General features: G+C 71.7%; 271 protein-coding genes, 2 tRNA genes, 18 pseudogenes and 1 riboswitch (1 of these 292 cut by a window edge). Of the genes and pseudogenes, 171 read left to right on the top strand and 120 right to left on the bottom strand.

The features are described from left to right. From eboE to ACZ4Z3_RS13475, 4 genes are all read left to right on the top strand, one after another. Positions 1-25, top strand: the end of a protein-coding gene (gene eboE, locus ACZ4Z3_RS13460; protein WP_468501093.1) for a metabolite traffic protein EboE. It extends 1,145 nt beyond the left edge of the window; 25 of the gene's 1,170 nt are visible here — the last part of the coding sequence; the start codon falls outside the window, past its left edge; it ends in the stop codon at positions 23-25. Then, on the top strand, positions 22-1,401 hold the full coding sequence (locus tag ACZ4Z3_RS13465; protein WP_468501094.1) for a nucleotide pyrophosphatase/phosphodiesterase family protein: 1,380 nt from the start codon (positions 22-24) through the stop codon (positions 1,399-1,401). The genes eboE and ACZ4Z3_RS13465 overlap by 4 nt, the downstream gene beginning before the upstream one ends. A gap of 75 nt (positions 1,402-1,476) precedes the next feature. Further along, a complete protein-coding gene (locus tag ACZ4Z3_RS13470) occupies positions 1,477-2,520 on the top strand; it encodes a sugar phosphate isomerase/epimerase family protein (protein ID WP_468501095.1) in 1,044 nt (347 codons plus the stop codon). 296 nt (positions 2,521-2,816) lie between these two features. Continuing rightward, positions 2,817-2,901: transfer RNA gene (locus ACZ4Z3_RS13475), tRNA-Leu, on the top strand. Between the two features lie 525 nt (positions 2,902-3,426). Here ACZ4Z3_RS13475 and ACZ4Z3_RS13480 read toward each other — a convergent pair. Next, positions 3,427-3,687 (bottom strand): annotated as a pseudogene (locus ACZ4Z3_RS13480) (UvrD-helicase domain-containing protein); the annotation flags it as partial. Positions 3,688-3,728: 41 nt separating this feature from the next. On the opposite strand from ACZ4Z3_RS13480, the gene ACZ4Z3_RS13485 reads away from it, so the two are divergent. From ACZ4Z3_RS13485 to fusA, 4 genes are all read left to right on the top strand, one after another. Next, positions 3,729-4,301, top strand: a complete 573-nt coding sequence (locus tag ACZ4Z3_RS13485) for a hypothetical protein (RefSeq protein ID WP_468501096.1) — start codon at positions 3,729-3,731, stop codon at positions 4,299-4,301. Between the two features lie 263 nt (positions 4,302-4,564). Then, a complete protein-coding gene (locus ACZ4Z3_RS13490; RefSeq protein WP_468501097.1) occupies positions 4,565-4,900 on the top strand; it encodes a hypothetical protein in 336 nt (111 codons plus the stop codon). Positions 4,901-5,105: 205 nt separating this feature from the next. After that, complete coding sequence (locus ACZ4Z3_RS13495) at positions 5,106-7,127, top strand: glycosyl hydrolase (protein ID WP_468501098.1); 2,022 nt, start codon at positions 5,106-5,108, stop codon at positions 7,125-7,127. A 346-nt stretch (positions 7,128-7,473) separates the two neighbouring features. Then, positions 7,474-9,555 carry an elongation factor G gene (fusA, locus tag ACZ4Z3_RS13500; RefSeq protein WP_468501099.1) on the top strand — a complete coding sequence of 694 codons (2,082 nt, stop codon included), beginning with the start codon at positions 7,474-7,476 and terminating at the stop codon, positions 9,553-9,555. 73 nt (positions 9,556-9,628) lie between these two features. Here the strand turns inward: fusA and ACZ4Z3_RS13505 are convergent, their stop codons facing one another. Further along, positions 9,629-10,981, bottom strand: coding sequence for a glycoside hydrolase family 43 protein (locus ACZ4Z3_RS13505; RefSeq protein WP_468501100.1), 1,353 nt, complete (start codon positions 10,979-10,981; stop codon positions 9,629-9,631). A gap of 387 nt (positions 10,982-11,368) precedes the next feature. Between ACZ4Z3_RS13505 and ACZ4Z3_RS13510 the strand changes: the two genes are divergently transcribed. The 5 genes from ACZ4Z3_RS13510 (at position 11,369) to ACZ4Z3_RS13530 (ending at position 17,994) form a co-directional block, all read left to right on the top strand. Further along, positions 11,369-11,752: a hypothetical protein gene (locus tag ACZ4Z3_RS13510; RefSeq protein WP_468501101.1), complete on the top strand. Its 384-nt coding sequence runs from the start codon at positions 11,369-11,371 to the stop codon at positions 11,750-11,752. Positions 11,753-11,913: 161 nt separating this feature from the next. Next, complete coding sequence (locus ACZ4Z3_RS13515) at positions 11,914-15,813, top strand: nSTAND1 domain-containing NTPase (protein ID WP_468501102.1); 3,900 nt, start codon at positions 11,914-11,916, stop codon at positions 15,811-15,813. Positions 15,814-16,061: 248 nt separating this feature from the next. Then, positions 16,062-16,955 (top strand): NlpC/P60 family protein, encoded by an 894-nt coding sequence (locus ACZ4Z3_RS13520; RefSeq protein WP_468501103.1) that lies wholly within the window; start codon positions 16,062-16,064, stop codon positions 16,953-16,955. A gap of 198 nt (positions 16,956-17,153) precedes the next feature. Further along, positions 17,154-17,618, top strand: coding sequence for a MarR family transcriptional regulator (locus ACZ4Z3_RS13525; RefSeq protein ID WP_468501104.1), 465 nt, complete (start codon positions 17,154-17,156; stop codon positions 17,616-17,618). Then, a complete protein-coding gene (locus ACZ4Z3_RS13530; protein ID WP_468501105.1) occupies positions 17,524-17,994 on the top strand; it encodes a Scr1 family TA system antitoxin-like transcriptional regulator in 471 nt (156 codons plus the stop codon). The genes ACZ4Z3_RS13525 and ACZ4Z3_RS13530 overlap by 95 nt, the downstream gene beginning before the upstream one ends. Here ACZ4Z3_RS13530 and ACZ4Z3_RS13535 read toward each other — a convergent pair. Further along, positions 17,981-18,466, bottom strand: coding sequence for a hypothetical protein (locus ACZ4Z3_RS13535; protein WP_468501106.1), 486 nt, complete (start codon positions 18,464-18,466; stop codon positions 17,981-17,983). The two genes, ACZ4Z3_RS13530 and ACZ4Z3_RS13535, sit on opposite strands and share 14 nt — an antisense overlap. Positions 18,467-18,634: 168 nt before the next feature. Here ACZ4Z3_RS13535 and ACZ4Z3_RS13540 point away from each other — a divergent pair, with 168 nt between their 5' ends. Both ACZ4Z3_RS13540 and ACZ4Z3_RS13545 read left to right on the top strand, forming a co-directional pair. Continuing rightward, positions 18,635-19,453, top strand: a complete 819-nt coding sequence (locus tag ACZ4Z3_RS13540; RefSeq protein WP_468501107.1) for a phytanoyl-CoA dioxygenase family protein — start codon at positions 18,635-18,637, stop codon at positions 19,451-19,453. Beyond that, positions 19,450-19,722 (top strand): hypothetical protein, encoded by a 273-nt coding sequence (locus ACZ4Z3_RS13545; RefSeq protein ID WP_404154159.1) that lies wholly within the window; start codon positions 19,450-19,452, stop codon positions 19,720-19,722. The genes ACZ4Z3_RS13540 and ACZ4Z3_RS13545 overlap by 4 nt, the downstream gene beginning before the upstream one ends. A 61-nt stretch (positions 19,723-19,783) precedes the next feature. On the opposite strand, the gene ACZ4Z3_RS13550 is transcribed toward ACZ4Z3_RS13545, so the two are convergent. Further along, a complete protein-coding gene (locus ACZ4Z3_RS13550) occupies positions 19,784-20,749 on the bottom strand; it encodes a glycoside hydrolase family 6 protein (protein ID WP_468501108.1) in 966 nt (321 codons plus the stop codon). A gap of 305 nt (positions 20,750-21,054) precedes the next feature. On the opposite strand from ACZ4Z3_RS13550, the gene ACZ4Z3_RS13555 reads away from it, so the two are divergent. Next, positions 21,055-22,068, top strand: coding sequence for a LacI family DNA-binding transcriptional regulator (locus tag ACZ4Z3_RS13555; RefSeq protein WP_468501433.1), 1,014 nt, complete (start codon positions 21,055-21,057; stop codon positions 22,066-22,068). A gap of 475 nt (positions 22,069-22,543) precedes the next feature. Here ACZ4Z3_RS13555 and ACZ4Z3_RS13560 read toward each other — a convergent pair whose 3' ends face one another. The 3 genes from ACZ4Z3_RS13560 to ACZ4Z3_RS13570 form a co-directional block, all read right to left on the bottom strand. After that, the gene (locus ACZ4Z3_RS13560) at positions 22,544-23,554 is read right to left on the bottom strand and encodes a Gfo/Idh/MocA family protein (RefSeq protein WP_107461655.1); all 1,011 of its coding nucleotides are present in this window, start codon (positions 23,552-23,554) and stop codon (positions 22,544-22,546) included. A gap of 79 nt (positions 23,555-23,633) precedes the next feature. Further along, the gene (locus ACZ4Z3_RS13565; protein ID WP_468501109.1) at positions 23,634-24,395 is read right to left on the bottom strand and encodes an SDR family oxidoreductase; all 762 of its coding nucleotides are present in this window, start codon (positions 24,393-24,395) and stop codon (positions 23,634-23,636) included. Between the two features lie 138 nt (positions 24,396-24,533). Then, positions 24,534-25,700 (bottom strand): phytanoyl-CoA dioxygenase family protein, encoded by a 1,167-nt coding sequence (locus tag ACZ4Z3_RS13570; RefSeq protein WP_468501110.1) that lies wholly within the window; start codon positions 25,698-25,700, stop codon positions 24,534-24,536. Between the two features lie 135 nt (positions 25,701-25,835). On the opposite strand from ACZ4Z3_RS13570, the gene ACZ4Z3_RS13575 reads away from it, so the two are divergent. After that, on the top strand, positions 25,836-26,864 hold the full coding sequence (locus ACZ4Z3_RS13575; RefSeq protein WP_099966282.1) for a LacI family DNA-binding transcriptional regulator: 1,029 nt from the start codon (positions 25,836-25,838) through the stop codon (positions 26,862-26,864). A gap of 19 nt (positions 26,865-26,883) precedes the next feature. On the opposite strand, the gene ACZ4Z3_RS13580 is transcribed toward ACZ4Z3_RS13575, so the two are convergent. Continuing rightward, complete coding sequence (locus tag ACZ4Z3_RS13580; protein ID WP_468501111.1) at positions 26,884-27,846, bottom strand: GlxA family transcriptional regulator; 963 nt, start codon at positions 27,844-27,846, stop codon at positions 26,884-26,886. A gap of 125 nt (positions 27,847-27,971) precedes the next feature. Here ACZ4Z3_RS13580 and ACZ4Z3_RS13585 point away from each other — a divergent pair, with 125 nt between their 5' ends. Further along, positions 27,972-28,904, top strand: coding sequence for an NADP-dependent oxidoreductase (locus tag ACZ4Z3_RS13585; RefSeq protein WP_468501434.1), 933 nt, complete (start codon positions 27,972-27,974; stop codon positions 28,902-28,904). Between the two features lie 25 nt (positions 28,905-28,929). On the opposite strand, the gene ACZ4Z3_RS13590 is transcribed toward ACZ4Z3_RS13585, so the two are convergent. Further along, positions 28,930-29,748: a CDP-alcohol phosphatidyltransferase family protein gene (locus tag ACZ4Z3_RS13590; RefSeq protein WP_468501112.1), complete on the bottom strand. Its 819-nt coding sequence runs from the start codon at positions 29,746-29,748 to the stop codon at positions 28,930-28,932. Between the two features lie 108 nt (positions 29,749-29,856). On the opposite strand from ACZ4Z3_RS13590, the gene ACZ4Z3_RS13595 reads away from it, so the two are divergent. The 5 genes and pseudogenes from ACZ4Z3_RS13595 to ACZ4Z3_RS13615 form a co-directional block, all read left to right on the top strand. Next, on the top strand, positions 29,857-30,837 hold the full coding sequence (locus ACZ4Z3_RS13595; protein WP_468501113.1) for a zinc-dependent alcohol dehydrogenase: 981 nt from the start codon (positions 29,857-29,859) through the stop codon (positions 30,835-30,837). 166 nt (positions 30,838-31,003) lie between these two features. After that, a complete protein-coding gene (locus tag ACZ4Z3_RS13600) occupies positions 31,004-31,402 on the top strand; it encodes a 6-pyruvoyl trahydropterin synthase family protein (RefSeq protein WP_055519615.1) in 399 nt (132 codons plus the stop codon). Continuing rightward, the gene (locus tag ACZ4Z3_RS13605) at positions 31,399-32,640 is read left to right on the top strand and encodes a glycosyltransferase family 4 protein (protein ID WP_468501114.1); all 1,242 of its coding nucleotides are present in this window, start codon (positions 31,399-31,401) and stop codon (positions 32,638-32,640) included. The genes ACZ4Z3_RS13600 and ACZ4Z3_RS13605 overlap by 4 nt, the downstream gene beginning before the upstream one ends. Beyond that, on the top strand, positions 32,637-33,695 hold the full coding sequence (locus ACZ4Z3_RS13610) for a class I SAM-dependent methyltransferase (RefSeq protein WP_468501115.1): 1,059 nt from the start codon (positions 32,637-32,639) through the stop codon (positions 33,693-33,695). The genes ACZ4Z3_RS13605 and ACZ4Z3_RS13610 overlap by 4 nt, the downstream gene beginning before the upstream one ends. A 107-nt stretch (positions 33,696-33,802) precedes the next feature. Further along, positions 33,803-35,059, top strand: a pseudogene (locus ACZ4Z3_RS13615) (lysylphosphatidylglycerol synthase transmembrane domain-containing protein); the annotation flags it as partial. 71 nt (positions 35,060-35,130) lie between these two features. On the opposite strand, the gene ACZ4Z3_RS13620 reads toward ACZ4Z3_RS13615, so the two are convergent. Continuing rightward, complete coding sequence (locus ACZ4Z3_RS13620; RefSeq protein WP_404154133.1) at positions 35,131-35,931, bottom strand: creatininase family protein; 801 nt, start codon at positions 35,929-35,931, stop codon at positions 35,131-35,133. A 78-nt stretch (positions 35,932-36,009) separates the two neighbouring features. On the opposite strand from ACZ4Z3_RS13620, the gene ribA reads away from it, so the two are divergent. The 4 genes from ribA to ACZ4Z3_RS13640 all read left to right on the top strand — a co-directional run bounded on the left by ribA (position 36,010) and on the right by ACZ4Z3_RS13640 (position 40,253). Next, positions 36,010-36,669, top strand: a complete 660-nt coding sequence (gene ribA, locus ACZ4Z3_RS13625; RefSeq protein WP_359694846.1) for a GTP cyclohydrolase II — start codon at positions 36,010-36,012, stop codon at positions 36,667-36,669. A gap of 224 nt (positions 36,670-36,893) precedes the next feature. Further along, entirely contained in the window at positions 36,894-38,039 is a 1,146-nt protein-coding gene (locus ACZ4Z3_RS13630) for an NAD(P)/FAD-dependent oxidoreductase (protein WP_123540590.1), read from the top strand. After that, complete coding sequence (locus ACZ4Z3_RS13635; protein WP_468501116.1) at positions 38,036-39,091, top strand: saccharopine dehydrogenase; 1,056 nt, start codon at positions 38,036-38,038, stop codon at positions 39,089-39,091. Before ACZ4Z3_RS13630 ends, ACZ4Z3_RS13635 begins: the two co-directional genes overlap by 4 nt. Continuing rightward, positions 39,084-40,253, top strand: a complete 1,170-nt coding sequence (locus ACZ4Z3_RS13640; RefSeq protein WP_468501117.1) for a saccharopine dehydrogenase family protein — start codon at positions 39,084-39,086, stop codon at positions 40,251-40,253. The genes ACZ4Z3_RS13635 and ACZ4Z3_RS13640 overlap by 8 nt, the downstream gene beginning before the upstream one ends. Before the next feature lie 112 nt (positions 40,254-40,365). On the opposite strand, the gene ACZ4Z3_RS13645 is transcribed toward ACZ4Z3_RS13640, so the two are convergent. The 3 genes from ACZ4Z3_RS13645 to ACZ4Z3_RS13655 are packed head-to-tail and all read right to left on the bottom strand — an operon-like array spanning position 40,366 to position 43,629. After that, positions 40,366-41,592 (bottom strand): serine hydrolase domain-containing protein, encoded by a 1,227-nt coding sequence (locus tag ACZ4Z3_RS13645; protein WP_468501118.1) that lies wholly within the window; start codon positions 41,590-41,592, stop codon positions 40,366-40,368. Positions 41,593-41,617: 25 nt separating this feature from the next. Continuing rightward, positions 41,618-43,054 carry an MFS transporter gene (locus ACZ4Z3_RS13650; RefSeq protein ID WP_468501119.1) on the bottom strand — a complete coding sequence of 479 codons (1,437 nt, stop codon included), beginning with the start codon at positions 43,052-43,054 and terminating at the stop codon, positions 41,618-41,620. Beyond that, positions 43,051-43,629, bottom strand: a complete 579-nt coding sequence (locus ACZ4Z3_RS13655; RefSeq protein ID WP_468501120.1) for a TetR/AcrR family transcriptional regulator — start codon at positions 43,627-43,629, stop codon at positions 43,051-43,053. The genes ACZ4Z3_RS13650 and ACZ4Z3_RS13655 overlap by 4 nt, the downstream gene beginning before the upstream one ends. Positions 43,630-43,735: 106 nt before the next feature. On the opposite strand from ACZ4Z3_RS13655, the gene ACZ4Z3_RS13660 reads away from it, so the two are divergent. Continuing rightward, positions 43,736-44,188 carry a TIGR03618 family F420-dependent PPOX class oxidoreductase gene (locus ACZ4Z3_RS13660; RefSeq protein ID WP_468501121.1) on the top strand — a complete coding sequence of 151 codons (453 nt, stop codon included), beginning with the start codon at positions 43,736-43,738 and terminating at the stop codon, positions 44,186-44,188. A gap of 4 nt (positions 44,189-44,192) precedes the next feature. Here the strand turns inward: ACZ4Z3_RS13660 and ACZ4Z3_RS13665 are convergent, their stop codons facing one another. From ACZ4Z3_RS13665 to ACZ4Z3_RS13675, 3 genes are all read right to left on the bottom strand, one after another. Then, a complete protein-coding gene (locus ACZ4Z3_RS13665) occupies positions 44,193-44,522 on the bottom strand; it encodes a hypothetical protein (RefSeq protein ID WP_468501122.1) in 330 nt (109 codons plus the stop codon). A 195-nt stretch (positions 44,523-44,717) separates the two neighbouring features. After that, positions 44,718-46,061, bottom strand: coding sequence for an MFS transporter (locus ACZ4Z3_RS13670; protein WP_468501123.1), 1,344 nt, complete (start codon positions 46,059-46,061; stop codon positions 44,718-44,720). 333 nt (positions 46,062-46,394) lie between these two features. Then, on the bottom strand, positions 46,395-47,060 hold the full coding sequence (locus ACZ4Z3_RS13675; RefSeq protein ID WP_468501124.1) for a TetR/AcrR family transcriptional regulator: 666 nt from the start codon (positions 47,058-47,060) through the stop codon (positions 46,395-46,397). 124 nt (positions 47,061-47,184) lie between these two features. On the opposite strand from ACZ4Z3_RS13675, the gene ACZ4Z3_RS13680 reads away from it, so the two are divergent. The 3 genes from ACZ4Z3_RS13680 (at position 47,185) to ACZ4Z3_RS13690 (ending at position 50,441) form a co-directional block, all read left to right on the top strand. Continuing rightward, positions 47,185-48,084, top strand: coding sequence for a shikimate dehydrogenase (locus tag ACZ4Z3_RS13680; RefSeq protein WP_468501125.1), 900 nt, complete (start codon positions 47,185-47,187; stop codon positions 48,082-48,084). A 193-nt stretch (positions 48,085-48,277) separates the two neighbouring features. Then, positions 48,278-50,068 (top strand): bifunctional sugar phosphate isomerase/epimerase/4-hydroxyphenylpyruvate dioxygenase family protein, encoded by a 1,791-nt coding sequence (locus ACZ4Z3_RS13685; protein ID WP_468501126.1) that lies wholly within the window; start codon positions 48,278-48,280, stop codon positions 50,066-50,068. 175 nt (positions 50,069-50,243) lie between these two features. Then, entirely contained in the window at positions 50,244-50,441 is a 198-nt protein-coding gene (locus ACZ4Z3_RS13690) for a DUF5708 family protein (protein ID WP_468501127.1), read from the top strand. An 18-nt stretch (positions 50,442-50,459) separates the two neighbouring features. Here the strand turns inward: ACZ4Z3_RS13690 and ACZ4Z3_RS13695 are convergent, their stop codons facing one another. From ACZ4Z3_RS13695 to ACZ4Z3_RS13705, 3 genes are all read right to left on the bottom strand, one after another. After that, on the bottom strand, positions 50,460-51,959 hold the full coding sequence (locus ACZ4Z3_RS13695) for a membrane-associated oxidoreductase (protein WP_468501128.1): 1,500 nt from the start codon (positions 51,957-51,959) through the stop codon (positions 50,460-50,462). A gap of 55 nt (positions 51,960-52,014) precedes the next feature. Next, positions 52,015-53,442, bottom strand: coding sequence for a hypothetical protein (locus tag ACZ4Z3_RS13700; protein ID WP_468501129.1), 1,428 nt, complete (start codon positions 53,440-53,442; stop codon positions 52,015-52,017). 66 nt (positions 53,443-53,508) lie between these two features. Further along, positions 53,509-56,406, bottom strand: coding sequence for a peroxidase family protein (locus ACZ4Z3_RS13705; RefSeq protein ID WP_468501130.1), 2,898 nt, complete (start codon positions 56,404-56,406; stop codon positions 53,509-53,511). 284 nt (positions 56,407-56,690) lie between these two features. On the opposite strand from ACZ4Z3_RS13705, the gene ACZ4Z3_RS13710 reads away from it, so the two are divergent. Then, complete coding sequence (locus tag ACZ4Z3_RS13710; RefSeq protein WP_468501131.1) at positions 56,691-57,665, top strand: hypothetical protein; 975 nt, start codon at positions 56,691-56,693, stop codon at positions 57,663-57,665. Between the two features lie 142 nt (positions 57,666-57,807). On the opposite strand, the gene gnd is transcribed toward ACZ4Z3_RS13710, so the two are convergent. The 6 genes from gnd to tkt are packed head-to-tail and all read right to left on the bottom strand — an operon-like array spanning position 57,808 to position 66,151. Continuing rightward, entirely contained in the window at positions 57,808-58,689 is an 882-nt protein-coding gene (gene gnd, locus ACZ4Z3_RS13715) for a phosphogluconate dehydrogenase (NAD(+)-dependent, decarboxylating) (RefSeq protein WP_468501132.1), read from the bottom strand. Between the two features lies 1 nt (position 58,690). Continuing rightward, positions 58,691-60,445, bottom strand: coding sequence for a glucose-6-phosphate isomerase (gene pgi / locus ACZ4Z3_RS13720; protein ID WP_468501133.1), 1,755 nt, complete (start codon positions 60,443-60,445; stop codon positions 58,691-58,693). Beyond that, on the bottom strand, positions 60,438-61,376 hold the full coding sequence (gene opcA, locus ACZ4Z3_RS13725) for a glucose-6-phosphate dehydrogenase assembly protein OpcA (RefSeq protein WP_468501134.1): 939 nt from the start codon (positions 61,374-61,376) through the stop codon (positions 60,438-60,440). Before opcA ends, pgi begins: the two co-directional genes overlap by 8 nt. Next, a complete protein-coding gene (zwf, locus tag ACZ4Z3_RS13730; RefSeq protein WP_468501135.1) occupies positions 61,373-62,926 on the bottom strand; it encodes a glucose-6-phosphate dehydrogenase in 1,554 nt (517 codons plus the stop codon). Before zwf ends, opcA begins: the two co-directional genes overlap by 4 nt. Further along, on the bottom strand, positions 62,923-64,080 hold the full coding sequence (tal, locus tag ACZ4Z3_RS13735) for a transaldolase (protein ID WP_468501136.1): 1,158 nt from the start codon (positions 64,078-64,080) through the stop codon (positions 62,923-62,925). The genes zwf and tal overlap by 4 nt, the downstream gene beginning before the upstream one ends. A 19-nt stretch (positions 64,081-64,099) precedes the next feature. Then, positions 64,100-66,151 carry a transketolase gene (tkt, locus tag ACZ4Z3_RS13740; RefSeq protein ID WP_468501137.1) on the bottom strand — a complete coding sequence of 684 codons (2,052 nt, stop codon included), beginning with the start codon at positions 66,149-66,151 and terminating at the stop codon, positions 64,100-64,102. A 138-nt stretch (positions 66,152-66,289) separates the two neighbouring features. Between tkt and ACZ4Z3_RS13745 the strand changes: the two genes are divergently transcribed. After that, positions 66,290-67,195 (top strand): helix-turn-helix domain-containing protein, encoded by a 906-nt coding sequence (locus tag ACZ4Z3_RS13745; protein ID WP_468501138.1) that lies wholly within the window; start codon positions 66,290-66,292, stop codon positions 67,193-67,195. Positions 67,196-67,325: 130 nt separating this feature from the next. On the opposite strand, the gene ACZ4Z3_RS13750 is transcribed toward ACZ4Z3_RS13745, so the two are convergent. Next, positions 67,326-68,717: a glycoside hydrolase family 16 protein gene (locus ACZ4Z3_RS13750; protein WP_468501139.1), complete on the bottom strand. Its 1,392-nt coding sequence runs from the start codon at positions 68,715-68,717 to the stop codon at positions 67,326-67,328. Positions 68,718-69,194: 477 nt separating this feature from the next. On the opposite strand from ACZ4Z3_RS13750, the gene ACZ4Z3_RS13755 reads away from it, so the two are divergent. Genes ACZ4Z3_RS13755 through ACZ4Z3_RS13770 form a run of 4 tightly spaced genes read left to right on the top strand, consistent with a single transcriptional unit; the run spans position 69,195 to position 74,463 of the window. Next, a complete protein-coding gene (locus ACZ4Z3_RS13755) occupies positions 69,195-69,758 on the top strand; it encodes an RNA polymerase sigma factor (RefSeq protein WP_468501140.1) in 564 nt (187 codons plus the stop codon). 41 nt (positions 69,759-69,799) lie between these two features. Then, a complete protein-coding gene (locus ACZ4Z3_RS13760) occupies positions 69,800-72,670 on the top strand; it encodes a CHAT domain-containing protein (protein ID WP_468501141.1) in 2,871 nt (956 codons plus the stop codon). A gap of 15 nt (positions 72,671-72,685) precedes the next feature. Beyond that, a complete protein-coding gene (locus ACZ4Z3_RS13765; RefSeq protein WP_468501142.1) occupies positions 72,686-73,306 on the top strand; it encodes a hypothetical protein in 621 nt (206 codons plus the stop codon). Positions 73,307-73,362: 56 nt separating this feature from the next. Further along, a complete protein-coding gene (locus ACZ4Z3_RS13770) occupies positions 73,363-74,463 on the top strand; it encodes a serine hydrolase domain-containing protein (protein ID WP_468501143.1) in 1,101 nt (366 codons plus the stop codon). A gap of 309 nt (positions 74,464-74,772) precedes the next feature. Here the strand turns inward: ACZ4Z3_RS13770 and ACZ4Z3_RS13775 are convergent. Together ACZ4Z3_RS13775 and ACZ4Z3_RS13780 are read right to left on the bottom strand one after the other, a co-directional pair. After that, a pseudogene (locus ACZ4Z3_RS13775) lies at positions 74,773-75,549 on the bottom strand (IclR family transcriptional regulator); the annotation flags it as partial. A 10-nt stretch (positions 75,550-75,559) separates the two neighbouring features. Continuing rightward, entirely contained in the window at positions 75,560-75,985 is a 426-nt protein-coding gene (locus ACZ4Z3_RS13780) for a MarR family winged helix-turn-helix transcriptional regulator (protein WP_468501435.1), read from the bottom strand. Positions 75,986-76,207: 222 nt separating this feature from the next. Between ACZ4Z3_RS13780 and ACZ4Z3_RS13785 the strand changes: the two genes are divergently transcribed. The 5 genes from ACZ4Z3_RS13785 (at position 76,208) to ACZ4Z3_RS13805 (ending at position 81,767) form a co-directional block, all read left to right on the top strand. Further along, a complete protein-coding gene (locus ACZ4Z3_RS13785; RefSeq protein ID WP_468501144.1) occupies positions 76,208-77,125 on the top strand; it encodes an SDR family NAD(P)-dependent oxidoreductase in 918 nt (305 codons plus the stop codon). A gap of 20 nt (positions 77,126-77,145) precedes the next feature. Continuing rightward, positions 77,146-78,024 (top strand): amidohydrolase family protein, encoded by an 879-nt coding sequence (locus ACZ4Z3_RS13790; RefSeq protein ID WP_468501436.1) that lies wholly within the window; start codon positions 77,146-77,148, stop codon positions 78,022-78,024. 50 nt (positions 78,025-78,074) lie between these two features. Then, the gene (gene menE / locus ACZ4Z3_RS13795; protein ID WP_468501145.1) at positions 78,075-79,577 is read left to right on the top strand and encodes an o-succinylbenzoate--CoA ligase; all 1,503 of its coding nucleotides are present in this window, start codon (positions 78,075-78,077) and stop codon (positions 79,575-79,577) included. Between the two features lie 32 nt (positions 79,578-79,609). After that, entirely contained in the window at positions 79,610-80,065 is a 456-nt protein-coding gene (locus ACZ4Z3_RS13800) for a MaoC family dehydratase (protein WP_468501146.1), read from the top strand. Positions 80,066-80,522: 457 nt separating this feature from the next. Further along, positions 80,523-81,767, top strand: coding sequence for a helix-turn-helix domain-containing protein (locus tag ACZ4Z3_RS13805; protein WP_468501147.1), 1,245 nt, complete (start codon positions 80,523-80,525; stop codon positions 81,765-81,767). 18 nt (positions 81,768-81,785) lie between these two features. Here ACZ4Z3_RS13805 and ACZ4Z3_RS13810 read toward each other — a convergent pair whose 3' ends face one another. The 8 genes from ACZ4Z3_RS13810 to ACZ4Z3_RS13845 all read right to left on the bottom strand — a co-directional run bounded on the left by ACZ4Z3_RS13810 (position 81,786) and on the right by ACZ4Z3_RS13845 (position 93,670). Further along, on the bottom strand, positions 81,786-83,447 hold the full coding sequence (locus ACZ4Z3_RS13810) for a PHP domain-containing protein (RefSeq protein ID WP_468501148.1): 1,662 nt from the start codon (positions 83,445-83,447) through the stop codon (positions 81,786-81,788). A gap of 27 nt (positions 83,448-83,474) precedes the next feature. After that, complete coding sequence (locus ACZ4Z3_RS13815; protein WP_468501149.1) at positions 83,475-85,331, bottom strand: LamG-like jellyroll fold domain-containing protein; 1,857 nt, start codon at positions 85,329-85,331, stop codon at positions 83,475-83,477. Positions 85,332-85,400: 69 nt separating this feature from the next. Then, positions 85,401-88,382 (bottom strand): glycoside hydrolase family 2 TIM barrel-domain containing protein, encoded by a 2,982-nt coding sequence (locus tag ACZ4Z3_RS13820; RefSeq protein ID WP_468501150.1) that lies wholly within the window; start codon positions 88,380-88,382, stop codon positions 85,401-85,403. Positions 88,383-88,458: 76 nt separating this feature from the next. Then, on the bottom strand, positions 88,459-89,412 hold the full coding sequence (locus tag ACZ4Z3_RS13825) for an alkaline phosphatase family protein (RefSeq protein WP_468501151.1): 954 nt from the start codon (positions 89,410-89,412) through the stop codon (positions 88,459-88,461). A gap of 27 nt (positions 89,413-89,439) precedes the next feature. Beyond that, positions 89,440-90,309, bottom strand: coding sequence for a carbohydrate ABC transporter permease (locus ACZ4Z3_RS13830; RefSeq protein WP_107461707.1), 870 nt, complete (start codon positions 90,307-90,309; stop codon positions 89,440-89,442). After that, the gene (locus ACZ4Z3_RS13835) at positions 90,306-91,190 is read right to left on the bottom strand and encodes a carbohydrate ABC transporter permease (RefSeq protein ID WP_468501437.1); all 885 of its coding nucleotides are present in this window, start codon (positions 91,188-91,190) and stop codon (positions 90,306-90,308) included. The genes ACZ4Z3_RS13830 and ACZ4Z3_RS13835 overlap by 4 nt, the downstream gene beginning before the upstream one ends. A gap of 124 nt (positions 91,191-91,314) precedes the next feature. Then, positions 91,315-92,595 (bottom strand): ABC transporter substrate-binding protein, encoded by a 1,281-nt coding sequence (locus tag ACZ4Z3_RS13840; protein ID WP_468501152.1) that lies wholly within the window; start codon positions 92,593-92,595, stop codon positions 91,315-91,317. 55 nt (positions 92,596-92,650) lie between these two features. Continuing rightward, complete coding sequence (locus ACZ4Z3_RS13845; RefSeq protein ID WP_468501153.1) at positions 92,651-93,670, bottom strand: carbohydrate kinase family protein; 1,020 nt, start codon at positions 93,668-93,670, stop codon at positions 92,651-92,653. Positions 93,671-93,797: 127 nt separating this feature from the next. On the opposite strand from ACZ4Z3_RS13845, the gene ACZ4Z3_RS13850 reads away from it, so the two are divergent. From ACZ4Z3_RS13850 to ACZ4Z3_RS13865, 4 genes are all read left to right on the top strand, one after another. After that, the gene (locus ACZ4Z3_RS13850; RefSeq protein ID WP_055522116.1) at positions 93,798-94,547 is read left to right on the top strand and encodes a DeoR/GlpR family DNA-binding transcription regulator; all 750 of its coding nucleotides are present in this window, start codon (positions 93,798-93,800) and stop codon (positions 94,545-94,547) included. Between the two features lie 282 nt (positions 94,548-94,829). Further along, positions 94,830-96,167: a 6-phospho-beta-glucosidase gene (locus tag ACZ4Z3_RS13855; protein WP_468501154.1), complete on the top strand. Its 1,338-nt coding sequence runs from the start codon at positions 94,830-94,832 to the stop codon at positions 96,165-96,167. A gap of 173 nt (positions 96,168-96,340) precedes the next feature. After that, a complete protein-coding gene (locus tag ACZ4Z3_RS13860; RefSeq protein ID WP_468501155.1) occupies positions 96,341-99,388 on the top strand; it encodes an alpha-mannosidase in 3,048 nt (1,015 codons plus the stop codon). Between the two features lie 343 nt (positions 99,389-99,731). Further along, positions 99,732-100,952: a chymotrypsin family serine protease gene (locus ACZ4Z3_RS13865; protein WP_468501156.1), complete on the top strand. Its 1,221-nt coding sequence runs from the start codon at positions 99,732-99,734 to the stop codon at positions 100,950-100,952. Positions 100,953-101,086: 134 nt separating this feature from the next. Here the strand turns inward: ACZ4Z3_RS13865 and ACZ4Z3_RS13870 are convergent, their stop codons facing one another. After that, a complete protein-coding gene (locus ACZ4Z3_RS13870; protein WP_468501157.1) occupies positions 101,087-102,403 on the bottom strand; it encodes an ATP-grasp domain-containing protein in 1,317 nt (438 codons plus the stop codon). 276 nt (positions 102,404-102,679) lie between these two features. Between ACZ4Z3_RS13870 and ACZ4Z3_RS13875 the strand changes: the two genes are divergently transcribed. Genes ACZ4Z3_RS13875 through ACZ4Z3_RS13885 form a run of 3 tightly spaced genes read left to right on the top strand, consistent with a single transcriptional unit; the run spans position 102,680 to position 105,211 of the window. Then, entirely contained in the window at positions 102,680-103,591 is a 912-nt protein-coding gene (locus ACZ4Z3_RS13875) for a metallophosphoesterase family protein (RefSeq protein WP_468501158.1), read from the top strand. After that, positions 103,536-104,243, top strand: a complete 708-nt coding sequence (locus ACZ4Z3_RS13880) for a 4'-phosphopantetheinyl transferase family protein (protein WP_468501159.1) — start codon at positions 103,536-103,538, stop codon at positions 104,241-104,243. The genes ACZ4Z3_RS13875 and ACZ4Z3_RS13880 overlap by 56 nt, the downstream gene beginning before the upstream one ends. After that, positions 104,240-105,211: a polyprenyl synthetase family protein gene (locus ACZ4Z3_RS13885; protein WP_468501160.1), complete on the top strand. Its 972-nt coding sequence runs from the start codon at positions 104,240-104,242 to the stop codon at positions 105,209-105,211. The genes ACZ4Z3_RS13880 and ACZ4Z3_RS13885 overlap by 4 nt, the downstream gene beginning before the upstream one ends. Before the next feature lie 91 nt (positions 105,212-105,302). On the opposite strand, the gene ACZ4Z3_RS13890 is transcribed toward ACZ4Z3_RS13885, so the two are convergent. The 5 genes from ACZ4Z3_RS13890 to ACZ4Z3_RS13910 form a co-directional block, all read right to left on the bottom strand. After that, positions 105,303-105,527: a hypothetical protein gene (locus tag ACZ4Z3_RS13890; protein ID WP_468501161.1), complete on the bottom strand. Its 225-nt coding sequence runs from the start codon at positions 105,525-105,527 to the stop codon at positions 105,303-105,305. Positions 105,528-105,638: 111 nt separating this feature from the next. Then, positions 105,639-107,063 (bottom strand): FAD-dependent oxidoreductase, encoded by a 1,425-nt coding sequence (locus ACZ4Z3_RS13895; protein WP_468501162.1) that lies wholly within the window; start codon positions 107,061-107,063, stop codon positions 105,639-105,641. Then, positions 107,047-108,255 carry an MAB_1171c family putative transporter gene (locus tag ACZ4Z3_RS13900; RefSeq protein WP_468501163.1) on the bottom strand — a complete coding sequence of 403 codons (1,209 nt, stop codon included), beginning with the start codon at positions 108,253-108,255 and terminating at the stop codon, positions 107,047-107,049. Before ACZ4Z3_RS13900 ends, ACZ4Z3_RS13895 begins: the two co-directional genes overlap by 17 nt. A gap of 16 nt (positions 108,256-108,271) precedes the next feature. Further along, a complete protein-coding gene (locus ACZ4Z3_RS13905; RefSeq protein WP_468501164.1) occupies positions 108,272-108,811 on the bottom strand; it encodes a toxin-antitoxin system, toxin component in 540 nt (179 codons plus the stop codon). Positions 108,812-108,843: 32 nt separating this feature from the next. Further along, positions 108,844-109,500 carry a helix-turn-helix domain-containing protein gene (locus ACZ4Z3_RS13910; protein ID WP_055712078.1) on the bottom strand — a complete coding sequence of 219 codons (657 nt, stop codon included), beginning with the start codon at positions 109,498-109,500 and terminating at the stop codon, positions 108,844-108,846. A 274-nt stretch (positions 109,501-109,774) separates the two neighbouring features. On the opposite strand from ACZ4Z3_RS13910, the gene ACZ4Z3_RS13915 reads away from it, so the two are divergent. Beyond that, on the top strand, positions 109,775-110,458 hold the full coding sequence (locus tag ACZ4Z3_RS13915; protein WP_468501165.1) for an MmyB family transcriptional regulator: 684 nt from the start codon (positions 109,775-109,777) through the stop codon (positions 110,456-110,458). 81 nt (positions 110,459-110,539) lie between these two features. Here the strand turns inward: ACZ4Z3_RS13915 and ACZ4Z3_RS13920 are convergent, their stop codons facing one another. From ACZ4Z3_RS13920 to ACZ4Z3_RS13930, 3 genes are read right to left on the bottom strand one after another with little or no spacing between them, the layout of a single operon-like run. After that, positions 110,540-111,493 carry a PDR/VanB family oxidoreductase gene (locus ACZ4Z3_RS13920; protein ID WP_468501166.1) on the bottom strand — a complete coding sequence of 318 codons (954 nt, stop codon included), beginning with the start codon at positions 111,491-111,493 and terminating at the stop codon, positions 110,540-110,542. Next, positions 111,490-111,678, bottom strand: a complete 189-nt coding sequence (locus tag ACZ4Z3_RS13925; protein ID WP_468501167.1) for a hypothetical protein — start codon at positions 111,676-111,678, stop codon at positions 111,490-111,492. The genes ACZ4Z3_RS13920 and ACZ4Z3_RS13925 overlap by 4 nt, the downstream gene beginning before the upstream one ends. Next, the gene (locus ACZ4Z3_RS13930; RefSeq protein ID WP_468501168.1) at positions 111,675-112,745 is read right to left on the bottom strand and encodes a Rieske 2Fe-2S domain-containing protein; all 1,071 of its coding nucleotides are present in this window, start codon (positions 112,743-112,745) and stop codon (positions 111,675-111,677) included. The genes ACZ4Z3_RS13925 and ACZ4Z3_RS13930 overlap by 4 nt, the downstream gene beginning before the upstream one ends. A gap of 643 nt (positions 112,746-113,388) precedes the next feature. Between ACZ4Z3_RS13930 and ACZ4Z3_RS13935 the strand changes: the two are divergent. Both ACZ4Z3_RS13935 and ACZ4Z3_RS13940 read left to right on the top strand, forming a co-directional pair. After that, positions 113,389-113,861 (top strand): annotated as a pseudogene (locus tag ACZ4Z3_RS13935) (GNAT family N-acetyltransferase). A 359-nt stretch (positions 113,862-114,220) separates the two neighbouring features. Then, complete coding sequence (locus ACZ4Z3_RS13940) at positions 114,221-114,808, top strand: Rv1733c family protein (RefSeq protein WP_468501169.1); 588 nt, start codon at positions 114,221-114,223, stop codon at positions 114,806-114,808. A 154-nt stretch (positions 114,809-114,962) separates the two neighbouring features. Here the strand turns inward: ACZ4Z3_RS13940 and ACZ4Z3_RS13945 are convergent, their stop codons facing one another. Further along, the gene (locus ACZ4Z3_RS13945; protein WP_468501170.1) at positions 114,963-115,799 is read right to left on the bottom strand and encodes a universal stress protein; all 837 of its coding nucleotides are present in this window, start codon (positions 115,797-115,799) and stop codon (positions 114,963-114,965) included. 155 nt (positions 115,800-115,954) lie between these two features. On the opposite strand from ACZ4Z3_RS13945, the pseudogene ACZ4Z3_RS13950 reads away from it, so the two are divergent. Further along, a pseudogene (locus tag ACZ4Z3_RS13950) lies at positions 115,955-116,980 on the top strand (alcohol dehydrogenase catalytic domain-containing protein). Positions 116,981-117,256: 276 nt separating this feature from the next. Then, a complete protein-coding gene (locus tag ACZ4Z3_RS13955) occupies positions 117,257-117,958 on the top strand; it encodes an SRPBCC family protein (RefSeq protein ID WP_468501171.1) in 702 nt (233 codons plus the stop codon). Between the two features lie 154 nt (positions 117,959-118,112). Here ACZ4Z3_RS13955 and ACZ4Z3_RS13960 read toward each other — a convergent pair. From ACZ4Z3_RS13960 to ACZ4Z3_RS13975, 4 genes and pseudogenes are all read right to left on the bottom strand, one after another. Continuing rightward, positions 118,113-118,720 (bottom strand): annotated as a pseudogene (locus ACZ4Z3_RS13960) (GAF domain-containing protein); the annotation flags it as partial. Between the two features lie 344 nt (positions 118,721-119,064). Next, positions 119,065-120,069, bottom strand: coding sequence for an Acg family FMN-binding oxidoreductase (locus ACZ4Z3_RS13965; protein ID WP_468501172.1), 1,005 nt, complete (start codon positions 120,067-120,069; stop codon positions 119,065-119,067). A gap of 539 nt (positions 120,070-120,608) precedes the next feature. Continuing rightward, positions 120,609-120,788: pseudogene (locus tag ACZ4Z3_RS13970) on the bottom strand (helix-turn-helix domain-containing protein); the annotation flags it as partial. A 33-nt stretch (positions 120,789-120,821) separates the two neighbouring features. Continuing rightward, entirely contained in the window at positions 120,822-121,097 is a 276-nt protein-coding gene (locus ACZ4Z3_RS13975) for a hypothetical protein (protein ID WP_468501173.1), read from the bottom strand. Between the two features lie 328 nt (positions 121,098-121,425). On the opposite strand from ACZ4Z3_RS13975, the pseudogene ACZ4Z3_RS13980 reads away from it, so the two are divergent. The 8 genes and pseudogenes from ACZ4Z3_RS13980 to ACZ4Z3_RS14015 all read left to right on the top strand — a co-directional run. Continuing rightward, positions 121,426-121,877: pseudogene (locus ACZ4Z3_RS13980) on the top strand (pyridoxamine 5'-phosphate oxidase family protein). A gap of 167 nt (positions 121,878-122,044) precedes the next feature. Continuing rightward, complete coding sequence (pflB, locus tag ACZ4Z3_RS13985; protein ID WP_468501174.1) at positions 122,045-124,321, top strand: formate C-acetyltransferase; 2,277 nt, start codon at positions 122,045-122,047, stop codon at positions 124,319-124,321. Next, on the top strand, positions 124,318-125,076 hold the full coding sequence (pflA, locus tag ACZ4Z3_RS13990; protein WP_468501175.1) for a pyruvate formate-lyase-activating protein: 759 nt from the start codon (positions 124,318-124,320) through the stop codon (positions 125,074-125,076). The genes pflB and pflA overlap by 4 nt, the downstream gene beginning before the upstream one ends. 12 nt (positions 125,077-125,088) lie before the next feature. Further along, positions 125,089-125,277, top strand: a pseudogene (locus tag ACZ4Z3_RS13995) (ATP-binding protein); the annotation flags it as partial. A gap of 167 nt (positions 125,278-125,444) precedes the next feature. After that, entirely contained in the window at positions 125,445-125,855 is a 411-nt protein-coding gene (locus tag ACZ4Z3_RS14000) for an ArsR/SmtB family transcription factor (RefSeq protein ID WP_468501176.1), read from the top strand. Positions 125,856-126,094: 239 nt separating this feature from the next. After that, positions 126,095-126,718 (top strand): hypothetical protein, encoded by a 624-nt coding sequence (locus ACZ4Z3_RS14005; protein WP_468501177.1) that lies wholly within the window; start codon positions 126,095-126,097, stop codon positions 126,716-126,718. Between the two features lie 165 nt (positions 126,719-126,883). Then, the gene (locus ACZ4Z3_RS14010; RefSeq protein WP_468501178.1) at positions 126,884-127,783 is read left to right on the top strand and encodes a universal stress protein; all 900 of its coding nucleotides are present in this window, start codon (positions 126,884-126,886) and stop codon (positions 127,781-127,783) included. Continuing rightward, positions 127,780-128,215 (top strand): annotated as a pseudogene (locus tag ACZ4Z3_RS14015) (polyphosphate kinase 2 family protein); the annotation flags it as partial. The gene ACZ4Z3_RS14010 and the pseudogene ACZ4Z3_RS14015, both read left to right, overlap by 4 nt. A gap of 394 nt (positions 128,216-128,609) precedes the next feature. Here the strand turns inward: ACZ4Z3_RS14015 and ACZ4Z3_RS14020 are convergent. The 4 genes from ACZ4Z3_RS14020 to ACZ4Z3_RS14035 all read right to left on the bottom strand — a co-directional run bounded on the left by ACZ4Z3_RS14020 (position 128,610) and on the right by ACZ4Z3_RS14035 (position 133,410). Then, positions 128,610-129,074, bottom strand: a complete 465-nt coding sequence (locus ACZ4Z3_RS14020) for a pyridoxamine 5'-phosphate oxidase family protein (protein WP_468501179.1) — start codon at positions 129,072-129,074, stop codon at positions 128,610-128,612. Positions 129,075-129,345: 271 nt separating this feature from the next. Beyond that, the gene (gene adhE / locus ACZ4Z3_RS14025; RefSeq protein WP_468501180.1) at positions 129,346-132,024 is read right to left on the bottom strand and encodes a bifunctional acetaldehyde-CoA/alcohol dehydrogenase; all 2,679 of its coding nucleotides are present in this window, start codon (positions 132,022-132,024) and stop codon (positions 129,346-129,348) included. Positions 132,025-132,240: 216 nt separating this feature from the next. Further along, positions 132,241-132,933: a CBS domain-containing protein gene (locus ACZ4Z3_RS14030; protein WP_468501181.1), complete on the bottom strand. Its 693-nt coding sequence runs from the start codon at positions 132,931-132,933 to the stop codon at positions 132,241-132,243. A gap of 81 nt (positions 132,934-133,014) precedes the next feature. Next, on the bottom strand, positions 133,015-133,410 hold the full coding sequence (locus tag ACZ4Z3_RS14035) for a hypothetical protein (protein ID WP_468501182.1): 396 nt from the start codon (positions 133,408-133,410) through the stop codon (positions 133,015-133,017). Positions 133,411-133,700: 290 nt separating this feature from the next. On the opposite strand from ACZ4Z3_RS14035, the gene ACZ4Z3_RS14040 reads away from it, so the two are divergent. The 7 genes and pseudogenes from ACZ4Z3_RS14040 to ACZ4Z3_RS14070 all read left to right on the top strand — a co-directional run bounded on the left by ACZ4Z3_RS14040 (position 133,701) and on the right by ACZ4Z3_RS14070 (position 140,273). Beyond that, the gene (locus ACZ4Z3_RS14040; RefSeq protein WP_468501183.1) at positions 133,701-134,393 is read left to right on the top strand and encodes a response regulator; all 693 of its coding nucleotides are present in this window, start codon (positions 133,701-133,703) and stop codon (positions 134,391-134,393) included. 167 nt (positions 134,394-134,560) lie between these two features. After that, positions 134,561-135,589: a type I glyceraldehyde-3-phosphate dehydrogenase gene (gene gap / locus ACZ4Z3_RS14045; protein WP_468501184.1), complete on the top strand. Its 1,029-nt coding sequence runs from the start codon at positions 134,561-134,563 to the stop codon at positions 135,587-135,589. Between the two features lie 87 nt (positions 135,590-135,676). Continuing rightward, positions 135,677-136,688, top strand: a pseudogene (locus ACZ4Z3_RS14050) (2-hydroxyacid dehydrogenase). Between the two features lie 98 nt (positions 136,689-136,786). Next, positions 136,787-137,776, top strand: coding sequence for an Acg family FMN-binding oxidoreductase (locus tag ACZ4Z3_RS14055; RefSeq protein WP_468501185.1), 990 nt, complete (start codon positions 136,787-136,789; stop codon positions 137,774-137,776). A 295-nt stretch (positions 137,777-138,071) separates the two neighbouring features. Continuing rightward, positions 138,072-139,277: a globin domain-containing protein gene (locus ACZ4Z3_RS14060; protein ID WP_468501186.1), complete on the top strand. Its 1,206-nt coding sequence runs from the start codon at positions 138,072-138,074 to the stop codon at positions 139,275-139,277. A gap of 324 nt (positions 139,278-139,601) precedes the next feature. Then, a complete protein-coding gene (locus tag ACZ4Z3_RS14065) occupies positions 139,602-139,838 on the top strand; it encodes a hypothetical protein (protein WP_468501187.1) in 237 nt (78 codons plus the stop codon). An 18-nt stretch (positions 139,839-139,856) separates the two neighbouring features. Then, on the top strand, positions 139,857-140,273 hold the full coding sequence (locus tag ACZ4Z3_RS14070; RefSeq protein ID WP_468501188.1) for a hemerythrin domain-containing protein: 417 nt from the start codon (positions 139,857-139,859) through the stop codon (positions 140,271-140,273). A 997-nt stretch (positions 140,274-141,270) separates the two neighbouring features. Here the strand turns inward: ACZ4Z3_RS14070 and ACZ4Z3_RS14075 are convergent. Next, positions 141,271-141,975, bottom strand: coding sequence for a CBS domain-containing protein (locus tag ACZ4Z3_RS14075; RefSeq protein ID WP_468501438.1), 705 nt, complete (start codon positions 141,973-141,975; stop codon positions 141,271-141,273). Positions 141,976-142,012: 37 nt separating this feature from the next. Then, complete coding sequence (locus ACZ4Z3_RS14080) at positions 142,013-142,477, bottom strand: cyclic nucleotide-binding domain-containing protein (RefSeq protein ID WP_468501189.1); 465 nt, start codon at positions 142,475-142,477, stop codon at positions 142,013-142,015. A gap of 201 nt (positions 142,478-142,678) precedes the next feature. On the opposite strand from ACZ4Z3_RS14080, the gene ACZ4Z3_RS14085 reads away from it, so the two are divergent. The 6 genes and pseudogenes from ACZ4Z3_RS14085 to ACZ4Z3_RS14110 all read left to right on the top strand — a co-directional run bounded on the left by ACZ4Z3_RS14085 (position 142,679) and on the right by ACZ4Z3_RS14110 (position 148,902). Next, positions 142,679-143,590: a universal stress protein gene (locus tag ACZ4Z3_RS14085; protein WP_468501190.1), complete on the top strand. Its 912-nt coding sequence runs from the start codon at positions 142,679-142,681 to the stop codon at positions 143,588-143,590. Between the two features lie 252 nt (positions 143,591-143,842). Beyond that, entirely contained in the window at positions 143,843-145,252 is a 1,410-nt protein-coding gene (locus ACZ4Z3_RS14090; RefSeq protein ID WP_468501439.1) for an APC family permease, read from the top strand. Between the two features lie 30 nt (positions 145,253-145,282). Next, positions 145,283-146,497, top strand: a complete 1,215-nt coding sequence (locus tag ACZ4Z3_RS14095) for an arginine deiminase (protein WP_468501191.1) — start codon at positions 145,283-145,285, stop codon at positions 146,495-146,497. A gap of 17 nt (positions 146,498-146,514) precedes the next feature. Then, entirely contained in the window at positions 146,515-147,516 is a 1,002-nt protein-coding gene (gene argF, locus ACZ4Z3_RS14100; protein ID WP_468501192.1) for an ornithine carbamoyltransferase, read from the top strand. Between the two features lie 3 nt (positions 147,517-147,519). Continuing rightward, complete coding sequence (locus ACZ4Z3_RS14105) at positions 147,520-148,443, top strand: carbamate kinase (RefSeq protein ID WP_468501193.1); 924 nt, start codon at positions 147,520-147,522, stop codon at positions 148,441-148,443. A gap of 93 nt (positions 148,444-148,536) precedes the next feature. Further along, positions 148,537-148,902: pseudogene (locus ACZ4Z3_RS14110) on the top strand (pyridoxamine 5'-phosphate oxidase family protein). Between the two features lie 425 nt (positions 148,903-149,327). Here the strand turns inward: ACZ4Z3_RS14110 and ppdK are convergent. Continuing rightward, positions 149,328-152,015 (bottom strand): pyruvate, phosphate dikinase, encoded by a 2,688-nt coding sequence (gene ppdK, locus ACZ4Z3_RS14115; protein WP_468501194.1) that lies wholly within the window; start codon positions 152,013-152,015, stop codon positions 149,328-149,330. A 289-nt stretch (positions 152,016-152,304) separates the two neighbouring features. Between ppdK and ACZ4Z3_RS14120 the strand changes: the two genes are divergently transcribed. Then, positions 152,305-152,997 carry a response regulator gene (locus tag ACZ4Z3_RS14120; protein WP_468501440.1) on the top strand — a complete coding sequence of 231 codons (693 nt, stop codon included), beginning with the start codon at positions 152,305-152,307 and terminating at the stop codon, positions 152,995-152,997. An 18-nt stretch (positions 152,998-153,015) separates the two neighbouring features. Here the strand turns inward: ACZ4Z3_RS14120 and ACZ4Z3_RS14125 are convergent, their stop codons facing one another. The 3 genes from ACZ4Z3_RS14125 to ACZ4Z3_RS14135 all read right to left on the bottom strand — a co-directional run bounded on the left by ACZ4Z3_RS14125 (position 153,016) and on the right by ACZ4Z3_RS14135 (position 154,280). Beyond that, positions 153,016-153,171 (bottom strand): hypothetical protein, encoded by a 156-nt coding sequence (locus ACZ4Z3_RS14125; protein WP_468501195.1) that lies wholly within the window; start codon positions 153,169-153,171, stop codon positions 153,016-153,018. Next, positions 153,168-153,365 (bottom strand): hypothetical protein, encoded by a 198-nt coding sequence (locus ACZ4Z3_RS14130; protein WP_468501196.1) that lies wholly within the window; start codon positions 153,363-153,365, stop codon positions 153,168-153,170. Before ACZ4Z3_RS14130 ends, ACZ4Z3_RS14125 begins: the two co-directional genes overlap by 4 nt. Before the next feature lie 330 nt (positions 153,366-153,695). Then, positions 153,696-154,280: an Rv1733c family protein gene (locus ACZ4Z3_RS14135; RefSeq protein ID WP_468501197.1), complete on the bottom strand. Its 585-nt coding sequence runs from the start codon at positions 154,278-154,280 to the stop codon at positions 153,696-153,698. A gap of 442 nt (positions 154,281-154,722) precedes the next feature. On the opposite strand from ACZ4Z3_RS14135, the gene ACZ4Z3_RS14140 reads away from it, so the two are divergent. From ACZ4Z3_RS14140 to ACZ4Z3_RS14185, 10 genes and pseudogenes are all read left to right on the top strand, one after another. Then, a complete protein-coding gene (locus ACZ4Z3_RS14140; RefSeq protein ID WP_468501198.1) occupies positions 154,723-156,105 on the top strand; it encodes a GAF domain-containing protein in 1,383 nt (460 codons plus the stop codon). Positions 156,106-156,143: 38 nt separating this feature from the next. Then, a complete protein-coding gene (locus ACZ4Z3_RS14145) occupies positions 156,144-157,667 on the top strand; it encodes an aldehyde dehydrogenase family protein (RefSeq protein WP_468501441.1) in 1,524 nt (507 codons plus the stop codon). Positions 157,668-157,758: 91 nt separating this feature from the next. Continuing rightward, positions 157,759-158,085 (top strand): annotated as a pseudogene (locus ACZ4Z3_RS14150) (DUF779 domain-containing protein); the annotation flags it as partial. 69 nt (positions 158,086-158,154) lie between these two features. Next, the gene (locus ACZ4Z3_RS14155; protein ID WP_468501442.1) at positions 158,155-159,168 is read left to right on the top strand and encodes a zinc-dependent alcohol dehydrogenase; all 1,014 of its coding nucleotides are present in this window, start codon (positions 158,155-158,157) and stop codon (positions 159,166-159,168) included. Positions 159,169-159,226: 58 nt separating this feature from the next. Further along, complete coding sequence (locus ACZ4Z3_RS14160; protein WP_468501199.1) at positions 159,227-160,342, top strand: NAD(P) transhydrogenase subunit alpha; 1,116 nt, start codon at positions 159,227-159,229, stop codon at positions 160,340-160,342. After that, positions 160,339-160,674 carry an NAD(P) transhydrogenase subunit alpha part 2 gene (locus ACZ4Z3_RS14165; protein WP_468501200.1) on the top strand — a complete coding sequence of 112 codons (336 nt, stop codon included), beginning with the start codon at positions 160,339-160,341 and terminating at the stop codon, positions 160,672-160,674. The genes ACZ4Z3_RS14160 and ACZ4Z3_RS14165 overlap by 4 nt, the downstream gene beginning before the upstream one ends. Positions 160,675-160,679: 5 nt before the next feature. Then, on the top strand, positions 160,680-162,095 hold the full coding sequence (locus ACZ4Z3_RS14170) for an NAD(P)(+) transhydrogenase (Re/Si-specific) subunit beta (RefSeq protein ID WP_468501443.1): 1,416 nt from the start codon (positions 160,680-160,682) through the stop codon (positions 162,093-162,095). A gap of 949 nt (positions 162,096-163,044) precedes the next feature. Then, the gene (locus ACZ4Z3_RS14175; protein WP_468501201.1) at positions 163,045-165,738 is read left to right on the top strand and encodes a bifunctional acetate--CoA ligase family protein/GNAT family N-acetyltransferase; all 2,694 of its coding nucleotides are present in this window, start codon (positions 163,045-163,047) and stop codon (positions 165,736-165,738) included. Positions 165,739-165,753: 15 nt separating this feature from the next. Beyond that, positions 165,754-166,488, top strand: coding sequence for a CBS domain-containing protein (locus tag ACZ4Z3_RS14180; RefSeq protein ID WP_468501202.1), 735 nt, complete (start codon positions 165,754-165,756; stop codon positions 166,486-166,488). A gap of 27 nt (positions 166,489-166,515) precedes the next feature. Then, entirely contained in the window at positions 166,516-167,025 is a 510-nt protein-coding gene (locus ACZ4Z3_RS14185; RefSeq protein WP_468501203.1) for a flavodoxin domain-containing protein, read from the top strand. A gap of 103 nt (positions 167,026-167,128) precedes the next feature. On the opposite strand, the pseudogene ACZ4Z3_RS14190 reads toward ACZ4Z3_RS14185, so the two are convergent. After that, positions 167,129-167,404 (bottom strand): annotated as a pseudogene (locus tag ACZ4Z3_RS14190) (STAS domain-containing protein); the annotation flags it as partial. A 169-nt stretch (positions 167,405-167,573) separates the two neighbouring features. Between ACZ4Z3_RS14190 and ACZ4Z3_RS14195 the strand changes: the two are divergent. The 5 genes from ACZ4Z3_RS14195 (at position 167,574) to ACZ4Z3_RS14215 (ending at position 173,098) form a co-directional block, all read left to right on the top strand. Next, a complete protein-coding gene (locus ACZ4Z3_RS14195) occupies positions 167,574-168,479 on the top strand; it encodes a universal stress protein (RefSeq protein ID WP_468501204.1) in 906 nt (301 codons plus the stop codon). A gap of 45 nt (positions 168,480-168,524) precedes the next feature. Beyond that, positions 168,525-169,547, top strand: a complete 1,023-nt coding sequence (locus ACZ4Z3_RS14200) for a zinc-dependent alcohol dehydrogenase (protein WP_468501205.1) — start codon at positions 168,525-168,527, stop codon at positions 169,545-169,547. 5 nt (positions 169,548-169,552) lie between these two features. Next, entirely contained in the window at positions 169,553-170,443 is an 891-nt protein-coding gene (locus ACZ4Z3_RS14205; protein ID WP_468501206.1) for a universal stress protein, read from the top strand. A 172-nt stretch (positions 170,444-170,615) separates the two neighbouring features. Next, complete coding sequence (locus ACZ4Z3_RS14210; protein WP_468501207.1) at positions 170,616-172,340, top strand: sensor histidine kinase; 1,725 nt, start codon at positions 170,616-170,618, stop codon at positions 172,338-172,340. 338 nt (positions 172,341-172,678) lie between these two features. Beyond that, on the top strand, positions 172,679-173,098 hold the full coding sequence (locus ACZ4Z3_RS14215) for an Hsp20/alpha crystallin family protein (RefSeq protein WP_468501208.1): 420 nt from the start codon (positions 172,679-172,681) through the stop codon (positions 173,096-173,098). An 85-nt stretch (positions 173,099-173,183) separates the two neighbouring features. Here the strand turns inward: ACZ4Z3_RS14215 and cydD are convergent, their stop codons facing one another. The 3 genes from cydD to ACZ4Z3_RS14230 are packed head-to-tail and all read right to left on the bottom strand — an operon-like array spanning position 173,184 to position 179,308. Then, positions 173,184-176,690: a thiol reductant ABC exporter subunit CydD gene (cydD, locus tag ACZ4Z3_RS14220; RefSeq protein WP_468501209.1), complete on the bottom strand. Its 3,507-nt coding sequence runs from the start codon at positions 176,688-176,690 to the stop codon at positions 173,184-173,186. 42 nt (positions 176,691-176,732) lie between these two features. Beyond that, positions 176,733-177,728, bottom strand: coding sequence for a cytochrome d ubiquinol oxidase subunit II (gene cydB / locus ACZ4Z3_RS14225; RefSeq protein ID WP_468501210.1), 996 nt, complete (start codon positions 177,726-177,728; stop codon positions 176,733-176,735). 35 nt (positions 177,729-177,763) lie between these two features. Beyond that, on the bottom strand, positions 177,764-179,308 hold the full coding sequence (locus tag ACZ4Z3_RS14230) for a cytochrome ubiquinol oxidase subunit I (protein ID WP_468501211.1): 1,545 nt from the start codon (positions 179,306-179,308) through the stop codon (positions 177,764-177,766). Positions 179,309-179,681: 373 nt separating this feature from the next. On the opposite strand from ACZ4Z3_RS14230, the gene ACZ4Z3_RS14235 reads away from it, so the two are divergent. From ACZ4Z3_RS14235 to ACZ4Z3_RS14245, 3 genes and pseudogenes are all read left to right on the top strand, one after another. Then, positions 179,682-181,253 carry an oleate hydratase gene (locus ACZ4Z3_RS14235; protein ID WP_468501212.1) on the top strand — a complete coding sequence of 524 codons (1,572 nt, stop codon included), beginning with the start codon at positions 179,682-179,684 and terminating at the stop codon, positions 181,251-181,253. A gap of 353 nt (positions 181,254-181,606) precedes the next feature. Beyond that, positions 181,607-181,948 (top strand): hypothetical protein, encoded by a 342-nt coding sequence (locus ACZ4Z3_RS14240; RefSeq protein ID WP_468501213.1) that lies wholly within the window; start codon positions 181,607-181,609, stop codon positions 181,946-181,948. Next, positions 181,933-182,043: pseudogene (locus ACZ4Z3_RS14245) on the top strand (Gmad2 immunoglobulin-like domain-containing protein); the annotation flags it as partial. The gene ACZ4Z3_RS14240 and the pseudogene ACZ4Z3_RS14245, both read left to right, overlap by 16 nt. Positions 182,044-182,776: 733 nt before the next feature. Here the strand turns inward: ACZ4Z3_RS14245 and ACZ4Z3_RS14250 are convergent. Further along, positions 182,777-183,877, bottom strand: a complete 1,101-nt coding sequence (locus ACZ4Z3_RS14250) for an ABC transporter ATP-binding protein (protein WP_468501214.1) — start codon at positions 183,875-183,877, stop codon at positions 182,777-182,779. 874 nt (positions 183,878-184,751) lie between these two features. On the opposite strand from ACZ4Z3_RS14250, the pseudogene ACZ4Z3_RS14255 reads away from it, so the two are divergent. The 3 genes and pseudogenes from ACZ4Z3_RS14255 to ACZ4Z3_RS14265 all read left to right on the top strand — a co-directional run. Then, positions 184,752-184,814 (top strand): annotated as a pseudogene (locus ACZ4Z3_RS14255) (hypothetical protein); the annotation flags it as partial. 62 nt (positions 184,815-184,876) lie between these two features. Beyond that, a complete protein-coding gene (locus ACZ4Z3_RS14260; RefSeq protein WP_468501215.1) occupies positions 184,877-184,984 on the top strand; it encodes an MBL fold metallo-hydrolase RNA specificity domain-containing protein in 108 nt (35 codons plus the stop codon). A 204-nt stretch (positions 184,985-185,188) separates the two neighbouring features. After that, positions 185,189-185,776 carry an alcohol dehydrogenase catalytic domain-containing protein gene (locus tag ACZ4Z3_RS14265; RefSeq protein WP_468501216.1) on the top strand — a complete coding sequence of 196 codons (588 nt, stop codon included), beginning with the start codon at positions 185,189-185,191 and terminating at the stop codon, positions 185,774-185,776. Between the two features lie 343 nt (positions 185,777-186,119). Here the strand turns inward: ACZ4Z3_RS14265 and ACZ4Z3_RS14270 are convergent, their stop codons facing one another. Continuing rightward, on the bottom strand, positions 186,120-187,256 hold the full coding sequence (locus ACZ4Z3_RS14270; RefSeq protein ID WP_468501217.1) for a hypothetical protein: 1,137 nt from the start codon (positions 187,254-187,256) through the stop codon (positions 186,120-186,122). A gap of 195 nt (positions 187,257-187,451) precedes the next feature. On the opposite strand from ACZ4Z3_RS14270, the gene ACZ4Z3_RS14275 reads away from it, so the two are divergent. The 3 genes and pseudogenes from ACZ4Z3_RS14275 to ACZ4Z3_RS14285 all read left to right on the top strand — a co-directional run bounded on the left by ACZ4Z3_RS14275 (position 187,452) and on the right by ACZ4Z3_RS14285 (position 190,263). Continuing rightward, positions 187,452-187,604: a hypothetical protein gene (locus tag ACZ4Z3_RS14275; RefSeq protein WP_468501218.1), complete on the top strand. Its 153-nt coding sequence runs from the start codon at positions 187,452-187,454 to the stop codon at positions 187,602-187,604. Positions 187,605-187,730: 126 nt separating this feature from the next. Beyond that, positions 187,731-187,994 (top strand): annotated as a pseudogene (locus ACZ4Z3_RS14280) (SDR family NAD(P)-dependent oxidoreductase); the annotation flags it as partial. Positions 187,995-188,193: 199 nt separating this feature from the next. Then, positions 188,194-190,263, top strand: coding sequence for a phosphocholine-specific phospholipase C (locus tag ACZ4Z3_RS14285; RefSeq protein ID WP_468501219.1), 2,070 nt, complete (start codon positions 188,194-188,196; stop codon positions 190,261-190,263). Positions 190,264-190,353: 90 nt separating this feature from the next. On the opposite strand, the gene ACZ4Z3_RS14290 is transcribed toward ACZ4Z3_RS14285, so the two are convergent. Together ACZ4Z3_RS14290 and ACZ4Z3_RS14295 are read right to left on the bottom strand one after the other, a co-directional pair. Then, positions 190,354-191,280, bottom strand: coding sequence for a DMT family protein (locus ACZ4Z3_RS14290; protein WP_468501220.1), 927 nt, complete (start codon positions 191,278-191,280; stop codon positions 190,354-190,356). Beyond that, complete coding sequence (locus ACZ4Z3_RS14295; RefSeq protein WP_468501221.1) at positions 191,277-192,071, bottom strand: phosphatase PAP2 family protein; 795 nt, start codon at positions 192,069-192,071, stop codon at positions 191,277-191,279. The genes ACZ4Z3_RS14290 and ACZ4Z3_RS14295 overlap by 4 nt, the downstream gene beginning before the upstream one ends. 261 nt (positions 192,072-192,332) lie before the next feature. On the opposite strand from ACZ4Z3_RS14295, the gene ACZ4Z3_RS14300 reads away from it, so the two are divergent. Next, positions 192,333-192,947 (top strand): TetR/AcrR family transcriptional regulator, encoded by a 615-nt coding sequence (locus ACZ4Z3_RS14300; RefSeq protein WP_468501222.1) that lies wholly within the window; start codon positions 192,333-192,335, stop codon positions 192,945-192,947. A 130-nt stretch (positions 192,948-193,077) separates the two neighbouring features. Here the strand turns inward: ACZ4Z3_RS14300 and ACZ4Z3_RS14305 are convergent, their stop codons facing one another. Continuing rightward, positions 193,078-194,118, bottom strand: a complete 1,041-nt coding sequence (locus tag ACZ4Z3_RS14305; RefSeq protein WP_468501223.1) for a DUF2510 domain-containing protein — start codon at positions 194,116-194,118, stop codon at positions 193,078-193,080. Between the two features lie 392 nt (positions 194,119-194,510). Further along, positions 194,511-194,816, bottom strand: coding sequence for an anhydro-N-acetylmuramic acid kinase (locus ACZ4Z3_RS14310; RefSeq protein ID WP_468501224.1), 306 nt, complete (start codon positions 194,814-194,816; stop codon positions 194,511-194,513). 332 nt (positions 194,817-195,148) lie between these two features. Here ACZ4Z3_RS14310 and ACZ4Z3_RS14315 point away from each other — a divergent pair, with 332 nt between their 5' ends. Together ACZ4Z3_RS14315 and ACZ4Z3_RS14320 are read left to right on the top strand one after the other, a co-directional pair. Then, a complete protein-coding gene (locus ACZ4Z3_RS14315) occupies positions 195,149-197,821 on the top strand; it encodes an ATP-binding protein (RefSeq protein WP_468501225.1) in 2,673 nt (890 codons plus the stop codon). Positions 197,822-197,886: 65 nt separating this feature from the next. Then, positions 197,887-198,759 (top strand): annotated as a pseudogene (locus ACZ4Z3_RS14320) (IS5 family transposase). Here ACZ4Z3_RS14320 and ACZ4Z3_RS14325 read toward each other — a convergent pair. From ACZ4Z3_RS14325 to pcaH, 5 genes are all read right to left on the bottom strand, one after another. After that, positions 198,663-199,337 (bottom strand): helix-turn-helix domain-containing protein, encoded by a 675-nt coding sequence (locus ACZ4Z3_RS14325; protein ID WP_468501226.1) that lies wholly within the window; start codon positions 199,335-199,337, stop codon positions 198,663-198,665. The pseudogene ACZ4Z3_RS14320 and the gene ACZ4Z3_RS14325 sit on opposite strands and share 97 nt — an antisense overlap. Positions 199,338-199,423: 86 nt before the next feature. Further along, positions 199,424-200,551 (bottom strand): bifunctional 3-oxoadipate enol-lactonase/4-carboxymuconolactone decarboxylase PcaDC, encoded by a 1,128-nt coding sequence (pcaDC, locus tag ACZ4Z3_RS14330; protein ID WP_468501227.1) that lies wholly within the window; start codon positions 200,549-200,551, stop codon positions 199,424-199,426. Beyond that, on the bottom strand, positions 200,548-201,945 hold the full coding sequence (gene pcaB / locus ACZ4Z3_RS14335; RefSeq protein WP_468501228.1) for a 3-carboxy-cis,cis-muconate cycloisomerase: 1,398 nt from the start codon (positions 201,943-201,945) through the stop codon (positions 200,548-200,550). The genes pcaDC and pcaB overlap by 4 nt, the downstream gene beginning before the upstream one ends. Further along, entirely contained in the window at positions 201,942-202,547 is a 606-nt protein-coding gene (gene pcaG / locus ACZ4Z3_RS14340) for a protocatechuate 3,4-dioxygenase subunit alpha (protein WP_468501229.1), read from the bottom strand. The genes pcaB and pcaG overlap by 4 nt, the downstream gene beginning before the upstream one ends. A 6-nt stretch (positions 202,548-202,553) precedes the next feature. Beyond that, positions 202,554-203,327: a protocatechuate 3,4-dioxygenase subunit beta gene (gene pcaH / locus ACZ4Z3_RS14345; protein ID WP_468501230.1), complete on the bottom strand. Its 774-nt coding sequence runs from the start codon at positions 203,325-203,327 to the stop codon at positions 202,554-202,556. A 252-nt stretch (positions 203,328-203,579) separates the two neighbouring features. Between pcaH and ACZ4Z3_RS14350 the strand changes: the two genes are divergently transcribed. Next, positions 203,580-204,107 carry a MarR family winged helix-turn-helix transcriptional regulator gene (locus ACZ4Z3_RS14350; protein ID WP_257234239.1) on the top strand — a complete coding sequence of 176 codons (528 nt, stop codon included), beginning with the start codon at positions 203,580-203,582 and terminating at the stop codon, positions 204,105-204,107. Here ACZ4Z3_RS14350 and ACZ4Z3_RS14355 read toward each other — a convergent pair. After that, complete coding sequence (locus ACZ4Z3_RS14355; RefSeq protein ID WP_468501231.1) at positions 204,097-205,086, bottom strand: DUF3048 domain-containing protein; 990 nt, start codon at positions 205,084-205,086, stop codon at positions 204,097-204,099. The two genes, ACZ4Z3_RS14350 and ACZ4Z3_RS14355, sit on opposite strands and share 11 nt — an antisense overlap. Before the next feature lie 176 nt (positions 205,087-205,262). On the opposite strand from ACZ4Z3_RS14355, the gene ACZ4Z3_RS14360 reads away from it, so the two are divergent. Then, the gene (locus ACZ4Z3_RS14360) at positions 205,263-206,453 is read left to right on the top strand and encodes a zinc-dependent alcohol dehydrogenase (protein ID WP_468501232.1); all 1,191 of its coding nucleotides are present in this window, start codon (positions 205,263-205,265) and stop codon (positions 206,451-206,453) included. A gap of 84 nt (positions 206,454-206,537) precedes the next feature. Here the strand turns inward: ACZ4Z3_RS14360 and ACZ4Z3_RS14365 are convergent, their stop codons facing one another. Continuing rightward, the gene (locus ACZ4Z3_RS14365; protein WP_468501233.1) at positions 206,538-207,602 is read right to left on the bottom strand and encodes an ATP-dependent DNA ligase; all 1,065 of its coding nucleotides are present in this window, start codon (positions 207,600-207,602) and stop codon (positions 206,538-206,540) included. A 73-nt stretch (positions 207,603-207,675) separates the two neighbouring features. Between ACZ4Z3_RS14365 and ligD the strand changes: the two genes are divergently transcribed. Next, positions 207,676-208,686, top strand: coding sequence for a non-homologous end-joining DNA ligase (gene ligD / locus ACZ4Z3_RS14370; RefSeq protein WP_468501234.1), 1,011 nt, complete (start codon positions 207,676-207,678; stop codon positions 208,684-208,686). Between the two features lie 109 nt (positions 208,687-208,795). On the opposite strand, the gene ACZ4Z3_RS14375 is transcribed toward ligD, so the two are convergent. Further along, the gene (locus tag ACZ4Z3_RS14375; protein WP_468501235.1) at positions 208,796-209,443 is read right to left on the bottom strand and encodes a TetR/AcrR family transcriptional regulator; all 648 of its coding nucleotides are present in this window, start codon (positions 209,441-209,443) and stop codon (positions 208,796-208,798) included. A gap of 134 nt (positions 209,444-209,577) precedes the next feature. On the opposite strand from ACZ4Z3_RS14375, the gene ACZ4Z3_RS14380 reads away from it, so the two are divergent. Further along, the gene (locus tag ACZ4Z3_RS14380; protein WP_468501236.1) at positions 209,578-209,967 is read left to right on the top strand and encodes a VOC family protein; all 390 of its coding nucleotides are present in this window, start codon (positions 209,578-209,580) and stop codon (positions 209,965-209,967) included. 87 nt (positions 209,968-210,054) lie between these two features. Then, the gene (locus ACZ4Z3_RS14385) at positions 210,055-210,645 is read left to right on the top strand and encodes a dihydrofolate reductase family protein (protein WP_468501237.1); all 591 of its coding nucleotides are present in this window, start codon (positions 210,055-210,057) and stop codon (positions 210,643-210,645) included. Between the two features lie 41 nt (positions 210,646-210,686). Here ACZ4Z3_RS14385 and ACZ4Z3_RS14390 read toward each other — a convergent pair whose 3' ends face one another. From ACZ4Z3_RS14390 to ACZ4Z3_RS14400, 3 genes are all read right to left on the bottom strand, one after another. Further along, positions 210,687-212,807 carry a HEAT repeat domain-containing protein gene (locus ACZ4Z3_RS14390; RefSeq protein WP_468501238.1) on the bottom strand — a complete coding sequence of 707 codons (2,121 nt, stop codon included), beginning with the start codon at positions 212,805-212,807 and terminating at the stop codon, positions 210,687-210,689. Positions 212,808-212,898: 91 nt separating this feature from the next. Then, positions 212,899-215,100, bottom strand: coding sequence for an OmpL47-type beta-barrel domain-containing protein (locus tag ACZ4Z3_RS14395; protein ID WP_468501239.1), 2,202 nt, complete (start codon positions 215,098-215,100; stop codon positions 212,899-212,901). After that, on the bottom strand, positions 215,100-217,589 hold the full coding sequence (locus ACZ4Z3_RS14400) for a ThuA domain-containing protein (RefSeq protein ID WP_468501240.1): 2,490 nt from the start codon (positions 217,587-217,589) through the stop codon (positions 215,100-215,102). The genes ACZ4Z3_RS14395 and ACZ4Z3_RS14400 overlap by 1 nt, the downstream gene beginning before the upstream one ends. 195 nt (positions 217,590-217,784) lie before the next feature. On the opposite strand from ACZ4Z3_RS14400, the gene ACZ4Z3_RS14405 reads away from it, so the two are divergent. Beyond that, positions 217,785-218,780 (top strand): multicopper oxidase domain-containing protein, encoded by a 996-nt coding sequence (locus ACZ4Z3_RS14405; RefSeq protein WP_468501241.1) that lies wholly within the window; start codon positions 217,785-217,787, stop codon positions 218,778-218,780. 14 nt (positions 218,781-218,794) lie between these two features. Here ACZ4Z3_RS14405 and ACZ4Z3_RS14410 read toward each other — a convergent pair whose 3' ends face one another. After that, positions 218,795-219,664 carry a hypothetical protein gene (locus ACZ4Z3_RS14410; protein ID WP_468501242.1) on the bottom strand — a complete coding sequence of 290 codons (870 nt, stop codon included), beginning with the start codon at positions 219,662-219,664 and terminating at the stop codon, positions 218,795-218,797. A 153-nt stretch (positions 219,665-219,817) separates the two neighbouring features. On the opposite strand from ACZ4Z3_RS14410, the gene ACZ4Z3_RS14415 reads away from it, so the two are divergent. After that, the gene (locus ACZ4Z3_RS14415) at positions 219,818-220,888 is read left to right on the top strand and encodes a LacI family DNA-binding transcriptional regulator (protein WP_468501243.1); all 1,071 of its coding nucleotides are present in this window, start codon (positions 219,818-219,820) and stop codon (positions 220,886-220,888) included. Positions 220,889-220,898: 10 nt separating this feature from the next. On the opposite strand, the gene ACZ4Z3_RS14420 is transcribed toward ACZ4Z3_RS14415, so the two are convergent. Together ACZ4Z3_RS14420 and ACZ4Z3_RS14425 are read right to left on the bottom strand one after the other, a co-directional pair. Next, a complete protein-coding gene (locus ACZ4Z3_RS14420; RefSeq protein WP_468501244.1) occupies positions 220,899-222,119 on the bottom strand; it encodes a glycoside hydrolase family 64 protein in 1,221 nt (406 codons plus the stop codon). A 227-nt stretch (positions 222,120-222,346) separates the two neighbouring features. Beyond that, positions 222,347-223,138: a VOC family protein gene (locus ACZ4Z3_RS14425; RefSeq protein WP_468501245.1), complete on the bottom strand. Its 792-nt coding sequence runs from the start codon at positions 223,136-223,138 to the stop codon at positions 222,347-222,349. A gap of 259 nt (positions 223,139-223,397) precedes the next feature. Here ACZ4Z3_RS14425 and ACZ4Z3_RS14430 point away from each other — a divergent pair, with 259 nt between their 5' ends. After that, positions 223,398-223,646 (top strand): WhiB family transcriptional regulator, encoded by a 249-nt coding sequence (locus ACZ4Z3_RS14430; protein WP_180303658.1) that lies wholly within the window; start codon positions 223,398-223,400, stop codon positions 223,644-223,646. A 53-nt stretch (positions 223,647-223,699) separates the two neighbouring features. Here the strand turns inward: ACZ4Z3_RS14430 and ACZ4Z3_RS14435 are convergent, their stop codons facing one another. The 4 genes from ACZ4Z3_RS14435 to ssgD form a co-directional block, all read right to left on the bottom strand. Next, a complete protein-coding gene (locus tag ACZ4Z3_RS14435; protein WP_468501246.1) occupies positions 223,700-224,677 on the bottom strand; it encodes an acyl-ACP desaturase in 978 nt (325 codons plus the stop codon). Positions 224,678-224,898: 221 nt separating this feature from the next. Next, the gene (gene ddaH / locus ACZ4Z3_RS14440) at positions 224,899-225,675 is read right to left on the bottom strand and encodes a dimethylargininase (protein ID WP_055542795.1); all 777 of its coding nucleotides are present in this window, start codon (positions 225,673-225,675) and stop codon (positions 224,899-224,901) included. Between the two features lie 173 nt (positions 225,676-225,848). Next, positions 225,849-227,480 (bottom strand): ABC-F family ATP-binding cassette domain-containing protein, encoded by a 1,632-nt coding sequence (locus ACZ4Z3_RS14445; protein ID WP_468501247.1) that lies wholly within the window; start codon positions 227,478-227,480, stop codon positions 225,849-225,851. A gap of 345 nt (positions 227,481-227,825) precedes the next feature. Then, positions 227,826-228,242: a spore wall synthesis regulator SsgD gene (ssgD, locus tag ACZ4Z3_RS14450; protein WP_468501248.1), complete on the bottom strand. Its 417-nt coding sequence runs from the start codon at positions 228,240-228,242 to the stop codon at positions 227,826-227,828. A 295-nt stretch (positions 228,243-228,537) separates the two neighbouring features. On the opposite strand from ssgD, the gene ACZ4Z3_RS14455 reads away from it, so the two are divergent. The 4 genes from ACZ4Z3_RS14455 (at position 228,538) to mmpA (ending at position 230,994) form a co-directional block, all read left to right on the top strand. Next, a complete protein-coding gene (locus ACZ4Z3_RS14455; RefSeq protein ID WP_468501249.1) occupies positions 228,538-229,584 on the top strand; it encodes a WD40/YVTN/BNR-like repeat-containing protein in 1,047 nt (348 codons plus the stop codon). A gap of 91 nt (positions 229,585-229,675) precedes the next feature. Then, positions 229,676-229,999, top strand: a complete 324-nt coding sequence (locus tag ACZ4Z3_RS14460) for a plasmid stabilization protein (protein ID WP_468501250.1) — start codon at positions 229,676-229,678, stop codon at positions 229,997-229,999. A 54-nt stretch (positions 230,000-230,053) separates the two neighbouring features. Further along, positions 230,054-230,755, top strand: a complete 702-nt coding sequence (locus ACZ4Z3_RS14465) for an endonuclease V (RefSeq protein WP_468501251.1) — start codon at positions 230,054-230,056, stop codon at positions 230,753-230,755. 92 nt (positions 230,756-230,847) lie between these two features. Continuing rightward, positions 230,848-230,994 (top strand): morphogenic membrane protein MmpA, encoded by a 147-nt coding sequence (mmpA, locus tag ACZ4Z3_RS14470; RefSeq protein ID WP_468501252.1) that lies wholly within the window; start codon positions 230,848-230,850, stop codon positions 230,992-230,994. Positions 230,995-231,054: 60 nt separating this feature from the next. Here the strand turns inward: mmpA and ACZ4Z3_RS14475 are convergent, their stop codons facing one another. Further along, the gene (locus ACZ4Z3_RS14475) at positions 231,055-232,233 is read right to left on the bottom strand and encodes a saccharopine dehydrogenase family protein (RefSeq protein ID WP_468501253.1); all 1,179 of its coding nucleotides are present in this window, start codon (positions 232,231-232,233) and stop codon (positions 231,055-231,057) included. A gap of 92 nt (positions 232,234-232,325) precedes the next feature. On the opposite strand from ACZ4Z3_RS14475, the gene ACZ4Z3_RS14480 reads away from it, so the two are divergent. From ACZ4Z3_RS14480 to ACZ4Z3_RS14495, 4 genes are all read left to right on the top strand, one after another. After that, positions 232,326-232,706 (top strand): MmcQ/YjbR family DNA-binding protein, encoded by a 381-nt coding sequence (locus ACZ4Z3_RS14480; protein ID WP_468501444.1) that lies wholly within the window; start codon positions 232,326-232,328, stop codon positions 232,704-232,706. Positions 232,707-232,851: 145 nt separating this feature from the next. After that, entirely contained in the window at positions 232,852-234,048 is a 1,197-nt protein-coding gene (locus ACZ4Z3_RS14485; protein WP_468501254.1) for a CaiB/BaiF CoA transferase family protein, read from the top strand. A gap of 58 nt (positions 234,049-234,106) precedes the next feature. After that, positions 234,107-235,321 carry an acetyl-CoA C-acetyltransferase gene (locus tag ACZ4Z3_RS14490; protein ID WP_055713426.1) on the top strand — a complete coding sequence of 405 codons (1,215 nt, stop codon included), beginning with the start codon at positions 234,107-234,109 and terminating at the stop codon, positions 235,319-235,321. A 40-nt stretch (positions 235,322-235,361) separates the two neighbouring features. Next, positions 235,362-237,536: a 3-hydroxyacyl-CoA dehydrogenase NAD-binding domain-containing protein gene (locus ACZ4Z3_RS14495; protein WP_468501255.1), complete on the top strand. Its 2,175-nt coding sequence runs from the start codon at positions 235,362-235,364 to the stop codon at positions 237,534-237,536. Between the two features lie 108 nt (positions 237,537-237,644). Here the strand turns inward: ACZ4Z3_RS14495 and ACZ4Z3_RS14500 are convergent, their stop codons facing one another. Then, the gene (locus ACZ4Z3_RS14500; protein ID WP_468501256.1) at positions 237,645-238,370 is read right to left on the bottom strand and encodes a MerR family transcriptional regulator; all 726 of its coding nucleotides are present in this window, start codon (positions 238,368-238,370) and stop codon (positions 237,645-237,647) included. Between the two features lie 89 nt (positions 238,371-238,459). Between ACZ4Z3_RS14500 and ACZ4Z3_RS14505 the strand changes: the two genes are divergently transcribed. Both ACZ4Z3_RS14505 and ACZ4Z3_RS14510 read left to right on the top strand, forming a co-directional pair. Continuing rightward, the gene (locus tag ACZ4Z3_RS14505; protein WP_468501257.1) at positions 238,460-238,939 is read left to right on the top strand and encodes a macro domain-containing protein; all 480 of its coding nucleotides are present in this window, start codon (positions 238,460-238,462) and stop codon (positions 238,937-238,939) included. A gap of 117 nt (positions 238,940-239,056) precedes the next feature. Then, positions 239,057-239,533, top strand: coding sequence for a F0F1 ATP synthase subunit B family protein (locus tag ACZ4Z3_RS14510; RefSeq protein WP_468501258.1), 477 nt, complete (start codon positions 239,057-239,059; stop codon positions 239,531-239,533). Positions 239,534-239,649: 116 nt separating this feature from the next. Here the strand turns inward: ACZ4Z3_RS14510 and ACZ4Z3_RS14515 are convergent, their stop codons facing one another. Then, a complete protein-coding gene (locus ACZ4Z3_RS14515; RefSeq protein WP_468501259.1) occupies positions 239,650-241,194 on the bottom strand; it encodes a M1 family metallopeptidase in 1,545 nt (514 codons plus the stop codon). Between the two features lie 225 nt (positions 241,195-241,419). Here ACZ4Z3_RS14515 and ACZ4Z3_RS14520 point away from each other — a divergent pair, with 225 nt between their 5' ends. The 3 genes from ACZ4Z3_RS14520 to ACZ4Z3_RS14530 all read left to right on the top strand — a co-directional run bounded on the left by ACZ4Z3_RS14520 (position 241,420) and on the right by ACZ4Z3_RS14530 (position 246,480). Then, entirely contained in the window at positions 241,420-243,405 is a 1,986-nt protein-coding gene (locus ACZ4Z3_RS14520; protein WP_468501260.1) for a Xaa-Pro dipeptidyl-peptidase, read from the top strand. Next, positions 243,402-244,670, top strand: a complete 1,269-nt coding sequence (locus tag ACZ4Z3_RS14525; protein ID WP_468501261.1) for a M14 family metallopeptidase — start codon at positions 243,402-243,404, stop codon at positions 244,668-244,670. The genes ACZ4Z3_RS14520 and ACZ4Z3_RS14525 overlap by 4 nt, the downstream gene beginning before the upstream one ends. 85 nt (positions 244,671-244,755) lie before the next feature. Beyond that, the gene (locus ACZ4Z3_RS14530) at positions 244,756-246,480 is read left to right on the top strand and encodes a BCCT family transporter (RefSeq protein ID WP_468501262.1); all 1,725 of its coding nucleotides are present in this window, start codon (positions 244,756-244,758) and stop codon (positions 246,478-246,480) included. 84 nt (positions 246,481-246,564) lie between these two features. On the opposite strand, the gene ACZ4Z3_RS14535 is transcribed toward ACZ4Z3_RS14530, so the two are convergent. Next, positions 246,565-247,515, bottom strand: a complete 951-nt coding sequence (locus ACZ4Z3_RS14535) for an FAD-dependent oxidoreductase (RefSeq protein ID WP_468501263.1) — start codon at positions 247,513-247,515, stop codon at positions 246,565-246,567. 66 nt (positions 247,516-247,581) lie between these two features. Between ACZ4Z3_RS14535 and ACZ4Z3_RS14540 the strand changes: the two genes are divergently transcribed. Together ACZ4Z3_RS14540 and ACZ4Z3_RS14545 are read left to right on the top strand one after the other, a co-directional pair. Further along, a complete protein-coding gene (locus tag ACZ4Z3_RS14540; protein ID WP_468501264.1) occupies positions 247,582-248,610 on the top strand; it encodes an oxidoreductase in 1,029 nt (342 codons plus the stop codon). Positions 248,611-248,745: 135 nt separating this feature from the next. After that, on the top strand, positions 248,746-250,386 hold the full coding sequence (locus tag ACZ4Z3_RS14545; protein ID WP_468501265.1) for an ABC-F family ATP-binding cassette domain-containing protein: 1,641 nt from the start codon (positions 248,746-248,748) through the stop codon (positions 250,384-250,386). 70 nt (positions 250,387-250,456) lie between these two features. Here the strand turns inward: ACZ4Z3_RS14545 and ACZ4Z3_RS14550 are convergent, their stop codons facing one another. The 3 genes from ACZ4Z3_RS14550 to ACZ4Z3_RS14560 form a co-directional block, all read right to left on the bottom strand. Then, complete coding sequence (locus tag ACZ4Z3_RS14550) at positions 250,457-252,826, bottom strand: Tex family protein (protein WP_468501266.1); 2,370 nt, start codon at positions 252,824-252,826, stop codon at positions 250,457-250,459. A gap of 181 nt (positions 252,827-253,007) precedes the next feature. Beyond that, the gene (locus ACZ4Z3_RS14555; protein WP_169800313.1) at positions 253,008-253,151 is read right to left on the bottom strand and encodes an LPFR motif small protein; all 144 of its coding nucleotides are present in this window, start codon (positions 253,149-253,151) and stop codon (positions 253,008-253,010) included. Between the two features lie 161 nt (positions 253,152-253,312). Further along, complete coding sequence (locus tag ACZ4Z3_RS14560) at positions 253,313-254,182, bottom strand: SCO6745 family protein (protein ID WP_468501267.1); 870 nt, start codon at positions 254,180-254,182, stop codon at positions 253,313-253,315. Positions 254,183-254,349: 167 nt separating this feature from the next. Between ACZ4Z3_RS14560 and ACZ4Z3_RS14565 the strand changes: the two genes are divergently transcribed. Both ACZ4Z3_RS14565 and ACZ4Z3_RS14570 read left to right on the top strand, forming a co-directional pair. Further along, positions 254,350-255,309 carry a GlxA family transcriptional regulator gene (locus ACZ4Z3_RS14565; protein WP_468501268.1) on the top strand — a complete coding sequence of 320 codons (960 nt, stop codon included), beginning with the start codon at positions 254,350-254,352 and terminating at the stop codon, positions 255,307-255,309. A 10-nt stretch (positions 255,310-255,319) separates the two neighbouring features. Then, on the top strand, positions 255,320-255,955 hold the full coding sequence (locus ACZ4Z3_RS14570) for a DJ-1/PfpI family protein (RefSeq protein WP_468501269.1): 636 nt from the start codon (positions 255,320-255,322) through the stop codon (positions 255,953-255,955). Positions 255,956-255,976: 21 nt separating this feature from the next. Here ACZ4Z3_RS14570 and ACZ4Z3_RS14575 read toward each other — a convergent pair whose 3' ends face one another. After that, entirely contained in the window at positions 255,977-256,720 is a 744-nt protein-coding gene (locus ACZ4Z3_RS14575) for an enoyl-CoA hydratase/isomerase family protein (RefSeq protein WP_468501270.1), read from the bottom strand. Positions 256,721-257,146: 426 nt separating this feature from the next. On the opposite strand from ACZ4Z3_RS14575, the gene ACZ4Z3_RS14580 reads away from it, so the two are divergent. Beyond that, positions 257,147-257,656 carry an ATP-binding protein gene (locus ACZ4Z3_RS14580; protein ID WP_468501445.1) on the top strand — a complete coding sequence of 170 codons (510 nt, stop codon included), beginning with the start codon at positions 257,147-257,149 and terminating at the stop codon, positions 257,654-257,656. A 10-nt stretch (positions 257,657-257,666) separates the two neighbouring features. On the opposite strand, the gene idi is transcribed toward ACZ4Z3_RS14580, so the two are convergent. The 3 genes from idi to galE form a co-directional block, all read right to left on the bottom strand. After that, the gene (gene idi, locus ACZ4Z3_RS14585) at positions 257,667-258,260 is read right to left on the bottom strand and encodes an isopentenyl-diphosphate Delta-isomerase (protein WP_468501271.1); all 594 of its coding nucleotides are present in this window, start codon (positions 258,258-258,260) and stop codon (positions 257,667-257,669) included. Between the two features lie 252 nt (positions 258,261-258,512). Next, positions 258,513-259,451, bottom strand: coding sequence for a cation diffusion facilitator family transporter (locus ACZ4Z3_RS14590; protein ID WP_468501272.1), 939 nt, complete (start codon positions 259,449-259,451; stop codon positions 258,513-258,515). A 139-nt stretch (positions 259,452-259,590) separates the two neighbouring features. Then, positions 259,591-260,580 (bottom strand): UDP-glucose 4-epimerase GalE, encoded by a 990-nt coding sequence (gene galE, locus ACZ4Z3_RS14595; RefSeq protein ID WP_468501273.1) that lies wholly within the window; start codon positions 260,578-260,580, stop codon positions 259,591-259,593. A 340-nt stretch (positions 260,581-260,920) separates the two neighbouring features. Here galE and ACZ4Z3_RS14600 point away from each other — a divergent pair, with 340 nt between their 5' ends. From ACZ4Z3_RS14600 to ACZ4Z3_RS14695, 20 genes are all read left to right on the top strand, one after another. Then, positions 260,921-262,732, top strand: a complete 1,812-nt coding sequence (locus ACZ4Z3_RS14600) for a DUF5941 domain-containing protein (protein ID WP_468501446.1) — start codon at positions 260,921-260,923, stop codon at positions 262,730-262,732. Beyond that, a complete protein-coding gene (locus tag ACZ4Z3_RS14605; protein WP_468501274.1) occupies positions 262,729-263,481 on the top strand; it encodes a phosphocholine cytidylyltransferase family protein in 753 nt (250 codons plus the stop codon). Before ACZ4Z3_RS14600 ends, ACZ4Z3_RS14605 begins: the two co-directional genes overlap by 4 nt. Further along, positions 263,469-264,533: an iron-containing alcohol dehydrogenase family protein gene (locus ACZ4Z3_RS14610; RefSeq protein ID WP_468501275.1), complete on the top strand. Its 1,065-nt coding sequence runs from the start codon at positions 263,469-263,471 to the stop codon at positions 264,531-264,533. Before ACZ4Z3_RS14605 ends, ACZ4Z3_RS14610 begins: the two co-directional genes overlap by 13 nt. 28 nt (positions 264,534-264,561) lie before the next feature. Further along, a complete protein-coding gene (locus ACZ4Z3_RS14615) occupies positions 264,562-265,290 on the top strand; it encodes a CDP-alcohol phosphatidyltransferase family protein (protein WP_468501276.1) in 729 nt (242 codons plus the stop codon). An 8-nt stretch (positions 265,291-265,298) separates the two neighbouring features. After that, the gene (locus ACZ4Z3_RS14620; protein ID WP_468501277.1) at positions 265,299-266,171 is read left to right on the top strand and encodes a glycosyltransferase family 2 protein; all 873 of its coding nucleotides are present in this window, start codon (positions 265,299-265,301) and stop codon (positions 266,169-266,171) included. A 96-nt stretch (positions 266,172-266,267) separates the two neighbouring features. Beyond that, the gene (locus ACZ4Z3_RS14625) at positions 266,268-267,197 is read left to right on the top strand and encodes an ABC transporter permease (protein ID WP_468501278.1); all 930 of its coding nucleotides are present in this window, start codon (positions 266,268-266,270) and stop codon (positions 267,195-267,197) included. After that, positions 267,190-267,957: an ABC transporter ATP-binding protein gene (locus ACZ4Z3_RS14630; protein WP_468501279.1), complete on the top strand. Its 768-nt coding sequence runs from the start codon at positions 267,190-267,192 to the stop codon at positions 267,955-267,957. The genes ACZ4Z3_RS14625 and ACZ4Z3_RS14630 overlap by 8 nt, the downstream gene beginning before the upstream one ends. 405 nt (positions 267,958-268,362) lie before the next feature. Next, positions 268,363-269,265: a squalene synthase HpnC gene (hpnC, locus tag ACZ4Z3_RS14635; protein WP_468501280.1), complete on the top strand. Its 903-nt coding sequence runs from the start codon at positions 268,363-268,365 to the stop codon at positions 269,263-269,265. Next, complete coding sequence (gene hpnD, locus ACZ4Z3_RS14640; RefSeq protein ID WP_468501281.1) at positions 269,262-270,212, top strand: presqualene diphosphate synthase HpnD; 951 nt, start codon at positions 269,262-269,264, stop codon at positions 270,210-270,212. The genes hpnC and hpnD overlap by 4 nt, the downstream gene beginning before the upstream one ends. After that, the gene (locus ACZ4Z3_RS14645) at positions 270,212-270,352 is read left to right on the top strand and encodes a DUF6380 family protein (protein ID WP_372504012.1); all 141 of its coding nucleotides are present in this window, start codon (positions 270,212-270,214) and stop codon (positions 270,350-270,352) included. The genes hpnD and ACZ4Z3_RS14645 overlap by 1 nt, the downstream gene beginning before the upstream one ends. Then, on the top strand, positions 270,349-271,776 hold the full coding sequence (gene hpnE / locus ACZ4Z3_RS14650; RefSeq protein ID WP_468501282.1) for a hydroxysqualene dehydroxylase HpnE: 1,428 nt from the start codon (positions 270,349-270,351) through the stop codon (positions 271,774-271,776). The genes ACZ4Z3_RS14645 and hpnE overlap by 4 nt, the downstream gene beginning before the upstream one ends. Before the next feature lie 59 nt (positions 271,777-271,835). Further along, a complete protein-coding gene (locus tag ACZ4Z3_RS14655; RefSeq protein WP_468501283.1) occupies positions 271,836-272,903 on the top strand; it encodes a polyprenyl synthetase family protein in 1,068 nt (355 codons plus the stop codon). 136 nt (positions 272,904-273,039) lie between these two features. Then, positions 273,040-275,034, top strand: a complete 1,995-nt coding sequence (shc, locus tag ACZ4Z3_RS14660) for a squalene--hopene cyclase (protein WP_468501284.1) — start codon at positions 273,040-273,042, stop codon at positions 275,032-275,034. Beyond that, positions 275,034-275,678, top strand: a complete 645-nt coding sequence (locus tag ACZ4Z3_RS14665) for a phosphorylase family protein (protein WP_468501285.1) — start codon at positions 275,034-275,036, stop codon at positions 275,676-275,678. The genes shc and ACZ4Z3_RS14665 overlap by 1 nt, the downstream gene beginning before the upstream one ends. A gap of 5 nt (positions 275,679-275,683) precedes the next feature. Next, a complete protein-coding gene (gene hpnH, locus ACZ4Z3_RS14670; RefSeq protein ID WP_468501286.1) occupies positions 275,684-276,706 on the top strand; it encodes an adenosyl-hopene transferase HpnH in 1,023 nt (340 codons plus the stop codon). A 4-nt stretch (positions 276,707-276,710) separates the two neighbouring features. After that, on the top strand, positions 276,711-277,868 hold the full coding sequence (gene ispG / locus ACZ4Z3_RS14675) for a flavodoxin-dependent (E)-4-hydroxy-3-methylbut-2-enyl-diphosphate synthase (RefSeq protein ID WP_468501287.1): 1,158 nt from the start codon (positions 276,711-276,713) through the stop codon (positions 277,866-277,868). Between the two features lie 39 nt (positions 277,869-277,907). Continuing rightward, positions 277,908-279,863, top strand: coding sequence for a 1-deoxy-D-xylulose-5-phosphate synthase (dxs, locus tag ACZ4Z3_RS14680; RefSeq protein ID WP_468501288.1), 1,956 nt, complete (start codon positions 277,908-277,910; stop codon positions 279,861-279,863). After that, positions 279,860-281,269 (top strand): aspartate aminotransferase family protein, encoded by a 1,410-nt coding sequence (locus ACZ4Z3_RS14685; RefSeq protein WP_468501289.1) that lies wholly within the window; start codon positions 279,860-279,862, stop codon positions 281,267-281,269. Before dxs ends, ACZ4Z3_RS14685 begins: the two co-directional genes overlap by 4 nt. A gap of 98 nt (positions 281,270-281,367) precedes the next feature. Next, positions 281,368-282,003 carry a helix-turn-helix domain-containing protein gene (locus ACZ4Z3_RS14690; protein ID WP_468501290.1) on the top strand — a complete coding sequence of 212 codons (636 nt, stop codon included), beginning with the start codon at positions 281,368-281,370 and terminating at the stop codon, positions 282,001-282,003. Continuing rightward, positions 281,996-282,118, top strand: a complete 123-nt coding sequence (locus ACZ4Z3_RS14695) for a DUF6126 family protein (RefSeq protein WP_055537625.1) — start codon at positions 281,996-281,998, stop codon at positions 282,116-282,118. Before ACZ4Z3_RS14690 ends, ACZ4Z3_RS14695 begins: the two co-directional genes overlap by 8 nt. A 74-nt stretch (positions 282,119-282,192) precedes the next feature. Here ACZ4Z3_RS14695 and ACZ4Z3_RS14700 read toward each other — a convergent pair whose 3' ends face one another. Continuing rightward, positions 282,193-282,990 (bottom strand): tyrosine-protein phosphatase, encoded by a 798-nt coding sequence (locus ACZ4Z3_RS14700; protein ID WP_468501291.1) that lies wholly within the window; start codon positions 282,988-282,990, stop codon positions 282,193-282,195. Between the two features lie 216 nt (positions 282,991-283,206). On the opposite strand from ACZ4Z3_RS14700, the gene ACZ4Z3_RS14705 reads away from it, so the two are divergent. From ACZ4Z3_RS14705 to ACZ4Z3_RS14715, 3 genes are all read left to right on the top strand, one after another. Further along, positions 283,207-285,279 (top strand): alpha-galactosidase, encoded by a 2,073-nt coding sequence (locus ACZ4Z3_RS14705; protein WP_468501447.1) that lies wholly within the window; start codon positions 283,207-283,209, stop codon positions 285,277-285,279. A gap of 302 nt (positions 285,280-285,581) precedes the next feature. Then, positions 285,582-285,740: riboswitch (cyclic di-AMP (ydaO/yuaA leader) on the top strand. 4 nt (positions 285,741-285,744) lie between these two features. Beyond that, the gene (locus ACZ4Z3_RS14710; protein ID WP_468501292.1) at positions 285,745-286,680 is read left to right on the top strand and encodes a M23 family metallopeptidase; all 936 of its coding nucleotides are present in this window, start codon (positions 285,745-285,747) and stop codon (positions 286,678-286,680) included. A gap of 243 nt (positions 286,681-286,923) precedes the next feature. Then, positions 286,924-287,709, top strand: a complete 786-nt coding sequence (locus ACZ4Z3_RS14715; protein ID WP_468501448.1) for an SGNH/GDSL hydrolase family protein — start codon at positions 286,924-286,926, stop codon at positions 287,707-287,709. Positions 287,710-287,913: 204 nt separating this feature from the next. Here the strand turns inward: ACZ4Z3_RS14715 and ACZ4Z3_RS14720 are convergent, their stop codons facing one another. Together ACZ4Z3_RS14720 and ACZ4Z3_RS14725 are read right to left on the bottom strand one after the other, a co-directional pair. Further along, positions 287,914-288,522: a TetR/AcrR family transcriptional regulator gene (locus tag ACZ4Z3_RS14720; RefSeq protein WP_468501293.1), complete on the bottom strand. Its 609-nt coding sequence runs from the start codon at positions 288,520-288,522 to the stop codon at positions 287,914-287,916. A 20-nt stretch (positions 288,523-288,542) separates the two neighbouring features. Further along, the gene (locus ACZ4Z3_RS14725) at positions 288,543-289,727 is read right to left on the bottom strand and encodes a Glu/Leu/Phe/Val dehydrogenase dimerization domain-containing protein (RefSeq protein ID WP_468501294.1); all 1,185 of its coding nucleotides are present in this window, start codon (positions 289,725-289,727) and stop codon (positions 288,543-288,545) included. A 225-nt stretch (positions 289,728-289,952) separates the two neighbouring features. On the opposite strand from ACZ4Z3_RS14725, the gene ACZ4Z3_RS14730 reads away from it, so the two are divergent. From ACZ4Z3_RS14730 to ACZ4Z3_RS14790, 13 genes are all read left to right on the top strand, one after another. Next, positions 289,953-291,122 carry an MBL fold metallo-hydrolase gene (locus ACZ4Z3_RS14730; RefSeq protein WP_468501295.1) on the top strand — a complete coding sequence of 390 codons (1,170 nt, stop codon included), beginning with the start codon at positions 289,953-289,955 and terminating at the stop codon, positions 291,120-291,122. Positions 291,123-291,565: 443 nt separating this feature from the next. Continuing rightward, positions 291,566-293,797 (top strand): sensor histidine kinase, encoded by a 2,232-nt coding sequence (locus ACZ4Z3_RS14735; RefSeq protein ID WP_468501296.1) that lies wholly within the window; start codon positions 291,566-291,568, stop codon positions 293,795-293,797. Between the two features lie 104 nt (positions 293,798-293,901). After that, positions 293,902-294,333, top strand: a complete 432-nt coding sequence (locus ACZ4Z3_RS14740) for a roadblock/LC7 domain-containing protein (protein WP_468501297.1) — start codon at positions 293,902-293,904, stop codon at positions 294,331-294,333. Positions 294,334-294,335: 2 nt separating this feature from the next. Continuing rightward, complete coding sequence (locus tag ACZ4Z3_RS14745; protein WP_107461818.1) at positions 294,336-294,707, top strand: DUF742 domain-containing protein; 372 nt, start codon at positions 294,336-294,338, stop codon at positions 294,705-294,707. Further along, complete coding sequence (locus ACZ4Z3_RS14750; RefSeq protein ID WP_468501298.1) at positions 294,685-295,284, top strand: GTP-binding protein; 600 nt, start codon at positions 294,685-294,687, stop codon at positions 295,282-295,284. Before ACZ4Z3_RS14745 ends, ACZ4Z3_RS14750 begins: the two co-directional genes overlap by 23 nt. Continuing rightward, positions 295,281-295,838, top strand: coding sequence for a GAF domain-containing protein (locus tag ACZ4Z3_RS14755; protein ID WP_468501299.1), 558 nt, complete (start codon positions 295,281-295,283; stop codon positions 295,836-295,838). Before ACZ4Z3_RS14750 ends, ACZ4Z3_RS14755 begins: the two co-directional genes overlap by 4 nt. Positions 295,839-296,108: 270 nt before the next feature. Further along, positions 296,109-297,137, top strand: coding sequence for an L-threonine 3-dehydrogenase (gene tdh, locus ACZ4Z3_RS14760; RefSeq protein ID WP_468501449.1), 1,029 nt, complete (start codon positions 296,109-296,111; stop codon positions 297,135-297,137). A 145-nt stretch (positions 297,138-297,282) separates the two neighbouring features. Further along, positions 297,283-298,482: a glycine C-acetyltransferase gene (locus tag ACZ4Z3_RS14765; RefSeq protein ID WP_468501300.1), complete on the top strand. Its 1,200-nt coding sequence runs from the start codon at positions 297,283-297,285 to the stop codon at positions 298,480-298,482. A gap of 82 nt (positions 298,483-298,564) precedes the next feature. Further along, entirely contained in the window at positions 298,565-299,464 is a 900-nt protein-coding gene (locus tag ACZ4Z3_RS14770; protein ID WP_468501301.1) for a LysR substrate-binding domain-containing protein, read from the top strand. A gap of 61 nt (positions 299,465-299,525) precedes the next feature. Then, positions 299,526-300,104: a helix-turn-helix domain-containing protein gene (locus tag ACZ4Z3_RS14775; protein WP_468501302.1), complete on the top strand. Its 579-nt coding sequence runs from the start codon at positions 299,526-299,528 to the stop codon at positions 300,102-300,104. After that, entirely contained in the window at positions 300,104-300,667 is a 564-nt protein-coding gene (locus tag ACZ4Z3_RS14780; RefSeq protein WP_468501450.1) for a GNAT family N-acetyltransferase, read from the top strand. Before ACZ4Z3_RS14775 ends, ACZ4Z3_RS14780 begins: the two co-directional genes overlap by 1 nt. 30 nt (positions 300,668-300,697) lie before the next feature. Then, positions 300,698-301,057: an MmcQ/YjbR family DNA-binding protein gene (locus ACZ4Z3_RS14785; RefSeq protein ID WP_468501303.1), complete on the top strand. Its 360-nt coding sequence runs from the start codon at positions 300,698-300,700 to the stop codon at positions 301,055-301,057. A 115-nt stretch (positions 301,058-301,172) separates the two neighbouring features. After that, entirely contained in the window at positions 301,173-302,267 is a 1,095-nt protein-coding gene (locus ACZ4Z3_RS14790) for a barstar family protein (protein WP_468501304.1), read from the top strand. Here ACZ4Z3_RS14790 and ACZ4Z3_RS14795 read toward each other — a convergent pair. Further along, positions 302,254-303,204 (bottom strand): transketolase family protein, encoded by a 951-nt coding sequence (locus ACZ4Z3_RS14795; RefSeq protein WP_468501305.1) that lies wholly within the window; start codon positions 303,202-303,204, stop codon positions 302,254-302,256. The genes ACZ4Z3_RS14790 and ACZ4Z3_RS14795 overlap by 14 nt on opposite strands. Positions 303,205-303,308: 104 nt before the next feature. Further along, entirely contained in the window at positions 303,309-304,028 is a 720-nt protein-coding gene (locus tag ACZ4Z3_RS14800) for a transketolase (protein ID WP_468501306.1), read from the bottom strand. A 184-nt stretch (positions 304,029-304,212) separates the two neighbouring features. Between ACZ4Z3_RS14800 and ACZ4Z3_RS14805 the strand changes: the two genes are divergently transcribed. Further along, positions 304,213-304,286: transfer RNA gene (locus ACZ4Z3_RS14805), tRNA-Pro, on the top strand. Between the two features lie 493 nt (positions 304,287-304,779). On the opposite strand, the gene ACZ4Z3_RS14810 is transcribed toward ACZ4Z3_RS14805, so the two are convergent. Together ACZ4Z3_RS14810 and ACZ4Z3_RS14815 are read right to left on the bottom strand one after the other, a co-directional pair. Continuing rightward, the gene (locus ACZ4Z3_RS14810; RefSeq protein ID WP_468501307.1) at positions 304,780-305,007 is read right to left on the bottom strand and encodes a hypothetical protein; all 228 of its coding nucleotides are present in this window, start codon (positions 305,005-305,007) and stop codon (positions 304,780-304,782) included. A 37-nt stretch (positions 305,008-305,044) separates the two neighbouring features. Continuing rightward, positions 305,045-306,073, bottom strand: coding sequence for a trypsin-like serine peptidase (locus ACZ4Z3_RS14815; protein WP_468501308.1), 1,029 nt, complete (start codon positions 306,071-306,073; stop codon positions 305,045-305,047). Between the two features lie 913 nt (positions 306,074-306,986). Between ACZ4Z3_RS14815 and denD the strand changes: the two genes are divergently transcribed. Both denD and ACZ4Z3_RS14825 read left to right on the top strand, forming a co-directional pair. After that, positions 306,987-307,988 (top strand): D-erythronate dehydrogenase, encoded by a 1,002-nt coding sequence (gene denD, locus ACZ4Z3_RS14820; RefSeq protein WP_468501309.1) that lies wholly within the window; start codon positions 306,987-306,989, stop codon positions 307,986-307,988. 44 nt (positions 307,989-308,032) lie between these two features. Continuing rightward, entirely contained in the window at positions 308,033-308,413 is a 381-nt protein-coding gene (locus ACZ4Z3_RS14825) for a hypothetical protein (RefSeq protein ID WP_468501310.1), read from the top strand. Positions 308,414-308,565: 152 nt separating this feature from the next. Here the strand turns inward: ACZ4Z3_RS14825 and ACZ4Z3_RS14830 are convergent, their stop codons facing one another. From ACZ4Z3_RS14830 to ACZ4Z3_RS14845, 4 genes are all read right to left on the bottom strand, one after another. Beyond that, complete coding sequence (locus tag ACZ4Z3_RS14830; RefSeq protein ID WP_468501311.1) at positions 308,566-309,336, bottom strand: class I SAM-dependent methyltransferase; 771 nt, start codon at positions 309,334-309,336, stop codon at positions 308,566-308,568. Between the two features lie 129 nt (positions 309,337-309,465). Further along, complete coding sequence (locus tag ACZ4Z3_RS14835) at positions 309,466-310,665, bottom strand: aminotransferase class V-fold PLP-dependent enzyme (RefSeq protein ID WP_468501312.1); 1,200 nt, start codon at positions 310,663-310,665, stop codon at positions 309,466-309,468. Positions 310,666-310,669: 4 nt separating this feature from the next. Then, positions 310,670-312,004: a pyridoxal-phosphate dependent enzyme gene (locus ACZ4Z3_RS14840; protein ID WP_468501313.1), complete on the bottom strand. Its 1,335-nt coding sequence runs from the start codon at positions 312,002-312,004 to the stop codon at positions 310,670-310,672. Further along, the gene (locus tag ACZ4Z3_RS14845; RefSeq protein WP_468501451.1) at positions 312,001-313,467 is read right to left on the bottom strand and encodes a Y4yA family PLP-dependent enzyme; all 1,467 of its coding nucleotides are present in this window, start codon (positions 313,465-313,467) and stop codon (positions 312,001-312,003) included. Before ACZ4Z3_RS14845 ends, ACZ4Z3_RS14840 begins: the two co-directional genes overlap by 4 nt. 539 nt (positions 313,468-314,006) lie before the next feature. Here ACZ4Z3_RS14845 and ACZ4Z3_RS14850 point away from each other — a divergent pair. Beyond that, positions 314,007-315,461, top strand: coding sequence for a tetratricopeptide repeat protein (locus ACZ4Z3_RS14850; RefSeq protein ID WP_468501314.1), 1,455 nt, complete (start codon positions 314,007-314,009; stop codon positions 315,459-315,461). A 59-nt stretch (positions 315,462-315,520) separates the two neighbouring features. On the opposite strand, the gene ACZ4Z3_RS14855 is transcribed toward ACZ4Z3_RS14850, so the two are convergent. From ACZ4Z3_RS14855 to ACZ4Z3_RS14900, 10 genes are all read right to left on the bottom strand, one after another. Next, positions 315,521-317,023, bottom strand: a complete 1,503-nt coding sequence (locus ACZ4Z3_RS14855) for a tryptophan 7-halogenase (RefSeq protein WP_468501315.1) — start codon at positions 317,021-317,023, stop codon at positions 315,521-315,523. Next, positions 317,020-325,782 carry a type I polyketide synthase gene (locus ACZ4Z3_RS14860; protein WP_468501316.1) on the bottom strand — a complete coding sequence of 2,921 codons (8,763 nt, stop codon included), beginning with the start codon at positions 325,780-325,782 and terminating at the stop codon, positions 317,020-317,022. The genes ACZ4Z3_RS14855 and ACZ4Z3_RS14860 overlap by 4 nt, the downstream gene beginning before the upstream one ends. A gap of 270 nt (positions 325,783-326,052) precedes the next feature. Next, complete coding sequence (locus ACZ4Z3_RS14865; protein WP_055541164.1) at positions 326,053-326,580, bottom strand: NUDIX hydrolase family protein; 528 nt, start codon at positions 326,578-326,580, stop codon at positions 326,053-326,055. 86 nt (positions 326,581-326,666) lie between these two features. Beyond that, on the bottom strand, positions 326,667-327,380 hold the full coding sequence (locus ACZ4Z3_RS14870) for a GntR family transcriptional regulator (RefSeq protein WP_468501452.1): 714 nt from the start codon (positions 327,378-327,380) through the stop codon (positions 326,667-326,669). Positions 327,381-327,422: 42 nt separating this feature from the next. Further along, positions 327,423-328,424: a proline racemase family protein gene (locus ACZ4Z3_RS14875; protein ID WP_468501317.1), complete on the bottom strand. Its 1,002-nt coding sequence runs from the start codon at positions 328,422-328,424 to the stop codon at positions 327,423-327,425. Between the two features lie 42 nt (positions 328,425-328,466). After that, the gene (locus ACZ4Z3_RS14880) at positions 328,467-329,399 is read right to left on the bottom strand and encodes a dihydrodipicolinate synthase family protein (RefSeq protein WP_468501318.1); all 933 of its coding nucleotides are present in this window, start codon (positions 329,397-329,399) and stop codon (positions 328,467-328,469) included. A 117-nt stretch (positions 329,400-329,516) separates the two neighbouring features. Then, a complete protein-coding gene (locus ACZ4Z3_RS14885; protein WP_468501319.1) occupies positions 329,517-331,001 on the bottom strand; it encodes an FAD-dependent oxidoreductase in 1,485 nt (494 codons plus the stop codon). Further along, positions 330,991-331,290 carry a (2Fe-2S)-binding protein gene (locus tag ACZ4Z3_RS14890; RefSeq protein WP_468501320.1) on the bottom strand — a complete coding sequence of 100 codons (300 nt, stop codon included), beginning with the start codon at positions 331,288-331,290 and terminating at the stop codon, positions 330,991-330,993. The genes ACZ4Z3_RS14885 and ACZ4Z3_RS14890 overlap by 11 nt, the downstream gene beginning before the upstream one ends. Beyond that, positions 331,287-332,453 (bottom strand): NAD(P)/FAD-dependent oxidoreductase, encoded by a 1,167-nt coding sequence (locus ACZ4Z3_RS14895; RefSeq protein ID WP_468501321.1) that lies wholly within the window; start codon positions 332,451-332,453, stop codon positions 331,287-331,289. Before ACZ4Z3_RS14895 ends, ACZ4Z3_RS14890 begins: the two co-directional genes overlap by 4 nt. A 76-nt stretch (positions 332,454-332,529) precedes the next feature. Continuing rightward, on the bottom strand, positions 332,530-333,510 hold the full coding sequence (locus ACZ4Z3_RS14900) for a GNAT family N-acetyltransferase (RefSeq protein WP_468501322.1): 981 nt from the start codon (positions 333,508-333,510) through the stop codon (positions 332,530-332,532). Positions 333,511-333,834: 324 nt separating this feature from the next. Between ACZ4Z3_RS14900 and ACZ4Z3_RS14905 the strand changes: the two genes are divergently transcribed. Then, the gene (locus ACZ4Z3_RS14905) at positions 333,835-335,691 is read left to right on the top strand and encodes a glycoside hydrolase family 15 protein (protein ID WP_468501323.1); all 1,857 of its coding nucleotides are present in this window, start codon (positions 333,835-333,837) and stop codon (positions 335,689-335,691) included. A 140-nt stretch (positions 335,692-335,831) separates the two neighbouring features. Next, positions 335,832-335,924 (top strand): putative leader peptide, encoded by a 93-nt coding sequence (locus ACZ4Z3_RS14910; RefSeq protein WP_338056521.1) that lies wholly within the window; start codon positions 335,832-335,834, stop codon positions 335,922-335,924. Positions 335,925-336,109: the final 185 nt, after the last annotated feature.

Below are 336,109 nucleotides of genomic sequence, written 5' to 3' on the forward strand. Positions count from 1 at the left end.
CCTCGGACTGAAGGAGCTGCCGTGACCACCCCCACCCCGCTTCTCGTCCTCGACGTCGTCGGCCTCACCCCCCGCCTCCTCGACCACATGCCCCACCTGAAGTCCCTCGCCCGATCCGGGTCCCGCGCCCACCTCGGCACGGTCCTGCCCGCCGTGACCTGCGCCGCCCAGTCGACCTTCCTCACCGGCTCGCTCCCCGCCGAGCACGGCATCGTCGGCAACGGCTGGTACTTCCGGGAACTCGGCGACGTCCTGCTGTGGCGCCAGCACAACGCCCTCGTCGCCGGGGACAAGCTGTGGGACGCCGCCCGCCGCGCCCACCCCGGCTACACGGTCGCCAACATCTGCTGGTGGTACGCCATGGGCGCCGACACCGACATCACCGTCACCCCCCGCCCGATCTACTACTCCGACGGCCGCAAGGAACCCGACTGCTACACCCGGCCCCCGGCCCTGCGCGACGAACTCACCGAGAAATTCGGGACCTTCCCCCTGTTCCACTTCTGGGGCCCCGGCGCCGACCTGGTCTCCAGCCGCTGGATCATCGACGCGACCCGCCACATCAACCGCACCCGCCAACCCGACCTGACCCTCTGCTACCTCCCGCACCTCGACTACGACCTCCAGCGCCACGGCCCCGACGACCCCCGCTCCCTGAAGGCGGCCGCCGACCTGGACCGGGCCCTGGCACCCCTGCTCGACGACGCCCGCGCCGAGGGCCGCACCGTGGTCGCGCTCTCCGAGTACGGCATCACCCGAGTGGACCGGCCCGTCGACATCAACCGCGCCCTGCGCCGCGCCGGCCTGCTGGAGGTCCACACCCAGGACGGCATGGAGTACCTCGACCCGATGGCCTCACGGGCCTTCGCGGTCGCCGACCACCAGATCGCCCATGTCTACGTACGCCGGCCCGAGGACCTGGAGGCGACCAGGGAGGCCCTCGCCGGGCTCCCCGGCATCGACCAGCTCCTCGACGACGAGGGCAAGAAGGCCCACCACCTCGACCATCCGCGCTCCGGCGAACTCGTCGCCGTGGCCGAGCCGGACGCCTGGTTCACGTACTACTACTGGCTCGACGACGACCGCGCGCCCGACTTCGCGCGCACCGTCGAGATCCACCGCAAACCCGGCTACGACCCGGTCGAGCTGTTCCTGGACCCGCGCGACCCGTATGTGAAGCTCAAGGCGGCCACCGCACTGGCCCGCAAGAAGCTGGGGCTGCGCTACCGCATGGCGGTCGTGCCTCTGGACCCCTCACCGCTGCGCGGCAGCCACGGCCGCCTGCCCCTGAGCGACGACGACGGTCCGCTCCTCATCTGCTCCACCCCCCGCGCTGTCGGCGACCGCCTCGCGGCCACCGATGTGAAGGCGCTGCTGCTCCGACTGGCCGGTCTGTCGTGACCGTCCGGCATCAGCACCGATCACAGTGAAGCACCCGCCACTGACAACGCCCTCCCACACCAAGGAGTCCCCGGCATGAGCCGCACCCATCAGCCCGACCCCGAACTCAGCCACCGCCTCAGCAGACGAGGCATGCTCGGCGTGGCCGCGGGCGCCACCGTCGCCGCCCTCCTGGGCGCAGCGGCCCCCGCCCAGGCAGCCGGTGCCACCGAGGCGGCCACCGGGGGCAAGGGCCTGGGCCGCCCCGTCCTGCCGCCCGGCCGCCTCGGCATCCAGCTCTACAGCCTCCGCGACAAGGTCTCCACCCTCGGCTTCGCCCCGGTCTTCGCCGAGCTGGAGAAGTACGGCTACGACGAGGTCGAGTTCGCGGGCTACACCCAGGGCTCCGCGGGCCCGATCACCCTGGCGCAGCTGAAGCGGCTGGCCCGCAACCACGGCCTCACCCCGATCGGCAGCCACGTCGGCTACTACTCCGACGACCCGAACGCGTACACCTTCGCCCAGAACCTCGACAAGGTCCTCGACGACGCCCAGGCCCTCGGCCTGAAGCACATCGGCACCGCGTCGGGCCCGTTCCGCTACGGCACCACCGTCGACGCGATGAAGCGGGCCGCCGAGGAGTTCAACACCTACGGGGCGGCCGCCAGGGCGCGCGGCATGAAGTTCTACCAGCACAACCACTCCGAGGAGTTCGCCTTCGCCTCCGACAAGCCGCACGTCCGCCTCTACGACGTGCTGCTCCGCGAGACCGACCCCAGTCTCGTCTACCTGGAGATGGACATCTTCTGGGCGTACGTCGCGCAGTTCCGCTTCTCGAAGCGGCCCGACGGAACCCCCGCCCCGTTCGAGCCCCTCGACTACGTGCTCAGGCGCCCGAACCGCTATCCCCTCTTCCATGTGAAGGACGGCGAGAGCGACCCGTCGAACCCCTTCGGCTACCGCATGGTGGACGTCGGCGACGGCGACATCGACTACCAGAAGTTCATCTCGGCCGTCACCCGCCTGAAGGGCCACCGCCTCGCCCACCACTGGCAGGCCGAGCACGACAACCCCACCGAGTCGTTCACCTTCGCCCGCCGCTCCAGCGAGCACCTGCACGCCCTGCGGGAGAAGTGCTGACCCGAGCGGCCCCGACAAGGCCAGCAGGCGGTCGCCCCGTGGTGCGGGACCACGGGGCGGCCGCCTGCCGCCGTACACGGCACCACTACGGGTACTTCCCCGAGTGTCACCTCAGGTCCTGGCCATCCGACCGTGACCACCCGATCACCCCTGGTGAGAGCCGTGCGGGCCCGCTCGGTGCGGCCCGCGCGACCCCGCCCCGGGGCCCGGATACGCAGGTGAAAGCCACTCCGAAACCTTGGTATTGTTGTCCATGTCGCCGCGGGGAACACCCCCGGTCAGGCGGCAGACACCTAGTCCGGGTGGCGGAATGGCAGACGCGCTAGCTTGAGGTGCTAGTGCCCTTTATCGGGCGTGGGGGTTCAAGTCCCCCCTCGGACACGAGGTAACCACATGCCTGCGCCACGGGTATCAACCGTCGCGCAGGCATACCTTGTTTCCGCAGGTGAGAGGCGCAGTATCTGGACCGCCACCGCCTCACCAGGCCGATCACGAGGCATAAGGCCCCAGAAACGACGAAATACCGGCGAGTCACATGACTCGACCGGTAATTCGTGAGCGCTTCGCGACGATCTCGTGTTTTCACCGGGGCGGAGCGCGGAGGAGGTGCGTCACTCGCCAGGCGGATCGAGGACCTCGTGCCTCAGGGGCCGGTCATGCCGCGCTGACCGAAGCGAACCCCGGCACGACCCCAGTGGCCGGTCACGCCGCGACCGGCGGCCGAACCCGAATCAGTTCCTCCAGGAACTGGCTCGGCTCCCCGTGCCAGAAGACGTCGAGGCTGTCGCGGGCACGCGCGGCCGCCACGAAGAGCAGGGAGCGGTCACGATGCATCTCGGCCCTGTACCGCGCCGGGTCGGTGGTCCGCCGCTGCCGGACGCTCGCGCGCGGCACCGGGAGCGGCGTGTCGTGCAGGAACTCCGTGTCCCAGCCGTCCTCGCCGAGCTCGTCCAAAAGCGAGCGCCGTTCGCGGACCGCCCGCGCCTCGTCGACGATCCGCTTGCGGTTGCCGGGCTCCGCCTCACGAACGGTACGCAGAGCGAGCTGATCGACGTGGCTGATCTCGACACGCGACAGCAGCGCCTCACTGCCCAGGGCGAGCAGCCCTGAACGCAGGTGCGCAGCGAGGTTCTTGTCGTACGTGGTCAGCAGGACCGGCTTGCTCCGGCTGGCCGCGATCCGCTCCCTCACAGAAAGGTCAGCGCCACATGTCCATCGACCGGATGGCCTGGGAAGCCGCAGTACGCCACCTCTTCGAGGACGCGTTCCCGTACGACGCCACGGGTCCGCGACGCCACGAGGACTGGATCCTGGACGTTCTCGCGCTGATGGCCCGGGCCGTACCGGATCCCCGGGGCTGGACCGGTCTCGACGACATGGCGCAGGCCCCGGAGCGCGAGACGTACCCCACGTATCCGTTCGCCGTCCACCCTCCGGAGTACATCGCGTCGCGTCTCCATGAGATCGACCGGGCCAGCGCCGAGAACCTGCTGCTGGCCCTCACGGACGACTGCTGCACCCTGTCCAACCTGAAGCGCTTCACGGAGACCGAGGAGGAATTGCGGGCGATGGCACGCACGATCCTCGCCCGGTACGGAGACGAGGCCACCTATCACACCAACGTCGAGAAGCCCGGACATGTCCGTGGCACGCTCGACTTCACGTCGTCGAGTTGGGCTTACAGCCCGCTGGCCCTTACCGACGACTACTCGGAGGACTGCGGTCTCATCGTCGTCTCCGACACCGAGGTGAGCATGTTCTGGAACTTCTCCGACTACTGATCCGTACAAGCGCAGCTCCTGGCCAGATGCTTTGAGAGGGTGCCTCCGTGCTGACCCTTCCGCCTCCTACCCCGACCGGGAGACCGCCCACTGGGCCACCCAGCAGGTGGTGACCGCCAACGAGCAGGTCATCCATCGCCTCGTGCACGTCGATCGCCCGGTAGAGGACGGAGACGTCGTACGCCAGGCGGAGTTGGAGCTGGGAGAGCGCGCCGGCCGCGCAGACTGATCACCGGCGACGACGCCCGAGTGGAGGTGGCCGGGTGAAGGTCTTCGTCACCGGAGGCGCGGGCTTCGTCGGTTCGCACTATGTGCGGACCATGCTGGCGGGCGACTACGAGGGATTCGAGGACGCCGAGATCACCGTCCACGACGCCCTGACCTACGCCGGCACCGGCGGCAGCCTGCCCGGGTCGGGACAACCCCGACTGGTGGAAGCCGCTCACGACCTCGCGGGCGGCCGCTGGTCGGCACCGAACCTCGTCGCGTCGCGTCTGACGGCGACCACCGGCCGGTCCCGGTGGGGGCGTGCGGCTGCGGGCGCGCGGGGGGCGAGACAGCGACGCCAAGGACCCTGCCCGGCCGTGCGCCCCCGGTGATCCACAGGAAGTGGGGCGAGTGGGGCAGCGGCTCAAGGCAAGGGTCTCGATCATGCGGTCGGGCCCCGCCCGTATCCGGCCGAGCTCTTCCTTTTCTGTTCAACTTCTAGTCGAATGGCGGCACTTGAGTCACACGCGTCTCATGCGTTGCGGATGTCCCTGACCAGGACGACCCCTGTCCGCAGCCTGCCGTGAGGAGACATACATGCCCCGTTCGCCCCTGAGCCGTCGCGCGTTCGTGCTCCTCGGCGCCGCGGTCGCCGCGGCCGCCGGCACCAGGACGTCGATCGCCGTCGCGGCGCCCGCCCGCACCCCGGTGCCCGTCCGCATCGTCGACGACAGGGCGACCCCCGCCACCCGCGCGCTCTACGCCTATCTGAAGCGGCAGCAGGGCAGGGGCATCCTCTTCGGGCACCAGCACGACCTCACCTACGGCTTCACCTTCACCACGCCCGACGGCAGGGCGTCCGACACCCGGGCGGCGGTCGGCGACTATCCCGCGATCTTCGGCTGGGACACCCTCGTCCTCGACGGCGACGAACGCCCCGGCGTCGAGGGCGGCACCCACGCCGAGAACATCGCCGCGCTCAGCCGCTGCATCCGGCAGGGCGACGCGCGCGGCGGGATCAACACCCTCAGCGCCCATCTGCCGAACTTCGTCACCGGCGGGAACTTCTACGACACCACGGGCCGCGTGGTCCGGCAGATCCTGCCCGGCGGCGCGAAGCACGCGGCCTTCAACGCCTTCCTCGACCGCGTCGCGAAGGCGGTCAAGGGCGCGCGGCGGCCGGACGGCACCGCGATCCCCGTGATCTTCCGCCCCTTCCACGAGAACAACGGCGGCTGGTTCTGGTGGGGCGCCGGCCACACCACCTCGGGCGAGTTCATCGAACTGTTCCGCTACACCGTCGAGTACCTGCGCGACACCAAGGGCGTCCACAACCTGCTCTACGCCTACTCGCCCAACGCCAGTCTCGGCGGCGACCCGGCCGGCTATCTGAGGACCTACCCGGGCGACGCCTTCGTCGACATCCTCGGCTACGACTCCTACGACGAAGCCGCCGGGCCGACCCCCTGGCTGGACGGCCTGGTGCGGGACCTCGCGATGGTGGTCCGGCTGGCCACCGAGCGCGACAAGGTGCCCGCCTTCACCGAGTTCGGGGAGAGCGGCACCGAGGTCCGCGATCCGCAGTGGTTCACCCACCTGCTGGGGGCCCTCAAGGCGGACCCGCTGGCCCGCCAGATGACGTACATGGCCACCTGGGCCAACTTCGGCGGCACCAGGCGCGCCTACGTGCCGTACCCCGGCCACCCGCTGCTGCCGGACTTCACCGCCTTCCACAAGGACCCCCACACCCTCTTCGCCGCCGACCTCCGTGGCGTGTTCACGGCGCGCACCACCGCCGTCAGGAACGGCCCGGTCATGCATCTGGTGACCCCCACGGACCGGCAGCGGGTGACGGCCGCCCGGACCACCGTCCGGGTGCGGGTCACGCCCGCGCGGGCGAGTCGCGTCACCTACTCCGTGAACGGCGGACGGGCCCGAGCGCTGCGCCTCGACGTCGACGGCTACCACTCGGCCGTCTGGTCGATCGGCCCGGCCCTGCGGAAGAAGGGGTCGGCGACCCTCACCGTGCGCGCCCGGGTGGACGGCGAGACGCTCACCGACTCCGCCGTCGTCCTCCTCGGCGAGGCCCCACCGCTGCCCGCCGGCTGGATCGACGACTTCGAGGGGTACGCCGGCGACGACATCGCCCTGAGCGAGGCGTACACCCACCTCAACTCCCACACCCTGACCCTGTCGCCCGACCACAAGTCCTCCGGCTCCTACGGACTGGCCTACTCCTACGACTTCTCCGGCGCCGAGTTCACCGGCATAGGCAGAGCGCTCGTCGCCGACTGGTCCGCGTTCACGTCGCTGGCGATGTGGCTGCGCGGCGACGGCTCGGAGAACGCCGGGGCGGTGGAGATCGTCGCCGACGGCATCCCGTTCCAGTACCGGTTCCCGCTGGCCGACACCACCGGCCAGGAGATCACCATGCCCTTCGGCGAGTTCCAGCCCGCGCCCTGGGACACCGCACACCCCGGAGCGGTGCTCGACGCGGCCCGACTGGCCAAGGTGACGGCGTTCACCCTGTACCTCGGCCGGGCGGACGCCACGGTGACCAAGGGCATCGTGTACGTGGACGCCATCAGGGCCGTCGCCCAGCCGCCGAAAATACGGTGACCCGGCCCCGTCGCCGTCCCTAGACTCGGCACACATCGCGCGCCGCACGAGATCGCGGCGCGCGCTCCATTGACGTGTGCCGAGAGAGGGGGGACCGGCCGTGTGCGACCGCACCGCTGTCGTCGTCCCCTCGTCCCTGTACGAGGTGATCCTCGTGTCCTCGTCCGTCCGGTGCCCGCTGCGCGGCCGGTACCGGATGCCCGTGACGCCGGCCTGACGTCGAACCCACGCGCCGAGACGCGGTGACAGCCCTGTCCCGCGCCCTTCCTCGGCGTGCGCTCGTCGTTCCCCCCCCGCACGGGAATCGCGCTGCCCTGAATACAGCTCAGCTGAAAGGCCACGGGCCATGCGCACCTTCGACGCCACCACCCTGACCGCCGTCCGCAACCTGGGCATCCTCGCCCACGTCGACGCCGGGAAGACCACCGTCACCGAGCGGATCCTCTATGCCACCGGGACCACGCACAAGCGCGGCGAGGTCCACGACGGCACCACCGTCACCGACTTCGACCCGCAGGAACGCGACCGCGGCATCACGATCTTCTCGGCCGCCGTGAGCTGCGCCTGGGACGGCCACCGCGTCAACCTCATCGACACCCCCGGCCACGTCGACTTCGCCGACGAGGTGGAGCGCTCGCTGCGGGTGCTCGACGGCGCGATCGCCGTGTTCGACGCGGTCGCCGGCGTGGAGCCGCAGAGCGAGTCGGTGTGGCGGCAGGCCGACCGGCACGGCGTACCGAGGATCGCCTTCGTCAACAAGCTCGACCGTGCCGGAGCCGACCTCGACACCGCGGTCGACTCCATCCGGCGGCGGCTGCACCCCGCGCCGCTGGTCGTGCAGCTGCCCATCGGCACCGAGGACGGCTTCATCGGCGTCGTGGACCTGCTCCGCATGCGGGCGCTGACCTGGGCCGACGGCAGTGACGAGGTCCAGGAGGGGCCCGTGCCCGACGCCGTGCGCGACGAGGCAGAGCGCCGACGACGACGGCTGGAGGAGGCCGTGGCGGAACTGCACCCCGTCGCCCTCGACGAGTTCTGCGCCGAGGGCACGCTGTCCGCGCCGACGCTCGCCGCGGCGCTGCGCGACCTGACCGCGACCGGTGACGGCGTGGTCGTCCTGTGCGGCTCCGCCTACCGCAACCGCGGCATCGAACCACTGCTCGACGCGGCCGTGGCGTACCTGCCCTCACCGCTGGACGTGCCGCCGGTACGCGGCACCCACGACGGTACGGAGCAGGAACGCGCCGCCGACCCCGAGGCGCCTCTCGCCGCGCTGGCGTTCAAGGTCAGCGCGACGGCCACCGGGCGGCTGACCTATCTGCGGCTGTACTCGGGAACGATCAGGAAGGGGGACACCGTGCTCGACGCGGCCACCCGGCGCACCGAGCGGATCGGCCGGATCCTGCGGGTACGGGCCGACCGGCACGCCGAACTGGACCGGGCGTCGGCAGGCGACATCGTCGCGGTGATCGGTCTCAAGGCGGCCCGGCCGGGCACGACCCTGTGCGCACCGGCCGCTCCGCTGCTCCTCGAACCGCCGTCCGTCGCCGACCCGGTCGTGTCGGTGGCCGTGGAGGCCCGCAGGAGCACCGACACCGACCGGCTGGCGTCGGCGCTGGCCCGGCTGGCGGAGGAGGACCCCTCGTTGGTGGTGCGGACCGACCCCGAGACCGGGCAGACCGTGCTGTCCGGGATGGGGGAACTGCATCTGGAGGTGGCGGTGGAGAAGATCCGGCAGACGTCCGGCGTGGAGGTCACGGTCGGCCGGCCGCGGGTGGCCTACCGCGAGACGGTCGTCCGGGGAGTGTCCGGGCTGGTCTTCCGGCACGTCAAACAGGACGGCGGCGCCGGGCAGTTCGCCCATGTCGTCCTCGACGTGGCACCGCTGGGGGCGAGGGACGGCGACGCCGACGGCGACCCGACCGGCTTCGCCTTCCGTTCGACGGTCGTCGGCGGGCGGGTGCCGCAGGAGTTCGTGCGCGCGGTCGAGGCCGGGTGCCGGGACGCCCTCGCGGAGGGCCCCCTCGGCGGTCACCCGGTCACCGGGCTGAGCGTCACCCTCACCGACGGGGCGACCCACTCCAAGGACTCCTCGGAGATGGCGTTCCGCACGGCCGGGCGGCTCGCGCTGCGCGAGGCGCTGCGGGGCAGTGCGATGGCGCTTCTGGAACCGGTCGCCGAGGTCACGGTGACCGTGCCCGCGGACGCGGTCGGCGGGGTCCTCGGGGATCTCGCGGCGCGGCGCGGGCGGGTGTCGGACTCCGTGGCGCGGGCGGGGTCGGTGGTGGTCACCGCCACCGTGCCGCTGGCCGAGCTGTTCGGGTACGCGACGCGGTTGCGCAGCCGTACGCAGGGGAGGGGGACGTTCACGACACGCCCCGCGGGTCACGCGGTGGCGCCCGCCGCCGTGGTGGTGAGTGAACGGTAGGGGTTCGCACCTGCTGCCCCCGCAACAGCACGGTTCCCCGCGCCCCTTCCGGGGCGCGGGGAACCGTCCTGCGTCACGCCCAGGGGGTCACCGGGGTGAAGGAGCTGTCGGCCTTGAAGGTGGCCGTGTCCTGGTAGGGGTCGATGCGGAGTGCGTAGTTGTAGTGGCGGAGGAAGCGGCCGGGGTAGTTGTACGACTCCAGGCTGACCGAGCCGGCCGCGCTGCCCTGGCGGGCGCAGAAGGTGGCGTCCTTGTTGAAGACGTCGGTGCCGTTGCCGGCGTCGAAGCGGATCCGGTAGTCCCAGTGGCGCATGTAGCGGCCGGCGGAGTCGCGGAAGGAGTAGCAGGTGGCGTCGGCGAGGCCGGGCACGATCGTGAGGGTCGCGCTCTGCTTGACGGCGGCGGTGCTGGAGCCGCTCACCGGGTCGACGTAGCCGAGGCTGTCGGAGCGGACCACGGCGTAGCGGTCCGGGAAGTTGACGGACTGCAGCGACCGGGTGGTGTCCGTCGGCAGGGTCGCGCTGGGCACCTTCTCCTTCAGGACGGTCATGTGGCGGACGAAGCCGCTGAGGCCCGGCAGTTCCTTCCGAGGCGTCCAGGTGGCGAAGTTGTCGTAGCTGTCGCTGTACCAGTACTTCCCGTCGCGGTAGGCGTCGAAGTAGATGCGCCAGCCTCCGTCGTCGAGCTGCACCAGGGCCGGGCCCTCGTTCCAGGATCCCCAGCCGGCCCAGTCACCGGTCTTCTTGATGGTGTACGGGCCGGTGAGGCTGGAGGCGGTGGCGTACTCGAGGTACTTCGTCGTCTCGTTCTTGATGATCGCGTGATAGGTGGAGCCGATCTTGACGACGAAGGTGTCGATGTAGTTCGGGCCGATGCCGGCGAGTTGGGTGGGCGCGGTCCAGCTGGTCAGCGAGGAGTCGGTCGCCGTGATCTTCCAGGGGGTGAAGTGGACGGCGGTGCTCGCCGACGTCAGGGTCATGATGATGTTGACGCTGCCGTCGGTGTCGACGAACCACTCCGGCGCCCAGGTGCGGGTGATCCCGCTGATCGGGACCGTGTAGTTGTACAGGAAGGTCCAGTTCAGGCGGTCGGCGCTGCGGGCGATGCCGATCGTGTTCCCGGTCCAGTTGGTGGTGTACGTGAGGTAGTAGAAGCCGTCGGTGTGCCTGAAGATGCTGGGGTCACGGATCAGACCGGACGGCGGGGTGTACGCCGGGCCCTTGCGCAGCGTGTAGGTGGTGGCGTCCGGCGAGTCGTAGACGTACATGTTCGACTCGCTGGTGTTGGTGAAGGCGGTCATCGTGTACCGCGTCACCTGCGCCGGCGGGGCGGCGGCTCCCGCCGGACCGGCGAAGGCCGTGGTGAGGCCCAGGAGGGCGGCCACCGAGGTGAGCAGGGCGAGGACTGCCCTGAGGGATCTGTTCAACGCTCGTCCCATTTCTGCGCGAACTGCCCTGAGGCGTGGGATGTTGTTCGAAATGCCGCACGTCGTGCGGAAGTTCGATCAGAAGATAAGAGGGACATATGTGTGCGTCAATGCATTGTGCAGAGTTTCCGCGAGAAGTGATTCCGCTTGTGTCCGTTGTGGCCGACCCGTGGCCCCGCCGTGGCCACCTCGCCCCACGGACGCCCCCAACGTTGCCTTCGCTCCCACGTCCTTCCAGGTCACCCCTTGTTTCCCGACCGACCTCGCGGCGGGCAACAGGAAACCCGTGGACCCCGGTCGCTGGGAGGACGAATCTCGGATCGTCAGCACCGGGCCCGGCCCGCATGACCGAGCGGGAAGCCCGGTGAGAACCAGCAAGGGGGAACCATGCGCAAGATGACCCGTGTCGCCGCCACGCTCCTGACCTCGACGGCCGCGGTGGTGGCGCTCAGCGGCACCGCCCAGGCGAAGGCGGTCGAGGCCAGGCTCGCCCAGGAGACGATCTACGGCTGCGACTACGGCGCGGTCTGCATCTACCCGGAGGGCAAGCACTACTCCGAAGCCAACCCCACCCACAAGTTCTGGAGCTACAAGGCCCACAACCTGAGCGGGCAGGTCAATTACCACTGGGTGTTCAACAACCAGTACGGCGGCGCGACCGCTGACCTGTGCAAGCAGTACAACGGCGGGGACTGCATCGAGACGATCCCCGAGGGGTGGGCCTTCTACCGCGACCTGACCCCCATCAACTCGATCACGCTCCGTCCGTAGCGCGACGGCGAGTGACTGCGTGACGACGCCCGGAACCGGCTGCCCGCGGTTCCGGGCGTCCCTGTTTTCGCCACTCCGGGTGAAAGACTTGGCCGCCCCCGAGGACCCGGCAGTAACCTGGGCATCCGCCGTCTCACGGCCGCTCTGCCTTGGGGGACACCTTGGGGGACCCGCAGCACGGACAGCAATCAGACCCTCATCACGGACGGGACCGGGACGCGCTGACCACGCTGTCCTTCCCGGCGCAACTGAGACGGCTCAGACAAGAGCGCGGACTGTCCCTCACCGATCTGGCCCGGCGCACCCACTACAGCAAGGGCTACCTCAGCAAGATCGAGACCGGCACGAAGCGCGCGACCGTCGACGTCGCCCGACTGTGCGACCAAGTGCTGGGCGCCAAGGGGGAGTTGCTGCGGCTGGTGCAGCAGGCGCCGCCCCGAGACGGCGGCCCCCGCACCGACACCGACCCCGTGGAGCGGCAGTCCGACGAGAGCTGTCCCTACCGCGGCCTGGCGGCGTTCACCCCCCAGGACGCGGAGATGTTCTTCGGCCGGGACCGCGCGACGGCCGCACTGGTCGAGCGGATCTTCGAACGGATCGGCGGCGGCCCCCTGATGCTCGTCGCACCGTCCGGCGCGGGCAAGTCCTCGCTGCTCAACGCCGGCCTCGTCCCGGCCCTGCGCCGCGGAGACCTCCCCATGCCGGGCGCCGACCGCTGGCCGGTGGTGCTGCTCACCCCCACCTCGCGCCCCCTGGACGAACTGCTGGAACGCGTCGCGAAGACGCTGGGCAGCGACCTCGGCATCACCGCCGACGAGGTACGGGACAACCCGGGCGCCCTGCTCGGCGCCGTACGGGCCCGCACGGACACCCCGTCGAGGACCGAGGGGCCGCGGCGGCCCCCGCCACCCCGACCGGTGCTGATCGTCGACCAGTTCGAGGAACTCTTCACGCTCTGCCCGGACGAGGACGAACGCCGCGCGTACGTCCACGTGCTGTGCGCGCTCGCGACCTCCCGCCCCGCGGATCACCCGCACCCGGCCGCCGTCGTGGTGCTCGGTGTGCGCGCCGACTTCACCGGCCGCTGTCTGGACCTCCCCGAGCTGGCCCGCGTCTTCACCGACGGGCTGTTCGTCCTGTCCCCGATGACCGTCGCGGAACTGCGCGAGTCCATCACCCGCCCCGCCGAGCTCGCCGGGATCACCCTCGAACCCGGCCTGGTCTCGCTGCTGTTGCGGGACGCCGGACTCCGCGACGACCCCGGCACCGGCCCCCGGCCCTCCACGACCGGCTCCGACGAGACACCCTCCGGCGCGCTCCCCCTGGTCTCCCACGCGCTGCTCGCCACCTGGCAGCGGCGCCGCGACTCGGCGCTGACCGTCGACGGGTACGAACGGGCCGGTGGCATCCAGGGGGCGGTCGCCCGCACCGCCGAGAACGTGTTCGCCGGGCTGTATCCCGCCGAGCAGAAGACGATCCGCCGCATCCTGTCCCGGCTGGTCCTCGTCATGGACGGGGCCGGGGCGACCCGCCGCCGGATGAGCCGGGACGCCCTGATGGCGCAGCTCGGCGACGCGGACGGGGCCGCCGCCGCGCTCGACGCGTTCGTCCGGGCCCGGCTCATCACGCTGGACAGCGACACCGTCGAGATCACCCACGAGGCCCTGCTGCACGCCTGGCCCCGCCTCCGGGACTGGATCCACGCCGACCGGGCGGGTCTCCTCCTCCATCAGCAACTCGCCCACGCCGCCGCCGAATGGGAGCGCGAGAACCGCGACCCGTCCGCCCTCTACCGGGGCACCCGCCTCGACACCGTACGGACGTGGGCCGACGAGTCGGACGGCCGGGCCCGGCTGGGGCCCGAGGAGGAGGCGTTCCTGACGGCCAGCCAGGCCGAGGAGGACGGCCGGCGCAGACAGGCCCGACGACAGGTGCGGCTGCGGCAGTCCATGCTCGCCACCCTCGCCGTGCTGCTGGGTCTCGCCGTCACCGCCGGAGCGCTCGCCTACCAGCAGCGTGAGGGCGCCCTCGACCAGGAGCGCGTCGCCCGCTCCCAGGCCCTCGCCGCGCGGTCCGCGTCCCTCGCCGGGGGCCGGCCCGAGGCGTCGATGCTCCTCGCGGAGGAGGCCTACCGGGCCGCGCCCACCGCCGAGGCGCGCGGCGCCCTGCTCAGCACCCAGTCGCAGCCCTTCTCCGCCCGCCTCGACGGCCACCGCGGACCGGTCAACGCGGTGGCGTTCGCCCCCGGCGACCGGATGCTCGCCACCGCGAGCTCCGACGGCACGGTGACCCTGCGCGACACCGCCGAGGGCCATCGGATCCTCGCCCGGTTCACCGTGCCCGGACGGGTGCGCTCGGTCGCCTTCAGCCCCGACGGACGTACGGTCGCGGTGACGTCGACCGACCGACCGGTGACCCTGTGGAGCACCACCGCCCACCGCAGGACGGGCGTGCTCTCCGACGCCACGAAGGGCGCGCGGGCCGTGGCCTTCGACCCGCGCGGCGGCCGACTCGCCGTCGCGGCCGCCGACGGCACCGTCCGGGTGTGGGACACCGCGTCCCGGCCGCCCCGGCCCGTCAAGACCCTCCGCGGCCACAAGGGCACCGTCAACGCGCTCGCGTACGCCCCTGACGGGCGGACGCTCGTCTCCGCCGGCGCCGACCGCGTCGTACGGATCTGGGACACCCGACGGAACGAGTTCGTCGACGACCTCAAGGGCCACACGGACGAGGTGCTGGGTGTCGCCTTCTCCCCGGACGGCACCACGGTGGCCTCCGCCGGCGTCGACCGGACGGTGCGCCTGTGGGACGTGCGCGACCCACGGCTGACGGCCACGTTCACCGGGAGCAGCGACGACATCAACGCCGTCGTCTTCACCCCGGACGGGACGACGGTCGTCGGCGCGGTCGGTGACGGCACGACCCGGCTGTGGGACGTGCGCGGCGGCCGCCAGACCGCGGTGCTCGCCGGGCACACCGACTACGTCCTCGGGGTGGCCGTGACCTCCGACGGCGCCCTGCTGGCCACGGCCGGGTTCGACCAGTCCGTCGCCCTGTGGGACCTCGCCGGGCCGGTCCTGACGTCCCGTCCGTTCACCGAGGTCTGGCAGACCGCGTACAGCCCCGACGGGAAGCTGCTGGCCACCGCCGACGCCGACCACGCCGTACGGCTGTGGGACGCGCTGACGCACACCCTCGTGGCGGCGCTGAAGGGGCACACCGAGACCGTGTTCTCGGTGGCGTTCTCGCCCGACGGCCGGACCCTCGCGTCGGCGGGCTCCGACGGCACGGTCCGGCTGTGGGACGTCGCGCGGCGCGCGGCGCTGAAGAAGCTGACCGGGCACGCCGGGCAGGTCTTCGCCGTCGCCTTCGCCCCCGACGGGCGGACCCTGGCGTCGGCGGGCGCCGACCACACGGTGCGCCTGTGGGACGTGGTGAAGCGCCGCCAGACCACCGTGCTCGGCGGCCACAAGGACTTCGTCAACGACGTCGCCTTCAGCCCCGACGGCCGCACCCTGGCCGGTGCCGGCGACGATCTGACGGTACGGCTGTGGGACGTCGCCTCGCACCGCGAACTGGGCGCGCTGCGGGGGCACTCCGGTGCCGTGCGGGGCGTCGCGTTCAGCCCGGACGGCCGCACCCTCGCCAGCAGCGGCAACGACGGCACGGTACGTCTGTGGGACGTCCGGCACCGGCGCTTCGAGGTCGCCCTCGTCGGCCACTCGGGCGCGGTGCGCGGTGTGGCGTTCAGCCCGGACGGGCGCACCCTCGCCAGCAGCGGCAACGACCGTACGGTCCGCCTGTGGGACGTCGCCGGGCGGCGGCCGTGGGCGACGCTCACCGGCCACACCAACGCGGTGTGGGGCGTCGACTTCGCGCCCGGCGGGCGGACGGTGGCCAGCAGCAGCACCGACGGCACCGTACGGCTGTGGGACCTCGACCCGGGCGCGCGGCTGGCGGACATCTGCCGACTGCGCGCCGGGATCGGCCCCGAGGAGCGCGCCACACTGCTGCCGGGGGTGCCCGTCGCGGCGGACGCGGGGGACTGCGGGAGCCGCTGAGCGACAACACCGGGCCGACCGCCGGCCATCCACCGGGCCGTCCACCGGCGCCGGGCGACACGCCGGGCCTTCCGTCGCCGCTCGGCGGCACTCGGTGATCTCCCTGGTCAAGGGGGGTTTCCCAGGTGTTTCCCGTTGCCCGGTGGGATGGGGCGACGCCTGGATCTCGACGCGCGGGGTGGTGGTCGAGCAGGCTGCTGTCCGACCACCACCAGTTCATCGGACCGACAGGAAACGGGGGTTCCGGCATGGTGAGCCGGACCAGTCTCATCCGCACACTGATCGCACTCATGGCCCTGCTGCTGTGCGCGCCGCTGACCACGGCCGCGGCGGCACCGTCCGCGCCGGCCGCTCCCGCCGCCGGCTGCGGCGTCCTCGCGCCGGGCGCCTCGGCCGCCGCCGAACGGGCGATCGCCGCCGCCTGCGCCGAGGTCGCCGCGGGCACCTGGTACACGTGGGGCGGCGGCCACGGCCCTCAGCCCGGCGCCACCTACGGGCAGGTCGACCCCACCGACCCGGCCAGCGAACACGACCCCGAGCGGCGCGGCTTCGACTGCTCCGGCCTCGTCCGGTACGCGTACGCGCAGGCCGCCGGAGGTACGGACATCCTCAACGGCGTCGCCAGCCAGCAGTACTACACGCACCGCGCCGCGGCCCGCTTCACCGCCGCCCAGGGCCTCGCCCCCCTGCTGCCGGGCGACCTCCTGGCCTACGGCACCAAGAAGAACCTGCACCACATCGCCATCTACCTCGGCGCGGGCAAGATGGTCGAGGCGAAGCAGTCCGGCACCAAGCTGATGGTCAGTGACGTCCGCCTCGGCGGCGACTACTTCGGTGCCGTCAGGGTCAACACCGGCCAGGTCACCGGTCACATCCACCAGACGTGGGGCACCGACGTGTGGACCAAGGCCGAGCCCCGCCTCGCGGCCGAGCGCGTCTACGCCTTCCCGTACTCGACCACCATCCGCGTCTACTGCCAGAAGCGCGGGGACAAGGTCAACGCGGAGGGCTACGAGAACGACGCCTGGTCCTACCTGCCGGACTACAAGGCATGGGTCACCAACATCTACATCAAGGGCCCGGACTGGCTCGCGGGCGTACCGGACTGCAACGACGTGCCCTTCCCGCCCCCGGGCCAGTGACGGACCGCTCGGGCAACGCATCGGGCCAGTGACATTCGCGCCGGTGACCGTCGGGGGGCGGCCACCGGCGCGAGCCGTTCCCGACTCTCCCGGACCGGCTCCGACAGGCTTCCGATGAAGCTGCAACGCCCCCGTCTCCACCGGGACTCGAGCGGCTTACGGTGATCTCGCCGTGGTGATCGCGAGTAGAAGGGGGACATGAGTGTGGCTCTGAAAGAGTACGCACAGGACGAGTTGGCCGCTCAGCCCATCGGTTCATGGACCGGTGAGGCGTACCGTCACGTGGTCGGCGCCCTCCGTGCGCAGTTGGCGGTGGAGGGGCTCACGCAGCCGCACTGGTGGACGCTCAACCACGTTGCCGGGGACCCGGGGAGGTGGACCCGCGCGACACTGGTCGAGCGGTTGGCGAGGTACGAGGACCTCGGGATCGACTTCGACGGTGTCTTCGACGATCTCGTCGCCCGCGGTTGGCTGACGGAGGACGCTGGGCGCATGACCTTGACCGAGGCCGGTGAGGACGGGCGCCTTCGGGCCCGGGAACGCAACGCCCGTGTGCATCGGCAGATGCATGAGGGCGTCGACACGGCCGACTTCGTCACCACCATCAACGTCCTGCGCCGCATCGTCGACAACCTGGGCGGCGACGGCAACCTGCCGGACTGACGGGCGCCGCCGACCGCCGCGGCCGGGACGAGGCGGACCTCGGGCCCGTGCCAGAGGGGACGTGGGCTTGGCGGCCTGGTTCCGCCAGTGGGTCCGGCTGGAGCGGGTCGCGGTGAGTCTGTGCACCTATGAGTGCAGGGTGGTGTCGGGTCTGTTGCAGTCCGGGGACCACGCGTGGGCGGTCTTCGAGAGGACCGTCCCGGTGACGCCGGACGACCAGCTGGACAGCCTGACCGGCGGATGGAGCGGCAGCGGATGCTGTCCGAGCGGCCGACGAGGCAGGGCACGTCAGTTGGCGAGGGGCAGCCGTTCGACATGGGCGACCCGGAGGGAGTCGATGTCGGCCAGGGTGTGCTTGTCCGTCAGCTCCGCGTAGTGTCGAAGTCGCCCTCGGCGGAGTCGGTCTCGCCCGGTGCGAGGTGGGTGGAGCTGACGTACGCCTGGCCCACGAAGTCGCCGTCGTCGTCGAACCCGTTGACGATCACGGTGTAGTTGGCGGGCTCACCACCCTTGTTGATGATCTCGTAGTCGAAGCGGTACGTCGTGCTCGCGTCGCAGTCGTTGTAGTCGAACTCGTCGCGGTCGTCGCACGGTTCGCCCTCGTCGAGGAGGTCGTTCCGCTCCTTCGCGAGCTTCCCGCCCGAGATCGCGACATAGCTCCTGGCGTCGTCCCCGCCGACCACGGCCCACCAGGTGACGCCCGCGCCGACGAGCAGGCCCGCCACGACACCGAGGGCGGCGAGCGCGCCCCGTCCGCCCAGCCGCCTCGGCGTCACACCGGGACCGTGCGGCGTCACGTCGGTTCTCATCGGCGTCACGTCGGGTACCTGCGGCATCTGGTCGGTCATGGCGCTGCTCCTCGTAGGGATGGATGGTCGTTTCACCGACATCCACACCGTCGGCGCCGAAAAGGTTGCACCGATCGCCGTCCCGCCGCCGCACCGATCACGGAAAACGACCACCACAGGACGATTTCAGCCCACTACAGGGCGGCGCGGGGCCCGTACGTTCGTCGTATGCCAACCAGCAAGCACCTCCTGACCTCGGTCCAGGTGGCCCGCTTCGTCGCGCAGGGGTTCCTGCGCCTGGACGGGGTGGTGCCGCCGGAGATCAACGAACGGGCCATCGCCGCGCTCGCCGAGGGCCTGCCCGGCGTGCCCTACGGCACCCCGCTGAGCGAGGCGTTCCCACCCGGCACCTTCGTCCGCGAACTGCTCGAACTGCCCGTCGTCGCCGGTGCCGTGGAGAGCCTGGTCGGACCCGGACCGACCGTCGACCACCACGCCGTGCACGTCCGTGAACCCCACGAGGGCCACGCCCAGGACCTCCACGCGGACGCGATCATCGACGTACGGCCGGACGCCTTCGACATCCAGCTCATGTACTACCCGCACGAGGTGACCGCCGAGATGGGCGGCACGCTCAGCGTGCCCGGCAGCCATCTGCGCAGGATCAACGAGACGGACATCGGCCGCGTCCAGAACCTGCGCGGCCAGACCCGGCTCACCTGCCCGGCGGGCACGGTCGTCCTCGTGCACCACGGCATCTGGCACGGCGGCCGCCGCAACGACACCGCCCGCCGCCGGTACATGTACAAGCTGCGCCTCAACCCGACCGTGCCGCAGGTGCGCCTGTGGGACACCACCGACCTGCACGACCCGGCCGTCACCGCGGAGCTGGACACCCACTTCCCGTGGTACGAACAGGCCACCGGCCGACTGGAGATCCACAACCGGGCCCTGCTGTGGCGGGCGCTGACCGGCGATCCGTCGTTCGACGTCGAGTACTGGGTCACCCGCGTCAGCAACCGGCCCGCCCTGAGGAGCCACGCATGAGGCAACAGGTCCTGGTCCTCTACCTGTCGACCTCGGCGCTCGACTCCCCGGTCGTCGGCTGGTCCCGCTACGACGGGACCGGCCGGACCCGCCCCACGGCCGGTGACAGCGACGAACCGCCCTACGGCACGGGGCTCGACGCGCTGCTCGACGGATGGCGGCTGTTCCAGGCGTCGCAACTGCTGCCGCCCCAAGCCGGCCACGAGTACGACGTCTCCTTCCTGAAGCACGAGTTCTTCTTCGAGAAACTGGAGGAGACCTCGTCCTGATCCCCGGGGTGCCCGTGGCCCGGTCGCGGGGCGTGGCGTACCGGGCCACGGGAGTCAGGGATCAGTAGCCGTAGATCATCTTGTAGGCGACCTCGGGCAGGAACTGACCGGCCGAGGAACCGGGGCCGACACCGCAGTTGCCGTCCGACTCGCCCGGCACCTTGATCCACAGCAGCATCTCGGCGCCACCGCCCATCTGGGTGGCCGGGCCGATCCGGCGGCCCGACGGGTTGCACCACTGGCCGTTGGAGCCGTTGCCGTTGCGGCTGGTGTCCACGACGAACGGCTTGGTGTAGCCGTAGCGGGCGCTGAGCTGGCTGTTCACCGCGTTGCCGTAGGCCGTGTTCTCGCCGGTGGTCAGGTAGTTGGAGATGTTCAGCGAGAAGCCGTGGGCCTGCCGCAGCCCCGCCTCGTGCAGCCGCTTGGCCATGGTCGCGGCGTCCGTCCAGGCGGGGTTGCCGGCGTCCATGTAGACCCAGGTGTTGGGGGCCTGGCGGCTGAACTGGGAGACGGCGCCGCTGAGCATGCTCTGGCGCTCGGCTATCTGCGCCTGGTTCATGCAGCCGTAGTCCCCGAGGGAGTCCGGCTCCAGGATCACCAGCGCCGGACGGTTGCCGATACCGCCGGCGAACTGGGAGATCCAGCTCGCGTAGGCGGACGGCGACGAGGCGCCGCCCGCGGAGTGCCCGCCGCAGTAGTCGCGGTTGTAGACGTTGTAGGCGACGAGGATGGGCAGCTTGTCCCGGCTGTCCGCGGCGCCCGTGAACGAGCTCGTGGCGGAGCCGATCGAGCCGCTCCACGAGCCGAACCAGCGGGCCATCGGGGTGTTGGCGATCGAGTTGTTGATCGCCGACGCCCGGCCGTCACCGGGGTTGGCCGCGACCCACCGCTTCGCGCTGTTGTCCGGGTCCACATAGAACCCGCTGGTCATCCTGGTCGGGTCGGCGGCATGGGCGGAGGGGGCGGCGGTGAGCGCGAGCGGCAGAGCGCAGAGCGCTGCCATCAGGACGCGGAGCCTGCGGCGCATGACTTCACCTCGGAATGCTGGGGAGGATGCGGCGCGCGCTCTCGTCCCGAGCGTGCGCCGCGCTGAGGAAGTGCGGTGGTTCGATGTGCCCGGAAGGGAGTGGGAGCGCTCCCATTGGAAGCGCTCCCAGCGGTGCGGAAGGTGCTGAGAACCTTTGGGGTGTGCTCGGTATCGTGTGGCTGGCTGGTAGAACTGTCAAGAGTCGAGGCGTGAAACTCCCTCTGTACAGGGTGAGTTCGAGGCTCTACGGTCGCTGTGACCGGAAGCGCTCCCAGTTTTCGGTCAGGGGGGAGAGGCACATGGTCATGGCGGACGACCCGCCGCGTCGGCAGCCCACACTGGAGGCCGTGGCCGAACTCGCGGGCGTCTCCCGCTCGGTGGCCTCCCGCGTCCTCAACAACGCGCCGCACGTCAGCCGGGGGAAACGCGACGCCGTCGAGCGGGCCGTCCGGGAACTCGGATACGTCCCCAACCCCACCGCCCGCGCACTGGCCACCCGGCAGACGGGTGCGGCCGCCCTGGTCGTCTCCGGCGAGGACCCGTCGATCTTCGCGGACCCGTTCTTCGCCCAGGTGATCGTGGGGGCGTCGGCGGCGCTGGAGGAGGCCGACCTGCATCTGATGCTGTGCCTGGCCGCGACCGACCGGGGCCGCAAACGCGTGGAGGAACTCCTCCGGGGCAAGGGCGCCGACGGGGTCATGCTGATGGCGCTGCGCGAGAACGATCCGCTGGCGCGCACGGCCGAGGAGGCGGAGATGCCCGTGGTGTTCGGCGGCCGCCCCGTCGGCTCGTCTCCCCGCTGGTACGTGGACGTCGACAACACCGGCGGGGCGCGCGAGGCGACGGAGTACCTGCTCTCCCGGGGCCGGACCCGGGTGGCCGTGATCTGCGGGCGGCTGGACACCGAGGTGGGCCGCGCGCGGTACCGCGGCTACCAGGACGCCATGCTGGCCGCCGGCCTCGAACCGTTCCCGCCGAACGAGGGCGACTTCACGGAGCCCAGCGGGGCCGCCGTCATGGCCGCGCTGCTGCTCCGGCACCCCGACCTGGACGCGGTGTTCGCCGCCAACGACAACATGGCGGCGGGGGCGCTGCGCACCCTGCGGGAGGCCGGGCGGCGCGTCCCCGCGGACGTCGCCGTGGTCGGCTTCGACGACCTGGCCGCGGCCCGCATGGCCGATCCACCGCTCACGACGGTCCACCAGCCGATAGCCGCCCTGGGCCGCGAGACGGCCCGCATGCTCGCCGCGCTCATCCAGGGCGAGACGCCCACCCCGCTGATCCTCCCCACCCACCTGGTCCGGCGCGCCAGCGCGTGACCTGGCGGGGGCCGGGGCGCGGAGAGGGGGCGCGTTGGGGTGGTGTGGTGGCGAGTGGGTGGGGGCAAGCAGGGGTGGTGTCTGGTGAGGGGGCGGGGCGGGAATCGCGTTTGGGCGGCTCGGTCGCGAGGGGGCGGGCCGGGACTGCGCGGCGGGCTGGGTGTTCGCCGGGATCGGCGGGACCGCGCTGGGTGCTTGCCGGGGTCGGCAGGCCGTGTGGGCGGCGCGGCCGGGCGGGGTGGCGCTGTTGGTTGGCCGTGTGGTGTGCTCGCCCCGATGGCGGGGCCTTGCGGTCGGGTGGTGTGCTTGTCCCGATCTGCCGCACCGCTCGGGCGGGGGTGGGGACGCTTCGCCGCGCAAGCGCCCGGCTCGGTCAGGCGCCGGGCCGTACAGTCCCACCCTGCCCCGCCCGGCAGCGGGCGCTCGGTCGGCGGGGGCCCCGCCCGGCGAGGCCCCCGACCGGCGCTGAAGGCGCTCAGCTCGCGTTCTTGCGGACCTCCTCCAGCCGGACCGGGCGGCCTTCGGCGACCGACAGGGTGCATGCCTCGGCGATCCAGCTGGCCTCGATCGCGTCGGCGACCGTGCAGGGGGAGGGGCGGGTGCCCGCGACGACCTCGGTGAACGCGGTGAGTTCGGCGCGGTAGGCGGGGGCGAAGCGGTCCATGAAGAAGTTGTGCGGCGGACCCGCCGGGAAGGTCACGCCCGGCTCCGCCGAGCGGAGGGGGAGTTGGCCGTCGAGGCCCGCCGCGATGCTGTCCTTCATCCCGTGCACCTCAAGGCGCACGTCGTACCCGCGGGCGTTGTGGCGGGTGTTGGAGATGACGCCGATCGTGCCGTCGTCGAAGGTGAGCAGCGACGACGCCGTGTCGACGTCACCGGCCTCCTTGATGTACTCCGCGCCCTTGTTGCCGCCCGTCGCGTACACCTCCACGACCTCGCGGCCCGTCACCCAGCGCACGATGTCGAAGTCGTGCACCGCGCAGTCCCGGAAGATGCCGCCCGACACCGCCACGTACGCCGCCGGGGGCGGAGCCGGGTCCAGCGTCGTCGACCGCACGGTGTGCAGCGCGCCCAGCTCACCGCTGAGTACCGCCTCACGCGCGGTCATGCAGCCGGCGTCGAAGCGGCGGTTGTAGCCGATCTGCACCTCGATGCCGCTGTCCCGGACGGCGCGCAGCACGGTGAGGCTGTCCTCCACCGTCTTCGCCACCGGCTTCTCGCAGAACACGGGGATGCCCGCCTCGACGGCGGCGAGGATCAGTCCGGGGTGCGCGTCCGTCGCCGCCGTGATCACCACTCCGTCGATCCCGGAGGCGAACACCGCCTCCGGGGAGTCGGCGACCGTGGCGCCGAACTTCTCCGCCGCCGAGGCCGCCGCCGCGGCCACCGGGTCGGAGACCACCAGCTCCTCCACGACGTCCAGCCCGGACAGTGTCCCGGCGTGGAAGGCGCCGATACGGCCCAGCCCCAGGATGCCAATGCGCATGATCGAGTGTCCCTTTCAGATGTACGGCGGAGAAGGAGGGGAAGGAAGAGGAAGAGAAGGGTACGTGCAGGTCAAAGGGTCAGTCGGTCGCGCCGACCACGTTCTGGTCCCAGTCGATCAGTGAACCGGTGACCACACCGCTGCGGTCGGACAGCAGGAACACGACGAAGTCGGCGATCTCGTCGACCTGGCCGAGCTTCCCCATCGGCAGCCGCTCGGCCGCCCGTTCCCGCCAGTCGTCGCCCGCGCCGTGGAACTCCCGCTGGATCGCGTCCTCGCCCTCGGTCTCCGTCCAGCCGATGTTGAGGTCGTTGATCCGGATCCGGTCCCAGCGGTGGGCGTGGGCGGCGTTGCGGGTGAGGCCGGCCAGGCCGGCCTTCGCGGCGGAGTACGGCGCGAGGTACGGGGGGCCGCCGTGCGCGCAGTTCGAGCCGATGTTGACGATCGTGCCGGGCGCCCCGCGGGCCACCAGATGCGCCACCACCGCCTGCATCGCGAAGAAGGGGGCGCGCAGGTTGATCGCGATGTGCGCGTCGAACAGCTCCGGCGAGGTGTCGAGCAGCGAGCCGCGCGAGGTCAGCCCGGCCGCGTTCACGAGACTGTCGACCCGGCCGTGGGCCGCGATCACCTCGTCCACGCTGCGGCGCACCCGCTCAGGGTCGGCGAGGTCCGCCCGTACGAACGTGGCGCCGGTCTCCGCCGCCAGCTTCTCGCCGACCTCGGCGCGGCGGCCCGTGAACGCGACGGTCGCGCCCTCGCGCAGGGCCGCGCGGACGATGCCCGCGCCGACGCCCTGGCTGCCGCCGTTGACGAGGACGACCTTGTCCTCCAGGAGTGCCATCCGGGGTGCTTCCTTTCGTTCGAGCGCGGCGCTTCGGCCGACGGGCGGTGCGGGCGGCGAAACCGGCGCCGACGGTTCAGGTACCGCGCCGGCCGGTTCAGGTGACGCGCCGGCCGGTTCACGTACGGCCTCCGCGGTTCAGGTACCGCGTCGTTCCGCGCCGGCCCGTAGTTCCTCGCGCAGCCGCGCCGGGCTCCACTCCTCCGCCACCGCACGCCACAGCGTGTCCGCCTGGGAGGGCGGGGCGAGTCCGTCGACCGGCGGGTCCCGGTCCAGGTTCGTGGGGAACGCGTAACCCTCGGCGGTGGCCGCGACCACGCGGCGCAGCGCGTCCTCGGGGGTGCCCTCGGCCTTGCGTGCCAGCAGGACCGGGAACACGGCGTTCGCCATGGCCTCGCGGTCCACCGTCTCCATCGCCCGGCCGAACGCGGAGGAGACCTGGAGCAGGTTCGCCATCCGCCGGATGTCCGTCGACCGGTTGTGCCCGGCGGCGTGGAACAGCGCCGGGTTGAAGAAGACCGCGTCGCCCTTCTCCAGCGGGAGCTGCACGTGGTGGGCGTCGAAGTACGCGGTGAACTCGGGCAGCCGCCACGCCAGGTAGCCCGGCTCGTACGTCTGTGAGTACGGCAGGTACAGGGTCGGGCCGGACTCGACGGGCATGTCGCAGTGGGCGACCGCGCCCTGGAGGGTCAGCACGGGGGAGAGGCGGTGGACGTGCGCCGGGTACCCGGCCGCCTGCTCCCGGCCGAGGAAGCCGAGGTGGTAGTCGCGGTGCGGGCTCTGCGCCGCGCCGCCCGGGTTGACCACGTTGATCTGCGACGTCACCTGGTAGCCGGGGCCGAGCCACGCCTCGGAGACCAGTGCCAGCATGTCGTTGGCGTAGTAGTCGGCGAACGCCTCCGGGGCGCGCAGGGCCGTCTTCTCCAGCGCGTTCCACACCCGGTCGTTGGCGCCGGGCTTCGCGAAGTGGTCGCCGCGGGCCGACCCGGAGGCCCGTTCCTCCTCGATCAGTGCCGTGAAGGCCGCCGTGGCCGCGTCCACGACCCGCGGGTCCGGGAAGGCCCGCTTGAGGACGACGACACCGGGACCGTCGAGCATCGCCCGGACCAGCTCGACCTGCACGGCGCGGCGGTCCGCCGCCGCGCGGAGCCGCTCACTGTCGTAGACGGGGACGTTCCGCTCGACGCCCTCCGCGTACGGGTGGTCGCGGGGATCGGTGGTGCGCTCGACCAGGGCGCGGAACGCGACGAGGTCGCAGTCCTCCTCGGACAGCCAGATCGCCGAGCCCGCAGCGGTGAGGGCCATGCCGGGTCCTTTCCCTGGTCTGGTCGGCCGGTCTTTCGTCGCGCCGCCGTCTCTGTCAGTCTTGGGCCCGGACCACCCTCATTCAACCCTCAGCAGCCCCTCAAAAACCCCTCATCCACAGCCGGGAACGCAGCCATGGGACACCCCTACACGATCCGTGAGATCGCCCGTCAGGCCGGGCTGAGCCTGGCCACGGTCGACCGGGTCCTCAACGGCCGCGGCGGGGTACGGGAGAGCACTGCCCGCGAGGTCGAGCAGGCGATCAAGGACCTGGACCGGCAGCGGACCCAGGTGCGCATCGGCGGCCGTACGTTCATGGTCGACATCGTGATGCAGTCGCCGGACCGGTTCTCGACGGCCGTGCGGGAGGCCCTGGAGGCCGAACTGCCGTCCCTGCACCCGGCAGTCGTCCGCTCCCGCTTCCACTTCCGGGAGACCGGGCCCGCCTCGGAGATGGTCCGGATGCTCGACCGGATCGGGCGGCGCGGCTCGCAGGGCGTGATCCTCAAGGCCCCCGACGTCCCCGAGGTCACCGCCGCCATCGAACGGCTGGTCGCGGCCGGCATCCCCGTCGTCACCCTCGCGACGGACCTGCCGAGCAGCCCGCGCAGCGCGTACGTCGGCATCGACAACCGGGCCGCGGGGGCGACCGCCGCCTATCTGGTCCGGCAGTGGCTCGGCGACCGGCCCGGCGCCGTCCTGGTGACGATCAGCCGGGGCTTCTACCGCAACGAGGAGGAGCGCGAGATGGGGTTCCGGGCGGCGATGCGGGCCGCCGAACCGGCCCGGCGACTCGTCGAGGTCACCGACAGCGACGGCCTCGACGCCACGCAGCGGGACCTGGTCCGTGACGCGCTGGAGCGGGAGCCGGACCTCGCCGCCGTCTACTCGATCGGCGGCGGCAACACCGCGACGCTCGACGCGTTCGCCGCCGCGGGGCGGGAGCCGCACGTCTTCGTCGCGCACGACCTGGACCACGACAACACCCGGCTGCTGCGGGCCGGCCGGCTGTCCGCGGTGCTCCACCACGACCTCCGCCAGGACCTGCGCCGCGCCTGTCAGACCATCATGCGCGCCCACCAGGCCCTCCCGGACGAGGGTCCGTCCCTGCCGTCGGCGATCCAGGTGGTCACCCCGTACAACATGCCGCCGGGCAACGGATAGCCGACGGGCCCGAGCGCTCTCAGACGCCGGTCCGGAACGTGCGCCGGTAGGCCAGGGGGGACACCCCGATCGCCGCGTGCAGGTGCTGGCGCAGGGAGGTGCCGGTGGCGAAGCCGACATGGCCGGCGATCTCGTCGACCGACAGGTCCGTGGACTCCAGGAGGTGCCGGGCGCGGGTGATCCGCTGCTGGACGAGCCAGCGGCCGGGGCTCATACCGACCTCGTCGTTGAAGCGGCGGGCGAAGGTGCGCAGGCTCATCCGGGCGTGCTGGGCCAGGTCCGTCAGGGTGAGCGGGGAATCGAGGCGTTCCAGGGCCCACGCGCGGGTGGCGGCCGTACCGCTCGCCGCGTCCTGGGGGACGGGCTGCTCGATGTACTGGGCCTGGCCGCCCTCCCGCCACGGCGGCACCACGCACCGCCGGGCCACCCGGTTGGCGACCTCGCTGCCGTGGTCCTTGCGCACCAGGTGCAGACAGATGTCGATGCCGGACGCGGCGCCCGCCGAGGTGAGGATGTCGCCGTCGTCCACGAACAGGACGTCCGGGTCCAGATGGACCTTCGGGAAGTGCTCGCGGAACGTGTCGGCGAGCGACCAGTGCGTGGTGGCGGGCCGGCCGTCCAGCAGACCGGCCGCCGCGAGCACGAAGGCGCCGGTGCAGATGGACACGAGCCGGGTGCCGGGCCGGATCCGCCCGAGGGCCGCAGCCAGAGGGTCGGGAAGCTCGGACGACAGCAGCCCCAGGGCCGCGGGGAACGGACCGAACGAGGCGATGATCACGGTGTCGGCGGTGTCCAGCACCTCCGGGCCGTGCTCCACGGAGATCGTGAAGTCGGCGGCCGAACGCACCGGCCGGCCGTCCGCGGTGCAGGTCAGGACCTCGTACAGGCCGTCGGTCGAGCCGAAGATACGGCTCGGCATGCCGAGTTCGAAGGGGTAGACCCGGTCGGGGGCGAGGACCACCACACGGTGCGGGGACGTCATGAAGGACAGTCTGTCACGACACGTGGCACGATCCCATCGAATGATGACCATCGTGCCATTGTCGCGGGAGCGGCCCCGCACGCAGGCTGGACGCCATGACGGAAACGAACGTGAACCACGGCACCATGCGTGCCGTCAGCCAGGACGACTTCGGCGGACCGGAGGTACTGAAGGAGGTCGACCGGCCGCGTCCCACGCCCGGCCTCAGCGAGATCCTCGTCCGCGTCCACGCGGCCGGTGTGAACCCGACCGACTGGAAGAACCGCGCCCATGGACTGTGGGTACCGGACCCGCTGCCCGTACTGGGCTGGGACGTCTCCGGCGTCGTCGAGGCGGTGGGCTTCGGGGTCACCCTCTTCCAGCCGGGCGACGAGGTGTTCGGCATGCTGCCCTACCCGCACGGGGCGGGCGCCTACGCCGAGTACGTCACGGGACCGGCCCGTGCCTTCGCCCACAAGCCGGCGAACATCGGCCATGTCGAGGGCGGCGCGCTGCCGCTGGCCGCGCTCACCGCGTACCAGGCGCTCGTGGACACCGCCGACGTACGGCCCGGTCAGCGGGTGCTGATCCACGCGGCCGCCGGGGGAGTGGGGCACCTCGCCGTGCAGATCGCCAGGGCCAGGGGCGCGTACGTCATCGGGACGGCCAGCGCCGGCAAGCACGACCTGCTGCGTGAACTGGGCGCCGACGAGCTGATCGACTACCGGACCGAGGACTTCGCCGAGCGGGTGAAGGACGTCGACGTGGTCCTGGACACCCTGGGTGGGGACGTCCGCACCCGTTCCCTGGACGTCCTGCGTCCGGGTGGCACCCTCGTCACGATCGTGCCGGTGGCCTTCGAGGACGACGCGAGGAAGGCCGCCGAGCTGGGGGCGCGGCTCGCGGTGCTGCTGGTCGAGGCGGACCGGGCGGGGATGCGGGCCGTCGCCGACCTCGTCGCCGGGGGCAAGCTGCGCGCCCGCGTCGACGCCACCTTCCCGCTCGCCGAGGCGGGCAAGGCACACGCCCACGGGGAGACCGGCCGGACCACCGGGAAGATCGTCCTCACGGTGGACTGAGTCCCGCCGCCGGGCGCACCCGGCGTCAGCTCGACACCAGCTGGGCCTCGCGGCGCTCCGCCGGGGCCTCCACGGTCACGGCCACGGTCACCTGCTCCGGCACGGTCACCGTGGCCGTCGCCGTCTCCTGGCCCTCACGGTTGCGGTACAGCCAGGCGATGTCCCGCCCGAACGACCAGACCAGCGAGCCCAGCGCCACCGCGACGACCGCGAAGTTCGCCGCGTACGGCAGCAGTCCGGAGGCGGCGACCAGCAGGAAGACACCCTGGATCGCGGCGACCGTCTTGCGGGCCATGCTGTGCGGGAGGGAACCGTTCAGCCACGGCATGGCCTTGGCGGCGGCGACGAAGCCGTACCGCATCAGGCCGATCAGCAGCACCCAGGGACCGAGCGCCATCGACACGTACACGCTCAGCACCAGGATCAGGAACGCGTCGACCTCCATGTCGAAGCGGGCACCCAGCGCGGTCGACGTGCCCGTGCGCCGGGCCACCTTGCCGTCGACGCCGTCGAGTATCAGGGCCACGGCGGTCAGGCCGACGAACAGCGAGACGGGCGGTGAGCTCTGGAAGGAGTCGGCGACCAGCGCGGTGACCGCGCCGACCAGGACCGCCCGGCCGAGCGTGACCCGGTTCGCGGGGCCGAAGGAGCGGGGCCGGGTGCGCAGCAGCGCGCGGTTGAGGACCGCCCAGGTGGCGAACGCGAACGCCAGCCCGGTCAGCCAGCCCGCGGGACCCAGTCCGATCGCCGTACCCAGGAAGGCGAGCAGCAGCACCTGGGCGCCCGCGCCCACCGCCGTCTCAGAGAGCACCAGCCGGCCGTCGTAAGTGTTGTTCAGGGCCACCGCAAACCTTCCGAACGTGTGTGGAAGAGTCGATCTCCGCCGCGTACCGTTCCGCGACTTCCACCGCTGCGTACGTGGAGAACCGCCCGACCGTTCACGGAGACCCCTATGAAACACACAGCCCGCGCCTTCTGGCTCAGCGCCCCGGGACAGGGCGAGATCCGCGAGGAGCGGCTCGCCGCCCCGGCCGACGGCGAGGTGCTCGTCCGCACGCTGTACACGGGTGTCAGCCGTGGCACGGAGACCCTCGTGTTCAGCGGTCGCGTACCCGAGAACCAGCACGCGACCATGCGCGCGCCCTTCCAGGAAGGGGAGTTCCCGGCCCCGGTGAAGTACGGCTATCTCAGCGTCGGCCGGGTCGAAGAGGGGCCGGACGCACTGGTCGGCCGGAACGTGTTCTGCCTGTATCCGCACCAGAGCCGCTACGTCGTCCCGACGAGCGCCGTCACCGTCGTGCCGGAGTCCGTCCCCGCGGCCCGCGCCGTCCTCGCCGGCACCGTCGAGACCGCCGTCAACGCCCTGTGGGACGCCGCGCCCCTCGTCGGCGACCGGATCGCCGTCGTCGGCGGCGGCATGGTCGGCTGCTCGGTGGCCGCCCTCCTCGCCCGGTACCCCGGTGTCCGGGTCCAACTCGTCGACGCCGACCCCGCGCGCGCCGACATCGCCCGCGCCCTCGGTGTGGACTTCGCGCTGCCCGGCGACGCGCTCGGGGAGTGCGACCTCGTCGTGCACGCCAGCGCCAGCGAACAGGGCCTCGTCACCTCGCTCGGCCTGCTCGCCGCCGAGGGCACCGTCATCGAACTGAGCTGGTACGGCGACCGGCGGATCTCCCTGCCCCTCGGCGAGGCCTTCCACTCGCGCCGGCTCACGATCCGCAGCAGCCAGGTCGGCACCGTCTCCCCGGCCGCACGCCCCGGCCGCACCTACGCCGACCGGTTGGCGCTCGCCCTCGAACTCCTCGCCGACGCACGCTTCGACGCGCTCGTCACGGGGGAGTGTGCCTTCGACGAACTCCCGGACGTGCTGCCGAGGCTCGCGAGCGGAGAGCTGCCGGGGCTCTGCCATCGGGTACGGTACGCCGCCGAGTGACCCACTGACCGGTCAGCGCTCCCGCCCCACCCGTCCCTGAACTGCCCCGACGGAACGCTGACCTCCAAGAAACCGCAAAACTCGGCTGAACAACGGGTAGGGAGCAGCCGTACTACACGGCATGCCCCGGCCCGGGGGCAGACGTACCGCACTGGAGGGTCGTCCGTTGTTCAGCATCACCGTCCGCGATCACATCATGATCGCCCACAGCTTCCGCGGGGAGGTCTTCGGACCCGCGCAGCGCCTGCACGGCGCCACCTTCCTCGTGGACGCCACCTTCCGGCGCGCCGAGCTGGACGACGACAACATCGTCGTAGACATCGGGCTGGCCACGCAGGAGCTGGGTGCCGTGGTGAGCGAGTTGAACTACCGCAACCTCGACAACGAGCCCGACTTCGCGAACACCAACACCTCGACGGAGTTCCTCGCGAAGGTGATCGCGGACCGGCTCGCCGAGCGGATCCACAAGGGCGCCATGGGCGAGAACGCCAAGGGCATCGCGGGCATCACGGTCACCCTGCACGAATCACACATCGCCTGGGCGAGTTACGAGCGTGCCCTGTGACCGACACGACCATCGAACGGGCGGACCTCGGCACCGCCGCCCAGGCAAGCGGCGCCGCCCAGGCCGACGGGGGAGAGCAAGTGAGGCTCGGCTACGTGCCCGTGCAGAACGCGGCGCTGAAGAACGCCGCGATCGTGCCCATGTCGCTGCGCTCCGTGCACTTCGTGATGCCGGGCGGCGTCAACGACGTGGCCCGCCCCAGCGGAGGCAACGCCTACGACCGCCGGATCTGCCTCGATCTGCCCGGCTTCGGCTGGCAGGTTCACCAGCACGCCCTTCCCGGCAGCTGGCCGCGCCCCGACGCGGACGCCCGCGCCGAACTCGCCCGTACGCTCCGGGAATTCCCCGACGGCACGGTCGTCCTCCTGGACGGACTCGTCGCCTGCGGGGTCCCCGAGATCATCCTCCCCGAGGCCGAACGCCTCTGCCTGGCCGTCCTGGTGCATCTGCCGCTCGGCGACGAGACCGGCCTGGAGCCGGACGTGGCCGCCGACCTCGACGCCAAGGAGCGCACGACCCTGCGGGGCGTGTCCGCCGTGATCGCGACCAGCGACTGGGCGGTCCGCCGACTGGTGTCCCACCACGGCCTCGCCCCCGAGCGGGTCCATGTCGCCGCCCCCGGCGCCGACATCGCCCCCCTCGCCTCCGGCACCGACGGCGTCTCCCGGCTGCTGTGCGTCGCCGCGGTCACCCCGCGCAAGGGGCAGCACCGGCTGGTCGAGGCCCTCGCGACGGTCACCGACCTGCCATGGAGCTGCGTCCTCGTCGGCGGCATCGACCAGGACCCCGAGTACGTCGACCACATCCGGGGCCTCGTCGCCAAGTTCGGCCTGGAGGACCGGCTGCACCTCGCCGGACCGCAGGCGGGCGCCGAACTCGACGCCAGCTACGCCTCCGCCGACCTGATGGTCCTCACCTCGTACGCGGAGACCTACGGCATGGCCGTCACCGAGGCCCTCGCCCGAGGCATCCCCGTACTCGCCACGGACGTCGGCGGCCTCCCGGAGGCCGTCGGCCGCGCCCCCGACGGCGGCGTGCCCGGCATCCTCGTCCCGCCGGAGAACCCCGCGGCCATCGCGTCGGAACTGCGCGGCTGGTTCGGGGAGGCCGACGTGCGGCGCCGGCTGAAGGCCGCGGCGCGCGGCCGCCGTGCCGCGCTCGACGGCTGGGCGACCACGGCCCGCAGCCTGGCCCACGTCCTCGGACGACTGCGCCACGAACCCCGGAGGGCGGCATGACCACTTCAGCCTCGACGGCGACCACGACGACCGCGACGGCCGCGTCCTCGGGCGCGGCGGGTTCCCCGGGCATACCCGCGGGCACCCCGCGCCCCGCGGGTGGGACTGCGTCCACCGCGGGTGGGGCGGCTCCCGTCGCGGGCGTGTCCGTGCTCGCCGCGGCCTCCGCCTCGGGTGCCGCGCTCAGCATGGCGGGGCGGGGTGGTGACACCCCGGCGGCCGAGGGACATCAGTACGCCCCGCAGTGGCTGGAGTTGCGGGAGAGCGCCGACGCCGCCGCGCGCGCGACGGACCTGCTCGACCCGCTGCGCATACGTCTCGCGAACCTGCCCCGCCGCGCCACCGGCCTGGTCGTCCACGACCTCGGCTGCGGCACCGGCTCGATGGGCCGCTGGCTCGCGCCGCGGCTCGACGGCGCCCAGCAGTGGGTCCTGCACGACCAGGACCCCGCCCTGCTGCGGCTGGCCATCGAGCGGGCGCCCCGCGCGGGCGCCGACGGCAGCCCCGTCACGGTCACCACCCGGCGCGGCGACATCGGGCGGCTCACGGCGGACGACCTGGCCGGCGCCTCCCTCGTCACCGCGTCCGCGCTGCTCGACGTCCTCACCCGCGAGGAGATCGAGGCGCTCGCCGGGGCTTGCGCGGACGCCGGAGTGCCCGCGCTGCTGACGCTCTCCGTCGTCGGCCGGGCCGACCTCGTACCGGCCCACCCCATGGACCAGGAGATCGCCGAGGCGTTCAACGCCCACCAGCGCGCGAGTGAGCTGCTCGGCCCCGACGCGATCACCGTGGCCTGCGAGGCGTTCGCCCAGCGGGGCGCCACGGTCCGGGTCCACCCGAGCCCCTGGCAGCTCGACGAGCGGCACATCGCCCTCACCGAGGAGTGGCTGCGCGGCTGGGTAGGCGCGGCCTGCGAACAGCGCCCCGAACTCACCGAGCGCGCCGAGGCCTACCTCCGCGACCGTCTGGCGGCCTGCGCGGCGGGCGAGTTGCGCGTCACCCTCCACCACAGCGACCTCCTGGCCCTGCCCCGGCCGACGGGCGGCACCTCATGACGGCGCCGGTGGACACCCGCGCGCCGGCGGGCGAACGACGGGTCCGGGTACGGCCGAAGGGGGTCCGGGCCCGTGTGCGGGCGAGCACCCCGTCGGCGCGGGCGCGCATGCGCACCACCGCGCCCGTCACCCTCCCGCGCCAACGGACGCCGACCGAGGCGCCGGCCACCGCGACACCGGCCGACACCCGCACGCAAGCCCACGGCGCCGCCGCCGCGCACCCCGCCCCGGCGAAGCCCCCGACCGTGGTCAGCCCGGCCGCCCGCCGCCCCTCGGCGGGTCCGGTCCGGGCACCCCGGGCGTCCTCGGCCCCGCTGTCCGGCCACACGCCCGTGACGGCGGCGCCCGCCGAGCCGTTCGACGGCCACCGGGCCCCGGACGCGGCATCCGGCCGTCCGGCACCGCACGCGCTGCCGGGCGAGGGCGCGCCCGGCGCTCCGGCAGCCGTCCTCCCGGCAGAGGCCGACGCCCCGGCCGAGACGCGCCCCCGTGCCGCCCACAAGGTGCTCCGCACCCTGCGCGCCCACTTCGGGAGCATCGCCGGAACGATCATTCTCGTGGTCGTCGTGTGGCGGCTCGGGACCGGTGTGTTCGTGGACGGGCTGCGGCGGATCGACGGCGGGACGCTGGTCGCCGCCGTCGGCATCGGCGTGCTGACGACCGTGGTCAGCGCCTGGCGCTGGTGCGCGGTGACCGGGGCGCTGGGCCTGCGGCTGCCGCTCGGCCCGGCCGTCGCGGACTACTACCGGGCGCTGTTCCTCAACGCGGCGCTCCCCGGCGGTGTCCTCGGCGATGTGCACCGGGCCGTCCGGCACGGGCAGAGCTCCGGGGACATGGGGCGCGGCGTGCGCGCGGTGGTCATCGAGCGGACGGCGGGTCAGCTGGTGCTGGCCGTCGTGGGCGTGGCGGTCCTGCTGACCATGCCCTCACCGGTGCTGGAGCAGACCCGTCACACGGCGGGCGCCCTGGCGCTGGTCACCCTGGGCGCGACCGCGATCTGGGCGGCGCTGCGGATGGGCCGGAAGCCGCGTCCCGAGCGTGGCCGGGGCGGCCGGGTCCGCGCCGCCCTCACCGAGGCGCGCGGCGCCCTGCTGAACCGCGACAGCGGCCCGGCGGTGCTGATCTCCTCCGTGGTGGTGCTGGCCGGGTACGTGGCGATGTTCCTGCTCGCCGCTCGTGTCGCCGGCACCTCCGCGGGCCCGGCGGCCCTCGTGCCGCTCGCGCTGCTGGCCCTGATCGCCATGAGCCTGCCGCTGAACGTCGGCGGCTGGGGCCCCCGCGAGGGCGTCACCGCCTGGTCGTTCGGCGCGGCCGGCCTGGGTGCCTCCCAGGGCCTGACCGTGGCCGTCGTCTACGGCGTGCTCAGCTTCGCGGCGGCGCTGCCGGGGGCCCTGGTCCTCGTCGGGCGCTGGTACGGCTCGCTGCGGGCCCGCCGTCAGTCGGCGGCCGGAGCGTCCGAGGTGACCACGGAGAAGTACGCCCCGAAGGACTCCACGAACCCCTCCAGCAATTCCTTCCCCTTCGTGGCGGACGCCAACGAAGGACGGCCGATCACACCGGAATCGGTGTAGGCCGACATACCGAGGGAGAGGAGATGACGGCGGTCGTCGGCAAGGAAATCGGTGGTCTCGTGACCGGGCCGGACCAATTCCGGATGGCAATGCAGAAGTATGGAGGTCTCAATTTCTCCCGCATGCATATCACTGAGCAACGAGGTCTCGACACCCGCCCGTTCACGGGCGGCCTCCCAGTCCTCCATCGCCGGGAAAAGCGCCATTCGATGTCCCGCCGCGGTGGATTCCTGGACGACATTGCCCAGGACGTAATTCCCACCGTGTCCGTTCACCACGACCAGCGCCTCGACGCCCGACCGGCGCAGCGAGTCGGCGATGTCGCGGACCATCGCGTGCAGGGTCGTCGCGGAAATGCTCACCGTGCCCGGCCAGCCGGCGTGCTCGTGGGAGCAGGCGATGGTCACGGGCGGCAGGAGGTGCACCGGGTAGGCGGCGGCTATCTCCCGCGCTATGGCGCACGCCACCAGCGTGTCCGTGGCCAGCGGCAGATACGGGCCGTGCTGCTCGAAGCTGCCGACCGGAAGCACCGCGACCTGTCGGCCGACCCCCGCGCCGCGCTCCCGTACATCCGCGGTGGTGTCGGCGGGCAGCAGACCGTATACCGTCGGCTGCTGTCCCCGTCCCTCCTGCCGCGCACCGGACTCCGCTCCCGAACTGCTCATCTTTTCCCGGCCTTTCGTCTCTGCTGATGCTCCGTCATTTTCGCATGACGTCAGGACTCACCAGATAGGAACCAGATCATGACAGAAAATGTTGGCGTACTCGGCGCTCACGCCCAGTCCTCCGGTGCCGTCCGCGTGGTCAATGCACCGCTGCCCACGACGTACGGCGACTTCGAGGCCGTAGGTTATCTCGACCAGGATCGCGGCGAGGAACAAGTGGCGCTGGTGTACGGCGACATCAGCGGCGGCGAGAACATACTCGTCCGGCTGCACTCGGAGTGCCTGACCGGTGACGCGTTCGGCTCCCAGCACTGCGAATGCGGGGAGCAGCTCGACAGCGCGCTGCGCGCCATCGTCACGGAGGGCCGGGGCGTCCTCGTCTACCTGCGCGGCCACGAGGGGCGCGGCATCGGGCTGCTCGCCAAGCTCCAGGCGATGAAGCTCCAGGCCGAGGGCCTGGACACCGTCGAGGCGAACATCGCCCTCGGCCTGCCGGTGGACGCCCGCGACTACCGGGTGGCGGCCGAGATGCTGCACGACCTCGGTGTACGGTCCGTGCGGCTGATGTCGAACAACCCGCGCAAGCGGGAGGCGCTGCTGCGCCACGGCATCCAGGTCTCCGAGCAGGTGCCGCTGCTGATCACGCCCTGCGAGGACAACATCACCTACCTGCGCACCAAGCGCGAGCGGCTGGACCACTACCTGCCCCACCTGGACGCCGTGGTCCACTCCTCCTGAGCGCCGCATCACGTACGTTCCCGCACGTCGCACGGGGTCGCGCGGCGGCCGTCATCGGATCGTCCGACACCGGCCGCCGCGCCCGCCGTAACGTTTTGGCGGGCCGGTGCGCACGGCGCGCCCCCGGCCGACTCCGCTGCCGTACCGCATGAACGTTCGCCTGTGGTGGAAGACCTGACTCCGTCGGGTGAACCGACCACGACCGGACGAAGGGAGCCGCGTACGTGATCCGCAGCGCACGGGTCGTCGTCATAGGCGGCGGTGTCATCGGCACGAGCATCGCCTACCATCTCGCCGCCGCAGGAGTGGACGACGTCGTCCTCGTCGAACGGGACGAACTCGCCTCCGGCTCCACCGCTCGGGCCGCCGGCGGCGTACGCGCACAGTTCTCCGACGAACTGAACATCCAGCTCGGCGCCCGCAGCCTGGAGGCGTTCGGCCGGTTCGGACAGGACCTGGGCCACGACATCGGCCTCCACCGGGTCGGCTACCTCTTCCTGCTGTCGACGCCCGACGAGGTCGCCCAGTTCGAGGCCGGCGTACAGCTGCAGAACGACCTGGGTGTGCCCAGCCGCATGATCGACCCCGCCGAGGCGCAGCGGCTCTCCCCGCTGATCAGCACCGACGGGCTGCTCGCCGCCGCGTTCTCACCCGACGACGGGCACTGCACCCCCGAGTCCGTGGTCCACGGCTACGCCGCGGGCGCCCGCCGCCACGGCGCGACGGTCCTGCGCAACTGCGAGGTCCTCGGCATCGAGACCTGGCGGGACACCATCACCGCGGTGGTCACCGGCAAGGGCCGCATCGTCACCGACACCGTGGTGTGCGCGGCCGGCGCCTGGTCCCGGTCCGTCGGCGCCATGGTCGGCGTGGACCTCCCGGTGGAGCCGCTGCGCCGGCAGATCGCGGTCACCGAACCGGTGCCGGGCCTGCCGCCGGACCTGCCCATGACGATCGACTTCACCAGCAGCCTGTACTTCCACACCGAGGGCCCCGGCCTCCTCGTCGGCATGTCCGACCCCGACGAACGGCCCGGCTTCGCCACCGACACCCACGACCGCTGGATCCCCCGCCTCTACGCGGCCATGGAACACCGGGCGCCCGCCCTGCTCGACCTGCGCCGCACGGGCGGCTGGGCGGGCCTGTACGAAATCACACCGGACCACAACGCCCTGATCGGCGAGGCCGGTTCATGCTCCCGCTTCCTCTACGCCACCGGTTTCTCCGGCCACGGGTTCCTTCAGGGCCCGGCGGTCGGCGAGGTGGTCCGCGACCTGTACCTCGGCCGCGTACCCTTCGTCGACATCAGCCCCTTGAGCGTCGACCGCTTCACGGCCGACGCGTTGCGCCCGGAGGCCAACCTCGTATGACCGATCGCCACTTGTGGCTCCGCCACGAGACCCGTACCACCGAACGCCGCACCCCGATCGTCCCGTCCGACGCCCGGCGGCTCGTCGAGAGCGGCGTACGGATCACCGTCGAGGACTCCCCGCAGCGGATCTTCCCGACGGAGGCGTACGAGGAGGCGGGCTGCGAGGTCACCGAGCCCGGCCGCTGGCCGTCGGCGCCGTCGAACGCCGTCATCGTAGGGCTGAAGGAACTCCCCGACGAGCCCGCCGAACTCACCCACCGGCACATCTTCTTCGGGCACGCCTACAAGGGGCAGCCCGGCGCCGAGTCGCTGCTGCGCAGGTTCGCCGCCGGGGGCGGGGCGCTGCTGGACCTGGAGTACCTGGTGGACGACCAGGGCCGCCGGCTCGCCGCGTTCGGCTTCTGGGCCGGCTACCTGGGCGCGGCCCTCGCGGTGCTGCACCACCGGGGCGGTCTTCAGACCCCGCTGGTGCCCCTGGCCAAGGAGGAGATGGAGGCACGGCTGCGCGCCTCCGAGGGCGATCTGACCGCGCTGGTGATCGGCGCCCTGGGCCGCAGCGGGAGCGGTGCGCGGGCCGCGCTCGACGAGGCCGGGGTCGAGCCCACCTGCTGGGACGTGGCCGAGACCCGCGACCTCGACAAGGGCGCCCTGCTCGCCCACGACCTGATGGTCAACACCGTGCTGACGACGAGCCCGGTGCCGCCGTTCCTCACGGACAAGGACCTCGACGCCCCGGACCGCCGGCTGCGCACCCTCGCCGACGTCACCGTCGACGTGGGCTCACCCATGAACGTCCTGCCGGTCTACGACACCACCACGGACTGGGACCACCCGGTCCGCCGCCTGCGCGAGCACCCGCCCCTCGACCTGATCGCGATCGACAACCTGCCCTCCCTGCTGCCCCGCGAGGCGAGTACCGACTTCTCCGCCGCGCTGCTGCCGCAGCTGCTGGACTTGCCGACCGGTGGCGCGTGGGGACGCTGCCTGGACCGGTTCCGCCGCGCGTCCCATGACCTCGGGCTGACGACAAGGGAGTTGCCGGATGACTGATGACGCGGTCCCCGCGAGCGGCACCGTCCACTGGGTCGGTGCCGGCCTCTCCACGGGCAGCGGCCTGGCGAAGCTGTGCGGCACCGCCGCCCGGGTACGGCTGTGGCACCGCACCGAGGAGCGCGCCGAGGGGGCCCTGGCCGCCCTCGGCCTCGCGGGCCGCGCCGAGCCCCGCGCGTACACACGCGCGGCGCTCGCCGCCGAGCTGGCTCCCGGAGACGTGGTCGTCTCGATGCTCCCGGCCCCGGAGCACGCGCCGCTGCTCGGGGCGTGCGTCGAGGCGCGGGCGCACTTCGCCTGCTCCAGCTATGTGTCGGACGAGGTCCGGGAACTGGCGCCGGCGGCCGGGGCGGCGGGCGTCACCGTCCTCACCGAGGCGGGCCTCGACCCCGGCGTCGACCACCTCTTCGCCCACAGCCTGGTCGCCCGGGCGAGCGCGGCGATCGGGCCCGACACGGCCGCCTCGTACACCCTGACCTCGTACTGCGGCGGCGTCCCGGCCGTACCGAACGACTTCAGGTACCGCTTCAGCTGGGCGCCCGCCGGGGTCCTGAACGCCCTGCGCGCACCGGCCCGCTACATCGAGGACGGCACGGAGACGACGGCCGAGCGCCCCTGGAGGGCGACCCGTCCGTACGTCGTCGACGGCGATGCCGACGGCGAGTCCTTCGAGGCCTACCCCAACCGCGACAGCGTGCCCTTCCTCGCCCAGTACGGCCTGCCGCCGGCCTGGAAACCGCGCACCTTCGTCCGCGGCACCCTCCGCCTCGACGGCTGGCTCACCGCCTGGGCCCCGGTCTTCGCGGAACTGGAACGCGACGACGACCGGCGCATCGCCGCGCTGGCCGGTGAACTCGCCGCGCGGCACCCGATGACGGAGACCGACCGGGACCGTGTCGTCCTGGCCGTCACCCTGGACGTCGACGCCGGCTCCGGTGACCGCTGGTCGGGCCGCTACCTCCTCGACCTGACCGGCACGGCGGAGGAGAGCGCCATGGCCCGCTGCGTCTCCCGCCCCCTGGCCCTCGGCGTCACCCACATCCTCGACGGCTCCCTGCCCCCGGGCCTCCTCCGCGCGGCGGAGACGGCGGAACGCTCGGAGAGGTGGCTCATGGAACTGGCGCGAGACGGGGTCGAGTTCGCGTTGCGGGTGGAGGGCTGAAGGGGGTAGGGGTGGTGTGACCGCCCCCTACCCCGACCACGCACCCGCCCGCCGCCCGTGTGCCTGCGGTCCCTGTGCGCGCGGCGTGCGCCGCGAGGCAGGGGGCGCCGGTTCAGTCCACCACGGCCTCGTGGACCAGTCGCTTCAGGTCCGGGTAGACCGAGAACGAGGAGCGGCGTCGTACCTGGGTCATGAACTGGACGGTCAGGTCCCGGTGCGGGTCCACCCAGAAGATCGTGGTGGCGGCGCCGGTCCAGCCGAAGGTGCCGAGGGAGGAGGGGCTCTCGGTGACCTCGGGGTCGATGACGACGGAGACGCCGAGGCCGAAGCCGACGCCCACGTTCCCCGGCTGCCGGTGGAAGCCGCTGCCGTAGGTGTGGATGTCGACGCCGCCCGGCAACTGGTTGGAGGCCATCATGTCGACGGACTCGGGGGTCAGCAGACGGACCCCGTCGAGTTCGCCGCGGCGGCGCAGGAACTCCGCGAAGCGATGGTAGTCACGGGCGGTGGCGACCATGCCGCCGCTGCCGGACAGGAAGCGGGGCCGGCCGTGCAGGGGCAGCCCCGGCACCGGGGCGATCGAGCCGTCCTCCTGCTCGCCGTACAGCTGGGCCAGCCGCCCCGCCTGCTCGGGGGAGACCTGGAAACCCGCGTCGGTCATCCCCAGCGGGCCGAGGATCCGCTCGGCGAAGAACACGTCGAGGGACTGCCCCGACACCACCTCGACGATCCGGCCGAGGACGTTGCTGGCGACGGAGTAGTTCCACTGCGTGCCCGGCTCGAACTGCAGGGGCAGACGCGCGTACTCCGCGCAGGTCTGGGCGAGGTCGGCGCCCGGCCGGACCGAGTGCTCCAGACCGGCTTCGCGGTAGAGCGCGTCCACCGGGTGGTCGTAGTAGAAGCCGAACGTCAGGCCGGACGTGTGGGTCATCAGATGCCGGACGAGGATCGGCTGCCGCGCCGGGCGGGTCCGGATCCCGGCGCCCTCACCGGACTCGTACACCCGGGGCTCGGCGAACTCCGGCAGATGGCGGGAGACCGGGTCCGTGAGGGACAGCCGCCCCTCCTCGACCAGTATCAGCGCGGCCACCGACGTGACCGGCTTCGTCATCGAGTAGACCCGCCACAACGTGTCGGTCCCGACGGGCAGCCCCGCGTCCAGGTCGCGCCGGCCGTACGTCGTGAGGTGGGCGACGCGGCCGTGCCGGGCGACGGAGAGCAGATAGCCGGGCAGCCGGCCGTCGTCGACCTGGCGGCCGAGGTACTCGTCGAGGCGGGCCAGGGTCTTCGGGTCGAGGCCGGCCTCGCGCGGCTCGCTCTGTCGGCTCAGTCGTTCCATGGTGGTTCTCCTCCGGTGGCCCGGGTCACGGCTCACAGACGTCCTTGTCTTCATCGTTCCGTACCGATCGCGATCCATCCCCCGGAGGACGGGCGGGTCGGGGCATTCGTCCGGCGAGCGGCGCACCCAGCGCCGACAGGCCGGCCAGCAGCCAGAACGCGGGCTCCGCGGCCAGCGGCAGCAGCGTCGCGGCGGCCGCCACGCCGAGCGTCGGCCCGATGTTCATCGCCGTCTGCTGGAGGCCGCCCACCACCCCCGCCGCCTCCGGCGGAGCGTCCCGTACGGCCACCGCGGTGGCCGTCACCATCACAGCGCCGAACCCGGCGCCCAGGAGCAGGAAGCCACCGCCGATCACCGCCGTCGAGGAGCCCGGCCCCACCGCCGACAGCACCAGCACGCCGGCGGTGAGCAGCAGGGTCCCGGTCAGGGCCGTCGGGCGGGCGCCCCACTGGCGCAGCAGCACCGCCGAGAGCGGTGCGCCGAGGATCATCATCACGCCGCCGGGCAGCGCGACGAGGCTGGTACGCAGCGGGTCCATGCCGAGCACGTCCTGCAACAGGTGGCTGCCGACGAACAGCGCGCCCATCATCGCCGCCGACGCGGTCACCAGCACCCCGAGTGCCGCGCCCGCCGTCGCCGAGCCGAGCACGGCGGGCGGCAACAGCGGGTCGGTAGCCCGCCGTTCATGCCGTACGAGGGCAGCGCCGGCGGCGCCGGCCACGAGCAGACCGAGCACACCGGGCACCGTCCAGCCGTGCCCCGGGATCCCGACCAGGGTGTGCACGAGCGCCGCGAGCGCCACGGCGAGCAGGGCCGCGCCACGGGTGTCGAGGCCGCCGACGGGCACACCGCGGGCTGGCCGCGGAGCGCGGACCGCGAGGGCCAGCAGGCCCATGACCAGCGCCGGAATCACATTCAGGAAGAACACCGCGCGCCAGCCCAGCTCCGTCACCAGCACCCCGCCAACCAGCGGGCCGGCCGCTGCGGCCACCCCGATGGCACTGGTCCGCAGCGCCACGGGCATGCCCAGCCGGTCGGGCGGGAACGCGGCCCGCAGCATCCCGAGCGTGGCCGGCTGCAGCAGCGCCCCGAACACCCCCTGGACGACCCGCAGCGCGATCACCCAGCCCACGCCGGGCGCGAGGCCGATGCCCGCCGAGGCGGCGCCGAACCCCAACACGCCCCAGGCGAAGACCCGTTGGTGCCCGAACCGGTCACCGAGCCGCCCCGCGAAGACCAGCAGGCTCGCCACCGCGATCAGATAGGCGGTGCTGGTCCACTGCACCTCGGCGAAGGAGGCCTCCAGGTCCCGGCGCAGGGTGGGCTGGGCGATCGTCAGCACGGTCCCGTCGAGGGCGACGATCACCGCGCCGAGCACGCTGTTCGCGAGCGTCAGCCGGCGGTACGGCACGGGCACGGCCGGCCGTTCGTCCGCACCGGCCTCCCGGATGACCGCGCTCATCGATCCTCACGCCCGAGATGCGCGTCGAGGGCCGTGTCGAGCAGGGGCGTGAAGTCGTCGGCACCCGTGGTGAGTTGGAGGCTGCCCCAGGTCCACAGCTGGGCGATGCCGTACAGGTTCGCCAGGAGCGCCCCGGCGACGAGCCGGGCGTCGACATCCGGCCGGGCCCGGCCGACGAGGTCCACGAGCAGGCCGAACACCGGGAGGCTGGCGTCGCGCAGCCCCAACGTGTTGCTCTCCAGCAGGTCGTGACGGAACATCAGCTCGTGCATGCCCCGGTGGGTGAGCGCGAAGTCGAGGTAGACCCGGCCCAGCGTCGCCACCTGCCGCCGGGGGCTGTCGGTGCCGTCGCCGAGGGCCGCGGCACCCCTGGCCGCGAGGTCCTCGAAGCCCCGGCGCGCGATGGCCGACAGCAGTTCCAGATGCGTCGGGAAGTACCGGCGCGGCGCCCCGTGCGACACCCCCGCCCGCCGTGCGATCTCCCGCAACGACAGTGCCTGCACGCCCTCGGTCGTCACCAACTCGACCCCGACATCCACCAGCCGGGACCTGAGCCCGGCGTTCCGTTCACCCATAGACACTGTCTACCGCACGGAAGTAGACAGTGTCTACCGAGGGTCGTGCGGCGACGCTCGCGGCGTATCGGGGAATCGCGGGCCACCGTCGGTACGTTGACCGGTCATGACCCCGGACACATCTGACACGGACGCCGTGCAGAACGCCCTGCTCGGCCTGGTCTCCGAACTCGACGGCGGGGTGCTGGTCACCCTCAAGGCGGACGGCCGTCCCCAGCTCTCGAACGTCAACCACGCCTACGACCCCGACGAGCGCACGATCCGGGTCTCGGTCACCGACGACCGCGCCAAGACCCGCAACATGCGCCGCGACCCCCGCGTCTCGTACCACGTGACCAGCGCCGACCGCTGGGCCTACACGGTCGTCGAGGGCCTCGCCGACCTCACGCCGGTGGCCGAGGACCCCTACGACGAGACCGTCGAGGAACTGGTCCGGCTGTACCGGGACGTGCGGGGCGAGCACCCCGACTGGGACGACTACCGCGCGGCGATGGTCCGCGACCGCCGGCTCGTACTGCGGCTGCGTGTGGAGCGGGCGTACGGCATCCCCAAGCGCTGAGGTGTCACCCGGCGGCCCCGCCACCTTGTCGAGCACGCACAGGTCCCCGTCGTCGGGGTCGCCGACGGACATCCACAGGACGGCCTTCTCGGCCGTCCCCCGTGCCTCGTACTCGGTCCACCCGCCCGCCGGAGTCGTCCCGCCACGTGCCCGCGATCTGCTCGTCGCGCAGGACGAGCGCCTCGCCGTCGGGGATCGGGGGCGGATTCGGCGCCCGGCCCAGGAGCATCAGCGTGATGGCCCCGACGATCAGCAGGACGGGGGCCACCAGCAGGCATCCGACCCCGGCCGCCACGCCGATCAGCACGCCCTTGCGGGACTTCTCTCTCCGCATCCCCCACCCCCGGCCGGCCTCACGTGATCGAGGCGTCGGCGTCCGTCATCATCCCTCCGACCTGCGCGGACCTCCGCGGCGGGGTGGCCGCGGGACGGTGACGTGACCGGCCCCGTGCCCGAGAAGGAGCGGCGGACGCATCACGGGGCCCCGAACGCCATGGGTGCTCGGGGCCCGCGATCGGGGACGGGAAGGTCAGGCCGCGACCCGCTCCCGGTCGTTCGCCGCGCCGGCCGCGCGGACGCCGAGGAGTTCGGTCGGGACCTTGTGGGTCTCGCGGGCGGTGAGGGCCGCGAGCACCGGCGGCACGCACAGCGCCGCGGTGAACAGCGCCACCGCGAACCAGTCGTCCCCGTCGGGGCCGGCGATCTGCGCGGCGAAGGTGACGGCGAAACCGGCGACCGCGAAGCCGATCTGCGTGCCGATGGCCATGCCGGACAGCCGGACCTTCGTGGAGAACATCTCGCCGTAGAAGGAGGGCCAGGTGCCGTTCGCGGCGCTGTAGACGACACCGAAGGTGACGATGCCGAGGACGAGGACCAGCGGATAGGCGCCGGTGGAGACCGCCCACAGGTAGACGAACATCATCACCGCGCTGCCGGCCGCGCCGATCAGGAACACCGGGCGTCGGCCGACGCGGTCGGAGAGCGTGGCCCACAGCGGGATCGCGGCGAGCGCGACCAGGTTGGCGAGCGCGCTCACCCACAGCATCGAGGAACGCGACAGACCGACCGACTCGCTCGTGCCGTACGCCAGCGCCCACACGGTGAAGATCGTCGAGACCGAGGCGACCATGGCGCCCGCGATCACCCGCAGCACATCCGCCCAGTGCTCACGCGTCAGCACGGCGAGCGGCAGCTTCGCGACACCCTCGGAGGCGGTCTGCTGCCGGGTGAACGCGGGGGTCTCGTTCAGCGTGCGGCGGATGACGTAGCCCGCGACGGCGACCGCGACGCTCATCCAGAACGGGACGCGCCAGCCCCAGGACAGCAACTGGTCCTCGGGGAGCGCCGCGATCGGGATGAAGACCAGGGTCGCGAGCAGCTGGCCGCCCTGGGTGCCGCTCAGGGTGAAGCTGGTGAAGAAGCCGCGCCGGTCCTCCGGCGCGTGTTCCAGCGTCATGGAGTTGGCACTGGCCTGCTCGCCCGCCGCCGAGACGCCCTGGAGGACACGGCAGATCACCAGCAGGACCGGGGCGAGGGTGCCGACCTGGTCACGGGTGGGCAGGCAGCCGATGAGGAACGTGGACAGACCCATCAGGATCAGCGTGAAGACCATGATCTTCTTGCGGCCCAGCCGGTCGCCGAAGTGGCCGAGGAAGAGCGCGCCGATCGGCCGCGCCGCGTACGCGACACCGAAGGTGGCCAGGGACAGCAGGGTCGCGGTCGCCGGGTCGGACTCGTCGAAGAAGACCGTCGGGAAGATCAGGGCGGCGGCGCTGCCGTAGATGAAGAAGTCGTAGTACTCCAGGGCGCTGCCGATCCAGGCGGCCGTGGCGGCCTTCCTGGGCTGGCCGGGAGGTGCGGCGGGGACGGACAACGGTGTGCTCCTTCGAGGGATCTCCCCCAGGAGAGGGAGTGAAGCGGAGGAAGGCAAGGCAGGGCAAGACGGGGCTGGCCAGGGCAGGGCGGTGCGAGATGTGGGGGAGGAGGCCGGGTCCCCGGGGGTGCTGGGGCGGCCGTGCCGGGTGCTACCCGGATAATTAACGCACTGGATAGTTAGTAGCGGTTGGCTACGGATGTTGCGCCCACGTTTCCCGGGTGTCAAGGGGTGGCGCCGAACGAACCTCCGGGCCCGGAGTGTGGGTCGGGCGCCGTCCCGTGGTCAGTCCGTCGCGCAGTCCCGTGGTCAGTCCGCCGCGCGCGCCTGTGGTCAGTCCGTCGCTCGGTCCGCCGTCAGATACGCGATCACCATGTCGCCGAGCATCTTGCGGTAGTGCTCGCGCAGGTCGGGGGCGACCAGGTCGCGGCCGAAGAGGGCTCCGAAGGTGTGCCGGTTGGAGACGCGGAAGAAGCAGAAGGAGCTGATCATCGCGTGCAGGTCCACGGCGTCGACATCGGCCGTGAACAGGCCGGACCGCTGCCCCGACTCCAGGATGCGGCCGATCACGTCCAGCGCCGGCGAGCCGATCCTGCCCAGCTTCTCGGAGGCGGCGATGTGCTCGGCCTCGTGGATGTTCTCGATGCTGACCAGGCGGATGAAGTCCGGGTGCCGTTCGTGGTGGTCGAAGGTGACCTCGGCCAGGCGCCGGATGGCGGCGACCGGGTCCAGGTGCTCGACGTCCAGCTCCTGCTCCGCCTGCCGGATCACGGAGTACGCCCGCTCCAGCACGGCCGTGAACAGCTGCTCCTTGCCGCCGAAGTAGTAGTAGATCATCCGCTTGGTGGTGCGGGTGCGGGCGGCGATCTCGTCGACCCGGGCACCCGCGAAACCGGAGCGGGCGAACTCCTTGGTCGCGACGTCGAGGATCTCGGCCTTGGTGCGGGCCGCGTCACGGATGCGCCCGTTCGGTCGTGCCGGTTCTTCGACGCTGGTCATCGCGTTCCTTCGGGCAAGGGGCCAGGTGACCGCGATTGTAGAAGAGGGCTTCCCCCGGTCGATCCGGGGTGCTATGACTAACGTACTAGTTCGTACATTAGTGAGCCGCTCAGGAGGCCCCGCCGTGCCCCAGGTCTCGACCCCCGCCCCGACGCGTGACGCGTATCTCGTCGGCCTCATCGGCTCCGGCATCGGGCCCTCGCTCAGCCCCGCGCTGCACGAGCGGGAGGCGGACCGGCAGGGGCTGCGGTACCTGTACCGGCTGATCGACGTCGACCGCGTCGAGGGCGGCCCCGAGGCGGTGGGCGACCTGGTGCGCGCCGCCCGGGACCTCGGCTACGACGGGCTGAACATCACCCACCCCTGCAAGCAACTCGTCATCGGGCATCTCGACGCGCTCGCGCCGGGGGCCGCCGCGCTCGGCGCCGTCAACACCGTGGTCTTCGAGGACGGCCGCGCCATCGGCCACAACACGGACGTCACCGGCTTCGCCGCGTCCTTCGCCCGCGGACTGCCCGACGTCCCGCTGGAGAAGGTCGTGCAGCTGGGCGCCGGCGGCGCCGGTGCGGCCGTGGCCCACGCCATGCTCACCCTCGGCGCGGAGCACGTCACCGTCGTCGACGCGCTGCCCGACCGCGCGGCCGGCCTCGCGACCGCCCTCGGCCGGCACTTCGGCGCGGGACGCGCGGCCGCCGCGACACCGGACGCGTTGCCGGCGCTGCTCGGCCGGGCCGACGGGGTGGTGCACGCGACGCCGACCGGAATGGCCGCGCACCCCGGCCTGCCCTTCGCCGCGGAGCTGCTGCACCCCGGGCTGTGGGTGGCCGAGGTGGTGTACCGCCCGCTGGAGACGGAGCTGCTGCGCACGGCCCGCACGCTCGGGTGCGCCACGCTGGACGGGGGAGGAATGGCGGTGTTCCAGGCGGCGGACGCGTTCCGCCTGTTCACCGGGAGGGAGGCGGACGCGACCCGCATGCTCGCCGACATCGCCGAGCTGGCCGGTGTCGCGGGGGCCGCGCGTTAGGCCGTGTCCGCAAAGTCCCGTCTGCCCCACGACGGGACTTTGCGGACACGACCTAGCCCCAGGGCCTGTCGTTTGGATCGCGCCGGTTTCGGGCTACGGCGCCTTGACGCCGCAGGTGTGCGTGCCGAGCCCTCCGGCCCAGGGGGACCGTCCCGGTCGTCGGCAGCACAGCTGGAATCAGAGGAGCAGCACCATGCGCACAGCCATCGCCACCGTCTCCCTCAGCGGGTCCCTCACCGAGAAGCTCACGGCCGCCGCGCGGGCCGGGTTCGACGGGGTGGAGATCTTCGAGAACGATCTGCTGGCCAGCCCGCTCTCCCCGGAGGAGATCCGCGCCCGGTGCGCGGACCTGGGACTGGGCATCGACCTGTACCAGCCGATGCGGGACATCGAGGCCGTGCCGGCGGACGAGTTCGACCGGAACCTGCGGCGGGCCCGGCACAAGTTCGAGCTGATGCGGCGGCTCGGCGCCGACACGGTCCTGGTGTGCTCCAGCGTCCATCCGCTCGCCGAGGACGACGACGCCCTCGCCGCCGCCCAACTGCACCGGCTCGCCGACCTCGCCCAGGACTTCGGGATCCGCGTCGCGTACGAGGCGCTGGCCTGGGGACGGCACGTCAGCACGTACGACCACGCCTGGCGCATCGTCGAGGCCGCCGACCACCCCGTGCTCGGCACCTGCCTCGACAGCTTCCACATCCTCGCCCGGGGCTCCGACCCGAAGGGCATCGAGGACATCCCCGGCGAGAAGATCTTCTTCCTGCAGCTGGCCGACGCCCCGCTGATGGCGATGGACGTGCTCCAGTGGAGCCGCCACTACCGCTGCTTCCCCGGCCAGGGCGGCTTCGACCTCGCGGGCCTCGTCCGGCATGTGCGGGCGGCCGGATATCAGGGTCCCCTGTCCCTGGAGGTCTTCAACGACGTGTTCCGGCAGGCCGAGGCGGGCCCCACCGCCGTCGACGCCCACCGCTCCCTGCTGATGCTCCAGGAGGCGGCGGGCCTGGCCACGCTGCCGGAGCCCGTGGTGCCCACCGGCGTCGCGTTCACCGAACTCGTCACCCCCGACGCCGAGCCCGTGGCCGCCCTGCTCGGCGCCCTCGGCTTCGCCCGCACCGCCCGCCACCGCAGCAAGCCGGTGGACCTGTGGCGGCAGGGCGAGGCACGGGTCCTGGTCAACACCGGCCCGGCGGCCCGCCGCGACGGCACCCAGCTCGCCGCGATCGGCCTGGAGTCACCGGACCCGGCGGGCGCCGCGCGCCGCGCGGAGGCACTGCTCGCCCCGGTGCTGCCCCGCCGCCGCGCCCCGCAGGACGTCGCCCTCGACGCGGTCGCCGCCCCCGACGGCACCGAACTCTTCTTCTGCGCCACCGACCGCCCCGAACTGCCCAGCTGGACCGACGACTTCCGTCCCGTGCCCCACGCGGAACCCGCCCGCCACCTGCACCGTGTGGACCACCTCGCGCTCACCCAGCCCTGGCACCAGTTCGACGAGGCGGCCCTCTTCCACCGGGCCGTCCTCGGCCTACCCGCCCGAGAGAGCGTGGACGTCGCCGACCCCTACGGCCTGTTCCGCAGCCGCCCGGTCAGCAACGCCGACGGCAGTGTCCGGATCGCCCTGAGCGTCGGCCCGGCCCCCACGGACGGCTCCGCCCGGGCCCAGCACATCGCCCTCACCACGGACGACGTGGTCGCCGCGGCCCGCGCCTTCCGTGCCGCCGGGGGCCGGCTGCTGGCCGTCCCCGCGAACTACCACGACGACCTGGCCGCCCGCTTCGAGTTCGCCGAGGGCGAGCTGGAGACGTACCGCGAACTCGGCATCCTCTACGACCGCGACGCGGACGGCGTGTTCCGCCACTGCTACACCGAGACCGTCGGCCGCGTCTTCTTCGAACTCGTCCAACGCGACGGCGACTACCGGGGCTACGGAGCCCAGAACGCGCCCGTACGCCTCGCCGCCCAGCACGGGCGACGCCCCGTCGGATGACGCGAATCGTCGACGACCCGACCGCGAGGGACCCCACCGCCGTCCATCGAACGATGCAGTACGGGATCGTCCGGAGGGCCGACGAGCCGCTGCCCCCGCTCTTCCTACGATGAAGCCGCCCCCCCCGACCGGCCGCACACGAGCGTGGTGTGTCTTCGACGGAAAGAGCCCAGCGGTGAGTCCTGCCTCCAAGAACCTGACCGAAGGATCCGCGACCTTCCTCGTCGGCCTGGCCCTGAAGCTGTTCACCGGCGGCGTCGAGATCCCGGTCCTCACCCTCACCAAGGTGGGGGTGGTCCTGATGGCCGTCGGCGGCTGCCTGGTCCTCCTGGGTCTCGTCCAGGCAGGGAGGACGGCCGGCTCCCGACGCTGAAGGGCCGTCGACGCCTGCTCACTGGCGGCTGACGGTGCGTGTCACACCCGTGACCACCGTCGTCGCCAGGATCCAGCCCGTGATGACGAGGACGTACGACAGCCACTGCCCTCCACCCTCGGGCGCGTAGGCCCGTTCCTGGCCGAAGTCGATGATCGGCAGCAGCAGGTCGAGGGTGTAGAAGACGGCGTTGAACGTCGGCGCCTCGTCGGCCTTCAGGGGCTCCGGCGGGTGCAGGGCGTACGCCACCGAGCCCACCGCCAGCAGGGACAGCAGCCAGACGGCCGCCCGCAGCGGGCGGAACCCGTAGCCGACGGTCGCGTCCTGGACGACGCCCCACAGCCGCCCGTACCAGGGGAGGGTGGCCCGTCGCCGGCGCTGCTTGGCGAGCTGCACCAGACGGGCCGCGTCGTCGTCGCCGATGCGACGGTACGCGGCGGTCAACTGCTCGTAGGAGTGGGGGATGAACCCGTCGTCGTCCCGCGCCAGCATCGGCAGTCGCCGCGGCGCCGGGAGATGCGACAGGAGCGAGGTGTAGGTCAGGTCGTTGAGGCGCACCTGCGCGGGCACCACGTCGGGTTCCATGAGCAGGACCTCGATCTGCGAGCGACGGAGGTTGAGGACGCCCTCCATCCGGGGGCCGCCGCGCAGCCACAGTTCGCCGACGACGCAACTGCTGGCCCGTAACGCCGTGCCGCCGGGGTGCGCCAGACGCGCGTACGACAGATCCAGGCGCCCCGCGACGCGGGCGCCGCGCATCTCGACCCGGCCCCGCACCTGGGCGCGGCGCAGTTCGACGTCGGCCTCGGCGGTGAGCGTCTCGGCGGTGAGCGCGACGCCGTCCGGGCGGTCCAGGCGGGCGTCGTTGAGGTTGACGGATCCGGCGACCCGGGCGCCGGAGAGCCGGACCTCGCCCCGCGCCCGCAGCCCGGGAGCGCACAACTCCTCCCCGACCTCTGCCTGGTTCAGCCGCAGCGCCGGTTCCTCGCCGTCCGGCGCGGTGAACTCGGCCCGCTCCATGAACAGGGTCCCGGAGATCTGCACCCCCGTCAGCTTCACCGGGCCCCCGAACCGGCAGCGCGTCAGCCGCAGTCCGCCGTCGACCCGCACCCGCGCCGACCGCAGTCCCGGCAGCACGGAGCCGGTGAGGTTCAGATAGGCGAGCTGCGCGCCGGAGAAGTCCGGGACCTCCTCGAAGTGGCAGCCGCTGAGCCGTACGACGCTGTCGACCGTCGCGTACTTCAGGTCCAGGGCGCCGGTGATCCGGGCCCCCGAGATCTTGAGCGCGGCGACCTCGCCCTCCTCGCGGGGCGCGGTGAGGAGCAGCGTCCGCAGGACCGCCGCCCGCACGGTCCTCTCGGGACTCCCGTCGGCTCCGTCCTCGGCCCTGCCGTCGGCCCTGCCGCCGGCCCCGTCGTCGGCAGCCCCGTCGTCGGTGGCGCCGAAGTCCACCGAGACACCCCGGGGGAAGGCCTCCCAGACGCGTCGCTCGGCCGGGGTGAGGTCGTCGATCATCATCAACGGGACTCTCACCCGCGGCACTTGTACCTGTCAACCACCCCGTTCCGGCCGGTCAGTGGCCCCAGACACGGTCGTGGGAGCGGTGCGCGTCCGTGAGGCCGTTCACGAAGAACCGGTCGTAGTACTCGTTCTCCACGTGATGGACCTGAAGCCACACCCCCGGCACATGGATGGCGTCCGTGTGCGCGGGGAAGCGGCCGTGGGTGCGCAGGACGTACTCGCAGACGTCACGGGCGCACTCCACGACCCGCTCGTCGTATTCGCTGGCCTCGGTGAGGTACCGCTGCCCGTAGTCCTCCCGGTAGATACGGGCGAAGACGTCGCGGTCCGTGTAGACGCCGCCCTTGCCGAACTTCGCGTCGATGATCGTCCGTACGGCCTCGGCCATGGACGGGAACGCGGGTGGGCAGGCCGCGGCGATCAACTGCTCCCCGGCCGGGGAGCGCAACCCCACCGGGTGCGCGCGCACCGTCGCGTACTTCGGCAGGGGGATGTGCCAGCGGAGGAGGTCGGCGGGGCGCCAGCGCGGGGTGACGAAGTCGAAGCCGAGCATCCTGCCGTACGCCCGCGAGAACTTGGGGTCGCCGAGGGCGATCTGCGGGTTGACGGAGGCGTGGATCCAGGCGCCCAGGCCCATCGCCTCGGCGGTGAGCATCAGGTTCTGCAGCAGCAGATCGGCCTCGATCTGGGTGCGCATGGGGCCGAGGGCGCCGAGCGGCAGCTTCAGATCGCCGTTCAGGAAACCGTTCCTGACCCACTTGCGCACCCCGGCCGGGCGGTAGAAGTTGCGGTCGTCGACGAAGGTGGGGCGGGCGCCGTCCGGCTGCGTCAGCAGATACATGAGGGCGTTGACGTACTGGTGGGAGAGGTCCACCACCGGGAACAGCAGGGTCGTGCCCGGCAGGTTGGACAGGAAGCGGTTGGAGTCGAGGTACGCGGGGAAGTCCCGCTTGCCGGGCGCGACGTCGAGCCGGTGGTCCAGCACCTTCACCTTCGCCCGGTGCGCCCGTGCCACCAAGGTCTCGGCGTCGAACGGCTCGTCCGGCGCGGGCGGCAGCCTGCGCAGGAAGTAGGTGCCCGAGTCGTTGATGAGGAAGAAGTGGGTGCCCTGGGCGTTGTCCGGGCTCCCGGCGGTGCGGCCCGCCATCGTCAGGTTGGGCTTGGACATGATGGGCGTGCCGTTGTCGGGGTCCTCGAAGGGCCGGTCGGGCATGGTCAGCCCCGTGGTGCCGGTGATCGCGATCAGCACCGCCTCCTCCAGCTCCGTCAGCGGGCGCGCGGGGTGGGAGGAGGTGTAGGTCATGGTCCCGGCGGACACCTTGGCGCCCCGGCTGACCCGGTGGGTACGGCGCCGCCACACGGTGTTCAGCAGCGGACGCCGGAAGAGGTCGGCGAGTCCGGGATGGGTGGACGCGGTGAGGCCGGTCGTGCCGGAGTGCTCGTCCCCGGGCAGCCCGGCCGGGTTGTCGGTGAAGGTCATGCTGTTCCCCCGTTGTGTTATTCAGGGCCCGGGGCGGTACCGCACCCCGGGCCGTGTGTCACGGCGTCATGGTGAACCGCCGTCGCTCGTGGTGCCGTTGTCCGCCGGCCGCACCGTCCGCCACGGCGCGAACGCGCTCGCCCCGCGCGGGAGCAGCGGCGCCAACTCCGGGCAGTGGCGCAGGACGACGGAGTTCATGCCGCCCTTCTCGACCCAGTCGATGCCGAGCGGTGTGTAGACCTCCGGCCGGTAGTCGACCGTCAGGAAGCGGTCGCTCTGGAGCCGTCGGCTGGCCATCAGGATGAAGATCCGGAACGCGGTGTCGCTGAACCCGAAGCCCTCCGGCGGGTTCTCCGCGAACAGCCCCACCACGGTGTCGATCTCGTCGACGTCGCGGTACACGTCCTTCAGCCGGGCCAGGGTCTCGGCGTTCTCCGTCAACTCCTCGAACGAACGGATCCGCGGCTTGTGGAGCCCGGCCCGGAAGTCGTTGTAGCGCGGCACCCCGCGCCGCCGGGTGCGGACGAGGTCCACGACCGACAGGTCGATGATCTCCCCGTCGCGCTCGAACCGCTGGAGCGCGCGCGGGAAGTTGTGCAGGGTGATCGCGCCCGGGTGGGCGATGCCGAAGGAGTACAGGGAGTTCGCGAGGCCCGTCTTGCGGATCCGGGCCTCGGCGGCGCCGCCCTGGATGTCGAGGAACCCCACCGTCTCCAGGCGCCGCCCGAACTGGTGCTCACGCAGCTCGTAGTCGTCCGGGATCAGCGGATGCATGCGGTAGACGGTGACGAAGTCCTCCGTCAGCGAGTACGGCGCCGTGTGGTGGTCCGGCAGCGTCTTCGGGATGCCGGTCAGCGAGTGCGCCTCGAACAGCCACAGCCCCAGCTGGTTCAGCCAGTTCTTCGGCGGGCCCGACCAGTTGGTGTGCAGGGCGACGTCGATCGCCTCGGTGGCGAGGATCGCCGGGGTCCACTCCACCGTGTGGATCTTCGCGATCAGCGCGGAGACCACCAGCCGCGCCGTGTGGTAGATCCGCTCCTCGCCCATCGTCGGGTACTCGGCGCGCAGCGCCGCGCAGACCGCGTTGTGCTCGCGGGCGAACAACGTGTGCATCGCGCTGAGCCCCATCCACCAGCTCTCGTTGAACCCGGTGAGCGGGACGCCGTTGCCGTTCATCGGCAAGTGGCCTTCCTCCAGCCGGAGTTCGGCACGCCCGTCGGCCTCCCGCAGGAACCGCGCGGTCCGCTCGTCCGCCCCGTACACCTCGGAGCCGTCCCACCAGTGGGAGGCGCTGTTGGCGAACAGGATCGGCGGCTGCCCCGGCCGTTCGACGCCCTCGTTCTCCGCGAACCGCATCACGTTCTCGGCCGGCCCGTTCGGGGTGTTGTGCCATCCGCCGTGTCCGGGCGGCAGCGGCACCTCCACGCTGCGGTCGCCGGGCTTGTGGCGGCGGTGGTTGACCCAGTCGTGCACCTGGAACTGGATCCACGCCGCCGCCAGCACATTGAGCGAGGTCGCGGGCACGAAGCTCTCGCGGTGCAGCAGCTGCCGGCTGACCGTGACCGGGTTCGGGACGTCGAAGAGGTCCGGACGGTGGACGGGCTCCAGGTTGCGGCCGAAGGCGGCGCCGACCGCGCCCATCCGCGGCTCCGCCAGATCGTTGTACGTCCCGTCGTACGACCGCTCCGTGCGCAGCCGCTCCGGGATCGGCCCCGGTACGGGCTGGGCCCTGGGCGGCGCCTCGCCCGGCTCGGTGTCGATCAGGTTCAGCCGGCGCAGCACCTTCCGCAGGAACACCAGGTTCAGCAGGCTCAGCGACACCGGCAGCCGGTGCCAGGGGACGTACCGGTTCAGCAGGGCGATCGCGGCGCCCACAGGGCGGCCGAGCAGCCGGTTGCGCAAGGGTTCCGCGGTGACGAAGCGCAGCCCGAGACGGTGCGTGCCGCTCGCCCGGTACGCCGCCTTCCGCGCCCGGTTGATGTTCCCCAGTGGCCGGAATTCATCGGTCGTGTACCAGGGGTTGAAGGTCAGGTCCTCGACGCGCCCGGCCGCGGCCCGCGCCTCGGCGCCGTCCAGCTCCTGGCTCGGGATGGTGAGCCGCGCGACGGGCACCGCCGGCGCCACCGCGTCCTTCCACTCCACCGACGCGTCCTCGACCGGGGTGCGCCGCTCGTCCACGTACCGCTGGACGCACAGGTCGAACGCCACGTCGGCCTGCCCGAGGCGCCGCGCGAACTCGCCGTGCAGGAAGTCGGGGTCCCGCCGGTCGGGCGCGGGCGCCACCGGCGTACCGGGCGCGGGCCGCAGCAGGTACCGCACGGGCCCGGCATCGCCCCACAGCATCGCCCCGCGGCTCCAGTAGGTCTCGTTCGCGAGGGAGTTCACCGACCGTCGGGTGGCCTCGCGCACGTTCCGCCGCATCCGCCCGGCGGTGCCGAACCCCACCGCCAGCGGCAGCCTCACCAACAGCCCGAACGCCTTCCCCAGCGGACTGCGCGCCCCCGCCATGGCCTTGGCGAACGCCACGAACTCCCGCGCGTTCGCCGCGTGCGACACCGGGAAGCTGGTGGCCAGCAGATCGTGGCTCTCGTCGTCCGACACCCGTACGCGTATCGCCGCGCCCCGCAGGTCGGGGGAGCCGTCGCCCTGCCGGATGCCGCTCGCGTTGGAGAGCCGGACCACCGCCGGGTACTCGGCGCCGGGCTGCGCGAAGCCGACGCGCAGGGCCGCCGGGAGGTCGTCGTGGAAACGCAGCCGCGCGTTCTCCACGGCCACCGGGGCCTTCGCGTGGAACGCCCGCGCGATCCCGCCGCCCCCGGCCCGCCGGTTCCTGACCTGGACCTCCATCAGCTCCCGGGCCAGCCGCTCGAACACCAGCCGCTCGGCCTCCGGGCTGCCGCCTTCGTACCGCTCGTACCGCTCGTACCGCTCGTTGCGCTGTTCGTGCTGCCCGGTCTCGGCCATCGGTCGCTTCCTTCGTGCGGACGCGTACACATGCGTACGGGATGCATACGGGACAGGGGCCGCACGCTACCGGTGGCGCCCGGTGGCCACAGCGACAGTTCACGCCATGTACGCATCTAAGGACAATATGGAGGAGGGTCGCATTTGGCGCGCCATGGCGGCATTCGAACGCACGTCCGGCGTGGCGGTGGTCCGGCTGGCCCGGGCGAAACCCCGTCGCCGCCGTCCGGGCGACCCGCGGGGGAGAGGCGGTCGCGGACGCGGCGGTATGGGCGCTGGCCCGGATGGACGACCCGCGCTGCCTGCCCCACCTGACCGAACACGTGGCCGGCACCCGCCCGGGCTTCGCGTCGGCCGGCGCCTACTACGGCGGCTCCGCGAACTCCTTCCACCGCCCCGCCCTGCCCGCCCTGCACGAGGTGCTCGTCCGCCTCCCGGGCCACGCGGAGGCGCTGCTGCCGGGCGTCTGCGACCGGCTCGGACCCACCGAGGACGTCCGGCTGCTCAGTCGGTTCGGCGAGGTACTCGCCGCGTGGGGGCCCGCCGCGGAGGCGGCGGTACCCCGGCTGCTCGACCTCCTGACGGACGACGAGCGGTGGCCGGCGGCGGCGACGGCCCTGGCGGGCATCGGCGGGGCCGGCCGGGCGGGACGAGAGGCGCTGCTGACCCGGTCACGCACCGGCGGACCGGACGCGGAACTCGCCGCCTGGGCGTACTGGAAGGTCGGCGGCGATCCTGGACCCGCGCTGGACGTGCTCGGACCCGCCGCCACGGACGAGGGCCGCGCCACCCACACCGCGCTGAGCAGACTGGCCGATCTCGGCCCGCACGCCGCCGGGTACGCGGACCGGCTCCGTGAGCCGGCGGCGGCGGAGGACCACTGGGTCAGAACGCGGGCGGCGTACGCGCTGTGGGCCGTGACCGGCGGCGACACGGAGACCGCCGTTCCCGCCCTGCTGGAGGTCGTGAGGAAGCTGTCCGACGGCACGTACCTGCCGGTGATGCTCCCGGCGGTGCGTCACCTGGCCCGCATGGGCGAAGCCGCGGTTCCGGCGGCCCGGCTCCTCCAGGACCTGCCCGCCGACGACCGCCGCCTCTACTACTTCGGTGGTGGCGGGGCTTCACGGAGGACGAGGCGGTCCGGACCGCCGTCGACGAGCTGCTGGCGGGGGTCGCGGGCGCCCAGTGACTCGGGGGTGCGTGTTCGTTGGCGGGTGCGGGTGGTTCGTGGTTGCTCGCGCAGTTCCCCGCGCCCCTGAAGGGAACGGGCCTGCGGCCCGCCCTTCATCGGAAAAGCACGGGGCCGCAGGCCCCTGCTTTTCCAGGGGCGCGGGGAACTGCGCGACCAGCCCCCACTCGCCCGCACCCGCCCACGGACCCCCAGGCCGCACCCCCGGCGGGCTACCCCTTCGAGGACTCCACCGCATGCCCTCCGAACTGGTTCCGCAGCGCCGCCACCATCTTCATCTGGGGCGAGTCGTCCTGGCGGGACGCGAAGCGGGCGAACAGGGACGCCGTGATCGCCGGCAGCGGCACCGCGTTGTCGATGGCGGCCTCGACCGTCCACCGGCCCTCCCCGGAGTCGGCGGCGTAGCCGCGCAGCTTCTCCAGGTGCTCGTCGGCGTCCAGCGCGTTGACCGCGAGGTCCAGCAGCCAGGAACGGATGACCGTCCCCTCCTGCCAGGACCGGAACACCTCACGGACGTCGGTCACCGAGTCCACGGCCTCCAGCAGCTCCCAGCCCTCGGCGTACGCCTGCATCATGGCGTACTCGATGCCGTTGTGGACCATCTTGGAGAAGTGCCCGGCGCCGACCTTCCCGGCGTGGACGTACCCGTACGGCCCCTCCGGCTTGAGCGCGTCGAAGATCGGCTGGAGCCGGTCCACGTGCTCCTTGTCTCCGCCGACCATCAGCGCGTAGCCGTTCTCCAGGCCCCACACGCCGCCCGAGACACCCGCGTCGACGAAGCCGATGCCCTTGGCTCCCAGCTCCTCGGCGTGCTTCTCGTCGTCCGTCCAGCGGGAGTTGCCGCCGTCGACGACGGTGTCGCCGGCCGACAGCAGGTCCGCCAGCTCGTCCACGACGGACTGGGTGGCGCCACCGGCGGGGACCATCACCCAGACCGTGCGCGGCGCGTCGAGCCGCTCGACGAGTTCGGCGAGGCTGCCCACGTCGGAGACGTCGGGGTTGCGGTCGTAGCCGATGACGGTGTGGCCGGCGCGGCGGATCCGCTCGCGCATGTTCCCGCCCATCTTGCCGAGACCGATGAGACCGAGCTGCATGTCAGTTCACTTCTTCCTGAACGTCACGGGAGTCATGGGAGTCGTGGGTGTCGTGGGGGGCCTGGGTGTCGCGCAGCGCGCGGTACGCGGCGACCAGGGCCGCCGTGGACGGGTCGAGCCCGGGCACGTCGGCGCCGTCGGTCAGCGCGGGTTCCACCCGCTTGGCGAGGACCTTGCCCAGCTCGACGCCCCACTGGTCGAAGGAGTCGATGTTCCAGATCGCGCCCTGGACGAACACCTTGTGCTCGTAGAGGGCGATCAGCTGGCCGAGGACCGAGGGGGTCAGCTCGGGTGCCAGGACGGTCGTCGTGGGGCGGTTGCCGCGGAACGTGCGGTGCGGCACCTGCTCCTCGGGCACCCCTTCGGCCCGTACCTCCTCGGCGGTCTTCCCGAAGGCCAGCGCCTGGCCCTGCGCGAAGAGGTTGGCCATCAACAGGTCGTGCTGTGCGGCGAGTTCGGGCTCCATCCCGGCGACCGGCCGGGCGAAGCCGATGAGATCGGCGGGGATCAGCTTGGTGCCCTGGTGCAGCAACTGGTAGTACGCGTGCTGCCCGTTGGTGCCGGGCGTGCCCCACACCACCGGACCGGTCTGCCACTCGACGGGCAGCCCGTCACGGCCCACGTACTTGCCGTTGGACTCCATGTCCAGCTGTTGCAGATACGCGGTGAACCTGGACAGGTAGTGCGAGTAGGGCAGCACCGCGTGCGACTGGGCGTCGAAGAAGTCTCCGTACCAGACGCCCAAGAGGCCGAGCAGCAGCGGGGCGTTGGCCTCCGGCGGTGCCGTCCTGAAGTGGTCGTCGATCGTGCGGAAGCCGTCCAGCAGCTCCCGGAAGCGGTCCGGGCCGACAGCGATCATCAGGGACAGGCCGATCGCCGAGTCGAAGGAGTAACGGCCGCCGACCCAGTCCCAGAACTCGAACATGTTGTCCGGGTCGATCCCGAACTCGGTGACCTTCCTCGCGTTCGTCGACAGCGCCACGAAGTGCCGGGCCACCGCCTTCTCCGCCCCGCTCCCGGCCCCGCTCCAAGCTTCCCCGGAACCGGAGGTGCCCTCGCCGAGCCCGGCCAGCAGCCAGGACCGCGCCGACGTCGCGTTGGTGAGCGTCTCGATCGTCGTGAACGTCTTCGACGCGACGACGAACAGCGTCTCGGCCGGGTCGAGGTCGCGCACCGCCTCGTGCAGGTCGGCGCCGTCGACGTTGGACACGAACCGCACGGTCAGCGACCGGTCGGTGTACGCCCGCAGCGCCTCGTACGCCATCGCGGGACCGAGGTCGGAGCCGCCGATGCCGATGTTGACGACATTGCGGATACGGCGGCCGGTGTGGCCGGTCCAGTCGCCGGAGCGGACGCGGTCGGCGAAGGCGGCCATCCGGTCGAGGACCCCATGCACGGCGGGGACGACGTTCTCGCCGTCCACCTCCACCACGGCGTCACGCGGGGCGCGCAGCGCGGTGTGCAGGACCGCGCGGTCCTCGGTGACGTTGACGCGCTCGCCGCGGAACATCGCGTCCCGCTGCCCGAACACATCGGTCGCCGCGGCGAGTTCGAGGAGCAGGGCGAGCGTCTCGTCGGTGATCAGATGCTTGGAGTAGTCGATACGCAGATCCCCGGCGTGGACGACGTACCGCTCGGCGCGACCGGGGTCGGCGGCGAACAGCTCGCGCAGCGAGGGATGGAGCATCGGGCCCGCGCGGTGGTCGCCCAACTCGGCCCACTCCGGGCGCCGGTTGAGGCGGGGGGCGTCACTCATCGCCGGCGGCCTCCCCGGTGTGCTCGCCGCCGCGCAGGGCGATCGCGTACATCTCGTCCGCGTCGAGGCGGCGCAGCTCCTCGGCGATCAGCTCGGAGGTGGCGCGCACCTTCAGGGCGAGGGTGCGGGACGGCTGGCCCGGCAGGGTGAGCGTGGCGAGCGGGCCCTCGGGGCGGTCGATGACGATCTCCCCGTTCTCGGTGCCGAGCCGTACGCCCGTCACGACCGGCCCGGCGGTGGTGACACGCTCGACGGTGACGCCGAGACGGGCCTCCAGCCAGCGGGCCAGCAGTTCGGCGCTCGGGTTGTCGGCCTCGCTGTCCACGGCCGCCGAGGTGATCTTCGTGCGGGCCTGGTCGAGGGCGGCGGCGAGCATGGAACGCCAGGGCGTCAGCCGGGTCCAGGCCAGGTCGGTGTCGCCGGGCGTGTACGAGGCGACCCGCTGCTCCAGCGCGGCCAGCGGGGACTCGACGGCGTACATGTCGGTGATCCGGCGCTGCGCCAGCGCCCCCAGCGGGTCCTTCGCCGGGTTCTCCGGCGCGTCCACCGGCCACCACACCACGACCGGCGCGTCGGGCAGCAGCAGCGGCAGGACGACGGAGTCGGCGTGGTCGGAGACCTCGCCGTACGTCCGCAGCACGACCGTCTCGCCGGTGCCCGCGTCGGCGCCCACGCGTACCTCGGCGTCCAGGTGCGACCGGGTGCGGTCGCGGGGGGTGCGGGCGTGGCGCTTGATGACGACCAGAGTGCGCGCGGGGTGCTCGTGCGAGGCCTCCTCGGCCGCCTTGATCGAGTCGTACGCGTTCTCCTCGTCCGTCACGATCACCATCGTGAGGACCATGCCCACGGCGGGCGTGCCGATGGCCCGGCGTCCCTGCACCAGGGCCTTGTTGATCTTGCTTGCCGTGGTGTCCGTCAGGTCGAATTTCATGGCCTGCGCCAGCTCCGTCCGTCTCGTGCGAGCATCTCGTCGGCTTCCTCGGGGCCCCAGGTGCCCGAGGGGTACTGCGCGGGCCTGCCGTGCTTGGCCCAGTACTCCTCGATCGGGTCGAGGATCTTCCAGGACTCCTCCACCTCCTGGTGGCGGGGGAAGAGGTTGGCGTCGCCGAGCAGCACGTCAAGGATCAGCCGTTCGTACGCCTCCGGGCTGGACTCCGTGAACGACTCGCCGTACGCGAAGTCCATGGTGACGTCCCGGATCTCCATCGAGGTACCCGGCACCTTCGAACCGAAGCGCACGGTCATTCCCTCGTCCGGCTGCACCCGGATGACGATCGCGTTCTTCCCCAGCTCCTCGGTGGCCGTGGAGTCGAACGGGGAGTGCGGGGCGGTCTGGAAGACGACCGCGATCTCGGTGACCCGGCGGCCGAGCCGCTTGCCGGTGCGCAGATAGAACGGGACACCGGCCCAGCGGCGGTTGTCGATCTCCAGCTTGACGGCCGCGTACGTGTCGGTCCGGGAGTTCGGGTCGATGCCGTCCTCCTCCAGATAGCCGACGACCTTCTCGCCGCCCTGCCAGGCCTGCGTGTACTGGCCGCGCACGGTGTGGGCGCCCAGATCGGCGGGCAGCCGCACCGACTTGAGGACCTTCAGCTTCTCGGTGAGCAGCGCCTCGGCGTCGAAGGCGATCGGCTCCTCCATGGCGGTGAGCGCCATCAGCTGGAGGAGATGGTTCTGGATGACGTCGCGGGCGGCGCCGATGCCGTCGTAGTAGCCGGCCCGGCCGCCGATGCCGATGTCCTCGGCCATGGTGATCTGGACGTGGTCGACGTACGACCGGTTCCAGATGGGCTCGTACATCTGGTTGGCGAAGCGCAGGGCGAGGAGGTTCTGGACGGTCTCCTTGCCGAGGTAGTGGTCGATGCGGAAGACCTGGTCCGGGTCGAAGACCTCGTGCACGATCTCGTTGAGGTCGATGGCGCTGGCCAGGTCGTGGCCGAACGGCTTCTCGATGACCGCGCGCCGCCAGGAACCCTCGGGCGCGTCGGCCAGCCCGTGCTTCTTGAGCTGCTGGACGACCTTCGGGAAGAACTTCGGCGGTACGGAGAGGTAGAACGCGAAGTTGCCGCTGGTGCCCCGCGAGGCGTTCAACTCCTCGACAGCCGAGCGCAGTTGCTTGAACGCCTCGTCGTCGTCGAAGTCGCCCGGCACGAACCGCATGCCCTCGGCGAGCTGCTGCCAGACCTCCTCGCGGAACTCCGTGCGCGCGTGCTCGCGCACCGCGTCGTGCACCACCTGCGCGAAGTCCTGGTCCTCCCAGTCCCGGCGGGCGAAGCCCACCAGCGAGAAGCCCGGCGGAAGCAGCCCCCGGTTGGCCAGGTCGTACACGGCAGGCATCAGCTTCTTGCGGGACAGGTCACCGGTCACCCCGAAGATGACGAGGCCGGACGGCCCCGCGATCCGGGGGAGCCGGCGATCACGCTCGTCCCGCAGCGGATTGGCCCAGTCGGCCGCCGCCCGAGAGGTCGTCTCCAAGGTCATTCCCCATCAACTCCCTTGCCGTTCATGGACTTCGCCACCGCGTCCAGCAGGTCCTGCCACGCCGCCGCGAACTTGGCGACGCCCTCCTCCTCCAACTGCCGCACGACCTCGTCGTACGAGATGCCGAGCGCCTCCACGGCCGCGAGATCGGCGCGGGCCTGGGCGTAGCCGCCGGTGACCGTGTCGCCGTGGATCACCCCGTGCGCGGCGGTGGCGCGCAGGGTCGCCTCCGGCATCGTGTTGACCGTTCCCGGCGCCACCAGTTCGTCGACGTACAGGGTCGGCTTGTACGCCGGGTCCTTCACCCCGGTCGACGCCCACAGCGGGCGCTGCCTGTTGGCGTTGGCCCCGGCGAGCGCCGTCCAGCGGTCGCCGCCGAAGACCTCCTCGTACGCCTGGTAGGCGAGCCGCGCGTTGGCGAGCGCGGCGCGGCCCCTGAGCGCGAGCGCCTCGCCCGTGCCGAGCAGGGTCAGCCGCTTGTCGATCTCGGTGTCGACACGGGAGACGAAGAAGGAGGCGACGGAGTGGACGGCCGACAGGTCGAGGCCCTTGCGCAGCGCCTTCTCCAGGCCCGCCAGATACGCCTCCATCACCTCGCCGTACCGCTCCAGCGAGAAGATCAGCGTGACGTTGACGCTGATGCCGAGGCCGACGACCTCGGTGATCGCAGGCAGACCCGCCCTGGTCGCCGGGATCTTGATCATGACGTTGGGGCGGTCCACCAGCCAGACGAGCTGCCTGGCCTCGGCGATCGTCGCGCGGGTGTCGTGGGCCAGCCGGGGGTCGACCTCGATGGAGACCCGGCCGTCCCGCCCGCCCGTCGCCTCGTACACCGGGCGCAGCACGTCCGCGGCGGCGCGGACGTCGGCGGTCGTCATCATCCGGACGGCCTCGTCGACCGTCACCCCGCGCACGGCCAGATCGTCGAGCTGCTCCTCGTAGCCCTTCCCGGAGCCGATCGCGGCCTGGAAGATGGACGGGTTGGTGGTCACGCCGACGACGTGGCCGGACGCGACCAGTTCGGCGAGGTTCCCGGAGGTGACGCGCTCGCGGGAGAGGTCGTCGAGCCAGACGGAGACGCCCTCCTCGGAGAGACGTCGCAGGGGGTCCACGGCGGCGGCCGCCGCGGTCGTTTCGGTGGTCACAGTGATCATCTTCCTTCAGGCGCTCGCGTCAACCACGGACGGCGGCCAGGGATTCCCTCGCGGCGGTGACGACGTTCTCGGGGGTGAAGCCGTACTCGGCGAACAGGGTCTCGGCGTCGGCGGAGGCACCGAAGTGCTCCAGGGAGACGAGGCGACCGCTGTCACCGACGTACCGGTACCAGGTGAGACCGATGCCGGCCTCCACCGCCACGCGGGCCTTCACGGACGGCGGCAGCACGCTCTCGCGGTAGGCGCGCGGCTGCTCCTCGAACCACTCCACCGACGGCATCGACACCACCCGGGTCCCGACCCCCTCGGCCTCGAGCCGCTCCCGCGCGGCGACGGCGAGCCGCACCTCGGAGCCGGTGGCGAGGAGGATCACGTCCGGCGTCGGGGTGGAGGACTCCCGGAGCACATAGCCGCCCTTCGCGGCGTCGGCGTTCGGCGCGTAGGTGGGGACGCCCTGGCGGGTGAGCGCCAGCCCGTGCGGCGCGGGGCGAGTGGTGTGCCGCCGCAGGATCTCCGCCCAGGCGATCGCCGTCTCGTTGGCGTCGGCAGGTCGGACGACGTTCAGGCCGGGGATGGCGCGCAGCGAGGCCAGGTGTTCGACCGGCTGGTGGGTGGGGCCGTCCTCGCCGAGACCGATGGAGTCGTGTGTCCACACGTACGTCACGGGGAGCTGCATCAGCGCGGAGAGCCGGACGGCGTTGCGCATGTAGTCGGAGAACACCAGGAAGGTGCCGCCGAAGACACGGGTGTTGCCGTGCAGCGCGATGCCGTTCATCTCGGCGGCCATCGAGTGCTCGCGGATACCGAAGTGGATGGTGCGGCCGTACGGGTTCGCCTCGGGCAGCGGGTTGTCCGCGGGGAGGAACGACGACGTCTTGTCGATCGTTGTGTTGTTCGAGCCCGCGAGGTCGGCGGAGCCGCCCCACAGCTCGGGGATGACGGCGCCGAGCGCCTGGAGGACCTTGCCGGACGCGGCACGGGTCGCGACGGACGTGCCCTCCTCGAACACCGGAAGGTGCGCCTCCCAGCCCTCGGGCAGCCTTCCGGCCACCACGCGGTCGAACAGCTGTGCACGCTCGGGCTGGGCGGCGCGCCACTCGGCGATCCGCTTGTCCCAGGCCGCGTGCGCCTCGGCGCCCCGGTCGAGGGCTCCGCGGGTGTGGGCGAGGACGTCGTCGGCGACCTGGAACGTCTTGTTCGCGTCGAAGCCGAGGATCCGCTTGGTGGCCGCGATCTCCTCCTCGCCGAGTGCGGAGCCGTGGGCGGCCTCCGTGTTCTGCGCGTTCGGCGCCGGCCAGGCGATGATCGTGCGCATCGCGATGAAGGAGGGGCGTGAGGTCTCCTCCCGCGCGGCGGTCAGCGCGTCGTACAGGGCGTGCACGTCGACGTTCCCGTTGAACGCCGGCTCGATCCGCTGGACGTGCCAGCCGTACGCCTCGTACCGCCCCAGCACGTCCTCGGAGAACGCGGTGGCGGTGTCGCCCTCGATGGAGATGTGGTTGTCGTCGTAGAGGAAGACCAGATTGCCGAGCTTCTGATGGCCCGCCAGGGACGACGCCTCGGCCGATATGCCCTCCTCCAGGTCGCCGTCGGAGACGATCGCCCAGACGGTGTGGTCGAACGGGGAGGTGCCCTCGGGCGCGTCCGGGTCGAACAGACCGCGCTCGTAGCGGGCGGCCATCGCCATGCCGACGGCGTTGGCGACGCCCTGCCCGAGCGGACCGGTCGTGGTCTCGACGCCGGCCGTGTGCCCGTACTCGGGGTGACCCGGCGTCTTCGAACCATGGGTGCGGAACGCCTTGAGGTCGTCCAGCTCCAGCTCGTACCCGGCGAGGAACAACTGGGTGTACAGGGTCAGCGAGGTGTGGCCGGGGGAGAGCACGAAGCGGTCGCGGCCGGTCCACTCGGGATCAGCGGGATCATGTCGCATCACCTTCTGAAAGAGCGTGTACGCGGCGGGCGCCAGGCTCATCGCCGTGCCGGGGTGCCCGTTGCCGACCTTCTGGACGGCGTCGGCGGCCAGTAGGCGCGCGGTGTCGACGGCACGTCGGTCGAGTTCTGTCCAGTTCATCTTCAAGAAGTCCTCGATAGGTGCGGCGGATTGGTCCTTGCGCCTTCAAAACTAAAAGTCTGACTTTTGAGAAGGAAGGTTGCCGTGTGCCACCCTTCGGTGAAACTGGGACACCGGCGGACCGGGGCGGGCGGGGGCATGAAGGACACGGGCATCGGGGACGGCGGCGACGTCGGGGCGAGCGGCCGCATCAGAACCTTCCCCTTCCCGGCGGACCTCAGCCTCTCCGGTGTCGGGATGCAGGTCGGCCCGATGGGCGACCGCCGCACCTGGCACGCGGACGTCCCCCTGGAACGGGTGCACCGCATCGACTTCCACGTCGTGATGCTGTTCGACCACGGCCCCGTCACCCACATGGTCGACTTCACCGAGTACGAGGCGGACACGGGCGATCTGCTGTGGATCCGCCCCGGACAGGTGCATCGCTTCTCACGCACCACCGGGTACCGCGGGACCGTCCTCACCATGCAACCGGGCTTCCTGCCCAGGGAAACGGTCGAGGCGACCGGCCTCTACCGCTACGACCTGCCGCCGCTGCTCCGCCCCGACCGGTCCCGACTCGCCGGCCTGCGCGCCTCCCTGGCGCACCTGGAGCGCGAGTACGTCGACACCACCACCCTGCCGCTCGGCCTCCACACCGCCGTGCTGCGGCACTCCCTGACGGCCTTTCTGCTGCGTCTCGCCCATCTCGCGGACAGCTCGGCAGAGGCGTCCCCGAGCCACCACGACACGACGTTCACCCGCTTCCGGGACGCCGTGGAGCGGGAGTTCACCACCAACCACAGCGTCAGCGCGTACGCCGACGCCCTCGGCTACTCGCGCCGCACCCTCGTGAGGGCGGTGCGCGCGGCCACCGGGGAGACCCCGAAGGGCTTCATCGACAAGCGGGTGGTCCTGGAGGCGAAACGGCTGCTGGCCCACACCGACCTGCCGACGGGTCGTGTCGGCGCGGCGGTGGGCTTCCCCGACTCGGCGAACTTCTCCAAGTTCTTCCAACTGCACACCGGGACGACGCCGGTGGCGTTCCGGGCGGAGATGCGCTGACGGCCGCGCCGTACGGGGGACGCGCGGGGGCTCCGCCGACGGGAAAGGGGCCCCGCCCGTGGACGGAGCCCCTCCCCGTAGGGGTCAGTCAGTTGCCCTTTCAGCAGCTCTCAGCAGCTCGCAGCGGCTTTCAGCGGCCGAAGTTGAACCAGTTCACGTTCACGAAGTCCTGCGGCTGGCCGCTCGTGAACGTCAGATACACGTCGTGCGTCCCGGTGACCCGGCTGATGTTCGCGGGCACCGTCCGCCAGGACTGCCAGCCCCCGGTGTTGGCGAGGGCGAAACTGCCGACGGGGGCGTTGGAGCGGCTGTCGAGGCGGACCTCGACCAGTCCGCTCACGCCGGCGTTCGCCCCGCTGGCCACCCGGGCGACGAACTGCGTGGCGCCCGTGGAGCCGAAGTCGACGTTCTGGAACAGTGCCCAGTCACCGTTGGCGAGGGAGCCGATGTTCTGGCCGCCGCCGGAGTCGGTCGTGCTCTCGGTGCTGACCCCGCTCTGGCCGTTGAACGACTCGGCCTGGATGGCGCTGTACGCGTCACGGATGCCCGACGGCGGGGGAGTGGTGGTGCCCCCGGCCGCCGACAGCACCTGGACGTAGTCCACCACCATGGGGACCCCGGAGCGGGTGTCGCCGTCCAGCCCGCCGCCGAACGCGTCGGGGAAGGCGCCGCCCATGGCGACGTTCAGGATGATGAAGAAGCCGTGGTTGGTGGCGTTGGTCCACGTCGTGGCGTCCACCTGGCCGGCGTTGACCGAGTGGAACTGCGTGCCGTCGACGGAGAACCGGATCGTCTCCGGGGTCACCGAGCGGTCCCACTCCATGGTGTAGGTGTGGAAGCCCGACTGGCAGGTGGTGCCCGGGCAGGAGGTGGAGCTGCCGATGCCGGTCGTCTCGTTGCAGGGGCCGCCGGGGTTGGTGCCGCAGTGCATGGTGGCCCACACCTGGTTGCGGCCCTGGACGTTCTCCATGATGTCCAGCTCGCCGACGCTCGGCCAGTTCTGGTAGTTGCCCCGGTAGGGGGCGCCCAGCATCCAGAACGCGGGCCAGTAGCCCTCGGCGGCCGTGCCCGTCACGTTCGGCATCTGGAGCCGGGACTCGACCCTCAGCTTGCCGCCGGCCGGGGGCTGGAAGTCGGTGCGGTTGGTCTCGATGCGGCCGGAGGTCCATCTGCCCGCCGAGTCGCGCAGCGGGGTGATGCGCAGATTGCCGTTGCCGTCGAGCGAGACGTTGGAGGTGCTGTTGGTCATCGTCTCGACCTCGCCGGTGCCCCAGTTGGCGGGCCCGCCGGGGTACGAGGTCCCCGTCGCGTACTGCCAGTTGGAGGTGTTCACACCGGTGCCGGCCGTGCCGTTGAAGTCGTCGAGGAAGACCTGGGTCCAGCCGGAGGGCGGGGTGGGGGCGGCGCCCTGCGCGGCGGTCGCCCCCGCCGTGGCCAGCGCCACCGCGCTGACGACGGCGAGGAGCACGCGCCGGAGCGGGCGGCGACGACGCCCGACGGGTATGCCGGAGGGTTCACTCATGGCGGCCTCTTTGGGGTGGGGAGTACGGAGTGAGGTGCGCGGGCGGAGAACGCTCTGCTCGGTCCCGTTCGTTGAGAGCGCTCTCAAAAGAGGAGCGTGCGGCCAATGTGCGCTCCGCCGCGGCGGTCGTCAAGAGTTAAAGCGGAGAAAGTGCTTGCGGGGAGGGCGAGTTCACCCTGTGAAGACGGCGGCGTCGCGCGGGTGGTTTTGCACGGACGCGCACTCACGGCGCTCAGTAGGGGTGTAGATGTGGGCCGCCGGGTGAGGGGAATGCGTCGATGACTTCAGGGGCTGGTTTCGCCGGGGAACCACGCCGCGGCGAGGTGGTGGCGGGGACCGAGGGCATCTTCAATGCCGTCATCGGGACCGTCGGCCTTTACGCGGCGACCGGATCGCTCTGGATGGCCGGTGCCGCCGGAGGCATCGCGGCCGGGCTCGCCGGGCTGCGCTTCGCCCTCGGCCGACGGAGAGGGTGGCATGCGACTGCTGGAGGATCCACAAGAGCGAAAGCCGTTCGAGGACTTCTTTCGCGAGGAGTATCCGAGGCTGGTGTACGCGGTGATGCGGCTGGGGGCGAACATCGCGGAGGCGGAGGACATCGCGTCCGACGCCATGCTGAGCACCTTGATGCGATGGGCCGACATCGCCGACCCCGCCGCCTACACCCACACCTCCGCGCGGCGGGCGTACTTCGCCAAGGCCAAGCAGAAGCTGAGGGAGGCTCCGCTGGAAGAGGAGCGGGCACGCGAGGGATCCGAGCCGTCGATGACGGACTCACTCGACCTGGGAGACCAGGAAGGCCGAGTGCTCCGGGTGCTGGACCGGTTGCCCCGGGCGCAGCGGACGGTCATGCATCTGCACTACGCGGGTCTGTCCACGGAGGAGATCGCGCGGCACCTGGAGACACCGACAGGTCCACCGGCCACGAGTCGTCGCGGCCCACGCTCTCGGTGTCGGCGGCCACGTCCGCGACGGCGTTGCCCACCGGTCGGCCGTCCACCGATGAAGTACGGCGAGCCGCCGCGGAGTTGTATGCACTGACCGAGCGCCCGGAAAGCCGCATCGAGCGATACCAGCGTGTCGTGGCTCTCATCTTCATCACCTGGCGGCCCCAGTTCCATGTCGGCGCCGCCGACCCCCTGGCCGAGATCACGTCACGGACCGGGCAGTGTGCGAGGGCACTGGAGTCGGCCCGGCCGCTCGGGGACGACCTCCTGACGGCGTGGGTCCTCCTGCATCAGGGGCGCGGCCTGCGGCAGGCCCACGCGTGGCACGAGGCGCTCGCGGCGTACCAAGAGGCGACGAGCCTCGCGGGAGACCTGGCGGGGGAGGGACCGGGACCGCTCCTGGCGGCGCCCGGAACATCCACGGAGTCCGCGGCCGTGCTGCGAGCCGTGCTGGGCTGCCGGTCCCTCAAGGACATCGGCCAGGTGGCCGCCTCCATCGGCGATCTCGGCCTGTGGCACTCGGCGGTGGACCAGATGGTCTCCTTGGCTGAAGGGCTCGTCCCGGTACGGCCGTCGCTCCTGGCCGAGGCCCTGTCCAAGCAGGGCGAGCTCGCCCGCCATACCGGCGACCGCGACACCTTTCGCCAGGTCGAGGACCGGCTGCGATCCTGGGCCGAGCAGAGCGGGCTCAATCGCGTCCGCCGCGCCTGGCTCGCCCAGGCCGCCTACAACGCCGAGCACCTGCACGACCACAGCCGTGCCTATCGGCTGCTGCTCGAGCGGATCGACACCACACTCGAAGGCCACCGGATGCCCGCCACCCCCCTGACGCCGGAAGCCGTCGCTGCCGTGCTGCCCGAACTCCAGCGGCAGGGGCTGCAGGCACGGCGCATCGCCCTCGGCAACACGGCCTACGACTGTGCCGTCCAGCTGTGGAAGGCCGGCCGGACGAAGTCGACCGCAGAGGACTGGGCGGAAGCCCAGGGATGGCTCGATGTGGCCGAGGCCGCCTACCGGAACCACGGCCACAACGGGCTCGCCGCGGTGCGGCTGTCGCGCGCCCGCCTCCTCGCCCAGCACCCGACCGCCCCCGATCCCGCGGGGGCGGTCGACCAGGCACTCGCGGCCGGTGAGTCGGGTCTGAGATCGGGCCTGATGGTCAACGCCGTGGTCGCCGCGGCCGAATGGTGCGCGCCCGGAGACCGGCGGGTGGCTGACCGGCTGACCGAGCTGCTGGCTCGGGCGACGCCGCGCCACCGAGGCGTTCTCCTGTACGGCCGCGCACTGTGGTACGAGCGGATGGCGAGGGCCGGGGAGCAGTCCGGCAACCGCCCGGCCGACGACATCATCACCGGCTGGTATGCGGAGGCCGAGACGGCGGCGCTGGAGGCGGGCGCCGCACTGGAGGTCGGCGGTGTCCTCGTCGACATGACGAAGGCCGCACGGGTGTGGACGATCGCCGCCCGTGTCTGTGCCTCCACGGGGCGGACTCCCCCGGACGACGTTCCCGGGACGACGCTGCGCCGCCTCCTCGACGCGGTGCGGTGCGTGGCCGAACTGTTCATCACCGTTTCGGATCTCGACGAACGCCGCGACCTGGGCCGGGAGCACGGCCCCGTCTTCCGGAAGGCCGCCGACCTCGCGGTGCGTCTCGCGGATCCGGTGGCCGCGGACATGGTGATGGAAGCCGTACGGCGGGACCGCGTCGGCTTACTGATCAGCGACCTCTCTCAGGATCCGGCCGTCACCGATGTCGTCCGGCGCGCCGCCGAGCAGGTCATCGCGGCGAACGCCGCGTTTCCGGCCGTACCGGAGACCGAGACGAGGCCGTCGGACCAGGACGAGACGAGAACGCTGTCGCGTTCCGCCGAGGCCATCGCCGCCACGCGGCTCCGCAGCGCCGAGCAGGCCGATCTCATCCTGGGAGTGCTCGGCAGCCTCACCACGGGGCGGGCACTACCGCACACCACCGCGCGGTCCGTCCTCGACCTGTGCCCCGGGAACGGGGTCAGCGCAGTACTGCAACTGCTGTCCTCGCACGTGAGCGTTCTGGGGGCCGACGATGAGGTCCGCACGCTCTATCGTCGGCTCACCTGGCGGGACGAGGCCGGACAGGTGCACGAACACCTCGACGCGGTCCCCCTGCCCTTCGACCCGACGGAACTCACGCCCGAGCGCAACCGGTACTGGCAGACACTGCCTCGACTCACCTCGGTTCTGCTGCCCGAGCCGCTGCTGCGTCTGCTCCGCTCATCCGACCCGGCGGAGCCCGTGCGGCTGATGATCCTGCCGACCGGGCTCTTCGACATCGCCTTCGACACCCTCCCGCTGGACTCGGAGCGGCAGCTGCTCGACGTCGCGGTGCTCAGCGTCCACGCTTCGCTCACCACGATGACGCACTTACTGGCCAGAGCGACCCTGCCGGCGGTCCAACCGGCCATCGCCGTCTACGACCTGCTGCGGCTCGCCCACGCGGAACAGGAATTCCGCTCGCTGGAGAGTCACCTCTCGCCCCTGTTCGAGATCACCGGCCGAGCGGTGTTCATGGACACCCTCGGATCACAGGACGGGTCGGCGGGTTACCGGATGCTGGCACTCGCCGTACACGGCACGGACGACGCCGTCGGAGGATGGGGGCAGACCAAGATCCTCCCGGACGGCAACCGACTCACGGCCGCCGAAGCGATGGCGCTGTCCTTCCCGCAGTTGTGCGTACTGGCGTCCTGCCACTCCAGCATCCGGCTGCGCGGCGGAGTGGAACTGGCCGGATTCCCGCTGGCCCTGTTCGCCCGGGGCGCCACCACGGTCATCGGCAGCCTCCACGAGATCGACGACGAGGCCACGTCCGAGATCATGCAGGCCTTCTGGCGGGAACTCGGACGTGGCACCGACCCCGTGCGCGCGCTGAGACAGGCGAAGCTCCGCTGGCTCCGGGGAGACCCCAACCGGCGGTACACACCACGCCTGTGGGGCGGCCTCGTCGCCCTCGGCGGCGCCCAATTCTGAGTCGAGTCGAAAGCGATGGCGATGAACCTGAAGGCGTACGAAGCGAGCACGGCGGACTGGAAGCGCCTGCACGCCTACGCGAGGAAGGTGGCCCGGCAGACACGTAGGCCCCGCGCGGCCCCGATCGGATACACCGTCACCGACCACCGCACGGTCGAGCGTGAGGTCGTCCGCGCCTACGGCCCCTTCGGACTGTTCAAGCGCACGGAGACACGATCCGAGAGACAGCCCTTCAACAGGCACGTCCCGGTCATCGGCCGGCACTGGGTGCTGGACGTACGCCATCAGAACATCGAGAGGAACGTCGGCGGCCGAGGCAGTCACCACCAGGAGACGACCCACGAGAAGACCACCTACCTGCTGCTGCCCGACGGTGGGCTCAAGCGCGTCGTGGTGTGGGAGGAGGAATCCGTGTACACCGCCGACGGCAGGACCCGGGTCGTCGTCGACACCTCCCACGAGGTGAGGGACATCGGTGATCAGGAACTGCGGGCGTTCGACTTCGAGAAGCGCCACAGCGAGTACGGGAGGCACGGGCGCGGGACCAAGACATGGGGCGACCGGGAGCCGGGGAAAAGGCTTCTGGTCCACGCGAAGGGAGTCGGCTTGTCGGTGGCGCTGAAACGCCTGTTGTGAGGGGGCGGGACTTATTCGGTGGCTCGGCTCCGGAACAAGCCGTTAGCTTCGCCCCCATGGTGGACACTCACGGCACGTGTACGGATCGATTCACGCCGGTGCGCTCGGCGTTGGCCGCCTCCCTGGCCGACAAGGACGTCGGGGCCTCGGTGGCGGTGTTCGTGGACGGTGAGCCGGAGGTCGACCTGTGGGGCGGCCACCTCGACGCGGACCGCACGATCCCCTGGCGGCGGGACACCCTCACCAACGTCTGGTCCAGCACCAAGACGATGACCGCGCTGTGCGCGCTGATCCTCGCCGACCGCGGCGCCCTCGACCTGGACGCGCCGGTGGCCGCGTACTGGCCCGAGTTCGCCGCCGCCGGCAAGGAGGGCGTACGGGTGAGCCATCTGCTCTCCCACACCGCCGGGCTGCCCGTCTTCGACGCGCCGACCACGCTGGAGGACCTCTACGACTGGCCGACGGTCACCGCGCGGCTCGCCGCGCAGGCGCCCGCCTGGGAGCCCGGCACCGACGCCGGGTACCACGCGGTCACCCAGGGGTATCTCGTCGGGGAGGTCGTGCGCCGGGTCACCGGCCGCAGCCTCGGCACGTTCTTCGCCGAGGAGGTCGCCGGGCCGCTGGGCGCCGACTTCCACATCGGCCTGGGCCCCGAGCACGACCACCGGGTCGCGCCGATCCTCGCGCCGCCCTCCTCCCCGCCCCGCGGGGGCGGCAAGCCCAACCCGGACATCCCGGCGACCGCCGCCAACACCCTCGCCTGGCGGCGCGCCGAGATCCCGGCCGCGGGCGGACACGGCAACGCCCGCTCGATCGCCGCGATCCAGTCGCTGCTTGCCTGTGGCGGCGAGGCCCGAGGCGTGCGGCTGCTCTCGGAGAAGGGGTGCGAACGGGCCCTGGAGGAGCAGTTCGACGGCACCGACCGGGTCCTCGGCGTACCGATGCGCTGGGGCCTCGGCTACGGCCTGAACGCCGGCCAGCTGCCCAACCCCCGCACCTGCTTCTGGGGCGGCTGGGGCGGCTCCCTCGTGCTGGTCGACCTCGACGCCCGGATGTCCGTCGCCTACACGATGAACCAGATGATCGACAACGGCGGCCTCGGCGACGACCGCGCGTTCCTGATCCTCGCGGCGGTGTACGAGAGCCTCACCGCCTGAGACTCCGGCACGGCGTCACGCGTCCGGTGTCCGGTGCCTGGTCGCCCGCCCCGCACCGGGGCCCCGGCTCTCCGGCAGTGGTGCCGCGACCCGTGAGACACGAGGCCGGGCATGCGGCCGGCGCTCCCCTCAGGAAGGCGGGGAGGACGTCGGCGCCGGCCGGGGCGGTGGTGTGGCGGTCCGGCCCGGGATCAGGGATCCCCGGCCGCTGCCGCTGCCGCTGCCGCTGCCGCTGCCGCTGCCGCTGCCGCTGCCGCTGCCGCTGCCCCGGCCCGCGCCCCCGTCGGCGCGGCCCGCCCTCGGCGTCGACCTCTCGTCCGGCTGCCAGCCCAGCGCCCGGGAGATGCCCCGGGCCGCGACCCGTACCGCCGGGGTCAGCACCGGGACCTGCGCGCCCGCCTGGGGCACGACCACCGACACGGCGGCGACCACCGCCCCGCCCGGTCCGCGGATCGGCGCCGCCACCGACAGCGCGTCCTCCGTGACCTGACGGCTGCTCACCGCCACGCCCGTGCGCCGGACGTCCGCCAGCACCCGGCGCAGCCGGGCGCCGTCGGCGATGGTGTACGGCGTGAAGGCGGCCAACTCCCCCTGGCAGTAGGTCTCCTGGTCCGCGGGGTCGCTGTGCGCGAGCAGCGCCAGCCCCACGCCCGTCGCGTGCAGCGGCCAGCGCGCGCCGACCCGGATGTGGACGCCGACGGCCGACCGCCCGGAGAGCCACTCGATGTAGACGACCTCGTCGCCGTCGCGCACCGCCAGCTGCACGTTCTCGTGCGTCGCCTCGTACAGGTCCTCCAGGTACGGCAGCGCGATCTGCCGCAGCGCGAGTCCACGCGGGGCGAGTGCCGCGACCTCCCACAGCCGCAGCCCCACGTGGTAGATCCCGTCCGCGTCCCGCTCCAGGGCGCCCCACTCGGTGAGCGCGCCCACCAGCCGGTGTGCCGTGGTGAGGGTCAGCCCGGCCCGGCGGCTGATGTCGGTCAGTGTCAGCGCCGGATGGCTGTGGTCGAAGGCGGCCAGCACGGCGAGCAGCCGGTCGGGGGCGGAGCGCGCGGCTCCCGGCTCCGGCAGCGCGCCGGCGGTCATCGGCACCGGGTCACCCCAGCCCGGCCTCGGCGACCTTCTGGAGCAGGACGTGGAGCGCGTCGCGCTCGGCGGCGTCCAGCGGCTCCAGCAGCTCGTCGGTGACGCGCCGGCCCGCCTCGTCGGTGTCCCGGAGGAAGGCGCGGCCGTCCTCGGTCAGGACGACGATCCGGCTCCGGCGGTCGTCGGGGGAGGGGCGCCGCTCGGCGAAGCCCAGCTTCTCCAGGTCGTCCACCAGGCCGACGATCGCGCTCGGGTCGTACCCGAGGGACGCGCTCAGCTCCCGCTGGAGCGCGCCCGGCGTGGTGGCCAGGAAGCGTAGCAGCGCGTAGTGGCGCAGCCGCAGCCCCGACTCCTGCAACGAGGCGTTGAACAGCTGCCCCGAGCGCTGCCCCAGGCGGTAGAGCAGATACCCCGTGTCCGCGTGCAGCCCGCGCATCCACGGCTCCCGCGCGTCGATCGAGGCGGAGTTCTGAGTCTGCTGGCCGGCGATGGCGGGCTCCCTGGTCGAGGCCCCTGCGGGGCGGCGCGTGTGGTGCTGCTCCACAGGATGCCCCAAAGACCTCGGCTCAACAACTATTGACGTCAACAACTATTGCTCTTAACTTCGATTTCGAAGCCGCGCAGCCATCCGCGCTGTCACTCCGAAGGGACCCCACTCGTGCCCAGCATCGATCTCACCGGCAAGGTCGCCGTCGTCACAGGCAGCGGCCGCGGCCTCGGACTCGCCTACGCCCAGGCACTCGCCGCCGCCGGTGCCTCCGTGGTCGTCAACGACATCGACGAGGCCGTGGCCGAAGCGGCCGTGAAGTCCATCACCGAGGCGGGCGGCACGGCCGTCGCCGAGGTCGTCCCGGTCGGCACCACCGAGGCCGCCGACCGGCTGGTGGGCCGCGCCGTGGAGGAGTTCGGGCGGCTCGACATCCTCGTCACCAACGCGGGCATCCTCCGCGACAAGGTGCTGTGGAAGATGTCCGACGACGACTTCGACGCCGTGATCACCACCCACCTCAAGGGCACCTTCACCTGCGCCCGCGCCGCCGCGATCCGGATGCGCGAGCAGGGCGAGGGGGGCTCCCTGATCCTCGTCGGCTCCCCGGCCGGACAGCGCGGCAACTTCGGGCAGACGAACTACGCCGCCGCCAAGGCCGGCATCGCCGCCTTCGCCCGCACCTGGGCGATGGAGCTGGGCCGCGCGAACATCACGGTCAACGCGATCATCCCGGTCGCCGCCACCGCGATGACCGAGACCATCCCGGTCTTCGCCCCGTACGTGGAGGCCCTGCGCGAGGGCAAGCCGTTCCCGGACTTCCTGCGCAAGGGCGAGGGCTTCGGCACCCCCGAGGACTGCGCCGCCCTGGTCCCGTTCCTCGCCTCCGAGGCCGCCCGCGGTGTCACCGGCCAGGCCATCGGCATCGGCGGCGACAAGGTGGCACTCTGGTCGCACCCGCAGGAGATCAAGGCGGCTTACGCGAACGGCGGCTGGACGCCCGAGGCGCTCGCCGACGTCTGGCCGACCTCGCTGGGCGCCGAGCCGCAGACCGTGGGCATCCCCGCTCCGAAGATCCCGGAGGCGTGATGAGCACCGCAGGTCCCGCCATGAACGTGGACGAGCTGGTCGCGATCGACGTCCACACCCACGCCGAGGTGTCGTCGAAGAAGGGCACGTCGTCGCTGGACGACGAGCTCCACGACGCCTCCTCCGCCTACTTCAAGGTCGAGGGCAAGCGCAAGCCCACCCTGGAGGAGACGGCCGCCTACTACCGCGAGCGGAAGATGGCCGCCGTGATCTTCACGGTGGACGCCGAGTCCGCGACCGGCACCGAGCCCGTCCCCAACGAGGAGGTCGCCGAGGCGGCCGCCGCCAACGCGGACGTGCTGATCCCCTTCGCCTCCATCGACCCCTTCCGCGGCAAGGCCGGTGTGAAGCAGGCCCGCCGGCTCGTCGAGGAGTACGGGGTGAAGGGCTTCAAGTTCCACCCCAGCGTCCAGGGCTTCTTCCCCAACGACCGCTCGGTGGCCTACGACCTGTACGAGGTCATCGAGGAGACCGGCACCATCGCCCTCTTCCACACCGGGCAGACGGGCATCGGAGCAGGCGTCCCCGGCGGGGGCGGCATCCGGCTGAAGTACTCCAACCCGTTGCACGTGGACGACGTCGCCGCCGACTTCCCCCATCTGAAGATCATCCTGGCCCATCCGTCCTTCCCCTGGCAGGACGAGGCGCTGGCGGTGGCCACGCACAAGCCGGGCGTCCACATCGACCTGTCCGGCTGGTCCCCGAAGTACTTCCCGCCGCAGCTGGTGCAGTACGCGAACACCCTGCTCAAGGACAAGGTCCTCTTCGGCTCCGACTACCCCGTCCTCACCCCCGACCGCTGGCTCGCCGACTTCGAGAAGCTGACGATCAAGGACGAGGTCAAGCCGAGGATCCTCAAGGAGAACGCCGCCCGGCTGCTCGGGCTGACGAAGCCATGACCACACCGTGAGGGACACCCCCATGTGCAACGACGGACAGGGGCACAGACATGCGCAATGAGGGACTGGGGTCGTGGCCCGCCCGGCGGGCCCGTAAGACCCCGCAGCGCACCGCGCTGATCCACGGCGACACCGGCATCACCTACGCGGAGCTGTACGAGCGCACCACGCGGCTCGCGCACGCCCTGCGCGCCTCCGGCGTCCGCCGCGGCGACCGCGTCGCCTACCTGGGGCCCAACCACCCCTCGTACCTGGAGACGCTGTTCGCCGCCGGCACCCTCGGCGCGGTGTTCGTCCCGCTCAACACCCGCCTCGCCGGACCCGAGATCGCCTACCAGCTCTCGGACTCCGGAGCCAAGGCCCTCGTGTACGCGCCCGGGTTCACCGGGCTCGTCGCGGGACTGCCGGGCGGCACCGACGTCCGTACGTACGTCGAGACCGGCGCCGAGTACGAGGCGCTGCTGGCCGGGGCGGAGACCGAGCCGATCGACCAGCCGGTCACCGCCGACGACACCTGCATCATCATGTACACCTCGGGGACGACCGGCCGCCCCAAGGGCGCCATGCTCACGCACGGCAACATCATCTGGAACGCCGTCAACGTCCTCGTCGACCAGGACGTCATCGCCGACGAACGCGCCCTGGTCTCCGCCCCGCTGTTCCACACCGCCGGGCTGAACATGCTGACCCTGCCGGTGCTTCTCAAGGGCGGCACCTGCGTCCTGGTCGAGTCCTTCGTGCCGGAGGACACCTTCGACCTGATCGAACGGCACCGGATCACCTTCATGTTCGGCGTGCCCACCATGTTCGACCAGGTGGCCCGGCACCCGCGCTGGGCCGACGCGGACCTGTCGTCGCTCAGGATGCTGTCCTGCGGCGGCTCCCCGGTGCCGACACCGCTCATCGCGAAGTTCCAGGAGCGGGGCCTGACCTTCCTCCAGGGCTACGGCATGACGGAGGCCGCGCCCGGCACGCTCTTCCTCGACGCGGAGCACGCCGTGAGCAAGGCCGGTTCCGCGGGCGTCCCGCACTTCTTCAGCGATGTGCGGGTCGTACGGCCGGACATGACACCGGTCGACGTGGACGAGCCCGGCGAGGTCGTCGTGCGGGGCCCGCACGTCATGCCCGGGTACTGGGGCCTGCCGGAGGAGACGGCCGCCGTCTTCGCCGACGGCTGGTTCCGCAGCGGCGACGCCGCCCGCGTCGACGAGGACGGGTACGTCTTCATCGTCGACCGCATCAAGGACATGATCATCTCCGGGGGCGAGAACATCTACCCCGCCGAGATCGAGGACCAGCTCCTCGCCCACCCCGACATCGTCGAGTGCGCGGTCATCGGCGTACCCGACGACAAGTGGGGCGAGGTGCCGCGCGCGGTGGTCGTCCCGCGTGAGGGCGCCGCCCTCGACCCCGACGAGGTGCTGGCCTCCCTGGCCGGACGGCTCGCCAAGTACAAGATCCCCAAGTCTGTCGTGATCGCCGAGGAGCTGCCGCGCACCGCCTCCGGCAAGTTGCTGAAGGCCCGGGTGCGCAAGCGCTACGGCACCAGCTGACCTACCGTCAAATCCTTTCGAAAGCAGGGAACATGAGCATCACCGTGAACGGCATCGACGAGCTCAAGAAGCTCGCGGGCAGCGACCTCGGCACCTCCGAGTGGATCGAGGTCACCCAGGAGCGCATCAACACCTTCGCCGACGCGACCGGGGACCACCAGTGGATCCACGTCGACCCGGAGAAGGCCGCCGAGGGCCCCTTCGGCGCCCCCATCGCGCACGGCTATCTGACCCTGTCGCTGTTCATCCCGCTGTTCACCGAGCTGCTGGACGTCGAGGGTGTGTCGACGAAGGTCAACTACGGCCTGAACAAGGTCCGTTTCCCCTCTCCGGTGAAGGTCGGCTCCAAGATCCGCCTCGTCGGCAAGCTGGCCTCGGTGGAGGACGTCCCGGGGGGCGTGCAGATCACCGTCGACGGCACCATCGAGATCGAGGGCGCCCCCAAGCCGGCGGCCGTGCTGCAGAGCCTGTCGCGGTTCTACGCCTGACGAAGCGCCCCGGACCGGGGCTCCCCGGCTACGCCACAGGGCGGAGCACTCCCCCATGGGTGCTCCGCCCTACGGTGTGAATTCAGCCACTGACATCTCCTGGTGGCGCAGGGTTGTCCGTTCTCCGACGACCCGAGGCTGGCAATCGCCGACAGGGCGCGACAAGGGTTTCCGCGCAGCTGGGACGCTGGGACGGCCGTCACGCGACCGGCCTGCGGCGTTCTCCGAAGGCTGGGACGGCGCTGGGACGGGGACCATAAACGGATCCCGGTCGTCCGCCCGGAAGTGGCTGGAGTTTGCCGGGTTCCGGTCGTCTCTTTCTGGCACAGTGTGCTCGGGCGCGGGGATCGGGGGATCCAGGGGGGCGCCTCTCATCCATGAACACACCGCGCCGCCGTCCGACCACGTGCGGCGCCGCCGTCACGCGCGGCAGCAAGGGGAAAGAGGGGGGACGCCCGTGTCCGAGTGCACGGAGTCCGAGCGGTTCGCCGCATGTCTGCGCTCGCTCAAGGAGCGCTCGGGACTCAGTTACGCGGCCCTCGCCGCGAAGGCCGGAACCAGTGGGTCCAGCGTGCACCGCTACTGCCTGGGCGGATCGGTACCGCAGGACTACGGCACCGTCCACCGACTGGCCGTGGCCTGCGGGGCCACCCCGGAGGAACTGCGGACGCTGCACCGCCTGTGGGCCCTGGCGGACGCCGCCCGGGAACCGGAGCCGACGCCGCCGGCGGCGGAGCCGGAGAACGCTGGGCCGGAGCCGAGGCCCGCCGAGTCGGAACCGCTCGCCCCTGTGCCGGAACCGAAGGCCGCGCGGCAGGCGCCGCAAGCCGCCCGGCCGGCCTCGGAATCCTCGCGGCCTGAGCGGGAGACGGAGCCTGAGCCCGATGGGGAGCCGGAGGCCGGCCGACAGGGTCCGGGCTTCGGGGTGTCCGAGGCGCCGCACGGGACGGTGGACGCATCCGTGGCCGCATCGGGGACCGGGGCCGTGCGGTCCGGTCGGCGGCGCGGACGCGTCGCCCTGGCCGTCGGCCTGGTGGTGCTGTGCCTCGGCGGAATGGTTTGGGCCCTGCCGTCGCTGGGCTCGGCCGAGGACGGCGACGGCCCGGACAAGAGCACCGCCGTACCGGGGAAGAAGGACAGCCGTACCCTGTTCACCCCCGCCTGCCGGGAAGTGGTGGCCATGGGCCAGCACGACACCTGCGTCCGCGAGGTGCAGCGCCTCCTGGAGGACAAGGGCGCGGTCATCGGGGTGGACGGCGACTTCGGCCCGCAGACCCTGCGCCGGGTGACGGCCTTCCAGGTGATCGCCGGGATCGAACCGCCCAACGGCGTGGTCGGCGACACCACCAAGCGGGCGCTGTACACGTCCGAGGCGCGTATGAACACCTGGACACCGGACAAGGTGCGCAAGCGCATCCGCGAGGTGTTCACCGAGGAACCGGACCGCGCGGTCGCGATCGCCGACTGCCAGTCGTTCCTCGACCCGCTGCACATCCTCCCGAACACCAACGGCACCCGGAACTGGGGCCTGTTCCAGATCTCCGACGCCCGGCTGAGGGACCTGAAGGGCACCCCGCGCCAGGCACTCGACCCGGAGTGGAACATCCGCGCGGCCAAGCGGCTGTGGAGCGAGGACCGGGACTTCCACGACTGGCCCCACTGCGACCGGGCGTTCAGCCCGAGTCCGTCCCCGTCCCGGTAGAGACCGACGCACCGACGCTCACCGCACGTCCACGAAGACCGGGTTGGTGTAGAACCACGTGTCCAGCCACGGGTCGCCGTCGCCCGGGGCGTGCGGGATCGGGCCGTGCGGGTCGACGGAGGCACCCAGGTAGCCGGCGCCGTTGCGGTTGCCGTCGCTGCCCCGCAGCCGCAGGTAGAACGGCTCGTCGCCGACCGTGATCGGCACGCGCAGGGTGTAGGTGCCCTCGCGGCCGCTGACGTCCTCGGTGTGCACGACGCGGGTGTCCGGCGCCCGCCAGGAGTCCCGGTCGGTCACCGGGCCCCGGACCGTGCCCCGGATGACGTCGACATGGGCCAACACCGGCAGGATCCCCCTCGGGTTGCGGCGGGAGGCCGTGGTCACGGTCACCGTCAGGGTGAGCTTCTCGCCCTTGCGGGCGTGGAGCCGGCCGCCGAGCGTGACGCCCCGGCCCGGTGCGCGGTCCCGCTTCACCCGGACCTCCAGGCCGTCCAGCAGATGGCCGTGGTCCAGCCAGACACGGCCCGCCCGCAGGCCCGCCATCACGGCACGGTAGCCGTACCGGGTGACACCCACGTGGGTGCGGCTGAACTGGCCGGGCCAGAAGTCGCTGCCGGGCTGCGGGGTGTCCGTGTTCACCGGGTCGGGCAGCTTGCCGGTGGTGTCGAAGTTCTGCCCGGCGGGCCAGTCGCCGTTCTTCCAGGTGTCGAACACGATCCGGTGGGCGTCCGAGTTGGTGGTGATCGAGAACAGCCGGCCCTCGGCGAGCAGGGAGTCCCACAGGCCGCCCACGGTCGCCGTCGACCAGTCGAAGCCGCCGTACGTGAGGTACGCCTCGGCCGGGTAGCCGGGCCAGGACTGCGCGGACGGCTTGTTCTCGTACTCGCCCCGTATGGAGTTCGCGCCCCGCCAGCCGGGAATGGCGGCGCCCTGGGCGCCGGGGGCGCCCTCCATGCCGATCATGATGTCGGGGGCCGCGTCCCGCCAGGCGCGCAGCTCGTGCGGGGAGTCGATGCCGAGCCGCAGCGGGTGGTTGGCGAGGACCAGGACGTCGTCGACATACCCCGAACGACGCTGCTCGGCGAGCCACTTGACGGCCTTGACGGCGTGCGCCTCGTTGCGGGCGGTGTCCGCGCCGCCCACGGAACCGTCGGTGTAGCCGAGCAGCTTGCCGTCGTACGCCCGCTCGAAGCGGGTGAGCAGGTCCACCTCGTGGGGGCCGGGCGTGGTGAAGACCGTGCAGTGCTCGGCGGCCGGGATGTACCACTCCAGGCCCTGGAAGATCAGCTGACGCGGGTTCTCCGCGCGGGCCCGGAGGATCTCCCGGTGCTCCAGCGAGGCCCCGAAGTCGGCGTGCCCGAAGTTGGAGTGCTCCGTGAACACCATCCAGTCGAGGCCGTACTTCGCGCCCGCCGCGGCCAGTTGGGAGAACGTGTACTTGGCGTCGTGGCTGTACACGGAGTGGATGTGGTGGTCGCCGACGAGATAGGCGAGGCGGGGGTCGTCGCCGCCGTGGCGCCCGGAGGCGGCGACCGCGGGTGTGGCCAGGGAGCCCAGCGCGAAGGCCGCGCCGAACAGGCCCGAGGCGCGCAGGAGGCCGCGGCGCGACAGGCCCTGCGCGTCGAGATCGGCGGGGGAGACGGACGGATCGGCCCAGACGGGCAGTTGCTGCTCGGACATGGTCGTGCGAAACCCTTCCGGGGATGGTCAGTGGTTCATGAACGAGGTGACGGGCAGCGCCCGTCCGACGACGCGGACGTCACCGAGCCGTCCGTGCAGGATCTGGTCGATCTTCCCCGCGTACTCGTAGCCGCCGAGGATCCACGGCAGTCCGACGGAGGTGAGGCCGACGGCCGCCGCCCTGGGGTTGCGGACGACCGGGCAGCCCTGGACGTACAGGGTGGTGCGCCGGCCGTCGTTGACGACCGCGAGGTGCCACCACGTCTCCAGGGGGGTCTCCTGGCCCCAGTTGGTGGCGATGCCCTGCTGGTTGAGCGGGCGTACCGCCCACTGCGGTTCGCGGTCGTTGGACAGCGACAGCGTGGCGAGCGGCTCGTCGGGGTCGTCCTGGGTCTTGCCCGCGGCGCCGCCCGTGCCGGTGCGGCCGAGGATGCCGCCCCACGCGTGGCGCGCCGGGTCCCAGTCGGCGGGCAGCCGGTAGAACGCCTCGATGGTGTAACCGTCCTCGAACGTCGCCGAGTTGAGGGGCGCCCCGTCGACCGTCCGCAGATAGGCACCCTTCAGCGGCGGCTTCCCGCCGTGGAACTCCAGGCTGCCGTGGCCCGGCTGGTCCGGGTGGTGGTCGGCGGAGTAGGTGAGGGTGCCGCCGCCGACGGTGACCAGGGTGAGGTCGTTGCCGTGCCCGGAGCGGTCGCGCACGATCCCGTCGACCCCCGCCCCGTCCTCCTGGCCGTCGAACCGCCAGTACGCGAGGGTGCCCCGCACCAGCATCCGCGACGCGGGCCGTGCGGGGCGCGCGGGCACCGGGGCGAAGCCCGCGAACCGCTTCTCGAAGTCGATGTCGACGGTGAACCGGTCGGCGTCGCCGGAGAGTTCGCTCTCCTGCCGCTCCAGCTCGTTGAGGCCCTTCGCCGCCCGGCCGAGGATCCACGGGGAGACCGTCTCCACGTCGATGGTGTTCCGGTCGAGGTCGAAGCGGTAGAGGCGGATCATCGCGGCGCCGCCGAAGTACCGGTTCTGGTAGTTCGTGAGGTGCAGATGGACGTCGTTGCCCGCAGCGTTCTTCCGGACCGCGCGGGCCGCCGGCCAGTAGTGCCCGTTGAGGGTGAGGAAGATCTGGTCGTGGTCCGCGATCAGCCGGTCCCACAGCCGCTGTCCGTACGGGGAGAGGGAGTCGTCCCCGTCGACCAGCTCGTGCGTGGTGAGCACGACGGGTGTCCTCGGGTGCTTCGCCAGGACCTGCTCGGCCCACGCGTAGCCCTTCGCCGACAGCCGCCAGTCCAGGGCGAGCACCATCCACTGCCGGCCGCCGGCCTCGAAGAGGTGGAAGGAGTTGTAGCCGTCCGGTGACGCGCCGCCGAACGTCCCCCGGCCCTTGAACCGGTCGGGGCCGAACACGTCCAGGTAGGGGGTCGGGCCGCGCTGGTCGTCGGTGGACGAGCGGACGTCGTGGTTGCCCGCGAGGACGCTGTAGCCGACGCCCTTCCGGTCGAGCAGCCGGAACGCCTCGCCGATCGCCGCGCACTCCTGCTTCGCGCCGTTCTGGGTGAGGTCACCCAGATGGGACAGGAAGACGATGTTCTCCTCCCGCCCGTGCTCCAGCAGATACCGCAGGGACGCCTCCACGGGCGCCTTGTCGATGCTCGGCCCGTCGAAGAGGTACTGCGTGTCCGGCATCACCGCCAGCGTGAACCGGCGGCCGTCGGGATCGGGCCGCCAACGCGCCGACGACGCGGGCGACTCGGCGGCGGCCGACGCGGTCCCGGCCGCCGGGACGGCCGCCGCCACCGCACCCATCAGCGCGGTCGCCCGCAGGAAGTTCCGTCTGCCGGCGCCGGCCTGCGGGGCCGCCTCGCCCTGGTCGCGCTCATGCGAAGTACACACCTGTGCTCCATGGGAAGTCCGTGAAGGTCCGAGAGAAAAGGCGAGGGGGGAAGGAGGTGGGGGGTGGGTTCAGAGCGCGCGCAGCGTCCACGACCAGCGGTGGACACCCGGCGGGACGAGATACGACGGCGAGGTGTCGGGCCCGCACGACGCCGTGCCGAGTCCCCGGTGCGCCGCGTCGATGTGCACCACACAGCCCGGCCGGGGCACCAGCTCGTCATGGTGCGCGACGGCGGCGAGATCCTCCGCGCGGTACCGGTTGACCGAGACCTGCCGGGGCCCGTCGAGCCGTACCGACAGCTCGTGCCCGGCCCCCGACAGCGTGAAGTGCCGTACGCCGTGCCGTCCTCCGCTCTCCTGCGGGCGCAGATACGGCGTGAACAGGTCGTCGACGGCGGCCGAGTGGTGCCCGACGGGAGCCCCGGCCGCACGGTCCGGGTAGCTCTCCCAGGGGCCCTGCCCGTACCAGGCGAGGCGGTCGAACCCTGCCGTGGTCTCGAACACCGTGCCGACGCGGGCGACGTCCGTCAGCTCCTCGGGCAGCACGGCGATCTCCTCGACCAGGATCCGCCCGTCGACCAGCGCCGTGAACGTCTGCTCGTGCTCGACGGCCCCGGCACCCGTCAGCAGGCGCGACCGCACCCGCACCAGGGGGCCCTCGCGCTCCACGGACACCGTCTCGCGTGCCGCGCTGTCGAGGCCCCAGGCCCGCCAGCGCTCGGCCATGCCGCCGAGGACGTCGTTGTCGGTGGGGGCCCGCCACAGGCTCAGCACCGGCGGGGTGGTGAGCAGCGGATGCAGCAGCAGCCCCGCGTCGTCCGTGCGCGGCGGGGGCACATGACCCTGGACGTCGTCGGCGCCGACCACCGGCTCGCCCTCGTCCGCCTCGTACCACCGCACCTGCGGGAAGCACACCTCGGTGCCGCGCGGCGCCCACGGTTCGTCGTCGGCCGTCGTCACCCGCAGCGTCAGCCAGATCTCACCGGCCCCGTGCCGCACCTCGGGCCGGTCGATGACGGCGGAACCGCCCGCGGGGACATCGGGCAGCTGGGCCGGGACCGTCCAGGTGCCGCCGTCGGCCGCGGCGAACTCCCACTCCGCCGCGAGCCATGAAAGGTCCCGGAAGTGCTGCTTGTTGTGGACCCGCAGCACCCGCCAGGTCCCCTCGCCCTCGACCGACAGCCGTACCGGGGCGGCGATCTCGCGGTGCTCGTACATCACCGGCTTCGGGGTCCGGTCGGGGAAGACCACCCCGTCGGCGATGAACGCGCCGTCGTGGAGGGTCTCGCCGAAGTCACCGCCGTACGCCCAGCGCAGTCCGGGGGCGGCGACACCGTTGTCATACAGCCCGGCGCCCCCGCGCCCGGCCGGTCTTCCGTCGTTCACACGTTGGAGGATGCCGTGGTCCCAGAACTCCCAGATGAACCCGCCCTGAAGACCCGGGGTCGCCTCGATGGCCGCCCACGTGTCGGCGAGCGTGCCGTTGCTGTTGCCCATGGCGTGCGAGTACTCGCACTGGATCAGCGGCCGGGTCTGCCCGCCGGAGAGCGCGTGCGCCACACAGTCCTCGATCGGCGCGTACATCGGGCAGGCGATGTCGGAGGCGTCGTCCGTGGCCCCCCAGTCCAGCTTCGCGGCGCCCTCGTACTGCACCGGCCGCGTCGGATCATGCCGCCGCAGCCAGCCCGCCGCCGCGTCGTGGTTGGCGCCGTAGTCGGACTCGTTGCCCAGCGACCAGACGATCACCGAGGGGTGGTTCTTGTCCCGCAGCACCATCCGGGAGACCCGGTCCACGAACGCGTTCACATAGCGCGGGTCGTCGGCGATCTCATGGGCGTGGTCGTGCGACTCGATGTCCGCCTCGTCCACCACGTAGAAGCCGAGCTCGTCGGCGAGGTCGTACAGCGCCGGGTCGCTCGGATAGTGGGAGGTGCGGATCGCGTTGAAACCGAAGCGCTTCAGCGTGACCAGGTCGGCGCGCAGGTCGTCGTACGACACCGTCCGGCCCGTCAGCGGATGGAAGTCGTGGCGGTTCACGCCCCGGATGTAGACGCGCTCCCCGTTGACCAGCAGGTCCCGGCCGCGCACCTCGACGTCGCGGAAGCCGATCCGGTGGTGCGAGGTGTCCGCCACCGTGCCGTCGGCGCGGTGCAGCCGGACCGTGAGGTCGTACAGCTCGGGCGTCTCGGCGTTCCAGGTCCGCACCTCGGGGACGACCGTCTCCATCCGCGCCTCGCCGAGGAAGTCGGAGACCCGTTCGTCCTCGGTGTTGACCCGGTCGAACCCGGTGTCCTGGGCGAGCGCCAGGCCGTCCAGCTCGCCGCTGACGTACCACCCGGCGGGCAGCGCGCCCGTGCCCTCGGTGGTCCGCACCCGGCAGTCCACCCGCAGCGCGCCGTCGCGCCGGGCCCGCACGGTCACGTCCGCGAGATGCAGCGGGTCGGTGGCGTACAGCAGCACCGAGCGGGTGACGCCGCCGAGCCACCACTGGTCCTGGTCCTCGATGTGGGAGGCGTCGGACCACTTCACGACCGTGAGCCGCACCGTCGACGGGGATCCGGGGCGCAGGAGATCCGTCACGTCGAACTCGGCCGCCAGATGGGAGTCCTTGGACATGCCGACGGGCCGCCCGTCCACATGGACGAGCAGCACGCTCTCCGCCGCGCCGACCTGGAGGACGATCCGGCGGCCGGCCCAGTCGGCGGGTGTCTCGACCTGCCGTTCGTACACGCCCGTCGGGTTCGCGGCGGGGGAGTGCGGCGGGAACTCCGGCCACGGCATCCGGACGTTGGTGTACTGCGGGGGGTCCTCGGCCGCGTGGAGCGCCCAGGAACCGGGAAGTTCGGCCCAGGACCAGGTCGGGCCGGGCTCGTCGCCGGGCGACGGCAGCAGTTGGAACCGCCAGCGGCCGTCGAGCGACCGCGTCCGGGAGCGCCGGTCCACGGCGGACATGGGCAGCCGCCCCCAGGAGGTCACCTCGGGGGCGGCCCAGGGGCGCAGGGCGATCAGGGGATCGGTGGGCTGGGGCCCGGTGGTCGACGGATCGTTCATCGGCGGGCGGCCTCCGTACCGAGGCCGCCGGTGGCGTGGCCGGCCGGCGGGCGGGCGGGGGCGAGGAGTGCGTCGGTCATGATCGTTCCGGGTTCGGGGGCGATATGGGGTCCGGGGCCGGCCGGGGCAGGACGCGGCCCGCGAGGTTCCACTCCGGGTCGACGGGGATGCCGAGCCGGTCCAGGGCGGTGGGGGCTATGTCGACGAGCCGGGGTTCGTCGAGACGGGTGCCGCCGGGCATTCCGGGCTCGGCGAGGACGACGAACACCTCGCGCTCGGCATGGCTGTCGCCGCCGTGGCCGCCGCCGTCACGGTGCCCGTGGTCCGTGGTGACCAGCACCGCCCACCGCTCGTCCGCGCGGGCGGGGTCGCAGCGCCGGGCCTCGATGGCGTCCAGCAGCCGCCCGAGGTGGGCGTCCTGGTCGAGGAGGGCCTGGTCGTAGGCGGGGGAGAGGGGGCCGGTGTCGTGGCCGGCCTCGTCGGTGGCGCCCAGATACACGAACAGGGCGTCCGGGTCCCTCTTGGTGAGCCAGCGCAGGGCGGTGCGGGCGACGAGGCGGTCCGCGGTCCCGTAGCCGCGGCGTTCGCCGTTGAAGCGCACCCGCCGGCCGATGCCGCGGCCGAGGGTGCCGCGGCGGATCAGGGTCGGCCAGGACACCGCGGCCGCCGTGCGCAGGCCCGGCCGCACGGAGGCGGCACGGGTGAGGAAGTCGGGGTAGCGGGCGTAGTCGGCGCCGACGAAGTCGTTGCCGGTCACCCCGTGCCGGTCGGGCCACACCCCGGTCATGATGCTCGACCAGCCCGGCCCCGAGTCCGTGTAGGCCATGCTCCTGGTCGGCCCGTGCCCGGCCTCGCCGTCCGCCTCGCCGTAGGGCAGCAGACTGCTGCCGTAGGCGCCGGCGGCCATCAGGCCGTGCAGTACGGGAGCCGTGGACGGCGACCGCATCAGCCGGTCGAAGCGCAGTCCGTCCATGCCCACCACGAGCACCTTGCCCCGCTCCGGTCGTCCCGCTCCGACGACATCCACCACGGCGCACCTCTCTCTCGACAGGGTGTGTCAGGTGCCTTGTACCGCACCTTCGGTGGCTCCCGCGATGAATCCGCGGGCGAAGACGGAGAACACGATCACCAGCGGGAGGGACGCCATGAGCACACCGGCCATGACCATGCTGTAGTCGGTGTTGTGGCCGACGTTGAGCTGGGCAAGCTCCACCTGGAGCGTCACGTGATCCGGGTTGGTGAGCACGATCAGCGGCCACACGTAGTCGTTCCAGGCGCCGACGAAGGCGTAGATGGCGAGGAACGACATCGCGGGCCTGATCATCGGCAGCGCGACGTTCCAGTACTGGCGGAAGAACCCGGCGCCGTCGATGCGCGCCGCGTCGAGCAGTTCGTCGGGCACCCCGTTCTCGATGTACTGGCGCAGCCAGAAGATGCCGAAGGCGTTGGACAGGGCGGGCCACACCAGTGCCTTGAGCATGCCGACCCAGCCGACCTCCGACATCAGGATGAACTGCGGGAGGACGGCCAGCTGGAGCGGCAGCATCATGAACACCAGCAGCGTGGCGAAGAGGATCCTGCGGCCGGGGAAGTCGAACTTGGCGAAGGCGAAGGCCGCGAGGGAGTCGACGAACAGCACCAGCACCGTGGTGACACACGCGACGACCACTGTGTTGAGCATCGACCCGAAGAAGTCGACCGTGTCGAGCACACCTCTGATGTTCTCCAGCAGGTGGGAGCCGAAGGTCAGCTTCGGGGGGCTCTTGTAGATGTCGCGGGTGGTGTTGGTCGCCATCACGATCGTCCACAGGAACGGGAAGACCGAGATCACGACGGCGAGGATCAGGAAGAGGTGGGCGGACAGGCCCTTGGGGCGACGTGGCCGCTTCGCGCCCGTGGCCGGCCGTGGCGTGACGGCTGTCGTCATGGCTTCCTCCCTCGTTGCACGATGCGCCAGTTGACGGCGACGAGCACGATGATCAGTACGAAGAAGGCCCACACGATGGCCGCGCCGTAGCCGTAGTCGTTGTCGAGGAAGGCCGACTGGTAGAAGTACAGCAGCGTGGTCAGGCCGGCCTGACCCGGCCCGCCGAGGTTCTGGTTGGCGGCGTTGCTGGCGAACAGGACCTGGGGTTCGCTGAAGCTCTGCAGACCGTTGATGGTCGAGATGACGACGGTGAACAGGATGATCGGCCGCATGATCGGAATGGTGATCTGGAAGAACGCGCGGACGGGGCCGGCGCCGTCCATCCTGGCCGCCTCGTAGACCGACTGCGGGATCGCCTGGAGGCCGGCCAGATAGATGATCATGTTGTAACCGGTCCACATCCAGGTCATCAGCAGCGCGATGACCACCTTGATCAGCCATGGATCGCTCAGCCACGGCACCGGATCGATGCCGACCATGCCCAGGATCGCGTTGACCAGACCGAAGTCGTTGCTGAACACCGCCCCGAAGAAGATCGCCACGGCGACGATCGAGGTGACGTTCGGGACGTAGAGGGCGATGCGGTAGAAGCCCTTGAAGCGGCGCACCGAGTGCAGCAGTGTCGCCAGGACCAGCGCGCCGAAGAGCGTGGGGACGGTCGACAGCACCCAGATGACCAGGGTGTTGCGGATGGACAGCCAGAAGACCGGGTCGTTCCAGAGGAACTCGAACTGCTGGAGTCCCACGAACTGCGCGGTGCCCAGGCCGTCGTAGCGCTGGAACGCCAGATACAGCGAGTAGAAGACGGGCCCGAAGGAGAACACCGTGAAGATCAGGTAGAAGGGCGAGATCGCCAGGTACTGCCGCCAGTACGACAGGATCCCGCGGCGTGCGGGCCGAGCGGCGCCCGCGGGCGGGGTGCGCCGCGGGCGGAAGCGGGCCGGGCCCGGCCCGCCGCGGTGCTCGCGCACCGCGGCGGGGCCGGTGACCGGAGGTGACGTCACCTCAGCTCACCCCCTGTCGCCGGGCGATCTGCTTGGCCTGGGAGACCGCGTCCTTCCAGGCGTCGTCGGGCTTCTTGCCCTTGGCCTCGATGCTGGTCAGCTCGGCCATGAAGGGCGCCATGACCGCGGAGTCGGCGGGCGCCTCGTAGCTGACGGGGATGGCCTCGGCGGCCGGGCCGAAGACCTCGATGATCTTCTGTCCACCGAAGAAGGCGTCGGGGCCCGTCATGGCGTCCATCGCGTACGTGGCCGGGGAGGCGGGGAAGATGGTGGCGTCGGCGAAGCTCTTGGCGTTGTTCTCCGGGCTGAGGATCCAGCTGATGATCTTGAACGCCTCTTCGGGGTTGCGGCACTGCTTGGGCAGGGTCAGATACGAGCCGCCCTGGTTGGCCGGCCCGCCCGGAGTCGCGCAGACCCGCCATTTGCCCTTGGTGCCCGGGGCCGCCGACTCGATGTCCAACGCGTGCCAGGCGGCGCCCACTTCGGTGGTCAGGGTCTTGCCGACGGCGGAGTTCCAGCTCTGGTCGTTGATCTTGGCGTCGAGGCCGAGCCGGTAGGCCCGGATCGCGGTGTCCCAGGCGGCACGGATGTGCTCCTGGTCGCCGATGAAGTGGTTGTCCTGGTCGATGAACCGCTTGGTGCCCTGGCCGACCGCGATGTTGAACACCGAGCCCATGTTGTTGATCAGGAAGGTGCCGGGCAGGGCCTTCTTCAGTTCGGTGCCGAGCGCGAAGTAGTCCTCCCAGGTCTTCGCCTCGGCGGCGACCTTGTCCGGCTCGCTGGGCAGCCCGGCCTTGTCGAACTGGTCCGCGCGGTAGAAGAGCGCGGTGGGGCCGATGTCGATCGGGAAGCCGATCTGCTTGCCGTCCTTGGTCTGGGCGAGCTTCGTCTTCCACTCCAGGTACTGCGACGAGAGCTTCTTGAAGCCCAGCTCGTTCAGGTCGAGGAAGCGGTCGGCGTTAGGCAGGAAGGACGCGATGTCCTCGCCCTTGATGCCGGTGATGTCGGGGACGGAGGAGCCGCCCGCCGCGAGGGTGGTGGTCAGCTTCTGCTTGAAGTCACCGCCTATGGAGGCGCTGGTGAGCTTTATCTGGCTCTTGAAGTGCGTCTTGGCCTCGGCGACCACCTTGTCGCTGAGGGCGCCGCCCCAGTACCACATGGTCAGGTTCTTGCCGTTCTTGGTACCGCCGGACTCCGAGCCGCCGCCACAGGCGACGGTCAGTCCGGAGGCTGCCGCGGTGAAGACGGCGGCCTGGAGGAAGCCTCTACGAGAAAGGTCCACGGGACACTCCTGTTTGTTCCTGTTCGTGGTACTGAGGGGCGTTTTTCCGGGGGGTTCAGGGCAGCCGTGCGGGTGGGGTGACCGGGGCGTGGCGCACCGGAGGTCCGGTGTCCGCGGGGATGCGGTCCGCGAGGAAGCCGTAGGTCTTCTTGAGGGCGGGGTCGGTCAGCGAGCGCCACCAGCGCTCGACGCCGTACCAGCCGGGGGCCGCGAGCGCCCCGCCGTGGTGCCGTACCGACAGGCCGGCGGCCAGGACGGCGAACCGCAGCCGTTCCTCCAGCGGCCAGCCGCCGAGGGAGGCCGCGACGAAACTCGCGCCGAACACGTCTCCGGCGCCCGTCGTGTCGAGGACGTCCACCTCGAGGGCGGGGGCCTCGGCGTACTCGCCGGTCGTCTGGTCGACGCCGACCGCGCCGGCCCCGCCGCGGGTGACGACCGCGACCGGCACCAGCTCGGAGAGCGTGCCGAGCGCGGCCACCGCGCTGTCGGTGCGGGTGTAGGCCATCGCCTCGGTCTCGTTGGGGAGGAAGGCGTGGCACAGGGCGAGTTGGTCGAGGAGTTCACGCGACCACTGCTGGGTGGGGTCCCAGCCGACGTCCGCGTAGATGTGTGTGCCGTTCGCGGCCGCCTTGGCGAGCCACTCGCGTGGCTCGGCCTCGATGTGCACGAGCGCGGTACGCGACTCGGGCGGGTCGCCCATCAGCGCGTCCTGCGAGTACGGCGGCTCCTGGCCGTGGGTGACGAGGGCCCGGTCGTGGCCCTGGGCCAGGGAGACGGTGACGGGGGTGTGCCAGCCGTCCGCGGTGCGCGAGAGCGAGAGGTCCACGCCCTCCTGACCGGCGAGGACCTCACGGCAGTACCCGCCGTAGTAGTCGTCGCCGAAGACCGTGGCCAGGGAGGTCCGCAGGCCGAAACGGGCGGTGGCCACCGCCAGGTTGGCGATGCCGCCGGGTCCGCAGCCCATGCCGTCGGTCCAGATCTCCTCGCCGGGAGTCGGCGGCCTTCCCAGCCCCGTGAGCACGAGGTCGTAGAAGAGCAGCCCGGTCAGCAGCACATCGGGCCGGTCGTCGTCCACGCGTGCACCTCTCGTCAGAACTCTTCAAATTCGATGCCGGGAATCGTGCGCTGATCCGAGAGATTGGTCAATACCCGAGCAGAAGTGAGCATGGAAATGATTGAGGATGACGAGTACTGTTCAGCGCGTGCTGGCAGAGAGACGACACCAACTCATCCTGCGGGCCCTGCGATCAGGCGGCCCCGCTGCCGTGACCGATCTGTCCGAACAGCTCGGCGTGAGCCCGGCCACCATCCGGCGAGACCTCGTCAAGCTGGAGGAGGAAGGGCTGCTCACCCGGGTGCACGGCGGGGCGGTCGTGGACGAGGGCGACCAGCCCTTCGCCGAGGTCGCCGAGGTCCGGGTGGCCGAGAAGGACGCGATAGCGGCGCGGGCCGCCTCCATGGTCCGCGACGGCCAGTCCGTCCTGCTCGACATCGGGACCACCGCCTACCGCCTGGCCCGGCAGCTGCACGGCCGCAGGCTCACCGTGATCACCAGCAACCTGGTGGTCTACGAGGAACTCGCGGACGACGAGGGCATCGAGCTGGTGCTGCTCGGCGGCATGGTCCGCCGGGAGTACCGCTCCCTCGTCGGCTTCCTCACCGAGGACAACCTCCGCCAACTGCACGCCGACTGGCTGTTCCTCGGCACCAGCGGGGTGCGGCCCGGCGGCCAGGTGATGGACACCACCGTTGTCGAGGTCCCGGTCAAGCGCGCCATGATCAAGGCGAGCGACAAGGTGGTCCTGCTCGCCGACTCCGCGAAGTTCCCCGGCACGGGGATGGCGCGGGTCTGCGGCCCCCGGGAACTCGACGTCGTGGTCACCAACACGCCCGTGGACGGGACGACCTGCTCCTCCTTCGAGGAGGCCGGGGTCGAGGTCGTGACCACATGAACCGCGCACCGGGCACGAACCGCGCCGCCGGAGGCATGATCCACCGCTCAGGCGGCATGCTCCCCCGGGGCGGCGGTGCGGTGCGGTGCGCGACGACGGCCCGGCCCGCGTCCGTCACCGCGGCCACGGCGGCACAGGGGCGCGGCGGGCTGACACGTGTCCCGGTGACCGGCACCCCCCACGCGCCACGGCGCGGGTCCTCCCCGCCGGGCGGCCCCGCGGCCGCACCGCGGGCCCCGCGCCTGCCCGCACACATGCACGATCGGCAAAGGTGGTAGTTGCGTGAAGCTGACGATTCTGGGCGGCGGAGGATTCCGTGTGCCCCTCGTGTACGGGGCGCTCCTCGGGGACCGCGCCGAGGGCCGGGTCACCCATGTCGTCCTGCACGACCTGGACCCCGAACGGCTCTCCGCCGTCACCCGCGTCCTCGCCGAGCAGGCCGCCGGCATCCCCGACGCCCCCGAGGTGACCGCCACCACCGACCTCGACGAGGCCCTCACCGGCGCCGACTTCATCTTCTCCGCGATCCGCGTCGGCGGCCTGGAGGGCCGGGCCCACGACGAACAGGTGGCCCTCCGCGAAGGCGTCCTCGGCCAGGAGACGGTCGGCGCCGGCGGCATCGCCTACGGGCTGCGGACCGTGCCCGTCGCCGTCGACATCGCCCGGCGTGTCGCCCGGCTCGCCCCCGACGCCTGGGTCATCAACTTCACCAACCCGGCCGGCCTGGTCACCGAGGCCATGTCCCGCCACCTCGGCGACCGCGTCATCGGCATCTGCGACTCCCCCGTCGGCCTCGGCCGCCGTATCGCCCGGGTCCTCGGGGCCGATCCCCGCGAGGCCTGGATCGACTACGTCGGCCTCAACCACCTCGGCTGGGTCCGCGGACTGCGCGTCGCCGGCCGCGACGAACTCCCGCGCCTCCTCGCCGACCGCGATCTGCTCGGCTCCTTCGAGGAGGGCAAACTCTTCGGCGTCGACTGGCTCCAGTCCCTGGGCGCCGTCCCCAACGAGTACCTGCACTACTACTACTTCAACCGCGAGGCGGTCCGCGCGTACCAGGCCGCCGAGAAGACCCGCGGCGCCTTCCTCAAGGACCAGCAGGCCCACTTCTACGAGGAGATGCGCCGCCCCGACGCCCACGCCCTCAAGGCCTGGGACCGCACACGCGCCGAGCGCGAGGCCACCTACATGGCGGAGAACCGCGAGACGGCGGGTGCCGGCGAACGCGACGCCGACGACCTCTCCGGAGGCTACGAGAAGGTCGCCCTCGCCCTGATGCGGGCCATCGCCCGCGACGAGCGCACCACCCTCATCCTCAACGTCCGCAACCGGGCCACCCTCTCCGTCCTCGACACCGAGGCGGTCATCGAGGTGCCCTGCCTGGTCGACGCCAACGGCGCCCACCCGGTCGCCGTCGCCCCGCTGCCCGACCACGCCACCGGCCTGGTCTGCGCGGTGAAGGCCGTCGAGCGCGAGGTCCTCGCCGCCGCCGAGTCGGGCTCCCGCACCACCGCGGTCAAGGCCTTCGCCCTGCATCCCCTGGTCGACTCGGTCAACGTCGCCCGACGCCTGGTGGAGGGGTATACGGCGGTGCACCCTGGCCTGGAGTACCTGAAGTAGGCTCCTCCGCGACGGGCACGGGAAAGCGCTTTCCCTCCCGTCGCCACCCCCACCCGACCCCGGCCCTCCCCGACTCCTCGACCGCTCCCCCCTTTACCCCCTTCGCCCCTTCGCCCCTTCTCCCGCTTCTCCCCGCTGCTGCCGCTGCTCGGCCCTCTTCCTGGAGACCTCTCATGCATGACGAACGCCGCCGGATCGAGGAACGCGTAGAGCGCGTCCACACCCAGCGCGTCAAGCCCGCGATCTACGCGGCCACCGTCCCCTTCACGGTCGAGGCCTGGCAGGCGCCGGGGGAGCCCGTCCCCTTCGAGGAGGCCGCGGCCGCCCCGTACACCCCGTTCGCGATGGACACGCCCTGGGGTCCGCCCTGGGGCACGACCTGGTTCCGGATGCACGGCCGGGTGCCCGCCGAGTGGGCCGGCCGCCGTGTGGAGGCCGTCATCGACCTCGGCTTCGTCGGCGACTGGCCCGGCAACCAGGCCGAGGCCCTCGTCCACCTCACCGACGGCACCCCGCTGAAGGCGGTCAATCCGCTCAACCAGTACGTCCCCGTCGGCAACCCGGTCCGCGGCGGCGAGGTGATCGACTACCTCGTCGAGGCGGCCTCCAACCCCGACATCCTCGCCGACAACTTCTCCAAGGTCACCCCGCTCGGTGACATCCTCACCGCCGGTGACAAGCCGCTCTACACCTTCCGGCGCGCCGACCTCGCCGTCCTCGACGAGGAGGTCTTCCACCTCGACCTGGACCTCCAGGTGCTGCGCGAACTCATGGTCCACCTCGGTGAGCACGAGCCCCGCCGCCACGAGATCCTGCACGCCCTGGACCGGGCCATGGACGCCGTCGACCTGGACGACGTCTCCGGCAGCGCCACCGCCGTCCGCGAGCTCCTCGCCCCCGTCCTCGCCCGGCCCGCCCACGCCAGCGCCCACACCATCTCCGGAGTCGGCCACGCCCACATCGACTCGGCCTGGCTGTGGCCCATCCGCGAGACCAAGCGCAAGACGTCCCGCACCTTCTCCAACGTCACCGCGCTGGCCGACGAGTACGAGGACTTCATCTTCGCCTGCTCCCAGGCCCAGCAGTACGAATGGGTGCGCGACAACTACCCGCAGGTGTGGGAGCGCATCAAGAAGGCCGTCGAGAAGGGCCAATGGGCGCCCGTCGGCGGCATGTGGGTGGAGTCCGACGGCAACCTGCCGGGCGGCGAGGCCGTGGCCCGGCAGTTCGTCCACGGCAAGCGGTTCTTCATCGAGAACTTCGGCATCGAGACCAAGGGCGTCTGGTTGCCGGACTCCTTCGGCTACAACGCCGCCTACCCGCAGCTCGCCAAGCTCGCCGGCAACGAGTGGTTCCTCACCCAGAAGATCTCCTGGAACCAGACCAACACGTTCCCCCACCACACCTTCTGGTGGGAGGGCATCGACGGCACCCGCATCTTCACCCACTTCCCGCCCGTCGACACCTACAACGCCCGCTTCAGCGGCGAGGAGATGGACCGCGCCGTCCGCAACTACCGGGAGAAGGGCGTCGGCACCCGCTCCCTCGCCCCCTTCGGCTGGGGCGACGGCGGTGGCGGCCCCACCCGCGAGATCATGGAGCGGGCCCGGCGCCTCGCCGATCTGGAGGGCTCCCCGAAGGTCGTCATCGAGCACCCCGACGAGTTCTTCGCCAAGGCCCGCGCCGAGTACGCGGACGCCCCCGTGTGGAACGGCGAGCTGTACCTCGAACTGCACCGCGCCACCTACACCTCGCAGGCCCGCACCAAGCAGGGCAACCGCCGCAGCGAGCACAAGCTCCGCGAGGCCGAACTGTGGGCCACCACGGCCGCGCTCCACGCGCCCGGCTACACCTACCCGTACGAGAAGCTCGACCGTCTGTGGAAGACGGTCCTCCTCCACCAGTTCCACGACATCCTGCCCGGCTCCTCGATCGCCTGGGTGCACCGTGAGGCCGAGGCGGAGTACGCGCGGGTCGCCGAGGAGCTGGAGGAGCTGACGGCGGAGGCGGTCACGGCGCTCGGCGCCGGGGACGCGCGGGTCTTCAACACCAGCCCGCGCGACCGGGCCGAGGTCATCCGCATCTCCGAGGGCACACCGGTGTACGTGGAGGTCCCCGCGAACGGCAGCGCGCCCCTGGCCCCCGCCGAGCCCCCGCACCCCGTCACCGTCGACGGCCTCACCCTCGACAACGGTCTGGTCCGGGTGGAGTTCGCCGAGGACGGCACCCTGGCCTCGGTCCGCGACCTGGTCGCCGACCGCGAGGTCCTCGGCGACAAGGGCAACCTGCTCCGCCTGCACACCGACCTCCCCAACTACTGGGACGCCTGGGACGTCGACAAGCACTACCGGAACCGCTACACCGACCTGCTGGACGCCGAGTCCGTCACGGTCGTCGAGGCCGACCCCCTCGTCGGCGCCGTCCGCGTCGAGCGGTCGTTCGGCAAGGGCTCCCGCATCACCCAGACGATCACCGTCCGGGCCGGCAGCCGCCGCATCGACTTCGAGACGGACATCGACTGGCACGAGGCCGAGAAGTTCCTCAAGGCGGGCTTCCCGATCGACGTCCGCGCCGCGCACTCCTCCGCCGAGATCCAGTTCGGCCACGTCCAGCGCCCCACCCACACCAACACCAGCTGGGAGGCGGCCCGTTTCGAGGTCTCCGGCCACCGCTGGGTGCACGTCGGCGAACCCGGCTACGGTGTCGCGGTCATCAACGACTCGACGTACGGCCACGACGTCTCGCGCACGGTCCGCGAGGACGGCGGCACGACCACCACGGTCCGCCTCAGCCTGGTCCGCGCCCCGCGCATCCCGGACCCCGAGGCCGACCAGGGCAAGCACCGGCTCACGTACGCGCTGCTGCCCGGCGCGACCATCGAGGACGCGGTCGCCGAGGGCTACGCCCTCAACCTGCCGCTGCGCCTCGCCGACGCGGCGGGCGCGCCCACGCCGGTGGTCTCCGTGGAGGGCGAGGGCGTGACGGTCGAGGCGGTCAAGCTCGCCGACGACGCCTCCGGCGACGTGGTGGTCCGCCTCTACGAGTCCGGCGGCGGCCGCGCCCGCGGCGTCCTGCGCACCGGCTTCCCGCTCGCCGGGGCGCACCTCACCGACCTGCTGGAGCGCCCCCTGTCGGAGGCGGCCACGGACGGCGACGGCGTCCCCGTGACACTGCGCCCGTTCGAGGTGCAGACCCTGCGCCTCGCGGTGGGCCGACGCTGACGGGACGGCCCGCCACGCCCTGAGCAGGCGGCGCTCCCGGGTCGTGGCGGGCGGGACAGCCCCGCCCGCCACGACCCGGGCCCGAGGCCCGCCGCGAAGCCCCACCGGATGCCCCAGCCGCAGCAACAGCGCCGCCGGCATGGCCTGTTGCCGGGGCGGGCCGACCCTGATCTCACTGTCGCCCCGCAGCACGTGCACCGTGCCCGGCACGAAGAAGCGCAACCGGTCCGGCATCCGTCGCCCGTCTCCTTCGCTCGCCCCGCGCGTTGATCCCGCATGGATCGGCTGCTGATCGCCGCCGCCTGGCGTCGGCAGCCCAACGCACTTCAGGGAAGGCGGACAGATGCGAAACAGGACGGCTCTGCTGGCCGCTGCCGTGGCCCTCTCGGTCACCGCGCTCGTCGGCACCACCCCGACCGGCGCCACCGCCCAGGGGCCCGAGAGGGAGATCGTGCCGATCTCGGACGTGGTGCCCGAGGCCGATCTCGCGAGAATGACCGAGCAGCGGCCCCTCGTGGAGGCGGCCGACACGATCCGATGGGCGCAGGAGCGCGGTGGGTACGCCGGTTTCACCGGCATCGGTCTGGAGGCGGGCCGGGTCGCCCTGTGGTGGAAGGGAGAGGTGCCCGCCAAGGTCCGGAAGGCGATCGAGGAGGCGCGTGAGACGGCACCCGTGCGGATCGTCGAGGCGAGGTACTCCCTGCGCGAGCTGAAGGCCGCCTCCGCGCGCCTGCAGACGGAACTGGCCGAGAACCCGTCCCAGGGCCACACCGTGAACATCCCCACCGACGGCGCCGGGCTCGTCCTGGCCACGGACGGAGCCGCCCCGGGATCCGGTCCTGGTTCCCGTTCCGGTTCCGGTTCCGGTTCCGGTTCAAAGCGGGCTGCCGCGGTGCGGGCGACCGTGTCCCGGGTGGCGGGGGTCCCCGTCCGTACGGTCGTCGAACCGCGCTCCCAGGAGGTCTCCCGGAACAACGACTGGTCCCCCCGGTGGGGCGGTGCGCGCATCCAGCGGCCCGGCGCCGGCTGCACCTCCGGCTTCGGCGTCACCGACGACACGGGAGCGCAGTACCTGCTCACCGCGGGGCACTGCGGCGACTTCGGCGACCCCTTCAGCAGCGGCGCGGGCACCTACATCGGCACCCCGTCCAAGATCAACAAGACGCACGACATCATGCTCATCCGGGCCGACGACGTCACGAACTCCATCTACACCGGCACCCCGGACGACAACGTGGGAGTCCGCGTCGACGGGTGGGACTGGGTCCACCCCGGCGAGTTCCTGTGCCAGTCCGGCTCCACCAGTGCCGGGGTCGTGGGCGGCGCGATCTGCAACATCAAGGTGCTGTTCTCCTACAACGACTCCGAGGACCTGGTCGAGGCCGAGCAGATGAACGGCCGGACCGCGGCCCGCCCCGGTGACAGCGGCGGCCCGATCTACTCGGGCTCCGCGAGCGGCGGGGCCATCGCCAAGGGCACGACGACCCGTGTCGCGGGCGCCCGCCTCGGCTTCCAGGACTTCGGCACCGCCTGGCGCGACTTCGGCATCTCGATCGCCTCCTGACCCCGTACGCGGCGACGCGCGGCGGTACGAAAGACCAGTACGGAAGGCCAGTACGGAAGGCCAGTACGGAAGACCGGAGGGCGGCTGTCGGTCAGGACAGCCGCCCTCCTTCGTCGTCCGAGCGGGTGCGGGTCCTACACCGCGAGGGGTCGGTCGGCGGCCGAGCAGGCGGTCGGCGACGAGGCGCGCGGGGGAGCGTCCGGCGGTGCCACGGCGAGCGACCGGGCCTCCACGGGCTCCACCGCGCCCACGGGCACCTCGACGACCATCGGCAGCCCCACGGCTCCCGGTACCTCGACGGCCCGGGGGATGTCCGCGACGGCCGGCACATCGGCCACCGCCGGCGCACCCGCGCCGTGCCCCACGCCCTGGTCCACGCCCACGCCCGTGTCGGCGGTCGCCGTGTCGTCGGCCTGCTGGGGCAGGGCCACCGGGCGCACCGGCCGTGGCCCCGACACCACGGTGTAGTCCTGTCCGAGCCGGGTCGGCAGCACGTCACCGGTCTCCTCGCCGAGCGCCAGCCGCACCGCGGCCCACGGCGCGTTGATCCCGCACAGCGCCAGCTGGTGCAGACCGCCCGCGGGACGCGTGTTCACGTCCATCAGCACCGGCCGGTCCCCCAGCATCCGGAACTGGATGTTGGTCAGGTGGTGCAGCTCGAACGACTCGGCGAGCCGCCGGGCCGGTTCGATCCAGGCGGGGTTGAGCGAGAAGCCCCGCCGCCGCCCGTTCTTCGTGCGGCCCACCGCCATCCGCACCCGCCCGTCGGTGCCGGTGAGGCAGTCGACGGACACCTCCGGCTGTTCGAGACGCGGCATCACGAGCCAGTCGACGGGTTCCCCGGCCTCCCGCAGCGCGGCGACCACCGTGTCGAGCGGCACGTACGGACCGGGGAAGCCGCTGAGGTGATCCAGCGAGAAGGGCGCGCGGGTCACCACGCGGAAGCCCACACCGCCCGCCCCGGACGCCGGCTTGAAGCACGCCCGGTGCCCGTCGGCCTCCAACTCCTCGACGGCGGCGACCAGTTCATCGGCGTCGGTCACCCGGAACCACGGCGGCACGGGTACCCCGTACGCCTGGACCGCCTCGTACGCGGTGATCTTGTCCTCGAAGACCTCGATCGACGCGGCGGGCGGCGCCAGCAGCGCCGTACCGAGGGCTGTGAACTCCTCGCGGTGCGCGGCGATGGCCGCCTGGTGCAGGCGCGGCACGAACACGTCGATACCGCGCTTGGCGCACTGGTCGAGCGCGTACTCGACGTACGCGGCGGGGGAGAGGCCCTCGGGCTCCAGATCGGCGGTGTCTGCGGCGGCCAGTACGGGGGAGTCGGCGTCACCGTGGGTGGCATGGATGTCCACCGGACGAGCGTGCGGATTATGCCGCAGCTGATCCATGAAGAAGACGTTCTCCGCGTACGTGCGGTTGAGCCAGACGCGTACGCGAGAGACCATGCAGGCCGCCTTTCTACGGTTCGCGGGCACGGCGGAGCAGGCCGTGCCCGGCCAGGGGGGATGGAGGTACGCCGAACCGCCGACGCGAACGACGGGCGTGACGGTGGTGTTGGGGCAGATCATAAGGCCACCGGGACCCATGTTTCTGTCACGCGCGTGTTAATCCTCGTGCGACGGGCGTGCCGCGGCGCGGGCAAGCGCTCAGCCAGTCACTCTTGTCCGTCGGTGCGCACTTGTGTTCTCGTGTTGCCATTCGGTGTCGCGGAGGGAGTGAGGGTGGAGTCGACGGTGGGTCGGCACGGGAACCTGCTGGCCATCAGCGATCTGCACATCGGCTATCCCGAGAACCGCGCCCTGGTCGAACAGATGCGCCCCGAGACGGACGACGACTGGCTCCTCGTGGCCGGTGACGTCTCCGAGAAGGTGGCCGACATCCGCTGGGCCCTCGAGACCCTCGCCGGACGGTTCGCGAAGGTGGTGTGGGCGCCGGGCAACCACGAGCTGTGGACCCACCCCAGCGAGACCGTCCCCCACCGCGGCGTCGCGCGGTACGAGCATCTCGTCGCGCTCTGCCGGGAGTTGGGCGTCATCACCCCCGAGGACCCGTACCCCGTGTGGGAGGGCCAGGGCGGCCCCGTCGTCGTCGCGCCGCTGTTCCTGCTGTACGACTACTCGTTCCTGCCCCAGGGCTGCGCGACGAAGGCCGAGGGCCTGGAGTACGCGCACGGCACGGGCGTGGTCTGCACCGACGAGCACGTCCTGCACCCCGACCCCTACCCGAGCCGCGACGCCTGGTGCCGCGCCCGGGTCGCCGAGACCGAGCGCCGGCTCGCCGAGATCCCCGCCGACCTGCCCACGGTGCTGGTCAACCACTACCCCCTCGACCGGCACCCGACGAACGTCCTGCGCTACCCCGAGTTCGCCATGTGGTGCGGCACCGACCTGACGGCCGACTGGCACCGGCGCTTCCGCGTCGAGGTCATGGTCTACGGCCATCTGCACATCCCGCGGACCACCTGGCTGGACGGGGTCCGCTTCGAAGAGGTGTCCGTGGGTTACCCCCGCGAGTGGCGCCCGCGCCCGGAACCCCCGGGACGGCTGCGCCGGATTCTGCCGATGGAGGTCGGAGCCGTTGATCGAGGAGCTGCTCCCGGAGTCGGTCGTGGCCGTGGAGGCGTACGACGATGACACGACCGGGGGAGCCGACGGGATCGAGCTGTACCCGGAGGAGGCGGCGATCGTGGCCCGCGCGGTGCCGAAGCGGCGCCGCGAGTTCGCCGTCGTCCGGACCTGCGCCCGGCGGGCCATGGAGAAGCTCGGTGTCCCGCCGCGGCCGATCCTGCCCGGTGAGCGCGGCGCCCCCGGCTGGCCGGAGGGCCTGACCGGCAGCATGACCCACTGCGACGGGTACGCCGCCGCCGCACTGGTCCGCGCCACCGACCTCGCCTCCCTCGGCATCGACGCCGAACCCCACGACGCCCTGCCCGAGGGCGTCCTGGAGGCCATCGCGCTCCCCCCGGAGGAAGCCCGACTGCGCCGACTCACCGCCGACCACCCCTCGGTCCACTGGGACCGGCTGCTGTTCAGCGCCAAGGAGTCCGTCTACAAGGCGTGGTTCCCGCTCACCGGCCGCTGGCTGGACTTCTCCGAGGCCGACATCGAGGTGTCCGTCGACCCCGGCGGCCACGCGGGCGGTCTGCGCGCCGAACTCCTCGTTCCCGGACCGGTGGTGGACGGCCGGCGTCTGACGGCCTTCGACGGGCGCTGGAGCGTCCGCCGGGGGCTGGTGGTGACGTCGGTGTCGGTCCCCTTCCCTCTGGAGAACGAGGCACGCCGATGAGTTCCCTCGCGTACGCAGACCTGCACGGACGCATCGCCGCCGAGATAGACGCGGAGATCGAGCACGCCCTGGAGGACCTGGGCCCGGCCGCCACCACGGTCCGAAGATCCATCGCGGGGCTGCTCGGCCACCAGCGGATGAAGTACCCCCTGTCGGTGCTCCCGCTGCTGGTGCACGGGGCGGAGACGGGCGCCCCCGAACCGGCCGTTCCCCTGTCGGCCGTGCACGTGCTGTGGTGGACCTCCGCGTGCTACCTCGACGACCTGGCCGACGGCCACGGCGCGCACACCCCGCGGGGACTCGGCGCGGACGAGGCGCTGCTCGCGGCCGTCCTCAGCGGCCAGGCCCTCCCCATCCGGGTCGTCCAGGCACAGTCCGTCTCCGACACCCTGCGCAACGCCCTCACCTGCGAGATCGTCAACTGCTGGATCGGCGCGGTGGAAGGGCAGTTGCGGGACCTCCGCGGTGACCTCGGCGCGGCCCGTCCGGACTCCGTCGTGGAGGCGTACCGGGGGAAGTCCGGCGCCCCCTTCGCGATGATCACGGCGATGGCCGCGATCCTCGCGGGCGCCGACCACGACCGCACCGAACTGTGGCGGGAGTTCGGCGACGTCTTCGGCGTGCTCTGGCAACTCTTCAACGACCAGGAGGACCTCCTCTCCGGCCGCGACGAGGACCTGCGCAACGGCACTGTCACCTATCTGCTCGCCTGCGCCCTCGACGAGGCGTCCCCCGGCACCCGGGCCCGCCTCGTCGAACTGAGCCCCGCCGCACGGGAGTCCGAGTCCGCGCGGGACGAACTCCGGACGCGTCTGCTCGCCCCGGCCGTTCTCCACCGCTACGAGAAGGACCTCGGCACCTACCGCGACGAGGCCCACCGCGTCCTCGACCGGCTCGGCGGCCACGCGCACCACGTCTCGGCCCTGCGGCAGCTGGTGGACCAGTCGGCGGGGATGTATCTGACGTAGTCGCCGGCGATCCTCCTGTGCGCGCCCCGGTCCGCGCGCCGTGAGGCCGGTCCGCCGGTGGTGCCGGCGGACCGTCGGGCGGGGCGGAGGGTCACACCCCTGGGCACCAGCCGCGCAGCAGCCGGAAGAACTCCTCCTCGTTGCCCGCCAGACCCGCCTCCGCCAGTGCCTGCTCCGCATCGGCGAGCGCGGCGGTCGGCACCACGGGTGGTCGGCCCTCCGGTGGCCCGTCGAACGCGGCTCGTACGGTCCCCAGCAGCCGCAGATAGGCCTGGACGGCGGTCCGCTCACGGTCGGTCGGCACGGCGGTCGGCATCGGACGGCTCTCCCCTCGATGGATGAGTGACACGCCACCAGCTTGCCGCCCGGCACTGACAATCCCGTTCTCCCGCACGCCGGTTCGCTCGGTCAGCGGACGACGGAACCGTTACCGCGCCGCCCCCGGCACGATCTCCCGCTCACGGTCCGTCAGCGGCGGCCCCGTCAGCGGGTCCTTGACCGGGCCGCGCAGCACCGCCAGTACGACCTCCGGCCTGACCAGCGCGGCGGCCGGCGCGGAGAGGGTGATCACCCCGAGGAAGGCCCGGAAGACCAGGGGTCGCCCCACCGCCGTACGCATCAGCCGCTGCACGTACAGCCCGAACAGCCTCTGTACGGCGTTCGGCCGCTTGCCGATGGCCTCGGGGTAGCGGATGTCCGTGCCGGTGGCCAGCTCCCAGGCGAGCGCCACCGGTACGGCGACGGCCCGCTGGATCCGGCGCGCCAGCCCCGGCGCGGTGATCCCGTGCTCGGCGACCTTCTCACGCAGCGCGAGGGCGCCCTGCGCGGCGACCGACATCCCGTGCCCGTAGATCGGGTTGTACGTCGCCACCGCGTCGCCGATCGCCACGAACCCGTCGGGCCAGCGGGACACCTTCTCGAAGTAGCGGCGCCGGTTGATCGTGCTGCGGGTGACGACAACGTCGGTCAGCGGTTCGGCCCCGGATATCAGTTCGCCCACGACGGGATGCCTGACGTTGTGGGCGAACGTGGCGAACTCCTCGGCCTTCGCGGTCGGTTGACCGCCGCGGGTGCCCGACAGGGTCACCAGCCAGCGTCCCCCCTCCACGGGCACGAGCGTCGCGCTCTGCGCCGGCACGGGATCCTCCGCGTTCGGCTGGACGTTCACCACCGGGTACTCCTCGGTGCCCTCGGGCGCCCGGAAGACCCGGCTGGCGTACACGAGTCCCGAGTCGACCTCCTCCATCGGCGCGGGCGGCACCCCCAGCGTGTCGAGCCAGGCGGTGCCCCGCGACCCCCGACCGGCGGCGTCCACCACCAGGTCGGCGGGCAGCAGCCGCTCCTCACCGTCGGCCATCCGCACCCGGACGCCGGTCACCCGGGACGCGTCGCCCGTCAGCCCGAGGATCTCGGTGCGCTCCAGGACGGTGACCCGGGGACCGGCCAGCAGCCGGGCGCGGACCACCGACTCCAGCAGGTCCCGGCTGCACGCGATCATGAACTCCATCTCGGGCCAGCGCCGGATCCAGCCCTGCGCCGACAGCGACACCAGTCCCGTCGGCAACGGGATGCGCCGGGCCCCGGCGGCCAGCCACGCCTCCGTCACGCCGGGCAGCAGCTCCTCCATGGCACGGGCCCCGCCGGACCACAGCAGATGGGCGTGACGGGCCTGCGGAACACCCTTGCGGGCCTCGGGACCCTCGGGCAGCGCGTCACGCTCGACGACGGTGACCTCGGCGTGGTCGCGCAGCGCGGCGGCGGCCAGCAGGCCGGCCAGGCCCGCGCCGACGACGACGGCACGCCGCCCGGTGCCTGCCGCGGTGTCGTGTGGACCGCTAACGGGTTCGCTCATGGAAGTCGCTCTCTGACCTGGTCGCGGCGGCCCACTCGCGGGCGGCCGCTACGACGGGGGACTGGCGCAGGGCGATGGACATCCGCACCAGGTCACGGGGGTTCTCGGCGGGGAGCGTGGGAGTGTCGGCGACCGCCGAGCTGATGACGCGGCCCTCCGGGTCGTCCTGCCGGGCCCGCACCGCCGCCGTCAGCATCGCCGCGTCGGCCTCGGCCCGCGCCTGCACGGGCTCCGAACCCGCCGCGACGGCCGCCTCGTAGGCCTTCGCCCGCACCTCGGAGTCGAAGTACGGGTACAGGCTGAGCATGCCGTCGTGGATGTCGGACTCCCGCTGCGTCATCTGCAGTTGTGCGGGCGCCCACCAGGAGATGCGCACCTCGTGGCCGGCCTGCGCCCACACCGGCCGCAGCTCCCGCCACAGCGGACCGAGCCTGCGGTACGTCGACCAGGTGGTCCACGCGTCGCCGATGCGCTGACCGGCGAGCGGGAGGCAGAAACCGACCGCGCTGACCTGGGCGCCGAGCGACGCCAGCGCGGGGGCGAGATAGGTGCTCAGGCCGTCCAGGTCGGCGCCCCGCCAGCGGGCCGCGACGGCGACCAGCTTGACCGCGGCGAAGGGGACGTTGACGAGATAACCGAACGCGATCACCAGCAGCCCGGCCCGCAGCCAGCCGCTCACCTGGAGCGCCCAGCGCCAGCACATCACGTGCATCGCGACACCGGCGACGGTGAACCCGATGAGGTACAGCACGATCATCTCGCGCAGGAACGGTGTGTTGGCGTAGTACGTGTCGAAGTCCCTTACCCGTTCCACCGGCGCGTTCCCGAGCACGAACAGCACCACGATCGCCGCGCACACCCCGGCGTACCCGCCGATCCAGCGGCGCGAGAGCCGCCGGGTGACCTCGGGGGGACCGCCCCGCCAGTTGGTGATCAGCACCAGGCAGGAGCCGCTGAACGCGCTCAGCAGGACGTACACCAGGGCCGCCGACATGTTGGTGACGCCGGTGAGGTGGTTGACCTCCGTGATCGTCGGGGGCGCGGCGAAGAAGAACACCAGGGACGCCAGGGTCATCAGGGCGCACACGGACCTGATCAGTGGATCGCCCCAGTTCCGCAGCAGCGCGGGCATCTTCAGGGCGAGGGCGACGGCCATCGCGGCGGCCGGTACGTAGTAGCTGTGCCCGTCCATGGTGTCGGCGGCTGCCTCAGCCCTGCGGGCCGCGGTAGCCCAGTGAGGCCCCGATCCGGCCGGCCAGGTGATCACGCCGCACGGGCCCGCGCAGCGCGGAACCGGCGAGCCATGTACGGCACTTGCTCGCGAGCAGCAGACCGAAGCTCTCGGCGTCCTGCTCGTCGGCCAGGTCGAAACGGGTCCGCGCGGCCACTTTCATGACCGTCGCCTGCAGATCGGCGTCCACGTTCAATAAGCGCGCCGCGACCGCGGCGCCCTCCGCGCCCTCCACATGGTGGCCGCAGTGCCCGGCCTGCATGTGCCACAGCTCGTGGCCGAGGATCACCAACTGGTGGTCGGGGGCGGTGCGTTCCTCGATGACGACGAGGTCCTGCTCGGCCATGTCCAGCCACAGACCGCTGGCCGTGCCGGGCGGGAAGGCGGCCGTACGGTAGTGCACCGGGCGGCCGCGGCGTCTGCTCATGCCGTCGCACAAGGCGCTGTAGAGGTCGGCGGGGTCCGCCGGCGCCGGGAGCGTCAGCTCCCCGACCAACTCGCCGCACAGACGGCGCATTTCCTTTCCGATGCCCACAGATTTTCCCCCGGTCAGGACTCGGGCCGCTTGACGCTCTCCAGCAGCATGTCCAGCCACTCCGCCACCTTGTCGCGGTGCTGGTCGGTGGGCAGCTGGGCCGCCCGCCAGGCGATGGAGCGCACACCGTGGTTCTGCAGCAGCCGTTGCAGCGGGTCGTCGGCGGCCTCGGCCGCCGCGCGCTCACGGTCGGCGAGCTGCTGGAGGAGCTCCTGCTCGGTGCGCATCAGGGCGCTCGCCAGGGCCTCCGGGTCCTCCGCGGTGAGGAAGCCGGCATGGACCCGGAAGAAGCGCTGGATGGCGTCGCAGTGTTCCATCGTGGGCCGCCGGTCGCCGTTGATCAGGGCACCGGCCTGCTGGCGCGACATGCCCGCGCCGTCGGCGATCTCCTGCTGGGTGTACTTGCGCCCGTTGGGTTTGAGCCGGGTGCGCCGCAGCAGGTCCAGGCGTTGCAGGAAGCGCGCCTGGATGTCCGGCTCGCCGGCGCGCTGCCCGCTCAGCAGGGCCTTCACCACCGCCTCGGGAACACCGGAGGCGACCGAGAGCCGACGTGTGTCGAAGACCTCGGAGTGCGCCACGCCCAGCTTGTCCGCCAACGCGGTGACGCGGGCCACGACGGCCGGCAGCAGAACCGTCGCCGCGGCGTCCGGAACCTCGAAGCCATCCGTCACCGACAGATCTCCTACGTCTCTCTCAGGCCAATTTCGCGGTACTGCGGAATCCGTGGAACCAAGCCTGGCGCGAGACCTTGGTCCCGGCAAGTACACCGTGAACTGCGGGGAGACTAGCCGCTTCGTCGAACTCACATCCAGGTCTCGCCACAACTGTGGCGAGATTCAGCCGTCAACCGGCGTCGAATGCCACGATAGTTGACACGACTCCGCCGGGGGCAGGAGGATCAAGACGCCGCGTGAAGGCCGCAGAGGCAAGAGGGGTGACCTCCCGATGGCATATCAGGCAGGAGGGCAGCGGTCGGTACCGCGGCCCGTCCCCGACAGTCTCGAAGCCCAGGAAGCGCAGGCATATCTGCTCGACTACGCCGCGCTGCTGGAGTCCGTCTCCTTCCCGTCCGTCGTCCTCGACCACGGCTGGGACGTCGTCCTCACCAACTCCGCGTTCCGGAAGCTGTTCGGCGGCGTGGGCCCGCACCCCACGGCCATGCCCGGCGACAACTTCCTGCGCTTCGTGCTGTTCCATCCCGACGCCGCCACGGTCCTCGGCGACCACGAGTCCAGCTGGTGCCTGCCGATGCTCGCCCACTTCGCCGCCGCCGTGGAGCGGCACGCCCAGGACCGCGGCCTGCAGTCGATCCGCCGGGACATCGCCCAGGACCCCATCATGGACGCCGCCTACCGCCACGGCCTGCCGCACTGGCTGCGCACGGTCGGCCCCGGCGCCGCACGGCACGACGGCGCGGTCCGTCCGCTCGTCCACCCCGACCCCCGCTGGGGCACCACCGACTGCCGGGTCGTCGACGAGACCCCCGAGACCCTCCGCGACCTCGGCTACACCCGTATGACCCTCGTACTGCGCGAGGCCGGCCGGCAGTCCGAGTCCCCCCGCAGGCACCGCCGCTCCCGGCGGGCCACCGTGGGCCACCTCAGCGTGGTGCCCTCACCCGGCCGGTGAGCAGCACCCCCTCCGGTGCCGCCGGCGTTCAGGTCGCCGACGGCACCGGGGGTCAATCCTTCGCCCGCCGGGCCGGTAGTGCTACAGGTCGAGCACCAGCCGGGGGCCCCGGCAGCGGGACACGCAGATGAGCATGGTCTCCCCGGCCTCGCGCTCCTCGTCGTTCAGCACCGAGTCACGGTGGTCGGGGGTGCCGTCCAGGACATCCGTCTCGCACGTCCCGCAGGTGCCCTCCGTGCACGAGTAGAGCACCTCGACCCCGGCGGCCCGCACGGTGTCCAGTACGGAGACCCCGACCGGCACCGTCACCGTCCTCCCCGACCGCTCCAGCACCACCTCGAACTCGCTGTCCGGGCCCGTCTCCTGCTCCTTCGGCTGGAACCGCTCCACGCGCAGCGCCCGCCCCGGACACCGCTCCTCGACCGCGTCGAGCAGCGGACCGGGACCGCAGCAGTAGACGAGGGTGTCCTCGGGCAGCCCGTCGAGCACCGAGCCCAGGTCGAGGAGGCCCGTCTCGTCCTGCGGCGCGACGGTCACCTTGTCCCCGTACGCGGCCAAATCGGCCAGGAACGCCATCGACCGACGGCTGCGCCCGCCGTACAGCAGCGACCACTCGGCGCCCGCCGCCTCGGCCGCGGCCAGCATCGGCAGGATCGGCGTGATCCCGATGCCGCCGGCCACGAACCGGTAGCGGGGCGCGCTCTCCAGGGCGAAGTTGTTGCGCGGCCCGCGCACCCGCACCTTGTCGCCCTGGCTCAACTCCGTGTGCACGAACGCCGATCCACCGCGCCCCTCGGGCTCCCGCAGGACCCCGATCCGCCAGGTGTGCCGGTCCGCCGGGTCACCGCACAGCGAGTACTGCCGCTCCAGCTCCGGGCCGAGCAGCACATCGATGTGAGCGCCGGGTTCCCAGGAGGGGAGTTCCTCGCCGAGCGGGTGGCACAGGGTGAGGGTGAGCACGCCGTCGGCGGCGAACTGGCGCGCTTCGACGAGGAGTTCGGCCTCGTACGGCGACGAGGGCGAGGACGAGGTCATGAGCTGTTCCCTTGCGGCTCGTGTCCTTGGGGGTGGGCGAGCATCCACTCCCACATCTCGATCGGGTCCTGCGAGGTGTGCTCGCGCCCGCAGTGGCAGGTGCCGTGCAGGACGTCGGTGCCCGGCAGCCAGTCCACGCGGTAGATCTCACCGGTCCGGAAGGGCACGGCGGAGGAGGCGCTCACTGGACCTTCTCCACGGGCTTCGCGCCCTCCTCGACCAGCCGGGCGAGAATACGGCGGGCGGCCAGACCACCGGTGTCGATGTTGATGCTCAGCTCCTGGTAGCCGGTGCGCTCGGTGCCGAGCGTCTTCTGCAGCAGGTTGAGCGCGTCGACGTCCTGCATCACGACGGTGTGGTTGTTGTTCCGCAGGAACTCGGTGACCTCGTCGTCCTCGATCGCCCAGTCCCGCGAGACCATCCAGAAGTCGTACACTTTGCCGTCGGTCGACGGGGTGATCGCGTACGTGATCTCGGTGTGGAAGCCGTTCGGGTCGCTGCCGTCCGCCTCGGGGAGCACGCCGACCGGGGCGACCCGGCTGTGCAGCAGGTACAGACAGGGGGCGAAGTACTCGATGTCCTGCCAGCGGGTGATGCGGCCGGAGATGCCGGTGGACCTGGCGTAGAACGGCGGGCACTCGGCGTCGTCCATGTGCCGGCTCACCCGGACGACGCCGGCGCCCTCGTCGACCTCGGTGGTGATCGGCGTCTCGGCGACCTCCGGGGTGCCGATGTAGCCGCCGTGCAGATATGTCTCGTGGGACAGGTCGAGCAGGTTGTCGACGAGGAGCCCGTAGTCGGCGTCGATCGGTTCCATGCCGCGTATGGTGACCCAGCCGGGGGAGTCCAGGTGCCTGGCCCGGGGGATGGTCTGCGGGTCGGCGAGCGCCGGGTCGCCTATCCACACCCAGATCAGGGAGTCCTGCTCGACCACCGGGTACGAGGCGACCCGCGCGGTCCGCGGCACGCGCTTCTGCCCCGGCACGTACACACAGGTGCCGGTCGTGTCGTACGTGAAGCCGTGGTAGCCGCACACGATCCGGTCGCCGTCGAGCCGGGTGGGGGCCTCGGACAGCGGGTACCGCCGGTGCACGCACCGGTCGTGCAGCGCGACGGGCGTGCCCTCCTCCTCCGTCCGGTAGAAGACGAGCGACTCGCCGAGGATCGTCCGGCCGAGCAACTCCCGCCCGACCTCATGGGCGTAGGCGGCGACGTACCACTGGTTCCTGGCGAAGGCGGTGGTGTGAGGCATGGGGGCTGGCTCCCGTCTCTCTGTGGTGGCGTCATCGTCGGGAAGGGCTTCGTGGGCGCGCAATACCGCTTCCGTCTCGCGGAAGGTTCGTTGTAAAGCACCTGGTCAGATGGGTGATCGATACGCGCACTCAGAGTGCGACCCTGCTGCAAGGACTTACCGTGTTTCCTGCCCTCAGCAGACGTCTCGCGTCGCTGCAGTGTCGATGATTCGCGGCGAATGACCTCTTTGGTCTCTTCGTGGCGACTTCCTGGCTGCATATGGCTGGTACAGCGGCAGGAGTTGTCTGGTCGCAGGTCAAGCGCGGTCGTTGCTGTGATGAGAGGCCTCTGGGTCGAATTCGCGTTCGGCCATCTCGTTGAGGGTGTCGCTGCAGGTCAGTGGTGGTCGGAAGGCGTGACGGCGGGATCGAGAGGGCAGGCCGCTGACCCTGTGGCCTTTGAGCGGTGGCAGTCAGCAGGTTCTTCGTCTGCTGGTGGTACAGCTCTCGCACGCCTCTCTGACCAGCGCGAATGTTCTGCTTGCCGGGAAGTTGCCGAACTCTGGACCGTGTGTGGTTCCGGATCTTGGTCACGGCCCGGGCTTGCGTCACAAGTCGCCCGACCCGTGCGGACCTTCGTCTGTAACGGCTGAGGTGCCTGTCATGATCGTCATCATGGGGATACACATCGCACCGGCCGGGGTGGCCGATTTCCACAGGTCCTGACTGATCACCCCCGTTACTGGGGCGAACGCGACCTCCGGTCGCTGCACCTTCTGGCACTGGTGCAGGAGTTCGGCTCAACCTGCTTGGTTGCCCGGGCCGAGGACGGTATCCGTGGACATATCTTCGGGTTCGCCACCCCCAGCGGCACTGGTTACGTGCATCTGATCGCGACGCGGGACGACGCCCGCGGCACTGGGCTCGGGCGTCGTCTGTATGTGGCGTTCGCTGAGGCCGCAGAACGACAAGGGGCGCGGCAACTGAAGGCGATCACGTCAATCGAGAACACCGGCTCGATCGCCTTCCATCGCAGCCTCGGCTTCGACACGCAGATCGTGGACGACCACAACGGCCCCGGCCGGGCCATGGCCGTCTTGCACCGTGATCTGCCGCTCAACGTGTCGTGGCCCTGATCAACCGGCCGTCACTGATAAAAGCACGAGACTGACGGGTGCACGCGCTCAAGCGGCAGTTGGGCTGCATCCGGCCCGGCGCGGTCATCCTCGGCTACCCGGGTGCGCCGAAGGGCCCTGACGCGTCGGGCAGGGCTGGAAGCAGACATGGGGGCATGAGGTGGTCGGCTCAAAGCGTCTTGGACATGCTGCGGCCTGCTGCCTGCCGTGTGAGACCGGCTCGCGCGCAGAAAGGCTGGGCCGTACCTGGCGATGTCCGCGGACGGCTGGTGTATGAGGCCCTGGGGTGGTGCCGGTCGGCTCCTGCCGCAGCCGCATCGCGGCTGTCACCGTCGTGTTGTCCTGATGAGGAGGTGGGTGTGCGATGCGCGGGTAAAAAGCGTACGAGGCAGTTGCTGTGGCGGTGGCGGAGGAACCCGCTGCGGCGGCGCGACGACGTCATCGAGGCGTGGATCATGCTGGCCGTGTGGACCGTCATTGCCGTGGGCGGCGCCGTCGTCGGCACCGTCACGGCCCGGGCGGCGGACAGGTCCTTCGCGCAGCTGCGCGACAGTCGGCACTCCGTGAGGGCGGTACTCCTGGAGAACACCGCGCAGGCGCCGTCGGCGGAAGGGGCTTTGGACGACTGCGTCCGTGCGAAGGTCCGCTGGGTGGAGCCGGATGGCTCCGCCCACACCGGACGGGCCACGGTGGACTCCGGGCTCAGCACCGGATCAAGAGTGGTGATCTGGTTCGACGACACTGGGCGGATGGCTCCGCGGCCGCCAACCGCTGCTCAGGCATCCGCTCAAGCGGGCGTGCTGGGTCTGTCAGCCGCGCTTGCCCTTGGCGGCCTCATATACGGGATTGGCCGTGCAGCACGGTGGCGGCTCGACCGTCGGCGTATGGACAAGTGGGGCAGGCAGTGGGACCAGGTCGAGCCGCAGTGGCGGCGCGAGACCACATGAACCAGGGCTGAGCAACGCCACGCTCCTGGGCCGCTACGACCGAGTGTGACAGGGCCACGTCGTGACAGATGTGGTCCGTGCAGCCGCTGGTTCGGCTGGCTGTCGCTCGGCAGGTCTCCGAGGCTGCATGTCCGGCGATCACTCGCGTAGCCGGTCAGTCGTGCGGGACCACCGCGACCGGTGCCGTGGCGTGGTGGAGCACAGCATGGGTGACGGGCCCGATGCGGGCACCGAGCGGAGACTGCCGGATGCGTCGCCCGACGACGACCAGTGAGGCATCGGCCGCGGCGTCCACCAGGTGAGCGCCGGCGTTGCCCACCGCGGTCTGCTCGACGACCTCCACGCCGGGGAACTTCTCCCGCCACGGTGCCAGGGCCTCTTCGACGGTGCTCGTCTCCTGGCGGGCCAGCTCGTCGTTCAGCGCTGGATCCGCGGGAAGACCGTAGGCGAAGTAGGGCGGCAGGCTCCAGCCGTGCACGACCCGAAGCATGGCCGCGCGGCTGGCCGCGGCCTCGAAGGCGAACGCGGCGACAGCGTCGTCGGGGCGCTTGTGGTCCAGGCCCAGGACGACGTCCCGGTACGGCGTGAGGATCGAAGGATGGCCGTCCGCGTCGGGCTGATGCTCGTCCTCGGCGCGCGCGTCGGAGCGTACGAGGACGACCGGCCGCGTGGTCCGTGCCGCAAGCGCGAGCCCGACCGAGCCGACCAGGAAGCTGACGACACCGCTCAGCCCCCTGGACCCGATGACCAGCGGATCGGCTTCGGCGGACGCGCTGAGCAGCGCTGTCACGGGAGGCTGCGGCACCTGCTCCCACGTGCTCTTCAGACCGGGGGTTTGAGCGGCACGCTCGTGGACCTCGGGTTTCTGACACGGCGGACACGTATTCAAGACCGCGTCACCCGAATGGGGCCGTCGACATGCACCACCGAACCATCGCAGAAACGTCAAGCGGCTCCCCGTCATGGAGGAGGCGGACCGGCAGCTGGGCATGTCACGTTGGAAGCCGTACGGCTATGGAGAACGGAGCAGGCCCCATCTTCCGGCTGCCCTCCAAGGAGCCGGACCGTGGAGCACGGGCGGCCTCGTCACCCGGCAGCGCCGCGGGGGCGACCGTGGAGGTGTGAGGGAGCGAGGGAGTGACCACCGTGCGAGCGCTCGTCTACCACGGCCCGGCACAGAGCTCCTGGGACACCGTCCCGGACCCTGCGGTCGAGGAGGCGACCGACGCGATCGTGCGCGTCGATGCCACCACCGTCTGCGGCAGTGACCTGCAGATCCTGCGCGGAGACCTTCGTGAGGTGAAGCCGGGGACGATCCTCGGCCTCGAGGCCGTCGGCGAGGTCGTGGAGGTCGGCAGCGACGTCCACGAACTGCGCCCCGGAGACCAGGTGATCGTCTCGTCCGTCTCGGCCTGCGGCCACTGCCCGGCGTGCCGCGACAGCACATACGGACAGTGCCGCGAGGGCGGTGGATGGATCCTGGGCTGATCAACGGAACCCAGGCCGAGTTCGTGCGGGCGCCCTTCGCGGACTACTCCACCAACCGATGCCCCTCCCACCTCCCTCTCGGCGACGCGGTCCTGCTCGCCGAGGTCCTCCCCACCGCCTACGAGGTCGGGGTGCGGAACGGCCATGTGGGACCCGGAGACACTGTCGTCGTGGTGGGTGCGGGTCCCGTCGGTCTCGGCGAGGCGGTCATAGCGCGGCTCTACTCGCCCCACCGGATCATCGCGACGGACCTGTCCGCCGTACGGTTGGGAGCCGCCCTCCGCGTGGGGCCCGCTTCCGCAGAACTGCCCGGGAAGATGATCGCCGACCTGGCCGAGGGGCTGGGCGCCGACGTGGTCATCGAAGCGTCAGTTGAACCGGAGGGCTTCGTTCTGTGCACCCGTGCCGTTCGCGCAGGGGGGGCACATCGCCAACATCGGCACGCACGGCAAACCGGTCACGCTGCATCTGGAATCCCTGTGGCGCAAGAATGTCACGATCAGCACCGGCCAGGTCGACACGTCCTCAACGCCATGGCTGCTGGAGCTGGTGAAGTTCGGACGCCTGCCCGTCGCCGAGCTCGTCACCCACACCTTCGTCCTCGATCGGATGGAAGATGCCTACGAGGTGTTCGCGCACGGCACCAGCACGGGTGCCCTCAAAGTCGTGCTGCACCGCGAGTGAAGAGTCCAGCAGAGGGGCCGAACGGGCCGTCCGGCCCTTCGGCCAGGGTCCTTCAGCCCTACTTCTGGTCGCCATGCGGCGGTTTCATGGAATTGAGCCGAGGGCCACAAGGAGACACGGCGAAGCGGAGCGAGACCGCGCACCGTGCAATTCGGGCCCGCAAGAAGCGGGCGGCCCTCGGCTCCATGAACGCCTGCGGTGTGCCGCCGTCCGATCCGGCCGCGTCCCCGGGCCCGCCGACGGCAGGCCCCCTGCTCGGCCACCAGGGAGGAAGTAATGCCCGCGCAGTGCACAAGCCAACAGCGGTCGGCAGCCCGGCTGCTCCCCTTCGCGGCAGCCTCCGCCGCACTGGCGCTCTACGCGCGGTGGATCCGCCCGCGTCTGTTGACCTGGGGTGCGACCCGGGACGAGATCACCGGTGCCTACCCCGGCGACGAGCTCGTCCCCGACCCCGACGGCACGTCGACGATGGCTACGACCCTTCCGGCGCCTCCCGAGACGGTCTGGGCCTGGCTGGTGCAGATGGGATACGACCGCGGCGGCTGGTACAGCTGGGACTGGCTGGACCACTACGGGGAACCCAGCGCCGACCGCATCGTGCCCGAGTGGCAGGACCTTGAAGAGGGACAGCGTCTGACCGCGGCTCGCAGCAGCCGGTCCTGGTTCACCGTGGCCCGACTGGAGCCGAACCGGACCCTGGTGCTGCGGTCGGACCTGAACGTGCCCTCCGGCCACTCCTTCGATCCGCGGTCGAATCCGCTGCCGCGGGCCCGCGTCGACGGGATCTGGGGCTTCCACCTGCGGCCGACCTCCGACGGCGGAACCCGCCTGGTGGTCCGGACGCGCGGTACGGGCCGCCCACGACCGCTCACCCGGCCGTTCGACCTGCTGCTGGGGGAGCCCGCGCACTTCATCATGCAGACCCGTCAGTTCCACAACTTGCGCACCAGGGCCGGTGCGGAGTCCCTGGGGGCCTGACGTTGAACGGCCTCTGCGCACCGGGGCTGGGATGACTGGATACGCAGGAAGAGGCTGCCGCGACCGTACTGGTGTGTGACGAGACCGGCGCCGGTGCGTGAGGTGCAAAGTCCCCGGCGGCCTTCATCAGGGCCCATGTGTGCCTTTTGCTTTCCCCCAAGTGGTGGCCGGAGGTAGTGGCTGGTTTGTAGACCGCTGCCGCGTCGAACGGGACGAAGTCGGGTAGGCGGGGGAGCAGCAGGCGCTGGAAGTGTTCGGCACCGGAGCGCACCTGCTGATACAGGCGGGCGTTCTCGATGGGGATGCCGGCGGCCCCGGCCAGCGCCAGCACCACTGACTCGTCCTGGTCGTTGAAGGGTTTGCCGTCCTGCCGCTCGGCCAGGTAGAGGTTGCCGTAGACCTGCCCACGCACGCTGATCGCCACGCCGAGCAGGGGCCGCATCGGCGGATGCCCCTTCGGGAAGCCGACGGCGTCCGGGTGGCGCGGCAGATCGTCCACACCCAGCGGCTCCGGGTGCGCGATCAGGCGCCCGAGCACGCCGCGGCCCTGCGGGAACTCCACACCGGCCAGAGCCTGACGCTCCCGGTCGGTCAGGCCGGGATGAACTCCTCGACGCGAGTGCCCTCCTCGTTCAGCACCCCCAGGGCGCCGTAACGGGCATCCACCAGGTCCATCGCGGCGGCGCGCACGATCTGCCGCAGGACCACCGGCAGCTCCAGCTTCCGCCTGATGGCCATGACGGCGTCCAGCAGTGCCTGCATATGCTCCTGCGCCTGGGCCAGCTGCTGAACCTGCTCGGTGACGCCGTCCGGGACCGCATGCCAAGCCGGCCCGGCTGTCTCCCGCGGGCGGTGGCGCTGTAGTTCCCTGTCCTCGTTCACCGGCACCTCACCCCGCCCCTTCGGGCGCCGCCGCGCGGGCACCAGCGACGGCAAGTCGGCCACACCGCACACCCTAGAACACCCCGGGCCCACCCATCCCGCCGTCGCTCACCGACGTCCGGGGATCGCTTTTCGCAGGTGTAGTGCGGTCGGGAACTTCTTGGCCGACCGGAGTCACGAAACGTGCAGGCCGGTCCGTCGCGGGGCGCGGCCACGCGCGTCCCTCAGTCGCCGTGCAGGCCGGTCGGTCGGGTATCGAGCCGCGCGGTGCGGCGTGGGGTGGCCGGGCCTTCCGGGCCGTATCCCAGGCGGATCAGCATCTGGGGGTGCCCAATGAGGTCGGGTGTCGAGTTCAGGGAACGGCGCAGGTCCGGCCACTCCATGGGCTGGTGCAGCAGGGAGGTCCGTACGCCGTGGACCGTCGCGACCAGCAGCAGGTGCTGTAGGGCCTGCCCAGCCCGCAGCCAGTCGGCCCGGCGGTCGTGTTCGGTGGTCAGCAGCGCTATGACCGGGTTCGTCTCGAACGGCCGGGCGGCAAGCCGCTCGGTGTGGCGTTGCGCGGTGAAGTCGCGCATGGGCAGGTGCTCGTGGGCGTCCTGCGGGCCGAGGGCGGTCCGCGGGAGTCCCACGTCGGTGAGCGCGTCCCGGTCGCGGTGGATCCAGCGGCGGCTCTCGGCTCCTCGGTCGTGATCCGTACGGTTGCGGTGCTCGGCCTCGGCGGTCACCCGGAGCAGACGATCGGCCTCGGCGGCTGCGGGGAAGGCGAGCAGGGCACCCTCGGTGCGGGCGGCCTCGGCGAGTTCCGCGCACAGCTGGGGCGGCAGGGGCCTGTCGGAGAACGGGAACCGGCTGCTGCGCCTGCGGCCGATCACCTCGTACAGGTCCCCGCGATGCCCCGTGGCCGGCCTGGAAGCGGGGCCCGTCAGACGGACGGTGGCGAGGAGCTCGGGATCGTCCGGTGAGGGCAGCAGGCGGGTGACCGCGTGCCAGCCAAAGTGGGCCACCGCGACACGGAGGTTGAACACGGACGCGCCCACCGACAGGTGCAGGGCACGGCCCGTGGGATCCACGTGCCGCAGCCCCCGCTCCGGAGCCGCGCGGACCTGGAGTGTGACGGTCTCGGGAACTAGGCGGAAGCGCCATGGCTGGGTGTTGAAGATCGAGGGCGCGGCGATCGCGGCCGTGAGGCAGGCTTCCAGCATCGAGGCGTCAAGAGTGGTGGATCGCATGGGGGCCCTCCTTGCCCGTCCCGGGTCGCGCAGAGGCCGCGCGGATCGTGCCTTTCACCGATGGTGGGAGTTCCCCGGCGGTGGAGGGGAGGGGCCGGTGGTCCCTCGGCGTGGCCCGTACGGGCCAGACGTGCTCGGCGCGCTCCCCTCTGTGGTGTCGTGGCCGTCCTGCTCGGCGAGTTCCATGGCCCTGCCGTCACGGGCCTGTTGGGCAAACGTCCCAGCCGATAAATGAAACCGGCGGCCAATTGGCGGAAGGTGTGACCAGCGCGTCGCTGGCCGTCGTCCGTTGCCGGATCCGACGGGTCCCGTTCGGTGACGGCATCGGGCCCGTCGCGTGTGTCGTGCCGCATCACACGGCGGCGCCGACCGTGGTGGTTCCGGCATGACTGACCGAGTGGGACATGGGCGGCCGGTCGGGTAGTGAAGGGGACGGTCGGCCCCGAAAACGGCCCCGGTCGGTCCTGGAGCAGCAGGGAGCTCGTGCGCAGGCCGGGGACGTACCGTCCGCAGTGGGCGGACTCGCCTCTCCTGGGCGGCTCGCCTCGCTCGCGCCAAGCCCGGCGCCACCGCTCCACCGACCGCTCGCTCACCCGCAGCGCGGCAGCGATCTCCCGGTTCTTCTCCCCGCCCTCGAAGCGTTACACGGCCTGCAGCCGGATCTGCTCCCGCGCGGCCCACTCGGCGTCGGTCAGCCCGCCGCCCTGCGCGTACCTCACAGCCCCACAGCTACCGCAGCCGACAGGCCGGCGTCAGGCCAGCATCCCCGACATCACCCAATCAAGTTCGGTGGAGGGCGTCTCCCGTGCGTCGTGCTGGGTGGTGATCAGGGCGATCAGGCCGGTGCGTGCCCGCCATATCCGCGGCGCGGTGGGCCGGATCCGGGTGATGCCGAGGAAGTCCCGGCTCGCGAGTGTGGTGCAGTCCGGGTGGGAGGTGCACGTCTCCAGGGGCACACCGTCAGGGCTGCCGCCTGCCGCGCGGGTCCAGCGGGTCAGTTCAGCGGTTCGCTTCGCATCCGCCCGCATGGTGTCCCCGTCACCCCGGCCGGACGGTCTCGTCCGGCCGGGTGACAGGGTTCGACTGGTTGAAGCAACACCGATCACCTCTCTTGGTCTGTCTGGGCAGGGGGCGGATCCGGTGTGCCTTTCACACATGGGCAGAACAAACCTGAGGGACAGCGCTCATCCGGCTCCTGGCCGGGCCGAGCTCTCCCCGATGGCTGCCGACGGGGCGTATCGGCACCTCAGCGGGGGCCGCTCTCAGATACACGGGGACTCATGGCCTCTCATCTCCGATGCCGAGGCTACGGACGATGGAGTGCGAGCGTTGCCCTGCGTGAGAGACGGACTGGCTATGTATTCCAACGACGGTTTCCGTGAACTCGGTCGGCAGGAATGTCTGGGTCTGCTGGCGAAGGTGTCGGTCGGCCGCATCGTGTACACCCGGCAGGCACTGCCCGCAGTCCTGCCGGTCAACTTCTGTCTGGACGACGACGGTGCGGTGCTGCTGCGCACCTGTGCGGCTTCGGAACTGGCCCGTGCGGTCGACGGTTCGGTGGTCGCCTTCGAGGCGGACGAGGTCGACGCGGTCGCCCGGGCCGGCTGGAGTGTCGTCGTGACCGGGCGGGCGGCAGTGGTGAACGACCCGGCCGAGCACGAGCACCTGAACAGGGTTGTTCCCTTCGGGGCGGCCGTCCGCCGGCCCCTTCGCCCGTGGAGGTCTTCGTTCGTGTCGAGCCCGAGCTGGTGACCGGGCGGGAGCTGGTCGGCGGTCGCACGCTGTACGGGGTGCGGCTCTCCGCCTGACCGGGGCCCTGCGCAGAGGGCCGAAAGGCCCCATGGCAAAGGGGCCGGACGGTCGCGGTGACGGGTTCCTGGCGGCCCTGCCCCCGACCACGGTGGGCGACGAGCATCGACGGTGGAGCCGAACGCGGAGATCCCACGGACGGTGCGCGAATGAAGCGGAGGCAGTGATGACGGTGGCATCCCACGCAGAAGCAGCCGAGACCGGCGCGGACGCATCCGTGGAGGCGTGGCGCGGATTCGCCGGAACACGGTGGCAGGAGTGCGTCGACGTACGGGACTTTATCCAGGCCAACTACACGCCGTATGAAGGCGGCTCGGAGTTCCTGGCCGGCCCGACCGGGCGCACGCGCGCGGTCTGGGACAAGGTCAGCGTCCTGTTCCCCGTGGAGCGGGAGAGGGGCATCCTCGATGTCGACGCGGCCACCCCGTCCACGATCACCTCGCACGCGCCTGGCTACATCGACCGCGACCGTGAGCTGGTCGTCGGCCTGCAGACCGATGCCCCGCTCAAGCGGGCGATCATGCCGAACGGCGGCCTGAGGATGGTTGAGAACGGGCTGGCGGCGTACGGCTACAAGGCCGATCCGTTCGTGGCGGAGGTCTTCGGAACCTACCGCAAGACCCACAACGACGGCGTCTTCGACGCCTACACCCCCGAAATGCGCGCCGCCCGCAAGGCCGGGATCATCACCGGGCTGCCGGACGCGTACGGCCGCGGACGGATCATCGGTGACTACCGGCGTGTCGCGCTGTACGGTACGGAGCGGCTGATCGAGGCCAAGCGGGCCGAGCGGGCGCTGCTGGACGCGCAGCCCTCCAGCTCGGACGTCATCCGGGACCGTGAGGAGCTGGCCGAGCAGATTCGCGCGCTGGGGGAGCTGGCCGAGATGGCCGCCTCCTACGGCTGTGATGTCACTCGCCCCGCCGCCACCGCACATGAGGCGGTACAGTGGCTCTACCTGGGCTTCCTGGCCGCGGTGAAGGAGCAGAACGGCGCCGCGATGTCGCTGGGGCGTACCTCCACCTTCCTGGACGTCTACCTCCAGCGGGACCTGGACGAGGGCCGTATCGACGAGACCCGCGCACAGGAGCTGATCGACGACTTCGTGATCAAGCTGCGGATCGTACGGTTCCTTCGCACCCCCGAGTACGACGCCCTGTTCTCCGGCGACCCGACCTGGGTGACGGAGTCCATCGGCGGCATCGGCGCCGACGACCGCCCGCTGGTCACACGGACGTCCTTCCGCTTCCTGCAGACCCTGTACAACCTCGGCCCCGCCCCGGAGCCGAACCTCACCGTCCTGTGGTCGCCGCGGCTGCCCGAGGGCTTCAAGCGGTTCTGCGCGCAGGTCTCGATCGACACCAGCTCCATCCAGTACGAGTCCGACGAGCTGATGCGGCCGCGCACCGGTGACGACACGGCGATCGCCTGCTGTGTGTCCGCGATGGCGGTGGGCAAGCAGATGCAGTTCTTCGGGGCCCGAGTGAACCTGGCAAAGGCGCTGCTGTACGCGGTCAACGGCGGCCGGGACGAGATGACCGGCGAGCAGATCGCGCCAGAGATGCCCCCGCTGAAGGGCGAGTACCTGGATTATGCCGAGCTGTCGGCGGCGTACGACCGGGTGCTGGACTGGCTGGCGGAGACGTACGTCGACGCGCTCAACGTCATCCACTACATGCACGACAAGTACGCCTACGAACGTATCGAGATGGCGCTGCACGACTACCCCGTGCACCGTTTCATGGCGTGCGGCATCGCTGGTCTGTCGGTCGCCGTGGACAGTCTGTCCGCGGTCAAGCACGCGCGTGTGAAGGTCTTCAGGGACGCCACGGGCCTCGCCGTCGACTTCCGCACTGAGGGCGAGTTTCCCGCGTACGGCAACAACGACGACCGCGCCGACGGCCTCGCCGTCGAGCTGGTGGAGTCGTTCATGGCGAAGGTACGCAAGCACCCCACGTACCGGGGCGCCGAGCACACGCAGTCGGTGCTGACCATCACCTCGAACGTGGTGTACGGCAAGCACACCGGTAACACCCCGGACGGCCGGCGCGCGGGTGCCCCGTTCGCGCCCGGCGCGAACCCGATGAACGGCCGCGACCGGCACGGCATGGTCGCCTCCGCGCTGTCGGTGGCGAAGCTCCCGTACGAGGGCGCCCGCGACGGCATTTCCCTCACATCGACCGTCACGCCTGAGGGGCTCGGCCACGACCCGGCCGAGCGTGCCGCGAACCTGGCCGGCATCCTCGACGCCTATATGGCCTCCGGCGGCTTCCACATGAACGTCAACGTGCTGAACCGGGCGACACTCGAGGACGCCATGGAGCACCCGGAGAAGTACCCGGAGTTGACGATCCGGGTCTCCGGTTACGCGGTCAACTTCGTCCGTCTGACCCGCGAGCAGCAGCTCGACGTGATCAGCCGCACCTTCCATGGGGCACTGTGAACACCGCGACGCAGCTCGCCGCCGGACAGGTTTCGGGCCGGATCCACTCCTGGGACCTGTCCACCGGCGTCGACGGCCCAGGCACGCGGTTCGTGCTGTTCGTCAGCGGCTGCCCGCTGCGTTGCCTGTACTGCGCCAACCCCGACACCTGGCACATGCGCGACGGGCGCCAGGCCACCGTCGACGAGGTGATGACCGAGCTCGACAAGTACCGGTCCTTCATCACCACGGCGGGTGGGGGAGTGACCCTCACGGGAGGCGAGCCCCTGCTCCAGCCGGCCTTCACGGGCGCGGTGCTGCGCCGCTGCAAGGAGGCCGGCCTGCACACCGCTCTGGACACCTCCGGCTTCCTGGGCGCCCGCGCGACCGACGAACTGCTCGCTGACACCGATCTGGTCCTGCTCGACATCAAGTCCTTCGACGTTGCCACCTATCGAAAGCTCACCGGCGGCTCACTCGCCCCCACCCTGAGCTTCGCCACCCGGCTGGACCGGCTGGGCGTCCCGGTGCACGTTCGCTACGTCCTGGTCCCCGGCTGGACCGACGACCCGGAAGCCATCGACGGCCTGGGCGCGTTCCTGGCCGGGCTGAGCAACGTCGACCGGGTCGACGTCCTGCCCTTCCACAAACTCGGTGCCCACAAGTACGACGCCCTCGGGCTGCCTTTCCCCCTGCGCGACACTGCCACGCCCGCCCCGGAGCTGACCGAGCGCGTGCGTGAGCAGTTCCGGGAGCACGGGCTCCGGGCCCTGTGACCCTGGCGTGGTGCGGCAAGCGGGAGCCGCCTGGCCCTCGCCGTCCACGACCGCCACCCCTACCAGCCCCCGCTGCCACGAGCGGACACCAGCACCGGTGGCCTTGGCACGGTCATGGAGCTCACTCGGCAACACGGCGGCACCGCTGCCGTCCACGGTGACGCCGACGGCAAGCCCGTATGGATCAATCTGCCCCTGTGAAACCCATGGCCAACTGGGACGCCAACGATGTCGCGGCGGACAGCCACCCTCAAGAAGGAAGTTCCCCACCATGACCATCGAGTGGCGGTACGGCGTCGAGGAGAACCTGGGCATCCTCTCCGTCCGACCACCTCGGCCCGGAGGTGGTCCGCCGCTTCGGTGATCCCATGGGCGGGGTCCTCGCCCGGGATTCCGGACCCGTCGTCGCGGATCTCACGGAATTGCGCAGCTGGTCGGACGAGGGACAAGCGGCGATCATCGAGGCCGCCCACCACCTCGCCGCAGTGCTGACGAGCGGTGGACGTGAGCACGCGGTCGCGGAGATGCTGCCCGAGGTGGGCATCGAACCCGCCCATCTCTCCCAGCAACTGGCCGTGCTACGCCAGGCCAACCTCGTGGTCAGCCGGAAAGAGGGTTCGACCGTGTACTACTCGCTGACCAGCCCGCAGGTGGCCGAGTTGCTGAAGGTGGCACGGACCATCCTGTCCGGAGTACTGGCCGGGCAGGCCGAACTGCTCGCCGACCTGCAGGCCGCCCAGACTGAAGGGAAACCGCCGCCGCAGCGACGGCTTCCCTGACCGGCGGTCGCCTCTTGCTGCAGGGACAGCGCTCTGATGGACGGGAGGCGGCCGCCTTGATGTCCGGGACGGGCGCGTGGGCGAGTGCCCCGCACCGCAGGTCCCGGGAGGAGAGGGACGTTCGGACCGTCGTCCGGGCCCTGCAGCCCCTCCGTTATCCCCGCGGTAAGCGGGAGATTGAAGGTGCAACGAGAGACGTCAACACATCGCGCGTCGCTCCCTCGGAGGGGATGAACATCATGGCAGTCCACGACCACTCGCATCGCCCCGTCAGGTTCCGCTTCCCGTCGCTGCGCGGGACCGGGACGGCTCCCGCGCACGCCGGCACGACGACCGCGGCGGCGACCACCACCGGTACGTACGTCCTTGCCGGGCTGCGGCTGCTGACCGGGTTCGTCTTCCTGTGGGCGTTCCTGGACAAGACTTTCGGCTTCGGTTACGCCACGCAGTCCGGCAAGGGCTGGATCGATGGCGGATCGCCCACCAAGGGCTTCCTCGGCGGCGTTGCTGCCGGGCCGATGGAGTCGACCTTCCACGACTGGGCCGGGGCTGCCTGGGCGGACTGGCTGTTCATGCTCGGCCTGCTCGGCATCGGCCTCGCGCTCACCGCGGGTATCGCGCTGCGGCTCGCCGCCGTGGCGGGCACGGTGATGATGGCGCTGATGTGGATCGCCGAGTGGCCGCCGGCCCAGCACCTGTCCGACGGGTCGCCGAGCATGTCCACGAACCCGATCGTGGAGTACCACGTGATCTACGCCGTCGTCCTGATCATCCTTGCGGCGGCGGGCGCCGGCGCCACCTGGGGGCTCGGCAAGGCGTGGGCACGGCTGCCGATTGTCAGCCGCAACCGCTGGCTGCTGTGAACCCACAGCTCGATCGGGGCACCGCCGCTCAATCCGCGGCGGTGCCCCGATCGCGTGTGCCACCACCGGCAGGGGCCCATCGGCAGAACGCAGGGACGGGTCGGCCCTCTCGCCCGGGGTCAGGGGCGGCAAGAGTGAGATCACATCCCGAAGGAGGCCTCCCTCATGTCCCGAACCGTCGTCGTTGGCCTGGACGGCTCGCCCGAGAGCCTTGCTGCGGCTGATTGGGCCGCCCGTGAAGCCGTGCTCCGTGCGGCCGCACTACGTGTCGTGCACGCCGGAGAACAGCAGCCCCACGCCTATGTACCGTTCGCGGGCGAGGCCGTGCCACCGCCGGATGCCGACCTCTCCGCGCGCTTGCTGCGCGAGGTCACGGCAACCCTCGCGTACCGTCATCCGGGCCTGGAGATCACCGCTCACCAGATCGACGGGCAGCCGGCGAGGGCTCTGCCGGACGCCGCCCTGGAGGCCGAGCTGCTGGTGCTCGGGTCCCGGGGCCTGGGCCGGGCGGCCGGGTTCCTGCTCGGCTCCGTGGCGTCGGCCGCGGTGGCCAGGGCAGAGTCCCCGGTTGTCCTGGTGCGCGCTGATTCCGGTGGCGTTGCGGAGAACCTGCCGAGTGCAGCCGGGGCCACAGCTCGGACGGTGCCGCACGGCGACGTGGTGCTCGGCCTGGACCTGCACGACCCTCATGACGCCGTCATCGGTTTCGCCTTCGACGCCGCATCCCATCGTGCCGCCGTCCTGCGCGTCGTCCACGGCTGGAGCCCGGCTCCTTCAAAGAACCCTTGGAACGAATTGGTGGAGAGCGGACCGGTCACCGAGGCACAGCAGAGGCTGACCGACACACTGCGCCCATGGCGGGAGAAGTACCCAGATGTAGAGGTGACCGACGAGGCCGTGGTCGGCCAGGCGCACTCGCATCTGGCCGACGCCTCCCGGAACGCCTCGCTGGTCGTCGTCGGCCGCAAGAACCGCCGTGCATCACTCGGCCCGCACATCGGTCCGGTCACCCACGCGGTGCTCCACGACGCCGTCTCGCCCGTCGCGGTGGTCCCCCACGCCTGATCCGAACCGTGAGACTGACACGCACGTCGGGGCGAAGAGGTGACAGCGGATCGCTCGTCGTCTTCGAGGGCCGCGACACGGCGGGCAAGGGCGGCACCGTCAAGCGGGTCACCGACCACCTCAACCCTCGAATGGCGCGGATCGTGACGCTGCCCAAGCCGACCGAACGCGAACGCACCCAGTGATACTTCCAGCGGTACGTCGAGCACCTGCCGGCGGCAGGCGAGATCGTCCCGCTCGACCGCAGCCGGTACAACCGCGCCGGCGTTGAGCACGTCGGGGGCTTTTGCACCAAGGAGGAGTATGCGAGGTTCCTGCACCAGCGCCTCGGTGAGCGACGTCGTGCAGGAGCAGCGCTTCCGGACCCGGCTCAAGGACCCCACGCGCCGGTGGAAGCTCTCGCCGATGGACCTGGAGTCCATTACACGTTGGTTCTGCTGTCCAGTACGTGCCCGACCATGTCGCGTCCCTGACGAAAGGCGAGGCAAGCAGCGGGTGACATGGGTGACTGTGGCCGGCAACGAAGGGCCGAGCGGCGCGAGAGGGCAGGGACGATTGTCGTCCACGGGTGGGATTGGAAAGGCGCCCGGATGTCTGTGGAGCAGAGGCTTTTCCGCCCTGCCGCAGGCGGCCGACGTGTCACGGCCATGCGTTACATCTGGGAGGGGGTGGTCCGGTTTCCGGGTACGCGGACGCCGACAGCCCACCGATCACGCTGGTCCGGCGCGGGGGCGGGGACGTGTTCGGACGTCCCGCTTGCATGGACCCTTTATTACGCCCTGCAGGAGTCCGCGGAGCCCTGCACTGGATCGCTGATCCGTCGGGGTCAGGCGCTGATGGTCTCGTCCGCGGCGCTGAGCCGGATTCCCGTGACCAGGTCGGGGTGGATGCGGACCGCGTAGTCCATGGTCTGTTTCACCCAGGGATGAAGCAGTGCCTGGTAGCGGGTCAGTTCGTGGGGGTCGGTGATCAGGCGGGCGTAGCCGGTGACGACCACGCTCCAGCCGACGTGGGTGTCCGGGTCGATGGCGTCGGCCTCGTAGGCGACGACGACGCCTGAGCCGTTCGCATGGCGGGTGTGCGAGGTGATCGCCGAGCCTTCGTGGGTGCGGATGATGATGTCGCCGTCGTCGAGGATGTGGTTGACCGGCCGGATCGTGGGGAGCGCGCGCTGGGTGAAGACGATCCTGCCCAGGGAGACGCTGCCCAGGAGTCGCAGGGCCTCGGCGCTGTCGAGTTCCACGCTGTGCCGTGGACCGGTGGTGGAGGGCAGGGCGTTGTTGGTGGTCATGGTGGGTGTCCGTAGGGTTTCGTCGCTCACTGCGCGGGTGCTTCGGTAGGAGTGCCGTTGCCGTGACGCCGCTGGTCGCCGCGGTGTCGGCGGCCGCGGGGCCGGTACCGCATCTGCGTGTCCTTTCCAAGATCGGTGGCATGAGATCCGACGAGTTCTCGGGGTGGAGCCCGGTGGCCGGCGGGTCACGGGCGGGGGTGGATCAGACCATTTGAATGCGGGCAGTGAAGGGCGCGGTAGGGCCGAACGGCCCTACCGCGGCCCGCTCGGCCTATGCGCTGGGAGCGTCCCTCTTGCCGTAGTAGGCCGTGCGCATGAGTTCCTGCATGTCGTCGAGCATCGGCATCCGGGGATTGGCGGGTGCGCACTGGTCCTCGTAGGCGTTCAGGGCCTGCTGGGGCAGGGCGTCGAGGAACGCACGCTCGTCGACGGCGAGGGCGCGGAACGACGGCTCGATGCCCACGCTGTCGCGCAGGCGTTCCACGGCCGAGGCCAGCGACTCCACGCCCTCCTGAGGCGTGGCGGCGGGCAGGCCGAGGGTGCGGGCGATGTCCTGGAAGCGTTCGGGGGCGCGGTAGTGCTCGTACTTGGGCCAGCCGGTGAGCTTCGTGGGAACGGTGCCGTTGTAGCGGATGACGTGCGGCAGCAGGACCGCGTTGGTGCGGCCGTGTGCGATGTGGAACGTGGCGCCGAGGGTATGGGACATGGCGTGGACGATGCCGAGGAAGGCGTTGCCGAAGGCCATGCCCGCGATGGTGCCGGCGTTGTGCATCTTCTCCCGGGCCTGAGGATTTGCCGCGCCGTCGTTCACGGAGGCCGCGATGTTGTCGAAGATCAGGCGGATCGCGTGGAGCGCGAGGCCGTCGGTGAAGTCGTTGGCGTAGACGGACACGTACGCCTCGATGGCGTGGGTGAGGGCGTCGAAGCCGCTGTCGGCGGCGAGCGCGGGGGGCAGTTCGATGGTGAGCAGCGGGTCGACGATGGCCACGCTGGGGGTGAGCGCGTAGTCGGCGAGCGGGTACTTCTTGCCGGTGGCCGGGTCGGAGATGACGGCGAAGGGGGTGACCTCGGCGCCGGTTCCGGACGTGGTGGGCACGCACACCAGGCGGGCGAGCTTGCCCAGGACGGGGAAGCGGAAGGCGCGCTTGCGGATGTCGGAGAACTTGTGCCGCATGTCGGCGAAGTCGACGTCCTTGCCGTCGGCCTGCTGCTCGTACAGCAGCCACATCACCTTGGCCGCGTCCATGGGTGACCCGCCGCCGAGCGCGATGATCGTGTCGGGGCGGAAGTCGCCCATGAGGCGGGCGCCGCGGCGGACGGAGTCGATGCTGGGTTCGGGTTCGACGTTGTCGATGATCTGCACGGTGACCGGTTCGCGGCGCCGTTGCAGGATGCGGGTGACGCGGTCGACGAAGCCGAGGCGGGTCATGGTGGCGTCGGTGACGATCGTGACGCGGTGGATGTCGGGCATGGACTGCAGGTAGCGCAGGGCCTGCGGCTCGAAGTAGATCTTCGGCGGGACCTTGAACCACTGGAGGTTGTTGCGGCGGGTGGAGACCCGCTTGATGTTGAGCAGCTGGGCGGCGGAGACGTTGTTGGAGACCGAGGTGCTGCCCCAGGAGCCGCAGCCGAGTGTCAGCGACGGCAGCAGGCCGTTGTAGATGCCGCCGATGGCACCCTGCGAGGATGGCGAGTTGACGATGACCCGTACCGTCTTGATGCGGCGGCCGTACGCCTCGGCGAGCGCGGGGTCGTCGGTGTGGATGACGGCGCTGTGGCCCTGTCCGTGGAAGGCGACCATGTCGGCGGCGAGGTCGAAGCCCTGCTGTTCGGAACCGGCGCGCAGCACGGCGAGCACGGGGCAGAGCTTCTCGCGGGTCAGCGGCTCGTCCCGGCCGACCCGCTCGGCCTCGACCAGGATGAGCGAGGTGTCGGCAGGCACGGTGAACCCGGCCTGTTCCGCGATCCAGGCGGGGCTCTGCCCCACGGCCCCGGAGTTGACCTTGGGCTCGCAGCCGCTGCCGGCCGTCCTGACGGTCGGGAAGAGGAAGGCCTCCAGCTTCGCCTTTTCCTCGGCGGTCGCCAGGTGGGCGTGCAGGGTGCGGAACTCCGCAAGGGCGGCGTCGTAGATCTCGTCGTCGAGGATGACGGCCTGCTCGGAGGCGCAGATCATCCCGTTGTCGAACGACTTCGACAGCACCAGGTCGTTGACGGCCCGGCGCAGCTTCGCGCTCTTGTGCACGTAGGCGGGGACGTTGCCGGCGCCCACGCCGAGGGCGGGCTTTCCGGCCGAGTAAGCGGCCTTGACCATGGCATTGCCGCCGGTGGCGAGGATGAGGGAGATGCCGGGGTGGTGCATCAGGGTGCGCGTGGCCTCGATGGACGGGGTCTCGATCCACTGGATGCAGTGCTCGGGCGCACCGGCGGCGACGGCGGCGTCGCGCACGACGCGGGCCGCTTCGGCGCTGCACCGCTGGGCGGAAGGGTGGAAGGCGAAGACGACCGGGTTGCGGGTCTTCAGCGCCATCAGCGCCTTGAAGATCGTGGTGGAGGTCGGATTGGTGACCGGGGTGACCGCGGCTATCACGCCGACCGGTTCGGCGATCTCCACCAGGTCCTCGACGTCGTCACGGGCGATCACGCCGACGGTCTTCATGTGGCCCATGCTGTGCGTGACGTGCTCACACGCGAACATGTTCTTGGCCGCCTTGTCCTCGAACAGGCCGCGTCCGGTCTCCTCCACCGCGAGCCGTGCCAGCGCGGTGTGCTGGTCCAGAGCGGCGACCGAGGCCTTCTTGACAATGTGGTCGACCTGCTCCTGGTCGAGCTCCTCGTAGTCGGCGAGTGCCTTCAACCCGGCCGTCACCAGCCGGTCCACCGCGATGGTGGTGTCGGACGGAGCCTCGGTGAGAGGAGTCGTGATCGTGGTCCCGGCTTCCTGTCGGGTCATGGGAGTGCGCCTCCGGTACGTCGGTACCGCCGGAGGTGATCCGGCGGGGCGGTACGGGAGCGGCACCGTGAGGGATGCCGGTGCCGCTCCGATTCCACTCTCGTCCGCGGTGCGGCCCGGCCGCAGACGCCGTTGGTCCTTTCCTCTGCCCGTCCGGCCCGGTCGGGGAGGGCCGGACGGCCCCCCTCGGGCAACGGGACCTCACGCGGGCGGTCCCTAAACGGATTCGTCAATGGGGCGCGACTCGGCCGGGTGGCAGTCGTCGACGCTGTACGTCAGGCCGTTGACCACTCCGACGGCCCCCTCGACCCGCCAGGCCGATCGGATCGCCAGGGGGATGTCGCTCCGGCGTTCCAGACGTCCCTTCAGTGTGACCACGCCGTCCCGGACGAACACGGTGACCGCGTCGGAGGACAGGCCGAGGGCGCCGACCAGGACCTCGTCGATCACCTGCCGGCGGATCTCCTCGTCCGTGCGCAGGAAGACACGCAGAAGGTCGCGGCGGGTGGCGATGCCGATGAGGCGGTCCTCCTCGTCCACCACGGGAAGCCGCTCAATGTGATGACGCTCCATCATCCGTGCCGCCTCCGGGACCAGTTGCTCCGGATGCACCGTGACCGCAGGTGAGGACATCAGCTCGGCCGCGACGAGCCCCGGGGCCCCGCCCGCCGGGACGCGCACCGGACGACGCAGGCCCGGCAGGCGGATCCGCCGGTCGGCGCGGTCCGCCTGCCCGCGGACGAGGTCGGTCGCAGAGATCACCCCGACCACCTTGTCGTCCGCGTCAACGACGGGCAGTCCGCCGATCCGGTGCCGGTTCAGCAGCCGTACGAGGTCCTTGAACGTCGTCTGCCGATGTGCCTGGACGACCTCACGGGTCATCACCTCTCCGACGGTGTGGGTCTTCACGCCGCCCTCCTTCTCTCTCAGGGCCGCTGGACGGGCCGGGTGCGGGAGGGGGCTCCCCCTCCCGCACCCGGCTCGGGGTCCCTACTCCTGCCGTCCGTCCGCCGGGCCGCCGCGCCAGGGCGGCGGCGTGGCCGACTTGCGGGCCGCGTCCCCGCGGTGCACGACCTGCTCCACCTGGCCGCGCAGCCGGTCGTGCAGCCGGTCCGCGAGCTCGTGGGCGGTGGCCTCCTCCGCGTGGACGACCACGAGGTCGCGGCCCACACGGATCTCGGCCCCTGCCGTCCACGGGTGCCCGGCGTGGTGCGCCGCGGCCTTCGCGATCCGCACCTCGCCGCTGACGGGCGGCAGGCCCGGCCGGCCGAGGACCGCGTCGACCTTGGTGCGGACGTAGACGAGCGCCTGCTCGTCCACGTCGCCCGTGCCTCGGACCCGTACGGTGGTGGGGGTCTGCTGGGTGCCGGTGTCCCTGACGGTCATCTGTTCCACTCCTTGTGATCGTTCCGCGGCTCCAGCCTGAGGCGAGCCCCCGCCCTGGTCCCAGGGCCACTCGGCCCCGGAACCGGGACCGTGGGGCCCCGTCACCCGCTGCCGGCCGACGCCCCTGTTCCTCGACGGCGTCGACCGGCGGCGCGCCTACTCGGGGAAACAGGGGCCGACCGGCCCTGGGCATAGCGGCCCCGAACCGGGAAGGATCTCCAACGAGACGGCCCACCGCGTCCACGTGGACACCGGCGTGGAACGCGGCATACGCAGAACAGGAGCATTCGATGGCGGACGGCGAGCAGCCCGGCCCCGACAACCCGATCCGGGTCTTCCTGATGGACGACCACGAAGTGGTACGGCGCGGGGTGCACGACCTGCTGAACGACGAACCGGACATCACCGTGGTCGGCGAGGCCGCCACGGCGGAGCAGGCCCTTGTCCGCGTCCCCGCTCTGCGCCCGCAGGTCGCGGTCCTAGACGTGCGCCTGCCGGACGGCGACGGTGTCACGGTGTGCCGGGAGCTGCGTTCGCGCATGCCGGACCTGGCCTGCCTGATGCTGACCTCGTTCGACGACGAGGAGGCGCTGCTGGATTCGATCATGGCGGGCGCATCCGGTTACGTACTGAAGCAGATCCAGGGCTCCGACCTGGTGGCGGCCGTGCGCACGGTGGCCCGGGGCCAGTCGCTGCTGGACCCGAGTGCCACCACCAAGCTGATGGCCAGGCTGCGCGGCGGACAGCAGAAGGAGGAGGAGCCGGAGGCCCTGCCGGGTCTGACCGACCGGGAGCGGGAGATCCTGGCCCTGATCGGCGAGGGACTGACCAACCGCCAGATCGGTCAGCGCCTGTACCTGGCCGAGAAGACGGTGAAGAACCACATTTCCCGTCTGCTCGCCAAGCTCGGCGTGGAGCGGCGCATCCAGGCTGCCGTGATCGCTACCGAAGCCCGGGACCGGCTGAGGCAGGAAGGCCGCTGACGCGACGTGCGACGCGGCAGCCGACGCCGGGCAACGGCGAAGCCCGACTCGGGGCCGAAGGTCCCGCAGTCCGCCCCCGTCCGGCCCCTGCCCCTCCCGATCGTCCGCGCGCAGGCTGGGAACCCACCCCGGCACACCGCCGGGCATCGATCGGGAGGACGACGGACATGAGCGTGCGCGTCGGCATCAACGGCTTCGGCCGCATCGGCCGCAACTACCTGCGCTGCGTGCTGGAACGCGCGGAGCGTGGCACCGGCACACCGGTCGAGGTCGTGGCGGTCAACGACATCACCTCACCGGCCACGCTGGCGCACCTGCTGGCGTACGACTCGACGTATGGCCGCCTGCACCGCACCGTCGAACACGACGACGACTCACTGACCGTCGACGGACACCGCATCGCCGTCACCGCCGTACGCGACCCGGCCGCCCTGACCTGGGGCAGCCTTGGCGTGGACGTTGTCATCGAGTCCACCGGCCGCTTCCGCACCCGCGAACAGGCCGGCCTGCACCTGGAGGCCGGCGCGCGCAAGGTGCTGCTGTCCGTGCCAGGCAAGGGTGTCGACGCCACCGTGGTCATGGGCGTCAACGAGGGCACGTACGACCCGGAGAGGGACCACGTGGTCTCCAACGCCTCCTGCACCACCAACTGCGTGGCGCCGATGGTGAAGGTCCTCGACGAGTCCTTCGGTATCGACAAGGGGCTGATGACCACCATCCACGGCTACACCAACGACCAGGTCGTTCTCGACGGCCCGCACAAGGATCTGCGCCGCGGCCGCAGCGCCGCCGTGAACATCATCCCCACCAGCACTGGTGCTGCGCGTGCCGTCGGCCTCGTCCTGCCGGAACTGTCCGGCACCCTGGACGGCATCGCCGTACGGGTCCCCGTGGAGGACGGTTCGCTGACCGACCTGAGTGTGGTCCTCGACCGGGCCGTCACCGCGGAGGAGGTCAATGCGGCGTTCCGGGAGGCCGCCGATGGGCCACTGAAGGGCGTCCTGCGGGTTTCCGAGGCACCGATCGTCTCGCGCGACGTCGTCGGTGACCCCGCCTCCTGCGTCTTCGACGCCCCGCTGACCCAGGCGCACGGCGAGCTGGTGAAGGTCTTCGGCTGGTACGACAACGAGTGGGGCTACACCAACCGCCTCCTCGACCTCACCGAGTACGTCGCCGCTCGCCTTCCGCTGGGCTGACTGCGGCATCGGCGCGGGCCGTGGGCTTCACGAACCCACGGCCCCTAGGGTGGAGTGACGATCGCCTGGCCCTTGGGAGGAGCCCCCATGGAGATCGTCGCGTACGGCGTCCTCGCGGACGAGGAGGCCCTGCTGCGGCAAGCGTTCGACCGGGTCTCGCAGGCGTCATGAGCTGCGTTGTCTGGGGATGTTCCTGGACCGGGACGCCGCTGCTACCGCAGCGGGCCACGAGGTCGTGCTCAGCGGTGTCAATGACACCCTGGGCGCGCAGGTTCTGAGGGCTGTGGCGGAGGGCGGAACCCGGATGCTCGCTCAGCGGTCCACCGGCTACAACAACATCAACCTGTCCGCTGCCGAGAAAGTCGGGTTGACGGTGGCCCGGGTGTCGTACTACTCGCCCTATTCGGTCGCCGAGTTCGCGTGGGCGCTGGCGCTCGCGGTCAACCGCAGGATCGTACGAGCCGCGCATCGCACCATCGAGTTCGACTTCCGCCTCGACGGTCTGATGGGCCGCGACTTCCGCGGCCGTACGGCCGGAGTGGTCGGAACCGGCAAGATCGGCGCTGCGTTCGCCCGCATCACCCATGGCTTCGGGATGCGGCTGCTCGGCTGGGACATCACCGAGAACTCCGACTGCCTGGACCTCGGAATGGAGTACGTCCCGCGTGAGCGGCTGTTCGCCGAGTCCGACCTGGTCAGCCTGCGTGTGCCACTCCTGCCCGAGACCCATCACCTGGTGGACGCCGAGGTACTGGCACTGATGAGGGACGACGCGATCCTGGTCAACTCCAGCCGCGGCGGCCTGGTCGACACCGATGAGTTGCTGGCGACGTTGCGTGCGGGGCGGCTCAGTGGTGTCGGTCTGGACGTGTACGAGGAGGAGGCCGGGGTGGTCTTCCTCGACAAGTCCCTGGAGGCGATGACCGACGAACGACTCGCCCGGCTCATGACCTTCAACAACGTCCTGGTCACCTCCCACCAGGCGTACTTCACCCGTGACGCGGTCGGTCAGATCGCCGAGACGACCGTGGGCAACGTCGAGGACTACCTCGTCGGCCGGACCGGTGACAACACTCTCGTCCGTCCGCCTGGGGCCTGAGCACGCGTGCTTCGGCGAGGCGGGCCAGGCTCTTCCTTGGGACACTGGAAGCAGCCGCCCCGATACAGGCACTCGTCAGGTGAGGAGGTCGCACGGCCATGCCACAGCTGGACGCGAAAACGGTGACCACTCTGGTCGCTGAAGCCACAGCCGCCCCTTCCATGCACAACGCCCAGCCGTGGAGCTTCCGCTTTGTCACCGACGAGGGCGTGCTGCTGCTGCGCGCCGATCTCGAGCGGGCCATGCACCGCACCGACCCCGGCCACCGGGCCCTGCACATCGGGTGCGGGGCGGCACTGTTCAATCTGCGCGTCGCCGCCGCCCACGCCGGAATCACCGCGGAGGTACGGCTGCTCCCCGAGCCCGCGGATCCACTGCTGCTGGCCGCCGTACGCCTGGGCGCCTCCGCGACGCTGGAGCCGGACGGGGACGACCTCGCCCGGTTGCACCCTGCGATCGGACAGCGCCACACCAGCCGCTATCCCTTCGAGGAGAAGGACATCCCGGAGGACGTACGGGCCGCACTGCAGGCAGCGGCGGCTCGGGAGGGCGCCGAGCTGCTCTTCCCGGGGGCCTGGCACATCGAGTCCCTGCTGGAACTGGTGCGCGACGCGGAGAGCCGCGACGCTCTGGATCCCAGCGGGATGGAGGACTTGCGCCGCTGGACCCGGCTCGGGCCGGAGGCGGACGTCGCCACCGACGGCGTCCCCGAGTACGCTTTCGGGCCGCGTCGGCGGGACGGCAAGGCGCCCCTCCGTGACTTCGCCGGGCGGCGGCCGGTGGCCGACCGCGGCACCACCGCGTTCGAGCAGCACCCGCACCTCGCGCTGCTCAGCACACGGGGCGACGCGCTTGCCGACTGGCTGGTCGCCGGCCAGGCGCTGGAACGCGTCCTGCTCGAAGCCACCCTCGCCGGCCTCGCCACTTCCCTGACGTCCCACCCCCTTGAGACACCCGATCTGCGCTTGCTGGCCCGCGATCCGGTGTCGGGCAGGGGCCACGTCCAGATGGTGCTGCGCGTCGGTTACGGACCTCAGGGCCCTGCCACACCCCGCCGCCCCGTCCGGGAAGTCCTCGACATCGCATAGATCCCCGGGCGGCCCGGCCGCGTGTGCGCAGGGGGTGTTTGCCCTCCGCCGCGCCGGGGACCCGCGCACGACCGGGCTCGCAACCGGGATGGGCGGGCAGGCCGATAGGGCCGTCCGGCCCCGATTCGCTCCACATTGCCGGGCCCAAGGACCTGACCTGCAGAGCCGTTGGGCCTCGATCGAGCCGAGGAGGCCGACAAGGGGACCGATCGGCGGATAAATGGATTGCAGTTGTGATGTGTGAGCCGCGTGCCCGCGCACGTCTGCACTTCAGTCTGCGTTTCTGAGGAGACCCATGCTTTCGCCCGAGTCCGCCGCTGTCGTCCGTGCCACCCTGCCCGCCGTGGGCGGGGCCCTGGACGAGATCACGACGCGCTTCTATCAGACCATGTTCAGCGAGCACCCCGAGCTCCTGGACGGCATGTTCAACCGCGGCAACCAGGCCAGCGGCGAACAGCGGAAGGCGCTGGCCGGGTCCATCGCGGCCTTCGCCCAGGCGCTGCTCTCCGACCCCGACGCCCGCCCGGACGCCCTGCTGTCCCGGATCGCCCACAAGCACGCCGCGCTCGGGGTCACCGAGGACCAGTACACGGTCGTCCACAAATACCTGTTCCGCGCCATAGGCGACGTACTCGGCGACGCGGTCACCCCCGAGGTCGCCGCCGCCTGGGACGAGGTGTACTGGTTGATGGCCGGCGCCCTCATCGCCCAGGAGGCCCGCCTGTACCTGGAGGCACAGGTCGACCCGCGGCACCCCTGGCGGCAGTGGACCGTGGTCGAGCGGCGCGAGGAGACCCCCGACGCCGTGTCCTTCCTGCTGCGGCCGGCTGACGACGCCCCCCTGCCGCCCGCCCGCGCCGGACAGTACGTCAGCGTCCGCGTCCGCATGCCCGACGGCGTGCACCAGACCCGCCAGTACAGCCTGTCGAACGCGCCCGGTGACAAGCTGCGGCGCATCACGGTCAAGCGGGTCGCGAGCGTGGCCGACGCCCCCGAGGGCGAGGTGTCCAACCGGCTGCACCGCACCGTCCGGCCCGGCGAGGAGCTCACCCTGTCAGCACCGTTCGGCGACGTGGTCCTCGACGACGCCGACATGCCGCTGCTGCTGGTCTCGGCGGGCATCGGCTGCACCCCGATGGTCGGCATGCTGGAGCACCTCGCGGCCACCGGCAGCGACCGTCCGGTCCAGGTGCTGCACGCCGATCGCTCCCCGGTCGACCATGCCCTGCGCACCGACATACACCGACTGCTCGGTGAACTGCCGGTCGCCCGGGCCCAGTTCTGGTACGAGCAGGACGCCACCGACGAACCCGGCGCCCGCACCGGCCAGATGGACCTCAGTGACCTGAACCTCGCGGAGAACGCGGACGTCTACCTGTGCGGCTCGGTGCCCTTCATGCGCGCCGTGCGCTCGCAGCTGCTGCGCGTCGGCGTCCCCGCCCGGCACATCCGCTACGAGGTCTTCGGGCCCGACCTCTGGCTGGCCCACGCGGAGGGCTGAGCACCAGCAACCGGCCCCCCACCGCCGATGACATCGATGGTGTGGGGGCCGGTGCCGTGTCATGCCGCAGCGGAGGCCTCCGGCGCGGCGAGCATGTTCAGCAGCATGATGGTGGGCTCCGTGGCACGGACCGAGTGCGGCAGCCGCGCCGGCATCCCGGAAGGCGCATCCGATCGGCCCTCACAGCAGGCCACTCCAGTAGGTCCAGAAGCGAGTGAGGACGAGCAGCGCGATCACGCCGTACCAGCCGACGAGGAGCATCCAGTGGCTCTCCAGCACCAGGTTCAGCGTGCCGCGGCCGCTACGGGGTACGGGAATGACGTCGTGCTTGAGGTTGCGCAGCGTTACAAGGTCGGCTCGGTCACCGGTATCGTCGGCGCCGCGGGCGGCCTGGGCGGGTTCGTACCGCCCCTGGTGATGGGCTCGCTGTACGGCGCCTACGGCAGTTACGCGATCGGACTGATCCTGCTGGGCGTGGTCGCGGCGCTGGCGCTGGCCTTCACGGGCACGGGCGTTCGGCACGTGCTCACCCGCCGGTCGCCCGCCGTCCACTCGCACTGACCGGGAACGGAGCCTGACATGTGCGAGTACTGCGGATGCCAATCCCTCACGCCGACCGACGAGTTGACCCGCGAGCATGACACGGTTGTCAACCTCATCAGCCACGTGCGCGACGCTCACCGCGACGGCAGGGTCACGCGCATGGCGGAACTGGCCCGGGAGATCGCCGCCGTGCTCGGTCCGCACACCCAGGTGGAGGAAGGCGGCCTGTTTCCCGCGATGGCCGCCGAGTTCCCCGAGAAGATCGCCGCGCTGGAGGCCGAGCACCGCCGCATCGAAGCCGTGCTGGCAGAAGCGGACGGACCATTCCTGGCCGACCCCACCTGGCCGGAGCGCCTCATCAAGACACTCGGCCTGCTGCGCGAGCGCATCCTCAGGGAGCAGGACGGGGTCTTCCCCGCCGCACTGGCCGTACTCGACCCCGAGCAGTGTTGAAGCCGTCGAGGCGGTACGCGCCCGCGAACGGCAGCCGCCTACCGGCGATGTCGCCCTGACCTGATGCCACGAAGGGGGGGCGCTGACCTCGATCGTCCGCCCGGCGCGGTCCGCTGCCGCCGGGCGGACGACTGTGCGGCCGGTCGCCACGGAAACGAACCCCACCGCGAAAGGACGCGCGGGGCGCGACGGGTGGGAACGGACGGCGAGGTGGCGAAGGCTCGCCTGGGTCATCCGGTGGCGGCCTGGGCGGGTATCGCTTCGGACCCGGAGTGGGGCACGGTGCTAAAAGTGGGTGCGCGGCAGGGCGATTGGATATGGGTGAGCTGGAGCGAGACGGTGGAGATGGTCGCAGCCGTGCGCGTGTGCCCACCGAGGTCCTGCAATCGCTCGAGGAACGGCGGCCAGAGGCCGGCGCGCACGGCAGTGGCGTGTAATCCGAAGAGCCCACTTGACCGATCATCGTGGTGACGCACCCGTGTCCTTGGTCTTGCCGTGCCCGTTGAACCGGTGACACGGCACGTGCACGTGTCGGCGGCCTTGCCCTGCCTCCCCGGCGCGGGTCGGGCCGCACCCCTTCACCGGGCGCACCGGCCGGTGACGGCGGCCCCGGGACGTCATGGTCATGAGATCCGGGGCCGCTGGACAGCTGGCGACTGGCTTTGGTGTGGGCCAGCCGGGATGCCCGCTGCCGCGGTCTCCGCCGGGGCTCGGGCCACTGCCCGTCCAGAGCTCGCCGCACCGTCCGCCAGACGACGTTGTACTTGCGCTGCAAAACCCGCTGGGCAGCCCGCTTTCCGTTCCGTACCGCTGGATGCTCCATTCCCCGTGCAGCACTCGGCCGCCCCCGATCGGTGATGCGGGGACGGCGGCGAGCGTGTGCCTCCGCCGTCGCGGGCGGAGGCAGGGGTGGGGGCGCGAGGTCGGCCTGATCGCGGGGCCGGTCGACCCGTCGGCACAGGACAGGGGCACCGTCTCGGCCGCTTGCGCCCCGGGTTCATGCGGGCGAAGCGCTCTCCTCGTGTCCCGGTGAAGGCCTGGAGGGGGCGACGGAGAGGCCGGGATCGGAGAGGTCGAAGGTCACGTCCACGACCCCTTCGACGGCTCGGACCAAACGCGCCGCCACGGGTACCAGGGACGTTTCCCGGATGCGGCCGCTGAGCGTCACGATGCCGTCCCGCACCTCGACGCGTACGGCGGACGGCGGGGCGGGGAAAAGGTACGACACGACCTCGCGCCGTACCTGCTCGGCGATGTCCTCGTCGTCCCGCAGGAACACCTTGAGCAGGTCGGCGCGGCTGACGATGCCCTGCAGCATGCCCAACTCGTCGACGACGGGGAGCCGCTTGACCTTGGCGCGGGCCAAGGTCCGCGCGGCCTGTGCGAGGGTCGCGTTCGCGCGGACGGTGAGGGCCGGTGAGGTCATCAGCTCCCCGGCAGTCACCGAGCCGGCCTTCGCGAGGTCGGACAGGCGCTGCAGTTGTGTGGACCGGTCGGGGTCGCTGTCGCGGAACTCCTCCTTGGGCAGCAGGTCGGCCTCGGAGACGACGCCGACGACCCTGCCCTCGCCCTCAAGGACGGGCAGGGCGCTGACCTTCCACTCCTGCATCAGCCGCACGATCTCCTTGAAGTTCGCGTCGCGGCCGACGGCGACGACCGTCTGTGTCATCACGTCGCTCACGATGTGAAGGGCGCTGTCCATCATGTCTCCCTGTGGTGTCGGTTCGTGCGTGGGCCGGTCACCGGAGACTGCCGCTGCCATACGGTGCGTACAGGTCCAGCAACCTGGTACGGGCGGAGTGCAGCCGGTGGGCGAGCACGTCACCCACCCACATCGCGACCGTCCGCCCCAGGTCGGGGTCGTCCGCGCACATCGAGCGGACCGCGACGGCATCGAATTCGTACGCCCGCACAGGGGTCACGGCCTCCGCCCCCATGTGCCAGGAGTGCGGGGCGAACAGCCAGGACCAGCCGACGAGTTCGTTGTGCCGCAGGGACTCGATCACGGCCGGCTGACGGCCCGGCACACGCATGTCCAGCTCGATCGTGCCCGTACGGATGATCCAGAAGCGGTCTGCGCGTCCGCCCTCCTCGAACAGCCGGGTTCCCTGGGGGAACGACACCTCCTGGGGGAGCCGCATGAGCCGCTGCCGGTGCTCGGCGGGCAGGGCCTGCAGCATGGTGGCTGTGAGGGGACCGGTCATGACGTGCCTCCAAATACGTGCCCAGGGACCCACCGCTTCCAGCTTGTTCGCGCCGCGCACCTCGAACCATGGGCCAGTGGGCCCTGGGATGGGGCCGGTCTGCAATCAACGAGAGCCCTTCGGCGCACTGCGTCGGAGACGGGCGCGGTGTTCGCTGGCCGTCGGAAGAGCAGACAGGGCTGGATGCAGGAGGTGCCCACCATGAATCGACACGTCGTCGCTGGAGTCGATGGAACCGCGGCGAGTCTCGCGGCCGCACACTGGGCAGCGAGGGAAGCCCGGCGTCGCGGTGTGCCGCTGCGGCTCGTGCACGTATGGCAGTGGAGCCCGCGTCCCGCCGCCTCCGTACCGCTCGGCACCACTCAGGTCGGGTGGGCCACGCAGACCCTGGACGACGAGGTCGGCAGCGTCCGCGCCGCGCACCCCGGGCTGCAGATCGACGGTGAACTGGTGAAGGCCGACTCCACGGTCGCCACACTGGCCGAAGCGGCCGCGGACGCGGACCTGATGGTGCTCGGCTCCCATGGCCTCGGCGGCTTCGCCGGGTTCGTGCTCGGCTCGGTCTCCCAGCGGGTCGTCGCCCGGTCTCCGCGTCCCGTGGTGCTCGTCCGCGCGGGCCAGGCGCCGGCGGGTGAACACCTGGCGGCCGTGGACGGCGTGTCACCCGAGGAGATCCCCGAAACGCCCTACCGTGACGTGGTCCTCGGACTGGACACCCGCCACCCCTGCGACGAACTGATCGAGTTCGCCTTCGAGTCCGCCCGCCGCCGCGACGCCAGGCTGCACGTGATCCACGTCTTCAGCGCGTCGTCCGAACTCACCGAGGACAGCCGGTCCGAGCCCGTGCCCGGACCGGAACTGCTCGCCGCGCAGGAACGCACCGTCGTCGCGACGCTGCGCCCGTGGTGCGAGAAGTTCCCCGGTTTCCCTGTCGTCGAGACCGTGGCCGAAGGCCGGGTCACCGCCGGACTCGTGCGCGCGTCGACTGGGGCCTCCCTCGTCGTCGTGGGCCGCCGGACGCGGGACGGCCGTCTGGGCAGTCACATCGGTCCCGTCACGCACGCGGTGCTGCACCACGTCGGCTGCCCGGTCGCCGTCGTCCCGCACAACTGAATCCACACGTCGACGCGACTCCTGAGGCGAGTGAGCCTCCGGCACTCGGGACCAATGGGCCAAGAGGGGGACTTGTGGCCACTCACCCTGGTCGCCGTGGAGCAGAAGGATCAATCGCGGATCGACTCCCTCTCTGCGATCAACCCAAGGAGCACAGTCATGTCCGCGCCCCTCAAAGGATCCGAAGCCGCCGACGACGGCGCACCAGCCGCCCCGAGGGCGGCACTTGGCCTTCCCGCGGCCTCCGCGCTCGTGATCGGCAGCATCATCGGAACCGGGGTCTTCGCCCTGCCGTCGGCCCTCGCCCCGTACGGGCCCATCTCGCTCGTGGCGTTCGTCGCCGTCACGCTCGGCGCGCTCGCGCTGGCCGTGACGTTCGGGGCACTGTCGAAGCGGGTCCCGGCGAGCGGCGGGCCGTACGTCTACGCCCGTGAGGCCTTCGGGGAGTTCGCCGGGTTCCTCAACGCCTGGTCGTACTGGATCACCGCGTGGGCGGGGAACGCCGCGATCGTGGTGGCCTGGGTCGGCTATGTCGAGGTGTTCGTCAACACCGGGCACAGGACCGGGATCTCGATGCTCATTGCCCTGATCGGCCTGTGGATCCCCGCTGCGATCAACCTCACCGGTGTGCGAAACACCGGCGCATTCCAAGTGATCACCACCGTGCTGAAGTTCGTGCCGCTGGTGTTCATGGCCACGATCGGGCTGTTGTTCATCGACTCGGACAACTTCGGCGCCTTCAACGCCAGTGGCCGGTCGGCGTTGGGAGCGATCTCCGCCGCCGCGGCCATCGCCCTGTTCAGCTATCTCGGGCTGGAGGCCGCTTCCGTGGTCGCGGGCCGCGTGCGCGAGCCGGGCCGGAACGTGCCACGCGCCACCGTGTACGGCACGCTCGTCTGCGCTGTCATCTACATCCTGGGCACCCTCGCCGTCTTCGGTACCGTCTCGCACGGCGAACTCGGCGCCTCCACCGCGCCGTTCACCGACGCCGCGAACAACATCTTCGGCGGCACCTGGGCGGGCGACGCGGTCGCCGTGGCCGCCATAGTCTCCGGTATCGGCGCCCTCAACGGCTGGACCATGCTGTGCGCGGAGATGCCGTACGCCGCCGCTCGCGACGGACTCTTCCCCGGGACCTTCGCCAAGCTGCGCGGAGAGAACGGCGTCCCGGTCTTCGGCATCGTCGCCTCGACCCTGCTCGCCTCGCTGATCACCGTGGTCAGCTACACGCGCTTCGAAGACGTCTTCACCAAGATCGTCCTCCTGAGCGTGCTCACCGCCGTGATCCCGTACCTGTTCTCCGCCGCCGCCCAGCTGTACTGGCTGCTGGTACGCGGCCGGGAAAGCCTGAAGCCGAGGCAGCTGGCCCGGGACGTCACCGTCGCCGCGCTCGCGATGGCCTTCTCGTACTGGTCGATCCAGGGCAGCGGCTACCAGACCGTCTACTACGGGCTGTTCGTGCTGCTGCTCGGCCTGCCGGTTTACGTCTGGCTGAAGCGCGACCGCGGTGAGTACGGCGAGACGGTGCCCGCACAGCCGGTGGCCACGGTCCCTCAGGCACGGGCGCCCGAGACGCCCATAACGGCCAAGGGGAGCTCTCGGGGGAGGCGGAGGTATCGCACCGGCGGCGCCCCGCAGTACACGCCGCGGCACCACGACTGACCACGTCCGTACGGCCCGAGGAAGTCCGCCATGAACACCTTCCACGTCGACTCCGAGGTCGGCCGACTCCGCCAGGTGATCCTCCACCGCCCCGGTCTCGAACTGTCCCGGCTGACCCCGCGCAACGTCGACGCCCTGCTCTTCGACGACATCCTGTGGGCCAAGCGTGCCCGGGAGGAGCACGACGCCTTCGCGCAGGTCCTGCGCGACCACGGCGCCCGCGTGCACTACTTCGCCGACCTGCTGGCCGGGACACTGGACGTGCCGGACGCCCGCGACTGGCTCCTGGACCGCGTCGTCACACCCGCGAGCGTCGGCCCCTCCCTGGTGGACCCGGTGCGTGAGCTGTGCGCCGAACTGGACGCGGAGACCCTCGCCGGCTACCTGATCGGTGGCCTGCTCAAGAGTGACCTGCCGCTCGCCACCCCGCACAGCCTGGTCTGGAGCGCGCTGGACGCCGAGGACTTCGCTCTCGCGCCGCTGCCCAACCACCTCTTCCCCCGCGACAACTCCTGCTGGGTGTACGACCAGGTGTCGGTCAACCCGATGGCGAAGCCGGCCCGGCGGCGCGAGAGCCTGCACGCCGAGGTCATCTACCGCTTCCACCCGAGGTTCGCCTCCGCCGCGCCGGCGCCGATCCTCGACGGCGCAGTGGGCACCCTCGAGGGTGGTGACGTCCACGTCCTCGGAAACGGTGCCGTCATGGTCGGCATGGGGGAGCGGACCACGGCCCAGGCCGTGGAGAACCTGGCCGCCCGGCTCTTCACCACCGGCACGGCGAACCGGCTGGTCGCGGTCCAACTCCCCGCCGCACGCGCCTATATGCACCTGGACACCGTGCTCACCATGGTCGACCGCGACGCCTTCACCATCTATCCGGGCCTCGCCGACTCCCTGCGCTCCTGGACGCTCATCCCCAGCACCGTCCATGAGGCCGGTTTCGAGGTGATCCCCAACTCGGATCTGGCCTCCGCTCTGGCCGAGGCCCTCGACCTGGACAAGGTCCGGATGCTCTCCGCGCCGCAGGACATCCGGGGCGCCGAGCGTGAGCAGTGGGATGACGGCAGCAACTTCCTCGCCGTCGCCCCGGGCGTGGTCATCGGCTACGAGCGCAACGTGACCACCAACACCTATCTGCGCAAGCAGGGCATCGAGATCGTCACCGTCGCCGGCGCCGAACTGGGCCGTGGCCGCGGCGGACCGCGCTGCATGAGCTGCCCGGTCGAACGCGACGCGGTTGCCTGACCGAACGGAGGGCCACCATGGCCATCGACCTGCGAGGCCGCTCCTACCTGAGCGAACTCGACTTCACCGCCGCCGAGATCCATCACCTCCTCGACCTCGCCGCCGACCTCAAGGCCGCCCGGCGCGGCGGCACGGAGCGACCACGCCTGACCGGCAGACACCTCGCGCTGATCTTCGAGAAGACCTCCACCCGCACCCGCTGCGCCTTCGAGGTCGCTGCCGCCGACCAGGGCGCCGCGACCACCTACCTCGGTCCCGGCGACACCCACATCGGCGCCAAGGAGTCCGTCGCCGACACCGCGCGCATCCTTGGCCGCATGTTCGATGCCATCGAGTACCGCGGCTCAGCCCAGTCGACCGTCACGGAACTCGCCGCCCACTCCGGTGTCCCCGTCTACAACGGTCTGACCGACACCGCGCACCCGACCCAGAGTCTGTGCGACGTCCTCACCATGCGCGAGCACACCCGCAAGCCTCTGCCCGAGATCGCCTACTGCTACCTCGGGGACGCCCGCAACAACATGGGCAATTCCCTCCTGGCCATGGGCGCCCTCCTCGGCATGGACGTACGCATCGCCGCGCCCGCCGGGCTGTGGCCGGAACCCGCACTGGTCACCGCCTGCCGCTCGCTCGCCGAGCGGAGCGGGGCCCGGATCACCCTCACCGAGGACGTCGAAACGGGCGTACGTGAGGCCGACTTCCTCTACACCGATATCTGGGTCTCCATGGGGGAGCCGCCGGAGACCTGGGGGAATCGCATCGACCTGTTGCTGCCGTACCAGGTCAACGACAAGACCGTCGCGGCCACCGGCAACCCGGACGTCAAGTTCCTGCACTGCCTGCCGGCCCTCCACGACCACCACACCCGGCTCGTCGAGGAAGTGCTCCACAACTACGGCCCGGACGCACTGGAAGTCACCGACGAGGTCTTCTCCTCATCCGCCTCCATCGTCTTCGACCAGGCGGAGAACCGGTTGCACACCATCAAGGCCGTGCTCGTCGCCACCCTGGAGGACTGAACCATGCGCATCGTCATCGCCCTCGGCGGCAACGCCCTGCTGCACCGTGGCGAACGCCCTGACGCGGCCGTGCAACAGGCGAACATCGACCGGGTCGCCACGGCCGTCGCCGCACTCGCGCACGAGCACGAGGTCGTCCTCACTCACGGCAACGGCCCGCAGATCGGCCTCCTCGCCATGGAGAGCGCGTCTGATCCCGCGCTGAGTGCCCCGTATCCGCTGGACCTGCTCGGCGCCCAGACCGAGGGCATGATCGGCTCGCTTCTGGCCCGCAGCATGTACAACGCCCTGCCCGGCCGCAAGATCGCCGCTCTGGTGACCCACACTCACGTGCGGGCCGACGATCCGGCCTTCGCGCGGCCCACCAAGTTCGTCGGGCAGGTGTACCCCCGGGACGTCGCCCGGTCACTCGCCCGGAAGCGCGGCTGGCACATCGCCCAGGACACCACCGGCTGGCGCCGGGTCGTCGCCTCCCCGTCACCCCAGGAGATCGTGGAGACCGACACCATCCATGACCTGCTCGCTTGCGGAGCGCTGGTCGTCTGCGCCGGCGGCGGGGGCATCCCCGTCACCGCCGACCGCGACACCGGCGCGCTGTACGGAGTGGACGCGGTGGTCGACAAGGACCTCACCGCGGCCCTGCTCGCCGAGGACCTCAAGGCGGACTTACTGCTCATCCTCACGGACGTTCCGAACGTCTACGCCGACTTCGGCACCCCGGACCAGCAGCCCCTCCTCGACGCCACACCCGACGACCTGCGCCGTGGCAGGTTTCCCGACGGTTCGATGGGTCCCAAGACGGAGGCCGCGGCCCGGTTCGTCGAACGCACGGGTGGCCTGGCCGCGATCGGTGCACTGGATGCGGCATACGAGATCGTCCATGGCAGGTCGGGCACGCTCGTCCGCCCCGATCTGACCGTCGGCTGACGTCTGGCGGAGCGGGGAGGCCCGACACAGGCCGCTCTCCGGCACGGTCGGGACCGATGGGCCCCCACGGTTCGTCCTCCTCCCGCCCGTGAGCTGGAGTGGCAGGAGTGCCTCCCGCCTGCCGGCGAAGGCGCCCGTCGGCCGTATCGTCCACACGCGCCGGGCCTTGCCCGCGGTACTGCCGGTCGACTTCTTCCCGGACACCGATGGTGCGATGTTGCTGTGCACCTCGGCGGCTTCAGAACCGGTCCGTGCGATCGTCGGCGCGGTGGTCGCCTTCGAAGCCGACGAGATCGACGCGTCTGGGTGCCCTGACCCGATCCGCTCTTCGTCCGCATCGAACCCGAACTGGTCACCGGGGGTGAACTGATCGGCGGTCGCACCCTGTACGGACTGGATCTCCGCTTCCCGGCGGCACCGCCGAGCGTTCGTGGGCCACGCCCAGCCCGACGACGCTGACCGCTTGCCGTGGAGGGCGGAGCCGGAGCGCGAGAGTGAGGGCACCGTGCCCGCCGTCGTCGGCATCAGCGGTGGTGTGGGCTGACAGGCCTGCTGTTCGCCGAGCATGTCGACCGATCCGTTCGTCGACTACCACGTCATCTACACCGTCGTTCTGATCGCCCTCGCAGCCCGGGCGCCGGCGCCAGCTGGAGTCTGGGCAGGGCCTGGGCGCAGCTGTGTTTCGTCAGCCGAAGCCGTTGGCGCAGTGACCTCCCAGTGCTCGTCGGAGCCCATCCGTGCCCCGATCCTCGCCTGAGGCGTGCTTCTCGGGTGGGGCTGTCGTCGGTACGGCACTTCATCCCCCGTACGACCCCTGAGGGCTGCGGCACGGCCGGGCCCCGCCCCCAAGCCGCTGAGGCCAAGGGGCGGGGCCTGGACGCGCGTCACCGGCTGTCGCTGCCCCGGGTCCCCGACAGCGCGGCTCGTCCGGCCTCCAGGCGGGCCACCGGGACGCGGAACGGGGAGCAGGAGACGTAGTCCAGTCCCTCGCCGTGGAAGAAGTGGACCGAGTCGGGGTCGCCGCCGTGTTCGCCGCAGACCCCGATCTTCAGGTCCGGCCGCGTCGCGCGGCCCTCGGCGACGGCGATCCGGACCAGCCGGCCCACGCCCTCCCGGTCGAGGGTCTCGAACGGTGAGGTGCTGAAGATGCCCTTGTCCAGGTAGGCGGAGAAGAACTCGGCCTCGACGTCGTCGTGGGAGAAGCCCCAGGTGGTCTGGGTGAGGTCGTTCGTGCCGAAGGAGAAGAACTCCGCCTGCTCGGCGATCCGGGCCGCCGTGAGCGCGGCGCGAGGCAGCTCGATCATGGTGCCGACCGGGCATGTGACGGGAACACCGGTCTCCGCGGAGACCCCGGCCAGCACCCGTCGCACCTCGTCGCGCTCGATCCGCAGTTCCTCGACGGCGCCGACGAGCGGCACCATGATCTCGGCCTTTGGGGAGCCTCCGACCCTCGTGCGTTCGACCACGGCTTCGGCGATGGCCCTCACCTGCATGGCGACCAGACCCGGCACCACCAGGCCGAGGCGGACACCGCGCAGGCCGAGCATCGGGTTCTCCTCATGCATGTGGCTCACCGCGTCGAGCAACTCGGCATCGTGCGGGTCCGGGAGGTCGCCCCGGGCCTCCGCGGTGGCGATGCGTACGGCGAGTTCGGTGCGGTCGGGCAGGAACTCGTGCAGCGGCGGGTCGAGGAGGCGGATGGTGACCGGCAGGCCGTCCATCGCCTCCAGGATGCCGATGAAGTCCTGCCGTTGCAGGGGGAGCAGGGCGGCGAGCGCACGCTCGCGCGTGAGGTCGTCGTCGGCGAGGATCATCTCCTCGACCAGTCGGCGGCGCTCGCCGAGGAACATGTGCTCGGTGCGGCACAGCCCGATGCCCTGCGCGCCGAACCGCCGGGCGCGCGCGGCGTCCTCGGGGGTGTCCGCGTTGGCCCGCACCTCCAACCGTCGTGCGCCGTCGGCCTGTTCCAGGGCACGGGCGACTGCGGTCACCACGCCCTCCGACCGCTCACCGGTCTCCAGGTACCGCATGACCTCGGAGTCGACCAGCGGGGCCGCGCCCGGGTACACGGCCCCGGCGGAGCCGTCCACCGAGATGACCGTTCCCTCCTCGACGACAGTGCCGTCACGGGTGGTGAAACGCCGCCGCTCGATGTCGACCGTGAGTTCCTCCGCGCCGCACACGCAGACCTTGCCCATGCCGCGGGCCACCACGGCCGCGTGGCTGGTCTTGCCGCCCCGGCTGGTCAGCACGGCCTGCGCGGCGACCATGCCCGGCAGATCGTCGGGGGTGGTCTCCTGGCGTACGAGGATCACCCGCTCGCCGGCCGCCGCCCGCCGTACAGCCGTGGCGGAGTCGAAGACCGCGGCACCTACCGCGGCGCCCGGCGAGGCGGGCAGACCGTGGGCGAGCGCCTCACCGGTGGCCGAGGCGTCGAAGCGGGGGAACATCAGCCGGGCCAGCCCCTCCCCACTCACCCGTACCAGCCCCTCGTCCGGGGTGATGAGCCGCTCGTCGACCAGCTCCGCCGCGATGGTGAACGCGGCTTCGGCGGTGCGCTTTCCCACTCGGGTCTGCAACATCCAAAGGGTGCCGCGCTCGATGGTGAACTCGATGTCGCACAGGTCCCGGTAGTGGTTCTCCAGGGTGCCCATGTGGGTGAGCAGCTGCCGGTACGACCGTGTGTCGAGACGTTCCAGTTCGGCCAGGGGCACGGTGTTGCGGATACCGGCGACGACATCCTCGCCCTGGGCGTTGGGCAGGTAGTCGCCGTACAGGCCGGGGCGGCCGGTGGCCGGGTCGCGGGTGAAGGCGACGCCGCTGCCGGAGTCGGGGCCGAGGTTGCCGTACACCATGCGCTGGACGGTGACGGCGGTGCCCAGGTCGCCCGGGATGTGCTCGCGCCTGCGGTACAGGCGGGCGCGGTCGCCGTTCCAGGACTGGAAGACCGCGAGGACGGCCCGGCGCAGCTGTTCGGCGGGGGACTGCGGGAAGTCCTCGCCGGTCTCGTCGTGGATCAGGTCCTTGTACGTCTCCACCAGCTGGGCGAGATCGCCGGCGTCCAGGTGCACATCGTCTTCGGCGCCCCGGAAGTCCTTCAGTAGCGTGATGGCCTGCTCGAACAGCGCGGAGTCGACCCCCATGACCGTACTGCCGAACATCTGGACCAGGCGGCGGTAGGAGTCCCAGGCGAACCGCTCGTTGCCGGACACCTTGGCCAGCCCCAGCACGGAGTCGTCGTTCAGGCCGATGTCCAGGACCGTCTCCATCATCCCGGGCATGGAGAACCGTGCCCCGGAGCGCACGGACAGCAGCAGCGGATCGTCGGGCTGACCCACACGGCGCCCGGCGGACTCCTCCAGCGCGGCCAGGTGGCCGGAGACCTCCCGGGACAGTCCCTCGGGCTCGGCACCAGTGGCCAGGAAGGCCCGGCAGGCCTCGGTGGTGATGATGAAACCGGGCGGCACGGGCAGGCCGAGCCGGGTCATCTCGGCCAGGTTCGCGCCCTTGCCGCCGAGCAGGTCGGCCATGTCACGGCCGCCCTGGTGGAAGTCGTACACGTAACGGACCATGGTGTCGCGCTCCTCAGCCTCATAGGGCAGTTCTGTGGCCTTCCAGCGTCGAACGGGTACCCGCCGGGAGGGAGGTGCCGGATGTCCCGTCCGGTGGGCCGGTCGGCCCTCAGCCACCCCGGACCTGCTTGCGTAAAGCCCGGCAGCGGGGAATCGGGACTGCCCGGGCCGTTACGCTCTGAAGCGGGAAGGATCCCCGGCTGGGAGCCGAGAACCCGTGGCGGGTTGACATCGGCGCACGCCCGCATGATCCCAGTGCATGATCACGACGTACGACGAGGAGTATTCGATGGCGGACAGCGAGCAGCCCGGCGCCGAGAGCCCGATCCGGGTCTTCCTGCTGGACGACCACGAGGTGGTACGGCGTGGGGTTCGCGACCTGCTGAACGACGAGCCGGACATCACCGTGATCGGCGAGGCGGCCACCGTCGAGCAGGCCATGGTGCGGGTTCCCGCCCTGCGTCCCCAGGTCGCGGTGCTCGACGTCCGACTGCCCGACGGGGACGGTGTGACCGTGTGCCGGGAGCTGCGCTCGCACATGCCGGAGCTGGCCTGTCTGATGCTGACCTCGTTCGATGACGAGGAGGCGCTGCTGGACTCGATCATGGCGGGGGCGTCCGGGTACGTGCTGAAGCAGATCCAGGGCTCCGACCTGGTGTCGGCCGTACGCACGGTGGCCGCGGGCCAGTCCCTGCTCGACGCCAGCGCCACCACCAAGCTGATGGCCCGGCTGCGCGGCGAGCAGACCAAGGAACCGGAACAGGATGCTCTGCCGGACCTGACCGAGCGGGAGCGGGAGATTCTGGCACTGATCGGTGAGGGGCTGACCAACCGGCAGATCGGCCAGCGGCTCTATCTCGCGGAGAAGACGGTGAAGAACCACATCTCCCGTCTGCTGGCCAAGCTCGGTGTCGAGCGGCGCGTCCAGGCCGCCGTCATCGCCTCACAGGCCCGGGGCCGGGCCAAGCAGGACGGGCACTGACACCTGCGTCGGGGCGTGCTAGCCGGCGCCCTGGATGTGGAAGTTGAAGTCGGTGTGGCCGAGGGTGCTGTAGAGGCGCAGCCAGATCGGCAGCAGCATCTCGGCGCCTCGGGCGGTCTCGATGCCACCGAGGTCGATGACGCTGCTCTCGGGCCACCCGAAGGAGACCATCATCTCGGTGACCTGCCTCTCGGCACCGTGTCCTCGCCGGAGACAAAGATGTTGTGGGCTCCGGAGAGGCGGTCGGGCTCGACCATGAGGCGGCAGTTCATGGTGTTGAGGGTCTTCACGACGCGGGCGTCGGGGAAGGCACGCTGGACCTGTTCGTGGAGGCTGTCGGTGGTGACCGGATTCAGCGGGGGCGGCATTCCCCGAGAGGGGTCGAGCGGGCTGGCGATGTCGATGAGGACCTTTCCCGCCAGGTTCGTGCTGCCTGCGGCGTTCAGGGCTTCGAGCGTGACGGTGCCCGCGGTGGCGTTGACGACCCTCTGCCGAGGGTGGCGGTTTCGGCGAAGGACCGTAGCTCCACGGTGGGGTGAGCCGCGTTCCAGGGGATGGGCCGATGCGTTCCCGGCCGCCCACGGCCATCCAGGGCGGGGAGCCTGAAGCAGAGCACCAAGGCGGGGAGCCCGAAGCAGAGCAGCGGCCCCGGCCGGGGCAGGTCCGGGTCGCGGCGAACGCGCGTCACCGACGGGCCGTCATGTGTGCCGGTGGCCCCGGTGCGCGTCGAACGCGGCCCAGTCCCGTTCCCACTGCGCCCATCGGCGCCGGTCCAGCCGTACCCGGGCGGCCCACCGGAGGCCCAGTACCAGGAGAGCCGCACCCACCGCGGCGGACGTACCGGTCACTACTCCTTGTGCCCTGGCTTGGGCGGGGGTGGGTGGCGCGGGGTGAACACGGTCGGACGCGTCGAGCCACACCGTCGTCCGTGAGCCGGCCTTGCGGCCCGCTGCCACCAGGGCCGTCCCGGTCCTGGAGGAGCCATCCGTCGTCCACCGCACGGCCGCACGGACGAGTTCGTCGTCCGCCGGGCCCGAGAACCGCGCCACGGTCGCCGCGGGGGCGTCCTCGACGAGTTTCGCGGTGACGTGATGCAGTCCTTGGGACTCCGTGAGCGCGGAACGCTCGGCGACGGCAGCCGCGGTCACACCTACCGTCGGCGCGGCGAACAGCACCGCCGCCACTGCAGCCAGCCCGACCCAGGCTTCGGCGACGTCTGAGCGGCGCTTGAGCGGGTTGCGCCGCCAGCGCCACAGCAACACCTTGCGGCACCGTTTCAGCATGCGTGCATCCCTCCGTGCGCGACGGGCGAGAACTCCATGCCCGGTACGGTGACGGATCCGCGAACCGTGGGCACAGAGGCCAATGGGCCGTCGCGCTGAGAGCCGTTCGGCCCCATGAGAGGCAACGGCACGCAGAGGAGCACGAGGCGCAAGGCCCCAACGCGCCCTCAACCTTGACCGGTTGTCCCTCCTGAATATCTTCCGTCCGACTGACCATGGAATCAGGTGCGGGCGTCGGCTTCGGGTAACTGTGAGGGGCTCCCCGTCCCCCCAACCGGGACGGCCCTCGCGCCGTCGGCTCTTCCCAGGCCCGCTGGCCCTTGGCGCTGGTCCGCGGCAGGCCGAACGGCCCCTGAGAAGGGGGCCGTTCGGCCTCTACAACGCGCCACCGAGTGCTGGTGATGGTGTGACCCAACCGGAAGCAAGGCACGAGGGAGGTGCCATGGACACTTCCACCGCTGCCTCGACATCCGCCTCCAGCCCCATTTCCACCTCCACATCCGCCTCTGCGTCCGCGCTGCGCACCGTGCACGAGCAGTTCGTGACCTCGCTCGGCACGCCGTCAGCGTCAGGAGTGCGGCGTCTGGTGGCCGACTCGTGGAGTCGCTGCACGGCGTGCGGCGTACGGCCCGACGGCAGTCGTCTGCCGCCCCTGTTCAGGACATCCGAGGAGCTGGCCGCGTACCGGCGGGGCCATCCGCTTGCCGCCGTACTGCACCTGTTGCGGGAGCTGTTGGGAGCCGGTGCCGCCGATGACGGGCACCTCTTCGCGGTCGGTGACGCCGACGGGACCCTGCTGTGGGTAGAGGGTGATTCCGCGGCCTTGCGGCGCGCCGAGCGGATGCACTTCGTGGCGGGGGCCGTGTGGTCCGAGGCGCAGGCCGGGACCAACGCCCCGGGCACGGCGCTGGAGGTCGGACAGCCCGTTCAGATCGTGGCCGGCGAGCACTACAACTCTGCCGTGCATGACTGGTCGTGCGCCGCTGCCCCCGTGCGCGACCCCGGCACCGGGCGCCTGCTCGGTGTGGTCGACCTTTCCGGGGGCGCCACCATCGCCACGCCACCCGCCCTCGCCGCGGTGCGCGGAGCCGCGCTGCTGGCCGAGGCCGAGCTCGCCCGTGCACTGCCAGTACCGCCGACTCCGCTCGGCCCGGACGGGTGGGTTCCGCACGCGTCCTCCGTCGGATGTGGGGCGGGTGCAGGGCTGGCCGCACTGGGCCGGGACTGTGCCCTGCTGGAGAGCGCCGGGCGCGTCCACCGGCTGAGCCCGCGCCACAGCGAGATCGTGGTGGCGCTCGCCCTGGAGGGCCGGGGCGTGCACGGCGACCGGCTGGCCGTGGACCTGTCGGAGCGGGAGGTGCCTCCTTCGACCCTGCGGGCCGAGATGACCCGGCTGCGCGCGGTGCTCGGCCCGGCCCTGCTCGGCTCGCGACCGTACGCGCTCCTCTGCCCGGTGCGCACCGACTTCGGGGAGGTCTCGGCGCTGCTCGCCGAAGGGCGGGTGGACGAGGCGCTGGCCCGCTACCGCGGCCCGCTGCTGCCGCGCTCCGAGGCACCGGCCGTCGTCGAGCACCGGCGGGCCCTGGAGCAGCAGTTGCGCGGTGCCGTCCTCGGCAGTGGCGATGCCGGGCTGCTGCGCCGCTGGGTGAACGCGGCCTGGGGCGCCGAGGACTCGCTCGCGTGGCTCACGCTCGCCCACAGACTGCCGGGCGGCTCGGCGCAGCGTGCTGCCGCGGCAGCACGGGCCCGCGGTCTGGATGCCGCATCAGATCTTCAGCCGCAGGCCGGACGACATGCAGCGGTGTTGCAGCGTTCCCGCTCCTAGCGTGCTGAGCATCACCACAACCCTCGCGAAAGGTGACGATCATGACGTACGAGCATCCGGGTGCGACGGGCAGCCCCGTCGACGTCTCGCCCCGCTACGAGAACTTCATCGGCGGCAAGTGGCAGGCGCCCACCACCGGTGAGTACTCACCCAACCTGAGCCCCGCCACCGCCAAGCCGTTCTGCGAGGTCCCCAAGTCGGGCCCCCAGGACATCGAACTCGCCCTGGACGCCGCACACGCAGCGAAGGACAAGTGGGGCGAGGCGTCCACCGCTCAGCGGGCCGCAGTGCTGAACAAGGTGGCCGACGCCATCGACGCCCACCGCGAGGAACTCGCCGTCGCCGAGAGCTGGGACAACGGCAAGCCCGTCCGTGAGACCCTCGCCGCCGACATCCCGCTCGCGGCGGACCACTTCCGCTACTTCGCGGCCGCGATACGCGCCGGGGAGAGCTCGATCACCGAGATCGACAAGGACCTGATCGCCTACCACTTCCACGAGCCGCTGGGCGTGGTCGGGCAGATCATCCCGTTCAACTTCCCGCTGCTGATGGCCGCGTGGAAGCTGGCCCCGGCGCTCGCCGCGGGCAACGCCTCGGTCCTCAAACCGGCCTCGCCGACTCCGTGGTCGATCCTGAAGCTGATGGAGGTCATCGGCGACATCCTCCCCGCCGGTGTCGTCAACGTCGTGAACGGCCCGGGCGCCGCCATCGGCAAGGCGCTGGCCACCAACAAGCGCATCGCCAAGGTCGCCTTCACCGGAGAGACCACCACCGGGCGGCTGATCATGCAGTACGCGTCCGAGAACATCATCCCGGTCACCCTGGAACTGGGCGGCAAGTCGCCGAACATCTTCTTCAACGACGTGGCCGCCGAGGACGACGACTTCCTGGACAAGGCCGTCGAGGGACTCGTGCTGTACGCGTTCAACAAGGGTGAGGTCTGCACCTGCCCCTCCCGCGCCCTCATCCAGGAGGACATCTACGAGGAGTTCATGGGCCGCTGCCTGGAGCGCATCCGCGCCATCAAGCAGGGCAACCCACTCGACCCGACGACCATGATCGGCCCCCAGGTCTCCCGTCAGCAGGTCGAGAAGATCGGCTCCTACGTCGAGATCGGCCTGAAGGAAGGCGCCGAGCTCCTCGTCGGCGGCCACCGCCCCGTCATCGGAGGGGAGCTCGCGGACGGCTTCTTCTACGAGCCGACCGTCCTGAAGGGCCACAACAAGATGCGGGTCTTCCAGGAGGAGATCTTCGGTCCCGTCCTCGCGGTCACCACCTTCAAGGACGAGGCCGAGGCGCTCGAGATCGCCAACGACACGCTGTACGGTCTCGGGGCCGGCGTGTGGAGCCGCGACACCGGACGCACCTACCGGATGGGCCGCGCCATCAAGGCGGGCCGCGTCTGGACGAACTGCTACCACCAGTACCCCGCGGGTGCCGCGTTCGGTGGTTACAAGGTCTCCGGCATCGGTCGCGAGACGCACAAGATGATGCTCGAGCACTACAGCCAGACCAAGAACCTCCTGGTCAGCTACGGCACCAAGCCGCTCGGGCTGTTCTGAGCGGACCGCCGGGTCCACCAGTCCCTGCAGTCCTGCACCAGTCCCTGCAGTTCCCGCACCAGTCCCTGCGGATCCGAAGAGGTGCACCGACATGCCCGCGACGCTTCACAACGGCAACGCCGGGCGCGTCACCGCCACCCGGGCGGCGCACAAGGCCATCGCGGCCCTGCGCGCCGCCCATGGCAGGCCGGTGATGTTCGTCCAGTCCGGCGGCTGCTGCGACGGCAGCGATCCGATGTGCTTCCCCGGCGGCGAATTTGCCCTCGGCGAGGGCGACATGCTGCTCGGCGTCCTGGACGGCTGCACCTTCCACATCGACGCCGACCTGTACCAGGCGCTCGGCCGCCCGCGCCTCGTCCTGGACGTCGAGGAGGGAACACCGGGCGGCTTCTCCCTCGCAGCAGGGGACGGGCTGCGCTTCGTCACCCACATACAGGACCCGGACGAGACCCGGGCCCGAACACACCCGCCATCCGAGGAGCTGATCATGAAGGCAGCAGTCGTCACCGACTTCGGCAAGCCCCTGGAGATCCAGGAGCTGCCCGTCCCCGAGCCCGGCCCCGGCCAGGTGCTCGTCCGCATGGAGGCCTCCGGCCTCTGCCACACCGACATCCACGCCGCCCACGGCGACTGGCCCGTCAAGCCGCAGCCGCCGTTCACCCCCGGCCACGAGGGCATCGGCCCCGTCCAGGCCGTCGGCGCCGGCGTCTCCGAGGACCTGATCGGCAAGCGGGTCGCCATCCCATGGCTCGGCTCGTCCTGCGGCACCTGCCGCTACTGCGTCTCCGGCTGGGAGACCCTCTGCGAGAGCCAGGTCAACTCCGGCTACTCGGTGGACGGTTGCTACGCCGAGTACGCCGTCGCAGACGCGGGCTCGGTCGTCCAGGTCCCCGACGGCGTGTCGTCCTTCGACGCGGCACCGCTGACCTGCGCCGGCGTCACCACGTACAAGGCCATAAAGGTCGCGAACGTGGTCCCGGCCGAACGGGTCGCCGTCTTCGGCATCGGCGGCCTCGGCCACCTGGCGGTGCAGTACGCGCGACTCGTCGGCGGCTTCGTCACCGCCGTCGACCTCGAACCGGACAAGCTGGGCCTCGCCCACAAGCTCGGCGCGGACCAGATCGTCAACGCCCGCACGCACGACCCGGTCGAGGAGATCAGGCAGGCCGGCGGGGCGGATGTGGCCGTGGTGCTGGCCGCGAGCGCCAAGGCCTTCGAGCAGGCCTACCGGTCCCTGAACCGCGGCGGGCGCCTGGTGATGGTCGGACTGCCCGCCGACAACGCGTCGATCAACGTGCCGATCTTCGAGACCGTGCTCGGCGGGATCTCCGTCATCGGCTCCATCGTCGGCACCCGCCAGGACCTGGCCGAGGTGTTCGCGCTGCACGCGGCCGGACGCACCCAGGTGATCGCCGAGCAGCGGCGCCTGGAGCAGGTCAACGAGTCCTTCGACGAGGTCCTCGGCGGACGGGCCGAAGCCCGGCTCGTCTTCGAGTTCTGACAGTTCTGCGGCCCGGCATCCACCGGATCGACCGGGCCACAGGGAGAGGCAACAGATCATGGGAACCGTCACCGTAGGTGCCGTACGGGAGCGGGCGCCCGGCGAACGCCGTGTCGCCCTCGTCCCCGAGGCCGTAACCCTCCTGCGCCGAACCGGACTCGACGTCCTGATCGAGACCGGAGCAGGATCCGGCGCCTGGTTCACCGACGCCGAATACGCCGACGCCGGCGCGACCGTCGTCACCCCCGACGAGCTGTACGCACGCGCGGACGCCGTCCTGTGCGTCGGCCCGCCCGACCCGGAGGCCGCAGGGGCGCTGCGCGCCGGGCAGACCCTGATCGGTCTGCTCCAGCCGCTGCGGCACCCCGCCCTGGTCGAGGACATGACCGGGCGCGGCGTGCGCACGGTGAGCCTCGATCTGCTGCCCCGCACCCTCAGCCGCGCCCAGTCCATGGACGCACTGACCTCCCAGGCCGCCGTCGCGGGCTACAAGGCGGCCCTCCTCGCGGCCGACTCCTATGACCGCTTCTTCCCGATGCTGACCACCGCCGCGGGCACCATGCGTCCCGCCCAAGTCCTGATCCTCGGTGCCGGAGTGGCAGGACTGCAGGCGATCGCCACCGCCCGCCGCCTCGGCGCCGTCGTCTCGGCGTACGACGTACGCCCCGCATCCCGAGGGGAAGTGGAGTCGCTGGGCGCCCGGTTCCTCGACATCCAGGGCCCGCCGGAAGCGGAACAGGGCACCGAACTCGGCGGCTACGCACGGGAGTTGACCCAGCAGGAACAGCGGGCCCAGCGGGAGGCACTGGATACGCACATCGCTCGCTCGGACATCGTGATCACCACGGCGCAGGTGCCGGGCCGCAAGCCGCCCCTGCTGGTGACCGCGGCCGTGGTCGAGCGGATGAAGCCCGGCTCGGTCGTCGTCGACCTCGCCGCGAGCGAACTCGGCGGCAACGTCGAGGGCTCCGAACCCGACAAGACAGTCGTCCTGGACGGCGGAGTCACCCTCATCGGCGCCGGGCATCTGCCCTCCGCCATGGCGACCGCCGCATCCACGGCGTACGCCCGGAACCTCGTCGCGCTGCTCGGGCACCTGGTGCGCGACGGGGAACTGAACCTCGACCCGGCCGACGAGATCACGGCCGCACTCCTGGGAGGAGGCTCCTCATGAACAACCTCGATCTCCTCACCGCGATCACCGTGTTCGTCCTGAGTGTGCTGGTCGGCATCGAGGTCATCAGCAAGGTCCCCGCGACCCTGCACACCCCGCTGATGTCCGGTTCCAACTCGGTGCACGGCATCGTCGTCATCGGCGCGATGCTGATCGCGGCCGAGTCCCACACCTGGCTCGGCTACGTACTCGCCTTCGTGGCCATGGCCTTCGGCGCCATGAATGTCGTCGGCGGATACGTCGTCACGGACCGGATGCTGGAGATGTTCAAGGCGAAGCCGGCCGCCGAGAAGAACCAGTCCGCCGAGAAGAACCAGAAGGCGGGGGTGTGACCGTCATGGACACCGTCTCCAATGCCGTCCACTACCTCTTCCTGGCCGCGGCCGCCTGCTTCGTGATGGGCCTGCACCTGATGAACCACCCGCGCACGGCCCGCCGCGGCAACACTCTCTCCGCCGGGGCCATGGCCGTCGCCATCGCCGCCACCGCGTGGCTGATCCTGGACGAGAACGTGATCAGCACCACCGGATGGCTCGTCCTGACCTCGGGCGGCGTCCTCGGGGCGGCCCTGGGCCTGTGGGCCGCCCGCGAGGTCCAGATGACGGCGATGCCCCAACTGGTCAGCCTCTTCAACGCCGTCGGCGGCGGAGCGGCCGCGCTCATCGCGGTGGGCGACCTGCTCCAGACCGATCACCCGGCCGCCCTGGGCGCACGTGTCTCGCTGCCCGGCGCGCTGGACATCGTCATCGGGGCGGTCACGTTCTCCGGGTCGCTGATCGCGGCGGGCAAGCTGCAGGGCGTCGTGTCCGGGGCACCCGTGGTCTTCCCGGGCGCACGGCTGCTGAACGTCCTGCTGCCGGCCTCCTTCGTCGCCGGCACGGTCTGGCTGGTGCTGGCACCGGACAGCCGGGTCGCGCTGTACGGGCTCGTGGCGGTCGCGCTGCTCTTCGGCGTGACGATGGTCCTGCCGATCGGCGGCGCCGACATGCCGGTGGTCATCTCCCTGCTGAACGCCTTCACCGGTTCGGCGGTCGCGATGGCCGGCTTCGTGCTCGACGAGACCGCGCTGATCATCGCCGGCATGCTCGTCAGCGCCTCGGGCGGCATCCTCACCAAACTGATGGCCGACGCCATGAACCGTTCCATCGCCAACATCGTGATCGGCGGCTTCGGCACCGGCGACAGCGCACCGGCGGCGACCGGATCCGGTGCGCCGGCCCAGGTGCGGTCGATCTCCGCGGACGACGTGGCGATCCAGCTGGCGTACGCGAGCAAGGTCATCTTCGTCCCGGGCTACGGTCTGGCCGCCGCCCAGGCCCAGCACGAACTCGGCGACCTCGCCAAGGTGCTGACGGACCACGGCATCGACGTCAGCTACGCGGTCCACCCGGTCGCGGGCCGCATGCCGGGCCACATGAACGTGCTCCTGGCGGAGGCCAACGTTCCGTACACCCAGCTGAAGGAGATGGAGGACGTCAACCCCGAGTTCCCGCAGGCCGACGTCGCCCTGGTCATCGGCGCCAACGACGTCACCAACCCGATCGCGCGCCGCCCCGGCAACGCGATCTCCGGTATGCCGATCCTCGATGTCGACCAGGCGAAGAGCGTGATCGTCATCAAGCGCTCGATGGGCCACGGCTACGCGGGCGTCGACAACGAGCTCTACACCAACCCCAAGACCGGCATGTTCTTCGCCGACGCGAAGAAGGGCTTGTCCGAACTCAAGGCGGTCGTGGGGGAGTTCGTCGGCTGACATCAACACGCACGCGGTCGGTGCAGGACCACAGGACCACAGGACCGCCAGGGCCGCAGGACCGGGGCCATGCTTTCGGGCGTGGCCCCAGCGCGTTGTCGCGGGCCGCGTGACCGCCGGGTTGAGGTTGAAGGGGCCCAAGGTCCCGTCCGAGGGACAAGGTCCCGTCCGAGGGACCGGAAGGCCCCGCCATCGCCCTGCTGGCACCTGTGGCGACGCATCTACACCTGATGGGCCGTCCGGTCGGGGGTGCTGCCGGATCGGGGACTGTCGGCCCACGGTGGAAAGGCCGTTCGGCCGCAGCGTCGGCCTGTCCTGATGCCGGATGCTGATCAGCGACCGATCCGGTGTATCCCGTGCCACCGTACCGAGCACCCGTGCGGCGGCCGTTCTCCACCGCTGTCCACCGCCGTGGGTGCTGCGCACGGCCCGGCCCGGTCACCGTCCGGCCGCTCGCCACGTCCGTCCCGACTCCCGGGCGGCCGGACGCACCATGCGTACGTGCAGGACGCTGAGGCCCCGAAACGAGCGGTGCCTGAATGATCCGTCAACCGCGCTGGCAGCAGGGATGATGGACTTGCGCTCCGTCATCCTCGCGTGTTGCCCTGCCGCGCCGCCGCAGGCTCGATGCGAGGTGCAGGCTCCTGCCATGCCTTGAGTACCGACAATCGCCGGCCCCGCGATGAGCCCGGACTCGAGCCGCAGGAAGAGAAGGCCCCCGTCGCAGGCGACCACCCTGGGGCGGGGGCCGGTGTGCACCAGCCAGTCGTGATCGGCTGGGCCGGTCACCACCGTGGCCCGATGACTGCTGGCCACGAACCTCGAACCCACGAGCGGGGCCGCCGCTTTTAGGGCCGATCGGCCCTCCAAGCCGCCCCGGAGAGCCCATGGGGTGGCCGTGCGAACCGCTGGATGCTCGAAGGGCCGAAACGCCTGGAGGAGACCCGCGATGACGGACGACGCACGCAGCGAGCCCATAGCCCATGCCCTGCTCGCGGACGGCACCACGGTGTGCATCCGCCCCGTGACAGCGGGCGATCGCGAGCAGGTGCAAGGGCTCTACGAGGAGATGTCGCCGGAGAACCTGCGACTGCGCTTCTTCGCAGCGAGCCGGCGCTCGGCCGCGTTGGCCGCGGACCGAGCCTGCGCCCCGCCCGGCCCCGGTTACCGGGCTCTACTGGCCGAGAAGCAGGGCCAGGTGATCGGCCTAGCCGAGTACGACACCGGCGGCGGCAAGGAGGAGGCCGAGATCTCCATCGCCGTCGCCGACGGACTGCACCACCGCGGCGTCGGCACTCTCCTCGTCGAGCACCTGGTCTCGGCCGCCCGCGGGGAGGGCATCACCACCTTCACGGCAGACGCACTCAGCGAGAACCGCGAGGTGCTCCAGCTCTTCGCGGACCTCGGCCTGCGTACCTCCCGCCGCTTCGACGGCCCGGAGGTCCGCTGCACGATCGAGCTCGGCGAGGACGACACCTACCTGTCTGCCGTCGAGGCCCGTGGCCGGGCCGCCAACGTGACCAGCCTGGAATCCCTGCTGCGGCCGGAAGCGATTGCCGTCGTAGGCGCCGGACGCAAGGCGGGTTCGGTGGGCAGGGCCGTCCTGCACCACCTGCACACGGGCGGCTACACCGGGCGGCTCCTCGCGGTGAACCCCGCCGCCTCCTCGATCCTCGGCGTGCCCTCATACCCGTCGGTCGCCGCCCTGCCCAGGACCCCTGACCTCGTAGTCGTCGCCGTGCCTGCCGCCGCGGTGCCGGCCACCGCCGAGGAGTGCGGCAAGGCCGGCGCAAAAGCCCTCCTCGTCCTCTCCGCAGGCCTCGACAGCACGCACACCCAGGCCCTGATGGCGGCCTGCCGCACCTACGGCATGCGGCTCGTCGGCCCCAACTGCCTCGGCGTCTCCAACACCGAGCCCGCCCTGCGCCTCGACGCCACCTTCGCCGCCGACCATCCCCGCCCGGGTACAGCGGGCGTCGCCGTGCAGTCCGGTGGGGTCGGGATCGCCCTGCTGGACGGGCTGTCCCGGCTGGGCATCGGCGTGTCGTCCTTCGCCTCACTCGGGGACAAGTACGACGTCAGCGGCAACGACATGCTCCAGTGGTGGGAGAGCGACGGCCGCACCGACCTCGCGCTGCTGCACCTGGAGTCGTTCGGCAACCCGCGCGCGTTCTCCCGCACCGCCCGGCGCGTGACCCGCCGTATGCCGGTCCTCACCGTGGACGCCGGCCGTACCGAGGCGGGCCGCCGCGCCGCCGCCTCGCACACCGCGGCCGCCGCCACCCGCACCATGACCCGCCAGGCACTGTTCACACAGGCAGGCATCACCGCCACCCAGTCGGTCGGCGAACTCCTCGAAACGGCCGCGCTGATGCACTCCCAGCCGCTGCCGACGGGCACCCGCGTCGCGATCGTCACCAATGCGGGCGGCGCGGGCGTCCTGGCCGCCGACGCCTGCTCCGAGGCCGGACTCGCCCTCCCGCCGTTCACGCCCGAGCTGATCGACGCCCTGCTCGCCGTACTCCCTGAAGGCGCGACCGTCGGCAACCCGGTCGACGCCACCGCAGCCGTCACGGAAGAACAGCTGAGGGACTCCGTGGACCTCATCATGGGGCACCCGGGCGTCGACGCCGTGCTGTTGGCCCTGGTCCCCACCGCGGTGGCCCGGGCGACCGGCGACGACCTCGTCCGTGCCCTCACGGACGCCCCCCCACACCGGGCCAAGCCCGTCATCACGGTACGGCTCGAACAGGATCTGCCGGTCAGGCTGCTGCCCGCCGTGGACGGCGGCACCATCCCGTCGTACGCCGAACCCCAGGCCGCCGCACGGGCGCTGTCCCACGCGGCCCGCCGCGCGGCCTGGCTGAGCCGTCCCGCCGGAACCGTCCCGCAGCTCGGCGAGGTCGACACGGACCGCGCCCGCGAGGTCACCGAGACCTACCTGACCGCACACCCGGACGGCGGCTGGCTCGACCCGCGCACCTGCGCCGACCTCCTCGCCTGCTACGGCATCCCCCAGCTCCCGTGGGCCTGGGCTGAGACCGAGGACGAGGCCGTCATCGCCGCCGAGCGGCTGCGTGGCCCCGACGGCCGGGTCGTGATGAAGGCACACTGGCCGGGGCTGCTCCACAAAAGCGAGCAGCACGCCGTCCATCTCGACCTCCAGGGCGACGCCCAGGTCCGTGCCGCCTTCCGGGACTTCGAGACCCGCTTCGACGGACTGCTGACCGGAGTGGTCGTCCAGCCGCTCGCATCCCGCGGCACCGAGCTGCTCGCCGGAGTCGTCCAGGATGAGGTCTTCGGCCCGCTCGTCCTGTTCGGGCTCGGCGGCACCGCGACCGACATCCTGCGCGATCACGCCGCCCGGCTTGCCCCGCTCACCGACCACGACGTGCACGACCTGATCACCTCACCGCGCTGTGCTCCGCTCCTGTTCGGGGCGCGCGGCAACGGACCGGTCGATCTCGCAGGGCTCGAACAACTGCTGCTGCGCCTGTCCCGTATGGCGGCCGACCTGCCGCAGCTCGCCGAGGCTGACTTCAACCCCGTACTCGCGAGCCCGGGCGGAGTCAGTGTGCTCGACGTGCGCGTACGCCTGCTGCCCCGCAGGTCACAGGATCCGCATCTGCGCCGACTCCGCTGAGAAAGGAAAATGGATGTGAAACACAACAAGGTCAGCTCCGTGATGACCAGAGAGGTCGTTCGCGCCGAGTACGGCACACCGTTCAAGGAGGTCGCCCGGCTGTTGGCCGACAACCGGATCAGCGGACTGCCGGTGGTCGACGCGGACCAGAAGGTCGTCGGCGTCATCTCCGAGACCGACCTGATGGTCCGGCAGGCGCAGACCCCCGACCCGTTCCAGCGGCCGAAGCGCCGCCTCCCCCTTGCCCGGCTGACACGTAGTGCCCGCAGGCAGGCGGCGAAGGCGAGGGCACGCACCGCCGGACAGCTGATGACAGGACCGCCCGTCACCGTGCACGCCGACGACACCATCGTCGAGGCCGCGCGGACCATGAGCCGGCGGCACGTGTATCGGCTGCCCGTGGTGGACGAGGAGGAGCGGCTCGTCGGCATCGTCACCCGACGCGACCTGCTCCAGGTCTTCCTGCGGCCGGACCGGGACATCCGCAAGGAGGTCATCGACGAGGTGCTGGGGCGGACGCTGTGGCTGGCGCCCCGGGGCATCGACGTCTTCGTGGTCGAGGGCGTGGTCACACTCACCGGCCACATGGAACGCAAGAGCGAGACGGAGATCGCCGTCTCCATGACACGCCGGATCGACGGCGTGGTCGCGGTTGTCGACAAGCTCACCTATCGGCTGGACGACGCGCGTCCTTCGACGGGCGAGTCCGCGCTGCAGGGCGTCGCCGACGACTGGCTGCGAAGGATCTGAGACCGACCGGAGAGGAGGCGGGCCACCATGCCCGACGTGCTGGTCGCCTACGGATCGAAGAACGGATCGACCGCGCACATCGCAGAAGCCATCGCCGCGGTCCTGCGCAAGGAAGGCCTCACGGCCGAGGCCCTACCGGCCCGGTCCGTGGAGAGCGTGACGTCGTACGACGCCGTGGTGGTCGGTGGAGGACTGTACGCCGGGCGCTGGCAGAAGGACGCCCGCCGCTTCGTCCGGCACCACCGCCGCGCCCTCGCCGAACGCCCACTGTGGTTGTTCAGCAGCGGCCCGCTCGACGCCTCGGCCTCTGAACGGGACATCCCGCCCGTGCCGGGCGTGAGGAAGGCGATGGACCGACTGGACGCCAGGGACCATGTCACCTTCGGCGGCTGCCTGGAGGAAGGCGCGAAGGGATGGGTCGCCCGGATGATCCTCCGCTCAGACAAGGGCGGGGACTTTCGTGACTTCACCGCGATCGAGGCGTGGGCGGCCCGCGTCGGCGCGGAGCTCGTGGGCGAGTCGGAAAGGAGTCGCTGAGCCAGGTCCTTGCGGCTCGCGTCGGTGGGCACTGCCCTATGAAGCCGCAGGGGTTCCCGCGCGAGCTCTCACGCCAGGGGGGACGTGAGAACTCGCAGTTGGCTCACTGCCGGTATGCCGCGACGGCGGTCGGCAGCGTGGGGAAGATCAGGTCCTCGCCGACCGACTCCGTCAGGCCGTATGCCTGCAGATCGTCCAGCAGGTCCTGCTTCACGCGGGCGAGGGCGAAGACGACGCCTTGATCGGCCAGTTCGCGGCGGAGCTCATCGACCGCGTCCAGTGCGGTGATGTCGACCTCGATGTTGGCCTCGGTGTTGAGGACGAACCAGCGGACCGGGCCGGTCTGTTCGTCGACGGCGGTCAGTGCGCGGCGGCGGAAGCGCGCATCCTCCCCATGACCCGAGTACGTGAGACATCAGGATCGCAGGTGGGGCCGTTCGGCCTTCTGCTCCGGACCCTGCGGCCTCTCCACACCGCCTTACCGGGCGGCGATGCTGACAACGGATCCCCGCCCGTAGCGCTTGAAGCGCCCGTAGGAGGTACGCACCATGTCCCGCACTGTCACCGTGGGTCTCGACGGCTCGCGCGAGAGCCTGGCCGCCGCCGAGTGGGCGGCCCGCGAGGCGAAGCTGCGCGAGCTGCCGCTGCGGCTCGTCAACGTCTGGGAGCCGGTCCCCGAGCCCATGGCGCAGGCGCCGCTCCTGGGGGCCGAGACGCAAGCGCACTGGAGCGAGCGGATTCCCCGGGAGGCGGCCGCCGGTCTCCGGCTGCGTCATCCGGGCGTCGAGATCACCGTCGAGCAGCTGATGGGCCGGGCGAGCGAGGTACTGGTGGCGGCGGCGAAGGACTCCGAGCTGCTGGTTCTCGGCTCCCGCGGGCTGAGCGGGCTCGGCGGCTTCCTGGTCGGCTCCATCGGCCAGGCCGTCGTCGCGCACGCCGAGACCCCCGTGGTCCTCGTACGGGCCTGGGAGCACGCCGCCGACGAGCACGAGATGGACCCGGCGGGAATCCCCTCCGCCGCGACCGGGTTCCGACCCGTTGTGCTCGGCCTTGACACCGACCGGCCGGACGACGCGTTGATCACCTTCGCCTTCGAGGAAGCCACCCGACGGCAGACCTCCCTGCGGGTCGTACACGGCTGGAACCTGCCGCCCCACTATGTCTCCAGCCTGCCCGCCGCTCCCGAAATCGGCGTGGAGCTGGGCCGACAGGACGCCGCCGCGCTGGCCGCGGTGCTGCACCCGTGGAAGGAGAAATTCCCCCACGTGGAAGTCGTCGAGGAGTCCCGCTCCGGCAGCCCCGCGAACCACCTGGTCGACGCCTCACGTGACGCTTCCCTGGTCGTCGTGGGCCGCCGGATCCGCCGCAGCCCCTTCGGCATCCACATCGGCTCCGTCACCCACGCCGTCCTGCACCACGCCACCGCCCCCGTCGCCGTCGTCGCGCACGACTGACCCACCCGCGAGAACCAACCCAGAGCACCGAGGAGAGCAGAGAACATGAAGGCAGCAGTCGTACGAGCGTTCGGCGAGCCCCTGGTCATCAAGGAGTGCCCCGACCCCGAGCCCGGCCCCGGTCAGGTCCGCATCCGGGTGGAGGCCTCCGGGCTGTGCCACACAGACATCCACGCCGCGCACGGCGACTGGCCGGTCAAGCCCAACCCGCCCTTCGTCCCCGGCCACGAGGGCGTCGGCCTGATCGAGGCCCTCGGCGACGGCGTCGCCCACCTGTCCGTCGGGCAGCGGGTCGCGGTGCCGTGGCTGGGCAAGGCGTGCGGGCGGTGCGAGCACTGCCTGTCCGGCTGGGAGACGCTGTGCGAGCAGCAGGTCAACACCGGCTACGGGTGCGACGGCGGGTACGCGGAGAAGATGCTCGCCTGGGCCGATTTCGCGCAGCCGGTGCCCGAGGGGATCACCGCCGTAGAGGCCGCCCCGCTGACCTGCGCGGGCGTGACCACATACAAGGCGCTCAAGGTCGCAGGCGTTCAGCCCACCCAGCTGGTGGCGATCTCCGGCGTCGGCGGGCTCGGCCACCTCGCCGTGCAGTACGCGAAGATCGCCGGCGCCACCGTCGCGGCCATCGACGTCACCGACGACAAGCTCGAACTCGCCCGGGAGCTCGGCGCCGACCTGACCATCGACGCCCGCAAGGAGAACGTGGGCGAGGTGCTTAAACGGTACGGCGGCGCGCATGCCGCGATCGCCCTCGCCGTGAACGAAGCGGCGTTCACCGCGGTCAACTCCGGGCTGCGGCGCGGTGGAAAGCTCGTCATGGTCGCCCTGCCGGCGCACGGCACGATTCAGGTCCCGATCTTCGACACCGTCCTGAACGGCACCTCGGTGATCGGCTCGATCGTCGGCACGCGGCAGGACCTCGCGGAGGTCTTCCAACTCCACGCGGCCGGACGCACCAAGGTCATCTACGAGACTCGGCCGCTCGCCTCCGTCAACGAGTCGATCGACGCGGTGCTGCGTGGCGAGATCAAGGCCCGGATCGTCTTCGATCTCGGCACGGGACGGTGAGGACGATGGGACAGACAGAGCTCCCCCTGGTTGTCGGAGTCGACGGCTCCGAGCCCAGCCTGCGGGCCGTCGACTGGGCGGCCGACGAGGCCGCCCTCCGCGGGGTGCCGCTGCGGCTCGTGCATGCCTCGCTGTGGGAGTGGTACGAGGGCGCGGCGCTGGCCGAGGACCTCGGCAAGCCATCCGAGCGAGTCCTGGCCGACAAGATCGTCGACGGCGCCGCCCGACGGGCGCACAGCTGCCAGCCGGACCTGAAAGTGTTCACCGAGGTGGTCCCGGAGGAGCCGGAGTACGCGCTGGTGCGGGAGGGCCGACGCGCCTCCGCACTGGTCGTCGGCAACCGCGGGCGCGGCGACATCGCCGAGTTCCTGCTCGGTTCCGTCAGCCTGACCGTGGCCGCCCACGCCTCCTGCCCGGTGATCGTGCTGCGCGGCCGCCACGACAGGCAGACACAGCCTGCGACCCACGGGCGCGTCCTGCTCGGCGTCGGCAAGCAGGCACACGACTCGGCGGCCGTGCGCTTCGCCTTCGAGGAAGCGGAGCGACGCGGAGCCGTCCTCGAAGCCGTACGGGCCTGGCGGTGCCCCGCGCACGAGACCACTGACCATCCCCTGCTGGCAGGCGAACCCGCCCGCCTGCACGAACAGCGAGCAGCCGAGACGCTGGAGGCCGCGCTGAACGAGGTGGCCGAGGAACACCCGTCCGTGCAACTGCACCGGCGCACCGCCGAGGGCCCCGCCCGTAAGATCCTGCTCGACGCGTCGGCCACGGCCGACCTGCTGGTCGTCGGCGCCCGACGCAACAAGGGCACCTTCGGACTCCAGCTCGGCCGCGTCTCCCACACCCTGCTGCACCACTCCGCCTGCCCGGTCGCCGTCGTACCCCACACGGCATGACCATGCGCCGGGCAGCCCGAGGCTCGGCGGCAGGCGTCGAGGAGGCATCGACCTGCGGAACCGTTGCGACCCGGCTTGATCCTGTACCGTCCCCTGCGGTGGGCCGTACCGTGGCACATGAACAGTCACGGTCGGTTGTCAGCACGGTTGATGGGGACCTGGAGGATCAGGGGTGGGAAGTTCCGAGGAGCCTCGGGAGGCCCGCGTTCGGTTGCCCCAGCTGAGGCTGGACGAGCTGCTGGAGGAGCTGCAGGCCCGCCTGGACGCGGCCCGCGGCACCCGAGACCGCGTGCACAGCCTGCTGGAGGCGGTGCTCTCGGTCGGCCGGGAGCTGGACCTCGAACAGGCGCTGCGTAGCATCGTGGAGGCCGCGGCCGTGCTGGTGGACGCCGAGTACGCCGCCCTGGGTGTAATCGGTCCGGACGGCAAGCGGCTGTCGGACTTCCTCACGGTCGGCGTCAACGACGCGCAGGTCGTAGAGATCGGCAACTACCCGGAGGGCCACGGCATCCTCGGTGAGCTCATCCGCCACCCGGAGTCGCTGCGGCTGACGAAGCTCTCCGAGCATCCCGCTTCGTACGGCTTCCCGCCCCACCACCCGCCGATGAACACCTTCCTGGGCGTTCCGATCCGGGTGCGCGACCAGGTCTTCGGCAACCTCTACCTGACCGAGAAGCGGGGCGGGGCGCAGTTCGACGAGGACGACGAGTCGGTGCTCTCCACCCTGGCCGTGGCGGCCGGTGTGGCCATCGACAACGCCCGGCTGTACGAGGAGTCCAGGCTGCGCGAGCGGTGGCTGCAGGCCAGCGCGGAGATCACACACAGGCTGATGTCCGGAAGCGAGCGCGGCGAGGTCCTCGCACTCATCGCCGAACGGGCCCGGGAGATCACCGGCGCGGCCCTGGCCGTGGTCGCGTTGCCGATGCCGGACACAGAATCGCTGACGGTGGAGTTGGCCATCGGTCAGGAGCCGGAGGCACACCGCGGACTGGTGTTGCCCATGAACGGCAGCCTGATCGGCCAGGCCTTCTCGGACGCCACTCCCGTCTCCAGCCCTGACATCTCCCAAGACGAGCGCGTTTCGACGGACCTCCAGCGTTTCACCGGCCTCGGTCCGGCCGTGGCCGTCCCCATCGGCTCGGGTGACGGGCTGCGAGGCGTCGTGCTGCTGGTCCGTGAGGCGGGCCGGAAGGTGTTCGCGGACCAGGAAACCGAACCACTGCAAGGTTTCGCGGCACAGGCCGCAGTGGCGATGGAACTGGCCGAACGCCGCAGGGACGCAGAGCAGATCGCGATGCTCGAGGACCGCGACCGGATCGCCCGGGACCTGCACGACCTGGCGATCCAGAGACTGTTCGCCACCGGCATGACACTGCAGAGCGCCGGTCGATTCATCGAGCACGCGGAGGCCTCGGAGCGCGTGGTGCGGGCGGTGGAGGACCTGGACGAGACCATCAAGATCATCAGGTCCACGATCTTCGGCCTGAGGGCGCATGACGAAGCAGCCGGACCCGGCCTGCGGGCACGGGCGGTACGCGTGGTCGGCGAGACCGCGCCGGTGCTCGGCTTCGCGCCCAGCCTGCGGATGGAGGGCCTGCTGGACACCCACGTGCCCAAGGAGATCGCCGACCATGTCGTGGCCGTCCTCTCCGAGTCCCTGACCAACATCGCCCGGCACGCGCGGGCCAACCGCGCCGAGGTGGTACTGGAGACCGACGGGCGCGAAGTGCGGATGGAGGTCTCCGACGACGGCGTGGGTATCCCGGCTGAGGGCCGGCGCAGCGGCCTGAGCAACATGGCGGAACGTGCGCAGCAGTTGGGCGGGGACCTGGAGTGGACCAGCCCGGCCACCGGCGGCACCGTCCTGCGCTGGCGGGTGCCGGTGACGGACCAGTAGCCCTCACTGCCTGAGCGTGAACCCGGCGGTCTTGCCGTCGCCGGTGTGGCGGCCTCCTCGGCTGTCGAGGCTGCGTACCGATCTCGGCGAGCGCGTGGTCCGCCGAGCCTAACTGGCCAATGACGGCGGCCGCTTCGAGTCCGCGGACCGTGACGTACCGATGAGGACACCGACCCGGCCGACGCCGGCCAGGGCCGGGGATGGCGGGTGGTGGCCCGGGTCTGGCTCGATCACATCCGAGGGGGACCACTGGTCCCGCAGTGGGGCCGATCGGCCCATGCACGTCCGGCGCCGGCGCCGGCGCATGACGCCGGGATGGCGAGGACGAGGAGGCAGTCATGAACGTCGTGATCGATCGGCTGCGGGACGAGCCGACGCCGTCCGACCTCTCCCGATGGACCGAGGGCGGTCTCCCCACCGTGGAGACGACCCCGGGTACACGAGGCATCCATGTCGAAGAACGACTGGCGGACGGGACGTTCGTACTGCTGGCCGAACTCCCGGGCATCGACCCGGACGAGGATCTCGGGATCAGCGTCTCGGACGGTGTCCTGACCGTGCGGGTCCACCACGGTGAGAAGACCACGGAGAACGCGCGTTTCAGCACATACCGCTACGGCACCGTCGTTCACGCACCCCTGCCGGCCGGGGCCAGGGACGACGCGGCTGCGGAGTACGAGAACGGTGTCCTGACGATCAGGGTCGCAGTGCCGGAGACGAGGGCGCACACGAGGACCGTACCTGTGCTCCGCCGCTGAACGCAGGCTCCTCGAGCGAAAGGCAAGAGGCGTGTAACGGGTGGCCGCACCCGTCCTCCCCTCCCGTCACACGGACACGGCCTCGTCAGGCAGACACGGCGATCGGGGAGAGGGTGGTGGCGCGCTCGCGCTCCACCGTGCGCAGCAGCGGTCCGGGCACTGTCGTCAGTTCCTCCCAGCTGCCGCGCTGGACGATGCGGCCGTGGTCGAGGACCAGGATCTCGTCGACCTGATCCAGGCCGGTGAGCCGATGGGTGATCAGCACGGTGGCGCGTCCGCGTGTGGCGGCGAGCAGGTCGGTTGTCAGGGCGTCGGCGGTGGGCAGGTCCAGGTGTTCGGTGGGCTCGTCGAGGACGAGGACGGGGAAGTCGGCGAGCAACGCGCGGGCCAGGGCGAGGCGTTGGCGCTGGCCACCGGAGAGGCGGGCGCCGTGCTCGCCGACGGGTGTGTCGAGCCCGGCGGGCAGCGCGCGCACCCAGGTGTCGAGGCGTGCCGCCGCCAGGGCCGCCCACAGCTCCTGCTCGGTGCTGTCGGGGCGGGCGAGCCGGAGGTTCTCGCGCAGGGAACTGTCGAAGACGTGGGCGTCCTGGGCGCACAGGCCGACTGCCTGTCGTACGTCGTCCCCGGACATGGTGGTCACGTCGGTGCCGGCGAGTGTGCAGTGGCCCGCTGCCGGGTCGAGGAACCTCAGCAGTACCTGGGCCAGGGTGGTCTTGCCGGAGCCGCTCGGCCCGACGACCGCGATCCGGCGCCCAGGGGTGAGGTCCAGATCGACGCCGCGCAGGGCCGGTTCGCGGCGTCCCGGCCAGACGGCGGTCAGCCCGCGCAACCGCAGGGGCAGCGGCGACGTGGGTGGTGCGGCCGGGTGCTCGGGTTCGCGCACCGGGGCAGGGGCGTCCATGACGTCGAGGACGCGCTCGGCCGCCCGGCGGCTGCGCTGCCGGACCTGGGCGGCGGCCGGAAGCCCGGCGACCGCCTCGAAGGCGGCGAGCGGCGTGAGGACCAGGACGGCCAGCAGTACGCCGTCCAGCTGACCCGCGGCCACCGCTCGTACGCCGACGGCCGCACAGGCGGTGGTCGTGAGCCCGGCGATCAGCGTGACCAGTCCCGACCCGAGGCCCGCGGTGGCGGACGAGCGCGCGGCGATCCGGGTCAGATGCCCGTCCGCCGCCCGCACGGCGGCCAGCCGGCCCGGGAGCGCTCCGGCGACGGTCAGTTCACCGATACCCGACAGCGCGTCCAGGACGGTGGTGGTCAGTACGCCCCGCGCTGGTGCCTGTCGACGTTCCGTACGGCGTGAGATGGCCGCCGTCAGCAGCGGCACGCCAACGCCGGCGAGCAGCAGGCCAGTGGCGAGGACCATCCCCGCGGCGGGCAGCAGTACGCCGAGCAGTACCGAGGCCGCCGTACCCACCAGGGCCGCGGCGGTGGCAGGGAGGCGGAAACGCAGCACATGGTCCTGAACGGAGTCGATGTCGGCGACGAAGCGTGCGAGCAGATCGCCCTTCCGGTACAGCCGCAACCCGGCGGGCGCAAGCCGTTCCAGGCGGGCGTAGACGGCTGTCCGCAGGGTGCCGAGGCCGCGCAGTACGGCATCGTGGGCCACCAGTCGCTCGGCGTAGCGCAGCACGCTGCGGCCGATGCCAAAGGCGCGTACGCAGGTGACGGCGACCATGAGGTGAAGCACCGGCGGTTGCTGCGCGGCCCGTGAGATCAGCCAGCCGGACGTTCCCATCAGCGCGACGGCGCAGGCGAGGGCGAGTGCTCCGAGGAGCGCGGCCAGGGCCAGTCGTCCTCTGGTGCGGCCGGTGACGGCCATCCCGGTCAGGCGCCGCAGCGGTCCGCCTGCGGTTCGGACCTTGGACCACCCGGCCCCGTGCCGCCCGTCAACGATCCCTTGCGTACGGTTCGCGGGCCCAGCAGGCTCGGCCAGCGGGCGACTCGGCGACGGCTGCGCGTGGTCGTCGGTGACCGGGGCGCTCAGGTGCACGCGTCGGTCGGCCAGGGCCACCAGGGCAGGGCGGTGGGCCGTGAGGATCACCGTACGGGTGGCGGACAGGCGACGGACGGCGTCGGCGACGGCGGCCTCGTTTTCGGCGTCGAGGTGGGCCGTGGGCTCGTCGAGGAGGATGAGGGGACGGTTGCTGACGAAGGCGCGTGCGAGGGCGAGGCGTTGGCGCTGGCCGGCGGAGAGGCCGGCGCCACCCTCGCCGAGGGGGAGGTCGGTGGGGAGGTCCAGGGCGTGGGCGTCGGCGAGGGCGCGCCGTACCTCGGCGTCGGTGGCTTCCGGGCGGGCGAAGCGGACGTTGTCGGCGATGGTGCCAGAGACGAGGTGCGGGTGCTGCGGCACCCAGGCGATGTGTCGGTGCCACTGCTCCGGGTCGATGTCGGCCAGGTTCCGGTTGCCGATGGTCACCGTTCCGGCGGTGGCGGAGGTGAAGCCGAGCAGAACGGACAGGACTGTGGTCTTGCCCGCTCCGGAGGGGCCGGTGAGGGCGAGCGTCTCGCCGGGCCGGATGGCCAGGGACAGGTCGTCCACGGCGGGAGCGGAGCGGCCCGGGCGGGTCACGGTGAGACCAGTGATCGTGATGAGGGCCGCGGAGAGGTCGGGGACGTCTGCGGTGCCGCGCCGCGGGAGGGGGGTCTCCAGGACGTCGAAGATCTTCCCGGCGGCCGTGAGGCCCTCGACGCTCGCGTGGTAGTGGACGCCCACGGCCCGGATCGGCGCGTACGCCTCCGGGGCGAGGACGAGTACCAGCAGACCGGTGTGCAGATCGAGCCCGCCCTCGACCAGCCGCAGACCGATGCCCACCGCGACCAGGGCCACGGACAGCGTGGACAGCAGTTCCAGGGCGAAGGACGAGACGAAGGCGATCCGCAGCGTGCGCAGCGTGGCCCGGCGGTACTCGTCCGTGATCCGCCGGATCGCCGTCGCCTGCGCCCGGGCCCGGCCGAAGATCTTCAGCGTGGGCAGGCCCGCCACCACGTCGAGGAAGTGGTGCGAGAGCCGGGACAGGGTCCGCCACTGACGGTCCATCTGGTGCTGGGTGGCGAGCCCGATCAGCACCATGAACAACGGGATCAGCGGCAGTGTCGCCGCGATGATCGCCGCCGAGAGCCAGTCGGCGGTCACGATCCGGGCCAGGACGACGACCGGGACCACCACCGACAGCGCCAACTGCGGCACGTAGCGCCCGAAATAGTCGTCCAGCGCGTCCACCCCCCGCGTGGCCAGCGTGGTCAGTTCGCCGCTGCGCTGGGTGGCCACGTAGTCCGGACCGAGCGCGGTCGCGTGCGCCAGCAGCCGCTCGCGCAGTTGCGACTTCACCGCCGCGGCGGCCCGATGGGCCGCGGTCTCGGTGAGCCAGGCGACCGCCGCCCGGCCGGCCGAAACACCGGCCAGCAGGAGCAGCGGATCGCGCAGGGACGCGAGGTCCCGCCTGTCCTGGAACGCCCCCACCACCACGTCGGCGATGGCGACGGCCTGCAGTACGAGCAGCGCGGCACCGATCGTGCCCAGAACCACGGATGCCGCGAGGAAGAGCCGGGTGGCGCGTGCATAGCGCAGCAGCCGCGGGTCCACGGGCTTCATCGGTGACCGCCTCTCAGTCTCTCGGTGGCTTTCGAGCCGGGATCAGGCGGGGATGTGCTCGACGCCGATGCGCTTGCGGAACACCCAGTACGTCCAGCCCTGGTAGAGCAGCACGAGCGGTGTCATGATCGCGGCGACCCAGGTCATGACCGTCAGCGTGTACGCCGAGGAGGAGGCGTTGGAGACGGTCAGGCTCCAGGCCGTGTTGAGGCTGGAAGGCATGACATCCGGGTACAGTGCGAGGAAGAGCATCGCGACGGCCGCGGCGACCGTCACGCCGGACAGGGTGAACGCCCAGCCCTCGCGCGCCCGCTGGTTCGCCGCGAGGGCGCCGAGCAGCGCGACCACGGCGACGGTGAGCGCCGCCAGGCTGCGCACGTTGCCGCCGTCGCTCTGGGTCCACAACAGGAAGACGAGCGCGAGACCGGCGGTGGCCGAACCCGCCCACCGGGCCGCCACCCGGGCCCGCTCACGAACGCCGCCCCGGGTCTTGAGGGACACGAACACCGCTCCGTGGAAGGTGAACAGGGCCAGCGTGACCAGGCCCCCCAGGAGCGCGTACGGGTTCAGCAGGTCCAGGACCGTGCCGACGTACTCGCCCTCGGAATCGATCTTGACGCCCCGGACGATGTTCGCGAAGGCCACGCCCCACAGGAACGCGGGCAGCAGTGATGTCCAGAACAGCGCGTGCTCCCAGATTCGCTTCCAGCGGGCGTCGTCGCGCTTGCCGCGGTACTCGAAGGCGACGACCCGCACGATGAGGCAGACCAGGATGGCCAGCAGCGGGAGGTAGAAGCCGCTGAACAGGGTGGCGTACCAGACGGGGAAGGCGGCGAAGGTCGCGCCGCCCGCGGTGAGCAGCCACACCTCGTTGCCGTCCCAGACCGGGCCGACGGTATTGATGAGCACGCGGCGCTCGGACTCGTCGCGGGCGAGCAGCCCGCTGAGGACGCCGACCCCGAAGTCGAAGCCTTCGAGGAAGAAGTAGCCGATCCAAAGGACGGCGATGAGGGCGAACCAGACGTCGTGAAGCTGCATGGCCGTGTCTCTTTCCGAAAGGACCCGGTAGGTCCTCAGTAGGCGAAGGTCATCGGGCGGTCGGTGTCCTCACCGGCGGCGGGGCCGCGCAGCGAGGGGACTTCCGGCGGTGGCTGCTCGTCGACGACTCCTGCCTTGACGTACTTGACCAGCAGCTTCACCTCGACGACGGCCAGCACCGCGTACAGGGTGGTGAACACGGTCAGCGAGGTGATCTGCTCGGCCACGGTCACCCCGGGCGAGACGGCGTCGGCGGTGGTCATGAGCCCGTAGACGGTCCAGGGCTGGCGGCCCATCTCGGTGAAGATCCAGCCGAAGGAGTTGGCGACGAGCGGGAAGCCGGCGGTGAGGAGAGGCAACTGCCAGGCCCAGCGGCCCGAGGCCGGACCCAGTTCACGGGTGGGGGTGAGCATCAGCAGCGGCACTTCCTCCTCACCGCGCTGCTTCTCCGCTGCCAGCCACCGCTTCTTCCGGGTCAGCCACAGTCCGGCGAGGCCGATCGCGAAGGACGTCATGCCGAAACCGATCATCAGGCGGAACGACCAGTAGCTGGTGGGGATGGACGGCTTGTAGTCCTGGGCCAGATCGCCGTACGCGGCCTGCTCCAGCGCCTCGACGGAGCTGATGCCGGGCACGACGGAGTCGAAATTGCCCTTGGCCAGATAGGAGAGCAGGCCGGGGATCTCGATCTCCACCGTGTTGCGGCCCTCGGAGACGTCGCCGTACGCGAACAGCGAGAACGGCGCGGAGTCCTCGCTCTCCCACAGGGCTTCGGCGGCGGCCATCTTCATCGGCTGCTGCTCGTACATCACCTTGGCGAGTGCGTCGCCGCTGACCGCCGTGCCGAGGCCCGCGATGACGACGGTGACGAGGCCGAGCCGCAGCGAGGTGCGCATCGCCGCGATCCGCCCCGGCGTACGGTCTGCGGCCCTGGCCTTCGACGTGCGACGCAGCTGATAAGCGGCGATACCGATCATGAAGGCGCCGCCGGTGAGGAAGCAGGCGGTGAGCGTGTGGAAGACAACGGTCAGGGTGGTCTTCTGGAACAGCACCGCCGCGATGTCGTTGAGCTGGGCGCGCCCGGTGGTCTCGTTGATCTCGTACCCCACCGGGTGCTGCATCCAGGAGTTGGCGGCCAGGATGAAGTACGCCGACAGGAACGTGCCCACCGCGACCAGCCAGATACTGGCCAGGTGGATCTTCCGGGGCAGTTTGTCCCAGCCGAAGATCCACAGACCGATGAAGGTGGACTCGAAGAAGAAGGCGAGCAGCGCCTCCATGGCCAGCGGAGCGCCGAAGACGTCACCGACGAACTTTGAGTAGTCGGACCAGTTCATGCCGAACTGGAACTCCTGCACGATGCCGGTGGCCACGCCCATCGCGATGTTGATCAGGAAGAGCTTGCCCCAGAACCGAGTGGCCTTGAAGTACTTGTCCTTCCCGGTGCGTACCCAGGCGGTCTGCAGTCCGGCGATCAGGAAGGCCAGGCTGATGGTGATCGGGACGAACAGGAAGTGGTAGACGGTCGTGATGCCGAACTGCCATCGCGCCACGGTCTCCTGAGCCAGCGCCAGTTCCACGGCAGGCCTCCTCGCGTACGGGCCGAGCGCCTCCGAGGGGCCGGGGGTCGGCAGGGGGACATGCGGGGCCGACCGGACAGCCCCGGCCCATGGAGGACACCTTCGGGTGTGGGGGAGTGGCCGGGACAGCACCCGACCGGGCCGCGTCATGGGGCCGAACGGCCCTCATGCCCACGCCCCGCGCTGGGCCGAACGGCTCCACCGGCTGCCCTGACCGTCAGCAGCCGGTGTCACCGCATCTATGACTGGGGCCGACCGGACCGGCCCCGGTGCCCAAAGGCCCCTGATGCCGACCGGGCCCCGCGAGAAACCGTGAGCACACCGGTTGCCGGGCCCAGGCCGGGCGGGAGAGTACCGAGAACGAGGAGCAGTGATGGCGAAGGCATATCTGGTGGGCAGCGGCATCGCGGCGCTGGCAGCGGCGGCGTTCCTGATCCGTGACGGCGGCTTCGACGAGGCGGACATCCACCTCTTCGAGGAGCAGGAGAGGGTCGGCGGCAGTCTGGACGCGGGCGGCACTCCCGAGACCGGCTACTCCATGCGAGGCGGCCGGATGTTCGAGGCCGAGTTCCGCTGCACCTACGACCTGCTGTCCGCCATCCCCTCCCTCGACGATCCGTCGGTGTCGGTCACGCAGGAGATCCTCGCCGGGCACGAGACGTTCGCCTGGGACGACATCTCACGCCTCGTCGACGGGGACGGAAAGATCGTCGACGTGACCTCGATGGGGTTCTCCGAGCGCGACCGGCTGGACCTGATGCGGTGCCTGGCCACGCCCGAGGGGCGGTTGGACGGCAAACGCATCACCGACTGCTTCACGGACCACTTCTTCACCACGAACTTCTGGTACATGTGGTGCACCACGTTCGCCTTCCAGCCGTGGCACAGCGCGATCGAGTTCCGCCGCTACCTCAAGCGGTTCATTCATCTGTTCCCCGAGTTCGCCACCATGTCGGGGATCCACCGCACTCGCTACAACCAGTACGACTCCATCGTCCGCCCCCTGCGGGCCTGGCTGGCCGAGCGGGGCGTGACCATCCATACCGGCTGCCGGGTACGAGACCTCGTGTTCGCGCCGGGGCCGCGTACGACGGTCGAGCGGATCCTGCTGTTCCGAGACGGGCACGACGTCGCGATCCAGGTCGCCCCCGAGGACCTCGTCCTGGTCACCAACGGCTCGATGACGGACGCCTCCTGCCCCGGCTCCCACACCGAGGCACCCGACCCCCGCGGCGCACGCCGCTCCGACGCCTGGCTGCTGTGGCACCGCCTGTCCCGAGGCAGGGACGACTTCGGCGACCCCGACGTCTTCGACAAGAACATCCCGGAATCCAGGTGGGAGTCCTTCACGGTCACCGCCCAGGACCCGGCGTTTCTCGACGCGATCGAGAAGTTCAGCGGGCGAGAGACGGGCAGGGCCGGGCTGATGACCTTCACCGCCTCCAACTGGCTGCTCACGATTGTTGTCAACCGCCAGCCCGTCTACCGGGACCAGCCCGAGGGCGTGTCGGTGTGGTGGGGCTATGGGCTCTTCCCCGACCGGCCCGGCAACCACGCAGGCAAGCCGATGACCGAGTGCTCCGGTCGCGAGATCCTCGAAGAGGTACTCCACCACCTGCACTTCGACGAGGAAATGACGCAACGTGTCCTGGCGGGCTCGACCGTCGTACCGTGCCTGATGCCCTACATCACCAGCCAGTTCCTGGTCCGCCGACACGGGGACCGACCCCGGGTGGTGCCCCGGGGGTCGGTGAATCTCGCGTTCATCGGGCAGTTCGCCGAGGTGCCGGACGACGTGGTGTTCACCGTCGAGTACTCCGTGCGCACCGCGTGGACGGCGGTCGCCGAACTGCTCGGCCTCGACCGGCGGCCGCCCGAGGTCTACAAGGGGCACCACGACCCGCACGTGCTGAAAGAGGCATTGGAGACCATGCACCGCCACTAGGGCCTGTCGTTTGGATCATGCCTGGGTCGCGGGGCTTGGCATGATCCAAACGACAGACCCTAGATGGATCGGGCCGTTCCTCGGTGCCGTCCCGGGCCGGAGCTGACGGGGGTAGCCACGGGCGCGTCCACGGGTGGCAGCCACGGCCGCGTCTGTTGGTGCGGTCGGCCGCCTGCCTGATGCGGCCTCATATGCCGCCGAACGGCCCGGAATGAGTACAGAAGGCCCAGCTACGTGGGCCCGTACGGCACTTGGGGCGGCTCCGCCGGAGGCGTTGGCTGGAAGGTGTGGAGGAGGCTGCCATGAACACCGAACTTCCCACCAGGTGAACGCACCACCGGCTGAGCCGGCCGATGGTGCTGGCCACGGCTGTCGAACTGGTCTCGTCCCTGGCGACGGCATGCGGCAGCGACACCGGCTCCCCGGGCACGTCCGCCGGAGGCGACCGGCTGAGCACACCGAGCGCCGGGGGCACCACCGGAAAGACGACCGGGAACGAGAGCGCCACCCCCGGTCAGGGCGCGTCCGCCACGCCCACCACCTCCGGTAGCCCGACCGAGCCCGATACACCGGCGCCGCCGGTGACGTCCGGCGGCGTATCCAAGGTGCGTACGTCGGTGTACTTCCTGCACGGGGAGAAGGTCTCGCCCGCCCCGAGGACCTGGTACCGCTCTTCCTCGTGGAGTCGCCTCTGATCGGCGACAGCATCCGCACCCCGGTCCGGGTCTGGGGCAGCGCCAACACGTTCGAGGCGACGCTCAAGCTGAAGATCACCGACGTCACTGGGCGCACCGCGGCCGACGTCTACGTCACAGCCACCTCCGGTACCGGGACCCGCGGCACGTTTCGACGTGACGATCCCCTACAAGGCGGCCCGCTCGGGCGTCGGCACGCTCACGGCGTACTGGGAGTCACCGGACGACGGCCGGGCGGTGATCGAGGACACGGTGCCACTGACCGTCCGCCGGTGACGGCGGGCCACCGGGTGTGGTGCGCCTGGTCGGCAAGGCGGCTTTGCGTCGACGGCCGCTCAGGTATCCGTCGGCCAGGGGAGAGACGAGGCGACTGCGGAGTACAAGGAAGGAGTCCCGATCACCACGGTCCTGGCGCAGGAGGCGAAAGAGCGCACCAGGACCATCCCTGTGCGGCACATCTGAGCGCCATCGCGCGCTAAGCCGCACCACAGGTGCACCGTCGGAGGCAGGACCGGCCGCGCACTTCGCCTCTCTGCCGGGTGGATCGAACTCAATGGTGAGCAGCTCAATGGGCGGTGGGGCCCCGCAGGCATGTCCACCACTGGCCGGGCTGCCGACCAGAGCCGCGGTGTCACGCGCCGGCCTTGGCGGGCGTCGAGACTGTTCCCGTTCCTGTCGAGCACGGCGGTCATGCTCCTGTCGGTCCTGTTCCCCTCGGTCCGCCCCTGAGGCTTCTCAACGCAGCCTTTGCGCGGGCGGGCGCGGGATCACCACGGGCCGCCCGGGCCTGGCAGGGGGCGTCCGGCCCCACCGGTGGGCAGTGGTGCCTCAGCTCCCGTCGGCCGGCAGCCGCAGTTCTGTCCGGGCCGAGAAGAGGTGGACGGCCTCCGGACGGACGGCGACGCGCAGCTGCTCCCCCTTGCCGTGAACCGGCCGTCCGGGGAGACGGACTACCACCGGGACGGCTTCCTGCCCGGCCTTGGCGGTCGCGTGGACGTAGGCGACGGCACCGGTGTCCTCGACCGCGTCGGCCACGAGATCCAGTGCCGGAGTCTCCAGGTCCTCGGGCGAGAGGATCTCGAACTGCTCGGGCCGCACACCCAGCAGGATCTCCGTGGCGTCCTCCTCGCGGGCGGTTCGCGGCACGGGCACGATCAGGCCGCCCAGCTCGGTACCGTCCGTGGTGAGGGGTAGGCGGAAGAGGTTCATCGCGGGCGAGCCGAGGAAACCGCCCACGAAGGCGTTGGCGGGGCGCTGGAAGACCTCCTTCGGCGTCCCCACCTGCTGGAGCACGCCGTCCTTCATCACCGCCACGCGGTCGCCCATGGTCAGGGCCTCCACCTGGTCGTGGGTGACGTACACCGTCGTCGTGCCGAGCCGCCGTTGCAGCGAGGCGATCTGTGTCCGGGTCTGTACGCGCAGCTTGGCGTCCAGGTTGGACAGCGGCTCGTCCATGAGGAACACCTGTGGCTCGCGGACGATGGCCCGCCCCATCGCAACCCTCTGGCGCTGGCCGCCGGAGAGCGACTTGGGCTTGCGGCCCAGGTAGTCGCCGAGGCCGAGGACGCCGGCCGCCTCCGTGACACGGCGATGGATGTCGTCCTTGTGCTTCTTGGCGATCTTCAGGGCGAAGCCCATGTTGTCCGCCGTCGTCATGTGCGGGTAGAGAGCGTAGTTCTGGAACACCATCGCGATGTCACGGTCCTTGGGCGGCAGGTGGGTCACGTCCCGGTCGCCGATGCGGATGGCTCCGGAGTCGACGTCCTCCAGCCCGGCGAGCATGCGCAACGCTGTGGACTTCCCGCAGCCGGAGGGCCCCACCAGCACCATGAACTCGCCGTCGGCGATCTCCAGATCAAACGCGTCGACGGCCGGGTGGTCCATCCCCGGGAATCTCCGTGTGGCCTTGTCGAAGATGACGGTCGCCATGATCTCTCCCCTCCCCGATGCTCCCTTTGCATGCCCAGACTGCGCCCGGGCGCAGGGCGGTGACAGGTCCTCCAGGTCCTTGCCACAAGGCCGAGCGCCCCCGCAGCAAAGACCGCGCGGACCCGTAGCGGGGCCTTTGGACCCATGGCATGGCGGCTGCCGTGTCCCCGCAGGCTGGAGGCGCGATCAGGGGAGGGAGGGGACGCAGCCCTGAGCCGTTCCCCCCACACCGTGGGCAGGTCGGACCAGGCCGTGCCGGTCCGCGCAAGGGCCGTTCATGGCTTCTGTTTCGGACCGGACGGCTCATGCGCCGTCAGCTGTACCGGAGTTGGCTGGAAGTAAGGAGAAGGACGCCGACACGAAGGGGGAGTGAGGGCAGTGGGTACGAGTCTCACGCCGGAGTTCTGGGAGCGGTTTGCGGTTCTGCTGGTCACGGCGACAGCCGTGACGATGGTTCTCACTGCGAGCCTTGATGCGCTCGCCGTCCGCCTGCTGCGCCGTCGTGCGCACAGGCCGCCGTCGACCTGCGCACCGCACCGACCTGAGCCGACCGACCGACACACGTCAGTCCACAGCTGAGGGGTCCGGCACCGCAGGCGCAGTGGCGCACGACGTGATCGACAAGGCGAGGGCATGGCAGGGCGGGGAGGACCCATCTGCATCTCGCGGATCACGATGGTGCGGTGCGCGCCCAGAACGCTTTGCCGCGTCCCCCTCAACTCCTTCCCACCGCTTCTGCCACGAAGCCGCCAGAGCGCGTCCCGCACCACCTGCGGCGCCTGCTGCCCGACCGCGCAACGCCGTCGTCGTAGTGGGCTTCGCGGCACAGGGCACCCGCGCCCGTGACCTGGTCGACGGTGCCAAGGCGCTGAAGATGTTCGGCGAGTACGTCCCGGTGCGCGCCACTGTCGCCGACGTACCGCACTTCTCGGCCCACGCCGACGCCGCTCAGATCATCGACTGGCTGCGCGCGCCGAGGCCCCGCAGGCGACGTACCTGGTGCACGGAGAGCCCGACGCGGCCGAGGCGCTGCGCGACCGCATCGACCGGCCTTTGGGCTGGACCGCCGTCGTGCCGCGTTCCGGGGAGCGGGTCCTCGTCCGGTGAGGGGGCGTGCCCGTCAGTCGGACAAGCATGGTGCCGATCGGACCAGACGCCCGGACTCGCGCAAGGGCCGTCTCATACCTCGGTTCGGACCGGTCGGCTCATGCACCCGGATCTGTGTCGGAGTTGGGAAAGGGCTGGTCAGGTGGTGATCGGGATACCCGCCTGAGGAGTCGGAGATCAGCGACCCTGTGGCCGTACGGCTCGATGAAGCCCGAGGACGGGCCCACCCGGGTGGGGCACGAGTTCATAGGTGTCGTCGAGGACACCGGCTCGGAGGTGACCACCGTCCGCCGCGGCGACCCGGTCGTCGCCCCGTTCGCGATCTCCGACGACACCTGCGCCTTCTGCCGTGAGGGCCCGCACACCTCCAGCGCCCACCCCCAGGCCGACTTCTGGGACGGCGAGGCGGGCGAGGGCGGCCACGCCGAGGCCGTGCGCGTCCCGCTCGCCGACGGCACCCTCGTCAAGCTGCCCCTCGCCCCCGACTCCGCGCTCGTCCCGTCCCTGCTGACGCTCTCCGACGTCCTCGGCACCGGCCACCACGAGGTCGTCGCGGGCGGCGTCAACGAGCGCACCCGCGTCACCGTGGTCGGCGACGGCGCCGTCGGCCTGCTGCCGGTGCTGTCGGCCAAGCGGCTCGGCGCCGAGCAGATCATCCTCATGGGCCGCCACCGGGCACGCACCGACCTCGGCCGGGAGTTCGGTGCCACCGACATCGTCTCCGCCCGCGGTGAGGAAGGCATCGCGCGGGCGGGAGTTGACTGGTGGGCACGGCACGCACGTCGCCCTTGAGTGCGTCGGCAATCTGCCCGCCCACGAGCAGGCCATCGGCGGAGTCCGCCCCCGGCGGAGTCATCAGCCGGGTCGGCGTGCCCCAGTACGAGGAGGCGCCCATCGGTTTCGGCAGCCATTTCCGCCACAACATCCGTCTGACCGGGGGCCCCGCCGACGGCGTACCCGGCCGACTACCAGGCCATGGCCGACCGCGTGAGCCTGAAGGTCCTGATCAGCGGCTGACTCCGGGAACCGTCGGGAAAGGGTGCGGGCCCCTCCGCCCCCTCCGCTTCCCGTCGACAGCCGAGGCCCGCCGACAGCCGAGACCCGCCGGTCGTTGCGGCTCGCGCTTCGGTTCGCCTCAGAGGAGGAGGCGTTCGGTGTAGGCCTCGGTCGGTGGGTAGGGGCTGGGGCTCGTCATGCCGACCGACCAGAAGCCGGTGGTGCCCGGGACGCGCGCCACGTCATTGAGGTACGGCGCCGTCGCCGCGCCGGCCGGGCCCCGGACGACGGCCCAGGCGTCGCCGTCCCGGCGCAGGTACGTACTGCTGCTCTGGTCACGGAAGTTCCAGCCCGAGATCCACGCGGCGCGGCCCCGCGCGTCGCCGGCGATCCCGCTCAACGATCCGAGGGTGAAGCCCGCCTCCAGCCGGGTCCAGGCCTTGCCGTCCCAGTGGGCCAGGGCGGGGTTGCCCGGTCGTCCCGGTGGTCCGCCGACACCCGCCTCGGTGCCCACCGCCCACACGTCGTCCGGTCCCGCCGCGTGGACGTCGGCGATGCCCAGGCGCAGGCCCGCGATGGCGGGCAGGACCGTCCATGCTCCGTCCCACCGGGCCACGAGGCCGGACCAGCCCCCGCCGTTCGACTGATCACCGCTCACCCAGACCTCGCCCGGCCGGCGCACGACGACCCGGTAGAGGTTGGCACTCTCGACGGGCAGCGGGTCCAGCCAACGCCAGCGTCCCCCCTTCCCGGTCAGCAGCCGGAGGGCGCCGCCCCGGGTGCCGCAGACCCACACCTGCCGATCCGGGCCGACCGCCACCGAGGTGAACCGGACGTCCGGCTCGCCCCGGCCGGGGAACGCGGCTTCGCGCAAGGTGGTTCCGTCCCAGCGCAGCAGGGGGCTGCCGTTCCCGGTCGGCTCGCCCACGCACCAGGCCGAGGTCCTGCCGACACCGGAGGCGTCCCACAACCGCCTGAGGGCGAGATGGGACAGGTCGGTCTTCGTCCAGGCGGTGCCGTTCCACACCATGGCCAGCCCCCGCTGCCCGTCCGGTCCGGAGAGGTTCTCCTCACCCACGGCCCACGCCAGCCGGGGCCCGGCGACGGCGATACGGCGCAGCTGCGCGGCGGGAGTGCTGCCAGGGGCCGGTACGGCCTGCCAGCCCTCGGCGGGGGGCGGCACCACGGCGGCCCGCCGGGCTGGGGCCGGGGACGAGCCGAGGGTGAGCCCTCCGAGAGTGCCGACCGTCCCCGCCACGAATCGCCTTCGTCTCACTGCTGGATCCCTCCGAGCCGGTCGGACGCACAGGAGGCACCACCGTGGAGCAACGGCCCCGCGATTGATAGCCATCCGCATGACAAAGCGGGCGATCCGGCGGGCCGTACCGGGCAAGGCCGTAGGGGGCGAGCCCAGCGCCCTTGACGACCGCTCAGTCGGCCGGCGGGGCGACCCGGGGCAGGAACGCTCCTCGTGCGGCGCCGGTGCGCGGACAGCGCGAGTCCGGTGGCGCCGGCCGCGCCGACGGCACGGCCGGAGAAGATCGACACCCCCGGCGGCGGCTACGGCTTCCGCTTCCTCGCGGAACTGTGGGGCGTACGGGGCGGCCCTCCCCACCGCCGCTGAGGCCCGGCGACACCGTCACCCTCACCGTCGAGGGCATCGGCACGGTCGCAACGCGGTGGTCCCCGGCGCCGATCCGCTGCCGCTGCCGCCCGCCCGCCGACGCACCCGGGAGCGGCCGTGAACGCTCTGGGGAGACTCGCCGGGAAGGTGGTCGTCGTCACCGGCGCCGCGCGCGGCCAGGGCGCCGCCGAGGCCGAGGCCCTGGCCAGGGAGGGCGCCCGGGTCGTCGCCACCGACGCGCGGCCGGAGGGCGACTGCCGCCGCCTCGACGTCACCAGCGAGCGGGACTGGCCCGAACTCCCCTCCTGGCTACGGGAGTTGTACGTGCAGGTGCACGACCTCGTCAACAACGCGGGCGTCACCTGGCGCGCCCGCGTCGGCGGCGCCCGCCTTCAGCGAGGCGAACCTCCGCCACGCCCGACGCTGTTCGCGTCGCGGCCCCCGGTCGGTCACATCCGCGCCACGGACCCTTCCCCGGCATTCGTTCCTCTTGGACCATTCCCCGGGGGCGCTTCGCGAGCCCCGCACAGCACCCCCGGCGCGCAGGTCACATCCGACGCACCACGTCAGGACAAGAGGTCATCCACCCATGCCTGAAGTCAACCGGCGGCGATTCCTCCAGGTAGCGGGCGCCACCACGGCGTTCACCGCTCTGTCGGCCAGCATCCAGCGGGCCGCGGCACTGCCCGCGCACCACCGTTCCGGCACCATCGAGGATGTCGAGCACATCGTCGTCCTCATGCAGGAGAACCGGTCCTTCGACCACTACTTCGGCTCGCTGAGAGGCGTACGCGGCTTCGGTGACCCGCACCCGGTCACGCTGGACAACGGGAAGACGGTGTGGCACCAGTCGGACGGCACCAGGGACGTCCTGCCGTTCCACCCCGAGGCCGACGACCTCGGCATGCAGTTCCTGGAGGGCCTGCCGCACGGCTGGCCCGACGGGCACGCCGCCTACAACGGCGGCAAGTACGACAGGTGGGTGCCCGCCAAGGGCACCACGACGATGGCGTACCTGACCCGCGAGGACATCCCCTTCCACTACGCCCTCGCCGACACCTTCACCGTCTGCGACGCGTACCACTGCTCGTTCATCGGCTCCACCGACCCGAACCGCTACTACATGTGGTCCGGCTGCACCGGCAACGACGGCACCGGCGGCGGCCCCGTCCTCGGCAACGACGAACGCGGTTACGGCTGGACGACATACCCCGAGCGCCTCGAAGCGGCCGGGATCTCCTGGAAGATCTACCAGGACATCGGCGACGGCCTGGACGCGGCCGGCTCCTGGGGCTGGATCGCCGACGCCTACCGCGGCAACTACGGCGACAACTCCCTGCTCTACTTCAACAAGTACCGCGACGCCAAGCCCGGCGACCCCTGGTACGACAAGGCCCGCACCGGTACGAACGTGAAGGCCGGCGACGGCTACTTCGACCAGCTGAAGGCGGACGTGAAGGCGGGCCGGCTGCCGCAGATCTCCTGGATCGCGGCGCCCGAGGCGTTCTCCGAGCACTCCAACTGGCCCTCGAACTACGGCGCCTGGTACATCTCCCAGGTCCTCGACGCGCTCACCTCCGACCCGGACGTCTGGGCGCGGACCGCGCTGTTCATCACGTACGACGAGAACGACGGGTTCTTCGACCACGTCGTGCCGCCGCTGCCGCCGCGCTCGGCCGCGCAGGGCAGGTCGACCGTCGACGTCGGCCTGGACCTCTTCGCGGGGAGCGCGACGCACGTCGCCGGGCCGTACGGGCTGGGGCCGCGGGTGCCGATGCTGGTGGTGTCGCCGTGGAGCAAGGGCGGCTTCGTGTGCTCCGAGACGTTCGACCACACCTCGATCGTGCGGTTCATGGAGCGCCGGTTCGGGGTGCGGGAGCCCAACATCTCACCCTGGCGGCGCGCCATCTGCGGTGACCTGACCTCCGCGTTCGACTTCTCCCGCAAGGACAGCCGGCCGGCCGCGCTGCCCGACACGGACGCGTACGAGCCGCCGGACCGCGAGCGGCACCCCGACTACCGGCCGACCGTGCCGGCCGACCCGAGCATGCCGAGGCAGGAGCGGGGCCTGCGGCCCGCCCGGCCGCTCCTGTACGCGCCCAGGGTGGACGGTTCGGCCGACCCGGCCGCCGGGACCTTCACGCTCACCTTCGCCTCCGGCGCGAGGGCCGGTGCCGCGTTCCTCGTCACCTCCGGCAACCGCACGGACGGACCGTGGACCTACACCACCGGGGCGGGCAAAACCCTCTCCGACACATGGAACCTGGCGGCCTCGGGCGGCTCCTACGACCTCACCGTGCACGGACCGAACGGCTTCCTGCGTGTCTTCGCGGGGCCGGGCACGGGCCCGTCGGCGGGGCTGGAGGTCACCGCGCGGCACGTCGGCGGCGACGTGGAACTGACCTTCACCAACAGGGGTTCCGCCGCGGTGAGCCTGCGGATCCGCAGCGGGTACGGCGCCGGCCGGGGCCTTACGGTCAGGGTCCGGGCCGGGGCCACCGTCCGGCGCGTCGTGGACCTCCGGGCGAGCCACCGCTGGTACGACCTGACGGTGACCACGCCGGCGGCCCCCGGCTTCGTCCGCCGCTTCGCGGGCCACGTCGAGAACGGCCGGGTGGGCGTGAGCGACCCGGCGCTGGGCCGGAAGGCCGGCGCCTGAGGGCCTGATGGCCTGAGAGGGGCGGGGGAACCGCGGTCGAGTGTCCGCGCGCCGTCGTGGGCGTTCGCGCGGTCCCCCCGCGCCGACAGGTCAGAGCGGGGTCAGCTTGGGGAGCAGTGACGGTTCCGCGGGCGCCGGCTGGGGCTCCAGGGACAGGACCGCGGCCACCGGGTGGGTCTCGTCGGCCGGGTGCGGGGCGGTGCGGGGGGCGCGGGTCAGGAGGACCACGCCCCGGCCCGCCACCACCGCCCCGGCCAGGGCGAGGAGTACGCCCGTCGCGCCACCCCGCAGGCCCTCGCCGAGGAGGGACAGGCCGATCACCGCGGCGGCGACCGGGTTCGTCAGGGTCACCACCGCGAGCGGGGCGCCCAGGCCGCCCCGGTAGGCCGTCTGCGAGAGGAACAGGCCGCCCACGGCGAAGGCCGCGACCAGGAGGGCCACGACGACGACCTCGACGCTCAGTACCGCCCCCGAGGGGCCGGTGGCGGCCACCGTGACCGTCTGGGTCAGCGCGGACGCGACGCCCGACGCCACCCCGGACGCGGTCGCGTGCCGCAGTCCGGGCCGGGTCCCGCGGCGGGACAGCAGCCCGATGAGCGCGGCCGTGGCCCCGGCCACGGCGACCGCCTCCGGCACGCTCAGCACGTCGCCCGGAGCGGAACCGGACGCCGTGACCAGGATCGCCGCGAGCCCCACCAGCGTGAGCGCCGTACCGCGCCACTCCACCGCGCGGACCCGCCGCCCGGCCAGCCGCGCCCCCAGCGGCACGGCCGCCACGAGAGTGAGCGCGCCCAGGGGCTGGACCACGGTGAGCGGCCCGTACTTCAGGGCGACCACGTGCAGCAGCGCGGCCCCGGCGTTGAGCGCGACCGAACTCCACCAGGCGCCGCTGGCGAGCATCCGCCGTACCCCGGTGCGGGCGTCGCGGGCGGCGAGCCGCTCCTGGGCGACGGCTGCCGCCGCGTAGGCGACGGCCGAGACGAGGGAGAGGGCGACGGCGACGAGGGTGGCGTTCATCGGCCCGCTCCGACCAGGGCGGGCTCCTCGACGGGGGCGAGCCCCGCCGGCCGCCGGGCGGTCGCGGCCGTCCGGCGCGGGACCCGGACGAAGGCGAGGGCGACGCCCAGCAGCCCGCCCGCCACGATCGCGTCCAGCCAGTAGTGGTTCGCGGTGCCGACGATCACCAGCAGCGTGACCAGCGGATGCAGCAGCCAGAGCCCACGCCACCGGGAGCGGGTCGCGGCGATCAGCCCGATCGCGACCATGAGGGCCCAGCCGAAGTGGAGCGAGGGCATCGCCGCGAACTGGTTCGCCAGCGAATCGGTCGCCGGGACGGCCGAGTACACCGTCGGCCCGTACACCTGCCCGGTGTCGACGAGACTGGCCGCCTCCAGCATCCGCGGCGGGGCCAGCGGGAAGGCCAGATGGAGCAGCAGGGCGGCGGCGGTGACGGCCGCGAGGACCCGGCGGGTCCACACGTAGTGCGCGGGGCGCCGCAGGTACAGCCACACCAGGAACACCGCGGTGGCCGGGAAGTGGACGGTCGCGTAGTAGACGTTCGCGAGGTGGACCGGCGTGTCGCCGTGCAGCAGCGCCGACTGCACGGCCCCCTCGCCGGGCAGCCGGAGCGCGCGCTCCCACTCCCAGACGCGGTCGGCGTCGCGGAAGGCCTCGGCGGTGTGCCCGCTCGTCAGCGTCCGGCCGAACTTGTAGAGGAGGAAGAGACCTGCGACGAGCAGGAGCTCACGGACGAGGGGCGGCCGCGGTGTCGCGGCGGCCGGCTCTGGAGGCGCGGTGCGGCATTCCATCCCCCGGCCCTTTCCCTGACGGCGCTGGTGGCGCTGGTTCCCTGGTGGCACGACGAACGACACGAACGCGTACCGATACGGAGCTGTTCCGATACGGAGCTGTTCCGATACGGGGCAGTTCCGATACGCGAGTGTACCGATACGGAACTGTACCGAAACTAGGGGGTATCGATACGATGCTGTACCGATACGTTGGCGTTCCGGTACAGTGGCGTCTCGGCAGGCCCCAGGGATGTGAACCGACCGAAGGAGACGAGAGTCATGACGTCGCAGGCCGCGGACGGGCCGGACACGGCCATCGCCTCGCGACGCTCCAAGATCACGCCCGAGCGTGAGCGGGAGTTCTTCGACGCCGTGCTCGAACAGATCCGAGAGTGCGGCTACGACTCGGTGACCATGGAGGGTGTCGCCGCGAGCACCCGCTGCAGCAAGTCCACGCTCTACCGGCAGTGGAAGAACAAGCCCCAGTTCGTGGCCGCGGCGCTGCGCGCCCGCCGGAGCGTGCGCTTCGGCGGCATCGACACCGGGTCCCTGCGCGGTGACCTGTGTGAGGTGGCCCGGCAGGCGAGCGAGGGGTTCGCCCTGGAAGGCCGGATCTACCAGGCGCTCGGCCAGGCCGTCGTCCAGGACGAGGAGCTGAGGGCCGCCCTGCGCCACGCCCTCGTCGAGCCGGAGATCGACGCCCTCAAGGCGATGATCGACCGCGGTGTCGCACGGGGCGAGGTCCCCGCCGGCCATCCCGCGCTGGAGTTCGTCCCCGCCCAGATCTTCGGAGTGCTCCGGGCCCGCCCGGTGCTGGACGGGCGGGACGTGGACGAGACGTACCTCCTCAGATTCATGGAGGCGGCCGTGTTCCCCGCGCTCGGCCTCACCTGATGCTCGGGCCGCCGTTCAGCGATGACCGGACGGCGACCCGATCGCGCCGCACCGTGGGGACGGGGGCGGCGCGCACCCCCTCGGCCGGGTGGGGTTCCTCTGGAGCGGAGAGGAACCCCACCCGGCCGACTCACACGTCCTGGCCGTTGCCCCCGCCGCTGGTGATCGCCGCCTTCTTGATGCCCTCGGTGATGTCGTCGATCACCGACTGCTCGGGCGCCTCGTCGCTGACGTCGACGCCGAAGCGCACCACGACGAGTCGCGAGGAGTCGGCCGGGGACGGGAACGCGAGCGACTCGACGTAACCGTCGTCGCCCTTGCTGGTCGCCACCTTCCAGCGGACCAGATAGCCCTTCTCGCCGGCCACGGTCACCGCCTTCGAGGCCAGCTCCTTGTGCGAGCTGATCTTGCCGTAGCCCTCGGTGCCGTAGGCGTCCTCGGCGTTCTGGGCGATGTCCTCCTTGGCGGCCGCCTCCGCCGTGGTGGCCTTCAGGTTCAGCTCCTTGGCCGGCATCGAGTACGCGCCACCGCGCGTGCAGGTCTTCGACGGGTCGGCGGGGCACTTGTACGACGCCTCCGTCACCACCTGCGCGCCGACCGGCAGCGGAGAGGTGATCCAGCCGTCCGGCACCGGGATGCTGATGCCGCTCGCCGAGTCGGTGGCGTACCCGTCCTCGGTCTGCGGCGGCCTCCCGGAGCCGTCCGGCGCCGGCGACTGCCCGCCGGAGCCACCGGAACCCCCCGAGCCGCCGGGCCCGCCCTGGCCGCCGGAGCCCCCGTCCCGCCCGCCGTCGCCGCCTCGGCCGTCCTGCCCCCCGGAGCCCTGCGACGTCGTGCTGCTGTCACCGCCGCCGTCCCTGCCCACCAGGGCGTACGCGCCGATCCCGATGCACGCCAGGACCGCGACGGCCACGGTGACGGCTATGCCCGTGCGCAGCCCGCGCTTCGGCGCCGGGGCGCCGTACGCCGGGTATCCGGGATACGCCGGTGCGGCGCCGGGCGGGTACGGCCCGGCGGCCGGCGGGAAGACCGGAGGGCCGAACGTCCCGGCCGAGCCCGCGGGCCGGACCTGGTCCGTCCACGCCCTGCCGTCCCACCAGCGCTCGGTGGGCGGCGCGTCATTCGTCTGGCCGGGATCGGGATACCAGCCGGGAGGAGTCACCTGCGTCATGACGCCACCGTATGAGGCCGGAGTGAAAAGCGGATGAGAGGGGACCGGAATTGGTCGCACAGAGCGCCGTTCCGACCCCTTGGCGCACTTCCACACGATGATCTCTTTGGCGCTGTTCCTACCGATAGTGGGCATTGGTCCGGTGCGCGCCGCCAGGCCCCCGCCCGATTGCCAGCCGCACCGGCGGTCGCGTGCCGTCCGGCGGCCCCGGCGGGAACCCGACCCGCACCCGGCAGCCCCAGCTCGTCGGAGACCCACAACGGGACACCCGCCAACTCGGCGGCCCGCAGCCGCGTCAGCACCGGATCGCGGGCGCCGCCGCCCGACGCGATCACCTCGGTCGCCCGCACCGCGAGGGCGGCCCCGGCCACGGTCCGGGGCGGTGAGCCGGGTCAGGGTCGCGACGACGTCCCGCACCGGCAGCCCGGGAAACCCGGCCTGGGTGCCGTCCACGTCGTACGCCGCCCGCCCGTGGCGTCCCGCACGGCCGCGTCGATCAGCGCGCAGGCCGGCCCGGTGTCGAAGGCGGTGCCGTCGGGCGCCGCGAGGTTGGGGATGCCGCCGAAATTCAGCGCCACCGACGTCCCCGGCGGCGATGTCAGGCGGGCGGAAGTCCGCCGCCACGGCAGCCCCGTCGCCTCCGTGATCCAGGCGGGCTGCCCGAGTTGGAGACGGCCCCGGGCCCGGCCCCGCTCCACCAGTGGTGCACGGTCTGCCCGTGCGGGGCCACCAACCCGGCCCGCCCCGCACAGTGGCGAACAGCGCCCGACGGGACCGCGTCCCCTGGAGCGTCATGTTCGTCTCGCCTCCCCGCGGTCGTGTCCGTCACAACGGAAACCGGCGTTGCATCACGGCCAGTTGACTGCCCATCACGTGCAACTCGGCAGGTGGGCGGCCGAAAGCGTCGCCCTGCGGCAGCCCGTTGTCACCCGACACGGCAATCGGTGCCCCGACCAGCCTCCACTTCGGCAGTCGGACGGCTACGCTCAATCACCTGTACGTCGTTTGGGCGACCTGGGGAGGTACCGGGATGACGGAGGCACGGCCCGACACGGCCGCCTCGGCTTCCCTGTGGGAGCGCGACGCGGAGCTCGCCGCGATCACGGAGGCGATCGAGGAGCTCTGCGTCGACCAGGCGTCACCGGGCAGAGTCCTGGTCTTCCGGGGCGAGGCGGGCATCGGGAAGACCGCCCTCCTCACTGAGGCCCGGCGCATCGCCAAGGAACGCGGCTGCACCGCCTGGTACGCGCGCGGCGGCGAGACCGTCACGTCCGTCCCGTTCAACGTCGTGCGCCAACTGCTCCAGCCCGCGCTGCTGGAGCTGATGGACGGCGAGACCCGTGACTACCTGGGCGACTGGTACGACATCGCGGGCCCCGCCCTCGGTCTCGCTGAACCGGGCGAGACACCCGCCGACCCCCAGCACGTGTGCGACGGCCTCGTCGCCGCCGTGGGCCGTCTCGTCCGCCGGACCTGGCCCCTCGTGCTGCTGATCGACGACGCCCACTGGGCCGATCAGGAGACCCTGCACTGGCTGTCCGCGCTCACCGGACGGCTGGACGAGATGTGCGTCCTCGTCGTGGTCGCCCGCCGCCCCGGCGAGGCCACCGGGGAACAGGCCCGCTGTCTGCAGGAGATCGCCGCCGTCGCCGGGCCCGTCACGAAGATCAGCGCGCTCACGCCCGACGCCACCGCCGGGCTCACCCGCACCACCCTCGGCGAACATGCCGACGACGCGTTCTGCCGCGAGGTGTGGGCGGTCACCGCGGGCAACCCCTACGAGACCGTCGAACTCCTCGCCAAGGTCAAGGACAGCCAGCTGGACCCGGTGGAGGACTCCGCCGCCCAACTGCGCGCCCTCAACAAGACGGCGCGCGGCCACGGCCTCGTCGCCCGCCTGGAGGAACTCGGCGTCGAAGCCACCCGGTTCGCCTGGGCGGCCGCCATCCTGCACACCGGCATCACCGTGGAGATCGTCGCCCGTCTCGCCGGGCTGCCCATGGACAGGGCGCGGGAGTGCGCCGAACTGCTCACCCAGGCCCGCATCCTCACCCCGCCCGACCCCGCCAACCGCCAGCCGGACGACGGGGACCTGGTGTTCGTCCATCCCCTGATCGCCACCGCCGTCTACGACTCGATCCTGCCCAGCGTCCGCACCGCGTTCCACGGCGTGGCCGCGACGGTCGTCACGGAGTCCGGACGCGGACCCGCGGCGGCCTCCCGCCACCTCATGGAGGTCCTGCCCGACGGCGAGTCCGAACTCGTCGAACAACTCCGCGCCGCCGCGACCGAGCACCTCGCCGTCGGCGCCCCCGAAGCGGCCCGGCGCTGCCTCGAACGCGCCCTCCAGGAACCGCCCCGCCCCGACGTCCGCGTACGCGTCCTCTACGAACTGGGCTGCGCCACCCTCCTCACCGCCCCCGCCAAAACAGTCGAATACCTCCGCTCGGCCCTGGCCGAACCGGGCCTGGACAACGCGGAACGGGTGAACGCGGTGTTCCGCCTGTCCCAGGCGCTCGTCCACAACGACCAGCTCGGCGAAGCCATCCGCACCGTCGACACGGAGGCCTCCCGGCTGGAGCCGGGGCCCGCACGGATGCGGCTCCAGGCCGCCCGCTACATGTGGGAGGGCATCCACGCGGGCGAGGAGGTGTCCCCGACCCACTCGCAGGAGCTCGCGGCACTCGCCGCCACCTGCACGGGCCGCGACAACTCCGAACGCGCGCTGCTCATCCTGCGCGGCTTCGACGCGATGGCCCGCGGCGAGAACGCCGAAGTGGTCGTCGAGCACTGCGACCGCGCCCTGGTCAACGGCAGGCTCGCCCCAGGACTCGGCTGGACCGACGACGAATGGGGCATGGAACTGCTGCTGATGCTCACCACCGCGTACGCCTACGCCGACCGCCTCGACCGTGCGGAGAGCCTGTGTACGGAGGCCCTGCGCACCTACGAGTCCGCAGGGTGGAGCGGCGGCCACCTGGCCCTGGCGCACGCCTATGTCGCGCTCGCCCATCGCAGGCGGGGCCGCCTCAGGGAGGCCGAGGACTCCCTGCGCAAGTCGCTGGTGTTCGCCGAGCGTGTCGGGCGGGGCCTGCCCCTGTTCTGGACGTCGACCTGCAACCTCATCGACGTGCTGCTCGCCCGCGGCCATGTCCAGGAGGCATGGGAGATCGCCGAGAAGAACGGCTTCGTGCCCCCGTACCCGTCTCCCATCGTGCTGCCCGACCCGCGTTCCGTCCGGGGCCGGCTCCTCCTCGCCGTCGGGCGCACCGAGGAAGGCATCAACGAACTGGAGGCCGCGGAGAAAGCGGCGGACGCCCGCGGGCACCACAACACACTCCTCGTCCCCTGGGGCGGTGATCTCGCCCGCGCCCTCGCCAACGAGGACCCGCGGCGCGCCGTGGAGATCGCCGGGCTCGTCCGGCGCCGCGCCGAGCGCTATGGCACGGACACCGCGATCGGTGAGGCCCTGCGGGTCGAGGCGGCCCTCGCCACCGGCAAGCAGGCCGCCAACCTGTACGCCAAGGCCGTCACCTACCTCGACGCCTCACCTTCCGCCTACGAGCACGCTGCGGCCCGTGTCGAATACGGCATCGCCATCCGTTCAGCCACGGAACTCAAGCGAGGGCTCACCCTCGCCGAGTCCTGCGGCGCGCACGGACTCGCCGAACAGGCCCGGGAGGCACTCGTCGCCCTTGGCTAGAGCGTTTCTTTGATGGGTTGATCAGTTAATCGGACGTATCCGTCCGATTAGTGATCACCGATGCGATGTGGGTCCGGATCGAGCCGCTGATGCCTGCCGATCCGGTGCGGGCGGCGGTGGGCCGACCACCGCCGCACCTTTGAGGCCATCGTGTGGAAGTACCGCACCCACTCGCCCTGGCGAGACCTTCCCGACGAGCTCGGCTCGTTCCAGACCGCTCACAAGCGGCTGATCAGGTGGGCCGTCGATGGCACCTGGGAGAGGATCCTCGCAGCGGTCCTGGCGGCGGCGGACGCCGACGACGACCTCGACTGGACGGTGTCCGTGGACTCCACGGTCGTCCGGGCCCACCAACACACTGCCGGAGCACGCAAACGGGGCGTCCCACTCCGGCGAGCCCGCCGATCACGCGCTCGGACGCTCCCGCGGCGGACTGAGCACCAAGGTCCATCCACCTGGCCGCAGACGGTCGCGCACGACCCCTCGCCTTCACCGTCACCGCGGGCCAGGCAGGCGATGTACCCCGCATTCAAAGGACGGTGATGTCCCGCATCCGCGTGCCCCGCACTGGTCCGGGCAGGACCCGGCCCCGGGCCGTTCCGGCCGACCGCGCGTACTCCTCACGTGCCATCCGCAGCCACCTGCGGCGCCGGGGCATGCGCGCGGTCATCCCGCAGCCGTCCGTCCAAGTCGGCCACCGCCTGCGGCGAGGCCGGCTCGGCGGCCGCCCGCTCAGCTTCGACAGCGTGGCGTACAAGCAGCGGAACACCGTCGAGCGGTGCATCAACCGCCTCAAGCAGTGGCGCGGCCTGGCCACACGAACCGACAAGCTCGCGATCGCCTACCAGGCAGCCCTCCACCTCGCGGGCATCCGCATCTGGACACCCGACCTGACCAAAGAGACAGAACCTAACGAGCTCGTGCACGGTAGGCAGTGAGGCGTCGAGGATGGCAGCGGGGCTCGGGTTGGGCTGCAGAACAGCACCCGGCCGTCGCCGCCCGTGACGACCATGGTTTTGACGGCGTTCTGCTTGTTCTTGCCGGAGACGAACCTGTCCCGGTCCTTGCGTCCGGCGGCCGGTCGGCGGACTCGGATCTCGGTGCCGTCGACGATGCCGGTCTCCCCGCTGGCACCGAGATGGTCGACGACTTCAGCCAGAGTCCGCAGCCGAAGGCCAGGACTGACCGTGCAGCCTCGCTCGGCGAGCAGTGGTCGTACCTCGCCGATGGCGCGGGTGACAGTGGAGCGGTCCACGTCGAACCAGCAGGCGAGCAGGTCGTGCGTGGCTCCGTGCCGGAGGTGCACGAGGGTGGCCAGGAGCCGGTCGACGAAGACCAGCCGGTGCTTCCCTCCGGCGCCCACCGCCCGTTTCCGCGGCCTGGACGCAAGCTTGATCTGATGCCGTTCATGCCACAACGGGCCCAACTCTGCGACGAGTTCAGCAATCACGTCGGCCGACAGGCCCGTGATTCTCCGGTCGCTGATGATCGCTGCACGAGATGCGTTCCCCACCACACGAACATGATCGACGATCAGGGACTCGACGCCTCACTGCCTACCGTGCACGAGCCCGTTAGCCAAGCGGGCCGCGGCCGCGACCGTCAGCCCGGCTCCTGCCCCTCCTCCGCCAGCACCCGCTGAGCCGTGGCGAAGGCTGAGTTGGCTGCGGGGACTCCGCAGTAGACGGCTGTCTGGAGGAGGACCGCGGCGATGTCGTCGGGGGTGAGGCCGTTGCGGCGGGCCGCTCTGATGTGCATGGCCAGTTCGTCGTAGTGGCCGTGGGCGACCAGCGCCGTCAGTGTGATCATGCTGCGTTCGCGGCGCGAGAGCGTCGGATCGGTCCAGATCTCCCCCCAGGCGTAGCGGGAGATGAAGTCCTGGAAGCGGGCCGTGAACGGCGACTGGCGGGACTGGGCGCGGTCCACGTGCGGATCGCCGAGGACCTGGCGGCGCACCTCCATCCCCCGCCCCGGATACCCGTCGAAGTGCGCGCGCAGCGCGGCCAGCACCGCCTCCGGGCGTTCGGCGGGTGCGAGGTGGGACGCGCCGGACAGCTCCGTGAGCGACGAGCCCGGCACCGCGTCCGCGATCTCCCGCAGATGCGCCGGCGGGGTCGCCGGGTCCTCCCGCCCGGCGATCAGCAGGGTCGGCGCCGTGATCCCCGGCAGCGCGCCGCGGATGTCGAAGGACGCGAGCGCGTCACAGCACGCGGCGTACGCCTCCGGGTCGGCCCGACGGTGGTCGTCGACCAGCTCCGGCACGGTGAACCCGGGGGTGAACCACCGGGAGTCGGCGGTCTCGGCGAGCCCCGCCAGACCCTCCCGCCGTACCAGTTCGGCCCGTTCGCGCCACGGCTTCTCCCCGTTGAAGTGGGACGAGGAGCAGATCACCGCGAGGGACGAGACCCGTTCCGGGTGGTGCGCGGCGAGATGCAGCCCCACCGCCCCGCCGAGGGACACCCCCGCGTACGCGAACCGTTCGACGTCCAGCGTGTCCGCGAGGGCCAGCACCAGCGAGGCCAGGTCGCCGACCGTCGCCCCGGCGGCGATCAGGTCGGCGGGGGAGCCGCCGTGCCCCGGCAGGTCCCAGCGGATCACCCGGTGTGTGATCGACAGTTCGGGCGCCACCTTGTCCCACAGCCTGGTGGAGGTGCCGAGGGACGGGCCGAGCAGCAGCGGGGGAGCGGAGGCGGGTCCCTCCGCGCGGTGGTCGAGCAGTGTGTCCGTCAACGTCGCTCCAGGGCACGGTCGGTGAGGTCTTTGGCGGAGCCGGTGTAGCGGGCGGGATCCGTGAGGTCCGCCAGGTCGAGGTCCTTCAGGTCCGGCTCCTCGGCCAGCAGGTCGGAGAGCGGCCGGCCCTCGGTGTGGACGCGGGCGGCGGTCCGGGTGAGCAGTTCCTTGGCGCGGGCCCGGCCGAGTACCGGCGCCAGCTCGGCGGCCAGGCGTTCGGAGACGATCAGCCCATGGGTGAGGTCGAGGTGGCGCCGCATGGCGTCCGCGTCCACCCGGAGCCCCCGGATCAGCTCCACCGCGTCCCGCGCGGCGCCCCCGACCAGCCGGAGCAGATCCCGCAGCGGCTCCCACTCGGCGTGCCAGGCCCCGGCCGGCCGCTCGTCCTCGGCGGCCATCGCTCCGTACAGCGTGGCCGCGAGCTGGGGTGCCCGCCTGGCCGCCGACGCGATCAGCGTGGAGCGGACCGGGTTCGCCTTGTGCGGCATCGCGGACGAGCCGCCGCCGCTGCCCTCGGCGACCTCCGCGATCTCCGTGCGGGCCAGGGTGAGCACGTCCGCGGCGATCTTCCCGAGGGCCCCCGCGGTGAAGGCGAGCGCCCCCGCGAGGTCGGCGATCGGCGTGCGCAGCGTGTGCCAGGGCAACTCCGGTTCCCGTAGGCCCAGTTCACGGGCGTACGCGGCGACGAGGGCCCGCGTGTCGACCGGCGGGCCCGGTGTCCCGCCGCCGGTCGCCGGGGCGAAGACGGTGAAGGCGGTGAAGGCGGCCAACGTGCCTGCCGCGCCGCCCAGTTGGGCGGGCAGGCTCGCCCGTACGACCGCGATCCGGTCCCGGGCGTCCAGCACCAGCGACCGCCAGCCCGCCGCCTTCAGCCCGAACGTCGTCGGCACGGCGTGCTGGGTGAGCGTCCGCCCGGGCATCCCCGTGTCCCGGTGCTCGGCGGCCAGTCCGGCGAGCGCGGTCTCCGTGCCGCCGAGGTCGGCCAGCACCAGGTCGAGGGTGCGGGCGGCGACCAGCATCGTCGCCGTGTCCAGGATGTCCTGGCTGGTGGCGCCCCGGTGGACGTACGGGCCGTACGCGGCGCCGACCGCCGCCGTGAGGTCGGCGATCAGGGGGATCACCGGGTTGCCGCCGCCGCGGGCGCGCTCCGCGAGGGACCGTACGTCGAAGGCGGCGGAGCGGGCCGCCTCGGTCACCGCGGTCGCGGCCTCGGCGGGGGCGAGCCCGAGGGCGGCCTGGGCGCGGGTCAGGGCGGCCTCGGCATCGAGCAGCGCCCTCAGGTAGGCCCCGTCGCCGGTCGCGGCCGCCGCCGGGGAGCCGGTCCACCCGGGGGCGAGCAGACCGGCGTCGGACTCGGCCGGGGGCACGTCACGCCCGGCGTGTGAGGAAGTCACCGGAACTCCAGGAAGACCGTTTCGCCCTCGCCCTGGAGGCGGATGTCGAAACGGTAGGTGCCGTCGCCCCGGTCCTCGGCGACCAGCGTGCCGCGGCGCGCCTCCTCCACCTGGGAGAGCAGCGGGTCGGCGGCCAGGGCCGCCTCGTCGCCCGGCAGATAGATCCGGGTGTACAGGTGGACGAGCAGCCCGCGGGCGAAGACGCACACGCTGAGGTAGGGCGCGTTCCGGCCGCGGGCGCCGGGCCGCAGCGTCCGCGCCGTCCAGTGCCCGTTGGCGTCGGTCTGGACGCGGCCCCAGCCGGTGAACTCCACGCCGTTGCGGCCGAGGAAACCGCCGCTCGCGGGGTCGCGCCGCATGGAGCCGTCGACCTGTGGGACGTTGCCGTCGGGGTCCGGGCCCCACAGCTCCACGAAGGCGTCCGGCAGCGGATCGCCCGCGCCGTCGAGGACGTACCCCTGGAGCGCGATGGTGTCGGGGTGGCCGACGGGGGCGATGTCGCCGCCGCCGGGGAACGGCAGGGCGTGTCCGTAGAAGGGGCCGACCGTGTGCGACGGGGTCGGGAGCACCGTCTCCGGACGGCTCGTGTCGATCTTCGTCATGGCAGCTCAGCGTCCTTCTTCTATCCAGGTGGCGTGGGGTCCGTCGAGCACGATGTCCCAGACGTAACCCATGGAGAACTCCGGCACCGACAGGTTGTGGTCGTAGGTGGCGACCAGTCGCTGCCGCGCCGCGTCGTCCGTCACCGACTGGATGATCGGGTCGTACGGGAACAGCGGGTCGCTCGGGAAGTACATCTGCGTCACCAGTCGCTGGGTGAACGCCGTGCCGAAGAGCGAGAAGTGGATGTGGGCGGGCCGCCAGGCGTTGAGGTGCTGGCGCCACGGGTACGGGCCGGGCTGGATCGTCGTGAAGTGGTAGTGCCCGTCGTCGTCGGTGAGGGTGCGGCCGACGCCGGTGAAGTTCGGGTCGAGCGGGGCGTCGTGCTGTTCGCGCTGGTGGGCGTAGCGGCCGGCCGAGTTGGCCTGCCAGATCTCGACCAGCTGGCCGCGGACCGGGCGTCCGTCGCGGTCGAGGAGGCGGCCGGAGACGGTGATGCGCTCACCGATCGGCTCGCCGTGGTGCTGCCGGGTGAGGTCGTTGTCGATCTCGGTGATGTCCCGCTCGCCGAAGGCGGGGGAGGACAGCTCCACCACCTCCGGGTCCTTGCTGACGTCGATGGAGACCGGCGGCTGCTTGGGGTGCCGCAGCAGCGAGGACCGGTAGGGGGCGTAGTCGCGACGCGGCTGGTGCTCGACCGGGGCGCCGTCGGCGATCCGCTTCTCGTAGGCGGCGTGCTGGGCCGCGATCTCCTGGTCGATGTCCGCTTGGGTGAGTGTCATGAGGGTTCCTTAGCGTTCGAGGACCGGGGTGAGGCCCTGGCCCACACCGAGCGCCCGGCGAGCAATTAATCAGGGCACTGAGTATTTCAGTGAAGATTCCTTCACGCTGCCAGTCGTGGAGTCCGCCGTCAAGGCCCGTGAGAACGGCGATGTCAGACGTGTGCGGCGCTCTGGACACGCTCCGTCGGACGGCGGGTATTGTTCAGTACACGAACGAATCACCGTCCGTGTCGAACCAGCCGAGGAGCGCACATGGCCGCGGTGGACCTCTCCACCCACCCCGGGCACCTGGCCCGGCGGCTGCAGCAGGCGCACTACCTGCTGTGGAACGTGATGGTCTCCGAGGAGATCACCTCGCCGCAGTTCGCGGTCCTCAACACGCTCGTCGCCGAGCCGGGGCTGGACCAGCGCACGGTGGGGGAGCGGGTCGGCCTCGACCGCTCGACGATGTCCGAGGTGATCACCAGGCTCGGCCGCCGGGGCCTGCTCGACAAGGTCCGCGACCCGCAGGACGGACGGCGTTTCCTGCTGCGGCTCACGGAGGACGGCGTACGGACGCACCGCAGGCTGACCGTGCGGACGGCCCGGATGAACCAGGTGTTCCTCGCCCCCCTCTCGGAGGACGAGCAGAACCTGTTCTTCGAGCTGATCCGGCGGGTGGCCGACGCCGCGGAGGAACTGCGCAGCCCGGCGGAGCCGCTCCGCCAGGCCCCCGACCGGCTCGGCGGAGCCCCCGCTCCCGACGTGGCACGTCACGGCGGGGATCCGGTCACTTCTTGACGTACAGCACCCAGACCTGGCCCTTCGCGAAGTTCATGGGCTCGCCGTCCGGAGTCGTGAAGGTCGTGCCGTCCGACGGCGACTTCCGCTCCCAGTCGGCTTCGAAGACGCGCCCGTCGCGCAGGACCTCGGCCTTCCCCGAGCCCACCGTCTCCGTGTACGGCGTGTTGTTGCCGAGGTAGTCGCGGAACCGGGACTGCCGGATGGCCACGTGCTGCACGACGACCGTGGCGGGAGCGACCCGCGCGCCGTCGGTCAGCACGGTGTCCTGCCCGTCCATGGCGAGCAGCCAGCGCTGCTCCTCGTCGGACCAGGTGAAGGTGAAGCGGGCCGCCGGGTAGCGGATCGTGCGGGAGTCCTCGGGTGTGCCGCCGGCGGGTGCCTGGCCATAGCGGAAGCCCGTGGTCAGGGCCTCGGCGCCCGGCGATGAGCCCACCAGCTTCGCCGGGCGCAGATAGAGGTTGTGCGGGGCGGGCTTGTCGGTGCCCCGGTAGTACGCGGAACGGGCGTCCCCCGGCGTCTTGGCGTCCAGCGGAGCCCTGTCGATCAGCGGGAGCAGCTTGCTCTGGGCGCCGGAGAAGGCGAGCGTCGGCTCGTCGAACTGGCGCAGGAGCTCCAGGTCGGACTCCCGGGCGCTGCGCACGGGGCCGACGGCGTCCGGAAACCTCGTCGCGTAGACCGCCATCAGCCGGCTCAGGCCGCCCTCGACCTGCTCGGCGTAGACGATGTCCGCGGCGTCCACCCCCGTCTGGGGTCTCGCCGTGCGTACGTTGTCGATCTTCACGGCGAGTATCGAGCCCACGGGTGCCGTGGTGCCGGGCGTCCGCGTGGGGCTCTCACCCTGGCGGTTGTCGTCGCCCGAGCCGCCGCCGGAGCAGCCCGCGAGGAGGGCACCCGTCGTGAGCGCGGCGAGTACCATGCCCGTCGTCACGTGCCGCCGAGTCCGCCGCGCCTTCAGTTTCATGCCCACCGTGCCCATCCTTCGCCGAGTTTGTCTTCGATTGTGGACTTATAGGCTGATAGATGGCTATCCCTGTCTCCTTCTGACCGCATCCGATCGACCGGGCCGACCGCGCTCCGACGTGGTTCGGAGCTGGGGCTCCGGGTACTCGTGCCGGACCTGCGAAGCCGAGTCGAGGGACGGAGCGGGACGCGATGAAGGCAGTGACATGGCAGGGCAGGCGGGACGTACGTGTCGAGACCGTGCCCGACCCGACGATCCAGGAGCCGACGGACGCGGTCATCCGCGTCACCTCCACCGGGCTGTGCGGCTCCGACCTGCACCTCTACGAGGTGCTCACCCCGTTCATGACGCCGGGCGACATCCTCGGTCATGAACCCATGGGCATCGTCGAGGAGGTCGGTGCCGGGGTACCGGACCTCGCGGCGGGCGACCGGGTCGTGGTGCCGTTCCAGATCGCCTGCGGGAACTGCTGGATGTGCCTCACCGGGCTGCCCACCCAGTGCGAGACCACCCAGTGCACCGCCGAGGGCATGGGCGCGGCCATATTCGGCTACACCCGCCTGTACGGTGCGGTGCCGGGCGCCCAGGCCGAGTACCTGCGGGTCCCGCAGGCCCAGTTCGGGCCGATCAAGGTGCCGGAAGGTCCGCCCGACGACCGGTTCGTCTACCTATCCGACGTGCTGCCCACCGCCTGGCAGGCGGTCGAGTACGCGCACATCCCGCCCGGCGGCAGCGTCGCCGTGCTCGGCCTGGGGCCCATCGGCGACATGGCCTGCCGGGTCGCCCAGGTACGCGGCGCCGAGCAGGTGTTCGGCGTGGACCTGGTGCCCGAGCGGCTGCGCCGGGCCCGCGCCCGCGGCGTCGAGACGTACGACCTCAGGGACTTCGCCAGCCAGAAGGAACTCGTGGCCGCGATCCGTGACCGCACGGCCGGGCGCGGCCCCGACTCCGTGATCGACGCCGTCGGCACCGAGGCCCACGGCAGCGCGGCCGCCAAGCTCGCCCAGACCGCGGCCGGCCTGCTGCCCCGCACCATCGGCGCCAAGTTCGCGGAACACCTCAGCGTCGACCGGCTCGCCGCCCTGCACACCGCCATCGAGCTGGTGCGGCGAGGCGGCACCATCTCCATCAGCGGGGTGTACGGCGGCACCGCCGACCCCATGCCGCTGCTCACCATGTTCGACAAGCAGATCCAGCTGTGCATGGGCCAGGCCAACGTCCGCACCTGGAGCGACGACATCCTGCCCCTCCTCACCGACGAGGACCCGCTGGGCGTCGACGACTTCGCCACCCACCGCATGCCGCTCAGCGAGGCGCCGCACGCCTACGAGATGTTCCAGCGGAAGGACGACGGCGCGGTGAAGGTACTGCTGGAGCCGTGAGCGAACCCCGCGTCCCGGCAGTGAGCGCACCCCGGGCCCCGGCCGTGGGCGAACCTGGGCCCCGGCCGTGAGCGAAGGTGGGCGCTACGGCCCGAGGATCTCCGCCAGGTCGTAGTTCACCGGCTCCTCCAGCTGGGCGTAGGTGCAGCTCTCGGGGGTGCGGTCCGGGCGCCAGCGGCGGAAGCGGGCCGTGTGGCGGAAGCGGACGCCGTTCTCCATGTGGTCGTACGCCACTTCCGCGACCCGGTCGGGCCGCAGCGGCACCCAGGAGAGGTCCTTCTTCCCCGACCAGCGGCTCGGCGCGCCCGGCAGCCGCGCGGTCTCATGAGCCGCCTCGTCGGCCCACGCGGCCCAGGGGTGCTCCCTGATGTCCGGCAGCCGCGACGGCTCCAGCTCGGTCACCAGCTCGGCCCGCCGCTTCATCGGGAACGCGGCGGACACCCCGACGTGCTGGAGGGTGCCCCCGTCGTCGTACAGACCGAGCAGCAGGGAACCGACGACGGGCCCGCTCTTGTGCAGCCGGTACCCGGCGACCACCACGTCCGCCGTCCGCTCGTGCTTGATCTTGAACATGGCCCGCTCGTCCTGCCGGTAGCGCAGATCGAGGGGCTTGGCGATGACCCCGTCCAGGCCCGCGCCCTCGTACTGTTCGAACCACCGCTCGGCCACCTCGCGGTCGGTGGTCGCCGGGGCGAGATGGACGGGCGCCGTCACATCGGCCAGGACACGTTCGAGGAGCGCGCGCCGGTCGGTCAGCGGAACGTCGGTCAGTGACTCGTCGTCCAGGGCGAGCAGGTCGAAGGCGACGAAGGAGGCGGGCTGGGTGCCGGCCAGCATCCGGACACGGGAGTCCGCGGGGTGGATGCGCTCGGTGAGCGCGTCGAAGTCGAGGCGGCCCTCCCGGACGATCACGATCTCGCCGTCGATCACGCACCGCTGCGGCAACCGCTCCGCGAGCGACTCCACCAGCTCCGGGAAGTACCTGGTCAGCGTCTTGCCCGTACGGCTGCCCAGCTCCACCTCGGGCCCGTCGCGGAACACGATCGCCCGGAACCCGTCCCACTTCGCCTCGTAGTGCATGTGCGGCGGGATCTTCGCCACGGATTTGGCGAGCATCGGCTTCACGGGCGGCATCACCGGCAGATCCATGCTCCGATTCTGCGACCCCACGCGAAGATGCGCCCGGTATGCGGCATATGTCGCGTCCGCCTACCGTGGCCGCATGGCTGATGCGGTGGAATTGGAGGTGGCGGGCCGGACGGTGCGGCTGTCCAGCCCCGACAGGGTGTTCTTCCCGGAGCGCGGTTTCACCAAGCTGGACCTCGCCCGGTACTACATCGCCGTCGGCCCCGGCATCCTGCGGGCCCTGCGCAACCGGCCCACGACCCTGGAGCGCTACCCGGAGGGGGTGACCGGTGAGAACTTCTTCCAGAAGCGGGCCCCGAAGAACATGCCCGACTGGATCCCCACCGCCCACATCACCTTCCCCAGTGGCCGCAGCGCCGACGAGATGTGCCCGACCGAGGTGGGGGCCGTCGTCTGGGCCGCGCAGTTCGGCACGCTCACCTTCCATCCGTGGCCGGTCCGGCGCGACGACGTCGACCGCCCCGACGAACTCCGCCTCGACCTCGACCCGCAACCGGGCACCGACTACGCCGACGCCGTGCGCGCCGCCCACGAGCTGCGTTCCGTCCTCCATGACTACGGCGACCTGCGCGGCTGGCCGAAGACCTCCGGCGGGCGCGGCCTGCACGTGTTCGTCCCGATCGCACCGCACTGGACGTTCACCCAGGTCAGACGGGCCGCCATCGCCGCCGCCCGGGAACTGGAACGCCGGATGCCGGACCAGGTGACCACGGCGTGGTGGAAGGAGGAGCGGGGCGAGAAGATCTTCATCGACTACAACCAGACCGCTCGCGACCGCACCATCGCCTCCGCCTACTCCGTGCGGCCCCGCCCGCACGCCCCCGTCTCCGCGCCCCTCACCTGGGACGAGGTGGGCTCCGCCCTGCCCCGCGACTTCGACCTCGCCACGATGCCGGTGCGCTACGCCGAACGCGGTGACGTCCACGCCGACATGGACGACCACGCGTACTCCCTGGAGGCGCTGCTCGAACTGGCCGCGCGCGACGAGCACGACCACGGTCTGGGTGACCTGCCGTATCCGCCGGAGTACCCCAAGATGCCGGGCGAGCCGAAGCGGGTGCAGCCGAGCCGGGCGAAGAAGGGGTGACCCTCGACGCGGGCGGCAGCGCCTTCCCCGGCGGACGATGGGCGTCGTCCTGGGCCGTGTCCGCGGGGCCCGCCCTCCGGGCGGACGACGGGACTTTGCGGACACGACCTTAGGCGGTCGCGTAGTCGGCGAGGGCGGGTTCCAGCAGGTCGAAGACCTGGGCCGCTTCGGCGGTGATGGTCCGGGCGATCCGTTCGCCGGGGTGGCCGGCGAGAGTCAGCTCCTGGATGCGCTGGAACAGCGTGCGGTGCGCGCTGCCCAGCAGTTCGGCGACGGCCCGGACGGTGATGTCGTCGGGGCCGGCGCCGGTGGCCTCGGCGAGCGCCCGGGCGAGGTGGTGTGCCCGCTGGTCGTGGAGGCCGCGTACGCATGTGCTCAGGGTGGGGCTGTCGGCGATCATGCGGGCGAACTCCTGTCCGGAGAACCCGGCGACCGGGTCCTGGGCGGCGACGGAGTCGGCGAAGGCCCGGCGCAGCGCGGTCAGCGCGGATTCCCCGGGGCGTCGGGCGTCCACGGCGCGGGCCAGTGAGGTGGCGAACTGGTCCTGATGGTCCAGCGCCAGGTCTTCCTTGCGGGGGAAGTAGTTCGTGACGGTCTTCTTGGCGACACGGGCGGCGGCGGCGATCTCGGCGATGGTCGTCTGCTCGAAGCCCTGGGCGATGAACAGCCGTGTCGCGTGGTCGGAGATGAGCTGCCGGGTCTCCTGCTTCTTCGTCTCGCGAAGCCCGGCCCTGGGGGGCGGCATCTGGGTGGCCATGGGGAAATCTTACTCCGGTGGCATTTTTCTGTTGACGCTAAGAGTAGTCAAGGGTAAGTTTACGTCGGTAGTAAGTTTACGGGCGGTGCGGGCCGCGCGCATGCCCGTCCTCGCCGCATGACGCAGGGAGTCTCGTGCAGTTCACCGCCTCCACCGTTTCGCTGACCGTGGACGATGTCACCCGTTCGCAGGAGTTCTTCACCGCCCACCTGGGCTATGCCGTCCGCCACGCCGCCGACGGTTTCGTGTCCCTGTCGCACGACGACGCGGTCGATGTCGTCCTGCTGGCCCGCGGGATCGAGGTGCTGCCGCCCGAGCAGCGTGACCAGCGCGTCAGCGGTCTGATCCTGGCCTTCACCGTCGCCTCCGGCCTGGCGGACGAGGAGAAGCGGCTGCGTGAGGCCGACGTCCGGATCACCATGCCGTTGCGCGAGGAACCGTGGGGCGAGCGCCTGTTCCAGGTCACCGATCCCAACGGGGTGATCATCCAGTTCGTCGAGTGGGCTGCCGCCGAGCACGGCTGACCCCCGAACCGGCGTCGATCCGCCCTGTGCACCGATCCGCCGTGTGCACCACCCGTTGTCCGGCCACCGATCCAGAAGGAATCCTTCGTGCGCAAGCTCGTGTACTACATCGCCTCCACCCTCGACGGCTTCATCGCCGGGCCCGACGGCGCCGACCCCACGGGACCTGACGGCTTCTGGCCCGTCACCGGCGACTATGTGCAGTACCTCGCCGCGGAGTACCCCGAGACCCTGCCCGCCCCGGCGAGGAAGGCGCTGTCCGTCGAGGCCGAGGGCACCCACTTCGACACCGTCCTCGAAGGGCGCAAGACCTATGAGATCGGCCTCAAGGCCGGTATCGCCGACGCCTACCCCCACCTGCGGCACCTGGTCTTCTCCACCACCATGACCGAGAGCCCCGACCCGGCCGTGGAGCTGGTCACGAGCGACCCGGTGGCGAAGGTGCGGGAGCTGAAGCAGGAGGACGGCAAGGACCTCTGGCTGATCGGCGGGGGCGAACTCGCGGGCGTCCTGTACGACGAGATCGACCAACTCATCGTCAAACTGGGCCCCTTGACCATAGGTACGGGGATCCCCCTCTTCGGCCGCTCGGCCGCCTTCGATCCGCGCGTCTGGAGCCTGACGGACCACGTCGTCCTGGAGGGCGGGGCGGTGTTCCTCACCTACACCCGCGACTGAGGGCGGTTCGACCAGCCCGACGGGTCCGCCCGCGCGCGACCTCAGTCGATCTCGAACGCCGCCACGATGCGCCGGCAATCCCTGAGCAACTCCTCGTCCGACGTCACGTCCCCTCGTACGTTCACGGCGGAGTGTGCCGTCTCGTGGGCGCTGTCGGTGCGGTGGCGACGGGGTGAGGACAGTTCCGCTCGGACGAGGGGGAGGGCCGCGGCCGCCGCGGGGCCCATCTCGACGAGGCAGGCGGCGATCTCCGGGCGGTGCACCGGCTGAGCGGTCCAGTGGTGCGACAGCACCGGCAGCGCTGCCTCCGCGTCTCCGGTGACCCGCCACAGGGCGACGGCCTCGTCGACGCCCTGCGGCTCCGGCCCCCGCAGGCTCGCCGCGAGCGAAACGGCCGCCGGTCCGAGCGAGCCGATCACATGGAGGGCGGCGCTGCGCTCGTGCCGGTGCTCGGAGCGAAGACCGGCGCTCAGGGCGGGAAGCACCGCCTCGCTGTCGCCGGTCACCGCCCACAGCGCCGCCGCGGCCTCGGTGCGGTCGGGGTCGCGGGCGGCGGCGCCCGCGACCCGCTCCCGCAGCAGCGGGGCGGCTTCGGTCGCCGCCGTGCCGTAGCGGGTCAGGGCCCGCAGCGCGTGCCGCCGGGTCGCCGCGTCGTCGCCGCTGTCGCGGAGCGCCGCGACGACCAGCGGCAGGGACGGCTGGTGCCGGAGGATGCCCAGCCCGTCGAGGAGTCGGCGCCGGGTGACGCCCCGGTCGTCCGGGTCGAGGTCGGCGAGCCGCTCGTGCAGCACCGGGCCCAGCTCCGCCCCCGCCTCCGGCCCGTAGGCCGTCAGCCACCGCTCGGTCTCCTCCGGTGGGTCCAACCGGCTCAGGACCGACTTCAGGGCGTTCAACGCCCGGTCGTCGCCCTGGAGCGCCAGCACCTCCATGGCCCTGCCGATCGCCGTGTCGAGCCAGCGCGGGCCGTCCATGGACTCGGTCCGCCCGCTCTCCCACCAGTCCTCGACGAACGCCACCACGTCGTCGGCCACCACCCGGGCGACCGGCGCGAGATACCGCAGCTCGGCCAACGCTGCCTTGTTCAGGCGGAGTTCGGGCTCCCGTAGCTGCCCGGCCAGCGCGAGCAGCGGCTCGTCGTCCAGGAGCCGCCAGCCCGTCATCAGCGCCCCGGCCATCCTGATCCCCGCCATGCGCTGACCCCAGTCCGCGCTGCCCAACTGCCCGACGAGCAGCGGGAACCGCAGGTCCGTCCGGTCACCCAGCGCGTGGTGCAGCTCCAGGAGGAGGTCGGGAGTGGCGTCCGAGTCGGAGAGCGCGTAGTGCGTGGCTTCCAGGTCGCGCAGGTACGACACCATCGTGTCCGTCCGCGGGCGTTCCCGGGCCGGCTCGGACGCGCGGGCGGCGGACGCCTTCCGCTCGAAGGCGGAGCGCAGCGTGTCCAGGGTGATCCGCACACTGTGCGCGGGCAGGGACCGCGGGGCGCAGCGCGCCAGCTGGACGAGAGCCGCCAGCCGCAGTTCGTGATCGGCACCACCTGAGAGCACCATCTCGCGCAGGACGGGCTCGGCCGTGTCCCCCAACTGCTCCGGGTGCGCGCCGGCCAGCTCGCCGATCGCCCCCACCAGGGCACGCAGCGCCCCGGGGTCCCGCTCCACCGGAAGCCGCCCACGCAACGCGTCGAACACCCGCGCGGGCCGCGGATGCACCTCGGCCAGCGCCTCGGCTGCCGCCGCCCGGACCTCCGGATCGGGGTCGCCGAGCAGCGTGAGGAAGGCGTCGGCGCGCTCCCGGACCCCGGCCCAGGCGTCGAGATACAGCTGGACGTACGCCGCGTTCTCCCGCTCGTCCTCGAACGGGGCGTCCAGCTCGGCCGGGTCGGGGTTCCGCCCGCCGGCGACGGAGCACAGCAACCGCACGATCGCCGCCCGGTCCGGCAGGCCCGGCATCGACGCCAGTTCGAAGAGGAACGGTATGCAGGCCACCGTGCTGTCGTACACGTCGCCCTGGTGGTGCACCGCCCCGTACAGCCCGTCGAGCGCGATGTCCCGCCGGGCGGGGTCCTGCGACGCCAGGCCCCACAGCAGGTCGGGGACGTCGGTCGCGCAATCGGTGTACGCATGCCCCATCGACGCCCAGTCGACGTCGTCGATCCCCGTGAGCACCAAAGCCTCCCCGTTGTGCGGTGGCGTACGGCAGCCACTGGTCACACAGCATGCCGTACGCCACTGACAACGGGCCGGGCGCGGGCGGGCGCTACAGCTCCTTGATCCGGATGTCCCGGAAGGAGACCACGTCCGTCGTGCCGTGCACCTGGAGTCCGAGGTAGCCGGAGGCGAACCGCCGTCCGTCCGTGCCCGGGTCGTCCGCCCGGGGCGGGGCGAAGTCCTGGCCGCCGGTGTTGTCGAACTCGTTGATCAGCACCCCGTTGCGGTACACGGAGTAGTGCTGGTCGACCACGCGGATCTCGTAGTCGTTCCAGGTGCCCTTCTGGGTGACGCCCGCGCCGGCGAGCCCCACCCGGTCGAAGCCGTAGACCGACCCCGTCTTGTACATGTCGCCGTCGGGCCGGTCCAGGACCTGCACCTCGTGGCCGTACTTGATGGCGACCCACTCCGGCCGCGACTCCTCCGGGTGCTCGTGGACCCACGGGAACCGCACGAACACCCCGGAGTTGGCGTTGGACGTGCCGGGCGCGTCGTCACGCCACTGCAGGCGCAGCGAGAAGTCGCCGTACTTCCGCTCCGGGAACCACAGCATGCCCAGCCCGTCCTTCGTCGTCCCGGACGTGATCGAGCCGTCGGCGTTCCTGGCGAACGAACCACCGCCCACCTGCTGCCACTTGGCGAACGACTCCGCCGTGCCGTCGAGGATCGTCCGGTAGCCCTCCGTCTGCCCGGGCCTGCCGATGCCGGACTCCGCCGCGGCCTCCTTCACCGCGTCGTACTCGCGCTGATCGACGACCCCGTCCCTCAGCAGCCTGTCGAGCACGGTGTCGACGTGCTTCAGGAACAGGGCGTGGGACGTCCACTCCTTCTCGTCCTCGATCAGCTCGTTGACGCGGCACCGGTTGTTCGTGACCCGGTTCGGCACGCCCGAGTCGACCGTGCCGACGAACACCGTCAACCGCTCGTCGTACTCGGCGCAGTTGGGCGCCGGGACACCGCCACCCGCGACGACCGTGAAGGTCGCCGAGCGCGCCGGGGCGGTGTTGCCCGCCTTGTCGCTCGCCCGGTACGCCACGGTGTGCGTGCCCGCGCGGTCGACGACCACGGGGGAGGTGTAGGCGAGATAGGGGCCGCCGTCCAGCGAGTACTCGATCCCGGCGACACCCGACCCGCCGTGGTCCGTGGCGCTGACGGTGACCTTCGCGTTCCTCAGGTACGCGCCGGCCGCGTTCCGCTCGCCCTCGACGGTCACCCCGGTCACCGGCGGTGTCGTGTCGGCGGCGGGCGGCGCCACGACCGTGAACCCGACGTTCTTCTCCGCCGAGACGTTGCCCGCCTTGTCCGTCGCCCGGTACCGCACGGTGTGCGTGCCGACCTCGTGGACCATCACCGGAGCCGTGTAAGGCCGCCAGGCGCCCGAGTCGCCGAGCGCGTACTCGACGGTGTTGACCCCCGAGCCGGTGTCCGACGCGGAGACGGTGACCGTGGCCATGGAGACGTACCGGCCCTGCGCGTCGCGCTCACCGGTCACCGTCGCCGAGGTCTCCGGCGCGGTGGTGTCGTCCGTCGGCGGGGCGACGACGGTGAACTCCACGCTCTTCTCGACGGCCGTATTGCCCGCCTTGTCGACGGCCCGGTAGCGGACCTTGTGGCTGCCCACCCGGTCCGTCACGACGGGGGTGGTGTACGGCACCCAGGCGCCCGAGTCACCGGTCGCGTACTCGATCCGCTCGACCCCGGAGCCGCCCGTGTCGGTCGCGGTGACGGTGACGGTCGCCGAACCGACGTACGCGCCCTGGGAGTTCCGGGTGCCGCTCACGGTCGCCGAGGTCTCGGGCGCGGTGGTGTCCTCGCCGGTGCCCTCGGTGACCACGAGGATGCCCTGCATCTGGCCGTGGCCGGGGATGGTGCAGTAGTAGCGGTAGCGGCCGGGGGTGAGCGTGACCTCGGCGGTGTGGCGGCCGCCCCGGTCGTCGTTCGGGTTGGCCAGGATGTTCAGCGGGACGTCGTGGTTGTACTCGGGGTCCGAGACGTCGAACGTCAGGGTGTGCGGCATGCCCGTCGTGTTGCCGGTGGCCCTGCTGTTCTCGAACACGAGGGTCGTCACGCCCGCCACCGCGGTCGTCGGGGCGGTCGTGTACTTGGTGATGTCGTCGCCGGCCGTCCAGGTGAGCACCTGCGCCGCGGCCTCGGCGGCCGGCTCGGCCCGCCCGGAGGCGGGCGTCGCCGTGAGGCCGAGCATCATCAGCAGGGCCGCCATCAGGGCCGCCCACACACGTCTCTCCCGCATCACCGCGCACCCCTCGCGAGCTGGTCGGCGGACGGCGTGGGGCCGCCGCCCGTGTAGGTCACCCGCCACAGGGCGGACTTGGCGTCGGAGGTGAAGAAGCCGCGCCCGTAGTCGAGGAGGTAGAGGGCCCCGTCCGGCCCGAACTTCCAGTCCATGAGGTTCTTGATGCCGTCGTTGCCGACCGGGATGATCCGTTTCAGTGTCTCGGCGTGGATCGGGAGTCCGCCGCTGCCGTGGTTCTTCGGATCGGTGAGCACGGCGTGCCGCGGCTGGTCGGCGTCGTAGAAGTCGCCGACGAACCACTTGCCGTCCCAGTACGCGGGCCACTGGCCGGAGCCCGTCGCGGCGGGGTCGTAGCGGTAGACCGGGCCGTTCATCGCGGCCTGTCCACCACCCTTCAGCCAGGGCAGCAGGTACGTGGCGTCCTCGCTCTTGTAGGAAGGAATGCCGTTCGCGTCCCTCGGGAAGTCGGGGGCGCCGCCCTGCGGCGAGTACCAGATGGTGTTGCCGGTCACCGGGGGCAGGTTGACGAGGCCGTCGTTGTTGGGGGACTCGTTCTTCGGGTGGTCGCAGTCGTACCAGCCCAGCGGCTTCGACGGGTCCGGCAGATTGCGGTCACGGTACGGCTGCTTGTTGCCCATGCAGTACGGCCAGCCCCGGTTGCCCGCCTCGGTGATGACGGCGAACGTGTCGTACTTCGCCGGGCCCCAGGTCGTCGACGGAGTCGAGGCGTCCGGGCCGACCCAGCCGGCGTAGAGGACGTCCGTCTTCCTGTCGACGAAGATCCGCGCGGGGTTCCGGACACCCATCACATAGATCTCGCCGCGGGTCTTCCCGCCGCCCTCGTCGGTCTCCTTCCCGGTGAAGAGGTTGCCGGCGGGCAGGGTGTAGGTGCCGTCCGGCTCCGGGTGGATGCGCAGGATCTTGCCGTTGAGGTTGTTGGTGTTCCCGGCGGTGCGGCGCGCGTCGGCGAACGACACGCCCTTGTAGTTGGGCTGGGGGTTGTTGCCCGAGTAACCGGCGCTGAAGCCGCTGGAGTTGTTGTCGCCGGTCGCGATGTACAGGTTGCCCCGCGAGTCCCAGGCCATCCCGCCGCCCGCGTGGCAGCAGCTGTGGATCTGCACCGGCCACGTCAGCAGCACCTTCTCGCTGCCCAGGTCCAGCTTGTTGGTCGCGAGGTCGAGGGTGAAACGGGAGACGCGGCGCTCGGCCGTCCGGGTGTCGCGGTTGATCCGCTCGTGCGGCGTGTAGTGCAGATACACCCAGCCGTTCTGCTGGAAGCCGGGGTCCAGCTCGATGCCCAGCAGCCCCTCCTCGACCTTGATCAGCTCGTCGCCGCCGCCCTTGTTGCCGAACACGGTGAGGGCGCCGGCCAGGGTGACCTGCTTGGTCCGCGGGTCGTAGACGTGGACCTCGCCCTTGCCCTTGCCGATGTCCGGGTCGTTCCAGTCGGTGACCACCGGCTGCGAGGAGTCCGCGCCGCCGCGACCGATGTAGAGGACACGTCCGTCGGGGGCGGTGACCAGGCCGTGCGGTTCGCCGATCTGGTCGTTCCGCCCGGGCTGGTTGGGCCGGGTCAGCCGCTCCGCCTTGTAGTTCGCGTCGATCGTCGCCTTGCAGTCGGCCCGGGTCAGCCGGGACGTCCACAGCAGGGCGCCCCGCAGATGCGTACGGAAGTCGGTCTCGTCGTACGCCGACACCGTCCCGCCCATGCCCGTGTAGAAGGAGCGTCCGCCGTCGTAGTCACGGCACCAACTCACCGGATGGTCCCAGCCGTTGGCGCTCGCCCCCGGCCGGTACGTCGACTCGCGCACCCGGGCCACGGTGTGCACCGCGCCGGACGGGTTCTTCACCCAGTTGAACCACTTGTCGGGCCGCTTCCACTGCACCGGCAGATCCTTGGTGGCAGGGTGCCGCCGGTCCCCGACCTCGACCGTCGCCCGCTGCACCGATGTCGGGCTCGACCCGGCCGGGCGGGCGCCGATCAGCCCCGTGAACCAGTCCGAGTACGGCTCGGCGCGTGCCGCGTCATGGATACCGACGAAACCGCCGCCCGCCTCCATGTACGCCTCCAGGCCCGCCTCCTGCTCCGGGTCGAGGACATCGCCGCCTCCGGTGAGGAAGACCACCGCGTTGAAGCCGCCGAGGCGGGCCCCGTCGGTGAACACGGAGGCATCGTCGGTGGCGACGACCTCGAACCGTTCGGCCGCGGGCCCGGACAGCCCGATCCGCTCGATCGCCTCGATCCCGGCGTTGACGAGCGGCGACTCCTCACCGGCGGCCGCCGAGCCGTGGAAGACCAGCACCCGCGGGCCCGAGCCGCCCGGGGGTGACGGGATCGACATCGTTGTCAGCGCGGGTTCCGGCGCGGGGCGGGCATGCGCCGCCGGGCCGGACAGCAGCCCCGCGGCCAGGACCGAGGCGGTCACGACGGCCGCCCAGGGCCGTCTTCCCCGCGTTCTCGTGTCGCTCAACCCTCGTAAGTACATGGGCACCTCCTCGGTCACAGCAACAGCGCCAAGGAAGCTAGACCCCTTTGCGCGGTACGCCAATACCTATGACCGGAATGCCACAAACTTTGTCCTGGGTGTGGATAAACACCTGTGGTGCCGCTACCGTCTCACAGGTTCACCACAGACTCAGGCGCGCTGTCGTAAATGCCGTACTCGCATGGGGAGTTCCGGATGGACGGACTGGACAGACGAGGCTTCAACCGACGGCTGCTGCTGGGTGGCGCGGCCGCCGCGACATCGTTGTCCGTGGCCGTCGACACCATCGGCGCCCCCGAGGCCGCGAGCGCCGACACCGCCGCGCGGACCGCCCCCGCCGGCGGCGAGGTCCGCCACATCAAGCTGTACGCCGAGAAGCTGGCGGACGGCCAGATGGGCTACGGCCTGGAGAAGGGCAAGGCGTCCGTCCCCGGCCCGCTGATCGAACTGAACGAAGGCGACACGCTGCACATCGAGTTCGAGAACACCATGGACGTCCGGGCGAGCCTGCACGTCCACGGCTTGGACTACGAGACCTCCAGCGACGGCACCGCCCTCAACAAGAGCGACGTCGAGCCCGGCGGCACCCGTACGTACACCTGGCGGACGCACACACCCGGCCGGCGCAAGGACGGCACCTGGCGGGCGGGCAGCGCGGGGTACTGGCACTACCACGACCATGTCGTCGGCACCGAACACGGCACGGTCGGCATCCGCAGGGGCCTCTACGGCCCCGTGATCGTCCGCCGCAAGGGTGACGTCCTCCCCGACAGGACCGTCACCGTCGTCTTCAACGACATGCTCATCAACAACAAGCCGGCCCACAGCGGACCGAACTTCGACGCGACGGTCGGCGACCGCGTGGAGTGGGTGGTCATCACCCACGGGGAGTACTACCACACCTTCCACCTGCACGGACATCGCTGGGCCGACAACCGCACGGGCCAGTTGACCGGCCCCGACGACCCCAGCCAGGTCATCGACAACAAGATCTGCGGCCCTGCCGACTCCTTCGGCTTCCAGGTCGTCGCCGGTGAGGGTGTCGGCGCCGGCGCCTGGATGTACCACTGCCACGTCCAGAGCCACTCCGACATGGGCATGGTCGGCCTGTTCCTGGTCCGCAAGCCGGACGGCACGATCCCGGGGTACGAGCCGCACGAGCACGCGCCAAAGCGCGAGCACGCGCACTGAGGCCCGCCCGCGCGTCATTCCCCGCTGATGTCCAGCACGCCCCACGAGGTGGACGACCCCTCCTGCACGTAGAGGCGCGGTCCCCGCGACACGACACGGCGTCGGCGCTCCACCGGGGTGCCGTCCGTGTGACGCAGACGTGAGACGGCCACGGTGTCGACCGAGGTCTCGCCGAGGGAGGCGACGACGAGCCGGTCGCGCTCCTGCCCGTAGCCGCCGAAGAACGTGACCAGCTCCCCGTGCACGACCACGCCGGACGCGCCCTCGACCCGGGTCGTACGCGCCCGGAGCGGCCGGCCCTGCCGCACCTCCACCGGGGGGAAGGACGTGTATGGATACACCCAGGCGGCGCCACGGTCCACGTTCAGCGCGTAGCAGTCGGCGATCCAGTCACCGCCGGGCGGCGGACTGTACTCCCACAGTGCCTCGCCCGTGGCGCTCCAGCGCCGCGCGCCCGCCGCGCTGAGGGGATCATCACCGAACACGCCCTCGTCGAAGTAGCCGACCCACAGGTCACCGGACTCGTCGGTCAGCAGATGCTCGATGGCGTCGCCGACGCGGAACGTCCACGACGGACGTCCCAGCGCGTCGAAGACCTGGACCTGCTCGTCACCCGCCCGACTGCGCGCGTCGGCGACGACGAAGCCGCCGTCGGGGAGCGAGTCGACCTTGGGGTGACGGGCGGTCACCGAACTGAGCGCGGTCTCGTACGAGGCGCCGTCGTCCACGGTGACGACCACCGCGTCGTACGGTCCCGGAGTTTCCTCGGGTGTCCGCAGCAGCCAGTGGGCGCGGCCGAAGGCGTCGACCGTGCTGTGGAGAAGACGTAGATCGTGGTACGCGCGGGGGAGACGGGCGTACGGGGCGAGGCGGTCAGGCGTCATGGGCCTTTCTCATGGTCATACGGTGATCCTCACGGCCGGCCCGGCCCGGGCGCAACCGAATTCCCGCGAACGCCCCCACCCGCTTCGGGAGCGCTCTCAGGCCGGCCCGACCGAGGCTATCCTGATCCCCACCCGCTCTTGAGGAGTCCCGAAGTGACCGAGGCAGTGTCGCGTCCCACGCTGGAGGCCGTGGCCGCGCGCGCCGGGGTGTCACGGGCCACCGTGTCCCGTGTCGTCAACGGGGGCGACGGCGTCCGCGAGCCGCTGGTGCAGCGGGTGCGCCGGGCGGTCGAGGAACTCGGCTACGTCCCCAACCAGGCGGCCCGCAGCCTCGTCACCCGGCGCCACGACGCGGTGGCCGTCGTGATCGCCGAACCGGAGACCAGGGTCTTCGCAGACCCCTTCTTCGCCCTCCAACTGCGAGGGATCAGCAAGGAGTTGACGGCTCACGACTCGCAGCTGGTCCTGCTGCTCACGGAGGGGCCCGAGGACTACGCGCGGGTCGGCCGGTACCTCGCGGGCGGACATGTCGACGGGGCGCTCGTCTTCTCCCTGCACTTGGACGACCCGCTGCCGGGACTGATCCGGGGCGCCGGTGTGCCGACCGTGTTCGGTGGCCGGCCCGGCTGGGGCGACGGCCCGCGCGGCGACGGACCCACCGTCTACGTCGACAGCGACAACCGGGGCGGAGCACGGGACGCCGTACGGCATCTCGTCGGACTCGGCCGCACCCGGGTCGCCCACATCACCGGCCCCCTCGACCAGACCTCAGCGGTCGACCGGCTCGACGGCTTCCGCGACGTCATGGTCGACGCCGACCCCCGGCTGATCGTGGAGGGCGACTTCACGCCGGCCGGCGGTGAGCGCGCGATGCGCGTCCTCCTCGACCGCTGCCCCGAGGTGGACGCGGTGTTCGCCGCGAACGACCTCTCGGCCTCCGGCGCCCTGCGGGTCCTGCGGGAGCGGGGACGAAGGGTGCCGGAGGACGTGGCCGTGGTCGGCTTCGACGACATGCTGCCGGTGGCGGAGGGCGCCGACCCGCCCCTGACGACGGTCCGCCAGGACATAGAGGAGATGGGGCGGTTGATGGCCCGACTCCTCCTGCGGGGCCTCGACCGACGCGGCCGGGACGAGGCCGCGGACCCCGGCCAGGGCAAGGGCCTGGGCGGCGCGCCGTCCAGCGTCGTCCTCCCTACGACACTGATCCGCCGCGCCTCCGCGTGAGCCGCGGCCCCTACGCGCCCACCGTCACCGTGAACCGTCGCGGGTTGCCGTCATGCGCCGCGCCCGACACGTCCGGCTGGCCGTCGGGCCGTACGTCGTCGTACGGGAAGGCGTACCCGATGGGCGAGTTGGCGTGCACGACACGGGACCAGTGGTTGGTCACGGTTCCCCGGTAGTAGGCGTTCGCCGTGGACCCGTTCGGCTGCGTGGGGTGGGTGAGCATGAGCGAGCGGTTGAAGCCGGCGGCGATCCGGGCGAGGAGGGCCTTCTTGGGGTCGGGATCGCCCGGGTTGTTGGCGAACGGGCCGTGGTTGCAGGTGAAGATGTCCTTCGAGGTGGGCCTGGCGAAGGAATGGCCCCCGGTGAAGGTGAGGCGGTCGCCGACGACCCGGCCGGTGAGCACGCCCCGGCCGCCCTGGAGGTCGATCCGCAGGTCGGTCGAACGGTACTTGTCCCACACCTGGTTGACGTACGCGTCCCAGTAGGAGCGGAAGGGCATCTGGTCCGGCCGGTCGAAGTACGGCGCCATCAGGTTCTGCGGGGAGATGACCCGCAGGACCCTGCCGTCGCCGCCCCGGATGACGAGCCGGTCCCACGGCTGGCCGTCCCTCGCCGCCTGGGCCACCAGGTCCGAGGCGATCCGGTCGACGGCGCCGCTCGGCAACGGGGCCACGGTGTGCGTGGCGTCTCCCTCCAGCGTCAGGCCGATGGGGAGGGCCGTCACCAGGTCGACGTAGCTGATGTTGGCGAACAGCTGGGTGGGGTCGAACGTGAACTCGCAGAACGACCACGTCCTGCCGAAGTTGGGGTCGGCGGGGGTGGCGAACGCCGGCTCGACCAGCGCGGGGCCGGGGTTGAGGAAGAAGTCGAGTGAATTGTCGCGCACGAAGTAGACACGGGCGCCGAACATCTGGGGGAGTGTCAGCACGACGGGCGCGGAGCCGGCCGGGCCGAGCGGGATGGCGCAGTCCACCGGCAGCGGTGTGTGCGGCGCCGACGGCGAGGTCGGCCGGTAGACGCTGCCGTTGGCCCGCAGCAGCACCCAGGCGCCGGTCGCCTGTTCGTGCCCGGTGACGTACGCCCGGACCGTGCCCGGCAACGAGGCGTTGCGCAGGGCCAGTTGGCAGGTGGTGGGCGCGGCGGCCCGCGCGGGAGTGGTGAGAGCGCTCCCAGCCAGGGGCGCGCCGATCGCGGCGGCGGTTCCGGCGAGGAATGTACGACGAGAGAGCATGGTGGGGCCTCCTGGGAGTGGGGAGTGGAGGCACAGGGGGTGGGGCCCCTGCTGTGGTGCCCCCACTGTTCCCAGGGGAGGTTGAGCCGTCAAGACTTATGACTGAGAGCGCTCTCAGGACTTTTCGGTGTTCGGGACTTGACGACGGGTGGGACGCTCCTCGCCGCTTGCGCACGGCGGCCCCCCAGGACCGCCCCAGGGCCGCCGCGGGGCCGCCTGCGCGGCTCTCACCACTGCGGCGGCGCGCTCTTGATCACCGCGAAGCGGGCCCCGTACGGGTCGGTCAGCTTGGCGACGCGGCCCACGCCCTCCAGGTCCGTCGCGGGCATACGGACGCCGCCGCCGCGCTCCTGCGCCCTGCGCACCGTCTCGTCGGGGTCCGTGACCTCGAAGTACGGCAGCCAGTACGGCCCGGACTCCGCCTCGGTGGGGTCCGCGTCCAGCGGGACGATGCCGCCGAACATGTCCCTCTCCTCCTTGCCGGCCGGGTTCACACAGGTGTAGCTGCCGCCCGCGAAGTCCATCGCCGAGGTCTCCCAGCCGAACACCGCGTTGTAGAACCCCGCCGCGGCCGGCAGGTCGGGGGTGTAGAGCTCCACCCAGCACAGCGAACCGGGATCCATGACGACGTCGAGGCCCGTGGTGCGGCGGGGCTGCCAGATGCCGAAGGGGACGCCCGCCCGGTCGGCGAGGATGGCCATCCGGCCCTCCTCCGCCACATCCATGGGCCGCATCAGCACCGAGCCGTGCGCCCGCTCGGTGGCCTCGGCCGTGGCGTCCGCGTCCGGCGACTGGAAGTAGACGTTCCACGACGGCGGGCCCTGCTCCGGGGGGTTCTGCATCCCGGCCGCGGCGGTGCGGCCGTCGAGCTGGAAGAAGCCGTAGCCGCCCATCTCGGGGCCGGCCGACCGGAAGTCCCAGCCGAAGAGATGTGCGTAGAACGCACTGGCTCCCTCGATGTCGGGGGTGCCGAGGTCGATCCAGTTCGGGGCGCCGGTGACAAAACGGGTCGTGAGCATCCTGGCCCTCCTCCGAGGGGTCCGTGAGGGGTCCCACTGCCTTTCCCTCGAGTCTCGCACCGCCCACCGACAATCGCCGGGGCGCTACGGCCGGGGCTCGGCCGACGGAGTGGTCACCGACTCAGGCGGCCTCGTCTGCGCACACCTCCGCGCGCCGCCGTGCGCGGGGGCGCCGTCCGGAGGGACCATCAAGGGGCCGGGCCGCCGTGTTGATGCGGCGTTGATCGAACGTTTTTCGTCGAGCGGCACGATCCTCTCCATGCACATCGACACGATCACCCCGGTCGACATCGCCTGGCAGGAGCGGGCGCTGTGCGCGCAGACGGGGGCCGACTTCTTCTTTCCCGACCCCGGCAGCTCCGTGCGGGAGGCCAAGCGCATCTGCGGCATGTGCGAGATGCGCACCGCCTGCCTCGACTACGCCCTGGCCAACGACGAGCGCTTCGGCGTGTGGGGCGGTCTGTCCGAGAAGGAGAGACTGCACCTACGGCGCGCCGGACGCGGCTGACGCCGGGTGACGGGTCTCCGTCCACCCGGCGCCGGCCGCGTCCCGCGCGGGGGTCACGCCTTCCCGCGGGCCGCCATCCGGGCCTTGCGGGCCGCGAGCTTCTCGTCGAACTTGCGGGCCTCCGCGTCGAGGCCGCCCAGGTAGAGGCCGAGCTCCTCCTGGGCCTTCATGCCCTCGGGGCCGAGGCCGTCGATCTCCATGATCTTCAGGAAGCGGATGACGGGCGCGAGGACGTCGTCGTGGTGGATGCGCAGGTTGTAGACCTCGCCGATGGCCATCTGCGCGGCGGCGCGCTCGAAGCCGGGCATGCCGTGGCCGGGCATGCGGAAGTTCACGACGACGTCGCGGACGGCCTGCATGGTGAGGTCGGGCGCGAACTCGAACGCGGCCTTCAGCAGGTTCCGGTAGAAGATCATGTGGAGGTTCTCGTCGGTCGCGATGCGAGCCAGCATGCGGTCGCAGACCGGGTCACCGGAGTGGTGGCCCGTGTTGCGGTGCGAGACGCGGGTGGCCAGCTCCTGGAAGGCGACGTACGCGACCGTGTGCAGCATCGAGTGCCGGTTGTCCGACTCGAAGCCCTCGCCCATGTGGGACATGCGGAACTCTTCGAGCTTGTCCGGGTCCACCGCGCGCGAGGCGAGCAGGTAGTCGCGCATCACGATGCCGTGGCGGCCCTCCTCGGCGGTCCAGCGGTGCACCCAGGTGCCCCAGGCGCCGTCACGGCCGAAGAGCGTGGCGATCTCGTGGTGGTAGCTGGGCAGGTTGTCCTCGGTCAGCAGGTTCACCACGAGGGCGATACGGCCGATCTCGCTGACCTTCGACTGCTCCTTCTCCCAAGGCTCGCCGTCCTCGAAGAGGCCGGGGAAGTTACGGGCGTCGCTCCACGGCACGTACTCGTGCGGCATCCAGTCCTTGGCGACCTTCAGATGCCGGTTGAGCTCCTTCTCGACGACTTCCTCCAGCGCGTACAGCAGCCGCGCGTCGGTCCAGTCGGAGGACGGGCTGCCGAGAAGAGGAGAAGTGAGCGACACAGAGGCTCCAGGGGGACGACCGGGGATGAACACATGTGCGGTCACGGGCGCGTGACCGAACCTACGGCATCGTAGGCTACGAATCCGTAGGTTACGAAGACGTAGGTTAAGTACACGGTAAAGACCCCTGATCAGAAACACCTTGCGCCGGGCGGGCGGGTATGCCGAACGGCCCCTGGACGCGCAGGTCCAGGGGCCGGAACAGTGAGGCGGTCACTCGATCAGACGTACAGCTCCCGCAGGCGCACCGAGAGGCATGTCACACAGCCCTCCAGCTTCTCGAACTCGCTGATGTCGACCAGGACGGGCTCGTAGCCGAGGTCGGCGTACAGCTCCGCGGTCTTCGGCGCGCTCGCCGCCATCAGCAGCTTGTCGCCGCCGAGCAGCACGACGTGCGCCCCGGCCTCCTCCGGCACCGGCAGGAAGCGCCCGAACAGCGACGGCGTGTCCATCTTCGGGATGTGCCCGACGACCGTGCCGTCCGGCAGCGCCGTGACCGCCGACTTCAGATGCAGCACCTTGCTCACCGGCACGGACACGACCCGCGCCCCGAGCGGCTCGAACGCCGCCCGCAGCTGCTGGACCCCGGCCGCGTTGGTGCGTCCGCCGCGGCCCACGAAGACGGTGTCGCCGACCTTGAGGACGTCGCCGCCCTCCAGCGTTCCCGGGTCCCACACCCAGTTCACCGAGCAGCCGAGCGCGGCGACGGCCTCCTCGGTCCCGGCGGTCTCCTCCCGCCGGGACTCGGCGCCGGGGCGCGCGATCAGCGCCACGTTCTTGTACATGACCACGGTGTCCTCGACGAACACCGAGTCCGGGCAGTCGTCGGCCGGGTCCACCTCGATGGTCTCCCAGCCGTGGGTGCGCAGGGCCTCCCCGTACGCCTCCCACTGCTCGACCGCGAGGTCGACGTCCACCTCCGCGCGTTCGATGTGCGTGACGAGGCCCTCTGCCAGGCGGGGGCTGGGACGACGGACGAGGGCCTTCTTGCTGGGCACGTGTGGGACTCCGAATCGAACGAGGGTTTTCCGGCGCCCGTGAAGCGACGCCGGTCCGCCATCATGCAGCCCCGCCCCACCAGGACAAAACCCCCGGACCCAGGCTGTGCCCCTCCTGAGATACTCGGCGGTAGCCGGCACCGGGCGTCCGGGGGCAGGGATCGTCCGCCGGGTCAGCCGGTCGTCCCCAGCTCCTCCGGGGTCGTGGTGCGCAGGCCTCCCTCCTCCAGCAGCAGCCACCGGGTGATGCCCAGTGACTCCAGGAACGGCAGGTCGTGGCTGGCCACGATCAGGGCTCCCTCGTACGACTCCAGTGCCGTCGTCAGCTGGCGCACGCTCGCCATGTCCAGGTTGTTCGTCGGCTCGTCCAGCATCAGCAGCTGCGGGGCGGGCTCGGCGAGCATCAGCGCGGCGAGGGCCGCCCGGAAGCGTTCCCCGCCGGACAGCGTCGCCGCCGGCTGGTCGGCGCGGGCGCCCCGGAACAGGAAGCGGGCCAGTCGGGCCCGCACCCGGTTGTTGGTGGCGCCCGGCGCGTACCGGGCCACGTTCTCGGCGACGGTCAGTCCGTCGTCGAGGACGTCGAGCCGCTGCGGCAGGAACCGCAGCGGAACGTGCGCCCGCACCTGGCCGCCCACCGGCTCCAGCTCGCCGGCGATCGTGCGCAGCAGCGTGGTCTTGCCCGCGCCGTTGCGCCCGACGAGCGCGATCCGCTCGGGGCCCCGCAGATCGAGGCCCCCGCTCACCTTGGCCCCGTAGCGCAGCCGCAGGTCCAGGGCGGTGAGCACGGTGCGGCCGGGCGGCACGGCCGAGTACGGCAGGTCGACGCGGATCTCGTCGTCGTCCCGTACGGCCTCCACCGCCTCGTCGAGCCGCTCCTTGGCCTCGGCGAGCTTCTCCTCGTGCATGATGCGGTGCTTGCCTGCGGACTCCTGGGCGGCTCGTTTCCGGGCCCCCATGACGATCTTCGGCTCGCGTTTCTGCTCGAACATCTTCTGGCCGTACCGCCTGCGCCGGGCCAGTTTCACCTGGGCGTCGACCAGTTCGCGCTTCTGCTTCTTCAGATCGGCCTCGGCGACCCGCACCATCCGTTCGGCCGCCTCCTGCTCGGTGCTCAGGGCCTCCTCGTAGACGGAGTAGTTGCCGCCGTACCAGGTGATCTCCCCGGAGCGCAGATCGGCGACCTGGTCGACCAGGTCGAGGAGTTCGCGGTCGTGGCTGACCACGATCATCACTCCGGACCACGCCGAGACGGCGTCGTACAGCCTGCGGCGGGCGTACAGGTCGAGGTTGTTGGTGGGTTCGTCGAGGAGCAGGACGTCCGGGCGGCGCAGCAGCAGCGCGGCCAGGCGCAGCAGCACCGACTCGCCGCCCGAGATCTCGCCGATCGTGCGGTCCAGGTCGACGTGGCCGAGCCCGAGCTGACCGAGGGTCGCCAGGGCGCGCTCCTCCACGTCCCAGTCGTCGCCGACCGCCGCGAAGTGCTCCTCGGCCACGTCGCCCGCCTCGATGGCGTGCAGCGCGGCGCGGGTGGCGGCGATGCCGAGCGCCTCGTCGACGCGCAGCGCGGTGTCGAGTGTGACGTTCTGCGGGAGGTAGCCGATCTCGCCGGCCACCCGCACCGTGCCGTCGGTCGGGGTCAGTTCCCCGGCGATCAGCTTCAACAGGGTCGACTTGCCGGACCCGTTGACCCCGACGAGTCCGGTCCGGCCGGGGCCGAACGCGATCTGGAGGTCCTCGAAGACGGGCGTGCCGTCGGGCCAGGCGAACGACAGGGACGAGCAGGTGAGGGAAAGGGGAGTAGACATAAGGCCTCGCGGTTGCTTGCGGTGGTCGGGGCAACGCGTGCGGACACCGCGAGCGCGACACTGCGAGGCGAGGGCGAACCCGCTGGGGCGGGGCCAAAGGAAGGCCCGCTGCCGGGGGGACGGCTCGTACGCCGAGGTCGCACGCAACGCACACAGGAAGCCGGGATACGGCGATGATGTGTGACGCGGTGTCTCAGGACCTCAGACGAGCAACGTCCTTCTCCAATCGACGGCAACAGAACCGTTGTACAAAGTAGGAGGGCGTTCTGGGGGTGTCAACGGATTAAACCGGCACCCGGACCTGCCGCCCCCGGCCTGGGCGGGGCGGCGTCGGAAGGCGTGGTCTCAGCAGGCGTCCCGCATCAGCTCGGCCAGGTCGCGGTCCAGGTCGACCTGGTGGTGTTCGAGGCCGAGGGGCACCAGCTCGGTCGTCCGGTCCAGGAAGCGGCGCATCTCACCGGCGAGGACGTGCACCACGGCGGTGCCCTCCGGTGCGTGGAACTCCATGACCAGCCGCTCGTAGCCGTAGGGGCGGACGCGGACGTCCCCGTGGCCGACGGCCTCGTCCATGCCGGTCACCAGGAGTTCGCGGGCGAAGGTCCAGCAGACCTCGACACCCTCCAGCGTCGCCGGGGCGGGGAACGTCATACGGACGGCGAACGGGTCGCTCCGGTCGTAGTGGAGCGTTGCGGGAATGCTCGGCATCCGCGGCGCGGCGGCGACGAGACGGGCCTCGACGGGCTGCTCGATGACGGTGGACAACGCCTTGCTCCCTTGTGACGGCTGGACGGACTCCGGACGGCATGGCCGGGCATGTGAAGAGACGCTGGATCGGGCCGATGCGTGCACGCGGGCTTCGAGTGACCTCTGTCACCGACTCCAATCACCGAGGTGATCCATTTCTCGTCCCGGCGTCGCGGCATACCCGTGAGGACACCGGACGCGGCCCCACGGTTCCCGGCCGAGGCCATCTGGACGGCGCCCGGGGGGTCGGCTAGCTTCGCCCGCCATGAGGGCCATGGGGCAGTCGAGAAGCAGGATCCGGACGAGTCGGACGATGACGACGGGACTGGCCGCGACGGCGCTCGCCGCCGCCCTGGCCGTGCCCGCGCAGGCGCACGGGGACGGCCGACCACCCCACTGGGAACTGAAGCAGACCGGCACTGACGTGCGCTTTCGCGGGCTGGCCGCGGTCAGCCGGAATACGGCCTGGCTGGCCGGCACCGGCGGCACCGTGCTGCGGACGAGGGACGGGGGCGAGCACTGGCGCACGGTGTCACCGCCCGGCGCACAGGATCTGCAGTTCCGGGACATCGAGGCGTTCGACGCACGCCGGGCGGTCGTCCTGGCCATCGGCGAGGGCGAGTCCTCCCGCGTGTACCGCACGGACGACGGCGGCGCCACCTGGACCGAGACCTTCCGCAACACCGACCCGCGCGCCTTCTACGACTGTCTGACCTTCTTCGACCCGCGCCACGGGCTCGCCATGAGCGACCCCGTGGACGGGAAGTTCCGCATCCTGTCCACCGAGGACGGCGGCCGCTCCTGGAACGTCCTGCCGAACGACGGCATGCCCCCGGCCCTGGAGGGTGAGGCGGGCTTCGCGGCGAGCGGGCAGTGCCTGGTCAGCTCGGGCCGGCGCGATGTCTGGCTGGCGACCGGCGGAGCGGCACGCGCGCGTGTGCTGCACTCAACCGACCGCGGCCTGACCTGGACGGCCACCGACACCCCCGTCCCGGCGGGCGACCCGGCCCGCGGTGTCTTCGCCCTCGCCTTCCGCGACCGGGCCCACGGCATCGCCGTCGGCGGCGACTACCGCGCCGACCAGCCGTCCCCGAGGGCGGCGGCCACCACCGGCGACGCCGGGCGCCGCTGGACGAGCGCCGCGCAACCACCGCCCGCCTACCGCTCCGGCGTCGCCTGGCTCCCGTACAGCCGGACGACCGCCCTCGCCGTAGGTCCTACCGGCACCGATCTCACCACCGACGGCGGCCGCACCTGGCGCACGGTCGACACCGGCTCGTACGACACCGTCGACTGCACCCCCGACCGCGGCTGCTGGGCCGCCGGGGAGAAGGGGCGCGTGGCCCGGCTGGAGAACTGACGGGACGGCCGGTGAACGGGCGGCGGGCGGGACTGGATCCCGCCCACCGGGATACCCGTGCGGTGTTCGCGTCATGAAGGGAGTGATCGGCATGCCACGCGGTTCGAGCCCCAAGCGGGAACGCCAGTACGAGCACATCAAGGAGAGTGCCGAGGACCGCGGTGAGAGCGAGTCGCGCGCCAAGGAGATCGCCGCCCGCACGGTCAACAAGGAACGCGCCCGGTCCGGCGAGTCCAAGACCGCGAGCCGCACGTCCACGCGGGACATGTCTTCCAGCAAGCGGGGCGGGCAGCGCTCCCACAGCGGGTCCGAGGGACCCACGTACGACCAGCTGTACGAGGAGGCCAAGCGGCGCAACATCCGCGGCCGTTCCGACATGAACAAGAGCCAGCTCAAGCGCGCCCTCGACAAGTAGCCGAGCAGCCCTGGGGGGCGCGCTCACCGCGGGGATGCGTACGCTCGTCGGACCATGACGACCGTACGCATCCCCGCGGGCTGGCCCGCCACCGACGATCAGGCCCGAGCCGTGCAGGACGAGTTGCGCGGCCAGGTGGTCCTCGACGAGACCGGGCCGCCGCCCGGCAGCGGACACGTCACCGGCGTCGACGTCGCGTACGACGACGAGCGGGACGTGGTCGCGGCGGCGGCCGTCGTCCTGGACGCGGCCACGCTCGACGTGGTCGCCGAGGCCACGGCGATCGGACAGGTCTCCTTCCCGTACGTCCCCGGCCTGCTGGCCTTCCGGGAGATCCCGACCGTCCTCGCCGCCCTCGACGCGCTGCCGTGCGACCCCGGTCTCGTCGTCTGCGACGGCTACGGCCTCGCCCACCCGCGCCGCTTCGGCCTCGCCAGCCACCTCGGCGTCCTCACCGGGCTCCCCACGATCGGTGTCGCCAAGAACCCGTTCACCTTCACCTACGACGACCCCGGCACCCCGCGCGGCAGCGCCTCGCCCCTCCTCGCCGCCACCGGACCGGGCACCGAGGAAGTGGGCCGCGCGCTGCGCACCCGCACCGGGGTCAAACCGGTGTTCGTGTCGGTCGGCCACCGCGTGACCCTCGACAACGCCTGCGCCCACACCCTCGCCCTGACCCCGGCCTACCGCATCCCGGAGTCGACCCGGCACGCCGACGCGCTCTGCCGCCGGGCCCTGCGGGAGGCGGCCGGCTGACCCTCGGGGCGCACACGTGAGTATGTCCGGGGCTCGTACCTGAGTACGAGTACGGATACCGGCGCGTCGTCGTGATCGGCAGGCTGGTCCGCATGACGACGCACCGCGCCCCCAAGCCCGCCGCCAGCCCCAGCCAGCCCGTCGAGCGTGCCGTCACGGCCGGGCTGCTGCTCGCCCTGATCGCCGGGCTCGCGTGGATCGGCGGGATGGTCTACACGCTGACGGGATGGGCCCATTAGGGCGAGGGCGGCAGGGGCGGTGGACTCCCGGCCGCCTCACGCCGCCGTCCGGAGCCCGTGTCACCGGGAGGCGGCCACGCGGAAAGTGATACCCGCCGCGCGCAGCCGTTCGATCAGCGCGTCACCCATCGCCACCGCCGTCGTGACCTGCCCCGCCGTGGGGGGAAGCTCGTCGAAGGCGAGGCAGAGCGCCGACTCGGCGAACATCTTCGCCGTCTCGCCGTAGCCGGGGTCGCCGCCCGCGACCTCCGTGAACACCCGCCGGCCGCCGCCCTCGCCCACGAAGCGCACCGAGAACCAGCTCTTGGCCCGCCTCTCGGCGCTCGGCCCCTCACCCGGCTTGTGCAGGTTGCCCAACCAGCGCCGAGCGGGCGGCACTTGCGCGGCGGCGACGACCGCGCCCACGAACGCGACCCCGCCCACCGCGAACGGCAACGTCTTGACGGCCGCGTAGTGGCGGTAGCGGAAGTCCGGCCCGTAGCGCTGCAAAGCCCGCGCCGAACGCTGCACCACCTGCGCGTCGATGGTCGGCAGCGGCAGGGCCCACGCACCGACCTCCTTGGCGAAACGGGGCGCGCTCACCGGCGCGTACGCCCGCCGCCCCACCGTCCGCGGCTCGTGCCGCTTGCGGTCCCGCGCGGCGGCCGCCGTCTGCCGGGCCCGCGCGAAGCCCGTCAGCGCGGAGTTGAACGTACCGCCCGAGAACATCCCCGACGCCCGCACGAAGCCGTCGACGGTGATCGGCACGTCCTCCGGGAGCTGGCGCACCGTGAAGTACGCCCCCAGGTCGTGCGGGATCGAGTCGAAGCCCGCCGCGTGCACGATCCGTGCGCCCGTCTCACGCGCGCGAGCGTCGTGCCGGACGAACATCAGGTCCACGAACTCGGGCTCACCGGTGAGGTCCAGATAGTCGGTGCCCTCGTCGGCGCAGGCGGCCACCAGTTCCTCGCCGTACGTGATGTACGGGCCGACCGTCGTGGCCACCACCCGTGCCTGCCGGGCGAGTGCACGCAGGGAGGCCGGATCGGACACGTCCGCCCGCAGGACACCGATCCCCTCACCGCCGGGGAGCCGCTCCCGCAGTGCCGCCAGCTTCTCGGCGCTGCGCCCGGCCAGCGCCCAGCGCAGCCCCTCGGGCGCGTGCTCGGCCAGATACTCCGCGGTGAGCTCGCCGACGAACCCCGTCGCCCCGAAGAGCACGATGTCGTACGCCCGATCCGCCCTGCTGTGCGTGCTCATGGAACCCCTCAGCCCTCGCCCCCGCGCCGTTGTCGGTGGGTGAGGCTAGCGTGAGGGACGAGCAGCCGAACGCGCGGGATCCGGCGGTGGCCGTGGCCGTGCCCAGGAACGCCCTGAAAAAATGGGAGAAGGTGCGCGAGTTCGCCCTCGGGATGCCCGGCGCCGCCGAGGAGTTCCCCTGGGGTGAGAGCGTCGCCAAGGTCAACAAGAAGGTGTTCGTGTTCCTCGGTGTGGACGACGGCAGCTATCCGCTGGGTGTCACCGTGAAGCTCAGGGACGAGGAGACCCACGCCCACGCCCTGACCTGTCCGGGGGCCGAGCCCGCCGGATACGGCCTCGGCAAGGCCGGCTGGGTGCGTGTCCCGCTGGAGGAGCAGGGTGCCCCGAGCGCGGAGCTGCTCTGCGACTGGGTCGAGGAGAGCTACCGCGTGATCGCCCCGAAGCGCCTGATAGCGGAGCTGGAGACCCGCTGAGCCTGGCCGACGCGCGCCGGGACATCCGGCGCGACCTTGGGCACAATGGCTAAGCGTTCGCTCACCCGGGGCCTTGTGCGCGGTGGAACACGTTCTTAACATCACTGGTGTTACATCATCGGTGTCACAGAGCTGGGGGCTCTCGATGGCAGTGGCGAAGACGCCCGGGCACGGCCCGCTCGCCGGTGTGCGCGTGGTCGAACTCGCGGGCATCGGCCCCGGACCGTTCGCCGCCATGCTCCTCGGCGACCTGGGCGCCGACGTGGTCCGCGTCGACCGGCCCGGCGGCGCCGGCCTCGCCGTCAACCCCCTGTACGACATCACCAACCGCAACAAGCGGTCCGTCATCGTCGACCTCAAGTCCACCGACGGCCCGGACACCGTCCTCGCCCTCGCCGAACGGGCCGACATCCTGATCGAGGGCTACCGCCCCGGAGTCACCGAGCGCCTCGGCGTCGGCCCCGAGAGCTGCCACGCCCGCAACCCGGCCCTCGTCTACGGCCGGATGACCGGCTGGGGCCAGCAGGGCCCCCTCGCCCAGCGCGCCGGCCACGACATCGCCTACATCGCCCTGACCGGCACCCTCGGCATGATCGGCTCCCCGGACACCCCGCCCGTCGCCCCCGCGAACCTCCTCGGAGACTACGCGGGCGGCTCGCTCTACCTCGTCGTCGGTGTCCTCGCCGCCCTGCACCACGCCCGCGCCACCGGCGCCGGCCAGGTCGTGGACGCGGCCATCGTCGACGGCACCGCGCACCTCTCCGCGATGATCCACGGCATGCTCGCCGCCGGTGGCTGGCAGGACCGCCGCGCCGCCAACCTCCTGGACGGCGGCTGCCCCTTCTACGGCACCTACGAGACCGCCGACGGCCGCTACATGGCCGTGGGCGCGCTGGAGCAGCAGTTCTACGAGGAGTTCGTCGACCTCCTCGGCATCAAGGACCGGGCCCCGGCCCGCAAGGACGTCGCCGCCTGGGGCGCCCTGCGCGCGACGGTCGAGGCCCGCTTCAGGACCCGCACGCGCGACGAGTGGACGGCCGTCTTCGAGGGCTCCGACGCCTGTGTGGCGCCCGTGCTGTCGCTGCGCGAGGCCCCGGACCACCCGCATCTCGCGGCCCGCGGCACCTTCACCGACTTCGGCGGCATCACCCAGCCGGCCCCCGCACCCCGTTTCTCCACCACCCGCACCTCGGTCCGCGGCGGCCCCGCCCAGCCTGGCGCCGACACGGTGGACGTCGCCCGCGACTGGGGCATACCCGGCCTCCTCGACGCCCGTTCCCCGGTCGCCGCCGCGGACGTTCCCCTCGGGGAACCCGTCCCGAACGGCGAGGCCGGCGTCTGACGCCCGAACCGCGCCCCCGACCCCCCGGCTCTCCACCGCCACCCGAAAGGCCAGATCCGTGAGCACCGAAGCGTACGTGTACGACGCGATCCGCACCCCGCGCGGACGCGGCAAGGCGAACGGCGCCCTGCACGGCACCAAGCCCATCGACCTCGTCGTCGGGCTGATCCACGAGGTCCGGCGCCGGTACCCCGGCCTCGACCCCGCCGCCGTCGACGACATCGTGCTCGGCGTGGTGGGCCCCGTCGGCGACCAGGGCTCCGACATCGCCCGTATCGCCGCCGTCGCCGCCGGACTGCCGGACACCGTGGCCGGCGTCCAGGAGAACCGCTTCTGTGCGTCCGGTCTCGAGGCCGTCAACATGGCCGCCGCCAAGGTCCGTTCCGGCTGGGAGGACCTGGTGCTGGCCGGCGGTGTCGAATCGATGTCGCGGGTGCCGATGGCCTCGGACGGCGGAGCCTGGTTCAACGACCCGATGACCAACCTGGCCGTCAACTTCGTGCCGCAGGGCATCGGCGCCGACCTCATCGCCACCATCGAGGGCTTCTCCCGCAGGGACGTCGACGAGTACGCCGCCCTGTCCCAGGAGCGGGCCGCCGCGGCCTGGAAGGACGGCCGGTTCGACGCCTCCGTCGTCCCCGTCAAGGACCGCGCGGGCCTCGTCGTCCTCGACCACGACGAGCATCTGCGGCCGGGCACCACCGCCGACTCGCTCGCCAAGCTGAAGCCGTCGTTCGCCGACATCGGCGAGCTGGGCGGCTTCGACGCGGTGGCCCTGCAGAAGTACCACTGGGTCGAGGAGATCGACCACGTCCACCACGCGGGCAACTCCTCCGGCATCGTCGACGGCGCGGCGCTCGTCGCCATCGGCTCCCGCGAGATCGGCGACCGCTACGGCCTGCGCCCCCGCGCGCGGATCGTCTCCGCCGCCGTCTCAGGCTCCGAGCCCACCATCATGCTCACCGGGCCCGCGCCCGCCACCCGCAAGGCCCTCGCCCGAGCCGGACTGACCATCGACGACATCGACCTCGTCGAGATCAACGAGGCGTTCGCCGCCGTCGTCCTGCGCTTCGTGAAGGACATGGGCATCTCCCTGGACAAGGTCAACGTCAACGGCGGCGCCATCGCGCTGGGCCACCCGCTGGGCGCCACCGGCGCGATGATCCTCGGCACCCTCGTCGACGAGCTGGAGCGCCAGGACAAGCGGTACGGGCTGGCCACGCTGTGCGTGGGCGGCGGCATGGGCATCGCGACGATCGTCGAACGCGTCTGACACCCGGCGGAACCACAAGACTTCTACGGAGAGCCCCCTCATGACCGAGAGCACCACCATCCGCTGGGAACAGGACCGCTCGGGCCTCGTCACCCTCGTCCTCGACGACCCCCACCAGTCCGCCAACACCATGAACCAGGCGTTCCGCGACTCCCTCGCCGTGATCACCGACCGGCTGGAGGCCGAGAAGGACTCCGTCCGCGGCGTCATCATCACCTCCGCCAAGAAGACCTTCTTCGCAGGCGGCGATCTGCGCGACCTCATCCGGGTCACCCCCGACACCGCGCAGCAGCTGTTCGACGGCGGCCTGGAGATCAAGCGCCATCTGCGCCGCATCGAGACCCTCGGCAAGCCCGTCGTCGCCGCGATCAACGGCGCCGCCCTCGGCGGTGGCTTCGAACTGGCCCTCGCCTGCCACCACCGCGTCGCCCTCGACGCCCCCGGCTCCAAGATCGGCTGCCCCGAGGTCACCCTCGGCCTGCTCCCCGGAGGCGGCGGCGTCGTCCGCACGGTACGGCTCCTCGGCATCGCCGACGCGCTGCTGAAGGTCCTGCTCCAGGGCACCCAGTACAGCCCGCGGCGCGCCCTGGACAACGGCCTCGTCCACGAGGTGGCCGCCACCCACGACGAGCTGATGGCCAAGGCCCGCGCCTTCATCGACGCCAACCCCGAGTCCCAGCAGCCCTGGGACAAGCCGGGCTACCGCATCCCCGGGGGCACGCCCTCGAACCCCAAGTTCGCGGCGAACCTGCCCGCCTTCCCCGCCACCCTGCGCAAGCAGACGGCCGGCGCCCCCTACCCGGCCCCGCGGAACATCCTCGCCGCCGCCGTCGAGGGCGCCCAGGTCGACTTCGAGACGGCCCAGGTCATCGAGGCCCGCTACTTCGTGGAGCTGGCCGCCGGCCAGACCTCGAAGAACATGATCCAGGCGTTCTTCTTCGACCTCCAGGCCGTCAACTCCGGCGCCAACCGGCCCAAGGGCATCGAACCGCGCCAGGTCCGCAAGGTGGCCGTCCTCGGCGCCGGGATGATGGGCGCCGGCATCGCCTACTCCTGCGCCCGCGCCGGCATCGACGTCGTCCTGAAGGACGTGTCCGCGGAAGCCGCGGCGAAGGGCAAGGGCTACTCGGAGAAGCTCTGTGCGAAGGCCGTCGCCAAGGGCCGTACGACGCAGGAGAAGGCCGACGCCCTGCTCGCCCGGATCACGCCCACCGCCGACCCGGCCGACCTGACCGGCTGTGACGCGGTCATCGAGGCCGTCTTCGAGGACACCGCGCTCAAGCACAAGGTGTTCCAGGAGATCGAGAGCGTCGTCGCCCCCGACGCGCTGCTCTGCTCCAACACCTCCACCCTGCCCATCACCACCCTCGCCGAAGGTGTGGAGCGCCAGTCCGACTTCATCGGCCTGCACTTCTTCTCACCCGTCGACAAGATGCCGCTCGTCGAGATCATCAAGGGCGAGCGGACCGGCGACGAGGCCCTCGCCCGTGCGTTCGACCTGGTCCGGCAGATCAAGAAGACCCCGATCGTCGTCAACGACTCCCGTGGCTTCTTCACCTCCCGCGTCATCGGCCACTTCATCAACGAGGGCGTCGCGATGGTCGGCGAGGGCATCGAGCCCGCGTCGGTCGAGCAGGCGGCGGCCCAGGCGGGCTACCCCGCGAAGGTCCTCTCCCTGATGGACGAGCTGACCCTGACCCTGCCGCGCAAGATCCGCACGGAGACCCGGCGGGCGGTGGAGGAGGCGGGCGGCACCTGGGAGGAGCACCCCGCCGAGGCGGTCATCGACCGTATGGTCGACGAGTTCGGCCGCACCGGGCGCAGCGGCGGCGCCGGCTTCTACGACTACGGTCCCGACGGCCGCCGCACCAAGCTCTGGCCGGGCCTGCGCGAGCACTTCACCCGGCCCGACCACCGGATCCCCTTCGAGGACATGCAGGAACGCATGCTGTTCTCCGAGGCCCTGGACACCGTCCGCCTCATGGAGGAGGGCGTCCTCACGTCCGTCGCCGACGCCAACATCGGCTCGATCTTCGGCATCGGCTTCCCCGGCTGGACGGGTGGCGTCCTGCAGTACATCAACGGCTACGAGGGCGGCCTGCCGGGCTTCGTGGCCCGGGCGCGGGAACTGGCCGACCGCTACGGCGCGCGCTTCACGCCGCCGGCGCTGCTGGTGGAGAAGGCGGAGCGGGGGGAGAGGTTCGCCGACGCGTGACGGTTCGGGGGCGGGGGTGCGTTGGCGGCCGCGGGTTCGTCGTGGCCGGGTCGCGCAGTTCCCCGCGCCCCTGAAGGACGGGCCGGCCGCAGGCCCGTCCTTCACCCCTCACCCCTCCTTCAGCCACTCCCGCAGCTCGTCCCTCAGTGAGCGCTGGAACGTCGTCAGCAGGGCCTGCACGACCAAGGGCTGCATAGTGGCCGAGAGGGACTTCACCGCCTGCGGGTCCCGCTCGGCCACCGCGTCGCGGAAGAGACCGGACAGCTCATGGGCGGCCGCCCGGGCGTGCTCGATCAGGACGTTCCGCGCGGCGAGGATCGACTCCTGGGACAGGGGCACGTCGAGGAGTTCCGCGCCCAGCCGCAGCAGACCGGGGTCCACCCGGAACCCGTCCCCGTCCCGTTCGACCAGGCCCATCGCCGTGAGCCGCTCCACGTCGTCCTCGTCGAGGGACCGCCCGGCCCGCGGCCCCAGCTCCTCCCAGGTCACCGTCTCCACCGCGTCCGGCGCCCAGGAGGCCACGACGGCCCGCTGCAGGGCGAGATCGCGCGGCGACAGATCCGGCGGCAGCTGCCGCAGATACCGTTCGATGGCGGCCAGGGTCATGCCCTGCCGCTGGAGCTCCTCGATCAGCGCGAGCCGGGCCAGATGGCCGTGCCCGTACCGGCCGACCCGACGCGGACCGATCACCGGCGGCGGCAGCAGACCCCTGGTGCTGTAGAAGCGGACCGTGCGCACCGTCACGCCGGCCCGCGCGGCCAGCTCGTCCACGGTCAGGACCCCCTCGTCGGTGTCCTCGGCCGCGTCGGCGCCTTCCCCGGTCTCGGTCGTCATGCACAGCAGTATCGCTGTCCCACCAGTGCTGTGAAACCTTCAACAGCCGCTCAGGGCGATGGTCGGTGGCGGCCCGTACGGTGGGGGTCATGTCGGGGATCACGTACGTCAGGGGGGACGCCACCATGCCCCTGGGCAAGGGCGTCAAGGTCATCGCCCACGTCAGCAATGACCTCGGCGGCTGGGGCAAGGGCTTCGTCCTCGCCGTGTCCCGCCGCTGGCCGGAACCGGAGGCGGCCTACCGCGCCTGGCACCGCGACCGCGCGCACAACGACTTCGGGCTCGGCGCGGCCCAGTTCGTCCAGGTCGGCCGGTACACCTGGGTGGCCAACCTGATCGGCCAGCGCGGCATCCGAACGGGCAGCAAGGGCGTCCCCGTCCGCTACGAGGCCATCGACTCGGCCCTCGCCCTGCTCGCCGACAAGGCCCTGGAGCTCGGGGCTTCCGTGCACATGCCGCGCATCGGCTGTGGTCTCGCCGGCGGCACGTGGTCGCGGGTGGAGCCCCTGATCACCGAGCGGCTCGTGCGGCGGGGGATAGCGGTGACGGTGTACGACCACGGGGACTGACGGACCGGCGGCGTACCGGGCCGAGCGGCGGCCGTTGGGGTGAACCGTCGTCGATTATCGGTCAACTCTGGCGCAGACGTGCGACGCGTCGCGCGTGTGAACGGGTAAGTCAGCGGTATGAAACTTCTTCCCCTGGACATCGGTCCGTTGAACCCCCCGGTCGCGGAACTCGTCGTCGCGGCGGTGCTGTTCGCGCTGGTGTTCCTCTTCTTCGTCCGGCTGGCGCCCCGGGTGCAGCGCGTGCTGGCGGAGCGGGAAGCGGTCACCGACGGGGCGGAGGCGCGGGCCGAGGCGGTACGCCGGGAGGCGGAGGCCAAGCGGGCGGAGGTGGCCGCGACCCTGGCCGAGGCCCGCCACGAGGCCGCCCGCATCCGCCAGCGCGCCTTCGAGGAGGGCACCACCCTGGTCGCCGAGGCCCGCACGGAAGCCCAGCGCGAGTACGCCACCATCCTCACCGAGGGCCAGGTCCGCATCGCCTCCGACCGCGCCGCCGCCGAGGCCGAACTCCGCGTCTACGTCTCGGAACTGGCCTCGAACCTGGCGAGCAAGGTCCTGGGTGAACGGATCGAGGCCGAGGCCCGGCCACGCCGGTAGGAGCGGGGGCGCGGCCCCCCAGCTCCTCCTCCAACGGCGCTCCTCCTCCAACGGCGTGGCGAGGAAGGCGCGCCCCGGCCATGACGGGTGCCGCCACCCGGCAGCAGGCCCGACCCCTAGCGACCGGCTCCGCCCGCGTGCCCGCCCCCAGCCCCGCGCCCGCCCTCGTGCTGGTGTGCGGAGTTCGTCGCCGCGATCTTCTTCCATGACTTCGGCGCCTTCACCGCCCCGTCCGCCCGCGCGGCGACCCCCGCCCGCTCGGCCGCCGCGGCACCCGGCTTCGCCGGCTGGTACAGCCACGTGTCGAGCAGCGCGTCCAGTCGCCGCCCCGACACCTCCTCCGCGTACGCGACGAAGTCGCCCACCGTCGCGTTGCCGTACGCGTACCTCACCGGCCACCCCTTCAGGATCTCGAAGAAGGCCGCGTCCCCGATCTCGTTGCGCAGCGCCTGCAACGCCAGGGCGCCCCGGTCGTAGACGGCGATGTGGAACTGGTTCTCCGGGCCCGGGTCGGCCGGCCTGACCGTCCAGAAGGGATCGTCGGCCGCCCGGGAGGCATACACATGGTCGGCGATCTCCTGTGCCGTGCCCTCGTTCTCGTGCTCGGACCACAGCCATTGCGCGTACCGGGCGAAGCCCTCGTTGATCCAGATGTCCTTCCACCCGGCGACGGAGACGAGGTCGCCGTACCACTGGTGGGCCAGCTCGTGCACGACCACCGACACGTTCGACCCGTTCGCGAACTGGCGGGGACTGTAGAACGGGCGGGTCTGTGTCTCCAGGGCGTACCCCACCTGCCGGGTGTTGGGCACGTATCCGCCGAGGGCGTTGTACGGATACGGCCCGAAGTACTCGCTCAGCCAGGACGCGACCTCGCCGGTCCGCTCGACGCTCGCGCGGGCCGCGCCGGCATCGTCGCCGAGGTCCTTGCTGTAGGCGTTGACGACAGGGATGCCGTTCTCGGTTCGCCCGGTCGTGATGTCGAACTTCCCGACGGCGAGCGTGGCGAGATACGTGGCCTGGGGCTTGTCGGAACGCCAGTTGTAACGGGTCCATCCCGCGCGGGACGAAGTCGACTGGAGCGTGCCGTTGGAGAGGGCCTGGGTGCCGTCCGGGACGAGGACCGACACGTCGTACGTGGCCTTGTCGAGCGGGTGGTCGTTGCTGGGGAACCACCACCAGGCCGCCTCGGGCTCGCCCGCCGCGACTCCGCCGTCCGGGGTGCGGAGCCAGCTGGTGAAGCCGTACGCCTCCTCGGCGGACGGCACCCCGGCGTAGCGCACCACGACGGTGACCTCCGTGCCCTTGGGCAGCCGGTTCCTCGGCGTGATCTCCAGCTCGTGCTCGCCGGAGGTGGTGAAGGCCGCCTTGGCGCCGTTGACCCGTACCTCGCTCACGTCGAGGAGGAAGTCCAGGTTGAGGCGGGACAGGTTCTCGGTGGTCCGGGCCAGCAGGGTCGCCGTGCCCTCCAACCGGTCCGTCCCCGGCTGGTACTTGAGCCGGAGGTCGTAGTGGGAGACGTCGTATCCGCCGTTGCCGTACGCCGGGTAGTAGGGGTCGCCGATCCCCGGCGCACCGGGCTCGTAGGAGGCCGCCGATGCCGGGATCGCCAGCAGGAGGGTGGCCACGAACGCGCCCGGGGCGATGAGTCTGCGGTGCACGAATCACTCCAAGTCGTCGGTGAACGGTGCCGCTTGTCTGTGCGGAGCCTATTGAGTCCCTGTGCGCCCAGCCGTGTCCATCGCCACCGCTGTCACACGATCGCCATTCGGCCGACATGAGTGACCCCTCTTGACGCTCCTTTCAAGCCAACACCGTGGCCGATCTCCCGCGCGCCCCAACAGGCCCTCTTTTGAACAGGAGTTGACAGCAGTACCGTCCGGCGCATGCCGATATCTGCGCGACGCGCCCCCCACTCGACCTGGAGATCTCTCGCCACGGTCGCCACGTCCGCCGCCCTGATGGCCACCTTCGTCACCCCCGCGGTCGCCGACAGCGCGACGCCCCGGAAGAGCCGGCCCGTCTACGCGTACGACAAGGCCATCCGCGAGGCCGTCTGGGTGGACACCGGACTCGACGGCGACCGGGACGGAAGGAACGATCGCGTCGCCGTCGACATCGTCCGCCCGAGGGAACCCGCCCAGCAGGGCCGGAAGATCCCCGTGATCATGGACGCCAGCCCCTACTACTCGTGCTGTGGACGCGGCAACGAGAGCCAGCGCAAGACGTACGACGCGAACGGCGACGTCGTCCAGATGCCGCTGTTCTACGACAACTACTTCGTGCCCCGCGGCTACGCCTTCGTCGCCGTCGACCTCGCCGGAACCAACCGCTCCGACGGCTGCGTGGACGTCGGCGGCCGCTCCGACATCCAGTCCGCCAAGGCGGTCGTCGACTGGCTGGGCGGCCGCGCAAAGGCGTACACCACCCGCACGGGCTCCACGAGGGCCAAGGCCGGCTGGACCAACGGCAGAACCGGCATGATCGGCAAGAGCTACGACGGCACCATCGCCAACGGGGTCGCCGCGACCGGCGTCGAGGGCCTGGAGACCATCGTCCCGATCGGCGCCATCTCCTCCTGGTACGACTACTACTTCGCCAAGGGCGCCCCCCTCTACGGCTCCGGCCCCGACTGGCTGTCCGACGCAGTCGAGAGCCCCGAGGCCCGCGCCAAGTGCGCCCACGTCCAGCAGGCGCTCGTGGACGGCGCCCCGCGCACCGGCGACTGGACGCGGCTGTGGACGGAGCGTGACTACGTCAAGGACGTCCGCAAGATCGACGCCAGCGTCTTCGTCATCCACGGCCAGCAGGACCTCAACGTCCGCCCCAAGCACTTCGGTCAGTGGTGGGACGCCCTCGCGAAGCACGGCGTCGAGCGCAAGATCTGGCTCTCCCAGACCGGCCACGTCGACCCCTTCGACTTCCGCCGCGCCGCCTGGGTCGACACCCTGCACCGCTGGTTCGACCACGAACTCCTCGGCTACGACAACGGCATCGACGACGAGCCCATGGCCGACATCGAGCGCCACCCCGACCAGTGGGTGACGACGAAGACCTGGCCGCCGCGCGCGACGAAGACCACGACCCTCCGCCCCGGCAAGGGCGCCCGGGCCGGCGTCGGCATCCTCGGTCTGCGCAAGCGGTCCGGTACCGAGACCTTCACCGACGACCCCGCCCTGAACGAGACCGACTGGGCGGCGCACATCGGGCGCTCCACCCCCGAGAAGGCGGGCTTCGTCACCGCCCCGCTCACCAAGGACCTGCGGCTGTCCGGCTCCGCCAAGGTGACCGTCACCGCCACGCCCACCACTTCCACCGCCCACCTCTCGGCGATCCTCGTGGACCTCGGCCCGGACACCATCCGCGAGTACTCCACCGCCGGCGAGGGCATCACCACCCTCACAGACCGCACCTGTTGGGGCCCGAGCACCCCCGGTGACAGCTCCTGCTACCTGAAGACCCGGACGAAGACCGCCGCCGTGGACTACACGATCTTCAGCCGCGGCTGGGCCGACCTCGGCAACCACTCCTCCGGCACCGGCTCCCCGCTCACCCCCGGCACCCCGTACACCCTCACCCTCGACCTGCACGCGAGCGACCACGTCGTTCCGGCCGGGCACCGGCTCGCCCTCATCGTCGCGGGCACCGACGAGGGCCTCATCGACCCGCCGTCGACGACCCCCACCCTGACCCTCGACCTCAAGCGCACCTACGCCAAGGTGCCGCTGGTCGGCGGACCCACCGCCTTCAAGAAGGCGACCTCGGGCGCCACCCCCGCACCGAAGGGATCCACCTCCGCCCCGAAGGGCTCCGTCCTCGACGGCGTCGGCGACCCGAGCGGCCCCGCCCGCCTTCCCGGTGACGGCGCATGAGGGGCCGGATCGCCGCGCTGATCGCCACCGCCCTCGCCGCGCCCCTGCTGTCTGCCCCCGCGTACGCGGCGGACACCACGCCCCTGCCGCGCACCGGATTCGAGCAGTCGGGCGGAGCCCGGTGGACGAGCCAGCCGGAAGAGGAGGAGTTCCTCGCCGCGGTGGACCGGGCGAGCCACCGCGTGTCGGTCACCCGCGTCGGCACCACCGCGCAGGACCGCCCGCTCCACCTCGTCCGGATCGGTACCCGCCCCACCTCGCGGACAGTGCTCCTCGTGTGCAGCCAGCACGGCGACGAGCCCTCCGGCCGCGAGGCGTGCCTCGCCGCCGTCCGGGACCTCGCCCGGCGCGGGGACCGGCGGGCCGAGCGATTGCTGAAAACCACCACCGTGCTCGTCGTGCCCACCGCCAATCCCGACGGCAGGGCCGCCGACACCCGCGGCAACAGCGACGGCGTCGACATCAACCGCGATCATCTGGCCCTGCGGACCCCGGAGGCCAGGGCACTCGCCGCGATCGTCCGCGATCGCAAACCGGACATTGTCTACGACCTGCACGAGTACGGGGCCACACCCCCGTACTACGACAAGGACCTGTTCGACCTCTGGCCGCGCAACCTCAACACGGACGCGGCCGTCCACGCCGAGGCGCGCACCCTGTCCCTGGACCACGTACGGCCGGCTGCGCGGGCGGCGGGTCACTCCACCGGCACCTACGGCATCTGGACCGACCCGGTCACCGGCGAACCGATCCGGCAGGTCGCGGGCGACGGCCAGGAACGCATCCTGCGGAACATGTCCGGCGTCAAGCACTCCGTCGGCCTGCTCATCGAGAGCCGAGTCGAACCACCGACGCCCGACACTCCCGAGCCGGTCAACAACCGGCGGCGCGTGGACTCCCAACGCGCGGCCCTGAAGGGCCTGTTCGGGTTCACGGTGGAGCGGGGTCGCCACGTCGACGCGGCGACCCGCGCGGCCCGTCTCGCCGGCCTGCGCGACACCGGGCCGGTGTATCTCGGCGGCGCCGACAACGACCCCGCCGAACCCGCCGAGGTGCTCCAGGACCCGCCCTGCGGCTACCGGCTCACCGCTTCGCAGTACGCGGAGGTCGGCGACGAGCTGGCCCTGCACGGCGTTCGCGCGCGTACCGGCGACGACGGTGTGCTCGTTCCGTTGCGGCAGCAACTCCGCGCGCTCGTTCCCCTGCTCCTGGACGAACGGGCGCCGTATCACCTGACGGTGGGGGAACCCGACACCACCTGTTGAAAGAAGAACGGGTCGGAGCCACATGTGGTAGGGCTCGCTGGGCAGGAGTAGCTCAGTTCCAGCCACTCGCGGAAGGGTTCCACCTGTGACGCACGATCACACCACCACCCACCACGGGGGAGGCCTGCTTCCCGGTTCGGAGGCGGGTCTCCCCGGCGGCGGGCGGCCCAGAACCGATCGCGTCGTGTTCGGCGTGACGGCAGCACTGACCTTGGCGTTCGTGCTCTGGGGCGCCCTCGCCACCGACTCGCTGGAGAGCGTCTCCGGCAAGATGCTGAGCGGCCTCATACACAACGGCGGTTGGGCGTTCATGCTGGCCGCCTCCTGCTTCGTGGTCTTCGCCCTGTGGCTCGCCGCCAGCCGCTACGGCCGTATCCACCTCGGTGTGGAGGGGGAGAAGCCCGAGTTCCGCACGGTGTCGTGGGTCGCCATGATGTTCAGCGCCGGCATGGGCATCGGTCTGATGTTCTACGGCGTCAGCGAGCCCCTCGCGCACTTCACCACACCTCCGCCGGGCACCAACCCGGAGGTGGCCGGTGAGCGCATGGAGACGGCGATGGCGACCACGCTGTTCCACTGGACGCTCCACCCCTGGGCGATCTACGCGGTGGTCGGCCTCGCCATCGCCTACAGCACCTTCCGCAAGCGCCGCCGTCAGACGATCAGCGCCGTCTTCACCCCGCTGATCGGCGAGAAGCACGCGAACGGCACCGGCGGCCGGATCATCGACGTCCTCGCCATCGTGGCCACCATCTTCGGCTCGGCGGCCTCCCTCGGGCTCGGAGCGCTCCAGATCGGCTCCGGCGCGCGGGAGCTGGACTGGATGGACAAGGTGAGCACCGGACTGCTCGTCGGCATCATCGCCGTGCTGACCCTGGCCTTCGTCGCCTCCGCGGTGTCCGGCGTGGAGAAGGGCATCCAGTGGCTGTCCAACACCAACATGGTGCTGGCCCTGGCCCTGCTCGTCTTCGTCTTCGTGGCCGGCCCGACCATCCTCGTCCTCGACCTCCTGCCCACCTCGGTCTTCTCCTACCTCGGTGACCTTCCGCAGCTCGCCGGCCGTACCGAGGCGTCGGGCGGCAAGGGCGTGGCCGACTGGCTGAGCAGCTGGACCGTCTTCTACTGGGCGTGGTGGATCTCCTGGACGCCCTTCGTCGGCATGTTCATCGCGCGCATCAGCCGGGGCCGCACCGTCCGCCAGTTCATCGGCGGTGTGATCCTCGTGCCCAGCTCGGTCAGCCTCGTGTGGTTCGCGGTGTTCGGCGGCACGGCCATGAAGCTCCAGGACCAGGGCCGACTCGGCGACGAGTCGACCCCCGAGGGCCAGCTGTTCGCGGTCCTCAACCAGTTCCCGGCGGCCACCGTCACCTGTCTGCTGGTGATGGTCCTGGTCGGCATCTTCTTCGTGTCCGGCGCCGACGCCGCCTCCATCGTCATGGGCACGCTCTCACAGCGCGGCGCCCTCGAACCGGGGCGCTTCGTCGTCGTCTTCTGGGGCGTCCTCACCGGAGCCGTCGCCGCGATCATGCTCCTCGTAGGCAGCGGCCAGGGCGACGCCCTCACCGGCCTGCAGAACCTCACGATCCTGGCGGCCGCCCCGTTCGTCCTGGTCATGATCGGCATGTGTGTGGCGCTCATGCGCGACCTGCGCCGCGACTCGGTGATCGTGCGGGAGGAGATGGCCTCCGAGGCCGTCGAACTCGCCGTCATCGAGGGCCACAAGCGCTATGACGGCGAGTTCGAGATCAGGGTCGGTCCGGGGCAGGGAACGGAGATCGAGGGCGACCCCATCGGACACCGCAAGGAGTGACCGCCACCGGGGGAGCGCCTGCCCCCGGCCCGGCGTCCCCGGCTCCCCAGCCCCGGCGTCCCCTGCCCCGCTCCGGTCTCGTCGTCACCCGGCGGCGAGTTCCGCGGCCTCCCGGGCGCATCCCCAGGCCACCGTCACGCCCGCCCCGCCGTGCCCGTAGTTGTGCACGAACAGCCGCCCGTCCGCGGCACGCTCACGCTCCAGCCGTACGGCGGGCCGGGCCGGCCGCAGCCCCACCCGGTGCTCGATCACCCGCGCCCCCGCGATCTCCGGCCGCACGGCCGCGCACCGCCGCACGATCGCCTCGGCGGTCACGGGATCCGGTGTCATGGACCACGCGTCCTCCTCCGCCGTCCCCCCGAGGATCAACCCGCCCGGCTGCGGAATGAAGTACGTGCTCGTCGCGTCCGCGTGGTCCACCGACGTCATCCAGGTGGTGACCCCCGGGTTCTCCACCACCACCAACTGCCCCCGCACCGGCCGCACCGACAGGTCCGGCACCAGGTCGCGGGCGTCGAGCCCCGTGCAGTTGACGACCACCCGGGCGTCGACCGCCCCGAGGTCCGTGACCGCACGCTCCTCGACCGTCCCGCCCGCCGCGACGAACCGCTCACGCAGCCACCGCAGATGGACCGGCATGTCGATCACCGGCAGCCGCGCCCAGAGCCCGGTCCCCGCGTACTCCTGTGCCGTGGCGGCCCGCAGCCCCGCCACCCGCGACGCCCACGCCCCGAGTCCGTCCAGTGTGGTCTCGCCGTGTACGCCCTCGACCATGCGTACGCCCGTCTCGTCCGGCCGCGCCGCCAACTCCTCGTACACCGCCAGCGATACGAGCGCCCACGCTCCGACGAGCGCCTCCGGCTCGATGCGGTACGGCCACCAGAGCCCGCCCGCCACGGCGGACGTGGTCCGCTCCGCGGGCTCCCGTGCCCAGAGGCGTACCTGTCGGCCGCTCTCCGCGAGGACGACGGCCGTCGTCAGACCGATGACACCGCCACCGACCACGATCACATCGCTGTTCGATTCCTTGGTCACGGGGGGACGTTAACGGAATATGTCATGCAGTGCTCACAAGTCTGCCTTTGTGGGGATACTCACACCATGTCTGCCGAGTACGCGACCTTCGGCCTGGCACCGGCGATCCGCGCCGGTGGCGTCCTCGCCGACGGTGCCTACCAAGCCCACCGGGACTTCGTGGACTTCATCGTCGACGGACGCCCGCTCCTCTTCCAGCTCTCCGACCTCGACGCCGTCTCCCCGCTCGCCTCCGACGTCCCGCCCTCGATCTTCACCGCCCAGGTGCGCAGCCTGCTCCTGGAGGCCGACGCGCCCCTGACCGGCGGCCGGTACGTCGTCTACGGCTGCCCCGAGTGCGCGGACCTCGCCTGCGGGGCCGTGACCGCGGTGATAGAGCGGGACGGCGACGACTACGTGTGGCGCGACTTCGCCTGGCAGACGGACGAGGAGGCCGACCTCAGACTGAACGGCTACACCGGCATCGGCCCCTTCCGGTTCCACGGCCCCGAGTACCGCGGCGCCCTGCAGTCGCTGCTGCGCGAGGACGCCGACGAGACGGCTGCGCGCCGACGGGTCCTCCTCATCGGTGCCCGGGTCGCCGTCCTCGCCAAACTCGCCGCCGCTCTGCGGGCCATCGGGATCGGCGCCGACATCGCGCACGACGCGGTCGGCGTGCCCGACGAGGAACTGCGTGGCTACGGCGCGGTCGTCTTCGGCCGGGCCGTCGGAGAGCAGGACCGGAAGGCGGTGCGGCGGGCCTTCGACCAGGCGGGGGTGGAAGTGGCGTACGTCGACGGGTTCGCCCCGATCATCCCGCTCCTCGTCGCGCAGATCGAGAACGCGCTCGACCGCAGCCCGGTACGACAGCGCCGGCTCACCCGGCTGATCGCGGCGGACGGTCAGGCCGGGATCGAGATCACCTCGACCTGCCGGGTGGAGCTCACCGCGTACCGCCTCGACCGGCTCTACCGGACGCACACCCACCGGTTCTTCGACGGGATCCTGCCGGCGGGGCAGCACAGGATCGGACTGGACGCGAAGTCCGTGAAGGGGGAGTCGTTCATCGTGGCCCGGACCACGGGGACGGTGCTGGTGGAGCCGATGAGCCGCTGAACGGAGGCGAGGGCGCTTGTGGGGCCCTGACCGGGGGCGAGGGTGCCGAGGGGCCCTGACCGGAGGGGAGGGTCGCCGTGGGGCGGTGACGGGCCGCGGTCGTCGGTCGGCCGTGGGTCGTTAGGATCGCACCCTGTGACCGCCACCCTCGTCGTCAAGAACCTCGCCGCCGGCCACGGCGACCGCTCGCTCTTCTCCGGGCTCGACCTCGTGGTCGCGCCCGGCGACGTGATCGGGCTGGTCGGCGCCAACGGCGCGGGCAAGTCCACGCTGCTGCGGCTGCTCGCCGGGCTCCTCCCCCCGGAACAGGGGGAGCTGCGGCTCTCCCCGCCCACGGCCACCGTCGGGCACCTCCCGCAGGAGCCGGAGCGCCGTGAGGGCGAGACGGTCCGGGAGTTCCTCGCCCGCCGCACCGGCGTCGCGGAGGCCCAGCGCGTCATGGACGACGCCACCCAGGGGCTCGTGGACGGGACGCCGGGCGCGGACGACGCGTACTCGGCCGCCCTGGAGCGCTGGCTCGACCTCGGCGGCGCCGACCTCGACGAACGGGCGGCGGAGGTCGTCGACTCCCTCGGCCTGGCCGTCGACCTGGACCAGCCGATGACCGGCCTCTCCGGCGGCCAGGCCGCCCGCGCCGGCCTCGCCTCCCTCCTCCTCTCCCGCTACGACGTCTTCCTCCTCGACGAACCCACCAACGACCTCGACCTCGACGGCCTGGAACGCCTCGAACGCTTCGTGGGCGGCCTGCGCGCCGGCACGGTCGTCGTCAGCCACGACCGCGAGTTCCTCACCCGCACCGTCACCAAGGTCCTCGAACTCGACCTGGCGCAGCAGCAGATCAACCTCTACGGCGGCGGCTACGAGGCGTACCTGGAGGAGCGCGACACGGCCCGGCGGCACGCCCGCGAGGACTACGAGGAGTACGCCGACAAGAGGGCCGCGCTCCAGGACCGCGCCCAGATGCAGCGCTCCTGGATGGACAAGGGCGTCAAGAACGCCCGGCGCAAGGCGGGCAACGACAACGACAAGATCGGCCGCAAGTTCCGCAGCGAGGCCAGCGAGAAGCAGGCCGCCAAGGCCCGGCAGACCCAGCGCATGATCGAGCGCCTCGACGTCGTCGAGGAGCCGCGCAAGGAGTGGGAGCTGCGCATGGAGATCGCGTCGGCCCCGCGCTCCGGCGCCGTCGTCGCGACCCTGCGCGAGGCGCAGGTGAAGCGGGGCGACTTCGCCTTCGGCCCGGTGTCCCTGCAGATCGACTGGGCCGACCGCGTCGCCATCACCGGCGCCAACGGCGCGGGCAAGTCCACGCTCCTCGGCGCCCTGCTGGGCCGGATCCCGCTGGACTCTGGCGACGCCTCCCTCGGCTCCGGTGTCCTCGTCGGCGAGGTCGACCAGGCCCGCGCGCTCTTCCACGGCCCCGAGTCCCTCCTCGACGCCTTCTGCGCGGCCGTGCCCGACACCGAGCCGGTCGAGGTCCGCACCCTCCTGGCCAAGTTCGGCCTGAAGTCCCACCACGTCCTACGCCCGGCCGTGACCCTCTCACCCGGGGAACGCACCCGCGCCGCCCTCGCCCTCCTCCAGGGCCGGGGCGTGAACCTCCTGGTCCTGGACGAACCCACCAACCACCTCGACCTGCCCGCCATCGAGCAGCTGGAATCCGCCCTCGACGCCTACGAGGGCACCCTGCTCCTGGTCACCCACGACCGCCGCATGCTCGACGCGGTACGGGTGACCAGGCGCTTCGAGGTGACCTCGGGCAAGGTCACGGAGAACTGAACCGCGGGCCCACGGCACACCGGTGCCGGGCACCCCGCGAACGGGGGCACCCGGCACCGGACCGGTCGGTTCAGCGGCGCTTCGGGTCCAGCAGCCCCGCCTTGCGCAGCGCGTCCGCCATCGCGCTGTTCGACGGAGCCGGCGGGGAGCCCTGCTGCCGGGAACCTCCACCGCCGCGGCCCTGCCGCTGCTGAGGAGCCCGGGCGCCCCGCTGCGGCCGTGCGCCGCCGCCGGACTGGCCCTGCGGCGCGGCCTCGTCGTCCAGCCGCAGCGTCAGCGAGATCCGCTTGCGCGGAATGTCGACGTCGAGGACCTTCACCTTGACGATGTCGCCGGGCTTGACGACGTCCCGCGGGTCCTTCACGAACGTCTTGGACATCGCGGACACGTGCACGAGCCCGTCCTGGTGCACCCCGACGTCCACGAAGGCACCGAAGGCGGCCACGTTCGTCACGACCCCCTCCAGCACCATCCCGGAGACCAGGTCGGAGATCTTCTCGACGCCCTCCTTGAACGTGGCCGTCTTGAAGGCGGGCCGCGGGTCCCGCCCCGGCTTCTCCAGCTCCCTCAGGATGTCCGTCACGGTCGGCAGACCGAACGTCTCGTCCACGAAGTCATCCGGCCTCAGCGACCGCAGCACGCCCGTGTTGCCGATCAGCGCCGCGACCTCGCTGCCCGCCGCCTTCACCATCCGCCGCACCACGGGGTACGCCTCCGGGTGCACGCTGGACGCGTCCAGCGGGTCGTCGCCGCCCCGGATCCGCAGGAAGCCCGCGCACTGCTCGTACGCCTTCGGGCCGAGCCGCGCCACGCCCTTCAGCTGGGAACGGGACTTGAACGGGCCGTTGGCGTCCCGGTGGGCCACGATGTTCTCGGCGAGGCCGGAGGAGATGCCGGACACCCGCGCGAGCAGCGGCGCGGAGGCCGTGTTCACGTCGACGCCGACGCCGTTCACACAGTCCTCGACGACCGCGTCCAGCGAGCGCGACAGCTTCACCTCGGAGAGATCGTGCTGGTACTGGCCGACGCCGATCGACTTCGGGTCGATCTTCACCAGCTCGGCGAGCGGGTCCTGCAACCGCCGCGCGATCGAGACGGCACCGCGCAGGGAGACGTCCATACCGGGCAGCTCCTGCGAGGCGAACGCCGACGCCGAGTACACCGACGCGCCCGCCTCGGAGACCATCACCTTGGTGAGCTTCAGCTCCGGGTGCCGGGTGATCAGCTCACCGGCGAGCTTGTCGGTCTCGCGGGACGCGGTGCCGTTGCCGATGGCGACCAGCTCGACCGCGTGCTCCTTGGCGAGCCGGGCCAGTTTGGCGATGGCCTCGTCCCACTTGTTGGCCGGAACGTGCGGGTAGACGACGTCGGTCGCGACCACCTTGCCCGTCGCGTCGACCACGGCGACCTTCACGCCCGTACGGAAACCGGGGTCGAGGCCGAGCGTCGCGCGGGTGCCCGCGGGGGCGGCGAGCAGCAGGTCGCGCAGGTTCGCCGCGAAGACGTTCACCGCCTCGTCCTCGGCGGCCGTGCGCAGCCGCAGCCGCAGGTCGATGCCGAGGTGCACGAGGACGCGGGTCCGCCACGCCCAGCGGACGGTGTCCGTGAGCCACTTGTCGGCGGGACGCCCACGATCGGCGATCCCGAACTTGTGCGCGATGATCCCCTCGTACGACGACGGGCCGTCCGTGGGCTCCTCCGGCTCCAGGACCAGGTCGAGGACGTCCTCCTTCTCGCCCCGCAGCATCGCGAGGACGCGGTGGGAGGGCAGCTCGGTGAACGGCTCCGCGAAGTCGAAGTAGTCGGCGAACTTCGCGCCCGCCTCCTCCTTGCCGTCCTTCACCTTGGCCGCCAGCCGGCCCCGCACCCACATGCGCTCGCGCAGCTCGCCGATCAGGTCGGCGTCCTCCGAGAACCGCTCGGTGAGGATGGCGCGCGCGCCGTCCAGCGCGGCCTGCGGGTCGGCGACGCCCTTGGCGGCGTCGACGAACGCCGCCGCGGCGGCCGACGGCTCCACGGTCGGGTCGCCCAACAGGCCCTCGGCGAGCGGTTCGAGCCCCGCCTCGCGGGCGATCTGCGCCTTGGTGCGCCGCTTCGGCTTGAACGGGAGGTAGATGTCCTCCAGCCGCGCCTTGGTCTCGGCGCCGCGGATCTGCGCCTCCACCTCGGGTGTCAGCCTGCCCTGCTCACGCACCGAGTCGAGGATCGCCGCACGGCGGTCCTCCAGCTCGCGCAGATACCGCAGCCGCTCCTCGATCGTGCGCAGCTGCGCGTCGTCGAGCATCTCGGTCGCTTCCTTGCGGTAGCGGGCGATGAAGGGAACGGTCGAACCGCCGTCGAGCAGTTCCACCGCGGCCTTCACCTGCCGCTCCCGTACGCCGAGTTCCCCGGCGATCCTGCCTTCGATGGACCCTACTTCGATGGATCCGGGTGTCGTCACGATCCCGTACCGCCTTCTCCACTGAGGTTGCGCGGCAATTGTGGCAGGTGACGCCGACAACGGGGGATCAGGGCGACGCGTGCCGGTCACCGGACCGAAAGAACCGGGGAGTGGGGCCCGGACACGCCGGGAGCCGGACGCGGGGTCGCGTCCGGCTCCCAAGTCGGCGGCTCGGCCGGGGTCAGGCCCGGCGGGCGCGTCCGGTGCGGCGCGTGGAGCTGGAGGCGCCGCCGAACAGCCGGGCCACGGCCCGGAACGGCAGGGTCACCACCGTGGCGACGGCCCCTCCGATCTGCCGCAACACATCTGCGATCGCACGGAACACGTACTTCCCCTTTCCTCTCCCGGCCGACCGGGCCGGGAGAGCACGGGTACCGCGTCCCGCTTCCTTCATGCGTGAACGGTGCCGGCCGGCCGGAGAGCCGGACCAAAAGCGTGCCGCCGACCTGTCCTTGTGCCGCCGGTCCGGCCGACGCGCCGCCCCCGTCACTTCTTGCCGATCATCCCCTCCGGGAACGCCCCCGCCCCGAGCATCGTCGGCACGATGGCGCCCAGCAGCTCGGTGAGGCGTTCCACGCCGGCCGCGCCCAGATGCTCGTACGGGGCCCGGTCGAGGCGGTCCGTCGCCGTCTCGATCTCCTCGCGCAGCGCGACGCCCGCCTGGGTCAACTCGCCCTCGACGTCGACCAGTCCGCGCTCCTGAAGCCGCCCGCGGGCCGCCTCCCAGTCGGCCCGCGTCCAGCCGCGGGTGCCGAGCATCCACTTCGGGGACATGCCCTTGCCGGTGGCCGTGTGGCTGACCAGCGCCTCGACCGGGTCGAGCCCGGCACCGAGGAGGACCGTGAGGTGCCCGTCGCCCCGGTGCTCCCGCAGCAGCGTGGCCGCGTGCCACAGCGCCAGGTGCGGGCGCTCGGGCACCTGGAGGTCGGCGTGCGCGGCGTACAGGGGGCGCGCCGTCCGGACGCACGCCTCGGTGGCGCGCAGGGCCAGCTCGGCCGCCTCCGCGACCTCCTTGGAGCCGATCAGTTCCTCGCCGAGCAGCCGCCGCAGCGTGGTGTCGACGACCCGCTCGCGGGCCGCCAGCACCACCGCGGGTGAGGCCGTCTCCCACACGGCGGGCACGTGCCGCGCCACCAGCTCGTGCCGGAAGTTGAAGAACGTCGCCGTCACCACGCCCGGTCCGACCGCGCCCATGGCGGCGGCCCGCACCGCGAAGTACGCCGCGCTGGGGTGCTCGACCCCCACGGCGCCCAGCTCCCGGCCGAGGTCCGGGGAGAAGTAGTGCGCGGAGTGGAACGGATTGAGCAGGTTGTGGCAGCGCCGCTCGGCGCGCTCCGGCAGGGAGGAAGACGTCATGCCCGCAGGTTACCGACTGGTCGGTTCGCTGGGTGGGGGAGGTCCCACGTGCCCTTGCTCACTTCCGCGTCGGCCGCTCACCCCCGCGCCGCCCGGCCTGCGGCCGTGGCAGGAAAGGTGGGGTACTCGTCATTGCGGCCCTCGCCCGGGCTCCCAAGAATCGAGACATGCGCACAGTCCTGGTCGTCCTCTTCGACGGCGTGCAGAGCCTCGACGTCACGGGCCCCCTGGAGGTCTTCCAGGGCGGTGAGCTGCACGTCCCGGGCTCGTACCGCATCCGCACGGCCTCCCTCGACGGCGCCGCGGTGCGCACCTCCAGCGGCCTCACCCTCGTCCCCGACCAGGCGCTGACGGCGTCAGCCGGACCGCACACCCTGCTCGTCCCCGGCGGCCAGGGCACCCGGAACCCGGCCCCCGGTGTCGTCGCCTGGCTGCGGGAGCACGGCCCGCGCGCGGAGCGCCTGGTGTCGGTCTGCACCGGCGCGATCCTGCTGGCCGAGGCGGGCCTCCTGGACGGCCGCCGGGCGACGACCCACTGGGCGTACTGCGACAAGCTGGCCCGCGACCATCCGTCGGTGGAGGTCGACCCGGACCCCATCTACGTCCGCGACGGCCATGTCGCCACCTCCGCCGGGGTCACCGCGGGCATCGACCTGGCGCTGGCGCTCGTCGAGGAGGACCTGGGGCGCGAGGTCGCCCTCGGCATAGCCCGTCACCTGGTCGTCTTTCTGCGCCGCCCCGGCAACCAGGCCCAGTTCAGCGCCCAGCTCGCCGCGCAGACCGCGCGCCGGGAGCCGCTCCGCGAGGTCCAACAGTGGATCACCGAGCACCCCGGCGGCGATCTGAGCGTGGAGACGCTGGCCGCCCGGGCCCGCCTCTCACCCCGGCACTTCGCCCGCGCCTTCCAGGTCGAGACCGGTATGACCCCGGGCCGCTATGTCGACCGGGTCCGCCTCGAACACGCCCGCCGGCTGCTGGAGGACACCTCCGACGGCGTCGAGGAGATCTCGCGCGCCTGCGGCTACGGCACCCCCGAGGCCATGCGCCGGGCCTTCGTCAAGGCCCTCGGCACGGCCCCCGCGGAGTACCGCCGCCGCTTCCGGCCGGCTTCCGCCCCCACCCCCTGAAGGGAACCCCATGCAGATCGCGATCGTCCTCTTCGACCGCTTCACCGCCCTCGACGCCGTCGGCCCCTACGAGACCCTCGGCCGTCTCCCCGACGCCGAAGTGGTCTTCGTCGCCGAGGAGACCGGCCCCGTCCGCAGCGACACCGGCGCGCTCGCCCTCACGGCGGACAGGACGCTCGCCGAGGTCCCGTCCCCGGACGTCGTCGTGGTGCCGGGCGGACCCGGCCAGTTCGCGCAGATGGAGAACGAGACGCTCTTCGCGTGGCTGCGCGCGGCCGACCGCACGAGCACCTGGACGACCTCCGTCTGCACCGGCTCCCTGATCCTGGCCGGCGCCGGCCTCCTCGAAGGCCGCCGGGCCACCTCGCACTGGCTGGCGCTTGACTTCCTCAAACAGTACGGCGCCGAGCCGACGGGTGAGCGGGTCGTGTTCGACGGCAAGTACGTCACCGCGGCCGGGGTCTCCTCCGGCATCGACATGGGCCTCACCCTGATCGGCCGGATGGCGGGAGACGAGCACGCCCAGGCCGTCCAGCTGATGATCGAGTACGACCCGCGGCCGCCGTACGACGCGGGCGCCCCGCACAAGGCACCCGCCCACCTCGTGGAGGAGTTCCGCACCAACAGCCGCTTCGCCCTGATGTGACCTCCGGGCCGCTCCGGCCTCTCACACCGTCCAGGTGAACCGGGGCGCCCTGCGCTCCAGGAACGCGGCGACGCCCTCCGCGGCGTCACCGCTGCCGCGCGCCTGCTCGGCCCAGTGGGCGTCCCGGTCGGTCCGCCCGTCGGCGAACTCCTTGGCCGCCGACTGGGTCAGCCGGGAGCGCGAGACCAGCACCCGGGTGAACTCCGCGACCCGCTCGTCCAGCCCGCCCCCGGGCAGCACCTCGTCCACCAGCCCTGTCCGCAGCGCCCGCTCGCTGTCGATCAACTCACCGGAGAACAGCAGGTACTTGGCGGTGCCGGGACCGACCAGCGACACCAACCGCCGGGTGGAGGACGACGGATAGACGAGCCCCAGCTTCGCGGGGGTGATCCCGAACAGCGACCCCTCCTCCGCGAACCGCAGATCACAGGCGGCCGCGAGCTGCGACCCGCCGCCCACGCAGTGCCCACGGATCGCCGCGAGCGTCGGCTTGGGAAAGGCCGCGAGCGCCTCCTCGGCCCGCAGCGCCAGCCCCTGGGCCTCGCCCGGCGACTGCCGAAGCGTGGAGATGTCGGCCCCCGCACAGAACGTCCCGCCCTCCCCGGTCAGCACCAGCGCCCGTACGGAGGGGTCGGTGGCCAGCCGGTCGAGCAGCGGCGGCAGCGACCGCCACATCCCGGCCGTCATGGCGTTGCGCTTGGCCGGGTGGTGGATCACGACCGTCGCGACCCCGTCGGCGGTGGAATGCAGCAGTTGAGGGTCCATGCACCGGATGCTAGCCACGCGCGGCACGAACCCCCCGACCGGCCGGCGCATCAGCAGGGGCGGGGAGGCGGACACCGCGCTGAACTTCGCCGCCGGCGTGGTCGTTCTGAAGACCCCGGGGGCGGGGGCCGACGCGCTCACCGGGTTCGGCGGGCGGCGCATAGGTGGGCCTGGTCTCGGGGAAAATCACGCAGAGTCACCGGCCGCCGGTCGGCGAGCGCGGGCACGGCGGCGAACCGTACAACCCGAATAGTTCCCAAAGCGGCACACGCCCGGCAGAATCGTTCATTCTGTCGGTCGTCCCGAACGAGATCGGTCGGGAAAACGTCGATACGCGCTGACTTGTGTTCAGTCATCCGTGGACGGCGTCGAGTCCCCAACACTTAACGTGTGGTGACAATCGAGCGCAAGGGCGGCGACCGGACCATGGACGACCAAGGGCGCGGGGGCGACCCACGCCCTGGAGCCGGCGGGCACGCTCCCGACGACCTGAGCCCGCCGGGACCGCTGCCGTACGAAGGGGTCTGGCGGTTCACCGCGGCCGCCGTCGACGCCTCGGTGCCGCAGGCGCGGCGCGCCGTCCGAGACCTGCTGACCCGTCAGGGCGTGCCGATCACGGACGACCTCGTCCAGGGCTTGATGGTGATCGTCTCCGAGCTGGTGACCAACGCCGTCAAGCACGCGGCGGTGCTCTCGCCCACCCTCGCCGTCGAGGTCGGGGTCGGAGCGGAGTGGGTGCGAGTCGCGGTGGAGGACAACCACCCCTACCGCCCCACCGCCCTGGAGACCGACCACGGCCGGCTGGGCGGCCGGGGGCTGCTGCTGGTGCGGGAGATCACCAGGGAGGCCGGCGGGGTCTGCGACGTCGAGCACACCGCGAGCGGCGGCAAGGTGATCTGGGCCGCCCTGCCGCTCAAACCCTCGCACCCCCTCTGACCGGGCCGGCTCACCAGCCCGCGGAGGGGCCCGTCAGTTCCCTGACCGCGGGGCGGGCCGCGTCCAGCACCGTCATGAACCAGGCCGAGAAGGTGTCCCTGGCGTGCCGCTCGGCGAGCTCCTGCGGGGTCACGAAGGCCGTGGCCCCGACCTCCTCCGGGTCCGGCCGCAGCGGGGACCGCACCAACCCCACGAAGAGGTGGTTGAACTCCTGCTCCACCAGGCCCGAGTCCGGGTCGGGGTGGTTGTAGCGGACCGTGCCCGCCTCGCCGAGCAGCGCCGGGGACACCCCGAGCTCCTCGTACGTCCGCCGCGCGGCCGCCGCGAACGGGGACTCGCCGGGGTAGGGGTGGCCGCAGCAGGTGTTCGACCAGACTCCGGGGGAGTGGTACTTGCCCAGGGCGCGCTGCTGGAGCAGCAGCCGGCCCCGCTCGTCGAAGAGGAACACCGAGAACGCCCGGTGCAGCTGCCCGGGCGGCTGGTGCGCGGAGAGCTTCTCCGCCGTGCCGATCGTCGTGCCCTCCTCGTCGACCAGCTCCAGCAGGATCGCTTCCGTGGTGCTGTCCGGTGCGTCGTGCATCGCGGTGGCAGGTGTGATCGGCATGCCCATCCTTCGCTTCGTTCCTCGAGCCCCAAGTCTGCCGTAGGGAACCGGCACTCCTGGCACTTCACGCCAACCCGCATGTCCTACCCCCGCACCCCCGGCGGGGACACCCATGGATCGCGCGCCCCCTGGAGGGCGTACCCGGATGCACGCACCAGGCGGGCCCCGCGCGCCATCGGCGGCGGGGCCCGGGACAGGGAGCAGCGGCGTGGATCGGTGGTGGGGCCCCGGGGCGGGGCTCAGCGACGTGGATCAGTGGCAGAGCTTCGCCTCGTGCTCCGCGTGGCCGCCGGGCTCCAGCTGGAACGTGCAGTGCTCGACGTCGAAGTGGTCGCCGATGCAGCCCTGGAGCTCGTGGAGCATCTTCTCGTTGCCGATGGCGTCGAGCGTGTCGGAGCCGACCACGACATGAGCCGACAGGACCGGCATGCCGGAGGTGATGGTCCAGGCGTGCAGGTCGTGGACGTCCTCGACGCCGGGCAGGGCGAGGATGTGGGCTCGCACCTCCGCCATGTCGACGTTCTTCGGCGCCGCCTCCAGCAGCACGTCCAGGGTCTCGCGCAGCAGCTTCACCGTGCGCGGCACGATCATCACGCCGATGATCAGCGAGGCGATCGGGTCGGCGGCCTGCCAGCCCGTGAGCAGGATGACCACGGCGGAGACGATCACCGCCAGCGATCCGAGCGCGTCGGCGGCCACCTCCAGGAAGGCGCCCCGTACGTTCAGGCTCTCCTTCTGGCCCCGCATCAGCAGGGTGAGTGAGATCATATTGGCGACCAGGCCGATCGCGCCGAACACGACGGTCAGTCCGCCCTGGGTGCCGACCGGTGTGATGAAACGCTGGATCGCCTCGACGAGCACATAGCCGCCGACACCGAGCAGCAGCACACAGTTGGCGAGGGCCGCGAGTATCTCCGCGCGGGCGTAACCGAAGGTGCGGTTGCCGCTCGGCGGGCGGTTGGCGAAGTGGATGGCGAGGAGCGCCATGCCGAGGCCCACCGCGTCCGTCGCCATGTGCGCCGCGTCCGCGACGAGCGCGAGGGAGTCGGCGAGGACTCCGCCGACGATCTCGACCACCATGACGGTGAGCGTGATCGACAGCGCGATCCGCAGCCTCCCGCGGTACGCCGCTGCCGCCGTACCACTGGTCGGCGCGTGATGCGCGTGCCCGTGATCGTGCCCAGCCCCCATGGAATCCGCCCTTCCGAGTCCGTGTGTCCGGCTTCCGGGATCACAGTCAACTACGGGTGGGGGGTATCGGGCAACGCGGCACTGAACACCGTTGTCATGTGCTCTGACCTGCGGAAACGATACGCAGGTCAGCGGGGTGTCATGATCGGCGACCCGGCCGGAGACCGCGGTGCAGGCACCAGCCCGCCCATGCCGACTCGACCATCTCGCGTACTCCCCGCCGGGCCGTCCAGCCCAGTTCCCGCTCGGCCAGCGCGGCCGAGGCGACGGCGCGCGGCGCGTCACCGGGGCGCCGGGGTTCGACGACGGCGGGCCGGCGGTCGCCGGTCACCTCGCCGACCAGCGTGATCAGCTCGCGCACCGACACGCCCTCGCCCCGTCCGATGTTCACCGTCAGGTCGCCGGACGCGCCCTCCGCGCCGAGCCGCCTGACCGCGGCGAGGTGCGCCTCCGCGAGGTCGGCGACATGGATGTAGTCGCGGATGCAGGTGCCGTCCGGGGTCGGGTAGTCGTCGCCGAAGATACGGGGCGCCTCGTCGCGGGTGAGGCGGTCGAAGACCATCGGGATCACGTTGAAGACGCCGGTGTCGGCGAGCGCGGGCTCGGCGGCGCCGGCCACGTTGAAGTAGCGCAGGCACACGGTGGCCATCCCGTGCGCCCGGCCCGCCGCGCGGACCAGCCACTCGCCCGTGAGCTTGGTCTCGCCGTAGGGGCTCATCGGCGCGCAGGGGGTGTCCTCCGTGATGAGGTCCACATCCGGGTTGCCGTACACGGCGGCGGAGGAGGAGAACAGGAACCGCTTCACGCCCGCGCCCGCCGCCGCCTCCAGGAGCGTGGCCAGTCCGCCCACGTTCTCCTGGTAGTAGCGCGTCGGCTGGGCCACCGACTCGCCGACCTGCTTGCGGGCCGCCAGGTGCACCACACCGGTCACGGTGTGCTCGGCGAGGGTCCGCTTCAGGAGGTCGCCGTCCAGGGCCGAGCCGTGGACGAGCGGGATGCGGTCGGGGAGGCGGCCGGGGACACCGGCCGAGAGGTCGTCGAGCGCGACCACCCGTTCTCCGGCGTCGGCCAGTGCCCTCGCCACGTGTGCGCCGATATATCCGGCTCCGCCTGTGATCAGCCAAGTCATGGGCACCTACCTTAACCGGGTCCCCCGGATCATGCTGATGTTTTCTGTTGAGTGATGTTGGAATTTGTTGAAGCTGGGGTTGCTGGAGTGCGGGCTTCGCCGCATATCGCCTATGAGCCGATATGCGAACCGTGGTTTGTGGCGTGACCCCCGGATCCCCGATGATGATCGCGGCGGAGCCCAGCAGGCCCACTTGATCGGGCCGTGAACGGGCGGTGAATCCTCGTTTCCCTTCATCCGATAACCTCTGCCGACACGCCGCCGGGCCGTAGCGGACCGGGGCGTCCCCACCACGCACATGCCCGGCGCGGTCGCGTCGGCACCCAGGGAGTGAGTTCGTCTGTCGACCGCCATCCTCACCGGTCAGCCGGTCCCCGGATCGTCGCTGGAGGGCGATCTGCGGTCGCTCGGCTTCGACGTGCGGGTCGCCTCCGACGCCGGTGACGCCGAGACGCTCCTGGCCACCGTCCCCGCCGGTCAGCGGGTCGCGATCGTCGACGCCCGGTTCGTGGGGCACGTGCACGCGCTGCGCCTCGGCCTCACCGACCCCCGCTTCGACGCCGCCGCCCTGCCCGGCGCCGTGACCGTGCGGCCAGCCGCCCGCCAGGCCCTCACCCGCGCGCTGGCCCGCGAGAACGCCGACGCGAGCGGCAGCACCGCCGTCGCCGTCGACAGCGTCGCCGACCGGGTGGTCGCCGCCCTCGACGCCGACGGCGTCGCCCTGCACCGACCCGACCTCGGCACCCTGGTCGCCGTGGTCCCCACCGACCCGCAGACCCGCAACGAGGCCCGCCAGGCGCTCGCCGCCGTCGACGACGAGGCCGTACGGCTGCGGACGGCCGTGAAGTCCCGCGACGGCTTCTTCACCACGCACTTCATCAGCCCGTACTCCCGCTACCTCGCCCGCTGGTGCGCCCGCCGCGGCCTCACCCCGAACCAGGTCACCACCGCCTCGCTGATCACCGCCCTGATCGCGGCGGGCTGCGCGGCCACCGGCACCCGCGGCGGATTCGTCGCCGCCGGCCTGCTCCTGATCTTCTCCTTCGTCCTCGACTGCACCGACGGCCAGCTGGCCCGCTACTCGCTGCAGTACTCGACCCTCGGCGCCTGGCTCGACGCCACCTTCGACCGAGCCAAGGAGTACGCCTACTACGCGGGCCTCGCCCTGGGAGCCGCACGGGGCGGTGACGACGTATGGGCGCTCGCCCTCGGCGCGATGGTCCTCCAGACCTGCCGCCACGTCGTCGACTTCTCCTTCAACGAGGCGAACCACGACGCCACCGCCAACACCAGCCCCACCGCCGCCCTCTCCGACAAGCTCGACAGCGTCGGCTGGACGGTGTGGGTGCGCCGGATGATCGTGCTGCCCATCGGCGAGCGCTGGGCGATGATCGCCGTCCTCACGGCGGTCACCACCCCCCGGATCACCTTCTACGCGCTGCTCACCGGCTGCGCGTTCGCCGCGACCTACACCACGGCGGGCCGGGTGCTGCGCTCGCTGACCCGTAAGGCAGAGCGCACGGACCGGGCTGCGCAGGCCCTGTACGACCTCACCGACTCCGGACCGCTGGCCGAGCTGGTGTCCAAGGCGCGCAGCCCCCGGGGCGTGATCCGGCCGTACACGTCGTTCCTTCTCGCCGTACTTGCGGTCGCTCTGCTGGCCATCGGGGTCCTGTCCCTCGACGCGTCCGAGGCGGCCGTGGTGGCCCCGATCTACGTCGTCGTCTCCGGCTGCGTCCTCATGCAGCCCCTCAAGGGCCCGCTGGACTGGCTGGTTCCCCCCCTGTTCCGGGCGGCCGAATACGGCACCGTACTGGTACTGGCGGCCGAAGCCGACGTGAACGGAGCCCTTCCCGCGGCTTTCGGGCTGGTGGCGGCCGTCGCCTACCATCACTACGACACGGTGTACCGCATCCGCGGTGACGCCGGCGCGCCGCCGCGGTGGCTGGTGCGGGTGATCGGCGGTCACGAAGGCAGGACGCTGCTGGTCACCGTCCTGGCCGCGCTGCTCGCGCCCACAGATTTCAAGGTCGCGCTCACGGTGCTCGCCGTGGCCGTGGCGCTCGTGGTGCTCCTCGAGAGCATCCGCTTCTGGGTGAGCGCCCATAAAACCGGCGCACCCGCCGTACACGATGAAGGAGAACCCGCATGATCGGCCTCGTGCTGGCGGCAGGCGCCGGACGGCGTCTTCGCCCCTACACCGACACCCTGCCCAAGGCTCTGGTGCCGGTCGGCCCCGAGGGCAACGAGGACAGCCTCACCGTTCTCGACCTCACGCTCGGCAACTTCGCCGAGATCGGCCTGACCGAGGTCGCGATCATCGTCGGGTACCGCAAGGAGGCCGTCTACGAGCGCCGCGAGGCGCTGGAGCAGAAGTACGGCCTGAAGATCACCCTGATCGACAACGACAAGGCCGAGGAGTGGAACAACGCCTACTCCCTGTGGTGCGGCCGTGACGCCATCAAGCACTCGGTGATCCTCGCCAACGGCGACACCGTGCACCCGGTCTCCGTCGAGAAGACCCTGCTCGCCGCGCGCGGCGGCGACAAGAAGATCATCCTCGCCGTCGACACCGTGAAGTCGCTGGCCGACGAGGAGATGAAGGTCGTCGTCGACCCCGAGAAGGGCATGACGAAGATCACCAAGCTGATGGACCCGGCGGAGGCCTCCGGCGAGTACATCGGCGTCACCCTCATCGAGGGCGAGGCCGCCGACGAGCTGGCCGACGCGCTGAAGACGGTCTTCGAGACCGACCCGCAGCAGTTCTACGAGCACGGCTACCAGGAGCTCGTCAACCGCGGCTTCAAGATCGACGTGGCGCCGATCGGTGACGTCAAGTGGGTCGAGATCGACAACCACGACGACCTCGCCAAGGGACGTGAGATCGCGTGCCAGTACTGACGAGGCTCATCCCCTCGCCGGTCGTCGTGGACATCCGTCCCGGCGCGCTCGATGACCTGGCGACGATTCTGTCGGACCAGCGCATCGCGCCGTCGGGCCGGATGGCCTTCGCCATCAGCGGCGGCTCCGGTCAGGCGCTGCGCGAGCGGTTCGCTCCCGCGCTGCCGGAGGCGGACTGGTTCTGCGACGCCGACGGCACCATCGACGGCGCCGTACGGCTCGCCGACTCGATCAAGAAGGGCGGTCACTACGACGCCGTGATCGGGCTCGGCGGCGGCAAGGTCATCGACTGCGCCAAGTACGCCGCGGCCCGGGTGGGCCTGCCGCTGGTCGCCGTCGCCACCAACCTCGCCAACGACGGCCTGTGCTCCCCGGTCGCCACGCTCGACAACGACGCGGGCCGCGGCTCGTACGGTGTGCCGAACCCCATCGGGATCGTCATCGACCTCGATGTCATCCGTGAGGCCCCGGTGCGCTTCGTGCGGGCCGGCATCGGCGATGTGATCTGCAAGATCTCCGCCGTGGCCGACTGGGAGCTGTCCAGCCGCGAGACCGGCGAGAAGGTCGACGGACTGGCCGCCGCGATGGCCCGCCAGGCCGCCGAGGCCGTGCTCCGCCACCCCGGCGGCATCGGCGACGACGACTTCCTCACGACCCTCTCCGAGTCCCTCGTGCTGTGCGGGATCTCCATGTCCGTGGCCGGCGACAGCCGCCCCGCCTCGGGCGCCTGCCACGAGATCAGCCACGCCTTCGACCTCAGCTTCCCCAAGCGCAACGCCCTCCACGGCGAGCAGTGCGGACTGGGCGGCGCCTTCGCCACGTTCCTGCGGGGCGACAAGGAGATCGCCGGGCAGATGACCGATGTCCTCAGGCACCACGGACTGCCCGTCCTCCCGGAGGAGATCGGCTTCACCATCGACGAGTTCGTCAAGGTCGTGGAGTTCGCGCCGCAGACCCGGCCGGGCCGGTACACCATCCTCGAGCACCTCGAACTGAGCACCGAGCAGATCAAGGACGCATACGCCGACTATGCCAAAGCCATCGGTAGCTGAGCTCCGACCGGTCGTCCACCCCCCGGGTGTGAAGGACCGGCGGAGCGGTGAGCACTGGGCCGGCCGGCTCTACATGCGCGAAATCTCCCTGCGCATAGACCGGCACCTGGTGAACACCCGGGTCACGCCCAACCAGCTGACCTACCTGATGACCGTCTTCGGCGTCCTCGCCGCCCCGGCGCTGCTCGTCCCGGGTGTCTGGGGTGCCGTCCTCGGTGTGCTGATGGTCCAGCTGTACCTGCTGTTCGACTGCGTCGACGGGGAGATCGCCCGCTGGCGCAAGCAGTACTCGATCGCCGGCGTCTACGTCGACCGGGTCGGCGCGTACCTGTGCGACGCGGCCGTGCTGGTCGGCTTCGGCCTGCGCGCCGCCGATCTGTGGGGCACCGGCCGGATCGACTGGCTGTGGGCCTTCCTCGGCACCCTCGCCGCCCTCGGCGCCATCCTGATCAAGGCGGAGACCGACCTCGTCGGGGTCGCCCGGCACCAGACCGGTAAGCCGCCGGTCCAGGAGTCGGCCTCGGTGCCCCGCTCCTCCGGCATGGCCCTGGCCCGCCGGGCCGCCGCCGCGCTCAAGTTCCACCGGCTGATCCTCGGGGTCGAGGCCTCCCTGCTGGTCCTGGTCCTCGCGATCGTCGACCAGGTCCGGGGCGACCTCTTCTACTCCCGGCTCGGCGTCGCCGTCCTCGCGGGCATCGCCCTGCTGCAGACCCTGCTGCACCTGGTGTCCATCCTCGCCTCCAGCAGGCTGAAGTGAGCGGCGGCATGAAGGTCGGCGCGGTCATCATCACCATGGGCAACCGCCCCGACGAACTCCGCGCCCTCCTCGACTCGGTCGCCAAGCAGGAGGGCGACCGGGTCGAGGTGGTCGTCGTCGGCAACGGCTCACCCGTCCCCGACGTCCCCGAGGGCGTGAAGACGGTCGAGCTGCCCGAGAACCTCGGCATCCCCGGTGGCCGCAACGTCGGCATCGAGGCGTTCGGCCCCGGCGGCCGGGACGTCGACGTCCTGCTCTTCCTGGACGACGACGGTCTGCTCGCCCACCACGACACCGCCGAACTCTGCCGCACGGCCTTCGAGGCCGACCCCCGGCTCGGCATCATCAGCTTCCGCATCGCCGACCCCGAGACCGGCGAGACCCAGCGGCGCCATGTTCCCCGGCTGCGCGCCTCCGACCCGATGCGCTCCTCCCGGGTCACCACGTTCCTCGGCGGCGCCAACGCCGTACGCACCCGGGTCTTCGCCGAAGTCGGCGGGCTCCCGGACGAGTTCTTCTACGCACACGAGGAAACCGACCTGGCATGGCGGGCCCTCGACGCGGGCTGGATGATCGACTACCGGTCCGACATGGTGCTGTACCACCCCACGACCGCGCCCTCCCGGCACGCGGTCTACCACCGCATGGTCGCCCGCAACCGCGTCTGGCTCGCCCGCCGCAACCTCCCCGCGCCGCTCGTCCCCGTCTACCTGGGCGTCTGGCTGCTGCTGACGCTGCTCCGCAAGCCCTCGGGCCCGGCGCTGAGGGCCTGGTTCGGCGGTTTCAAGGAGGGCTGGGTCAGCGCCTGCGGTCCCCGCCGGCCCATGAAGTGGCGTACGGTGTGGCGCCTGACCCGACTGGGACGACCTCCCGTCATCTGACAAGCTCGATATCTGAGAGCATGCGGCGGTACCCGGTCCCAGGTTTCCGCCTCGGCCCGACCAGGCTGCGCACTTTGAGGACGAAAGTATCCATTTGTGAGTGAGACAACGCATGACGGCAGGCTCGCGGTGAGCGACCGCCCGTCGCCCGACGACGGGATCTCCGCGGCGGAACTGGCCGCCAAGTACGGGCTGTCCGTGAGCGGTGCCCGACCCGGACTCGCCGAGTACGTCCGCCAGATGTGGGGGCGGCGTCACTTCATCCTGGCCTTCTCCCAGGCGAAGCTCACCGCGCAGTACAGCCAGGCCAAGCTCGGCCAGCTGTGGCAGGTGGCCACCCCGCTGCTGAACGCGCTGGTGTACTTCCTGATCTTCGGCCTGATCCTCAACGCCGACCGCGGCATGTCCCGCGAGGTCTACATCCCGTTCCTGGTCACGGGTGTGTTCGTGTTCACCTTCACCCAGAGCTCGGTGATGGCGGGCGTCCGCGCGATCTCCGGCAACCTGGGCCTGGTGCGCGCGCTGCACTTCCCCCGCGCCTCGCTGCCCATCTCCTTCGCGCTCCAGCAGCTCCAGCAGCTGCTGTTCTCGATGATCGTGATGTTCGCCGTGGCCATCGGCTTCGGCAGCTACCCGTCGCTGTCCTGGCTGCTGATCCTCCCGGCGCTGGCGCTCCAGTTCTGCTTCAACACCGGCCTGGCCCTCGTCTTCGCCCGGATGGGAGCCAAGACCCCCGACCTCGCCCAGCTGATGCCGTTCGTGATGCGGACCTGGATGTACGCCTCCGGTGTCATGTTCTCCATCCCGGTGATGCTCGCCGACCATCCCCAGTGGATCAGCGACGTCCTCCAGTGGAACCCGGCCGCCATCTACATGGACCTCATGCGCTTCGCGCTCATCGACGGCTACGGCTCCGAGAACCTGCCCCCGCACGTGTGGGCGGTCGCCGGCGGCTGGGCCGTGCTGGTCGCGCTCGGCGGCTTCGTGTACTTCTGGAAGGCGGAGGAGAGGTACGGCCGTGGCTGAGACCCGAGTCCCCACCGTCATCGCGGACGAGCTGCACATCGTCTACCGCGTGAACGGCGCCAAGACCGGCAAGGGCAGCGCCACCGCCGCGCTCAGCCGCATCCTGAAGCGCGGCGAGGAGCGGGGTGTCCGCAAGGTGCACGCCGTCAAGGGCGTCTCCTTCGTCGCCTACCGCGGCGAGGCCATCGGCCTCATCGGCTCCAACGGCTCCGGCAAGTCCACGCTGCTGCGTGCCATCGCCGGTCTGCTCCCCGCGGAGAAGGGCAAGGTCTACACCGACGGCCAGCCCTCCCTGCTCGGCGTCAACGCCGCCCTGATGAACGACCTCACGGGCGAACGGAACGTCATACTGGGCGGTCTCGCGATGGGCATGTCCCGCGAGCAGATCAAGGCGCGCTACCAGGAGATCGTCGACTTCTCGGGCATCAACGAGAAGGGCGACTTCATCACCCTGCCGATGCGCACCTACTCCTCCGGCATGGCGGCGCGACTGCGCTTCTCCATCGCGGCGGCCAAGGACCACGACGTCCTGATGATCGACGAGGCCCTCGCCACCGGCGACCGCAAGTTCCAGAAGCGCTCCGAGGCCCGCATCCGCGAGCTGCGCAAGGAGGCCGGCACGGTCTTCCTCGTCAGCCACAACAACAAGTCGATCCGGGACACCTGCGACCGGGTCCTGTGGCTGGAACGCGGCGAGCTGCGCATGGACGGACCGACCGAAGAGGTCCTGAAGGAGTACGAGAAGTTCACGGGCAAGTAGTCCGCCTCCGCCCGGGCCCCGCCGGAACTGCTCCGGTGGGGCCCGGCGTCTGCGGAGGAGAGGGCGACACGGCGTCCGCAAAGGAACCGCCAACTCCGGCAAGGAACAGTCAACTCCGGCCAACCATAGGAATCTTGGGGGCAATCGGTGCGTTCTTGTGATGTGCAGGACACCCCGTCGGAGCATGGTGCGTTGTAGAACGTAAGCTGTACCGGTGCCGAATCGCGGCAAGTGGGTCCATAATGCGCGACACCCGGCATCCGCCGCACACGCTGACGATTGGGCGGCGTGTCCGAAATAGTGCGTCTTGGGTCGGCAGTGTAGAACGGGAGATGTGACGGCCATGGCTACGGAAACTCCCCAGCTCAACAACGCTTCCGCCGTCCCCGCGCCGGGTGACGAGCGGTGACCGAAAGCGGGACGGCGCGCACCGGCGACCCGGAGCGCGACACCCTCGACAAGGCCGCGGCCGAGAACTTCCCCGTCGCGCCGTTCTTCCTGCCCCGGGCCTGGCGCGACGACCTGATGGCCCTGTACGGCTTCGCCCGCCTCGTCGACGACATCGGCGACGGCGACCTCGCCCCCGGCGGCGCCGACGCCCGCCTCCTGGGCGTCTCCCCGCAGGACGCCGACGACCGGCTCCTCCTCCTCGACGCCTTCGAGGCCGACCTCCGCAAGGTCTTCGACGCCACCCCCGGCCACCCCCTGCTGCGCACCCTCCAGCGCACGGTCCGCCGCCACCGCCTCGGCCCCGGCCCCTTCCTCGACCTGATCGCGGCCAACCGCCAGGACCAGCTCGTCACGCGCTACGAGACCTACGACGACCTGCTCGCCTACTGCGCGCTGTCCGCGAACCCCGTGGGCCGCCTGGTGCTCGCCGTCACCGGCACGACCAGCCCCGAGCGGATCCGCCTGTCCGACACGATCTGCACCGCGCTGCAGATCGTCGAACACCTCCAGGACGTGGCCGAGGACCTCCGCCGCGACCGCGTCTACCTGCCCGCCGAGGACATGAAACGTTTCCACGTGCAGGAGGCGGACCTCGCGGCGCCCACCGCGGGCGCGTCGGTACGCGCGCTGATCGCGTACGAAGCGCACCGTGCAGGCGAGCTGCTGGACGAGGGCGCCCCGCTGGTGGGCAGCGTCCACGGCAGGCTGAGGCTGCTCCTCGCGGGATTCGTGGCGGGAGGAAGGGCGGCCCTCCACGCGATCGCCGCCGCCGAACACGACGTACTTCCCGGCCCACCCAAGCCCGGCAGGCTCCGGTTGCTGCGGGACATGGGCGCGACCCTGCGAGGAGAGGGGTGATCCGGACCGTGGAGTCGGAACCACACGCGTCCGCGCCGGTACTCGCCGCCTACAGCTACTGCGAGGCCGTCACCGGACAGCAGGCCCGCAACTTCGCCTACGGCATCCGGTTGCTGCCGACGCCCAAGCGCCGCGCCATGTCCGCGCTGTACGCCTTCTCGCGGCGCGTCGACGACATCGGCGACGGCGCCCTCGCGGCCGAGGTCAAGACGGCCCGGCTGGAGGAGACCCGGTCACTGCTCGCCCGGATCCGCGCGGGCACCGTCGACGAGGACGACACCGACCCCGTGGTGGTGGCCCTGGCTCACACCGCGAGCCGCTTCCCCGTCCCGCTCGACGCCCTCGACGAACTCATCGACGGCGTCCTCATGGACGTGCGCGGCGAGACCTACGAGACCTGGGACGACCTGAAGGCCTACTGTCGCTGTGTCGCCGGCGCCATCGGACGCCTCTGCCTCGGTGTCTTCGGCACCGAACCCGCGGCACGCGGAGCGGAGCGCGCACCCGAGTACGCCGACACCCTCGGCCTCGCCCTGCAACTCACCAACATCCTCAGGGACGTTCGCGAGGACGCCCAAGGCGGCAGAACCTATCTGCCCGGCGACGACCTCGCGAAATTCGGCTGCTCGGCGGGGTTCGCCGGGCCGCTCCCGCCGACCGACTCCGACTTCGCGGGTCTGGTGCACTTCGAGGTGCGCCGGGCCCGCGCCCTCTTCGCCGAGGGCTACCGCCTGCTGCCGATGCTGGACCGCCGCAGCGGAGCCTGCGTCGCCGCCATGGCGGGCATCTACCGGCGGCTGCTCGACCGCATCGAGCGCGAGCCGGAGGCCGTGCTGCGCGGCCGGGTGTCGCTGCCCGGACGCGAGAAGGCCTATGTCGCCGTACGCGGACTGTCCGGCCTGGACACCCGCCACGCGTCCCGGCCCACCGTCAGGAGGCGCGTCTGATGGACAATCTGGACCAACGCGACCCCATCGGGGACAAGTGGTACGCAACCCTCCGCGACGCGGGGGCGTCCCTGACTGCGACGGCCTGCCGCGGACCGATCCCTCGCCCCGGCGGACCGGCAGGGGAGGGCGCGCGATGACCGAAGCGGCACGGCCCGGAGGACCGCCGGGCGAGAACCGTACCGGCCGGCCGGGCAGCACGGCCGTGGTGGTCGGCGGGGGACTGGCGGGCGTCACCACCGCCCTCGCCCTCGCCGACGCCGGTGTCCGGGTCACCCTGCTGGAAGGACGCCCCCGCCTCGGCGGACTGGCCTTCTCCTTCCAGCGCGGCACCCTCACCGTCGACAACGGCCAGCATGTGTACCTGCGCTGCTGCACCGCGTACCGCTGGTTCCTCGACCGGATCGAGGCCGCCGCGCTGGCTCCGCTGCAGAACCGTCTCGACGTGCCCGTGCTCGACGCGGCGGGCAGGCCCGGCCGACGGCTCGGCCGACTGCGGCGCGACGCACTGCCCGTACCCCTGCACCTCGGGCGCAGCCTCGCCACATACCCGCACCTCTCGCTCGCCGAGCGGGCCAGGGTGGGGCGGGCCGCGCTGGCGCTCAAGGCGATCGACCTCGACGACCCCGCGCTGGACGAGCGGGACTTCGCCGGCTGGCTCACCGCACACGGCCAGTCCGCGCGTGCCGTCGAGGCGCTCTGGGACCTCGTGGGCGTCGCCACCCTCAACGCCGTGGCCAAGGACGCCTCCCTCGGCCTCGCCGCGATGGTCTTCAAGACGGGACTGCTGTCCGACCCCGGCGCGGCCGACATCGGCTGGGCCCACGTCCCGCTGGGCGAACTCCACGACCGGCTGGCCCGCAAGGCCCTCGACTCGGCGGGCGTCCGCACCGAATCGCGCACCCGCGTCACCTCCGTCCGCGCCGGCGACGACGGCGGCTGGCGCGTCGAGGTGCCCGGCGAGAGCCTGGACACCGACGCGGTCGTCCTCGCCGTACCGCAGCGCGAGGCGTACGACCTGCTGCCGCCGGGCGCGCTCGACCGGCCCGAGCGGCTGCTGGAGATCGGCACCGCGCCGATCCTCAACGTCCATGTGGTGTACGACCGCAAGGTGCTGAGCCGCCCGTTCTTCGCGGCGCTCGGCTCGCCCGTCCAGTGGGTCTTCGACCGGACCGAGGCGTCCGGGCTGAGCGAGGGCCAGTACCTGGCACTGTCGCAGTCGGCCGCGCACCACGAGGTCGACGAACCCGTGGCCGTGCTCCGCGAGCGCTATCTGCCCGAGCTGGAGCGACTGCTGCCCGGCACGCGCGGCGCGCGGGTGAAGGACTTCTTCGTGACCCGGGAGCGCACCGCGACCTTCGCTCCCACCCCCGGCGTCGGACGGCTCAGGCCCGGCGCCCGCACCAAGGCACCCGGTCTGTATCTGGCCGGAGCGTGGACCGCCACCGGGTGGCCCGCGACCATGGAGAGTGCGGTCCGCAGCGGCGTGAGCGCGGCGGACGCCGCGCTCGCCGCGCTGGGCCGGCCCCGGGACCACCTCTTCGTCCACGAGGAGGCAGCGTGACGCTCGAAGCGCATCCGAACGGTTCCCGCACTCTCGGCACCGCAACTAGAGGAGAGACTGTGCCCACTGTGCCCCCGGCCGCGACGGCAGCCGACGCGGTGGACGTGACCGCGCTCCTGGAGCGCGGGCGGACCCTGACCACGCCCGTGCTGCGGGCGGCGATCGAGCGGCTCGCGCCCCCCATGAACACCGTCGCGGCCTATCACTTCGGCTGGATCGACACCCACGGCAACCCCGCCGCAGGGGACGGCGGCAAGGCCGTACGTCCCGCGCTGGCCGTCATGTCCGCCGAGGTCACCGGCGCCGCCCCCGAGGTCGGCATCCCCGGCGCGGTCGCGGTGGAGCTGGTGCACAACTTCTCGCTGCTGCACGACGACCTGATGGACGGCGACGAACAGCGCCGCCACCGCGACACCGTCTGGAAGGCGTACGACCCCGCCCAGGCCATCCTCGTCGGCGACGCCCTGATGGTCCTCGCCAACGAGATCCTCCTCGAACTCGGCACCGCCGAGGCGGCCCGCGCCACCCGCCGCGTCACCACCGCGACCCGCGCGCTCATCGACGGACAGGCCCAGGACATCTCCTACGAGCACCGCGAGCGGGTCACCGTCGAGGAGTGCCTGGAGATGGAGGGCAACAAGACGGGCGCCCTGCTCGCCTGCGCCTGCTCCATCGGCGCGGTCCTCGGCGGCGCCGACGACCACACCGCCGACACGCTGGAGAAGTACGGCTACCACCTCGGGCTCGCCTTCCAGGCCGTCGACGACCTGCTGGGCATCTGGGGCGACCCGGTCTCCACGGGCAAGCAGACCTGGAGCGACCTGCGCCAGCGCAAGAAGTCCCTGCCCGTGGTGGCGGCGCTCGCGGCGGGCGGCCCCGCCTCCGAGCAGCTCGGTGAACTCCTCGCCGCCGACGCCAAGAGCAGTGACTTCGAGAACTTCTCCGAGGCGGAGTTCGCCGCACGCGCCGCCCTCATCGAGGAGGCCGGCGGCCGGGAGTGGACCGCCGAGGAGGCGCGCCGCCAGCACGCCGTCGCCATCGAGGCACTCGACTCGATCCGGATGCCCGAGCACGTACGGGACCAGTTCACGGCGCTCGCCGACTTCGTCGTCGTCCGGAAGAGATGACCACCATCGACCGACCGCCGACCGCCATCGGTCGAATAGCCCTCGCGTAGTCGCCGGCCGGTGCCCGTTCACCGGACACGCACCGGCCGACGGCTGACCCACCGCAGAGATCCCTCCACTGCACGAAGGGGAAGCCATGACAGCGACGACCGACGGAAGCACCGGGGCCCTGCCGCCCCGCGCTGCCTCGGCCAGCGACACCGACACCGACACCCCGGTGGCGGCGGGGGTCCAGGACGCCGCCGAACGCGCCCTACGGCGTGCCACCGCGTTCCTCCTCGCGCGTCAGGACGCCCAGGGCTGGTGGAAGGGCGACCTGGAGACCAACGTCACCATGGACGCCGAGGACCTGCTGCTCCGTCAGTTCCTCGGCATCCGCGACGAGGAGACGACACGGGCCGCCGCCCTGTTCATCCGGGGCGAGCAGCGCGAGGACGGCACCTGGGCGACCTTCTACGGCGGCCCGCCCGAACTCTCCGCGACCGTCGAGGCGTATGTCGCGCTGCGGCTGGCCGGTGACGACCCGTCGGAGCCGCACATGGCGAAGGCGTCCGCGTGGATCCGGGGGCGCGGAGGGATCGCCGCGGCCCGCGTCTTCACGCGGATCTGGCTCGCCCTGTTCGGCTGGTGGAAGTGGGACGACCTGCCGGAGATGCCGCCGGAGCTGATCTACTTCCCGAAGTGGATGCCGCTGAACATCTACGACTTCGGGTGCTGGGCGCGGCAGACCATCGTGCCGCTCACCGTCGTCTCCGCGAAGCGCCCGGTGCGGCCCGCCCCGTTCCCGCTCGACGAACTGCACACCGACCCCGGCCGGCCCAACCCGCCCGCGCCGCTCGACCCGCTGGGCACCTGGGAGGGCGCCTTCCAGCGGCTCGACAAGGTGCTGCACGGCTACCACAAGGTCGCGCTGAAGCGGCTGCGCAGGGCGGCGATGAACAGCGCGGCCCGCTGGATCATCGAGCGGCAGGAGAACGACGGCTGCTGGGGAGGCATCCAGCCGCCGGCCGTGTACTCGATCATCGCGCTCCATCTGCTCGGCTACGACCTCCAGCACCCCGTGATGCGGGCGGGCCTGGAGTCCCTGGACCGGTTCGCCGTGTGGCGCGAGGACGGCGCCCGCATGATCGAGGCCTGCCAGTCACCGGTGTGGGACACCTGCCTCGCCACCATCGCCCTCGCCGACGCCGGCCTGCCCGCCGACCACCCCCAACTGGTCAGGGCCGCCGACTGGATGCTCGGCGAGGAGATCGTCCGCCCCGGCGACTGGTCCGTCAGACGGCCCCAACTCCCGCCGGGCGGCTGGGCGTTCGAGTTCCACAACGACAACTACCCCGACATCGACGACACCGCCGAGGTGGTGCTCGCCCTGCGCAGGGTCAGGCATCCCGACCCCGAACGCGTCGAGAAGGCCATCGCCCGCGGCGTCCGCTGGAACCTCGGGATGCAGTCGAGGAACGGCGCCTGGGGCGCCTTCGACGTCGACAACACCAGCGCCTTCCCCAACAAGCTGCCCTTCTGCGACTTCGGCGAGGTCATCGACCCGCCGTCCGCCGATGTCACCGCCCACGTGGTGGAGATGCTCGCGGTCGAGGGCCTCTCCCACGACCCGCGCACCCGGCGCGGCATCGAATGGCTCCTCGCCGAACAGGAGCCGAGCGGCGCCTGGTTCGGCCGCTGGGGCGTCAACTACCTCTACGGAACGGGGTCCGTGGTCCCCGCGCTGGTGGCCGCCGGGCTCCCCGCCGCACACCCGGCGATCCGCCGGGCCGTGGCCTGGCTGGAGACCGTCCAGAACGACGACGGCGGCTGGGGTGAGGACCTGCGCTCCTACCCCGACCCCGCCGAATGGGCCGGCAGGGGCGCCTCCACCGCCTCCCAGACCGCCTGGGCGCTCCTCGCCCTGCTGGCCGCGGGCGAGCGGGACTCCAAGGCCGTGGAGCGCGGCGTCGCCTGGCTCGCGGGGACCCAGCGCGGCGACGGTGGCTGGGACGAACCCCAGTTCACCGGGACCGGCTTCCCGTGGGACTTCTCCATCAACTACCACCTCTACCGTCAGGTGTTCCCGCTCACCGCGCTCGGCCGGTACGTCCACGGCGAACCGGCCGTGCTGAAGGCCGGGGCCAGCTGATGGACACGGCCGCCGCCCCCGCCCCGCTGCTGATCGCCTGCGCGCTCGGCATCGAGCAGTTCGCCCTGCGCAGCGGCGACCCGGGCGGCGCCGGGGGCCCGGTCACCGTCCTGCGGACCGGTATGGGGCCGAAGGCCGCCGAGCGCGCCGTCACCCGGCTGCTCGCCGACCGGGCGCTGGACGGGGCCGCCGTGCTCGCCACGGGATTCTGCGCCGGGCTCGCCCCCGGCATGCACCCCGGTGACCTCGTCGTGGCCGCGGAGACGAGGGGCCCCGACGGCGCCGTCACGCCCTGTGTGGGCGTCGAACGCATGGTCAAGGAGCTGGGACGGGCCGTGCCCGGTCGCACGGTCCACACCGGCCCGCTCACCGGATCCGATCACGTCGTCCGCGGTCAGGAGCGGGCGGGCCTCTTCGCCACCGGAGCGATCGCCGTCGACATGGAGTCCGCGGTCACGCTCCACTGCGCCGTGCGAGCGGGCGCGCGCCCGGTTGCGGCCGTCCGGGTGGTCGTGGACGCTCCAGAACATGAACTGGTCCGGATCGGCACGGTACGCGGTGGAATATCGGCTTTCCGCGTTCTTCGTGCCGTCCTCCCCGCTTACTACGAATGGCACCGTTCCTTGCTGCTCCCCAGGAGGTGAGCCAGATGGCCATGCCGCTCCGCCAGTCCATCAAGGTGGCGACGTATCTCGCTGAACAGAAGCTCCGCAAGCGCGAGAAGTTTCCGCTGATCGTCGAGTTGGAACCGCTCTACGCCTGCAATCTGAAGTGCGAGGGCTGCGGCAAGATCCAGCATCCGGCCGGGGTGCTCAAGCAGCGGATGCCGGTGGCGCAGGCCGTGGGCGCCGTCCTCGAATCAGGCGCGCCGATGGTGTCCATCGCCGGCGGCGAACCACTGATGCACCCGCACATCGACGAGATCGTGCGGCAGTTGGTGGCCCGTCGGAAATACGTCTTCCTGTGCACCAACGCGCTGCTGCTGCGCAAGAAGATGGACCAGTTCAAGCCCTCGCCGTACTTCGCGTTCGCCGTGCACATCGACGGGCTGCGGGAGCGGCACGACGAGTCGGTGGCCAAGGAGGGCGTGTTCGACGAGGCCGTCGCCGCCATCAAGGAGGCCAAGCGGCGCGGCTTCCGGGTGACCACCAACTCGACCTTCTTCAACACCGACACCCCGCAGACCATCATCGAGGTCCTCAACTTCCTCAACGACGACCTGAAGGTCGACGAGATGATGATCTCGCCCGCCTACGCCTACGAGAAGGCGCCCGACCAGGAGCACTTCCTCGGTGTGGAGCAGACCCGCGAACTGTTCAGGAAGGCCTTCGCGGGCGGCAACCGGCGCCGCTGGCGCCTGAACCACTCGCCCCTCTTCCTCGACTTCCTGGAGGGCAAAGTCGACTTCCCGTGCACCGCGTGGGCGATCCCCAACTACTCGCTGTTCGGCTGGCAGAGGCCCTGCTACCTGATGAGCGACGGCTACGTCCCGACCTACCGGGAGCTGATCGAGGACACCGACTGGGACGCGTACGGCCGAGGCAAGGACCCGCGGTGCGCCAACTGCATGGCGCACTGCGGCTACGAGCCCACCGCCGTCCTCGCCACCATGGGATCGCTGAAGGAGTCGCTGCGCGCCCTGCGCGAGACGGTCTCCGGGAACGAGGGGTGACGGCATGACCGCCGTGTCCCTCGGGCTGCCGGAGGTGCCCGTCCGGCCGGTCGCCGAGCGCCGGGAGAGCCGGCGGATCCAGGTCGGGTCGGTGGCCGTCGGCGGTGGCGCGCCGGTGTCGGTGCAGTCGATGACGACGACCCGTACGTCGGACATCGGCGCCACCTTGCAGCAGATCGCCGAGCTCACCGCGTCCGGCTGCCAGATCGTGCGGGTCGCCTGCCCCACGCAGGACGACGCGGACGCCCTCGCCACCATCGCCCGCAAGTCGCAGATCCCGGTGATCGCGGACATCCACTTCCAGCCGAAGTACGTGTTCGCCGCGATCGAGGCCGGGTGCGCCGCCGTGCGGGTCAACCCCGGCAACATCAAGCAGTTCGACGACAAGGTGAAGGAGATCGCGCGGGCGGCGAAGGACCACGGGACGCCGATCCGCATCGGGGTCAACGCCGGGTCCCTCGACCGGCGCCTCCTCCAGAAGTACGGCAGGGCGACGCCCGAGGCGCTGGTGGAGTCCGCGCTGTGGGAGGCGTCGCTGTTCGAGGAGCACGACTTCCGGGACCTCAAGATCTCCGTCAAGCACAACGACCCGGTCGTGATGATCGAGGCGTACCGGCAGCTCGCCGCCCGCTGCGACTACCCGCTGCACCTGGGCGTCACCGAGGCGGGCCCCGCGTTCCAGGGCACGATCAAGTCGGCCGTGGCCTTCGGGGCGCTGCTCGCCGAGGGCATCGGCGACACGATCCGAGTCTCGCTGAGCGCGCCGCCGGCCGAGGAGGTCAAGGTCGGCATCCAGATCCTGGAGTCGCTGAACCTGAGGGCGCGGCGGCTGGAGATCGTGTCCTGCCCGTCGTGCGGGCGGGCGCAGGTCGACGTCTACCGGCTGGCGGACGAGGTGACCGCCGGGCTGGAGGGCATGGAGGTGCCGTTGCGCGTCGCGGTCATGGGCTGCGTCGTCAACGGTCCCGGGGAGGCGCGGGAGGCGGACCTCGGGGTCGCCTCCGGCAACGGAAAGGGGCAGATCTTCGTGAAGGGCGAGGTCATCAAGACCGTGCCCGAGTCGAAGATCGTGGAGACCCTCATCGACGAGGCGATGAAGATCGCCGCGCAGATGGAGAGGGACGGGATCGCGTCGGGGGAGCCGGCGGTCACCGTGAGTTGACGACACGGCTGTGAAGCACGGATCGAGAGGGGGCCCGACGTGACGATTCTGGAGAACATCCGGCAACCGCGCGATGTGAAGGCGCTGACCGAGGCGGAACTCGGTGCACTGGCCGAGGAGATCCGGGAGTTCCTGGTGCACGCGGTCGCCAGGACCGGCGGTCACCTGGGGCCCAACCTGGGGGTGGTGGAGCTGACCATCGCGCTCCACCGGGTCTTCGAGTCACCCACGGACCGGATCCTGTGGGACACCGGTCACCAGAGCTACGTCCACAAACTGCTGACAGGACGTCAGGACTTCTCCGAGCTGCGCGGCAAGGGCGGCCTGTCCGGCTACCCCTCGCGGGAGGAGTCCGAGCACGACGTCATCGAGAACAGCCACGCCTCCACCGCCCTCGGCTGGGCCGACGGCCTCGCCAAGGCCCGCCAGGTGCAGGGGGAGCGGGGCCACGTCGTCGCCGTCATCGGCGACGGCGCGCTCACCGGCGGCATGGCCTGGGAGGCGCTCAACAACATCGCGGCCGCCAAGGACCGGCCGCTGATCATCGTCGTCAACGACAACGAGCGCTCCTACTCGCCGACCATAGGGGGCCTGGCCAACCACCTCGCGACCCTGCGGACCACCGACGGCTACGAGCAGTTCCTCGCCTGGGGCAAGGACGTCCTGCTGCGCACCCCGTTCGTCGGCCACCAGGTCTACGAGGCGCTGCACGGGGCGAAGAAGGGTTTCAAGGACGCGTTCGCGCCCCAGGGCATGTTCGAGGACCTGGGCCTGAAGTACGTCGGACCGATCGACGGGCACGACGTCCAGGCCGTCGAGTCGGCGCTGCGCCGGGCCAAACGGTTCCACGGACCCGTCCTCGTCCACTGCCTGACCCAGAAGGGCCGGGGCTACGAGCCGGCCCTCGCCGACGAGGAGGACCACTTCCACACGGTCGGCGTGATGGACCCGCTCACCTGCGAGCCGCTCGGTCCCCCCGGTGGACCGTCCTGGACGTCGGTCTTCGGCGACGAGATCGTCCGGATCGCCGACGAACGGGAGGACGTCGTCGCCATCACGGCCGCCATGCTGCACCCGGTGGGCCTCGGCAGGTTCGCGGAGAAGTTCCCCGACCGGGTCTGGGACGTGGGGATCGCCGAGCAGCACGCGGCGGTGTCGGCGGCCGGCCTCGCCACCGGCGGTCTCCATCCCGTCGTCGCCGTCTACGCCACCTTCCTCAACCGGGCCTTCGACCAGCTGCTGATGGATGTGGCCCTGCACCGGTGCGGGGTGACGTTCGTCCTGGACCGGGCCGGGGTCACGGGCGTCGACGGAGCCTCGCACAACGGCATGTGGGACATGTCCGTCCTCCAGGTCGTGCCGGGGCTGCGGATCGCCGCGCCGCGCGACGCCGAACAACTGCGGGCGCAGCTGCGGGAGGCGGTCGCCGTGGACGACGCGCCGACCCTGATCCGGTTCCCGAAGGAGTCGGTCGGGCCCGAGATCCCGTCCCTGGAACGGGTCGGCGGCATGGACGTCCTGCACCGCGCCCCGGCCCCCGCGGACCCGGAGGTGTTGCTGGTGGCCGTCGGCGTCATGGCGGGGGTGTGCCTCCAGGCCGCCGAACTGCTGGAGGCGCGCGGCATCGGCTGCACCGTCGTCGACCCCCGCTGGGTCAAGCCCGTGGACCCGGCGCTGCCGTGGCTCGCCGACGAGCACCGGCTGGTGGCGGTCGTGGAGGACAACAGCCGGGCGGCCGGGGTGGGTTCGGCGGTCGCCCTGGCCCTGGGGGACGCCGAGGTGGACGTACCCGTACGGCGGTTCGGCATCCCCGAGCAGTTCCTGGCGCACGCCAAGCGGGGCGAGGTGCTGGCGGACATCGGCCTGACACCGGTCGACATCGCCGGACGGATCAGCGCGTGCCTGGCGGGGAAGGACGCGATCGAGAAGGGGGCGCGCACGCAGGGGGATCCGATCGAGACTGAGGCCGAGGCCGTCAAGGAGACACCGCAATGACCACCGCGGAACCCGCCGCCGGGAACGGGGAGTTCGACCTCGGCAGACTGCTCGCCGAGCGCGGCGCCGAGCGCTACGAACTCCACGCCCGGTACCTGAACCACCAACTCCCGCGCATGCTGCACACCATCGGCTTCGACAAGGTCTACGAGCGGGCCGAGGGCGCGTACTTCTGGGACGCCGACGGGCAGGACCACCTGGACATGCTCGCCGGGTTCGGCGTGATGGGCCTCGGCCGCCACCACCCCGTCGTCCGCAAGGCGCTGCACGACGTCCTGGACGCGCGGCTCGCCGACCTCACCCGCTTCGACTGCCAGCCCCTGCCCGGACTGCTCGCCGAACGACTGCTCGCCCACAGCCCGCACCTGGACCGGGTGTTCTTCGGCAACAGTGGTACGGAGGCCGTCGAGACCGCGCTGAAGTTCGCCCGCTACGCCACCGGCCGCCCCCGCGTCCTCTACTGCGACCACGCCTTCCACGGGCTCACCACCGGCTCCCTCTCCGTCAACGGGGAGAACGGCTTCCGGGACGGCTTCGCCCCGCTGCTGCCCGACACCGCCGTACCGCTCGGTGATCTCGACGCACTGGCGAGGGAGCTGAGGAAGGGCGATGTCGCCGCCCTGATCGTGGAACCCATTCAGGGCAAGGGGGTGCACGAGGCGCCGCCCGGCTATCTGCGCGCCGCCCAGGAGCTCCTGCACGGGCACAAGGCGCTGCTCATCCTCGACGAGGTGCAGACCGGGCTCGGGCGGACCGGGGACTTCTACGCCTACCAGCACGAGGAGGGCGTGGAGCCGGACCTGGTGTGCGTCGCCAAGGCGCTCTCCGGCGGCTACGTACCGGTCGGCGCGACCGTCGGCAAGGAGTGGATCTTCAAGAAGGTCTACTCGTCGATGGACCGCGTCCTCGTGCACTCGGCGAGCTTCGGCTCCAACGCCCAGGCCATGGCCGCCGGACTCGCCGTGCTGTCGGTGATGGAGAACGAGGAGATCGTGGCGAACGCCCGCGCCACGGGAGAGCTGCTCAAGAGCCGGCTGGCCGCGCTGGTCGACAAGTACGAGCTGCTCAGCGAGGTGCGCGGACGGGGGCTGATGATCGGCGTCGAGTTCGGCAGACCCAGGTCGCTGAAGCTGCGCAGCCGGTGGACGATGCTCCAGGCGGCGCGCAAGGGACTGTTCGCGCAGATGGTCGTCGTGCCGCTGCTGCAACGGCACCGCATCCTCACTCAGGTCTCCGGCGACCATCTGGAGGTGATCAAGCTGATCCCGCCGCTGATCATCGGGGAACGGGAGGTGGACCGGTTCGTCGCGGCCTTCACCGAGGTGATGGACGACGCGCACAGCGGCGGCGGGCTGATGTGGGACTTCGGCAGGACCCTGGTGCAGCAGGCGGTGGCCAACCGGTAGGCCACGATCCGAGCGGAATGCCCGCAGGCCACCGGCGGCCACTTTGCCTCTGAGGCAAGAAATTTGCCCCACAGGCAAGGCTGGGGCTGAATGGGGGCATGAGCCCTTCCGAGGGTACGGACCCTCCCGAGCCCGCGGCGGACGCGGACCTGCCCGTCGTCGCCCCGCAGCTGCGTGCCCTGCGCCGCCGGGCCTCCCTCACGCTGGAGGCGGCGGCCCGGGCCGCCGGGCTGTCACCGGCGCACCTCTCCCGGCTGGAGACGGGGCAGCGCCAGCCCTCGCTGCCGATGCTGCTCGCGCTGGCCCGCGTCTACGGTACGACCGTCTCCGAACTGCTCGGCGAGACGGTCCCCGAACGGGACGCCGTCCTGCGTGCCGGTGACATGGAGCCCACCCGGGCCGGCGGCTGGACGTACTGGCAGGCGGGCGCCCCCGGACGCGGGATGCAGGCGCTGCGCGTCCATGTGCCGTACGGCTCCCAGGGCGACATCGTGCGCGTGCACCCCGGCGAGGAGTGGCTGTACGTCCTGAAGGGACGCCTGCGGCTGCGCCTCGGGGACACCGCGCACCTGCTCGGGCCCGGGGACAGCGCGCACTTCGACTCGCTGACCCCGCACCGCATCGCCGCCGCCGATCCCGACGGCGCCGACCTGCTGTTCGTCCACACCCTGCTGCAGAGCCCGACCACCGCGCTGTGCCTCGGGCCGACCACCCCGGAGACCACCCATGGCTGACATGGAAGAGAAGTTCCCCCGCGCCCTGTGGGTGCGGCTCATCATCTACATCGCCGTCGGCCACCTCTTCGCGGCCTTCATCTATCTGCTGTTCGAGGTGGGCGCCAAGCAGTGACCTGGGTGGGGCCGTGCGGTGTGCGAGGTGGGCGCGCCGTGCCGTGCCGAGGCGGGCGCCGTGCGGTGACGAGACTAGTCGAGCAGGCGCTCGCGCAGCAGCTCCCGGCTCGCGGGGCTCAGCTTCAGGCCCTGCTCCAGGTAGGTGTCCACGTCGCCCCAGGTCTCCTCGACCGTGTCGAAGGCCGCCTGGAGGTACTCGGCGCGGGCGTCGAACAGGGGGCTCAGCAGCTCCATGATCTCCGGGGAGTAGGCGCTCGGGGAGCTGCTGCTGCGGCGCACCTTGTAGCGGCGGTGCTTGGCGTTCGACTCCAGGTAGTCGGCCACGATGGCCTCGCGCTCCACGCCGAGGGCGAGGAGCGTGATCGCTATGGAGAGGCCCGCGCGGTCCTTGCCGGCCGCGCAGTGCATCAGCGCCGGCACGCTGTCCTCCGCCAGCGCGTGCAGCACACGGGAGTGCTCGGCCGTGCGGTGCTTGATGATCGTGCGGTAGGAGGCGATCATCCGGCCCGCCGCCTTGCCGTCGTCCAGCAGCGCGCGCAGCTGGTCCACATCGCCGTCGCGGACCATCTTCCAGAACTCGGCGCCGTCCGCCGGGTCGGACAGCGGCAGATTCACGTTCCGTACGCCGGGCAGCTCGACGTCCGGGCCCTCCAGCTTCTGATCGGCCGCATTGCGGAAGTCGAAGATCGTGTGCAGGCCGAGGGAGCTCAGGAACGCGGCGTCGTCGTCGGTGGCGTGCGCGAGATGCCCGCTGCGGAACAGCACTCCATGACGCACCCGGCGGCCGTCCACGGTCGGCAGGCCGCCCACATCGCGGAAATTGCGCACCCCGGCCAACTCGGGTTCGGTCGACGGGATCTGCTGCGTCACGGGGGCTCCTCCCATCCGGCCGTCGGCGCCGGTCGTCGACGGCACGCGCTCGGCATCGAGGCGCCCCTCGACGATACGACATGGGTGCCTGACGCAATGAGTTGTCCACAGGCGCCCGGCGTCGGCCTCCGTTGTCCACAGGCGGCGGGGCGCTCCCGCGACGACCTGCCATGATGTTGAGGCACGATCGCACCTGTTCGAATTTGTGAGGCCATGATGTTGGACATCGCCACGGACGGCCGGACCTGGCTTCTCACGGGCCCCCGGAGCAGCTACGCCCTGCGGCTCACCGAGAACGACGAGCTGCTGCACCTCCACTGGGGCCCGAGGATCTCCCTCGCCGACGCCGAGGAGCTGGCCGCCCGCCAGGAGCTGCCCTACTGGCCTTTCGAAGCTCCGGTCGACGGCCACGAGGAGTACCCCGTCGAGGGCGGCCCCCGCTTCACCCGCCCCGCCCTCTCGGTCCGCACCGAGGAGCGGCGCGGCACCGAGTGGACCTTCCAGGAGTACGAGGCGGACGGTGACGAGCTGCGCCTGCGCTTCCTCGACGACGGTCTGCGGATCACGCTCCACTACCGGATGCGCGACGACGTCGTGGAGCGCTGGGTGACCCTCGCCAACGAGGGGACCACCGTGGAACTACTGCGGGCCGACTCGGCGACCTGGACGCTGCCCCGCCGTGAGGAGAGCTGGCGCCTGTCCCAGCTGCACGGCCGGTGGGCGGCCGAGTCCCGGCTGGTGCGCGGCGAGCTGACCTACGGCGAGAAGGTCATCGGCAGCCGCCGCGGGCACACCGGACACCAGCACCTGCCCTGGGTCGCCCTCGACACCGATGCCACCGAGGAGCACGGCGAGGTCTACGGCTGCGCCCTCGGCTGGTCGGGCTCCTGGCGGATCGCCGTGGCCCAGCTCCCGGACGCGCGGGTGCAGATCACCGGCGGTGCCGGGTACGACGAGTCGGGCCTGCTGCGACTGGAGGCGGGCGAGACGTTCACCACTCCCGTCTTCGCCGGACTGTGGTCCGACGGCGGCCACGGCGGGGCGAGCCGCGCCTGGCACGCCTACCAGCGGGCGTACGTCATCCCGGACGCCGACCGGGACCGTCCGGTGCTGTTCAACTCCTGGGAGGCCACCGAGTTCGACATCTCGGAGGAGCAGCAGCGGGCGCTCGCCGAGCGGGCGGCGGCCATCGGGGTCGAGCTGTTCGTGGTCGACGACGGCTGGTTCGGGGCGCGCACCAGCGACCGGGCCGGACTCGGCGACTGGACGCCCAACCCGGACCGCTTCCCCGAGGGGCTGAAGCCGCTCGCCGACCAGGTGCACGCCCTCGGCATGCAGTTCGGCATCTGGGTGGAGCCCGAGATGGTCAACCCGGACAGCGAGTTGTACCGGGCGCACCCCGACTGGGCACAGTTCCAACCGGGACGAAAGCGGACAGAGCTCCGCAATCAACTGGTGCTCAACCTCGCGCGGCCGGACGTCCAGGAGTACCTGTGGGAGAAGCTGGACACCCTGCTCTCCAGCGCCCCGATCGACTATGTGAAGTGGGACTTCAACCGCTGCTTCACGGACGCCGGCTGGCCCGGTGAGGAGTACCCGCAGAAGCTGTGGGTCGAGCACGTGCACGCCTACTACGCCCTGCTGGACCGGCTGCGGGCCGCGCACCCCGGCGTCGCCTTCGAGTCGTGTTCGGGCGGCGGCGGCCGGATCGACCTCGGGGTCATGTCGCGGACCGACCAGGTGTGGACCTCCGACAACACCGACCCGCTGGACCGGCTCGCCATCCAGCACGGGTTCACCCACATCCACCCTGCGCGGGTCATGGCCGCCTGGGTCACCGACAGCCCGAACAACCAGCTCAACGGCCGGGTCAGCTCCCTGCGGTTCCGCTTCGTCAGTGCCATGGCGGGCGTGCTCGGCGTCGGCGGCGACCTCACGCGGTGGAGCGACGAGGAACTGGCCGAGGCGCGGGAGTGGGTGGAGCTGTACAAGGAGATCAAGCCCGCGGTGCAGCGCGGTGACCTCTACCGGCTGCGCCCGCCGAGCGGAGGGCTGAGCGCCGTGCAGTACGTCCACGGCGACGAGGTGGTCGTCCTCGCCTGCCTCCAGGCCCAGCACTACGGCGAGCCGCTCCCGCCGCTCCGGCTGCGCGGCCTCGATTCCGCGGCAACCTATGAATGCCGCGAAACGGGCGAACTGCACCGAGGGGCGGTGCTGTTGCATCACGGCCTGCGGACGGGGCTGCATGGCGACTTCGATGCGAAGGTTGTCCGTCTGCGTCGTATGTGAGCGTTCTGTCCGAAATCGAACCGTTAATCCAACTGGCCCTGGAATAAAGACTACTGAGGCGTAGGCGCGTGAGCAGCGTCATATCCGTGACGCACGGTCGCCGCCATGTCCACGTAATTTTCATGTATTTCCAGGGCCGTTGGAAAGGGGTGTCCGGGGCCTGTTTACGGAGCGTAATCGGGATTCGTTGTATGGATCACGTAGGAAGACGCACAGGAAATCCCGATGGTTGTCTCTGTGGGGACAAGTCGCTTACGTTCACCCTCGATCCGGACGGACGCCCAATCCTGCCGCCGACCGGAGCCGCGTACCGACCCGATCCACGGCAGGAGCGGGGGACCCACAGGTAGTACCGCCTGTTCCGGTCTCCGGAACGGCTAGGGGTAAAGCCGGGCACAAGCCCGGCCGGACATCTCCAGTCCGCACCCGACAGCTCACCTCGCAGGCGCCGGAGAGGAATTCGCCATGCCCGCGAAGGGTAAGCACCGCCGTCCCAAGTCCCAGCGTCTCACCCGCTCCATCGCCGCCGCCGGAACCGGTGGCGCCGCGCTCGCGCTGCCCCTGATGGGCGCCGCCGGCGCCCACGCCGCGACCCCCACGGCCGCCGTCTCCGGGGCTTCCGAGAAGACGATCGCGGCCACCCCCGAGAAGGGTGCCGTCGAACAGGTCGCCGCCAAGAAGAAGGCGACGAAGACCTACACGGTGAAGGCCGGCGACTACCTCGCGAAGATCGCGGACGAGCAGGACGTCCGGGGCGGTTGGAAGCGGCTCTACTCGGACAACCGTTCCGTGATCGGCTCCGACCCCTCGCTCATCCACCCCGGTCTGAAGCTCACCATCGGCGGCAAGGCCGTGAAGGCCGGGCTGTCGCAGTCGTCGACGAAGGCTCCGTCGACGCAGTCGTCCAAGCCCTCCGAGGCGTCGAAGACCTCCGCGTCCGCGACGAAGGAGGCGGCCGACACGTCCGCGGGTCAGGCCGCCCCGTCGAACAACTCCGGCTTCACCCTGCCCATCGAGGGCGCGACCATCGGCACGGCGTACAAGACCGCCGGCAGCATGTGGTCCAGCGGCTACCACACCGGTGTCGACTTCGTGGCCCCGACCGGCACGAGCCTCAAGGCCGTGGGCGCGGGCACCGTCGTCTCCGCCGGCTGGGGCGGCGCGTACGGCAACCAGGTCGTCATCAAGCTCGCCGACGGCTACTACGCCCAGTACGCCCACCTCTCCTCGATCGGCGTCTCCGCGGGCCAGTCCGTGACCGTCGGCCAGCAGATAGGGCTGTCGGGCGCGACCGGCAACGTCACCGGCCCGCATCTGCACTTCGAGATGCGCACGACCGCCGACTACGGCTCGGACATCGACCCGCTGGCCTACCTCCGGTCGAAGGGCGTCACCGTCTGACGTGCCGCTGATGGCTGGTCGAGTGCGGTCGAAGGCCGGACCCCGATCCCCGGGGTCCGGCCTTCGGCGTGCTCGGGACCGGTCTGTGCGGCGGCTGCCTGGACCTGGCGTATTCCCGGGTTGATCGGATCGTGAAGCGTGGTCTATCTCACCGCCCGTCAACCCCTTATTACGGTCGCGTAGGTCACATCCGAAGGTGAATCATGACCCGATGTGGCAGACGATTCGAAGAACAGCAGATCAGTGATCGGGTCGTACGTGGCGGTGGGGGACAGCTTCACCGAGGGCGTCGGCGACCCCGGCCCCGACGGGGCGTTCGTCGGTTGGGCGGACCGGTTCGCGGTGCTCCTCGCGGACCGGGTGCCCGAGGGCGACTTCAGATACACCAATCTCGCGGTACGGGGGAAGCTGCTCGACCAGATCGTCGAGGACCAGGTGCCGCGGGCTCTCGAACTCGCGCCTGACCTCATGTCCTTCTGCGCGGGCGGCAACGACATCATCCGTCCCGGCACCGACCCCGACGAGGTCGCCGAGCGGTTCGAGCGGGCGGTGGCCCGGCTCACCTCGGCGGTCGGCACGGTGATGGTGACCACCGGCTTCGACACGCGGAACGTGCCGGTGCTCCGGCACCTGCGGGGGAAGATCGCGACGTACAACGGGCATGTGCGGGCCATCGCCGACCGGTACGGCTGTCCCGTGCTCGACCTGTGGTCACTGAAGACCGTGCAGGACCGGCGGGCCTGGGACGACGACCGGTTGCACCTGTCGCCCGAGGGGCACACGCGGGTCGCGCTGCGGGCCGGGCAGGTGCTCGGCCTCGAGGTGCCGGCGGACCCCGAGCAGCCGTGGCCGCCGCTGCCGCCGCGGGGGACGTTCGAGGTGCGGCGGGACAACATCCACTGGGCGCGGGAGTACCTCGTGCCGTGGATCGGACGGCGGCTGCGCGGGGAGTCGTCCGGGGACCATGTGTCGGCGAAGGGGGCGTTGTCGCCCGACGACATCAAGACGCGGATCGCGTCCGTGGCCTGAACCAGTTGCCGTTCGGCCGCTCGCGCGTTCGGTTCGGCGTGGGGCGGGCCGTGCCGGCGCGTCAGCCCGTCGCTCGGTGCCCTACTGCTCGGGGGTGAGTAGGGGCGGGTTCTCTGGGCCGCTGTGGGCGACGGGCCTGACGCACCGGCACCGCCCCTTCGGTGCGTGGGTGGCCGGCCCGCCGTGGTCGTACCGCGGCGAAGTTCAGGTTGGCGGTGTTTCCGGCAGGTTGAGTTCGCGGGCCAGGGTCTCGTCCGCCCACTGTTGGGCCTTTGTGCGGGAGACCGCTCCGTCGTAGGCCGTGAGTTGTACGGCCAGGCCGTCCAGGAGGGCGGTGAGGCGGAGAGCCGATGCCTGCGGGTCGGGGCAGTGGAACTCGCCGGCGGCCGCGCCCTCCTCGATGAGGCCGGTGAGCGCGGCCTTCCACTGGAGGTCCAGGGCACGGGTGACCTCGCGGAGGGCGGGGTCGCGGAGGGAGACCGCCCAGCCCTCGATCCACAGGCGCCAGCCCTTGGCCTGGCCGGTGGGGGCGTACCAGCGGACGGCCGCCCGGAGGCGGCGCAGCGCCGTCGTCCGGCGGGCGATCAGCTTGCGGAGGCGGGCGAGGTCGCCCTCGGCGGCGTAGCGGAAGGCCTCGGCGACCAGCTTCTCCTTGGTCGAGAAGTGGTAGAGCACCAAGGCGTTGCTCACACCGAGGGACGCGGCCACGTCGGCGATCCGTACCGCCGCCACGCCCCGCGCCTCGATCTGCTCGATGGCCGCCCGCAGCAGTTCCTCGCGCCGCTCGGCCACGCTCAACCTGACCCTGCCCACACGGCAACCTTACCTACGGGTCAGATCGGGCGATGGCGCCCATAGCGTGCCTCGATGACCGGGAGGCGGTCGGCGGCCAGCGCGTGTGCGGCCGCCCGGGGAGTCGTGCCGTCACGCTCGGCGCGGGACAGCATCAGGTCCACCAGGGCGCGCATGGAGCGGCGGGTGTGGTCGAAGGAGCTGCGCGCGTCCGGGGCGATGTCGCCGAACAGGGTCCACCACCACCAGGCGTTCGTGGCGGAGTTGACGACCACGTCGGGGAGGACCGTCACCCCGCGGGCCGTGAGCAGGGCCTCGGCCTCGGGGATGACCGGCATGTTGGCCGCCTCGACGATCAGACGGGCGGTGATCCGCCCCTGGTTGGCCGGGTCGATGGCGTACGAGACGGCCGCGGGGACCAGCACGTCGGCGTCGACGGCCAGCCAGGCGTCCGGGGAGGTCTCCCGGTCCTCCGGGCGCAGCGCGGCGCGGTCGACCGCGCCATGGGCGTCGCGGGCGGCGAGCAGGGCCTCGACGTCCAGGCCGGCGGGGTTCTCGACGGTGCCCTTGATGTCGGCCACGGCGACGATCGTGAGGCCCGCCCGGGCGAGGAAGCGGGCGGTGGCGCCGCCCATGGTGCCCAGGCCCTGCACGGCGACCCGCGTCCCGGCGTACGGCGTGCGGGTCCTGTCCAGGGCCGTCAGGACGGACTCGGCGACCCCGCAGCCGCCCACCAGCTCGTCGAGCCCGATCCCGTCCACCTCGACGGCGAACGCGTCCGCCAGCCGCTGCCGGGCGGCCCGCTCGTCGTCCAGCAGGGGATAGACGGCCTGGACGGTCGAGACGAGACCCGCCTCCGCGGCGGCCCGGTCCACCAGGTCCTGGGAGAGCCCCAGGTCCTCGCCGGTCGTCCAGAACGCCTCGATGTACGGGCGCGTCGCCCGCAGATAGCGCACCAGGACGCCGTACGCCTCCGGGTCCCGGGGATCGCAGTCGATGCCGCCCTTGGCGCCGCCGAGCGGGACGTAACGGCCCTCGGGGTCGTAGTGCAGCGCCTCCTTCATGGTCATGCCGCGGGCCAGCCCGGCGACCTCGTCGAGGGAGCAGCCCGGCCGCATCCGCAGTCCACCGCTGGCCACCCCGCGCACCAGCCGGTCCACCACGAGGAACCCGCGGCGGCCCGTGACGTGATCGGTCCAGGTCAGGGAGAGGTAGGGGGCGGACATACGGGCTCCTGGAAGACGGCCGGAGTGCGAGTGGCGGTGGCGGGCGGGAACGGATGGCGGGCGGATCGGGTTGTAGGAAGCAGGCGCCGGGTCCGCACCAGCCGGGGAACAGATGGCACTACTGAACCGTTGGTCAGTATGTCACCGTGCCCCCCGGATCGGGCGCGGTGCTGTCAGCGGGGCGGACCATAATGGAATGCCTCAGCGAATTCACCAGGAGGTGCCGTGTCCGGTTCCCGTTCGCAGAGCTCGGGGCTGCGTGTCCAGCCAGCCGCCTTCGGTGCGGTTCCGACCGGCGCCAGGCTGGAGCGGATCCGCCGCTCCCCGCACTTCGCGAACGGCGCGTTCGTGAACCCCGAGGGTGCCCGCATCGGACCCTCGCGCGGTGTCGCCCTGGAGATGGCCAAGGGGTACCTCCGCAAGGACGAGCGGGTCCGCCGGGCCCCCGCCGGCCTGATCCCCGTGCACTCCACGACCCTCGCCGACCTGGCCAGACCCCCGGCGAGCGGTCTGCGCACCACATGGATGGGCCACTCCAGCGTGCTCGCCGAGATCGACGGACACCGGGTGCTCTTCGACCCCGTCTGGGGTGAGCGCTGCTCCCCCTTCGCCTTCGCCGGACCCAAGCGGCTCCACCCGGCGCCGCTGCCCCTGGCCGCCCTCGGCCCGGTCGACGTCGTCGTCATCTCGCACGACCACTACGACCATCTCGACATGCCCACGATCAAGGCGCTGGCCGGCACGGACACGGTCTTCGCGGTCCCCCTCGGCGTCGGCGCCCATCTGGAGCACTGGGGTGTCTCCGAGGGCCGTATCCGCGAGCTGGACTGGAACGAGGCGACGAAGGTGGGCGGCCTCACCCTGACCGCCACCCCCGCCCGGCACTTCTGCGGCCGCGGCCTGCGCAACGCCCAGCAGACGCTGTGGGCGTCCTGGGTCGTCGCCGGTGACGAGCACCGGATCTACCACAGCGGCGACACCGGCTACTTCCAGGGCTTCGAGGACATCGGCGCCGAGCACGGCCCGTTCGACATCACCATGATCCAGATCGGCGCGTACAGCGAGTTCTGGCCCGACATCCACATGACGCCCGAGGAAGGGCTGCAGACGCACCTGGACCTCCAGGGCGGCGGAACCGGCGGTGTGCTGCTGCCGATCCACTGGGCGACGTTCAACCTGGCGATGCACTCCTGGGCGGAGCCCGGCGAGCGCTCGCTGTGGGCCGCGCACGAGGCGGGGGTCACCCTGGCCACGCCGCGGCCGGGCGAGCCGTTCGAGCCGCGGAACACCCCGCCGGCCGACCCGTGGTGGCGGTCCGTCGCCCGCCGGCCGGCCGAGGGCTGGACCGCCTGGCCGCCCGTCGGGGAACAGCTCGATCTGGTCGCCGAGAGCTGACCCTTCGGAAGTCGGCCCTTCGGAAGTCGACCCTTCGGAAAGCGGCGACCGACATCGTCAACCCCTCAGGAATTCTCCCGGCAGGGTGATTTTTTCGATTGACGGCGAGGGCCGCGGAGCGCATTGCTCCGCGGCCCTCGCCGCCTTTTGACGACTGTTCCGGCCAGCTCTGATCGAAATGGTGTCGCACAAAGAAAGCGACAAGAACACCCGTCCGAAGAAAGGTCGGTCTGTCGTGCGAAGCCTCATACCAGAGCCGCGCGCTTTGCGGGGCTCTTTGTCAACTGCGCACCGCACATGACGCGTTGGCGACTACTGTGAGTTGCCGTCAGTCGACGCAGTGCCGAATTCTTCGACTCTCCCGACCGGCACGCGATGGCGCACGCCCAAGTCGCCCAGACGCGGCACCCCCCACACCCAGACGGACCAGTACGAGGACGCTGATGTCTCACCTTCGCGCACCGGCCGCACGCGCAGACCGCCGTGAGGGCGGGCGGCACGGGCGATCGGCCACCCGTGCCGTCCCCGCGTTGCCCGAGATCCACATACGGCCACAGCTGCTGCGTCTGGCGGTCCTGCCCCCCACCGCGGTGGCCCTCAGCGCCTGTGCCGCCGTGCTCTTCACCGTCCGCGCCGGAGCACACCGTCCCGGCCCCACCCTGTGGGCGGTGCTCGCGGGCACCGCCGCGGTCGCCCTCGCCGCCGTCCTGATCGCCGCCGTGGCCGCCGGTCGCACCGCCAGGACCGTACGCGAACGCCTCGGCGCCCTGCGCGAGTCGAGCGCCAAAGGGGAGGAGGACCTGCGAGCCCTCGTCGAGGCGCTCCGGCGCGGCGAGCAGCCGCCCGCACGCGGCCCGCGCCCCAGGACCGGCCCGGACGCCGACGACTTCGGACTCCTCACCGCCGAACTGACCCGCGCCCACGACAGCGCCGTCACCGCCGTGGTCCAGGCCTCCCAGCTCTCCAGTCACGCGGGCAGCGAGCAGAAGCTGGAGGTCTTCGTGAACCTCGCCCGGCGGCTGCAGTCGCTGGTGCAGCGCGAGATCTCCATCCTCGACGACCTGGAGAACGAGATCGAGGACCCCGACCTGCTCAAGGGCCTCTTCCACGTCGACCACCTCGCCACCCGCATCCGCCGCCACGCCGAGAACCTCGCCGTCCTCGGCGGCGCCGTCTCCCGCCGCCAGTGGAGCAACCCCGTCCCCATGACCGAGGTGCTGCGCTCCGCGATCGCCGAGGTCGAGCAGTACTCACGGGTCAAGCTGGTACCCCCCGTCGAGGGCACCGTGCGCGGCCACGCCGTCGCCGACGTCATCCACCTGCTGGCCGAACTCGTCGAGAACGCCACGGTGTTCTCCGCCCCCCACACCCAGGTCCTGCTCCGCGCCAACCTCGTCACCTCCGGACTCGCCGTCGAGGTGGAGGACCGGGGCCTCGGCATGCCCGTCACCGAGCAGAACAAGATGAACGCCCTGCTCGCCGACCCCGACCAGGTGAACGTCGCGAGCCTGCTCCAGGACGGCCGCATCGGCCTCTTCGTCGTCTCCCAGCTCGCCCGCCGCCACGGCATCCAGGTCCGCCTCCAGAGCAACATCTACGGCGGCGTCCAAGCCGCCTTCGTCGTCCCCCAGGGCCTGCTCGGCACCGACCAGCCCGCCCCCGACGACGTACCGCGGCCCCAGGCACAGACCCGGCAGCCCACCGGCGTCCGGCGACCGTCCGCCGGCCCCCGCCACGCCCAGCACCCCTCCGGGCCGGGGCCGGCCGCGCCCGGACCGGCGGACGGGTCCGCCCCCGCCCAGCAGTTCCCCACCACCCCGTCCGTCCGGCCGACGCAGTCCGGGCGCCCCGACCCCGGCCCCGCCGCATCGGGCCCCACCCGTCCCTCCGTGCCCCGACAGCAGGGGCCGGGCCGCGGCAGCAGTCAGCAGGGCCATCAGACGGGCCGCGGCGGCGGGCAGAACCAGGGCACCGGACGCAGCCGCGGCCAGCAGGGCGGAGGCCGGGCCGGGGGGATCACCCCGCTGCCGGTGCGCGGCGCGCGCGAGGACCGGCCCAATCCGTCCGAGGCCGTCCCCGGGATCCGCCCCGAGGACCGGCGCACCATGGCCGACAACACCGGCTCGCCCCCCACCCCGCGCGTCGGAGGTACCGTCCGCGGCACCATGGGCAAGCCCCAGCTGCCCCGGCGCCGCGCACAGCAGCACATCGTGCCCCAGCTGCGCGGCGGCCCCCTGGCGACGTCCCGCCAGGAGCCCGAGCACTACGTCGGCCACGACCCCGGGCTGATGGCCGCGTTCCAGCGCGGCATCGGCCTCGCCGAGGCCCGCCAGATGGAGAGCTCCGACTGGGACGCCGCCATGCTGGGCACGGCCTCCCTCGACCTGACGCCCCCGCGCACCGTCACCGGCGGCGAGACCGTACGCCGGGACAGGGACCGCGGGGACGAGACGTCGTATCCCGGCGGCCGAGCGGACGGGATGCCCCACCTCGGCACCGGCCGCACCGACGCCCTCCACATGGAGCTGGCCCCCATGGAGGCGCCGCACAAGGACGCGACCCAGCCGCCGAGCGGCCCCACCCGCGGTGCCGCCCCCATAGCCGTACCGCCGTCGGCCCTCGACGCGGTACACGACCTGACGACCCGGCAAGACGGGAGCACACCGGCCGGATGAACACCCCACTGCACGCCCCCACCGCCGTCCCCTCCCCCGTCCCCTCCGCAGTGCCCACCCCCTCCGCTCCCGCAGACCTTCGGACCCCAAGGAGTCGATCCACCATGGCGAGCGATGCGCCGACCGGCCATGTATCCGATCTCGACTGGCTGATGAGCGGACTCGTGCAGCGCGTACCGCACACCACGAGCGCGGTGCTGCTGTCCTGCGACGGGCTCGTGAAGTCGGTCCACGGCCTCGACCCGGACAGCGCCGACCACATGGCCGCCCTGGCCTCCGGCCTCTACTCCCTCGGACGCAGTGCGGGCATCCGCTTCGGCGACGGCGGCGACGTCCGCCAAGTCGTCGTCGAACTCGACTCGACCCTGCTGTTCGTCTCCACCGCTGGCTCCGGCACCTGCCTCGCCGTGCTCGCCGGCCGCGAGGCCGACGCGGCGGTCCTCGGCTACGAGATGGCGATGCTGGTCAAGAGCGTCCGCCCGTATCTGGTCACCCAGCCCCGCCAGGCCGTCGAACCCTCGGCGATGAGGCCTTGAACGTGGCCGCGTCCGGCGACGGGCCCCTGTACGACGACGCCGCCGGGCGCCTCGTGCGGCCCTACACCGTCATCAACGGCCGGACCCGGCCGACCACCGCGCTCGATCTCCTCTCACAGGTGATGGCCACCGGGGCGACCCCCCTCGGCTATCTCGGCCCCGAACACGCACAGGCCCTCGACCTGTGCCGGGCACCCGTCTCGGTCGCCGAGGTCGCCGCCCACCTCAAGCTGCCGGCGGCGGTCACCAAGGTGCTGCTGTCCGACCTGGTCGACTGCGGGGCTCTCACCACGAAGCCCCCGGCCTTCCACCACAACCCGACAGACCGGTCTCTTCTGGAGGCAGTGCTCGATGGACTACGACGACAGCTCTGACCCCTTCCCCACCGCACTCAAAATCCTGGTGGCGGGAGGGTTCGGGGTAGGCAAGACGACCTTCGTCGGCGCGGTGAGCGAGATCGCGCCGCTGAGCACGGAGGAACTGCTCACCACAGTGAGCGCGGCGACCGACAGCCTCGAGGGCATCGAGAACAAGGTCGAGACGACCGTGGCCATGGACTTCGGCCGCATCACCCTCGATCCACGGCATGTGCTCTATCTGTTCGGCACACCCGGACAGCAGCGCTTCTGGTTCATGTGGGACGAACTCTCCGAAGGCGCCCTCGGCGCGGTCATCCTCGCCGACACCCGGCGCCTGGAGGACTGCTTCGCCGCCGTGGACTTCTTCGAACAACGCGGCCTCGCATTCATCGTCGCCGTCAACGAGTTCGACGGGTCCTACCGCTACGACCCCGAGGAAGTGCGCGCGGCGCTCGACCTCGACCCGGAGATCCCGGTCGTCTGCTGCGACGCCCGGATCTCCAGCTCGGGCGTGCAGACCCTGCTCACCCTGGTGCGGCACCTCCTCGCGCACACCCCGGCCGAACTCCCGAGCCGTGGGGCCCACACGTGACGTACGACCCGCCCCGTCCCGTCGGCCGGCTGCTGCTCACCCCCGAGGACCGGGACGCCCCCGAGCGTGTACGGCGGCTGCGGCTGCTGGGGCTCGGCGAGCACCCGGAGCCCGCCTTCGACGCCTTCGCGGACCGGCTCGCCGAGATCGCCTCCGTGCCGTACGCGATGGTCAACTTCATCGACGAGAACCGTCAGTTCTTCGCGGGCCTGCACGCCCCGGCGAAGGCCACCGGTGAGGCCCCCGCGCTCGGAACGGTCCGCCACCTGGCCCGTGACCACGGCTTCTGCCCCCATGTGGTGGTCCGCCGCAAGGCGCTCGTCCTGGAGAACGTCGCCGACTACCCGAGATTCGCAGGCAACCCGATCGTCGACGACCACGGCATCCGTTCCTACCTCGGCGCCCCGCTCATCGATCGCACGGGCCTCGCCCTCGGCACGGTCTGCGTCCTCGACGTACAGCCCCGGCCGTGGGGCAGGGGCGGCCTGGACACCATCAAGGTGATGGCGGCGGAACTGGCCGGGCGGATCGAGGGGCGGGAGGCGCTGCCCTGAGGACGCGGCCTCGACCCCGGGAACGGCACGGCACTTCATGGCGGATCCGGGCACCCCGCGCCTCCGGCGGGGGAGCGGGCGTACGAACGGGTGAATGAACGGGGTCGGGGCGGGCGGGGTGTGAAGGAAAGCTGCGGCGGAGGTTAAGAAAACCTCGATGGACCCAGGGGGCCGCCGTACGGCAGATTGCTCGGTGATCCCACCCCTCTCCCCGGTACGGGCGTACATGTCATGCCCGGCCGCGGGACCGCACCCACAGGAGCCGTGGAGTTGAAGGCGCTGGTCAAGGAGAAGGCGGAGCCCGGACTCTGGCTCGTGGACGTACCGGAGCCGGAGATCGGCCCCGGAGACGTACTGATCAAGGTGCTGCGGACCGGTATCTGCGGTACCGACCTGCACATCCGGTCCTGGGACGGCTGGGCCCGGCAGACCATCCGCACCCCGCTCGTGGTCGGCCACGAGTTCGTGGGCGAGGTCGTCGACACCGGCCGTGACGTCGTGGACATCAAGGCCGGCGACCGGGTCAGCGGTGAGGGCCACCTGGTGTGCGGCAAGTGCCGCAACTGTCTCGCCGGGCGCCGCCATCTGTGCCGCGCCACGGTCGGCCTGGGCGTGGGGCGCGACGGCGCGTTCGCGGAGTACGTGGCGCTGCCCGCGTCCAATGTGTGGGTGCACCGCGTCCCCGTGGACCTGGACGTCGCGGCGATCTTCGACCCGTTCGGCAACGCGGTGCACACCGCGCTGTCCTTCCCGCTCGTCGGGGAGGACGTCCTGATCACCGGGGCGGGCCCGATCGGGCTGATGGCCGCCGCCGTCGCCCGGCACGCCGGCGCCCGGCACGTCGTGGTCACGGACGTCAGCGAGGACAGACTGGAACTCGCCCGCAAGATCGGCGTCAGCCTGGCGATCGACGTCTCCGCGTCGAGCATCGCCGAGGGACAGCGCCAACTCGGGCTGCGCGAGGGCTTCGACATCGGCCTGGAGATGTCGGGCAACCCCGCCGCGATGCGCGACATGATCGCCAACATGACGCACGGCGGTCGGATCGCCATGCTCGGACTGCCGTCCGAGGAGTTCGCCGTCGACTGGTCCCGCATCGTCACCTCCATGATCACGATCAAGGGCATCTACGGCCGGGAGATGTTCGAGACCTGGTACGCCATGTCGGTGCTCCTGGAGGGCGGTCTCGACCTCGCCCCGGTGATCACCGGACGCTACGGCTACCGCGACCACGAGGCGGCCTTCGCGGACGCGGCGAGCGGACGCGGCGGCAAGGTCATCCTCGACTGGACCTCGTAGACCACCGGACCGCACCGGCCCGGCGCGGCGAACCGGACGCGGAAGCCGCCGCCGATGCCGCTGCCGCGCACCGCACCGCGCACCGCGCAAGAAATTCGTATCTCCGGGCCCGTACCGCCGGGCCCGCACCCCTGGGAGCCTTCCGATGTTCGACTCCGTGCGCGACGACCTCCGCGCCACCCTCGACGAGATCCGCGCCGCCGGACTGCACAAGCCCGAGCGCGTGATCGGCACCCCGCAGTCCGCGACGGTGAACGTCACCGCCGGCGGCCGGCCCGGCGAGGTGCTCAACTTCTGCGCGAACAACTACCTCGGTCTCGCCGACCACCCCGCGGTCGTCGCCGCCGCTCACGAAGCCCTCGACCGCTGGGGCTACGGCATGGCCTCCGTCCGCTTCATCTGCGGCACGCAGGAGGTGCACAAGGAGTTGGAGGCGCGGCTGTCGGCGTTCCTCGGCCAGGAGGACACCATCCTGTACTCCTCCTGCTTCGACGCCAACGGCGGTGTCTTCGAGACCCTCCTCGGCGCCGAGGACGCGGTGATCTCCGACGCCCTCAACCACGCCTCCATCATCGACGGCATCCGTCTGTCGAAGGCCCGCCGCTTCCGGTACGCCAACCGCGATCTCGCGGACCTGGAAAGGCAGTTGAAGGAGGCCACCGAGGGCGGCGCCCGGCGGAAGCTGATCGTCACCGACGGCGTCTTCTCCATGGACGGCTATGTGGCACCGCTCCGCGAGATCTGCGACCTCGCCGACCGCCACGACGCCATGGTCATGGTCGACGACTCCCACGCCGTCGGCTTCACCGGCCCCGGCGGCCGCGGCACCCCCGAGCTGCACGGCGTCATGGACCGCGTCGACATCATCACCGGCACCCTCGGCAAGGCGCTCGGCGGCGCCTCCGGCGGTTACGTCGCCGCCCGCGCCGAGATCGTCGCCCTGCTGCGGCAGCGGTCCCGCCCGTACCTGTTCTCGAACACCCTCGCCCCGGTGATCGCCGCGGCGTCCCTGAAGGTCCTCGACCTCCTCGAAGCGGCCGACGACCTGAGGGTCCGGCTCGCCGAGAACACGGCGCTGTTCCGCCGCCGGATGACCGAGGAGGGCTTCGACATCCTCCCCGGCGACCATCCCATCGCGCCCGTGATGATCGGGGACGCGGCGAAGGCGGGCCGGCTGGCCGAGCTGCTCCTGGAACGCGGCGTGTACGTGATCGGTTTCTCCTACCCGGTCGTCCCGCAGGGTCAGGCCCGCATCCGCGTACAGCTGTCCGCGGCCCACTCGACGGCCGACGTGAACCGTGCGGTGGACGCGTTCGTCGCCGCGCGGTCCGAGCTGGAGGGCTGAGCGGGAGGTACCGCGAAAGCTGGGCCGGGAGGGCTGAGCGGACCGGTCCGGGGAAAAGCGTAGGTTTGAGAGAATCGGTCCCATGATCGAGGCACGGCGGCTCCACATCCTTCGTGCGGTGGCCGACCACCGCACGGTGACGGCGGCTGCCGCCGCGCTCTATCTCACCCCCTCCGCCGTCTCCCAGCAGCTCACCGCGCTGGAGCAGGAGACCGGTCACCGGCTGGTCGAGCGGAGCGCGAAGGGCGTACGGCTCACCCCGGCCGGCGAGATCCTGCTGAGCCACACCAACGCCGTCCTGGCCCAGCTGGAGCGGGCCGAGGCCGAGCTGGCCGCGTACCGCTCGGGCGCGGCCGGCACCGTCACGGTCGCCTCCTTCGCCACCGGGATCGCCCAGGTCGTCGCACCCGCCGTGGCCCGCCTGGCCGAGTCGTCCCCCGGTATCCGGCTCCGCGTCCAGGACGCCGAGGGGGACGCGAGTCTCCCGATGGTCCTGGACCGGCAGGTCGACATAGCGGTGGCCGTCGAGTACCGGGGCGCACCCGCCGCCGACGACCCCCGGCTCACCCATGTCCCGCTGTACGCCGAGCCCTTCGACGCGGTCGTGCCGCTGAACCACCGGCTGGCCGACGCCGAGGAGGTGCCGCTCGCGGATCTGGCCAAGGATCCGTGGATCGGCCCGTACCCCGGCAACCCCTGCCATGACGTGGTCGTCCTGGCCTGCGAGAACGCCGGCTTCCAGCCTCGCCTGGAACACTCCTCCGACGACTTCCGCGCCGTCGTCGCCCTCGCCTCCGCCGACGCGGGCGTGGCCCTCGTGCCACGCTCCGCCCTGCGCGGCATGGACCTGACCGCGGTGGTCGTCCGCCCCGTCGACGGAGTGGCCCCCACCCGCCGCGTGTTCGCCGCGGTGCGACGGGGGGCCGAGGACCACCCGCTGATCAAGCCGGTGCTGGAGGCGCTGGGGGAGGCGGCGGGGTAGGTCGGGCGCCCCCTCCGTTCCGTGACCCCTCGATTCTCGTTTCTGGGATAGCATCCCGAATATGGGAATCGCGGAAGAGGTGCTGGACCCCGTCGACATCCGCCTCGCCGCTCGTCTCGGCGAGTTGCGGGCCGAGCGTGGCTGGTCGTTGGGGGAGTTGGCCGAGCGCAGCGGGGTGAGCCGTTCGACGTTGTCCCGCGCCGAGCGGGCCGAGACCAGCCCGACGGCGGCGCTGCTGAACCGCCTCTGCCACGTCTACGGCCGGACCATGTCCCAGCTGCTCAGCGAGGTCGAGGGCGAGCCCGTCACCGTCGTCCGCGCGGCCGACCAGGTCGTCTGGGAGGACAGGGCGTCCGGCTTCGTACGGAGGTCGGTGTCGCCGCCGGCGGCCGGACTGCGCGGGGAACTGGTCGAGGGACGGCTCACCGCGGGCGCCGACATCGCGTACGACGGCCCGTCCGTCCCCGGCCTCGAACAGCACATCTGGGTCCTGGCCGGCGCCCTCTCGGTGACGGACCGGGGTGTGGAGCACGAACTGGCCGTCGGGGACTGTCTGCGGATGAGGGTCTGGGGGCCGGTGCGCTTCAGATGTGCGGGTCCGGAGGACGTGCGGTACGCGCTGGTGGTGGTCGAACCGTGATCGCGGTCGAGCGGCTCGACGACCGCACTCGACTGTCGGCCGCCGTGGAGGAGTTGGCGGATCTGCTGGTCCACACCGTGAACGGCGGGGCCTCCGTCGGCTTTCTCGCACCGCTCGACCGTGCGGCGGCCACGGCTTGGTGGCGAGGGCGTGCCGACGCGGTCCTGACGGGGGAACTCGCGGTGTGGGTGGCTCGTGACGGCGACGGCCGGCTGATCGGCACGGTGAGCCTCGTCTTCCCGGACAAGCCCAACAGCCGCCACCGGGCGGAGCTGGTGAAGCTGATGGTCCACCCGGACGGGCGGGGGCGGGGCGTCGGCAAGGTGCTGCTCGCGACCGCCGAGCGGGCGGCGATCGACGCGGGTGTCACCCTGCTCCACCTCGACACGGAGACCGACAGCCCGGCCGAGTACGTCTACGCGAAGGCCGGTTGGACGCGGATCGGGGCGATCCCCGACTACGCGGCTGATCCGTACGGAAGCCTGCGGCCGACGTCGATCTACTACAAGCGGGTCGGGCCGGTGGCCGAGGACACCGCGGGGGCGGCGGCTCCCACCCGGTGATTGTCAGTGGTGGCCGCTACTGTGCGTCGCATGCCGGATGCTGAAGACGTACGACGTGTCGCCCTCTCGCTGCCCGACACCACCGAGAAGGTCGCCTGGAACATGCCCACGTTCCGGGTCGCGGGCAAGATGTTCGCGACGCTGCCCGAGGACGAGACGTCCATCGCCGTGCGCTGCCCCAAGGAGGAGCGCGACGAGTTGGTGCTGGCCGAGCCGGAGAAGTTCTGGATCGCCGACCACGAGGCGGGGTTCGCCTGGGTACGGGTGCGATTGTCCGCCCTGGAGGACGAGCCGGAACTGCGGGACATCCTCGCCGACTCCTGGCGCCAGGCAGCCCCGAGCCGACTCCTCGACACCTACCCGGAACTGGGGATACCGGCCGGCGAGTAGGGGTCGTTCGGCCTGGTGGGGGTGCCGGTGATGGACGAACCGGTGGTACCGAACCGGGGCGGCTCACTGGCCCCTCCCAGGGCAAATTCCTTCGCCATGGGGATCTTGTCCGAGCATGATGACCCCTGTGCACGAAGACAACGGCAGTCGTGGGCGCACGCGGTACACCCTTGCTGAGGCGAGGCAGGACGGGCATGCCTGGGGTGTTTGCGCCGACGTGGAAGGGCTGTTCGGCGAACCGCAGCGGGGTATCTACGAGTTGTACGGCTGGGTTCCAGAGGCAGCAGTGCGCGGCTGGGTCGGCAGCCGGGTGTGGATGGTGCCGGACGACGAGACGCTCGATCCCTGGCTGCTGGAGGACGCGGAGAGCCTGGGACGGCTCCCCGGGACGGACAGTGTCGTGCTCACCGGCCTGGACGAGTACGAAGGTCCGCCCGAGGGACACAGGGGGCGTGTTCGTGTGCACGACGGGCACCGCTGGCTGGGGTCCTGCCGAGAGTTCGCCCGCGTCCTGCCGTCCCAACAGTCGGCGCCCCCGCTCGTCCTGCGCGGGCTGGCCCAGGGTGATCAGCTGCGTGCGGCACTGATGAAGGGCACCCGGCGGGCGCGGGACCTGGAGCAGGCCACCCTGGAGATACAGGACGACCGGGGTGAGCCGATCATCGAACGCCTGCTTTGGGCCAGAGTCAGCGCCTGGCACCCGTCCTCCTACGGGACGGATCGGATCGACTTGGAGCTCGACGGAGAGCTCTTCACGCCCGTTCCCGCATACGCCCGGCCCGTCTGGGAGCGGTGGTTCGCCGGGGCGCCGGACACCCACGGTGCCTGGGCCGGCCTCGACACCCGGCGCCGCGGAGCCTGGCTCGACCTCGTCCGAGAGCGGGCCTGCCGGCGCACCCACCGCGACCGGCCGGCCGGTCACGCGTACGTACTCGACGGCCGTCACGTCACCGACGAGCCGGGTCTCTACCTGGCGCTCGGCGAGGCGGTGAACGGCCCGGGCGGGTACTTCGGGGGCTGTCTCGACGCCGTTGACGAATGCCTGGACGGCACCTTCGGCTACACCGCCCCCGCGACTCTGCTCTGGCGGGACGCGGCGATCGCACGCGAGCACCTGTCCCGGGCCCTGACACCGAACGGTGAACCCTACGACCTGTTCGCCGAGGTCCTCGACGTCCTGAAGGGCCGTATGCACGTCACGCCGGCGTGAGCCGCGGTCCGGATGCCGGGCGGTTGACGCTTGCGTCCAGGAAGCCGGCGATGCGCTGGTGGAGTGCGGGTGCGTCCAAGCCGTGGGCGGTGACGTGTTCCTCGATCTGTCCGTACCGTCGCAGCTCCGGGCGGCCGACGCCGAGGCCCAGGACGCGGTGGGGCACATCGGTGAGCGCGTCGTTCGCGGCTGCCGTGGACGTGCCCGCCAGATACGGCTCCACCAGCACCACATCGGTCCCCGCCGCCTCGGTCGCCCGGCGCAGCGCCCCCGCGTCGAAGGGGCGCACGGTGGTCGCGTACAGCACCGTCACATCGAGCCCCTCCGTCGCCGCGAGCACGGCGTCGAGCATCGGCCCCACGGCGACGACCACCCCGCGGCGGCCCTCGCGCACCGTGCGGAACCGCTGCCCGTCCACCGCCAGCGCACGCCCGTTCGATTGCACGGACAGGCGGACGTACACCTTGTCGTCCTTGCCCTCGCCCGCGCCGATCGCGTGGCGGAGCAGCGTCTCGGCCTCGTCGGGGTGCCCCGGCACATGCACCGTCCAGCCGTCGAGCGTGTCGAGCAGGGCCACGTCGCCCGGTGCCATGTGCGTGTAGCCGCCGGCGGGCCAGTCGAAGGAGGCGGCGGCGCTCACCAGGACCGCTCCCACGTCCTGGTGCCCGAGATCAAGCTTGACCTGCTCGAAAGGCCGCTCCACCAGAAAGCTGGCGAAGGTGTGCAGCACCGGTCGCATCCCGGTCAGCGCCAGTCCCGCACCCGTGCCGATCAGCAGTTGTTCGCGGATGCCGACATTGACGACCCGGTCCGGATGTCGTCGCTCCGCCTCCGCGAAGCCGTCCCTGCCGATCTCGGCGAGGACCACCGCGACCCTGGGGTCCTCGTCGAGCAGCCGGGTGACGACAGGGGCGAAGCGTTCCCGCATGGTGTCCATGACTGCGGAGTGTCCTTTCGGAAGGGGGAGGAGAAGGGCTGGAGGGGAGGAGAGAAGACGAGGGGAGAGCAGGGGAGGGCCGTGAAGGGGGCGCGCCGACCGGGTCAGGTCTGGCTGGGTGCGGGGGCGTTCTTCGGTTCCACTCGGGCCACGACGACCCGGGGGCGGCCCGGATGCGGGGCGGTGAACGCGGCGTGGAGCGCCTCGTGGTTCCGCCCGTCCACCGTTTCCGCCGACCAGCCCGCCGCCTCGAACCGCGCGGCGATGCCGCCGGGCCGTGCGTGGCTGGCGGAGGAGTTGTCGATCACGATCGTGTGGAGCCGGTCGAGTCCGGCCGGGCCCGCGAACGCGATCGCCTCGTGATTGCTGCCCTCGTCCAGCTCCGCGTCCCCGATGAGCACCCACACCGCCGGATCGGGCCGCCCCTGGGCGCGCAGGCCGAGCGCCGTCCCCACCGCGATCGGCAGACCGTGGCCGAGCGAGCCGCTGCCGATCTCGGCGCCCGGCACCAGCACCCGGTCCGGGTGGTGACCGAGCGGCGAGTCGTACGAGCCGAACCCGGGCAGCCACTCGACCGGGAGGAAGCCCTTGGCGGCGAGCACCGCGTAGTACGCCATCGGCCCGTGCCCCTTGGAGAGCAGGAACCGGTCGCGCTCCGGGTCGTCCAGCCGCTCCGGTCCCACCCGCAGCACCCGGTCGTACAGCACCCACAGCGTGTCCAGCGTGGACGTCGCCGCTGGGCCGTGCTTCTCGGCGCCCGTCATCAGCGCCATCAGCCGGGGCAGATCCGTGAAGCCGTAGGTACGTTCCGTCGTGGTCGTCATGCAGAGCAGCGTGCTACCTCAACCAAGGTTGAGGTCAAGCGGTGATCTGCACGGGTTCTCGGCCCCGCCCAGCCGACCCGCCGGCCGGTCGCGCCCGGGATAAACGGGTGCGCGATCACCGGCCCGAGTGCGGTATTGTTTCCGTGCGCGTTCGGCCAGGGGAAAGCCCAGGTCAGGCGGGCAACGGGACGTGGCGCAGCTTGGTAGCGCACTTGACTGGGGGTCAAGGGGTCGCAGGTTCAAATCCTGTCGTCCCGACTCGTACGAGTCGCAGGTCAGGGCCGGTTTCGGAGGCATCCGAAACCGGCCCTTGATCATTTTTGGGGCCAGTTGGGGACCGGCGTACTTGACCGGGGGGCCCGCGGAACGGGAAACGCCCCGGCAGGCGCACGCCGAGCAGGGGCGAGGCGCCCCGCAGCGCGGCCGTACCCGTACTGGAGGCGCTCGACCTCCAGGGGGCGTTCGGTCGGCGCGGCACCCTGTCCGTCGACTGCGTCAGCCTGAGCGTCGCGCGCGGTGTCGCGGCGGGCGCGTAGGCGGTTCGGGCCCGGCAGGACCACCCTGATCCGCGCCTGATCCGCGCGACCGTCAGGGTGCGGTTCGACAGCGTCGGCGTGATCCGTCAGATCCCGCGCTCATCGGCTCCACGGCCTTCCGGCAGCCGACGCACAACGCCCCGGGGCTGCGGGGAGGGTGTGATGCCACCCGCCCGCGCCCCGGGGCGCCGTGCTCGTGCCGAACCCGCCGGCCGTCAGTCGTCTTTCGGCATGGGCGCGTCCTGGGCCTTCCTCATCCGCTCAGGCGTCCAGTAGTCCCGGACCTTCTCCGGATCCTGCCGTACCTCGTTGACGCTGGTCCCCGAGTCGGGCAGCGGCTCGGGTTCTGCCGCGGTGGCCGCGGCACGCCAGGCGGTCACCGCGACGACGGCTGCGACGAGGGCGGCTGCTGCGGCCCAGCGGCTCAGACTGCTGCGACGCACAGGACTTTCTCCTTGTCCGCTTCCGGTGTCGGGTCTGTCAGGTTACGCCGCCCTGGGCGTCGTACATGCCCTTGACGCCGTCATCGAAGTAGGAAGACCTGTTCCAGCCGTCGGAGTTGACCGTGCTCATCACCCCGTTCACGGAACCGAGTCCGTTCGAGTCGTTGAACTCTCGCAGCCATGGTCCACCACTGGAACCGCCGCCGAAGTTGCACTGGAGCTCGATACGACCGTCACTGACTGCCCGTGTCGTGCCCGTGCACGCCCATTGGATCTCCCCGCCGTCGTGGTTCCCGGGATAGCCGAGGATTGTGACGGCCTGTTGGCGCGAGAAGTTCCAGCTCATTCCGTGACCGCCGGTGACATTGACGATCTTGTTCCCGTTGAGCGGCCAGGTGGTCACCATCGCCACGTCCCGCCTGAGATCGCTGTCGTTGATCCAGGCGGTGAAGGTACGCATCTGCTTCGCGGAGAAGGTGCCGAAGGGACGCCCCCCGGAGCGGTAACGCGGCACATAGACCCAGTTGGTCATCCAGGTCCCGCCCCTGCCGCCGTGCACGCAGTGCCCAGCCGTGACGACCATCTGCTTCGAGCTACTGTTCAGCGCGCTCGCCGAACACGCGTAGGTGCCACCGTTGCTGGGGTTGGTGAAGAACACCTTGCCCACCGCGGCGGATTCGTTGATACGCGGGGCCTTGATGCCGGACCGCGGCGGGGCGGACGGAATCGATCCCGGCTTCCCGGTGGGGCCGGCCGGCTTCGCGGCGTCCGGCCTCGGCGCGGCGGGCGCCTTGTCGAGCGAGACGGCCTTCGCCATCCGCTCCGGCGTCCAGAAGCGCTCCAGCGCGGCGATGTCCTTCGCCGAGTCGACCGGAGCACCGTTCGACAGCCGTGCCGACCGAACGACGCTCGCCGCCTCGCTCCCCGAGGCGGTGAGCGCACCGGCGGTGGCCCGGCTCTTTGGCGCGGCCAGGGCGGGTGCCGCCTCGGCGGCCGTTCCCGTACCGATCAATGCCAGTACGGTGGCCGCGGCCAGCGGGAGTATCGAGTGTCTGAGACTGCGCACTAACTGCTCCTTCGATCGTCGTTGGAGTGCGTTCGTTGCGGTGCGCTCGTCGCACGGCTGTCGTCGCCGTGCGTGCGTTGCACAGCTGTCGCTGCCGTGCCTGCTGCTGAGGCACGGCCGATCAGCGTGTGGAGCACAGCGAACCTAGGTGGGTCGAGTACATGCCAAACAGCCTCAGTTCGGCCGCGCTGCTCCCCGCCGTGAGGGACCCATGTATTCGGTCGGTCCGAATCGCCGCTTGCTTCACGGATCGCCGAGTCCTGGGCGATGCCGTGTCGTCAGACGTGCACGCTCTCGGGTGAACGGCATGCGGACGGGCAGGGTGCGCCCCGGGGCGATCGGGACGGCCACGCCCGGCCGACACCGATGCCGCACCGATGACGGCACCGCAGTCGCACGCCGGTCTGACCGCTATTCGGCCGGGCGGGAGGTGCGTCAGGGCAAGCCTGACGAACACCAATGGCTGGTTCACGGCCTCGGCGGACGGTCCGGTCCCCGCTCCCGAGCGCGGAGGCCGTATGTCACAGTAGGTACGACATCAGCGAACTTGGGGGCCCATTCGGGTTGGACGCAGGCAAGTTGCCAGTTATCGGCGCCAGTTGACACATCATGGTGCGTAGTGCAGTGCGGTGTCCGGATTTCACCCGTACGGAGCGACAGCGTCGACCCTCGCGCGGCAGGAGGCCGAGATCACGCCCGGCGCCTTGAGAACGTCTTGAGAACGTCTTGGGGGCGCCTTTTGAGCGTCTTGGGATCGACATGGGGTCGCCGTGGAGATGTGCGTTCTCCGTCGCTCCCGCACCCGCCGACGAAGGCACGCCTTCGATCTGAGGCGGCCTCCTCCTGTGTCCGGAGGCATCCTTGGGCATGCTGCACTCCAGATCCGAGCAAACGGGCACCGGGGAGGCATCGCATGAGGATCGTCATCACGGGGGGCTTCGGCTTTCTGGGGCGGCTGGTCGCCGGCGCGTTGTCGGAGAGGCGGACGTTCCGTGGGGCGCCGATCGAGCGCCTGGTGCTCGCCGACCGGGTCGTGCCGGACGGCGAGCCGTTGGCGTCCCACCCGCTCGTGGAGGTCGTACCGGGCGAGCTGGCCGACCGGCTCGACACCGTGTTCGCGGAGCCCGTGGACCTGGTCATCCATCTCGCCGCCGCCGTCTCCGCCGAATGCGAGGCCGACTTCGACCTCGGCATGCGCGCGAACCTCGACACCACCCGCGCCCTCCTCGAAGCCACCCGGACCCAGTCGGTCTCCGGCGGGCCCACCCCGCGGCTCGTGTTCTCCAGCAGCGTGGCGGTCTACGGCCCCGACCCGGCACTGCCGCTCCCGCCCGTCGTCAACGAAGCGACCCTGCCCACGCCACGCTCCAGCTACGGCATCCAGAAACTCATCTGCGAGCAGCTGATCGCGGACCACACCCGGCGCGGATTCGTCGACGGACGGGTCGCCCGCCTGATGACCGTCGCCGTGCGGCCCGGCAAGCCGAACGCGGCCGCCTCCGGGTTCCTCTCCGGCATCATCCGCGAACCCCTCGCGGGCCTCCCCGCCGTCTGCCCCGTACGCCCCGACCTGCGGGTGGCCCTCGCCTCCCCGCGCCGCACCGTCGCTGCCCTCCTGCTTCTCGCGGAGGTCGAGCGCGGCACCGGACCGGGGCAGCTCGACGGGGGACTGCCGGTCAACCTTCCGGCGCTCACCGTCTCCGTCGCCGAGATGATCGCCACGCTGCGGCAGGTCGCCGGTGACGCCGTCGCCGACCTCGTCACCGTCGCCCCCGACCCCGCCGTCGAGGCCATCGTGGGCTCGTGGCCGTCCGCCTTCGACCACTCCCGCGCCGCCGCGCTGGGGCTGGAGCCCGACCCGGACTTCGCGTCGGTGGTGCGGGACCACATCGCCGGCTCCCCGAGGGAATCCTGATCGGCCGTTTGTCGTCTGGTCACGGGTGGGGCCGTGGCCATAGCTTGTGCGACCTTCGCGTTGTCTCTCGTCTCGCGGCGCGCGGGCCCGACGAGGCGTGGGCCACCGGGGCCGAGCAGTCCGCCGACGGACCGCGACCGGTTCTGTACCGGTGGAACGGCAGGGCGTGGAGCCGGGAGACGGCCTTCCCCGGAGCCGGGGAACCCGGCCGACTCGGCAAGGTGCGGTTCGTCGGCGACGAGACGTGGATCTTCCACGCGCGCGGGGGAGAGGGGGAGATCCTGCGCCGGTCGGCGGCCGGATGGAGCGCCCTCCCGCTGCCGCGGACCCTGTGGACCTACCAGGACTTCACCGCCGTACCCGGCGCCGCATGGGTGATCGGCGAGGACGACACCGGGCTGCCGAGTACGGCGAGCCGGAGGTGACCGGTGAGGGCGGCTCCTCCATGCCCCGGCCGGCACCCGTACCGGGCGCGGCGACCGTGTGGTCCGTCGGCCGCGCCGCAGGCCCGGAGGGCACCTTCGCCCCGCGCATCCTCGAATTCGGCTGAGCCGTCCCGGGCCGGGCGCCGGAACGGTCAGTCCTTCAGAGCGACCAGGACATGACTGTCGCCGTACTGCCAGACGGGCGTGATGTGGGCGAAGCCCGCCGCGCGCAGGAGTTCGACGTGGCACGCCAGGGGGAGATCGTTGTCGTTGCCGTCGTGGTTGCCGGACGCGGCCCGGCGCTTCTCGCGCTGCGCGAACAGGTCGGCCAGCTCCGGGTCCTCGGCGGCCGCGGCCCACCAGGACCCCCAGTCCTCGTGCTCGCGGGTGCGCGACCGCTCGGCTCGCCTGCCGCCCACCGCGGCGGTGAGGTCCGAGCACCGGCGGTCGTCGAGGGCGAAATGGTCGCCGTTGACGAGGGCGCCACCGGGCCGCAGCAGGGTGAACAGGCTCCGATACGTGCTCAGCAGGGTCCGCTCGGAGAGGTAGTGGAGGGCGGTGGTGGACACGACCGCGTCCAGGGGGCGGTCCAGGCCGAGGGCGTCGGTCCAGCCGGCTTCGCCGATGACGGCGTCGACGAAGCGGGCGGCGTTCGCGTGGTGGGTGCGGCCGAGTTCGAGGAGCAGCGGGTCCATGTCCACGGCGAGGATCTCGGCGGTCGGCAGCCGCGCGGCGAGCCGGGCGGCCATCGACCCCGGCCCGCAGCCGAGGTCGAGCAGGAGCGGCCGGGGCCGGTCGGCGGTGACGTGCTCGACGACGTCGGCGATGACCGTGAACCGCTCCTCGCGGGCGACGGCGTAGTGCTGCTGCTGGCGTTCCCAGCGGTCGATCCACACCTCGGCCGTCTCCATGCTCACGCCCATGGTCTCGCGTCGCCTCTTCCGTCTCGCACCGCCCGTTGTGATCAAACCTACCGGTTATTGGAAACGGTTTCCATTCGCGTGGGTGGTGATGGTGGACGGTGGATGCGGGATGCCGGGTGCGCGGCCCTTCTACGCCAGCCCCGCCAGCACCCCCAGCAACTCGTCGATCTCCCCCGCCGTGTTGTACACGTGCACGCTCACCCGCACCGAGCCGTCCCGTTTGTCGGTGCCGGCCTGGCAGAGGTTGTCGGCGCGGACCATGAAGCCGTGGCTGTACAGGATGAAGCCCAGGTCGTCCGAGGGGATGTCGCGGTGGCGGAAGGTGACGATGTCGTGGCGCCGCTGGACCGGGGCGTCGGCGGCCAGGCTGGCCCGGCAGCCGAGGACCTCGTACGGGGCGAGGTGGCGCAGCCCCTCCGTGAAGCGGGCCGTGAGCGCCGTGGTCCAGCGGGCGATCAGGTCCGGGCCGGTGGTGTCCAGCCAGTCCAGCGCGGCCTCCAGTGCCGCGATCCCCACCGTGTTGGGGGTGCCCTGCCAGCCGCCCGGCCGGAACTCCGGCCCCCGGGCGGGGGAGTTGCGGGCCCACACCGCCCCGGAGCCGGGCAAAGCAAAGGCCTTGTGCCCGGAGAACGCCACGAAGTCCACGTCGAGGCGGTCCACGGACAGCGGCACATGGCCGACACCCTGTGCGGCGTCCAGACAGATCGGCACGTGCGGGCCGACGGCCTCGCGGACGCGGTGCACGTTCATGTCGCCGCCGTACACGTGATGGACGTGGGTGACGGCGACGAAGCGGGTGCGCGGGCCGATCACCGAGGGCAGCGCCCGGTGGTCGTAGTCGCCGGACGAGTCCTGGTACGGCAGCGGCCTCACCCGTACGGTGACGCCCTGCCGGGCCAGCAGGTCCCGGACCTCCAGCCAGGGGTCCAGATTGGCCCGGTGGTCGGCGAAGGGGACGAGGATCTCGTCGCCGTCCGACAGGAGGCCCGCGAGCCAGTCGCGGGCGATCGTCCGCAGCCCCTCGGTGGTACCGCCGGTGAAGTGCACGCCCGAGCGGTCCGGCGCGGGGTCGCCGAGGAAGTCCTTGACACGCCGCCGGGTGCGCTCCACCAGGGCCGTCGTACGGTTCGCCCACGGGTAACCGCCCCGCCCCGCGTTGGCGTTGGCGGTCGTCAGATACGTCTGTACGGCGTCCAGGACGGCCCGCGGCTTCTGCGTCGTGGCCGCGCTGTCGAAGTACGTGACGTCCGGGTGCGCGGTGATGATGGGGAACTGCTCCCGCACCGCACGCTGCCAGTCGGCCAGCTCCTCCAGATCGGTTCCCGGCACGGTGTCAGTCCCTCACCAGCGGGGCGCCGGCGTCACGCCACGCGACGATCCCGCCGGACAGGCTGCGGACGTCGGGGTGGCCCATACGGGTCAGCAGCGCCGCGTACCGGGCCGACTTCTCGCCGACCGGACAGGCCAGCAGCACCGGCTGCCGCTTGCTGAACGGCAGGCCGCCGCGCACGAGTTCCTCGAACAGCTCGTCGGTGATGTTGACCGACCCGTCGATGTGCAGCGCGGCGTACGCCTGCGGCCCGCGCAGATCCACCACCAGCGGCCGGGGAGCGCCGTCCTCGATCCACCGCCGTGCCTCCGCCACGTCGATCACCGCGGCCTCCGCCCGCACCTCCGCGTCGGACAGGGCCGACGCCGAGTGCCGGCGGGCGGGCCGGCCCAGCAGCTCGGGGCGGCGCTGCCGTACGTACCCGAGGTAGCTCTCGGCGCGGTCGCAGACGATGAAGACCGCCGTCCGCCGCTCGCCCTCCGCCAACTCCGCGTCAAGCGGGCGGAGATGGCGTACCGCGCCGTGGAAGGCGGCGCCGCCGGTGGGGCCGGTCAGCACTCCGCAGCGGCGGATCAGGGTCAGCATCCCGTCGATGGCCTCGTCGGCGGTCACCGACTCGATCGTGTCGTACGTAGCCGGGTCGAACAGCCCCACCTGGTGCACCTCGTCGATGGTGCGGATACCGGGGATGAAGTCCGACTTGTGGGCGACGAGGCCGACCACCCGTACACCGGGGTCGTGTTCGCGCAGGACGCGGGCCACGCCGGTGGAGGAACCCGCCGTGCCCACGCAGGCCACGAACCAGTCGGGGGCCCGGCCGTCCAGGTCCTTGACGATCTCCGGACCGGTGCCCGCAGCGTGGGCCTCGATGTTGCGCGGGTTGAAGTACTGGTCGGTGTGCAGATACGTGTCGTCCGGGCCGGTGAGGGTCTGGTGGAAACGGGTCAGCGGGTCGTCGGTGTCGGTCGGGTCGAGACACTCGCTCTGCCCCGGCAGCTCCTCGATCTCCGCGCCCAGCAGCAGGAGCAGGTCCTTGATCTCTGGCACCCGCATCCGGTTGGTGACGCTCTTGAAGCGCAGCCCGTGCATTCCCGCGAGCAGGGCCAGGGCCTTGGCGGTGTTGCCGCTCGACAGCTCCACGACCGTCGCGCCGCGTTCCGCCGCCGAGGCCAGATCGGGCCCGGCCATGTGCCAGGCGGCCCGGTCCTTCACCGAGCCGAACGGATTGAGCATCTCCAGCTTGGCGTACAGGTCGATGTGGCGCAGACCGTGCACGGCCGGGTCGATCCGCACCAGCGGCGTGTTGCCGATGGCCTCCGTGATGTTGTCGTACCTCATGAAACCGGTCCACCCGCTTCCGTGATCGGCCAGTACTCCTCGTCGAGACGCCACCTCCAGGAGTCCCGCTCCCGGGTGACGGCGACCGTGCGGGCGAGCGGCTGCCGCTGCGCACGGTGGGCGTGGAAGTCCATCGCGTATCCGGCGGTGTTGGCGAACGCCAACAGGTCGCCCACGGACGGCGGCCGGGGCAGGTGGACCTCGCGGCGGGTGATCAGATCGGCCTCCAGGCAGAGGTTGCCCGCGAGATAGACCCCCACCGGCCCCTCGTCGGCGTCCGTGGGCGCTCCCGGGCGGGGGACGAGGACCGGGTCGACGAGCACCCCGTGCTCCTCCAGGCTGACGTCACCGGCGTTCATGCCGAGCCGCACCAGCAGGCCGCCCGAGTCCGCGTCGGCCCGGCGTACGTCGAGGACCCGCGCCAGCGTCAGCCCGCACTGGTCGACCAGGGCCCTGCCCGGCTCGACGGCCAGGTCGTAGAGGTGCTCCAGGAGCAGGGTGGCCGCCGGGCGGCCCGAGGCGGGGGCGGGGTGGCGGAGCAGTTCGTCGAGGTAGCCGGGGCCCGCGGTGGGGCGGTGGGCCGGGTAGAGCGCCGGTGCCCCGCGCAGGGTGCCGCCCTCGTTGCGCAGCCCGTAGCCGTGGCCCCGCCACGTCAGGGCGGGGCGGGCGCCGAGCACGGCCTCGGCCAGCTCGGTGGTGTAGCGCTCCCACTGGGCGGCGTCGGCGACGTACCCGACGCCGAAGCCGCCGCCGATGTCGATGACCCGCGGGTCCAGGCCGCGGGCGCGGCACGCGTCCATGACGGCGACGCAGGTCTCCAGCGCGACGGCCTTCTCCGCGATGCCGGTGGTGTCCAGGTGGTAGGCGACCCCCGTCAACCGGACCGCGTCCGCGTGCCGTTCGACCGCGTCCACCAGCAAGTCCACCTCGCGCACGGGCGAGCCGAAGCGGCTGCGCCGGAAGAGGACCCGGGTGCCCGACGCCGCGGACGGGGACGACTCGAACTCGGACAGCCGCAGCAGGACATCGACGCGCGGCAGGTCGTACTTCCGCACCAGGGCGGCCAGTTGGTCCAGCTCGGCGGGGGAGTCGAGGTTGACGCGGGCGCCGGTGCGGGCGGCCAGCCACAGGAACTCGGGGTCCTTGGGCCCGGTGGCCATGATCCGGTCGGGGGTGAAGCCGCACTCCAGCGCGTGCCGCAGCTCGCCCAGCGAGGCGACGTCGACACCCACCGCGGCCGGGTCGGTCGCCGTCAGCCGACGCACCAGGCTGTGCGCCTGGTTGGCCTTGTGCGCGTAGTACACCCGGCCGCCGAGACGGTGGTCGCGGTAGACGGCGCGGAAGCCGGCCGCGTTCTCCGCGATCCGGTCGGGCAACAGCACGTTGAGCGGTGAGCCGAGCGAGTCGGCGAGCATGTGCAGGAAGGGCGCGGCTTCCAGTAACGCGTCGAGCGGTGGTTCCAGTCGTGGTCGCAGATACAAAGGCGTACGCACGGCAGGCGGCCCCCTCTGGTGTGCACCGGCGATGGCGGCTCCCGGCAGTCGAGGACCGCCGCGGTCGTGGAGTACCGGCAGGCCTCACACAGCCGTTCGGGGATCATCATTTCCCGGCGAATGTCCCTTTAAGCCCGGGGATGCGCCCTGGTCTCCGCCATCCTGAGGTCCGGGAGGCGCCGTCCGGCGACGGGTTCACGCCGGGGTGCCCGCGGGGCGCGGGGCGCCGCGCACGGTGGCGACCGTGCCGTTGGCGCATGCGACGTGCGGAACCGGGAGGGGGACACCCACAGGGTTCCCCTCGGACGGCAGGCACACCCTGCCCCGGCCGTCCGCCGGCCGTCGGTCGACCGGCGCCGACCGGGGGCGCACGGTGGCGGGTCGCGTCGCTCCGCGTGTTCCCGGTGGACCGGACGGAGCGCCGCTCGCTTTGATGGGGGTGGCGCGGCCCCCGCGCCGCCCGGGGGGTGAGCCAACCCCCACCGCACACGCGCCGGAGTGGAGCTGCCATGGTGACGGATCGGTACGGCAACCCCCTGTTCGAGTGCACCGCCGAGGGTGCGGCGCATCTGGACCGGGCCGTGGAGGGGCTGCTGTTCTTCCGCCCCGAGTTCCCCACCGCGGTCGCCGACGCCGTCGCGGCATCCCCCACGGCACCGCTCGCCCAGGCGTTCTCCGCCTACCTGGGCGTGCTGGGCACCGAGCCGCGCGACGCCGCCGAGGCCCGCCGCCGCTTCACCGCGTACGCCGCCGACCTGGACCGCTCGGCGCTGCCCCGCCGGGAACGCATGCACCTCGCGGCGGCGGAGGCCTGGCTCGGCGGCGACATGGGCACGGCGGCCCACGTCCTCGAAGAACTCGTCGTGGAGCACCCCCGCGACCCGCTGGCCCTCGCCGTCGGCCACCAACTGGACTTCTTCAGCGGCGACGCGACCCGGCTGCGGGACCGGATCGGCGGGGCCCTCCCGGCCTGGGACCACGACGACCCCCACCGGGGGCCCCTGATGGGCATGTACGCGTTCGGGCTGGAGGAGTCCGGACACTACGACCGCGCTCAGGAGGTCGCCCTGGCCGCCGTGGAGCGGAACCCCCGTGACGTCTGGGCCATCCACGCCGTCGTCCACGTCCACGAGATGCGCGGCCGGTTCGCCGACGGCATCGACTACCTCGACGCGCGACTCGACGACTGGGCGAGCGGCACCCTCCTGACCGTGCACAGCTGGTGGCACTACGCCCTCTACGCGTTGGAGGCCGGCGACATCGACACGGCCACCCGGATCTACGACGCCGTACTGCACCACAAGGACTCCAGCGGGTTCGTCATGGAACTCCTCGACGCCGCCTCCCTGTTGTGGCGGTTCCTCCTCGCCGACCTCGACCAGGACGCGCGCTGGCAGGCCCTCGCCGACGCCTGGGCGGCCCGCGCCGACCCGCCGTACTACGCCTTCAACGACGTGCACGCCGTCATGGCGTTCGCCGGTGCGGGCCGACTGGCCGAGGCTGACGCGTTCCTCGCCGAACGGCGCCGCTGGCTGGAACACCACGACGCCCACCGGACCACCAACCACGTGATGACCGCCGAGATCGGGCTGCCGGTCGGCGAGGCGCTGGTCGCGTACGTCCGGGGGGACCACGAGACGGTGGTCGACCTGCTGTGGCCGCTCCGCCGCCGCGTGCACACCTTCGGCGGCAGCCACGCGCAGCGGGACGCCGTCCAGCGCACCCTCCTGGAGTCGGCCCTGCGCGCCGGACGCGCCGACCTGGCCGGCCGGCTCCTCGGGGAGCGCGCCGGACTGAGTCCGCACAGCCCCTACAACTGGCTGGGCCAGGCCCGGCTCGCCGAAACAGTCGGCGAGGCCGGCCGCGCCGCCGTCGCACGCGACACGGCGAACGAGCTGGCCGCGCCCGCCGCGACCCGGCTGAACCGGCATCTGCACCGGCCGTATCTCGCCCGCACCCCCTGAGGGCCGCCGCTGAGGGTGCGCGGCCGTGTCGCGCCCGCACTCCCTGAGGGGCCGCCCCGTCAGGTCGCGGCGTCGGCCCACCCCAGGCCGTCCTCCGACGTCACCAGACCGCCGGGCCGCAGCGGCGCCTCCTCCTCCAGCGGCCCGCCGAGGAGACCGCGCTCCTGGAGCACCGCTCCCTCGTGGAAGGTCTGCCGGAACGCCGTCGACTCGTACAGCGGATTGCGGTGGCCGTCGGAGTCGGGGAGACGGCCCACGACCCGGTCGAGGTCCGAGGAGGCGGCGGTCAGCCGCGCACCCGCCTCGGCGGGCGCGGCGAGCGCCGCGTCCCCGGACGCCAGCCCGCCCACCAGCTCCACGAACGCCTCCAGCTCCGTCGCGCCGACGTTGGTGACCTTGCGGGCCTTCCAGAAGTACGACCGCTCGTCCTGGTGCAGGTCGTAGAACGACATCAGGAACTCGTAGAACAGCCCGTACTCGTGCCGGTAGCGGGCCTCGAACTCCCCGAAGCAGCGGGCCTCGTCGAGGGTGCCGTCGAGCGTGCTGTTGATCGCCCGGGCCGCCAGCAGGGACCCGTACGTGGCCAGGTGCACACCGGACGACAGCACCGGGTCGACGAAGCAGGCCGCGTCGCCGACCAGCACCATGCCCGGCCGCCACAGCCGGGTCTTCCAGTACGACCAGTCCTTGCGCACCCGGACCTCGTCGTAGGGGGCCTCGCCGGCCTGCGGGGCGCCGTCGACGAGGTCCCGTATCTCGGGGCACGAGTCGATCAGCCGCCGCCAGGCCGCCGTCGGATCGCCCTGGACCGCCGCCGCGTGCTCCCGGCTCACCACCGCGCCCACACTGGTCAGTTCGTCCCGCAGCGGGATGTACCAGATCCAGCCCTCGTCGAAGGTGGCGCAGAAGATGTTGCCGTCGTTCGGCTTCGGCAGCCGCCTGCCCCCGGCCACGTACCCGAACACGGCGATGTTCCGGAAGAAGTCGGAGTACGTCCGCTTCCCGCCGACGTGCGGGTGGATCCGGCTGGTGTTGCCCGAGGCGTCCACGACGTACCGGGCCCGCGCCTCGCGGGTCCCGCCGTCCGGCCCGGTCCAGAGCACACCCCGCACCCGCTCCTCGTCGGCGACGACGTCCGAGACCCGGCAGCCCTCCCGTACGTCCACGCCGACCCGGCGGGCGTTGTCCAGCAGGATCGCGTCGAAACGGTTCCGCTCGACCTGGTAGGCGAACGACGTCGGGTCGGACAGCCGCGGGGACAGCGCGAAGGAGAACTGCCACGGGTCCCGGTTGCGGCCCCAGCGGAACGTCCCGCCGCGCTTGAGCTTGAACCCGGCCCGCGCCACCTCGTCCTCGACACCCAGGATGCGGCACACCCCGTGCACCGTCGACGGCAGCAGCGACTCCCCGATCTGGTAGCGGGGGAAGGTCTGCTGGTCCAGCAGGAGCACCCGGTGGCCGCGCAGCGCGACGGCCGACGCGACGGTGGACCCGGCCGGGCCCCCGCCCACGACGATCACATCGAACTCCTCCGACGGCGTCTCGGATCGCGTGACAGTCACTGGTCTCCTTCAGGGGTCGACACCGGCGGGGCGGCGGGGGCGGGGATGGACGGGGGAGGCGGGGGAGGGGCGGCGGGGGTCGGTCCCGACAGGGTGCTCTGCGGCCGTGGGGCTGCGACGTCCGTACGGTCGAGCGAGCGGAGCCAGGCGCGGACGGCCGCCACCGTGGCCGGGGCGTGTTCCCTGGTGAGCGAGAAGTGGTCGCCGGGGACGTCGACCGTGTCGTGCGGCAGCGGCCACGACGTCCGCCAGTCTTCCCCGTCGGCGCCCGCCGCCATCCGCGGCGTCGGCTGCGTGGCCCGGACCAGCAGGGTCGGGGCGGCGACGGGTTCGGGCTCCCAGTCCATGAACATGCGCGTGTACGCGCCCATCGCGGCGACGGCGCTGTCGTCGTCCCCGGTCGACGGGCCCCCGGTCAGCCTCGGGGCGAGGGCGGCAGGCAGCGCCAGCAGCCACTCCGTGCCGCGGTTGTCCCGGTCGACGCGGTACGTGTCCAGCAGGACCAGGCCGACCGGGGCCGCCCCCATGGTCTCCAGCCGCCCGGTCACGAGGTGTGCGACGGCGCCTCCGGTGGACGAGCCGACGACCACGAAAGGCCGGTCGCCCACCAGCCGCAGCACCGTCTCGGCGTGCGTACGGGCCAGGGTCCCCAGGTCGTCCGGTACGGCCGGACCCTCGTCGACACCGGGATGCCGTACCTCCCACACGTCCAGGTCGCCCCGGAGGCAGTCGTGGAAGGCGGCGGCCGCGCCGCCCGGCCCGGGGAAGGAGGGGTGGTAGCCGTCGAGGAACACCACGACCGGGTCGTCACCGGAGCCCACGGCCCGCCGCAGCGGCGGCAGCGCGTGCCGCCGGGCACCGGACGCGTCGAACGTCGGTACGGCCCACGACGCGGTGACCAGCATGTGCATCGCGGCGACCACCTGACCCGCCTCGCACACCCGCCGGTAGAGGGAGGAGAGGCTCTGCACGGGGCGTGCGCTCGACGGCTCGGGGCTGCCGGGGAGCGCCGTTCCGGGAGTCGCCTCCGGCGTCCTGACGGGGGCCGGGTCGGGGTTCGTAGCGGGGGCCGCACGGGATGCCGTACCGAGGTTCGCGCCGGGTGCCGGACCGGGGGGCGCACTGGGTGCCGTCCGCGTCGGCGCATCGGGCTCCCCGGCGGCCGTCGGCGGCTCCGGGAGGTCGTCGAGGAGGTCCAGCACATGGCGGGCCAGGCCGTCGGCCGTGGGGTGCTCGAACACCACGGCTGCGGAGAGCCGGAGCCGCAGCGCCAGGCTGAGCCGGTTGCGGACCTGCACCGCCATCAGCGAGTCGAAGCCAAGCTCGTCGAAGGTCCTGCCGACGGGCAGAGCGTCGGCGCTCGGATACCCGAGCACGGCGGCCACGTCCGCCCGCATCAGCTCGGTGAGCGCCTCCGCGCGCCGGGCGGAGGGCAGTTCGGCCAGGAACGTCCGCCAGGCGCCCGGCTCCAGCATCTCCGGGGCGTCGGCGGATGCCCCGGCCCCCGTTCCCGTGCCCGCCCCCAAGCCCGAGTCCGAGGCCGCGCTCGCCTCGGCCACCGGCCGACGGGGACGCGACAGCCCCCGCAGGGGTGGGGGCAGCGGGCCTCGCGCGGACCGCAGGGCGCCCCGGTCCAGCCGCATGGGCGCCAGGACGGGTCCACCGTCGCGTACCGCCGCGTCGAAGAGTGCCAGGCCGTCCCGTACGGAGAGGGCGCGCAGCACGTCACCGCTCCGCGTCGCCGCCTCCCTGAGCTGGGCCTCCCTGGGCAGCGCAGACGCCATGCCTGCGTCGTGCTCCCAGGGGCCCCACTCCAGGGACAGCGCGGGCAGCCCCTGGGCGGCGCGACGCTGGGCGAGGGCGTCGAGGACGCTGTTCGCCGCCGCGTAGTTGCCCTGGCCGGGGCGGCCCAGCAGACCGGACGCCGACGAGAACAGGATGAACGCCGACAGCTCCAGATCCCGGGTCAGTTCGTGCAGCCGCCAGGCCGCGTCCGCCTTGGGCCCCAGCACCGCCGCCATCCGTTCGGGCGTCAGCCCCGCCAGGACGCCGTCGTCCAGGATCCCGGCCGCGTGCACCACGGCGCCCAGGGCGGGCTCACAGCACCTGACCACCTCGGCCTGCGCGACCGGGTCCGCCATGTCGCAGGCCGCGATCGTCACTTCGGCGCCCAACTCCTCCAGCGAAGCCCGAAGTTCCGCGGCACCGGGTGCGTCCGGGCCCCGACGGGAGGTGAGCAGCAGATGTCGTACACCGTGCGAGGCGACGAGATGGCGGGCGAGTTCGGAGCCCAGCGCGCCGGTGCCGCCGGTGATCAGCACGGTCCGGTCGGGGTCGAAGGGGCTCGGCCCGGACGGCTCACGGAGGTCGGCGGCTGCCGTCCCTACCGCCGGCACCAGCCGCGGAGCCCTCATTCTCCCTTCCCGTATGGACAGTTGAGGTTCGCCCGTGGCCACCGCGGCGGCCAGCAGCCGCTCGGACTCGGGGCGGCCGTCCGTGTCGACCAGCACGACACGTCCGGGCAGCTCCGCCTGAGCGGTGCGCACCAGACCCCATACGGCCGCACCAGCGAGGTCCGGTTCCGGCGCGGTGGCGTCCCGCGTGACCACCACGAGGCGCGAGCCGGATGCCTCCGGGTCGTCCTGCCAGTCCTGCAGGGCACGCAGCACCCGGGCGGTCAGCAGACGCACGGCGGCCGGGGGTGTCTCGGCGTCGGTCGTCGAGGTGACAGCGGTGACGACGGTGGTGTTCGGTGCGACGGTAGGGCCGGTGCCGGTGCCGGTCGTGGTCTCCGTGCCGGTGACGGCGGTGTGCTCGACGGTCACCCAGTCGGGTCGCCACAGTGCCCGTCGCGCCACGTCGAGCGCCGCGTCGGCGGTACCGGCGGGAAGCTGCCGCATGGTCAGGGAGTCCACGCGGGCCACCGGGCGGCCCGTCGCGTCGGCCAGCGTCAACGCGACCGCGTCCGTGGCCGTCCGACGCACCCGTACCCGTAGTTCCGTCGCGCCGGAAGCGTGCAGACGCACACCGGTCCAGGCGAACGGCACGTGGATGGTGGCCTCCGGCTCCGCCCCCGCTCCTGCTTCCGCGGTGAGCAGTGCGGCGTGTGCCGCCGCGTCGAGCAGGGCGGGGTGGAGGCCGAAGCGGTCTGCCTCGTCCAACTCACGCCCGTTCAGGCGGACTTCGGCGTACAGCTCGTCACCGAGCCGCCAGGCCGTCCGTACGCCCCGGAAGGCGGGACCGTAGGCGAGGCCGTCGTCCGCGAGGGTGTCGTAGGCATCGGTGAGGTCGATCTCGGCGGCGCCTCGGGGCGGCCACTCCGTGAGACTGTCAGCGTCCGTCGGCGCGGACGCGGAGGCCGTGCGGGTCAACAGCCCGGTCGCGTGCCGGGTCCAGGTGAGGTCGGGGCCGTCGGCGGCGGCGTCGGGGCGGGCGTGGATGTCGACCGTCCGCCGTCCGGAGTCGTCCGGGGCGCCCACCACGACCTGGACGGGCACGCCGGTCCCCGGTGTCAGGGGCAGGGGCGTCAGGACCACCAACTCGTCGAGGGTGTCGCAGCCGACCTCGTCGCCCGCCCGGACGGCCAGCTCGACGAACGCCGTCGCCGGCACGAGGACGGTCCCGCCGATCACATGGTCGCCGAGCCAGGGCTGCGCCGTGGCGGAGAGGCGCCCGGAGAGCACGGTCCGGCCGGTGTCCGGCACCGTGAACGCGGGCCCGAGCAGCGGGTGCCCGTCGCCCTCCGGCGCGTGGACCGGGAGCCGGGGCGCGTCCAGCCAGTACCGCTGCCGTTGGAAGGCGTACGTCGGCAACTCCACACGGCGTGCTCCGGTGCGCTCGAACACGGTGGGCCAGTCGACGCGGGCTCCGCGCACATGGAGCCGGGCCACGGCCGACAGCAGCGTCTCCGGTTCGGGCTCACCGGCGCGCGTGGCGGCGGTGAAGAGGGAAGCGGTGCCGTTCTCGGAGCCGGTCAGGCAGTCCTCGGCGGACGTGATGAGCGCCGGGTGAGGCCCGACCTCCAGGAAGGCCGACACCCCGTTGTCGCCCAGCCACCGCACGGTGTCGGCGAACCGGACGGGCAGCCGGGCATGCCGCACCCAGTACTCGGGTGAGCACAACTCCCCGGCCTCGGCGAGGCGGCCGGTGACCGCCGAGACGACGGGGATCCGGGGCGGCCTGAAGGTCACCTTCTCGGCGGCCCGGCGGAAGTCGTCGAGCATCGGCTCCACGAGCGGTGAGTGGAAGGCGTGGTCCACCCGCAGCCGTACGGTCCGGCGGCCCCTGGCCTCGAACCCGGCCGCCACGGCGAGCACCGCGTCCCGCGCACCGGAGATCACCACCGAGCGCGGCCCGTTCACGGAGGCGATCGCCACCGGGCGCGGCCCCCGCGTCGAGACGGCGCTCACGTGGCTTCCGGGGGCTGCGCCGGGTGTGTCCTCGAAGTCGGGCAGGGCAGCGAGGACTTCGTCCTCCGTGGCGTGCAGCGCGACCATCGCGCCGCCTTCCGGCAGTCCTTGCATCAGCCTGCCGCGCGCCGCGACGAGGGCCGCCGCGTCGTCGAGGTCCATGACACCGGCGACATGGGCGGCGGTCAGCTCGCCGACGGAGTGCCCGGCCAGGTAGTCGGGGCGCACACCCCAGGACTCCAGCAGCCGGAACAGCGCGACCTCGAAGGCGAACAGCCCCGCCTGGGTGAAGTCCGTACGGTCGAGCAGAGAGGCCTCCAGGGTGCCCGGAGCGGCGGAGAGCACCACGTCGAGGGGTACGTCGAGGCGGCCCTCCAGCGCCCGGCACACCTTGTCGTGAGCCGAGGCGAAGACGGGGTACGCCGACCGCGACTCGGCTCCCATGCGGGCACGTTGGGCTCCCTGGCCGGTGAACAGGAAGGCCGTACGGAGAGCGGGGTCGGCGACGGCCTGTTCCGTACCGGTGACGGCGGTGCCGCTCCCGGTACCGCCACCGGTGCCGGCCGCGAAACCGGTGGTGCCCGCGGCTCCGACAGCTTCCCCGGCTCCAACAGCCAGCGTCTCCAACCCGGCCAGCATCCGGGCCCGTTCACCCGGCGGGACCATCGCCCGGTGCGTCGACGCCGAGCGCGTCACGGTCAGGGAGACACCGACGTCGGCCGGCGACAGTTCGGGCCGCGCGGTCAGATGGTCGGCGAGACGGCGTGCTTGGGCGCGTAGCGCACCCGCGTCAGCCCCGGCGAGCAGCCAGGGGACACGGTGGGCGGCGACGCCGGGCGCGACCGGTGGCCGCGCAACCAGGCGGTCGTCCGGATGAGACGGCGGTGCCTCGGCACCGGAGTCGGGGGCCCCTCCGCCTCCCGCCGCGCCGGACGGCTTCTCGACGCCCGACCGGGCAGTACCGGACGGCTCCCCGGCGCCCGAGCGGGGAGCGTCGGACGGCTCCTCGGCGCCTGAGCGAGGCGCGTCCGGCGGCTCCTCCACGATCACGTGCGCGTTGGTTCCGCCGATTCCGAACGCGGACACGCCGGCCCGTCGCGGCCGGCCCGCGGTGGACGGCCACGGCCGGGCGGCGGTGAGCAGCTCCACCTTCCCGGAGGCCCAGTCGACATGCGGTGAGGGTGTCTCGGCGTGCAGGGTGCGGGGCATCTCCCCGTGCCGCATGGCCTGCACCATCTTGATGACCCCGGCGACCCCGGCGGCCGCCTGTGTGTGCCCGAGGTTCGACTTGACCGACCCCAGCCACAACGGCTCCTCGCGGTCCTGCCCGTACGCGGCGAGCAGGGCACCCGCCTCGACGGGGTCGCCCAGCGTGGTGCCCGTGCCATGGGCCTCCACCACGTCGACATCGGCCGGACGGAGCCCTCCATCGGCCAACGCCCGCTCGATCAGACGCCGCTGGGCCTGGCCGTTGGGCGCGGTGAGTCCGTTGGACGCGCCGTCGGAGTTGACGGCGGAGCCGCGCAGCACGGCCAGGACGGGGTGCCCGTGCCGCCGGGCGTCGGAGAGCCGTTCCAGCAGCACCAGCCCGACGCCCTCAGCCCAGGCGGTGCCATCCGCCGCCGCCGAGAACGACTTGCAGCGGCCCTCGGGGGAGAGCCCCCGCTGCCGGCTGAACGCCGTGAACGGCTTCGGTGTCGCCATCACCGTGACCCCGCCGGCCAGCGCCAGGGAGCACTCGCCCGACCGCAGCGCCGCGGCCGCCCAGTGCAGGGCCACCAGGGAGGAGGAGCAGGCGGTGTCGATCGTGATCGACGGCCCGCGCAGACCGTACACGTACGAGATCCGGCCCGCCGCCACACTGCCGGACGTGCCCAGCCCCAGATGCGCCTCCAGCTCGTGGTGGACGAAACGCGCCGAGTAGTCGGCGTGCATCATGCCGACGAACACCCCGGTGTCGCTCTCGCGCACGGCGGCCGGGGCGATCCCGGCCCGCTCCCACACCTCCCAGGAGGTCTCCAGCAGCAGCCGCTGCTGCGGATCCATTGCCAGCGCCTCCCGCGGCGCGATCCCGAACAGACCCGCGTCGAACTCGGCGGCCCGGTGCAGGAATCCGCCCCGCCGGGTGTACGAGGTGCCGACGCGGTCGGGGTCCGGGTCGTAGAGGGCGGCCAGGTCCCAGCCCCGGTCGGTCGGGAAGCCGGAGGTGGCGTCCCGGCCCTCGGAGACGAGCCGCCACAGGTCCTCCGGCGAGTACACGTCACCGGGGTAGCGGCAGCCCATGGCGACGACGACCACCGGGTCGTCCTCGTCCTCGTTCTCGTCCTCGGTGGCCCCGCCGGTCCCCGGCGCGGTGGCCGACGTCGCGCCGAAGAGGGCGCGGTGCAGGGACCGAGCGAGTTCGGCGGGGCTGGGACGGTCGAAGACCAGCGTGGCCGGGAGCCTCAGCCCGGTCGCCGCGCCCAGCCGCTCGATGAGCGCGACGGCGCCCACGGACGTCAGCCCAAGATCGGTGAACGGCGCCTCGGCGGCGAGGAGTTCGCCCGGCCCGCCCCCGCACGCCTCGGCCGTCTCGGCGAGCACCGCCTCCCTGAGCGCCCGCTCCCGCCCCTCCGGGGGCAGCGACAACAGCCGCCGCCGCAAGGCCCCGTCGGCCGCCGGGATCGCCTGAGGCGAGGTCGCCGGGGGCGGGGCCTCCGAGGGGGAGACCGCCGAAGGCGCGCCGAGCCGCCCGGCCGGTGACTCGGCGGCGGCCCCGGCCGTGGCCTCCGCCGCCACCGGCGCTGCCGCGACGGCGTGCCGGGCGATCTTGCCGGAGGCCGTCCGTGGCACCGCAGCGATCTCATGGAACTCCACGGGCAGCTTGTACTCGGCGAGCCGGGCGCGGCACACCGCCAGCACCCGCCGGGGATCGAACCCGTCCGGTCCGGGGACCACGTACGCCACCGGCACCTCGCCCAGCACGTCGTGCGGTCGGCCGACGACCACGGCGTCCGTCACTCCGGGGCAGTGCAGCAGGGCCTGTTCGACCTCGGTGGGGTGGATGTTCTCGCCACCGCGGATGATCAGTTCGCTGACCCGCCCGGTGAGGCGGAGATGGCCGTGCTCGACCCGGCGGCCGAGGTCACCGGTCCGGTACCAGCCGTTCACCAGGGCCGACCCTGTGGCCTCGGGCCGCTGGTGGTAGCCCGTCATCAGACCGGGCCCGCGGACCCAGATCTCCCCCTCGCCCCCGTCGGTGACGTCGTTGCCGCTCCCCGGCTCGACGACGCGTACGTCCACTCCGGGGATCGGAGGCCCGCAGGAACCGTCGACCGTCGGCCCGTCCGGCCGGTTCACCGCGATCATCCCGCACGTCTCTGTGCTGCCGTACGCGTCGAGCAACCGCGCCCCCAACGCCTGCTCGACCTCGCGGCGCAGCGCCGGGGAACTGGGCGCGCCCGCCACCAGACACGTGCGGAGCCCCACCGGCAGCGCCGCGCCGTCCGCCGACGCCAGCAGCCGGTGGTACACCGCGGGCACCCCGGCCAGCACGGTGTAGGGACCGCCGAGAGCCCCGTGCGGGTGGTGCAGTTCGCGCCACAGTCCGTCGGGGGGCAGGAGATCACCGGTGACGCGGGCGCTCGCGCCGACGGCGGTGACGCCGAGGATCGCCAGGGAGTGCCCGAAACTGTGGAACAGCGGCAGGGGCCACAGCAGCCGGTCCTCCGGAGAGAGACCGAAGATCGGCGCGTAACAGGCGGCCACCGACCACAGGGCGGCCCGCTGGGTCGACACCACGCCCTTGGGGCGGTGCGTCGTACCGGAGGTGTAGAGCATCCAGGCCGGCTCGTCGAGACCGAGATCGTCCCGGGGCGGGTCCTGACCGGGCGCGTCCGCCCCGGCGACGGCGTCGAGGAGAACCGTGCCCTCCGGGGCGTCCGCCGGGACCGTGCCCGGCCCCGTCAGCAGCACGCGCGGACCGGGCGCGTCGGCGGCCGGAATCGTCCGGTGCAGACGTGCGAGCCGCGCCGGGTCGGTGACGACGACGGAGGCGCCGCTGTCCCGCAGGAAATGGGCGAGTTCGGCGTCGGAGGAACGGGGGTTGAGGGGGACGCCCACGGCACCGGCCCGGACGGCGGCGAGCACGGCCTCGACCATCTCGACACGGTTGCCCAGGCAGATCGCGACCCGCTCGCCGCGCCCCAGGCCGGTCCGCGCGAGATACGCGGCGAGTCGTCCGGTGCGCCGCTCCAACTCCGCGTAGGTCACGGTCCGTGCGTCGTCGGCGAAGGCAACGCGGGACGGCGACCGCTCGGCATGCGCCTTCAGCAGCTCCGGCAGCGGCCGTATCAGTCCGTCGTGATGCATATGGCGCCTCCCCGGCCCCGTGGGACCCACCGTCAAGCTCCTTGCGGAGCAACGGCGTTGACCCTAAGGGGCGGAGGCCGAATGTCCGAACATCCGGACCGTCGGCGTTTCGGAGGGCCGAAGGAGCCGCGGACTGCCGGCGGTGTCCCGGACGGCCGGTGTGGCCGGTGAGTCACGCCCGGGGACAGGGACGCCCGGCGACACAGGGACGCCCGGCGACACAGGGACGAGGTGCCGCCGGGGTTCACTGCCTCAGGTGTCGGACACCGCCTAGGACACGCAGCCGACGTGGGCGAGAGCCTGCTTCAACAGGACTCCCTGGCCGCCCGGCATCTCGCTCTGGACCGACGGCGACGCGGCCTCCTGCGGGCTGAACCACACCAGGTCGAGCGCGTCCTGCCGAGGACGGCAGTCGCCGGACACGGGGACGATGTACGCGAGCGCCACCGCGTGCTGCCGGGGATCGTGGAACGGCGTGATGCCCTGCGTCGGGAAGTACTCGGCGACCGTGAAGGGCTGAAGCGAGGCCGGGACTCGGGGCAGTGCCACCGGGCCGAGGTCCTTCTCCAGATGGCGCAGGAGCGCGTCGCGTACCCGCTCGTGGTGCATCACGCGGCCGGACACCAGCGTGCGGCTGACCGTTCCGTCCGGGCCGATGCGCAGCAGCAGGCCGATGCTGGTCACTTCGCCGCTGTCGTCGACGCGCACGGGCACGGCCTCGACGTACAGGATCGGCATACGGGCGCGCGCCGATTCGAGTTCGTCGGACGTCAGCCAGCCAGGCGTGGTTTCGGTCATGTCAGACATTGGCCGATCATACTTTCAACGTCACCTGGTGTGGGCGTAGCGCCGATCACATGCGGCGCACCCGTGTCGTCCGCCGCTCAGCCATGGGCGGCCCACTGGCCCCGGACGTGCCCGAGGTGGCGGGTCATCACCGCTTGGACGGCGGCCTCGTCGCGGTCGAGCAGGGCGTCGAGGAGTTCCAGGTGCTCCTGCGCGGACGCCAGGAGACGGCCCGCTTCGACGAGCGCGGTCAGCCCGTACAGCCGGGAGCGTTTACGCAGGTCGCCCACCACCTCGACCAGATGAGCGTTGCCCGCGAGGGCCAGCAGACCGAGGTGGAAGCGGGTGTCGGCCTCCACGTACGCGATGAGGTCCCCGGCGGCCGCGGCGGCCACGATCTCCCGCGCGGCGGGCCGCAGCGCCTCCAGGGAGACGGGGTCGGCGGTCCGGGCCAGGCCGACGGTGGTCGGGATCTCGATCAGCGAGCGGATCTGGGTGTACTCGTCGAGCTGCTTCTCGGTCACGGCGGTGACCCGGAAGCCCTTGTTGGGCACGGTGTCGACCAGGCCTTCCTTGGCCAGGTCCAGCATGGCCTCGCGGACCGGTGTGGCCGAGACACCGAAGCGGGCGGCGAGCGCGGGCGCGGAGTACACCTGGCCCGGCCGCAGCTCACCGGCGATCAGCGCGGCCCGCAACGCGTCGGCGACCCGTTCCCGGTAGCTGCTCTTCTTGCCGCCGAGCACCGGCAGGGCGGGCGCCGGGGGAGCGGCGCCCGGTGCCGGTGAGGTGGCACCGGTGCGCTGTGGGGCCATGGGGGACATGCGGTCTCTCCTGGAGTCCTGGAGCCCGGAATCCTAGAGGACGAATCCGGAGGGGAACGGGTCGGTCGGGTCGAGCAGGTACTGGGCCGTGCCGGTGATCCAGGCGCGGCCCGTGAAACTGGGCAGCACGGCAGGGACCCCGGCCACCTCGGTCTCGCCGAGGAGCCGTCCGGTGAACCGGGTGCCGATGAAGGACTCGTTCACGAACTCGGCGCGCAGCGGCAGTTCGCCCCGCGCGTGCAGTTGCGCCATGCGCGCACTGGTGCCCGTACCGCAGGGCGAGCGGTCGAACCAGCCGGGGTGGATGGCCATCGCGTGCCGTGAGTGCCGGGCGGTGGCGCCGGGCGCGTACAGATGGACGTGGTGCACGCCGTGGATGGACGGGTCCTCGGGGTGGACGGGTTCCTCCTCGGCGTTGATGGCGTCCATCAGGTCGAGGCCCGCGCGGAGGATGTCGTCCTTGCGGGAGCGGTCGAAGGGCAGCCCGAACTCCTCCAGCGGCAGGATGGCGTAGAAGTTCCCGCCGTACGCCAGGTCGTAGGTGACGGTCCGCCCGTCGGCCAGGGTGATCCGGCGGTCGAGGCCGACGGAGAACGACGGCACGTTCCGGAGGGTGACCGCCTTCGCCGCGCCGTCCTCCACGGCCACCTCGGCGACGACGGGCCCGGCCGGGGTGTCGAGACGGATGGTGGTGACCGGCTCGACGACCTCGACCATGCCGGTCTCGACGAGGACCGTCGCCACCCCGATCGTGCCGTGGCCGCACATGGGCAGATAGCCGGAGACCTCGATGTAGACCACACCCCAGTCGCAGTCGGGGCGGGTCGGCGGCTGGAGGATCGCACCGCTCATCGCCGCGTGCCCGCGCGGCTCGTTCATCAGCAACTGCTTGACGTCGTCCCGGTGTTCACGGAACCACAGCCGCCGTTCGTTCATGGTCGCACCGGGGATGGCGCCGATCCCGCCGGTGATCACCCGGGTCGGCATGCCCTCCGTGTGCGAGTCGACGGCGTGCAGGACGAGCTTGCTGCGCATGACCGTTCTCCTTCTCCCGCGCTCCTTCCGCTTCCGCGCGCGTCACGCGAGCCCCGCGGCGACGGCCTTCTCGGTGGCGGACCGGATCACGGCCTCCTGCTCCGGCAGCAGCTCCACGCGCGGCGGTCGGCAGCGCCCGCCGTGCCGGCCCACGATGTCCATGGACAGCTTGATGGCCTGCACGAACTCGACCTTCGAGTCCCAGCGCAGCAACGGGTGCAACTGCTCGTACAGTCCCTTCGCCGTCGCGAGGTCCCCGTCCACCGCCGCGTGGTACAGCTCCACGGTCGCCGCGGGCAGCGCGTTCGGGTAACCGGCGACCCAGCCCTTGGCGCCCGCCAGCGCGAGCTCCAGCAGCACGTCGTCGGCGCCGATCAACAGGTCCAGTTCAGGGGCGAGTTCGGCCAGCTGGTAGGCCCGGCGCACATCCCCGGAGAACTCCTTCACGGCCCGGATGTACCCCTCGCCGTGCAGCTTCGCCAGCAGTTCCGGGACCAGGTCGACCTTGGTGTCGATGGGGTTGTTGTACGCCACGACGGGCAGGCCCGCCTGCGCGACCTCCGCGTAGTGCGCCAGCACCGAACGCTCGTCGGCGCGGTAGGCGTTCGGCGGGAGCAGCATCACCGACGCGCAGCCCGCGTCCCGCGCCTGCTCGGCCCAGCGGCGGGACTCGGCGGAGCCGTACGCGGCGACCCCCGGCATCACCCGCGAGCCGCCGATCGCCGAGACGGCCGTCTCCACGACCCGCGCCCGCTCCTCGGGCGTCAGTACCTGGTACTCGCCGAGGGAGCCGTTCGGCACGACACCGTCACAGCCGTTCTCGACCAGCCAGGCGCAGTGCTCGGCGTACTTGTCGTAGTCCACGGACAGATCGTCGCGGAGGGGGAGCGCGGTGGCGACGAGGACACCGCGCCAGGGGCGGTTGCCGGTGCGGTTGCCGGTGCCGGTGCCGGTCGAGCGCGCGGAAGTGGTCATCTGCGGGTCCCTCCATAGGGTGTGACATGGTACTGACGGCGTTTCGGACGAGTCGTACCGGACGGGTCGTACGGGCGGCTCTCGACGGTTTCGGACGGGTGGCTTGTCGATGACGGCTCACTCCACGGTCGGCCCTCCCCGCCCCTCGGTCTCCCCGGCCCGCGCCAGCACACCGAGCGGTACGGGGCGTGCGAACGGCCGTCGGGCCACCGTCTCCGCGCACCCTGCGAGCCCCGCGACCGCCGGCCCGCACATCCGCCCCTGGCACCAGCCCATCCCGGCCCTGGTGAGCAGCTTCACCGTCCGGACGTCCCCGGCCCCCAACTCCCCGACGGCCTCGCGGACCGCCCCGGCGGTGACCTCCTCGCACCGGCACACCACCGTGTCGTCGGTGACCTGCTCCGCCCAGTGCGCCGGCGGCACGTACACGGTGTCGAGCGCGGCGAAGAACTCCCGCAGCCGCGTACGGGACGCGGCCGCGGCCGCCCACTCCCGCGGATCCGGCTCCCGGCCCCGGAGGCGGGCCGCCGCCGACCGCCCGGCGACATGCCCCTCGGCCAGGGACAGGGCCGCGCCGCCGATCCCGGTGGCCTCGCCCGCCGCCCAGACGCCCGGCACATCGGTGCGCTGCTCGTCGTCGACGGCCACGCTCATGCCGTCGGCGTCGACACGACAGCCCAGTGACTCGGCGAGGTCGGTGTGCGGAACCATGCCGTGTCCGACGGCCAGCGTGTCGCAGGGAATGCGCCGCTCACTGCCGGGCCGGACCCGCCCCTCGGCGTCCAGCGCGGCGACGGTCACGGCCTCCAGCCGGTCGGTGCCGTGCGCCTCGACCACGGTGTGGCGTACGAGGGTCCGCACCCGGCGGCGCAGCAACTCCACCGCGTACCCGGCCCCTTCGGCTAGTTTGTCCGCCCGGCCCGCGAGCGTCCCCGCCCGCCGGACGAGCGCCTTGGGGTCGGCGGACTCGACCAGCGCGGCCACCCGGACACCGGCCGCCGCGAGCCCGGTCGCCACCGGCAGCAGCAACGGGCCGGTCCCGGCGACGACCGCCGTACGGCCGGGCACCACCAGCCCGCCCTTCAACATGGCCTGGGCGCCCCCGGCGGTGACCACGCCCGGCAGGGTCCAGCCGGGGAAGGGCAGCACCTTCTCGTAGCCGCCGGTAGCGAGCACGACGGCGTCGGCCCGCACCTCCACAGGCTCCTCCTGGCCGGGGCCGAGCAGCGCGTGCACGGTGAAGCGGTCGGGTGCGTCGGCGGGCCGTTGCCCTGGCGTCCCGTCAGACCCCCGCTCCACGCACCACACGTGATGCTCGGGGAGATGGGTGATGTTCCCGGCGGCGAGGTGCCGTTCGAGACCGTCGCGCAGCCGCCGCCAGGACCGCCACTGGTGGTGGAGCGCCTGAGGGCGCCGTGCCCCGAGCGCCGCGGCGGGCTGCCGGTAGAACTGGCCGCCGGGCGCCTCCGCGGAGTCGATCACCGTCACATGGACGCCCCGCCCGGCAGCCGCGAGCGCCGCGGCGAGGCCGGCCGGCCCCGCGCCGACGACCGCGAGGCGCGGCGACGGTCCACCGCGCGGCCCGACCGGTTCAGTGCCCATGCCCCGTCCCCTCCTGCGTGCGAATCACGTCGCCCGGCCGGACCGGCACCAGGCAAGCCCGTTGGTTGGGGCGGTCGTTGACGGTCACCAGGCAGTCGAAGCAGACGCCGATCCCGCAGAACACACCGCGCGGCCGGCCCTCGCCGCGGGTGGTGCGCCAGGACGTCAAACCGGCCGTCCAGAGCACCGCCGCGACCGTCTGACCGGGCAGGGCCTCCAGTTCACGGCCGTCCAGGGTGACGCCGAAGGCGGGCCCCGGTTCGGCGTCCGCCAACTCCAACGGATTCATCCCGCGGCCTCCTCGTGGACGGCGAACCGGTCCGGGCGGAACGGCGTCAGATCCAGGTCCGGGGTCCTGCCGCCGAGCACCTGGGCGATCAACCGCCCCGTCCCGGTGGCGAGTCCGATGCCCGCCCCCTCGTGCCCGCACGCGTGGAACAGCCCCGGCACCCGCGGGTCCGGCCCGATCGCGGGCAGATGGTCGGGCATGTACGGCCGGAACCCGACGTACGTCCGCATCGCGCGCACCCGCTCCAGGAACGGGAACAACCGGGTCGCGCCCGCCGCCAGCGCCCGCACCACGGGCAGCGAGAACGACCGGTCGAAACCGACCCGCTCCCGGCTCGCCCCGATGAGTACCGGCCCGGCGGCCGTGCCCTCGACGACCGGGGAGGTCTGCAGCGCCGCCGAGTCGCTGGCCACGTCGGCCACGTAGTCGGCGGCGTACACCTTGTGCCGCACCACGGGCGGGAGCGGTTCGGTGACGAGGACGAATCCGCGCCGGGGGAGTACGGGGAGGTGGACCCCGGCGAGCGCGGCCAGCTCGCCGCCCCAGGTGCCGGCGGCGTTCACCACGGCCGGGGCGTGGATCTCGCCCCGGTCGGTCCGTACGCCGCGCACGGCCCCGTCGGGCGAGCGCGACACCCCGGTCACCGTGCGGCCGGTGAGCAGGCGGGCCCCCGAGGCCCGTACGAGATGGGCCGCGGCCAGGGTCGGCATGACCTGGGCGTCCTGCGGGTAGTACACGCCGCCGGCGAGGCCGGGCGCCAACTCCGGTTCCAGTGCGTGGAGTCGTCCTGCGGTGACGGTCTCCGCCGCGACCCCGGCGGTGCGCTGCCCGGCCGCGAACCTCTCCAGGGCGGCGAGCCCTTCCGGTGCCGAGGCGACGACGAGCCCGCCCTTCGGGTCGTACTCGAACGCCGTTCCGAGGTCCGGTTCGGAGGCCAGTTCGGTCCACAAGCGGTTCGACAGCAGGGCGAGTTCGAGTTCGGGACCGGGTTCCTTGTCGGAGACGAGGAGGTTGCCCTCGCCCGCCCCGGTCGTGCCACCGGCCACGGGGCCACGGTCCACCACGGTCACGTCCAGCCCTGCCCGGGCCGCGTACAGGGCGCAGGCCGCGCCCACCATCCCCGCTCCCACCACCACGACGTCGCAGGTCAGTCGCTCGGTCACGCCAGTACTATGTCACATGGCGCTCGGGCTCGGAATACCGCGAAGCCGAGCACGACGGTGGCGGGCGGCGGCGGGCTCAGCGCCAGTCGTCGATCACGTAGGCGTCCGGGTGGCTGTAGCCGGGTTCGTTGGGCCTGTGCATGGTCACGCCTTGCAGCCAGGTGCGGAAACCGCGGTCGGCCATGCGCCGGTAGGCGTCCTCCCGGGCCAGGTTCATCCCGGCGTCCAACTGCCCCAGCCCCTTCTCGGCGGCCAGTTGCTCGCACGCGTCCAGCAGGCGTCCGAACCGGTCCGCGGCGCCCGGGCCGGGGCGTACGGCGCCGAACTTGACGAAGCACACGTCCTCACCGGCCTCCGACCCCGCTCCGCAATGGCAGACGGCCAGACCGTCGAGGCCGGATCCGGAACCGGCGCCCTCAAGGAGGATGGTGTCCCCGAGACCCTGCGCCTGCGCGGCGACGATCTCGCGCTCCAGACTCAGGCCCTCGAACACGGACTCCGTCAGCGCGCGGCAAAAACTCAGGGCGTCCGTCCGCCCGGCGGCGGGCAGCTCGCCGTACAGCAGGCGGCCGGGAACGGCGGCAGGGGCGGTGACCTGCTTCTTCATGATGGCGGTCAGGAAGCGGGGCCAGAAACCGTACCGGCGGTAGAGCTCCAGGTGCTTGGGACTGTGCGAGAACGTGAACAGGCCGACGTGGCGGTTCCCCCAGGTGTCGAAGCAGGCCATGACCGGTTCCATCAGGCGCCTGCCGATGCCCTGGTCCCACAGGTCCGGACGTACGGTCAGCGGGCCGAAGTACCCGACGCCACCCCAGTCGGTGGCGAAGTTCGTCCCGACGACCTCGCCCTCGACGGTCGCCGCGAAAGCCGCGTTCGGATCCGCCGCCCAGCGGGTGCGGACGTAGTCGGCGGTCCCGAAGAACGTCTCCGGCTCGGGGAACCCGAGGAAGGTCCCGAAGGCGACCCTGAAGATCTGGTCGGCCCGATCCAGGTCCGGCTGGACCAGCGGGCGGACCGCCACCGGGGCGACACCACCGGTGCGCTGCGCTGCGGACATGCTCGCTCTCCTTTCCGCCCCCACATCCATCGCACCACGGACCCGCGCACCGGGCGAAACGACAGCTCGGTCCGCACGGCAGGCACGGATTCCGCACGCTCCCCGACGACCGGCCGACCGGCCGGGGGAGGGCTGCGAGAGCACGTCCGCCTCGGTACCCGGCCGCCCGCCCCGACACGCCCCTGCCTCGACAGGCCACCCCCGCCTCGACACGCCCCCGCCCCCTGGACCCACCCCGCCCCTGGACCCACCCCGCCCCACCCCGGCAACTCGAACGCCCCGCCCCGCATGCCCCAGACCCCCGCCCGCCCCGACACTGACCCCATGCCAGGACACGCCCCCGGCGCGCGGTCGGGGCCCAGCGCCATCGAGGACTACGCCCTGATCGGCGACCTCCTCACCGCGGCCCTGGTCGCCAAGGACGGCAGCATCGACTGGCTCTGCCTCCCCCGTTTCGACTCACCCGCCTGCTTCGCCGCCCTCCTCGGCGACGAGGAGAACGGCCGCTGGCGCGTCGCACCCGCCGAGGAGACCGACGCGGTGGTCCGACGCCGCTACCGGGACGACACGCTGATCCTGGAGACGGAGTGGGAGACCCCCTCCGGGCGGGCCCTGGTCACCGACTTCATGCCGCCGCGCGGCGGGGACGCCCCCTGTGTCGTACGGATCGTCGAGGGCCTGTCCGGCACCGTGGACATGCGCATGGAGCTGCGGCTGCGGTTCGACTACGGCCGGGTGCTGCCGTGGATGCGGCACAAGGACGGGCAGCTGACCGGTATCGCCGGGCCCGACGCTGTCTGGCTCGGTACCACGGTCCGGCTCACCGCCCACGGCACCTCCCACCGCGCCGCCTTCCGCGTCACCCCCGGCGAGCGCGTCCCCTTCGTGCTCGTCTGGCGCCCCTCCCACCTGCCGGCCCCCGACCCCGTCGACGCCTTCGACGCGCTGGCCGCCACGGACACGTACTGGCGGCTGTGGTTGCGCCGACTGACGTACGACGGCCCCTACCGCGACCCCGTCGCCCGCTCCCTCATCACCCTCAAGGCCCTCACGTACGAGCCGACCGGCGGCATCGTCGCCGCGCCGACCACCTCCCTGCCCGAGGAGATCGGCGGCGTCCGCAACTGGGACTACCGCTACTGCTGGCTGCGTGACGCCGGGATGGCACTGGAGGCGCTGCTGCGCAGCGGGTTCACCGCCGAGGCGGACGCCTGGCGCGGCTGGCTGGCCCGGGCCCTCGCGGGCCGCCCCGAGGACGCGCAGATCATGTACGGCATCGCCGGGGAGCGGCGGCTCACCGAATGGGAGGCCGACTGGCTGCCGGGGTACGAGGGGTCGCGCCCGGTGCGGATCGGCAACGCCGCCGCGGCCCAACGCCAGCTCGACGTGCCCGGCGAGGTCATGGAGACCATCCATCTGTCCATCGGCTGCGGACTGCGCCCGCGCCGCCACCTCGTCGACCTCCAGGCGGTCCTCCTCGACCACCTGGAGCAGGCGTGGACCCTGCCCGACCAGGGCCTGTGGGAGATGCGCGGCACCCCCCGCCACTACACCCACTCCAAGGTGATGTGCTGGGTCGCCTTCGACCGCGCGGTCCGCCTCGCGGAGGCGCACGACCGCCCCGGCCCCGTGGAGCACTGGCGCCGGATCCGGGACCGTATCCACCGCGAGGTCTGCGAGCGCGCCTTCGACCCCGACCGGGGCACCTTCACCCAGTCGTACGGCTCCCGCGAACTCGACGCCGCGCTGCTCCAGATCCCGCAGACCGGGTTCCTGCCGCCCGACGACCCCCGCGTCGTCGGCACCGTGGAGGCGGTACGCCGCGAACTCCTCGCCGACGGCCTCGTGGCCCGCTACTCCGCGGGCGGCCCCGACGCCCCGGACGGCCTCACCGGCGGTGAGGGCGCCTTCCTCGCCTGCTCCTTCTGGCTCGCGGACGCCCTGCTGTCGATCGGCCGCGAGGACGAGGCCCGCGACCTGTACGAGCGGCTGCTCGGCCTGCGCAACGACGTCGGGCTGCTCGCCGAGGAGTACGACCCCCGCGCTCGTCGCCAGCTCGGCAACTTCCCGCAGGCGTTCACCCATGTGCCCCTCATCCGGGTCGCCTACGAACTCGACCGGCACGCCCCCCACGCCCGCCGCGGCCACCCCGAGGCCCCGCCGGGCCCGGGGGAGGGGTGACCGTGCTGGCGACTGCGCCCGGCGACCGCTCCTCGGACACCCACTTGACGCCGGCCGACACGGGATCGACACTCCATGAAGGGTATTTCCTAGTGAACAGGTAGGGAATGATGGGGCGCCTGGAGCCGGTGGTGACTCGTGTGCGACGCACACGCCGGCAGTCCCTCCTGCTGACCTCCCGCCGTCACATCGACCTGCTGCGCGTCTCCAGCGCGACTCACCCCGCCGGCTGAACCGGCGCCCCGCCGCGCCCGCCGTCGACGAGGACGCGTGCGCCCGCGCGCGGCGCGGCCGTCGTTCCGTACGCCCGTGCACCGATCCGCCCGTGCACCGATCCGCCCGTGCACCGATCCGCCCGTGCACCGATCCGCCCGTGCACCGATCCGCCCGTGCACCGATCCGCCCGTGCACCGATCCT

The sequence above is a fragment of the Streptomyces sp. NPDC030296 genome (assembly GCF_055572815.1).

Excerpts from the sequence above, each read along its gene's own strand:
- ACZ4Z3_RS13470 (WP_468501095.1), top strand. The coding sequence starts at position 1,477 with ATGAGCCGCACCCATCAGCCCGACCCCGAACTCAGCCACCGCCTCAGC.
- ACZ4Z3_RS13485 (WP_468501096.1), top strand. The coding sequence starts at position 3,729 with ATGTCCATCGACCGGATGGCCTGGGAAGCCGCAGTACGCCACCTCTTC.
- ACZ4Z3_RS13495 (WP_468501098.1), top strand. The coding sequence starts at position 5,106 with ATGCCCCGTTCGCCCCTGAGCCGTCGCGCGTTCGTGCTCCTCGGCGCC.
- fusA (WP_468501099.1), top strand. The coding sequence starts at position 7,474 with ATGCGCACCTTCGACGCCACCACCCTGACCGCCGTCCGCAACCTGGGC.
- ACZ4Z3_RS13510 (WP_468501101.1), top strand. The coding sequence starts at position 11,369 with ATGCGCAAGATGACCCGTGTCGCCGCCACGCTCCTGACCTCGACGGCC.
- ACZ4Z3_RS13520 (WP_468501103.1), top strand. The coding sequence starts at position 16,062 with ATGGTGAGCCGGACCAGTCTCATCCGCACACTGATCGCACTCATGGCC.
- ACZ4Z3_RS13525 (WP_468501104.1), top strand. The coding sequence starts at position 17,154 with ATGAGTGTGGCTCTGAAAGAGTACGCACAGGACGAGTTGGCCGCTCAG.
- ACZ4Z3_RS13530 (WP_468501105.1), top strand. The coding sequence starts at position 17,524 with ATGAGGGCGTCGACACGGCCGACTTCGTCACCACCATCAACGTCCTGC.
- ACZ4Z3_RS13535 (WP_468501106.1), bottom strand. The coding sequence starts at position 18,466 with ATGACCGACCAGATGCCGCAGGTACCCGACGTGACGCCGATGAGAACC.
- ACZ4Z3_RS13540 (WP_468501107.1), top strand. The coding sequence starts at position 18,635 with ATGCCAACCAGCAAGCACCTCCTGACCTCGGTCCAGGTGGCCCGCTTC.
- ACZ4Z3_RS13545 (WP_404154159.1), top strand. The coding sequence starts at position 19,450 with ATGAGGCAACAGGTCCTGGTCCTCTACCTGTCGACCTCGGCGCTCGAC.
- ACZ4Z3_RS13550 (WP_468501108.1), bottom strand. The coding sequence starts at position 20,749 with ATGCGCCGCAGGCTCCGCGTCCTGATGGCAGCGCTCTGCGCTCTGCCG.
- ACZ4Z3_RS13555 (WP_468501433.1), top strand. The coding sequence starts at position 21,055 with ATGGCGGACGACCCGCCGCGTCGGCAGCCCACACTGGAGGCCGTGGCC.
- ACZ4Z3_RS13560 (WP_107461655.1), bottom strand. The coding sequence starts at position 23,554 with ATGCGCATTGGCATCCTGGGGCTGGGCCGTATCGGCGCCTTCCACGCC.
- ACZ4Z3_RS13565 (WP_468501109.1), bottom strand. The coding sequence starts at position 24,395 with ATGGCACTCCTGGAGGACAAGGTCGTCCTCGTCAACGGCGGCAGCCAG.
- ACZ4Z3_RS13570 (WP_468501110.1), bottom strand. The coding sequence starts at position 25,700 with ATGGCCCTCACCGCTGCGGGCTCGGCGATCTGGCTGTCCGAGGAGGAC.
- ACZ4Z3_RS13575 (WP_099966282.1), top strand. The coding sequence starts at position 25,836 with ATGGGACACCCCTACACGATCCGTGAGATCGCCCGTCAGGCCGGGCTG.
- ACZ4Z3_RS13580 (WP_468501111.1), bottom strand. The coding sequence starts at position 27,846 with ATGACGTCCCCGCACCGTGTGGTGGTCCTCGCCCCCGACCGGGTCTAC.
- ACZ4Z3_RS13585 (WP_468501434.1), top strand. The coding sequence starts at position 27,972 with ATGCGTGCCGTCAGCCAGGACGACTTCGGCGGACCGGAGGTACTGAAG.
- ACZ4Z3_RS13595 (WP_468501113.1), top strand. The coding sequence starts at position 29,857 with ATGAAACACACAGCCCGCGCCTTCTGGCTCAGCGCCCCGGGACAGGGC.
- ACZ4Z3_RS13610 (WP_468501115.1), top strand. The coding sequence starts at position 32,637 with ATGACCACTTCAGCCTCGACGGCGACCACGACGACCGCGACGGCCGCG.
- ACZ4Z3_RS13620 (WP_404154133.1), bottom strand. The coding sequence starts at position 35,931 with ATGAGCAGTTCGGGAGCGGAGTCCGGTGCGCGGCAGGAGGGACGGGGA.
- ribA (WP_359694846.1), top strand. The coding sequence starts at position 36,010 with ATGACAGAAAATGTTGGCGTACTCGGCGCTCACGCCCAGTCCTCCGGT.
- ACZ4Z3_RS13635 (WP_468501116.1), top strand. The coding sequence starts at position 38,036 with ATGACCGATCGCCACTTGTGGCTCCGCCACGAGACCCGTACCACCGAA.
- ACZ4Z3_RS13640 (WP_468501117.1), top strand. The coding sequence starts at position 39,084 with ATGACTGATGACGCGGTCCCCGCGAGCGGCACCGTCCACTGGGTCGGT.
- ACZ4Z3_RS13645 (WP_468501118.1), bottom strand. The coding sequence starts at position 41,592 with ATGGAACGACTGAGCCGACAGAGCGAGCCGCGCGAGGCCGGCCTCGAC.
- ACZ4Z3_RS13650 (WP_468501119.1), bottom strand. The coding sequence starts at position 43,054 with ATGAGCGCGGTCATCCGGGAGGCCGGTGCGGACGAACGGCCGGCCGTG.
- ACZ4Z3_RS13655 (WP_468501120.1), bottom strand. The coding sequence starts at position 43,629 with ATGGGTGAACGGAACGCCGGGCTCAGGTCCCGGCTGGTGGATGTCGGG.
- ACZ4Z3_RS13660 (WP_468501121.1), top strand. The coding sequence starts at position 43,736 with ATGACCCCGGACACATCTGACACGGACGCCGTGCAGAACGCCCTGCTC.
- ACZ4Z3_RS13665 (WP_468501122.1), bottom strand. The coding sequence starts at position 44,522 with ATGCGGAGAGAGAAGTCCCGCAAGGGCGTGCTGATCGGCGTGGCGGCC.
- ACZ4Z3_RS13675 (WP_468501124.1), bottom strand. The coding sequence starts at position 47,060 with ATGACCAGCGTCGAAGAACCGGCACGACCGAACGGGCGCATCCGTGAC.
- ACZ4Z3_RS13685 (WP_468501126.1), top strand. The coding sequence starts at position 48,278 with ATGCGCACAGCCATCGCCACCGTCTCCCTCAGCGGGTCCCTCACCGAG.
- ACZ4Z3_RS13695 (WP_468501128.1), bottom strand. The coding sequence starts at position 51,959 with ATGATGATCGACGACCTCACCCCGGCCGAGCGACGCGTCTGGGAGGCC.
- ACZ4Z3_RS13700 (WP_468501129.1), bottom strand. The coding sequence starts at position 53,442 with ATGACCTTCACCGACAACCCGGCCGGGCTGCCCGGGGACGAGCACTCC.
- ACZ4Z3_RS13705 (WP_468501130.1), bottom strand. The coding sequence starts at position 56,406 with ATGGCCGAGACCGGGCAGCACGAACAGCGCAACGAGCGGTACGAGCGG.
- ACZ4Z3_RS13710 (WP_468501131.1), top strand. The coding sequence starts at position 56,691 with ATGGACGACCCGCGCTGCCTGCCCCACCTGACCGAACACGTGGCCGGC.
- gnd (WP_468501132.1), bottom strand. The coding sequence starts at position 58,689 with ATGCAGCTCGGTCTCATCGGTCTCGGCAAGATGGGCGGGAACATGCGC.
- pgi (WP_468501133.1), bottom strand. The coding sequence starts at position 60,445 with ATGAGTGACGCCCCCCGCCTCAACCGGCGCCCGGAGTGGGCCGAGTTG.
- opcA (WP_468501134.1), bottom strand. The coding sequence starts at position 61,376 with ATGAAATTCGACCTGACGGACACCACGGCAAGCAAGATCAACAAGGCC.
- zwf (WP_468501135.1), bottom strand. The coding sequence starts at position 62,926 with ATGACCTTGGAGACGACCTCTCGGGCGGCGGCCGACTGGGCCAATCCG.
- tal (WP_468501136.1), bottom strand. The coding sequence starts at position 64,080 with ATGATCACTGTGACCACCGAAACGACCGCGGCGGCCGCCGCCGTGGAC.
- tkt (WP_468501137.1), bottom strand. The coding sequence starts at position 66,151 with ATGAACTGGACAGAACTCGACCGACGTGCCGTCGACACCGCGCGCCTA.
- ACZ4Z3_RS13745 (WP_468501138.1), top strand. The coding sequence starts at position 66,290 with ATGAAGGACACGGGCATCGGGGACGGCGGCGACGTCGGGGCGAGCGGC.
- ACZ4Z3_RS13750 (WP_468501139.1), bottom strand. The coding sequence starts at position 68,717 with ATGAGTGAACCCTCCGGCATACCCGTCGGGCGTCGTCGCCGCCCGCTC.
- ACZ4Z3_RS13755 (WP_468501140.1), top strand. The coding sequence starts at position 69,195 with ATGCGACTGCTGGAGGATCCACAAGAGCGAAAGCCGTTCGAGGACTTC.
- ACZ4Z3_RS13765 (WP_468501142.1), top strand. The coding sequence starts at position 72,686 with ATGGCGATGAACCTGAAGGCGTACGAAGCGAGCACGGCGGACTGGAAG.
- ACZ4Z3_RS13770 (WP_468501143.1), top strand. The coding sequence starts at position 73,363 with ATGGTGGACACTCACGGCACGTGTACGGATCGATTCACGCCGGTGCGC.
- ACZ4Z3_RS13780 (WP_468501435.1), bottom strand. The coding sequence starts at position 75,985 with ATGCGCGGGCTGCACGCGGACACGGGGTATCTGCTCTACCGCCTGGGG.
- ACZ4Z3_RS13790 (WP_468501436.1), top strand. The coding sequence starts at position 77,146 with ATGAACGTGGACGAGCTGGTCGCGATCGACGTCCACACCCACGCCGAG.
- menE (WP_468501145.1), top strand. The coding sequence starts at position 78,075 with ATGCGCAATGAGGGACTGGGGTCGTGGCCCGCCCGGCGGGCCCGTAAG.
- ACZ4Z3_RS13800 (WP_468501146.1), top strand. The coding sequence starts at position 79,610 with ATGAGCATCACCGTGAACGGCATCGACGAGCTCAAGAAGCTCGCGGGC.
- ACZ4Z3_RS13810 (WP_468501148.1), bottom strand. The coding sequence starts at position 83,447 with ATGTCCGAGCAGCAACTGCCCGTCTGGGCCGATCCGTCCGTCTCCCCC.
- ACZ4Z3_RS13820 (WP_468501150.1), bottom strand. The coding sequence starts at position 88,382 with ATGAACGATCCGTCGACCACCGGGCCCCAGCCCACCGATCCCCTGATC.
- ACZ4Z3_RS13830 (WP_107461707.1), bottom strand. The coding sequence starts at position 90,309 with ATGACGACAGCCGTCACGCCACGGCCGGCCACGGGCGCGAAGCGGCCA.
- ACZ4Z3_RS13860 (WP_468501155.1), top strand. The coding sequence starts at position 96,341 with ATGCATGACGAACGCCGCCGGATCGAGGAACGCGTAGAGCGCGTCCAC.
- ACZ4Z3_RS13865 (WP_468501156.1), top strand. The coding sequence starts at position 99,732 with ATGCGAAACAGGACGGCTCTGCTGGCCGCTGCCGTGGCCCTCTCGGTC.
- ACZ4Z3_RS13870 (WP_468501157.1), bottom strand. The coding sequence starts at position 102,403 with ATGGTCTCTCGCGTACGCGTCTGGCTCAACCGCACGTACGCGGAGAAC.
- ACZ4Z3_RS13885 (WP_468501160.1), top strand. The coding sequence starts at position 104,240 with ATGAGTTCCCTCGCGTACGCAGACCTGCACGGACGCATCGCCGCCGAG.
- ACZ4Z3_RS13890 (WP_468501161.1), bottom strand. The coding sequence starts at position 105,527 with ATGCCGACCGCCGTGCCGACCGACCGTGAGCGGACCGCCGTCCAGGCC.
- ACZ4Z3_RS13895 (WP_468501162.1), bottom strand. The coding sequence starts at position 107,063 with ATGAGCGAACCCGTTAGCGGTCCACACGACACCGCGGCAGGCACCGGG.
- ACZ4Z3_RS13900 (WP_468501163.1), bottom strand. The coding sequence starts at position 108,255 with ATGGACGGGCACAGCTACTACGTACCGGCCGCCGCGATGGCCGTCGCC.
- ACZ4Z3_RS13905 (WP_468501164.1), bottom strand. The coding sequence starts at position 108,811 with ATGCGCCGTCTGTGCGGCGAGTTGGTCGGGGAGCTGACGCTCCCGGCG.
- ACZ4Z3_RS13915 (WP_468501165.1), top strand. The coding sequence starts at position 109,775 with ATGGCATATCAGGCAGGAGGGCAGCGGTCGGTACCGCGGCCCGTCCCC.
- ACZ4Z3_RS13920 (WP_468501166.1), bottom strand. The coding sequence starts at position 111,493 with ATGACCTCGTCCTCGCCCTCGTCGCCGTACGAGGCCGAACTCCTCGTC.
- ACZ4Z3_RS13930 (WP_468501168.1), bottom strand. The coding sequence starts at position 112,745 with ATGCCTCACACCACCGCCTTCGCCAGGAACCAGTGGTACGTCGCCGCC.
- ACZ4Z3_RS13945 (WP_468501170.1), bottom strand. The coding sequence starts at position 115,799 with ATGCCCAGCTGCCGGTCCGCCTCCTCCATGACGGGGAGCCGCTTGACG.
- ACZ4Z3_RS13955 (WP_468501171.1), top strand. The coding sequence starts at position 117,257 with ATGCCCGCGCAGTGCACAAGCCAACAGCGGTCGGCAGCCCGGCTGCTC.
- ACZ4Z3_RS13965 (WP_468501172.1), bottom strand. The coding sequence starts at position 120,069 with ATGCGATCCACCACTCTTGACGCCTCGATGCTGGAAGCCTGCCTCACG.
- ACZ4Z3_RS13975 (WP_468501173.1), bottom strand. The coding sequence starts at position 121,097 with ATGCGGGCGGATGCGAAGCGAACCGCTGAACTGACCCGCTGGACCCGC.
- pflB (WP_468501174.1), top strand. The coding sequence starts at position 122,045 with ATGACGGTGGCATCCCACGCAGAAGCAGCCGAGACCGGCGCGGACGCA.
- ACZ4Z3_RS14000 (WP_468501176.1), top strand. The coding sequence starts at position 125,445 with ATGGGCGGGGTCCTCGCCCGGGATTCCGGACCCGTCGTCGCGGATCTC.
- ACZ4Z3_RS14005 (WP_468501177.1), top strand. The coding sequence starts at position 126,095 with ATGGCAGTCCACGACCACTCGCATCGCCCCGTCAGGTTCCGCTTCCCG.
- ACZ4Z3_RS14010 (WP_468501178.1), top strand. The coding sequence starts at position 126,884 with ATGTCCCGAACCGTCGTCGTTGGCCTGGACGGCTCGCCCGAGAGCCTT.
- ACZ4Z3_RS14020 (WP_468501179.1), bottom strand. The coding sequence starts at position 129,074 with ATGACCACCAACAACGCCCTGCCCTCCACCACCGGTCCACGGCACAGC.
- adhE (WP_468501180.1), bottom strand. The coding sequence starts at position 132,024 with ATGACCCGACAGGAAGCCGGGACCACGATCACGACTCCTCTCACCGAG.
- ACZ4Z3_RS14035 (WP_468501182.1), bottom strand. The coding sequence starts at position 133,410 with ATGACCGTCAGGGACACCGGCACCCAGCAGACCCCCACCACCGTACGG.
- ACZ4Z3_RS14040 (WP_468501183.1), top strand. The coding sequence starts at position 133,701 with ATGGCGGACGGCGAGCAGCCCGGCCCCGACAACCCGATCCGGGTCTTC.
- gap (WP_468501184.1), top strand. The coding sequence starts at position 134,561 with ATGAGCGTGCGCGTCGGCATCAACGGCTTCGGCCGCATCGGCCGCAAC.
- ACZ4Z3_RS14055 (WP_468501185.1), top strand. The coding sequence starts at position 136,787 with ATGCCACAGCTGGACGCGAAAACGGTGACCACTCTGGTCGCTGAAGCC.
- ACZ4Z3_RS14060 (WP_468501186.1), top strand. The coding sequence starts at position 138,072 with ATGCTTTCGCCCGAGTCCGCCGCTGTCGTCCGTGCCACCCTGCCCGCC.
- ACZ4Z3_RS14070 (WP_468501188.1), top strand. The coding sequence starts at position 139,857 with ATGTGCGAGTACTGCGGATGCCAATCCCTCACGCCGACCGACGAGTTG.
- ACZ4Z3_RS14075 (WP_468501438.1), bottom strand. The coding sequence starts at position 141,975 with ATGGACAGCGCCCTTCACATCGTGAGCGACGTGATGACACAGACGGTC.
- ACZ4Z3_RS14080 (WP_468501189.1), bottom strand. The coding sequence starts at position 142,477 with ATGACCGGTCCCCTCACAGCCACCATGCTGCAGGCCCTGCCCGCCGAG.
- ACZ4Z3_RS14085 (WP_468501190.1), top strand. The coding sequence starts at position 142,679 with ATGAATCGACACGTCGTCGCTGGAGTCGATGGAACCGCGGCGAGTCTC.
- ACZ4Z3_RS14095 (WP_468501191.1), top strand. The coding sequence starts at position 145,283 with ATGAACACCTTCCACGTCGACTCCGAGGTCGGCCGACTCCGCCAGGTG.
- argF (WP_468501192.1), top strand. The coding sequence starts at position 146,515 with ATGGCCATCGACCTGCGAGGCCGCTCCTACCTGAGCGAACTCGACTTC.
- ACZ4Z3_RS14105 (WP_468501193.1), top strand. The coding sequence starts at position 147,520 with ATGCGCATCGTCATCGCCCTCGGCGGCAACGCCCTGCTGCACCGTGGC.
- ppdK (WP_468501194.1), bottom strand. The coding sequence starts at position 152,015 with ATGGTCCGTTACGTGTACGACTTCCACCAGGGCGGCCGTGACATGGCC.
- ACZ4Z3_RS14120 (WP_468501440.1), top strand. The coding sequence starts at position 152,305 with ATGGCGGACAGCGAGCAGCCCGGCGCCGAGAGCCCGATCCGGGTCTTC.
- ACZ4Z3_RS14125 (WP_468501195.1), bottom strand. The coding sequence starts at position 153,171 with ATGATGGTCTCCTTCGGGTGGCCCGAGAGCAGCGTCATCGACCTCGGT.
- ACZ4Z3_RS14130 (WP_468501196.1), bottom strand. The coding sequence starts at position 153,365 with ATGCCGCCCCCGCTGAATCCGGTCACCACCGACAGCCTCCACGAACAG.
- ACZ4Z3_RS14135 (WP_468501197.1), bottom strand. The coding sequence starts at position 154,280 with ATGCTGAAACGGTGCCGCAAGGTGTTGCTGTGGCGCTGGCGGCGCAAC.
- ACZ4Z3_RS14140 (WP_468501198.1), top strand. The coding sequence starts at position 154,723 with ATGGACACTTCCACCGCTGCCTCGACATCCGCCTCCAGCCCCATTTCC.
- ACZ4Z3_RS14155 (WP_468501442.1), top strand. The coding sequence starts at position 158,155 with ATGAAGGCAGCAGTCGTCACCGACTTCGGCAAGCCCCTGGAGATCCAG.
- ACZ4Z3_RS14160 (WP_468501199.1), top strand. The coding sequence starts at position 159,227 with ATGGGAACCGTCACCGTAGGTGCCGTACGGGAGCGGGCGCCCGGCGAA.
- ACZ4Z3_RS14165 (WP_468501200.1), top strand. The coding sequence starts at position 160,339 with ATGAACAACCTCGATCTCCTCACCGCGATCACCGTGTTCGTCCTGAGT.
- ACZ4Z3_RS14170 (WP_468501443.1), top strand. The coding sequence starts at position 160,680 with ATGGACACCGTCTCCAATGCCGTCCACTACCTCTTCCTGGCCGCGGCC.
- ACZ4Z3_RS14175 (WP_468501201.1), top strand. The coding sequence starts at position 163,045 with ATGACGGACGACGCACGCAGCGAGCCCATAGCCCATGCCCTGCTCGCG.
- ACZ4Z3_RS14185 (WP_468501203.1), top strand. The coding sequence starts at position 166,516 with ATGCCCGACGTGCTGGTCGCCTACGGATCGAAGAACGGATCGACCGCG.
- ACZ4Z3_RS14195 (WP_468501204.1), top strand. The coding sequence starts at position 167,574 with ATGTCCCGCACTGTCACCGTGGGTCTCGACGGCTCGCGCGAGAGCCTG.
- ACZ4Z3_RS14200 (WP_468501205.1), top strand. The coding sequence starts at position 168,525 with ATGAAGGCAGCAGTCGTACGAGCGTTCGGCGAGCCCCTGGTCATCAAG.
- ACZ4Z3_RS14205 (WP_468501206.1), top strand. The coding sequence starts at position 169,553 with ATGGGACAGACAGAGCTCCCCCTGGTTGTCGGAGTCGACGGCTCCGAG.
- ACZ4Z3_RS14215 (WP_468501208.1), top strand. The coding sequence starts at position 172,679 with ATGAACGTCGTGATCGATCGGCTGCGGGACGAGCCGACGCCGTCCGAC.
- cydD (WP_468501209.1), bottom strand. The coding sequence starts at position 176,690 with ATGAAGCCCGTGGACCCGCGGCTGCTGCGCTATGCACGCGCCACCCGG.
- cydB (WP_468501210.1), bottom strand. The coding sequence starts at position 177,728 with ATGCAGCTTCACGACGTCTGGTTCGCCCTCATCGCCGTCCTTTGGATC.
- ACZ4Z3_RS14235 (WP_468501212.1), top strand. The coding sequence starts at position 179,682 with ATGGCGAAGGCATATCTGGTGGGCAGCGGCATCGCGGCGCTGGCAGCG.
- ACZ4Z3_RS14240 (WP_468501213.1), top strand. The coding sequence starts at position 181,607 with ATGGTGCTGGCCACGGCTGTCGAACTGGTCTCGTCCCTGGCGACGGCA.
- ACZ4Z3_RS14250 (WP_468501214.1), bottom strand. The coding sequence starts at position 183,877 with ATGGCGACCGTCATCTTCGACAAGGCCACACGGAGATTCCCGGGGATG.
- ACZ4Z3_RS14265 (WP_468501216.1), top strand. The coding sequence starts at position 185,189 with ATGAAGCCCGAGGACGGGCCCACCCGGGTGGGGCACGAGTTCATAGGT.
- ACZ4Z3_RS14285 (WP_468501219.1), top strand. The coding sequence starts at position 188,194 with ATGCCTGAAGTCAACCGGCGGCGATTCCTCCAGGTAGCGGGCGCCACC.
- ACZ4Z3_RS14290 (WP_468501220.1), bottom strand. The coding sequence starts at position 191,280 with ATGAACGCCACCCTCGTCGCCGTCGCCCTCTCCCTCGTCTCGGCCGTC.
- ACZ4Z3_RS14295 (WP_468501221.1), bottom strand. The coding sequence starts at position 192,071 with ATGGAATGCCGCACCGCGCCTCCAGAGCCGGCCGCCGCGACACCGCGG.
- ACZ4Z3_RS14300 (WP_468501222.1), top strand. The coding sequence starts at position 192,333 with ATGACGTCGCAGGCCGCGGACGGGCCGGACACGGCCATCGCCTCGCGA.
- ACZ4Z3_RS14305 (WP_468501223.1), bottom strand. The coding sequence starts at position 194,118 with ATGACGCAGGTGACTCCTCCCGGCTGGTATCCCGATCCCGGCCAGACG.
- ACZ4Z3_RS14315 (WP_468501225.1), top strand. The coding sequence starts at position 195,149 with ATGACGGAGGCACGGCCCGACACGGCCGCCTCGGCTTCCCTGTGGGAG.
- pcaG (WP_468501229.1), bottom strand. The coding sequence starts at position 202,547 with ATGACGAAGATCGACACGAGCCGTCCGGAGACGGTGCTCCCGACCCCG.
- pcaH (WP_468501230.1), bottom strand. The coding sequence starts at position 203,327 with ATGACACTCACCCAAGCGGACATCGACCAGGAGATCGCGGCCCAGCAC.
- ACZ4Z3_RS14350 (WP_257234239.1), top strand. The coding sequence starts at position 203,580 with ATGGCCGCGGTGGACCTCTCCACCCACCCCGGGCACCTGGCCCGGCGG.
- ACZ4Z3_RS14355 (WP_468501231.1), bottom strand. The coding sequence starts at position 205,086 with ATGGGCACGGTGGGCATGAAACTGAAGGCGCGGCGGACTCGGCGGCAC.
- ACZ4Z3_RS14360 (WP_468501232.1), top strand. The coding sequence starts at position 205,263 with ATGAAGGCAGTGACATGGCAGGGCAGGCGGGACGTACGTGTCGAGACC.
- ACZ4Z3_RS14365 (WP_468501233.1), bottom strand. The coding sequence starts at position 207,602 with ATGGATCTGCCGGTGATGCCGCCCGTGAAGCCGATGCTCGCCAAATCC.
- ligD (WP_468501234.1), top strand. The coding sequence starts at position 207,676 with ATGGCTGATGCGGTGGAATTGGAGGTGGCGGGCCGGACGGTGCGGCTG.
- ACZ4Z3_RS14375 (WP_468501235.1), bottom strand. The coding sequence starts at position 209,443 with ATGGCCACCCAGATGCCGCCCCCCAGGGCCGGGCTTCGCGAGACGAAG.
- ACZ4Z3_RS14395 (WP_468501239.1), bottom strand. The coding sequence starts at position 215,100 with ATGCGGGAGAGACGTGTGTGGGCGGCCCTGATGGCGGCCCTGCTGATG.
- ACZ4Z3_RS14400 (WP_468501240.1), bottom strand. The coding sequence starts at position 217,589 with ATGTACTTACGAGGGTTGAGCGACACGAGAACGCGGGGAAGACGGCCC.
- ACZ4Z3_RS14405 (WP_468501241.1), top strand. The coding sequence starts at position 217,785 with ATGGACGGACTGGACAGACGAGGCTTCAACCGACGGCTGCTGCTGGGT.
- ACZ4Z3_RS14410 (WP_468501242.1), bottom strand. The coding sequence starts at position 219,664 with ATGACGCCTGACCGCCTCGCCCCGTACGCCCGTCTCCCCCGCGCGTAC.
- ACZ4Z3_RS14420 (WP_468501244.1), bottom strand. The coding sequence starts at position 222,119 with ATGCTCTCTCGTCGTACATTCCTCGCCGGAACCGCCGCCGCGATCGGC.
- ACZ4Z3_RS14425 (WP_468501245.1), bottom strand. The coding sequence starts at position 223,138 with ATGCTCACGACCCGTTTTGTCACCGGCGCCCCGAACTGGATCGACCTC.
- ACZ4Z3_RS14430 (WP_180303658.1), top strand. The coding sequence starts at position 223,398 with ATGCACATCGACACGATCACCCCGGTCGACATCGCCTGGCAGGAGCGG.
- ACZ4Z3_RS14445 (WP_468501247.1), bottom strand. The coding sequence starts at position 227,480 with ATGTCTACTCCCCTTTCCCTCACCTGCTCGTCCCTGTCGTTCGCCTGG.
- ACZ4Z3_RS14455 (WP_468501249.1), top strand. The coding sequence starts at position 228,538 with ATGACGACGGGACTGGCCGCGACGGCGCTCGCCGCCGCCCTGGCCGTG.
- ACZ4Z3_RS14460 (WP_468501250.1), top strand. The coding sequence starts at position 229,676 with ATGCCACGCGGTTCGAGCCCCAAGCGGGAACGCCAGTACGAGCACATC.
- ACZ4Z3_RS14465 (WP_468501251.1), top strand. The coding sequence starts at position 230,054 with ATGACGACCGTACGCATCCCCGCGGGCTGGCCCGCCACCGACGATCAG.
- mmpA (WP_468501252.1), top strand. The coding sequence starts at position 230,848 with ATGACGACGCACCGCGCCCCCAAGCCCGCCGCCAGCCCCAGCCAGCCC.
- ACZ4Z3_RS14475 (WP_468501253.1), bottom strand. The coding sequence starts at position 232,233 with ATGAGCACGCACAGCAGGGCGGATCGGGCGTACGACATCGTGCTCTTC.
- ACZ4Z3_RS14485 (WP_468501254.1), top strand. The coding sequence starts at position 232,852 with ATGGCAGTGGCGAAGACGCCCGGGCACGGCCCGCTCGCCGGTGTGCGC.
- ACZ4Z3_RS14495 (WP_468501255.1), top strand. The coding sequence starts at position 235,362 with ATGACCGAGAGCACCACCATCCGCTGGGAACAGGACCGCTCGGGCCTC.
- ACZ4Z3_RS14500 (WP_468501256.1), bottom strand. The coding sequence starts at position 238,370 with ATGACGACCGAGACCGGGGAAGGCGCCGACGCGGCCGAGGACACCGAC.
- ACZ4Z3_RS14505 (WP_468501257.1), top strand. The coding sequence starts at position 238,460 with ATGTCGGGGATCACGTACGTCAGGGGGGACGCCACCATGCCCCTGGGC.
- ACZ4Z3_RS14510 (WP_468501258.1), top strand. The coding sequence starts at position 239,057 with ATGAAACTTCTTCCCCTGGACATCGGTCCGTTGAACCCCCCGGTCGCG.
- ACZ4Z3_RS14520 (WP_468501260.1), top strand. The coding sequence starts at position 241,420 with ATGCCGATATCTGCGCGACGCGCCCCCCACTCGACCTGGAGATCTCTC.
- ACZ4Z3_RS14525 (WP_468501261.1), top strand. The coding sequence starts at position 243,402 with ATGAGGGGCCGGATCGCCGCGCTGATCGCCACCGCCCTCGCCGCGCCC.
- ACZ4Z3_RS14540 (WP_468501264.1), top strand. The coding sequence starts at position 247,582 with ATGTCTGCCGAGTACGCGACCTTCGGCCTGGCACCGGCGATCCGCGCC.
- ACZ4Z3_RS14560 (WP_468501267.1), bottom strand. The coding sequence starts at position 254,182 with ATGACGTCTTCCTCCCTGCCGGAGCGCGCCGAGCGGCGCTGCCACAAC.
- ACZ4Z3_RS14565 (WP_468501268.1), top strand. The coding sequence starts at position 254,350 with ATGCGCACAGTCCTGGTCGTCCTCTTCGACGGCGTGCAGAGCCTCGAC.
- ACZ4Z3_RS14570 (WP_468501269.1), top strand. The coding sequence starts at position 255,320 with ATGCAGATCGCGATCGTCCTCTTCGACCGCTTCACCGCCCTCGACGCC.
- ACZ4Z3_RS14575 (WP_468501270.1), bottom strand. The coding sequence starts at position 256,720 with ATGGACCCTCAACTGCTGCATTCCACCGCCGACGGGGTCGCGACGGTC.
- ACZ4Z3_RS14580 (WP_468501445.1), top strand. The coding sequence starts at position 257,147 with ATGGACGACCAAGGGCGCGGGGGCGACCCACGCCCTGGAGCCGGCGGG.
- idi (WP_468501271.1), bottom strand. The coding sequence starts at position 258,260 with ATGCCGATCACACCTGCCACCGCGATGCACGACGCACCGGACAGCACC.
- ACZ4Z3_RS14590 (WP_468501272.1), bottom strand. The coding sequence starts at position 259,451 with ATGGGGGCTGGGCACGATCACGGGCACGCGCATCACGCGCCGACCAGT.
- galE (WP_468501273.1), bottom strand. The coding sequence starts at position 260,580 with ATGACTTGGCTGATCACAGGCGGAGCCGGATATATCGGCGCACACGTG.
- ACZ4Z3_RS14605 (WP_468501274.1), top strand. The coding sequence starts at position 262,729 with ATGATCGGCCTCGTGCTGGCGGCAGGCGCCGGACGGCGTCTTCGCCCC.
- ACZ4Z3_RS14620 (WP_468501277.1), top strand. The coding sequence starts at position 265,299 with ATGAAGGTCGGCGCGGTCATCATCACCATGGGCAACCGCCCCGACGAA.
- ACZ4Z3_RS14645 (WP_372504012.1), top strand. The coding sequence starts at position 270,212 with ATGGACAATCTGGACCAACGCGACCCCATCGGGGACAAGTGGTACGCA.
- hpnE (WP_468501282.1), top strand. The coding sequence starts at position 270,349 with ATGACCGAAGCGGCACGGCCCGGAGGACCGCCGGGCGAGAACCGTACC.
- shc (WP_468501284.1), top strand. The coding sequence starts at position 273,040 with ATGACAGCGACGACCGACGGAAGCACCGGGGCCCTGCCGCCCCGCGCT.
- ACZ4Z3_RS14665 (WP_468501285.1), top strand. The coding sequence starts at position 275,034 with ATGGACACGGCCGCCGCCCCCGCCCCGCTGCTGATCGCCTGCGCGCTC.
- hpnH (WP_468501286.1), top strand. The coding sequence starts at position 275,684 with ATGGCCATGCCGCTCCGCCAGTCCATCAAGGTGGCGACGTATCTCGCT.
- ispG (WP_468501287.1), top strand. The coding sequence starts at position 276,711 with ATGACCGCCGTGTCCCTCGGGCTGCCGGAGGTGCCCGTCCGGCCGGTC.
- ACZ4Z3_RS14685 (WP_468501289.1), top strand. The coding sequence starts at position 279,860 with ATGACCACCGCGGAACCCGCCGCCGGGAACGGGGAGTTCGACCTCGGC.
- ACZ4Z3_RS14690 (WP_468501290.1), top strand. The coding sequence starts at position 281,368 with ATGAGCCCTTCCGAGGGTACGGACCCTCCCGAGCCCGCGGCGGACGCG.
- ACZ4Z3_RS14695 (WP_055537625.1), top strand. The coding sequence starts at position 281,996 with ATGGCTGACATGGAAGAGAAGTTCCCCCGCGCCCTGTGGGTGCGGCTC.
- ACZ4Z3_RS14705 (WP_468501447.1), top strand. The coding sequence starts at position 283,207 with ATGTTGGACATCGCCACGGACGGCCGGACCTGGCTTCTCACGGGCCCC.
- ACZ4Z3_RS14710 (WP_468501292.1), top strand. The coding sequence starts at position 285,745 with ATGCCCGCGAAGGGTAAGCACCGCCGTCCCAAGTCCCAGCGTCTCACC.
- ACZ4Z3_RS14725 (WP_468501294.1), bottom strand. The coding sequence starts at position 289,727 with ATGTCCGCCCCCTACCTCTCCCTGACCTGGACCGATCACGTCACGGGC.
- ACZ4Z3_RS14735 (WP_468501296.1), top strand. The coding sequence starts at position 291,566 with ATGTCTCACCTTCGCGCACCGGCCGCACGCGCAGACCGCCGTGAGGGC.
- ACZ4Z3_RS14740 (WP_468501297.1), top strand. The coding sequence starts at position 293,902 with ATGGCGAGCGATGCGCCGACCGGCCATGTATCCGATCTCGACTGGCTG.
- ACZ4Z3_RS14750 (WP_468501298.1), top strand. The coding sequence starts at position 294,685 with ATGGACTACGACGACAGCTCTGACCCCTTCCCCACCGCACTCAAAATC.
- ACZ4Z3_RS14765 (WP_468501300.1), top strand. The coding sequence starts at position 297,283 with ATGTTCGACTCCGTGCGCGACGACCTCCGCGCCACCCTCGACGAGATC.
- ACZ4Z3_RS14770 (WP_468501301.1), top strand. The coding sequence starts at position 298,565 with ATGATCGAGGCACGGCGGCTCCACATCCTTCGTGCGGTGGCCGACCAC.
- ACZ4Z3_RS14775 (WP_468501302.1), top strand. The coding sequence starts at position 299,526 with ATGGGAATCGCGGAAGAGGTGCTGGACCCCGTCGACATCCGCCTCGCC.
- ACZ4Z3_RS14785 (WP_468501303.1), top strand. The coding sequence starts at position 300,698 with ATGCCGGATGCTGAAGACGTACGACGTGTCGCCCTCTCGCTGCCCGAC.
- ACZ4Z3_RS14790 (WP_468501304.1), top strand. The coding sequence starts at position 301,173 with ATGATGACCCCTGTGCACGAAGACAACGGCAGTCGTGGGCGCACGCGG.
- ACZ4Z3_RS14795 (WP_468501305.1), bottom strand. The coding sequence starts at position 303,204 with ATGGACACCATGCGGGAACGCTTCGCCCCTGTCGTCACCCGGCTGCTC.
- ACZ4Z3_RS14800 (WP_468501306.1), bottom strand. The coding sequence starts at position 304,028 with ATGACGACCACGACGGAACGTACCTACGGCTTCACGGATCTGCCCCGG.
- denD (WP_468501309.1), top strand. The coding sequence starts at position 306,987 with ATGAGGATCGTCATCACGGGGGGCTTCGGCTTTCTGGGGCGGCTGGTC.
- ACZ4Z3_RS14830 (WP_468501311.1), bottom strand. The coding sequence starts at position 309,336 with ATGGGCGTGAGCATGGAGACGGCCGAGGTGTGGATCGACCGCTGGGAA.
- ACZ4Z3_RS14840 (WP_468501313.1), bottom strand. The coding sequence starts at position 312,004 with ATGAGGTACGACAACATCACGGAGGCCATCGGCAACACGCCGCTGGTG.
- ACZ4Z3_RS14850 (WP_468501314.1), top strand. The coding sequence starts at position 314,007 with ATGGTGACGGATCGGTACGGCAACCCCCTGTTCGAGTGCACCGCCGAG.
- ACZ4Z3_RS14860 (WP_468501316.1), bottom strand. The coding sequence starts at position 325,782 with ATGCATCACGACGGACTGATACGGCCGCTGCCGGAGCTGCTGAAGGCG.
- ACZ4Z3_RS14865 (WP_055541164.1), bottom strand. The coding sequence starts at position 326,580 with ATGACCGAAACCACGCCTGGCTGGCTGACGTCCGACGAACTCGAATCG.
- ACZ4Z3_RS14870 (WP_468501452.1), bottom strand. The coding sequence starts at position 327,380 with ATGGCCCCACAGCGCACCGGTGCCACCTCACCGGCACCGGGCGCCGCT.
- ACZ4Z3_RS14875 (WP_468501317.1), bottom strand. The coding sequence starts at position 328,424 with ATGCGCAGCAAGCTCGTCCTGCACGCCGTCGACTCGCACACGGAGGGC.
- ACZ4Z3_RS14880 (WP_468501318.1), bottom strand. The coding sequence starts at position 329,399 with ATGACCACTTCCGCGCGCTCGACCGGCACCGGCACCGGCAACCGCACC.
- ACZ4Z3_RS14885 (WP_468501319.1), bottom strand. The coding sequence starts at position 331,001 with ATGGGCACTGAACCGGTCGGGCCGCGCGGTGGACCGTCGCCGCGCCTC.
- ACZ4Z3_RS14890 (WP_468501320.1), bottom strand. The coding sequence starts at position 331,290 with ATGAATCCGTTGGAGTTGGCGGACGCCGAACCGGGGCCCGCCTTCGGC.
- ACZ4Z3_RS14900 (WP_468501322.1), bottom strand. The coding sequence starts at position 333,510 with ATGTCCGCAGCGCAGCGCACCGGTGGTGTCGCCCCGGTGGCGGTCCGC.
- ACZ4Z3_RS14905 (WP_468501323.1), top strand. The coding sequence starts at position 333,835 with ATGCCAGGACACGCCCCCGGCGCGCGGTCGGGGCCCAGCGCCATCGAG.